373 protein-coding genes, 2 tRNA genes, 1 pseudogene and 1 riboswitch (2 of these 377 only partly in view) are annotated in these 461,373 nt (G+C 70.5%); of the genes and pseudogenes, 218 read left to right on the top strand and 158 right to left on the bottom strand.

The window, feature by feature from the left end; genetic code table 11:
* Positions 1–497 carry the final stretch of an MFS transporter gene (locus J2Y46_RS02940; protein ID WP_310240107.1) on the top strand. 715 nt of this gene lie to the left of the window's left edge, so the window shows 497 of its 1,212 coding nt (coding positions 716–1,212); its start codon lies beyond the left edge, outside the window; the stop codon is at positions 495–497.
* A 23-nt stretch (positions 498–520) separates the two neighbouring features.
* Here J2Y46_RS02940 and J2Y46_RS02935 read toward each other — a convergent pair whose 3' ends face one another.
* Positions 521–1,474, bottom strand: coding sequence for a LysR family transcriptional regulator (locus J2Y46_RS02935; protein WP_045298634.1), 954 nt, complete (start codon positions 1,472–1,474; stop codon positions 521–523).
* A 216-nt stretch (positions 1,475–1,690) separates the two neighbouring features.
* On the opposite strand from J2Y46_RS02935, the gene J2Y46_RS02930 reads away from it, so the two are divergent.
* Genes J2Y46_RS02930 through J2Y46_RS02910 form a run of 5 tightly spaced genes read left to right on the top strand, consistent with a single transcriptional unit; the run spans position 1,691 to position 8,615 of the window.
* On the top strand, positions 1,691–2,992 hold the full coding sequence (locus J2Y46_RS02930) for a DUF6379 domain-containing protein (RefSeq protein WP_310240105.1): 1,302 nt from the start codon (positions 1,691–1,693) through the stop codon (positions 2,990–2,992).
* A 26-nt stretch (positions 2,993–3,018) separates the two neighbouring features.
* On the top strand, positions 3,019–4,500 hold the full coding sequence (locus tag J2Y46_RS02925; protein ID WP_310240103.1) for a DUF6379 domain-containing protein: 1,482 nt from the start codon (positions 3,019–3,021) through the stop codon (positions 4,498–4,500).
* The gene (locus J2Y46_RS02920) at positions 4,493–5,401 is read left to right on the top strand and encodes an alpha/beta hydrolase (protein ID WP_310240101.1); all 909 of its coding nucleotides are present in this window, start codon (positions 4,493–4,495) and stop codon (positions 5,399–5,401) included. Before J2Y46_RS02925 ends, J2Y46_RS02920 begins: the two co-directional genes overlap by 8 nt.
* Complete coding sequence (locus J2Y46_RS02915; RefSeq protein WP_310240100.1) at positions 5,398–7,026, top strand: DUF5597 domain-containing protein; 1,629 nt, start codon at positions 5,398–5,400, stop codon at positions 7,024–7,026. Before J2Y46_RS02920 ends, J2Y46_RS02915 begins: the two co-directional genes overlap by 4 nt.
* 53 nt (positions 7,027–7,079) lie before the next feature.
* Positions 7,080–8,615 (top strand): family 43 glycosylhydrolase, encoded by a 1,536-nt coding sequence (locus J2Y46_RS02910; protein ID WP_310240099.1) that lies wholly within the window; start codon positions 7,080–7,082, stop codon positions 8,613–8,615.
* Between the two features lies 1 nt (position 8,616).
* Here J2Y46_RS02910 and J2Y46_RS02905 read toward each other — a convergent pair whose 3' ends face one another.
* The 3 genes from J2Y46_RS02905 to J2Y46_RS02895 form a co-directional block, all read right to left on the bottom strand.
* Entirely contained in the window at positions 8,617–10,785 is a 2,169-nt protein-coding gene (locus tag J2Y46_RS02905; RefSeq protein ID WP_310240098.1) for a glycoside hydrolase family 3 N-terminal domain-containing protein, read from the bottom strand.
* Between the two features lie 120 nt (positions 10,786–10,905).
* A complete protein-coding gene (locus J2Y46_RS02900) occupies positions 10,906–12,198 on the bottom strand; it encodes an ABC transporter substrate-binding protein (RefSeq protein ID WP_045298623.1) in 1,293 nt (430 codons plus the stop codon).
* A 179-nt stretch (positions 12,199–12,377) separates the two neighbouring features.
* Positions 12,378–15,590 (bottom strand): glycosyl hydrolase, encoded by a 3,213-nt coding sequence (locus J2Y46_RS02895; protein ID WP_310240096.1) that lies wholly within the window; start codon positions 15,588–15,590, stop codon positions 12,378–12,380.
* 147 nt (positions 15,591–15,737) lie between these two features.
* Between J2Y46_RS02895 and J2Y46_RS02890 the strand changes: the two genes are divergently transcribed.
* From J2Y46_RS02890 to J2Y46_RS02830, 13 genes and pseudogenes are all read left to right on the top strand, one after another.
* Positions 15,738–16,697, top strand: coding sequence for a sugar ABC transporter permease (locus tag J2Y46_RS02890; protein WP_310240095.1), 960 nt, complete (start codon positions 15,738–15,740; stop codon positions 16,695–16,697).
* 3 nt (positions 16,698–16,700) lie between these two features.
* Positions 16,701–17,537, top strand: a complete 837-nt coding sequence (locus tag J2Y46_RS02885; protein ID WP_045298615.1) for a carbohydrate ABC transporter permease — start codon at positions 16,701–16,703, stop codon at positions 17,535–17,537.
* 118 nt (positions 17,538–17,655) lie between these two features.
* Entirely contained in the window at positions 17,656–18,450 is a 795-nt protein-coding gene (locus J2Y46_RS02880) for a TIM barrel protein (RefSeq protein ID WP_045298613.1), read from the top strand.
* Positions 18,447–19,994 (top strand): GMC oxidoreductase, encoded by a 1,548-nt coding sequence (locus J2Y46_RS02875; protein WP_310240093.1) that lies wholly within the window; start codon positions 18,447–18,449, stop codon positions 19,992–19,994. The genes J2Y46_RS02880 and J2Y46_RS02875 overlap by 4 nt, the downstream gene beginning before the upstream one ends.
* A 49-nt stretch (positions 19,995–20,043) precedes the next feature.
* Positions 20,044–20,439, top strand: a complete 396-nt coding sequence (locus J2Y46_RS02870; RefSeq protein WP_045298609.1) for a DUF6379 domain-containing protein — start codon at positions 20,044–20,046, stop codon at positions 20,437–20,439.
* Positions 20,436–21,542, top strand: a complete 1,107-nt coding sequence (locus J2Y46_RS02865; protein WP_310240090.1) for a TIM barrel protein — start codon at positions 20,436–20,438, stop codon at positions 21,540–21,542. Before J2Y46_RS02870 ends, J2Y46_RS02865 begins: the two co-directional genes overlap by 4 nt.
* Positions 21,539–22,573 (top strand): sugar phosphate isomerase/epimerase, encoded by a 1,035-nt coding sequence (locus J2Y46_RS02860; protein WP_045298604.1) that lies wholly within the window; start codon positions 21,539–21,541, stop codon positions 22,571–22,573. Before J2Y46_RS02865 ends, J2Y46_RS02860 begins: the two co-directional genes overlap by 4 nt.
* 39 nt (positions 22,574–22,612) lie before the next feature.
* Positions 22,613–23,395 carry a nuclear transport factor 2 family protein gene (locus J2Y46_RS02855; protein ID WP_045298602.1) on the top strand — a complete coding sequence of 261 codons (783 nt, stop codon included), beginning with the start codon at positions 22,613–22,615 and terminating at the stop codon, positions 23,393–23,395.
* Positions 23,396–23,403: 8 nt separating this feature from the next.
* Complete coding sequence (locus tag J2Y46_RS02850) at positions 23,404–23,820, top strand: DUF6379 domain-containing protein (protein ID WP_310240089.1); 417 nt, start codon at positions 23,404–23,406, stop codon at positions 23,818–23,820.
* Positions 23,817–25,007, top strand: a complete 1,191-nt coding sequence (locus J2Y46_RS02845; protein ID WP_310240087.1) for a Gfo/Idh/MocA family oxidoreductase — start codon at positions 23,817–23,819, stop codon at positions 25,005–25,007. The genes J2Y46_RS02850 and J2Y46_RS02845 overlap by 4 nt, the downstream gene beginning before the upstream one ends.
* A gap of 57 nt (positions 25,008–25,064) precedes the next feature.
* Positions 25,065–26,071 (top strand): annotated as a pseudogene (locus J2Y46_RS02840) (sugar phosphate isomerase/epimerase family protein).
* 79 nt (positions 26,072–26,150) lie between these two features.
* The gene (locus J2Y46_RS02835) at positions 26,151–27,020 is read left to right on the top strand and encodes a ThuA domain-containing protein (protein WP_310240085.1); all 870 of its coding nucleotides are present in this window, start codon (positions 26,151–26,153) and stop codon (positions 27,018–27,020) included.
* Between the two features lie 2 nt (positions 27,021–27,022).
* Complete coding sequence (locus tag J2Y46_RS02830) at positions 27,023–28,018, top strand: Gfo/Idh/MocA family oxidoreductase (protein WP_310240084.1); 996 nt, start codon at positions 27,023–27,025, stop codon at positions 28,016–28,018.
* Positions 28,019–28,205: 187 nt separating this feature from the next.
* Here J2Y46_RS02830 and J2Y46_RS02825 read toward each other — a convergent pair whose 3' ends face one another.
* Both J2Y46_RS02825 and J2Y46_RS02820 read right to left on the bottom strand, forming a co-directional pair.
* On the bottom strand, positions 28,206–29,645 hold the full coding sequence (locus J2Y46_RS02825) for a hypothetical protein (RefSeq protein ID WP_310240082.1): 1,440 nt from the start codon (positions 29,643–29,645) through the stop codon (positions 28,206–28,208).
* 102 nt (positions 29,646–29,747) lie between these two features.
* Complete coding sequence (locus J2Y46_RS02820) at positions 29,748–31,025, bottom strand: ROK family protein (protein WP_045298591.1); 1,278 nt, start codon at positions 31,023–31,025, stop codon at positions 29,748–29,750.
* Positions 31,026–31,130: 105 nt separating this feature from the next.
* Here J2Y46_RS02820 and J2Y46_RS02815 point away from each other — a divergent pair, with 105 nt between their 5' ends.
* From J2Y46_RS02815 to J2Y46_RS02765, 11 genes are all read left to right on the top strand, one after another.
* Positions 31,131–32,165 (top strand): Gfo/Idh/MocA family oxidoreductase, encoded by a 1,035-nt coding sequence (locus tag J2Y46_RS02815; RefSeq protein ID WP_310240080.1) that lies wholly within the window; start codon positions 31,131–31,133, stop codon positions 32,163–32,165.
* Entirely contained in the window at positions 32,162–32,938 is a 777-nt protein-coding gene (locus J2Y46_RS02810; RefSeq protein WP_310240079.1) for a hypothetical protein, read from the top strand. Before J2Y46_RS02815 ends, J2Y46_RS02810 begins: the two co-directional genes overlap by 4 nt.
* A gap of 106 nt (positions 32,939–33,044) precedes the next feature.
* Entirely contained in the window at positions 33,045–34,064 is a 1,020-nt protein-coding gene (locus J2Y46_RS02805; RefSeq protein WP_045298584.1) for a VOC family protein, read from the top strand.
* Positions 34,065–34,140: 76 nt separating this feature from the next.
* The gene (locus J2Y46_RS02800) at positions 34,141–35,130 is read left to right on the top strand and encodes a fumarylacetoacetate hydrolase family protein (RefSeq protein WP_045298582.1); all 990 of its coding nucleotides are present in this window, start codon (positions 34,141–34,143) and stop codon (positions 35,128–35,130) included.
* The gene (locus J2Y46_RS02795) at positions 35,127–36,125 is read left to right on the top strand and encodes a cyclase family protein (protein ID WP_310240074.1); all 999 of its coding nucleotides are present in this window, start codon (positions 35,127–35,129) and stop codon (positions 36,123–36,125) included. Before J2Y46_RS02800 ends, J2Y46_RS02795 begins: the two co-directional genes overlap by 4 nt.
* A 33-nt stretch (positions 36,126–36,158) precedes the next feature.
* Positions 36,159–37,292, top strand: a complete 1,134-nt coding sequence (locus J2Y46_RS02790) for an FAD-dependent monooxygenase (RefSeq protein WP_310240072.1) — start codon at positions 36,159–36,161, stop codon at positions 37,290–37,292.
* Positions 37,289–38,329 (top strand): amidohydrolase family protein, encoded by a 1,041-nt coding sequence (locus J2Y46_RS02785; protein WP_310240070.1) that lies wholly within the window; start codon positions 37,289–37,291, stop codon positions 38,327–38,329. The genes J2Y46_RS02790 and J2Y46_RS02785 overlap by 4 nt, the downstream gene beginning before the upstream one ends.
* Positions 38,326–39,294 carry a fumarylacetoacetate hydrolase family protein gene (locus J2Y46_RS02780; protein ID WP_310240068.1) on the top strand — a complete coding sequence of 323 codons (969 nt, stop codon included), beginning with the start codon at positions 38,326–38,328 and terminating at the stop codon, positions 39,292–39,294. The genes J2Y46_RS02785 and J2Y46_RS02780 overlap by 4 nt, the downstream gene beginning before the upstream one ends.
* Positions 39,295–39,440: 146 nt before the next feature.
* Positions 39,441–40,928 (top strand): MFS transporter, encoded by a 1,488-nt coding sequence (locus J2Y46_RS02775; RefSeq protein ID WP_310240066.1) that lies wholly within the window; start codon positions 39,441–39,443, stop codon positions 40,926–40,928.
* A 17-nt stretch (positions 40,929–40,945) separates the two neighbouring features.
* A complete protein-coding gene (locus tag J2Y46_RS02770; RefSeq protein ID WP_310240064.1) occupies positions 40,946–42,541 on the top strand; it encodes a GMC oxidoreductase in 1,596 nt (531 codons plus the stop codon).
* Positions 42,538–42,993, top strand: coding sequence for a PhzA/PhzB family protein (locus J2Y46_RS02765; RefSeq protein ID WP_310240062.1), 456 nt, complete (start codon positions 42,538–42,540; stop codon positions 42,991–42,993). The genes J2Y46_RS02770 and J2Y46_RS02765 overlap by 4 nt, the downstream gene beginning before the upstream one ends.
* A 106-nt stretch (positions 42,994–43,099) precedes the next feature.
* Here J2Y46_RS02765 and J2Y46_RS02760 read toward each other — a convergent pair whose 3' ends face one another.
* Positions 43,100–43,867 carry an SDR family oxidoreductase gene (locus J2Y46_RS02760; protein WP_310240060.1) on the bottom strand — a complete coding sequence of 256 codons (768 nt, stop codon included), beginning with the start codon at positions 43,865–43,867 and terminating at the stop codon, positions 43,100–43,102.
* 107 nt (positions 43,868–43,974) lie between these two features.
* Here J2Y46_RS02760 and J2Y46_RS02755 point away from each other — a divergent pair, with 107 nt between their 5' ends.
* The gene (locus tag J2Y46_RS02755) at positions 43,975–44,757 is read left to right on the top strand and encodes an SDR family oxidoreductase (protein ID WP_310240059.1); all 783 of its coding nucleotides are present in this window, start codon (positions 43,975–43,977) and stop codon (positions 44,755–44,757) included.
* A gap of 3 nt (positions 44,758–44,760) precedes the next feature.
* On the opposite strand, the gene J2Y46_RS02750 is transcribed toward J2Y46_RS02755, so the two are convergent.
* Entirely contained in the window at positions 44,761–46,005 is a 1,245-nt protein-coding gene (locus J2Y46_RS02750) for a family 1 glycosylhydrolase (protein ID WP_310240058.1), read from the bottom strand.
* Between the two features lie 235 nt (positions 46,006–46,240).
* On the opposite strand from J2Y46_RS02750, the gene J2Y46_RS02745 reads away from it, so the two are divergent.
* Genes J2Y46_RS02745 through J2Y46_RS02730 form a run of 4 tightly spaced genes read left to right on the top strand, consistent with a single transcriptional unit; the run spans position 46,241 to position 51,839 of the window.
* The gene (locus J2Y46_RS02745) at positions 46,241–47,806 is read left to right on the top strand and encodes an ABC transporter substrate-binding protein (RefSeq protein WP_310240057.1); all 1,566 of its coding nucleotides are present in this window, start codon (positions 46,241–46,243) and stop codon (positions 47,804–47,806) included.
* Positions 47,807–47,863: 57 nt separating this feature from the next.
* Complete coding sequence (locus J2Y46_RS02740) at positions 47,864–48,805, top strand: ABC transporter permease (protein WP_310240055.1); 942 nt, start codon at positions 47,864–47,866, stop codon at positions 48,803–48,805.
* Positions 48,802–50,973 carry a dipeptide/oligopeptide/nickel ABC transporter permease/ATP-binding protein gene (locus tag J2Y46_RS02735; RefSeq protein ID WP_310240054.1) on the top strand — a complete coding sequence of 724 codons (2,172 nt, stop codon included), beginning with the start codon at positions 48,802–48,804 and terminating at the stop codon, positions 50,971–50,973. The genes J2Y46_RS02740 and J2Y46_RS02735 overlap by 4 nt, the downstream gene beginning before the upstream one ends.
* A complete protein-coding gene (locus J2Y46_RS02730) occupies positions 50,970–51,839 on the top strand; it encodes an ATP-binding cassette domain-containing protein (RefSeq protein ID WP_310240053.1) in 870 nt (289 codons plus the stop codon). Before J2Y46_RS02735 ends, J2Y46_RS02730 begins: the two co-directional genes overlap by 4 nt.
* A 9-nt stretch (positions 51,840–51,848) precedes the next feature.
* Here the strand turns inward: J2Y46_RS02730 and J2Y46_RS02725 are convergent, their stop codons facing one another.
* Entirely contained in the window at positions 51,849–52,760 is a 912-nt protein-coding gene (locus tag J2Y46_RS02725; RefSeq protein ID WP_310240052.1) for a LysR family transcriptional regulator, read from the bottom strand.
* A 155-nt stretch (positions 52,761–52,915) separates the two neighbouring features.
* Between J2Y46_RS02725 and J2Y46_RS02720 the strand changes: the two genes are divergently transcribed.
* The 5 genes from J2Y46_RS02720 to J2Y46_RS02700 are packed head-to-tail and all read left to right on the top strand — an operon-like array spanning position 52,916 to position 58,356.
* On the top strand, positions 52,916–53,461 hold the full coding sequence (locus J2Y46_RS02720; RefSeq protein ID WP_052676762.1) for a quercetin 2,3-dioxygenase: 546 nt from the start codon (positions 52,916–52,918) through the stop codon (positions 53,459–53,461).
* Between the two features lie 7 nt (positions 53,462–53,468).
* Positions 53,469–54,251: an alpha/beta hydrolase gene (locus tag J2Y46_RS02715; protein ID WP_310240051.1), complete on the top strand. Its 783-nt coding sequence runs from the start codon at positions 53,469–53,471 to the stop codon at positions 54,249–54,251.
* A 1-nt stretch (position 54,252) separates the two neighbouring features.
* The gene (locus J2Y46_RS02710) at positions 54,253–55,206 is read left to right on the top strand and encodes a nucleoside hydrolase (RefSeq protein ID WP_310240050.1); all 954 of its coding nucleotides are present in this window, start codon (positions 54,253–54,255) and stop codon (positions 55,204–55,206) included.
* Entirely contained in the window at positions 55,203–57,428 is a 2,226-nt protein-coding gene (locus J2Y46_RS02705; protein ID WP_310240048.1) for a family 78 glycoside hydrolase catalytic domain, read from the top strand. The genes J2Y46_RS02710 and J2Y46_RS02705 overlap by 4 nt, the downstream gene beginning before the upstream one ends.
* Positions 57,429–57,441: 13 nt before the next feature.
* Positions 57,442–58,356 carry an alpha/beta hydrolase fold domain-containing protein gene (locus J2Y46_RS02700; protein ID WP_310240046.1) on the top strand — a complete coding sequence of 305 codons (915 nt, stop codon included), beginning with the start codon at positions 57,442–57,444 and terminating at the stop codon, positions 58,354–58,356.
* Between the two features lie 7 nt (positions 58,357–58,363).
* Here J2Y46_RS02700 and J2Y46_RS02695 read toward each other — a convergent pair whose 3' ends face one another.
* Both J2Y46_RS02695 and J2Y46_RS02690 read right to left on the bottom strand, forming a co-directional pair.
* Entirely contained in the window at positions 58,364–59,173 is an 810-nt protein-coding gene (locus tag J2Y46_RS02695; protein ID WP_310240044.1) for an IclR family transcriptional regulator, read from the bottom strand.
* A gap of 39 nt (positions 59,174–59,212) precedes the next feature.
* Positions 59,213–59,770, bottom strand: coding sequence for a carboxymuconolactone decarboxylase family protein (locus J2Y46_RS02690; RefSeq protein ID WP_310240042.1), 558 nt, complete (start codon positions 59,768–59,770; stop codon positions 59,213–59,215).
* 92 nt (positions 59,771–59,862) lie between these two features.
* Here J2Y46_RS02690 and J2Y46_RS02685 point away from each other — a divergent pair, with 92 nt between their 5' ends.
* The 5 genes from J2Y46_RS02685 to J2Y46_RS02665 are packed head-to-tail and all read left to right on the top strand — an operon-like array spanning position 59,863 to position 65,960.
* Positions 59,863–60,645: an SDR family oxidoreductase gene (locus J2Y46_RS02685; RefSeq protein WP_310240040.1), complete on the top strand. Its 783-nt coding sequence runs from the start codon at positions 59,863–59,865 to the stop codon at positions 60,643–60,645.
* Positions 60,646–60,670: 25 nt separating this feature from the next.
* Positions 60,671–61,462, top strand: coding sequence for an SDR family oxidoreductase (locus J2Y46_RS02680; RefSeq protein WP_310240038.1), 792 nt, complete (start codon positions 60,671–60,673; stop codon positions 61,460–61,462).
* A 31-nt stretch (positions 61,463–61,493) separates the two neighbouring features.
* Entirely contained in the window at positions 61,494–62,369 is an 876-nt protein-coding gene (locus J2Y46_RS02675; RefSeq protein WP_056366431.1) for a fumarylacetoacetate hydrolase family protein, read from the top strand.
* A complete protein-coding gene (locus J2Y46_RS02670) occupies positions 62,366–63,217 on the top strand; it encodes a fumarylacetoacetate hydrolase family protein (RefSeq protein WP_310240033.1) in 852 nt (283 codons plus the stop codon). The genes J2Y46_RS02675 and J2Y46_RS02670 overlap by 4 nt, the downstream gene beginning before the upstream one ends.
* 13 nt (positions 63,218–63,230) lie before the next feature.
* The gene (locus J2Y46_RS02665) at positions 63,231–65,960 is read left to right on the top strand and encodes a family 78 glycoside hydrolase catalytic domain (RefSeq protein WP_310240032.1); all 2,730 of its coding nucleotides are present in this window, start codon (positions 63,231–63,233) and stop codon (positions 65,958–65,960) included.
* Here J2Y46_RS02665 and J2Y46_RS02660 read toward each other — a convergent pair.
* On the bottom strand, positions 65,923–67,530 hold the full coding sequence (locus J2Y46_RS02660; protein WP_396653144.1) for a peptide MFS transporter: 1,608 nt from the start codon (positions 67,528–67,530) through the stop codon (positions 65,923–65,925). The genes J2Y46_RS02665 and J2Y46_RS02660 overlap by 38 nt on opposite strands.
* A gap of 113 nt (positions 67,531–67,643) precedes the next feature.
* On the opposite strand from J2Y46_RS02660, the gene J2Y46_RS02655 reads away from it, so the two are divergent.
* Entirely contained in the window at positions 67,644–68,897 is a 1,254-nt protein-coding gene (locus J2Y46_RS02655; RefSeq protein WP_310240030.1) for an FAD-dependent oxidoreductase, read from the top strand.
* 9 nt (positions 68,898–68,906) lie between these two features.
* Here the strand turns inward: J2Y46_RS02655 and J2Y46_RS02650 are convergent, their stop codons facing one another.
* Positions 68,907–70,310: an MFS transporter gene (locus J2Y46_RS02650; protein ID WP_310241081.1), complete on the bottom strand. Its 1,404-nt coding sequence runs from the start codon at positions 70,308–70,310 to the stop codon at positions 68,907–68,909.
* Between the two features lie 199 nt (positions 70,311–70,509).
* On the opposite strand from J2Y46_RS02650, the gene J2Y46_RS02645 reads away from it, so the two are divergent.
* From J2Y46_RS02645 to J2Y46_RS02625, 5 genes are all read left to right on the top strand, one after another.
* A complete protein-coding gene (locus tag J2Y46_RS02645) occupies positions 70,510–71,223 on the top strand; it encodes a GNAT family N-acetyltransferase (RefSeq protein ID WP_310240028.1) in 714 nt (237 codons plus the stop codon).
* Between the two features lie 151 nt (positions 71,224–71,374).
* Positions 71,375–72,292: a cyclase family protein gene (locus J2Y46_RS02640; protein WP_310240026.1), complete on the top strand. Its 918-nt coding sequence runs from the start codon at positions 71,375–71,377 to the stop codon at positions 72,290–72,292.
* A 95-nt stretch (positions 72,293–72,387) separates the two neighbouring features.
* On the top strand, positions 72,388–72,687 hold the full coding sequence (locus tag J2Y46_RS02635) for a hypothetical protein (protein ID WP_045298543.1): 300 nt from the start codon (positions 72,388–72,390) through the stop codon (positions 72,685–72,687).
* Between the two features lie 39 nt (positions 72,688–72,726).
* On the top strand, positions 72,727–73,860 hold the full coding sequence (gene menC, locus J2Y46_RS02630) for an o-succinylbenzoate synthase (RefSeq protein WP_045298542.1): 1,134 nt from the start codon (positions 72,727–72,729) through the stop codon (positions 73,858–73,860).
* A 4-nt stretch (positions 73,861–73,864) separates the two neighbouring features.
* Positions 73,865–74,746, top strand: a complete 882-nt coding sequence (locus J2Y46_RS02625; protein WP_310240022.1) for a hypothetical protein — start codon at positions 73,865–73,867, stop codon at positions 74,744–74,746.
* Positions 74,747–74,831: 85 nt separating this feature from the next.
* On the opposite strand, the gene J2Y46_RS02620 is transcribed toward J2Y46_RS02625, so the two are convergent.
* Positions 74,832–81,143 carry a fibronectin type III domain-containing protein gene (locus tag J2Y46_RS02620; protein ID WP_310241079.1) on the bottom strand — a complete coding sequence of 2,104 codons (6,312 nt, stop codon included), beginning with the start codon at positions 81,141–81,143 and terminating at the stop codon, positions 74,832–74,834.
* Positions 81,144–82,094: 951 nt separating this feature from the next.
* On the opposite strand from J2Y46_RS02620, the gene J2Y46_RS02615 reads away from it, so the two are divergent.
* Positions 82,095–83,432: an alpha-hydroxy-acid oxidizing protein gene (locus tag J2Y46_RS02615; protein WP_310240020.1), complete on the top strand. Its 1,338-nt coding sequence runs from the start codon at positions 82,095–82,097 to the stop codon at positions 83,430–83,432.
* Positions 83,433–83,441: 9 nt separating this feature from the next.
* On the opposite strand, the gene J2Y46_RS02610 is transcribed toward J2Y46_RS02615, so the two are convergent.
* Positions 83,442–84,080, bottom strand: a complete 639-nt coding sequence (locus J2Y46_RS02610) for a hypothetical protein (RefSeq protein ID WP_045298533.1) — start codon at positions 84,078–84,080, stop codon at positions 83,442–83,444.
* 101 nt (positions 84,081–84,181) lie between these two features.
* Between J2Y46_RS02610 and J2Y46_RS02605 the strand changes: the two genes are divergently transcribed.
* The 3 genes from J2Y46_RS02605 to J2Y46_RS02595 all read left to right on the top strand — a co-directional run bounded on the left by J2Y46_RS02605 (position 84,182) and on the right by J2Y46_RS02595 (position 88,547).
* Positions 84,182–86,041, top strand: a complete 1,860-nt coding sequence (locus J2Y46_RS02605) for a substrate-binding domain-containing protein (protein WP_310240019.1) — start codon at positions 84,182–84,184, stop codon at positions 86,039–86,041.
* 10 nt (positions 86,042–86,051) lie between these two features.
* A complete protein-coding gene (locus tag J2Y46_RS02600; RefSeq protein ID WP_310240018.1) occupies positions 86,052–87,092 on the top strand; it encodes a hypothetical protein in 1,041 nt (346 codons plus the stop codon).
* Between the two features lie 69 nt (positions 87,093–87,161).
* Positions 87,162–88,547, top strand: coding sequence for a glycine--tRNA ligase (locus tag J2Y46_RS02595; RefSeq protein WP_045298528.1), 1,386 nt, complete (start codon positions 87,162–87,164; stop codon positions 88,545–88,547).
* Between the two features lie 73 nt (positions 88,548–88,620).
* Here the strand turns inward: J2Y46_RS02595 and J2Y46_RS02590 are convergent, their stop codons facing one another.
* Positions 88,621–89,232, bottom strand: coding sequence for a TetR/AcrR family transcriptional regulator (locus J2Y46_RS02590; protein ID WP_310240016.1), 612 nt, complete (start codon positions 89,230–89,232; stop codon positions 88,621–88,623).
* A gap of 62 nt (positions 89,233–89,294) precedes the next feature.
* Here J2Y46_RS02590 and J2Y46_RS02585 point away from each other — a divergent pair, with 62 nt between their 5' ends.
* The gene (locus J2Y46_RS02585; RefSeq protein ID WP_045298524.1) at positions 89,295–90,077 is read left to right on the top strand and encodes an SDR family oxidoreductase; all 783 of its coding nucleotides are present in this window, start codon (positions 89,295–89,297) and stop codon (positions 90,075–90,077) included.
* 48 nt (positions 90,078–90,125) lie between these two features.
* On the opposite strand, the gene J2Y46_RS02580 is transcribed toward J2Y46_RS02585, so the two are convergent.
* Together J2Y46_RS02580 and J2Y46_RS02575 are read right to left on the bottom strand one after the other, a co-directional pair.
* The gene (locus J2Y46_RS02580; RefSeq protein ID WP_310240014.1) at positions 90,126–91,640 is read right to left on the bottom strand and encodes an SPFH domain-containing protein; all 1,515 of its coding nucleotides are present in this window, start codon (positions 91,638–91,640) and stop codon (positions 90,126–90,128) included.
* A gap of 61 nt (positions 91,641–91,701) precedes the next feature.
* Positions 91,702–92,169 (bottom strand): NfeD family protein, encoded by a 468-nt coding sequence (locus tag J2Y46_RS02575; RefSeq protein WP_045298519.1) that lies wholly within the window; start codon positions 92,167–92,169, stop codon positions 91,702–91,704.
* Positions 92,170–92,400: 231 nt separating this feature from the next.
* Here J2Y46_RS02575 and J2Y46_RS02570 point away from each other — a divergent pair, with 231 nt between their 5' ends.
* The 3 genes from J2Y46_RS02570 (at position 92,401) to J2Y46_RS02560 (ending at position 96,049) form a co-directional block, all read left to right on the top strand.
* Positions 92,401–93,414: an ATP-binding cassette domain-containing protein gene (locus J2Y46_RS02570; RefSeq protein WP_310240011.1), complete on the top strand. Its 1,014-nt coding sequence runs from the start codon at positions 92,401–92,403 to the stop codon at positions 93,412–93,414.
* The gene (locus J2Y46_RS02565) at positions 93,411–94,232 is read left to right on the top strand and encodes an ABC transporter permease (protein ID WP_045298515.1); all 822 of its coding nucleotides are present in this window, start codon (positions 93,411–93,413) and stop codon (positions 94,230–94,232) included. Before J2Y46_RS02570 ends, J2Y46_RS02565 begins: the two co-directional genes overlap by 4 nt.
* A 248-nt stretch (positions 94,233–94,480) precedes the next feature.
* Positions 94,481–96,049 carry a DUF222 domain-containing protein gene (locus J2Y46_RS02560; RefSeq protein WP_310240008.1) on the top strand — a complete coding sequence of 523 codons (1,569 nt, stop codon included), beginning with the start codon at positions 94,481–94,483 and terminating at the stop codon, positions 96,047–96,049.
* Between the two features lie 70 nt (positions 96,050–96,119).
* On the opposite strand, the gene J2Y46_RS02555 is transcribed toward J2Y46_RS02560, so the two are convergent.
* Genes J2Y46_RS02555 through J2Y46_RS02545 form a run of 3 tightly spaced genes read right to left on the bottom strand, consistent with a single transcriptional unit; the run spans position 96,120 to position 100,177 of the window.
* A complete protein-coding gene (locus tag J2Y46_RS02555; RefSeq protein ID WP_310240006.1) occupies positions 96,120–99,101 on the bottom strand; it encodes an ATPase in 2,982 nt (993 codons plus the stop codon).
* A gap of 53 nt (positions 99,102–99,154) precedes the next feature.
* On the bottom strand, positions 99,155–99,577 hold the full coding sequence (locus tag J2Y46_RS02550; RefSeq protein ID WP_045298509.1) for a DUF1801 domain-containing protein: 423 nt from the start codon (positions 99,575–99,577) through the stop codon (positions 99,155–99,157).
* 15 nt (positions 99,578–99,592) lie between these two features.
* The gene (locus J2Y46_RS02545) at positions 99,593–100,177 is read right to left on the bottom strand and encodes an HhH-GPD-type base excision DNA repair protein (protein ID WP_045298506.1); all 585 of its coding nucleotides are present in this window, start codon (positions 100,175–100,177) and stop codon (positions 99,593–99,595) included.
* Positions 100,178–100,230: 53 nt separating this feature from the next.
* On the opposite strand from J2Y46_RS02545, the gene J2Y46_RS02540 reads away from it, so the two are divergent.
* From J2Y46_RS02540 to J2Y46_RS02510, 7 genes are all read left to right on the top strand, one after another.
* Positions 100,231–101,724, top strand: a complete 1,494-nt coding sequence (locus J2Y46_RS02540; RefSeq protein ID WP_396653143.1) for a protoporphyrinogen/coproporphyrinogen oxidase — start codon at positions 100,231–100,233, stop codon at positions 101,722–101,724.
* A gap of 98 nt (positions 101,725–101,822) precedes the next feature.
* The gene (locus J2Y46_RS02535; protein WP_045298503.1) at positions 101,823–102,212 is read left to right on the top strand and encodes a hypothetical protein; all 390 of its coding nucleotides are present in this window, start codon (positions 101,823–101,825) and stop codon (positions 102,210–102,212) included.
* 4 nt (positions 102,213–102,216) lie between these two features.
* The gene (locus tag J2Y46_RS02530) at positions 102,217–102,618 is read left to right on the top strand and encodes a phage holin family protein (RefSeq protein ID WP_045298738.1); all 402 of its coding nucleotides are present in this window, start codon (positions 102,217–102,219) and stop codon (positions 102,616–102,618) included.
* A complete protein-coding gene (locus J2Y46_RS02525; RefSeq protein ID WP_310240000.1) occupies positions 102,608–102,907 on the top strand; it encodes a hypothetical protein in 300 nt (99 codons plus the stop codon). The genes J2Y46_RS02530 and J2Y46_RS02525 overlap by 11 nt, the downstream gene beginning before the upstream one ends.
* Before the next feature lie 187 nt (positions 102,908–103,094).
* Positions 103,095–103,943: a uroporphyrinogen-III synthase gene (locus tag J2Y46_RS02520; protein WP_310239998.1), complete on the top strand. Its 849-nt coding sequence runs from the start codon at positions 103,095–103,097 to the stop codon at positions 103,941–103,943.
* Between the two features lie 7 nt (positions 103,944–103,950).
* Positions 103,951–104,934, top strand: a complete 984-nt coding sequence (gene cofD, locus J2Y46_RS02515; protein ID WP_310239997.1) for a 2-phospho-L-lactate transferase — start codon at positions 103,951–103,953, stop codon at positions 104,932–104,934.
* 2 nt (positions 104,935–104,936) lie between these two features.
* Positions 104,937–105,680, top strand: coding sequence for a sulfite exporter TauE/SafE family protein (locus tag J2Y46_RS02510; RefSeq protein ID WP_045298495.1), 744 nt, complete (start codon positions 104,937–104,939; stop codon positions 105,678–105,680).
* A 10-nt stretch (positions 105,681–105,690) separates the two neighbouring features.
* On the opposite strand, the gene J2Y46_RS02505 is transcribed toward J2Y46_RS02510, so the two are convergent.
* From J2Y46_RS02505 to cofG, 5 genes are all read right to left on the bottom strand, one after another.
* Complete coding sequence (locus J2Y46_RS02505) at positions 105,691–106,122, bottom strand: cupin domain-containing protein (protein WP_310239995.1); 432 nt, start codon at positions 106,120–106,122, stop codon at positions 105,691–105,693.
* Positions 106,123–106,185: 63 nt separating this feature from the next.
* Positions 106,186–106,854, bottom strand: a complete 669-nt coding sequence (cofC, locus tag J2Y46_RS02500) for a 2-phospho-L-lactate guanylyltransferase (protein WP_310239994.1) — start codon at positions 106,852–106,854, stop codon at positions 106,186–106,188.
* Positions 106,851–107,879 (bottom strand): glucose-6-phosphate dehydrogenase (coenzyme-F420), encoded by a 1,029-nt coding sequence (gene fgd, locus J2Y46_RS02495; RefSeq protein ID WP_310239992.1) that lies wholly within the window; start codon positions 107,877–107,879, stop codon positions 106,851–106,853. The genes cofC and fgd overlap by 4 nt, the downstream gene beginning before the upstream one ends.
* Complete coding sequence (locus J2Y46_RS02490) at positions 107,876–109,390, bottom strand: NAD(P)/FAD-dependent oxidoreductase (protein WP_310239991.1); 1,515 nt, start codon at positions 109,388–109,390, stop codon at positions 107,876–107,878. The genes fgd and J2Y46_RS02490 overlap by 4 nt, the downstream gene beginning before the upstream one ends.
* On the bottom strand, positions 109,387–111,870 hold the full coding sequence (gene cofG, locus J2Y46_RS02485) for a 7,8-didemethyl-8-hydroxy-5-deazariboflavin synthase CofG (protein ID WP_396653147.1): 2,484 nt from the start codon (positions 111,868–111,870) through the stop codon (positions 109,387–109,389). The genes J2Y46_RS02490 and cofG overlap by 4 nt, the downstream gene beginning before the upstream one ends.
* 112 nt (positions 111,871–111,982) lie before the next feature.
* Between cofG and J2Y46_RS02480 the strand changes: the two genes are divergently transcribed.
* Positions 111,983–112,447 (top strand): hypothetical protein, encoded by a 465-nt coding sequence (locus J2Y46_RS02480; protein WP_310239987.1) that lies wholly within the window; start codon positions 111,983–111,985, stop codon positions 112,445–112,447.
* A gap of 68 nt (positions 112,448–112,515) precedes the next feature.
* Here the strand turns inward: J2Y46_RS02480 and J2Y46_RS02475 are convergent, their stop codons facing one another.
* Together J2Y46_RS02475 and J2Y46_RS02470 are read right to left on the bottom strand one after the other, a co-directional pair.
* Entirely contained in the window at positions 112,516–113,334 is an 819-nt protein-coding gene (locus J2Y46_RS02475) for an ABC transporter permease subunit (RefSeq protein ID WP_045298484.1), read from the bottom strand.
* Positions 113,331–115,217 (bottom strand): ATP-binding cassette domain-containing protein, encoded by a 1,887-nt coding sequence (locus J2Y46_RS02470; RefSeq protein ID WP_310239984.1) that lies wholly within the window; start codon positions 115,215–115,217, stop codon positions 113,331–113,333. The genes J2Y46_RS02475 and J2Y46_RS02470 overlap by 4 nt, the downstream gene beginning before the upstream one ends.
* Positions 115,218–115,366: 149 nt before the next feature.
* On the opposite strand from J2Y46_RS02470, the gene J2Y46_RS02465 reads away from it, so the two are divergent.
* From J2Y46_RS02465 to J2Y46_RS02450, 4 genes are all read left to right on the top strand, one after another.
* A complete protein-coding gene (locus J2Y46_RS02465; RefSeq protein WP_045298482.1) occupies positions 115,367–116,440 on the top strand; it encodes an enoyl-CoA hydratase/isomerase family protein in 1,074 nt (357 codons plus the stop codon).
* Between the two features lie 27 nt (positions 116,441–116,467).
* Positions 116,468–117,313 carry an LssY C-terminal domain-containing protein gene (locus J2Y46_RS02460; protein WP_245619563.1) on the top strand — a complete coding sequence of 282 codons (846 nt, stop codon included), beginning with the start codon at positions 116,468–116,470 and terminating at the stop codon, positions 117,311–117,313.
* Positions 117,310–117,849 (top strand): hypothetical protein, encoded by a 540-nt coding sequence (locus tag J2Y46_RS02455; RefSeq protein WP_245619562.1) that lies wholly within the window; start codon positions 117,310–117,312, stop codon positions 117,847–117,849. The genes J2Y46_RS02460 and J2Y46_RS02455 overlap by 4 nt, the downstream gene beginning before the upstream one ends.
* Before the next feature lie 67 nt (positions 117,850–117,916).
* A complete protein-coding gene (locus J2Y46_RS02450; protein WP_084695545.1) occupies positions 117,917–118,843 on the top strand; it encodes a DnaJ domain-containing protein in 927 nt (308 codons plus the stop codon).
* A 30-nt stretch (positions 118,844–118,873) separates the two neighbouring features.
* Here J2Y46_RS02450 and J2Y46_RS02445 read toward each other — a convergent pair whose 3' ends face one another.
* The gene (locus J2Y46_RS02445) at positions 118,874–120,628 is read right to left on the bottom strand and encodes a hypothetical protein (protein ID WP_310239979.1); all 1,755 of its coding nucleotides are present in this window, start codon (positions 120,626–120,628) and stop codon (positions 118,874–118,876) included.
* 118 nt (positions 120,629–120,746) lie between these two features.
* On the opposite strand from J2Y46_RS02445, the gene J2Y46_RS02440 reads away from it, so the two are divergent.
* From J2Y46_RS02440 to J2Y46_RS02430, 3 genes are all read left to right on the top strand, one after another.
* Complete coding sequence (locus J2Y46_RS02440; RefSeq protein ID WP_211255895.1) at positions 120,747–121,721, top strand: sugar ABC transporter permease; 975 nt, start codon at positions 120,747–120,749, stop codon at positions 121,719–121,721.
* Positions 121,718–122,710 carry a carbohydrate ABC transporter permease gene (locus J2Y46_RS02435; protein ID WP_245619561.1) on the top strand — a complete coding sequence of 331 codons (993 nt, stop codon included), beginning with the start codon at positions 121,718–121,720 and terminating at the stop codon, positions 122,708–122,710. Before J2Y46_RS02440 ends, J2Y46_RS02435 begins: the two co-directional genes overlap by 4 nt.
* A 62-nt stretch (positions 122,711–122,772) precedes the next feature.
* Positions 122,773–124,407, top strand: a complete 1,635-nt coding sequence (locus J2Y46_RS02430; protein WP_310239976.1) for an extracellular solute-binding protein — start codon at positions 122,773–122,775, stop codon at positions 124,405–124,407.
* Between the two features lie 143 nt (positions 124,408–124,550).
* Here the strand turns inward: J2Y46_RS02430 and J2Y46_RS02425 are convergent, their stop codons facing one another.
* From J2Y46_RS02425 to J2Y46_RS02410, 4 genes are all read right to left on the bottom strand, one after another.
* Positions 124,551–125,639, bottom strand: coding sequence for a mandelate racemase/muconate lactonizing enzyme family protein (locus tag J2Y46_RS02425; protein WP_310239974.1), 1,089 nt, complete (start codon positions 125,637–125,639; stop codon positions 124,551–124,553).
* Positions 125,640–125,675: 36 nt separating this feature from the next.
* Positions 125,676–126,779 carry an ROK family transcriptional regulator gene (locus J2Y46_RS02420; RefSeq protein WP_310239972.1) on the bottom strand — a complete coding sequence of 368 codons (1,104 nt, stop codon included), beginning with the start codon at positions 126,777–126,779 and terminating at the stop codon, positions 125,676–125,678.
* Between the two features lie 128 nt (positions 126,780–126,907).
* A complete protein-coding gene (locus J2Y46_RS02415; RefSeq protein ID WP_310239970.1) occupies positions 126,908–127,864 on the bottom strand; it encodes an acetylxylan esterase in 957 nt (318 codons plus the stop codon).
* Entirely contained in the window at positions 127,854–130,259 is a 2,406-nt protein-coding gene (locus tag J2Y46_RS02410) for a glycosyl hydrolase family 95 catalytic domain-containing protein (protein WP_310239968.1), read from the bottom strand. Before J2Y46_RS02410 ends, J2Y46_RS02415 begins: the two co-directional genes overlap by 11 nt.
* A 136-nt stretch (positions 130,260–130,395) precedes the next feature.
* Here J2Y46_RS02410 and J2Y46_RS02405 point away from each other — a divergent pair, with 136 nt between their 5' ends.
* Positions 130,396–132,621, top strand: a complete 2,226-nt coding sequence (locus J2Y46_RS02405; protein WP_310239967.1) for an alpha-galactosidase — start codon at positions 130,396–130,398, stop codon at positions 132,619–132,621.
* 105 nt (positions 132,622–132,726) lie between these two features.
* Complete coding sequence (locus J2Y46_RS02400) at positions 132,727–135,195, top strand: X2-like carbohydrate binding domain-containing protein (protein WP_310239965.1); 2,469 nt, start codon at positions 132,727–132,729, stop codon at positions 135,193–135,195.
* 45 nt (positions 135,196–135,240) lie between these two features.
* On the opposite strand, the gene J2Y46_RS02395 is transcribed toward J2Y46_RS02400, so the two are convergent.
* The gene (locus J2Y46_RS02395; RefSeq protein WP_310239963.1) at positions 135,241–135,921 is read right to left on the bottom strand and encodes an FCD domain-containing protein; all 681 of its coding nucleotides are present in this window, start codon (positions 135,919–135,921) and stop codon (positions 135,241–135,243) included.
* 74 nt (positions 135,922–135,995) lie between these two features.
* On the opposite strand from J2Y46_RS02395, the gene J2Y46_RS02390 reads away from it, so the two are divergent.
* Positions 135,996–136,844 (top strand): amidohydrolase family protein, encoded by an 849-nt coding sequence (locus tag J2Y46_RS02390; protein ID WP_310239962.1) that lies wholly within the window; start codon positions 135,996–135,998, stop codon positions 136,842–136,844.
* A gap of 176 nt (positions 136,845–137,020) precedes the next feature.
* Here J2Y46_RS02390 and J2Y46_RS02385 read toward each other — a convergent pair whose 3' ends face one another.
* Positions 137,021–137,782, bottom strand: a complete 762-nt coding sequence (locus tag J2Y46_RS02385) for an SDR family oxidoreductase (RefSeq protein ID WP_310239961.1) — start codon at positions 137,780–137,782, stop codon at positions 137,021–137,023.
* The gene (locus tag J2Y46_RS02380) at positions 137,779–138,639 is read right to left on the bottom strand and encodes a fumarylacetoacetate hydrolase family protein (RefSeq protein WP_310239960.1); all 861 of its coding nucleotides are present in this window, start codon (positions 138,637–138,639) and stop codon (positions 137,779–137,781) included. Before J2Y46_RS02380 ends, J2Y46_RS02385 begins: the two co-directional genes overlap by 4 nt.
* Positions 138,640–138,775: 136 nt before the next feature.
* Here J2Y46_RS02380 and J2Y46_RS02375 point away from each other — a divergent pair, with 136 nt between their 5' ends.
* From J2Y46_RS02375 to J2Y46_RS02365, 3 genes are read left to right on the top strand one after another with little or no spacing between them, the layout of a single operon-like run.
* On the top strand, positions 138,776–140,071 hold the full coding sequence (locus J2Y46_RS02375) for an enolase C-terminal domain-like protein (RefSeq protein ID WP_310239958.1): 1,296 nt from the start codon (positions 138,776–138,778) through the stop codon (positions 140,069–140,071).
* A complete protein-coding gene (locus J2Y46_RS02370) occupies positions 140,058–141,020 on the top strand; it encodes an aldo/keto reductase (RefSeq protein ID WP_310239956.1) in 963 nt (320 codons plus the stop codon). Before J2Y46_RS02375 ends, J2Y46_RS02370 begins: the two co-directional genes overlap by 14 nt.
* 13 nt (positions 141,021–141,033) lie before the next feature.
* The gene (locus tag J2Y46_RS02365) at positions 141,034–141,447 is read left to right on the top strand and encodes an RbsD/FucU family protein (protein ID WP_045298453.1); all 414 of its coding nucleotides are present in this window, start codon (positions 141,034–141,036) and stop codon (positions 141,445–141,447) included.
* Positions 141,448–141,464: 17 nt separating this feature from the next.
* Here the strand turns inward: J2Y46_RS02365 and J2Y46_RS02360 are convergent, their stop codons facing one another.
* Positions 141,465–143,114 (bottom strand): D-alanyl-D-alanine carboxypeptidase, encoded by a 1,650-nt coding sequence (locus tag J2Y46_RS02360; RefSeq protein WP_310239953.1) that lies wholly within the window; start codon positions 143,112–143,114, stop codon positions 141,465–141,467.
* A gap of 37 nt (positions 143,115–143,151) precedes the next feature.
* A riboswitch (TPP riboswitch) is annotated at positions 143,152–143,261 on the top strand.
* On the opposite strand from J2Y46_RS02360, the gene J2Y46_RS02355 reads away from it, so the two are divergent.
* The 3 genes from J2Y46_RS02355 to J2Y46_RS02345 all read left to right on the top strand — a co-directional run bounded on the left by J2Y46_RS02355 (position 143,254) and on the right by J2Y46_RS02345 (position 146,172).
* Positions 143,254–143,898, top strand: coding sequence for an ECF transporter S component (locus tag J2Y46_RS02355; protein WP_045298448.1), 645 nt, complete (start codon positions 143,254–143,256; stop codon positions 143,896–143,898). (Overlaps the previous riboswitch by 8 nt.)
* A gap of 1 nt (position 143,899) precedes the next feature.
* Positions 143,900–145,375: an ABC transporter ATP-binding protein gene (locus J2Y46_RS02350; RefSeq protein WP_157005499.1), complete on the top strand. Its 1,476-nt coding sequence runs from the start codon at positions 143,900–143,902 to the stop codon at positions 145,373–145,375.
* A complete protein-coding gene (locus J2Y46_RS02345; protein WP_084695542.1) occupies positions 145,372–146,172 on the top strand; it encodes an energy-coupling factor transporter transmembrane protein EcfT in 801 nt (266 codons plus the stop codon). Before J2Y46_RS02350 ends, J2Y46_RS02345 begins: the two co-directional genes overlap by 4 nt.
* Before the next feature lie 12 nt (positions 146,173–146,184).
* On the opposite strand, the gene J2Y46_RS02340 is transcribed toward J2Y46_RS02345, so the two are convergent.
* The 3 genes from J2Y46_RS02340 to J2Y46_RS20665 are packed head-to-tail and all read right to left on the bottom strand — an operon-like array spanning position 146,185 to position 147,613.
* Complete coding sequence (locus J2Y46_RS02340) at positions 146,185–146,691, bottom strand: SRPBCC domain-containing protein (RefSeq protein ID WP_045298446.1); 507 nt, start codon at positions 146,689–146,691, stop codon at positions 146,185–146,187.
* Complete coding sequence (locus tag J2Y46_RS02335) at positions 146,688–147,413, bottom strand: aminoglycoside 3'-phosphotransferase (RefSeq protein ID WP_045298444.1); 726 nt, start codon at positions 147,411–147,413, stop codon at positions 146,688–146,690. Before J2Y46_RS02335 ends, J2Y46_RS02340 begins: the two co-directional genes overlap by 4 nt.
* A complete protein-coding gene (locus tag J2Y46_RS20665) occupies positions 147,311–147,613 on the bottom strand; it encodes a DUF488 family protein (protein WP_084695541.1) in 303 nt (100 codons plus the stop codon). Before J2Y46_RS20665 ends, J2Y46_RS02335 begins: the two co-directional genes overlap by 103 nt.
* 56 nt (positions 147,614–147,669) lie before the next feature.
* Between J2Y46_RS20665 and J2Y46_RS02325 the strand changes: the two genes are divergently transcribed.
* The 10 genes from J2Y46_RS02325 to J2Y46_RS02280 all read left to right on the top strand — a co-directional run bounded on the left by J2Y46_RS02325 (position 147,670) and on the right by J2Y46_RS02280 (position 158,822).
* Positions 147,670–148,185, top strand: coding sequence for a hypothetical protein (locus tag J2Y46_RS02325; protein WP_310239942.1), 516 nt, complete (start codon positions 147,670–147,672; stop codon positions 148,183–148,185).
* A gap of 120 nt (positions 148,186–148,305) precedes the next feature.
* Complete coding sequence (locus J2Y46_RS02320) at positions 148,306–149,067, top strand: SDR family NAD(P)-dependent oxidoreductase (protein ID WP_045298438.1); 762 nt, start codon at positions 148,306–148,308, stop codon at positions 149,065–149,067.
* A 9-nt stretch (positions 149,068–149,076) separates the two neighbouring features.
* Positions 149,077–149,853 (top strand): enoyl-CoA hydratase/isomerase family protein, encoded by a 777-nt coding sequence (locus J2Y46_RS02315; RefSeq protein ID WP_045298436.1) that lies wholly within the window; start codon positions 149,077–149,079, stop codon positions 149,851–149,853.
* A gap of 17 nt (positions 149,854–149,870) precedes the next feature.
* A complete protein-coding gene (locus J2Y46_RS02310; RefSeq protein WP_045298433.1) occupies positions 149,871–150,710 on the top strand; it encodes an NAD(P)-dependent oxidoreductase in 840 nt (279 codons plus the stop codon).
* A 121-nt stretch (positions 150,711–150,831) separates the two neighbouring features.
* Positions 150,832–151,218 carry a glyoxalase/bleomycin resistance/extradiol dioxygenase family protein gene (locus J2Y46_RS02305; protein ID WP_045298430.1) on the top strand — a complete coding sequence of 129 codons (387 nt, stop codon included), beginning with the start codon at positions 150,832–150,834 and terminating at the stop codon, positions 151,216–151,218.
* A 383-nt stretch (positions 151,219–151,601) separates the two neighbouring features.
* Positions 151,602–152,903: an ABC transporter substrate-binding protein gene (locus J2Y46_RS02300; RefSeq protein ID WP_045298428.1), complete on the top strand. Its 1,302-nt coding sequence runs from the start codon at positions 151,602–151,604 to the stop codon at positions 152,901–152,903.
* 85 nt (positions 152,904–152,988) lie between these two features.
* The gene (locus tag J2Y46_RS02295) at positions 152,989–153,960 is read left to right on the top strand and encodes a sugar ABC transporter permease (protein ID WP_310239937.1); all 972 of its coding nucleotides are present in this window, start codon (positions 152,989–152,991) and stop codon (positions 153,958–153,960) included.
* A complete protein-coding gene (locus tag J2Y46_RS02290; protein ID WP_245619559.1) occupies positions 153,953–154,762 on the top strand; it encodes a carbohydrate ABC transporter permease in 810 nt (269 codons plus the stop codon). Before J2Y46_RS02295 ends, J2Y46_RS02290 begins: the two co-directional genes overlap by 8 nt.
* Positions 154,759–157,818 (top strand): glycoside hydrolase family 2 TIM barrel-domain containing protein, encoded by a 3,060-nt coding sequence (locus J2Y46_RS02285; RefSeq protein ID WP_310239936.1) that lies wholly within the window; start codon positions 154,759–154,761, stop codon positions 157,816–157,818. The genes J2Y46_RS02290 and J2Y46_RS02285 overlap by 4 nt, the downstream gene beginning before the upstream one ends.
* A 2-nt stretch (positions 157,819–157,820) precedes the next feature.
* Positions 157,821–158,822 carry a LacI family DNA-binding transcriptional regulator gene (locus tag J2Y46_RS02280; protein ID WP_245619557.1) on the top strand — a complete coding sequence of 334 codons (1,002 nt, stop codon included), beginning with the start codon at positions 157,821–157,823 and terminating at the stop codon, positions 158,820–158,822.
* Positions 158,823–158,833: 11 nt separating this feature from the next.
* On the opposite strand, the gene J2Y46_RS02275 is transcribed toward J2Y46_RS02280, so the two are convergent.
* Positions 158,834–159,772 (bottom strand): HAD family hydrolase, encoded by a 939-nt coding sequence (locus J2Y46_RS02275; RefSeq protein WP_310239935.1) that lies wholly within the window; start codon positions 159,770–159,772, stop codon positions 158,834–158,836.
* Position 159,773: 1 nt separating this feature from the next.
* Positions 159,774–160,412 (bottom strand): LysE family translocator, encoded by a 639-nt coding sequence (locus J2Y46_RS02270; RefSeq protein WP_045298703.1) that lies wholly within the window; start codon positions 160,410–160,412, stop codon positions 159,774–159,776.
* A gap of 98 nt (positions 160,413–160,510) precedes the next feature.
* On the opposite strand from J2Y46_RS02270, the gene rlmN reads away from it, so the two are divergent.
* The 7 genes from rlmN to J2Y46_RS02235 all read left to right on the top strand — a co-directional run bounded on the left by rlmN (position 160,511) and on the right by J2Y46_RS02235 (position 169,661).
* Positions 160,511–161,752, top strand: coding sequence for a 23S rRNA (adenine(2503)-C(2))-methyltransferase RlmN (rlmN, locus tag J2Y46_RS02265; RefSeq protein WP_310239934.1), 1,242 nt, complete (start codon positions 160,511–160,513; stop codon positions 161,750–161,752).
* A gap of 119 nt (positions 161,753–161,871) precedes the next feature.
* The gene (locus J2Y46_RS02260) at positions 161,872–163,485 is read left to right on the top strand and encodes a DUF4407 domain-containing protein (protein WP_045298423.1); all 1,614 of its coding nucleotides are present in this window, start codon (positions 161,872–161,874) and stop codon (positions 163,483–163,485) included.
* Positions 163,486–163,818: 333 nt separating this feature from the next.
* A complete protein-coding gene (locus J2Y46_RS02255; protein ID WP_310241076.1) occupies positions 163,819–165,552 on the top strand; it encodes an ABC transporter ATP-binding protein in 1,734 nt (577 codons plus the stop codon).
* Positions 165,549–167,672, top strand: coding sequence for an ABC transporter ATP-binding protein (locus tag J2Y46_RS02250; RefSeq protein WP_310239933.1), 2,124 nt, complete (start codon positions 165,549–165,551; stop codon positions 167,670–167,672). The genes J2Y46_RS02255 and J2Y46_RS02250 overlap by 4 nt, the downstream gene beginning before the upstream one ends.
* 54 nt (positions 167,673–167,726) lie before the next feature.
* Complete coding sequence (locus J2Y46_RS02245) at positions 167,727–168,740, top strand: aldo/keto reductase family protein (RefSeq protein ID WP_310239931.1); 1,014 nt, start codon at positions 167,727–167,729, stop codon at positions 168,738–168,740.
* A gap of 3 nt (positions 168,741–168,743) precedes the next feature.
* Positions 168,744–169,223, top strand: a complete 480-nt coding sequence (locus tag J2Y46_RS02240; protein WP_310239929.1) for an NUDIX domain-containing protein — start codon at positions 168,744–168,746, stop codon at positions 169,221–169,223.
* 75 nt (positions 169,224–169,298) lie between these two features.
* Complete coding sequence (locus J2Y46_RS02235) at positions 169,299–169,661, top strand: VOC family protein (protein ID WP_045298414.1); 363 nt, start codon at positions 169,299–169,301, stop codon at positions 169,659–169,661.
* A 104-nt stretch (positions 169,662–169,765) separates the two neighbouring features.
* Here J2Y46_RS02235 and J2Y46_RS02230 read toward each other — a convergent pair whose 3' ends face one another.
* Positions 169,766–170,146: a hypothetical protein gene (locus tag J2Y46_RS02230; protein ID WP_310239927.1), complete on the bottom strand. Its 381-nt coding sequence runs from the start codon at positions 170,144–170,146 to the stop codon at positions 169,766–169,768.
* Positions 170,147–170,165: 19 nt separating this feature from the next.
* Between J2Y46_RS02230 and J2Y46_RS02225 the strand changes: the two genes are divergently transcribed.
* Entirely contained in the window at positions 170,166–171,632 is a 1,467-nt protein-coding gene (locus J2Y46_RS02225; RefSeq protein ID WP_310239925.1) for a PLP-dependent aminotransferase family protein, read from the top strand.
* An 89-nt stretch (positions 171,633–171,721) separates the two neighbouring features.
* On the opposite strand, the gene J2Y46_RS02220 is transcribed toward J2Y46_RS02225, so the two are convergent.
* Genes J2Y46_RS02220 through J2Y46_RS02205 form a run of 4 tightly spaced genes read right to left on the bottom strand, consistent with a single transcriptional unit; the run spans position 171,722 to position 175,297 of the window.
* Positions 171,722–172,252: a ribonuclease H gene (locus J2Y46_RS02220; RefSeq protein WP_045298408.1), complete on the bottom strand. Its 531-nt coding sequence runs from the start codon at positions 172,250–172,252 to the stop codon at positions 171,722–171,724.
* Between the two features lie 10 nt (positions 172,253–172,262).
* A complete protein-coding gene (locus tag J2Y46_RS02215; RefSeq protein WP_045298406.1) occupies positions 172,263–172,748 on the bottom strand; it encodes a GbsR/MarR family transcriptional regulator in 486 nt (161 codons plus the stop codon).
* Between the two features lie 9 nt (positions 172,749–172,757).
* Positions 172,758–174,377 (bottom strand): polyketide antibiotic transporter, encoded by a 1,620-nt coding sequence (locus J2Y46_RS02210; protein WP_310239922.1) that lies wholly within the window; start codon positions 174,375–174,377, stop codon positions 172,758–172,760.
* Entirely contained in the window at positions 174,374–175,297 is a 924-nt protein-coding gene (locus J2Y46_RS02205) for an ABC transporter ATP-binding protein (protein ID WP_310239920.1), read from the bottom strand. Before J2Y46_RS02205 ends, J2Y46_RS02210 begins: the two co-directional genes overlap by 4 nt.
* 246 nt (positions 175,298–175,543) lie before the next feature.
* Here J2Y46_RS02205 and J2Y46_RS02200 point away from each other — a divergent pair, with 246 nt between their 5' ends.
* Genes J2Y46_RS02200 through J2Y46_RS02180 form a run of 5 tightly spaced genes read left to right on the top strand, consistent with a single transcriptional unit; the run spans position 175,544 to position 180,364 of the window.
* Positions 175,544–176,254 (top strand): GntR family transcriptional regulator, encoded by a 711-nt coding sequence (locus J2Y46_RS02200; protein WP_045298699.1) that lies wholly within the window; start codon positions 175,544–175,546, stop codon positions 176,252–176,254.
* Between the two features lie 10 nt (positions 176,255–176,264).
* Positions 176,265–177,791, top strand: coding sequence for an MmgE/PrpD family protein (locus J2Y46_RS02195; RefSeq protein WP_045298400.1), 1,527 nt, complete (start codon positions 176,265–176,267; stop codon positions 177,789–177,791).
* Positions 177,791–178,690 (top strand): methylisocitrate lyase, encoded by a 900-nt coding sequence (gene prpB / locus J2Y46_RS02190; RefSeq protein ID WP_045298397.1) that lies wholly within the window; start codon positions 177,791–177,793, stop codon positions 178,688–178,690. Before J2Y46_RS02195 ends, prpB begins: the two co-directional genes overlap by 1 nt.
* A gap of 23 nt (positions 178,691–178,713) precedes the next feature.
* Complete coding sequence (locus J2Y46_RS02185; protein WP_045298395.1) at positions 178,714–179,904, top strand: bifunctional 2-methylcitrate synthase/citrate synthase; 1,191 nt, start codon at positions 178,714–178,716, stop codon at positions 179,902–179,904.
* Between the two features lie 4 nt (positions 179,905–179,908).
* On the top strand, positions 179,909–180,364 hold the full coding sequence (locus J2Y46_RS02180; protein WP_045298392.1) for a hotdog fold thioesterase: 456 nt from the start codon (positions 179,909–179,911) through the stop codon (positions 180,362–180,364).
* Between the two features lie 9 nt (positions 180,365–180,373).
* On the opposite strand, the gene J2Y46_RS02175 is transcribed toward J2Y46_RS02180, so the two are convergent.
* From J2Y46_RS02175 to J2Y46_RS02165, 3 genes are read right to left on the bottom strand one after another with little or no spacing between them, the layout of a single operon-like run.
* Positions 180,374–181,216 carry a hypothetical protein gene (locus tag J2Y46_RS02175; RefSeq protein WP_310239916.1) on the bottom strand — a complete coding sequence of 281 codons (843 nt, stop codon included), beginning with the start codon at positions 181,214–181,216 and terminating at the stop codon, positions 180,374–180,376.
* Between the two features lie 58 nt (positions 181,217–181,274).
* Positions 181,275–182,879 carry an alcohol dehydrogenase catalytic domain-containing protein gene (locus tag J2Y46_RS02170; protein WP_310239915.1) on the bottom strand — a complete coding sequence of 535 codons (1,605 nt, stop codon included), beginning with the start codon at positions 182,877–182,879 and terminating at the stop codon, positions 181,275–181,277.
* Between the two features lie 3 nt (positions 182,880–182,882).
* On the bottom strand, positions 182,883–184,460 hold the full coding sequence (locus J2Y46_RS02165; RefSeq protein ID WP_310239913.1) for a long-chain-fatty-acid--CoA ligase: 1,578 nt from the start codon (positions 184,458–184,460) through the stop codon (positions 182,883–182,885).
* Positions 184,461–184,653: 193 nt separating this feature from the next.
* Between J2Y46_RS02165 and J2Y46_RS02160 the strand changes: the two genes are divergently transcribed.
* Positions 184,654–185,880, top strand: coding sequence for a TetR/AcrR family transcriptional regulator (locus tag J2Y46_RS02160; RefSeq protein WP_310239911.1), 1,227 nt, complete (start codon positions 184,654–184,656; stop codon positions 185,878–185,880).
* A gap of 14 nt (positions 185,881–185,894) precedes the next feature.
* On the opposite strand, the gene J2Y46_RS02155 is transcribed toward J2Y46_RS02160, so the two are convergent.
* A complete protein-coding gene (locus J2Y46_RS02155; protein WP_310239909.1) occupies positions 185,895–187,385 on the bottom strand; it encodes an aldehyde dehydrogenase family protein in 1,491 nt (496 codons plus the stop codon).
* A gap of 150 nt (positions 187,386–187,535) precedes the next feature.
* Here J2Y46_RS02155 and J2Y46_RS02150 point away from each other — a divergent pair, with 150 nt between their 5' ends.
* Positions 187,536–188,147, top strand: a complete 612-nt coding sequence (locus tag J2Y46_RS02150; protein ID WP_045298384.1) for a TetR/AcrR family transcriptional regulator — start codon at positions 187,536–187,538, stop codon at positions 188,145–188,147.
* A gap of 245 nt (positions 188,148–188,392) precedes the next feature.
* On the opposite strand, the gene J2Y46_RS02145 is transcribed toward J2Y46_RS02150, so the two are convergent.
* The 4 genes from J2Y46_RS02145 to J2Y46_RS02130 are packed head-to-tail and all read right to left on the bottom strand — an operon-like array spanning position 188,393 to position 194,130.
* Positions 188,393–189,544, bottom strand: coding sequence for a nitronate monooxygenase (locus J2Y46_RS02145; RefSeq protein WP_310239905.1), 1,152 nt, complete (start codon positions 189,542–189,544; stop codon positions 188,393–188,395).
* Positions 189,537–191,726 (bottom strand): 3-hydroxyacyl-CoA dehydrogenase NAD-binding domain-containing protein, encoded by a 2,190-nt coding sequence (locus J2Y46_RS02140; RefSeq protein WP_310239903.1) that lies wholly within the window; start codon positions 191,724–191,726, stop codon positions 189,537–189,539. The genes J2Y46_RS02145 and J2Y46_RS02140 overlap by 8 nt, the downstream gene beginning before the upstream one ends.
* Positions 191,727–191,770: 44 nt before the next feature.
* Positions 191,771–192,973, bottom strand: coding sequence for an acetyl-CoA C-acetyltransferase (locus tag J2Y46_RS02135; protein WP_310239901.1), 1,203 nt, complete (start codon positions 192,971–192,973; stop codon positions 191,771–191,773).
* Positions 192,974–192,984: 11 nt separating this feature from the next.
* Positions 192,985–194,130, bottom strand: a complete 1,146-nt coding sequence (locus J2Y46_RS02130; RefSeq protein WP_310241072.1) for an acyl-CoA dehydrogenase family protein — start codon at positions 194,128–194,130, stop codon at positions 192,985–192,987.
* A gap of 197 nt (positions 194,131–194,327) precedes the next feature.
* On the opposite strand from J2Y46_RS02130, the gene J2Y46_RS02125 reads away from it, so the two are divergent.
* The 5 genes from J2Y46_RS02125 (at position 194,328) to J2Y46_RS02105 (ending at position 199,619) form a co-directional block, all read left to right on the top strand.
* Positions 194,328–195,089 (top strand): SDR family oxidoreductase, encoded by a 762-nt coding sequence (locus J2Y46_RS02125; RefSeq protein WP_310239899.1) that lies wholly within the window; start codon positions 194,328–194,330, stop codon positions 195,087–195,089.
* Positions 195,086–196,294, top strand: coding sequence for an acyl-CoA dehydrogenase family protein (locus J2Y46_RS02120; RefSeq protein WP_310239897.1), 1,209 nt, complete (start codon positions 195,086–195,088; stop codon positions 196,292–196,294). Before J2Y46_RS02125 ends, J2Y46_RS02120 begins: the two co-directional genes overlap by 4 nt.
* On the top strand, positions 196,291–197,382 hold the full coding sequence (locus J2Y46_RS02115; RefSeq protein ID WP_310239896.1) for a phosphotransferase family protein: 1,092 nt from the start codon (positions 196,291–196,293) through the stop codon (positions 197,380–197,382). Before J2Y46_RS02120 ends, J2Y46_RS02115 begins: the two co-directional genes overlap by 4 nt.
* A 124-nt stretch (positions 197,383–197,506) precedes the next feature.
* On the top strand, positions 197,507–198,685 hold the full coding sequence (locus tag J2Y46_RS02110) for a thiolase family protein (protein WP_310239894.1): 1,179 nt from the start codon (positions 197,507–197,509) through the stop codon (positions 198,683–198,685).
* Positions 198,686–198,764: 79 nt separating this feature from the next.
* On the top strand, positions 198,765–199,619 hold the full coding sequence (locus J2Y46_RS02105) for a hypothetical protein (protein WP_310239892.1): 855 nt from the start codon (positions 198,765–198,767) through the stop codon (positions 199,617–199,619).
* A 4-nt stretch (positions 199,620–199,623) separates the two neighbouring features.
* On the opposite strand, the gene J2Y46_RS02100 is transcribed toward J2Y46_RS02105, so the two are convergent.
* A complete protein-coding gene (locus J2Y46_RS02100; protein ID WP_310239890.1) occupies positions 199,624–199,854 on the bottom strand; it encodes a DUF1232 domain-containing protein in 231 nt (76 codons plus the stop codon).
* 255 nt (positions 199,855–200,109) lie between these two features.
* Between J2Y46_RS02100 and pulA the strand changes: the two genes are divergently transcribed.
* Entirely contained in the window at positions 200,110–206,124 is a 6,015-nt protein-coding gene (gene pulA / locus J2Y46_RS02095; RefSeq protein ID WP_310239888.1) for a pullulanase-type alpha-1,6-glucosidase, read from the top strand.
* Positions 206,125–206,171: 47 nt separating this feature from the next.
* Here the strand turns inward: pulA and J2Y46_RS02090 are convergent, their stop codons facing one another.
* Complete coding sequence (locus J2Y46_RS02090) at positions 206,172–206,543, bottom strand: VOC family protein (RefSeq protein WP_045299678.1); 372 nt, start codon at positions 206,541–206,543, stop codon at positions 206,172–206,174.
* Between the two features lie 39 nt (positions 206,544–206,582).
* Positions 206,583–206,762, bottom strand: a complete 180-nt coding sequence (locus J2Y46_RS02085; protein ID WP_045299680.1) for a hypothetical protein — start codon at positions 206,760–206,762, stop codon at positions 206,583–206,585.
* Positions 206,763–206,965: 203 nt separating this feature from the next.
* On the opposite strand from J2Y46_RS02085, the gene J2Y46_RS02080 reads away from it, so the two are divergent.
* Positions 206,966–207,298, top strand: a complete 333-nt coding sequence (locus J2Y46_RS02080; RefSeq protein WP_045299682.1) for a YciI family protein — start codon at positions 206,966–206,968, stop codon at positions 207,296–207,298.
* Between the two features lie 52 nt (positions 207,299–207,350).
* Here the strand turns inward: J2Y46_RS02080 and J2Y46_RS02075 are convergent, their stop codons facing one another.
* Positions 207,351–211,184: a choice-of-anchor I family protein gene (locus J2Y46_RS02075; protein ID WP_310239886.1), complete on the bottom strand. Its 3,834-nt coding sequence runs from the start codon at positions 211,182–211,184 to the stop codon at positions 207,351–207,353.
* Positions 211,185–211,394: 210 nt separating this feature from the next.
* Between J2Y46_RS02075 and J2Y46_RS02070 the strand changes: the two genes are divergently transcribed.
* From J2Y46_RS02070 to J2Y46_RS02060, 3 genes are all read left to right on the top strand, one after another.
* Positions 211,395–212,567, top strand: coding sequence for an acyl-CoA dehydrogenase family protein (locus tag J2Y46_RS02070; protein ID WP_045299687.1), 1,173 nt, complete (start codon positions 211,395–211,397; stop codon positions 212,565–212,567).
* A 25-nt stretch (positions 212,568–212,592) separates the two neighbouring features.
* Positions 212,593–213,492 carry a 3-hydroxyisobutyrate dehydrogenase gene (gene mmsB, locus J2Y46_RS02065; protein WP_045299689.1) on the top strand — a complete coding sequence of 300 codons (900 nt, stop codon included), beginning with the start codon at positions 212,593–212,595 and terminating at the stop codon, positions 213,490–213,492.
* 161 nt (positions 213,493–213,653) lie between these two features.
* Positions 213,654–214,445 carry an enoyl-CoA hydratase-related protein gene (locus tag J2Y46_RS02060; RefSeq protein WP_310239882.1) on the top strand — a complete coding sequence of 264 codons (792 nt, stop codon included), beginning with the start codon at positions 213,654–213,656 and terminating at the stop codon, positions 214,443–214,445.
* A gap of 5 nt (positions 214,446–214,450) precedes the next feature.
* Here the strand turns inward: J2Y46_RS02060 and J2Y46_RS02055 are convergent, their stop codons facing one another.
* The gene (locus J2Y46_RS02055) at positions 214,451–214,987 is read right to left on the bottom strand and encodes a MarR family winged helix-turn-helix transcriptional regulator (protein ID WP_045299693.1); all 537 of its coding nucleotides are present in this window, start codon (positions 214,985–214,987) and stop codon (positions 214,451–214,453) included.
* Between the two features lie 180 nt (positions 214,988–215,167).
* On the opposite strand from J2Y46_RS02055, the gene J2Y46_RS02050 reads away from it, so the two are divergent.
* The 3 genes from J2Y46_RS02050 to J2Y46_RS02040 are packed head-to-tail and all read left to right on the top strand — an operon-like array spanning position 215,168 to position 218,588.
* Positions 215,168–215,944, top strand: coding sequence for an electron transfer flavoprotein subunit beta/FixA family protein (locus J2Y46_RS02050; RefSeq protein WP_310239880.1), 777 nt, complete (start codon positions 215,168–215,170; stop codon positions 215,942–215,944).
* A 10-nt stretch (positions 215,945–215,954) separates the two neighbouring features.
* Positions 215,955–216,920: an electron transfer flavoprotein subunit alpha/FixB family protein gene (locus J2Y46_RS02045; RefSeq protein WP_310239879.1), complete on the top strand. Its 966-nt coding sequence runs from the start codon at positions 215,955–215,957 to the stop codon at positions 216,918–216,920.
* A gap of 6 nt (positions 216,921–216,926) precedes the next feature.
* Positions 216,927–218,588 (top strand): cytochrome b/b6 domain-containing protein, encoded by a 1,662-nt coding sequence (locus tag J2Y46_RS02040; RefSeq protein ID WP_045299699.1) that lies wholly within the window; start codon positions 216,927–216,929, stop codon positions 218,586–218,588.
* A gap of 10 nt (positions 218,589–218,598) precedes the next feature.
* On the opposite strand, the gene J2Y46_RS02035 is transcribed toward J2Y46_RS02040, so the two are convergent.
* A complete protein-coding gene (locus tag J2Y46_RS02035) occupies positions 218,599–219,279 on the bottom strand; it encodes a pentapeptide repeat-containing protein (protein WP_052676814.1) in 681 nt (226 codons plus the stop codon).
* A gap of 219 nt (positions 219,280–219,498) precedes the next feature.
* Between J2Y46_RS02035 and J2Y46_RS02030 the strand changes: the two genes are divergently transcribed.
* Genes J2Y46_RS02030 through J2Y46_RS02020 form a run of 3 tightly spaced genes read left to right on the top strand, consistent with a single transcriptional unit; the run spans position 219,499 to position 222,313 of the window.
* Positions 219,499–220,764 (top strand): histidine kinase, encoded by a 1,266-nt coding sequence (locus J2Y46_RS02030; RefSeq protein WP_310239875.1) that lies wholly within the window; start codon positions 219,499–219,501, stop codon positions 220,762–220,764.
* The gene (locus tag J2Y46_RS02025; RefSeq protein WP_045299704.1) at positions 220,752–221,462 is read left to right on the top strand and encodes a response regulator transcription factor; all 711 of its coding nucleotides are present in this window, start codon (positions 220,752–220,754) and stop codon (positions 221,460–221,462) included. The genes J2Y46_RS02030 and J2Y46_RS02025 overlap by 13 nt, the downstream gene beginning before the upstream one ends.
* Entirely contained in the window at positions 221,459–222,313 is an 855-nt protein-coding gene (locus J2Y46_RS02020) for a hypothetical protein (protein ID WP_310239873.1), read from the top strand. The genes J2Y46_RS02025 and J2Y46_RS02020 overlap by 4 nt, the downstream gene beginning before the upstream one ends.
* A 127-nt stretch (positions 222,314–222,440) precedes the next feature.
* Here the strand turns inward: J2Y46_RS02020 and cofE are convergent, their stop codons facing one another.
* Positions 222,441–223,217: a coenzyme F420-0:L-glutamate ligase gene (gene cofE / locus J2Y46_RS02015; protein WP_310239871.1), complete on the bottom strand. Its 777-nt coding sequence runs from the start codon at positions 223,215–223,217 to the stop codon at positions 222,441–222,443.
* A gap of 102 nt (positions 223,218–223,319) precedes the next feature.
* Positions 223,320–223,826, bottom strand: coding sequence for a GNAT family N-acetyltransferase (locus J2Y46_RS02010; RefSeq protein ID WP_045299709.1), 507 nt, complete (start codon positions 223,824–223,826; stop codon positions 223,320–223,322).
* Positions 223,827–223,974: 148 nt separating this feature from the next.
* Here J2Y46_RS02010 and J2Y46_RS02005 point away from each other — a divergent pair, with 148 nt between their 5' ends.
* Positions 223,975–224,535 (top strand): thioesterase family protein, encoded by a 561-nt coding sequence (locus J2Y46_RS02005; RefSeq protein WP_045299710.1) that lies wholly within the window; start codon positions 223,975–223,977, stop codon positions 224,533–224,535.
* 4 nt (positions 224,536–224,539) lie between these two features.
* Here the strand turns inward: J2Y46_RS02005 and J2Y46_RS02000 are convergent, their stop codons facing one another.
* Positions 224,540–224,845 carry a hypothetical protein gene (locus J2Y46_RS02000; protein ID WP_310239868.1) on the bottom strand — a complete coding sequence of 102 codons (306 nt, stop codon included), beginning with the start codon at positions 224,843–224,845 and terminating at the stop codon, positions 224,540–224,542.
* A 63-nt stretch (positions 224,846–224,908) separates the two neighbouring features.
* Positions 224,909–225,223 (bottom strand): hypothetical protein, encoded by a 315-nt coding sequence (locus tag J2Y46_RS01995; RefSeq protein WP_045299714.1) that lies wholly within the window; start codon positions 225,221–225,223, stop codon positions 224,909–224,911.
* A 133-nt stretch (positions 225,224–225,356) separates the two neighbouring features.
* On the opposite strand from J2Y46_RS01995, the gene J2Y46_RS01990 reads away from it, so the two are divergent.
* Positions 225,357–226,145: an EAL domain-containing protein gene (locus J2Y46_RS01990; protein WP_045299716.1), complete on the top strand. Its 789-nt coding sequence runs from the start codon at positions 225,357–225,359 to the stop codon at positions 226,143–226,145.
* Positions 226,146–226,166: 21 nt separating this feature from the next.
* Here J2Y46_RS01990 and J2Y46_RS01985 read toward each other — a convergent pair whose 3' ends face one another.
* On the bottom strand, positions 226,167–226,427 hold the full coding sequence (locus J2Y46_RS01985) for a hypothetical protein (RefSeq protein ID WP_045299717.1): 261 nt from the start codon (positions 226,425–226,427) through the stop codon (positions 226,167–226,169).
* A 41-nt stretch (positions 226,428–226,468) separates the two neighbouring features.
* On the opposite strand from J2Y46_RS01985, the gene J2Y46_RS01980 reads away from it, so the two are divergent.
* Positions 226,469–226,771, top strand: a complete 303-nt coding sequence (locus J2Y46_RS01980) for a hypothetical protein (RefSeq protein ID WP_045299719.1) — start codon at positions 226,469–226,471, stop codon at positions 226,769–226,771.
* Here the strand turns inward: J2Y46_RS01980 and J2Y46_RS01975 are convergent.
* A complete protein-coding gene (locus J2Y46_RS01975; protein WP_052676815.1) occupies positions 226,763–228,715 on the bottom strand; it encodes a sensor domain-containing diguanylate cyclase in 1,953 nt (650 codons plus the stop codon). The two genes, J2Y46_RS01980 and J2Y46_RS01975, sit on opposite strands and share 9 nt — an antisense overlap.
* 223 nt (positions 228,716–228,938) lie before the next feature.
* On the opposite strand from J2Y46_RS01975, the gene J2Y46_RS01970 reads away from it, so the two are divergent.
* Entirely contained in the window at positions 228,939–229,490 is a 552-nt protein-coding gene (locus J2Y46_RS01970) for a hypothetical protein (protein WP_310239866.1), read from the top strand.
* Positions 229,491–229,541: 51 nt separating this feature from the next.
* Here the strand turns inward: J2Y46_RS01970 and J2Y46_RS01965 are convergent, their stop codons facing one another.
* The gene (locus J2Y46_RS01965) at positions 229,542–230,450 is read right to left on the bottom strand and encodes a LysR family transcriptional regulator (RefSeq protein ID WP_310239864.1); all 909 of its coding nucleotides are present in this window, start codon (positions 230,448–230,450) and stop codon (positions 229,542–229,544) included.
* 164 nt (positions 230,451–230,614) lie between these two features.
* On the opposite strand from J2Y46_RS01965, the gene J2Y46_RS01960 reads away from it, so the two are divergent.
* The 6 genes from J2Y46_RS01960 (at position 230,615) to rocD (ending at position 238,697) form a co-directional block, all read left to right on the top strand.
* On the top strand, positions 230,615–234,418 hold the full coding sequence (locus tag J2Y46_RS01960) for a bifunctional proline dehydrogenase/L-glutamate gamma-semialdehyde dehydrogenase (RefSeq protein WP_045300038.1): 3,804 nt from the start codon (positions 230,615–230,617) through the stop codon (positions 234,416–234,418).
* Between the two features lie 289 nt (positions 234,419–234,707).
* A complete protein-coding gene (locus J2Y46_RS01955) occupies positions 234,708–235,142 on the top strand; it encodes a hypothetical protein (RefSeq protein ID WP_045299723.1) in 435 nt (144 codons plus the stop codon).
* A complete protein-coding gene (locus J2Y46_RS01950; protein WP_045299725.1) occupies positions 235,142–235,357 on the top strand; it encodes a helix-turn-helix transcriptional regulator in 216 nt (71 codons plus the stop codon). Before J2Y46_RS01955 ends, J2Y46_RS01950 begins: the two co-directional genes overlap by 1 nt.
* A 1-nt stretch (position 235,358) precedes the next feature.
* Positions 235,359–236,414, top strand: coding sequence for an NAD(P)-dependent alcohol dehydrogenase (locus J2Y46_RS01945; RefSeq protein ID WP_052676816.1), 1,056 nt, complete (start codon positions 235,359–235,361; stop codon positions 236,412–236,414).
* A 148-nt stretch (positions 236,415–236,562) separates the two neighbouring features.
* Positions 236,563–237,447: a dimethylargininase gene (gene ddaH, locus J2Y46_RS01940; RefSeq protein ID WP_045299727.1), complete on the top strand. Its 885-nt coding sequence runs from the start codon at positions 236,563–236,565 to the stop codon at positions 237,445–237,447.
* Between the two features lie 23 nt (positions 237,448–237,470).
* Positions 237,471–238,697, top strand: coding sequence for an ornithine--oxo-acid transaminase (rocD, locus tag J2Y46_RS01935; RefSeq protein ID WP_045299729.1), 1,227 nt, complete (start codon positions 237,471–237,473; stop codon positions 238,695–238,697).
* A 29-nt stretch (positions 238,698–238,726) separates the two neighbouring features.
* On the opposite strand, the gene J2Y46_RS01930 is transcribed toward rocD, so the two are convergent.
* The gene (locus J2Y46_RS01930) at positions 238,727–240,328 is read right to left on the bottom strand and encodes a molybdopterin-dependent oxidoreductase (RefSeq protein WP_045299731.1); all 1,602 of its coding nucleotides are present in this window, start codon (positions 240,326–240,328) and stop codon (positions 238,727–238,729) included.
* 89 nt (positions 240,329–240,417) lie between these two features.
* Here J2Y46_RS01930 and J2Y46_RS01925 point away from each other — a divergent pair, with 89 nt between their 5' ends.
* From J2Y46_RS01925 to J2Y46_RS01915, 3 genes are read left to right on the top strand one after another with little or no spacing between them, the layout of a single operon-like run.
* Positions 240,418–242,103 carry a circularly permuted type 2 ATP-grasp protein gene (locus J2Y46_RS01925; protein WP_045299732.1) on the top strand — a complete coding sequence of 562 codons (1,686 nt, stop codon included), beginning with the start codon at positions 240,418–240,420 and terminating at the stop codon, positions 242,101–242,103.
* The gene (locus J2Y46_RS01920) at positions 242,097–243,029 is read left to right on the top strand and encodes an alpha-E domain-containing protein (RefSeq protein ID WP_310239859.1); all 933 of its coding nucleotides are present in this window, start codon (positions 242,097–242,099) and stop codon (positions 243,027–243,029) included. Before J2Y46_RS01925 ends, J2Y46_RS01920 begins: the two co-directional genes overlap by 7 nt.
* Positions 243,026–243,871 carry a transglutaminase family protein gene (locus J2Y46_RS01915; RefSeq protein ID WP_045299736.1) on the top strand — a complete coding sequence of 282 codons (846 nt, stop codon included), beginning with the start codon at positions 243,026–243,028 and terminating at the stop codon, positions 243,869–243,871. The genes J2Y46_RS01920 and J2Y46_RS01915 overlap by 4 nt, the downstream gene beginning before the upstream one ends.
* 46 nt (positions 243,872–243,917) lie before the next feature.
* Here J2Y46_RS01915 and J2Y46_RS01910 read toward each other — a convergent pair whose 3' ends face one another.
* A complete protein-coding gene (locus tag J2Y46_RS01910) occupies positions 243,918–245,525 on the bottom strand; it encodes an MFS transporter (RefSeq protein ID WP_310239855.1) in 1,608 nt (535 codons plus the stop codon).
* A gap of 48 nt (positions 245,526–245,573) precedes the next feature.
* Positions 245,574–245,720: a hypothetical protein gene (locus J2Y46_RS01905; protein WP_169748698.1), complete on the bottom strand. Its 147-nt coding sequence runs from the start codon at positions 245,718–245,720 to the stop codon at positions 245,574–245,576.
* A gap of 176 nt (positions 245,721–245,896) precedes the next feature.
* On the opposite strand from J2Y46_RS01905, the gene J2Y46_RS01900 reads away from it, so the two are divergent.
* Positions 245,897–248,416, top strand: coding sequence for a glycoside hydrolase family 3 C-terminal domain-containing protein (locus J2Y46_RS01900; protein ID WP_310239853.1), 2,520 nt, complete (start codon positions 245,897–245,899; stop codon positions 248,414–248,416).
* 134 nt (positions 248,417–248,550) lie between these two features.
* A complete protein-coding gene (locus J2Y46_RS01895) occupies positions 248,551–249,567 on the top strand; it encodes a LacI family DNA-binding transcriptional regulator (protein WP_045299740.1) in 1,017 nt (338 codons plus the stop codon).
* 6 nt (positions 249,568–249,573) lie between these two features.
* On the opposite strand, the gene J2Y46_RS01890 is transcribed toward J2Y46_RS01895, so the two are convergent.
* From J2Y46_RS01890 to J2Y46_RS01865, 6 genes are all read right to left on the bottom strand, one after another.
* The gene (locus J2Y46_RS01890; RefSeq protein ID WP_310239851.1) at positions 249,574–250,563 is read right to left on the bottom strand and encodes a serine hydrolase domain-containing protein; all 990 of its coding nucleotides are present in this window, start codon (positions 250,561–250,563) and stop codon (positions 249,574–249,576) included.
* A complete protein-coding gene (locus J2Y46_RS01885) occupies positions 250,560–251,987 on the bottom strand; it encodes a rhamnulokinase family protein (RefSeq protein WP_045299744.1) in 1,428 nt (475 codons plus the stop codon). The genes J2Y46_RS01890 and J2Y46_RS01885 overlap by 4 nt, the downstream gene beginning before the upstream one ends.
* A complete protein-coding gene (locus tag J2Y46_RS01880; protein WP_310239849.1) occupies positions 251,984–254,020 on the bottom strand; it encodes a bifunctional aldolase/short-chain dehydrogenase in 2,037 nt (678 codons plus the stop codon). The genes J2Y46_RS01885 and J2Y46_RS01880 overlap by 4 nt, the downstream gene beginning before the upstream one ends.
* Positions 254,021–254,080: 60 nt before the next feature.
* Positions 254,081–254,983, bottom strand: a complete 903-nt coding sequence (locus J2Y46_RS01875; protein WP_310239847.1) for an alpha/beta hydrolase fold domain-containing protein — start codon at positions 254,981–254,983, stop codon at positions 254,081–254,083.
* Between the two features lie 197 nt (positions 254,984–255,180).
* Positions 255,181–256,347, bottom strand: coding sequence for an L-rhamnose isomerase (gene rhaI, locus J2Y46_RS01870; protein ID WP_045299750.1), 1,167 nt, complete (start codon positions 256,345–256,347; stop codon positions 255,181–255,183).
* Positions 256,344–256,739 carry an L-rhamnose mutarotase gene (locus tag J2Y46_RS01865; protein ID WP_045299752.1) on the bottom strand — a complete coding sequence of 132 codons (396 nt, stop codon included), beginning with the start codon at positions 256,737–256,739 and terminating at the stop codon, positions 256,344–256,346. Before J2Y46_RS01865 ends, rhaI begins: the two co-directional genes overlap by 4 nt.
* 179 nt (positions 256,740–256,918) lie before the next feature.
* On the opposite strand from J2Y46_RS01865, the gene J2Y46_RS01860 reads away from it, so the two are divergent.
* Positions 256,919–257,701 carry a nucleotidyltransferase domain-containing protein gene (locus J2Y46_RS01860; protein ID WP_310239844.1) on the top strand — a complete coding sequence of 261 codons (783 nt, stop codon included), beginning with the start codon at positions 256,919–256,921 and terminating at the stop codon, positions 257,699–257,701.
* Between the two features lie 12 nt (positions 257,702–257,713).
* On the opposite strand, the gene J2Y46_RS01855 is transcribed toward J2Y46_RS01860, so the two are convergent.
* The 3 genes from J2Y46_RS01855 to J2Y46_RS01845 all read right to left on the bottom strand — a co-directional run bounded on the left by J2Y46_RS01855 (position 257,714) and on the right by J2Y46_RS01845 (position 260,976).
* Positions 257,714–258,631, bottom strand: a complete 918-nt coding sequence (locus J2Y46_RS01855) for a carbohydrate ABC transporter permease (protein ID WP_396653142.1) — start codon at positions 258,629–258,631, stop codon at positions 257,714–257,716.
* Positions 258,628–259,560 (bottom strand): carbohydrate ABC transporter permease, encoded by a 933-nt coding sequence (locus J2Y46_RS01850; protein WP_045299755.1) that lies wholly within the window; start codon positions 259,558–259,560, stop codon positions 258,628–258,630. Before J2Y46_RS01850 ends, J2Y46_RS01855 begins: the two co-directional genes overlap by 4 nt.
* 96 nt (positions 259,561–259,656) lie before the next feature.
* Positions 259,657–260,976, bottom strand: coding sequence for an ABC transporter substrate-binding protein (locus J2Y46_RS01845; protein ID WP_310239842.1), 1,320 nt, complete (start codon positions 260,974–260,976; stop codon positions 259,657–259,659).
* A gap of 265 nt (positions 260,977–261,241) precedes the next feature.
* On the opposite strand from J2Y46_RS01845, the gene J2Y46_RS01840 reads away from it, so the two are divergent.
* From J2Y46_RS01840 to J2Y46_RS01830, 3 genes are all read left to right on the top strand, one after another.
* Positions 261,242–263,929 carry a family 78 glycoside hydrolase catalytic domain gene (locus J2Y46_RS01840; RefSeq protein ID WP_310239841.1) on the top strand — a complete coding sequence of 896 codons (2,688 nt, stop codon included), beginning with the start codon at positions 261,242–261,244 and terminating at the stop codon, positions 263,927–263,929.
* A gap of 59 nt (positions 263,930–263,988) precedes the next feature.
* Positions 263,989–266,814 carry a family 78 glycoside hydrolase catalytic domain gene (locus tag J2Y46_RS01835; RefSeq protein ID WP_310239839.1) on the top strand — a complete coding sequence of 942 codons (2,826 nt, stop codon included), beginning with the start codon at positions 263,989–263,991 and terminating at the stop codon, positions 266,812–266,814.
* A 126-nt stretch (positions 266,815–266,940) separates the two neighbouring features.
* The gene (locus tag J2Y46_RS01830; protein ID WP_310239837.1) at positions 266,941–267,948 is read left to right on the top strand and encodes a LacI family DNA-binding transcriptional regulator; all 1,008 of its coding nucleotides are present in this window, start codon (positions 266,941–266,943) and stop codon (positions 267,946–267,948) included.
* 131 nt (positions 267,949–268,079) lie between these two features.
* Here J2Y46_RS01830 and J2Y46_RS01825 read toward each other — a convergent pair whose 3' ends face one another.
* Positions 268,080–270,926 (bottom strand): FAD-binding and (Fe-S)-binding domain-containing protein, encoded by a 2,847-nt coding sequence (locus J2Y46_RS01825; protein ID WP_310239836.1) that lies wholly within the window; start codon positions 270,924–270,926, stop codon positions 268,080–268,082.
* Positions 270,927–270,988: 62 nt separating this feature from the next.
* On the opposite strand from J2Y46_RS01825, the gene J2Y46_RS01820 reads away from it, so the two are divergent.
* Positions 270,989–274,081 carry a glycoside hydrolase family 2 TIM barrel-domain containing protein gene (locus J2Y46_RS01820; protein ID WP_310239835.1) on the top strand — a complete coding sequence of 1,031 codons (3,093 nt, stop codon included), beginning with the start codon at positions 270,989–270,991 and terminating at the stop codon, positions 274,079–274,081.
* Between the two features lie 108 nt (positions 274,082–274,189).
* Here J2Y46_RS01820 and J2Y46_RS01815 read toward each other — a convergent pair whose 3' ends face one another.
* Genes J2Y46_RS01815 through J2Y46_RS01800 form a run of 4 tightly spaced genes read right to left on the bottom strand, consistent with a single transcriptional unit; the run spans position 274,190 to position 279,186 of the window.
* Entirely contained in the window at positions 274,190–274,642 is a 453-nt protein-coding gene (locus J2Y46_RS01815; RefSeq protein WP_310239833.1) for an NUDIX domain-containing protein, read from the bottom strand.
* Between the two features lie 17 nt (positions 274,643–274,659).
* Positions 274,660–275,925, bottom strand: coding sequence for a four-carbon acid sugar kinase family protein (locus J2Y46_RS01810; RefSeq protein WP_045299762.1), 1,266 nt, complete (start codon positions 275,923–275,925; stop codon positions 274,660–274,662).
* Positions 275,918–277,189 (bottom strand): RuBisCO large subunit C-terminal-like domain-containing protein, encoded by a 1,272-nt coding sequence (locus tag J2Y46_RS01805; RefSeq protein ID WP_045299764.1) that lies wholly within the window; start codon positions 277,187–277,189, stop codon positions 275,918–275,920. The genes J2Y46_RS01810 and J2Y46_RS01805 overlap by 8 nt, the downstream gene beginning before the upstream one ends.
* 5 nt (positions 277,190–277,194) lie before the next feature.
* Positions 277,195–279,186, bottom strand: a complete 1,992-nt coding sequence (locus J2Y46_RS01800; RefSeq protein WP_310239830.1) for a beta-L-arabinofuranosidase domain-containing protein — start codon at positions 279,184–279,186, stop codon at positions 277,195–277,197.
* 243 nt (positions 279,187–279,429) lie between these two features.
* Between J2Y46_RS01800 and J2Y46_RS01795 the strand changes: the two genes are divergently transcribed.
* From J2Y46_RS01795 to J2Y46_RS01780, 4 genes are all read left to right on the top strand, one after another.
* On the top strand, positions 279,430–280,773 hold the full coding sequence (locus tag J2Y46_RS01795; protein WP_045299767.1) for an ABC transporter substrate-binding protein: 1,344 nt from the start codon (positions 279,430–279,432) through the stop codon (positions 280,771–280,773).
* A gap of 68 nt (positions 280,774–280,841) precedes the next feature.
* Positions 280,842–281,723: a carbohydrate ABC transporter permease gene (locus J2Y46_RS01790; protein WP_045299769.1), complete on the top strand. Its 882-nt coding sequence runs from the start codon at positions 280,842–280,844 to the stop codon at positions 281,721–281,723.
* A 1-nt stretch (position 281,724) separates the two neighbouring features.
* Positions 281,725–282,642 carry a carbohydrate ABC transporter permease gene (locus tag J2Y46_RS01785; RefSeq protein ID WP_045299770.1) on the top strand — a complete coding sequence of 306 codons (918 nt, stop codon included), beginning with the start codon at positions 281,725–281,727 and terminating at the stop codon, positions 282,640–282,642.
* A gap of 20 nt (positions 282,643–282,662) precedes the next feature.
* Positions 282,663–283,325 carry an aspartate/glutamate racemase family protein gene (locus tag J2Y46_RS01780; protein WP_310239827.1) on the top strand — a complete coding sequence of 221 codons (663 nt, stop codon included), beginning with the start codon at positions 282,663–282,665 and terminating at the stop codon, positions 283,323–283,325.
* Positions 283,326–283,427: 102 nt separating this feature from the next.
* On the opposite strand, the gene J2Y46_RS01775 is transcribed toward J2Y46_RS01780, so the two are convergent.
* A complete protein-coding gene (locus J2Y46_RS01775) occupies positions 283,428–284,405 on the bottom strand; it encodes a sugar-binding transcriptional regulator (RefSeq protein WP_084695618.1) in 978 nt (325 codons plus the stop codon).
* A 259-nt stretch (positions 284,406–284,664) separates the two neighbouring features.
* Positions 284,665–287,292 carry a family 78 glycoside hydrolase catalytic domain gene (locus tag J2Y46_RS01770; protein WP_310239824.1) on the bottom strand — a complete coding sequence of 876 codons (2,628 nt, stop codon included), beginning with the start codon at positions 287,290–287,292 and terminating at the stop codon, positions 284,665–284,667.
* A gap of 115 nt (positions 287,293–287,407) precedes the next feature.
* On the opposite strand from J2Y46_RS01770, the gene J2Y46_RS01765 reads away from it, so the two are divergent.
* The 4 genes from J2Y46_RS01765 to J2Y46_RS01750 are packed head-to-tail and all read left to right on the top strand — an operon-like array spanning position 287,408 to position 292,917.
* Positions 287,408–288,238 (top strand): NAD(P)-dependent oxidoreductase, encoded by an 831-nt coding sequence (locus J2Y46_RS01765; protein ID WP_310239823.1) that lies wholly within the window; start codon positions 287,408–287,410, stop codon positions 288,236–288,238.
* 1 nt (position 288,239) lies between these two features.
* Positions 288,240–289,265: a LacI family DNA-binding transcriptional regulator gene (locus J2Y46_RS01760; RefSeq protein WP_310239822.1), complete on the top strand. Its 1,026-nt coding sequence runs from the start codon at positions 288,240–288,242 to the stop codon at positions 289,263–289,265.
* A gap of 43 nt (positions 289,266–289,308) precedes the next feature.
* Positions 289,309–290,835 (top strand): DUF4038 domain-containing protein, encoded by a 1,527-nt coding sequence (locus J2Y46_RS01755; protein ID WP_310239821.1) that lies wholly within the window; start codon positions 289,309–289,311, stop codon positions 290,833–290,835.
* A gap of 3 nt (positions 290,836–290,838) precedes the next feature.
* Positions 290,839–292,917 carry a beta-galactosidase gene (locus tag J2Y46_RS01750; RefSeq protein ID WP_310239819.1) on the top strand — a complete coding sequence of 693 codons (2,079 nt, stop codon included), beginning with the start codon at positions 290,839–290,841 and terminating at the stop codon, positions 292,915–292,917.
* Positions 292,918–293,014: 97 nt separating this feature from the next.
* Here the strand turns inward: J2Y46_RS01750 and J2Y46_RS01745 are convergent, their stop codons facing one another.
* The 10 genes from J2Y46_RS01745 to J2Y46_RS01700 all read right to left on the bottom strand — a co-directional run bounded on the left by J2Y46_RS01745 (position 293,015) and on the right by J2Y46_RS01700 (position 305,188).
* Positions 293,015–294,742, bottom strand: a complete 1,728-nt coding sequence (locus J2Y46_RS01745; RefSeq protein ID WP_310239817.1) for a hypothetical protein — start codon at positions 294,740–294,742, stop codon at positions 293,015–293,017.
* Between the two features lie 149 nt (positions 294,743–294,891).
* Entirely contained in the window at positions 294,892–295,647 is a 756-nt protein-coding gene (locus tag J2Y46_RS01740) for an SDR family NAD(P)-dependent oxidoreductase (protein ID WP_045299780.1), read from the bottom strand.
* Between the two features lie 3 nt (positions 295,648–295,650).
* Positions 295,651–296,517 carry a phosphogluconate dehydrogenase C-terminal domain-containing protein gene (locus J2Y46_RS01735; protein WP_045299782.1) on the bottom strand — a complete coding sequence of 289 codons (867 nt, stop codon included), beginning with the start codon at positions 296,515–296,517 and terminating at the stop codon, positions 295,651–295,653.
* Entirely contained in the window at positions 296,514–297,308 is a 795-nt protein-coding gene (locus tag J2Y46_RS01730; protein WP_310239816.1) for a TIM barrel protein, read from the bottom strand. The genes J2Y46_RS01735 and J2Y46_RS01730 overlap by 4 nt, the downstream gene beginning before the upstream one ends.
* Entirely contained in the window at positions 297,305–298,294 is a 990-nt protein-coding gene (locus tag J2Y46_RS01725) for a triose-phosphate isomerase family protein (protein WP_310239814.1), read from the bottom strand. Before J2Y46_RS01725 ends, J2Y46_RS01730 begins: the two co-directional genes overlap by 4 nt.
* The gene (locus tag J2Y46_RS01720; RefSeq protein ID WP_045296946.1) at positions 298,294–298,779 is read right to left on the bottom strand and encodes a ribose-5-phosphate isomerase; all 486 of its coding nucleotides are present in this window, start codon (positions 298,777–298,779) and stop codon (positions 298,294–298,296) included. The genes J2Y46_RS01725 and J2Y46_RS01720 overlap by 1 nt, the downstream gene beginning before the upstream one ends.
* Positions 298,772–300,550, bottom strand: coding sequence for a dihydroxyacetone kinase family protein (locus J2Y46_RS01715; RefSeq protein ID WP_310239812.1), 1,779 nt, complete (start codon positions 300,548–300,550; stop codon positions 298,772–298,774). Before J2Y46_RS01715 ends, J2Y46_RS01720 begins: the two co-directional genes overlap by 8 nt.
* Positions 300,547–301,962 (bottom strand): MFS transporter, encoded by a 1,416-nt coding sequence (locus tag J2Y46_RS01710; protein ID WP_310239809.1) that lies wholly within the window; start codon positions 301,960–301,962, stop codon positions 300,547–300,549. The genes J2Y46_RS01715 and J2Y46_RS01710 overlap by 4 nt, the downstream gene beginning before the upstream one ends.
* Positions 301,963–302,115: 153 nt before the next feature.
* The gene (locus tag J2Y46_RS01705; protein ID WP_310239807.1) at positions 302,116–303,798 is read right to left on the bottom strand and encodes a hypothetical protein; all 1,683 of its coding nucleotides are present in this window, start codon (positions 303,796–303,798) and stop codon (positions 302,116–302,118) included.
* Positions 303,799–303,874: 76 nt separating this feature from the next.
* Positions 303,875–305,188, bottom strand: a complete 1,314-nt coding sequence (locus tag J2Y46_RS01700) for an extracellular solute-binding protein (RefSeq protein ID WP_310239805.1) — start codon at positions 305,186–305,188, stop codon at positions 303,875–303,877.
* 146 nt (positions 305,189–305,334) lie between these two features.
* On the opposite strand from J2Y46_RS01700, the gene J2Y46_RS01695 reads away from it, so the two are divergent.
* From J2Y46_RS01695 to J2Y46_RS01680, 4 genes are all read left to right on the top strand, one after another.
* Positions 305,335–306,072 carry an FCD domain-containing protein gene (locus J2Y46_RS01695; protein ID WP_310239803.1) on the top strand — a complete coding sequence of 246 codons (738 nt, stop codon included), beginning with the start codon at positions 305,335–305,337 and terminating at the stop codon, positions 306,070–306,072.
* Positions 306,073–306,096: 24 nt separating this feature from the next.
* Complete coding sequence (locus tag J2Y46_RS01690) at positions 306,097–307,347, top strand: D-arabinono-1,4-lactone oxidase (protein ID WP_310239801.1); 1,251 nt, start codon at positions 306,097–306,099, stop codon at positions 307,345–307,347.
* 112 nt (positions 307,348–307,459) lie between these two features.
* Positions 307,460–308,506 (top strand): nucleoside hydrolase, encoded by a 1,047-nt coding sequence (locus J2Y46_RS01685; protein WP_310239799.1) that lies wholly within the window; start codon positions 307,460–307,462, stop codon positions 308,504–308,506.
* Positions 308,503–309,999, top strand: coding sequence for a DUF1593 domain-containing protein (locus J2Y46_RS01680; protein ID WP_310239797.1), 1,497 nt, complete (start codon positions 308,503–308,505; stop codon positions 309,997–309,999). Before J2Y46_RS01685 ends, J2Y46_RS01680 begins: the two co-directional genes overlap by 4 nt.
* Before the next feature lie 102 nt (positions 310,000–310,101).
* Here the strand turns inward: J2Y46_RS01680 and J2Y46_RS01675 are convergent, their stop codons facing one another.
* From J2Y46_RS01675 to J2Y46_RS01645, 7 genes are all read right to left on the bottom strand, one after another.
* The gene (locus tag J2Y46_RS01675) at positions 310,102–311,619 is read right to left on the bottom strand and encodes a family 43 glycosylhydrolase (protein ID WP_310239795.1); all 1,518 of its coding nucleotides are present in this window, start codon (positions 311,617–311,619) and stop codon (positions 310,102–310,104) included.
* Between the two features lie 18 nt (positions 311,620–311,637).
* Positions 311,638–312,768, bottom strand: a complete 1,131-nt coding sequence (locus J2Y46_RS01670; protein ID WP_310239793.1) for a serine hydrolase domain-containing protein — start codon at positions 312,766–312,768, stop codon at positions 311,638–311,640.
* Positions 312,769–312,901: 133 nt separating this feature from the next.
* Positions 312,902–315,334, bottom strand: a complete 2,433-nt coding sequence (locus J2Y46_RS01665; RefSeq protein WP_310239791.1) for a glycoside hydrolase family 3 C-terminal domain-containing protein — start codon at positions 315,332–315,334, stop codon at positions 312,902–312,904.
* 140 nt (positions 315,335–315,474) lie between these two features.
* The gene (locus tag J2Y46_RS01660) at positions 315,475–316,323 is read right to left on the bottom strand and encodes an ATP-binding cassette domain-containing protein (RefSeq protein ID WP_045296958.1); all 849 of its coding nucleotides are present in this window, start codon (positions 316,321–316,323) and stop codon (positions 315,475–315,477) included.
* Entirely contained in the window at positions 316,320–318,182 is a 1,863-nt protein-coding gene (locus J2Y46_RS01655; RefSeq protein WP_045296959.1) for a dipeptide/oligopeptide/nickel ABC transporter permease/ATP-binding protein, read from the bottom strand. The genes J2Y46_RS01660 and J2Y46_RS01655 overlap by 4 nt, the downstream gene beginning before the upstream one ends.
* Positions 318,179–319,120: an ABC transporter permease gene (locus J2Y46_RS01650; protein WP_045296960.1), complete on the bottom strand. Its 942-nt coding sequence runs from the start codon at positions 319,118–319,120 to the stop codon at positions 318,179–318,181. Before J2Y46_RS01650 ends, J2Y46_RS01655 begins: the two co-directional genes overlap by 4 nt.
* 64 nt (positions 319,121–319,184) lie before the next feature.
* Positions 319,185–320,717, bottom strand: a complete 1,533-nt coding sequence (locus J2Y46_RS01645) for an ABC transporter substrate-binding protein (protein ID WP_045296961.1) — start codon at positions 320,715–320,717, stop codon at positions 319,185–319,187.
* A gap of 196 nt (positions 320,718–320,913) precedes the next feature.
* Here J2Y46_RS01645 and J2Y46_RS01640 point away from each other — a divergent pair, with 196 nt between their 5' ends.
* Together J2Y46_RS01640 and J2Y46_RS01635 are read left to right on the top strand one after the other, a co-directional pair.
* Positions 320,914–321,651, top strand: coding sequence for a TetR/AcrR family transcriptional regulator (locus tag J2Y46_RS01640; protein WP_045297038.1), 738 nt, complete (start codon positions 320,914–320,916; stop codon positions 321,649–321,651).
* Positions 321,648–324,071 carry a glycoside hydrolase family 2 TIM barrel-domain containing protein gene (locus J2Y46_RS01635; protein WP_310239785.1) on the top strand — a complete coding sequence of 808 codons (2,424 nt, stop codon included), beginning with the start codon at positions 321,648–321,650 and terminating at the stop codon, positions 324,069–324,071. The genes J2Y46_RS01640 and J2Y46_RS01635 overlap by 4 nt, the downstream gene beginning before the upstream one ends.
* 91 nt (positions 324,072–324,162) lie before the next feature.
* On the opposite strand, the gene J2Y46_RS01630 is transcribed toward J2Y46_RS01635, so the two are convergent.
* Together J2Y46_RS01630 and J2Y46_RS01625 are read right to left on the bottom strand one after the other, a co-directional pair.
* Complete coding sequence (locus J2Y46_RS01630) at positions 324,163–325,524, bottom strand: MFS transporter (RefSeq protein ID WP_310239782.1); 1,362 nt, start codon at positions 325,522–325,524, stop codon at positions 324,163–324,165.
* Positions 325,521–325,994 (bottom strand): MarR family winged helix-turn-helix transcriptional regulator, encoded by a 474-nt coding sequence (locus tag J2Y46_RS01625; RefSeq protein ID WP_045296964.1) that lies wholly within the window; start codon positions 325,992–325,994, stop codon positions 325,521–325,523. Before J2Y46_RS01625 ends, J2Y46_RS01630 begins: the two co-directional genes overlap by 4 nt.
* Positions 325,995–326,105: 111 nt before the next feature.
* On the opposite strand from J2Y46_RS01625, the gene J2Y46_RS01620 reads away from it, so the two are divergent.
* The 4 genes from J2Y46_RS01620 to J2Y46_RS01605 are packed head-to-tail and all read left to right on the top strand — an operon-like array spanning position 326,106 to position 330,116.
* Complete coding sequence (locus J2Y46_RS01620; protein WP_045296965.1) at positions 326,106–326,957, top strand: alpha/beta fold hydrolase; 852 nt, start codon at positions 326,106–326,108, stop codon at positions 326,955–326,957.
* Between the two features lie 58 nt (positions 326,958–327,015).
* On the top strand, positions 327,016–328,065 hold the full coding sequence (locus J2Y46_RS01615) for a biotin/lipoate A/B protein ligase family protein (RefSeq protein ID WP_310239778.1): 1,050 nt from the start codon (positions 327,016–327,018) through the stop codon (positions 328,063–328,065).
* Positions 328,062–329,120: a DNA-methyltransferase gene (locus J2Y46_RS01610; RefSeq protein ID WP_396653141.1), complete on the top strand. Its 1,059-nt coding sequence runs from the start codon at positions 328,062–328,064 to the stop codon at positions 329,118–329,120. The genes J2Y46_RS01615 and J2Y46_RS01610 overlap by 4 nt, the downstream gene beginning before the upstream one ends.
* 9 nt (positions 329,121–329,129) lie before the next feature.
* Complete coding sequence (locus J2Y46_RS01605; protein WP_310239776.1) at positions 329,130–330,116, top strand: LLM class F420-dependent oxidoreductase; 987 nt, start codon at positions 329,130–329,132, stop codon at positions 330,114–330,116.
* A 140-nt stretch (positions 330,117–330,256) separates the two neighbouring features.
* Here the strand turns inward: J2Y46_RS01605 and J2Y46_RS01600 are convergent, their stop codons facing one another.
* Both J2Y46_RS01600 and J2Y46_RS01595 read right to left on the bottom strand, forming a co-directional pair.
* Positions 330,257–331,747 (bottom strand): carboxylesterase/lipase family protein, encoded by a 1,491-nt coding sequence (locus J2Y46_RS01600; protein ID WP_045296970.1) that lies wholly within the window; start codon positions 331,745–331,747, stop codon positions 330,257–330,259.
* Complete coding sequence (locus J2Y46_RS01595) at positions 331,744–332,382, bottom strand: TetR/AcrR family transcriptional regulator (protein WP_310239773.1); 639 nt, start codon at positions 332,380–332,382, stop codon at positions 331,744–331,746. The genes J2Y46_RS01600 and J2Y46_RS01595 overlap by 4 nt, the downstream gene beginning before the upstream one ends.
* Before the next feature lie 111 nt (positions 332,383–332,493).
* On the opposite strand from J2Y46_RS01595, the gene J2Y46_RS01590 reads away from it, so the two are divergent.
* Positions 332,494–334,776, top strand: coding sequence for a glycoside hydrolase family 3 C-terminal domain-containing protein (locus J2Y46_RS01590; RefSeq protein ID WP_310239772.1), 2,283 nt, complete (start codon positions 332,494–332,496; stop codon positions 334,774–334,776).
* A 69-nt stretch (positions 334,777–334,845) separates the two neighbouring features.
* Here the strand turns inward: J2Y46_RS01590 and J2Y46_RS01585 are convergent, their stop codons facing one another.
* The 3 genes from J2Y46_RS01585 to galT form a co-directional block, all read right to left on the bottom strand.
* Positions 334,846–335,688, bottom strand: a complete 843-nt coding sequence (locus J2Y46_RS01585) for an alpha/beta hydrolase (protein ID WP_310239770.1) — start codon at positions 335,686–335,688, stop codon at positions 334,846–334,848.
* Positions 335,689–335,893: 205 nt separating this feature from the next.
* Positions 335,894–337,090, bottom strand: a complete 1,197-nt coding sequence (galK, locus tag J2Y46_RS01580) for a galactokinase (RefSeq protein WP_310239768.1) — start codon at positions 337,088–337,090, stop codon at positions 335,894–335,896.
* Positions 337,087–338,283: a galactose-1-phosphate uridylyltransferase gene (gene galT / locus J2Y46_RS01575; RefSeq protein WP_310241065.1), complete on the bottom strand. Its 1,197-nt coding sequence runs from the start codon at positions 338,281–338,283 to the stop codon at positions 337,087–337,089. Before galT ends, galK begins: the two co-directional genes overlap by 4 nt.
* 120 nt (positions 338,284–338,403) lie before the next feature.
* Here galT and J2Y46_RS01570 point away from each other — a divergent pair, with 120 nt between their 5' ends.
* Positions 338,404–339,381: a LacI family DNA-binding transcriptional regulator gene (locus J2Y46_RS01570; protein WP_157005351.1), complete on the top strand. Its 978-nt coding sequence runs from the start codon at positions 338,404–338,406 to the stop codon at positions 339,379–339,381.
* Positions 339,382–339,515: 134 nt separating this feature from the next.
* Here J2Y46_RS01570 and galE read toward each other — a convergent pair whose 3' ends face one another.
* Positions 339,516–340,502: a UDP-glucose 4-epimerase GalE gene (galE, locus tag J2Y46_RS01565; protein WP_310239767.1), complete on the bottom strand. Its 987-nt coding sequence runs from the start codon at positions 340,500–340,502 to the stop codon at positions 339,516–339,518.
* A 202-nt stretch (positions 340,503–340,704) separates the two neighbouring features.
* The gene (locus J2Y46_RS01560; protein WP_045296982.1) at positions 340,705–341,397 is read right to left on the bottom strand and encodes a ThuA domain-containing protein; all 693 of its coding nucleotides are present in this window, start codon (positions 341,395–341,397) and stop codon (positions 340,705–340,707) included.
* 88 nt (positions 341,398–341,485) lie between these two features.
* Here J2Y46_RS01560 and J2Y46_RS01555 point away from each other — a divergent pair, with 88 nt between their 5' ends.
* Entirely contained in the window at positions 341,486–342,613 is a 1,128-nt protein-coding gene (locus J2Y46_RS01555) for a glycerate kinase (RefSeq protein WP_310239764.1), read from the top strand.
* Between the two features lie 153 nt (positions 342,614–342,766).
* Here the strand turns inward: J2Y46_RS01555 and J2Y46_RS01550 are convergent, their stop codons facing one another.
* The 25 genes from J2Y46_RS01550 to J2Y46_RS01430 form a co-directional block, all read right to left on the bottom strand.
* Complete coding sequence (locus tag J2Y46_RS01550; RefSeq protein ID WP_310239762.1) at positions 342,767–344,215, bottom strand: aldehyde dehydrogenase (NADP(+)); 1,449 nt, start codon at positions 344,213–344,215, stop codon at positions 342,767–342,769.
* 41 nt (positions 344,216–344,256) lie between these two features.
* Positions 344,257–345,378: a mandelate racemase/muconate lactonizing enzyme family protein gene (locus tag J2Y46_RS01545; protein ID WP_084695439.1), complete on the bottom strand. Its 1,122-nt coding sequence runs from the start codon at positions 345,376–345,378 to the stop codon at positions 344,257–344,259.
* Entirely contained in the window at positions 345,375–346,274 is a 900-nt protein-coding gene (locus tag J2Y46_RS01540; RefSeq protein ID WP_310239760.1) for a 5-dehydro-4-deoxyglucarate dehydratase, read from the bottom strand. Before J2Y46_RS01540 ends, J2Y46_RS01545 begins: the two co-directional genes overlap by 4 nt.
* Positions 346,271–347,263, bottom strand: coding sequence for an NAD(P)-dependent oxidoreductase (locus tag J2Y46_RS01535; protein WP_310239758.1), 993 nt, complete (start codon positions 347,261–347,263; stop codon positions 346,271–346,273). Before J2Y46_RS01535 ends, J2Y46_RS01540 begins: the two co-directional genes overlap by 4 nt.
* Positions 347,260–348,615 carry a Gfo/Idh/MocA family oxidoreductase gene (locus J2Y46_RS01530; protein WP_310239757.1) on the bottom strand — a complete coding sequence of 452 codons (1,356 nt, stop codon included), beginning with the start codon at positions 348,613–348,615 and terminating at the stop codon, positions 347,260–347,262. The genes J2Y46_RS01535 and J2Y46_RS01530 overlap by 4 nt, the downstream gene beginning before the upstream one ends.
* An 89-nt stretch (positions 348,616–348,704) precedes the next feature.
* Positions 348,705–349,052 (bottom strand): CU044_2847 family protein, encoded by a 348-nt coding sequence (locus tag J2Y46_RS01525; protein ID WP_045296992.1) that lies wholly within the window; start codon positions 349,050–349,052, stop codon positions 348,705–348,707.
* 11 nt (positions 349,053–349,063) lie between these two features.
* A complete protein-coding gene (locus J2Y46_RS01520; RefSeq protein WP_310239754.1) occupies positions 349,064–350,803 on the bottom strand; it encodes a CHAT domain-containing protein in 1,740 nt (579 codons plus the stop codon).
* A 63-nt stretch (positions 350,804–350,866) separates the two neighbouring features.
* Complete coding sequence (locus J2Y46_RS01515; protein WP_045296993.1) at positions 350,867–351,880, bottom strand: LacI family DNA-binding transcriptional regulator; 1,014 nt, start codon at positions 351,878–351,880, stop codon at positions 350,867–350,869.
* A gap of 92 nt (positions 351,881–351,972) precedes the next feature.
* Positions 351,973–353,007, bottom strand: coding sequence for a LacI family DNA-binding transcriptional regulator (locus tag J2Y46_RS01510; RefSeq protein WP_310239752.1), 1,035 nt, complete (start codon positions 353,005–353,007; stop codon positions 351,973–351,975).
* 221 nt (positions 353,008–353,228) lie between these two features.
* Positions 353,229–354,110: a sugar phosphate isomerase/epimerase family protein gene (locus tag J2Y46_RS01505; RefSeq protein WP_310239750.1), complete on the bottom strand. Its 882-nt coding sequence runs from the start codon at positions 354,108–354,110 to the stop codon at positions 353,229–353,231.
* A gap of 88 nt (positions 354,111–354,198) precedes the next feature.
* Positions 354,199–355,416, bottom strand: a complete 1,218-nt coding sequence (locus J2Y46_RS01500) for a dihydrodipicolinate synthase family protein (protein WP_045296997.1) — start codon at positions 355,414–355,416, stop codon at positions 354,199–354,201.
* Between the two features lie 11 nt (positions 355,417–355,427).
* Positions 355,428–356,630, bottom strand: coding sequence for a Gfo/Idh/MocA family protein (locus J2Y46_RS01495; RefSeq protein ID WP_211255849.1), 1,203 nt, complete (start codon positions 356,628–356,630; stop codon positions 355,428–355,430).
* A gap of 141 nt (positions 356,631–356,771) precedes the next feature.
* Positions 356,772–358,133 carry an alpha-galactosidase gene (locus tag J2Y46_RS01490; RefSeq protein WP_310239748.1) on the bottom strand — a complete coding sequence of 454 codons (1,362 nt, stop codon included), beginning with the start codon at positions 358,131–358,133 and terminating at the stop codon, positions 356,772–356,774.
* A gap of 28 nt (positions 358,134–358,161) precedes the next feature.
* Positions 358,162–360,456, bottom strand: a complete 2,295-nt coding sequence (locus J2Y46_RS01485; protein WP_310239747.1) for a beta-galactosidase — start codon at positions 360,454–360,456, stop codon at positions 358,162–358,164.
* A gap of 162 nt (positions 360,457–360,618) precedes the next feature.
* The gene (locus J2Y46_RS01480) at positions 360,619–362,142 is read right to left on the bottom strand and encodes an alpha-N-arabinofuranosidase (protein ID WP_310239745.1); all 1,524 of its coding nucleotides are present in this window, start codon (positions 362,140–362,142) and stop codon (positions 360,619–360,621) included.
* An 83-nt stretch (positions 362,143–362,225) separates the two neighbouring features.
* Positions 362,226–363,509 carry an extracellular solute-binding protein gene (locus tag J2Y46_RS01475; protein WP_310239743.1) on the bottom strand — a complete coding sequence of 428 codons (1,284 nt, stop codon included), beginning with the start codon at positions 363,507–363,509 and terminating at the stop codon, positions 362,226–362,228.
* Between the two features lie 32 nt (positions 363,510–363,541).
* Positions 363,542–365,620 carry a beta-galactosidase gene (locus J2Y46_RS01470; RefSeq protein ID WP_310239741.1) on the bottom strand — a complete coding sequence of 693 codons (2,079 nt, stop codon included), beginning with the start codon at positions 365,618–365,620 and terminating at the stop codon, positions 363,542–363,544.
* A gap of 47 nt (positions 365,621–365,667) precedes the next feature.
* Positions 365,668–366,315 (bottom strand): DUF624 domain-containing protein, encoded by a 648-nt coding sequence (locus tag J2Y46_RS01465; protein ID WP_310239740.1) that lies wholly within the window; start codon positions 366,313–366,315, stop codon positions 365,668–365,670.
* Positions 366,316–366,359: 44 nt separating this feature from the next.
* The gene (locus J2Y46_RS01460; RefSeq protein WP_045297004.1) at positions 366,360–367,283 is read right to left on the bottom strand and encodes a carbohydrate ABC transporter permease; all 924 of its coding nucleotides are present in this window, start codon (positions 367,281–367,283) and stop codon (positions 366,360–366,362) included.
* On the bottom strand, positions 367,280–368,275 hold the full coding sequence (locus tag J2Y46_RS01455; RefSeq protein ID WP_045297005.1) for a carbohydrate ABC transporter permease: 996 nt from the start codon (positions 368,273–368,275) through the stop codon (positions 367,280–367,282). The genes J2Y46_RS01460 and J2Y46_RS01455 overlap by 4 nt, the downstream gene beginning before the upstream one ends.
* A 75-nt stretch (positions 368,276–368,350) precedes the next feature.
* Positions 368,351–369,655, bottom strand: a complete 1,305-nt coding sequence (locus J2Y46_RS01450) for an ABC transporter substrate-binding protein (protein WP_045297006.1) — start codon at positions 369,653–369,655, stop codon at positions 368,351–368,353.
* 366 nt (positions 369,656–370,021) lie between these two features.
* Entirely contained in the window at positions 370,022–370,990 is a 969-nt protein-coding gene (locus J2Y46_RS01445; protein ID WP_310239738.1) for a hypothetical protein, read from the bottom strand.
* Positions 370,987–372,081, bottom strand: a complete 1,095-nt coding sequence (locus J2Y46_RS01440; protein WP_310239736.1) for a Gfo/Idh/MocA family oxidoreductase — start codon at positions 372,079–372,081, stop codon at positions 370,987–370,989. The genes J2Y46_RS01445 and J2Y46_RS01440 overlap by 4 nt, the downstream gene beginning before the upstream one ends.
* A gap of 272 nt (positions 372,082–372,353) precedes the next feature.
* Positions 372,354–374,141 carry an ABC transporter ATP-binding protein gene (locus tag J2Y46_RS01435; RefSeq protein ID WP_045297010.1) on the bottom strand — a complete coding sequence of 596 codons (1,788 nt, stop codon included), beginning with the start codon at positions 374,139–374,141 and terminating at the stop codon, positions 372,354–372,356.
* Complete coding sequence (locus J2Y46_RS01430) at positions 374,138–375,148, bottom strand: LacI family DNA-binding transcriptional regulator (protein WP_045297011.1); 1,011 nt, start codon at positions 375,146–375,148, stop codon at positions 374,138–374,140. Before J2Y46_RS01430 ends, J2Y46_RS01435 begins: the two co-directional genes overlap by 4 nt.
* A 329-nt stretch (positions 375,149–375,477) precedes the next feature.
* On the opposite strand from J2Y46_RS01430, the gene J2Y46_RS01425 reads away from it, so the two are divergent.
* Genes J2Y46_RS01425 through J2Y46_RS01415 form a run of 3 tightly spaced genes read left to right on the top strand, consistent with a single transcriptional unit; the run spans position 375,478 to position 379,242 of the window.
* Positions 375,478–376,479: a sugar ABC transporter permease gene (locus J2Y46_RS01425; RefSeq protein WP_211255850.1), complete on the top strand. Its 1,002-nt coding sequence runs from the start codon at positions 375,478–375,480 to the stop codon at positions 376,477–376,479.
* Positions 376,480–376,490: 11 nt separating this feature from the next.
* Positions 376,491–377,447: a carbohydrate ABC transporter permease gene (locus tag J2Y46_RS01420; protein WP_211255851.1), complete on the top strand. Its 957-nt coding sequence runs from the start codon at positions 376,491–376,493 to the stop codon at positions 377,445–377,447.
* 43 nt (positions 377,448–377,490) lie between these two features.
* Entirely contained in the window at positions 377,491–379,242 is a 1,752-nt protein-coding gene (locus tag J2Y46_RS01415) for an ABC transporter substrate-binding protein (protein ID WP_310239732.1), read from the top strand.
* Between the two features lie 206 nt (positions 379,243–379,448).
* On the opposite strand, the gene J2Y46_RS01410 is transcribed toward J2Y46_RS01415, so the two are convergent.
* The 3 genes from J2Y46_RS01410 to J2Y46_RS01400 are packed head-to-tail and all read right to left on the bottom strand — an operon-like array spanning position 379,449 to position 383,708.
* A complete protein-coding gene (locus tag J2Y46_RS01410) occupies positions 379,449–380,054 on the bottom strand; it encodes a YesL family protein (protein WP_045297015.1) in 606 nt (201 codons plus the stop codon).
* A gap of 7 nt (positions 380,055–380,061) precedes the next feature.
* Positions 380,062–381,057: a LacI family DNA-binding transcriptional regulator gene (locus J2Y46_RS01405; RefSeq protein ID WP_045297017.1), complete on the bottom strand. Its 996-nt coding sequence runs from the start codon at positions 381,055–381,057 to the stop codon at positions 380,062–380,064.
* Positions 381,051–383,708, bottom strand: a complete 2,658-nt coding sequence (locus J2Y46_RS01400) for a glycosyl hydrolase family 95 catalytic domain-containing protein (protein WP_310241063.1) — start codon at positions 383,706–383,708, stop codon at positions 381,051–381,053. The genes J2Y46_RS01405 and J2Y46_RS01400 overlap by 7 nt, the downstream gene beginning before the upstream one ends.
* Before the next feature lie 115 nt (positions 383,709–383,823).
* Here J2Y46_RS01400 and J2Y46_RS01395 point away from each other — a divergent pair, with 115 nt between their 5' ends.
* The 3 genes from J2Y46_RS01395 to J2Y46_RS01385 are packed head-to-tail and all read left to right on the top strand — an operon-like array spanning position 383,824 to position 390,796.
* Complete coding sequence (locus J2Y46_RS01395; protein ID WP_310239729.1) at positions 383,824–385,872, top strand: beta-galactosidase; 2,049 nt, start codon at positions 383,824–383,826, stop codon at positions 385,870–385,872.
* Positions 385,869–388,250 carry an alpha-xylosidase gene (yicI, locus tag J2Y46_RS01390; RefSeq protein WP_045297022.1) on the top strand — a complete coding sequence of 794 codons (2,382 nt, stop codon included), beginning with the start codon at positions 385,869–385,871 and terminating at the stop codon, positions 388,248–388,250. The genes J2Y46_RS01395 and yicI overlap by 4 nt, the downstream gene beginning before the upstream one ends.
* Complete coding sequence (locus tag J2Y46_RS01385) at positions 388,247–390,796, top strand: glycoside hydrolase family 3 C-terminal domain-containing protein (protein ID WP_310239725.1); 2,550 nt, start codon at positions 388,247–388,249, stop codon at positions 390,794–390,796. The genes yicI and J2Y46_RS01385 overlap by 4 nt, the downstream gene beginning before the upstream one ends.
* 163 nt (positions 390,797–390,959) lie before the next feature.
* Here the strand turns inward: J2Y46_RS01385 and J2Y46_RS01380 are convergent, their stop codons facing one another.
* On the bottom strand, positions 390,960–391,874 hold the full coding sequence (locus J2Y46_RS01380) for a PmoA family protein (RefSeq protein WP_211255852.1): 915 nt from the start codon (positions 391,872–391,874) through the stop codon (positions 390,960–390,962).
* A gap of 182 nt (positions 391,875–392,056) precedes the next feature.
* Between J2Y46_RS01380 and J2Y46_RS01375 the strand changes: the two genes are divergently transcribed.
* Entirely contained in the window at positions 392,057–392,338 is a 282-nt protein-coding gene (locus J2Y46_RS01375; RefSeq protein ID WP_045297025.1) for a GlsB/YeaQ/YmgE family stress response membrane protein, read from the top strand.
* 90 nt (positions 392,339–392,428) lie between these two features.
* Here the strand turns inward: J2Y46_RS01375 and pgm are convergent, their stop codons facing one another.
* Positions 392,429–394,072 (bottom strand): phosphoglucomutase (alpha-D-glucose-1,6-bisphosphate-dependent), encoded by a 1,644-nt coding sequence (gene pgm, locus J2Y46_RS01370; RefSeq protein WP_310239722.1) that lies wholly within the window; start codon positions 394,070–394,072, stop codon positions 392,429–392,431.
* Positions 394,073–394,265: 193 nt separating this feature from the next.
* Here pgm and pheA point away from each other — a divergent pair, with 193 nt between their 5' ends.
* Positions 394,266–395,246, top strand: coding sequence for a prephenate dehydratase (pheA, locus tag J2Y46_RS01365; RefSeq protein WP_045297028.1), 981 nt, complete (start codon positions 394,266–394,268; stop codon positions 395,244–395,246).
* A 15-nt stretch (positions 395,247–395,261) separates the two neighbouring features.
* Here the strand turns inward: pheA and J2Y46_RS01360 are convergent, their stop codons facing one another.
* Together J2Y46_RS01360 and J2Y46_RS01355 are read right to left on the bottom strand one after the other, a co-directional pair.
* Complete coding sequence (locus J2Y46_RS01360; protein ID WP_310239719.1) at positions 395,262–396,326, bottom strand: LLM class flavin-dependent oxidoreductase; 1,065 nt, start codon at positions 396,324–396,326, stop codon at positions 395,262–395,264.
* 168 nt (positions 396,327–396,494) lie between these two features.
* Complete coding sequence (locus J2Y46_RS01355) at positions 396,495–397,136, bottom strand: NAD(P)-binding domain-containing protein (protein WP_310239718.1); 642 nt, start codon at positions 397,134–397,136, stop codon at positions 396,495–396,497.
* Positions 397,137–397,254: 118 nt separating this feature from the next.
* Here J2Y46_RS01355 and J2Y46_RS01350 point away from each other — a divergent pair, with 118 nt between their 5' ends.
* Positions 397,255–398,241, top strand: a complete 987-nt coding sequence (locus J2Y46_RS01350; protein WP_310239716.1) for an aldo/keto reductase — start codon at positions 397,255–397,257, stop codon at positions 398,239–398,241.
* Between the two features lie 21 nt (positions 398,242–398,262).
* Here the strand turns inward: J2Y46_RS01350 and J2Y46_RS01345 are convergent, their stop codons facing one another.
* Positions 398,263–399,618, bottom strand: a complete 1,356-nt coding sequence (locus J2Y46_RS01345; protein WP_310239714.1) for a deoxyribodipyrimidine photo-lyase — start codon at positions 399,616–399,618, stop codon at positions 398,263–398,265.
* 119 nt (positions 399,619–399,737) lie between these two features.
* On the opposite strand from J2Y46_RS01345, the gene J2Y46_RS01340 reads away from it, so the two are divergent.
* The 5 genes from J2Y46_RS01340 (at position 399,738) to J2Y46_RS01320 (ending at position 406,420) form a co-directional block, all read left to right on the top strand.
* Positions 399,738–400,745 (top strand): LacI family DNA-binding transcriptional regulator, encoded by a 1,008-nt coding sequence (locus J2Y46_RS01340; protein ID WP_045297034.1) that lies wholly within the window; start codon positions 399,738–399,740, stop codon positions 400,743–400,745.
* Positions 400,746–401,090: 345 nt separating this feature from the next.
* Entirely contained in the window at positions 401,091–402,911 is a 1,821-nt protein-coding gene (locus J2Y46_RS01335) for a glycoside hydrolase family 13 protein (RefSeq protein WP_396653140.1), read from the top strand.
* Between the two features lie 29 nt (positions 402,912–402,940).
* Positions 402,941–404,311 carry an extracellular solute-binding protein gene (locus tag J2Y46_RS01330; RefSeq protein ID WP_310239709.1) on the top strand — a complete coding sequence of 457 codons (1,371 nt, stop codon included), beginning with the start codon at positions 402,941–402,943 and terminating at the stop codon, positions 404,309–404,311.
* A gap of 154 nt (positions 404,312–404,465) precedes the next feature.
* A complete protein-coding gene (locus J2Y46_RS01325; RefSeq protein WP_310239707.1) occupies positions 404,466–405,437 on the top strand; it encodes a sugar ABC transporter permease in 972 nt (323 codons plus the stop codon).
* Complete coding sequence (locus tag J2Y46_RS01320) at positions 405,434–406,420, top strand: carbohydrate ABC transporter permease (RefSeq protein WP_310239706.1); 987 nt, start codon at positions 405,434–405,436, stop codon at positions 406,418–406,420. The genes J2Y46_RS01325 and J2Y46_RS01320 overlap by 4 nt, the downstream gene beginning before the upstream one ends.
* A gap of 7 nt (positions 406,421–406,427) precedes the next feature.
* Here the strand turns inward: J2Y46_RS01320 and J2Y46_RS01315 are convergent, their stop codons facing one another.
* On the bottom strand, positions 406,428–407,726 hold the full coding sequence (locus J2Y46_RS01315) for a diacylglycerol kinase family protein (protein ID WP_310239704.1): 1,299 nt from the start codon (positions 407,724–407,726) through the stop codon (positions 406,428–406,430).
* A 96-nt stretch (positions 407,727–407,822) separates the two neighbouring features.
* Here J2Y46_RS01315 and serS point away from each other — a divergent pair, with 96 nt between their 5' ends.
* The 5 genes from serS to J2Y46_RS01290 all read left to right on the top strand — a co-directional run bounded on the left by serS (position 407,823) and on the right by J2Y46_RS01290 (position 412,887).
* A complete protein-coding gene (gene serS, locus J2Y46_RS01310; RefSeq protein ID WP_310239702.1) occupies positions 407,823–409,088 on the top strand; it encodes a serine--tRNA ligase in 1,266 nt (421 codons plus the stop codon).
* On the top strand, positions 409,085–409,993 hold the full coding sequence (locus J2Y46_RS01305; RefSeq protein ID WP_045297839.1) for an HAD family hydrolase: 909 nt from the start codon (positions 409,085–409,087) through the stop codon (positions 409,991–409,993). Before serS ends, J2Y46_RS01305 begins: the two co-directional genes overlap by 4 nt.
* Before the next feature lie 151 nt (positions 409,994–410,144).
* Positions 410,145–410,229: transfer RNA gene (locus tag J2Y46_RS01300), tRNA-Ser, on the top strand.
* A gap of 55 nt (positions 410,230–410,284) precedes the next feature.
* Complete coding sequence (locus J2Y46_RS01295; protein ID WP_045297838.1) at positions 410,285–411,571, top strand: LCP family protein; 1,287 nt, start codon at positions 410,285–410,287, stop codon at positions 411,569–411,571.
* 80 nt (positions 411,572–411,651) lie between these two features.
* Positions 411,652–412,887 (top strand): LCP family protein, encoded by a 1,236-nt coding sequence (locus tag J2Y46_RS01290; RefSeq protein WP_310239700.1) that lies wholly within the window; start codon positions 411,652–411,654, stop codon positions 412,885–412,887.
* A gap of 38 nt (positions 412,888–412,925) precedes the next feature.
* Here J2Y46_RS01290 and J2Y46_RS01285 read toward each other — a convergent pair whose 3' ends face one another.
* Positions 412,926–413,618: a DUF2278 family protein gene (locus J2Y46_RS01285; RefSeq protein WP_310239698.1), complete on the bottom strand. Its 693-nt coding sequence runs from the start codon at positions 413,616–413,618 to the stop codon at positions 412,926–412,928.
* 121 nt (positions 413,619–413,739) lie between these two features.
* Here J2Y46_RS01285 and J2Y46_RS01280 point away from each other — a divergent pair.
* Positions 413,740–413,828, top strand: a tRNA-Ser gene (locus tag J2Y46_RS01280).
* 101 nt (positions 413,829–413,929) lie between these two features.
* On the opposite strand, the gene J2Y46_RS01275 is transcribed toward J2Y46_RS01280, so the two are convergent.
* On the bottom strand, positions 413,930–414,859 hold the full coding sequence (locus J2Y46_RS01275; protein WP_310239696.1) for a LacI family DNA-binding transcriptional regulator: 930 nt from the start codon (positions 414,857–414,859) through the stop codon (positions 413,930–413,932).
* 115 nt (positions 414,860–414,974) lie between these two features.
* On the opposite strand from J2Y46_RS01275, the gene J2Y46_RS01270 reads away from it, so the two are divergent.
* Both J2Y46_RS01270 and J2Y46_RS01265 read left to right on the top strand, forming a co-directional pair.
* Positions 414,975–415,991 (top strand): zinc-binding dehydrogenase, encoded by a 1,017-nt coding sequence (locus J2Y46_RS01270; RefSeq protein ID WP_310239694.1) that lies wholly within the window; start codon positions 414,975–414,977, stop codon positions 415,989–415,991.
* Positions 415,992–416,019: 28 nt separating this feature from the next.
* Positions 416,020–416,568, top strand: a complete 549-nt coding sequence (locus J2Y46_RS01265) for an isochorismatase family protein (RefSeq protein ID WP_310239692.1) — start codon at positions 416,020–416,022, stop codon at positions 416,566–416,568.
* A gap of 128 nt (positions 416,569–416,696) precedes the next feature.
* On the opposite strand, the gene J2Y46_RS01260 is transcribed toward J2Y46_RS01265, so the two are convergent.
* On the bottom strand, positions 416,697–416,903 hold the full coding sequence (locus J2Y46_RS01260; RefSeq protein WP_310239690.1) for a hypothetical protein: 207 nt from the start codon (positions 416,901–416,903) through the stop codon (positions 416,697–416,699).
* A gap of 333 nt (positions 416,904–417,236) precedes the next feature.
* Here J2Y46_RS01260 and J2Y46_RS01255 point away from each other — a divergent pair, with 333 nt between their 5' ends.
* From J2Y46_RS01255 to J2Y46_RS01210, 10 genes are all read left to right on the top strand, one after another.
* Complete coding sequence (locus J2Y46_RS01255) at positions 417,237–418,556, top strand: extracellular solute-binding protein (protein ID WP_310239689.1); 1,320 nt, start codon at positions 417,237–417,239, stop codon at positions 418,554–418,556.
* Between the two features lie 152 nt (positions 418,557–418,708).
* On the top strand, positions 418,709–419,563 hold the full coding sequence (locus tag J2Y46_RS01250; protein ID WP_310241061.1) for a sugar ABC transporter permease: 855 nt from the start codon (positions 418,709–418,711) through the stop codon (positions 419,561–419,563).
* A complete protein-coding gene (locus tag J2Y46_RS01245; RefSeq protein WP_310239688.1) occupies positions 419,560–420,396 on the top strand; it encodes a carbohydrate ABC transporter permease in 837 nt (278 codons plus the stop codon). The genes J2Y46_RS01250 and J2Y46_RS01245 overlap by 4 nt, the downstream gene beginning before the upstream one ends.
* 24 nt (positions 420,397–420,420) lie before the next feature.
* Entirely contained in the window at positions 420,421–421,803 is a 1,383-nt protein-coding gene (locus J2Y46_RS01240; protein WP_310239687.1) for a NosD domain-containing protein, read from the top strand.
* 25 nt (positions 421,804–421,828) lie between these two features.
* On the top strand, positions 421,829–422,875 hold the full coding sequence (locus J2Y46_RS01235; RefSeq protein ID WP_310239685.1) for a LacI family DNA-binding transcriptional regulator: 1,047 nt from the start codon (positions 421,829–421,831) through the stop codon (positions 422,873–422,875).
* Positions 422,876–422,978: 103 nt separating this feature from the next.
* The gene (locus J2Y46_RS01230) at positions 422,979–424,229 is read left to right on the top strand and encodes a glycoside hydrolase family 32 protein (protein WP_310239683.1); all 1,251 of its coding nucleotides are present in this window, start codon (positions 422,979–422,981) and stop codon (positions 424,227–424,229) included.
* 94 nt (positions 424,230–424,323) lie between these two features.
* Positions 424,324–425,208 carry a carbohydrate kinase gene (locus J2Y46_RS01225; RefSeq protein ID WP_310239681.1) on the top strand — a complete coding sequence of 295 codons (885 nt, stop codon included), beginning with the start codon at positions 424,324–424,326 and terminating at the stop codon, positions 425,206–425,208.
* 256 nt (positions 425,209–425,464) lie between these two features.
* The gene (locus J2Y46_RS01220) at positions 425,465–426,547 is read left to right on the top strand and encodes a LacI family DNA-binding transcriptional regulator (RefSeq protein ID WP_310239679.1); all 1,083 of its coding nucleotides are present in this window, start codon (positions 425,465–425,467) and stop codon (positions 426,545–426,547) included.
* Between the two features lie 168 nt (positions 426,548–426,715).
* Entirely contained in the window at positions 426,716–427,885 is a 1,170-nt protein-coding gene (locus J2Y46_RS01215) for an extracellular solute-binding protein (RefSeq protein WP_310239676.1), read from the top strand.
* 180 nt (positions 427,886–428,065) lie between these two features.
* Positions 428,066–428,905, top strand: coding sequence for a sugar ABC transporter permease (locus J2Y46_RS01210; RefSeq protein WP_310239674.1), 840 nt, complete (start codon positions 428,066–428,068; stop codon positions 428,903–428,905).
* Here the strand turns inward: J2Y46_RS01210 and J2Y46_RS01205 are convergent.
* Positions 428,886–429,056, bottom strand: coding sequence for a hypothetical protein (locus J2Y46_RS01205; RefSeq protein WP_310241111.1), 171 nt, complete (start codon positions 429,054–429,056; stop codon positions 428,886–428,888). The two genes, J2Y46_RS01210 and J2Y46_RS01205, sit on opposite strands and share 20 nt — an antisense overlap.
* A gap of 80 nt (positions 429,057–429,136) precedes the next feature.
* Between J2Y46_RS01205 and J2Y46_RS01200 the strand changes: the two genes are divergently transcribed.
* From J2Y46_RS01200 to J2Y46_RS01185, 4 genes are all read left to right on the top strand, one after another.
* Positions 429,137–429,847 (top strand): carbohydrate ABC transporter permease, encoded by a 711-nt coding sequence (locus J2Y46_RS01200; protein WP_396653139.1) that lies wholly within the window; start codon positions 429,137–429,139, stop codon positions 429,845–429,847.
* The gene (locus J2Y46_RS01195; protein ID WP_310239673.1) at positions 429,847–430,842 is read left to right on the top strand and encodes a glycosyl hydrolase family 32; all 996 of its coding nucleotides are present in this window, start codon (positions 429,847–429,849) and stop codon (positions 430,840–430,842) included. Before J2Y46_RS01200 ends, J2Y46_RS01195 begins: the two co-directional genes overlap by 1 nt.
* Positions 430,843–430,873: 31 nt before the next feature.
* A complete protein-coding gene (locus tag J2Y46_RS01190) occupies positions 430,874–436,006 on the top strand; it encodes an OmpL47-type beta-barrel domain-containing protein (RefSeq protein ID WP_310239671.1) in 5,133 nt (1,710 codons plus the stop codon).
* 158 nt (positions 436,007–436,164) lie between these two features.
* Positions 436,165–436,824, top strand: a complete 660-nt coding sequence (locus J2Y46_RS01185; RefSeq protein WP_310239669.1) for a TetR/AcrR family transcriptional regulator — start codon at positions 436,165–436,167, stop codon at positions 436,822–436,824.
* 51 nt (positions 436,825–436,875) lie between these two features.
* On the opposite strand, the gene J2Y46_RS01180 is transcribed toward J2Y46_RS01185, so the two are convergent.
* A complete protein-coding gene (locus tag J2Y46_RS01180; protein WP_310239667.1) occupies positions 436,876–438,405 on the bottom strand; it encodes an ABC transporter substrate-binding protein in 1,530 nt (509 codons plus the stop codon).
* A 157-nt stretch (positions 438,406–438,562) separates the two neighbouring features.
* Between J2Y46_RS01180 and J2Y46_RS01175 the strand changes: the two genes are divergently transcribed.
* From J2Y46_RS01175 to J2Y46_RS01165, 3 genes are read left to right on the top strand one after another with little or no spacing between them, the layout of a single operon-like run.
* On the top strand, positions 438,563–439,594 hold the full coding sequence (locus J2Y46_RS01175; protein WP_310239666.1) for a Gfo/Idh/MocA family oxidoreductase: 1,032 nt from the start codon (positions 438,563–438,565) through the stop codon (positions 439,592–439,594).
* Between the two features lie 32 nt (positions 439,595–439,626).
* The gene (locus J2Y46_RS01170; RefSeq protein WP_310239664.1) at positions 439,627–440,514 is read left to right on the top strand and encodes a biopolymer transporter Tol; all 888 of its coding nucleotides are present in this window, start codon (positions 439,627–439,629) and stop codon (positions 440,512–440,514) included.
* Complete coding sequence (locus J2Y46_RS01165; protein WP_310239662.1) at positions 440,514–440,975, top strand: heme-degrading domain-containing protein; 462 nt, start codon at positions 440,514–440,516, stop codon at positions 440,973–440,975. The genes J2Y46_RS01170 and J2Y46_RS01165 overlap by 1 nt, the downstream gene beginning before the upstream one ends.
* Before the next feature lie 115 nt (positions 440,976–441,090).
* Here the strand turns inward: J2Y46_RS01165 and J2Y46_RS01160 are convergent, their stop codons facing one another.
* A complete protein-coding gene (locus J2Y46_RS01160; RefSeq protein WP_310239660.1) occupies positions 441,091–441,795 on the bottom strand; it encodes an SDR family oxidoreductase in 705 nt (234 codons plus the stop codon).
* A 106-nt stretch (positions 441,796–441,901) separates the two neighbouring features.
* Between J2Y46_RS01160 and J2Y46_RS01155 the strand changes: the two genes are divergently transcribed.
* The 3 genes from J2Y46_RS01155 (at position 441,902) to J2Y46_RS01145 (ending at position 444,735) form a co-directional block, all read left to right on the top strand.
* Entirely contained in the window at positions 441,902–442,954 is a 1,053-nt protein-coding gene (locus J2Y46_RS01155) for an NADP-dependent oxidoreductase (protein WP_310239658.1), read from the top strand.
* Entirely contained in the window at positions 442,951–443,811 is an 861-nt protein-coding gene (locus tag J2Y46_RS01150; protein ID WP_310239657.1) for an alpha/beta hydrolase, read from the top strand. The genes J2Y46_RS01155 and J2Y46_RS01150 overlap by 4 nt, the downstream gene beginning before the upstream one ends.
* Before the next feature lie 303 nt (positions 443,812–444,114).
* The gene (locus J2Y46_RS01145; protein WP_310239655.1) at positions 444,115–444,735 is read left to right on the top strand and encodes a helix-turn-helix domain-containing protein; all 621 of its coding nucleotides are present in this window, start codon (positions 444,115–444,117) and stop codon (positions 444,733–444,735) included.
* A gap of 15 nt (positions 444,736–444,750) precedes the next feature.
* Here J2Y46_RS01145 and J2Y46_RS01140 read toward each other — a convergent pair whose 3' ends face one another.
* Both J2Y46_RS01140 and J2Y46_RS01135 read right to left on the bottom strand, forming a co-directional pair.
* Positions 444,751–445,752, bottom strand: coding sequence for a hydroxyacid dehydrogenase (locus tag J2Y46_RS01140; protein WP_310239653.1), 1,002 nt, complete (start codon positions 445,750–445,752; stop codon positions 444,751–444,753).
* Entirely contained in the window at positions 445,749–447,722 is a 1,974-nt protein-coding gene (locus J2Y46_RS01135) for a DUF2264 domain-containing protein (RefSeq protein WP_310241059.1), read from the bottom strand. Before J2Y46_RS01135 ends, J2Y46_RS01140 begins: the two co-directional genes overlap by 4 nt.
* Positions 447,723–447,832: 110 nt before the next feature.
* Between J2Y46_RS01135 and J2Y46_RS01130 the strand changes: the two genes are divergently transcribed.
* From J2Y46_RS01130 to J2Y46_RS01095, 8 genes are all read left to right on the top strand, one after another.
* The gene (locus tag J2Y46_RS01130; RefSeq protein WP_310239651.1) at positions 447,833–448,909 is read left to right on the top strand and encodes a substrate-binding domain-containing protein; all 1,077 of its coding nucleotides are present in this window, start codon (positions 447,833–447,835) and stop codon (positions 448,907–448,909) included.
* 115 nt (positions 448,910–449,024) lie between these two features.
* Positions 449,025–450,353 (top strand): extracellular solute-binding protein, encoded by a 1,329-nt coding sequence (locus tag J2Y46_RS01125; protein ID WP_310239649.1) that lies wholly within the window; start codon positions 449,025–449,027, stop codon positions 450,351–450,353.
* A 61-nt stretch (positions 450,354–450,414) separates the two neighbouring features.
* Complete coding sequence (locus J2Y46_RS01120; RefSeq protein ID WP_310239647.1) at positions 450,415–451,377, top strand: sugar ABC transporter permease; 963 nt, start codon at positions 450,415–450,417, stop codon at positions 451,375–451,377.
* The gene (locus tag J2Y46_RS01115) at positions 451,374–452,267 is read left to right on the top strand and encodes a carbohydrate ABC transporter permease (protein WP_310239645.1); all 894 of its coding nucleotides are present in this window, start codon (positions 451,374–451,376) and stop codon (positions 452,265–452,267) included. Before J2Y46_RS01120 ends, J2Y46_RS01115 begins: the two co-directional genes overlap by 4 nt.
* Before the next feature lie 5 nt (positions 452,268–452,272).
* A complete protein-coding gene (locus J2Y46_RS01110; protein WP_310239643.1) occupies positions 452,273–452,902 on the top strand; it encodes a hypothetical protein in 630 nt (209 codons plus the stop codon).
* Between the two features lie 11 nt (positions 452,903–452,913).
* A complete protein-coding gene (locus J2Y46_RS01105; protein WP_310239641.1) occupies positions 452,914–453,420 on the top strand; it encodes a LacI family DNA-binding transcriptional regulator in 507 nt (168 codons plus the stop codon).
* 101 nt (positions 453,421–453,521) lie between these two features.
* Positions 453,522–456,260: a twin-arginine translocation signal domain-containing protein gene (locus J2Y46_RS01100; RefSeq protein WP_310239639.1), complete on the top strand. Its 2,739-nt coding sequence runs from the start codon at positions 453,522–453,524 to the stop codon at positions 456,258–456,260.
* A gap of 16 nt (positions 456,261–456,276) precedes the next feature.
* Positions 456,277–456,468 carry a twin-arginine translocase TatA/TatE family subunit gene (locus tag J2Y46_RS01095; RefSeq protein ID WP_310239638.1) on the top strand — a complete coding sequence of 64 codons (192 nt, stop codon included), beginning with the start codon at positions 456,277–456,279 and terminating at the stop codon, positions 456,466–456,468.
* 50 nt (positions 456,469–456,518) lie between these two features.
* Here J2Y46_RS01095 and J2Y46_RS01090 read toward each other — a convergent pair whose 3' ends face one another.
* Entirely contained in the window at positions 456,519–456,758 is a 240-nt protein-coding gene (locus J2Y46_RS01090) for a GNAT family N-acetyltransferase (protein ID WP_310239637.1), read from the bottom strand.
* A 152-nt stretch (positions 456,759–456,910) separates the two neighbouring features.
* On the opposite strand from J2Y46_RS01090, the gene J2Y46_RS01085 reads away from it, so the two are divergent.
* Positions 456,911–457,813, top strand: coding sequence for a cation transporter (locus J2Y46_RS01085; RefSeq protein WP_310239635.1), 903 nt, complete (start codon positions 456,911–456,913; stop codon positions 457,811–457,813).
* 28 nt (positions 457,814–457,841) lie between these two features.
* On the opposite strand, the gene J2Y46_RS01080 is transcribed toward J2Y46_RS01085, so the two are convergent.
* The gene (locus J2Y46_RS01080; RefSeq protein WP_310239633.1) at positions 457,842–458,336 is read right to left on the bottom strand and encodes a hypothetical protein; all 495 of its coding nucleotides are present in this window, start codon (positions 458,334–458,336) and stop codon (positions 457,842–457,844) included.
* 139 nt (positions 458,337–458,475) lie between these two features.
* Between J2Y46_RS01080 and glsA the strand changes: the two genes are divergently transcribed.
* Together glsA and J2Y46_RS01070 are read left to right on the top strand one after the other, a co-directional pair.
* Positions 458,476–459,495, top strand: coding sequence for a glutaminase A (gene glsA, locus J2Y46_RS01075; protein ID WP_310239631.1), 1,020 nt, complete (start codon positions 458,476–458,478; stop codon positions 459,493–459,495).
* Entirely contained in the window at positions 459,492–461,135 is a 1,644-nt protein-coding gene (locus tag J2Y46_RS01070; RefSeq protein ID WP_310239629.1) for an MFS transporter, read from the top strand. Before glsA ends, J2Y46_RS01070 begins: the two co-directional genes overlap by 4 nt.
* Positions 461,136–461,160: 25 nt before the next feature.
* On the opposite strand, the gene J2Y46_RS01065 is transcribed toward J2Y46_RS01070, so the two are convergent.
* Positions 461,161–461,373, bottom strand: the 3' portion of a protein-coding gene (locus J2Y46_RS01065) for an RNA-binding S4 domain-containing protein (RefSeq protein ID WP_310239627.1). The gene runs 15 nt beyond the window's last position; only the last 213 of its 228 coding nucleotides appear in the window; its start codon lies off the right edge, out of view; it ends in the stop codon at positions 461,161–461,163.

Here is a 461,373-nt window from a genome sequence, read left to right as displayed (position 1 = left end):
TCGTGTACATCCGGCCGTACCTCGCCGAGTCGGCCGGCGTCGCCGACGGCTGGGCGAGTGCCCTGCTCTTCGTGTTCGGCGCTGCGGGCATGGCCGGGGTGGCGGTGGCCGGCAGCCTCGCCGATCGGTTCCCCCGTACGGCCCTGACCGCGACGCTGCTGGTGTTCGTCGTCGCCTTCGCCTCACTCGCGGTCGCTCCGCACGCGACGTTCGTCGTGGTCGTCGCCCTGGCGCTCTGGGGTGCCGGCACCGGTGCGATGTTCCCGCTGATCCAGACGGCGCTCATGCGCGCAGCATCCGATCGTCTCCGCGACCTCGCGAGCGCGTCCATCGTGGTGCTCTTCAACGTCGGGATCGCCGGCGGCTCGTGGGCCGGCGGCCAGCTCACCGCGACGTACGGGCCGACGGCGAACATGGCGGTGTCGGCCGTGGTCGTGCTGGTCGCCGCCGGCCTCACCGCGGCGGGGTCCGGATTGGCGGCGCGACGGCAGGCGTGAAGTCACGCCCACAGGGCGGGCGCTCAGGCGGGCTGGCTCACGACGGACGTCGGGCGATTCGACACGGATGCCGCGGCCTGCTCGAAGATGCCGCGCATCCAGGCGTGCTCGGGGTCGCGGCCGTGGACGGGGTGCCACCACAGTGCGTTCACGACGGGCGTCGCGTCGAAGGGCGCTTCGAGCGTGCGCACCCCCGGCACCGATTCGGCCACGTGGGCGAGACCCGCCTGGATCAGGCCGAGGCGGTTGGTGCCGGCGATGAAGTGCGGCAGTGCGAGGAAGCTCTCGACGACCGCCTCGATGTGCGGCTCGATGCCGAGCTGCTGCAGCTGCCGGGCCGCCGAGGTGAACGCCGTACGCGACTGGTAGGTGAAGACCCACGGCAGTGCGCCGAGGACGTCCATCGTGAGCTCGTCGCCGACCTGCTCGTTCGACTCGGAGGCCACGACCACCCAGCCGTCCCGCCAGAGATCCGCGTACGGGAGGTCGACGAGGTAGCCGTGCGGGATCACCATGCCGTCGGCCGAGCGCAGCCGGTTGAGGGCGTCGTCGACGATGGCCGGGTTGTGGAGCATGAAGCGGAAGCGCACACCCGGGGCGGCCTCCGCCGCGAGGCGGGACACCTCGCTGCCGATGGTGGCGAAGCCGTAGTCGGAGCCGTAGATCGAGAATTCGCGGGTCGAGTCCCTCGGACTCCACGTCGCCTGGCTCTCGAACACGCGGCGCGCGGCCTCGAGTGCCGTCGTCGTGTGCTCGGTCAGGCGCAGGGCGAGCGGGGTGAGCTCGTAGGTGTTGCCCCGGCGGGCGAGGATCTGGTCGTTGAAGTGCGTGCGCAGCCGCGCGAGCGAGGCGCTCAGTGCGGGCTGGCTCAGGTGCAGCCGCTCGGCCGCGCGCGTCACGCTGCGCTCGGTCAGCAGCGCGTCCAGGGCGACCAGGAGGTTCAGGTCGAGCCGGGAGAGCAGCGGTTGATCGGACACGACGGTGTGCTCCTCCGGGGTCGGGATGCCTCGGGCCCAGTGTATCCGTGCAATCTATGCGGCGGGTAGGTGGCATCGTCCGCGACGATGTGCGCGCGGTGTCGCGATTATGTGCGCATCACACTTACTTATGTCTAAATCAAGCCTAACGCTGATACTCTCGAAGGGACTCCCGGCCCGCAGCAGCGCGGTCCCGACCCCAGAGAGCGAGCATCGATGCTTCTCGAGAGAGATCTCATCCAGTCCGTCGGCTTCCGCAATGTGCGCGAAGGGGGTGAGACCACCGGCTTTCAGTTCCGCCTCCGCATGCCCTCGTACCGCGGCATGGCCGCATCCCTCATCGACGGCGTCGCGGTCCGCGTCGGCGATCTCGTCGACGTCCCCGCGGAGGTGCCCTGCTGGACCTTCGCCGGCCGCACGTACTCGCTGCAGGAGCTGTGGGACTCGGAGGGCGTCCGCTGGCCGCTCGAGGAGGCTGCGATCGTGACGGTGCCGCACCCGGGCGGGCTTCCCGAGGGCACGCACGAGGTCTCGATCCAGCTGCGCCTGCGCATGTCGTACATCCCCCAGGAGCACCAGCCCTCCACGTACGAGGTCTCGCGGCACATCACGCTGACCTCCTCGGAGGACGGCGGACCCTTCAAGTACGGCGTCAGTCTCTACAGCTTCATGAGCGACTACGGCACCGTCATGGACCTCGAGACGGCGCTCGCCGCGGTGGCCGACGTCGGCGCGACGGGCGTCGAGATCCTCGGCGAAGGGCACATCGAGCGGTACCCGGAGCCCACGACCGAGTGGATCGACCGCTGGTTCGCCCTGCTCGAGAAGTACTCGCTCGAGCCCACGAACTACGGCTCGTGGATCGACACCCGCCTGCACTCGAGCGGCGCGAACGCGCGCGACCTCACGGCAGCCGAGGGAGCTGCGATGCTGCAGCGCGACCTGCGCCTTGCGAAGCGGCTCGGGTTCCGCTTCGTGCGCCCGAAGATCGGCGTCGTGTCGAGCGACCTCGTCCCGCACCCCATCTGGACCGAGTCCGTCGAGCGCTCGCTCGACCTCGCGGCGGAGCTCGACGTCGTCATCTGCCCCGAGATCCACTCGCCGACCCCCATCAAGCACGAGGTCGTCGACGACTACATCGGTCTCATCGAGCGCACCGGAACCCAGCACTTCGGACTGCTGCTCGACACCGGCATCTTCCAGGACCGGCCCATCCCGCTGAAGCCCGGAGAGCTGCCGGGTCGTCGTCCCGCGTTCCTCGACGGCATCGCCGTCGACCCCGCCGACATCGCCGACATCGCGAAGTACGTCGTCTTCATCCAGGCGAAGTTCCACGACATCGACGAGAACCTCGTGGATCAGCAGATCCCGTGGGAGCCGGTGCTGCGCGCCCTCACGGACGCCGGATACGCCGGGTACCTCTCGAGCGAGTACGAGGGCGATCGCATCCCCTGGCGCTCGATCGAGCAGGTGCGCCGGCAGCACTCCCTCATCCGATCCATCGCCTCCACCCTCTGACGAACCGCCCGAAAACGGAGAGAACCATGCCCAACGGACTCATCGCCGAAGACAGCCTCCGTCCGCACCCTGACGGGCTCGCCCTGAAACTCACGATCCCGTGGTACCGGAGCCTGTGGCTCTCGTCCGTCTCGACGCTCCGCCTCACCGTCGACGGCGTCGAGCTCCCGGCCGACGACCTCGCCTTCGAGCTCGGCGGCACGCGCTACGCGCTCGCCGAGCTGCCGCAGCAGAGCGAGGCGCTGTGGTTCCTGCAGCAGCATCCGCTCCTCGTCGCACGGCTCGACCAGCCGGTCGCGCTCGGCGAGCAGCACGACGTCGAGATCTTCGGCGAGCTGCGCCTGCCGTACATGCAGATCGCGCCCGGGCAGGACGGCGGCCCCGGCCTGTATGTGCCGAACATCGTGCGCCAGTCCTTCACGCTGACAGTGACGGACACGGATGCTGCGCCCCTCGCGACCGCGACCGACATCGCGCCTCCGCCGCCCGCCACGGAGGACGACCCCTTCAAGCTCGGCCTCACGCTGTACTCGGCGAGCGCCGAGTTCCGCGCGGGCTGGTACGACTTCGACGGCCTGCTCGACCGCGTGGCCGAGCTCGGCATCGGACCCGGCATCGAGATCGTCGCGTCGCAGGTGCTGCCGACCTACCCGGTGGTGTCGGACGAGTTCGTCGCGCAGTGGCGCGCCGCCTTCGACAAGCACGGCTTCGACGCGAGCTCCTTCGGCGCGAACCTCGACATGGGTCGCCGGCGCGACCGTGACATGACTCCGGACGAGGAGTTCGAGTTCAGCGAGCTGATGTTCCAGGGGGCGAAGAAGCTCGGGTTCCCGCTGGTGCGCATCCAGTCGGCGAAGCCCGAGCTGCTGCGGCGGCTGCTTCCGGTGGCGGAGCGACTCGACCTGCAGCTGGCGTACGAGATCCACGCGCCGATGGGGCCGAACGCCGAGCCGATCCTGAAGGTGCGCGACACGTACGCCGAGCTGGACTCGCCGCTGCTCGGATTCGTCGCGGACTTCTCGTCGACGATGCACAGCATGTCGCCGACGCTGCTGCGCGCCGTGGCGCGCGCAGGGCTGGATGACGCCGCGCTCGCCGAGCTGCAGCGCATCTGGGCGACCTATCCCACCATGCAGGAGCGGCAGCAGGAGTTCATCGGCTACCTGAAGTCCCGCGGCTTCGACCCGGGCCGCCTCGGCTCGTTCGCGCACCTCGCCTTCAACATGCACGGCCACGTCGACCCGCGCGAGTGGGCCGAGATCATGCCGCAGATCACGCATGTCCACGCGAAGTTCTACGACATCGACGAGAACGGCCGGGAGCCCGCCATCGACTACCCGGAGCTCGTGCGCGTCTTCGTCGAGGGCGGCTACCGCGGCTATTGGTCGAGCGAGTGGGAAGGGCACGCCTTCGCCGAGCTCGGCGAAGTCGATCCGCTGCTGCTCGTCCGAAAGCAGCACGACCTCATCCGCGCCTCGATGCGCGCCGTGCAGGCGGCTCATGTCTGACACCGAGGTCGACTTCCGCACGCTGCCCCTGCCCGAGGTGCTCCGGATGTTCCGCGAGCAGGGCGAGCCGGCCGACCCGCGCCCCGACATCGACACGGAGTCGCTGAAGCGCCGCTTCCCGCGCCTCGCGAACGTCGAGACGCGCGATGCCGCGATCGACGGGGGCGCCCGTGCCGTGCCGGCGCGGCTGTACACGGATGCCTCGGCCGAGGCATCCGGTCGCGCGCTCGTGTGGGTGCACGGCGGCGCGTTCATCGGCGGTCACCTCGACATGCCGGAGTCGAACTGGGTCGCGCTCGAACTCGCGGCGCGCGGCATCCCGGTGCTCGCCGTCGACTACGTCAAGTGCCTCGGCGACGTGCACTTCCCCGCGCCCTCGGACGACGTGCTCGCCGCCTGGCGGCACGCGGTCGCGCACGCGGATGAGCTGTTCGCCGCCGACACCGTATACCTCGGGGGTGCGAGTGCCGGCGGCAACCTGACCGCCGGCGCGGTCGCGCGACTGAGGGACGCCGGCGATCGGGTGCCCGACGGGCTCGTGCTCGTCTACCCGGTCGTGCATCCGAACGGACCAGCGGCCTCCGCAGAACTCGATCCCGACTCCCCGCATGGTGGCCTCGCGCTGAACTTCGCGGGGTCCGTCGAGGCGCTCGGCGATCCGCACGCCTTCGCGGCACTCGGGTCGGTCGACGGCTTCCCGCCGACGTTCGTGCTCGTGTGCGAATTCGACGGCCTGCGTCCGTCGGGCGAGGCTTTCGCACGGCAGTTGGATGCTGCCGGGATCGACGTCGCTCTCCGCCTCGAGGCCGGCGCCGACCACGGCCACATCAACGAGCCCGCCGACCCGACCGCGCTGCCGACCATCGAAGCGATCGTGCGCTGGATCGGCGGGACGCAGTGAGCGCCGGCGATCGCTCGGCCTGGTCGTTCGGCGAAGACCTGCGTCTGCGCAAGGACGGCGAGCTCCGCCTTCTGCTGGGCGGCCAGGTGCACAACTCGTCGAGCTCGTCGACGGCATCCATCCGTCAGTCGTTCGCCCATGCGCGGGAGCTGCACGCGAACACCGTGCTCGCGCCGGTCAGCTGGGCGCTGACCGAGCCGCGCGAGGGCGAGTTCGATTTCACGCTCGTGGACGCGATGATCGACGAGGCCCGCAGCCGGGGACTGCATCTCGTGCTGCTGTGGTTCGGTGCGTTCAAGAACGCGACGTCGACGTACGCGCCGCGGTGGGTGCGGGCGGACCGGACGAGATTCCCGCGCGCCGTGGTGCACGCGAAGACCCGGGGGAGTGCCTTCCACTATTCCGGTGTGATGCCGACGCCCGTGCTCTCGGTCTTCAGCGAGGCGCTCCGCGATGCCGATGCCACCGCGTTCGAAGCCTTCATCACTCACCTCGCAGAGGTCGATCGGACCGATGTCGTCGCCCTGGTCCAGGTCGAGAACGAGTCGGGGATCCTGCGCGACAGCCGCGACCGGAGCGACCTTGCCGAGACGGCGTGGCGTCGGGATGTGCCGGCCGCGCTCATCGCCGCCGCTCGCGAGGGCGACGAAGGGTCGCTGCTCCACTCACTCTGGGTGCACGGCGGCCGGCGTGACGCGGGCACATGGAGCGAGGTGCTCGGTGACGGCTCGGGCGCCGACGAGATCTTCATGGCGTGGTCGATCGCGTCGTACGTGCAGCACCTCGCCGAGCGCGGTCAGTCCGTCAAGCGGATCCCGATGTACGCCAACGCGTGGCTGGGTCCTCAGCCCGGGCAGGACGAACCGGGCCAGTGGCCGAGCGGCGGACCCTCGAGTCGCGTCATCGACGTGTGGCGCACGGCGGCACCCTCCCTTTCGCTCGTCGGGCCCGACATCTACGTGGACGACGCCGATTCGGCGATGCGGACCTACGCGACAGGTTCACAGCCGTTCTTCGTGCCGGAGAGCAGACTGCGCGCGGCCGAGCTCGCACGCGCCATCGGCGCCTATCGGGCGGTCGGATGGTCGGGTTTCGGCGTCGACGGAGCCAACCCCGAGGGCCAGGTCGCCGGGATGCTCGCCTACCTCACCGCCTTCGAGCCGGAGATCGCCGAGGCCCAGCGAGCCGGACGCATCGGCGCCGTCGTGGTGGAGCCGGGCGCCCCTCCGGCCGAGACCACGGTCGGGGACCTCACGGTGAGCGCTCGGGGGCTGAGTGACATCGTCCGTGACTTCCTGCTCGACGTGGGTGTGCAGCTTCCCGACGAGGCGCTGCCGGTCCCCGACGAGACTCTCCCGCGTGAGCCCGTTCCGACGCCGGGCGAGCAGCGGCCGTTCGGGCTGATCTTCGCTGTGGCCGACGACGAGCTCGTCGTCATCGGCCAGGGCGTGAAGCTCGACTTCGCCGCACCTCAGGGATCAGTGGAGGTCGACTCCGTCGTCGAGCTTCTCCTGGACGAGGGCGGTGTCGCTCCCGGTCGCGTCCTCAACGGCGACGAGCGCCTCCAGGTCGTCCCGGTGGATCGCGTCGGCGCCGCGCGAGTCGCCCTGCTCCGAGTGTCTTGAGGAACCGATGAGTCAGACCGAGTTCCCGGGAGCGCAGATCCCGCCGCATCCTCGTGACGCCGCGGCCACGCGTGGTCGTCGGCGTGACGTGGCCGCGCGAGCAGGAGAAGATCGTGGAGAGTGAGCGGATGCCGCCGACCTTCGTCAACCCCGTCCTCGGCGGAGACCGGCCCGACCCCGCTGTCATCAAGGTCGGCGACGAGTACTGGATGACGTACTCGTCGTTCGAGTCGGCGCCGGGTCTCCTGCTCTATCGCTCACCGGACCTCGTGAACTGGACCTACGCGGGGTCGGCGCTCGCCGAGCCGCTCGGCAGCACGTTCGCGGTCGACATCGCAGAGGTCGACGGGCGCTTCTTCATCTACATCCCGTTCATCCCCGCGACGTGGTCGGCACTCGATGCACCGGCGATCTTCGTCATCCACGCCGACTCGATGGAAGGCCCATGGTCGGACCCGATCGACCTGGGCATCCGGTGGGCGATCGACCCGGGGCACGTGGTCGGCGAGGACGGCAAGCGCTACCTCTTCGTCAACGGCATCCGCCGCATCGGTCTCACCGACGACGGACTCGCCACCGTCGGCGAGCTGGAGAAGGTGTACGACGGCTGGCGTTACCCCGAGGAGTGGATCACAGAGGCGTACGCGCTCGAAGGACCCAAGCTCTTCCGCCGCGGCGAATGGTTCTATCTCGTGAGCGCCGTCGGCGGCACGGGCGGGCCGCCGACCGGGCATATGGTCATCGTGGCGCGGTCCCGCTCGGTCCACGGGCCGTGGGAGAACAGTCCGCACAACCCCGTCGCCCGCACCGAGCAGGCCGCTGAGAAGTGGTGGTCGCGGGGACACGCGACGATCCTCCCCACCGGCGAAGGCAGCTGGTGGATGGTGTCGCACGGCTACGAGAACGGGTATCGCACACTCGGTCGCCAGATCCTGCTCGAGCCCATCGCGTGGACCGAGGATGGCTGGCCTGCCGCCGCGCTGGACGACATCGGAGGCGAGCTGGATGCCCCGGCCGCGGCATCCGTCCCCTCCCCGTCTCGCGGGTTCGACGACGACTTCGCCGCGCTGCGACTGGGGGAGCGGTGGACGTTCCATGCCCCTTCGCCCGGCGAGGCCGCGCGTCTGACGCTCGACGACGGCCTCGTGCTCGCGGGCAAGGGAACGGGGCCGGGCGACACGTCGCCGCTCGCACTCGTCGTCGGCGACCACTCGTACGAGGTCGAGGTCGACGTCGAGATCGACGGGGCCGAGGGCGGGCTGCTGCTCTTCTTCAACGACCGGCTGTTCTGCGGGATGGGGATCGACGGCGAACGGATGAGGAGCTACTCGGGCGGCCACGTCACGCACTGGCGCGAGCCGGCGCCCGCCGTGCGTCGCCTGCAGCTGCGGATCCGCAACGACGAGCACATCGTCACGGGCTGGTACCGCGAGCCCGGCGCTGAGTGGGTGCGGCACGCGATCCGCTACGAGACGTCGGGGTACCACGCCAACACGATGGGCGACCTGCTGAGCCTGCGCCCGGCGCTCTACGCGGCCGGCGCAGGTATGGCGCGGTTCCGCGACTTCCGGTACCGGCCCCTGCGCTGAGTCAGACGACCCGAAGCTCGAGGGCCTGAGTCGAGGTGAGCGTCGCACCGACGTGCAGGCGGAAGAGGCCGGGCTCCGCGACGAACTCCGGCGTCGCGCCGGTCGTCGTCCAGAAGCCGAGCTGATCGGGGCCGATCTCGAACTCGAACACCGCGGTGCGGCCGGGCTCGATGGTCCTGCGCTCGAACGCGACGAGCCGACGGACGGGAGGAGCGATGCTCGCCACGACATCCTCGACGTAGACCTGCACGACCTCGTCGCCCGTGCGCGCCGACGTGTTGGCGACCTCGAGCGACAACGACAGCGTCGCGCCGGCGTCGAGGTCGGCGCCGCTGATCGAGGAAGCGGACAGCGTGGCCCGCGCGTGCGCGAACGTCGCGTAACCCGAGCCGTGGCCGAAGGGGAACTGCGGGCCGAGCTCGAGATCGAGGTACTTCGAGGTGTACTTGTCCTGCACGTTCGCGGGGCCGTGCAGGCCGATGTCGGCGGTCTCGGTGGTGAGAGAGCCTCCCGTCGTCGCGGGCCGCCCGGTGTTCTCGTGCGCGTAGCGGATCGGGATCTGACCGACCGATCGCGGCCACGACATCGGAAGGCGCCCGGCGGGCTCGGCGTCGCCGAGGATCACGTCGACGATCGCCCCGGCGGCCTCGGTGCCGCCGTGCCAGGCGACGACGACCGTGTTCGCGAGATCGATCCAGTCGGAGACGACGAGGGGGCGACCGGTCTCGAGGACGACGGCGAACGGGACGCCGACGGCGGCGATCGCTCGGATGAGGTCGGCCTGGCGCCCGGGAAGCCGCAGGTCGCTGCGGGAGGCCGCCTCGCCCGAGAGGGCGCTCGGCTCTCCCGCGAGGACGATCACGATGTCGCTCTCCGCCGCCGCCGCGACGGCGTCCGCGATGCCGGCGTCGTCGTCGCCCAGCAAGCCGACGCCGGGGACGACCCGCAGGTCCACGCCTGGCCGACGCGCGGCGAACTCGTCGGCGATGGTCCCTGCATCCGCGCCGAAGGACTGCGTCCAGGCGCCGAGGTGATCGGTCGAGTCGGCGTAAGGGCCCGTCAGCAGCACGCGGGCGGGTGCGCCGAGCGGCAGCGTCCCGTCGTTCTTGAGCAGCACCGACGACCGGGCGGCGGCTCGCCGCACGAGTGCCCGCCCCGTGGCGGTCGGGGCGGTGAGCTCGTCGGCCTCGCTCGCGTACGGAGAGGCGAAGAGACCGAGCGACTCCTTGAGTGCGAGCACGCGGGCGACGGCGTCGTCGAGGCGCGCGGGGTCGATCGCTGACAGCAGGGCGTCGGCGACTTCCGAAGGAGCTCCGCCCATCTCGATGTCGAGACCGGCGCGGAACGCCTGGGACGCGGCATCCGTCAGATCCTCGGCGATGCCGTGCGGAAGCAGGTTGCGCACGCCCTCGGCATCGCCCACGACGACGCCGGGGAACCCCCACTCGTCCTTGAGCACCCCGGTCATCAGCCGCCGGTTGGCGTGCATCGGCACCCCGGCGACGGTGTTGAACGACGCCATGACCGCGGCCGCGCCCTCGTCGACGACCGCGCGGAAGGGCTCGAGATAGATGTTGCGCAGCCGGTGTTCCGACACGTCGACCGCGTTGTAGTCGCGGCCGCCCTCGGGTTGACCGTAGGCGACGAAGTGCTTCGCGGTCGCGGCGATCGCGTGTGGGCCGGCGAGGTCGTCGCCCTGGTAGCCGCGCACCATCGCCCGGCCCAAGACCCCGGTGAGGTGGACGTCCTCGCCGAACCCCTCGACCACGCGGCCCCAGCGCGGATCGTGGGAGACGTCGACCATGGGGGAGAAGGTCCACGTGACGCCGCCCGAGCGTGCTTCGGCGGCCGCGAGCGCGGCGAGCTCCTCGACGAGCGAAGGGTCGAAGCTCGCGGCCTGCGCGAGCGGGACGGGCGCGATCGTGCGCTGCCCGTGGATGACGTCGAGCCCGACGAGCACGGGGATGCCGAGGCGGGTCTCGTCGACGGCGATCCGCTGCAGCGCGTTGGTCGCCGCCGCCGAGCGGGGCCAGAAGATCGAGCCGAGGCCCTCGCGAATGAGCTCTGCGACATCGTCGTGCCGGGGACGGAACACGATCTGCAGCTGGCCGAGCTTCTCGGCCGGGGTCATCTCGGCGAGCAGCCGCTGCACGCGGGCGGATCGGTTCACGTCAGGCTCCTTGGGGGGTGGATCGGGTTCGGCGTCGCGTCGTTCTCGGACGCCGGTCATGACGATGCCGCCCGGGGCGCGAGGCCCCGGGCGGCATCGTTCACCGCTGATCCCGTGGGATCACTGGTCCCAGGCGGCGTCCATGTCGGCCAGCACCTGGTCGACCGTCTTCTGACCGGTCAAGAGGCCCTGCACGCCGACGCCGAGGGCGTCGTAGACGGCGGGGTTCGGCCACGTCGCGTTCGGCAGGCCCGCGTAGTCGCCGTTCGCGAGCAGGTCGCCGATCGGCGCGTACTCCGGAAGGAGCGTTTCGGTGTCGATGCCCGTGATCGGCACCGAACCCGAGAGGTCGGCGTACGCCTTGGCGTTCTCCGGCTGGGCGACCCAGTCGAGGAAGGCCTGCGCGGACGCCTTCACGGCGTCGTCCGACGCGGCGTTGATCCCCCACGCGTAGTTGGCGCCCGTGACGGTGAAGGCCTTCTCGCCGTCGGCGGGCGGGAACGCCTGCACGTTGAGCTCGGCGCCGGTGGCGTCGCCGATCGAGGCGGCGGCGCTGCCGGGGACGGCGGCCGTCAGAGACGTCCCGCCTCCCATCCCCTGGGTGATCGAGTCGAACGTGCCGCCCGCGGCGCCATCCTGGAAGCAGCCCTTGTCGTTCATCTCGACGATGTCGTCGAGGACGTCCTTCCAGCCGCTGTCGGCGAACGTGACGTCACCGGCTGCGCGCTGCTCGTTCCAGTCCGGCGTCTGGGCGTACACGCGGGTCGCCGAGATCAGCATCGAGATGAGCCCGGTGTTGAACGAGACGCCGCCGGCGAGAACGGTGAACGACTTGCCCGCCTCCCGCGCGTCAGCGCACGCGGCCAGGAGGTCTTCGTACGTCGAGGGATACTCGGTGACGCCTGCCTCGTCGGCCGCGGTCACGTTGAACACCATCCCGACGGGGGTGAGCGCGGTCGGCTGGGCGTACGTCTTCCCGTCGATCTGGAACTCCGCCTCGCTGCCGGCGGGCAGCAGGCCCGCGGCGGTGTCGTCGAGCGGCTCGAGGAAGCCCGCGTCGGCGAGAGTGATAACCGAGATCGGCTGCCCGGTGCCGGGCGCGAGGACCATCATGTCGGCCGCGTTGCCTGCCTGAAGCTGGGTCGTGACCTGGGTGTTGTAGGCATCCGACGGGTAGGGGATGACTTCGATCGGGACGCCGGTCTCTTCGGTGTACTTCTGCGCGGTCTGGGCGTAGAAGTCGTCGGCGTCGTTCGCCTGGGCGACCATGAGGCTGAATCCGACGGTGTCCGGATCGGCTGAGCTGTCGCCACCGTCGGTGGAGCCGGAACAGCCGGCGAGGACGAGTGCACCCGCCGCAGGGATCGCGAGGAGCGACCACCGGAGGTGCCGAATGCGTGAGTGCTGTGGCATTTCTACCCTTTCATGACGTCGTTGTCACCAGCATCGGGACGCTGGCTCGGCCTCGGGGCCGCACCTCAAGCCTCGCACGATATGTAGATTTCTGACATTAGTAATGCTGATGCGCGGCAATTGGCTCGCTGATCCCCTTCCGGGAGCTGTTCGATCGCACTCGTCGTCGATCACGCACCTCAGGACGAGGACGGATGCTGCGGCCGCTCGGCGACGAATCGCACCGGTCCCGCCAGCCCGGCCGGCGAGCGGCGTGCGGTGGGCTCGAAGACCCGCGTCATCGGCGTGGACATCTCACCGCTCGGCGCGGCCGACTCGGCGATGAGCCGGTTGCGCCACGGGTTGGTGACGTGCACCTCGATCTCGTTCGTTCCCGTGCGGACGGCGCCGCTCACGTCGATGCGGAACGGCGGCGTCCAGGCGACGCCGCAGTCCACTCCGTTGACCCTGACGCGAGCCAGGTCGAAGGTGTCGCCGAGGTCCAGGAGCACGCGCGTGGCGTCTGCGGGCAGGTGGAGCTTCGCGGTGACCTTGTACGTGGCGGTGCCTGAGAATCCCGCGGCGACGGAGTCGGCATCCGTCCACAATCGCGGTTCTGGTCCGAGCGTGAGCGGTGCCGCATCGGGGAGCTCGAGCGTCCAGTCGCCCCGCACCGGCACGTCGACGAGATCGACCCTCCGGGTGCCGGCGCCGGGATCCTCCACGAGGAACAGCGACCCGAATGCGGGGAGCCGCACCGCGTATCGCCGCTCGCCTTCGCCCGATGGATCGAGCGGCGCCAGGTGCAGCGCCTGCACGGTCACCGGGTCCCACGCCGCGAGGCCGACCCGGCTCGTCGCGACGAACGTCCGCTCGCGATCGTCCGGATTCGCCACGAACATGATGCGGCGGCCGCCGACGATGCGCGCGATGCGTCGCACCTCCGTGTCATCCAGTCCGATCGCGGGCTTCACGCCGAGCTCCGTCAGTGCGGCGCCGAGGTCGCGGGTCGGCAGCACGCGCCCCCGGGTACGGGGCAGCGTCCACACCCCATCGCACAGTCGTGCGAACTCGGCGTCGTCATCGGCGAGCGACGGCGATCGGTCCGGGCGGACGCCCACGACCGTCGCCCCCGCGTCCAGCAGCCGCTCGACGTGGCGCAGGGTTGCGATCGTCATGTGATCGCTCGATCCGCCGAGATACAGGAGTCGATACCGCGCCCCGGCCGAGGCGAGCCAGTCGTCCTCCATGCTGAGCAGCGCGAGGCCGTCCTTGCCCACGTAGTCGAAGTCGACCTCCACGGGAACCGCGTCGTCGAACCGCCCGCCGAACAGCGCGGTGACCGGCGCCTCCTCGCCGACGAAGTACGCGACGTCCACGGCGGGTTCACCCGACGAGAGAACCGCCGAGCAGCGTCCCAGGTAGTCGATCCATGGACCGGCGTCGCCGGCCCATGTCTCGTTGACGGTGAAGGCCTGCCCGAGGAACGGCGCGAGCGAGATGCCAGGCGGGGGCGCGGCGAGCGGCTGGTGCGGCGAGGTGTGGATGCAGAACCGCGTCACGCCCAGCGCGAGCTGAAGATCGGCGACGTGCTTGAGGCTCCGAGGCGTCGACGACCAGGGACGATCGAAGCTCGTGAACGCCTCCGCGCCGGTCCACGCCTTGCCATGGACATGGGCGACGGATGCCGCGCCCTTGAGGTCGGCGACATAGGTGGGGCGCGGCCCGTGCTCGGGCAGGAAGGTCCACATCGCGCCCATCGGCACATCGGCGTGCGCGCGCATCGCGAGGTCGTCCCCGAGCTGCGGGCGCTGATCTTCGAGCGCTTCGGCGTAGTACACCATGCCGCGCGCGTGGGCCGCGGCCGCCAGTGTGCCGTAGTACTCGCTCGCGAGCAGTTCGGAGATCGTGCGGCGGTAGTCGTAGAGGAACCGATCGGAGTCAGACGCGGTGCGCACGATGAAGCCGGCGAGAGCCGGAAGCCAGGGGAGCGGGTCGTAGCCCCTCGCGTCGGCGAAGCGGCCCAACAATGCGTCCGTCCAGTTCTGCGGACCCGCCTCGATGCTGTCGCTGAGGAGTGCGGCGAAGCCGTCATCCGCGCCGAAGCGCGCGAGGTGCTCGTCCAGATACGCCGAGACCCGCGGCCCGTCGAGCTTGTCGACCTCGAGTCCGGTGGTCTCCGGCGACGCGGGGCCGTTGGTCTGACCCGTGAGCGACGCCCCGAGCCGCAGGATGGTCCAGAGCCCGGGCGGAGCATCCCACCGCAGGACGCCGTCGGCGACCGACGACGTGACGTCGACGATCGCGTCCGGATCGACGGAGCCTGCGCGGATGCGCGCATCGGTGCCGACCGCGTAGTAGTCGGGCACGACGCCGAACCCCGCCTTGACCTCCGCGTGATGCACGCGGCCGGCTGCGCGCAACGCGAACTCGGACACGACGAACTCCGACATGCGGCGCAGAACGGGGGGAACCTGCACGCCCTCGTCCAGCGCCGGCAGCACCTCCGCCGCGCTCGCGCCGGTCAGCACCAGCCGGAAGCGCCGCGCGGTCGTGGCCGCGAAGCTCACCGTGCGTGCCGGGACGGTCGTCACCGGCAGCACGGCGACCTCCCGGTACGTCACGCCGTCGTCGCTCGCCTCGAGCACGGCGCTCGGGGGCGGGGCGGCGCCGAATCCGCGCGGCCCCGGCAGCCCGACGACTGCCGAGCGCACCGTCACCGGCTCGTCGAAGATCTGCTCGACCCACGCCGACGACGTCGCTTCGGGATCACGGGGAAGAAGCACCGATCCGTCGAACGAGCCGTCGACGAGGCATCCCCAGTCCTCCACGCGCCTGGGGGCAGCTCCCGGAAGGACTGCGGATGCCACCACCTCCGCGGGTCGGTGCGCCACGTGAACCGGGTCCGCCGGCACGGCCAGGACGACGGAATCGGTCGCCCATCGCGGCGCATCGGCGGCGAGGCCCCAGCGCCGGCAATCCTGAAAAAGGCCCGGGACGTCCGGCAGAGCCGCGAGTTCGACGATGCGACGACCGCCGCCCTCGAGGGGCGTCTCGGACCACACGAGCTTCTTCATCGCATCCGCGGGCGCGACCCACGGGCCGCCCGAGGCGCTCCATCCCGACGAGGTCGCGACGGCGAGCTCCATCCCCAGCTCATCCGCGGTCTCGACAGCCGACGCGATCGCGCGGCGCCAGGTCGTCGATCCGGGCCGGACCGCCGCCGGCACGATGAGAGGACCGCCCATGGCTCCGTCGAACAGCTGCACCCCTCTCACGCCGATCGCGTGCAGCCAGCGCAGGTCGCGGCGCACGCCGGCGGGGTCGACGTTGCCGTCCATCCAGTGCCACCAGGCGCGAGGCCGGGCCCCGTCGGGCGGCTCGAGGAAGTCCTGCCAGAGCGGATCGGTCATGGATCCATCCTCTTCTCGACGCCTGAAGGGTGGCGTCCGCACCACTTATAGCCGATATCGCTGATACTAATGTGTGCTTTCGACACAAGTGTGGGAGGGTCTTCTCAGGCGCCGACGAGGGCGCGTGACGACGAGGTCAGAGAGCAGATGACAGTGACGATCGAGAAGGATGCCACTCGCACACTCACCGTGCCTCCCGGAGCGCGGCGCACTCCGCGTCCTCGCGGCCGCAAGCCGCTGATCAGCTTCGGCCATTGGTGGTGGGCGGTGCCGGCCATCATCATGGTCGTCTTCGTGCACTACGCGGCGACACTGACAGGCGGCTTCTTCGCCTTCACGAACTGGACGGGCCTCGGCGACTGGGAGTTCGTCGGGCTCGACAACTTCGTGCGCATCTTCAACGACCCGCTCCTGGTGGGCGCCGTCTGGAACACGCTGTTCCTCGCGTTCGGCTCGGTGATCCTCACGAACATCCTGGGCCTCGGGTTCGCGCTCGCGATAAATCGCACCCTCAAGACCCGCTACATCCTCCGCACGCTCCTCTTCATGCCTGTCGTGCTGAGCCCGCTCGCCGTCGCGTATGTCTGGAAGTTCATCTTCCAGTTCAACGGGCCGCTCAACGGGTTCCTCGCGGCGATCGGACTGCCTGAACTGCAGAAGGTCTGGCTCGCAGACCCCACGTGGTCGATCTGGGCGATCCTGCTCACGGTCGTCTGGCAGCAGACGGGCTTCGTCATGGTCATCTACCTCGCCGGTCTCGCGTCGGTGCCGGTCGAGCTCGAAGAGGCGGCTGCATTGGACGGCGCCGGGATCTTCAAGCGCTTCTGGCGCGTGACGGTTCCCGGCATCCGCCCCTCGATCGCGATCGCGTCGACACTCGGCATCATCCAGGGCCTGCGGATCTTCGACCAGATCCTCGCGCTCACCGGCGGAGGGCCGGCGGGGGCGACCGAGACTCTCGCCACGCAGGTCTACAAACAGGCGTTCTCGCTCGGCCAGTTCGGATTCGGCTCGGCGCTCGCCCTCGTGCTGACCGTCATCATCCTCGTCTTCGCCATCCTCCAGCAGTACGCGACCCGCGACCGCGACGCCGCGCGAAAGGCCTGATCCATGTTCCGGTACACCAAGCTCACGGCACTCCGCGAAGTCCTCATCTGGATCGTCGCGCTGATCGGCCTGCTGCCCTTCTACTTCCTGATCAACACGGCCCTGAAGTCCGACAAGGAGGCCTTCACGACCAGTGCGGTCGCTCCGACCACATCGCTCGACTTCGGTGCCTTCATCGAGGTGCTGACCACGGGTGGGCGCGACAGCATCCCGATGGCGATTCTGAACAGCGCCATCATCACCGCAGGCGCCATCGCCGGTCTCGTGCTCTTCGGCTCGGTCGCCGCGTACGTGATCACCCGTCGCACCCGGGCGTGGACGAACGTCACCTTCTACCTCGTGCTCATCGCGATCATCCTGCCCGCGCAGCTCGGCACCGTCCCGCTGTACATCGGCGCGCGCACCGTCGGGCTCACCGGCAACGCCCTCGGAATGATCCTGCTGTGGATCGGCATCCTGCTTCCGCTCTCCGTCTTCCTCTATGCCAGCTTCTTCCGGGGGCTCACGACCGAGTACGAGGAGGCCGCCGTGATCGACGGGGCCTCGCCGACGCAGGCGTTCTTCCGCGTGGTGCTGCCGCTGATGGCTCCGGCGACCGGCACGGTCGCGATCCTCGCGGGCCTGATCGTCTGGAACGACTTCTTCAACTCGCTGATCTTCCTCGGCGGCTCCACCACCCAGACGCTGCCGGTCGCGATGTACACGTACGTCGGCGGGCTCGTCTCGGCCTGGAACAAGATCTTCGCGGTGGTGATCATCTCGATGATCCCCATCCTGATCTTCTACATGGCCGCCCAGAAGAAGTTCATCCAGGGCTTCGCCGGCGGCCTGAAGGGCTAGCCGCCGGGATCCGACTCGATTCGAGAGCGGCCGGATCGTCGAGCGCAGGTGCCCGCGTCAGCGGGTTCCGGTGCATGCCGCCCACGACCACCTTGTTCCGACCTCCGACGGAGACCACATGTATCAGCTCGCACCCAACATCGAACTCCTCTTCACCGAGGCGGGCGATTACCACGACCGCGTGCGCGCGGCGGCGGCCGCCGGCTTCGACGCCGTCGAGATGTGGGGGCCGACAGGCGTCGACGCGCCGTCGACGCCCAAGGACCTTCCCGCTCTCAAGGCCGCGCTCGAAGAGACCGGCACGCAGCTGACCGCGCAGCTTTCGGAGCCGCGCACGCAGTTCATGATCCCGCCGTGGGATCACTCGGAGTTCTTCCGCAAGCTCGACGAGGGCGTCGAGATCGCGCACTTCCTCGGGACACCCCGCCTGGTGGTCGGCAGCGGAACCGGCTTCGGCGGCTGGAAGCGCCAGGTGCAGCTCGACAAGCTCATCGAGATCTACCAGAAGGCCATCGCGCAGATCGACGGCTCGGGCATCACGCTCGTGCTCGAGCCCGTCAACGTGCGGGTCGATCACCCCGGATCGCTCCTGGACCGCACGAGCGAGGGCGTCTATGTCGCGCGCGGCGTCGACTCGCCGTTCTTCGGCGTGCTGTACGACATCTACCACTCGGCCGTCGAGGGCGAGGACATGGAAGCGGAGCTCGCCAACGGCGGCGACCTGATCAGGTACGTGCAGCTCGCGGACGCGCCCGGGAGGGGTGAGCCCGGTACTGGCGACCTCGACTGGCCCGAGCGCCTTCGCATCCTTCGTGCGAGCGGCTACGACGGCCCGATCGGGCTCGAGTACTACCCGCAGACGGCGTCGGCGGAGTCGGTGAAGCACATCGCCGCCTTGGCGGCCTCGGCATGAGCACCCGCGTATACCCCGCGCAGGTCGACGTCGCGATCGTCGGCAGCGGCCCGGCCGGCGCGGCCTATGCCCGAATCCTGAGCGAGCGGGCGTCATCGGCGACCATCGCGATGTTCGAGGTCGGCCCCACCGTGTCGGACCCGCCGGGGGCGCACGTGAAGAACATCGCGGACGCCGACGAGCGTGCCCACGCTCAGCGCCGGTCGGAGGGGCCGCACGCTCGCGAGGACGACGACCGTGTCGGCGGCATCGTGAAGTCCGCCCAGCGGCGCGCGCGCCCGGGCACCTACCTGCTCGAGTCCGGCTATCAGGCGGACGGCGAGGACGGTCTGCCGGTCGCTGCGTTCTCGAGCAACGTCGGAGGCATGGCCGCGCACTGGACGGGGGCCTGCCCCCGGCCGAATGACAGCGAGCGCATCGGCTTCCTCGACGAGACGGGCGAGCTCGACGAGCTGCTCTCGGAGGGGGAGCGACTGCTCGGGGTCACCACCGACGCGTTCGATGCGTCACCTTATGCGGGGATCGTGCGCGAGCGGCTCGCCGCGGTGGAGGACGCTCATCGGGATGCGGATGAGCGCGTGCAGCGGATGCCGCTCGCGGTGCATCGCCGCGACGACGGGCCGCTGGTGTGGTCGGGTTCGGATGTCGTTCTCGGAGACATCACCCGCGGAAACCCGAACTTCACGCTGTTCGACGAGTCCCTCGTGACCCGCGTGCTGGTCGAGGACGGCCGGGCCGCCGGCGTGGTCGTCACGGACGTCCGGACGGGAGAACGGCGCGATGTGCGCGCCCGCTTCGTCGTGGTCGCCGCCGACGCGCTGCGGACGCCGCAGCTGCTCTGGGCCTCCGGCATCCGTCCCGATGCCCTCGGCCGGTATCTCAACGACCAGGCGCAGATCGTGTTCGCCGTGCGCATGCGCGACTTCACCCCCGTGGTCGATGCGGACGGTGTCCCGCAGACCGGCCTGAGCGAATACACCGGGGTGACGTGGGTGCCGTTCACCGACGAGATGCCCTTCCACGGCCAGGTCATGCAGCTCGACGCGTCTCCGGTGAAGCTCGCCGACGACGACCCTGCGGCGCCGGGCTCGATCGTGGGGCTGGGGCTGTTCTGCGCGAAGGACCTCCAGGCCTCGGACCGCGTGGCGTTCTCGGACAGCGATGTCGACGGTTACGGGATGCCCGCGATGCAGCTGCACTACACGCTGAGCGACCGCGACCACGCGACGATCGACCGGGCCAAGGCCGAGATCGTGCGCCTGGGGAAGGCGATCGGCGACCCCCTCGACGACCGCCCGTTCGTGATGCCGCTCGGAGCGTCGCTGCACTATCAGGGCACCGTTCGCATGGGTCTGGCCGACGACGGCGCGAGCGTGTGCTCGCCCGACAGCGAAGTCTGGGGAGCGCCCGGGCTCTTCGTCGCGGGCAACGGCGTCATCCCGACGGCCACGGCCTGCAACCCGACGCTCACGGGCGTCGCGCTGGCGGTCCGCGGTGCACGGCATATCGCCGATGAGATCACCGCAGATCTTGCTTCTGTCTGATTCAGACATTACAGTGTAGAAACTAAGACAAAGTAGTCAGGAGAGAACTGTGATCCCCGATCGCATCATCGAGCAGGGCACGCTGCGGACCGACGGACCGCGTGCCGCGGTCGAGGTCCGGCTGCCCTGGTACCGGGCCCTGCCGGGGTCCTGCATCGCCGGCGCAGAGCTGACGATCGACGGCAAGACCGCCCCCGCGGAGTCGCTGCGCTGGGAGATGAACGGCGCTGAGTTCACGTTCGACGAGCTGCGCACGAACATCGACGAGTGGTGGTTCCCGACGGATTCGGCCGTGCTCTCGGGAGACCTCGACATCGAGGCGGACGCCGAGCACGAGGTGACGGTCGGGCTCACCCTCTACATCCCGTACATCATCATCTCCGACACCGAGACCTTGCACATCGACGAGAAGAACACCAAGACCATGAAGGCGGTGGCGGCATGACCGCGCTCGGCACTCCGATCCAGGGCGTGACCCTGTACAGCTTCACCCGGGCGTTCCATGGCCGGGAGTACGACCTCGAGGGACTCATCCGCAAGACGGCGGCGGACGGGTTCGGACCGGGCCTCGAGATCATCGGCTTCTCCAGCTTCCGCGGCTTCCCCGCGATCGACGATGCGTACGCGGGCTGGTTCCGCGATCTGATCCACGAAGTCGGGCTCGTGACGACCTCGCTCGCCGTCAACGCCGACATCGGCATCCACCGTGATCGCCTGCTGAACCAGGACGAGCTGATCGAGTACATGACCCTGCAGATCAAGGCGGCCGCGAAGCTCGGCTTCCCGATCGCGCGTGTGCAGATCTCGATCGAACCGGACTCGATGGAGGCTCTGGCCCCCATCGCGGAGGCGCACGGGGTCACCCTCGCCCTCGAGGTGCACGCCGACCAGTACGCCTCGCACCCGCGGATCCTCGCGCTGCGCGACCGCTACGAGAAGGTCGGCTCGCCGTTCCTCGGATTCACGATGGACTGGGGCGCCACCGTCAGCGGCTTCGCCCCGTCGCTGATCGAGGCCTACCGTCGCCGCGGTGCGTCCGAAGAGCTGCTCGGACAGGTCGTCGACCTCTGGAACACCTATTACGAGCAGGGCCCGCCGGCCGATCAGGCCGACCACGGCCAGCGCTTCGGCTCATTCATCGGACTCGCTGCGCGCCACGGTCGCCCCGACCTCGGGATCGACTTCGGCATCAACGGCACGGGCCTGTTCGGTCCGGCTCGCGTGGATGACTGGCGCACGATCGCGCCGTGGATCAAGCACGTGCACGGCAAGTTCTTCGGCATCGACGAGAACGGCGAAGAGCCATCGGTCCCGGTGCGCGACCTCGTGAAGCTGCTCGTGGAGAACGGGTACAACGGGGCCATCTCCAGCGAGTACGAAGGCTGGCACTGGAACTACTGGCAGTCCCCGTTCGACATCATCTCGGACGAGCAGGCTGTGCAGCGCTCGGCCGCCGAGGCGGCCGGTTCACGGATGATCACGGACCTCGCCGAGGCCCGCACGCAGCTCGGAGCCTGGCTGCCCAACACCGAAGGAGCACACGCATGAGCGACGGAATCGCCGGCACCGGCATCAAGCTGGGCACCACGCTGTATTCGATGACGAGCGAGTTCGCGGCGGGCCTCTATACGCCCGAGACACTGATCGCCGCGGTCGCCGAAGAGGGCATCGGCCCCGGCATCGAGTTCAACATCGCGCAGCTGCTGCGCACCTACCCCGACGTCGACGACGCGTTCGTCAAGCTCTGGTTCGACTCGATCGAGCGGTTCGGCCTCGAACCGAGCGCGGTCGGCACCAACCTCGACATGGGTCGTCGCAAGGACCGCGACATGACACCCGACGAGGAGCACGAGTTCCTGGCGCGCCAGCTGAAGACCGCGCACACCCTCGGCTTCAAGAGGGTCGTCATCCGCTCTCACGGCAAGGAGCTGCTGCGCAGTCTCCTGCCGCTCGCCGAGAAGTACGACCAGAAGCTCGGGTACGAGATCCACGCGCCCTCCGGGCCGAATGACCCCCACGTGCTGCAGATGCGCGAGATGTACGACGAGCTGCAGTCGGATCGCCTGGGCTTCACCGCGGACTTCTCGTCGACGATGCACTCGCTCTCGCCGACCCTGCTGCGCACGCTCAGCCAGATGGGCATGGACGAGAAGCACTTCTCGGTCATGGACGAGATCTGGCACGAGCCCACGCCGATGCACGTGCGCAACCAGAAGTTCGAGGACTACCTCACTGCCGAAGGAGTCGACTTCCTGAGGTTCGGTCCCTTCACCCGCCTCGCCTTCAACATGCACGGGCTCGTGCCGCCGGAGGAGTGGCTCGACATCATGCCGCAGATCTTCCACGTGCACGCGAAGTTCTACGACATCGGCGCCGACGGCGAAGAGCCCGCGATGGACATCCCGCGCATCGTGAAGCAGTTCGTGGAGGGCGGTTACCAGGGCTACCTCTCGAGCGAGTGGGAGGGTCACGCCTTCTCCGACCTCGGCGAGTCCGACCCGATCGATCTGGTCAAGAAGCAGCACACGCTGATGCGGCGTGCCATCGAAGAGACCGTCGCGCAGCGCCAGCCGGCCTGAGCGCGCACGCACGAGAACGAGCCGATCACAAGGAGTGACATGACCGACACCGTCGTCGACGCATCCATCGCCGGACTGGCCGCCGAGGTGGCCCGGCTCCGTGAGCAGGTCGAGGGCGCCCAGCGCCTCGCCCAGCGCGCGGAGGACCGGGGCCAGGTCGAGAACCTGTTCAACCGCTACATGTACCTGCACAACGCGTTCCAGGACGAGCAGATCATCCCGCTCTGGGTGAAGGAGGGTACCGAGGGCATCCGCGCGCGGTACACCAACGCCGGGCAGTACACCACGTGGGAGAGCGTCACGCGCTACCACCGCGACCGGCCGTCCCCGGTCGGAAAGCTCATCCTCCACGCCACCACGACTCCCGTCATCGAGGTCGCCGGCGACGGGCAGACCGCCAAGGGCGTGTGGCTGATGGCCGGTACGGAGTCGGGCCTGACCGACCCGACGGTCGCGGAGGCGTTCCCCGACATGTACTCACCGGAGGAGGTGCTCGGCAAGAAGGTCTGGGCGCACTGGGTGTGGTGCAAGTACGCGATCGACTTCCTGAAGCAGGACGGCGAGTGGAAGTTCTGGAAGTTCCGCTGCTACGAGCTCGCCCGTGCCCCGTTCGAGGAGAACTGGGTGAGCTTCGGCCAGAAGAACCAGGGCGCCTTCGACCTCGATCTGATGTACTTCGGCGACGACGGCAAGCCCGTCTTCATGCCGCCGGCAGACCAGCCGGTGCCGGAGACGAATCACCCCTACAGCCCCGAGACCGTGCAGAAGCTCGAGCCCGTTCCGCCGGTGCCGCACGACCACTTCACCGACACCTTCGCCTAGGAGACATCATGGCCACTCATAACTCCCTCTTCTCCGAGAAGGACGTCCGGCGCACCGACGACGGGCTGGCCGTCTCGGTGCAGCTGCCCTGGTACCGCAGCCTCTGGCTCTCGGCGGTCGACGGAGTGGCGGCATCCGTCGACGGCGCTCCGGTGCCGACGGAGAACATCCGCTTCGCTCTCGGCGGCCGCGAATATCGTGTCGAGGAGCTGCCCGAGCAGTCCGACACCCTCTGGTTCGTCGCGGACCGTCCGGACGTGCTCATCCACCTCGACGACGTGCCGGAGGCCGGTGAGAAGATCACGGTGGAGGTCGTGCTCACCATGCGCCTGCTGTACATGCAGATCATGCCGGGTGTCGACGGCGGCCCCGGCCGCTATGTGACCAACCGCGTACCGGTGGAGCGGGAACTGGTGCTGGCATGACGCTCCGGGTGGCCATGATCGGCTACGGGTTCATGGGCGCCGCGCACTCGGTCGGGTGGCGGCAGGCGCCGCACGTGTTCTCCCTGCCGGACGACATCGAGATGGCCGTCCTCGTCGGCCGCAATGCCGAGGCGGTGGCGGATGCTGCCGCCCAGTGGGGCTGGGCCGAATCGGCGACGGATTGGCGCGAGGTGATCGCCCGTGACGACATCGACATCGTCGACATCGTGACGCCCGGCGACTCGCACGCAGAGATCGCGATCGCGGCATTGGAGGCGGGCAGGCACGTGCTCTGCGAGAAGCCGCTGGCGAACACCGTCGAAGAGGCCGAGGCCATGGCGGATGCGGCCGCCCGCGCCGCCGCTCGCGGCGTTCGGTCGATGGTCGGGTTCACCTACCGTCGCGTCCCGGCTGTGACGTTCCTGCGGGATCTGATCGCACAGGGCGCGGTCGGCAGGATCGCTCACGTGCGCGCGGCATACCGTCAGGACTGGCTCGTCGACCCTGAGATGCCGCTGGCCTGGCGCTTGCAGAAGGAGCACGCGGGTTCGGGCGCGCTCGGCGACATCGGCGCCCACATCATCGACATGACGCAGTTCGTGACGGGCCTTGACGTGACCGCGGTGTCGGGCGTGCTCGACACGATCGTGAAGCAGCGTCCGCTGCAGGGGTCCGGGTCGGGCCTGTCCGGGACCGCGGCAGACGGCGTGGGCGAGGTGACCGTGGACGACGTCGCCATCTTCACCGGGCGGCTGTCCACCGGCGCCCTGGTCTCGTTCGAGGCCACGCGATTCGCCACCGGACGCAAGAACGACCTCTCGATCGAGGTGTCGGGCGACAAGGGCGCCCTTCGCTTCGATCTCGAGGACCTGAACACGCTGTGGTTCTACGACCGCACCGCACCCGAGACCACCCAGGGCTTCACCCGGATCCTCGTCACCGAGGCGCAGCATCCGTACGTCGCCGCATGGTGGCCGGCCGGTCACATGCTCGGCTACGAGCACGGGTTCAGCCACCAGGTCGTGGACCTCGTGACCGCGATCAGCGAGGGCGCCGACCCGCACCCGTCGTTCGCCGAGGGGCTGTCGGTGCAGCGCGTGCTGGCCGCCGTCGAGGAGAGCTCGCAGAGCGACTCCGGCTGGGTGCGCGTCGGTGCGCCGGTCGTGGCCGAGACGAGCGCGGGATGACCCGCTGCCACCGGCGCATCGCCGGATAGGTTCATGACAACAAGCGAAGGAGCTTCGATGCCTCGTCCGATCACCCTCTTCACCGGCCAGTGGGCCGATCTGCCGTTCGAGGAGGTCGCGCGGCTCGCGGGCGAATGGGGCTTCGACGGCCTCGAGATCGCCTGCTGGGGCGACCACATCGACGTGTCCCGGTGGGACGACGCGGAATACGTGCAGTCCCGCAAGGACATCCTCGAGCGCAACGGCCTGAAGGTGTGGGCGATCTCGAACCACCTCACCGGTCAGGCCGTGTGCGACGACCCCATCGACGCGCGGCACAAGGACATCCTCCCGCCTCGCGTATGGGGCGATGGTGAGCCCGAGGGGGTGCGTCAGCGAGCAGCCGAGGACATGAAGAACACGGCCCGGTTCGCCGCGAAGCTGGGCGTGAAGACGGTGAACGGCTTCACGGGTTCGTCGATCTGGAAGGCGGTCGCGATGTTCCCGCCGGCGTCCGACGAGTGGATCGCCGCCGGGTACCAGGACTTCGCCGACCGGTGGAACCCCATCCTCGACGTCTTCGAAGAGGTCGGTGTGCGCTTCGGCCTCGAGGTGCACCCGAGCGAGATCGCCTACGACTACTGGACCGCCAAGGCGACGCTCGAGGCCATCGGCACCGCCGGAGCTTCGGCCTCAACTTCGACCCGTCGCACTTCATGTGGCAGCAGCTCGACCCGGTCGCCTTCGTCCTCGATTTCGCAGACCACATCTTCCATGTGCACGTGAAGGAGTCGATCACCAACCTCGACGGCCGCAACGGCGTACTCGGCTCGCACCTGCCGTGGGCGAACCCTCGTCGCGGCTGGACGTTCGTATCGACCGGACACGGCGCCGTGCCGTGGGAGCCGCTGTTCCGCGCACTCAACGCGATCGGGTACGACGGGCCCACCTCCATCGAGTGGGAGGACGCCGGCATGGACCGGCTGGACGGAGCCCCTGAGGCGATCGAGTTCGTGCGCAAGCTCAACGCGATCACGCCTCCCGCTGCGGCGTTCGACGCCGCGTTCTCGACCAAGGCCGACTAGGCCCCGACCCGCAGGGTTCCGGATGCACCGGGACCCTCTTCGGCGTGCCTTCGCACGCCCCACACGAAGGAGTGTTCGCATGACCGACGTCCTTGACGTGCTCATCCTGTCGGGTCACATGACCCGCGAGCACGACAACGAGTTCCGCAGCTTCCGTCAGCACAACCAGTGGCTGACGACGCTGCTCGAAGACACCGGACGCTTCCGCGTCCGAGTGGTTGAGGCCCCCCGCGGTCTGGGCGCCGAGATCATCGACAAGTACGACGTGGTCATCGTCGTCTTCGAGGGCCGCGACGGCTACCACGAGAAGGCCGTCGGCTTCGGGGCGGAGACGGATGCTGCGCTCCTGAAGTTCGTCCACGACGACGGCAAGGGCATCGTCTGGTTCCACGGCTCCGCCGCTCAGGAGGATGACTGGGGCTACCCCGACGAGTACAACGTCATGCGCGGCTCTCGGCTCACCGTTGCCGGGGGACTGCGGCCCCGGCCGTGGGGCGAAGCGCAGTTGCGCACGGTCCATCCGCGCCACGCGATCACCGAGGGCATCAACGAGACGTGGACGGTGACCGGGGACGACATCCTCGTCGGCGTCGAGATCCTGGATGGCGCGCAGGTGCTGCTCACGACCTTCGACGACCTCGAGGCCTATGAGAAGGCCCCGGTGTGGCCGATGTCGCACTACCCGGTGGCCATCCCCGCGGAGGGGATCGCGGCGCTGCCCGGCATGAACACCGACCAGCCGATCGCGTGGATCAACGAGTACGGCCAGGGCCGTTCCTTCACGATCACCATCGGGCACGACATCGACACGTTCCGGCGCATCGAGTTCATCCGGATGTTCCCGCGGGGCGTCGAGTGGGCCGCGATCGGCGAGATCACGCTCAACGGCCCGGATCGTCGCGGCGATCGGCGCTTCCTGCCGTGGCCGTACTACAACAAGGAGGGGTGAGCATGACAGCTTCACAGCTGCGCGTCGGGATCTTCGGGACAGGCGGCATCGCCGAGCGGGCCATGGTGGAGCCCGCGACTCTCGTCGAGAGCGTCCAGGTCATCGCGGTCGGATCGCGCGACCCCGAGCGCGCCCGCGCCTTCGCGGACCGGTTCGGCATCGAGGCCGCCGGGGACTACGCGAGCGTCATGACGAACCCCGACGTCGACCTGGTGTACGTGGCGCTGCCGCCGACCGTCCACGCGCGGTGGGCGGTCGCGGCGCTGGATGCCGGCAAGCACGTGCTCTGCGAGAAGCCGCTCGCGGCCAACGGCACGGACGCGCGCGCGATCGCCGACGCCGCCCGCGCCAACCGCCGGTCGGCGTTCGTCGGGTTCCACTATCGGCTCCACTCGTTCACTCAGCGTCTGCTGGAGGTCATCCGGTCGGGCGTGCTCGGTGACATCGAGGACGTCGAGATCGACTTCAGCATCCCTCACTTCGTCGTAGGGCCCGGCAATATCCGGCTGAACGGAGATCTCGGCGGTGGAGCGGTGATGGACGTCGGCTGCTATGCCATCGACCTGCTGCGCGCCGCGTTCGGTGAGGCTGCCGTCCTTTCGTCGTCGGCCGAGCTGTACGACGACGACCCGCGCGTCGACCTGCAGACCGACTTCGTGCTGTCGTTCGACGACGGCATCACCGCGCGGGTGCGCGCGTCGTTCCTGGGCGACGACGAGGGGCAGATGTCGCTGCACATCGTCGGATCCTCGGCGACGCTGCACGCCACCAGCGTGATCGTCCCGCAATGGGGCGCCACGCTGCGCGTCACCGCGGGGGAGGACGTGCTCATCGATGAGAAGGCCGTCGATGGTGAATCGAGCTACGTGGCGCAGCTGCAGCACCTCGTGGAGGTCCTCGGCTCCGGCGCCGCCACGCCGCTGCGCGCCCAGGACGCCGTGGCCACGATGGAACTCGTCGACGACGTCTATCGCGCTGCGGGACTTCAGCCTCGCTGAACACACGACGATGGCTCCCGATCCGCGGATCGGGAGCCATCGTCGTACTCGTGCAGCGGCGCCAGCGCGCCTGATCGAGCATGCCGTGCCGCAGTGTGCCCGGGGATGTCGTCTTTCTCCTCCGGTCGACACAGGTCTCGAGTCGCTGCCCCGCGGGCCGCGTGCCTGTCGCACGAACGACCGCATCTCACGCTCTGACGGATGCTCCGGCCAGCGCGCGGCGCGAGAGCGCCAGGTGGGCTCGGGTCATCGTGGCGGCATCCGCGTCCAGCCACTCGTGGCCGCCCCACTCGCTCGTCAGTGTGCCGGCGAAGCCGGTGCGCCGCAGGGCTGCTCCGATGTCGCCGATCGGGCGCGACACCCGCCCTTCGGCGTCGTCGAGGTCCCAGAACTTCAGGTGCACGCCGGTGGTGAGGGGCAGCAGCGGTTCGAGGTCGGCCACCTCCGAGCGACCGAAGCGCACGAGCAGGTTCATGAAGAGCGTGTGGACCGACGGGGGCACTCGTCCCTCGCGGAGCGTCGCGATCACTGCTTCGTGGGTCTCGGGCGCCCGCCACGCGGTGTCGAGACGGTGAAGCAGAGAGTCGTCGACACCACCCCGGCGCAGCTCTTCGAGGTACGACGGCGGCAGCGACGGCATGAGCATGCTGATGTCGATCAGCACCCGGATGCGGGGATCGTCGAGCTCCTGGAGCAGCTCGAGGTTGGCCGCGTTCGCGGGCACGTCGAGGCTCTGCTGCCCCTGGATCTCTTCGTAGAGCACGACGCCGAGGTCGTGGAGAACCGGCTGCGCCAGGCGCAGCAGCTCGGACCCCGTCTGCCCGAAAGGGACGCGCACGCCCCGGGCGCCGAGGCGCGCGGCCGCGCGCAGCTGCGGCACGAGGAACGCGAGCCGCTCCTCGTCCGTGCGACGGCGCGAGGGCGACGCCCAATCGTCGAGGCTCGCGCCGACGATCGTCACGGCGCCGCCTGCAGCCGTCAGGCGCTCGCGGAACGCGTCGACCTCCGCGTCGGAGGGATCCGGGAACGAGCGCCACACCTGCCCGGCCTCGATCTCGATGGTCGCGGCGACACCCTCGCCGACCACGCCGATCGCGATGTCGGACGCGGAGCGCTCTGCGCGGATGACCTCGGGCGTCCAGTTGAACGCGCTGGCTGAGACGGTCCACTCGCCCGGCAGGTCGCCGCCCGCCGGCACCGCCTGCTCGGCCGGGGTCGCCCTGTCTGCGACCGGGCGGCGAGCGACGGATGCCTCGTCCCGGAGGCCGAGCGCACGATCGGCGCGCAGCGGCAGCGCGAGCGGCCCGGACGGGCCCGCCTGCAGATACGGCACCACGAGCACGAACGACACCGAGACATCGTGCGCGCCGGGCGGCAGCATCCCGACGCCCCGCAGCTCGAGGCGGTCCTGGATGAACCACCATCCCGGCTCGGTGGAGAGGGCGCCCGGTGCGACGTCGCGCCCGTCGAGCCGGGCGGTGACCGAGACGGGGGAGCCGTCGATCGAGACCGCGAGATCGGTGACAGCCGCCAGCGGCATCGACCGGATCCACGGCAGGCTCACGCGCAGCGCGAAGCCGGATTCCGTCGAGACGAGCGCATCGTCCAGCAGCAGCGGCAACGCCATCGTGTTCACTCCCTTGTGCCGGCCGATCGGATCGGCTTCAGACAGGAAGCTACACGCTTTTGTCGTTTTTCGTAAGAAGTTTCCGGGTCTCTGTCACAGAGCTCAGGCCACGGCCTCGAGTGCCCCGCGGATGGCGACGACCGACGGCCTCCCGTCGCTGAACCACCGCGGGAAGGTGACCTCGAAGAGCTGCTCGCGCACCATCTCGACACCGCCGCGCAGCGGCTCGCGCCGGTCGTTGACGGACTGCGCGATCGTCAGGTCGCGCGTGGCGAGGGGGAGAGACAGCTCGTAGACGCGCTGGCGCACCTCGGCCAGCAGAAGCTCGCCGGCACCGGCCATGGCGCCGCCGATCACGATGACCGACGGGTTGAACATGTTGACGAGCGCGGCGATCGACTCGCCGACGACCCGGGCCGAGCGCTGCACGAGCCGGATGGCGAGGGCGTCGCCGTTCTCGGCCGCGATCGAGATGAGCTCGGGCGTGAGCTCCTCGCCGTCGGCGACGGCGGTGGTGAGCACGCCGGTGGCGCCGGCTTCGATCTCGGCGAGAGCGTCGCGGATCATCGCCCACCCGCCGGCGACGGCTTCGAGGCATCCGACCTTGCCGCATCGGCAGAGGGCGTCCGAATCGCGCACCCGCACGTGGCCGATGTCGCCGGCGGCGCCGTTGACGCCGCGATGGATGCGGCCGTGCGAGAGGAGTCCGGCGCCGATGCCGGAGCCGATCTTGCAGTAGATCAGGTCGAGGCGGTCGTCGTCGCGGCGGGCGCGCTCCCCGAACGTGAGGAGGTTCACGTCGTTGTCGACCCAGACGGGTGCGTCGTAGCGCTGCTCGAAGCGGCGCCGCACGTCGAAGCCGTTCCAGCCGGGCATGATCGGCGGCGCGACCGGCCGACCGCTGTCGAAGTCCACCGGGCCGGGCAGGCCCACGCCGATGCCCCAGACCGGCACGTCCGGGGTGCGCGCGAGCACCTCGTCGATCATGCTCAGGGCCTTGTCGAGCGTCTCGGCAGGACCGCGGGCGATGTCCCACGGCGAATGCTCCTGATCGACCACGTCGCCGTCGAGGAGGGCGACGCCGACATGGATGTGGAGCGCACCGAGCGCACAGACGACGATGCGTCCGGCGTCGCCGCGGAAGCGGAGGGTGCGCGGTGCGCGGCCCCCCGACGAGGGGCCGAACTCGCCGTCTGCGAGGTAGCCCATCTCGATCGCGTGGTCGACGCGCTGCGTCACGACGCCGCGGCCGAGACCGGTCACGCGGCCGATCTCGGGACGGGTCGCGGCTTCGCCGGTGCGAACCATGTTGACGATCCGGAGAAGGCTCGTCATCTCGTCGGTCTGTGCGCCGAACCGCAGCGTGGACTCTCTGGCCATGGTCGATTCTTACATAACACCGCGCGTTAAACGCGGAAATCATGACATCTATAGTCAAACGACATCAAACTTAGGTACGCTTCCAGCCGAAGTAAGGAGGCGTTCATGGCTCGTGGTGTGGGCATCATCGGTGCGGGACCGGGAGCGGCAGTGCTGCATCTCCCGACGCTCGCGCGGTTGAGCGACGCCTTCCGCGTCGTGCATATCGCCGACGGCGGCAGCGGGCGCTCGGCGGCGCTCGCGGCGCGCGTCGGTGCCCGGTCGTCGACCGGAGCCGAGGCGGTCCTTGCGGACCCTGAGGTCGAGGTCGTCGCGATCTGCAGTCCTCCCGCCCAGCACGCGGCGCAGATCATCGCGGCCGTCTCGGCCGGCAAGCGCGCGGTGTTCTGCGAGAAGCCCATCGGCACGACGGTCGCCGAGGCGGAGGAGGCCGTCGAGGCGTGCCGGCGTGCGGGTGCGGCGCTCATCATCGGCACGAACCACTACTTCGATCCGGCTTGGGGCCGGGCCAAGCATCACCTCACCGCGTCGGGCGGGCCGGTCGTGTCGATCTCGGTCACGCTCGCGCTGGCGCCCAACACGCGGTACCACGAGCTCGTGACCGAGCTGCCCGCCGCGGCGGCCGGTGGACGAGGCGCCCCCGACCTCACGCGACCCGCGGTGGCGGCCGGCGTCGTGCGTCAGCTGCTCACCGGGCTCGCGATCCACGATCTGCCGCTCGTGCGCGACCTCGTCCCGCGGTTCGAGCGCGTCGTCTTCGCGCGGGCGCTGCCCCCGCTCGGGTACGCGGTCGGCTTCGTCGCCGGCGGCGTCCCGGTTCAGCTCACGACGGTGATGCTCCCGGACGGCGGCGACACGCTCTGGCGCATCGCCGTCGCGACGGCCTCCGACCGGCTGGACGTGAGCTTCCCGCCGCCGTTCGTGCACGCGGGAGCTGCGCGGGTGCGCGTGCGCGCCGCGGACGGCCGCGACACGATCTACTCGCACGACCCCGGCGACGGATACGTCGCCGAATGGCGCGCCCTCGCGGAGGTGCTCGATGCCGGCCTGCCGGTGGAGTACGACGAACTGCTCGACGACGCACGCTACGCGCTGCGGCTGGCAGAGGCCGCGGCAGAGCTGATCGGAGCCGCAGCATGACGACGCCCGTTCGCACCGACCTCGACGCCTACCGCATCGCGGTGGCCGAGCTGCCCGAGAGCGCGGTCGCGAGCCTCGGCATGGAAGGCGCCGTCACCGTCGTGTCGGGGGGCGGCGCGTGGTGGGCGGTGGCCTCGGATGCGATCACCGCCGGCGCGGCGGCCGTCGTCGTCGCGCAACCTGCCGTCGCCCCGAGCGAAGCGCTCGATGCTCTTGTCTCACTCGCCGGTGCAACCCCCGTGATCGTCCAGCGCCCGCTGCTCCGCGCCGACGTGGTCGCCGCGGTGGGCGCCTCGATCCAGAAGCTGCCGGCCCCCGGCGCGCTCGCCGTGGAGTGTCATGCGCCCGCGCGCACGCTCGGTCCGGCGTTGCGCGACGCGATCGGGTGGGCGCGGGTCATCGCGGGCGCTCCGCTCGCACCTGGGGTGACGGAGTCGTGGGGCGGCCGCGTGCTCGCTCTCCTCGAATCCGCGCGGGGCTCAGCCGTGTCGATCGTCGCCGCGGCGCAGCCGGGCGCACCGTCCCTCGGCCGCGCGCGGATCACCTCGATCGCCCAGGCGCGCGTCGAGGTCGACGCCGATCTCGACACCGTCGCCTGCGTCACGGATGCCGCGGGTCGAAGCATCCTTCCCGCACTCTTCGAGAGCCCCGAGCGCGTCGCGCTGCGCCGTGCGATCGCCGCGGTGCGCGCGGCTGAACCACTGTCCGATCTCGCGGATCTGCGCCATGACACCGCGCTCGCCGCGGCGCTGCTTTCGGCACCTCCCGCATAAACGTCGGTGATCCGGGGGATAGGCGATATGGGATTCCTCGATATGCCTGAGTTCGGCGAAAGTGGTTGACGGGATCACCCCGATGACTCACCGAAAGGGATCGAAGATGATCAAGCTTCTGTCGCATCTGTCGTATGTGGCCATCACGTCGCCGGATGTCGAAGCATCCGTCGACTTCTACGTCAAGCAGGTCGGCCTCACCGTCGTCGACCGCGTCGACGGCGCCGTGTACCTCCGCTGCTGGGGCGACTACTACGCCTACTCGGTCGTGGTCGTGCCCGGCGACGAGCCGGGTCTCGTGACCGCCGCGTGGCGCACGTCGAGCCCCGAGGCGCTGGAGGAGGCCGCGAAGCGCGTCGAGGCCGCCGGCATCCAGGGCGAGTGGATCGACGTCCACAAGATCGGCCGTGCCTACCAGTTCACCGGCCCCTGGGGCCACACGCTGACCCTGCACTGGGACGTCACGCGCCACCACGACACCGAGGGCGATGCCGCGTCGATCTACCCCGACCGCCCGTCGCGTCGCAGCAAGGTCGCGGGCGCCCCGCGCCAGCTCGACCACGTCACGATCGCGACGAGCGACGTCGACGCCTTCGTCCAGTGGTACGTCGACGTGCTCGGCTTCCGCTTCATGGCGCGCACGCAGCTCGACGAGGCGCCGATCTCGGTGTTCTCGGTGCTCACGACGAACGAGAAGTCGCACGACCTCGGCGTGGTCCTCGACGGCTCCACCCGCGCCGGCCGCGTGAACCACTACGCCTTCTGGGTCGACACCCGCGAGGAGCTGCTCATCGCCGCCGACGTCCTCGGCGAGAACGGCTACCCGATCGAGTACGGCCCGTCGATCCACGGCATCGGCGAGCAGAACTTCCTCTACTACCGGGAGCCCTCGAGCCTGCGCATCGAGCTCAACACGGGTGGGTACCGCAACTACGTGCCGGACTGGGAAGCGAACACGTGGAAGCCCTCGCAGGGGTCGAACAACTTCTACCGCAACAGCGCGATGCCGATGTCGATGACCGAGTCGTTCCCGCCCGCCGACGGTCCGTCGGCGACGGAGGAGGGCGTTCCCGACGAGATCAAGGACGCCCTGCTGAACCCCTACGCCAAGCACGGCCAGGGCTGACAGGCTCGAGGGTGGGGATGCCGCGGAGGCGTCCCCACCCTCGCACCACGTTCCGAACCACGGATCTGGAGAGAACATGACGACGTCGTCACACGGACTGACCGCCCCCTTCGCCCTCGCGCGCTTCCGCGACGGCGATTCCGTGCGTCTCGGGCTCGTCTCCGGCGACCGCATCCGCGCGGTCTCGGACGACGATCTCGGGGCCGCGGGCCTCAACGCCTTCCTGGCGCATCCCGATTGGGACCGCCTCGGCGCGCTGGCCGGTGCTGCGGCGGGCCCCGAGCCTGTCGAGGGGTGGATGCCGCTCGCCGACGTCGTGCTCACCGCCCCCGTCGAGCCGCGCCAGGTGGTGCAGGCGGGCGCGAACTATCGCGAGCACGTCATCGAGCTGGTCGTGGCGGGCCTCACGCAGGACCCGTCCCGCTCGCCCGAGGAGGCGCGCGAGTTCGCGGCCAAGATGATGGACGACCGCCGCGCGAACGGCGAGCCGTACTTCTTCCTCGGGCTGCCCACCGTCGTCGTCGGCGACGACGTGCCGCTCGTGCTGCCCGGCTACAGCGAGGTGCACGACTGGGAGCTCGAGCTCGCCGTCGTGATCGGCACCGAGGCGTTCCGCGTCTCTCGCGAGGATGCGCTCGCTCACGTCGCCGGCTACACGATCGTCAACGACGTGACGACGCGCGATCTCGTCTTCCGCAAGGACATGAAGGAGATCGGCACCGACTGGTTCCGCGCCAAGAACGCCCCCGGCTTCCTTCCGACCGGTCCTTTCCTGGTGCCGGCGCCCTTCGTGGCGGGGCAGGACCTCACGGTGCGACTCGATCTCAACGGCGACACGATGCAGAACGGATCGACGAGCGACCTCCTCTTCGACATCCCGGCGCTCATCTCCGCCGCGTCGCAGACGACGGCGCTGCTGCCCGGCGACCTGCTCCTCACCGGAAGCCCTCCCGGGAACGGCCAGCACTGGAAGAGGTTCCTGCGGGACGGCGACGTCATGACGGGGTCCATCTCGGGCCTCGGGACGCAGGTGGTCCGCTGCCTCGCGGAAGGACCGGCGGTATGAGCGCGCCGAGCGAGAACCCCGCCGACCTCGACCGCACCGACCCCGCGGCCGAGATCGCCGCGCGCGCCGAGGCGTTCCGCAATTGGGGCCGCTGGGGTGAGGACGACGTGCTCGGCACGCTCAACCTCATCGACGCCGCCAAGCGCGTCGAGGCCGCTGCGCTCGTGCAGGATGGCGAGGTGATCTCGCTCGCGCAGGCGTTCGACACGAACGGCCCGCAGAAGGGGTGGCGCCGGCGCACCAACCCGGTGCATACGATGACCGACACCGGCACCGACGCCGAGCGCGGCAGCCAGGGCTTCCCGCACGGCATCGGCGGCGCCGACGACGTGATCGCGATGCCGCTGCAGTGCTCCACCCAGTGGGACGGGCTCGGCCACATCTTCGACCACGGCAACGCGTGGAACGGCCGGCGCGCGGGCGACGTCGTCACGAGCGACGGCGACCTCGTCACGGGCATCGAGCACGCGGCATCCGTCATCGTCTCGCGTGGGGTGCTGCTCGACGTGGGCCGCCATCTCGCGCCCGACACCGGCGAGCTCGCCGATGGCTACGCCATCACCGTCGCCGACCTCGAGACGACCATCGCCGCGCAGGGCGCGTCGAGCCGGGTGGGCCGCGGCGACATCGTGCTGGTGCGCACCGGCCAGTACGCCCGCACCCGCCGCGACGGCTGGGGCGACTACGCCGGCGGACCGGCGCCCGGCCTCTCGCTGACCACGGCCGGGTGGCTGCACCGCACCGAGATCGCCGCGATCGCCACCGACACGTGGGGCTTCGAGGTGCGCCCCAACGAGTTCGACGCTCCGGCCTTCCAGCCGCTGCACCAGGTCGTGATCCCGAACATGGGACTCACGATCGGCGAGATGTGGAATCTCGACGCCCTCGCCGACGCGTGTGCCGCGCGCGGGCGCTGGGACTTCCTGCTGTCGGCGGCGCCGCTGCCGATCACGGGGGCGGTCGGCTCGCCGATCAACCCCGTCGCGATTCTGTAATCCCCCGAAGACGAAGAACAGAGAGGTTCTGACATGACCGCAGTGAACAAGGTCGCGATCGCCGGGAGCGGCGTCAGCGGACTCGCCGCCGCCATCCAGCTCGCCAAGGCCGGCGTCGAGATCGACGTCTTCGAGGCCAAGCCCGAGCTCAGCGCGCTCGGATCCGGCATCTCGCTGCAGGGCAACGCCCTGCGCGTGTTCGACGCGCTCGGCGCGTGGGACGACATCCGCGCCGCCGGCTACCCCTTCGAGGGGCTCAACCTGCGCGCTCCCGGGCCGGATGCGCCGATCGTCGCCGAGCTTCCGGACGTCAAGACCGGCGGACCCGACTACCCGGCGGCGATGGGGATGCCGCGGCCTGCACTCGCCCGCATCCTCCTGGACCACGCGCGGAAGGCGGGTGCGAACGTCCACTTCGGAACCAAGGTCACAGGTCTCGAGCAGAGCGGCGACGGCGTCGAGGTCTTCGTCGATGGCGCCTCCGTCGGCACATACGATCTGCTCATCGGCGCCGACGGCCTGAACTCCGCCGTCCGGGGGCTCATCGGCATCGAGACCAAGCCCGAGCCGACCGGCATGGGCATCTGGCGCTCGTTCGTCTCGCGGCCGGCAGAGGTCGTCCGGAGCGAGCTCTACTACGGCGGTCCTGTGTACATCGCGGGCTACACGCCGACCGGTGACGACACGATGTACGCCTTCCTCGTGGAGAAGGCGCAGGACCGCTTCGACGTCAGCGACGAGGAAGCCACCCGGATCATGCTCGAGGAGTCCCGCGCCTACAACGGCCCCTGGAACTCGATCCGCGCCGACCTCGAGGGCGGTGCGCACGCGAACTACACCTGGTTCACGAAGCACATCGTCGAGGGGGCGTGGAACCGCGGCCGCGTCGTGCTCATCGGGGATGCTGCGCACTCGTGCCCTCCGACGATCGCGCAGGGCGCGGCGCAGGGACTCGAGGACGCCCTGGTGCTCACCGAGCTGCTGGCCGGCCGGGACGCCGTCGACGCGTCGCTGTGGGACGAGTTCCACGCGCGCCGGCTGCCGCGCGCCACGGCCGTGGTGGAGGCATCCGTCCAGCTCGGCCAGTGGCAGCTGGACGGCGTCCGGGATGCGGACGTCGCGGGCCTCATGTTCGGCATCGCGCACCAGATGGCGGTGCCCGCATGACCGAGGTCATTTCGGTCAGCGGCGACCGGATGCCGGTCGTAGACGTCCACGCGCACCTGCTGCTGCCGGCCCTCCACGCCGAGGTCGAGCGCCGCGCGCCCGCCGAGGTGGCCGCGGCCGCCGATCTCGAACGCCGGCGCAACGGCGTCGAGAGCCTGCAGGCGTCGGGCGCCATGATCGGCGCCCGGATCCCGAAGCTCACCGACGTGAACGCCCGACTCGCGGCGATGGACGAGCAGGGCGTCGATCGGCAGTGGGTCAGCGTCTCGCCGAACCACTTCTACCCGTGGGCGAACGAAGGGCTTTCGGGCTGGATCGCGGGGGAGACGAACCGGCTCATCGCCGAGCACGTCGCCCAGGCGCCCGACCGCCTCCTCGGCCTCGGCGTCGTGCCCTTGCAGCACCCGGCGCACATCGTCGAGTACCTCGACGACGCGGTGCTCGGGCGCGGTCTCGCGGGCGTCGAGATCTCGTCGTTCGCCGGTGACGTCGAGCTCTCGGACGAGCGGCTCGAGCCGTTCTGGGCCCGTGCCGCCGAACTCGGCTGCGTGGTCTTCCTGCATCCGTTCGGCTGCAGTCTCGACGAGCGCCTCGACCGCTTCTACCTCTCGAACACGGTGGGGCAGCCGACGGAGAACGCCGTCGCCCTGTCGCACCTCATCTTCGCCGGAGTGCTCGACCGGCATCCGGGGCTCAAGATCGTCGTCGCCCACGGCGGCGGCTACCTGCCGTTCGCGATCGGACGATCCGACCGGGCGTGGCGGGTGCGGCCCGAGGCGCGGCGCTGCGCGCACGAGCCGTCCAGCTACCTGAAGAAACTGTGGTTCGACACGGTCGTGCACGACCCCATCGCGGTGCGGCACCTCGTCGAGGTCGCCGGTGGCTCGCGCGTCGTGCTCGGCAGCGACTTCCCCTTCGACATGGGGCTCGACGACCCGGTCGCCTTCGTGCGCTCGGCGGACCTTCCGGCCGAGATCACCGACCGCATCCTCGCCGGCAATGCCGACGAGCTGCTGCGCACGAAGGTCTCGGCATGAGGCTCGCGCGCTGGAGCGACGGCACGGTCGTCGGCGAGGGCTTCGTCGTGGGCGATCGCGTCGTCCCGTTCCCGGACGGCCAGACCGTCGCCGACATCCTCACCGGGGGATTGGATGCTGCGCACGCCGCGTTCGGCCGGGTGGGGGGCGAGTCCGGAACGGCGCTCGCCGCGGTGCGCCTGCTGGCGCCGGTGGTGCCGGCGTCCGTGCGTGACTTCGTCGCCTTCGAGGAGCACGTCGAGGGCGTGAGCGCGTCGGTCGACGGCAAGAGCGAGGTCGTGCCCGAGTGGTACCAGGCGCCGACGTTCTACTTCACGAACCCGCACACGATCCTCGGGCCGGACGAGCCCGTCGCCCCGCCGGTGACCGAGCGCCTCGACTTCGAGCTGGAGGTCGCGGTCGTCGTCGGCAACGCACCCGGTGTCGGCGAGGCGAACCTGACGGCGGCGCAGGCCGCCTCCCGCATCTTCGGCTACACGATCATGAACGACTGGTCGGCGCGCGACCTCCAGTCTCGGGAGATGAAGGTGCGCCTCGGACCCGCGAAGGGCAAGGATTTCGGCACCAGTCTCGGTCCGTGGATCGTGACGGCCGACGAGCTGGAGCAGTACGTCGACGCCGACGGCTTCCTCGCGATCCGGGCGGAGGTGCGCATCAACGGCGACCTCGTCGGAGAGGACCTCGTGTCGAACATGGGCTGGCCGTTCCCCGAACTGGTCGCGTACGCCTCGCGCAACTCCCGGGTCGTGGCGGGGGACGTGCTCGGCAGCGGCACGGTCGGAAACGGCGGATGCCTCGGCGAGCTGTGGGGCAGGGGCTCGACGATCCCCGCTCTGCGCGAGGGCGACGAAGTGCGCATGACGGTCGAGGGCATCGGCGAGCTCGTCGGGACCGTGGGTGCGCAGGTCGCCGCACCCAGTCCGCCTTCCGCGCGTCCGCGCTCCCGCGCGAGGCAGCGCTCCTGAGTCTTTAGTTGTTTTTCGACTAAAGAATGGCTACAATCGACAGTGACGTCGGGGCCCACGGAGGCCCGTTCCCTGCGGCGAGGCCGCCCAGGGGCACACCCCGTCGCGTCGATCGCCCGGTCGTACGGGCCAGAACGCGTATGAGCATGTCACCGTGGAGGCTCCGCCTCCTGATCGTCTCCCTCCTGACCGTCGCGATCCTCGGAGCCCTCGACCACACGATCGTGTCGACCTCCCTCGCGACCGTCGCCGGAGAACTCGGAGCCCTCGCTCAGATGGGGTGGGTCGTCGTCGGCTACACGCTGGCGAGCACCGTGCTGCTGCCGGTCCTCGGAAAGCTCGGGGACGCGGTGGGACCGCGCGCCGTGTTCCTGGTGTCCCTGGTGCTGTTCCTCGTCGCGTCGCTCGCCTGCGGCTTCGCGCAGGACATGCCGCAGCTCATCGGCGCGCGCGTCGTGCAGGGCATGAGCTCGGCGGGCCTGCACCTGATGTCGCAGACGATCGTCGCCCGCGTGACCACCCCGCGCGAGCGGCCGCGGTATCTCGCCATCATCGGCGCCGCCTTCCCCGTCGCGATCCTCATCGGCCCCGTGCTCGGCGGCCTCATCACGGACTACTGGGGCTGGCAGTGGGTGTTCTGGATCAACATCCCGTTCGGCGTCGCCGCGCTCCTGCTCGCCCTCGTCGCCGTGCCGCACCTGCCGGGCTTCGGCCGGCGCCGGTTCGATGTCGGCGGGTCCGTCTCGTTCGCGATCGCGATGGTCGCGCTCGTACTCGCGGTGACGTGGATCGGTGATCCCGCGCTGGCTGCAGCATCCGTCGTCTCCTTCGTCGTTGCGGGAATGGCGTTCGCCGCGTTCTTCCTCATCGAGCTGCGGGCGCCCGAACCGCTGGTTCCCCTGCGGCTCTTCGTCGACCGGACCATCGCGGTCGGCACGGTGCTGTCGGCCATCATCGGCATCGGCCTGTTCTCGATCACGGCGTATCTGCCCACGTACATTCAGATGGCCTACCGCACGAGCGCGACGGTGTCGGGTCTCGTGCCCATCGCGACGGTGTTCGGGATGCTGGTCAGCAATCTCGCGACCGGGTGGCTCGTCAGCCGCACCGGCCACTACCGCGTCTACTGCATCGCGGGCACGGCGCTGAGCGCCGCCGGGCTGTTCGCCATGTCGGTCCTCCCGGTAGGCCTGCCGCTGTGGGTGCCGATGATCGTCATGGCCGTCGTCGGGGTCGGCACCGGCGCCTTCATGAGTCTCGTCATCGCGGTCGTGCAGAGCGCGGCGCCGCGTCGCGACACCGGCAGCATGACGGCGACGGTGAACCTCGTGCGACAGGTCGGCTCGACCGTCGCGACCGCGATCATCGGCGGGGTCATCGGCTTCGGCGTCGCGGCACTGCTCCCGTCCTCGCTCGATGCCGCGACGCTGACACCGCAGTTCGTGCACGAGGCGTCCGCCGCCGTGCAGAGCCAGGTCGCCGGGATCTACAGCGGCATCTTCGCTCCCGTGTTCGCGGCACTCGCCGTCGCCTACGCCGCCGGCGTCGTGGCCGCCGTGCTCCTTCCGGCCGGTCGCCTCTCGGACGAATCCGAGCCTGCACCGGCACCCAGCTCCGAACCCCTCACCGCGTGACCAGAAGAGGTACTCCCATGTCTTCCACCCCCATCGTCGCCATCGTCGGCTCCGGGCCGATCGGCTCCGCGTACGCCCGCGTCATCCTCGAGGCGAGCCCCGACGCCCGCGTCGTGATGTTCGAGGCGGGACCTCAGCTCACCGCCGTTCCCGGTCAGAGTGTCCGCAACATCGCCGACCCCGACGAGAAGGCCCGTGCCCGCGAGATGTCGCAGGGGCCGCAGTCGGGCGCGTTCCGCGAGAGCCTCGGCATTCCCGCCGGCGTCGTCGTCGAGGGCATGTTCACCGCCCGCCAGGGGACCCACCTGCTCGACTTCGGGGGCCCGGGATCCGCGCACGCCGCCACCTTCCCCGCGGCGGCCGCGGCGACGAACGTCGGCGGCCAAGGCGCGCACTGGACCTGCGCGATCCCGCGCCCGGCCTTCAGCGAGAAGGTCGACTTCATCGACGACGCCGAGTGGGAGGACCTGATCTCGACGGCCGAGGGGCTGCTGCACGCGCAGCAGGCGGCGTTCGCGGATTCGGCCATCGGCACCGCGATCCGGTCGCTGCTGAGCGACGAGTTCGGCGCCGAACTGCCCGCCGGCTACGGCGTGGGAACCCTGCCGGTCGCCGGAGACCCGCAGCCCGACGGCTCCATGGCGTGGGCAGGAGCGAACACCGTCCTGGGGCCTCTCATCGAGGAAGGCACCCCTGAGTCGGCGCGGTTCGAGCTGCGCGACCTGACGCTGGTGCGGCGGGTCGAGACCGAGGACGGCGCGGCCACCGGAGTCACGATCGAGGATCTCCGCACGAAAGAGGTCTCGTTCTTCGCCGCCGACGCGGTCGTCGTGGCCGCCGACGCGTTCCGCTCTCCGCAGCTGCTCTGGGCCAGCGGCATCCGCCCCCGCGCCCTCGGGCGCTACCTCACCGAGCACCACGTCGTCATCACGACGGTGGCCCTCGACGAGGAGCGCATGAGCGCGCGCATCACGGACGACGAGTTCGAGGCTGAGCTCGCCCGGCGCGCGCAGAATGCGGCCGATCCGGTCGCGGCCGTCAACCGGATCCCGTTCTCCGAGCCGGGGCACCCCTTCTCGCTCCAGGTCATGTACGCCGAGAACCCGCCCTTCCAGCTCGACCCGTCGCACCCCGCCGCGGGCAACCGCTGGGGCTACGTGAACATGGGCTACGGCGTGCGCAAGCACCCGCGCGTCGAGGACGGAGTCACCTTCGACGACAGCGAGCTCGACTACCGCGGCTTCCCCAACATGACGATCGAGTACGCGCTGACGGATGCCGAGCAGCCCGAGCTCGACGAGGCCACCGAGCGCGTGCGCCGCGCCGGCGCCGCCCTCGGCGCCTTCGTCGCCGAGCCGCGGCTGCTGCCCAACGGCTCGAGCCTGCACTACATGGGCACCCTGCGGATGGGACAGTCCGACGACGGCACGTCGGTCGCGGATCCGTACTCGCGGGTCTGGGGCTACGACAACCTCGTCGTCGGCGGGAACGCCCTGATCCCGACGGCCAACACCATGAACCCGACGCTCATGAGCGTCGCGATCGCCGTCCGCGGCGCCCGCAAGCTCGTCGAGCAGCTGGCCGCGGAGCGTGTCGAGGAGGTCGCCCGGTGACCGGGGGAGATGCTGCACTTCGCGCAGGGAATCGCGCGGTGGTCGAGGCGTTCTTCACCTCGAATCTCGACAATCCGGCCGAGCGGATCGCACTGTGGCACCCGAACGGGGTGAAGGAGCTGCCGTTCGCGCCGTCCGAGCTGCCCAAGACACGGTGGGAGGGCCGCGACGACATCGTCGCCAACACGCACGCGAACGCCGGCATGTTCGAGAACGTCGTCCACACGGACCTCGTGATCCACGACTGCGTCGACCCTGGGCTGTTCTTCGTGACGAGTCGGATGGTCGATGAGGCGCGGTTCCTCGGTGAGCCCTACCCGCAGTCGTTCGTGCACCTGATCCGCGTGCAGGACGGCGCGGTGATCCTGCAGCAGGAGTTCTTCAACTCGGAGATCCTCGCGGGCGCCGAGCGCGCCGCGCGCGCGAAGGGCCGCACGCCCCTCGAGTCGTGACGCGGGCGCTCGCCCTGCAGAACTCCACTGATCTGGTCGGTCAGCGGGTGAGGAACCGCTCCCTCGGCTGCCGCAGCCTCGAATCCGTGGAGTTCTGCGGGTGGGGTCAGGACCCCGCGATGCGGTCGGCCATGAACTTGGCGCCCGCCGACGACGTCGCACCACCGTCGACCGGGATCTCGGCCCCGGAGAGGTACGACGCGGCATCCGAGAGCAGGAACGCGACGACCTCGGCGACCTCGTCCGCCACGCCGACCCGCTCGAGCGGCGTCAGGGCCAGCTGAGCGGCCCGCATGGCCTCCGGCGCACCGGCGGTCATCGGCGTCTCGATGAAGCCGGGGTGCACGACGTTGACACGGATGCCGCGCGCCCCGAGCTCCGTCGCCGCGACATGCGTGAGACCGCGAAGCCCCCACTTCGACGTCGTGTACGCCACGGGGTAGTGCGCGTTGAGCGCGGCCGACGACCCGATGTTGACGATCGACGATCCCGCGCCCATGAGCGGCGCGAGCGCCTGGATCCCGAGCATCGGCCCGGTGAGATTCACGGCGAGCACACGATCCCAGTCCGCACGCTCGACCGTGCCCAGCCGCGCGCGATGCGTGATGCCGGCGTTGTTCACGAGTCCGCGGAGCGGTTCGCCGTCGAGTATCTCCGTCAGGTGGGCGGCGAGTGCGGTCCAGTCGCGCTCGTCCGCAACGTCGAGCCGCCGGTACTCGACGCCCTCCGTGGGTGAGCTCGGGGCGTCCGTCACATCCGTGGCGATGACGCGCGCTCCCGCCTCCGCCAGCACCCGCGCCTCCGCCGCACCCTGGCCGCCTCCCGCCCCGGTCACGACGATCGTGCGTCCCTCGAGGTCCGGATACCTGGTCATGGACGCGACGCTAGCCCGCCGCCCGGCGTGCGGGAACCGGCATCCGCTGATGCCGCGCATCGGAATCCCCGAACCCACGCCGGCGCCCGGCGCGCGAGGATGAGCACATGGAGTCCTCGCCGCTCGCGCCTGCGCGGCTCTTCTCGTGCGCGGGCCAGGTCGCCGTGGTCACGGGGGCCGCGACCGGCATCGGGCGCGCGGCTGCCGAGGCGCTCGCCGCAGCGGGTGCGCGTGTGGTCCTCGCGGGTCTGGCGTCGTCGAAGCCCGAGCGTGCCGCAGCCGGACTGGTCGGCCAGGGCGCCGATGCGATCGGCGTCGTGTGCGATGTGACGGATGCCGCGGCCCTCGACCGCCTCGTCGACACCACGGTGAGGCGATTCGGGCGCATCGACACCGTCGTGGCCAACGCCGGCGCCGCGCTCGACGACCCGGGCGCCGACGCCATGGAGATGCTCGACCGCATGTTCGACCTGCACGTGCGCGCGGTCGCACGGCTGGCCGACCGCGCGTTGCCCGTCATGGCCGGCGGCGGCGGGGGAGCGTTCATCGTGATGTCGAGCCTCTCGGGCCTGCGCGGGAATCGCCTGCTGTCGGGCTACGGCGTCACCAAGGCCGCGAACGCGCAGCTCGCGCGCAACCTGGCCGTGCAATGGGGTTCGCGCGGCATCCGCGCGAACGCGATCTCGCCCGGCGTCATCGCGACCGACTTCGCGCGGCCGATCACCGACGACCCGTCCGCCGCACCCGCGCGACTGGCCAAGACGCCGCTCGGTCGCTTCGGGACGCCGGCGGAGGTCGCCGGTGCCGTCGTCTGGCTGGCGTCGCCCGCCGGCGCGTTCGTGAGCGGCCAGAACATCGTGATCGACGGCGGCACCCTCGTCTCGGACTGAGGATCACGCCTCCGGGCGATATCGAGCCACCAGCTGCCGGTAGACATCCGCGCTCGGCTTCTCGGTGCGTGCGAAGGTCTCGGGATCCACCTCGTGCAGACCGAGCCTCGGGCCGTAGCCGAAGATCCACTCGAAGTTGTCCATGAGCGTCCAGTGGCAGTACCCGATCACGGGGACGCCGTCGGCGATCGCCTGAGCGAGGCCGTCGAGCGACGGCTCGATGAAGTCGGCACGGATGCTGTCATCCGGCGTGCTCACGCCGTGCTCGCTGACGAGGACCGGGACGCCGGCCACGGCGTAGGCGTACTCGACGGCGCCGCGCAGCGAGTCGGGGTCGACCGTCGTGCCCATGCCGTTGAGCACGGCGCCCTCCGGCGCGGGCAGCAGCCCCTCGGGTCCGTAGACCAGGCGCTCGTAGTTCTGCACACCGACGAAGTCGTCGTCGGCGGCCAGTCGCAGCCAGTAGTCGTAGACCTCCGCGCGCTTGCGGTCGCGGACCGCTTCGCCGCCGGGCACGGCGACGTCGTCGCACATCGCGAGCGAGAGACCGACCGGAAGGTCGGCGCGGCGCTGCTTGATGGTGGCCTTGGCCGCGACGTGCGCCGCCGTCATACCGGCGCGCATCCCGGGGAAGTCCTCACGGGTCATGACGTTGCCGGCCCGGTATCTCTCCACACCGGCGGCTTCGGATGCCGCCGCCAGCGTCGCGCGTTCGAGATCCGCGACGAAGGAGGGAAGGTCGGCCCACGTCAGCATCTCGGGCAGATCCGGTTCGTTGAAGGTCACACCGAGCTCGATGCGGTCGCCGAAGCGGTCCATCACGACGCCGCAGTAGCGGGCGAAGAGCTCCGGCGCCTCCGGGTCCAGCCACGCCCCGCGACCTGCGAACCAGTGCGGCGACGTGAAGTGGTTGAACGTCACGATCGGGGCGAGACCGCGGGCGCGGCATCCGTCCACGATCGCCTCGTAGTGATCGAGCGCCTCGGACGAGAACTCGCCTTCAACAGGTTCGACGCGAGCCCATTCGACCGAGAAGCGATAGGCGTTGAGCCCCAGGCCCGCGACGATGTCGAGGTCACCCTCCCACAGCTCCCAGCCGTTGGTCGCCTTGCCCGAGCGTGCCTGGAAGACGGTCGGCGTCACGTTCTCGAGGAACCACGTGTCGCTGGTGACGTTGTCGCCCTCGTTCTGGTGGCCGGCGGTGGCGACTCCCCAGAGGAAGTCGGCGGGGAAGGATGCTGCGGGCATGAGTGGTCCTCTCTGAACTCGTGCTCCATCATGCACTACTTGTTTATTCTACGAAAGGCGATTTCATCAGATGGAGTGGTGAGAATGGCGTGCGTTAGGACGCGGCTAACGAATCCCAGAGGAATCCGAATGGCCAAACAGCCCGCGCATCGTCACTCTTGACCGAAAGATCGCATCCCGAACCGCGATCACGACACCGAAGTCCGCAGCAGCACACCGATCACAGGAGATCAGGATGTCCCGACTCATCACAGCACGTGGCGCCGCCGTCATTGCGGCCGTCGCCGCATCAGTCCTCGCACTCGCGGGGTGCAGCGGCGCAGGCGATCCCAGCCAGAGCGGCGGTGCGGCCGACACGTCGAAGCTCGTCATCGGCCTCGACTCCGATCAGGCCGCGCTCGGATACGACCCGGTCCGCTACGGCAGCGGGCAGCGCTTCTTCTTCGAGGGGATCTACGACTCGCTGTTCCTGCTCGACGAAGACGGTCAGGTCGTCCCCGATCTCGTCACATCGTTCGAGTACAACGAAGACAACACGCAGCTGACGCTGGACCTCGACACCAGCGCGACCTTCGACGACGGCACGGCTCTGAGCGCCGATCTCGTGAAGGAGAACCTCGACGCGCGCGGCAACCCGGATCTGTCCGCGTACAACGGCTTCGCGAGCGGCGGACAGAACGAGATCTCGGAGGTGACCGTGGTCGACGACGACACCGTGACGCTCACCTTCGCGGCGCCGCAGCCGGGCTTCGAGGCGAACCTCGTGCTGCCCGCAGGAGCGATTGTGGGGCCGACGGGCGCCGCCGACCGCTCCACCCTCGACACGACGCCCGACGGCTCGGGACCGCTCACGGTCGACGAGGACGCCACGGTGAAGGGCAACTCCTACCTGCTCGTCAAGAAGGAAGGCAGCGACGCCGCCGCGGACTATCCCTTCGACTCCTATGAGTTCCGTCCGGTCCTCGACCCGCAGGCTCGCGTCAACGCGGTGATCTCGGGCGAGGTCGATCTGGCCTACATCACGGCCGACACGCAGGCTCAGGTCGAGTCCGCGGGTGTCGGACTCGTCGCCAACGGCGGCACAGTCCAGAACATCGTGGCCTTCGACAAGACGGGTGCTCTCGGTCCGCAGTGGGCAGACCCGCGTGTGTACCAGGCGCTCTCGATGGCGATCGACCGCGAGGCGTTCGTCGAGGCGATCCACCCTGGCGAGCTTCCCACGGCGAACGCGCTGCCCGCCGACAACCCGGGCTACCTTCCCGAGCTCGACGAGGAGTACGCCTACGACCCGGATGCCGCCAAGGACCTGCTCGCCGAGGCGGGCTACCCGGACGGCTTCGACTTCACCTTCACGATCTCTTCCGCCAGCCAGCGTGATCTCGAGGCGCTCCAGCCCTACTGGGAGGCCATCGGCGTCAACATGACCCTGAAGAACGCGGCATCGACAGAGGAGATCTTCGCCGTCGTGCAGACCGAGCCGCTCGGCGGGCCGCTCCCGCTGACGTGGACCAACCCGCTCGGCAACGTGTTCGGCGTGCTGTTCGGCTTCGCGAACTTCCACGGCGCGGACAACCCCGAGATCAAGGCCGCCGCCGGCGCGTACGGCGCGGCGACCGGCGATGAAGCGGCGCAGACCGCGGCTCTCAAGGACCTCAACCGCGCGATCGTCGACTCGGGGTGGCTCATCCCGCTGTTCGAGCAGCTGGCGCCGTGGGCGTACAACGCGAAGAAGGTCGCCGAGCCGACGTTCCCGGGCGCCGAGGCCTTCCCGATCCTGGCCTCCATCCAGCCCGCATCCTGATCCGACGACGGTGCCGGCGACCCGCGTCGTCGGCACCGCCCGTCAGGGAGAGTTCTGATGCTCATCTTCATCCTCAAGCGCGTCGCCTGGGGGATCGCGACGCTGCTGATCGCATCATGGATCGCGTTCATGCTCGTCCACCTCTCGGGATCGACGCCCGGCGGCGTCGCCCTCGGCCAGTCGGCCACACCCGAGCAGGTGGCCGCGTACAACGAGTCGATCGGCTGGTACGACCCCTGGATCCAGCAGTACCTCGCCTGGGTCGCGCAAGTGCTGCAGGGCAACCTCGGCACGTCCCTCATCGACGGGCGCCCCATCGGCCCCGATATCGCCAAGCGGCTCCCCGTGACCGCCGCGCTCGCGGTCTTCGGAACCCTCGTCGCCGCCCTCATCGGCGTCGTGATGGGCGTGATCGCGGCGGTGCGCCGCGGAGCGGTCGACAAGGCCATCACGGCGACCTCCGGCATCCTGCTGTCCGTCCCGGCCTTCTGGGTCGGAGTCCTGCTCGTCTACGTCTTCGCCGTCCAGCTGCGGCTGCTCCCGGCGACCGGGTTCGTGCCGTTCGCGAACGACCCGGCTGCGTGGGCGCGCTCGCTCGTGCTGCCCGTCCTCACGATCGCGATCACCTCGGCCGCCGGGATCGCCCGGCAGACGCGGGCCTCGATGTCGGAGTCCCTCGCGCAGGAGCACATCCGCACCCTCCGCGCCGTCGGCACGCCTACGAACCGCATCATCTACGTCCACGCGCTGCGCGGAGCGAGCCTCCCGATCCTCGCGAGCGTGGCCGTCATGTTCATCGTCCTGTTCAGCGGCTCGGTGGTCATCGAGGTGCTCTTCGCCCTGCCCGGCATCGGTCAGGCCATGCAGAGCGCCGTCGGCTCCGCCGACCTCCCGTTCGTGCAGGCGCTCGTGCTCGTCGCCACCCTCGTGGTCGTGATCGTGAACATCGCGCTGGAACTCCTCAACCGGACCCTCGACCCGAAGCTGCGTGCCTCATGACCGTCTCGACGACCTCGATCGTCCGCCCTCGCCGCTCGGAGCGGAAGCTGCGCCTTCGAGTGCTGCGCTCACCGGCCGCCGTCATCTCGATCATCTGGCTCGTCGGGCTCGTCCTCGCGTCGCTCACCTCGCCGCTGTGGCTGCGGTACGGCCCGCTCGAGCAGGACCTTTCCGTCGTACTGCAGGGCCCCTCGCCCGCGCACCTCCTCGGGACGGACGAGCTGGGCCGCGACATCCTCTCGCGTCTGGTGACCGCCGCCGCCCCGACGATCTTCATCGGACTCGTGGTGCCGATCGTCGCGGTGCTCGTCACGATCCCCATCACGCTCTGGGCGGCTCGGAGCCGGCGCGGCGAAGGGGCGATGAACCAGGTCAGCGAGATCGTCCTGTCTCTGCCCGGAACTGTCATCATCCTGGCCTTCATCGCGGCGGTCGGCACCAACATGCCGCTCGTCATGGCGGCGTTCGGACTGCTGCTGTTCGGCGCGATGTACAAGATCTTCTTCGGCCAGGCGAAGTCGCTGCACACGCAGCTCTACGTCGAGGCGGCCGCGATCGACGGCGTTCGGCCGATGCGCGCCAGCATCCGCCACGTGCTGCCGAACATGTCGACGACCGTCATCGTGCAGTTCGTCCTGCTCTTCGGCGTCGGCATCGGGATGCAGGCCGCGCTCGCGTTCATCGGGCTCGGCCCCCAGCCGCCCGAGCCGACGTGGGGCGGGATGATCCAGACCGCCTCGCGCTTCATCTTCCAGCAGCCCTGGATGATGGTGCCGACCGGCGGCATCCTCGCGCTCACACTCATCGCCGCCAACTCCCTCGCGGACGTGCTCGCGGGCGGTACGGCCGTTCCGCCGCCGCTCGTCGCCCTCCGTCGCCGACTGCGACGCGCGCCAGCGACCGAGGTCGCCGCGTCCGCCGTCGCCGACGATCTCCCCGTCGTGGGGGTGACGGACGACGCCGCCCCCGAATCGCTCGACATGATCGCGGATGCCTCGTATCCCGGGTCGAATGCCGACCCGCTGCGCGACACAGCGGCGCCGGTCGACGTCATCGCGATCCCGCCGCTGCTCACCGGCGAGGCCGACGAGCCCACCTCCGGGCCGGCGACGCCGGGCGCCTCGACGAGCCACGAGCAGCTCGCGAACGACCGCCAAGGGCTGGTCGTCGAGGATCTCGTGATCGGTGTCGACGGGGGCCCCGCCCTCGTGACCGGCGTCTCGATGCGGGTCCGCCCCGGCACGGTCATGGGGCTCGTCGGTGAATCGGGCTGTGGCAAGAGCGTGACGTCCTACGCGCTGCTGGGCCTGCTCGCCCCGGGACTCTCCGTGCGCTCGGGGCGCATCGGATGGCGTGATGCCGATCTCGCCGGGGCCACCGAGAAGACCCTCCAGCGGGTGCGCGGCCACGAGATCGCCTTCATCTCGCAGGAGCCGACGCGGGCACTCGATCCCATGTTCACGGTCGGCGCGCAGCTCGCGGCCGCGATCCGGCGCCTGCGCGGAGTCCGTCGGGCCGAGGCCAAACGCATCGCATCCCAGCTGCTCACCGACGTTGGCATCGTCGATCCGCCGCGCGTGCTGAAGAGCTACCCGCACCAGATCTCGGGCGGCATGGCGCAGCGCGTCGCGATCGCCCTCGCGCTGAGCGGCACGCCGAGTCTGCTCGTCGCCGACGAGCCCACGACGGCCCTCGACGTCACGATCCAGGCCGAGATCCTCGCGCTGCTGCGCGGGCTCATCGCGGAACGCGGGATGTCCATCATCATCGTGACCCACGACCTCGGTGTCGTCGCCGACATCTGCGATGACGTGTCGGTCATGTACGCGGGCGAGATCGTCGAGACCGGCACCGTGCGCGACGTGCTGCTGCGGCCCGAGCATCCGTACACGATGGCGCTGCTCGCGGCAGATCCGCACGCCATCCTCGATCTCGAAGGGACCGCGCGCCTTGCATCGATCCCCGGTCAGGTGCCGCTCCCGGGTTCGTGGACGACCGGGTGCCGCTTCGCCCAGCGCTGCCGCTTCGCGCGCGACGAGTGCCTCGTGACGGTGCCGCTCGACCCGCGCGCTCATGGCGAAGGCGGAGTCCGCTGCGTCCGGCGAGACGAGGTGCAGGGTCGCCAGGACGAATGGCGGCTGCCCGTGACGACAGGAGCAGGACGATGAGTGCCCCAGACACGGTGTCCGTCGGCGCGCAGGGCACGGATGCGCCGCTGCTCGAGGTGCGCAACCTCGTCGTGCGCTACGGCAGGAATGGACCGGCCGCGGTCGACGACGTCTCGTTCGCGATCGCCCGCGGTGAGACGCTCGGGCTCGTCGGCGAGTCCGGTTCGGGAAAGACGACGATCGGCCGGGCGATCCTCGGTCTGCAGCCGGTGAGCGACGGGCAGATCCTCTTCGAGGGACGCGAGATCACGCGCGCCAGCGTCGCCGAGCGTCGCGCGTTGCAGGGAGACCTTCGCGCGGTGTTCCAGGACCCGTTCTCGTCGCTCAACCCGCGCCGGGTGATCGGGGACGCTCTCACGGAGCCGCTTCGCGTCGCCGGTGTCGCCCGCGAGGAGCGGGTGCGCCGCGCGAACGAGGCCCTTGCATCGGTGGGACTTCCCGCCGGCTCGTACGACCGGTACCCGCGCCAGTTCTCGGGAGGGCAGCGGCAGCGGATCGCGATCGCGCGGGCCCTTGTGACGGATCCGCGCCTCGTCGTGTGCGACGAGGCGGTGAGCGCGCTCGATCTGTCGACGCAGGCGCAGGTGCTGAACCTCCTCGCCGAGCTGCGTGCCGGCGCCGATCTCGGCTACCTCTTCATCGCCCACGACATGGCGGTCGTCGAGTTCCTCGCCCAGCGGGTCGTCGTGCTCTATCGCGGCAAGGTCATGGAGCAGGGAGCAACGCTCGACGTCATCCGCAACCCGCAGAGCGACTACACCCGCGTGCTCATGGCAGCCTCGCCCGTGCCGGATCCCGACGAGCAGGCCCGCCGCCGAGAGGTCTGGCAGACGCTCCGGGCAGAAGCGAAAGCGGCGGTCGGCTGATCCAGCGGCTCAGTGAAGGGTCCCGTCGACGAGCGGCGAGAGCTCCTGCGCCGTCTCCCGGAACGTCCTGACCATCGGGTTGGGCGAATCGCTGAGGCTGCACAGCACGATGGTCGCCGGCTCGATGTCGGAGATCGGCACGAAGGCGAGCTCGTCGCGGCGGTACTGGCGCGACGCGGACTGCCCCGCGATGTTCACCCCCGCCCCGGCCGCGACCAGTTCGAAGAGCCCGTCGACGCTGTCGGCCGTCGGGCCGCGTCGGGGCCGCGTCCCGTCCGGGCGCGGGTCGACGATCCACCAGTTCACGACCTCGGGAATCCCTCGGGCGACGGCCACGAACACCTCGTCGTTGGTCTCGGCGATCGTGACCGACTCACGTCCGGCGAGGGCGTGATCAGCGGGCACGACGAGCACCCGCGGTTCGCGCCACAGCGGCTCTACACGGATCCGCGGTGGCAGCACCATGGGTGACGGCGCGAACACGACGTCGACCCGCCCGGCTTCCAGCTCGGAGGCCACGTCGAAGAAGCCCAGCCGCCGCATCTCGATCCGCGCCGCCGGGATCGCCTGCATCGTTGCGGCGATCGCCGCCGTCGTCAGCGCGCCGGCCCCCGCGGCCACGACACCGACGCGCAGGAGCGGCGTGTGCTGATCCCGGCGCACCGACTGCGCCCAGGCGAGGAGCTGGTCGTGGTCGTCCTGGACCCGGCGGGCGAGGGGGAGCAGGTCGCGCCCGTAGCCGGTGAGCTCGACTTTGCGGGGACTTCGATCGAACAGCTTGACACCGAGCTGCTGCTCGAGGCGGCTGATCTGCTGGCTCAGCGACGGAGGCGTGATGCTGAGGCGCTCGGCGGCGCGACCGAAGTGCAGCTCTTCGGCGAGCACACAGAAATACCGGATCACGTGGATGGGCACGTCCATGCTCGGATCTTAGCCTCAGGCTAACGCCGGGTAGGGATGTCGAACTTCCTCCGGCCGCGGAACGTCGTGAGACTTGAGGCATCTGGAACGGTCGATCGGAATGGCCCGATGTTCCCGTCTGCCTAACGGCACCACCGTCTTACATGGAGGTAAGCATGACCACTTTCGCCGCTGACGACCCCGACAAGGTCGCGTTCGCCGGAATCCTGCCCGCGGCCCCGAAGCCCTACGTGATCGGCAACGGGCAGGGTGAGAAGTCGCTCGTCTTCGACCAGCTCTTCGAGATCCTGGTCTCGGGAGACGAGACGGACGACCAGTACGGCGCGTGGACGATGAAGGCGCGTCAGGGGGACCGCATCCCCGCCCACACGCACCTCAGGACCCACGAGTTCTTCTACGTCGTCGACGGCGAGATCTCGGTGTGGATGGACGACCAGGCGGAATACCACACCAAGACCACGCTCACCACGGGCGACTTCGCGTTCGTGCCGGCGAACATCGTCCACGCATTCAAGATCGAGAACACCACGACGGTGTTCGGCGCAGGCACGGCGGGCTTCGAGCGGTTCTTCCACGCGATCGGCCAGAAGACCGACCTCGACCAGCCGCAGGGCGTCTACGTGCCGGACTTCTCGATCATGCGCGCCGCCGGCGAGAAGTACGCCACTGTCTTCATGCCCGAGTTCCGGTTCCGCGACTGACCTCCTCGTGTCGTCGCTGTTCGAGGTCGACTTCGCCCAGCCCGAGGGCTTCCGGCCGCTCTCGCTCGACCTGCGCACGCCGGCGTCCGCCGGCGCGCCCCTCATCGTGTTCCTGCACGGTGGGGGGTGGCTGCGTGGCAGTCGCAAGGTCTTCACCCCGGGGATCGGCGTCGGCCGGTCCTTCGATCTCATCGTCGCGGCGGGCTTCGCGATCGCCTCGTGCGAGTACCGCCTGAGCGGCGAAGCGCGATTCCCTGCGCAGCTGGACGACGTCGACGCCGCCCTCGAGTGGCTGAGGAATCACGCGGCCGACTACGGAGTGGATGCCTCGCGCCCCGTGCTGTGGGGAGTCTCGGCGGGCGCGACGCTCGCCGCGCTCACGGGGCTCGGTCGCCGTGATGTGCGCGGCGTCGTGGACTGGTTCGGTCCCGCCGACCTCTTCACGATGGCTGAGCACGACATGGGCGATCCACCCGAGAAGACCCGTGAGGCTCGCTGGATCGGCGGACCCGCCGCAGAGCATCCCGAGATCGCACGCCGGGCGAGTCCCGCCTACCAGGTGCACGCCGGCGCTCCGCCGTTCCACATTGCGCACGGCACCGCCGACGAGCATGTTCCGTTCTCGCAGAGCGAGGCGCTCGCCGAGGCGCTCCGAGGCGTCGGAGCCGATGTCGACTTCCACACCGTTGCGGGCGGAAAGCACTTCTGGCAGGGGCTCGACGACCCGTCCACGGTGTTCGACGCCGCGATCGACTTCTGCTCGCGCGTCACACATTCACAAGGAGACTGAAGTGACAGACCCCGCTCGAGCCGACGATGCCGGCGCTCCGCGCGCTCGCGTCATCCTCGACAACGATTTCGGCGGTGATCCCGACGGACTGTTCCAGCTCGCGCACCATCTGCTGAGCCCTTCGGTGCATGTCGCACTGGTCGTCGCGTCGAAGATCCCCGACTCCTTCGCCGAGTTCGACCCGGGAGTGGTGGAGCGCGGAGTGATCGCGGCGGATCGCATCGTCGAGATGCTCGGTCGTCCCGAACGCGCTCTTGCGGGCGCCGAGACGGGCTTGCGCGCCGGGGTCACGCCGCGGCTCACCGACGCGGCGCGGGCGATCATCGCGGAGGCGCTCCGCGATGATCCGCTGCCGCTCTTCTACTGTGCGGGCGGGGGGCTGACGGACCTCGCCACGGCGTATCTCCACGAACCCGGCATCGCGGATCGACTGACGCTCGTCTGGATCGGCGGTCCGGGCTATGACCCGGCGCATGCGGACGATTGCCGCCCGGCGGAGTTCAACACGACCATCGACCCTGTCGCCGCGGGGGTGGTCTTCGCGTCTTCGATGGCCATCTGGCAGGTCCCCGAGACGACCTACGAACAGTGCCTCATCACCTGGGCCGAGCTCCACCGCCACGTCGCACCGCTCGGACCTCTCGCGGCACACCTCGTCGATTGCCTGGACACCTTCACGGCGACGATGTCCGCGATGCTCGGGTTCAACCGAGGCGAGACGGTCGTCCTCGGCGACAGCCCGCTCGTCCTGCTGACCGCCCTCCGCGGGCCCTTCCATGTCGACCCGTCGTCGTCGCCGTCAGCCCTGCAACCACGGCGTGCGATCAGCGATGACGCCACTTACGGCGACCTACTCGCCGGGGCGCCGCCCGTTCGCGTCTTCACCGCCCTCGACACCCGGCTCATGTTCGGCGACCTGGTCGCGAAGCTCGCTGAAGTCGGAGGGGCCGCATGACGAAGGCGATGATGATCGCGCCCGATCATCCGGCGGAGGCGGCGCCTCTCCTGCGTCGCGAGTTCACGCTCGATCCAGGGCACGGCCCGGTGGACAGCGCGATTCTGCGCACGTCCGCCCAGGGGGTCATCGAGGCGTGGGTGAACGGCATCCCGTCGTCCGACGAACTGCTCGCGCCAGGGTGGACGAGTTACGAGTGGCGCGTGCGTCTCGTCGAGCACGATGTCACCACCGCCGTCGCCGAGCGGACCGTCGTCGCGCTGCGGCTCGGGAACGGGTGGTACCGCGGCTGGCTCGGCTTCACCGGCCAGCGCGCGGTTTACGGAGACGAGCGCGCCGGGTACGCCGAGCTCGAGATCCGCTTCGCCGACGGTCACGTTCAGCGCGTCGGCACCGACGAGTCGTGGCGCGCCGGAACGGGTGAGGTCCTCGCCGACGACCTCTACAACGGCGAGACGATCGACGCCCGCCTGCGGGACCGCTCCTGGCAGCGTCCGGGATTCGACGACGCGCAGTGGGATGCGGTGCACGCCGTCGACGTCGACCCGGGCCGCCTCGTCCCCCGAACCTCACCGCCCGTCCGGCGGCTGGGTGAGCGGGCCGTGGAGCGGGTCTGGACCTCGCCATCAGGGCGGACCCTCGTCGACTTCGGTCAGAACCTCGTCGGGTTCGTACGGGTGCGGGTCTCAGGTCCGGCCGGCAGCGAGATCGTCCTTCGTCATGCGGAAGTGCTCGAAGGCGACGAGCTCGGCACACGCCCGCTGCGGCGCGCCGAGGCGACGGATCGATTCGTCCTCAGCGGCGGCGACGACGTGTTCGAGCCGACGCTCACTTTCCACGGGTTCCGCTATGCGGAGGTCACCGGCTGGCCGGGCGAGCTCGACCCCGAGGCGCTGACCGCGGTCGTGGTCGGATCCGACATCCGCCCCACCGGCACGTTCGCGTGTTCCGACGCACTCCTGAATCAGCTGCACAGCAACGTGGTGTGGGGGATGAAGGGCAACTTCCTGAGCGTGCCGACGGACTGCCCGCAGCGCGACGAGCGTCTCGGCTGGACGGGCGACCTCGCGGTGTTCGCTCCGACGGCGGCGTTCCTCGGCGATGTCGAGGGCTTCCTCGCGGACTGGCTCATCGACGCCGAGCTCGAGCGGCAGGCGACGCCGTTGAGGACAGTGCCCGTCGTGGTCCCGAACGTCATGAAGCACCTCGAGACGGGATTCCCCGAACCGGGCGCGACCGCCGTCTGGGGCGATGCCGCCGTGTGGGTGCCGTGGGCGCTGTGGACCGCGTACGGCCACGAGCAGACGCTCCGCGACGCCTACCCCCTCATGACCGCGCACGTTCGCAGCGTCGAGGCGGCGCTCGCACCCGACGGTGCGTGGGACTCCGGGTTCCAGTTCGGGGACTGGCTGGATCCGGACGCGCCCGCCGATGACCCGGGCAAGTCCAAGGCGCCGGCAGAGGTCGTCGCCACGGCGAGCGCCTATCGCAGTGCGGGCCTTGTCGCCGGGGCGGCGGCGGTGCTGGGCGCGGAGTCGGATGCTGCGGAGTTCCGCGCGCTGCGCGATCGCATCGGCGTCGGCTTCCGCACTCGGTACGTCCACGACGGGCGTGTCGAGAGTGACAGCGCCACGGTCTATGCGCTCGCGATCGTGTTCGGCATCCTCGACGATGCCGACGTGCAGCGCGCCGGCGATCGGCTGGCCGAACTCGTGCGCGAGGCGGGGCATCGCATCAGCACCGGGTTCGCCGGGACCCCGTTCATCCTCGATGCCTTGACGTCGACCGGCCACCTCGACGATGCCTACGCACTGCTGCTGCAGCGCGAGGTGCCGTCGTGGCTCTACCCGGTGACGATGGGCGCCACCACGATCTGGGAGCGCTGGGATTCGATGCGGCCCGACGGCAGCGTCAACCCGGGCGAGATGACGAGCTTCAACCACTATGCGTTCGGGGCCGTCGCCGACTGGATGCACCGGTCGATCGGCGGCATCGCACCCCTCGACCCGGGTTACCGGCGCATCCTGGTGGCACCGCAGCCGGGCGGCGGCCTCACGTGGGCGGAGGCGAGCCTCGAGACGCCGCACGGCCGCGCCGCGGTCCGCTGGGATGCGGATCCCGAGCTGCGCCTGCGCGTCGAGGTGCCGGCGGGCGTCGAGGCTGTGCTCCGGCTTCCCGGGCGTGCGGACGAGACGCTGGCGTCCGGCATCCACCATCGATGAAAGGAACCGACCGATGACCGAGATCCACGACGTCGCCCTCGCTGGTGGCGGCTTCGACTTCCGCGTTCGCGTGTATCCCGCGGCCGAGCCGAACGGCTCGCTGCTGGTCTGGCTGCACGGTGGCGCCTTCATGTTCGGCGACCTCGAGATGCCCGAGGCTGACCAGGTCGGTCGCCGTCTCAGTGACAGCGGGATCACCGTCGTCTCCGTCGATTACACGCTCGCGCCACTGGACGCACTGGAGTCGCTCGGTCCGCCCGAGCCGGGCCTCGACATCCCGTCACCCGCCGAGATCCGGACCACCGCGGAGGCTGCGGGGCCGCGGGCGCGGTTCCCGGTCGCGTCGCTGCAGATCATCGCGGCCTTCGACTGGGCTGTCGCGAACGCGGGCGAGTACGGTGCGGACCCGGGCCTCGTGTCGCTCGGCGGGGCGAGCGCGGGCGGCAACCTGGCCACAGGTGCCGCGATGCGGCTTCGCGACCGCGCGACGTCGCTGCCCGCTCTTCTGGCCCTCGTCTACCCGGTGCTGCATTCGCCACTGCCGGCGGCTGGAGCGGAGCTCGAGTCGCTGCTCGAGGGGCTGCCGCCGTTCCTGACGTTCCCGCCAGAGTCCACGCAGGCGATCAACGCGAACTATCTCGGGGGCGCGACCGACGACGAGGGCTACGCGTTCCCGGGCGGACACGACCTCGCCGGCCTGCCGTCGACGCTCATCGTGAACGCCGACCGCGACCGCTTGCGGGCATCGGGTGAGGCGTTCGCCGCGGAACTCGCGCTCGCCGGTTCCGACGTCAGGCTCGTCCGTGAGCGCGGCGCGGTGCACGGCTTCCTCAACGAGGTCGGCGACGCGGCCGCCGAAAGGACGCTCGGGCTGCTCGCGGGTGCCATCACCCACGCGCGACCCGTTGCCGTCGCGCGGGCGGTGTGACGGGCGATCAGGTGGCGCGCAGGAGCCTCGAGATGTCGTCCGCCGTGGCCCGCAGGCGATCGAGGATCGGTCCGCGCAGCGAGGCGAGATCATGACGCTGCGTCGACACGGCGATGTTGATCGCGGCGGCGGGCTTCGCGGCATCCCGCCCGAACACGGGCACCGAGACCGAGCGCAAGCCGGCCGCGACCTCCTGGTCCTGCAGCGAGTAGCCCTCCTCGCGGATGACGGCCAGGCGCTCGCGCAGCTCGTCGAGCGACGCCGCGGCGTTGGGTCCGGCATCCGTCCCGAACTCGTGAGCAGCAAGCGCCGCGGCCAGCTCCGCGTCGCTCAGGTAGGCCAGCAGGAGCTTGCCCATCGAGGTATAGGCGGCGGGCAGCGTCGACCCGACCTGGATGTTCGCGGTCACGAGATCCGAGTTGCGCAGGCGCGCGAGGTAGAGAACCTGGTCGCCGACGAGCACGCCGAGGTTGACGGTCTCGCCGGACTCCTCGGCGAGGTGGCGCAGCGGCTGCTCGCTGAGCTGGACGAGGCTCGACCCGCGCAGTGCGGCCGAGCCCAGCAGCAGCACAGCGACACCAGGACGGATGGCTCCGTCAGCCAGGCGCTCGAGGTAGCCGCCCTCTTCGAGGGTCGCGACCACGCGGAAGGCGGTCGGCATCGGGATACCCGTGCGCTCGCTGATGTCGCGGAGCTTGAGCGACGTGACGGACTCGTCGAAGAGCCGCAGGACGTCGAGTCCTTTCGCGAGCGCCTCGATGCGATAACGGCTCGGCGTCTTCTCGGCGGACTCGCTCGGGGTCTCTTCGGCTTTCATCGTGTGAAACCGTATCTCTCGGTCCCGAGGCGTGCAATCTCAGCTATCGACGCGGAACGCGCGCAGCTGCAGGGCGAGGGTGGCGTAGTAGCCGACGAGCGTCGTGAGCTCGAACACGACGGCTGCGCCGAGGGCGACGGATGCCGCGTCCCACAGTTCGTCGTCGAGATCGCCGCCGACCAGCTGGAGGGTGACGGCGCCGACGAGCGCTTCGTCGCCCTCGAAGGGCGTGATGTCGCCCCTGCGCAGCGCGGCCAGCTCGGCGTCGCCGAGGCCCACAGCGGCGCCCACCGCCTCGTGGGCTTCGCGCTCGAAGGCGCTGTCCCAGTGGGCCGCGACGAGCAGGATCGCGATCTCTCTCGCGCGCTCGGTGAGCGCACCCCGGTAGCGGATGGCGGAGCCGACGTGCTGGAGCGCGCCGCCCAGGTCGGGGGCGAGCAGAAGGGCATTGAAGGGGCCGCGCAGCGAACCGTCCGGCCTGGTCAGGGCGAAGTGCTGCGGCCCCTGGGCGCGCGGCCCGCCGGCGATCGCGCCGTACAGGTCGGCCTGTGCGGGGGAGAGCTCCTCGGGGCGGAGCGGGGGAACGCGGGGCGGCATCTGTCTCCTCCATTTGACGAATCGCTGGGATCAGCCTACATTCAATCAACGAAAGTCGCTTTCACCCAATGAACTCGATTGCGAGAGACGTCATGGCAGACACCCTCCACGCCGCGAAGGCCGCATGGCTCGGACTCGAGGGCGCGCGCGTGCTCGTCGCCGGAGCCGGCGGGATCGGCGGTGCGTGTGCCCTCGCGTACGCCGACGCCGGGGCATCTGTCGCCGTCGTCGACCGCGACCAGCGGGCGCTGGACGCGATCGGCGCCGACCTCGACGCCACAGGGGCGCGGTACGCCCTCTTCCAGGCCGACCTCACCGAGCACGGCGCGGGGGAGCGGGTCGTGGTCGACGTCGTCGAAGAGCTGGGCGGCCTCGACGTGCTGCTCCATGCCGTCGGCATCAACGATCGGCGTCCGATCCTCGAGTTCACTGAGGATGAGTGGGACCACATCCTGCGGGTCAACCTGTCGTCCCTCTTCGGCTTGGCGCAGGCAGCCGGCCGCCACATGGTCGCGCAAGGTCACGGCCGCGTGCTCGCGCTGTCGAGCGTCTCCGGACTTCTGGCCCACCACTCCCACGGCCCCTACGCGGCTTCGAAGGGCGGGATCAACCAGCTCCTGCGGGTCATGGCACGCGAGTGGGCCGCGTCGGGGGTCACGGTGAATGCCCTGGCGCCGGGCTACATCGAGACGCCGCTCACCGCGGGCGAGCTCGCCAAGCCCGGCAAGCGCCAGGATCTGGAGAGCCTCGTCCCGGCCGGCCGTCTCGGCACCCCCGACGAGCTCACCGGCCCCGCGCTCTTCCTGTCCTCACGGCATGCCGGGTTCGTCACCGGCCATGTCATGTACATCGACGGCGGACGCACGCTCGTCTGAGCGCGCTCGACGATTGGAGAACCCCATGACCGACCCCACCCCGCAGATCTTCCCCCGCTTCGCCGGCAAGACGGTGCTCGTCACCGGTGCCGGCACCGGCTTCGGCGCCGAGATCGCCGTCCGCGCCGCACAGGAGGGCGCGAAGGTCGCCGTCCACTACCGCTCCTCGAAGGGCGGCGCCGAGGCCACGCTGCAGCGCATCCGCGAGGCCGGCAGCGACGGCATCCTGGTGCAGGCCGACATCGGCTCGTGGGACCAGATCAAGCGCATGGCCGACGAGGTATGGGCCGCGTTCGGCACGCTCGACGTGGTCGTCAACAACGTCGGCGACGTCTCGAGCGAGCAGATGAACTGGGACGAGCTGACGCAGGAGGCCCTCGACGCCGTCATCGACATCGACGTCAAGGGGACGCTGCTCATGACCCACGAGTTCGGCGAGCGGATGCTGCGGCAGGGCCACGGCAACATCGTGCAGGTCGGTTCGACGGTGATCGTGCGCGGCTCGGCGCGGGCACCGCAGTACGCCGCGGCGAAGTACGCGATCCTCGGCATCACCAAGTCCTACGCCAAGGCGTTCGCCCCGGCGGTGCGCGTCAACACCTTCGCGCCCGGGTTCATGGAGACCGAGCGCCTGCTGAACCGCGAGGACTGGAAGAACGGACGCCGCGAGGTGCTGCTCTCGCAGACGCCGATGGGCGTCATCCCTCCGCCCGAGTTCGTGACCGGCGCATGCCTCTGGCTCGCCACCGACGAGGCGGCGCACCTGACCGGCGGCTACATGCTCGCCGACGGCGGATTCAACATGGTCGGCGCCTGAGCGCCCGCCCGATATCTAGGAGACAGAACCCATGAAGCTCATCACCTTCGACGGCGGACGCGTCGGCCGGCTGGAACTCGAGGAAGGCGTCGTGATCGAGCTCGACGTCCCCTCGACCCGCGAGTACTTCGAGCGCGGCGGCCAGGTCACCGAGACCGGCGAGCGCCTCGCGTACGCCGACGTGAAGCTCGAGGCGCCCATCCGCCCCAAGAAGTTCTTCCACACCGCGGGCAACTTCGCGGACCACCACAACGAGCTCGAGGCCGTCAACTGGTCGCACCCCGTGCACAAGGGCATCGTGTTCTTCCAGAACGTGGACGCGATCATCGGCCCCGATGACGACATCGTCTACCCCGACCACCTCACGAAGGAGATGGACTACGAGCTCGAGCTCGCCATCATCATCGGCAAGTCGGGCAAGTTCTTCGGTCCCGACGAGGCCGACGACTACATCGCGGGCTTCACGGTGTTCAACGACATCTCGGCGCGCGACATCCAGCGCAAGGAGATGGAGTCGGGCGTCTTCTCGTTCTCGAAGGCGATCGACACGTTCTGCCCCATCGGCCCGTGGATCGTCACGCGCGACGAGGTGCCCGACATGCACGAGCTGCCGATGCAGCTGCGCGTGAACGGCGAGGTGCGCCAGCAGGGCAACACGAACCAGACCCGCATCAAGTTCCCGCACCTGGTGGCCTACCACTCGCCGCAGATCTACAGCGCCGGCGACATCATCACGACCGGCACGATCTCGGGCGTCGCGGCGATCCAGGACAACCCGTTCGACTTCTACCTGAAGCCCGGCGACCAGATCGAGGCGGAGATCACCGGCATCGGGACGCTGCGCAACAAGGTCATCAGCTGGGAGGACCGCTACGGCGAGCCCGCCCCGCAGCGGGTCGACTGGTGAGGCTCGCGAACCTCGCCGGTCGCGCGGTCGTCGTCATCGGCGACCGCGCGGTCGACGTCGAGCAGGCATCGCGTGGGCGCTTCGGCCCCGATCCGCAGGCGCTGTTCGGCGACTGGCAGGCGTTCGCGGAATGGGCGGCGACGATTCCGGATGCCGCCGCTGCAGCATCCGTCGCCCTCGAGGCGACCGAACTCGGCGCACCCGTGCCTCGCCCGCGACAGGTGTTCGCGATCGGGCTGAACTACGCCGAGCACGCCGCGGAGGCCGGATACCCGCCGGACTCGATGCCCGTCACCTTCACTAAGTTCCCGTCGTCGATCGTCGGGCCGGACGCCGTCGTGGAGCTGCCCGAGGGCAACGTCGACTGGGAGGTCGAACTCGTCGTGGTGATCGGTCGTGAGGCCCACCGCGTCGACCGGGAGCATGCGTGGGACCACGTCGCGGGGCTCACGATCGGCCAGGACCTGTCCGAGCGCGTCACGCAGCTGCAGGGCTCGGCCCCGCAGTTCAGCCTCGGCAAGTCCTTCCCCGGCTTCGGTCCGACCGGGCCGTGGCTCGTGACGCCGGACGAGTTCGCCGACCGCGACGACCTCGCCATCTCGTGCACGCTGTCGGGTGAGAGCATGCAGATCTCGCGCACCTCGATGATGCTGTACGACGTCCCCGAGCTGCTGGTCCGGCTGTCGGCGGTCTGCCCGCTGCTGCCCGGCGACATCATCTTCTCGGGCACTCCGTCGGGTATCGGCAACCGGCGCACCCCGCCGCGGTTCATCGGCCCCGCCGACGTGCTCGTGAGCGAGATCGAGGGCATCGGCACACTCGCTACACGGTTCACAGCCGCCCGCTGACGTCGGATCGACCATGACTGGCGCCCCCTACGAACTGCGTGTCGAGTACCTCCGTGCACCGATCGGCGTCGGCACGCGCAGCCCGCGCTTCTCGTGGTTCGTCGACCATGCGCGCGCGGCGTGCCAGCTCGAGGTGTCGACCGCGGACACGGTGGTCTGGGCGAGCGGCGAGATCCGGATCGCGGATGCTGCTCCCGTCGTCTACGCCGGCGAATCGCTGACCTCGAACACCGCGTACGAGTGGCGAGTGCGCAGCCGTGCCGCCGACGGCGAGTGGTCGGACTGGGCAGGTTCCACGTTCGAGACCTCGCTGCTGGACGCCGCCGACTGGGCCGCGCCCTGGATCGAACCCGTTCAGCAGGACGCGGTCGTCGAGCGGTGGAGCATCGTCGACTGGGTCCGGGGGCTCGGTCCCGACTCAGCGCCCGAGGATCGGCTCCGGCCCACGCAGCTGCTGCGGCAGCGGTTCGAGGTCGGTCCCGGTGCCGTGCGGGCGCGGCTGTTCTCCACCGCTCGCGGCGTGTACTCCGCGTTGATCAACGGGCGCCGCTCTGACGACCACGTGCTCGCACCGGGCTTCGACAGCTACGAGCATCGAGTGTCGTTCTCGTCGGCGGACGTGACAGCGTCGCTCGTCGAGGGTGAGAACATCCTCGCCGTTGCGCTGGCCGACGGCTGGTGGGCGGGCAGGATCGGCCTCACCGGATCGAGCGCGCAGTTCGGTGCGCGTACCTCGGCGATCTGGCAGCTGCATGTCGACTACGCCGACGGCACGACGCAGATCGTCACGTCGGGCGCCGACGTGCGCAGCGCGATCGGGCCGTGGACCTACGCGGACCTGTTCGTGGGCGAACGATTCGACCGGCGCGCGGTGCCTGCGGGCTGGGATCGGGCCGGCTTCGATGATGACGAATGGATGCCGGTGGCCGAGGCCGGCACGGATCACGCCGCCCTGACACCGTTCCGCGGCGAGCCGATCCGTCGCATCCTCGAGGTCCGCCCGGTGGCGCTCGTCGAGACCGCGCAGGGCACGATCGTCGACTTCGGGCAGGTGCTCGTCGGCCGCGTGCGGCTCCGTTTGCGCGACACGACGGCCGGACAGCGTGTGGCGATCGAGCACACCGAGACGCTCACGGCCGACGGCTCCTGGTTCGCCAACATCGTCGGGATCAACAAGGAGCAGACCGACGTGTTCGTGGCGGCCGGCGGCCCCGACGAGTGGGAGCCGGAGTTCACCTTCCACGGGTTCCGCTACGCGCGCGTCAGGGGCCTGACGACGGAGCTCGCGGTCGACGATGTCGTCGCCGTCGTGCTGGCAAGCGATCTGGAGCAGACCGGCTCGTTCGAGGCATCCGATCCCCGTCTCGACCGCCTTCATCAGAACGTCGTGTGGAGTCAGCGCGGCAACTTCCTGTCGGTGCCGACCGACTGCCCGCAGCGCGAGCGGGCGGGCTGGACCGGCGACATCCAGGCGTTCGCCGCGGCGGCGACGAACAACGCGCAGGTCGTCCCCTTCCTCGAGCGGTGGCTCGACAATCTGCGCGCCGACCAGCTGCCGGACGGCCGGATCCCGATCTTCTCGCCGCGCTCGCCGTTCGATGCCGAGGCCGCGGCGAAGGCGCACGGGATCGGCTCGATCGTGGCCGCTGCCGGATGGAGCGACGCGATCGCCATCGTGCCGTGGACCCTGCACGAGCGCACCGGCGATCGACGCGTGCTCGAGGAGAACCTCGACGCGATGCTCCGGTGGATCGAGTACCAGCGGGCGACGGCGGCGGCGGAGCTGCCCGAGTCCCTCGCGGGCGCCGACCTCGACGCGCCTCGCGTCCGCGCGCAGGCGCTGCTCTACAACTCCGGCGCGCAATTCGGCGATTGGCTGACCCCGAGCACGATGGAGGGGCGGCCGATGCACGAGGCAATCGGTATCGCTCCGGCCCTCACGGGCGAATACCTGGCGCCGATGTTCCAGGCAAACACGCTCACGATCGCGGCGCGCGCCGCCGCGGTCCTCGGGCGGGAGACGGATGCTGCGGGCCTCGCCGAGCGGGCCGCCCAGGTGCGCACGGCCTTCGCCGCGGAGTACGTCGATGCCGACGGCGACCTGCCAGTGCGACTGCAGGGCGTGTACGTCGTCGCGCTCGCGTTCGACATGATCCCCGCCGAACTGCGCGCCCGCACCGCGGCGCGCCTCGGGGAACTGATCCGCGAGCGCGGGAACCGCCTCGACACCGGATTCCTGTCGACCCCCTATCTGCTGGACGTGCTGTGCGAGAACGGGTATGCCGACGTCGCCCGCGCGCTGCTGTGGCAGTCCGAGATGCCGTCGTGGCTCTACGAGGTTGACCGCGGGGCCACCACGATCTGGGAGGCGTGGGACGCGATCTCACCCGACGGCCAGATCCGCCCGATGTCGCTCAACCACTACGCGCCGGGAAGCGTCGACGACTTCCTGTACCGCCAGGTCGCCGGCATCCGCTCCACTGCGCCCGGCTACCGCACCGCGGTGATCGCGCCCGACTTCGAGGCCGGGCTGGATCACGTGCGTGCGCACGTCGGAACGCCCTACGGACGACTGGCCGTGCACTGGTCTGTCGCCGGCGATGCGGCATCCGTGACCGTCGACGTGCCCCATGGCATGTCCGCCCGGCTCGCGATGTCCCAGGGCGAGATCGCGCTGGAAGCCGGGCGCTCGCGCCACACGCTGCCTATCGGACGCCGCGCATCAGCTTCAGCACGGGTCTGACCGCGGCGAGCAGGGCGAGGCCGAGCACGATCGCGATCGCCCCGAGGACCGTGAAGTAAGGGACTTCGTCGTCGGGGTTGTAGAACCCGGCGAGCCAGCCGGCGATCGAAGTGCCGAGCGCCACCGAGAGGAAGAAGAGCGCGACCATCTGCGTGTGGAACTTCTCGGGGGCGAGCTTCGTGGTCACCGACAGGCCCACCGGCGAGAGCAGCAGCTCGGCGATGGTGAACACGAACAGGATGCCGACGATCGCCATGAGGGGGGTCGAGTTCGGGCCGCCGTTCGCCCACGGCAGGAACAGCAGGAACGCGATGCCCATGATGATCGACGCGAGGCCGAACTTGACGGGAGTGGAGGGCTGTCGGTCGCCGAGCTTGGTCCACAGGGCCGCGAACACTCCCGACAGGATGATGATGAAGATCGGGTTGATGGACTGGACGAATGACGGCGGCAGTGTCACCCCGAAGATCGTCCGGTCGAGCTGCTTGTCGGAGTAGATCGTCAGCACCGTGAACTGCTGCTGGTACAGCGACCAGAACCCGACGCTCACCAGGAACAGCGGGATGAAGCCGAACACGCGGGACCGCTCATCGGCCGAGATGGCTCTCGAGCGCAGGATGACGACGAAGTAGGCGACTGCCGCGACGGCGGTGACCACGATGACCACCTGGGCGAGGTTGTCGGCGCGGATCACCTGGACGAGCACGAGCACCGCGATCACGACCAGCGCGCCGGCCGCGATCCCGATCCACAGACCGTACCGGTTTCGAGGGAGAGGGTTCGCGACGACGCTCGCCTGAGCAGGCAGCCCGCGCCGCCCGATGGAGTATTGGATGAGGCCGGCGGCCATGCCGATCGCCGCGAGCAGGAAGCCCGCGTGGAAGCCCCACGTCACCTGCGCCCAGCCGGTCAGGATCGGCCCGAGGAAGGCGCCGAGGTTGATTCCGAGGTAGAACAGCGAGAAGCCGGCGTCGCGTCGCACGTCGCGGGGGGCGTAGAGCGTGCCGACGACGGCGGTCGCATTGGCCTTCAGCCCGCCCGATCCCACCGCGACGAGGATGAGGCCGATGCTGAGCCCCCAGTAGCCGGGGAGCAGCGAGAGCGCGATGTGCCCGCCCATGATGACGATCGCGCTGTAGAACAGCACCCGCTCCGAGCCGAGCAGGCGGTCGGCGACCCAGGCGCCGAGGATCGTGGAGAGGTAGACCGTGCCGCCGTAGGCGCCGACGATGCCGGTGGCGATGACCTCCGGCATCCCGAGCCCGCCCTGGGCAACGGAGTAGTACATGTAGAGGAGCAGGATCCCCTGCATGCCGTAGAAGCTGAACCGCTCCCACATCTCCACGAAGAAGATGTGCACGAGCGACCACGGCTGCCCGAAGAACCGCGTGTCGTGGTCGCTCTCCGTGGCCGTGGTGCCTGCGGGATCCGTTCCGCTCGCTGCGGCGACCGTGCCGGTGCGCGTGGCGTCGGCTGCGGCGGTGGCGCCGTCGGGCGGACCTACCGGGACCTGATCGGGCTCCCCTCGGCTCGGATCGTCACCCTGGAAACCCTGCCCACGCCCGTCCATGCGCCTGCTCCCGTCGCCCCGGTAGACGTCAGGCTAGCGACGGGTCGCGCGGCCGCGATAGACCCCGGGGTGAACGCCCTAGTCTGAGCGGGGGCTCACAGAACGGCGCGCACATGCGGATCGGCATCATCGGCGGCGGCGCCGCGGGGCTCGCGGCCGCGTGGCTGCTCGAGCACGACCACGACGTCACGCTGTTCGAGAAGGACGACCGCTTCGGCGGCCACGCGCACACCCTCGACGTCGAGGTCGACGGCCAGGCGCTCCGCATCGACGCCGGCTTCCAGTTCTTCGCGCGCAGCGCCGCCTACGCGAGGTTCAACCGGCTGCTGGACACGCTCGAGGTGCCGCGCACGACGTACCCGGCGACGCTCACGGTGTCGCACGTCGACGGCGCACGGCCCGTCGCGATGCCGCCCTTCCGGCGCGGCCGGCCGGTGTGGTCGTCGCTCACTCCGCGGGCGATCGACCATCTGCTGCGCTTCCGTGCGTTCCTGTCGCGCGTGCCGGCGTTCCTCGCCGAGCACGACACGACCGTGACGATCGCGGAGTACGTCGAGCGCGAGCGGCTGCCGAAGGCGTTCGTCGACGACTTCCTCTTCCCGCTGCTGCTCGCGTTCTGGTGCGTCGATCTCGCCGACTTCCGCCGGTTCGCCGCCTACAACGCGCTGTACTACCTGGGGGCGAACCTTCCACGCGGGCTGACGCCGCCCGACCAGAGCGAGATCCCGGGCGGGCTCCGCGTCTACGTCGACGCCCTCGTCGCCTCGCTCGAGCACGCGAACCTGCGCACCAGCGCGCCGGTCGAGTCCGTCACGCGGGATGCCGACGGCACGTTGCTCCTCGACGTCGCCGGGGCGCAGCATCCGTTCGACCATCTCGTGTTCGCGTGCGACGCGGCGACCGCGCACGATCTGCTGGTGCCGCTGCCGGAGTTCGCCGAGGTGACCTCGCAGCTCGCGCGCTTCGGGTACTTCGACACGACGATCGCGATCCACGGCGACCGGCGGCTGATGCCGCGCGACGAGCGCGCGTGGTCGGTCGTGAACGTGCGGACGGATGCTGCGCACAGCTCGCTCTCGATCTGGAGCCCCTCGCGCGGGGTCGACGTCTTCAAGAGCTGGGTGACGTACGACGACGAGCTGCCGCAGCCGCTCTACGCGACGGCGACCTACCGGCACGGCCTCATCGACACCGGGTACTTCGACGCGCAGCGACGGCTGCGCCCGCTGCAGGGGCGGCACGGGGTGTCGCTCGCGGGGCTCTACACCGCCGACGCCGACTCGCACGAGAGCGCGATCCTCTCTGCGGTCGCGGTCGCCGAGCGGCTCGCGCCGGACTCGGCGCGGCTCGCGCGCTTGCGCGGCTGAGGTCCCGGATCACTCCGGGAGCGACGGATGCCGCTCCTGGGGCGCGCGGTGGCGCGGGATGAACAGCGCCACCACGAGCGCGACGATCGCCGCGGTCCCGCCGAGGATCAGCGACAGGGTGAAGCCGGTCGTCGTCGGCACGGGCACTCCCTCGAAGTCGACGGTGTAGGTGGCGAGCACCGCGCCGACGACGGCGGCGGCGGTGCTGGTGCCGAGGGACCGGAACAGCGCGTTGAGGCCGTTCGAGGCTCCGGTCTCGCTCTGCGGCACGGAGCGCATGATGAGCATGGGCATCGAGGCGTATCCGAAGCCGATCCCGGCGCCGATGAGGATGTTCGCGACGAGGATGTGCCACACCGCGGACGAGAACAGCAGCGTGAAGCCGTATGCGGCGATCAGCGAGATCGCGCCGAGCAGCAGCAGGAGCTTGGGACCGGTGCGGAACGCGATGCGTCCTGCGATCGGCGACAGCAGCATCATCACGAGTCCCGAGGGCATGACGATGAGGCTGGCGACCAGCAGCGACAGCCCGAAACCGGCGCCGGTCGCCACCGGCAGCTCGAGCATCTGCGGGTAGACGACGTTCGAGGCGAAGAGCGAGAAGCCCATGGCCACCGAGGCGATGTTGGTGAGCAGCACCGCGGGGCGGGCGGCGACCCGCAGGTCGAGCAGCGGCTCGTCGATGCGCAGCTCGTACCATCCCCACACCAGCAGCACGGCGAGTCCGCCGAGCCCGCAGGCGAGCACGGGGGCCGACCCCCAGCCCCACTCGTTGCCGCGCGAGATCGCAAGCAGGATGCCGATGAGGCCCACGGCGAGCCCCGCTGCGCCGAGGTAGTCGAACCGGCCTGCGGTGCGCAGGACGCTGACCGGGACGATCCACAGCACTAGGCCGAACACGATCACCCCGAGACCGGCGGCCATCCAGAACAGCAGGTGCCAGTCGCTGCGCTCGGTGATGAGCGCGCTGATGGGCAGACCGAGCGCGCCGCCGACGCCGAGCGTCGCGCTCATGAAGGCGATCGCCGAGTCGACGCGGTCCTCGTGGAGGACGTCTCGCATGATCGAGATGCCGAGCGGCACGACGCCGACGATGGCGCCCTGCAGCGTGCGCCCGACGATGATCCCGACGATGCCGGGCGACAGCGCCGCGACGACGGAGCCGGCGACCATGACCGCGACCAGGACGAGCACGATGCGCCGCTTGCCGTACATGTCGCCCAGACGCCCCGAGATCGGGGTGACCACGGCCGCGGCGAGAAGCGTCGACGTGACGACCCACGCGGTGTCGTCGCGGCTGGCGTTCAGCAGCTCGGGCAGCTTGGACTGGATCGGCACCATGAGGGTGAACATGAACGACGAGCACAGGCCGGCGATCGCGAGAACCGCGACGATGGCGCCCTGGCTCGGCATCCGGGTGAGTCTTCTTCTCGCGTCCTCGTCACCCGTGCCCATCAGTTCAGGTTATCGGGGGCTGCGAGCACCCGGCTCCGCGGGTTGCGCTGCAGAACTCCCTCGATGCCGCGTCCGGGCAGCGGCATCGTGCGGGGTTCCGCGATGCACGGGCCGGACCGGAGGAGTTCTGCCGGGCCTGCGGGTGCAGACTTAGGGCATGGCCGAGATACCGACGCCGCCCGGCATCGACATCCGCTTCCTCGACACCGTCGAGGAAGTGCACCGCGCATCCGCCGTGCTCGCCGAGGTGTGGGGCGGCGACCGGGGCGGAATGCCGCCGAACCTGCTGCGCGCCCTCGCCCACGCCGGCAACTATGCCGTGGGCCTGTACGACGAGGACCGCATGATCGGGGCCTCCGTCGCGTTCTTCGCGGAGCCTGCCGCGCGCTCGATGCACAGCCACATCACCGGCGTCCTCGCCGACCACCAGTCGCAGGGGCTCGGCCGCGTGCTGAAGCGGCATCAGCAGGAGTGGGCCCTGGCGCGGGGCGTCGGCCACATCACCTGGACGTTCGACCCGCTCGTCGCCCGCAACGCCCACTTCAACCTGCGTGTGCTCGGCACGCGGGTCACCGAATACCTCGTGAACCACTACGGCCCGATGGACGACGGCGTCAACCGCGGCGACGAGACCGACCGCATCATGGTGTCGTGGGCGCTCGCCGCGCCGCCGGTGCCCACCCCCGACGACGAGCGCGTGGCCGTGTCGGTCGGGATCCCCCGCGACATCGAGACCCTCCGCCGCGAGACGCCGGTGGATGCCGCGGTCTGGCGCACGCGCGTGCGCGAGCAGCTCGTGGCGCACCTCGCCGAGGGCCTCGTCATCGGCGGCTTCGACGACGCGCGGGGGTACCTGCTGGTTCGGCCCTGACGGAGGTCGTCGCCCCACCGGGTGGAAGGCGCGGCCCCGAACTTCGGAGAAACGGCCGGATGTCGGAGGGATTCTGCCGTGAGTGAGCGGAAACCCTGCCATTCTCCGAATTCCGGATGGGCAGCGGATGCTGCGCGCCTACGCTGACCGCATGCCCGACTACCGCGCCCACTTCGACTTCGACATCCGCTTCGCCAACGGGGGCGGCCTCGCCGGCAGCGGGTTCCGGCTCGACCTGCCGGGCGCCCACGCCACCGAGGACGAGATCGCCCGGCTGCTGATCGCCCACCTCGGGCTGGCCCTCGTGGACGAGGTCGAGCTGCGGGGCGTCCGCATCGTCGAGGAGGCGCACCGCGGCAGCAGGGGAGTGGATGCCCCGTCCCCGGCCGCCGGCGGGACGCGCGTGGTCGATCTCAGCCACCCGATCCGCGCCGGGCTCGTGACCTATCCCGGCCTTCCCGCGCCTACCATCACGCCGCATCTCACGCGCGAGGACTCGCGCGCCCGCTACGCGCCGGGCACGGAGTTCGCGATGGACATCATCCACATGATCGGCAACACCGGCACCTACCTCGATTCGCCGTTCCACCGATACGCCGACGGCAGCGACCTGGCCGGCCTCGACCTGTCGTCGCTCGTGGGCCTGCGCGCCGAGGTGTTCCACCTCGAGGACGCGTGGGATGCCTCGCGCCGAGGCATCCGTTCCGCCACGCTCGCCGATCGTGACGTGCGCGGCGCGGCCGTCCTGCTGCACACCGGCTGGGACGGGTGGTTCGGGCAGCCGGAGTACGGGGAAGGGGCGCCGTTCCTCACGGGCGAGGCCGCACAGTGGCTCATCGACGCCGGGGCGGTGCTCGTGGGCATCGACTCGGTGAACATCGACGACACCGAGTCGGGCGGCGAGCGCCCGGCGCACTCGCTGCTGCTGGGGGCGGGCGTGCACGTCGTCGAGCACCTCACGAACCTCGGCGCCCTGCCGCCGCGCGGCGCCCGGTTCACGGCTGCGCCGCCCGCCGTCGAGGGGTTCGGCACGTCCCCGGTGCGCGCCTTCGCCGAGGTCCCCGCCTGACCCCCGGACCGATCGCCGAATCCCCGTCGCCGCGCCCATCCCACGCGGGCAGATCACCGACGCCGATGTCGCAACCCCCTCGTACCGTGGGGGTCATGGACGGGTACGCAGGTGTACCGATCAGCTCGACGGCCGACCGGACGGCCTTCGAAGAGCTCGCCCTCGCGACGCGGCGGGTGATGTATCAGCGCACCTCGCACCATCTCCTCTCCTTCGAACGAGGAGGAATCATGCGCGAGCACATCGAGACCCTGATCGTCGCTATGAGCGACGCGCTGCGGGGAACGGCGCACCACACGGCGCCGGCAGAACCGCGTCGCCGGCGGCCGCGGGTCGCCCGGTCCACCTACGTCCCGGTCCTCCGGGACGCCGCGACCGCGCGCTTCGCGCACTGACCGCCTCGCTCTGTCGCCGGCCGGGCGTACGCTGAGCGCATGCCCATCGCCCGGCCGGCGGCATCCGTCACCCTCGAAGGATTCGAGCTGCGGGTGCTGCATCTGCCGCTCGTCGCACCGTTCACCACGTCGTTCGGCACCGAGACGGTGCGTGAGGTCATCGTCGTCCGCGCGCTGACCGCCGACGGCGACGGCTGGGGCGAGATCGTCACGCAGGCCGACCCGCTGTACTCGAGCGAGTACACGCAGGGCGCATGGGATGTCGCGCTGCGCTTCCTGGCCCCGGCTCTGCTCGACCGCGGGCGGCTCGCACCCGAGGAGGTCGCGGGCGTGCTCGAGCCTTTCAAGGGCCATCGCATGGCCAAGGCCGGGCTCGAGCTGGCCGTGCTCGACGCGGCGCTGCGGGCCGAGGGGCGCAGCTTCGCCGAGTACGCCGGGGCGGTGCGCGACCGCGTGCCGAGCGGGGTGTCGGTCGGAATCCAGGGCGACCCCGCGGCGCTCGTCGAGACCGTGCGCGGGTACCTCGACGAGGGCTACGTCCGCATCAAGATCAAGATCAAGCCCGGCCGCGACGTCGGCGACACGGCCGCCGTGCGCGACGCCTTCGGCGCGATCCCGCTGCAGGTCGACGCGAACTCCGCCTTCACGATGGCGGATGCCGACACCCTCGCCGAGCTCGACCGCTTCGACCTGCTCCTCATCGAGCAGCCGCTGCAGGAGGACGACCTCGTCGACCACGCGACGCTGGCCCGGCGCCTGCGCACCCCCATATGCCTCGACGAGTCCATCGTGTCCGACAAGGCCGCGGCCGATGCGCTCGCGCTGGGCTCGGCATCCGTCATCAACATCAAGGCCGGCCGGGTCGGCGGCTACCTCGAAGCGGTGCGCATCCACGATCGGTGCGTCGAGGCCGGGGTGCCGGTGTGGTGCGGCGGCATGCTCGAGACCGGCATCGGGCGGGCCGCGAACGCCGCGCTCGCCGCCCTCCCCGGATTCACCCTGCCCGGCGATGTGTCGGCCTCCAGCCGCTTCTACACGCGCGACATCGTCACCGAACCCGCCGTGCTCGAAGACGGGCATGTGCGCGTGCCGATCGGCCACGGCCTCGGCGTCGACATCGACCCGGTGGCGCTCGAGGACTTCACCGTCGCGCGCGAGACGCTGACGCGGTAGGCCGATGCGGACCCCGGCGCGACGGCGTCCCCGCCTCGGGGTGGTCGCGCTCGCGGGTGCGCTGGCGCTGACCGGGTGCGCCGCGACGGCCCGCACCCCCGAGCCTGCGCCGACGCTGCCGGCCGGGGTCGTCGTCGAGCTCCAGCAGCTGCGCTCGGACGTCGCCGGCCGGCAGGCCCAGGTTCATCTCGAGAACGGCGGCGACGCGCCGCTCACCGTGGCGGAGGTCCGCGTCGAAGACGAACGGCTCGCTGGCCCCGCGGTCCGCGTGATCGGCGGCCGCGTCAGCACCGTGGCGCCCGGGGGAGCCGTCGACATCCGCGTGCAGCTCCCGCCCGTCGACTGCACGGCGCCCGACGACGGCGAAGTCCACGTCGTCCTCGAACTGACCGGTGACTCCGCGTCGACCGAGGTGACGGCATCCGCTCCCGACCCCCTCGGGTTCCTGGCGGAGCTGCACGCCCGCGAGTGCCTGCTGGAGCGGGTGACGGATGCCGCCGCCCTCTCGTTCACCGGATTCGAGCCCTCCGCACCCGGCGCGCCTGCGGCGCTCGAGCTCACCGTCAGCCCGACCGGCGACGCGGCGGTCACGATCGAGGGCATCGGACGGACGAATCTGATCGACTTCGCCGGCGCCGCCTCCGAGGAGGTCCACGCGCTCGACGTCGAGGTCACCGAGGGAGAATCGGAGCCGATCGTGGTGCAGATTCCGATCGTGCCCTTCCGGTGCGACCCGCACGCCGTCCAGGAAGACAAGCGCGGCACGATCTTCGACCTGGCCGTCGGGCTCGAGGGCGAGTCCGGCTCTGTCGAGCTGTTCGTCGGCGAGGAGATGCGCGGCCGCATCCTGACGTGGGTCGCCGCCTGGTGCGGCTTCGGCGGCTGACCCCGAAGTCGAAACGCCCTGGGCCTGGCGCAGAACGCGAGACGGCCGGCCGCCCGAAGGCGACCGGCCGCATCCCGGCGCTCGGCTACTTGACCGTGACCGTGATCGCCTGGGAGCTGGTGGCTCCGGCGGCGTTGGCGAACTCGGCGACGTAGGTGTACGTGCCGGGCGCGCGTCCTGCGACGGCGGTCTTCGCCTGCTGCGCGTTCGGGGAGGCGGCGATGAGCGACTGCTGGTCGATCACCACACCGTTCTCGAACAGACGGTAGGCGGTGGCGTTGGTGCCCCACCACAGGTTGGCCGTGACGGTGTAGTTGCCGTCCTTGTCCCAGTTGTCGTGCGAGAGGACGGGTGCCGCGGGTGCGGCGTCCTTCACCTTCACCGTGACCGAGGTGGTCGCGGTGGTGCCCTTCGCGTTGATGAGCTCGCCCGTGTACACGTAGGTGCCGTTGGGCTTGCCCGACACGTCGACCGTCGACAGCTGCGCCTTCGGCGAGTTCGCGTCGAGCAGCTTCGTCGAGACGAGCGTGCCGTTCTCGTACAGCCTGTACACCGCGCCGTTGACCCCCGACCAGAGGTTCATCGACACCGTGAACGTGCCGTCGTGCAGACCGTCCTCCCAGCCGGAGTTCGTCGACAGCACACCGCGGCCGGGCTTCGCCGTCGCGCCCTCGTCGTCGAACACCAGCAGCTGCACCGACGCGGCCGTGACGAGGCCGTCGTGGTTCACCGCGTTCACGGTGAGGGTGTGCACGCCCACCTTGTCGTCGAGCGTGATGACCTGGCCCGGCGCGACGGGGGCGCCGTCGAACGCGATGTCGAGGCCTCGCACGCCCGACTCGGGATCGTCAGCGCTCACCCCCACCGAGAACGTCGCCGTGCTCGGCAGCAGCGTGCCGTCCGCCGGGACTCCCGACAGCACCGGCGCGGTGGTGTCGGTCGCCCCCGTCGGGTCACCGGTGACCGCGATGCGCGGTGCCGGCGGGGTGGTCATGCTGTCGCCGAGGAAGAAGCTCGTCTGCGGCGGCTGGTTGTAGCCGGTGTTCTGCCACGCGACCGACAGGCGGTAGACCGGGTCGTGCATCAGCGTGCGGATGCGCAGGTCGGTCTCGTCGGTGGTCGAGTAGATCCGCAGCTCGCTCGAGTCTGCCGAGCGCCACCCGATCTCCTCACGCCAGTCGCCGAACAGGTCGGCCTGCAGGTTCGGCGTTCCCTTCGTGTCGTTGTTCGTCAGCGCACCGTCGGCTGTGAGGATCCGGTCGGCCTTCTCGGTCTCCCAGTTCCATTTCGACACCGTGGGCACGCCGGTGCGAGTCGCGTCGGTCCAGTCGTGGTCGACGATCTCGCGGAGCGGGTCGCCGTCGAACCAGGCGAGGAAGTTCGCCGCCGGGATCTTCTCGGCGATGAGCTCGCCCGTGGACGACTTCAGCTGTCCGACCGGAGAGTTCCATGCGGCGTCGCCGCCGATGGCCCACCCCTCGGCCCCTTCGTAGCGCGGGTCGATGTCGCCCGACGCAGCGCGGCCGGTGTCCTTGACCGCGGGGATCGACCACAGCACCTCGCCCGTGCGGGCATCGCGCATGGTCGCGCCGAGGTTGCCGGAGTTCGCCATGTCCTCGTGGGCCGCGAAGACCTCGAGGCCCGGGTTCGTGGGCACGAGATCCGACACGTGGATGGCGTCGCCGTGGCCGAGGCCGGTCGAGTACAGCAGCTCCCCGTCGTCGTCGACCGTCGCGGAGCCGTAGACGATCTCGTCTTTGGCGTCGCCGTCCACGTCGGCTACCGAGAGGTTGTGGTTGCCCATCCCGTAGAAGCCCTCGCTGCCTTCGTCGTTCGAGTCGAGCACCCAACGCTGGGTGAGCTGCGACCCGTCGAAGTCGTACGCCGCCATCACCGCGCGGGTGTAGTACCCGCGACTGAAGACCGCGCTCGGGTGCTCACCGTCGAGGTACGCCGTCGCCGCCAGGAACCGGTCGACCCGGTTGCCGTAGGCGTCGCCCCACGCTCCCACGTCACCGCGGGCGGGCACGTAGTCCACCGTGTCGATCGCGGCGCCGGTCAGGCCGTTGAACACCGTGAGGTACTCCGGGCCGCTCAGCACGTATCCCGAGCTGTTGCGGTGATCGGCGCTGGCGTTGCCGATCGGCTGGCCCACGCCGTCGATCGTGCCGTCGCCGGTCTTCATCATGACCTCGGCCCGCCCGTCGCCGTCGTAGTCGTACACCTGGAATTGCGTGTAGTGCGCGCCGGCCCGGATGTTGACGCCGAGATCGATGCGCCACAGCCGCGTGCCGTCCAGGCGATAGGCATCGAGGTAGACGTTGCCCGTGTAGCCGGCCTGGGAGTTGTCGCGCGAGTTGGACGGGTCCCACTTCACGAGCAGCTCGTACTGACCGTCGCCGTCCACGTCGCCGACGCTCATGTCGTTCGCGCGATACGAGTACGGCTGGCCGTCCTTGCTGTACGCGTCGGCCGGCTTGTCGAGCGGCACCGACCGGTACGCGCCGGTCTGCACGCCGAACGAGTCCGTCTCCGTGGTCTCCACTCCGTCCAGCACCTTGGTGATGAAGTAGACGGATGCCTCGGCGCCGGCCTCGTCGAGATAGTTCGTCGAGTCCGTGAGCGGCGCCGAAGTGACCCGCTTTCCGTCACGGTAGACGTGGAAGGCCACGCTGTCGGGGTCGGTGCCGAGCATGCGCCACGACACCAGGTTGCCGGCATCCGTCGACACCGCCGCCGGGGCGCGGTCGAGGTACTCGGCCTGTCGCTGCAGCACGGTGACGGCGTCCGTCGACAGCTGCGCCGATGCCGCACCCGCGCCGCCGGCGTTCACTGCGACCACCGTGTAGAAGTACGGGATCGTGGTGAGGACCTCGGTGTCGGTGTAGCGGCTCGCGTCGGCCACACCGACCAGTTCGCCGCGTTCGCCCTCCACCTCGGAGCGGAACACCAGGTAGTACAGCGCACCCAGCGGCTGCGCCCACGAGAACTCCACCGAGCGCTTCTCGATGCTCTCCACGGCGAGCCCCGCCGGCGCTGCCGGCGGCGTCACGTCGGCGTCGACGAACGAGACCTCGACCGTCGCCGACGGCACCGACTCGAGCTTCGTCTGGTCGACGGCGGTCACGTGGTACGCGTAATCGAGCCCGACCCGAGCCGTCGTGTCGACGAACGCGGGCTCGTCCACCGCAGCGACGAGCACCGGCTCGGCGTCGAACGGCGACTTGCGGTAGACGTTCCACGTCAGACCCGGCTCGGCGTCCCACGCCAGCGACACGCTCGGTGCCGTCGGGTCGGCGTTCACGTCTGTGACCTCGAGGCCCACCGGCCCGAGCAGGATCGGCGTGATCTCCAGGCCATTGAGGCGCGTGCCCGCCGCGGCGCCGTAGGCCTCGACGTCGAGCCGGCCGTCGGTGACCAGGAACGGCCCGCGCAGGGTCGAGTTGACGCTGCCGGTCCCGGCGTTGCCGGTGCCCGCCTCCTTGCCTTCGATGCGGAAGCTCGTGCGCGTCGACCCGATCCAGTCGCCCGAGTAGGTCTTCACCGAGTACGTGCCGTTCGGCACGTCCAGGGCGAAGGTCGAGCCGTCGCCCGGGAGCACGAAGTCGCGCACCAGGTCGTTCGAGCCGGTCGCGGGGCCGCGGTCACGGCCGGCGTTCGCGGCCAGGGCATTGAGGAAGCCGTACCCGCGCTCGGCCGTGTACGCCGTGTTCGGGTTCACCTCGGTGTAGCCCGCCATGAGGGGGTTGCCCGCCAGCTGGAAGTCGTACTTGTACACCGCCTGCTTCGTGGTGAAGGTCACGGCGGCGCTCGGTGCGGACTCGCCGCGGCCGTTCACCGCGACGACGCGGTACCGGTACCCGGTGCCCTCGGCGAGGCCCTGCACGATCGAGCTCGTCTGCGTCACCATGCCCACGAGCGTCCACTCGGGGGCGGTGTCGGCCACGGCCTGACGGTAGATCTTGTAGATGTCTGCCGTCGGCGAGGCATCCCACTGCAGCGTCGCGCCGCCGTTGCTGATCGCTCCCGCGACGACATTCTGCGGTGCGACGGGCACCTCGGCAGGCGGCTCGATGTCGGAGACCTTCGCGGCGAGCGGCGTGTCCAGTCCTGCGACATCCTGCGCGATGAGCCTGGCCATCTGGATCGCGCCGTACTCCTGGAAGTGCGTGTCGTCGACGATGCCGGCGGGCCGGTTCGGGAAGATGCCCGGATCGACGTGCAGGAACACGGCCTTCGCCGCCTCCGGCCCGATCTCGTCCAGGTACGCGCGGCTGGACGCCGACAGGTCGACGAGCAGCACGTCCTCCTCGGCGGCGAGCTCCTTCATCTTGTCGACGTACTCGGGGAAGCTCACGTTGAACAGGCCCGTAGCCGCGTCGAAGCTCCGCCGCGAGACGGGCGTGACCAGGATCGGCGTCGCTCCGCGCTGACGCGCACCGTCGACGTAGACCCGCAGGTACTCCTTGTAGTCCGCGGGACTGGCGTAGCGGTCGTCGACGCCCTGGGTTGCGTCGTTGTGCCCGAACTGCACGAACAGGTAGTCGCCGGGACGGATGCTGCGCAGCACCTCGTCGAGACGGCCCTGCGTGATGAAGTTCTTCGACGAGCGGCCGCCGATGGCGTGGTTGGCGAAGGCGATGTCGTCGGCGAAGAACCGGTCGATCATCTGGCCCCAGCCGGCCTGCGGCGCGTAGGCGATCGGGTCGTAGGTCTGCACCGTCGAGTCGCCCGTGATGAACGCCGTCGAGATGGCCCCGGCGACGCGCGCCGGCAGGCGGGTGATCGTCACGGCGTTGACGGCGGGGGCATCGCCCGCGAACTGCAGCGTCAGCGCGCCGTCCACGAGGGCGATCGTGAACGACATGTCGAGGAACGCGCCCGCGGCCTGCGGGTTCGCCAGCACCTTCGCGATGCTCTCGGCGGTGACGGTCGTGGTGGTTGCGGCCTGCGCATCGCCCGAGACGAGGCGCACCGAGTAGTCGCCGGCGCCGAGGTCGACCTGGAAGGTCGAGCCGGCCGCCGCGACGAAGTCGCCGCGCAGCGCGTCCGAGCCGCCGCGGTCGACGTCGGGCGTCGGCGAGGTCGGCGCGGTCGAGAAGCCGTAGCCCCACTCCGGGTCGTACGCGGTCGCCGACGTCACCGAGAGGGCGCCCTCTGCCACCTGGCCGGGGCCGAAGTCGAAGGTCACGACGTCGCCCGCCGGCAGCGGCGCCGGGGCGGTGTAGACGGTGGAGGTCACCGTTGCCGAAGTCTGCGAGGCGCCGGCCTGGTTGCGCGCCGCGACCCGGTAGGTCCACTGCTGCGCCGTGTCGGCAGCATCCGTGTAACCGGGTGTGGTGACCGTCGCGAGCACGGAGAACGCGCCGTCGGCGCCGGCGCGCTCGACGACGTACTGGTCGCCGTTCGCAACAGCCGACCATGTCAGCACGACGGCGTCGCGCGTGACCTGTGCGACGGCGAGGTCGCCGGGCGCCTCAGGGGCGACGAGCTCGGGGATCACCCCCGATCGCACCTCTGCGGACGGCGCCGAGGCGACGCCGTCGTCGTTCACCGCCACGACCGCGTAGGCGTACGCCCGGCCCTCCCGGACCGATGCGTCGGCGTAGGCGGGTTCGGTGGCCTCGGCGATCTGCGAGAACCCGCCCGTGGTGTCGTTCACGACGTCGGCGCGGAGCACCTGGTACTTCGTGGCGCCGTCCACGGCGGTCCAGGTCAGGTCGACGCCGTTCCACGCGATGCGGGTCGCGGCGAGGTCGGCCGGGGCATCGGGCACGATCGGCGCCACGACGAGGCCGTTGACATACGCGCCGAGCCCCGAGCCGGTGAAGCCGACCGTGAGCTGGCCGTCGGTGACGGCGGCGGTGAACGTCGCGGTGGTGTTGAGTCCGCGCGCCGAGGTCATGCGGGTCTGGGCGACGCCCTCGAGGGTCACGGTGGCGTTGGTCCCGGATGCCGTGCTCAGGCCGTCGCCGATGGTCACGCTGACCTCGTAGTCGCCCTCGGGCAGCCCGTCGAGCTGGAAGCCCCAGTTCGTGCCGGCGACGAAGTCGTCTTCCATCGGGCCCGCGGGGGAGCCGTCGGTGCTGCGGTCGCGGTCGAAGAGTGTGACGCCCTCGGGCACGGTGATGCCCCAGCCCGCCGCGGCGGTGTACAGCGATGTCGGGCGTACCTGCTGCCAGCCCTCGGCGACGGCGCTCGTCGCGGTGCCGAAGTCGAACCGCCATGCTCCGTCGTCGGCCGGGGGAAGCAGAGCCGCGGCAGGGGTCGCGGTGATGAGAGCCGCGACCACGGCGGTGGCGCCGGCGATCGCGGTGAGTCGAAGCCCGCGGCGGGGTGCGCGGGCCGCGGGGGCGTGTTCTGCGGGTCGCGTCGCGCCGTCGGCGCGTGCGGACACGTGGGGCACGGTTCCTCCTGTTGTCAGCATCGGCAAAGGATGACGGCGCACGCCGCGGCATCGCGGCATCCGGCGTCGTGAACCGGGCGCGTACGGACTCGAGCCCTGTCCGGTGTGGACCGCGCTGGTGCCGCGGTCCGGTTTTGTTGTCGACCGCACGGAAAGCGTATTCCGTCGCGAGTCGCTCGCAGTCTGGCACGCGTTCACGCGATGGGGCAAGAGATTTATGAAACGTTTTTACGAGTTGACCTGCACACCTTGCGCTTCCGACGTCCGGTGCCCTAGGGTTCCCGGCGAGCGTTTTCCCAAACCCCCGTCGCCGATGCGTATACGGACCGTGTCGGCGACGGGCTCGGCGTGCGCCCGTCGTTCCCGTCGCCGGCGCCCGGTGCTCGGTGCTCGGTGCCCGGTGCCCGGTGCCCGGCGTTGGTGCCCGGTGCCCGGTGCTCGTCGTTTGTCGTTCCTGTCGCCCGGGCCCCGCGCTCGTCGTTTGTCGTTCCTGTCGCCCGGGCCCCGCGCTCGTCGTTTGTCGTTCCTGTCGTCGATTCCTGCTTTGGGGCGCAGACTCTCCGTTGGGGCGCACTTCTTGCGCCCCAACGGAGGAAACGCGCCCCAAACCCTGGCCGGTTGCGCCCCAAACCCTGGCCGGGTGGGCCCGACGGAGGAAACGCGCCCCAAACCCTGGCCGGGTGGGCCCGACGGAGGAAACGCGCCCCAAACCCTGGCCGGGTGGGCCCGACGGAGGAAACGCGCCCCAAACCCGCAAGACGCAGCGGACGGAACGCGCCCCAAACCCGCAAGACGCAACGGACGAAGCGCGCCCCAAGCCCGCAAGACGCAACGGACGGAACGCGGCCCGAACCGCCGCCCGCGCCGGACGGGCGGCCCCGACCCGCGAGCCGAGTCAGACCGGCCGGACGAGCTGACGCGGGGTCTGCGTAGGCTGTGCGCATGGCTCAGAGCAGCGCCGCCCCCGACGATCCCCCCGCCGCATCGCGCGGCATCTCGCGCCGTACGCAGTCCGACATCTACCGCGCCGGGATCAGCGGCACGCGGCCCCGGGTGCCGGTCGACACCGACGCCCTCGAGGCCGCGGCGCGCAAGGCGCTCAGCGCCGAGGCTTTCGCCTACATCGCCGGGGGAGCGGGCGCCGAGCGCACTGTCGCTGCGAACCGCGCGGCGTTCGGCCGCTGGCAGGTGTGGCCGCGGCCGCTGCGGGACGTGTCGTCCCGCGACCTGTCGGTCGACTTCCTGGGCGTGAGGCGCCCGACGCCGCTGCTCCTCGCCCCGCTGGGCGTCATGGAGATGGCCCACGCCGACGCCGACCTCGCGGTTGCGCGGGCCGCGGCGTCCCTCGGCGTCCCGTACACGCTGTCGAACCAGGCCTCTTTCCCGATGGAGGCGGTGGCGGATGCCGCGCCCGGCGGCTCGCGGCTGTTCCAGCTCTACTGGTCGGCGTCCGACGACCTCAACGCGTCGCTGCTGCGCCGGGCCGAGGCATCCGGATGCGAAGGCGTCGTCGTGACGCTCGACACCCACCTGCTCGGATGGCGCACGCGCGATCTCGACCTGGCCTACCTGCCGTTCACGCGCGCGATGGGGATCGCCCAGTACACCAGCGACCCGGTCTTCCAGCAGCTGGTCCGCGAGCGCTCCCGCGGAGGGACGGATGCCTCTACACCGCCGCCGCCGGTCAAGGTGACCCCGAAAGCGGTCGCTGCAGGCGTTCGGATCGCGCGCAAGGGCGCGGCCCTCACGGGCACGAGCAGCGTGCGCGAGAACCTGCGCTCGCCGCTGCCGCGCGCCGCGGTGGAGACGTTCCTCGACGTGTTCTCGACGCCGGCGCTCACGTGGGACGACCTGGCGAAGGCCCGGCAGTGGACGTCGCTGCCGATCATCCTGAAAGGCATCGTGCACCCCGACGACGCGATCCGGGCGCTGGATGCCGGCGTCGACGGCATCTGGATCTCGAACCACGGCGGGCGTCAGATCGACCAGTCCGTGCCGACCCTCGAGGTCCTGCCCACGATCGCCGAGCGCGTCGCCGGGCGGGTGCCGATCGTCTTCGACTCGGGCGTGCGGCAGGGCTCCGACGTGTTCATCGCGCTCGCGCTCGGGGCGACGACCGTGGCCCTCGGGCGTCCCTACTCCTATGGCCTCGGCATCGCCGGCGAGGCGGGCGTGCGCGAGGTGGTGCGCAACGTGCTGGCCGAGCTCGACATCACGCTGGGGCTCTCGGGACACACCTCGATCGCGGAGGTCGGGCGCGGCGCGCTGCGTGAGGTCTGACGTCCCGCGTCACCGCGGCCTGCCGTCGCGGGTGAAGCCGAAGATCGGCGCCTCCCCGGCGAGCTCCCCGGCCGGGAGCGGCTCGTGCGCGACCGGCTGGTCGGGGTAACCGGGATACAGCAGGGCTGTCAGCTCCTCGGCGTCGCCGGCTGAGCAGGTGCTCGTCGCGCCGACGCCGATCGCGTCCGCCCGGCCCGCGCCCCCGCGGATCTCGATGGTGAGCTCGGCGACGCCGACCGTCGGATCTGACGCCTCGACAACCACCTCGCCGGTTGCGGCCGTCGTCGGTGCCGTCGCCTTCCACCCGCGTTCGTCGAGCCACGCGGCGAGGCGGTCCGCGGTCGTCGCCGCATCGGCGGCGAGCGTCCAGCCCTCGAACGTGGTCCGGTGCAGTGCGAACGCGTATCCGCTGTCGCAGTCCGCGGGCAGATCGCCGTACTCCTGAACCTGCCAGGTGCCGTCGGAGATGTGGACGAGCACGGTGGCGACCGCCTCCTTGAACACCAGGTTCGCCTGTCGCGCCGAGGCGTACAGCTCGTCCCCGTGCGGCTGCCCGCTCGCGCATCCGGGCAGTGCGAGAATCGCGAGCGCGGCGACCGCGAGCCACCGCGGGAGGTGTGCGGAGCGTCCCGCAGCGGGCTCGGTCACGGCGACCTCCGGTCCACGCGATCAGGCTATGCCGCAGAGCCGCCGCGGGGGAGGGTGCCGCTCGTCTGTGCGGGCAGTGCGCGGAGCCTTAGGCTTCTGCCATGCCCGCACGAAGCCGGCGCTCGCCCGCCGACAGCACTCCTCTCGCCTGGATCCGACCGCGCCTGCTCGCGGGTGCGGCGGTGCTGGTCGCCTCGGCCGTCTCGCTGACCGGCTGCTTCGGCGCCGACCCCGTGGTCGAGGAGTCAGGTGGCGGCGACTTCGCCGACGACGGGTGCACGAGCGTCGTCGTGGCGACCTCGTCCGAGAAGGTCAACATGCTCGACGCGCTGGCCGACGCCTTCAAGGAGTCGTCGCAGCACGAGCAGCTCGCCGAGTGCGCGACGATCCATCCGATCAACGTCTCGTCGGGCGACGCGACCCGGTTCCTCACGACGGGCGGCGACTGGCCCGACGACGACACACGCCGCTGGCCCACGATGTGGTCCCCCGCGTCGACGGTGTGGACCGATCGGGTCGCGGCGGCAGCATCCGCCTCCCTCGTGGGCGAGCCCGCGTCGTTCACCCACACGCCGGTCGTGTTCGGGGTTCCCGAGACGATGGCGAAGGCGCTGGGCTGGCCCGGTGCCGAGATCGGCATCGCCGACTTCGAGGCGCTCTGCCAGGACCCCGCGGGCTGGGCGAGCGTCGGCAAGCCGCTGTGGGGCTCTTTCAAGATCTCGAAGACGAACCCCAACACCTCGACGACCGGGCTCTCGGCGATCCTGATGCAGTCGTACGAGGCATCCGGCAAGACCGCCGACCTCACCGCAGCCGACGTCGCTGCGGCCGCCGAGTTCTCGCGCGTGTTCGAGGAGTGCGTCATCCACTACGGCGACACCACCGGAAAGGTGCTGACGCGGCTCTACGACGAGACCCAGAACGGCGCCGGCGGCTCGGGATATGTCTCGGCGGTCGCGCTGGAGGAGACCTCGCTGCTCAACTACAACCAGGGCAACCCCGACTCGCACACCGTGCAGCCGGGTGAGACGCTGACGCCTCCGAAGGAGAAGCTGGTCGCGGTGTACCCGTCGGGCGGCTCGATGTGGTCCGACAATCCGATCACCGTGCTCGGCGCCGACTGGGTGACGCCCGAGCAGGCCGAGGCGGGCGCGGCGTTCGCCGCCTTCCTGCAGACCGACGCGGCGCAGAAGATCCTGCCCGAGTACGGCTTCCGCCCGCTGGATGCCTCGGTGCCACTGGGCGACCTCTTCACGGCTGCTTACGGGGTCGATCCCGCCGGGCCTGCAGTCACGCTGCCGAAGCCGGCCGTCGACGTGGTGTCGGCCGCGATCGACCAATGGACGCAGATCCGCAAGCCCTCGTCGGTGCTCGAGGTGATCGACATCTCCGGCTCCATGGACGAGGCGATCGGTGACGGCCGCTCGAAGCTGGACGGCGCGATCGAGGGCGCGCAGGCGACCCTCGGCCACTTCCGTTCGTCGGACGAGGTCGGGGTGTGGGCGTTCACCACCGGCGTCGAGTCGGAGGCCGGGCAGAACATCGTCGTGCTGCGGGACGTCGAGCCGCTCGCGTCCGACCGCGAGTCCGTCGATTCGTCGCTGGACGACCTGCGCTTCGCTCACCGCGACGGCACCCCGCTGTACGACGCGATCGCCGCCGCCTACGACGAGATGATGGCGCGGGCGCAGCCCGGCCGCATCAACGCGATCGTGCTGCTGTCGGACGGCCAGGACACCGACTCCGAGATCTCGCTGGACTCGCTCGTCGCGAAGATCGGCGCGTCGTCGAAGGAGGGCGGCGACGACGCCCCGGTCCGCATCTTCCCGATCGCTTACGGCGAGGGCGCCGACACCGGCGCGCTGCAGCGCATCGCCGAGGCGACCGGCGGCCAGTGGTTCGACGCGTCCGACGCGGCGAAGATCGACCTCGTCTTCGCGTCCGTGATCAACAACTTCTGAACGGCGCAGGATGCCCCACGATCTCGGCCTGAACGCGACGGACGTCTACCTCGACGACGCCGTCGACGGGCTCGCGAGCAGCAACGTGTACGTCTCGAGCGACGTGTCCGGAGGGACGCAGCTCCAGCAGGAGCTCGATCAGCAGGTCACCGACGAGTCGATCGCGGTCGTCGTGTTCCCCGACAACGAGGCGTTCGACATGACCGGCCGGGAGATGGTGGCCTCGCTCGCCGGCCGAACCGACTACGACACGATCATCGTCGCGATCGGCGACGACCTCTCCGCAGGGTCGCACGTGCTGTCCACGGGCGAGGCGATGCGCATCGCGAACGAGGCCGAGTCCGCGGCCCCCGATCTCGACACCGCGATCGTGCAGACGGTCGAGGGCGTCATCGCGGCGTACCCGCCCGACTACGAGCCGAGCGCGGGCGGGGTCGACGGCGGACTCATCGTCGGCGGTGCGCTCGGTCTCGTCGCGCTGGTCGCGGCGGGCGGTGCGCTGTGGGCGGTGCTCCGCCGGCGCGGGCGCGGCGGCACCCGGGGGCATCACGCCCCGCTTCCCGACACCGTGCGACCGCTCGTCGGGCGGCTGCGGGCGCTGAGCGGCGAGTACGCGGCGGCCGGGGCATCCGGAAATCGCGATGCCACCGACGTGGCGAGCGAGATCGTGACCGTCGCGAACAACACGACCGAACTCTTCGACCGCCTCGACCGCAAGGGCGACGAGGGCCAGCGGGCCACGGCCGCCGTCGAGTACGGCGAGACGCTGCGCAAGCTCACGGCGGCCCTCGACCGCGACTATCTGCTCGACATCCTGCAGCACCCCGATCTCTGGGACGACCCCGTCGACCGCGTTCGCGAGGTGCGCACCGCGCTGACGTCGTTCTCCACGGAGCTCATCGAGAACATCAAGCAGGTCAACGCCCGCCGGGGCCTGCACTTCCAGGTGTCGCTCGACGGCCTGATCGGCCGCCGCAAGGAGCTGCAGGAGTGGGACCGCGCCTTCGAGCGGGCGGACGGCGAAGCCGGGCCCCCTCCACGCGACGACTAGAATCGACGGATGCCGCGGTCAGCGGCCTCTCGCACCTTCGTGCATCCCCTCCCGACCATTGGAGCCACCGTGGCCGAGCAGTCTCGCCTCGACAAAGTCATCGCCCTCGCCCGTCACCGCGGGTTCGTGTTCCAAGCGGGTGAGATCTACGGCGGATCCCGGTCGGCATGGGACTACGGCCCCCTCGGCACCGAGCTCAAGGAGAACATCCGCCGCCAGTGGTGGCAGACGTTCGTGCGCGGACGCGGCGACATGGTCGGCCTCGACTCGTCGATCATCCTGCCCAAGCGCGTGTGGGAGGCGTCCGGTCACGTCGCGACCTTCACCGACCCGCTCGTCGAGTGCCTGCAGTGCCACAAGCGCTTCCGCGCCGACAACCTCCTCGAGGACTTCGAGGCGCGCAAGGGCCGCAAGCCCGAGAACGGGCTCGCCGACATCCCGTGCCCCAACTGCGGCACGAAGGGCCAGTACACCGAGCCCAAGGCGTTCTCGGGCCTCGTGAAGACGTACCTCGGCGTCGTCGACGACGAGTCGGGCCTGCATTACCTCCGCCCCGAGACCGCGCAGGGCATCTTCGTGAACTTCTCGAACGTGCTCACCGCGAGCCGCAAGAAGCCGCCGTTCGGCATCGGCCAGGTCGGCAAGGCGTTCCGCAACGAGATCACGCCCGGAAACTTCATCTTCCGCACGCGCGAGTTCGAGCAGATGGAGATCGAGTACTTCGTGCCGCCGGCCGAGGCGCAGGAGTGGTTCGAACACTGGGTCGACGAGTGCTGGGACTGGTTCATCGGGCTCGGCATCGACCCAGACAACATGCGCCGGTTCGACGTGCCCGAAGAGGACCGCGCCCACTACTCCGACGGCACCATCGACGTCGAGTACCGCTTCGGCTTCGCCGGCAAGGAGTGGGGCGAGCTCATGGGCGTCGCCAACCGCACCGACTACGACCTGAGCTCCCACTCGGAGGCGTCAGGCCAGTCGCTGACCTACTTCGACCAGGCCTCGGGCGAGAAGTACATCCCCTACGTCATCGAGCCGTCGTTCGGGCTCACCCGCGCGATGATGGCCTTCCTCGTCGACGCGTACCACGAGGAGGAGGCGCCGAACGCGAAGGGCGGCACTGACACCCGCACGGTGCTCAAGCTCGACCCGCGCCTGGCTCCCGTGAAGGTCGCGGTGCTCCCGCTGTCGCGCAACGAGCAGCTCTCGCCGATCGCCCGCGAGGTCGCGGAGCAGCTGCGCGGCGACTGGAACATCGACTTCGACGACGCGGGTGCCATCGGCCGCCGCTACCGCCGTCAGGACGAGATCGGCACGCCGTTCTGCGTCACGGTCGACTTCGACTCGCTCGACGACCGCGCCGTCACCGTCCGCGACCGCGACACGATGGGCCAGGAGCGCGTCCCACTCGACGGCCTGCACGCCTACCTCGAGGAGCGCCTGAAGGGCGCCTGACCTCTCCCGCTCGCTGAGCTCGACGAACGCCGGATGCCTCGACCCACGCGGGTCGAGGCAGCCGTCGTCTGCGTCAGGGCGCGACGGTCGGCGCGTCGACGGACGAGAGGCCGCGCCACACCGAGGCGATGGTCGCGGCGGTGGCGTCCCGCCACGGGAAGCCGTTGAGAAGGTCGTCGGTCGCAAGGGTCGCGACGCCGTGGACGGCCGCGAAGGCGACGACCGCGGCCTCCTCCGCGGGTCCGGGCGGAAGCTCGCCGGCGTCCTGCGCGGCCGTGATGAGGGCGACGAGCGCCGGCATCGCGACGTGGCTGACCTCGACCAGCTCCGCGGATGCCGCGGCATGGTGCTTCGCCGTGTACATCGAGCGCAGGATCGCAGGGTGCTTCACCGCGAAGCTCACATAGGCGTCGCCCGCGGCGCCGAAGCGTTCCGCGAACGATCCGGGGGAGTCGACGGCATCCGCGAGCGCGGCGTTGAGGCGCTGGAAGCCAGCGATCGCGAGGGCATCGAGCAGCGCCTGCTTGTCGCGGAAGTGGCGGGCGGATGCCCCGTGGCTGACGCCGGCATCGCGTGCGAGCCGGCGCAGCGACAGGGCGTCGGCACCCTCGGCGTCGACGACGTCCCAGGCGCGGCCGAGCAGCGCGACCCGCAGGTTGCCGTGGTGGTACGTGCGCTCCGTCACTGTCCCAGCCTAGCGCGATGTTGGCATTGACAACAATGCTGTCACTGTCTACATTGGCTGGCATGACCAGGGACTACCGCGGCACCACCGCGCTCATCACCGGCGCGAGCGCCGGACTCGGCGTCGAGTACGCGACGCAGCTCGCCTCCCGCGGGGCGGACGTCGTGCTCGTCGCCCGCCGCGAAGAGCGGCTCCGCGACCTCGCTGAAAGCCTCGCGCGCGACCACGGCGTTCGGGCGACCCCGATCGCCCTCGACCTCACCAGGCCGGATGCCGCGGCCGTGCTCCGCCGGGAGCTCGACGAGCGGGGCATCCGGGTGCAGACGCTCGTCAACAACGCCGGATTCGGCATGAAGGGCGCGTTCGCCGAAGCGGACGCCGCGCGCATCGGCGAGATGGTGCAGGTCAACGTCGCCGCGCTCGTGGCGATCACGAGGGAGCTGCTGCCCGAGATGGTCGCCGACGGGCGCGGAGCGCTCGTGGGCATCGCGAGCACCGGCGCGTATCAGCCGTGCCCGAACATGGCCGTGTACGGCGCCACGAAGGCTTTCGTGCTCAGCTTCACCGAGGCCCTCGCCTACGAGACGCAGGGCTCGGGGCTCGGCGTGCTCGCGGTGAGCCCGGGGGCGACGCGCACCGAGTTCTTCGACATCACCGGTGCCGACGCGGCAGTGGGGCGGTTCCAGACGCCGGCCCAGGTCGTCGAGCTGACCCTCCGCCGGCTCGATCGCGACGACGTGCCGCCGAGCGTGGTGTCGGGGCGCGCCAACGCCTTCAGCGCCTGGGCCGCACGGGTGATGCCGCGCCGCGTGACGCTCGCCGTGAGCGGCCGCGTGCTGAAGTAGCCGCCGGTGCCCGGCCCCTCGCGGGGCCGGGCGCTTCGCGTGACGGGGTCAGCTGCCGATCGCTGCGGCGGCATCCTTCGCGGCGTTCTTCGCCGCCGTGCCCGCGTCACCGGCGGCGGCCAGCGCGTCGGCACCCGCGGTCTTCAGCGCGAACGACTGCAGCAGGGTGTTGAGGTCGAGGCCCGTGAGGCCCTTCACGACCTCGGTGCCCTCGCCGAGCACCCGGCCGACGGTCTTCGTCATCTCGGACGCGCCATCGGTCGAGACGACGGTGAGCTTGTCGATCGAGGCGATCGGCTCCGCCGCGGCGCGGACGATGTCGGGCAGACGCGAGATGATCTCCTGCGCGAGAGCCGCCTCGCCGTACTTCTGCAGCGCGAGCGCCTTCGCGTCGGTCGACGCCGCCTCGGCCAGACCCTCGGCCTGGATGGCGGACGCGCGGGCCTCACCCTCGGCCTTGATGCCGGCGGCGAGCGCGACCTGCTTGTCGCGTTCGGCCTCACCCGACACGCGCACGGCCGTGGCGGCCGCTTCGGCGTCCTGCACGGCGGCCACCTTGTTCGCCTCGGCGATCTTGGTGCGCTTGAACGCGTCGGCCTCGGTGGCGGCATTCGCCGCGTCGCGCTGCGCGGTCGCGCGCTGCACCTCGGCGTAGGCCTGCGCCTCGGCGGGCTTGCGGATCTCGATGTCGAGACGCTCCTGCGTCACGAGTGCCTGCTCGGTGAGTGCCTCGCGCTCCTGCACGGCCACGAGCTTGTCCTGCTCGGCGGTGGCCAGCTGGCCCGCCGCCTGCGCCTCGGCGTTCGCACGGTCGGTCTCTGCCTTGATCGTGGCCTGCTTGAGGGCGAGCGCCTTCTGGCGCTCGGCGATCTGCTCGGATGCCTCGATGCGGGCGAACTCGCTCGCCCGGGACGCCTCGGCCTCGCTGATCTCGGCGACCTGGCGGGCGCGGGCGGCCTCGGCGCGGCCGAGGTTGGCGAGGTAGTCGCTGCCCGGCGTCGAGATGTCGCTGATGTTGAGGAGGTCGACCTGCAGGCCCTGCTCGACGAGGTCGGCCTTCGTCTCGGCGACGACGCGGTCGGAGAGGCTCTTGCGGTCGGAGATGATCTGCTCGATGGTCATGTCGCCGACGATCGAGCGGAGCGACCCCTCGAGCGACTCCTTGATGATCTCGGTGAGGAGGTCCTGCTGCGAGAGGAAGCGCTGTGCGGCGCGGCGCACCCCGTCCTCCGTGCCCGAGACCTTGAAGTTGATCGAGGCCTTGATCGCGATCTTGATGCGGTTCTTGTCGACGCCCTCGACGGTGATGCCGATCTGACGCTGCTCGAGCGAGATCGAGAAGCCCTGCTGCAGGATCGGCCACACGAACGTGCGACCGCCGATCACGACGCGCTGGCCGCTGCCGGTTTCGCCGGGATCCGGTCGTCCGGCACCGCGCCCGACGATCACCAGCGCCTCGTTCGGGGGCACGCGGCGGATGCGGCGCGCGATGAAGGTGATCAGGCCGAGCACCGCCACGATGAGGGCGACGACAGCGATGATCTGGATGAGTTCGTTCGTCATGGACGACCTTTCTCGTGGGATGCCGCGACCCGGGGTTCCCGACCCGGACCGCGGTGGGGATCTACTCCGCGACGACCTTGACGCGGGTGCCGGCGTGCTCGATGACGCGCACGCGCACGCCCTCGGCGATGGTGTCGTCCGCGTAGGCGAGGCGTCGCTCGACCTCGTGCGGACCGTCGAGGCTGACCTCGCCGCCGGCCGGGGAGACCGTCGAGCGCGTGACGCCCGACAGGCCGAGTGCCGACGCCGGCACGCCGTCGGAGCTCTTGGTCAGCCGCTTCACGAAGACCACGGCGATGACGTAGGCGATGATCGCCAGCACTGCGGCGAGCACGTACGCCCAGAGCGTGTCGAGGCCGTTCGTGGTGGTGAGGGCGCCGGATGCGCCGAACACGACCGCCGCGATGCCCAGGGCGGTGCCCGAGATGGCGCCGTCGCCGATGTCGAAGTGGTCGAAGATGTCGCCGACGACGAGCGAGATCAGCAGCACGGCGAGGCCGACGCCTCCGACGATCAGGAAGGGCAGCACGGTGTCTCCTGCAAGGGTGCGGTGCGGGCGGGTCCTTCCACCCTAGCCAGCGGTTGGGACCCGGTGTCCAATCCTGGGACCGGATGTGGAGAACGCGCTCCGCGGGCGTGCTGTCGAGGCATCCGTCCGCGCGGCAGCCTGATGACAGCGCCGTGGCAGCGCGATGCCGCGGACGACAGCGGGGTGACAGTCCCACGGGCGCACTCTGGGTGACGTCGAAAGGCGAATCCCATGACCATCACCACTTCCGCATCCCGCACCCCCGCGGTCCGCGCCGAAGGGCTCGTCAAGAGCTTCGGTGCCAACCGCGCGGTCGACGGCGTCGATCTGACCGTCGAAGCCGGCACCGTGTACGGTGTGCTCGGCCCCAACGGCGCGGGCAAGACCACCACGATCAGCATGCTGGCCACCCTGCTGCGCCCCGACGCCGGGAAGGCCGAGATCTTCGGCTACGACGTCGTGCGCCACCCTCAGATCGTGCGCCGGCTCATCGGCCTCACCGGCCAGTTCGCGTCCGTCGACGAGACCCTCTCGGCCACCGAGAACCTCGTCATCTTCGGTCGCCTCCTCGGGCTCTCGCGCATCGATGCCAAGCGCAAGGCCGCTGAGCTCCTGGAGGAGTTCTCCCTCACGGAGGCGGCGACCCGGCCTCTGGCGAAGTTCTCCGGCGGCATGCGCCGCCGCCTCGACCTCGCGGCATCCCTCATCGCCCAGCCGCCGCTGATCTTCCTCGACGAGCCGACCACCGGCCTCGACCCGCGCACCCGCGGGCAGATGTGGGACACGATCCGACGTCTGGTCGCGACGGGATCCACTGTGCTGCTCACGACGCAGTACCTCGACGAGGCCGACCAGCTCGCCGACCGCATCGCCGTCATCGACCGCGGCACCGTGGTCGCCGAGGGCACCGCCATCGAACTCAAGGCATCGGTCGGCCAGTCCTCGCTGCTGCTGCGCCTGCGTGCGGGATCCGACATCGCCGAGGCGCAGCGCGAGATCTCGCGCGTGCTCGGCGTGACGGCCATCGTCTCGCCCGAGGCCGCACGTCTCACCGTGCCCATGAGCGACCCCGATCGCGTCGCCGACCTGCTCGTGGCGTTCCGCGCCGCCGACCTGCACCTCGAGGAGCTCAGCGTGCAGCAGCCGTCGCTCGACGAGGTCTTCCTCACCCTCACCGGCAAGGGCGTGCCGGAAGGCGACGAGGCCGCCCACGCGACCGACGAACTCGAAGGAGCCCGCGCATGACCGCCATCGCGACCCCCATCACCCCGGTCGCGGACCGCGACCTCTCGAACCGCTCGACGCTCGGCCTGACGGTGCGCAACACCCTCACGATGGCGTGGCGCGGCATCCTGAAGATCCGGCGCACGCCCGAGCAGCTCATCGATGTGACGGTGCAGCCGATCATCTTCACGCTGATGTTCACGTACATCTTCGGCGGCGCGATCGCCGGTGACGTGCAGAACTACCTTCCGATCATCATCCCGGGCATCCTCGTGCAGACCGTGATCACGACCTCGGTCGTCACCGGCGTGCAGCTTCGCGAAGACATGGACAAGGGCGTGTTCGACCGTTTCCGGTCGCTCCCGATCGCCCGCATCGCGCCGCTGTCGGGGGCTCTGCTGGCCGACACCCTGCGATACACGATCGCGACGACGCTCACCTTCACGATGGGCTTCATCATGGGCTTCCGCCCGGGCGGCGGACTGGCAGGCGTGATCGCGGCCGGGCTCCTCGTGATCGCCTGCTCGTGGGCGATGAGCTGGATCTTCGCCTTCTTCGGCGTCATCGCGCGCACCGCATCGAGCGTGCAGGGCATCTCGATGCTCATCCTCTTCCCGCTGACGTTCCTGTCGAACGCGTTCGTGCCGGCGGACACCATGCCCGACTGGCTGCAGTGGTTCGTCGAGGCGAACCCTGTCTCGCACCTCGTGACGGCCGTGCGCGGGCTCGTCAACGAGGGCACGGTGACGACGGAGGTCTTCACCGCGCTGCTCGGCGCCGCGGTCATCGTGGCCGTGTTCGCCCCTCTCACGGTGCGGGCGTACATGCGGAAGGCGTGAGTGGATGCCGCGGCCCGCGGCGGTGACGACGGGCCGGGTGCAGGGGGGGCGGGGTGGCGGGAGCTGCCCCGGCCCTTCGCTGTGGGGCCGTGGTCGAGGCCGCTGGCTCGCACCTGATCGCATCCGGTCTGCGACGCCGGCGGTGAATGTCGGAGGTTGGTCCTAATCTCTGGGTAAGAGATCGAGCTCGTGCCCACTTCGTTCGGTCTTCCGTCGCACCCGTCTGGGTGCTGTGCAGCGGGAGCATCATGGGCCAGCGAGTCGACAGTGACGACGCCACCTGGAGTGCGCTCGATCGTGTGGTCGCCGAAGTCCAGTCGACGCGGGCGCAGATCGCGCGGTTGCAGGCGGCGGAGGTGCGGCTGCTCACGGATGCTGCCGATATCGTCCACGCCCGGGAGCAGTCCCGACGGGCGGCGGGTCGCAAGAGTCCGCACGATCTGCCATTGCGGGAGATCTCCGCCGAGCTCGGCGCAGCGATGCGGCTGAGCGATCGCGCCGTGCAGGCGCGGATGTCGGCGGCCAGCACGCTCCGCGAATCGTTCGCCGCGACGTTCGCGGCGCTGACCGAGGGGCGCATCGACTTCGCGCACGCGTCGGCGGTCGTCGACGCCGGGGCGGTGATCGGCGATCCGGTGATGCGGGAGCAGTACGAACGCATCGTGCTCGAGGCAGCCGAGTTCGAGACCCCGCACCGACTCCGGGCGATCGCGCGGGTGGTCGCGGGCCGGATCGACCCCGACCTGGCCGAAGAACTCCGGCGCCGTGCCGCCGGGCAACGGCGGATCCGGGTGATCGACCTGAACGACGGTATGGCGCGACTGCTCGCCGACTTGCCCGCGGTGCTCGCGCACGCGATCTTCGATCGGCTCACCCAGATGGCCGAGACTGAGCGTGACGCCGAACGCGCCGCTGCAAAAGAAACGGAAGCGACAGCCGAAGCGGCGGCGATCATCGCGACTCAATCCAGGGTGACACCGTGGGACGGGCGCGGCGCCGCCGATCCGGCCGTGACGGATGGCGCCGACGCTGTGGACGCACCGAAGGTCCTCATTGCGTTCGACGCGACCGTTGTCGTCGATCGGTCAGGACCGAACGACAGCACCCGCGCGGAGCCCGCGCTCGGCGACGACCCGACCGGCACCTCGCCGGATTCACCCGCCGTCACCACCGGTCCGCAGCAGGATGAGCGATCCTTGGACGAACTCCGCGCCGACATCTTCGCCGACATGATCCTCACCGGAACGCCTACCGGTCACGGCGAGGGCGACATGCTCGCGTCGATCCGTGCCGAAGTGCAGATCACGATCCCGGTGCTCACCGCGGCGCGCAAGAGCAACGAGCCCGCCCTCCTCGCCGGCTACGGCCCGATCGACGCCGAGATCGCTCGCGAACTCGCCGCCGGCGCACCCGGCTGGGACCGCGTGATGTACCACCCGCACAGCGGCCTCCCGATGGCGGTCGACAGATACAGAGCAGACGCGGCCCTCAAACGGTTCCTCCGCGCACGGGATGAGCGCTGCCGATTCCTCGGATGCCCGCACCGGCCGAAACGATCCGACATCGACCACACCATCGACCGCGCGCTGGGCGGGGAGACCAGTGACGACAATCTCGCCCACGTCTGTCGAGGGCACCATACCCTCAAACACGCCACCGTGTGGCGCGTCCGGCAACTCGGCAACGGAGTCCTCGAATGGACCAGCCCCACCCAGCGCCGCTACGTCGACAAACCGCTGTCCACCGTGCAATTCGTACCATCATCGGTGTTCGCAAGATTCCTCGCCACGCCCTACGACGGCGACGCTCCGTTCTGACGGCTGGCGCAGGAGCAAAGTGGAGCAGGCTCTCATCGACCCCTGTTCGGCGACGCGAGCGAGGCCGGGATCAGGCGAGAAGCGATGCGAGAGCGGCGACGTCGTCGTCGCCGTCCGGAACCGCCCGGGACGAAGGCGCGGCGGCATCCGGCAGCAGCACGTCGCTCCCGAGCCGCTCGCGCATCACGCGCAGGAACGGGTCCGAGGCGTCGGCCCCGCCGCGCAGCCGCGCGGCCGCGGCGAGGGCGCGCCGGGCCTCGGCATCCCGTCCCATCGTCGCGAGCCAGCCGGCGATCGAGACCGCGACGTCCGCCACGATCGGGTGGTCGCCGCTGCGGGCGGCAGCCGGGAGCGCCTCGGCGAGCGCGGCGCGCGCCTCATCGGCCCGCCCTTCCAGGAGCAGAGCCTGCGCGCGGCGGGACCGCGACCACGCGATCAGCTGATCCGGGTACGAGGGCAGCATCTCGGCCGCGACGGCGTCGAGGTGCCGCAGCGCCGCAGCCCCGTCGCCCACGGCGATCTCGATGGCGGCGGCGTCCATGTCGGTCTGCGCGATCGCGCGTGGCGAGTCCTCCGCCCGCGCGAGCTCCTTCGATTCATGCAATCGCGCCCGTGCCTCGTCGAGCCGGCCGAGCCGCAGCAGCAGGCCGATGCTCTGCGACCGCTGCTGTACCAGATCGGTCACCGACGTGAGGCCGAGGAGGCCGGCCGACGAGGCGTCGGCGACGGCGAGCGCCTCGTCGAGGCGGCCGGCCAGCTGGAGCCACTCGGATCGCATCTGGCTCGCGAACGCGGTGCCCCAGACGTCGCCGAGCTCGCGGAACATCGACACCGCCTTCTCGCTCTCGACGCCGAGGGTCTGGTTGTCGCCGCCGTTCTGTGCGATCGCCGATCGAAGCATGCTGATCAGGGCGCGGGTCCACGCGGGGGCGTCCTCGAGCCCTTCGTCGCCGATGACGACGTTCCTCGACCACGGCGCGCCCGGACGGTGGTTCTGCGCGGCGGCGAGGATCGCGCGCAACAGCGGCGCGACGGCTGCCGAGATCTCGCTGCGGTGCACGGCGGCGGCCTCGATCACGGGCGGCACCTCACGCTCGAAACGGGCCAGCCCTCCCGCCGTCGGCTCGCCCGGCCGTGCATCGGTGCTCCCTCTCGCGGGAGCGCCGGCGGCCTCGGGCGCTGCCCCCAGCGGATCGCGCCGTGCAGAATCATCGGCCGCGCCGTCGAGGTCTCGCGCGAACGCGGTGCCGAGAAGGGCGATCGCGCGCACCACCACGGCCGCTTCCGAGTCGAGGCTCGCGGCGGCGTCGCCGAACCGCGTCACGCCGGACTGCAGCTCTTCGAAGCGCTCGCGCATCAGCCAGGTCCACAGGCACGCGCGCACGAGGCGCACGCCCACGTCCTCCAGCCCGGCCTGTTCGGCGCAGCAGCGCAGCGCAGCGCTGAGGTTCTCGTCGTCGGCGTCGAACCAGGCGAGGGCCTCGCGCACCTCGGGTCCGCGCAGCCGCGCATCCTCGCGAGCAGCCAGCCTCGTCATCGCCCGCGCCTGCACCGCGCGGAACTCGGCCTCGCGTCCCTCAGTCCGAAGGCGATCGATGCCGTACTCGCGGACGGTCTCGAGCATCCGCAGCCGCCCGTCCGACCGCCGCAGCAGCGACTTGTCGACGAGCCCGTCGAAGGCGTCGGCATCCACGTCGAATGCGTCGCCGATCACCGGCACGTCGCGCACGTCGACCCCGTCGGGGAACACCGCGGCGGCCCGCAGTGCGGTGCGCTCGGCATCCGTCAGCGTCTCCCAGCTCCAGTCGATCAGCGCCCGGAGCGTCTGGTGCCGCGCCTCGATCGCCTTCGGCCCGGTCGCCAGCAGCGCGAAGCGGTCGTCGAGACCGCTGTCGATCTCGGCGATCGTGAGCGTGCGGGACTTCGCCGCGGCGAGCTCGAGGGCCAGCGGCAGGCCGTCCAGGCGCGTCACGATCCGCTCGACGGCGGCTCCCTCGTCGGGCGCCGGCGCAGAGCCGCGCGCGGCTCGGACGCGGCGCGAGAACAGTTCGCGGGCATCGCGGTCAGGAAGCGGGCCGAGGTCGACGAACGCCTCGCCTGCGAGTCCGAGCGGCTCGCGGCTGGTGGCGAGGATCCGCGACCCCGGAGCGCCGCGCAGCACGTCGAGCGCGACTGCCGCGGCTTCCGCCGACACGTGCTCGCAGTTGTCCAGCACCACGAGCAGGGTGCGTCCGGCCAGGGCTTCCGCGACGCGATCGCGCGCGGAGGTCGAGACCAGTTCGCCGACACGGATGCTGCGCCCCACCGCTCCCGCGACGGCCGCCCACACCTCGCCCGGCGCCGCCGGCGCGAGCTCGACCACGATCGCGCCGGGGGCGCGCCGCGCGGTCTCGAAGGCCAGCGTGGTCTTGCCCGCGCCGCCGGGGCCGATGAGGGTCACGAGCCGCTCGTCGCGGAGCTGCTCCCCGATCAGTTCGAGTTCGCGCTGTCGCCCGATCAGCGGAGTCAGCGCCGCAGGCACCGAGGCATCGGCGCTCAGGGCCGGGGGCGTGCGGACCGGTTCCGAGGCCTCGGTCCCCAGCGCCGCAAGGATGCGCGCGGCGTGGGCGCGGTCCTCGAGGAGGTCGCGCACGACCCAGTCGAAGCCTTCGCCCGGAGTCCAGGGGTCGCCGCGCCAGAGGTCCAGCGCCGCGCGCGCGTCACCCGCCGCCGCAGCGGGATCGGTCGCGCGCCGGGCACGGGCCACGAGGTCCTGGAACTGCGCGAGGTCCACCTCGTCGCGGGCGATCGCGAGCCGGTACCCGCCGGGCATCGCCTCGAGCGTCCCCGCGGGCAGAGCGCGTCGCAGACGCGACGCGAGGGATTGCAGCGACGCGCGGGGGTCTTCGGGGAGGTCGTCGGGCCAGACGTCCTCGGCGAGCGAGCGGTACGCGACCGTCGTTCCGGCGTCGAGCGCGAGGCGGAAGAGCAGGGCCTCCTGGCCGCGGCCGCGGATCTCGAGCGGAGCGCCGTCCGCCTCCGCCGCGAGTCCTCCGAAGAACCTCAGCCGCACGTCGTCCACCTTAGGACTCGCGACCCGGCCAGCCGGGGAGGCCGGTCGGGCGGTCAATCCGTGACGGTGTAGGTCGTGTCGCCGGTCTCGCCGGCGAGCACGCGGCGGTAGTCCTCGGCGACGATCTCGCGGAGCACGCCGGCATCGACCGCGTCGAGGTCCTTGATGTACAGGCAGCTGACGCCGGTCTCGTGCGGCCCCAGGTTCGCGAGCCGCTCGCCGTGCGCGGCGGTGCGCAGCGTGTACACCGTCGTGGATTCGCGCCGCGGCGAGAACGCCGCGATCGGGGCGTCGCCCTCGCTGCCGGCCGCCGAGCGGTAGTGGCACGAGCCGAAGCCGATGATGGTGCCCCACAGTTCCGGCTCGCGACCGGTGACATCGCGCAGAAGATCGATCATCCGGACGGCATCGCGCTGCCGCTTCGCGGGGCGCACGGCGGCGACGAACTCGTTGACGTCCCCTCCGGTCTTCTTCATCGCCCGCCCCTCCTGTCAGCCCTTGGCCGCGGCCTTCATCGCGCGCTTGTGCTCGCGCACCTTCGTCAGCGACTCCGGCGAGACGATGTCGGCGACGCTGCGGAACGACCCCTCGTCGCCGTACGAGCCGGCCGTCTCGCGCCAGCCGGCACCCGTGAAGCCGTACTGCTTGCCCAGGAGGGCCAGGAAGATCTTCGCCTTCTGCTCGCCGAAGCCCGGCAGGGCCTTCAGCCGCTTCAGCACGGTCGGCCCGTCCGGTGCTTCGGCGTGCTCCGCGGCCGGGCGGGTCCAGATCGCCGACGCGTCGCCGCCCCAGTCCTGCTCGACCGCCGCGCAGAGCGCCTGCACGCGGGCGGCCATCGAGCCCGGGAAGCGGTGGACAGCCGGCGTCGCCTTGAAGAGTTCCGTGAACGCCTCGGGGTCGAAGCTCGCGATCGCCGCGGCATCCAGCGTCCCCGCCCGCTCCGAGATCTTGAGCGGTCCGGCGAATGCCGTCTCCATCGCGACCTGCTGGTCGAGCAGCATGCCGATCAGCAGGGCGAGCGGGTCGTCGGTGAGCAGGCGGTCGGCGGCGTCGTCGCCCGTGATGTGGAGCGTCATGCGGCCCAGTCTCCCACCGCCCGCCCCCGCCGGCACAGTTCGCGGATGGGAGGATGGGTGGCGTGACCGTCCCCACGGAGCCGTTCCAGGAACTCGTCGACCATGCCCGCGACACGCGTGTCGTCGTGGTCGGCGGCGGCATCGCCGGGCTCGTCGCCGCCTGGGAGTGCGCCAAGGTCGGCATGGCCGTGACGCTGGTGGAGGCATCCGATCGCCTCGGCGGCACCATCGGGTCCGCCCGCATCGCGGGGCTCGAGCTCGAGACCGGCGTGACCTGCTGGTCGACCCGCGGCGGCACGGTGCGGGCGCTCGTCGACGAAGTGCTGACGGATGCCGCGATCGTGCGCCCGCGCGACGACCGCGAGTGGATCGCGGGCCTGCCCAAGGGCGCCGCGGCGCCGCTGCCCACCGAGCAGGTGCTGGGAATCCCTGCCAACCCGTGGGACGAGAGCGTGCGCCGGATCATCGGCTGGGACGGCACGTGGCGCGCGTACGTCGACCGCCTCCGCCCGCCGCTCACGATTGGTGCCCAGCGCAGCCTCGGTCGCCTCGTGCACGGCCGGATGGGCGACAAGGTGCTGGACCGCCTGGTGGCACCGCTCACCATCGACCGCTTCGGCCTCGACCCCGTCGACGTCGACGTCGAGATCGCCGCCCCAGGACTCAGCAACGCGCTCACCCGCACCGGGTGGCTCGGAGGGGCGGTCGCCGACGTGCGCGTCGATGCCCCGAGCGCCTCGATCGAGGGACTGGACGGCGGGATGCCGCAGCTCGCCACCGCGCTCGCCGAGAGGCTCGCCGAGCGCGAGGTCGCGATCCACACCGGAGCGCTGGCGACGGGTCTCGTCCGCGACGACGGACGATGGACGGTCGAGCTCGCGACGATCGCGCCCGAGGGTGCGGCCGCCGCCCCGGACCGGCTCCACGCCGACGCCGTCATCGTCGCGACCGACGAGCCCACGGCGCGCGCGCTCCTGGCCGCCGCGCTCGGCACCCCCGCGTTCGCCGACGTCGCCGCCGCAGGCGTCGCCCGCGACGTCGTGACGCTCGTGGTGGACGCCCCCGAGCTCGATGCCGCGCCGCGCGGCGCCCATGTCCACGCCGTTCCCGGCGGCTCGCGCGCGACCGGGCTCGTCCACGAGACCGCACGGTGGGAGTGGCTGGCGCGGGAGGCGGGCGCCGGACGCCACGTCCTGCGCGTCGCTTTCGGCGCCCCCGGGATCGCTCCGGCGACCGAGGGGCTGTCCGACGCCGACGCGGCGGTGATGGCGGTGGCCGAGGCATCCGTCCTCCTCGGCGTGCAGCTCGACGAGGGCCGGATCGCCGGCGCGCGTCGCGACGCGTACACCCTCGTGCCGCCGGCGTCGACCCTCGGCCGGCGTGAGCGCACCGACGCCGCCCGGGTCGCGATCAGCCGCGCACCGGGGCTCGCCGCCGTCGGCGCGTGGCTGTCGGGAAGCGGCCTCGCGCAGGTCGTCGCCGACGCCCAGGAGGAGGCCGACAGCCTTCGCCACCAGGTCCTGTGGGGTGCCGAGGCGGCAGAGTGAACCCTCCACCGGTGCCCCTGTCAAGGGTGGATGCCGGAATCGGCATACAGGACTACCCTGGGAGGGTCGTCAGGTCACACCGAGCGTGAGGAGACCTCATGAGGGGCAAGGCAGGACTGGTCATCGGACTCGCGATCGGGTACGTGCTCGGTACACGCGCGGGTCGCGAGCGCTACGAGCAGATCAAGACGCAATGGCTGAAGGTGTGGAACGCCGAGCCCGTGCAGAGCCAGGTCGGCAAGGTGAAGGACTTCGCCAAGTCCCAGGCGATGGCGTTGCCGTCGACGCTGTGGGAGTCGGCGGTGAAGGTCACGCAGGCCGCCGGCTCGAAGGGCACCCCCGGGCAGAAGCTGGACGCGGCCATCAAGGTCGGCAAGGACTCGGCCGACGACGTCGGCAAGGCGGCTCAGAGCTCGGCGAAGGCCGTGAAGGACGCCGTCGAGGACGCCGTCGAGGACGCTTCCGAGAACGGTCGCGGCGGGGCTTGACGTGATGACGACCCCCCGCGGCTTCCGCGACCGCGCGGACGACAGCCTGCTCACGCTGCTGGGTGAGATCCCGGAGCTCGTCCGCAACCTCGTCATCGCGGAGATCGACGCCGCGAAGGCCTGGCTCGCCAAGACCGCGAAAGACGGCGGGTGGGGAGCCCTGTGGGTCTTCGCTGCCCTGTTCGTGCTGTTCTGGTCGGTCCCGGTGCTCGGCACGTTCGTGATCGCCGGGCTGTCGTCGTGGTGGCCCGTCTGGCTGTCGGCGCTCGTCGTGTTCTTCGCGATGCTGATCATCACCGCCGTGTTCGCGTTCATCGGCGTCCTCTACTTCCGCCGGATCGGCGAGCGCCGCAACCCGGTCCAATCGATCGCCCTGGACGTGAAGGAGGTGCGCGATGAGCTCTGACGCCCCCGTGCCGCTGTCGAAGAACTCCGTCGCCCTGCCTCGCACCGCTGTGCCCCTCGGGATCGGTGATCCCGTCGAGCAGGCGAGGACCGAGCTCAAGGCGGCGCTCGCCGCCATCGAGCAGAAGGCGAACGTCCCGCGCCGGGTCGAACGCGCCCTCGACGAGCGGATCGAGCAGGCCCGCGCGTTCCATCGCCGCAACCCCGCACTCGCTGCCGTGGTCGTCATCGCGGGCGCCGCCGCGATCGGAGCGGCTGTCTGGGGCTTCGTCCGTCTCTATACGCGCTGATCCCGGCTGCATTCCCGCTCTCCACAGCGCCGAGGCAACGCCTCGCGCGATCGGGGGTATGCTCGGGAGGCAAGGCAGTGCAATGATGCGTTAGCTGCCGATCGCGCGAACCCGATTCGAATCGCGCATCGGCTGCCTCGATCTTTCCTGGGCGGCCGACTGAGCATCATCGAGAGTCGACCCCCGTATGAACACCGCCGCAGCACAGCACCAGTCCGTCAAACCCCTGACCGGCTGGCGCGTTCTCGTGCCCCGCGGCGGCCCCTGGGGCGACGGCGTTGCAGCGACACTCCGCCGTCAAGGCGCGATCCCCGTGATCGCCCCGCTCATCAACTTCGCTCCCACCAACGACCAGGCGTCACTCGACCAGGCGCTCGCCGACCTCGCCGCCGGCAAGTTCGAGTGGCTCACGGTCACGAGCGCGACGACGGTCGATGTCCTCTACGCCTACCGCGCGGTCGTCCCGGCGACCACAAAGGTCGCCGCCGTGGGTGAGACGACCGCTGCCGCGCTCCTGGCCGTCGGCTACCGCGTCGACCTCGTCCCCGAGCGCGACAACTCCGCGGCCGGCATGGCGGAGCAGCTCATCGCCCTCGAGCCCGAGGCCCGCGACATCCTCACGCTCCGCAGCGAGATCGCGAAGCCGGTCCTCACCCGCATGCTCACCGAGGCCGGGCACCGCGTCCGCAGCGTCGTCGCCTATCGCACGGTCGGCGTTCCCGTGACCGAGCGCATCGCCGAGGACGTCCACTCGGGCCGCATCAACGCGATCCTCGTCACCAGCGGCTCGGTCGCGCAGCAGGTGCACGAGCAGTTCCCCGAGATCCCCGACACCACGCTGATCGCCGCGATCGGTCCTCGCACCGCCAAGGACGCGCGCCGCGCGGGCCTCGACGTGGACGTCGTGGCCGACGCGCAGACCGTCGATGCCCTCATCGACGCCGTCGGCAAGTTCTCGCTCCCTCACGCGGCCGACGAGTTCGCCCCGAAGACCGGCATGATCCCGCGTCTCGGCGGCATCGACACCCGGAACTGACGCGCCTGTGACCGGCACGCCCCGCATCGTCGTGCTCGCGGGCGGAGTCGGCGGCTCCCGCTTCGTCCTCGGCGTTCGAGGCGCGCTGCGGGCCCGCGGAATCCATGACACCGCCGCCGCGCTGACGGTCGTGGTCAACACCGGCGACGACATCTGGCTCTCCGGCGTGCGGCTGCAGCCCGACGTGGACTCGATCACCTACGCCCTCGCCGGTGTCAACGACGCCGAGCGCGGCTGGGGCCGGCAGGGCGACACGGAACGCGTCAACCACGAACTGCAGGAGTGGGGTGCCGGCTGGCCCTGGTTCACCCTCGGCGACCTCGACCTCGGCACGCACCTCGCCCGCACCGGCTGGCTGCGCGAAGGACTCACACCCACCGACGTGCTCGAGCGCATGTCGCACCGCTGGGACCTCGGCGCGCGCCTGCTGCCGATGACCGACAGCGAGGTCGACACCGTCGTGGTGCTCGACGACGGTGCGCGCCTGCATTTCCAGGAGTGGTGGACCCGCCACCGCGCGACGCTCGCCCCCGAGCGGTTCGAGAACCCCGGCATCGAGGCGGCCGCCGCCGCCCCCGGCGTCGCGGAGGCGATCGCGGCCGCCGACGTCGTGCTGCTGGCCCCCTCGAACCCGGTGGTGTCGATCGGCCCGATCCTCGCCGTGCCGGGCGTGCGCGAGGCGCTGCGTGCGACGCGGGCCCCCGTCGTCGGCGTCTCGCCGATCATCGGCGGCAAGGTCGTGCGCGGCATGGCCGACGTGTGCCTCACCGCGATCGGCGTCGAGACCTCCGCGACGGCCGTCGCGGGTCTGTACGGAGCCCGCGGGAACGGCGGGCTGCTCGACGCGTGGCTCCTCGCCGAAGAGGACGAGGCCGTCGCCCACGAGGTCGCCGGGCTCGGCATCCGTCCGCTCGTCCGCCCACTCTGGATGACGGATGCTGCGCGCCAGACCGCGCTCGGCGAGGCGGCCCTCGCCGCCGCCGGAGTGTGAGCGTGCCCGAACTCGCGTGGTGGGCGTGGGCCCTGCTCGGCATCGGAGCGGTCGTCGTGGGTCTGTCGAAGACCGCCGTGCCCGGCGCGGGCACGATCGCCGTCGCGATCTTCGCGGCTGTGCTCCCGGCGAAGCAGTCGACCGGCGTCCTGCTTCTGCTGCTGATCGTCGCGGACATCTTCGCCGTGACCATGTACCGCCGCCACGCGGACTGGCGCACCCTGATCAAGCTCGCACCCGCGGTCGTGGTGGGCGTGCTGCTGGGCGTCGTCTTCCTGTGGTTCGCGGACGACGTGTGGGTGAAGAAGTCGATCGGCGTGATCCTGCTGGCGGTGATCGCCATCACACTGCTGCGTCGTCGGTTCGCCTCGGGAGTCGAGACGGGGGGCTCGCACCGCGTCGCCGCGGCGACCTACGGCACGCTCGGCGGCTTCACCACGATGGTCGCGAACGCCGCCGGACCCGTGATGTCGATGTACTTCCTCGCCGCTCGGTTCGAGGTGAAGGCGTTCCTCGGCACGGCCGCATGGTTCTTCGCGATCGTGAACCTGTTCAAGGTGCCCTTCTCGATCGGCATCGGCATCATCACGGTGCCGGGGATCCTCATCGACCTCGTGCTCGTGCCGCTCGTGGTCGCCGCAGCGTTCCTCGGCCGGTGGCTCGCCGATCGCATGCCGCAGTCCGTCTTCGAGAAGCTCGTGATCGCCTTCACGATCGTCGGCGCGGTCTACCTGCTGATCGTCTGACCCGACGCGCTCATCCCCAGGGGGAGGGACGGTCGTTGTCGCGCGTGCTGTCGTCGGGGAGGTGCGGGAGCTCGGTGCCGCCGGCGCGGATGCACAGCCACCGCAGCTGCTCGGGGCTGTCGGGCGTCGCCCGCCACGTGCGCCACACGCCCTGCCCCACCCGCACGACGGTGCCCGGGACGACGTCGACGATGTCGTCATCGAGGCCCATCTGCCCCCGTCCGGCGAGGAAGACGTACAGCTCCTCGACACGCGCGTGCGAGTGCCAGTAGCCCGCCTGCTCACCCGGTTCGAACGCGTTCGCGGTCATGCCGATGTACTGCATCGTCATGTCGTGGTCGACGACGCGGCGCCCGTCGCGAGAGCGGTCGGGCGTGAACCCGCCATAGTGCGCCCGCCACTCGTCGAGCCCGCCCATCTCCAGAACCTGGTAGTCGCTCATCCCGCCAAGCTATCTGTGGTCCCCTCGGGCGCCGCGGTGCCCGAGGGGACGGATGCCGCGGTCTCAGCCCGGGAGAAGGGCCGCCGTGCGCGGGCCCAGACCCAGCATGCGCGCGGCGTCGAGCTGGTCGGCGGTGTCGACGTCGCGGCGCAGAGTCGAGGCATCCGGAATCGGAAGCGCGGTGCACCCCAGCGCGACGTGCCGGGCGAAAGAGCCGTCGCCGAACGACGACGCCCACTCCGCGCCCGCGTTCGCGGTCACCAGGGTCGAGCCCGTGCCCTCCGCGTCGGGCACGACGCCGCGGGGGACGGATGCTGCGGCCCGCAGTGCGTCGGCGAGGTCGGCGGGTCGGAGCGCCGGAAGGTCGCCCAGGAGGGCGGCGCGCGGCATCCGTGCGTTCGGATCGATCGCCGACACGCCGGTCGCCACCGCGGCGTCGAGCCCGCGCGCGTCGCCCTCGGGGACGAAGCGCAGCGCGGGGATCATCGCCGCCTCGCGCGCGAGCGCGGCGTCGTCGGTCACCACCACGACCTGAGCGACGAGCTCGCACGCGGTCGCCGCGGTGAGGGTGTCGAGCGCGATGGCGCGGGCGAGGTCAACGCGGCCGACGCCGTCCACGTCGAGCCGCGTCTTCGCGCGCGCCGACGGCTTGACCGGCACCACGACGACCCAGCGGTGCGTCGGTACGGCCGGTTCCACGGCACGCTTGCGCCGGCCGAACAGCGGGGTCACGCGTACTTCGCGCGCAGGCGCGGGAGGATCTCTTCGCCGTACATCCGCAGGAAGGCGCCCTGGTCGTGGCCGGGGTCGTGGAAGACGAGATGGCGGAAACCGAGACCGATGTACCAGCCGATGCGCTCGACGTGCTCGTCGGGGTCGTCCGACACGATGAACCGCGACGCGGCGCGCTCGATCGGCAGCGCCTCGCCGAGCCGCTGCATCTCGATCGGGTCGTCGATGCCCATCTTCTCCTCGGGCGTGAGCGCGAGCGGCGCCCAGAAGCGGGTCTTCTCCTTCGCGGCCTCGATGGTCTCGTCGAGCGACACCTTGATCTCCATCAGCGTGTCGATCGCGTCGGCCGGGCGGCCCGCCTTCTCGAGCCCTTCGTGCAGCGCGGGAAGCAGGGTGTCGGTGTAGAGCTCGCGCTTCTTGCCCGAGGTGGTGATGAAGCCGTCGGCGATGCGCCCCGCGAGGCGGGTCGCGGCCGGGCCGGCGGCGCCGATGTAGATCGGCACGGGCTCGGGGAGCTTGTCGTAGATGGTGATGTTGCGGGCCGTGTAGTACGTGCCGTCGAAGTTGACGCGGTCCTCCGACCAGAGGCGCCGGATGAGGCCGATGGCCTCCTTGAGTCGCTGGAACCGCTCCGGCGGATCGGGCCACGTGATGCCGAGGTTCGCCTCGTTGAGCGCCTCGCCCGTGCCGACGCCGAGGATCACGCGCCCCGGGTACATCACGCCGAGCGTCGCGAAGTCCTGCGCGACGACCGTCGGGTTGTAGCGGAACGTGGGCGTCAGCACGGAGGTGCCGATGAGCACCCTCGACGTCTTCGCGCCGAGGGCGCCGAGCCACGGAACGGACGCCGGGGCGTGGCCGCCGTCGTGCAGCCACGGCTGCAGGTGATCCGAGATGAAAACCGAGTCGAACCCGGCCTCCTCCGCCTGGATCGCGTAGTCGAGCAGCTCGGCCGGACCGAACTGCTCGGCGGAGGCCTTGTAGCCGAAGCGCAGGGGCGGTGCTTGATTGCTGGGGAGGGTCATGCGGGTATCCCTTCGATGACGGGTTCGGGGAGGAACTCGGAGCCGTCGGCACGGGCGAGGCGCTCCCGGAACGCGTCGACGGTGCCCGGCCACAGCAGCGCGAGCCGGCCCGAGCGCTCGTCGACGTACCAGTTGCGGCATCCGCCGGTCATCCAGCGGGTGGATGCCGCGGCCCGCGCGATCTCGTCGGTGTAGGTGCGCTCGGCCTCGGGGTCGACGCGCAGAACGCGGCCGCCGCGGCCGTCGAGGACCCGCGTGACGTACGCCGCCTGCTCCTCGATCATGAGCACGGACGACGAGTGGCCGAGAGAGGCGTTCGGGCCGTTGAGCACGAAGAGGTTCGGAAAGCCCGCGACGACGGTCGATGCGAAGGCCGTCATCCCGTCGGACCAGTGCCCGGCCAGCGTCGCGCCGCCTTCGCCGCTGACGAGTTCGGCGTAGGGCTGGCGGGTCGAGGCGAAGCCGGTCGCGAGGACGAGTGCGTCGACGTCGTGGCGGGTGCCGTCGGAGGCGACGAGCGTGGAGCCGTCGACCGCGGCGAGTGCCGAGGTCACGAGCGAGACGGCGTCGGACGCGACGGCGGGGTAGAAGTCGTCCGAGAGCAGCACGCGCTTGCAGCCGAAGGCGTAGTCGGGGGTGAGCGCGGCGCGCAGCGCGGGGTCGGCGACCTGCTGCTCGAGGTGAGCGCGCGCCACGGCCTCGGCCTCGGCCGCGGCGGCGGAGTCGCCCGAGCGCGACGCGAAGCGCGCCTCGCCCTCGGCGTAGAGCTCGGCCCGCAGCGTCTCCAGCGCCTGCGGGGTCGCGGCGAACCGGGCGCGGTCGGCGTCGGAGTACGCGTCGCCGCCGCGAGGCACGATCCACGCGGGCGTGCGCTGGAAGAGCGTGACGTGCGCCGCCGCGCGCGCGAGCTCGGGGACGATCTGCACGGCGCTGGCGCCGGTGCCGACGACACCGACGCGAGCTCCCGCGAGATCCGCCGAGTGATCCCAGCGGGCGGAGTGGAACAGCGGCCCGGGGAAGTGCTCGAGCCCGGCGATCCGGGGGATCGCAGGCTCGGTGAGGCGTCCGCACGCGAGCACGAGCACGTCGGCGACGATCTCGCCCGAGGCTGCGGCCTGCCGCCCGGGGCTCTGGGGCGAGGGCCCGGCAGGTGCAGTCGCCAGCCGCCACACCTCGCGCTCGGCATCCCACGCGGCCCCGCGCATCGGGGTGCGCAGGAGAACCCGGTCGCGCAGGCCCCCGGCGTCGACGACGTGCTCGAGGTACGCGTGGATCTCGGCGCCCTTCGCGTACGTGCCCGACCACGCCGGGTTCGGGTGCGCCGCGAAGCCGTAGAGGTGGGAGGGCACATCGCACGCGATGCCCGGGTAGGTGTTGTCGCGCCACGTGCCGCCGACGGATGCCGCCCGCTCCAGCACGACGAAGTCGTCACGGCCCGCCCGTCGCAGCGCCGACGCCACGCCGATGCCGGCGAACCCGGCACCGACGATCGCGACCTCGACGCGGGTCACCGCGGGCCCACCTGAGACTTCGGCAGGCCCAGTGCGGCGCCGTAGGTCGTGGTGCGCAGGCGGAACGGCCGGAACAGGCGCGCGACCATCGCCGAGGCATCCGTCACCGGCAGTTCGAGGCCGTGCTCGATGCCCGCCTCGGGCTTCACACGGCCATCGAGCAGCGTGCCGCCGAGGTCGTCGCCGCCGGACTGCAGCAGCGTGACGGATGCCTCGCGCCCCACGCGCGTCCACGGGATCTGGATGTGCGGGATGCTGCCCGACAGCAGCAGCCGCGACACGGCCACCATGGCCCGGTGCTCGTCGAGCGCCGCGCGGCCGGAGACCAGGGGGACGCCCCCGGCGGGGCCGGGCAGCGGGATCGGCACGAACTCGCTGAATCCACCCCCGGTCGCTGAGCTCGTCGAAGCGTCCTGTATCGCCCGGAGCTGCCGCAGGTGCGCGACGCGCTCCGCGGCGGTCTCGGCATGGCCGTAGAAGATGACGCTCGTCGAGCGCAATCCGGCGCGGTGCGCGGCGGTGATGCCCTCGACCCAGCGGTCGATCTCGAGGTCGGTCGGCGCGACGAGCCCCCGCACCCGCTCGCTCAGCACCTTGACGCCCGTGCCCGGCACGGTGTCGACGCCCGCCTCGCGCATCGCGACGAGGGCTGCGTCGAGAGTGAGGCCGGAGCGGTCGGCGAGGTCGCGCACGTCCTGAGGACGATAGGCGTGGAGATGGATGCCGGGGGCCCCGGCTTTCACCGCGCGCGCGATGTCGAGGTAGCCCGAGGGGTCTTCCGAGGCGGGGAGCAGCCCCTGCACGCAGAGCTCGGTGGCGCCGAGATCCCACGCGTCCGCCGCGATCGCACCGACGTCGTCGAGGGTGAAGGCGGCGGGGTCGTCGCTCGCGGCCGCGCGGAGCCCGGTGGAGGTGAGGTTGCGGTTCACCACGAGGGTGACGGCTTCGCCCACCGTGTAGCGGCGGACGTCGTCGGCGGTCGCCGCGAGCACGTCGAGGTCGTCGCCGGTCGCCTCGAGGAGGGCGATCCACTCGCCATCGTCGAGCGCGAGCGGGTCGGCCGCCGCGGCCTCGGCCAGGCGGCGGACCGTCCGGACTCCGTCCCCCGCACCCGCCCCCGGAGCAGCGTCTCCGGGCACACCCCTCTCCTGTTCCGCAGTCGACTTGTGCGGGTCACCCGGGGCGGGATCCGCCGAGAATGACTGCGGAGCAGCGGGGATCGGGGCGGAGGCAGCGAGCCCGGTCTCGGCGTCCGCGAGCGCCGCGACCGCGGGGCGCAGCGCGGGGTCGATCCACGTCCCCGCGCCGAGCACGAACTCGGGCTGTGCCGTCAGGCGCTCGCGCAGCTCGAAGCCGAGCTCCGCCGTCATCCGGGCGAGGTCGGCGAGGTGCGGCCAGGGGCGCTCGGGGTTGACATGGTCGGCGGTGAGCGGCGAGACGCCACCCCAATCGTCGGCGCCGGCCCGCACCAGCAGCCCGAACTCGGTGGCGTCCGAGAGGTTCGGGGGCACCTGGATGCGCATCCGAGGCCCCATCACGAGCCTGGCCACGGCCACCGCCGCGACGTACTCGAGCAGCTCCGCGTCGGGTGCACCCTGCATCGCGGTGCGGGGCTTCGCACGGAAATTCTGGACGATGACCTCCTGCACGTGGCCCTGTCCGTCGACCCGGTGACGTTCGTGGGCCTCGCGGATCGCGACCAGCGAGTCGGCGCGGTCGCGGGCGGTCTCGCCGATCCCGACGAGGATGCCGGTGGTGAACGGCACGCGCTCGTGCCCGGCGGCGTCGATCACCTCGAGCCGCACGGCCGGGTCCTTGTCGGGAGAGCCGAAGTGCACCTGCCCGGGCTCTTCGAAGAGGCGACGCGAGGTCGTCTCGAGCATCATGCCCATCGACGGCGCCGTGGGCCGCAGCATCCGCAGCTCTTCCGCGCTCATCACTCCCGGGTTGGCGTGGGCGAGCAGACCCGTCTCGGCGGTCACCAGGCGCGCGATGTGCGCGACGTACTCGATCGTCGAGGCGAACCCGTGGTCGTCGAGCCACGCCCGCGCCTCGGGCCAGCGGTCTTCCGGACGGTCGCCGAGGGTCAGCAGCACCTCTTTGCAGCCCATCGCCTTGCCCTGACGGACGACGGCCAGCACCTGCTCGGGCGACATGTACGCCGGCTTGTGCTTCTTGAGGAGCTGCCCGGGGGTGTCGACGAAGACGCAGTAATGGCAGCGGTCGCGGCACAGGGTCGTGAGAGGCACGAACACCTTGCGCGAGTACGTGATCACACCGGTGCGACCGGATGCTGCCAGCCCGGCGTCGCGAACCTCCCCGGCGATCTCCAGCAGGCGCTCGAACCGCTCGCCCGTCCCGCCGAGCAGCGTCTCGGCGTCAGCCGCGTCGAGACGTTCGCCGGCCGCGGCGCGCGCGAGCGCGGCGTCGACGGCGACGGGCGAGGCCGCTGCGGGGGACGCGGTGACGGAGGGGGACACGACGGTCACCGATCCAGTCTTGCACCGCCTGCGGACCCCGGGGCGCTGGATCGTTGCCCTCCCGTAAGCAAATCAGCCCGGTTCCGAGCGCCCACGCTGGCAGACTGGGCACATGGTGACGCTGCTGCTCGACTCGACGCAGCTCGAGGTCGTGCTGTCGGTGTCCGAGCGCGCCCTGTCATTCCGCAAGGGGAATGTCGTCATCGAGCGCTCCACCATCACCAAGGTGCAGCTCACGGACGACGCGTGGACGTGGCTGCGCGGCATCCCGAGCCCCGGCACTCACGTGCGCGGCATCGTCGCGATGGGCACCTGGCGCTCGGCAGGCGGCGACGATTTCGCGATCATCCGCCGTCACCGGCCCAGCGTCGTGATCGACCTCGACGGCCACCCGGAGTACCAGAGAATCATCCTGACCACTCGCCACGGTCTCGCCCTCGTGCAGGCGCTGCGCGTCGAGGTCGCCGCCGAGCCGACCGACGTCGTCGACATCGCCGCCGAGACCGGCACGATCCCCGTCGTCCCCGAGCGCAAGCCGCGGGGACGCAAGACGCCGGCGACGGCCCCCGCCGTCTGACCCTTCGCGGTTCGACTCTGCGCTTCGACCCGCAGGCTCGCTCGACGACCGGCGGCGGCGGGAGAGCCTCAGCTGACGTCGCGACGCCAGCTCACCAGGTGGCCGAGCACGACGAACACGATCGCGTAGCCGAGCAGGACGAGCCCGCCCACCCACCACTCGAGCGGATCGGCCGAACCCTGCGGGATCGTCGCCGCGTAGACGCTCGCACCGACCAGCGCATCGCTCGCCGCCCCCGGCAGAAAGCGCGTGATGTCCGACAGCCCCTCCACGAACGCGGCCGCCGTGCGCCCGATCGGCTCGATGAACTGCGTGAAGACGAGGACGCCCACGATCGCGCCCACCTGATTGCGCACGAGCGCGCCGACGCCCACGCCGATGAGCGTCCAGAGGACGTAGGCGAGCAGCATCCGTCCGAGCATCGCCCAGGTGCCGGGCGAGGTGATGTCGGTCTCGAGACCGAAGCCCGCGAGGAACGCCGCCGACGTGCCGACCGCCGCGACGATGCCGATCACGCCGAGCACGACGCCGATGAGCACGCCGACAGCGAGCTTGGCGACGAGCACGCGGCCGCGGCGCGGCGTCGCGAGGAACGTGGGGGTGAGAGTCTTGTGGCGGAACTCCGCCGTCACCATGAGCGTGCCCACCAGCAGCGGGAAGACGTACCCGACGGTCGTCGCGGTGCTGTAGAGCGTCGCGGCGAGACCCTCTTCGGGCAGCGGCGGCGCGTTGCCCGGGAGCGACCCGGTCGCCGCCGCCGCGTAGACGAAGCCGAGGGCAGCAGCGGTGAACGCGACGTACGCGAACAGGACGATCGCGAGGATCCACCAGATGCTCGTGGAGAACAGCTTCGTGCTCTCGGCGCGGGTTGCGGCGGTGAGGCTCATCGGTCGCCCCCTTCCTCGTCGGTGGGCGTGGTGGCCGGATCCGCGGCGGGGGCCGCTTCGGGGGGTGTGGATGCCTCGTCGCCCGGCTCGTGCGGGGGTTCGGCGTCAGCGGGCGGGATGTGGGCGACGGCGTCCTCGAACGCCTCGGCCTCGGGCGGGACCCACGCCTCGGGCTCGGGCTCGGGCTCGGGCTCGGGCTCGGGTTCGGGTTCGGGTTCGGGTTCGGGTTCGGGTTCGACGTCCGACTCTCGTGTGCGGGCGGTGTGGTCGAAGGCGGCGAAGAACGCGTCGGCCTCGATGTCGGAGTCGGTCTTGACGTAGTGCTCCCACGGGCGGTCGTCGTCGGCGTCGGGCGGCTCGGGGGTCGAGAGCTCGTCGTCGATCTCGCCGATGGCCTCGACGTCGGGGTTCGCGTCCTCGGGGGCCCACGGATCGGTGGGCCACGGCTCGGCCTCGGGCTCGGCCTCGGCCTCGGCCTCGGCCCTGGGCTCGGGTTCGGGCTCGAGTTCGGCCTTGGGCTCGGGTTCGGGTTCGGGCTCGGGTTCGGCCTTGGGCTCCGGTTCGGGTTCGGGCTCGGGCTCCGGTGCTGCCTCCGCCGCGGCCTCTTCCGCGGACGTCGGCGCCGCCTCGGGCTCAGCCGAGAGCTCTTCGTCGGCCTGGCCGATGGCCTCGACGTCGGGGTCCCCCTCCTCGGGAGCCGCGGACGGCACGATGTCGATCACGCCGGTGCTCGCGACCGCGTAGGCGACGGGCGCCGGGGCGACGGGCTCGCGGGGCTCTTCGCGCTCGCGGGCATCGGTTGCCCAGGCGGCGCCGGCCGCGGCGGCGAGGGCTGTCGCGGCACCGGGAGCGCTGGTCGCTTCGGCGTCCAGCGCGGCCGCGGTGAGCGCCGACTCGGCCGCCTCGTCGGATTCGGACACCGTCTCCACGGGAGGTGCCGGGGGCGCAGCATCCGATCCCGCAGCAATCCCGGCCGCGCTCGGATGCACGCGCGTGCCGTTCACGAGATCGAGGAACACCTCTTCGAGCGCGGGTCCGCGGCGCTGCAGCGACGACAGCGCCACACCCCCCGCGGCGGCCGCCGCGCCGACAGCGACGGGGTCGAAGCCGCGCACGGTGAGCCCGGAGCGCAGCACCTCGAACGGCACACCGGCGGTCTTCAGCGCGGCGCCCAGCGCGGCCCGGTCGGGAGCGTCGACGACGGTGGCGTACTCGCGCGGATCGGTGAGCTCGTCGACTCCGCCCTGGAACACCAGGCGTCCGCGCGAGATGATCAGCAGCGCGTCGACGGTCTGCTGCACCTCGGCGAGCAGGTGCGACGAGACGAGCACGGTCCGGCCTTCGCTCGCGAGCTGGCGGAGGAACCCGCGCATCCAGCGGATACCCTCGGGGTCCAGTCCGTTCGCCGGCTCGTCGAGCACCAGAACCCCCGGGTCGCCGAGCAGCGCATACGCGAGGCCGAGGCGCTGGCGCATGCCCAGCGAGTACCCGCCGACCTTGCGGTTCGCGGCGTCGGTCAGCCCCACGAGGTCGAGCACCTCGCCGACCCGCGACGTGGCGATGCCGGCGGCGTGGGCGTAGATCGTGAGGTGCGCGGTGGCGGTGCGGCCGGGATGGAAGCTGGATGCCTCGAGCACCGCGCCGACGGTCCGCAGCGGCTCGTCGAGCTCGGCGTAGCGCTTGCCGCCGATCGTGGCGTGGCCGTCCGTCGCCGTGACCAATCCGAGCAGGATCCGCAGGGTCGTGGTCTTTCCCGCGCCGTTCGGACCGAGGAATCCGGTGACCACGCCGGGTTCGACCCGAGCTGTGAGCCCTGCGACCGCCGTGACCGCGCCGAAGCGCTTGGTGACACCTGAGAACTCCAGCGACTGGCCTTCGGGCATGCCGAACCCTCTCGTAGGTCGTGGGCGACACTCCGCGGGGCAATGTACGGGGCCGCTCCATTGCGGACTCACAGCAGAACTCCGTCCCATCCTGGCGGAAATCCGGTGTCAGCGTGGGAGAAGTTCGCCCTGCCGGTAACGTTGCGCTCGTGACCGACCTCGCCGAAGCCGCCGCGGAGCCCACCGTCCTCGTCAGCACGAGCGGAGGGCTCGGGCGCCTCACCCTCAACCGGCCGCGCGCGATCAACGCGCTCAACCTCGGGATGGTCGAGCAGCTGCACGCGGCCCTCGATTCATGGGAGCAGGACACCGAGGTCGACGTGGTGCTGCTGGACGGCGCGGGCGAGCGCGGACTGTGCGCCGGAGGCGACGTGCGCGGGCTCGCCGAGCAGGTGACGAGCGGCCGCGCAGAGGACGCGGGAGTGTTCTTCCGCGCTGAGTACGCGATCAACGCGCGCATCGCAGAGTACCCGAAGCCCTTCGTCGCCTTCGCCGACGGCATCACGATGGGTGGCGGCATCGGCGTCGCCGGCCACGCCGCGATCCGCATCGTGACCGAGCGTTCGCAGCTGGCGATGCCCGAGACCCGCATCGGCTTCACCCCCGACGTCGGCGGCACGTGGCTACTCGCCCACGCGCCGGGCCGCCTGGGCGAGTATCTCGGGCTGACCGGCGCGGTGATGGATGCCTCGGACGCGATCTACGCCGGATTCGCCGACCACTACGTGCCCCACGAGAACCTCGACGCGGTCCGCGATGCGCTGGAGACGCGGGCCGACCCCTCCAGCCCGACCGAGCTCGTCCTGCTGTTCGACGAGACGCCGGCGCCCTCGAAGCTCATCGGAGCGCGGGAGTGGATCGACGACGCGTTCGCGGCCGACACGGTCGCCGAGATCGTCGAGAGGCTGCGGGCGCGCCCCGAGCCCGAGGCATCCGCCACCGCCGATCTGCTCGGCGAACTGTCACCGACCGGTCTGGCCGTGACGCTCACCGCGATCCGCCGTGCCCGGGAGCTTCCTGGGCTCAGGGACGCGCTCGACCAGGAATACGGTCTGGTGATGTGGTTCGCGACGACTCAGCCCGACCTCCCGGAGGGCATCAGGGCGCAGGTGATCGACAAGGACCGCACGCCGAACTGGCAGCCGGCGACCCTGGCCGACCTGCAGGGCGACGTCGCCGAGACCGCCCTCGCGCACCGGCCAGGCGTGCCGCTCTGGGGCTGACGCCGGCTTCGACGACGAGGAGGGATCGTGAGCACCCGGCACCGGAGGAGTTACTCGATCGGCGTCGCGATCGACTGGTTCTTCTTCGTCTTCGCCGGGCTCGCGGCACTCTGGCTCGCGTATCTGAGCCTCACCGAGACGTTCCACGTGGGGTGGTGGGGCATCCCGTTCTTCCTCGTGTTCTGGGTGCTGCTCGCGTATCTGGTGCTGCCGCGGCTGCACCGCATCCTCACCACGATCTACGTGCCGGACTACTTCATCGGCCGCACCCGGACCAGTGACGGACTGCTCGGCGACCCCGTGAACCTCGCCTTCCACGGCACCGGTGACCAGATCCGCACATCCCTCGAGGCCGCCGGCTGGACCGAGGCCGCCCCGGTGACCCTCGGCTCGTCATGGCGCATCATCACATCGACGCTCACGCGCCGCAGCTACGACGAGGCGCCGGTGAGCCCGCTCTTCCTGTTCGGGCGCCAGCAGGACTTCGCCTACCAGCAGGAGGTCGACGGGAATCCCGCCCAGCGCCACCACGTGCGCTTCTGGCGCTGCCCCGACGACTGGCTGCTGCCCGGCGGCCGCCGCGTCGACTGGCTCGCCGCCGGCACGTTCGACACGAGCGTCGGGCTGTCGCTGTTCACGCTGCAGGTCACCCACCGCATCGACGCCGACACCGACGTCGAGCGCGACCACATCGTCCAGACGGTGACGGATGCCGATTCCCGCGTCACGGTGGACGTCATCCCCGACTTCGCCACCGGCTATCACGCCCGAAACGGCGGCGGTGACAGCATCCGCACCGACGGAGACCTCCCCATCGTGGACGTGCGCGCGGTCGAGCCGAGCGCCGAGAGCACGGGGGAGGTTCCGGCGTGAGCACCGAGATGCCTGCGCCGCACAAGCGGCCCGCGTACGAACCGGCGGGGCGACTGCTCAAGCCGCCGCGCTTCGACCCGGAGATGAAGCGCCCGATCTCGACGGTCGCGGGCGTCCTGCTCATCGTGCTGCGGGTGCTCGCCGGCATCGTCGTGCTCGTCAGCATCGCGACCGGATGGGACGCGATCCTCTCCGATCCTGACTCGGTGCTCGAGGGCTTCGATCCGACGCAGGAAGGCAGGCAGGCCGCGCTCTGGCTGGTGCTCGGCACGGGCGGGACCGTGCTCCTCATCGACCTCGCGCTGGCCTTCTTCGTCTTCCGGGGCGTCAACTGGGCGCGTGTGTTCGTCATGTTCATCGCCGTGCTGTCGATCAGCACGTCGTTCACCGCCTGGTGGGCGCAGGGGCAGGAGATCGAGATCGCGGGAACGTTCCTCTCACTGAGCATCGACATCCTGCTGCTGCTCGCCCTGTCGAGCCGCAGCGCCGCCGCCTACGCGCGCCGCAACGAGCGGCGCCCGGACACCCCGGCGTGACGTAACCTGAGTCCCGCCGCCGGCAGCGGCTCGCAGCATCCGTCATCGCAGTCCCGCGGGAGGGCACGTGTTCGACAGTCCGCTCTCGGCGTCGGCCTACGAGGTGCTCGCGGTAGCCCCCGAGGTCGATGAGGAGACCCTCCGCAAGGCGTATCGCCTGCGCCTGCGGCAGACGCACCCCGACACCGGCGGCGACGCGGCGGTGTTCATCCAGGTGCAGCGGGCGTGGGAGCTCGTCGGCACGCCGCAGGCCCGCGCGGCGTACGACCGCGGGCACGGCTTCGGCGAGGCGGCGGCTCCCGAGTGGTCGGGCTGGCGACCGCCCGCGGCGCGCACCGACACCCGTCCGCGCGCCCGCTCCTACGGGCATCCCGGCGGCTGGCGCCGTGAGCGCTACCTCACCCTGATCCGCGAGTGGGCCGGCCGCGGCGTCACGCTCGATGATCCGTACGACCCGGCGCTCGTGCGCTCGGCCCCGGTGGCGCTGCGACGCCTGCTGGCCGACGCGCTCGCCGAGGAGGCGACGGCCCGCATCGTCGCCGACCTCGGCATGGGGTACACGGTGTGGCACGACGTGGCGGCCGCGGGGCGCGACGCCGACCCCGACGCGAAGATCGACCACATCGTGCTCGGCCCCAGCGGTCTGTACGGGGTGCTGTCGGAGGACTTCGGGGGCCCGGCGCGCATCCGCCGCGGCGAGTTCGTCGGCGACGGCGTGCCCGGCGCCCCGATCGCCGAGCTGCTCTCACGCATGCGGGTGATCTCACGCGCCGCCGGCGTGCGCTTCAGCGGCGCGATCGTCGTGCTCCCCGACGAGGACGTGCTCACCCCGATCGACGAGATCGGCCGCGTACGCGGCGTGCGCGTCGCCGTCGTCTCGCGCAGCGCCCTGGCCACGGTGCTGCGTCGCGGCATCACCGGCGCGCGCGACATCGGCGGCAACGAGGTGTTCGACTACCGCACGCGCCTGCAGCAGACCGTGCGCTTCGCGTAGACCCGGCGGGAAGCCGGGAGGCCGCGTCACTCAGGAGGGGCGTCGCACGACCGGGTGGAGCGAACTCGCACCGCCCGCGCGCCACTCGACGTGCACCGCGGCCGCTGCGCGGATCACCGGCGCCTCGCGCGACACGGTCGCACCTGTCGACCACCGCACCGCGTTGTCGCGGGCGACGAACGAGCGCAGGCCGCGCATGTCCGCGAGCAGCGCCTCGGCGAGTTCGACGTCGTTGTGCTCGAACCTCACCGCGTCGTGGACCGGCGGCGCGTCGGAGGCGACCCCGGGTGCGACCTCCAGCACCCCTGAGACCACATCGCGGAACGTGTTCCCTTCGACACGGACGTCCCTCACGGGCCCGGATTCCCACCACCCGGTCGCGTCCGCGGCGATCTGGATGCACGGCATCGCGATGCTCTCGAATCGGCAGCCTTGGATGCGCACGGGCCGTCGCGTCGTGACGAGGATCGCGCGCGTCGGGATGCGGCGGAAGCGGCATCCGTCGATCGTCACCTCCGGCGTCCGCGTCGTGTTCTCGGCCGCCAGCTCGCCCGCCCGCGCCTGCGCGAGGACGGCGGCGGGCAGCGCGTCGACCAGCCGTGCCCGCATCGGCGCGGCGAGCGACGCCGAGTCGCGTCCGGTGGGACCGGTCGCCGCCGCGACGGTCGTCGCGTGCACGGGCCGGAGCGTGCGGCGCTCGACGAGCTCGATCTCGTCGCCGGGCGCGAACGGCGGGAAACCTGCGGTCTCGTCATGCATGTACGCGAGGTCGATCGCGTTCCCGTCGGCGTCGGTCACGGCGAGATACGTGCCGTGGATGTTGATCGCGTCGTCGTGCGGCCCGTCGAACTCGCAGTCGCGGATGTCGACCCGCCCCTGCATCCCCGAGCACTGGACGAAGTCGGCGAACCCGGCGGTGACCCGTCCCGTGCCCTCCGGAGGCCGGAAGACGACGCGATCGAGCGTGAGGTCCCTGCCGTTCTGCGCGACGATGCCGAAGCCGTGCAGGTAACGGATGCGCATGCGGCGCATCGCGACCTCCGCCGAGTCGAGGACGAGCATGCCGGGGTGGTCGCGATCCGTCTCGCGGAGCTGATACACGAGCCCCCGATCCTCCGGCACGGAAGACGTCAGGTATGACACCCGCATCGTGCGGTCGTCGATCACCTCGATGCGCGCGACGTCGTCGAACAGTGGGCAGCGGGCGCGCCGGACACGTCCGGTGGCCAGGTCGCAGGTCTGGCTGTACGCGAGGGCGTTCCGGCCCGACCAGTAGTGCTCGCCCGTCGACGGCGACCGTTCGGAGAGCCAGACGACGTCGGTCCCGTCGACGCGGAACCGCGTGCAGGCGGGGACCGTCAGCAGCCGCCATCCGCCGTCGGCGCCCGCGCCCGCTTCCGCCACCGTCACGTCGACGACCGTGGGGACGGCCCAGTCGATCTCCAGCCCGTCGACGACCACGCGCCGGCTGTCGATCACCGCGAGCGCCGTCTGCCGCCCGTGCACGACCAGCCGCGCGCCGGGGGCGGTGACCACGAGGTCCTCCACGCCGTCGAGCACCAGCCCGAGGGACTTCGTCGCGAACCGCGGATCGGTCCCCACGGTGTTGGAGACGAACAGTTCCCGGTGAACGGACGTCTCGGGCCACACGTGGTAGTCCGCGGCGACGAGTTCGAGCCGGGCGCCACCTCGGGCGGCCTGCAGCGCGCTGCGCAGTGAGGGACCGGCATCGGCCGTGACGCCGGGCTGGAATCCGAAATCGCGCACGTCGAGGGCAACGGCCATGGATCGCCTCCTTGCGAGCCTGTGACGCCCCGAAATCGGAGACATCGGATGATCCAGTAGCGGAATCGGGGTCGACAACATAATATTACGACGTAAAGTAACTCCCTGGAGGATCCAGATGACGCTCGACGTTGAGCACGCAACACCCGCCGAGGCGGTGATCTCGAAGCCGCGGTCGGTGTCGCACCGGTCCCGGCTCACCCGGAGCGTGCGGCGCTACTGGCAGCTCTATCTGCTCCTGCTGGTGCCGATCGTCTGGTTCATCGTGTTCCGGTACGTCCCGATGGCCAACGCGATCATCGCGTTCAAGAACTACAACCCGATCGACGGGGTGTGGGGGAGCCCGTGGGTGGGCTTCGACAACTTCGAGCGGCTGTTCCGCAACCCGGTATTCCCGCGGCTGGTCGCCAACACGTTCATCCTGGCCGCGTACACCCTGGTCGCGAGCCTTCCGCTGCCCATCATCCTGGCGCTCGCCCTCAACGAGGTGCGCCTGCGCTTCTTCAAGCGCACGGTGCAGCTCGTGACGTACGCCCCGTACTTCATCTCGACGGTCGTGATCGTCTCGATGACGATCCTGCTGCTGTCGCCCCGCGTCGGTCTGCTGGGGCGCACGTTCAGCTTCTTCGGCGCCGGGCAGGTCGATCTCCTCGCCGATGCGGACTTCTTCCGGCACATCTACGTGGCCACAGACCTCTGGACGACGACGGGCTACTCCGCGGTCATCTACCTCGCCGCGCTCGCCTCGGTCGACGTCTCGCTGTACGAGGCCGCGAAGATCGACGGCGCCTCGCGCCTGCAGAAGATCCGGCACGTCGATCTGCCGGCGCTGATGCCGACGGCGACCATCATCCTCATCCTCGGCGTCGGTAACATCATGGCGATCGGGTTCGAGAAGGCCTTCCTGCTGCAGAACGCCCTCAACCTCTCGACGTCGGAGATCATCCCGACCTACGTCTACAAGACGGGCATCCTCAACGCGAACTTCAGTCTCGGGGCGACGATCGGTCTGTTCAACGCAGTGATCAGCCTCGTGCTGCTGCTCGTCGTGAACGCGGTGTCCAAGCGGGTCACGGGAAGCGGGCTGTGGTGAGCAACGTCATCAGCAAAGAAGCCGTCCTCGCCGAGGAGGCCGCCGTCGGCGTGGCCGCCGCGCCTTCCCTCGCCGGTGCTCGAGCCAGGCGATCCGCATCGCGCGGGGTGAGGATCAAGGAGACCAGGGCGGATCGCACCTTCGTGATCGTGGCCTACGCCCTGCTCGGGGTGTTCCTGCTGGTGGTCCTGCTGCCGCTGCTGAACATCGTCGCGAGCTCCCTGTCGAGCCCGCACGCGGTCTCGTCGGGTCAGGTGCTGTTCTGGCCGGTCGACATCACCTTCCGCGGGTACGCGGAGGCGCTCGGCAACCCCGCGATCGTCCGCGGCTTCGCGAACTCGGTCTTCTACACCCTCGTCGGCACGCTCATCAGTGTGGTCGGCACGGTCGCCGTCGCGTATCCGCTGTCGCGCCAGAACCTGTTCGGACGCAAGGTCATCACGGGCGCCGTCGTCTTCACGATGCTCTTCAGCGGCGGCGTGATCCCGATGTATCTGGTCGTGCAGTCGCTGGGACTGCTCGACACCCGCTGGTCGATGCTGCTGCCGAATGCGATCGGGGTCTGGCAGGTGATCATCGCGATGGTCTTCTTCCGCACGTCCATCCCCGACGAGGTGTACGAGGCGGCGCAGCTCGACGGAGCCAGCGAGCTGCGGATCCTCTGGTCGATCGTGCTGCCGCTGGCCAAGCCGCTGATCGCCGTCATCGCGCTCATGTACGCGATCATGCAGTGGAATTCGTACTTCGATGCGCTCCTCTACCTCCGAAACGCCGACCTTCAGCCGCTGCAGCTCGTGCTCCGCGGCCTGCTCGTCCTCAACGACACCGGCGGCGGCGGCGATGTCGGCGAGCAGCTCCGCCGGCGCGAACTGGCCGACCTGCTGCGGTACTCGACGGTCGTCATCGCGACCGTGCCGATGCTCGTCGTCTATCCGTTCGTCGCGAAGTACTTCAACAAGGGGATCATGGTCGGCGCCGTCAAGGGCTGACCGTGCTTGCACCCACAGACCCACCACCACGCAATATGACCCGGGCAAAGGAGATTCCGGCAATGAAGCACAGCATGATGAGGGGAGCGGTCGCTGCGATCGCGATCGCGGCGACCACGCTCGCGATGGCGGCGTGCACGCCCTCTGCCGCCGAAGACGACGGCAAGCTCGTCGCGTTCGGTCCGCAGGGCGACAACGGGACGCTCAAGGACAACGCCTTCACCAAGGAGGTCGAGGAGAAGTTCGACATCGACTTCGACTGGCAGACCACGACCTACGACGGAAGCGTCGCGGGTGAGAAGCGGCAGGTGTCGCTGGCCAGCGGCGACTACCCCGACGCGTACTTCCTGGTGCCGTGGGTCGACGCCTTCTCGCGCAGCGAGATCCTCAAGTACGGCCAGCAGGGTGTGCTGCTGCCGCTGGAAGACCTCATCGACGAGTACGCACCGACGCTCAAGGAGCGCTTCGAGGAGAAGCCGGACTGGAAGGAGTCGGTCACCGCTCCCGACGGGCACATCTACGCGATCACCCAGTGGAGCGAGTGCTACCACTGCAGCTTCCCGTCGAAGCTGTGGATGAACTCCACGTGGCTCGAGAACCTCGGTCTCGACCAGCCCACGACGACGGAGGAGTTGCGCGCCGTGCTGCGGGCGTTCAAGGACGACGATCCCAATGGCAACGGCGTGCAGGACGAGGTGCCGCTGAGCGGGTCGGCCACCCAGCCCATCATCAACTACCTGATGAACGCCTTCGCCTACGCGCCCGTGGCCGGCCCGTCCAGCCCGCCGCCGATGGTCATGGAAGGCGGCGAGGTGAAGCTCGCCGCGACCTCGGACGAGTGGCGTGCGGGCCTCGCGTACATCAACTCCCTCGCGTCCGAGGGTCTGCTGGACACCGCGGCGTTCACGCAGAACGGCGACGCGCTCAAGGCGCTCGGCGACAACTCGGGCGCCGAGATCCTCGGGTCCGCGGTCGATCTGCACCCGTACGACTTCGTGACGCCCGAGTCCCCGGACGGCCGTGACAAGAACTACGACGCCGTGGCCCCGGTCGCCGGTCCCGACGGCACGCAGTTCGCGACGTGGCGCTCGCCCGTGAATCCGCTCGGCATCTTCGCCCTGACCAACAAGTCGACCGAGGACGAGCGCATCAAGGCGATCAAGCTCATCGACTACCTGGTGACCGACGACGGCGACAAGCGCGGCGCGATGGGCCCTGAGGGGGAGGCGTGGGTCCCCGCAGTCGACGGCGACGTCGCGCTGGACCCGGAACTCGACCCGACGTTCAAGCCCCTCACGTACGACGAGACGTCGAACGCCGCGTGGCGCTCGATGGCTCAGTACTGGGACTCGCTGGAGTACCGCAACTCGCAGGTCGTCCCCGAGGACGTCTACTCGCCGGACGGCTACGAGCGGCGCCTGCTCATCGCATCGCAGGAGTACGACCCCTACAAGCCCGACGAGAGCATCCTGTTCCCGTCCGAGAAGCTGTGGCCGAACGCCGACACGTCGGCCGAGCTCGCCGATCTGCAGACGAACATCGCGAACTACGTCACGCAGGCCCAGGCGGAGTTCGTGACAGGTCAGCGCGACATCAACGACGACGGTGCCTGGCAGGCCTACCTCGACGACCTCGAGGGTCTGGGCGTCGCGCAGTTCCTGCAGCTCGAGCAGGAGCTCTACGACGCGCTGAAGTAGGCCCACCGCAGCGGCGGGTCCTGAACGACACCACCCGGCGGTCGCGAGACCGCCGGGTGGTGTCGTGTCGCGGCGAGGGGCGCGAATGCTCGGGTGACGACGGTCGCGTGCGCGGGCGGACGACACCGAGCGGATGCCGCGGCTCAGAGCACGCGCAGGTCCTCGAGCGCGTCGTCGTCCCACGAGATGCCGATGCCCGGCTCGTCGGGAGCGACAGTGCGTCCGTCCCTCACCCGGAGGTCGGCCGTCGTGACGGCGCGCAGCTGGGGGATGTACTCGACGATGCGTCCGTTCGGCACCGCTGCGACCAGGCTGACGTGCAGCTCCATGAGGAAGTGCGGCGCCACCGGCACGTTGAACGCCTCGGCGAGGTGTGCGATCTTCAGCCACGGCGTGATGCCGCCGACGCGCGCGACGTCGGGCTGCACGATGGTCGCGGCATCCCGAACGAGGTACTCCTTGAACTGCGCGACCGAGTACAGCGACTCGCCGACCGCGATCGGGATGGAGGTCGACTCGACCAGGCGCGCGTGCGCCGACACGTCGTCGGCGGGCAGCGGCTCTTCGAGCCACGAGATGGCGGACGGCTCGATCGCGCGGGCGAGTGCCCGCGCATCGGCGAGCGTCAGCCCCTGGTTCGCGTCGACCATGAGCCGATACCCCTCGCCGACCGACGCGCGCACGGCGGCCAGCCGCTCGACATCGCGGCGCGGGTCGGGCGAGCCGACCTTGAGCTTGGAGCCGTGCCAGCCGCCGTCGCGGGCGGCGACGGTGTTGGCGACGAGGGTGCTGGTGTCGATGTGCAGCCAGCCCCCTTCGGTGTCGTAGAGGGGCACCTCGGGGTTGCTGCCTCCGGCGGCGCGCCAGAGCGGCTCGCCGTCGCGGCGGCACCGGGCATCCCAGACCGCGGTGTCGATCCCCGCGAGCGCGAGCGAGGTGATCGCGCCGACCGTGGTGGCGCGGGTCTGCGAGAACGCGTGCCGCCACACCGCCTCGGGGCGGCGGACGTCCTGCCCGATGACCGCGGGCAGCAGGTGGTCGCGCAGCATCGAGAGCACCGCACGGCCGCCCGTGCCGATCGTGTACGCGTAGCCGCGACCCGGCGTGCCGTCGTCGGTGTCGAGGTCGACGACGATCGTCTCCTGCTTCAGGAACGACTGCACCGCATCGGTGCGGACGGTCTCGACCGGGATGTCGACGAGCATGGCGCGGGCGTGCGTGATGACGGACATGGCTTCTCCGATGGGGACGGATGCCGCGGCGCGGCGTCAGCGGACGAGCGACTGGATGGCGGCAGCGGCGGCGCCGCGGGCCCAGTCCTGGAAGGTATGCGGCCGCGTGACGATGCGGCAGCGCGCGGCGGCGCCGAAGGCGTGCGCGTCGAACGCATCGCGCAGGGTCTTCTCGAAGAGGTCGAAGTTGGACACGCCCTCGCCGCCGATGATGACGAGCTCAGGGCCGGCGAGGTTGACCAGCGTCGCGATGGCGGTTCCGATGAGGCCGGCGGCCTCCCGGAAGGCGGCCTCGGCCGCCGGGTCGCCGCTGTGGGCGAGCCGGACCGCCTCATCGATGCCGACGTCGCGGCCGAGTGCGCAAGACACGGTGGCCTCGATCGCGGCCGTCGAGGCCACCGCCTCGACGCATCCGCGACGCCCGCACGAACAGATCCGTGCGGGGTCGGCGAGCGGCAGATGCCCGATCTCTCCGGAGACCCCGTATGCGCCCGTCACCACCTGGCCGTTCAGGTGCAGGCCGCTGCCGATGCCGCGGCCGATGGTGACGATGGCGAACGACTCGGTCCCGAGGCCGACTCCGAACCAGTGCTCGCCGACCGTCAGGGCATGCACGTCGTTCTCGAGGGTCACGGGGCGGCCGAGGAGCGCCAGCATCCGGCCGCCGAAGTCCTCGCCGGACCAGCCCATGATCGCCGACTCCCTGACGATGCCGGTGGACGTGTCGACATCGCCCGACACCGACACGCCGATGCCGGCGATGGCATCTGCCTTGGCGCCGAGTCGCTCTTCGAGGGCGCGCACGACCTCGATGATGGCGGTCGCCACCGTAGCTGGGTCGTGGACGGTCAGCGGACGGTTCTCGGCGGCGAGCACAGTGGTCGCCAGGTCGGTGGCGACGCCGATCACCTCGTCGACGTTGACCTTGATCCCGAGCATCATGATTGCGTCGGGGACGATCGACACCGGCGCTGCGGGGCGTCCCGGGTTGCCGTCGCGCTGGGTGGCGGGCGGCGCGTCGACGAGACCGGCGGCGACGAGCGGCGAGACCGCCTTCGTGACGGCCGCCTGCGACAGCCCGGTCTGGCGCGCGATGTCGATGCGGCTGATCGGGCTCCGGGTCAGAATGGTGGCGAACACCCTCGATCCTGCTTCCGACGCAGAACGGATGAGCGTCGCGCGCGCGGTGGTGTCGTGATCCATCTGTTCCTTCGGTCTCAGTCGATACGGTAGCGAGTCCGCGCGTCGGCGTCTCGCGCGATCGCCGGTCAGTCCGTCCCCGGCGCCAGGTGGGCGGCGGCGAAGTCGAGCGCGTTCTCCTCGTCGAGATCGCCCCCGGCCTCGTGGCCGTTGTACGGCCAGAGCACGATCTGCTTCGGGCCGGCGTAGGCGGTGAAGGCGGGCAGGACGGATGCCGGTGGTGCGATGCCGTCGCGCAGCCCCGTGCTGAGCAGGGCCGGGGCGGTGGCGCGCTTGGCATGGTTCACGCCGTCGAAGTAGCGCAGCGTGTCGAGCGCGGCGGAGGTGTCGAGGCGCCGGTCGGCGAAGTACTGGGTCAGCAGGGCGTACGGGTACTCGTCGCTGAGCTCGGCGGCGCGATCGAGCTCGCAGAGGAACGGTGCCTGGACGATCGCGACCGAGAGGTCGGGCATGAGCCCGGCGATCGCCAGCGCGATCCCGCCTCCCTGGCTCGCGCCGACGGCGCCGACGCGTGCCGGGTCGACCACGTCGAGCGTCCGCAGCGCCTCGACGGCGCGCACCGCGTCGGCGTACACCCGCCGGTAGTAGTACTCGTACGGCGAGCGGATGCCGCGCGTGAGGAATCCGCCCGCCGACGGGCCGCCGTCGGCGCGGTCGTCGTCGGTGTCGCCGTGACCCTGGCCGCGCGCGTCCACCACGAGGTGCGCATACCCGGCCGCCGCCCAGCGCAGGTCGCGCAGCGCGTGGCCTCGCCCGTTGCCGTAACCGAAGAACTGCACGAGTCCGGGCAGCGGACCGGTCGCGCCGTGCGGGATGCGCAGCCAGGCGCGGATCGGGGTGCCGCCGAAGCCCCGGAAGGTCACGTCGAACACATCGATGACCGCGAGGCGCGTCGCTCGCGGCTCGACGGTGACGTCGAGCGGGTGCCGTCGCGTCTCGGCGAGGGTGTCGGCCCAGAACCGGTCGAAGTCGGCCGGCTCGGTCTGAGTGGTGGGCTCGTCGACCGGGGTGAGCTCACCGCGCATGGTGCACCCCGATCGCGAGAGCGGCGCGTGCCGACTCGTCCAGCGGCACGTCGACGCTTCCGCCTTCCGGCACCCGGAGCACCACGCGGCGCCCTTCGTACAAGACCGCCACGTCGCGTTCGCCGCCACGGATGCTGCGCACCGTCGCGGACGCGAGCGAGCCGTCGCGCCAGGCGAGGTCGACGACGAGCCCGGTTCGGGCGCCGATGCCCTGAACCTCGCCGTCGGTCCAGGACGACGGCAGTGCGGGCAGCAGCCGGACGACGCCGCCGTGGCTCTGCACCAGCATCTCGGCGATGCCGGCGGGGAATCCCAGGTTGCCGTCGATCTGGAACGGCGGGTGCGTGCTGAAGAGGTTCGGCAGCAGGCCGCCCCACTCCGAGCCGTCGACGGGGCCGTGGCGCGTCGCGTCGCCCTCGAACGGCGCGAGCGCCTCGTCGAGGAGCTGCGCCGCGGCATCGCCGTCGCCCGTGCGGGCGCGCAGCGCGATCTTCCACGCCCACGACCAGCCCATCGCGCCGGAGCCGCGGGCGTCGAGGAGGCGGACGCCCGCGTCGAACAGGTGCGGGTCGCGGTCGGGTGTGAGGGTGTCGAGCGGATACATGCCGACGAGGGGGGAGAGGTGCCGGTGCAGGGGCTCGACCTCCACGACCTCCGCCGACCATTCGCTCAGCCGGCCGTCGGAGCGGACTCCCACCGGGGCGAGCGCGGCCAGCGCGCGGTCGATCTCGGCCGAGAGCGGATCGTCCACACCGAGCGCCGCCACGGCCGCGAGCGCGCGTTCGAAGAGCCCTCGGATGAGGAAGATGTCGGATGCCGCGGTGAGCCCGATCGCGGTCGTCCCGCCGTCGGGGCCGACGAAGGAGTTCTCGGCCGACGTCGACGGCGTGGTCCGCAGCGTCCCGTCGGGTCCGGGCACGAGCCAGTCGAGGCAGAACTCGACGGAGCCGCGCATGACCGGCCAGATGCGGGAGCGGAGGAGGTCGACGTCGCCGCCGAATGCGTACGCGTCCCACAGGTTGTGCGTCAGCCACACGCCGCCCATCATCCAGATCGCCCAGCTCGGAGCGCCATGGCCCCCTCCGACCGGAAGACTCCAGCCCCACAGGTCCGCGTTGTGGTGCGCCACCCAGCCCCGCGCGCCGTACAGCTCGCGCGCGACGTCGGCGCCGGTGCGGGCGAGCCGTTCGACGAGCGCGAGCAGGGGCTCGGAGGCGTCGTCGAGGCCCAGCACGGGCGCCGCCCAGTAGTTCATCTGGGTGTTGATGTTGATCGTGTAGTTCGACGACCAGGCGGGACGCAGCTGGTCGTTCCAGATGCCCTGCAGATTCGCGGCCGGGCCGCCCGCACGAGACGACGATGCGAGCAGGTACGCCCCGAACTCGGCGGCGATCGTCGCCTTCAGCCCGGCGTCGTCGCCGTGGAGGATGTCGCGGTCGATGTTCCACGTGCCTTCCCGGCGGCCGCCGATCGCGAACCGCGCCCGAGCACCTCGCCGACGATCGGCGAGGTGCTCGGCGAGCAGCGCGGATGGTGCGCGGTGTGCCGCGGCATCCGCGCGCTGCATGGCGCGGTCCCGGATCGCCTCGCGGGAGGCGGTCCGCCACTCCCCGTCCGCGTCGGCCCACCAAAACTCGGCGCGGGACGATGTGGAGAGGGCGATCAGCAGCCGGCGAGCCCCGTGGACGGCCGCGCGCGCGGGCGCGGCATCCACGAAACCGTCGGTGTCCAGTGCGACCGCGACGGCCGCGAAGGCGTCGAAGTCGGGGTCGGCCCCGGCATACCGCAGCGGGGGCTCGACCGAGGTCTCGTGCAGCGGGGCCCCGTCGACGGGGATCTCGACGTCGAGACCGAGGCCGTTCGGGGTGCCGCGCAGCGGCGTCGAGAGCGATAGGGATGCCGCGAACTCGACGTCGGCGGTGAGTTCGACGATCAGGGCCCGGGCGGGCGCCGACACCCACGACCGCCGGCGGACCGTGCCGCCGGGGATCTGCAGCGTCTCCGTCAGCACGGCCTCGTCGAGGTCGAGCACGCGCGCGGGCGTCGTGGCGACCGCGTCGGCGATCGTGACGGCGAGATCGCCGAGCGGGAGGAACTCCTGAGAGTAGGGACCCTCGAAGGTCATGAGCAGGGCTTCGGCCGTGCGGACGTCGCCGGCGTCGAGCGCCGCGCGGATCTCGGCGAGCCGCTCGGGTCCGGCGCCGGTCGCGAGCACGTCGCGGAGCGCCGCTGCGGGGCCGTCGGGCGTTCCCGACCACACCGTCGCGTCGTTCAGCGCGTAGCGCCCCGTCGCGCCGCCGAAGGCCATCGCCCCGATGCGGCCGTTGCCCAGCGGCGCGGCCTCTTCCCAACGGTCGGCGGGTGCGTCCCACGACAGTCGCAGGGTGTCGCTCATCTCGGTCCTCGGGGCTCGGTGTCCGAGATCGCGAGAGTCCGGGGCGTCTTCGCCCGCAGACCTCGGATCTTTGCTTGCGACGCCAGCGTAAACGTGATTAATTACCGATGTCAAGAAACTCGATGGAGGAGTTCGAATGCTCAACGGAGAGGGCGCCGTCCAGACGTTGCCGGCCGCGGAAGTCGCGCCGGCCGCCGTGCACGTGCTGCGGGCGGCGGGGGTCTCGCTGGTCGTGGATCTCGCAGGCGGGATGCCGCGCGTGCTGCACTGGGGTGCCGACCTCGGCGACGTGGACGAGAGGGCGACGAAGGCGCTGCGGGCGACATCCGTCCCCGCGGTGCTCAACAACTCGCCCGACGTCCCGCGCGTCTTCTCGGTGTGGCCGACGGAGCAGGACGGCTGGGCCGGCACGCCCGCACAGGCGGGCCACCGCGGCGGCACCGCCACGACCCCTCGCCCCCGGCTCGTGGACGCGGACGTCGAGTCCGCGCACGACGGCGGCGGCAGCATCCGCCTCCGATTCGACGACGCCGTGGCCGGCACCCTTGCGCGCCTCACGTACCGCTTGGATGCCGCGGGCGTGCTGTCGGTCGACCTCTCGGTCGAGAACCCGTCCGACGCGGCATCGGCCTATCTCGTCGACGGGCTGCGGGCCCTGGTGCCCCTTCCGGACCGCGCGGCTGAGCTGCTCGACTTCACCGGCAAGTGGTGCCGCGAGCGCGCGCCGCAGCGGCTGCCCTTCTCGTTCGGCACGCACGCGCGCCGTGCACGGCGCGGGAAGCCCGGGCACGACGCGCCCTTCCTCCTCGTCGCGGGCACGCCGGCCTTCGGCTTCGCGCACGGCGAGCTGTGGGGCGTGCATCTGGCGTGGAGCGGAGACGGCGAATACCTCGCCGAGCGACTGCCCGAGGGCGCCGGCGCACAGTCGCGCGTCATCGGCGCGGGCGAGCTGCTGCGCTCGGGGGAGGTGGTGCTGCAGCCCGGTGAGCGCTACGACGCTCCGACCGTCCTGTTCACGTGGTCGGACCGCGGCCTCGACGGGCTCTCCGCCCGCTTCCACCGGCGGCTCCGCGCCCGCCGCGGTCACCCCAGGGCGCTGCGCCCGCTCGTGCTCAACACGTGGGAGGCCGTGTACTTCGATCACGACCTCGAGCGTCTCGTCGAGATCGCCGACCGCGCCGCCGAGGTCGGCGTCGAACGCATCGTGCTCGACGACGGGTGGTTCCGCGGGCGCCGGGACGCCAGCGCGGGACTCGGCGACTGGCTCGTCGACGAGCGTGTCTGGCCCGATGGACTGGGGCCGTTCGTCGCCGCCGTGCGCGACCGCGGCATGCAGTTCGGTCTCTGGTTCGAGCCCGAGATGATCAGCCCCGACTCCGACCTCGCCCGCGACCACCCCGACTGGGTGCTGGCGCCCGGCCAGGGCGCCGGAGCCACCGCCCGCAACCAGCACGTGCTCGACATCGCCAACCCGGACGCGTACGCCCTGGTCCTCGAGCGCATCAGCGCGCTCGTCGCCGAGTACGACATCGACTACCTCAAATGGGATCACAACCGCGACCTCGTCGAGCCGGTCGCGCTCCGCGACGGCGGCGACCGGCCCCTCGTGCACGATCAGACGCTCGCGCTGTACCGCCTCCTCGACGAACTGCGCGCGCGCCATCCGCGACTGGAGATCGAGACGTGCTCCGGAGGAGGCGGCCGTGTCGACCTCGGCATCCTGGAGCGCACCGACCGCGTGTGGGCCTCGGACTGCAACGACCCCGTCGAGCGCGCGCGCATCGAACGCTGGACGCGCCTGCTCGTGCCGCCCGAGCTCATCGGCTCGCACCTGGGCGCCCACCGCTCGCACACCACGTCGCGAGAGACCGACCTGTCGTTCCGGCTCGCCGTCGCCCTCACCGCCCACGCCGGCATCGAGACCGACCTCACCGCCTCGAGCCCCGACGACCTGCGCACCATCACCGCGTGGGCGGCGCTGTACCGCGAGCTGCGCGAGTTGATCCACACCGGCGACGTCGTCAACGCCGACCTCGCCGACGACGCGGCGATGCTCACGGGCATCGTCGCGCCGGGCGGGGAGCGCGCGCTGTTCACCTGGACCCGCCTGGCGACCTCTCCCGACGGGCAGAGCGGCCGCGTGCGCTTCCCCGGGCTCGACCCCCGCGCGCACTACCGCCTGCGGGTGCGGGCGGAGCTCGGCGCGACCAGCCGGCACGAGGTGTCGGACCCGGACTGGATGCGTCTCGCCGTCGACGGCGGCATCGAGCTTCCCGGCGCAGTCCTCGCCGTGGCCGGCGTGCCGCTGCCGACCCTCAACCCGCAGCAGGCGCTGCTGTTCGACGTCGAGAGGCTCGCGTGAGCAGCTGATCGGGCGTCCGCATCTTCTGGGAACCGCGCGTGAGAGGCCACTGGGGCCAGGGCACGGGCGCGGGTTCACCGTCGAACCCACCGCAGAGAGGAAACCATGAACACCAGAAACCGCCACGCCCACGGGCGACGGTGGCTCGCGGCGCTGGCTGTCGCCGCCGTCGGCGCGTCGACCCTCGGAATCGGGGCGGCCGCGGCCGCCGCTGCGCCCCGGGCCGAGGCATCCGATCCCCGTCCGGCCGTCGCCCCCGCCGCGACGGCCCCCGACGACGACCTCGGCGCGCGCCCCTACATGGGGTGGAGCAGCTACAGCATGCAGGTCTACGCGGGCAACGGATCGACCTGGATCACCGCCGACCAGATCATCGCCCAGTCCGACGCCATGCACGAGAAGCTGCAGTCCGCCGGCTACGAGTACATCAACATCGACGCCGCCTGGAACGACGGCGTCGACGAGTACGGCCGGCCCACACCGAGTGCGAAGCTCTACCCGAACGGCCTGCAGGCCGTGATCGACCACATCCACGGCAACGGCCAGAAGGTCGGGCTCTATGCGATCCCCGGCATCTCGCCGCAGGTGTACGAGGCCGACCTGCCCATCTACGGCGCTCCCGACTGCTCGACCGGCGACATCGTGAAGCAGCCCATCCAGCAGGCCGACTACTGGGGCATCGGGTACCGGATCGACTTCTCGAATCCCTGCGCGCAGAAGTACGTCGACTCCATCGCCGACATGTTCGGCGAGTGGGGCATCGACTTCCTCAAGTTCGACAGCGTCACGCCCGGGTCGGGCATCGGCGACCTGTCGCTCGACGCCCGCGACGACGTCGCGGCCTGGTCGCAGGCGCTCGAGCGCAACGGCATCTGGTTCGAGCTGTCGTGGGCGCTCGACATCCGCTACGCCGACTACTGGGCCCAGTACGCGCAGGGCTGGCGCGTCGAATGGGATGTCGAGTGCTACTGCGAGAGGACGGCGCTCACGACGTGGGACAACATCGCGCGCCTGTTCCCTCGTGCGGCCGACTGGTGGCGCTACGCCGGCCCCGACCGCGGGTGGAACGACTTCGACTCGCTCAACGTGGGCAACGGCAAGATGGACGGACTCACCCGCGACGAGCGGCGTACGGCCGCCACGCTGTGGGCGGTGGCGGCGGCGCCGATGTACGTCGGCAACGACATGACCCAGCTCGACGACTACGGGATCGAGCTGCTCACGAACCCCGAGGTGATCGCGGTGAACCAGGCGGGCCGCCCCGCGCACCCGGTCTCGACCGCCTCTCCGCAGCAGACGTGGTACGCGGCGAACCCCGACGGCTCGGTGACCGTCGCGGTGTTCAACCTGGGCAGAACGGATGCCGACCTGACGGTGTCGCTCCCCGACATCGGGCTGACCGGCTCGGCGAAGGTGCGAGACCTCTGGGCACGGAAGAACATCGGCACCGCGGAGGGTTCGTTCGTCGCCTCGGACGTGCCGATCCACGGCGCGAGGCTTTTCACCTTCACCCCGGCCAAGGGCACGACGGTGGAGCTGAACGACGACGACGCGCAGCTCACGTATGAGGGCGCCTGGTCGCGCAACGGCGGCGAAGAGGCCGTCGCGGCGTCGCAGTCGCTGACCGTCTCGGTGTTCGACTCGTCGCAGGGCGGTTCGGCTCCGGAGGCGGGCTCGTCGCGGGTGATCGCGGTCAACGACACCGATCCGTCGATCGCCTACAGCGGCAACTGGAGCCACAGCGGCGGGCGCGGGCTCGGGGACCATCAGGACGATGTCCACTACGCCGAGGCCGACAGCAGCGCGTTCCAGTACTCCTTCGTCGGCACCGGCATCGACTGGGTCACCGAGACCCACGAGTCGCAGGGAGACGCCGAGGTGTACATCGACGGCGTGCTCGCCGGCACCGTGAGCACCTACCTCGACCCGTCCCAGGGGCGCGGCGTGCAGCAGGCCGTGTTCAGCAAGCGCGACCTGCCGAACGGCAGCCACACGATCCGGGTCGTGAAGAAGTCGGGCCAGTTCATGCTGCTCGACCGGCTCGACGTCGTGCAGGAGAGCCTGATCGACGTGGATCACGTGGCGTTCGACCGGGCGGCCCCCGAGGCCGCGACGGTGCACCTGCTGCGCGACGCGGGCGAACTGACCGGGATCCACCGCGACGGCACGGCGCTGAAGAGCGGCGCCGACTACACGGTCGACGGGGATGCTGTCGTCTTCGGCTCCACGTTCCTCTCGGCCCTGCCCGACGGTGACACGGCGCTGGAGTTCCGCTTCCGCGGCGACCTCCGCGACGACGTGCACTGGACACGGGATGACGGCGCAGCGGTGTCGATGACCTTCTCAGGCACGTCCGTCTCGGTGAAGGGGCCGATCGCGCCGGATCAGGGAGAGGTCGAGGTGTACCTCGACGGCAAGCTCGTCGATACGGTCGATCTGCGGGGCGACGCCCGCCTCACGCAGCAGAAGCTGTTCGCGAAGGACGGTCTCAAGAAGGGCCGGCACACGCTGCGCCTGGTGAAGGCGTCGGGCGACGTCATGCGCGTCGACGCGCTGTCGTACGTCACCGGCTGATGCGAGCGGCCCGGGTGGCGGGGCGTGCCGCCTCGCCGCCCGGGCTCAGACCGTCTCGCGCGCCTGGCGCAGCCAGCGCTCGATGCCCGAGATGTGCACCTGGGCGATCGAGGTGGCGAGCTCCATGTCGTGGTCGGCGATAGCGTCGAGGATCGCGCGATGCTCGGCGAGCGTGCGTTCGACGGCGCCCGCCTGCGTGAGCCCGCGCCACACGCGGGCCCGCACCGTCTGGCTGGTGAGGCTCTCGAGCAGGCTCGCCAGGTAGTCGTTGCCGGCGAGCCGCGCGATCGCGCTGTGAAAGCGCACGTCGTGCTCGACCAGGGATTCGATGTCGGTGTCGGGGGCGACGGCGCTGATCTCGGCATCCAGATCCGCCACGTCGTCGTCGTCGGCGCGCTGGGCCGCCAGGCCCGTCGCGTGGGACTCGAGCACGCGGCGCACGGCGAAGATCTCGAGCAGGGAGTCGTCGTCGTGGAGGTCGACGACGAACGAGATCGCCTCGAGCAGCAGCTTCGGCTCGAGGCTCGTGACGTAGGTGCCGTCGCCGCGGCGCACGTCGAGCACGCGGATGACCTCGAGCGCCTTGACGGCCTCGCGCATCGAGTTGCGTGACAGGCCCAGGCGCTCGGCGAGGTCCTTCTCGGGAGGCAGGCGCGACCCCGGCGCCAGCTCGCCGCGCACGATCATGTCCTTGATCTTCTCGATCGCTTCGTCGGTGACGGCCACGCGCCCATCATAGACATCGGATGTCAGGGAACACGGATGCTGTGACCACCGCGCGTCGGCGGCATGATGGTGACATGCGAGTCGTGGACGGGCACCTCCATCTCTGGGACCCCGAGGTCCTGACGTACGAGTGGCTCGAAGGACCTCTGCTCCGATCTTTCGGGCCTGACGAGCTCGATGTCGCCCTGCAGGACGCCCCCGACGCCGACTGCGGCTTCGTGTTCGTGCAGGCGGAGTGCGAGCCCGGGCAGGCGGTCGCCGAGGTCGACTGGGTCGCGTCGCTCACCTCTCACGTCCCGGTGCGGGGCATCGTCGCACGCGCGCCGCTCGAGGACCCCGCCGCGACCGAGGAGCACCTCGCGGCCTATGCGGAGCGGCCGCTCGTCGTCGGGGTGCGCCGGCTGCTGCAGTCCGAGCCCGAGGGCTTCTGCCTGCGCCCGGGCTTCCTGCGCGCGGCGGAGGCGGTGGCTGTCGCCGGGCTCTCGTTCGACGCCTGCGTGCGGTGGGAGCAGCTGCCGGACGTCGTCGCGCTCGCGGACGCGCTGCCCGACCTCGCCATCGTGCTGGACCACCTGGGCAAGCCCGAGGTGGGGTCACCGGACGACGCCGACCCCGCCGACGGCACGCCCTGGGCGGAGTCGCTGCGCGACCTCGCCCGGCGACCGAACGTGGTGTGCAAGCTCTCGGGCCTGCCCGCGGAGTCGCCCGGCGAGTGGACCGATGCTCAGATGCGGCCGTTCCTCGACGTGGCGCTCGACGCCTTCGGTCCCGACCGCCTGCTGTTCGGCAGCGACTGGCCGGTATCGGGGCCGTACGGGCGCTGGCTCGACACGGTGTCGTCGTGGCTGGAGGACCGCGTCGGCGAGCACCGCCGGAAGGCGGTGCTCGCCGAGAACGCCGAGCGTGTCTACGGCCTGGGGTAGCGGCATCCGTCCCCGCCGGAAGCGTGGGGGGCCGCGCGCGCCCTCCCGCGTGCTCGTTCGACAGGTCAACCGGGGTCTTACAGGAGACTCGGCGGGGAATCGTCCTGCAGAACCCCGGTTGACCTGTGGGACGGATGCCGCGGCCGGGGGCGCGATCTACCGCCTGGCGCGATGAGTCAGGAGCCGGCCGGACGGAGGCGGAGCGGCGACATCCCGCCGTCCACCTCGATGTAGGTGCCGGTCGTCGAGCCCGACGACGGGCTCACGAGGTAGAGCACCGCCCCGGCCACCTCGGCGGCCGACACCAGGCGGCCGTGGGGCTGCCGGGCCTCGAGGGCGGCGCGCTCGGCCGCGGGGTCGGGCGCGCTCGCGAGCAGGCGGCCGATCCACGGGGTGTCGGCGGTGCCCGGGTTGACCGCGTTCACGCGGATGCCTTCGCGGAGGTGGTCGGCGGCCATCGCGCGGGTGAGCGAGAGCACGGCGCCCTTCGAGGCGCTGTACAGCGCCCGCTGCGGCAGGCCCGCGGTCGCTGCGATCGACGACGTGTTGCAGATCGCCGCGGACGGCGACTTCCGCAGCCACGGCAGCGCCGCCGCCGTGACGCGCGCGATGCCCGTGACGTTGATGGAGAACACGCGCGCCCACTCGGCGTCGTCGTTCGCCGCGATGTCGCCCTGCGCGCCGATCCCCGCGTTGTTCACGAGGATGTCGATGCGGCCGAACCGCTCGCCGACCCCGGCGATCGCCCGGTCGACGGCGGCGCGGTCCGACACGTCTGCGGCGAACGCCGTGAACCGCGGGTCGGCCCCGGACGGATCGAGGTCGAGCACCGCGACCTCCGCGCCCTCGCCGGCGAGGGCGGTCGCGATCGCGGCGCCGATGCCCGATGCGCCGCCGGTGACGACGGCGACGAGGCCGTCCAGCTGCCGGCCGCTCATCGCGCGGCCTCCCATGCCACGAACTCCTGGCGCTGCGCGCCGAGGCCGTCGATCTCGATGTCGACGACGTCGCCGGCCTTCAGGTACGGGAACCTGCCGCCGAACGCCACGCCCTGCGGCGTGCCGGTGAGGATCAGGTCGCCGGGTTCGAGGGTGACGAACTGCGAGAGGTGGTGCACGATGGCGCGCACGTCGAAGATCATGTCGCTCGTGTTCGAGTCCTGGCGGGGTTCGCCGTTGACGAAGCTCCTCAGGCCGAGGTTCTGCACGTCGACCTCGTCGGCCGTGACCAGCCACGGGCCCGTCGGATTGAAGCCGTGGGCGATCTTGCCCTTCGACCACTGCCCGCCCGAGATCTCCATCTGGAAGCTGCGCTCCGACACGTCGTTGGCGACCACGTAGCCGGCGATGTGGGCGTCGGCCTCGTCGGGGCTGTCGAGGTACGCGGTGCGGCTGCCGATCACGACTCCGAGCTCGACCTCCCAGTCGGTCTTCTCGCTGCCGCGGGGGATCGTCACGGCGTCGTTCGGTCCGACGACGGTGTTCGGGGTCTTGAGGAAGATGATCGGCACGGTCGGCGGCTCCGCACCTGACTCGCGCGCGTGCGCAGCATAGTTCTGGCCGATGCAGATGACGGCGCTCGGACGGGCGATCGGGGCCCCGATGCGCAGTCCGGCGGCTCCCTCGAGCTCCGGGAGAAGTCCTGCGGCGATCGCGGCGGAGGTGCGGCCGACGGGATCGTCCGCGAGGAATCGACCGTCGACATCGGATGTGAGCGGGCGCAGATCGAGGTGACGACCGCCGTCGATGACGACGGGGATCTCGCTGCCGGACTCGCCGAGGCGCGCGAACTTCATGGTTCTCCTGAATTTCTCGGTGCGGGGCGGCGTCGGTGCCGTCGCTGCCCGCGGGCGTGATTGACAGTATAGACATCCGATGTTTACACTTCGAGCGGTTCGATTCCCCGAACCGCGAACCGCTGGAGAACGCCCCGTGAGCCGCATCGTCGCCTTCGAGACGACAGACATCCGATTCCCCACGTCGCTGAGCCTCGACGGCTCCGACGCGATGAACCCCGACCCCGACTACTCCGCCGCCTATCTGCGTATCGTGACGGATGCCGCGGACCATGTCTCAGGACACGCCTTCGTGTTCACGATCGGGCGGGGCAACGATGTTCAGGTCGCCGCGCTCGACGCCCTCGCGGCACACCTCGTGGGTCGCGAGCTCGAGCCGCTCCTCGATGACATGGGCGCGACCAACCGCGAGCTCATCGGCGACTCGCAGCTGCGCTGGCTCGGCCCCGAGAAGGGCGTCATGCACATGGCGATCGGCGCGGTCGTCAACGCGCTGTGGGACATCAAGGCCAAGCGCGCCGGACTCCCGCTGTGGCAGCTGCTGTCGCGCATGAGCCCCGAGGAGCTCGTCGCGCTCGTCGACTTCCGCTACCTCTCGAACGCGCTCACCCCCGAGGACGCGCTGCGGATCCTCCGCGACGCCGAGCCCGGCCGGGCCGAGCGCGAGAGCGAGCTGCTCGCCACCGGCTACCCGGCGTACACGACGAGCCCCGGCTGGCTGGGCTACTCAGACGAGAAGCTCGCGCGCCTGTGCCGCGAGGCGATCGCCGACGGCTTCGGGCAGATCAAGCTCAAGGTCGGCGCCGACCTCGATGACGACATCCGCCGACTCCGCGTCGCGCGCGCGGTGTGCGGCGAAGGATTCCCGATCGCGATCGACGCCAACCAGCGCTGGGAGGTGTCGGAGGCGATCGAGTGGGTCAACGCGCTCGCCGAGTTCGACCCCGCGTGGATCGAGGAGCCCACCAGCCCGGACGACGTGCTCGGTCACGCCGAGATCGCGCGCGGCATCGCGCCGGTGCGCGTGGCGACGGGCGAGCATGCGCAGAACCGCGTGATCTTCAAGCAGCTGCTGCAGGCCGGCGCGATCTCGGTCATGCAGATCGACGCGGCCCGCGTCGGCGGCGTCAACGAGAACATCGCGAACCTGCTGCTGGCGGCGAAGTTCGGCGTGCCGGTGTGCCCGCACGCGGGCGGCGTCGGCCTCTGCGAGGCCGTCCAGCACCTCTCGATGTTCGACTTCGTGGCCGTGACCGGCACCCGCGAAGGCCGCATGATCGAGTACGTCGATCACCTGCACGAGCACTTCGTCGTACCGACTGAGGTGCGCGGCGGCGTGTACGTGGCGCCGACCGCGCCCGGCACAGGCATGGAGATGAAGTCGGCCAGCCGCGCCGAGTACGAGTTCGGGACGACGCATGCCGCGGCCTGAACTCCCCGCGCTGACGCGACTCGGGTACGGCGCGGCGAACATCGGCAACCTCTTCCGCGAACTCAGCGACGAGCAGGCCTGGGCCATCCTCGATGCGGCGTGGGAGAGCGGCATCCGCTACTACGACACCGCTCCCCACTACGGGCTGGGGCTGTCGGAGCGACGCCTGGGCGCGTTCCTGCGGACCAAGCCGCGCGACGAGTTCGTGATCTCGACGAAGGCCGGGCGTCTGCTCCGACCCAACCCCGATGACGACGGCGGGCTCGATCTCGCCGCCGACTTCCACGTGCCGACGACGCTGCGGCGCGAATGGGATTTCTCCGAGGTGGGCATCCGGGCGAGCCTCGAGGAGTCCCTCGAGCGGCTCGGCCTCGACCGCATCGACGTGCTGTACCTGCACGATCCCGAGCGCCACGATCTCGACCTCGCGCTGCGCGAGGCGTTCCCCGCGCTCGAGCAGCTGCGCACAGAGGGATCGGTCGACGGGATCGGCATCGGGTCGATGGTCAGCGAGGCGCTCGCCGCCGCCGTCGAGAGCGCCGACCTCGACCTCATCATGATCGCCGGCCGCTACACGCTGCTCGAGCAGCCGGCCGCCGACGCCGTACTGCCCGCCTGTCATGCGCGCGAGACCGGGGTGGTGGCGGCATCCGTCTTCAACTCCGGCCTGCTCGCCAAGGACGAGCCGGAGAGATCCGACCGGTACGAGTACGGACGGATGCCGGAGCCGCTGTGGGAGCGGCTGCAGGCGATCCTGGCCGTGTGCCGCGCACACGCCGTTCCGCTTCCCGCTGCGGCGGTGCAGTTCGCACTGCGCGACACCGCGGCGCGCTCGGTCGTCGTGGGCGGCAGCCGCCCCGAGCAACTGCGCCGCAACGCCGAGCTGATGGCGATCGACATCCCCGCCGCGCTGTGGGACGATCTGGCCGCCGACGGCCTCATCCGCTGACGAAGGGATCCTCATGCTCGAGGGCATCAACCCGCTGCTGACCGGGGAGCTGCTGCTCCATCTGGACCGCATGGGCCACTCCGACGCGGTCGTGATCGCCGACGCGCACTTCCCCGCGTGGGCCATCGGCGCACGCGTCATCGATCTGCCGGGAACGACGACGCCCGAGGTGCTGGCGGCGGTGCGCAGCGTTGTGCCGCTGGACGACGCGCCCGCATTGGATCTCATGGCGTCGGCCGACGGCGAGGTGCTCGACGTGCAGCGTGAGCTCGCCGCCGCAGCGGGAGTCGACGACCCGCGCTACGTCGACCGGTTCGAGTACTACGAGCTCGCGAAGACCGCGTACGTGATCGTGCGCACCGGAGAGACCCGCACGTACGGCAACGCCCTCCTGCGAAAGGGCGTCGTCGGCTACCCGGCCGCCTGAGCGGGTCTCTCGGCGCCTCAGCCGTTGAGACCGAAGAGGTCCAGCGGGTGCGTGAGGCGCCACCACGGCGACGGGTCCGTGATCTCGGCCGCGAGCTTCAGGTCGACGGTGGTGGCGTCGAGCGGTCCGGTGACGCTGAGCGAGCCGACGACATCGCCGGCATCGCGGCTGTCGCCGAGGTGGTAGGTGGTCGCGACGGTGCCGCTGCCGCCGTTCCACAGGATCACCGAGGCGTCTGCGGACGTGACGATGTCGACCTTGTCGCCCCACAGCGTCTCGACCTGGCCCGCCACGGTGCTCGCCGTCACCGAGGGCTTGGGCTGCAGCTCAGCCTCCATCTGCGCGTAGAGCGCACGGGATGCGGCGAGGCGTGCCTCGTCATCTGGCTGACCCAGCACCGACGCGTAGAGGCGCACTGTCCTGTCGCCGATCGTGACGTCCTTGGCAGAGAGCAGGTTCCACGCGTCGAGGGTGCCGGTCTTGACCCCGACGACGCCCGGATCGGCGAGGAGGCCGTTCGTGTTCTCGACATGCCCGGCGCCGGGGAGGTCGACCGACTGCTTCGCGACGATCTCCGCGATGACAGGATGCGCGAGCGCCTTCTGGGCGAGCGTCACGAGGGCCTCGGGGCTCGCGGCGTTGCGCGCGTCCATTCCGGTGGGTTCGCGGACCGTGATCCCGGGAACGCCGTGGGCCGTCAGCCACGCGTTGGCGGCCGAGGCGTAGACGGCGTCGGAGGGCCAGATCCCCTGGGCCAGCCGGTCGGCGTAGTTGTTCGCCGAGCCGATGAGCATGCCCTCGAGCATCTGGTACTCGCTGAGCGAGCCGCCGACCGGGACGTCGAGCGCCGACTCGCCGCCTGCGCGGTACTGCCAGTAGCGCGAGCGGTCGGCGGACGTGAAGCGGTACTCCGGTCCTTGCTCGCCCACGGCGAGCGGCATCTCCTCGAGCACGACGAGTGCGGTGACGACCTTGGTGATGCTGGCGATCGCGTCGGGGTCGGCCGTGGAGGCGAGCGTTCCCGGGATGCCGGCGACGGCCTCGGCCGCGCTGCCCTGAGCAGGCCACGCCGGCGCGGCGGCGGGCGCCGCGATCGGCTGCACCTCCATCGCGGTCACGGTGGGGGCGACGGCGTGCAGCGGCCACAGCATGGTCGTCGCCGCATAGGCGCCGACGACGGCGGCGATCGCGAGCGTGGGAACCACGACGGCGGCGCGGAACGGGGAGCGGCGCGGGGCATCGGAGAGGAGGTCGGCCTCGACCGCCACGTACGGGGTCGCGGCCGCGGTCAGGTCGGCGGGGGCTGCGCCGTGCTCGACGAGGGATTCGTCGACCCAGGCGAGTGCGGTGTGCCCGCCGGTGACCGCGGTGACGGTCGGGGTGCCGAGGCCGGTCGGGAGCGCGAAGTCGGACGGCTCGACAGGCTCCGCGGCGTTCCACGTCGCGACCGACGGCACCTCGGCGACGGGCACCGTGGCGATCGTCGGAGCGGCGGCGGTCACGTCCACCGCGGCGGTGGTCGACGGCGGGTAGACAGCATCCGTCTCACCCGTCTGGATCGTGAGGATGCCGCCGTCGGGCACGTCTTCGGAACCTGCAACCGGGACGGCACCGGTCTGCGCGCGCCGCGCGCGACGCGTGGGTGCAGGGGTGTCGTCCGATGTCACCCCCCCAAAATACCTGCTGAGCCGGCGGTATACTCGTCGCCATAACCACGGGAGTCCGGTGAGCCGGGCTGAGAGGAAGCGATCCACGCTTCGACCGTCGAACCTGATCCGGATCATGCCGGCGCAGGGAGGAGCTCATATGCACGCGTCCACGTCCGCATCCACCCCCGTTGCGGCTCACTCGAAGGCCCCCCGGAGCCTCCGCTGGCGGGTGGTCGACATCGTCGTCGCCGCGGTGCTCGGCGTCGCGATCGGCCTGGTGTTCTGGGCCTGGAACACCATCGGCGGCACCTGGTTCGTCGCCATGGACGGACTCACCCCGGGCCTCGGCGGGATCGCCGTCGGCATCTGGCTCATCGGCGGCGTCATCGGCGGCCTGGTCATCCGCAAGCCGGGTGCCGCGCTGCTCGTCGAGGTGATCGCCGCGCTCGTGTCGATGCTGATCGGCAACGTGTGGGGCGTGTCGACCCTCTTCTCGGGCATCGTGCAGGGCCTCGGCGCCGAGCTCGTGTTCGCGATCTTCCTCTACCGCCGCTTCACGCTGCCCGTCGCGATGCTCGCCGGCGTCGGCGCCGCGGTAGGCGCCTGGGTGTTCGAGCTGTTCTACGGCAGCTCGCCCAACATCCTGAAGACCGTCGAGTTCAACGTCATCTACCTGGTGTCGCTGGCGGTCTCGGGCGCGCTGCTCGCGGGCCTCGTCGGCTGGCTCGCGGTGCGCGGGCTCGCCGCGACCGGTGCTCTCAACCGCTTCGCCGTCGGACGCGAAGCGCGCCGCGAGGTCTGACGTGACGGCGACCCGCCCCGCCCGCATCACCGCGGCGGGCTGGGGGTGGCGCTACGGCGGACGCCGGGCGGCTGCCGTCCACGACGTCTCGTTCACGATCGAGCCCGGGGAGCGCGTGCTCCTGCTCGGCGCATCGGGCGCGGGCAAGTCGACGCTCCTCGCCGGAATGGCGGGTCTGCTCGGCGGTGCCGACGAGGGAGACGAGACCGGCACCCTCCTCATCGACGGTGGACGTGCCGAGGCTCACCGCGGTCGCGTCGGGCTCGTGCTCCAGGACCCTGACGCCGGCGTCGTGCTGTCGAGGGTGGGAGACGATGTGGCGTTCGGCTGCGAGAACCTCGGTGTCCCGGCCGCGCAGATCCCCGCTCGGGTCGCAGAAGCCCTCGACGCCGTCGGGCTCGACGTGCCTCTCACCCGGCCGACCAAGGCACTGTCCGGGGGACAGAAGCAGCGACTCGCCCTCGCCGGCGTGCTGGCGATGCGGCCAGGGGTGCTCCTGCTCGACGAGCCCACCGCCAACCTCGACCCGCACGGCGTCCGTGAGGTGCGCGACGCCGTCGAGCGCGCAGTGCAGGAGAGCGGCGCGACGCTCGTCGTCATCGAGCACCGCACCGCGGTGTGGGCGGACCTCATGGATCGCGTCATCGTGGTCGGCGCCGACGGTGGGCTCCTCGCCGACGGGACGCCCGCCGAGGTGTTCGCGCGCCACGGTGCCACGCTCGCCGCCGCGGGGGTGTGGATCCCGGGCCACTCGGTCGATCTGCCCGTACTCGCTTCCGCCCGGGCCGATGCATCGGCGGCGGTGGCGGCATCCGCTCTCTCGATCTCCCGCGACGGCCGCACGATCGTGCGCTCGGGGCTCGACCTCGCCGTTGTTCGCGCTGCCGCGACCGTGATCACGGGTCCGAACGGCGCCGGAAAGTCCACGCTCGCCCTGACGCTCGCCGGGCTGCTGCCTGAGGCGGCGGGTCGCGTCGAAACCGCGCCGGAGCTCGCGGGGCGGTCCGGCCGGCGCCCGTCGAAGTGGACCTCGCGCGAGCTGCTCACGCGCATCGGCACGGTGTTCCAGGAGCCCGAGCACCAGTTCCTCGCCTCCACCGTGCGCGACGAGCTCGCCATCGGGCCGCGCTCGCGCGGCGTCGATCCGGCCACCGTCGGCCAGATCGTCGACGAGCTGCTCGAGCGGCTGCACCTCGCGCCGCTCGCCGCCGCGAACCCGTTCACACTCTCGGGCGGTCAGAAGCGCCGGCTCTCGGTCGCGACCGTGCTCGCCGACGCGCCCCCGGTGATCATGCTCGATGAACCGACCTTCGGGCAGGACCGCCGCGGCTGGATCGAGCTCGTGCAGCTGCTCCAGTCCGAGATCGCCGCCGGCACGACCGTCGTCGCCGTCACCCACGACGAGGATGTGCTGCGTCACCTCGGCGGCCACCGCATCGAGCTGGGGGAGCCGGTGCGCGCGGGGGTGGGATCGTGACCGCCGTCGACGCCCGCACCCCGGAGGTCGAGGCAGCCCCCCGCGCCTGGCTCGACGGCGTGAATCCGGTCACCAAGATCGTGCTCGCGCTGCTGCTGTCGGTGCCGCTGTTCGCGTCCATCGACGCCACGAGCGCCCTCGTCGCGATCGTGCTCCAGCTCGCCTGCATCCCGCTGACCGGCCTCGCGATCGTGACGGTGCTGAAACGGATGCTGCCCGTCCTCGTGTTCGCGCCGGTCGCCGGCGTCAGCATGCTGCTGTACGCGGAACCCGGTGGCACCGTCTACTGGTCGTTCTGGTACGCGACGATCAGCGACGACTCGATCGCCCTGGCGATCGCGGTGTGCCTTCGCGTGCTCGCCCTGGCACTGCCGACGATCCTCCTGTTCGGCCGCACCGACCCGACCGAGCTCGCCGACGCGCTCGCCCAGGTCGCGAGGCTGCCCTCGCGATTCGTGCTCGGCGTGTTGGCCGGCACCCGCACGCTGGGGCTCTTCCTCGACGACTGGCGCAGCATGGGCCTCGCCCGCCGGGCGCGGGGCGTCGGCGACAGCGGCGCCGTCCGCCGGTTCTTCTCGATGGCGTTCGTGCTCCTCGTGTTCGCGGTGCGCCGCGGAACCAAGCTGGCGATGGCGATGGAGGCGCGCGGGTTCGGCTCGGGCATCCCGCGCACGTGGGCACGGCCGTCGGGCCTGCATCCCCGTGACGCTGTGGCGCTGCTGGGCGGCACCGTGATCATGGCACTCGCGATCGGCGCCGCGGTCGCGGCGGGCACGTTCCGGTTCGTCTGGTCCTGAACGGGCCCGGCGTCAGCCGCCGGCGACCAGCCGCTCGTACCCGGGCTGCAGCGCGGGGAAGTAGTCGTCCCAGTTCACGCTGTCGACGGCGACGCCTGCCTGGGCCGCGACCAGCCGGTCGAGGTAGTACTCCCAGCCCGGGCCGATCGAGCCGACCTCGTCCTCGGGGCCCAGCCGCTGGCCGAACGTGAGCACGGTGTCGCCGTGCTCGTCCGGGGCGAGCTCGAACCACAGATGCCACGCACCCGACCCGGCCGAGGTGTCTCCGGCGAAGCGCCGCGGGCGGTCGCACTCGAGGATCGTGTACTCCTCACCCGAGGCATCCGGATCCTCCGCCGTCATGAAGAAGGTGACGTGTCCGGTCGTGGGATCGCCCTCCCAGCGGCCGATCCACCGCTCGAGCCGTGCGGAGTCCGTGAGCTCGCGCCACACCTCTTCGGCGGTCGCGCGGAAGCGCCGCAGGATCACGAGGTTCGGCTTGCCGTCGATGTCACACACGTTGCCGGTGATCTCGGTCATGTCGCGTTCCACAGCTCCCGGTAGTACGAGAGGCGCTCGCGATCGGGCTCGATCCCGTACGCCTCGATGAGGGCGTCCTCCCATCCCTCGCCATAGTTCCACGCCGTCGACATCGACGCCACGGCGATGTCGGCCCAGCGGTCGGCGACGCCCAACGCGCCGAGGTCGACGTGCCCGCTCCAACGTCCGTCGTCGCCGATGAGCGTGTTCGGGCAGCAGGCATCGCCGTGGCACACGACCAGCCGGTCGATCGGCGGCGCGTCATGGAACGCCTCGGGAACACGGATGCCGCGCCCCTCGGCGTTCGCGATCCGCCCGGGCACGCCCCAGTCGAAGGGGCAGTCGCCGACGGGCAGCGCGTCGTGCAGCGCGCGCAGGCCCTCGCCGACCGCACGGACGGCGGTGGCAGCATCCGGGATCCATCGCGGGTCCACCGCCGACAGGCCCGGAAGCGCCGCCGTCACCATCCATTCGTGGGTGTCGTCGCCGCCGGCTTCGAGCACCCGGGGGACAGCGGTGTACCGCGCCGCCCACCGCAGCCGTTCGGCCTCGCCCGCGAACGACGTCTCGGCGTTGCGGGGCCCGTACTTGAGGTACCTGCCGTCGTCGGCGCGGAACGTCACGCCGCCGAGCTCGTTGAGCCAGACGGGTGCGAGCCGCGCCCCGACGGCGAGCGCGCGCACGCGTTCGGGGACGGCGACGTCTTCGACGGGGATCGACACGGGCTCCATCCTCCCGCGCGCGGGAGGCCCTGCGAAGTCCGGACCTCGCGGGTTCCGGTCGAGGGAGCGACCTCCTTCGCCCACAGGTCGAGTGCGGCGCGTTCCTTCGAGAGGCCCCGCGGCCACGGCCGGTCCACCAGCACGCGGAAGCCGTCGCCCGGGGCCGGGTCGTCGTCGACGCGCTTGAGCCGGATCTCCATGCGCCCATCCAACCCGCCCGCCGCACCGTGCACCACCGGCGTGGTGGGATGGGGGCATGCCCACCACTCGCGCCACCCGCCGCCGAGGACCCCTCACGGCGCTCGAGGGCGCGGAGCCCGCGGTCGCGATCGGCGACACCACCGCGCGGCATGTGCGGCTGTCGCCCGACGGGCTCTCCCGCCACATCGGCGATCCGCGGTCGCAGTTCGTGCCGTGGTCCCAGGTGCACACGGTCACGGTGGAACCGCCGGCGACCTGGTGGCCGTACCCCGCGATCTCCGACATGGCGGCGGCGCTGCTCGGCGGCGTGGCCGGTGGCCTCGAGACCGGCGAGGCGGCCGAGACCCCCACCTTCCTCGTCGTGATCACGACGCTCGACGGGGAGCGGCTCGAATGGCGCGCCACTCAGCACTACCTCTCGGGCTACCGCCGCGGGGACGCGCAGGCGACGACGCGGCTCGTGGAGTACCTGACCGCGCGTGGCGAGGCACGGCTGCTGCTGGCACGGCCCGCTGAGCTGATCGATCGCATCTCGGCCCTCACGCGCATCGGCCCGCAGATCGGACCGTGACGGTCTCCGCGACCGCCCGTTAGCCTGGTCCCGTCGCGTCGCCGGTCGGTGGGCGATGGGACTGAGTCCCGCGTATGCTGATACGCGGTTCCGCAGAACCCGGACTTCGAAGGAGAATCCATGGACCTCACGGGCACCGCCGCGCTCGTCACCGGTGGCGCGAGCGGACTCGGCCTCGCCACTGCCCGGCGTCTCACCGCCGCGGGCGCGACCGTCACGATCGTCGATCTGCCGACCTCCGCCGGCGCCGACATCGCCGCAGAGCTCGGGGGATCGTTCGCACCGTCCGACGTCACCGACCCCGAACAGGTGGCCGCCGCGGTCGCGACGGCTGCCGCATCCGGCCCCCTCCGCGTCGTCGTGAACTGCGCCGGGATCGCGCCCCCCGCCAAGGTGCTCGATCGCGAGGGCAACCCGTCGCCGCTGGACGGCTTCGAGCGGATCATCCGCGTGAACCTCGTCGGCACCTACAACGTCATCTCGCAGGCCGCTGCCGTCATAGCGAAGAGCGAGCCCACAGCCGACGGCGACCGTGGCGTCATCGTCAACACGGCGAGCGTCGCCGCGTTCGACGGCCAGATCGGCCAGCCCGCCTACTCGGCGTCGAAGGGCGGCGTGCACGCGATGACGCTGCCGATCGCCCGCGAGCTCGCGCGTTACGGCATCCGCGTCGTGACGATCGCGCCCGGGATCATGGAGACCCCCATGCTGATGGGCCTCCCGCAGGCCGCTCAGGACTCCCTCGGCGAGCAGGTGCCGTACCCGCAGCGTCTCGGCAAGCCCGACGAGTACGCGCGCCTGGTGATGTCGATCGTCGACAACGGCTACCTCAACGGCGAGACCATCCGCCTCGACGGCGCCATTCGCATGGCGCCGAAGTAAGGAGAGAACGTGAGCGACTCGATCCTCGTCACCCGCGACGGCGCCCTCGCGCGCGTGACCTTCAATCGTCCGGCGTCCCTCAACGCCATGGGCTTCGAGATGGGTGCCCGCTGGCGCGACGTCGCGCACGAGCTCACTTCCGACGCGTCGGTGGGGGCCATCATCATGGATGCTGCGGGCCCGGCCTTCTGCGCCGGCGGCGACGTCATCGAGATGGCGACGTCAGGCGCCTCGGGCGCCGACGTGACCGGCGCGGCCCACACGATCCACGACGGCATCCGCACTTTCGTGGAGTCGGACAAGCCCATCGTCGCCGCCGTGCAGGGCGCGGTCGCCGGCGGCGGGTTGGGCCTGATGCTCGCCGCCGACTACATCGTGGCGTCGGAGCAGTCGAAGTTCGTCAGCAAGTACGCCAACATCGGCCTCACCCCCGACCTCGGCGTCTCGACGCTGCTGCCCGCCGCGGTCGGTCAGCGGCGTGCGCTGCAGCTCCTGCTGCAGGACCTCACCATCGACGCCCCGACCGCCCTCGACTGGGGCCTCGTCACCGAGGTCGTCCCGGTCGCCGACGTCGCCTCGCGCGCCGAAGCCGTGGCGCGGTTCTGGCTCGACAACGCCACCGGTGCCTTCGGGCAGGCCAAGCGCCTCGTCCGCACCGGAGCAGGGCGCTCGTTCGCCGAGAACCTCGACGACGAGGCCCGATCCATCGGCGCCCGCTTCGACACCGACGAGGCCGAGGCGCGCGTCGCGGCCTTCGCCGCGGCATCCGCCAAGTCCCGATCCTGACCCGAGGAGACACCGAGATGAGCGACAAGCCCCTCGCCGGAAAGACCATCCTGATGTCGGGCGGCAGCCGTGGCATCGGCCTTGCGATCGCGCTGCGCGCGGCGCGCGACGGCGCCAACATCGCCCTGCTGGCGAAGACGGGCACGCCCCACCCCAAGCTCGAGGGCACGGTGCACTCGGCGGCCGAGGAGATCCGCGCCGCCGGCGGCCAGGCGCTCCCGATCGTCGGCGACGTGCGTAACGACGACGACGTCACCGAGGCCGTGCTGAAGACGCAGGGCGAGTTCGGCGGCATCGACATCGTCGTGAACAACGCGTCGGTCATCGACCTCTCGCGCTCGCTCGACCTCGACGCCAAGAAGTACGACCTCATGCAGGACGTCAACGTGCGCGGCACCTTCATGCTCTCGCGCGCCGCGGTGCCGATTCTGAGGGATGCCGCGAACCCGCACATCCTGTCGCTCTCGCCGCCGCTCAACCTGTCGCCGAAATGGCTGGGCGGACACACCGGGTACACCCTGGCGAAGTACGGCATGACGATGGTCACGCTGGGGATGGCCGCGGAGTTCGCCGAGGCGGGGATCGCGGCCAACACGCTGTGGCCGCGCACCACCATCGCGACGGCGGCGGTGAAGTTCGCGCTCGGCGGCGACCGCATGATGAAGGTCAGCCGCACACCCGACATCTACGCCGATGCGGCGTACGAGATCTTCACGAAGCCTTCCCGCGAGTACACCGGCCAGACGCTCATCGTCGAGGACGTGCTCGAGGCCGCCGGCGTCACGGACTTCTCCGGCTACGCCGCGGTTCCCGGCACGCCCGACCAGGCGCTGTTCCCCGACATCTTCCTGGACTGACGTCGCCGACGAATCCCCGGTCTCGCCGAGACCGGGGAATCGCTGCGAGACCGGGGCGTCGCCCCCGGGTCTCGGCGGGGATCCCCTGTCTCGCGCGGGTGTGGCGGCGTAGCGTGGGGCCATGGCGGTGCGGAGTCTGTTCCCGATCCTGCTGACACGCGAACTCCCCGAGCTCGTGCGGTTCTACGAGCGCGCGCTCGGCGGGGTCGTCGACTACCGGTTCGCCGACGAGCACGGCGCCGACGCCTACGTGTCGCTGAGGATCGACGGGGTCCCGCTCGGGATCGGCCGTGACGAGGACGCGCTGCCGCCTGGTGGCGGCGAGAGGGCCGCGCTGTGGTTCTACGTCGACGATGTCGACCATGCGTTCCGCGCGTGGGTGGCCGCGGGCGGTCACCCGATCCAGCAGCCGGAGGACATGCCGTGGGGCGAGCGTGTCGCCCAGGTGCGCGACCCCGCCGGCAACCTCGTGAACCTCGGCGCGGAGGCCCTCCCGACCGAGGGCTGACGGTACGCCGCGCGATGGGGCGACGCCGGCGCCGCAGCATCCCTCCGCGCCTCGGCATGCACGCCGAAGCCGCCGTCGGCGACCTTGCTCGACGGCGTTCGCGAGGAGGATCCCCAAAATGAAAATCCGCTAAAACACTGGCGTGGTGACGTTACCAGTGTTAGCTTTCCTTCGGAGTCAGAGGACGGCGTGCTCACCGGAGAGCACACGATGCGACGCCGCATCGCCGCGGTATCTCCGGTATGTCCCTGTTCGTTCCGACGCGCGTTCCGACGCGCCGACGACTGATCCGCCCCACGCTCTGCACGGCACCACGTGCAGCGTGTCTCGCCGCCGTGGCACCGCTTCGGCGTCACGGAATCCACGGAAGGATCTGCAATCCCATGAAGCGCTTCACCAAGCTGACCGCGGGAGCCCTCGTGCTCGCCGTGCCTCTCGCGCTGACCCTGACCTCCTGCAGCGGGTCGGGCGGCGGCTCCGGCGAGGGAGACGGGGACCAGACGCTCACCGTCTGGACCTGGGATCCCGCCTTCAACATCTACGCGATGGAGGAGGCCGAGAAGGTCTACCAGGAGGACCACCCCGACTTCTCGCTCGACATCGTCGAGGTGCCGTGGGACGACCTCCAGACCAAGCTCACGACCATCGCGCAGTCGCAGGCGTTCGACGAGCTGCCCGACATCTTCCTGATGCAGAACAACGCGTTCCAGAAGAACGGGCTGAACTACCCCGACCTGTTCTCGGACTTCAGCGACTCCGACATCGACTTCTCGGAGTTCCCGCAGTCCGTCGTCGACTACTCGACGATCGACGACATCAACTACGGCGTGCCCTTCGACGCCGGCACCGCGATCACGGCGCTGCGCACCGACGTGCTCGAGGAGGCGGGCTACACCGTCGACGACTTCACCGACATCACGTGGGACCAGTACCTCACGATCGGCAAGGATGTGCTCGCCAAGACCGGGCAGCCGCTGCTGTCGGGCCAGGCCGGCTCCGCCGACATCCCGATGATGATGCTGCAGTCGGCCGGCGCCAGCCTGTTCGACGACGAGGGCAACCCCACGATCGTCGACAACGACGCGCTCGAGGCGGCCATCGGCGTCTACACCCAGCTCGTCGAGGCGGGCGTGCTCGTCGAGGTCAACTCCTGGGACGAGTACATCGGCACCCTCGTCAACGGCACCGTCGGGGGCACGATCAACGGCGTGTGGATCGTCGGCTCGATCCAGACCGCGGAGGACCAGGACGGCAAGTGGGCCGTCACCAACCTCCCCAAGCTCGACGGCGTGTCGGGCGCGACGAACTACTCCGCCAACGGCGGATCGTCGTGGGCGATCTCCTCGACGGCCGACGTCGACCTCGCGTCGGACTTCCTCGCCGCGACCTTCGCCGGCTCGACCGAGCTGTACGACACGATCCTGCCGAAGGCGGGCGCGGTCGCGAACTGGATCCCGGCCGGTGACAGCGACGTCTACAACGAGCCGATCGCCTTCTTCGGGGGTCAGCCGATCTTCGCCGACGTCGTCAAGTTCGGCCCGGAGGTCCCCTCGAACAACACGGGTGCGTACTACTACGAGGCGCGCGACGCGGTGAGCACGGCCATGACGCAGATCATGGGCGGCACCGACATGACCACCGCGCTGGAAGAGGCGCAGGCCAACGTCGAGTTCGCGATGCAGTAACCCCGGCGATGGTCCGGCCGGGCGACGACGTCGCCCGGCCGGACCGGAACCGTGGCCCTGACCGCCCGAGGAAAGAGACGACTCCGTGGCCTCCGACGTGAAGACCCGCACCAAGACTTCGAGCAGACGCAAGCAGCCGCCGCCGCTCGACAACTACATCGGCGACCGCAAGCCGTGGCTGAACAACACGCGCCGCCGCAGTCTCACCGGCTGGGGGTTCCTGCTCCCCGCCGCGCTGCTCATCCTGTTCATGAGCTTCATCCCGATGGCGCAGGCGTTCGTCCTGTCGCTGCAGACGGGACGGGGCACGCGCCTCGAGTTCGCCGATCCGCTCTGGTACAACTACCAGCGCCTGCTGAGCGACGACATCTTCCGGCTCACACTGACGAACACCTTCATCTACCTGATCATCCAGGTGCCGATCATGCTGGCGTTGGCTCTCGTGCTGGCGAACCTGCTGAACAACCCCAAGCTGCGGTTCAAGGCGCTGTGGCGCACGGCGATCTTCCTGCCCTGCGCGGTGTCGCTGGTGTCGTACTCGCTGGTGTTCCGCACGCTGTTCGCGAACGACGGCTTCGTCAACGACATGCTGATGTCGATCGGCGCCATCGGCGGCCCGATCAACTGGCTCGGGCAGGCCGAGACCGCACGGTTCGTGATCATCCTCGGCCTCTTGTGGCGGTGGACCGGCTACAACATGGTCTTCTACCTGGCCGCCCTCCAGAACATCGACCACTCGAGCATCGAGGCCGCCCGCATGGACGGCGCGAACGCCTTCCAGACCTTCTGGTACGTCACCGTGCCGCAGCTCAAGCCGATGATCGTGCTCACCGCGATCCTCTCGATCAACGGCACCCTGCAGATGTTCGACGAGTCGTGGGCGCTGACCCAGGGCGGACCGGCCCACCAGACCATGTCCATGGCGCACTACCTCTACGAGGTGTCGTTCCAGAAGAACCCCAACTTCGGCTACGCCGCGGCGATCTCGTATGTGATCCTCATGCTCGTCGCCATCCTCTCGTTCATCCAGATGAAGGTCGGTGACAAGCGTGATTAACAAGCTCCGCAGCCTCCCCGGATACGCCCTGCTGGCGGTCTGGGCGCTCTTCTCGGTCTTCCCGCTCTACTTCATGGCGGTCTCGGCCACCAACACGAGCAAGGACGTCCTGTCGTCGAAGATGCTGCCCGGCACCGCCCTGTTCGAGAACATCGCGGTGCTCTTCTCGACGCAGAACGTCGTCGGCGCGATGACGAACTCGTTCCTCATCGCCGTCGGGACGACGATCCTCGCGCTGACGGTGTGCTCGATCGCCGGCTACGGATTCGAGGTGTACCACTCGAAGGCCAAGGACGTCGTCATGGCGATCCTGCTGCTCGCGATCATGATCCCGTTCGCCGCCACGATGATCCCGCTGTTCCAGCTGTTCGCGCGCGTCGGGATGGTGAACTCGCTGTGGGCGGTCGTGATCCCGATGATCTCGACGCCGTTCCTCATCCTGCTGTTCCGGCAGGCCTCGCGCTCGTTTCCGCACGACATCATCGAGGCGGCGCGCATCGATGGCCTCAGCGAGCTGTCGATCTTCGCCAGGATCTACGTCCCGACGATGCGCTCGACGTTCGCCGCGGCGGCCGTGATCACATTCATGATGGCGTGGAACAACTTCCTGTGGCCGAAGGTGATCCTCGTCAACAACAGCGTGCTGACGATGCCGATGCTCACCGCGAACATCAGCGCCGGGTACGTCACCGACTACGGCGTGCTGATGCTCGCCGTGCTCCTGTCTTCGCTGCCGACGATGATCGTGTTCTTCCTCCTGCAGCGGCAATTCGCACAGGGCATCACGGGGGCGGTCAAGTGACACTCGACACCATCGACATCCGGACCGAGAGCTACGGAGATGAGGCGGTGAGGTTCGACGCCGCCCGGATCGCGGATCCCCGGTTCGTCCAGGAGAACCGCCTGCCCGCCCATTCGGACCACCGCTGGTTCCGGACGGCGGCCGAGGCGGCGGACGGCGACAGCGGGTACGAGCAGTCGCTCAGCGGCCGGTGGAAGATCCACTACGCGAAGAACCCCGCCGCCGCCCCGGCCGGCTTCTTCCACCCGGACTACGACTGCGAGAGCTGGGACGACATCCCGGTGCCCGCGCACATCCAGCTGCACGGCTACGACCGCCCGCAGTACGTGAACGTCCAGTACCCCTGGGACGGCGTCGAGCAGATCGACCCGGGCGAGGTGCCCGAGCGCTACAACCCTGTCGCGTCGTACGTGAAGAGCTTCCGCCTCGACCGGCCGGTCGAGGCGGGCGAGACCGTGAGCATCAGCTTCCTGGGCGCCGAGAGCGCGATCGCGGTCTGGCTCAACGGGCGCTACCTCGGGTACGCGACCGACAGCTTCACGCCGTCGGAGTTCGACGTGACCGACGCCCTGGTCGAGGGAGAGAACAAGCTCGCCGCGCAGGTCTTCAAGTTCTCCAGCGGCTCATGGCTCGAGGACCAGGACTTCTTCCGGTTCTCGGGGCTGTTCCGCGACGTCGTCCTGTACCGCCGTCCCCGTGCGCATGTCGAGGACCTCCGGGTCGACGTCGTCCTCGCCCATGATGCGGCGTTCGCTGACATCGCCCTGCGCATCGATCTGCGCGGGGAGGGGAGCGCCGCCGCCCGCCTCGCCGGTGTCGGACCGCTCGAGCCTCGCGGTGACGGCGGCTTCAGCATCCGTCTCGACAATCCCCGGCTGTGGAGCCCGGAGGATCCATGGCTGTACGAGATCGAGATCGAGGTGCGAGACGTCTCGGGCGAGGTGGCCGAGGTCATCGTGCAGCGCGTCGGCGTGCGGCGCTTCGCGATCGAGGACGGGCTGCTGAAGCTCAACGGGCGACGTGTGGTCTTCTTCGGAGTGAACCGGCACGAGTTCGGCCTCGCCGGGCGCGTGCAGACCGCGGCCGAGATCGAGGCGGACCTCCTCGCTCTCAAGGCCGTGGGCGTCAACGCCGTGCGCACCAGTCACTACCCGAACAGCACCGTGTTCTACGAGCTCGCGGATCGGCACGGCCTCATGGTCATCGACGAGATGAACCTCGAGAGCCACGGTGTGTGGGACCGCATCCGCAAGCTCGGCGCGCCCATCGAGGACGCGGTCCCGGGCGACCGCCCCGAATGGCTGCCGACCCTGCTCGACCGCGCGGCGAGCATGTACGAACGCGACAAGAACCACCCGAGCATCGTGATGTGGTCGTGCGGCAATGAGTCGTTCGGGGGCACGAACCTGCGTGACGTCGCCGCGTGGTTCCGAGAGGTCGACAGCCGCCCGGTGCACTACGAGGGCGTGCACTGGGATCCGCGCCACGAAGAGACCACCGACGTCGTCAGCCAGATGTACACGCCGGCCGCCGAGGTCGAGGAGTTCCTGCGGGACCGCCGCGACAAGCCGTTCATCCTGTGCGAGTACGCCCACGCCATGGGCAACTCCTTCGGGGCGGTCGACGAGTACATCGAGCTGGCGTACCGCGAGCCGCTGTTCCAGGGCGGGTTCATCTGGGACTTCGCCGACCAGGCGATCGCGCTGACCGACCGGTACGGCAAGGAGTACTTCGGCTACGGCGGCGACTTCGGCGACGCGCCCAACGACGGCGAGTTCTGCGGCAACGGCATCTTCTTCACCGACCACTCGCCGACGCCCAAGCTGCAGGAGGTGGCGTACCTCTACCAGGGCCTGCGCATCCGCATCGACGACGCCGGCTTCACCGTGCACAACCGTCTGCTTTCGACGTCCAGCGCCGCCTACCGGTGCGTCGTCACGCTCTCCCGCGAGGGACGGATGCTGCGCCGCGAAGAGGTCGAGACCGACATCGCCGCCGGCGACACCGGTCGCATCGCCCTTCCCATCGCGGTCCCGACCGCGCCCGGGGAGTACGCGATCGACGTGTCGTTCCGCCTGCGGGCGGCGACCGCGTGGGCTGCGGAAGGCCACGAGGTCGCGTACGAGCAGCGAGTCGTCCAGGTGGGACCTCCTCCCGCGCGGGTCGCGGCGCCCGCGCCCGAGCTCATCCGCGGCGCGCACAACATCGGAGTGCGCGGTCCCGGTTTCAGCGCCCTGTTCTCGACGCTGTACGGCGGGCTCACGTCGTACCGATTCGGCATGACCTCGGACGGCGGCCGGGAGCTGCTGACCGGGATGCCACGACCGCACTTCTGGCACGCGCCGACCTCCAACGAGCGCGGGTGGGAGGCGCCGTTCGAGGACGGCCAGTGGCTGCTCGCCAGCCGTTACGGGCGCGTGCGCGAGCCGCTGACCCGCACGCGGGTCGAGCAGGACGACACCGCTGTGACGGTGACGTACGAGTACGAGCTGCCGACGCGGCCGGCCACGACGTGCGATGTCTCGTACCGCGTCGACGGCGCCGGCAGGGTGGAGGTGACGCAGACGCTGCACCTGGTCGATGGCCTGCCGAGCCTGCCCGAGTTCGGGATGCTGCTCACGACGCTTCCGGAGTTCCGGCGGCTGCGCTGGTACGGCGACGGACCGGAGGAGTGCTACGTCGACCGCCGCGGGGGCGCGCGCCTCGGCGTGTACGATCGCGACGTGACGACCGAGCTCACCCCGTACCTGCGTCCGCAGGAGGCGGGAAGCCGCATCGGCGTGCGGTGGGCCGAGGTCACAGACGGCAGGGGAGCCGGTCTCCGCGTCGAATCCGCCGACGCCATGGAGTTCTCCGCGCTGCCGTGGACGCCCGACGAAGTGGAGAACGCCCTGCACCACACCGAGCTCCCGCCGATCCACCGCACCGTCTTGCGCCCGGCGCTCATGCGGCGCGGCGTGGGCGGCGACGACTCGTGGGGTGCGCGCACGCTCGCCCAGTACCGCCTGCCGACCAGCGGGGACCTCGTGTTCGACTTCGCGTTCCGAGGGGTCTGAGAGTGCAGGAGCGCCGCACCTCGCTGCGTGACGTGGCCCAGGCCGTCGGCGTATCGGTGCAGACGGTCTCCCGCGTCGCGAACGGCGAGCCGAACGTGGCGCTCGAGAAGCGCGAGCTCGTGCTCGCCAAGATGCGCGAGCTGGGCTATCGCCCCAATGCGGCGGCGCGCGCGATCCGGCGCGGGTCGTTCCGCACGGTCGGCGTCGTGTACCACAGCCTGCATTCCGTCGGCACGCATCGCTCGCTCGAGGAGATCTCCGAGCGGGCCGCGGAGAGCGGCTACGCGACGACGCTCATGCCGTTGGCCGCCTCCTCCGGGCAGGCGGCCAACGGTGCCTTCACGCGACTCGGGGAGATGGCGGTCGACGTGCTGATCGTCATCCTGCCCGCCCCGTTCGGCATCGACGAGGCGCTCCAGCTGCCCGAGGGCGTGCCGGCGGTCATCCTCGGCCCGCCGCTCGTCGACGGCGTCGCCACCGTCGACTTCGATCAGGACGTCGGCGCGCGCCAGGCGGTGGGGTACCTCCTCGACCTCGGCCACCAGACGGTGCACCACATCACGGGCCCGCCCGGCTCGTTCTCCGCGGCGTCGCGGTTCGACGCCTGGCGCGACGTGCTCGCCGAGCGCGGACGCGTGCTTCCCGCCGCCCGCCCGGGGGATTGGAGTCCCGGTGCGGGCTACCGCGCGATGCGGCAGCTGCTCGCCGAGGAGCGCCCGACCGCCGTCTTCGCGGCCAACGATCAGATGGCGCTCGGCGCCTACCGCGCGATCATCGAGGCCGGTCTGCGGATTCCACAGGACGTGTCGGTCCTCGGGTTCGACGACATCGACGAGGCCGAGATGTTCGCGCCGCCGCTCACGACCGTACGTCAGGACTGGGGGCTGCTCGGGCGCGAATCGCTGCGCGTCGCGCTCGAGATGGAGCGCGGCGCACCGCCCGAACAGGTCCAGCTGGCGACGCAGCTGGTCCTGCGCGCCTCGACGGCCGCTCCCGCGGGCTGAGGGGCCCGGGCTCAGATCAGGCCGAGGCGGCGGAACGCGTTCGCGATGCCGTCGTCGAGCACGTCGGTCGTGACGAAGTCGGCGAGCTCCTTGAGCTCGGGCTGGGCGTTGCCCATCGCCACCGAGACGCCGCACACCTGGAACATCTCGATGTCGTTCCAGCTGTCGCCCACCGCGATCGCGTCGTCGGCGTGCATGCCGAGGTGCGCCAGCAGCAGCTCGATCGCCGAGCCCTTCGTCGTCTCGCGCTCGCTGATCTCTCCGTTCGAGCCGCCCGGCAGCGGCATGCTCCCCGGCACGATCAGGAACTCGTCGCCGAGGTCTTCCCGCAGCTCGTCGAGGCCTTCGGGGTGGTCGCTCACGAACACGGCCTTGTCGATGCGGGTGAGGTCCGCCTCGTCCACGCTCGGGAACCTGCGCTGCGCGAGACCGACCAGCGAGTCCTCGGGCCGCACCTGCTGGCCCGCCGCCTCACGCGCCTCGAGCGCCGCCGCGTAGTCGCGCATCAGCTCGGCCATGTCGTCGCTCGCGTAGACCGCATCGCGCGTCTGCAGGAAGTAGCGGATGCCCCGGCTGCGCAGCGCCGTGAGCATGCGGTCCGTCGCGGCGGGGGAGAGCGGGCGATCGACGACCACCTGTCCGCCCGACACGACCAGCGCGCCGGAGTTGGTGACCGCGCCGTCGAAGCCGATCTCGGCGACGTCGGGATGGATGTCGGAGGCCGACCTGCCGGTGCTCAGGTACACCAGGTGACCGGCCTCGCGCACCGCGCGGATGGCCGGGCCGGTCGACGGCGACACGTGCGAGCCGTGCTCGAGGAGAGTGCCGTCGACGTCGAGGAAGATGATGCGCCGGCGGTCCGACCGGCCGGAGGTCTCAGCCTGGCCCACGCGCCCGGAGGCTCCGGGCGACGCGCCGGTGGTGTCTGGAGGGGGCGTGGGGAGCGTCATGTCAGTGCTTGTTCCCGGTGAAGAGGAGGATGCCGCCGAGTCCGATCATGAGACCGCCGCCCGTCGCCGAGAGTGTGGAGATGCGCTTCGGCGAGCGCCCGAACCACTCGCGCGCGCCCGCCGCGATGAGCGCCCAGATCCCGTCGGAGATGAGCGCGATGACGAAGAACACGAGTCCGAGCTCGATCATCTGCAGCGGAACCATGCCGGCGTTCAGGTCCACGAACTGGGGGAGCACCGCGACGAAGAACGCGATCGTCTTGGGGTTCGTGATGCCGACGATGAACCCCTCGCCCAGCTGGCGCCACGCCGAGCGGGGGAGTGCGCCGCCGTTCGCCTCCGCGGCCGCCCGCCGGCGGTGACGGATCGCCTGCACGCCGAGGTACATGAGGTACAGCGCCCCGGCGACCTTGACGATCGTGAAGAGCACGACCGATTGCGCGACGATGCCACCCACGCCGATGGCGACGAGGCCGATGATCGGCAGCAGGCCGAGCGCGTTGCCGAGCACACTGAGCAGCCCGCCGATGCGGCCGAGGGCGAGCGCGCGCCCGATCGTGAAGAGCACGCTCGGACCCGGGATCACGATCAGAACGAGCGCGGCGAGCGTGAAGGCGAGGAGGTTGGGGGCGGGCACCACGAGACGACGATAGCCCGATGCCGCGACACGCGCGGGGTGCGGCATCCGTTCCCCTCCGCATCGGGCTTCGCCCAGACGCCTGCGCGTACCCTTGACCCATGACCGATTCGCCTGTTCGCGCCACCAAACCCCGCCAGGTGCGTCCGGCGACCGAGGGATGGACGCAGAAGAAGGATGCCGAGGGTCGACCCCTCCTCCAGTTCGCGAGTCCGAAGCGCGGCAAGCCGCCGGTGCACATGGCCGATCTCACCCCCGAGCAGCGTGTCGAGAAGGTCAAGGAGCTCGGCCTCCCCGGCTTCCGGGCGAAGCAGCTCGAGAAGCACTACTTCCAGCACTGGACCCACCACCCCGCCGACATGACGGACCTCCCCGCCGACGGGCGCGAGGACTTCGTCCACGGGATGCTGCCGCCGCTTCTCACCGAGGTGCGCCGCCTCGAGACCGACCGCGGCGACACGATCAAGTTCCTGTGGAAGCTGCACGACGGCGCGCTCGTCGAGTCGGTGCTGATGCGCTACCCCGGCCGCATCACGCTGTGCGTGTCGAGCCAGGCCGGCTGCGGCATGAACTGCCCGTTCTGCGCGACCGGACAGGCGGGTCTCACCCGCAACATGTCGGCCGCCGAGATCGTCGAGCAGATCGTGCGTGCCAACCGCCTCATCGCCGACGGGGGACTCGGCGGCAAGAAGAAGGACGACCACTCCGCCGAGCGGGTGTCGAACATCGTCTTCATGGGCATGGGCGAGCCCCTCGCCAACTACGCGCGCGTCATGCAGGCGGTGCGCGTGATGACCGACAAGCAGCACGGCCTCGGCATGAGCGCCCGTGGCATCACGGTCTCGACCGTCGGTCTCGTGCCGGCGATCACGAAGCTGGCGAACGAGGACATCCCCGTCACCTTCGCGCTGTCGCTGCACGCGCCCGACGACAAGCTGCGCGATGAGCTCATCCCGGTGAACTCCCGCTGGAAGGTCGACGAGGCCCTCGACGCCGCGCGCGCCTACTTCGACAAGACCGGCCGCCGCGTGTCGATCGAGTACGCCCTCATCAAAGACATGAACGACCACGGCTGGCGCGCCGACCTTCTCGCCGAGAAGCTCAACGCGCGCGGCCGCGGCTGGGTGCACGTGAACCCCATCCCGCTGAACCCGACGCCCGGCTCGATCTGGACCGCCTCCGACATCCCCGTGCAGAACGAGTTCGTTCGCCGTCTCAACGACGCGGGCATCCCGACGACCCTCCGTGACACCCGCGGCAAGGAGATCGACGGCGCCTGCGGCCAGCTCGTCGCCACCGAGGAGGACGAGGCGGTCGCCGCCGCCACCCCGCTCGAGGACTGACACGTCCGGACTTCGCACTCGGCGAGGACGGGATGACGGATGCCGCGACCCGGGCGATCCGTGATCTCACGCTCCTCTAATACACCTGCCGCACAGGTTGCCCGCTCTAGGGTGTGCGGATGTCTTCTTACTCCGCACACCGGCCGGGCCGGTTCGGCTCCGACGGCCGGATCGAGTTCGAGACGGACGGCGAACAGACCGAGGACCTCTACCTCGACGACGTGCGCGCTCAGCAGGCGGCCGGTGAGCCCGCGGCCGACCGGCGCCTCGACGCCGACGGCCCCGAAGACCCGTTCCCGGTGACGAAGGACCTCCTCGAGGACGCGCTGGCGATGAACCCGACGCAGCCGGTCGGGGTGACCGAGCCGGTCGCGCAGCGGCAGGCGACGATCGGCGAGTGGGGCGCGTTCGACGAGCCGCGGGCGGAGGAGCCCGTCGCCGACGAGCCCGTGCCCGACGAAGAGCCCGTGGAGGAGGCATCCGCTCCTCCCGTCCGCGCGAAGCGTGCGAAGCGTCCGCGTCGGGAGCGGACCTCGGGCTGGCGCAAGCTCGCGATCCTCGGCGGCGCCGACGGATCGGTGCTCGACGAGGTGCCGACCGAGACGCCGCGCTTCGTGCAGATGTTCTTCGTGATCGCGGGCACCGCCCTGATCTCGGCGATCTCGATGTACTTCGCGCTCACCACGGGTGTGCGGATCGTCGCGTGGGGCGCGCTGCCGCTTGCGATCGTGTGGGCGCTCATCATCTTCAACCTCGACCGCTTCCTCACGTCGACGATGCGCTCGTCGCAGAGCATCGGGCGACTGATCGCGCTCGCGATCCCTCGCGTCATCATGGCCGCCGTCATCGGCATCGTCGTGGCCGAGCCGCTCGTGCTGCAGATCTTCCACAACGACATCGCGCGCGAAGTCAACGCGACGAACATCTCGCAGGCGCAGACGGATCAGGATGCCGTCACCGCCGGGCCCGAGAAGCAGGCGCTGGATGCCGCGAGCGAACGCGTCGCGGCGCTCGAGAGCCAGGCGGCCAGCGGTGTCGTGGCGGGCGCCGACACCACGTCGGCGTCGACGGCGTCGGCGCAGCAGACCGTGGACGACCTCACCGCGAAGCTCGCCGCGCAGCAGCAGGTGATCGATCAGGCGCGCGCGATCTACCAGTGCGAGCTGACCGGACAGGGTGCCGGCGAGGTGCAGGGGTGCAGCGGCGTCGCGGGGGAGGGCGCGAGCTCGGATGCCGCCGAGGCGCAGCTCGCAGCCGCCCAGGCGGCGTACGACGACCTGAACTCCCAGCTGACGGCGGCCCAGGCGGATCTCGCCGCCGCGCAGGCCGCGGGCACGGCGGACGCCGGCGCATCGGAGGCGACGAACAAGCAGCAGGCGAAGGACGAGCTGCCCGGCGCGCGCGAGCAGTACCAGGCCGCGCTGGCCGCGTATGACGCCCGTGCCGCCGAGATCGCGAGCGGCAACTCCGGCGCGGTGGGCCTGCTGAGCCAGATCGGCGGGCTCGAGCGACTGTCGGCCCGCGAGCCGATCCTCGCGTGGGCCCATTGGCTCATCGCCGGGCTGTTCTTCATGATCGAGCTGCTGCCGGTGCTCGTGAAGGTGCTCACCAGCTACGGCGAGCCCTCGCTCTACGAGAAGGCCGACGCGCTGCGCCGCCAGGTGGCGCTCGACCGCGTCACGGCGCGCAGCTGGCGCGAGCGCGCCGACATCGCACAGGGCGCGGAGGCGTAGGACACCTCGACGCCGGACGGGACGGTCCCCACGCCCCCTCCACGCGCCGCTGGCGCGTCGCCCGGAGCCTCCGGGCCCGTGGGCCCCGCTGCGGGCCGCGGCATCCGTCCCGCCCTCCGTGTGGTCCTCCTCCGCGTGAGAGCGGTCTCGCACGTCGCGATATATCGTGTTAGAGTGACCGGCGGGCCGCCGCTGGGAGGCGGCCGCGCCCCCGATCCGCCCTCAGTGAACGGGTCTGCCGCGATGTCGGCGGCCCGTGCGAAGGTGGGTCGGCACCCTCAGATCCGCAGAGGCGGAGCCTTGTCATGGCTTCGCCGCGTCCGGGAGAACCTCGTGCTGGCAAAGCTCCTCGTCCGATATCTCAAACCGTATGGCTGGCTCCTGCTCGGCGTGCTGCTGTTCCAATCAGCCTCCGCCATCGCCTCGCTCTACCTGCCCAGCCTGAACGCCGACATCATCGACAACGGCGGGTCCAAGGGCGACACCGAATACATCTGGCGCACCGGCATCGTCATGCTGACGGTCTCGCTGGGGCAGATCGTCGCGTCGATCATCGCGACCTACTTCGCGGCCCGCGCCGCGATGAGGCTCGGTCGCGACATCCGCGACGACATCTTCGAGCGCGTCTCGGGCTTCTCCGAGCGTGAGGTCACCGGCTTCGGCGCCGGCTCGCTCATCACCCGCAACACGAACGACGTGCAGCAGGTGCAGATGCTCGCCATGATGGGGGCGACGTTCCTCGTCACGGCGCCGCTGCTCGCGATCGGCGGCATCGTGCTCGCGATCGAGCAGGCCGCCAGCCTCGCATGGATCATCGCAGTCGCCGTGCCGGTGCTCCTCGTCGTCGCGGGCATCGTCATCGCCCGCATGGTGCCGCTGTTCCGCAGCTACCAGGGCAAGCTCGACGGCGTGAACCGCGTGATGCGCGAGCAGCTCACCGGCATCCGCGTCATCCGCGCGTTCGTGCGCGAACCGATCGAAGAGGAGCGCTTCCGCGAGGCCAACACCGACATCATGGTCGTCGGCCGCAAGGTCGGGTCCCTGTTCGTGGTGCTCTTCCCCGCGGTCATGCTGATCCTGAACGTCACCGTCATCGGCGTGATCTGGTTCGGCGGCATGCAGGTCGACAGCGGAGAGATCCAGATCGGCACGCTGTTCGCCTTCATGCAGTACGCCATGATCATCCTCTCCGGCGTGATGATGGCGAGCTTCATGACGCTGATGATCCCGCGTGCCGCGGTGTCGGCCGAGCGCGTCGGCGAGGTGCTCGACACGCACTCGTCGCTCGAGCGCCCGTCCGACGCGGTCGGCGAGTTCCCGGCGCCCGGCACCGTCGAGTTCCGCGACGTCGCCTTCACGTACCCCGGCGCAGAGCACCCGATCCTCTCCGGCATCAGCTTCCGCGCCGACGCGGGCGAGACCGTCGCCATCGTCGGCTCGACCGGCGCGGGCAAGACCACACTGATCTCGCTCATCCCACGGCTCTTCGACGTCACCGATGGCGTCGTCGAGGTCGGCGGGGTCGACGTGCGAAAGGCCGACCTCGATGCCCTGTGGAGCACGATCGGGCTCGTTCCCCAGCGCCCGTTCCTGTTCTCGGGCACCATCGCGTCGAACCTGCGGTTCGGCCGCGAGGACGCCACCGACGCCGAGCTCTGGCGCGCGCTCGAGATCGCCCAGGCGAGCGACTTCGTGAGCCAGATGGACGCCGGGCTCGACTCCCCGATCTCCCAGGGCGGCACCAATGTGTCGGGCGGGCAGCGGCAGCGGCTCGCGATCGCGCGGGCGATCGTCCACCAGCCGCGCGTCCTCGTGTTCGACGACTCCTTCTCGGCGCTCGACCTCACCACCGACGCGCGGCTGAGGCAGGCGCTGTGGCGCGAGCTTCCCGACGTCACCAAGATCGTCGTCGCGCAGCGCGTCTCGACGATCACCGACGCCGATCGCATCGTCGTGCTCGACGACGGCGGCATCGTGGGCATCGGCACGCACGAGCAGCTGCTCGAGACCAGCCAGACGTACCGCGAGATCGTGGAATCCCAGCTCGGAGCGGAGGTCGCACGATGAGCGACGAGAACAACACCGAGAAGACCCGCCGCCGTGTGCGCCAGGCCGTGGCCGAGTTGAGCGCCGAGGAGAAGGCCGAGATCGAGCTCGGCGAGCAGGCGCGCATCGCAGCCGACGACTGGAGCGGCGCTGTCGCACCGGGCAAGGCCGCGCACTTCTGGCCCGCCTTCCGCCGGCTGATCGGGCTGCTGCGTCCGAACGCGTGGGCGTTCGTGTTCGTGTCGATCCTCGGCTCGATCGGCGTCGTGCTCGCGGTGCTCTCGCCCAAGGTGCTCGGTGAGGCGACCAACATCCTCTTCGAGGGCGTCGTCTCATCGATGGCGCCCGCCGGCACCACGAAGGAGCAGGTGGTCGCCGGACTCGAGGCGCAGGGCCAGCAGGACCTCGCCAACATGGTCTCGGCGATGGAGCACTTCGTTCCGGGCGCCGGCGTCGACTTCATGGCGCTCAGCCGCGTGCTGCTCATCGTGCTCGCGCTGTACTTCGCGTCGTCGCTGCTGATGTGGCTGCAGGGCTACGTCATCAACGTGATCATGGTGCGCGTCATGTGGCGTCTGCGCGAAGAGGTCGAGGCGAAGATCAACCGCCTGCCCCTGCGCTACTTCGACCGCGTCCAGCGCGGCGAGCTGATCTCGCGCGTCACGAACGACATCGACAACATCACGCAGATGATGCAGCAGTCGCTGTCGCAGGCTCTCACGAGCGTGCTGACGGTGATCGGCGTGCTCATCATGATGCTGACGATCTCGTGGCAGCTGACCCTCGTGGTGCTGGTGAGCTTCCCGCTCATGGGGATCCTCTTCGGCGTCATCGGGCCGCGCTCGCAGAAGGCGTTCGGCATCCAGTGGCGCAAGGTCGGCCGGCTCAACGCGCGTGTCGAGGAGTCGTTCTCGGGCCACGCCCTGGTCAAGGTCTTCGGGCGCGAGCAGGCGTCGCGCGAGGCGTTCCGCGAGGAGAACGAGGAGCTGTACCAGGCGTCGTTCAAGGCGCAGTTCCTGTCGAACATCATGATGCCGGCGATGATGTTCATCGGGAACCTCACCTATGTGGGCATCGCGGTCTTCGGCGCGCTCATGGTGGCGGGCGGCCAGCTGCGCCTCGGTGACGTGCAGGCGTTCATCCAGTACTCGCAGCAGTTCACGCAGCCGCTGGCCGAGCTCGGCGGCATGGCGGCGGTCGTGCAGTCGGGCACGGCCTCGGCCGAGCGCGTGTTCGAACTGCTCGACGAGCCCGAGCAGGAGCCCGACGCCGAGGACGCCCCCGCACTGGTCGAGGGTGACGGCACGATCGAATTCCAGGACGTCGCCTTCTCCTACTCGCCCGACCGGCCGCTCATCCACGACCTGTCGTTCCGGGTCGAGCCCGGGCAGACGGTCGCGATCGTGGGTCCGACCGGCGCCGGCAAGACGACGCTCGTGAACCTGCTCATGCGCTTCTACGAGCTCGACGGCGGTCGCATCCTCCTCAACGGGCAGAGCATCGCCGACCTGACGCGCCGCGACATCCGCGCCGAGACCGGAATGGTGCTGCAGGACCCGTGGCTGTTCGCCGGCACGATCCGCGAGAACATCCGCTACGGCCGGGCCGACGCCACCGACGACGAGATCCTCGCCGCCGCGCGGGCGACCTACGTCGACCGGTTCGTGCACTCCCTGCCTGACGGCTACGACACGCTCCTCGACGAGGACGCGTCGAACATCTCGGCGGGCGAGAAGCAGCTCATCACGATCGCGCGAGCGTTCGTGGCGCAGCCCTCGGTGCTCATCCTCGACGAGGCGACGAGCTCCGTCGACACCCGCACCGAGCTGCTGCTGCAGCACGCGATGGCAGCACTCCGTGAGGGTCGCACGTCGTTCGTCATCGCGCACCGCCTCTCGACGATCCGCGACGCCGACCTCATCCTCGTGATGGAGAACGGCGGGATCGTCGAGAAGGGCACGCACGACGACCTCATCGCGGCGAAGGGCGCGTACTTCCGCCTGTACAACTCCCAGTTCGAGCAGGCCGCGGCCGATCTCGACGAGGAGGCTCGCGCCCTGTCCATCGACGCCGAGTCCGGCGAGCGCGCGGAGGCGGCCGAGGACGACGCGATCGAGGACGAGACCGCATCCGTCGTCTGATTCACTCGACGCTGCCCGTCCCGATGCACCCATCGGGGCGGGTAGCGTTTTCTCATGGTCAATTACCGGTACCTCGGAAACAGCGGTCTCAAGGTCAGCGAGATCACCTACGGCAACTGGGTCACGCACGGCTCGCAGGTCGACGACTCCGCCGCCATCGACACGGTCCGCGCGGCGCTCGACGCCGGCATCACGACGTTCGACACCGCCGACGTCTACGCCAACACCGCCGCCGAGGCGGTGCTCGGCAAGGCCCTGTCGGGCCAGCGCCGCGAGTCGCTCGAGATCTTCACGAAGGTGTACTTCCCGACCGGGCCGCAGGGGCCGAACGACACCGGCCTGAGCCGCAAGCACATCTTCGAGTCCATCAACGGTTCGCTGAAGCGCCTCGGCACCGACTACGTCGACCTCTACCAGGCGCACCGCTTCGACTACGAGACGCCGCTCGAAGAGACCTTCCAGGCCTTCGCCGATGTCGTGCGCCAGGGCAAGGCGCTCTACATCGGCGTCTCGGAGTGGACCGCCGAGCAGCTGCGGGAGGGCCACGCCCTCGCCAAGAGCTACGGCGTGCAGCTCATCTCGAACCAGCCGCAGTACTCGGCGCTGTGGCGCGTCATCGAAGGCAAGGTCGTGCCGGCATCGGAAGAGCTCGGCATCTCGCAGATCGTGTGGTCGCCGATGGCGCAGGGCGTGCTTTCGGGCAAGTACCTGCCGGGCCAGCCGGTGCCCGAAGGCTCGCGAGCGACCGATGACAAGAGCGGCGCACGTTTCATCCAGGGCTTCCTCCGCGATGACGTGCTCGAGGCGGTCCAGCGCCTGAAGCCCGTCGCCGAGCAGGCGGGACTGTCGATGCCGCAGCTCGCCATCGCGTGGGTGCTCCAGAACAAGAACGTCGCGTCCGCGCTGGTGGGGGCATCCCGTCCCGAGCAGCTCGCCGAGACGGTCAAGGCCTCGGGTGTCGTGCTCGACGCCGACACGCTCGCGGCGATCGACACCGCCCTCGGCGACGTCGTGTTCAGCGACCCGGAGGACACCTACACGGTCTCGCCGAAGACCCGTATCGTCTGAGCCGTGATCACCAGCGCCGGCATCCTGCTCTACCGGATCGCGCCCGAACCCCAGGTGCTCATCGCGCACATGGGCGGCCCGTTCTGGGCGAGCAAGGATGCCGGCGCGTGGTCCGTCCCCAAAGGTGAGTTCATCGAGGGTGAGGAGGGGGCGCTCGATGCCGCGCGCCGCGAGTTCCGCGAGGAGCTCGGCATCGAACCGCCCGAGCCGCCGTACGCCGAGCTCGGCACCTTCGCGTACTCGTCGGGCAAGCGCGTGACGGTGTTCGTCGCCGACGGCACCCGGTTCTCACTCGACGCGCTCGAGTTCGGCGAGTTCGAGCTGGAGTGGCCGCCGCGCTCCGGGAAGACGGCGCGGTTCCCCGAGGTCGACCGTGTGGAGTGGACGGGGTTGGATGCCGCGAGAGAACGCCTGGTGAAGGGTCAGCGTCCCGCGATCGACGCGCTCGAGCGCCGTCTCACCGAGGCCGCGTCTGCCGGCTGACGCGCCTCCCAATCTTGCGGGGGCGGGGGACGGCGGCGGAGACTGGCCGGGTCCGACCCGAACGAGAGGAACCCCATGGCTCACGGCGACATCACGCACATCGACATCCCGGTCAGCGACTTCGGCAAGGCGACCGCGTTCTACTCGGACCTGTTCGGCTGGCAGATCGCCGAGGTCCCCGGCTTCGAGGACTATCCGATGTGGCAGGCGCCCAACAAGATCTCGGGCGGCGGCCTCGCCCCGCGCGAGGACGGCTTCACCCAGCCCCGCTCCTATGTGGAGGTCGACTCGATCGACGACGCCGTCGCGAAGGCGAAGGCCGCCGGGGGCAGCGTGCTGCGGGAGAAGGACGAGATCACGCCCACCAGCTGGTGGGCGGTCATCAGCGACCCCGACGGCAACGCCGTCGGCCTCTTCGAAGGCTCGATGGAGGGCTGACGCTCGCGCCACGACTGCTGCAGTTTCCTGCGAGCGCGCCACAGATCGGCGCAGCAGTCGCAGGAAACTGCAGCAGTCGTGCGCCCGAACCCGCGAGCCCGGGCTCAGCTGACGCGGAGCTGAGGAAGACGAACGGATGCCGCGGTCCGGCGCTCGGCGCCGGGCTCGCGGTCGCCGCGCGGGGCAGGACTCTGCGACCGGATGTCGACGAGATCGCCCAGGCGCACGTCGCGCAGCGCGGGCTCCGCGCGCAGCCGCGCCGCGAGGGCGCGCACGAGCGGCGCGGGCGAGGCCGGGGCGAGTGCGGATGAGTCGCCCCCCTCCTGCGCGGCGAGTGCGCCGTCGATCGCGGTGAGCGGGCCGAGCAGCGTCCCGTCATGACACCGGGCGTCGTCCGCGCCGATCCACTCCAGAAGCTCCTGAGTGGTCCAATCGGAGAGAACTGGACTGCTACTGCGGTCAATGGTGGCGGATGTACGGAACATTGGACCAGAATGCGATGTCATGACGACAGCCGAAAGGGCCAATGAGCGGCTGGTGGACCACCGGGTGGCCCTCGGTGGCACGGTCGAGGCATCCCGACTCGCCGGACGACTGGGCCGATGGGCGCACGGCGACGGCACCCTGACCGTGCGGCTGGCTCAGGCGATCGCCGCGCTCATCGAGGGCGGCGAGCTGCGGCCCGGCGACCGGCTGCCCGCCGAGCGCGCCCTCGCGGGTGCGATCGCCGTCTCTCGGGGAACCGTCGTCGCGGCGTACGGGCTGCTGAGCGACGACGAGCTCGTCGAGCGCCGGCAGGGGAGCGGCACGCGCGTCGCCGGGCACATCGGAGCCGCCGTCCCCACCCGCGAGCGGACGGCGCGGGGCGAGAGCCTGTTCTCGGCCTCGCCCTCCGGGATCGATCTGCTGCGAGCCGTGCCGGCGATGCCGCAGCTCGTCATCGACCTCGTCCGCGCTCACACTCCCACGCTCGAGCCGGTCACTCTGGCCGAGACCGATCCCGCCGGTCTGCCGGTTCTGCGCTCCCGGCTGGCCACGCTCTTCGAGGAGGAGGGCACGCCGGCGACCGCGGCGCAGATCCTGGTGACCCACGGCGCGCAGCAGGCGATCAGCCTGGTCGTGGACGAGCTCGTCTCGCCCGGCGACGTCGTGCTCACCGAATCGGTGACCTGGCCCGGGCTCGCCGACTCGGTGCGCCGGCGCGGCGGACGCGTGCACGGCGTCACCATCGGTCCCGACGGGATCGACGTCGACGAGCTCGAGGCCGCGATCGTCGCGCTGCGCCCCGTGCTCATCGCCGTCAACCCTCACCACCACAATCCGACCGGCACCCGCATGCCCGGACCAGCCCGGCAGCGCGTGGCAGATCTGTCAGCGGAGTACGGCGTGCCGGTGCTCGAGGATCGCGTGCTCGCGCACGTCTCGTTCGACGGCGTGGTGCCGCCGACCCTGGCGGCGCTGCGTCCCGACGCGCCGGTGATCGTGGTCGACTCGCTGTCGAAGTGGTCGTGGTCGGGGCTGCGGATCGGATGGCTGCGCGCTGACCCCGTGCTGGTGCGGCGCCTGCGCGGTGTCCGTCAGCTGGTCGACCAGTCGACGAGCGTGCCCGCTCAGCTGCTGGCGCTCGACCTGCTCGACGAGGCCCGCGCACTGCGGCTCGCCACGTCGCAGACGCACGCGGTCGCCTCCGCGCACCTGCTCAGGCTGTTGGAGGAGCACCTTCCCGATTGGGAGGCGGCCCCGCCGCGGGGCGGCCTCACTCTGTGGGCGCGTCTGCCCGTCGGGTCGGCGACCGCGCTCGCCCGCATGGCCGCGATGCGCGGCGTCTCGGTCGCGGGCGGCACGGAGTTCACGGCATCCGTGATCTACGACGACCACATCCGCGTGCCGTACACCGCGCCCGAATCCGTGCTGGAAGAAGGGGTCGGCCGCCTCGGCGAGGCCTGGCGCGACTACCGGTCGCAGCTGTAGCGGTCAGCGACAGCTGCAGATTCCTGCGAGCGCGCCACAGATCGCCGCAGCACTTGCAGGGAAGTGCAGCTGTCGCGCGAGGGGAGCGGTCAGCGCCCGTTCTTCGGGCGGGACGAGACGTCGATGCGGTCCTGAGCGCCGAGCGACGACCATGCGCTCGCCGTGCCCTTCGCCGCGTGCTCGGAGGCGCGCACCGCGCGCTCGTCGGCCCAGGCGTTGAGCACGTGGCCGGAGTGACCGCGCACGTGTTCGAGCTCGACGTCGGGGAGGCCGGCCGCCCGCCGGGCGTCACGCGCGGCGATGAGCTGCTCGAGGATGTCGACGTTCTTCGTCGGCGCGCCCGTCGAGGTCTTCCAGCCGCGGCGGCGGTGGCCGTCCATCCACTTCGTGTACGTGTCGATCGCGTACTTGGAGTCGGCCTGCACGACCAGGTTCGCCACGTCGGCGTGATCCTCGATCGCCTTGAGCAGCCCGGTCAGTTCGCCGATGTTGTTGGTGCCCGAGGGGATCGATCCGGCGGCCCAGTGGCCGTCCTCGCCGACCCACGCCCACCCCGTCGGTCCGGGGTTGCCCTTGCAGGCTCCGTCGGTGGCAACGATGTAGCGGGTCGCGTCGGTCACTCGGGCAAGGCTACCCGGCCCGGGTCCCGTCCCCGGGCGCGTCGCGCCCTGCGCGCCACTCGGCCGCGAGCTGCGGCATCCGTTCCGCGAGATAGCGGAGGAAGTCCGCGATCTCGTGCGCCCGCGCGGCAGACGCGGGAGCCCCGGGGTTCTCGTCGGCGATGCGGTCCAGCGACGCCGCGAGCGTGCCGTACAGCGGCGCGTTCGCGGTGATCATGCCCGACCACGAGTCCTCGGCGAGGTCGTACCGGTCGCGCCGGTCGCCCGGGCGCGAGAGCCGGTGGATGAGCCGCATCGAGACGAGGTAGCGCACCGCACCCGACACGGCGGCCGCCGAGACGCCGAGGCGGTCGGAGAGGTCGGCGGCGGTGTACCCCTCATCGGGCGAGCCGGCGAGGGCCATCATGACCCGCGCCGGCATGCGTGGCATGCCCACGGCGGTGAGCATCGCCGCCGCCTGCTCCGCCGCCTCGGCGCCAGGGTGCTCGTTCGTCATCGCGGTCGCCTACCCGGCCGAGGCCAGCTCGCGCCGCCGCATGAGGGTGAGGGATGCCGCCGCCCCGACACCGACGGCGAGCACGAGCCACCACATCCCACGCAGATCCACTTCGCTGCCACTCGGCACCGGCGCGACCGAGAACGGCGACAGGTTCGTCACCCATTCCGGAAGGCCGAGGAGCGGTCCGAAGAGGCCGAAGACGATCGCGGCGGTGACGAGGGTCCAGCCGAGCGGGATCGTCCATCGCGGGGCGATCGTGAAGACGAGAGCGGTGAGGACGAGGAACACGGATGCGGCGATGACCTGCCCCCATGCGGCGACGAACGCGTCGCCTGCCAGGGCTGCGCCGTTGTCTAGGCTCGCGGCGCCGGCCCACGCCCCGACGAACGCCGCCGCACAGGTCAGGACGATGGCGACGAACCCCACGACGACGTAGTCGGCGAGCCACCGCACGCGCTGCACCGGTGTGGCGAGGACCGGCTCGGCGGTGCCGTGCGCCTCCTCCTGGCGAGCGCGGGCGACGGTCTGCACGCCGGCGCACGCGGCGAGGAGTCCCACCATGGTGAAGAAGACGACCACGACCGCCTGTTCGAGGTCGGCCTCTGCCGAGAGCGCCTTCAGCATGTCGGCGACGGCCGGGTTGTCCGCCCCCATCTCGTTCACGACCGAGCCGAGCGAGGTCGAGAGGGCGCCGGCGAAGAAGGCGCCCGCCATCCAGCCGATCGTCGAGCCGGTCGCGAGCCGCGCGACGAGCGCCGTCGGCGACGACAGGGTCGCGCCCGCGGCGGTGCGGCCCCGCCGCTCGGGCACGATGCTCGCGCCGAGGTCGCGCACGGTCTGGAGGGCCAGCGCCGCCCCCGCGAACACGACGAACGCGGCGAGGCAGAGGAACGCGGGCCACCACAGGTTCTCGTCGAACGCGCGAGTGTTCTCGGCCCATCCGAAGGGCGAGAGCCACGTCACCCACGAGCTCTGCATGTGGGTGAGATCGTCGCTCGGGGTTCCGAGGGCGTTGCCGATGCCGGCGATGAAGTACGAGACGACGAGCACCCACACCGCGAGCGAGTTCGCGCCCCGCGAGGTGCGCATGAGCTGCGCCGCCAGGAGCGCGACGCCGAGGTACGTCAGTCCGCCGCACGCGGCCGTGAACCCGGCGAGCCACGACCCCTCGGTGGGCGAGCCGCCGGCGAGGAAGGCGGCGGCCACGAGGACGCCCAGCACGACGTTGGCGAGCACGCCGTGGATGATCGTCGCGACCGTCGGCACGGACCTCCCCGCCGTCGTCGCCGCGACGGGTTCGAGGCGCCCCGCCTCCTCGTCGCCGCGCGTGTGGCGCACGGCGAGGAAGGTGCTCATGAACGCCGGCATCATCACCAGGAAGGGCATCAGAAGGAAGACGATGAAGGCCTGCTCGCCCGGCCCCGACGGCAGCCCGCGGAAGAGCAGGATGACCGGGTTGGCCATCACGGTGGCCAGCAGCGCCGTGCGCTCCTGCTCCGTGCCGTAGGTGTTCGCGGCGCCGGAGAGCCCCGCGAACGCGAGCGCCATCGTGCCGAAGATCCACAGCGTCAGCTGCAGCCAGTCCCGCCGCAGCCGCTGCGTCAGCAGCGCTGCGATCCGGCTCATCGTCCGTTCCTCTCCAGCACGGCGAGGTCGTCGCCGTAGTGGCGGAGGAACAGCTCCTCCAGCGACGGCGGCGCGACGCGCAGTCCCGCCACACCGAGGCGTGAGAGCTCGGGCAGCACACCGGAGACCTCATCGCTGTCGACGGTGAAGCGCACGCGGCCGTCTTCGACGAGCGTGTCGTGGGCCGCCGCGAGCGCAGCCACGGGCGCAGCATCCGTCCCCTCGAACGAGACCTCCGTGCGCGTGAGGTGACGCATGTCGGCGAGGGTGCCCGACTCGACGACGCGCCCCGCGCGGATGATCGAGACGCGATCGCACAGCTGCTCGACCTCGGAGAGGATGTGGCTCGACAGCAGCACGGTGGCGCCCGCCGCGTGCACGCGCGAGACCTCCCGCCGGAACATCACGTCCATGAGGGGGTCGAGGCCGCTCGTCGGCTCGTCGAGGATGTACAGGTCGGCGGGCACGGCGAAGGCGGCGATGAGCGCCACCTTCTGCCGGTTCCCCTTCGAATAGGCCCGGCCCTTCTTGCGCGGGTCGAACTGGAACGCCTCCATGAGACGCGCCTTCTCACCGGCATAGGCCTTGTCGTGGCGCGATGCTCCGCGCAGGCGCGCGAGCAGGTCGATCGCCTCGCCGCCCGACAGGTTCGGCCACACGCTCACATCGCCGGGGATGTACGCGACCCGCCGGTGGATCTTGACGGCGTCGCGCCACGGCTGGAGACCGAAGACGGATGCCTCGCCCCCGGTCTTGCGCGCGAGTCCCAGGAGGATCCGGATCGTGGTGGACTTGCCCGCCCCGTTGGGTCCGAGGAACCCGTGCACCTGGCCCTCGTCGACCGCGAGGTCGAGTCCGTCGAGGGCGTGGACGCGGCCGTAGTGCTTGGTGAGGCCGCTCGTGCGGACGACTGTGGTCATGGCGCCGACGGTACGCCCGATTCACAAATTGCTGAATATTCCTCACGCTTTCCTCACGGAGCCCACGTCGATCGGAGTTCAGGGGGGTGCTGCGGAAGCTGCACGTGTCGAACGCGCGTCGATATCGGGCGAAATCGCTACGGAGTCGAGTTTGTATACGAATAACCCTGCATTCCCTCCGCGAAGTGCGCATCGAGGATGTTTGTGTATACACTGGCCGAGGTGTCGAACGAGGAGGTGATGCGGATGCGAGCCAGTGACCGCGCATACGCGACCCTCCTCGACGAGATCCAGTCCGGCGTGCTGCGGCCCGGCGCCGTGCTCGGCGAGGTCGAGCAGGCCGCTCGTCTCGGTGTCAGTCGCACCCCCCTTCGCGAAGCGCTCGGCCGGCTCGCGGCCGACGGCCTTGTCGCGCAGCAGTCGCCGCGCGTCACCGTGGTCACCGCGATCGATGCCGACGACATCCGGGAGATCTTCGAGGTGCGCCGCGCCCTCGAGGAGTCCGCCGCGCGGCTCGCCGCGGAGCGCGGGGATGCCGCAGCCTTCGCGCAGCTCGCCCATGATTTCGCCCGAGTCGATCTCGACGGCCACGGCGCGGGAGCGGACGGGCGCGACGCCTACTACGCCCTGATCGCGGACTTCGACCTCGCCCTCGACGCCGCCGTCGCGAACGACTACCTCACCGCTGCGTTGCGCACGGTGCGCACGCATCTCGTCCGGGTGCGACGGCTCGCGCGCGACAATCCCGCCCGGCTCGCAGCATCCGTCGCCGAGCACCGGCTGATCGCGGCCGCGATCTCCACCCGCGACGCGGATCTCGCCGCCCACGCGACGCACGTGCACCTGCACAACGCGCTGCACAGCATCCTCGAATCCCTCACCGCTTCGACAGGCTCGGCGACCGGAGCACCAGCTGCTCCGGTCGTTGAGCCTGTCGGAGCGCGCCCCCGACTCTGAAAGGCCGGTCATGACCGTCATCCACCACCTCCGCGTCCACCGCAGCGACGAGCACCTCGCGCGCGAGGGGCAGCTCGCGTGGCACATCGCCGAAGTCGCCGCCGACCCCGTCGAGGTGGACCAGGACGTGATCGACATGATCATCAACCGCGTCATCGACAACGCGGCCGTGGCGGCGGCATCCCTCACCCGTGCTCCGGTGAGCGCCGCCCGCCAGCAGGCCCTCGACCACGCGGTGTCGGTCGGCGGCTCGGGAGCCACGGTGTTCGGCTGCGCGCTCGACCGCAAGACGAGCCCGGAGTGGGCGGCGTGGGCGAACGGAGTGGCCGTGCGCGAGCTCGACTACCACGACACGTTCCTTGCGGCGGAGTACTCGCACCCGGGCGACAACATCCCGCCGATCGTCGCGGTCGCCCAGCACGTCGGCGCCGACGGGGCGGCGCTGGTGCGCGGGCTCGCGACGGGCTACGAGATCCAGATCGACCTCGTGCGCGCCATCAGCCTGCACAAGCACAAGATCGACCATGTCGCGCACCTCGGCCCGTCGGCCGCGGCCGGCATCGGCACGCTGCTCGGCCTCGATGTCGAGACGATCTACCAGGCGGTCGGCCAGGCGCTTCACACCACCACCGCCACCCGCCAGTCCCGCAAGGGCGAGATCTCGACGTGGAAGGCGCACGCTCCGGCCTTCGCGGGCAAGATGGCGGTCGAGGCCGTCGATCGCGCGATGCGCGGCGAGACCTCGCCGAGCCCCATCTACGAGGGCGAGGACGGCGTCATCGCGTGGCTCCTGGACGGCCCGGATGCCTCGTACGACGTGCCGCTGCCGGGCGCGGGCGAGCCCAAGCGCGGCATCCTCGACTCCTACACGAAGGAGCATTCGGCCGAGTACCAGGCGCAGGCGTGGATCGACCTCGCCCGCAAGCTGCACGGCGAGCACCCCGAGCTGCTGGATCCCGCCAACGTCGAGGCGATCGTGCTGCACACGTCGCACCACACGCACTACGTGATCGGCTCGGGTGCGAACGACCCGCAGAAGTACGACCCCACGGCATCCCGCGAGACGCTCGACCATTCGATCCCGTACATCTTCGCGGTGGCGCTGCAGGACGGCGGCTGGCATCACGTCGACTCGTACACCCCCGAGCGCGCGGGCCGGGCCGACACGGTCGAGCTCTGGCAGAAGATCACCACAGCCGAGGACCCGGAGTGGACCCGCCGCTACCACTCGGAGGACCCGAACGAGAAGGCGTTCGGGGGTCGCGTCGAGATCCGCCTCACGAACGGCGAGACCATCGAGGACGAGATCGCCGTCGCCGACGCGCACCCGCTCGGCGCCCGGCCGTTCGTCCGCGAGGACTACGTGCGCAAGTTCCGGCTGCTCGCCGAGCCCGTGCTCGCGCCCGAGGAGATCGAGCGCTTCCTCGGGCTCGCAGAGCGTCTGCCCGACCTCACCGCCCAAGAGGTGCAGCAGCTCACGATCGTCGCCGCCTTCGGCGTGCTCGCGGGCGCTCCGGCTCCGAAGGGCCTGTTCTGATGCTGTACTCCACCATCCCCGCGCACGAGAAGCGGCGGCTCTTCCGCGAGCGGCTCGCATCGGGCGAGCTGCTGCGGTTCCCCGGTGCGTTCAATCCGCTCAGCGCCCGGCTCATCGAGCGCAAGGGCTTCGAGGGCGTGTACATCTCGGGTGCCGTGCTCAGTGCCGACCTGGGTCTTCCCGACATCGGCCTGACGACCCTCACCGAGGTCGCCGCGCGCGGCCAGCAGATCGCCCGCATGACCGACCTGCCCGCGATCATCGACGCCGACACCGGCTTCGGCGAGCCCATGAACGTCGCCCGCACGATCCAGACGCTCGAGGATGCAGGCCTTGCCGGCACCCACATCGAGGACCAGATCAACCCGAAGCGGTGCGGTCACCTCGACGGCAAGGCCGTGGTCGACGAGGACACCGCGATCAAGCGCATCCGGGCGGCCGCCGACGCGCGCCGCGACCCGAACTTCCTCATCATGGCCCGGACGGACATCCGCGCCGTGGAGGGGATGGATGCCGCGATCGACCGTGCGAAGGCGCTCGTGGACGCGGGGGCCGATGCGATCTTCCCCGAGGCGATGCGCACACTCGAGGAGTTCGCCGCGATCCGCGCCGCCGTGGACGTGCCGATCCTCGCCAACATGACAGAGTTCGGGAAGTCGGAGCTCTTCTCGGTCGACCAGCTGCAGAGCGTCGGCGTCAACATCGTGATCTGGCCGGTCTCACTCCTGCGGATCGCGATGGGCGCAGCATCCCGCGCGCTCGATACGCTCATCGACGATGGACACCTCACGTCCAAGCTCGGCGAGATGCAGCACCGCGCCGACCTCTACGACCTCATCGACTACGAGCACTACAACCACTTCGACCAGGACGTCTTCAACTTCCAGATCCAGCGCTGAGTCACTGACCCGAAGGAGCAGTCATGACCGAACCCGACATCAAGAAGGGCCTCGCCGGCGTCGTCGTGGACTACACGGCGGTCTCGAAGGTCAACCCCGAGACGAACTCGCTGCTGTACCGCGGCTATCCGGTGCAGGAGCTCGCGGCCACGCAGCCGTTCGAGGCCGTCGCCTACCTGCTGTGGCACGGCGAGCTGCCGACCGACGTGCAGCTCGCACAGCTGCGCGCGACCGAGCGCGCGTACCGGCACCTTCCCGCCGACGTGCGCGCCGCGATCGACCTCGTGCCGATCGATGCGCACCCGATGGACGAGGTGCGCACCGCGGTCAGCCTCATCGGCGCGCGCGACCTCGCCGGGACCGGCTCGGTGCTCGACGTGAGCGGGAGCGAGGAGGAGAACCTGGCGCGCAGCGTCCGCCTCTTCGCCATGCTTCCCGCGATCGTCGCCTACGGTCAGCGCCGCCGTCGTGGCCTGCAGCCGGTCGCGCCGCGTGACGACCTCGACTACGCCGCGAACTTCCTCTGGATGACGTTCGACGAGACGGCCGACGACGTCGTCGTCGACGCCTTCAACCGCTCGATGATCCTCTACGCCGAGCACTCGTTCAACGCCTCGACGTTCACCGCCCGTGTCGTGACGTCGACGCTCAGCGATCTCTACTCGGCCGTCGTCGCGGCGATCGGCGCGCTCAAGGGTCCGCTCCACGGCGGGGCGAACGAGGCCGTGCTGCACATCTTCGACGAGATCGGCACGGCCGAGAACGTCGGACCGTGGCTCGACCAGGCTCTCGCCGAGAAGCGCAAGATCATGGGCTTCGGCCACCGCGTGTACAAGCGCGGCGACTCGCGCGTGCCCACGATGAAGGCGGCGCTCGACACGCTCGTCGAGCACTACGACCGCCCCGACGTGGCCGCGCTGTACGACACGCTCGAGAGCGAGTTCGTAAGCCGCAAGGGCATATATCCGAATCTCGACTACCCTTCGGGGCCTGCGTACAACCTCATCGGCTTCGACACGCTCACGTTCACGCCCCTGTTCGTGGCTGCCCGCGTCACCGGATGGACCGCCCACATCATGGAGCAGCTCGCCTCGAACGCGCTCATCCGCCCGCTGTCGGAGTACAACGGCCCGGACGAGCGCCACATCGAGGGGTACGTCCCGGATGCTGCCCACCAGGCCACCGCCGACCGTGAAGAGGAAGCCGCGGGGTGAGGCCGTGAGCCTCTGGTTCGGCGACGTCGCGGCCATCGACCTCTCGGCGATGGCGCCGGGCACGCTCATCGAGCACCTCGGCATCGAGATCGTCGAGATCCGCGACGACGCGCTGGTCGGACGGATGCCGGTGGACCGCCGTTCCGTGCAGCCCGCGGGCGTGCTCCACGGCGGTGCATCGGTCGCGCTCGCCGAGACCCTCGCTTCGTGGGCCGGCTACCTCGCCGTGGACCGTGAACGGTTCCACGTCGTGGGCATGGAGATCAACGCCAACCACCTGCGCCCGATCTCCTCAGGCTGGGTCACCGGCACGGTGACGGCGATCAACGTCGGGCGCCGGGTGCACGTGTGGGAGATCCGCATCGCCGACGAGGCCGGGCGCCTCGTGTGCGTCTCGCGCTGCACGCTGGCGGTCATCGAGCAGCGCAGCACCTACGCGACTCCCGATGAGCGCGCCTGACGGCGGTGCTCAGAATGGCGGGTTCGTGTAGAGCGATGTCGAGCAGCCGATCTCGCCCGGCTCGAGCGAGATCTGCCGGAACCCCGGGTTCGTGACAGCGCCCGCCGCATCGCGGAAGACGAGGACGCACTCGCGCTCGGCGGGGATCCCGACCGCCGCGACGACGCCGCCGTCGGCGGCGGTCGTCTCGATGCGGATGAAGTCCTGCGGAAAAGCGTCCCGCAGAGCACGCTCGACGTCAGCCGCTGCGCCGTCACCGGCCACGATGGCGGCGATCCGGTCGCTGTCGGCCTGGGTGAGTTCGGGGCGGGGCGCCGGAGTCGGTCGCGCCGGAGCCGGCCCGTCGGGGCAGGGGATGTCGGAGGGCTGCGCCTGCTCGTACTGCTCCCACTCCAGACGGAAGCACCGTGTGGCCGATCCGCCGCCCGAGGCGAAGAGCTGCGTCGAGGACGACGGATCCACCTCGACCGCGACCCTGATGTCGATGGTCGCTCGGCTGCCCGCCGACTCTCCGGACCAGGCGATCGGCTCGACGAGCGCCGTCCCTGATCCGGTGTACACCGTTCCTTCGGGCACCCACCACGCGACCATCTCGAGCAACGTGATCTCGGGAGCGTTCGCCGAGTGCGCTCCGACGTCCGCGGCGACCTCCTCGGCCACGGCGCTGGCGCGGTCGTCGCCGCTGCTCAGGGGCCCGGCCGCGCACCCGGCGAGCACGAGCGACAGCCCGACCGCCAGGACGGCGGATGCCCGCGCCCGCTGCGGAACCGCCAGCGCGGCCCACGGGCCGGGCGCGGCCCACGGGCCGGGGGCGGCCCACGGGCCGGGGGTACTCGTGCCGCGATCGATCATCGGCCGATTCTGCCGTGCCATCGACGGACGCTCGCAGATTCTTGTCGGGTGTCGACAATCAGCTGCGGTGCGCTGTTGTCGGAGTGGAGTCGCGCGCTGCGACGGGGCGGTCCTCCACGTGCTCCAGGACGAAATAGAAGGCGCGGCCGCGGTCGTCGGTGTCGCGGCCGGTCATGACGCCCAACACCGTGTCGGGCCCCAGCCGCACGAAGTGGTCGATGATCGGCTGGCCGTCGTACACCATCGACGCGGTGGCGACGCCGTCGTGCACGATGGTGCGCAGGGTCGCGCCGCCGCGGGCGAGGTCTGTGTCCGCGAGGAGCGCCCCATCGTCGGTCTCGCACACGATGGGCGCGACGTCATCGTCGGAGCGGAAGAGCTTGCCGTACCACCGGCTGCGCTCGAGCAGTCGCCCGGCGCGGTGGTCGCGCGTCACTGCCCAGCCGTGCCACAGTCCGCGCAGCTGCGCCGTCCCGACCGCGGGAAGCGAACGCCACAGCGCCGCGAGGTCGTCGTCGGACACGCCCTCGCGGAGCCGGTCCACCAGTGAGCGGACGGATGCTGCGGCCGCAGCATCCGTCACCGTCACCGTCTCCATCTCGAGGACGGGCTTGACGAGGCGTCCTGCGCGGGCGTCGGCGATCGCGGCCTGCGCGTCGGCGAAGGCGTACGTGCCGACCAGCCGCTCGACGGGGAGCCGGCCGGCGCGCCACAGCGCCGCGAGCAGCGGAACGTCGCGGGCGATGTCGGCGTCGCCCTCGATCACGCCGGTGAGGGTGCGGCCCCACAGCAGACGCGACTGCGACACGGCCACGGGGTTGGCGCCCGGCTTGAGCGCGACCGTGGCGGCGATGCCGCGCGGCGCGACGGCGGCCAGGGCGGCGTCGATCGACGGCTGCGTGCCGGCGGTGTCGAGCACGTGGCTGAACGACGGGGCCGGGCGGAGCGCCGCGAGGTCGTCGGGGGCGATCACCTCGGTGGCGCCGACCTCGAGGGCGAGGGTGCGGCGCGCCTCGACCGGGTCGCTCACGACGATGCGCGCGACGCCCCGGTGCGCCGCAGCCATGACGGCCGCGAGCCCTGTGGTCCCGGCGCCCAGCACCAGCAGCGCGTCGCCGGGTGCCGGACGCAGCACGTTGAGCACGGTGCCGGCACCGGTGAGGATGCCGCAGCCCAGGGTCGCGGCCACCGCCCACGGCACATCGTCGCCGATCGGCACCGCGCTCGACTCGTGCACGACGATGCGGGTCGCCCACGACGACTGCGCCATCCACCCGGTGGTGACGTGCTCGCCGCCCGCGGTGGCCGCATCGGAGCGCGGCGCGTAATTGAGCTCGGCGAAGCGGTCGCAGTACGCGGGGTGCCCGTCGCGGCACGGGCCGCACGCACCGCACGAGCCGAAGCCGAGCACGACCCGGTCGCCGGGCCGCACGCGCGTGACCTCTGCGCCGACGGCTTCGACGATGCCCGCGCCCTCGTGCCCGAAGACGGCGGGGAAACGGTCGCCCGCGCCTCCGTCGATGCCGAACAGGTCTGTCGGGCAGACGCCGGATGCCATCACCTTCACGACGAGTTCGCGCGGGTCGGGGGATCGCAGGGCGACGTCCGTGAGCGCGACGGATCCGCCGCGCTCACGGACGAGCGCGGCCACAGCAGCTGTCATGGCCTACGCAGGGGTCAGCTCGCGGTCGGCTGCGCGCAGCGCGACCTTGTCGACCTTGCCGCCGGCGTTCCGGGGGAGTGCGGGCACGACGACGAGCGCTTTGGGCTGCTTGAAGCGCGCCAGCTTGTCGCTCAGCCACGCCTGCAGCCCGTCGATCGTGAGCTCCTCGCCCGGCGCCACGGCGACCGCCGCAACGGGCACCTCGCCCCAGCGCTCGTCGGCGCGGCCGTAGATCGCCGCCTCGAGGATCTTGGGGTGGGCGAACAGCACGTTCTCGACCTCGGCGCAGTAGATGTTCTCGCCGCCCGAGATGATCATGTCCTTCTTGCGGTCGACGACCCACACGAAGCCCTCGTCGTCCTGACGGACCAGGTCGCCCGAGTGGAACCAGCCGCCCTCGAACGCCGCGGCGGTCTCGACCGGCTTGCGCCAGTACCCCTTCATGAGGGTCGGTCCCCGATACACGATCTCGCCGACCTCGCCCGGGGCGACGTCGTTCATGTCCGCGTCGACGACGCGATACTGGATGGTCGGGATCGGCCTGCCGACCGAGCCGAGCTTGCGGAGGGAGTCCTCGCCGCGCAGCACGCACGTGATCGGGGAGAGCTCGGTCTGCCCGAATACGGCGACATTCGTCGCGTGCGGGAACGTGTCGGCCATCGCGTGCAGCAGCGTGTCGGACGCGGGAGCGGCGCCCCAGCTGATGATGCGCAGGTGCAGGTCGCGCTCGCCGATGGTCGGGTCGGCGCAGATCACCTGCCACTGCTGCGGCACGTTGAAGACGATCGTCGCCTTCTCGCGCTCCCACGCGTCGAGGAGCTCGGTGGCGTTGAACGCGCCGAGCGGGTGGATCACGGTCGGGATGCCGAGGATGAAGTTCGGCGCGATCGAGCCGAGGCCGGCGATGTGGAACAGCGGCGCCGTCAGGAACGAGATGTCGCTCTCGTCGACGACGTTGTTCGCGCGGATGCAGGTGATCGACTGCGCGTAGAGGTTGATGTGATCGAGCATCGCGCCCTTCGGACGGCCTGTGGTGCCCGAGGTGTACATGATGAGCGCGGTCGTGTCTTCGGGGATGTCCGGCGCCTCGAAGCCGTCGAGGTCTTCCGCGACGAGATCCGTCCACGAGTCCTGCCCCTCGCCGGCTTGCCCGATGACGATGACCCTCTTGATGCGGTCGGTGATGTGGGCGACGGCGCCGACGAGCGGGACGAGCGGCCCCTCGACGATGAGCACGTCCGCGTCGGCGTCGTCGACGATGTAGGCGATCTCCGGCGGGGTGAGCCGGATGTTGATCGGCACGGCGATCGCGCCGATCCGGTTGATGCCGAACACGGAGATCACGACCTCGGGGCGGTTCAGCGTCAGCAGCAGCACGCGGTCGCCGGCGGCGACGCCGCGGCGTGCGAGGGCTGCCGCGAACGCGTCGGTGCGGTCTCGCGTCTCGCGCCACGTCGTCGTCGCGCCGAGGAAGCGGAAGGCCGCAGCATCCGGCTTCATCTCGGCGTGCGCGGCGACCTGGTTCATCCAGTGGTTGCGCCGCGCGGATGCGGGGATCGCGGTGGGGGCGGAGTCGTTCATCGGGTGCCTCTCGTCACGTCATCGTCAACGGATGCCGCGACACTGCGACATCGGTGGCTGGTGTCGAGTATGCCAGGCCCGGAGCCGGATGTCACGACTTTTGTTAATGCAAATTCACATGTCCAGTGAGCCCGGAAGTGAACGCAGGGTCGCATTCGGAGCCTGCCCCCGGAGCCGCGAGTAGGCTGTCCGCATGCCCGCTGCCGCGCCCGCCTCCCGCACGAGGCCGCGGGACCGCAAGCGCCGCATCGAGGAAGCCGCCGCCCTGGCCTTCGCGCAGAACGGCTATCACGCCGTCGCCATGCAGGACATCGCGGCGGCCGTCGGCATCTCGGCGCCGGCGCTGTACCGGCACTTCCCGAACAAGTACGCGCTGTTCGTGCAGACCGCTTTCACCATCGCCCATCGCCTCATCGAAGACACCGATGCGGCCGCCGCACTTCCGCTCGACTCGGCCGATGAGGCGCACGCGGCCCTCGACGCGCTCGTCGACGCGGTCATCGCGACCACGGTCGAACTCCGCGCGACCGGCGGCATCTACCGATGGGAGGGCCGCTACCTCGAGCACGATGACCGCGAGCTGCTCACCTCCGAGTTCCGCCTGCTCCGTCAGCGGTTCGAGGCGGCGCACGTCGTCTACCGCCCCGACGTCGACGAGCCGGACCGCCGGCTGCTCGTCCTCGGCGCGCTGAGCGCGGTCGCGAGCATCACCGCGCATCGCACGGTGGTCGGCGCCCGCGCGCTGCGCAGCCTTCTGGCGGGAGCGGCGTGGCGTGCGCTCGACGGCTCGCTGCCGGCTCCCGACGCCATGACCGCGACGGATGCTGCGCCCCCGCCTCCGCCCGGCGACGAAGGCGCCTCCGAGCAGGGCCGCCGGGCGCGCCTCATCGACGCCGCGATCCGCCAGTTCGCCGCGCGCGGCTACAACGAGGTCACCATCGAGGACGTCGCAGTCGAGGTCGACCTCACCCCGTCCGGTGTCTACCGCCACTTCGACGGCAAGTCCGCGCTGCTGCTGGCCGCGTGCGATCGGGCCGCGGTGGAGCTCGAGCGCGCAGCACTGCACGCACGGGAGTCGGCTTCCTCGCCCGAGGATGCTCTGCGCCGCCTCTGCCGCGCGTACGTCGACCACACGTTCTCGCACCTCGCCCTCATGCGCATCTACTTCTCGGAGATCGGCAACCTCGCGCCCGACGAGCAGCGGCGCCTGCGCGCGATGCAGCGGGCGCACATCGCGGACTGGGCGGCGCTGCTGCAGGCCGTGCGTCCCGAACTCGGCGGGCGCGAGGCATCCGTCCTCGTCCATGCCGGGCTGGGCGTGGTCGCCGACCAGGCGCCGCTGCTCACGGTGCGCGACGAGGCGGCGGCTGCGCGGCTGACGCACCTGGTCGAGATCGTGCTTGGGATCGACGAGCGGTGACGCCCGGGGCCGGATCAGCGCGCCTTGCCGTGGAGCATCGGGATCATGCGCTCGACCATGTGCATGTCCTTCGGGGAGCGCTCGAGCGTCAGCAGGTTGAGCGCCGCCTTGCGGGTCTGGCGCGCGATCGACTTGGGCACGCTGAACTCGCGCAGGCCGTCGGCGCCGTGGATGCGGCCGAAGCCCGACCCCTTGACGCCGCCGAACGGCAGCGCGCCGATGGCCGCGAAGCCGAGCACGGAGTTGATCGTGACGACGCCGGCGCGCAGCTGCTTGGCGATGCGCTCGCCCTTCCTCGCGTCCTTCGTGAAGACCGCGGCCCCCAGCCCGTAGTCGGTCGCGTTGGCGCGGGCGACCGCTTCGTCGAGGTCGGCGACGGCGTTGATGACCACGGTCGGTCCGAAGGTCTCGCGCTGTACGGCGTCGGAGTCCTCGGGGACGTCGACCAGCACGATGGGCGACACGGTGCGCTCGGCGACCGACTCGGGGCCGCCGAACACCGCCTTGCCACCGCGGGCGAGCGCGTCTTCGACGTGGGCGGCGACGACACCCGTCTGGGTCGCCAAGGTCATCGGCCCGTACGTCGGGGCGTCGCCGGTCACGACGACCCGCTTCGCGCGCTCGACGACCTTGTCGACGAGCGCATCGCGCACGCGCTGCTCGACGTAGACGCGCTCGACGCCGACGCACGTCTGACCCGCGTTGCCGAGAGCGCCGAACGCGATGAAGTCGGCCGCGGCGTCGAGGTCGGCATCCGTCGCGACGATCAGCGCGTCCTTGCCTCCGCACTCGGCGACCAGTGGGGTGAGGGTCTCGGAGCACGCGGCCATGACCTTCTTCGCGCTGGCGGTCGAGCCGGTGAACGCGACCTTGTCGACGCCTGCGCGCACCAGGTTCGCGCCGGTCGCCCGGCCGCCGGTCACGACCTGCAGCACCGGGCGATCGCACACCTCGCGCCACTTGTCGGCGACCCACACGGCGGTGCCGGGCGTCAGCTCGCTCGGCTTGAAGACGACGGCGTTGCCGGCCGCGAGCGCGTACGAGATCGAGCCCATCGGCGTGTAGAACGGGTAGTTCCACGGGCCGATGACGCCGACGACGCCGTAGGGCACGTACCCGAGCGTCGCGTGCTGGTTGTAGTTGACGAGCCCTGCCTTGACCTTGCGCCGCTTGAGCACGGGCTCCGCATTCTTAGCCGCCCAGTCGAGGTGACCGAGCGTGAGCATCACCTCGAGGAGCGCATCGCCGTCGGGCTTGCCGGTCTCGCGCGCGATCGTCGCGGCCAGCGCTTTCGCATCGCGCGCGATGGCCGCCTTGAATGCGACCAGCACGCGCCGGCGCTCGCCGAACGCGAGGCCCGCCCACCATGCCGCCGCTTCGCGGGCTCGGTAGACGGCGTGCCGCACGTCGTCGGCGGACGACACCGGGTACGAGGCGATCGGACTGCCGTCGCGCGGGTCGGTGGTGGTGAGGACAGAGGTGCCGTCGTCGTGCAGGAGGGTCATGTCGGGTCGTTTCCATCTCGTCGCCGAGACTCGTCATCGAGGGCCGGAAGTGAATGGCGATTCACAGTATCGCCGCCGCGTTCACGCCGCAAGGGGCTGTCCGAAGATTTTCGAATCCTAGTTAGAATGTGAGGAACGAGAGGGGGCCGGGTGTCGCAGAGCAGCGAGGACGGTGCGACGGCGAAATCGCAGCGCACGCGTCAGCGCATCCTCGACGCCGCCGCGCAGGTGCTCAGTCGCAAGGGCTACGCCGGCACGCGGCTGACCGACGTCGCCGACGTCGCCGGCGTGCAGGCCCCCGCGATCTACTACTACTTCGGCTCGCGCGACGACCTCGTCGAAGAGGTGATGTGGGCCGGCGCGCACCGCGTGCGCGTACACGTCGAAGAGGTGATCGCGGCGCTGCCCGACGACGCCACGCCCCTCGACCGCATCCTCGCGGCGGTCGACGCGCACCTGCGTTATGAGCTGCAGATCTCGGACTATACGACGGCGTCCGTCCGCAACGCGGGGCAGGTGCCCGAGCATCTGCGCGTGCGCCCCGCCGCCGAAGAGGCGTCCTACAGCCGCATCTGGCGCGACCTCTTCCACGCCGCGCAGGATGCCGGCCAGCTCCGGCCCGACCTCGACATCAACATCTTCCGCCTGCTGCTCCTGGGCTCGATGAACTGGGCCGTGGAGTGGTGGAACCCCCGCACCCGCAGCCTCGACGACCTCGTCCGTCAGACCCAGGACCTCGTCCGCCACGGCGCCGGCGCTTGACCCCGCCCCGTAGACCCCGCAGCCTCCGCTGTTCCGCAGTCACTTTGTGAGGGTCGCGCGGCGTCTGGCCCGCACAACGTGACTGCGGAACAGATCTGTCCGGTGTTCCGCAGTCACTTTGTGAGGGTCGCGTGGCGTGTGGGCCGCAACTTGTGACTGCGGAGCGGGGCGGGGGACGGCGACGGGGGACGGATGCCTCTGCCCGAGGCATCCGTCCCGGGGGGGGGGGGGGGGGGATTCCGCCGTCACGCGAACAGCGACAGGCGCTGCGACAGGACCTCGTAGGCCTGGGACACCGTGCGGCGCACGACCTCGCCGGCGGGCGGGATGTCGTGGATGAGGCCCTGCACCTGGCCCACGGTCCAGATGCCGGCGTCGAGGTCGCCGTTCTCGAAGACCTTCCGGCCGCGGGCGCCCGCAACGAGTTCGCGCACGTCGGGGAACTTGCCGCCCTCGGCGAGGATGCGCACCACTTCGTCCGACACCGCGTTCTTCGCGACGCGTGCGGTGTTGTGCAGCGACCGGAAGATGAGGTTCGTGTCGAGCTCGCTCGCCTCGACGATGCGCTCCTTCACCGCCCGCGCCACGGGCGACTCCTCGGTGCACATGAACCGCGAGCCCATGTTCACGCCGTCGGCGCCGAGCACGAGCGCCGCGGCGAGACCTCGGCCGTCAGCGAACCCTCCAGAGGCGATGAACGGGATGCTGAGGGCATCCGCCGCGGCCGGGATCAGGACGAGCCCCGGCACATCGTCTTCCCCGGGGTGGCCCGCACACTCGAATCCGTCGATCGACACCGCCGTCACGCCGACCTTCTCGGCCTTGAGCGCGTGCCGGACCGACGTGCACTTGTGGATGACGCGCACCCCGTGCTCGCGGAACATGTCCATGTGCGGCTCGGGGTTCGCACCCGCCGTCTCGACGATCGTCACCCCGGCGTCGATGATCGCCCGGCGGTACTCGTCGTAGGGCGGCGGGGTGATCGACGGCAGGATCGTGAGGTTGACGCCGAACGGCTTGTCGGTGAGAGTGCGCGCGCGCTCGATCTCCTTCACGAGGTCGGCCGGCGTCGGCTGGGTGAGGGCGGTGATCATGCCGAGCCCGCCCGCCTCCGACACCGCCGCGGCGAGCTCGGCGCGCCCGACCCACATCATGCCGCCCTGCACCACGGGGTGCTCGATGCCGAGCGCCTCGGTGAAGCGCGTGCGCAGGCGCGCGCGTCTCGTATCGTCGCTGCGCTCCCGGCTCAGCGACCGGGAGGAATCGGTCGCCCCGCCGGCGGGGCGCGACGACGCGGGACCAGGGGTGGGTGAGCCGGCGAAGCCGGAAGACCCAGGCTCATCGGTCGCTGAGCGAGCGACGCGAGACGAAACGCCCACGACTGCGTCCTCACTCATAGGTCTCACCCGCCTCCGCCTTCGCGATGAGGGAGGCAGGCGGAAGGAACCGGTCGCCGTACCGCTGCGCCAACTGGCGCGATCGGGCGATGAAGCCGTGGAGCCCGCCGTCGTACTGATTGATGTACTGCAGCACGCCTCCCGTCCACGCCGGGAAGCCGATGCCGTAGATCGACCCGATGTTGGCGTCGGGCACCGAGGTGAGCACGCCGGCGTCGAGGCACGCGATGGTGTCGAGGGCCTCGGCGAACAGCATCCGTTCCTGCAGGTCCTCGAAGGGGAGGACCGTGCGTCCCGAGCCGTACTTCTCGCGCAGGCCCGGCCAGATGCCGACGCGCCGGCCCGACTCGTCGTACTCGTAGAAGCCGCCGCCCGCGCGTCGCCCGGGGCGCTCGGCGTCGACGACCATCCAGTCCATCACTGCTTCGGACGGATGCTCCACCCACACCGCTCTGGAGGCCTCTTCGGCGGCGCGCGTCTCGAGGCGGATGCTCCGTGAGAGCGAGATGGTCAGCTCGTCGAGGAGCTGCAGCGCGCCCGCCGGGTACCCGGCCTGCAGTGCCGCCTGCTCGACCGACGCGGGCTCTACGCCCTCGCCGACCGCCGCGACAGCCTCGGCGATGAACCGGCCGATGACGCGCGACGTGAAGAAGCCGCGGGCGTCGTTGACGACGATCGGCGTCTTGCGGATCTGCTGCACGTAGTCGAACGTCTTCGCGAGCACCTCGTCGCTGGTGCGCTCGCCGCGGACGATCTCGACCAGCGGCATCTTGTCGACGGGGGAGAAGAAGTGGATGCCGATGAAGTCGTCGGTGCGCTCCACGCCTTCCGCGAGCAGGGTGATCGGCAGCGTCGAGGTGTTCGAGCCGAGCACGGCGTGGGGCAGGGCGACGTGCTGGATCTCCTCGAACACGCCCTGCTTGACCGGAACGGACTCGAACACGGCCTCGATCACGAAGTCGACGCCGGCGAAGTCGGCCGGGTCGGCGGTCGGTGTGATGCGCGCGAGCAGCGCCTCGGACGTCGACGCCGTCGTGCGGCCGCGTGCGAGCGCCTTGTCCTCCAGCGCCCGCGAGTAGTCCTTGCCCTTCTCTGCCGCCTCGAGGGTGACGTCCTTCAGCACTACCTCGATGCCCGCCTTCGCCGACACGTACGCGATCGCGGCGCCCATCATGCCCGCGCCGATCACGCCGACCTTCTTCGCCCGGTACTTCGGGAAGCCGCCCGGGCGCGAACCCCCGGCGTTGATGTGCCCGAGATCGAAGAAGAACGCCTTGATCATGTTCTTCGCGACCTGGCCGTGGGTGAGCTCGACGAGGTAGCGGGTCTCGACCTTCGACGCCGTCTCGAAGTCGACGTACGCGCCCTCGACCGCCGCGGCCATCGCCGCGCGGGGTGCGGGAAGCGGCGCGCCCTTCAGTTGCTTGCGCAGCGAGGCCGGGAACGCCGGCAGTGCACCCGCGAGCGACGGCGAGTTCGGCGCGCCGCCGGGGATGCGGAAGCCCTTCACATCCCACGGCTTCACGGGCGCCGGGTTCGCGGCGATCCACGCCTTGGCGGCCGGCACGAGCTCGTCCGCCGACGGCACGAGCTCGTCGACGATGCCCACCGCGAGGGCGTCCGACGGCGAGAACTTCGTCGCCGGCAGGATGACGTCGGTCAGCGCCTTCTGCAGCCCGAGCATGCGCACGAGGCGCGTGATGCCGCCGCCGCCGGGCAGGAGGCCGAGCGACACCTCGGGCACTCCGAACTGCGCGCCCCGCACGTCGGCGGCGATGCGATGGTGCGCCGCGAGGGCGACCTCGAGGCCGCCGCCGAGCGCCGTGCCGTTCATCGCCGCGACGACGGGCTTTCCGAGCACCTCGAGGCGGCGCAGGTCGGCCTTGACGGCGTCGATGTGGGCCGTCTCCTCCGCGGCCCGCGAAGGGTCCGCGGCGCGCAGCAGGTTCAAGTCGCCGCCGGCGAACCAGCTCTTCTTCGCCGACACCAGGATGACCCCGCGGACGTCGTCGCGCTCCGCTTCGAGCCGGTCGGCTGTCGCCTTCAGCGCCGTGACGAAGTGCGGGTTCATGGTGTTGACGCTGCTGTCGGGGTCGTCGAGCGTGATGACGACGTCGCCGTCGGCATCCTGCTCCCACGCGTATCCCTGGTACACGGCCGTGTCGTCGATCGTGGTGCTCATAGGTGTTCTCTTTCCGTGAGATCGGTGGAGACGGATGCCGGGGCTCAGACCCGCTCGATGACGGTGGCGATGCCCATGCCGGCGCCGACGCACAGCGTCGCGAGGCCGCGCTTCTGGTCGCGGCGCTCGAGCTCGTCGAGGAGGGTGCCGAGGATCATGGCGCCGGTGGCGCCCAGAGGGTGGCCGAGCGCGATGGCGCCGCCGTTGACGTTGACCTTGTCGTGCGGGATGTCGAGGTCCTTCATCCACTTCATGACGACGGCGGCGAACGCCTCGTTGAGCTCGAAGAGATCGATATCGGATGCGGCGAGCCCCGCCCGATCGAGCGCCTTGAGCGTCGCCGGTGTCGGGCCCGTGAGCATGATCGTCGGCTCGGAGCCGGTGACGGCGGTCGACACGATGCGGGCGCGGGGCGTGAGGCCGAGGCGCTCGCCGGCCTCCTTGCTGCCGATGAGCATGAGGGCGGCGCCGTCGACGATGCCGGACGAGTTGCCCGCGGTGTGCACATGGTCGATGCGTTCGACGGCGTGGTACTTCTGTGTCGCGACGGCGTCGAAGCCGGCGTTCTCGCCGAGCGCGGCGAAGGCCGCGGGGAGGTTGCCGAGCCCGGAGGTGTCGGGGCGACGGTGCTCGTCGGTGTCGAGCAGGGTCACGCCGTTCTGGTCGCGCACCGGCACCACCGACCCCCCGAACCGGCCTTCACGCCACGCGGTGTCGGCGCGGCGCTGCGACTCGGCGGCATACGCGTCGACGTCGGCGCGCGAGAAGCCCTCGAGCGTCGCGATGAGGTCGGCGCTGATCCCCTGCGGTACGAAGTACAGGTCGTAGTTGGTGGTCGGGTCCTGCGCGTATGCTCCGCCGTCCGAGCCGATCGGCACGCGCGACATCGACTCGACGCCCCCGGCGAGCACGAGGTCCTCGAAGCCGGATGCCACCTTCTGCGCCGCCACGTTCACGGCCTCGAGGCCCGACGCGCAGAAGCGGTTGAGCTGCACGCCCGCCACGGTCTCGGGAAGGCCAGCCACCAGCGCGGCCGTGCGGGCGATGTCGCCGCCCTGCTCGCCGACCGGCGAGACCACCCCCAGCACGATGTCGTCGATGAGCGCAGGGTCGACCCCGGGGTTGCGCTCGAGGACCGCGTGGATGAGCCCCACGACCAGGTCGACCGGCTTGGTGCCGTGCAGGGCGCCGCCGCGGTTCCTGCCGCGCGGGGTGCGAACCGCGTCGTAGATGTATGCGTCAGCCATGTGGCCTCTCCTCACAGTCCGAGGCCCCGGCCGACGATCTCTTTCATGATCTCGGTCGTGCCGCCGTAGATGGTCGTGATGCGCGCGTCCTCGTAGTCGCGCGCGATGCGGTATTCGCGCATGTAGCCGTAGCCGCCGTGAAGCTGCAGGCAGCGGTTCACCACGTGCACGAGCTGCTCGGTGGTCCAGAACTTGGCGGCCGCCGCGTCCTCGGCCGAGAGCTCGCCGGCCGAGTGCAGTCGGATGCACCGGTCGATGTACGCGCGGCTGACATCGGTCGCGGTCACCATGTCGGCCAGCTCGAACCGGGTGTTCTGGAACGACCCGATCGGCTTGCCGAAGGCCTTGCGGTCCTTGACGTAAGCCAGCGTGCGCTCGAGCACGCCCTCGCTGGCGGCCACCGCCGCGGCCGCGATCGACAGGCGCTCCTGCGGCAGGTTGCGCATGAGGCCGAAGAACCCGTCGCCTTCCGCGCCGAGCAGGTTCGCGGCCGGCACGCGTACGTCTTCGAAGACGAGTTCGCTCGTGTCCTGGGCATGCAGCCCGACCTTGTCGAGGTTGCGCCCGCGCGAGAATCCGGGGGAGCCGGCCTCGATCACCAGCAGGCTGAGCCCGCGGTGCGGGTCGTCGCTCGTGCGCACGGCGGTCACGACGAGGTCGGCGTTCTGGCCATTCGATATGAAGATCTTCGAGCCGTTGACGATGTAGTCCTCGCCGTCGCGCACCGCGGAGGTGCGGATGCCCGACAGGTCGCTGCCGGTGCCGGGCTCGGTCATCGCAACGGCGACGATGAGCTCGCCGGCGGCGATGCCGGGCAGCCACTGCTGCTTCTGCTCGTCACTCGTGAGGTCGGTGAAGTACGGGATCACGATGTCGTTCGACAGCGCGATGCCCGCCATGCCGTCCGAGACGGGGTTGTGCGCGAGCTCCTCGCCCATGATCGCGTGGAACCGGAAGTCGTCCGCCCCGCCGCCGCCGTACTCCTCCGCGATGGCGAAGCCCAGGATGCCGGCCTCCGCCGCCTTCGTGAACAGCCAGCGGTCGACCTTTCCCTCGGCGCTCCAGCGGTCGGCGTTCGGCCTGGCGTACTGCTCGACGAACGCCCGCACCACCTCGCGGAACTGTTCGTGGTCCTCGTCGTAGATGTCTCTCTTCAGCGTCATCGCCGAACCTCCGTGTCGCGGATGCGGCGTCCTCGCCGCACGCATGTTTTTATTATGCATTAGAAACTGGATGCTGCAACCGGGCCTATCCCGCCGGATCACCGGGTTGTGCCGGCGCGGTTTCTTACGCACGATTAAACGAAGGCATCGTGGCCGCACCGGCGGCGACCACGCCGAGAGTGAGGACGACGATGACCACACCGCTGAGCGGACGCACCGCGATCGTGACGGGGGCGAGCCGTGGCATCGGCCTCGCGATCGCATCGCGACTGGCCGAGGAGGGGGCGCGCGTGTGCCTGACGGCGCGGCATCCAGAGGAGCTCGCGGACGCCGTAGCGACGCTTCCGGCGGGCTGCGCGATCGGCGTCGCGGGCGGCGCCGACGACGCCGATCACCGGGCCGAGACGCTCGACCGCGTCGTCCGGGAGTTCGGCGGCATAGACATCCTCGTGAACAATGCGGGCATCAACCCGGTCTACGGCCCGCTCGCCGAGCTCGACCTCGGTGCGGCGCGCAAGATCCTCGAGGTCAACGTCGTCGCGACGCTCGCGTGGACGCAGGAGGCGCTGCGCCGCGGCCTCGGCGAGGGCGCGCACGGCGGCAGTGTCGTGAACCTCTCGTCGGTATCGGGTGCCGTGCCCTCGCCGGGCATCGGCTGGTACGGCGTGACGAAGGCCGCCGTCGCGCACTTGACGACATCGCTGTCGGTCGAGCTCGCCCCGCGGGTGCGCGTGAACGCGGTCGCCCCGGCCGTGGTGAAGACCCGCTTCGCGCGCGCACTGTACGAGGGGCGGGAGGAGGAGGTCGCGGCCGGCTATCCGCTGGGCCGGCTCGGTGTTCCGGAGGATGTCGCCGGCACTGTGGCGTTCCTCGTAAGCGACGACGCCTCGTGGATCACCGGCCAGGTGCTGACCCTCGACGGCGGCCTGCTCGGCGCGGGAGGCACGGCATGAGCCCGGCCGAGCTCGATGACCTCCGCGGGCGCACGCGTGCATTCATCCGCGAGGTCGTCCTCCCGGCGGAGCCGGGGCCCGGGGCGCCGCTCGACGACGCGACCCGCGACGCCCTCCGCGTGCAGGCCCGCGACGCCGGGGTGTTCGCTCCCCACGCGCCCGTCGAGTACGGCGGCCTCGGCATCCCGATCGATGCGTGGTCGCCCGTCTTCCAGGAGGCCGGGTACTCGCCCATCGGTCCTGCGGTGCTCAACATCATGGCGCCCGATGAGGGGAACATGCACCTGCTGTACGTGGCGGGCACGCCCGCGCAGCACGAGCGCTACCTCGCGCCGCTCGTGCGCGGAGACGTGCGCTCGAGCTTCGCGATGACCGAGCCTCACCCGGGCGCCGGGTCCGATCCGCGGGCGCTCTCGACTGCGGCGGAGCGCGTCGACGGCGGCTGGCGTCTCACCGGACAGAAGCGCTTCATCAGCGGTGCGAACGGCGCCGCGTTCGCGATCGTCATGGCGCGCACCCCGGGTGTCGAGGGCTGGGATGAGGGGGCGACCATGTTCCTGCTGCCACTCGACGCGCCCGGCGTCACCGTCGGCCCCGACATCCACACGATCGAGGGGGCCATCGCGGGCGGGCATCCGTATGTGGGCTTCGACGGATGCTTCGTCCCCGACGAGGACGTGCTCGGAGAACCGGGCCAGGGGTTCCGGTATGCGCAGGTGCGTCTCGGCCCCGCGCGGCTCACCCACTGCATGCGCTGGCTCGGCCTCGCGCGCCGCGCTCACGACACCGCCCTCGACCGCGCCGACGCGCGCGAGCTCTTCGGCTCGCGCCTGCGGGACCTCGGCGTCGCGCAGGCGCTCCTGGCCGACAGCGTCATCGACCTCGAGACCTCCGACGCGATCATCGACAAGACGGCACGGATGCTGCGCGCCGACCCGCGCGCGGGAGAGGGGCTGTCGTCGGTCGCCAAGGTGCACTGCTCCGAAGCCGTGTTCCGCGTGATCGACCGCGCTGTGCAGCTGTGCGGAGGCGACGGTGTCACCGACGCGCTGCCGCTCATCCAGTACCTCAACGAGGTGCGCCCCTTCCGGATCTACGACGGGTCGAGCGAGACCCACCGCTGGGCGATCGCGCGACGCGCAGCATCCGCTCGCTCCCGCGAGGTCGAGGCGGGCGCTGCCCGGCTCGATGAGGTGACCCCGTGATCACGCGGCCCGACGGCCTCGAGGCGGTGGCGACCTGGAGCGATGCGGCCGGACTCGAGCGGCCGCCCCTGCTCGTGGTCGACGCGGTCGAGGAGTACCTCCGCGGTCTCGGACTCGGCGACGGAGCGCTCGCGTGGGAGCGCATCGGCGAGGGCCATTCCAACGTCACCTATGCCATCGCGTACGCGGGCCGCGACCTCGTGCTGCGGCGCGGGCCGCGCCCGCCGCATCCGCCGTCCACCCACGACATGGCCCGCGAGGCGCGTGTGCAGCGCGTGCTGGGAGCGGCAGGCGTGCCGGTGCCGGAGATCGTCGCACGCAGCGACGATCCCGCCGTGCTGGGCGTGCCGTTCTACGTCATGGAGCGGGTGAGCGGGGATGTCGTCACGGATGCCGTGCCCCCCGCCCTCGACGACGCCGAGGGCCGCCGCGGGATCGGGTTCGCCGCCGTCGACGCGCTCGCCGACCTGCACGCCGTTCCGGTCCGCACCGGCGAGGTCGCGGCACTCGGAAGACCCGACGGCTACCTCGCACGTCAGGTCGGCCGCTTCGCCGCGCTGTGGGAGGTGAACTCGCGGCGCTCGTTCCCCGCGGTGGCCGAGCTCGCCGCGTGGCTGACCGAGCGGATGCCCGAGACCCAGCGAGCCGCGCTCGTGCACGGCGACTTCCGCATCGGCAACCTCGTGTACGCACCCGGCGCGCCGGCGCGGGTCGCGGCGATCCTCGACTGGGAGATGGCCACGCTCGGCGACCCGCTCGCGGACCTGGGCTACTTCACCGCCACGTACGCGCGCCCCGGATCCGCGCCGACGCCACTCGAGCTGACGCCTGTCACCCGGTTGGACGGGTTTCCCGAGACCGCGGAGCTCGTCGCAAGGTACGCGTCGCGGCATCCGCTCGATCTGTCGATGCTGCCCTGGTACGAGACGCTCGCCTTCTTCAAGGCCGCTGTGTTCTGCGAGGCGCTGTACACCCGCTGGCTCGACGGTCAGCGCCCCGGCGACACGTTCGGCCCGACCCTCGAGGAGGGGGTGCCACGACTGCTCGAGGCCGCGCAGGACCGGGCCGCGACTCTGTCGGCTTCCTGACGCCGGCGGAGCGCTCGATGTGGCGCAACACGCGGGGACGACGCGGGCGCGCCGGGTGTCGTGACACCCGGACCGGCGGCGCCGCTGCCCGCACCCGGGCATAGGCTCGAAGGAGGAGGTCTCCATGCCTGACGCCGTCATCGTCGATGTGGTCCGCACCCCGTCCGGCCGGGGCAAACCCGGGGGAGCACTGAGCGCGGTCCACCCCGTCGATCTCGTCGCGGGGGTGCTCACCGCGCTGCTCGAACGCAGCGGCCTCGAGTCGCGGCAGATCGACGACGTGCTGATGGGATGCGTCAGCCAGGTCGCCGACCAGTCCCTCAACGTCGCGCGGCAGGCAGTTCTCGCGGCGGGCTTCGACGAGACCGTGCCCGCGGTGACCATCGACCGTCAGTGCGGCTCGAGTCAGCAGGCCGCGCACTTCGCCGCGCAGGGCGTGATCGCCGGCGCCTACGACGTCGTCATCGCCGCCGGCGTCGAGTCCATGAGCCGCGTGCCGCTCGGCTCGTCGGCCCACGGCGGCACCGTGTCGCACGGCGTCGCCCACCGCTATCCCGATGGTCTCGTGAATCAGGGCGTCTCCGGAGAGCTCATCGCGCAGAAGTGGGGGTTCAGCCGCGAGGAGCTCGACGCGTACTCCGCCGAATCGCATCGGCGGGCGGCGGATGCCTGGACCCGCGGCGCGTTCGACGCCCAGGTCGTGCCGGTCTGGGGCGGCGGCCCCGAGGCCGTCGCGTTCGACGAGACGGTGCGCTCCGGCACGACGGCGGAGTCGCTGGCCGGCCTGAAACCGGCCTTCCGCACCGACGAGCTCGCCGCCCGGTTCCCCGACCTGGACTGGCGCATCACGGCGGGCAATTCGTCGCCGCTCACGGATGCGGCATCCGCAGCTCTCATCATGAGCGAGGAGAGGGCCGTCGAGCTGGGGCTCACGCCCCGGGCGCGCTTCCACTCGTTCGCCGTCGTCGGGGACGACCCGATGATGATGCTGACCGGGCCGATCCCCGCAACGCGGCGCATCCTCGAGCGCAGCGGCCTGTCCATCGGCGACCTCGACGCCTACGAGGTGAACGAGGCGTTCGCCTCCGTGCCGCTCGCGTGGCAGCACGATCTCGACGCGGACCCCGAGAAGCTGAACCCGTGGGGCGGCGCGATCGCGCTCGGCCACGCCGTCGGCGCTTCCGGCACCCGCCTGCTGGGCACGCTGGTGTCGTACCTCGAGGCGACCGGCGGCCGCTACGGCCTGCAGACGATGTGCGAGGGCGGCGGCATGGCCAACGCGACGATCATCGAACGGCTCTAGGAAGCACGCCCGGGGCGCTGTCTCGCGGACCGGACCTCGGCTCTTCCCGCGGCGTCCAATCATCACCTATCGTTATTCGATGGATTCAGATCGAAAAACGATAGGTGCAAACCACGGCGACATCCGTCGGGTGCTGCGCTCGGTCGGCCGGGTCTTCGGTGTGGTCCTCGCCGTCGCGGTCGTGGGCGGCACGCTCGTGCTGTGCGCGGGGGCGTTGCTCGTGGGCGTGCTCGCCGACGACACCGGATACCGCGAACCCCGCACCGCGGTCGAATGGATGCAGGCGATCGACCGGGCGGCCTCGGCCCTGATGTTCGCGGCGGGGGCGCTCGCCGTCGCTCTCGTGGTGACGTGCGTGATCGCCGTGGCGGGCGCTTTCGCACGGCGCACCAGCTGGAGCGTGATCGGGGTCGTCTGCAGCGGGCTCCTGGCGCTCGCCATCGTCGGTGTGGGCGTCAGCGGCCAGGTCGAGTCTCTCGTCGCCCGTGCCGTGTCGGCGGTCGGGAATGCGCCCGCGGTGGCTCCGATTCCCTCACCGTCTCCCGCGCCCGACCCGCTCACGGTCGACGACGCCCGCCAGGAGATGCTCGCGATGTTCTCGACGACGATCGATGCCGCAGCGGCGCCCGTCACCACGGCCGACGGCTCTCCGCTGATCGTGGATGCCGCGCAGCTGCAGGCTGCGCCGTGCGGCGAGGTCGGCTCGCGGCTGGCGCTGACCACCGAACTGGCGACTGCCGACAACGCCGCGTCGCTGGATGCGATCCTCGCCGCCTGGGACGCCGCCGGCTATCTCCCCGACCGCGCGATGCAGGAGGACATCCGCTACAGCGCGACCCTTCCAGTCGAACGTCTGAGCATCGGCGACACCACCACGATCGACGGGCTCCTCCATGTGAGCATCCAGAGCGCGTGCGCGGTCGCCGGCGGCTGAGGGTCTACGGCGCCTGCAGCCGTGCCTGCCACCGATGGTGCTCGCGCACCAGAAGCAGGGCGAGGATGCTCCAGACGCCGAGGTCGTCGGTGAATCCGAGGGGCCCGAGCACCAGCTCGGGGATCAGGTCGATCGGCGAGACCGCATAGACGACCGCGGCGGTCGCGGCGATCCACGTCGTCGGCGCGACGCGGTGCTCACCGACCTTGAGTGCCTTGAGGAAGCTCCACCACATGCATCGAGTGTGCGCCGCGATCGACCGATAGCGGCCCGGCGAGATCAACTCGTGATGCTGAGCATTCCCTGATCGTCTCTGCAAGCGATTGCGTGAACGGGAGGAGAACGGATGCCTCGGGTCGCGGCATCCGCTCGATTAAGGACTTCTCATGATGTAAGCGCTTGCAGTTCCTATGAACCGGCTGTTAGTGTCGGCCGCACAACTGCACCGCGGGCACGTCGGCGTGCCCACCGCCCCACCCCAGGAGCTCCCGTGTCGAAGTCGACCTCAGGACGTGCCCGCATCCTCACCGCCAGCCTTGCCGCGGCGGCGCTCATATTGACGGGGGGAGTGGTCGCCATCGCGCCCGCGGCCGCCGCCGAGCGCACGTTCGCGCTCGTCGGCAGCCTGCAGTCCGAACTCGGATGCGCCGACGACTGGAAGCCCGACTGCGCGGCGACCGAACTCACCGCCACCGACACCGCGGGCGTCTACGCGGCCGAGTTCGACGTGCCGGCCGGCTCGTACGAGTACAAAGTGGCCGTCAACGACGCGTGGGACGAGTCGTACGGACTGGGCGGCGGGGGCGACAACATCCCGCTGACGATCGGCGGCCCGTCGACGCTGCGATTCGTGTTCGACGACAACACCCACCGCGTCGGCCTCGAGGCGAAGAGCCTGCGTGCCGGGTACTCAGCAGACGACGACGCGCTCGTCGCCGCACCGGTGCGACAGCCGGGAAGCCAGGAGCAGTTCTACTTCGTGATGACCGACCGCTTCGCGAACGGCGACACCGCGAACGACCAGGGCGGACTCACCGGCGACCGCCTCACCACCGGCTTCGACCCGACCGACAAGGGCTTCTACAACGGCGGCGACATCGCGGGCCTGCGCGAGAAGCTCGACTACATCGACGGCCTCGGCACGACCGCGATCTGGCTGACCCCGAGCTTCAAGAACAACCCCGTGCAGGGCGAGGGCGCGAACGCGAGCGCCGGCTACCACGGGTACTGGATCACCGACTTCACGCAGATCGATCCGCACCTCGGCACGAACGCCGAGCTCGAGGCGCTCATCGCCGAAGCGCATGCCAAGGGCATCAAGGTCTACTTCGACATCATCACCAACCACACGGCCGACCTGATCTCGAACACGCAGGGGCAGTACTCGTACATCGACCAGGCGACGAGCCCGTACAAGGACGACTCGGGCACGCCGTTCGACCCGGCCGACTACGCGGGCACCGACACCTTCCCGGAGCTGGACGCCGCGACCTCGTTCCCCTACACGCCCGTCGTGAACGACGCGACCGCGAAGGTGCCGGCGTGGCTCAACGACCCGACGCTCTACCACAACCGCGGCGACTCGACCTGGTCGGGCGAGTCGGTCACGTACGGCGACTTCTCGGGGCTCGACGACCTGATGACCGAGCACCCCACCGTCGTGAACGGGTTCGTGGACGTCTACCAGAAGTGGATCGACCTCGGTATCGACGGTTTCCGCATCGACACCGCCAAGCACGTGAACTTCGAGTTCTGGCAGACCTGGACCACCCAGGTGCTCGACTACGCGCACTCGCTCGGCAAGGACGACTTCTTCATGTTCGGCGAGGTCTACGACGCCGACCCGGTGAAGCTGTCGCCGTACGTCCGCGACACCGACATGAACTCGGTGCTCGACTTCACCTTCCAGTCGTCGGCGGTCAGCTACGCCGCGGGCAACAGCGCCAAGGGACTGCAGTCCCTGTACGCGGGCGACGACTGGTACACGACGACCGACACGTCGGCGACGGCGCTGCCGACCTTCCTCGGCAACCACGACATGGGCCGGGTCGGCTACATGCTGCAGTCCACGCCGAACGCGCTCGAGCGCGACCTGCTCGCGCACGACCTGATGTTCCTCGGTCGCGGACAGCCCGTCGTGTACTACGGCGACGAGCAGGGCTTCGCGGGCGCCGGCGGCGACAAGGACGCGCGCCAGACGCTCTTCGCGACAGAGGTGGCGGAGTACCAGAACCAGAAGCTGATCGACGGCACCACTGCCGGATCGGTCGACCGCTACGACACGGCCGCACCGGTCTACGAGCGCATCGCCGACCTCGCCGCGCTGCGCGAGGCTCACCCGGCCCTGGTCACGGGCGCGCAGATCGAGCGCTACGCCGAGAGCGGCGCCGGCGTGTACGCCTTCTCGCGCGTCGACCGCGACGAGAAGGTCGAATACCTGGTCGCGCTCAACAACACGACGGCCGCCAAGACGGTGACCATCCCGACGCTCACTGCGAACGCGTCGTTCGCTCCGGTGTACGGCGCCGACGCGTCGGTGTCGACGGATGCCTCAGCGCAGGCTCCCGTCACCGTCCCGGCCCTGTCGGCGGTCGTCTACCGAGCCGGGACGACGGTGTCGGCTCCTGAGGCACCCCTGGCCATCTCGGTGAGCGCGCCGAGCGCCGGTGCCGCTCTCACGGGCTCGGTCGCCGTCAGCGCCGACGTGGACGACGCGACGTGGCAGGAGACGAGCTTCTCGTGGCGCGTCGCCGGGTCCGACCAGTGGCACGCGCTCGGCACCGCCGAAGACACCGACCCGCGCGTCTTCCACACGGTGAAGGGCCTCGCGAACGGCACGCTCGTCGAGTACCGCGCGGTCACGACCGACGCCGCCGGGCACCACGCCGCCGCCTCGACCTACGCGTCGGTGGGCAACGCCGTGTCGCTCGCTGAGGTGGATGAGCCCGAGTCGCCGATCGACATGGTGACCGTGCCCGGAAGCCTCAACTCCGAGATGGGCTGCGCCGGCGACTGGACCCCCGGATGCGAGGCGGCGAAGCTCACGCTCCGCGCCGACGGCATCTGGTCCGGCACCTTCGACCTGCCCGCCGGCGACTACGAGTACAAGGTTGCGATCAACGGCACGTGGGACCTCAATTACGGTGCGAACGGCGTCCCGGGCGGCGGGAACGTCACGGTCTCGCACGCCGGCGGCCCGATCACGTTCTACTTCGACCCGCGCTCGAACATCGTGCAGTCGACGGTCGAAGGCCCCATCATCACGCTGCCGGGCTCGGCGCAGAGCGAGCTGGGCTGCGCCGGCGACTGGGCGCCCGACTGCCTCGCGACCCTCATGGCCGACGGCGACAAGGACGGCGTCTACGAGTTCTCGACCGACGAGATCCCCGCGGGTGCGTATGAGATCAAGGTCGCGCACGGCCTCAGCTGGACCGAGAACTACGGCGTGGGAGGAGCCCCGGGCGGCGCGAACTACTCGTTCAGCGCGAGCGACGGCAAGCTGATCGTCTTCCGCTACACCCTCGCCACCCACGTGCTCGAGATCGAGGTCACCGACCCGCCGCTGGCCGGCGTGGGAGAGCAGCGCGCGCACTGGATCGACGCTCGCACGATCGCGTGGCCGGCCGACCTCGGCGCCGTCCCCGCCGACGCCTCGTGGCAGCTGCATGCCTCGGCCCCCGCCTCTGTGGTCCTCGCGGACGGCGAGATCACGGGCGGCGACGCCATCGACCTCACGGTGATCGAGGGCGGCCTGACCGCCGAACAGAAGGCCGAGTTCCCGGCTCTCGCGAGCTTCGTCGCACTCCGTGTGCCGGAGGGAACGGATGCCTCGGCCCTCGTCCGAGGACAGCTGGCGGTGTCGCAACGCGATGCCGAGGGCGTGCTCTCGGGATTCACCGGGGTGCAGATCCCGGGTGTGCTCGACGACCTGTACGCCGACGCGGTGGCCGACACCGACCTCGGCGTGACGTTCCAGGGCAAGAAGCCCACGTTCCGGCTGTGGGCGCCGACCGCGCAGAGCGCGACGCTGCTCACGTGGGACGCCGGCACTGACGGCGACCCCGTGCGCCATGAGGCGACGTGGGATGCGGCATCCGGGATCTGGACCGTCGCGGGTGCGAAGTCGCTGAAGGGCGACGAGTACCTGTGGGAGGTCGTCGTCTACGCCCCGACCACCGGTGCGATCGAGACGAACGACGTCACCGACCCGTACTCCGTCGCGCTCACGACGAACTCCGAGCGCTCCGTCGCGATCGATCTCGACGACAAGGACTGGCGCCCGAAGAGCTGGGAGAAGACGAAGGCGCCCGTGATCGACCGCCCGGTCGACCGCGCGATCTACGAGCTGCACGTGCGCGACTTCTCGATCGCCGACGAGTCGGTGCCGGAGGCCGAACGCGGCACGTATCGTGCCTTCACCCGTGACAGTGCGGGCACGAAGCAGCTCCGCCAGCTCGCCGACGCCGGCATCAACACGGTGCACCTGCTGCCGACCTTCGACATCGCGACGATCGAGGAGGACCGCTCGCGGCAGGCCGTGCCCGACTGCGACCTCGCGTCGTACGCGGCCGACAGCACCGAGCAGCAGGCGTGCGTCGAGAAGATCGTCGACGCCGACGGCTTCAACTGGGGCTACGACCCGTTCCACTACACGACGCCCGAAGGCTCGTACGCCGTCGACCCCGAGGGCGGCGCGCGCGTGGGCGAGTTCCGTGAGATGGTCGGCGCGCTCCACGGCATGGGCCTGCAGGTCGTGCTCGACCAGGTGTTCAACCACACGTCGGCCTCGGGACAGGCGCCGACGTCGGTGCTCGACCAGGTCGTGCCCGGGTACTACCAGCGGCTCAACCCCGCGGGCGGCGTCGAGACCTCGACGTGCTGCCAGAACGTGGCGACCGAGCACGAGGTCGCTCAGAAGCTCATGGTCGACTCGGTCGTGACGTGGGCCCGCGACTACAAGGTCGACGGTTTCCGCTTCGACCTCATGGGCCACCACTCGAAGGAGAACATGCTCGCGATCCGCGCGGCGCTCGACGAGCTGACGCTCAAGAACGACGGCGTCGACGGCAAGGCGATCTACCTCTATGGCGAGGGCTGGAACTTCGGCGAGGTCGCGAACGACGCCCTCTTCGAGCAGGCCACGCAGGGTCAGCTCGGCGGCACCGGCATCGGCACGTTCAGCGACCGGCTGCGCGACGCCGTCCACGGCGGCAGCCCCGTCGCCGGCGAGACGATCCAGCAGCAGGGCTTCGGCACCGGCCTCGGCACCGACCCCAACGGCGCGCCGATCAACGGCACGACCGAGCAGGCCCTCGCGGACCTCGCGCACCAGACCGACCTCGTGAAGCTGGGCCTCGCGGGCAACCTCCGCGACTACACGCTGACCGATCACACGGGTGCCGTGAAGGCGGGCGACGAGCTCGACTACCGCGGCTCGCCGGCCGGATACGCCGACCAGCCCGACGAGATCATCACGTACGTCGACGCGCACGACAACGAGACGCTGTACGACCTGTCGGTGCTGAAGCTGCCGGCCGACACGACGATGGCCGATCGCGTCCGCATGAACACGCTGTCGCTCGCGACCACGGCGTTCGCGCAGACCCCGTCGTTCTGGCACGCCGGCACCGAGCTGCTGCGCTCCAAGTCACTCGACCGCAACAGCTACAACTCGGGCGACTGGTTCAACCGGATCGACTGGACCGGCCAGGAGTCGACCTTCGGGTCGGGTCTGCCGCGGGCGGCCGACAACGAGACGTCGTGGGCGATCAAGAAGCCCCTGCTCGCGAACCCGGCGAACAAGCCGGCCGCGTCCGACATCGCCACGGCCGAGGCATCCGCTCTAGATCTGCTCCGCGTGCGTGAAGAGGTGGGGCTGCTGCGTCTCGGGTCTGCCGAGCTGATCGGCGAGAAGGTCATGTTCCCGAACAGCGGGCCGGATGCTGCACCCGGCGTGCTCACGATGCTCATCGACGACCTCGTCGGGGAGGACGTCGACCCCGAGCTCGAGGGCGCGCTGGTGGTGTTCAACGCGGGAGTCGAGCCGACGACCCAGACGATCTCGTCGCTGGCGGGCCGGTCGTTCTCGCTGACGCCCGCGCTCGCGAACGGCTCGGATGCGGTCGTGAAGACGACCACGTGGGATGCCTCGACCGGGACCGTGACGGTGCCCGCGCGGTCCGCGGTGGTGCTGGTGGACCGCGAGCCGATCGCTACGACGACGCTCGTCGCGCCGACGAAGCTGCTGGTCAAGGCGGGCGGCGGCGTGACCGTGGCGGGCAAGGTCACCGCCGCCGACGGGTCCGCGCCGGTCGGCACGGTGACCGTCACCGACAACGGCAAGGTCGTGGCGAGCGTCGAGCTCACCGCGGCAGCGAAGGGCAAGGTCGCGGTCGACGTGAAGCTCTCGAGTCGGGGCGTCCACCTCCTCCGCACCGCGTTCGCCGGTGCCGGCGACTACGAGGACTCGCGGGCGGCGATCCCCGTCCCGGTGCTCGTGTATTGACGATTCCGCCGGGTGGGCGCATCCCACCCGGCGGAGCCGACGCGGGCTCACTGGAGCAGTGAGCCGATGCGCAGCAGGTTCCCATTGCGGTCGACGACGGCGAACTCGCACATGCCGTAGTCGGTGTCGACCGGCGCGACGATGCGGCTGCCCGAAGGTGGATCGGGCTCCACGCGGTCGGCCCATTCGGCGTGGAGCTGCCGGGCGTCGTCGACGTAGAGGTAGCACATCGACGCAGTGGACAGCGGGTCGACCGTCGGATCCTCCGTGAAATGCAGCTCGATCGCGCCGCGCCCGATGATCAGGTACTGCCACTGCTCAGGCGGGGCGCCGCGGTTCTCGAACCCGAGCCGCTCGAAGAACGACAGTGTCTCGGCGAGGTCGCGGCTGAGGAGGATCGGGACGGCGCGCTCACTCATTCCGGCAGGCTAGCGCGATGCCCCGGCGGGGCGACAGAGCTAGAGCAGCTCCATCAGCTGCGGGCCGAACACGGCGACGGCGGCTGCGGCGACGCCTGCGACTCCGATCGCGGCGATCGTCACGACGACGATGTTGCCGCCGATCGTGAGGAGCAGTGCGGCGGCGGTGGACAGCTCGCGGTGGCGGGTGACCGGGACGGTGGATGTGGTGCTGACCATGCCTTCGACGCTACGGAACGGGTCGCGGCGCCGCGTCCACCCCGAGTCTCATCCGGGTCCACCCGGAGGATGATCTCCCGCACCGGGGAGGGGGACGAAGAGGCGTCGGAAAACTCCTCGGGTGATTGTCGAGATCGCCGTCGGTCGTGCGACGACCGGAGTGAGGCTGGCGGACGGCCGCCCACAACCGGAAGGATCACCCCATGAAGTACATGATGTTCGTCGTCACGTCGCTCGAGCCCGATGCCGAGACCGACGAGTCCGATGTCGACCTGTGGGTCGACCCGCTCGACGCCAGCGGCAAGCGCGTCATCGGGGAGGTGCTCGCGCCGCAGGCCGACTCCACGGTGGTGAAGGTGCGCGGCGGGAAGGTGCTCACCAGCCGCGGTCCGTACGTCGAGACGGCCGAGGTCATCTGCGGCTTCGACATCCTCGAGGTGGAGGACCTGGAGGAGGCGATCGAGATCGCGTCCCGGCATCCGATGGCACGAAACGGCCAGCTGGAGCTGCGCCCGTTCATGGTCTGGGACCAGTGACGCGAAGAGGCGGCCCCCACCAGAGGGTGGGGGCCGCCTCGGATGCGGTGTGTCAGCCCGCGGTGCTGTCGCGACGCTTGCGGATCACGAAGAGCGCGGAGCCTGCGACCATCAGCAGCGCTGCGCCCCCGGCGGCGATGCCCCATGGGAACTCCGAGCCGGTGGCGGCGAGGGCACCGGGAGCCACGACCGTGACACCCACCTCGATCGGGTCGAGACCCGCTGACGTGATCACCAGGCGATGGTCGCCGAGCGCGATGTCCGACGGGATCGCGACCGTGAAGCTCAGACGGCCCTGCGCGTCGGCGGCCGGGATGCCCGACACTACGACAGGGTCGCTGAACAGCGTCGCGGCCACCGTCTGATTCGGCTCGAGGCCCGAGAGTGCGACGCGCAGCGTGCCGCCCCGCTCGACACGGCCGGAGCCCACATCGACCTGCGCCCAGTCACCGCCGCGCTGCACGCCTGCCGCCGGCGGGTTGCCGCCGGGGTTCACGGGCGTGGGCGGGGTGGTGCCGGGATCGGTGCCCGGGCCCGTGCCGGGATCGGTGCCGGGGTCGGTGCCCTCGACCGGGGGGTGCTCACCGATCAGGTACGCGCGGTTCGCGGGCGACGGCGCGACCGGTCCGCCGGCGGCGGCGAAGAAGTCCACCGTCGCCTGCAGGTCGATCTGGCCCGAGTCGAGCACGTTCTCACCGTCGGCGAAGGAGAAGAAGTTGTCGCCACCGGCCGAGAGGAACGAGTTCGTCACGACGCGGAAGGTGTCGGTCGGGTCGACTTCATCCCCCTGGTACTGCATCGACACGACGTGCGCACCGCGGGCGGCCGCCGGGTCGTACTCGAAGGTGAAGCCCTTCGAGACACCGAGGGCGAGCTTCTGGCGCGAGGCGCCGTCGGGCTGCCACTGCTGCTCGAGGATCTCCTTGATCTGCGCGCCGGTCAGGTCGAGCGTGACCAGGGTGTTGCCGAACGGCTGGACGTTCGCGACCTCGCGGTACGACATCGCGCCGTTGTCGTCGCCGAACAGCAGGTCATTGCGCAGCCCGCCCGGGTTCATGAATGCGATCTGCGCGTCCTGACCGCCGTAGCCGGGGTTCGTGCTCGTCGCCCACAGGTAGACGTCGGCGACGGTGTTGCCGAGTGTGGAGTGCGCGCCGCGGTCCTCGCTGCCGGTCGAGGTCTTGCCGCGGAGGATGTCGGCCGTGATCGAACCGACCTGTACCTGACCCTTCTCGTTCGCGACCTTCACGGCCTCGTCGACGATCGACGTCGTCTCGGTCTGCGGATACGCCACGTGCTGGCTCACGACCGAGTCGTACAGCGACACGGTGCCGCCGGTGATCGACTCGAGCTCGCCGGTCTCCGTCAGCTCGATGTCGAGCGTGCCGAGCGCGGTGCCGTACTGGTGCGCCTGGATGACCGGGCGGCCGCCGATCTCGTGCGCGTACCGTTGGTGCGTGTGCGCCGACACGATGGCGTCGATGTCGTCCGACGCGTTCTCGACCAGGTCGCCGAACGCGTCGCCCGACTGGCTGGCCTCGATCGCCGAGCTCGCGGCGCCCTCGTGGGCGAGCAGGATGACGACGTCGGCGCCTTCGGCCACCGCGTCCGCGGCCGCGTCGTTGGCCGAGTCGACCAGGTCGCGGAACTCGATGCCGGCGATGCCGTCGGGGCTCACCATGCCGGCCGTCTGCGTCGTGACGACGCCGACGAACGCGATCTTCGTGGCGTTGACCGTCTTGATCGTGTACGGCTGCAGAGCATGCTCGTCGGTGCCCTTCACGAAGACGTTGGCGCCGAGGGCGAAATCGCTCATCGCGTCAGCGTGCTCGTCGCTTTCGAAGCTCGGGATCACGTCGTTCACCAGATCGTCGAAGCCCTGGTCGAACTCGTGGTTTCCGACCGCGCTGGCGTCGAGACCGGCGGCGACGAGCGCATCGATCGTCGGGTCGTCGTCGTCGATGAACGACTCGAACGCCGAGGCGCCGATGTTGTCGCCGGCCGAGACGAACAGCGTGTTCGGGTTCTGCTGACGGTACTTGTCGACCGCACCCGCGAGAACCGCCGCACCCGCGACTCCGCCGGTCTCCTGCACGAGGCGACCGTGGAAGTCGTTGATCGTCAGCACGCGCACGTCGGGCTGCGAGGCGGTGAGCTGCTCGACGTCCCACACGGTGGTGGTGCCCGAGACCTCGCTGCCCACGACGAGCTGCGGGGTGCCCGTCGACGAACGCAGTGCGGAGATGAACTGGATGCCCTCAGGGCCGAGATCGCCGGCCGCGGCGGTCTTCACGTCCTGCGTGTAGTCGCGGTTGTTGACGTACGTGACGAACTGCGCCGCCGCGGGATCGGTGATGTCGTAGACCATCACGCCGCCGACGCGCTCGAGGCCGACGAAGGCGTAGGTCTTGCCGCCGACGACGCCGATCGTGACGTTCTCGGGCTCCGGGCCCTTGTCGTCGCTGCGGTCGTTGCTGGTGTTGTTGTCATTGCTCGCGTTGAACACCAGGCCCGGGATCTGCGACGTGATCTGCTCGAAGTCGTCGCCCGAATCGAACACGAGGTCGCCCGTGGTGTCCCAGATCGAGAACGAGCGACCGCCGTAGGCGTACAGCTCGCTGTAGCAGTCGGCGCCTTCGGCCTTGCCGAGATCGGTGACCACCTTGAGGCGACCGAGGACGTCGTCCTTCTGGATGTTCGCGATCTCCGAGAGCGGACCGGTCGCGCAGATGCCGGCGAGGCCGTCCTTGCCGAGGTCCTTGACGCGGGCCTCGTCGATGAAGTAGGAGTCGGTGCCCTCCACACCCCACTCGCGCGCATCGCCCTCGTTCGCCGTGACGAGGTACGTCGCGGTCTTGCCTCCGACGGTCGCCTGGAACGACTGGATGCCGTCGGGCATGTACAGGCCCTTGAGGCCGGGGTACGTCTTGATGTTGACGGTCGGAGCGCCCTGCGGGTCGCGGTCGCTCGCGTCGAGACCGTTGCCCGGGGTGCCGTAGTCCTTGTACCCGAGCGGGAGGATCGAGGTGACCTCGGGCTTGGTGAGGTCGATGACGGCGATCGCGTTGGCCTCCTGCAGTGCCGCGTAGGCGGTGGTGCCGTCGACCGTGATGTACTCCGGCTCGAGGTTGCGGCTCACGCGGTTGGCCGTGAGCGGCTTGTCGCCCTGGTCGGGTGCCGCGACGTCGGGGCCGAACACGCGCACCTCGGGGGCGAGCGTCTTCGCGCCACCCGCCTCGAAGGCGCCGAAGCCGGCGGTCTTGACCGCACTCTGGGCCGGAGCGGCGACGCCGGCCGGAAGCGTCACGACGCTGACCGAGCCCTCGGGGTCGAGCGAGAAGTCGTCGGCGGGCTCACCCTCGTTCGCCACGACCGCGTACTTGCCGTCCTTCGAGACGGTGACCATGTCGGGAAGGGCCCCGACCTCGACCTCTCCGAGCACCGCCGCTTCGGCAGAGTCCTCGTTCGCGTCGAAGAACAGGAGGTGGCCCTTGTCGGTCTTGGTCTCCGCCTCGAACGCGACCACGCCGAGACCGTCGTCGCGGACGGCGAGCGAGTTCGCGACGCCCGTCGAGGCGATCGAGAACAGCTCGGCCGGGTGCTCGGGGTCGGTGTTGTCGAGCACGACCACGGTGCCGGCCTGCGCGTTGACCACGAACAGGCGGTCGCGGTAGGCCTGGACGATCTCGGCGGCGGACTCCGCGTAGACGCCGGCCTCGTGCGTGCCGAGCGGGGTCAGAGCGAGTGCGGCGTTCGGGGCGGAGTCGCTGAAGTAATCCGGAACGAGCGCGGCGGATGCCGCGGTGCTGCTGGTCAGCGCGAGCGCGCAGACGGCCGCGGTCGTCGCGGTGAACGCGACGGCGCGGCGGAAGAGATGCGAAGGCATGCGTGTCCTCATGAAAAGGGGGTGACGGGTGCGACACGGAATGGAACCCAGCGTCCAGACCGAATCGGTTCGAGCCTCTCTAGCGAAGGTGACCCCGGGGTGAACAGCACAAGACGAGTCGGTTGCACGGATTACCGAGCAAGTACATGGATGTCCTAGTATTCTGGAAGTCGTGACGAAGCCGTCACCCTGACTCACCGGAGAGACGTAATGGACGCCACCCCTGTCCCCGTGCTCGCTCCCGTCGCCATCAGCGAAGACGAGCGCGCAGCCATCATCGAAGCCGTGCGCGATTTCGCACAGTCCGAACTCGCGCCGCACGCGCTGGAGTGGGACAGGGCATCGCACTTCCCCCGCGAGACGCTGCAGCTCGGCGGCGAGCTCGGCCTGGGCGGCATCTACGTCCGCGAGGACGTCGGCGGGTCGGGCCTCACGCGCTCCGACGCGGCCGCGATCTTCGAGGAGCTGGCGAAGGGCGACCCCGCCATCGCCGCCTACATCTCGATCCACAACATGGTGGCGTGGATGATCGACACGTACGGCACCGATGCCCAGCGCCATGAGTGGCTTGCACTCCTGACGTCGATGCAGGGCTTCGGCAGCTACTGCCTCACCGAGCCGGGTGCAGGATCCGATGCCGCCGCCATCGCGACGAGCGCGATCCGGTCCGGCGACGAGTACGTGCTGACCGGAGTCAAGCAGTTCATCTCCGGCGGGGGCGAGGCATCCGTCTACATCGTCATGGCCCGCACCGATGCCGACGCCGGCGCCCGCGGCATCACCGCGTTCCTCGTGCCGGCCGACGCCCCCGGGCTGTCGTTCGGGCAGCTCGAGCACAAGATGGGCTGGAACGCCCAGCCGACGCGGCAGGTGATCCTCGACGAGGTGCGCGTGCCCGTCGCGAACATCCTCGGCGGCGAGGGTCAGGGTTTCAAGATCGCGATGTCGGCGCTCGACGGGGGCCGCATCAACATCGCCGCGTGCTCGCTGGGCGGCGCGCAGTGGGCCCTCGACCGCGCGGTGAAGTACGTGCACGAGCGCTTCACCTTCGGCGAGCCGCTCGCCGAGAAGCAGGCTGTCGTGTTCGCCCTCGCCGACATGGCCACAGAGCTGCGCGCGGCGCGCGCGCTCGTTCGCGACGCCGCCGCGGCGGTCGACGCGAAGGCCCCCGACGCATCCATGCAGTGCGCGATGGCCAAGCGGTTCGCCACCGACGCGGGCTTCACCGTCGCGAACCAGGCGCTGCAGCTGCACGGCGGCTACGGTTACCTCCACGAGTACGGGATCGAGAAGGTGGTGCGCGATCTGCGTGTGCATCAGATCCTGGAGGGGACCAACGAGATCATGCGCGTGATCATCGGCCGCCAGCTGCTCGCGCACTGACGCTCTCAGGACGAGGAGGTCCGACATGAAGGTCGCATTCCTGGGGCTCGGTCATATGGGCCTGCCCATGGCGCGGAATCTCGCCGGCAGCGGACACGAGGTGGTCGGCTTCGACGTCTTCCCCGCCGCGGTCGACGCGGCGCGAGAGGCGGGGCTGATCGTCGGGGATTCGGGAACGGATGCCGCCACCGCCGCGGACGTCGTCATCACGATGTTCCAGACCGGCACGCAGGTGCTCGAGGCCTATCGGGGTTCCGGCGGAGCTCAGGGGCTCCTCGACGTCGCGGCATCCGGAGCGCTGTTCATCGACTGCTCGACGATCGCCGTCGACGAGGCGCGCGCCGCGCACGCGCTCGCCGAGGCGGCCGGGCACCGCTCGCTCGACGCCCCGGTGTCGGGCGGGGTGGTCGGAGCCGAGAACGCCACGCTCGCGTTCATGGTCGGCGGCACGGACGACGACTTCGACGCCGCCCGGCCGCTCCTGGAGGCGATGGGCCGTCGCGTCGTGCACTGCGGCGGCGCCGGGCTCGGCCAGGCCGCGAAGGTCTGCAACAACATGATCCTCGCGGTGTCGCAGATCGCGGTGGCCGAGGCGTTCGTGCTGGGCGAGCGACTGGGGCTCTCGCACCAGGCACTGTTCGACGTGGCCTCGAACGCGTCGGGCCAGTGCTGGGCGCTGACGACGAACTGCCCCGTGCCGGGGCCGGTGCCGACGAGTCCGGCGAATCGCGACTACCGGCCCGGATTCGCAGGAGCCCTCATGAACAAGGACCTGGGTCTGGCCGAGCAGGCGATCCAGCTCACAGGAGTGGATGCCCGCATGGGCATGCTCGCGCGCGAGATCTACGCCCACTACGCGGACGGCCCCGGCGCGGGCCAGGACTTCTCCGGCATCATCAACTCGATCCGCGAGTTCTCAGACTGACCCCCCCGCCCCCCCCCGAGCCCGAGCAACAACCGACTGCGGAGCGAGTGCGTCTCTCCGCTCCGCAGTCGGCTTGTGCGTCGGAGTCCACAGGACACCGACCGGAAGTGACTGCGGAGCCGAGGCTTTACGATCAGGACGACTCAACCGAAGGAGCAGAGATGACCGAGGACCAGGCGACCGAGTACGAGACGATCCTGGTCGAGACTCGCGGGAGGGTGGGGTGGATCACCCTCAACCGGCCGGAGGCGCTCAACGCGCTGAACTCGCAGGTGTGCCGCGACGTCGTGGCCGCGGCATCCGTCTTCGATGCCGATGAGGGGATCGGCGCGATCGTCGTGACAGGCTCGGAGCGGGCGTTCGCGGCCGGCGCCGACATCAAGGAGATGGAGTCCAAGAACGGGCTCGAGATGCTGATGGGCGACCACTTCGGCGGCTGGACGCAGTTCGCCGCCGTCCGCACCCCTGTCATTGCGGCCGTGTCGGGCTACGCGCTCGGCGGCGGCTGCGAGCTCGCGATGATGTGCGACATCATCCTCGCCGCCGACACCGCGAAGTTCGGGCAGCCCGAGATCAACCTCGGCGTGATCCCCGGCATGGGCGGCTCGCAGCGCCTCATCCGTGCGGTCGGCTACTACAAGGCCGCCGAGCTCATCCTCACGGGACGCATGATGGATGCTGCGGAAGCCGAGCGGTCGGGACTCGCCTCGCGCGTCGTGCCCGCGGCCGACCTGCTCGCCGAGGCGCAGAAGACGGCCGAGGCGATCGCGTCGAAGAGCCTCCCGTCGCTGTACGCCGCGAAGGCTGTGCTGGACGCCGCGCTGGAGACCCCGATGGCCGAGGGCCTGCGCCTCGAGAAGCACGTGTTCGCGAGCCTCTTCGACACCGCCGACCAGAAGGAGGGCATGGCCGCCTTCCGCGAGAAGCGCGCTCCGGAATTCAAGGGCCGCTGACCGGGTCAGAGGGGGTCAGGCTGGGGTCTCGGCTCGGTGAAGTCGCCGGCGTCCTTGCGGAAGCGCGCGATGATGCGCACGAGCTCGGTCGTGTCGGCGTCGGTGAGGCCCGGATCCTCGAAGACTTCGGTGTTGAGGGCCGTGGTCGCACGCTCCACGAGCTCGCGCCCGGTGTCCGTCAGCACGAGCATCGCCGCACGGCCGTCAGCTGGGTGCGGCTCTCGCGAGACGAGCCCGTCGCGGGCCAGTCGGTCGACCGTGTTCGTGACGCTGGTCGGGTGCACCTGCAGGCGGGCGATGGCACTGGCCATCGGCATCCGTCCCTCTCTCGTGAAACCGAGCAGGCGCAGCATCTCGTACCGGGCGAACGACAGGCCGAACGGCCTCAGAGCGGTGTCGATGCGCGCGAACAGGAGCTGCTGCGCGCGGATGATCGAGGTCACGGCGGTCATGCCCGCGGCCGCGTTCTCCCAGCCATGGGCGATCCACTGGCGCTTGGCTTCGGCGATCGGGTCGACCGGAAGACGCCTGGGTGCTGCCATGTCGACCTCCTCGTCCCCACCGTACCGGTCGACCGGGTTGTCACGGACACCCGGATGCCTCGAAACGGCGGCTTATGTATACACACGGCAGGTCGCGAGTCGGTCATCGCCGGTTCATTTCGCGGGATTGGGTACATTGCGGCGCGAGCCATAGACTCGTGCCCAGCGTGAGGAGATCGTATGAAGATCGTCGTCCTGGTCAAGGAAGTCCCGGATACCTATGGGGATCGCAGGCTGTCGCTGGAGACCGGCTTGGCCGATCGTGGCGCGAGCGAGACGGTGCTCGACGAGATCGGTGAGCGGGCGCTGGAGGTGGCCCTGTCGTACGCGGACAAGACGCCGGGCACCGAGGTGGTCGTCCTGTCGATGGCGCCGGAATCGGCGGCGGCGACGGTGCGCAAGGGGCTCGCGATGGGTGCCGCGTCGGCCGTGCAGGTGGTCGACGAGGGCCTGCTCGGAGCCGACCTGGGGCTCACCGCCGAGGTGCTCGCGGCCGCGCTGCAGCGCACCGGGTTCGACCTGGTGATCGGCGGCAACCTGTCGACCGACGGGGTGGGCGGGATGATCCCGGCGATGGTGGCCGAGATCCTCGATGTGCCGTCCGCGACGTACCTGAGCGCGGTGGAGATCGGCGAGGGCGAGGTGGTCGGCACGCGCGCCTCCGATGGAGCGACGCTGCAGGTGACGGCGGCGCTGCCGGCGGTGATCTCGATCACCGAGGCGCTGCCCGACGCGCGCTTTCCCAACTTCAAGGGAATCATGGCGGCCAAGAAGAAGCCGTTCGAGACCCTGTCGCTCGCCGAGCTCGAGATCGACCCGCACGATCCGGATGCGTCACGGTCGATCGTGATCTCGCTCAGTGAGAAGCCGCCGCGTGAGGCCGGCGTGAAGATCGTCGACGAGGGGGATGCCGGCCAGAAGCTCGCGGACTTCCTCATCCAGAACCGGCTCGCGTGAGGGTGCTCCGATGACGTTTGCAGATGACTCGATCCTGGTCCTCCTCGACACCACGCCGTCGGGCGGGCTCGCCAAGACGGCTGCCGAGCTGCTGGGGGCTGCCGCGACGGTGGGCACGCCGGTCGCGGTGATCGTGGGCGACGCCGCGCTGGCGGCGGATGCTGCGGCCCTCGGCGCCGCGTCGGTGCTGGTCGCGCCGGCCGGCGAGGGCCTGTCGGTCCCGCGGGTGGACGCGCTGACGGAGGCCGCCGACCTGGTGCGGCCCGACGCGATCCTGGTGGCGAACTCGGTGGAGGGCCGCGAGGTCGCCGGCCGGTACGCCGCCCGCACCCGCTCGGCGGTGGCGGTCGACGCGGTCGGCGTATCCCGTGATGCGGAGGGCGTGGTCGCGCACCACTCGGTGTACGGCGGTGCCTACAACGTCGACTCGGCCGTCACGTGGGGTGCGCCGGTGATCACGATCCGGCAGGGCTCGGTGGATGCCCGCGCCGACGCGGTCGCCGGAGTCGAGGCGGAGCCGCTCGAGGTCCGCGCCTCCGGGCGTCGGGCCGCGACCGTGACCTCAGTTGATGAGGCCGTGGTGTCGTCGTCGCGTCCGGAGCTGCGTGGTGCGGCGAAGGTCGTCTCCGGTGGACGCGGACTCGGCTCCGGTGAGAAGTTCGCCCTCGTGGAGCAGCTCGCCGACGCACTCGGGGCCGCGATCGGCGCGTCGCGGGCCGCGGTGGACGCCGGGTACGTGCCGTATTCGTACCAGGTGGGGCAGACCGGTGTGTCGGTGTCGCCGCAGCTGTATGTGGCCCTCGGCATCTCGGGTGCGATCCAGCACAAGGCCGGTATGCAGACGGCCAAGACGATCGTCGCGATCAACAAGGACGCCGACGCCCCGATCTTCGAGATCGCGGACTTCGGTGTGGTCGGCGACCTGTTCACGGTCGTGCCGCAGCTGATCGCCGCGCTCGAGGCGAAGAGGGCGTAACCCGGCATGGCGACGTTCGGTTCCACGGTGCGCCGCGGCCTCCCGCGCACGCCTGGCGGCGAGCCCTGGCCGCCCGCCGGCGCCGCGCCCGCCACCAACGGCGACGGCGCCGTGCCGGCAGCCGAGGGCCCCGCCGCCGGCGATCATCCGGTTCCGCAGTCGGTTGTGGCGGGTGCGCAGGAGGATGCCGCGCCGAAGGTGACTGCGGAACCACGGAGTGCGGTCACGCTGCGCCGGGGTCTGCCGCGCGTGCCCGGCGGCGAGCCCTGGCCGCCCGCCGGGGAAGCGCCTGTGGTTCCGCAGTCGCTTGCGGCGGGTGCCGAGACGGATCACGCACCAGAAGTGACTGCGGAACAGCAGGAGGCCGACTCGACGGCGGTGCCGCAGCGAGCCCCGGCCACCCCGCGCGCTGCCGCACCGGGATCAGCTCCGACCGCATCCGGCGACGGTGCCAAGGCGCTGCGGCGCGGTCTGCCCCGCGTCGCGGGCGGCGAGCCGTGGCCGCCGGCCGGGTACGCGCCGACCGCGACCGCGGCACCGGTGACGGATGCCGAGCCCCCATCGGTCCACGAAGCGTCGGCGGCCGTCGCTTCCGGGGTGGCAGCAACGGTGTCCGAAACTCCTGCCCCCGCAGCGCGCACCACCGCCACCGGCGTCTCGCTGTCGGAGCCGTTGCCGTTCCGTCGCACGGTGTGGGCCGGTGCCACCGCCAAGGCGCATCCGGCGGCCAAGGCGGAGCCGAAGCGGATCGGTCCGTTCACCCGCGGCCAGTGGGCCGGCGCGGTCGTCGTCGGCGGCGCCGGACTGCTGTACGCGGCCGGCATGGCCGTGCTCGCCGTGCGCTGGCTGCTGTCGACGTCGTGGGGCATGGACTTCCTCGCGGCGTACCCGGGCGAGTATCACCTGCCCGAGGGAGCGCCGGTCGGCATCCCGGCGTGGCTCGGGTGGCAGCACTTCTTCAATGTGTTCCTGATGGTGCTGATCATCCGCACCGGCCTGCAGGTGCGCACCGAGAAGCGGCCGAGCGTGTTCTGGTCGCCGCGCAGCAACGGCCGGCGCAAGATGAGCCTGAACCTGTGGTTCCACCAGTCGCTCGACATCCTGTGGATCGTCAACGGCGTGATCTTCGTGGTGCTGCTGTTCGTGACCGGCCAGTGGATGAAGATCGTGCCCACGTCGTGGGAGGTGTTCCCGAACGCGGTGTCGGCGGCTCTGCAGTATGTATCGCTGGACTGGCCCACCGAGAACGGCTGGGTGAACTACAACTCGCTGCAGCAGCTGGCCTACTTCGCCACCGTGTTCCTCGCGGCACCCCTCGCGATCGCGACGGGGGTCCGGATGAGCCACGTCTGGCCGAAGAACGCGGCCGGGCTGAACAAGGCGTACCCGGTGGAGTGGGCGCGCGCCGTGCACTTCCCGGTGATGCTCTACTTCGTCGTGTTCATCGCAGTGCACGTGTTCCTCGTGTTCGCGACCGGGGCGTTGCGCAACCTCAACCACATGTACGCGGCGCAGGGCTCGGTCGACCCGAACGCGTACGCCGACAACTGGACCGGGTTCTGGTTCTTCGCCCTGTCGCTCGCCGTGATCGCCGCAGCCTGGATCGCCGCGCGGCCGCTCGTGCTGGCGCCGATCGCCCGCCTGTTCGGCAAGGTCTCCGGCCGCTGACGCAACCGGCCTACTCGACGACGATGCCGGCGAGGTCCGCGAGGGCCGCTGCCATGAGCTGCAGCTGCTCCGGCGAGATCGTCGCGCCGCGGAGGCCCTCCATCCCGACGACCTGACTGAGGTCGGCCCCGCGCAGGTCGACGTCGGTGAGCCGGGCGCCGCCGGCGTTCAGCGTGCCGATGCGGGCGCCGTCGAACGCGACACGGCGGGCCGAGGCATCCAACAGGTCGATCTCGTCGATGGTGCAGTCGACGAAGGCGACGTCGAGCAGCTCGGCCCCGCGGAGGTTCACGTAGCCGAGCTTGCAGCGACTGAAACGGATGCCGCGCCAGGCGACGTCGTAGGCCTCGACCGAGCCGAACCGGCTGTCGCGGAGCTCGACATCGCGCCAGCCGCCGCGCGCGGCCGACACCGTGGGCACGTTCGCGCCAGCGAACACGGACTCGACGAGGTGGGCACCGCGCAGCGCCCACGTTCCGAGGTCGAGCCCGTCGAACCGGCAGGCCTCGACAGTGGCGCCGGACTCGAGCTGCCAGGTGTCACGGGCGATACCCGAGTACGCGACGCCGTCGAGGCGCCCGGCGTCGAGCATCGCGTCGTCGCCGGCGTCGAGCGCGCCCAGCGACGACTCGTCGAAGTCGAACGAAGGCGGCTGGGTGCCCTGGGTCTTGCGCGATCTTGCAGCTGGCATCGCCGCAACCTTAGCCCGAGCCGCCGACGCCGGCATGTCACCCGTCCTTCTGGGTTCGGGGCGCGCCGCGTGGGTTCGGGGCGCATGCCGCACGCCCCGAATGCGCGCCCTGCGCCCCGAACTCGGGTGACGGCTGCGGCCGGGAGGGGGGATAACCCGAAGCGAAGTGTGCGGATGGCACCGGCGCGCGGCGCGGCGCGCGCGCCTAACTTTGGTGACATGACCTCCTCGGACTCTCCTCCCGTCCGCCCGGTGACGCGGCCCGCCCAGGTGGCGGGCGCCATCGCGCAGCTCGCGGCCCTCGGCGTCCTCGGCGCCGCGGCCTTCTCCCTCCTCTTCACGCTGCTCGGCGTCGGCATCGGCCTCGTGTTCGTGCTCGGCATCGGCCTCGTCCTCCTCGTCGGGCTCGTCTACGTGCTCTTCGCCCTCGGCTGGCTCGAGACCGAGCGCGTCGACGGGCTGTACCGGTTCGGGCTTGCGCGGCTGCGTCCGCGGACCAGCGGCCGGCCCGGATTCGGCGGGCTCCTGCGCACGATCTGGATGCAGGCCATCGACCCCGGCACGTGGCGCGCGATCGCGAACCTCGCGATCGCGACGATCCTCGGGTGGGTCGTCGTGGCCCTCGCCGGACTCCTGGTCTCGGGCGCCGTTCTCGTGTTCGCGCCGCTGTTCGCCGACGCGAGCGCCGTGCGGCTCGCGCGCACCGGGATCGAGGTGCCGCTCGCGTGGGCGGTACCCGTGGGCATCTTCGCAGCGCTCTTCTCGGCCGCCGCGCTCATCGGGCTCGGCGTGCTCCACGGCATCATCGCGCGGGCGATCATGGTCCCGTCGCGCGAGGCGCAGCTCGCCGCCGCGGCTCGCATGTCGAGCCAGCAGCACGCGGGCGCAGTCCGCGCCGCCGACGTCGAGCGCACCCGCATCGAGCGCGACCTCCACGACGGCGTCCAGCCGCGGCTCGTCTCGGTCGGCATGACCCTCGGGCTCGCGCAGCAGAAGATCGACGCCGATCCCGAGGCTGCGAAGGCCCTCATCACCGAGGCGCACACCTCGACCAAGGCGGCCATCACGGAACTCCGGCAGCTGGCCCGGGGCATCCACACGTCCGTCCTCGACGATCGCGGACTCGACGCCGCCATCTCGGCGCTCGTCGCCCGTTCGGTCGTGCCGGTGCACACCGACGTCCGCCTCGACGGCCGGTGCAGCCGTGACACCGAGGCGGCGGCGTACTTCGTGATCGCGGAGGCCCTCACCAACGCCGCCAAGCACTCGCGGGCGACCGAGGTGCGCGTGGTCGCGCGACTGCGCGAGCCCGGAACGCTGTGGGCCCGCGTCGAAGACAACGGCGTGGGCGGCGCGCGGGTCATCCCCGGCGGCGGTCTCGACGGCATCGTCAACCGCGTGCTCGCGGCCGGCGGCGAGGCGCGCATCGACAGCCCCGCCGGTGGACCGACGAGCGTGGAGGTGAGCATCCCGTGCGCATCCTGATCTGCGAGGACTCGGCGCTGCTGCGCGCCGGCCTGGTGCGGGTGCTCGAAGACGCCGGCCACGAGGTGGTCGGCGCCCTCCCCGACGCCTCGCGGCTCGACGAGACCGTCGACACGACGGCGCCCGACCTGTGCATCCTCGACGTGCGGCTGCCGCCGACCTGGGTGGACGAGGGCATCCGCGCCGCCCTGTCGCTGCGGGCACGCCTGCCTCAGCTCGCGGTGCTCGTGCTCTCGCAGTACGTCGAGGAGCGGTACGCCGCCGACCTCATCTCGTCCAGCGGCGGAGCGCTCGGCTACCTCCTCAAGGACCGCGTGGCCGACGTCACCGACTTCCTCGAGGCGATCGAGCGCATCGCGGCGGGTGCCACGGTCCTCGACCCCGAAGTGGTCGCACAGCTGCTCAGCCGCAGGACGAGGGACGAACGGATGCTGCGCCTCACCGAACGCGAGTCCTCTGTGCTCGCGCTCATCGCCGAGGGGCGCTCCAACCAGGCCATCGCGAAGACGCTGCACGTCACCGAGGGCAGTGTCGAGAAGCACATCACCGCGGTCTTCCAGAAGCTGGACCTCGAACCCGACGAATCGGGCAACCGGCGCGTGCTCGCCGCGATCGCCCACCTCGAGCACGGCGGCCCGACGCCGCCGGCTCCGACGACACCGAGCGGCCGTGGGCCGCAGACAGGAACGAACCGATGAGCACGACCCTGACCCCTCCGCCCGTGGTGCCCGACAGCCCCGCCGAACCGCCGCGGCCGTCCTCCGGAGGATCGCGCGCCGTCGCGATCGTCGTGATCGTGCTGGGCGGCATCGTGCTCCTGGGCGCGGCGACCTCGGCCGCCGTCGGCACCATCGCCTCGGCATCGGTCCACACCTCGACCCGAACGGTCGACGCCGCCGGGATCGAGGCGCTCGACGTCGACGCCGCCGCCGGCACGCTGCGCGTCGAGTTCTCCGACGTCGGGGAGGCCGAACTCGAGGTGACGAGCTCGTGGGGCGCCGGTGATTGGCGGCTCGAGCGCGACGGCGACACGCTGCAGGTCTCGTCGCCGGACCGCGACTGGTTCGGCTGGCGCGGATGGTTCGGCGACGGGGGAGCGGATGCCGTGCTGCGCCTGCCTGCGTCGCTGGAGGGACTGGACGCCGACATCTCGCTCGCGGCAGGCGAATTCGTGACGGACGGCGAGTTCGGCGAGCTGGACCTCTCGCTCGCGGCCGGCTCATTCGACGTGTCGGGCTCGGCTGACTCGCTCAGCGCCGATGTCAGCGCAGGACGCGGCACCGTCGAGCTCGACGGCGTGCGCGAGGCCGACCTGACCGTGAGCGCGGGCTCCCTCGACGCGACGCTGACCGGCGCTGCGCCGGATGCGATCGAGCTCGACGTGAGCGCCGGTTCGCTGCGGCTCACGGTGCCCGAGGGCGAGTACGACGTGCGCTCGGAGGTCTCGGCCGGCCAGTTCGACAACAGCATCGGCTCGACGCCCGGCGCGTCCCGCACGATCGACGTGCAGGTCTCTGCCGGCCAGGCCGTGCTGAAGTCCGGGCGCTGAGCCGCAGCATCCGTTTCCGGCCCGCCGTCGCGGCACCGCGGCGGCGGGCCGGTCCGCGTCTTCGGGCCCCTCGCCAGCGGACCAAGAGGTGAGAGGCAGGACCATCGGGTGGTGTTGCACCGGCGGGTCAGGTCGACACGGATGCTGCGCCCGCGGCGAATCCCTCGGCGTAGGCCTCGTCGGTGCCGAGGCGGAACATGTCCTTCTCGAGCGGGCGCACGATCGAGCGGGCGCCGGGAAGATCCAGGGCGCCGACGAGGTCGGCGCGTCCGCGCACCACGGCGACGGGGCGCCGGGTCGCCTTGCCCTTGACGAGGTCCGTCGCCGCCGCGAGCTCGTCCCCGACGCACGGCATGGTGACGACGAGGGGGCGGCCCTCGGCATCCGTGCCCCCGCGGAGGTCCTCGAAGACGTGCACGCCGCCCGCGCCGATCGCGTGGTCGGTCTGTCCCTCGCGCCAGGCGCGGCCGAGCGTGTCCGACACGATGACGCCGACCTCTGCGCCGAGCCGCTCCCGAAGACCCGCGGCGATCGCGCGTGCGGAGGCGTCGGGGTCTACGGGCAGCAGGAGCACCGTGCCCTCGGGGGTGTTGGACGCATCGACGCCGGCCGCGGCCGAGACCATGCCGAGGCGGTTCTCGACGATGCGGGTCGTGGAGCCGTTGGGGGTGGTGCGCGATGCCACGACCCGCACAGTCTCGGACGTGATCGCGTCTTCGCGGTCGTCGGCGACGACGAAGCGCCCCTCCGCCTTCGAGACGATCTTCGAGGTCACCACGAGGATGTCGCCGTCCGCGAGCTCGTCGCCCGCCGCGCGGGCGATGACATCGACGAGGTCGGCGCCCGCCTCGATCTCGGGGATGCCCTCCAGGGGCCAGACGGTGAGCGCGGTGCGAGGCGGCATGGGTCCAGTCTTCCGGATGCGCGGGCGCTCCGGCTCCGCCGCCGGAAACGCCGAAGGGGCGTGCCCGGCGAACCGGACACGCCCCTTCGGGACAGTGGTGGGTCAGCGCACGAAGCGCACCTCGGTGAGAGTCTCGCCGAGGAAGGGCTCGGTGTGCGTCGCGCCGTCGAGGGCGAACCCGTTGCGCGTGTAGAAGCGGTGCGCGCGGGGGTTGTCGTCGGCGACCCACAGGTAGAGGCCTTCGGCGGGCTCGACGACCGCGTCGAAGAGCTTCTGGCCGATGCCGGTGCCGTGGTGGGCGTCGAGCAGGTAGATGAAGTACAGCTCGCGGAAGCGCGGGGCGTCCTTGTCGCGCGCGGGACCGGAGCCTGCGAATCCGACGATCTCGCCGTTCACGAGGGCGGCGAACATCTTGAACTCGGGACCCTGGACGGCCCAGTGGGTCCAGAGCTCGGCGAGGCGCTTGGGCGAGACGGCCTCGAGGGCGGCCTTGCTGATGAGGTGGTCGTACGTCTCGTGCCAGGCGGTCGCGTGGACGCGCCCGAGGGCCTCCGCGTCGACGTCACGCACCGGACGGACGACGATGTCGGTCTGGGTTTCGGCTTCCATGGCCAGACTCTACGCGCGTCGGCCCGAGACCCGAAATCGGGCGAACAGACGGTGAACCTGGAGTGGCGAACGGATGCTGCGACCCCGTGCTGTCGGGAATCGACAACCGAATCGGCACACCCGTCGAGGATCGCTACGATCGCACCTCGTGAACGTGATGTGGCGGACCCTGATCGTGATGGTGACAGCGCGGCGACGGCTGCGGCGGGGCGGTCGACTCGGCCCGAGTGAGATCAGCCGTATCCGGCTGACCACTCTGCTCACCGACATCGACCTGCTGCGTCACATGAACAATGGTCGCTACCTCTCGCTGTTCGATCTCGGCCGATGGGATCTGCTCGTGCGCACCGGGCTCTGGGACGTCATGAAGACGCACGGCTGGTACGCCGTGGTCTCGAGCGAGACGGTGACCTTCCGCAAGTCGCTCAACCTGTGGCAGAAGTTCGACGTCGAGTCGCGCATGATCGGGCACGACGACAAGGCCGTCTACCTCGAGCATCGCGCCGTGGTCGGCGGCGAGGTGTACGCACGCGCGATCATCCGGGCCCGGATGATGAAGCGCTCCGGGGGAACGCTGTCGCACGAGGAGCTCTTCGCCGCGATCGGCCGCCCCGAGGGGGTTCCCGAGGTGGACGCGTGGGTGCACGACTGGGCAGCAGCATCCGCTCTCCCTCCCACACGTGCGAAGGCCCCCAGCGTGTGGAGCTGATGCGTCAGCGGAGGATCGCGGTCGCGATCAGCGACATCGCGGCGATGATGCCCACGTTGATGGTCGCAAGCAGCAGCGTCCAGTAGCGGCTCGGCTGAAGGTGGGTCCAGCTGTGGTGATCGACCGCGTCCAGCGCGGCGTCGAGGGAACGATAGCGTCCGACCGTCCGGCCGCCACGGGTCGCCACGTAGCCGTGCTCGTCCCGCCTCACCCCGCCCACCTGGCGTCCGAAGCGGTCAGCGGCCCACGAGCCTCGCTCGGGGGCCGACCAATGGATCTTACCGACCCGGTCTTCGGTGTGCTGTGTCATGCGTCCACGTTAAGGACGCGTCGACACCCGCCCGGGGGTCTTGACAGCATCGCCGGCTGCGCTTTATTGGGGTGCCGCGGGGTTGTCGGGCTCGGGCACGATCGTGAGGCCGGCGGGCGAGTTCGCCGCCTTGGTGAGGGCCTCCACCCACGCGGGGTTGAGGCGCGGCTGGCGGCCGCCGAAGTACTCGAACGCCAGCGAGACGTTCGGACTCAGCCACACCGAGGTGCGTCCGAGGCCGGCGCGGGTGGGGTCGCTCCACGTGAACGGGAAGGACTCGCCGCGACGCAGCTTGGCCCAGATCACCGCCTGCAGATGCGCGAGGATCCGGTCGTCGATCGACGTCGTGACGCGGGTGTCGTAGGTGAGCGTGCCCATCGCCCCCACCTTAGCCCCCGCGACACGGGACTGCGTCGGATTGGGCCTTGCGCGCGGTGCGGCGCAGTATACGCGGATTCCGCGCCCGTGTCCGGTGTTGCGCCTTGATGCGTACGTACTTGACGCTGGTGGCATGGCCCCTCCTCCCCAGCTCACTCGTGACCTGCGCGCGGCGCTCTCCGGCGGTGAGCTGTGGATCGCGTTCCAGCCGCAGTACGACCTGGACCCCGCCGGGCCGGTCGATGCCGCGGCGGCGACGGATCCCGTCGCCGTCGAGGCCCTCTGCCGCTGGAATCACACGCTCCTCGGCGCCGTGCCGCCTGACACGTTCATCCCCCTGGCGGAGGCGGGGCGATTCCTCGATGAGGTCGATCTGCAGGTCTTCGGGCGCGCGACGGAGCAGGTGTTGCGGTGGCGGGAGGCGGGACACGCGCTCGGACTCTCGGTGAACGCCTCTCCGGCGCACTTCTCGAGGCGATACGCCGACACGATCGTCGCGCGGCTGGACCGGCTCGGCGTCGACCCCGCGGGAATGACCGTCGAGATCACGGAAGCGCCGACACCCCAGCTGCGTCCCGAGATGATCACGGCGATGCAGGCATTGCAGTCCGTCGGGATCGCCATCTCGGTCGACGACTACGCCGGCGGAGACACCACCGTGGCCATGCTGGAAGCACTGCCGATCGACGAGGTCAAGATCGACCGATCGCTCACGCAGCGCACCGATGCCGAAGCCCACGACGCGGTCGCCGCTGTGGTCGACAGCAGTGCCCGCAACGGCTGGCGGGTGGTCGCCGAGGGCATCGAGACCTTCGCGGACCTCCAGCGCTCCCGCGAGCGCGGCTGCGACCTCGGACAGGGCTACCTGTGGGGGCTCCCGATGCCGTCGGAAGAGATGGATGCGCTGCTCGCGGCGGGCTGACCGGCGCGCGAACGGCTCGCGTCAGAGCTCGTAGTCGGCGAGCTGGTCGACCGGCTCGTCGGCCGGAGCCACCGGCGCTTCGCCGACCTCGAACTGCGACCACGTCACCGGCATGCCGGGGGAGAACAGGATGTCGACGCCCGGGCCTCCGCGCAGCGGCGGGATGTTCACGTAGCCGCCCCCCGCCTTGATCGCCTCGAGGATCTTCGTCTTCAGCTCCGAGACGGGGTCGGGGAGGAAGTAGTCGCGTCCATCGACGGTGAGCCGGTTCACGATCGCCATCGCACCAGCGTACCTGCGCCGCCCGCCCGTAGGATCGAAGCGTGGGCATACTTCACTACGGCGCACCCCCGGCGTCCTTCACGATCGACGATCGCACCCTCGCTCACCTCGAGCTGGTCATCATGGCGAAGCTGCGGCGTCGGGAGAACCTCTCGTTCGCGCACGTCGACGAGAACACGTCGCTGCGTCAGGCCGTCTGGATCTCGCCTGTGACGTCGCTGCGGTTCGAGTATGAAGGGCCGATGCCCGAGATCAACCGGCTCTGGCTGCAGGACCTGATCGACGCGGCGAACTCGTCGGCCGGGCTGCGGGTCCTCCCCGAACCCGACCTCCCGTCACGCTGAGACGCGACCGCCGCCGTCGCGCTTCGCGCGGTACATCGCTGCATCCGCGGCATCCAGCAGTCCTCCCGGAGAGACCCCTCGTTCGGCCGCCACGACGCCCGCGGAGGCGCGCACGGCGACCTCGGCGCCCCGCACCGTGATCGGTTCGGTGATCACGGCCAGGGCCCTCCCCGCGATCGCCGCGGCCTCCTCCCGCCCTGCGCCGACGCACACGATCACGAACTCGTCGCCGCCCAGTCGCACGACGATGTCGGAGCTGCGGGCGACCCCGCTCAGCCGGCGGCCGATCGCGGCCAGGACGGCGTCGCCCATCTCGTGACCGTACGTGTCATTGATGAGCTTGAAGTCGTCGAGATCGAGGAAGACGACAGCCACGGCGGCCTCGGAGCCGTTCAGCAGCTCGTCCAGCCGGTCGTCCAGGAAGCGGCGGTTGTGGAGACCGGTGAGGGCATCGCGCAGTGCGAGCTCTGCGAGCTCCGCCTGGGTGCGGGCGACCATGGCCGACCTGATCTCCTCGCCGAGGTCCACAGCGTCCTGCGCGTGCTCGCCCCACGGGAGGCTGCGGCCCGTGACGCTCTCGCGCCAGGCGGAGAACGACCGGCGAGGCGAGAGCGGTGTGTCGCGGTTCTCCGGCCGCTGGTCGCCGAGCCAGTCGACCGTGCGCGAGACCTCGCTGCGCACGAAGACGAGCATGTCGCCGTCGCCGCCGAGCGGGACGATGAGAAGGCCGGTGACGCTCGGCACCTCGACCGCGAGCTCCGGCCGTTCGATCGGGAGCGCCTCCCACAGCAGTCGTCCCGGGCCGAGTTCGTCGACGACGGCGAACAGGCGAGCCGGCGGGGGCACGACGCCCGCGGTGTGGACTGCATCGCCCATCCGCAGCAGGGCGCCATCTGCGGGAACCACGTCGAGCACGGTGCGCTCGCCGCTCATCAGCACGGCGCCGACATCGGCGCGCCCGTACAGCGGAGCGATGAGGGCGATCCGCCGCTCTCGCGCCTCGAGCTGCCGGCGCAGGCGCCGGATCTGCTCGGCAGCGGCGAGCTGGCTGACGACCTGGGTCGCCATCACCTCGAGGGCCCGGCGCAGCAGCACCGGAATGCGTCGGGGGGTTCGGTGGGCGCACGTGAACATCCCCACGAGGCGGTCCCCCATGACGAGGCCGAACGACACCGTCGCCGCCTGCCCCATGTTGCGCATGAACTGGAGGTGGTGCGGCGACACGGCGCGCAGCTCGGTGCCTCCGAGATCGAGCGGGGCGTCCTCCGGAAGGAGCGTGTGGAGGGCGAGGCCCGGGTCCGCGGTGTCGGCGATCACTCGGGAGCGCTTCTCGATGTAGAGCGCGCGCGCCTGCACCGGGATGTCGGAGGCGGGGAAGTGCAGTCCGAAGTACGCCTCCATGTCGGGCTCGCGCTCATCGGCCACGACCTGCCCGTGGCCGTCGTCGTGGAACTCGTAGCACATGACCCGGTCGAAGCCCGTGATGGCCTTGATCTCGCGGGCGGCCTGCTGCCGCAGCTCGTCGGGGTCGCTGACCCCCGCCAAGCGCTGGATGGCGCCGACGACTCCGGTGCGGACGTACTCGAGCTCCGGCACGACAGGCTCGAGCTCGACGATGAGCGGCGCGGTGCCGCGATGCGCGATCACGTCGTAGAGCGAACCCTCGAACTCCGCCCGCACCGGATCGACGGCCAGTCCCTGGCCGATCGCCCAGGAGAGCGTCTCGTTGCCGGCCTGGCGGAGGTCGCGTCCGAGCCAGTGCTCGACGTTCTCGCTCGCGACGACCACGACACCGGTCGTCTCGTCGATGCCGAAGAGGGCACCGTGCGCCTGGATGCGTCCGATCGTGCGGATCTGCTCCTGTGAGCATTCCCGCAGGCGGAGCGACTCGGCATCATCGCGGGGACGGTCTCCGTCGAAGACGAGGGCAGGCGTATCGGTCAACGCGAGTCCTTAAAAGGGTGTGGCGGGTGGGGGACGAAACTGCGTTGGCGAGAGCCTCATCCTATGGGCGAGAGCGGCGAGAACCTAAGGGCGCGGAACGGGACGGCGGCTTTAGCGCAGTGGTCGCGCCCGCGCAATGGGTTTGCGGTCGGTGCGCGTGGGGAGTTGCCTGACTGCGGTGGCGCCGGTACCCGCTCCGGCGTCGGAGGGAGAAGGAGGAGCCGTGGACACGACCACCCCCATCTGGGTCATCGTCGGCATCGTCGTGGTGCTCGCCATCGTCGTCGTAGCGCTGCTGCTCACGGCACGCGGGCGCCGCGAGCGCCGTCGAGAGCACCAGCACGAACACGCCGAGAAGCTGCGCGCCGATGCGCGCGAGACCGAGCTGCAGGCCCGCGAGCACGAGGCCGAGGCCGCTCGGGCGCGGGCGGACGCCGCAGCGGCGTCGGCCGCTGCCGAAGCCGCCAAGGCCCGTGCCGCAGAGGCTGCGATCGACGCCGAGCGACGCGCCGGAGCGATCGACGAGCACCGCGCCGAAGCCGAAGGCCTGCGTCAGCAGCACGCAGAGGCGATGCGCAAGGCCGACGACATCGACCCGTACGCCGACGGCACCGGTGCCCGCAGCACCGCCGCCCCGCCGGCCGCGGCGCACGCGGACGACGCGCGCGACGACCGGGACACCGTGCTCGAGGGCACCGAGCGAGATCGCCGTGCGAACACCGATGAGCGGCCGCCGACTCCGCCGGAGCGGCACGAGCACACCGAGCGCACCTGACACCGGCGGACGGATGCCGCCACCCCGCAGCTGCGCGGCCCTCGGGCTTGGCTAGGGCCTCGGGGGCACAGCATCCGTCCGCCGCATCGGGAACGCGTCGTGCAGGGCACGCCGAACTTCCCGCATGCCCGCCCGCGCGCGCGATGCGGTGCGCTGCGCGGCGAAGACCTCGCGCGCGGGACGACCGGGGAGCTCGAGCAGCGACACCGGCACCGCCGACCCCTCCCACAGCAGATCGGGCAGCACGGCGACGGCCTGTCCGGCCGCGACCAGACGCGCGTGGGCGGACAGATCGGCCAGCTCGTACCGCACGTCGGGCTCGAACCCCGCGGCGCGGCACTGCTGCACCGCCCACAGGCGGGCGGCGGTGCCGGCGGGCTCCATCACCCACGGGCGATCGCGCAGGTCGTCGAGCGAGCGTGCGGGATCCACGGATGCCACGGCCAGATGGATCGGGTCGGTCCCGAGCGGGTCGCGCTCGAGACCCGGGGTGTGGGCCCGCGTGTGCCCGGGGTACTGCTCGGCGATCACGAGGTCGACGCCCCGTGCCGTGAGCTCGAACAGGCCGAGCTCGGGAGGCATCTCGACGAGCTCGACGCGAAGGTCGGGTGCACGTTCGGACAGCAGCCTGAGCGCAGCGGGCACGATCGCGAGCGCGGCGGTCTGCATGATCGCGACGCGCACGGGCGCGAGCCCCGGATGCAGGGACTCGAGCTCACCCCGCGCCTGCTCGTCGAGGTCGAGTGCCCGCGCGGCGTGGGCCGCCAGGACGCGTCCGTGTTCGGTGAGTCGCACCCGCCGTCCCTCCGGCGCGAGCAGCGCGACGCCGGCCTCTCGTTCCAGCTGCGCGAGCTGCTGCGAGATCGTCGACGGACTGTACGCGAGCGCCTCCGCGACGGCTGCGAGCGTGCCGCGGAGCGCGAGCTCGTGGAGCAGTCGCAGACGTCGCAACTCGAACATGCGCATCCCATCGAAGATCTCGAACGATATCGATCGTAGATGATCGCTTTTCACGAATGAATGGATGCCTCACCCTTGACCTCATGCAGCAGGTGAACCCGATCGCGCACATTGAGGTGCAGGCTGGAACCACGGAGTCCGACGACGTGACAGCTGGAGTGCGAATGGAAGACCGATCCGACGAGCGCCTGGCCGGCGAGGCCGTGGCCCTGGCGCAGCGGTGGATCGCCGAGAGCGCCGAGGTCGAGGTCGACCCGGCCGCTCAGCGGCTCGCCGGTGTGCTCAAGGACCCGAACGGCCTGCCGTTCACCATCGGGTTCGTCGACGGCGTGATGCGTCCGGAGAGCCTGTCGGCCGCGGCATCCCATCTGCATCGCGTCGCCCCCCTCGTTCCGGATTTCCTGCCGTGGTACCTGCGTGGCGCCGTTCGCGTGGGCGGGGCTCTCGCGCCGGTGCTGCCGTCGCCGGTCGTCCCGATCGCGCGACGCGTGCTGCGTGAGATGGTCGGGCACCTCGTCGTCGACGCGCGTCCCGACAAGCTCGGCCCCGCGATCGCCGCCCTTCGTGCGAGCGGTGCGCGGCTCAACCTGAACCTCCTGGGCGAGGCGGTGCTCGGCGAGCAGGAGGCACTCCGCCGGCTCGAGGGGATCCACGAGCTCATCCGCCGGCCCGACGTCGACTACGTCTCGGTCAAGGTCTCGGCGATCGCCAGCCACATCTCGATGTGGGCGTTCGACGAGGTCGTCGAGAAGGTCGTCGCCCGACTGCGGCCGCTGTACCTCACGGCGGCGTCGCCCACGAGCTCCATGAGCGGCCCGACGTTCATCAACCTCGACATGGAGGAGTACCGCGACCTCGACCTCACGATCGCGGTGTTCACGCGCCTCCTCGAGGACCCGCGCCTGCGACAGCTCGAGGCCGGCATCGTGCTCCAGGCATACCTCCCCGATGCCCTGCCCGCGCTCGAGCGGCTCACCGCGTGGGCGCAGGAGCGCGTCGCCAAGGGCGGCGCGCGCATCAAGGTGCGTCTCGTGAAGGGAGCGAACCTCGCGATGGAGCGCGTCGACGCGGTCATGCACGACTGGAGCCTCGCCACGTACGGCGAGAAGGTCGACTCCGACGCGAACTACGTGCGGTGCCTGCGGTTCGCGCTCCAGAAGGCGCACACCCGCGCGGTACGGATCGGCGTCGCCGGACACAACCTCTTCGACATCGCCTACGCCTGGCTGCTCGCCGGCCAAGCCGGTGTGCGCGACGACACTTCGACAGGCTCGGTGCAGGCGACATCCGGCGCCGCCGGCGTGTCGCCCGATGTCGAGTTCGAGATGCTGCTCGGCATGGCGCAGGGCCAGGTCGAGGCTGTCACGCGCGAGGTCGGCCACGTCCTCCTGTACGTTCCCGTCGTGCGTCCCGACGAGTTCGACGTGGCGATCAGCTACCTGGTGCGGCGCCTCGAGGAGAACGCCTCGAGCGACAACTTCCTCTCGGCCGCCTTCGACCTCGCCGACGACCCCGTGATGTTCGACCGTGAGCGGGACCGTTTCCTCGCCTCCCTCGCGCGCGCCGACGACCCGGCGCTCGCGACAGGCGCGAACCGGTCGCAGGACCGCGCCGCCGAGGCGATCGCGACGACGGCGCCCGCCGGCGCCGAGTCCCCGCGCGCGCAGGCGCGCCTGCGCCGGGCCGCCGCGGCATCCGACGAGGCCGGTCTGACCCAGGCCGTGATCGGCATCGCGCGCTCGGCCGCGCCGGGCGACACCGCCCCGGTGGCGCGCTCGGTCCCTGAGCAGGTGTTCGGCGCCGAGGCGTTCGTCGAGACCGCGGTGTTCGCTCCGCGCGAGTCCGCGGCCCGGGTCGCGGGCGCACCGGGCTTCCGCAACACCGCCGACAGCGACCCGGCCCTGCCCGCGAACAGGGCCTGGGCGCGCAGCATCCTGTCGCGCATCGAGACCTCCCGCGCGGGCGACGCCACTGTCGAGGCGGCCCGCGTCACCGATGAACCCGCGCTGCAGGGCATCGTGGCCCGGGTGCGTGATGCCGCGCCGGCGTGGGGCGCGCTCCCGGCGGCGGAACGGAGCCTCGTGCTCACCGCCGCCGCCCGGGCGCTCGAGGCGCGCCGCGGGGAGCTCATCGAGGTCGCCGCCTCCGAGACCGGCAAGGTCTTCGCCGAGGCTGACGTCGAGGTGAGCGAGGCCGTCGACTTCGCCAACTACTACGCCGCCACCGCGCGGGAGCTCGACCGCGTGAGCGGGGCCGTGTTCGAGCCGGCACGGCTCACCGTCGTCACGCCGCCGTGGAACTTCCCGATCGCGATCCCTGCGGGTGGCGTGCTGGCGGCGCTGGCCGCAGGCTCGGGTGTCGTGTTCAAACCCGCGCCCCAGGCGCGGCGCTGCGCGGCGGTCGTCGCCGAGGCGCTGTGGGAAGCGGGCGTACCGCGCGACGTGCTGGCGCTCGTCGACATCGAAGAGGGCGGCCTGGGGCAGACCCTGCTGTCGCACCCCGACGTCGACCGTGTGATCCTCACCGGCGCATGGGAGACCGCGGCGCTGTTCCGATCCTGGCGTCCCGACCTGCCGCTGCTCGCCGAGACGAGCGGCAAGAACGCGATGATCGTCATGCCGACGGCGGACCTCGACCTCGCGGCATCGGATATCATCAAGAGCGCATTCGGCCACGCGGGCCAGAAGTGCTCCGCCGCATCGCTCGCGATCCTCGTGGGTCCGGTCGGTCACTCGCAGCGCTTCGCGCGTCAGCTGATGGATGCTGCGACCTCCCTCCGCGTCGGCCCGCCGTCCGACCCGCTCAGCGAGGTCGGCCCGGTCGTCGAGGTGCCCCGCGGCAAGCTCCGGTGGGCGCTGACCACCCTCGACGAGGGGGAGAGGTGGCTCGTCGAGCCGAAGCCGGTGGACGCGGCCCCCGAGTACGACGGCCGCCTCTGGACTCCCGGCATCCGCACCGGCGTGCAGCCGGGCTCGCGTTTCCACCGCGAGGAGTTCTTCGGGCCGGTGCTCGGCATCATGCACGCGTCGTCGCTCGCACACGCGATCGAGCTGCAGAACGCCGTGGCGTACGGGCTCACAGCGGGGCTCTACACCCAGAACCCCGACGACCTCGCCCAGTGGCTCGATCGCGTGGAGGCGGGGAACCTCTACGTCAACCGCGGCATCACCGGCGCGATCGTGCAGCGCCAGCCGTTCGGCGGCTGGAAGCGCTCGTCGGTCGGCGCCGGCGCCAAGGCCGGTGGGCCGAACTATCTCGTCGGCCTCGGCCGCTGGCGCGCCACCTCCGGCGTCCCGGCATCGGCCACGCTGCACCTGCGCGGGCTCGACACCCGCATCGCCGCGCTCATCGAGGCCGCTCAGCCGTCGCTCGACTACGAGGCGTTCGAATGGCTCCGTCGCGGCGCCCTGTCCGACGCCATCGCATGGGACCGCGAGTTCGGCCAGGTCAAGGACGTGTCGGGCCTCGGCGTCGAGCGCAACCTGTTCCGCTACCGCCCGATCCCGGCGGTCGCCCTGCGCGCGACCGCGGACGCTTCGTGGCAGGCCGTGCTGCGCGTGGTGGTCGCGGGACTCCGGGCGGGCTCACGGCTGACGCTCTCGGCGCCGGTCGGTCTTCCTGCCGCGGTGCGCCGGGTTCTGGCCGAAGAGGATGTCGCCGTCTTCGTCGAGACCGACGAGCAGTGGCTCCAGCGACTCAGCGCCGTCGACATCGTCGCGGCGGCCGCCGACGCCGACCCCGAGCCGCGGCCCGCGCGCGTGCGGCTCATCGGACAGACCGAGTCGGTCGCGGCGCTGCACACCCTCGTCGCGCAGAGCATGGGCGGCGACCCCGATCTCGCGGTCTACGACAACGAGGTCACCACCGCCGGTCGGCTCGAGCTGCTTCCGTTCCTCCACGAGCAGTCCGTCACGATCACGGCGCACCGCTTCGGCAACCCCGACCCGTGGTCGGAGGCCGTGATCTGACGGATCCGGATGCTGCGGTCCGCGGCATCCGCTCGCTCTCCCGGCTGTCTCTGGATGGCCCGATCCCGGGGCTTGGGCGTGCGGCGATCGTTTGGGGCGCGGGCGCGCCCCGAACGCGCGGGATGCCCGCCGAGCCCGTATGGCGGGGCTCTCGTCGGGGCTGCTCAGCCCGCGGGCGCCGTGCCGAGCGTCGCGACCTGGCGGCCAGATGTGTAAAAGATTCTTGACATGCACGGCGGGTCCGCCTACCGTCGGTGTCAAGAATTCTTTACAAGCCCCTGGGGGAGTCATGGTCTACGAAGAGCGCAACATCTGGTCGAGTCTCATCGTCAGCGTGATCGGCACGATCGTCTACGTCGTGATCGTCCTGCAGCAGGCCGACGGCCGCCCGCTCACCGACGTGGACTGGGTGCCGATCATGCTGTGGGTCATCGGCGCGAGCATCGTCGGCGCGATCGTCCTGAGCATCGCGTGGGGCATCCTCGCCGGCATGCGAGACCCCGACGGCGTGGGCAAGAGCGACCAGCGCGACCGCGACATCGCGCACATGTCGACGCGCGTCGGGCAGGCGTTCCTCGTCATCGCGGGCCTCGGCGTGATCGTGCTGTGCGCGTTCGAGGCGGACTGGTTCTGGATCGCGAACACCATGTACTTCGGCTTCGCGCTGTCGTCGATCGTCGGCGGCATTGCGAGCGTCCTCGCCTACCGTCGGGGCCTCGTCTGATGGTGAAGCCCACGAAGGTCACCAACTCGATCCGCGCCGTCCGCGAAGCGGCCGGCATGACCCAGGCCGATCTCGCCCGTCGTGTGGGCGTCACGCGGCAGACCCTCATCGCCATCGAGCAGGGACGGTACTCCCCGACGCTCGAACTGGCGTTCCAGCTGTCCCGCGCGTTCGGCGTCGGGCTCGACGACCTCTTCGACTACCCGGAGCAATGACATGACGATCCATGAGGACGGCACGACGGATGCCGCGGCCGCGATTCCCGGGGCGATGGCGGCGTGGCGGCAGCGCCGTTACGGCGGGGCCGACGGGGTGGTCCTCGAGACCGTCGACGTGCCGGCGCCCGGCCGCGGCGAGGTGCTCCTGCGCCTGCGGGCAACAGGCCTCAACAACGGCGACATCCGGGTCATGCGCGGCGAGCCGCTCCTCGTGCGGCTCGCCTTCGGCCTGCGCCGCCCACGCCAAGCCGTCCGAGGGATGGATGCCGCCGCCACCGTCGTCGCCCTCGGCGAGGGCGTCACCGCGCTCGCCGTCGGCGACGAGGTCGTGGGCGAGCTCCCCGCGGGCGGCGGCCTCGCCCACTATGCCCTCGCGCCGGCCGGCCGGCTGGCGCGGCGGCCCGCCGAGCTCGATGCCGTGATCGCCGCAGCGCTTCCGGTCGCAGGGGGCACAGCATGGCAGGCGCTGGAGCTCGGCGGAGTCATCCGCCCGGCGGCGGACGCGTCGACGCAGCGAGTGCTCGTCATCGGGGCGTCGGGCGGCGTGGGCACGTTCGCGGTGCAGCTCGCGGCGGCGCGCGGTGCCGAGGTGTGGGCGCTGTGCGGGGATCGCAACCGGGCGCTCGTCGAGGGGCTCGGCGCGTCGCGCACGTTCGACTACCGCACGGTGCAGCCCGGGTCGGCGGAGCTCGGGGAGGGCCGCTTCGACGCCGTTGTGGACATCGCCGGCACCGCGCCGCTGCGCACGCTGCGTCGGCTGGTGCGTCAGGGGGGCCGCGTCGTGCTCGTGTCGGGTGAAGGCGGACGCGTCTGGGGTCCGATCGGGCGCATCGCCGCGGCATCCGTCCTCTCGATCGGTTCCAAGCGGCCGCTTCGTCCGCTCGCCGCCGTCGCGAAGCCGGACGTGCTCGCACAGCTGCTCGCGCTCGCCGCGGCCGGCAGCCTGCGCCCCGTGATCGAGGCGCGGGTCCCGTTCGCCGACGCCGGCACTGCGCTCGCTCGCGTCGCCGACGGTCACGTGACGGGGAAGGTCGTCGTCATCGCCCGAGCATGAGACGGATGCCGCGTCTCCCAGATCGCATTCAGGGTCCGTGAGACAATGGACGTGGCGTGCCCGGATCGCCCTTCGACAGGCTGAGCAACCCTGGAGCGAAGACCGCCGGGCCTCTGGACAGCGTCCGCCGCGCCTCTACAGGAGCAAGATGTCCACGCAGAACACCGCGCCCGCCACCACTCCGGTCACCGGGTCGGCCTCCGGCCGGACCCAGCAGATCCGTCGCTACCTGATGTGCCGCCCCGAGCACTTCACGGTCAGCTACACCATCAACCCGTGGATGGAGCCGGCCAACCCGACCGACACCGCCCTCGCGGTGCGCCAGTGGCAGGCTCTCTACGACACGTACATCGCGCTCGGCCACGAGGTGCACCTCATCGACCCCATCGAGGGTCTTCCTGACATGGTCTACACGGCCAACGGCGGGTTCGTCATCGACAACGTCGCGTACGGCGCGAAGTTCCGCTTCCAGGAGCGCGTCCCCGAGGGGCCCGCGTTCATGGACTGGTTCCGTGACAACGGCTTCGAGGTCGCGGAGCCCGTCGAGGTCAACGAGGGCGAGGGCGACTTCCTGCTCGTCGGCGACACGATCCTCGCCGGGACCGGCTTCCGTTCGACGGGTGACAGTCACCGGGAACTCGGCGACGTGTTCGGCAAGGAGGTCGTGAGCCTCACTCTCGTCGACCCGCGGTTCTACCACCTCGACACCGCGATCTCGGTGCTGGACCCCGTCGAGGGTCCCGGCGGCGTCGAGAAGGCCAACATCGCGTACCTCGAGCACGCGTTCGACGAGCGCAGCCAGGCGATCCTCGCCGAGCGCTATCCCGACGCGATCCGCGTCGCCGACGCCGACGGCGCCGTGTTCGGTCTCAACTCGGCCAGCGACGGTCTCAACGTGATCATCTCGCCGCGCGCGACCGGCTTCGAGGCGCAGCTGCGCGAACGCGGCTACAACCCGGTGCTCGTCGACCTGTCCGAGCTGCTGCTCGGCGGCGGCGGCATCAAGTGCTGCACGCTCGAGCTGCGACGCTGACCCGCGCGAAAGAGGAGCCCCCGATGACCGCCGCCTCCACCTCACTCGATGCCGCCATGAGCCAGATCATCGCCGCCGAGGAGCAGCACGTCGCCCACAACTACCACCCGCTCCCCGTCGTGATCTCGCGCGGCGAGGGAGCGTGGGTGACGGATGTCGAGGGCAAGCGCTACCTCGACCTGCTCTCGGCCTACTCGGCCCTCAACTTCGGGCACGGGCACCCTGCGATCGTCGCCGCCGCGCAGGAGCAGCTGAACCGACTGACGCTCACCAGCCGGGCGTACCACAACGACCGTCTGGGACCCTTTGCCGCTGCGCTCGCCGAGCTCTGCGGCAAAGACCTCGTGCTGCCGATGAACACCGGCGCCGAGGCCGTCGAGACCGGCATCAAGGTCGCCCGCGCGTGGGGCTACCGAGTGAAGGGCGTCGCTGCGGACGCCGCGAAGATCGTCGTCGCGCACGGCAACTTCCACGGGCGCACCACGACGATCGTCGGCTTCAGCGACGACCCGCAGGCACGCGCCGACTTCGGTCCGTTCACGCCCGGCTTCGTCTCGGTGCCGTTCGGCGACGCCGCGGTCATCGACGCCGCGATCACCGCCGACACGGTGGCCGTGCTCATCGAGCCGATCCAGGGTGAGGCGGGCGTCATCCTCCCGCCCGAGGGCTACCTGAAGAAGGTGCGGGAGATCTGCACCCGCCGCGGCGTGCTGTTCATCGCCGACGAGATCCAGTCCGGCCTCGGCCGCGTGGGCGAGACGTTCGCGTGCGACCGCGAAGGCGTGGTGCCCGACATCTACCTCCTCGGCAAGGCGCTGGGCGGGGGCATCCTTCCGCTGTCGGCGGTCGTCGCCGACCGCGACGTGCTCGGGGTGATCCACCCGGGCGAGCACGGCTCGACATTCGGCGGCAACCCGCTCGCCGCGGCCGTGGGCCTGCGGGTGGTCGAGATGCTGCAGACCGGCGAGTTCCAGGGCCGCGCGAAGCTCCTCGGCGACCACCTCGAGGCGAAGCTCCAGGAGCTCGTCGGCCACGGCGTCACCGCGGTGCGTGTCGCGGGTCTCTGGGCAGGCATCGACATCGACCCTGAGGTCGGCACCGGACGCGAGATCGCCGAGCGTCTCATCGGGCGCGGCGTGCTCGCCAAGGACACGCACGGCCAGACGATCCGCATCGCGCCGCCGCTCGTCGTGCGCGCGACCGAGCTGGACTGGGCGGTCGAACAGCTGCGGTTCGTGCTCGCGGCCTGAGGGGTCTGAGGTCGGGGCTCAGCGGCGGCTCACGCCACCTCGACGTTGAGCTGCTGCCACCCTGTCGCGCCGTCGGGCGCGGGCCACGCGTCGGTCTCGGTCTGCCGTTCGCCCTTCACGTTGGTGGCGCGGCAGCGGATCGCGTGAGAGCCGCGTTCGGCCGTCCACGGGATCGACCACTGCACCCACGTGTCGTCCGAGATCGCCGACGCCAGTGTCGCCTCGCGCCACGGCCCGCCGTCGACCTGCACCTCGACCTTCGCGATGCCCACGTGCTGCTGCCAGGCGACGCCCGCGATGGTGGTGTCGCCGGCGCTCAGTCCCTGGCCACGGCGCGGCAGGTCGATGCGCGACTGCAGCTTGATCGGCCCCTTCGCCGACCATCCGCGCGTCGTCCAGTAAGCGGTGGCCTTGTCGAACCGCGTCACCTCGAGCTCGGTGACCCACTTGGTCGCCGAGACGTAGCCATACAGCCCGGGGACGACCATGCGCACCGGGAAGCCGTGCTCCGCCGGGAGCGGTTCGTCGTTCATCCCGAGGGCGAGGATCGCGGCGCGCGACTCCTCCTGCAACACTTCCAGCGGCGTGCTCGCGGTGAAGCCGTCGATCGATCTCGACAGGACCATGTCAGCGTCCGACGTCGGCCGGGCGCGCTCGAGCAGCAGGCGGATCGGATACCCGAGCCACTTCGCATTGCCGATGAGGTCGCCGCCGACGGGGTTCGACACGCACGCGAGGGTGGTCCAGCTCTCCTCGAGGGGGAGCGCAAGCAGCTCGTCCCACCCGATCTCGACCTCGTTCTCCACGAGTCCGTGGATGCGCAGGCTCCAGTCGCTCGGATCCACCTGCGGCACGACGAGGGCGGTGTCGATGCGGTAGAAGCTCGCGTTCGGGGTCACGACCGGCGTCATGCCGGTGAGATCGAGCTGCGCATCGGCCGGGACCGGCGGCGCGGCGACGGCCGGCGCGGGCAGTCGGAGGGCCCGGCGCACGGCGGTGACGGTGCGGGAACCTGCCTGCAGCGCGGTCCCCGCGATCGCCGCGATCACGCCGGCCGCCGTGGCCGCACCTGCCCACACGAGGAAACGGCGGCGCGACGGGTCGTCGTCGCCTGGCGCGTCGCCCGTGCCCGCCGCCGTCGAGGCGGGGGACGAGGCATCCGTCGTGCGTCTTGCCAGCTGCGTCAGCAGCCGCACCACCGTCGCCGCGACGAGGCCCGCGGCGAGCGAGGGGAGCCACGCGAGTCCGGTCGCGCCGGCACGGGTCATCGCGAGCACGGCGACGACCGCACCCAGGACGGCGAACAGTGCGGCGCCGAACCACGGGCGACGCAGTTCCAGGATGCCGACACCCGCCGCCGCGACCAGCAGCACAAGCGCGATCCCGACGAGCAGGGCGAGCTTGTCGGCCGTGCCGAACAGCGAGATCGCGGCATCCTTCGCCCACGGCGGTGCGAGGTCGATGAGCACGCCGCCGACGACGGAGAAGGGGCTCGACGACGGCGCGACCAACGCTGCGACCAGTTCGCCCACCCCCGCGCCGAGGACGGCGGACGCCGCGCCCGCTCCCGCGCCGGAGAGGGCCGAGGCCTTCGCGGCGACGCGCGTCGCGGCCCCCGCTTCACGAGTCATAGCGGGAGCATACGTCCGATCCTCCCAGTGCGGACCAGGAGAACGGCTCGGAAACACGAGCGCAACGAAGGCCGCATTAGGCTCTTCGCATGGGTGATCTGTTCGACGGCTACGGCTCCACGCTGGCGCCGCGCAAGACGCCCTCGGGGGTACCCGCGTTCGACGAGATGTTCGGGAGCCCGGCCCACCCGGGCGCGCCGGCCGAATCGCGCGAGGCCTATCGAGAGCTCTACCAGGCGCTCGCGCAGATGACCCAGGAGGAGCTGCGCGGCCGCACCGATTCGCTCGCGAGCTCGTACCTCGCGCAGGGCGTGACGTTCGACTTCGCGGGAGAGGAGCGGCCGTTCCCGCTCGACGCCGTGCCGCGCGTGATCACGTACGACGAGTGGTCGCGCATCGAGGCCGGCGTCAAGCAGCGCGTGCGCGCACTCGAGGCGTTCCTCGACGACGCGTACGGGCATCAGTTCTGCGTGCGCGACGAGGTGCTGCCCGCTGGACTCATCGCGAGCTCGCAGTACTTCTACCGTCAGGCCGCCGGTATCCACTCGGCCAACGGCGTGCGCATCCAGGTGTCGGGCATCGACCTGATCCGCGACGAGCACGGCGAGATGCGTGTGCTCGAAGACAACGTGCGGGTCCCGTCGGGCGTCAGCTACGTCATCTCGAACCGGCGGGTCATGGCCCAGACCCTGCCCGAGCTGTTCGTGTCGATGCGGGTGCGCCCCGTCGGCGACTACCCGAACAAGCTCCTCGCGGCGCTGCGCGCCTCCGCCCCCGCGGGCATCGAGGACCCGAACGTCGTGGTGCTGACGCCCGGTGTCTACAACTCCGCCTACTTCGAGCATACGCTGCTGGCCCGCCTGATGGGCGTCGAGCTCGTCGAGGGCCGCGACCTGCTCTGCATCGGCGGCAAGGTGTTCATGCGCACCACGCGCGGCCCCAAGCGCGTCGACGTCATCTACCGCCGCGTCGACGACGAATTCCTCGACCCGCTGCAGTTCCGCGCCGACTCGATGCTCGGCGCCCCTGGCCTCATGCTGGCCGCGCGTCTGGGCAACGTCACGATCGCCAATGCGGTCGGCAACGGCGTCGCCGACGACAAGCTGCTCTACACGTACGTCCCCGACCTCATCCGCTACTACCTCGCGGAAGAGCCCATCCTCAAGAACGTCGACACGTGGCGGCTCGAAGACCCGAACGCCCTCGAAGAGGTGCTCGACCGTCTCGACGAGCTGGTGGTCAAGCCCGTCGACGGCTCCGGTGGCAAGGGGCTGGTCGTCGGGCCGGATGCCTCACCCGCCGAGCTCGAGAAGCTCCGGCAGCGCCTGCTCGCCGACCCGCGCGGCTGGATCGCGCAGCCCGTGGTCATGCTCTCGACGATCCCCACGCTCGTGGAGGACGGGATGCGTCCGCGTCACGCCGATCTCCGCCCCTTCGCGGTCAACGACGGCGAGGACGTGTGGGTGCTCCCCGGCGGCCTCACCCGCGTCGCCCTTCCCGAGGGCCAGCTCGTGGTGAACTCCAGCCAAGGCGGCGGGTCGAAGGACACCTGGATCGTCGGCGGCTCCGCTCCCGCCCAGGTCGAGTACGGCCAGGGGCAGAGCGTGGCCGGCCTGGTCGCCGACCAGGCAGCCACGGTGACCGCGGCGATCCCGATCATCTACGACGCCCAGACCGAGCCGACGCACTCGCCGCAGGACCGCCCGCGCTCGCGCGTAGAGCAGCAGGAGCAGCAGCAGCAGGCTGCGGAGCAGGACGGAGGTGCATCATGCTGAGTCGCATCGCCGAGAGCCTCTTCTGGATCGGGCGCTACATCGAGCGCAGCGACGGCACCGCCCGCATCCTCGACGTGCACCTGCAGCTCCTCCTCGAGGACCCGTGGATCGATGAGGACACGGCGTGCCGGTCGCTCCTCAGCGTCATGGGGTCTCTGCCGCCCGAAGGCGTCGACCAGGTACGCCGCGAGGACGTGCTCGCGCGCCTCGCCGTCGACCGGATGAACCCGTCGAGCATCGCGTACGCGCTCACGGCGGCGCGCGAGAACGCCCGCCGCGCGCGGGAGATCGTCTCGACGGAGCTGTGGGAGACCCTCAACACGACGAACGCCCGCATGCCGCGGCGCCTGCAGAACGACCGCGTGCACGAGTTCTTCCAGTGGGTGCGCGAGCGGGCGGCGCTCGCCGTCGGCATCGTGGACTCGTCGACGAGCCGCGACGAGGCCTGGCAGTTCTTCACGCTGGGGCGCAGCATCGAGCGCACCGACATGACCGCGCGCCTGCTCGCGACGCGGTCGCTGACCGAGGCATCCGGTCCGTCGTGGACGACCATCCTGCGCTCGTGCGGCGCGTACGAGGCGTACCTGCGCACGTACCGAGGCATGCCGAGCGCCCGCAATGCGGCCGAGTTCCTGCTGCTCGACCGGCTCTTCCCCCGCTCGATCATCTACTCGATCCAGCGCGCCGAGGAGTGCATGAGCGCCATCGATCCCCGCGCGGACCGCGTGGGCCACTCCAACACCGTGCTGCGGGCGCTCGGCCAGATCCGCAACGACCTCGAATACCGGCCGATCTCCGAGATCCTCGGCGAGCTGCCGACGCACATGGACCGCGTGCAGACGGTGACGCGCGAGGCATCCGAAGCCATCCGGGGCCGGTTCTTCCCGACGCAGGCCGAGCCCAGCTGGATCGGAGAGATCTCATGAAAAGACTCCGGATCGAGCATCAGACCGGCTTCAGCTATCAGGGCGACGTGACCGCGTCGTACAACGAGGCGCGCATGCTGCCGGGTTCCACCGACAGCCAGTTCGTGCTCAACTCGTCTCTCGACATCGAGCCGTCGACCTCCGTCAACCAGTACGTCGACTACTTCGGCACACGGGTCGCGGCGTTCGACGTGCTCTCGCCCCACTCGTCGCTCACGATCACCGCTCGCTCGCTGGTCGAGGTGCGTCCGCGGCCGCTCGAGCACATCGACGTGACGTGGGAGGTTCTCGCCCGCGAGGCGGCCCGCTCGCTCGAGACCGTCGAGCAGCTGTCGCAGACCCGGCGCACCCGCCCCCACGAGGAGGTCGCCGAGCTCGCCCGGTCGATCGCCGCGCAGCACGACCACCCCGGCCGCGCTGCGCACGCGATCGCGGTCGCCATCGGCGACGCCGTCGAGTACATGCACGGCATCACCGGCGTGCACTCGACCGCAGCCGAGGCGTGGGAGGCGCGCAAAGGCGTCTGCCAGGATATGGCCCACATCGCACTCGGTGCGCTGCGTGAGGTCGGCATCCCGGCGCGGTACGTGTCGGGATACCTGCATCCGCGGCCGTCGGCGGAGGTCGGCGTCGCAGTGACGGGCGAGTCCCACGCGTGGATCGAGTGGTTCGCGGGCCAGTGGCAGGGATTCGACCCCACGAACAACATCGAGATCGGCGACCGCCACGTGCTCGTCGGCCGCGGCCGCGACTACGGCGACGTTCCGCCGCTGCGGGGCGTCTACGCCGGCCCGTTCAAGAGCAACCTCCACGTCAAGGTCACGATCACGCGCGAGGCGTAGCAGAGCTGCCGAAGCTCTCCGGGTCTCGGCGGGCGGATGCTGCGGCTCAGGCCGGTTCGACGGCTTCGACCTCGATGCGCTCCTCGTCGCGCGGCCGGCCGCCGCCGAGGGAGAGCGTGGCCAGCAGGCCCACCGCGAGGAAGCCCGCGGCGGCGAAGCTGGCGTACTTCGTGCCTTCCGAGAATGCGGCCTTGGCGTCGTCGGCGAGCGGCGCGGTCTGAGGCGATCCGGCAAGGCCCGCGATCGCCCCGCCGGCACTGTCGACGACGGCCGAGACGACCTGGTCGCGCTGTTCGGCGGGGATCCCGCGGTCGTCGAGCCTCGCCGTGAGGACGGCGGAGGTCGTCGAGAAGAGGATGGTGCCGAGGATGGCGATGCCGAGCGCCGCGCCGAGCTGGCGCGCCGTCGACTGGGTTCCCGATGCCTGACCGCCCTCGGCGGTCGGCACGTCGGCGAGCACCACGCCCGTGAGCTGCGCGGTGGCGAGTCCGACGCCGAATCCGTAGACGAAGAGCGCCGGGATGAGCGGCACCCACGACGCGTCCGGCTCGATGATGAACCCGACCGCTGCGATGCCGATGATCTCGGCCACGATTCCGACGCGCACGATCCACACCGGTGCCACGCGTCCGCTGAGGGCCCCCGCCAGTCCGCTTGCGGCGAAGGAGCCGATGGCCAGGGCCAGAAGGATCAGGCCGGTCTGGACGGCTTCGAACCCGAGGACGAACTGCAGCCACAGCGGCAGTGCGAGGATCAGGCCGAACTCGCCGAGCGAGACCACCATCGCCGCGATGTTGCCGTTGCGGAACGACGGGATGCGGAAGAGCCCGAACGCGATGACCGTCGGCTTGCCGACCCGACGACGGTGCAGCCCCCACCAGATGAACGACACGACGCCGAGGGCGGCGATGGCGAAGGCCACGGCGACGGGTGAGACGTCCCACGGCCAGGTCCATCCGCCGATCGTGAGCTGCTTGTCGGTCGTGATCCAGCCGTAGGTGCGTCCTTCGATCAGGCCGAAGACGAGCGCGCCGACGGTGATCACCGACAGCAGCGCGCCGAAGAGATCGATCGACGCGGCATCGCCGCGCGATTCGTCCACGGTCAGCAGCACCCCGACCACGATGGCGATGCCGAGTGGCACGTTGATGAGGAACGCCCAGTGCCAGGAGAACTCGGTCGTCAGCCAGCCGCCGAGCAGCGGCCCGACGGCCGCCATACCGCCGATCGTCGAGCCCCAGACCGCGAAGGCGATGGCCCGCTCGCGTCCTCGGAACGTCGCGTTGAGCAGTGACAGCGTCGTGGGAAGCATCATGGCCCCGCCGATGCCCTGGATGAAGCGCGCCCCGATCAGGAGCCCGCCCGTCGTCGCCAGTGCGGCGCCGACGGAGGCGAGGGTGAAGATGACGACGCCGATGAGCAGCATCCGTCGTCGTCCCCATCTGTCGGCGAGCGCGCCGAACACGAGCAGCAGCGACGCGAAGACGAGGGTGTAGGCCTCCTGCACCCACTGCACCTCGCTGGACGTGATCCCCAGGTCGTCGACGATGGCGGGGATCGCGACGTTGACGATGGTGGAGTCGACGATGATGAGCGCGACGGCGACGCTGATGAACACCAGCCCCGCCCAGCGGCGTCTCGAACTCGAGGTCATATAGCTAGCTTATCTAGCGATCTGACGCCGGCCCAGACCTTGTCTCGCTCAGGCGGGAGGGTTGTCGGGGTCCAGAGTCTGGAGCGTCTCCTCTTCGACGGGGTTGTCGGCCTCGAGTTGTTCCTCGGTGGTGTCGTCTCCGCCCAGCGGGCTGTCGCCTTCGGGGGCCTGGTCGTCGGTTCGCCGTTCGTCCATGCCGGTCACGCTAGCGCGGGACGGATGCCGCCGGCCGGGGCTTGACGGACTCCACGACGCGACTTCTGAATCTGCTGAAAGTTTCCTTGACGTTCGATGATGAAACGTGTCACCGTAGAGCGGTCTACAAAACGTAGAGCGATCTACGGATCGACCTCAAGGGAGAGGAAAGCACGATGATGTCTTCTGGATCCACCAAGCTCGCGCGAAATCCGCGCGCCCGCAGACGTACGACGGCGCTTCTGCTCGGCGCCGCACTGATCGCCGCCGGCGGAACGGTCGCCCTGGCGGCACCCGCTGCGGCCGCCGACTGCACCACCGTCCCATGGATGGACACCTCGAAGTCCGCCGACCAGCGGGCTGAGGCGCTGCTGGCCGCCAGCTCGCAGCACCAGAAGTACCGCTGGCTCGTGGAGCAGCCCGCGAACAGCCCGCAGCAGACGACGTGGTCGGGCGGCGTCGTCTACCCCGTGCAGGTGGAGTGCACGCCGACCGTGATCTACTCCAACGGCGCCGAAGGTGCGCACGGCAAAGCCGGCACCACCGCATGGCCGGGGCCCATCGCCATAGCTGCCTCCTGGAACCTCGAGCTCAACGAGCAGAAGGGCGCGATCCACGCGAACGAGGCGTTCGACAACCGCAGCAACGTGATCCTCGGCCCCGGTGTCGCCAGCGGCCGCACCCCGCTCTCGGGCCGCAACGCGGAGTACTTCGGCGAGGATGCGCTGCTGTCCGGCCTCATGGGCGCCGCGAACGTCCGCGGCATCGAGGATGGCAGCAGCCCCGACAAGCCGGTCATCGCGAACCTCAAGCACTACGTCGCGAACGAGCAGGAGCTCGACCGCAACAACAGCTCCTCGAACATCGACGAGCGCACGTTCCGCCAGGTGTACGACCTGCCGTACGAGATCGCGATCAAGGAGAGCGACCCCGACAGCCTGATGTGCTCGTACAACCAGATCAACGGCGTCTGGTCGTGCGAGAACGACACCCTCACGACGAGCCTGCGCGACAAGATGGGCTTCGACGGCTACGTCATGAGCGACTTCGGCTCGGTTCACTCGACCGGGCCCTCGCTGATGGCGGGCCTCGATCAGGAGCTCAACCGGCCGATCTGGTTCACGCCGGTGCGCCTGGACGCGGCCCTCGCCGCGGGCGAGGTCACCCAGGAGCGCATCGACGAGGCCGCGTTCCGGGTCGTGCGCACCTACATCAAGGAGGGGCTGTTCGACCACCCGCTCCCCGCGACCTCGAAGCCCGTCACCGCGACGGACGACTCCCGCGCTCTGGCGCGCGAGCTCGCCGAGGAGAGTGCGGTGCTGCTGAAGAACGACGACGCCATCCTGCCCCTCGGTGACGGACCGCTCACGGTCGCGGTCGTCGGTCCGACCGCCTCTAAGACGCCGACCAATGGCATCAGCTCCGCGCAGGCGTGCTCGGCCGGCGGATTCGGCGCGGGCGGCGTGCTCAACTGCGCCAACGTCGTCGATCCGCTCACGGCGATCACGCAGCGCGTCCAAGCCGCAGGCGGAAGCGTCGTGTACAACAACGGCGCCGACCTCGCCTCGGTCGCCGTGACCGCTGCCCAAGCGGACGTCGCCATCGTCTTCGGCTACATCCGCACGGGCGAGTTCGCCGACACGGCGGACCTGCACCTCGACTCGAACGGTGACGCGCTCGTGCAGGCCGTCGCCGCTGCGAACGACGACACCGTCGTCGTCCTCAACAGCGGAACCGCGGTCGAGATGCCGTGGATCGACGACGTCGACGCGGTGTTCAGCAACTGGTTCGCCGGTGAGCAGATGGGCCCCGCCCTCGCGGCGCTCCTGTGGGGTGATGTCAACCCGTCGGGCAAGCTGCCGATGACCTTCCCGAAGTCGGTGGCCGACACGCCGACCGGAAGCGACCCGGCACGCTACCCCGGCATCTTCTCCAACGGATCGACGACCCGGCCCGCTGGGTCGACGGAGGCGCGCCAGGTGAACTACACCGAGGGCCTCCAGGTCGGCTACAAGTGGTACGACGCCCAGGGCATCGAGCCGCTGTTCGAGTTCGGACACGGCCTGTCGTACACCTCGTTCGCGTACAGCGACCTGGCGGTCGACCACGTGGACGACCCGGCGACCGGCGACGTGCTGTCGAAGGTGTCGTTCACGGTGACCAACACCGGCGCCCGCGCCGGGGCGGAGATCCCGCAGGTCTACCTGACGCTGCCCGAGGCGGCAGAGGAGCCGGGCAAGCGGCTCGTCGGCTTCGACCGCGTCGAACTCGCGGCGGGTGCGAGCACCCGGGTCGAGGTCGTCGTCGACTCGACGGCGAGCAACCAGCCCTTCTCCATCTGGGACGTGGACGCCGACGAGTGGACCGTCCTGGACGGCGAGTACAGCTTCGCCGTCGGATCGTCGTCGCGTGACCTGCCGCTCACGCAGGACGTGTTCGTCGACCGTGTCGCACCGAAGATCGCGTCGATCACGCTCAACGGCAGCCAGAAGGTCGTCGTCGCAGCGACCGACGAGCTGAGCGGCGTCGCCCTGATCGAGTACTCGACCCAGAAGAACAAGCAGGATGCCTCGGCATGGGCCCCGTACACGGGTCCGCTGCAGGTCGACGCGAAGAGCACCGTCTCGTTCCGCGTCACCGACCACAGCGGGAACATCAGCGAGGTCGTCCAGGTGAACCGCAAGGACCTGCGCTGAGACACCGGGGGCGGCACTGCATGGGCCGCCCCCGGACCACCCGTCCGCCCCGTGGCGCCGCCGCGGGGCGGACGACGCTTTCCCGGCGCACCGGGGTACGTTTGCCCTGCAGACCTGCATCGACGAGGAGAAGCATGACGGGTGCCCCACCGCCGCGCCACGCGACGATCGAAGACGTCGCGCGGGCGGCCGGCGTCTCTCGCGCCGCCGTGTCGAAGGTGCTGCGCAACGCCTACGGTGTGAGCGACGGGATGCGCGAGCGCGTGACGGCCGCGATGGCAGAGCTGAACTACCGTCCGCGGATCGCGGCACGGGCGATGCGCGGGCGCACCTACACACTCGGGATCGAGCTTCCGGATCTGGCCAACCACTTCTTCGCGCGGATCGCGCGGGGTGCGACGAGCGCCCTCGAAGGAACGCCGTACCAGCTCATCATCGCTCCCGCCGAAGCCGGATCGCGCGAGGGGCTGCGGGCGCTCGAGGCGCTGGTGGACCGTCAGGTGGACGGCGTGATCGCGGTGTCACCGCGCGTCGACGAGGCGGGGCTGGAGCGGATCTCCGGTTCCGTCCCCGTCGTCATGTTCGGGCGCCACGACACCTCCGATCGGTACGACGTCGTCGCCGGCGACGACGCCGCGGGAGCCCGTGCGGCGATGCAGCACCTGTTCGACCTGGGCCACCGCCGGATCGCGCACCTCACTCTGCACGAGTCCGGCGCGTTCGAGCCGTTCCCGCACGGGGTGCGTCTGCGCGAGTACGAGGCGGCGATGGACGCCGCAGGGCTCGGGGAGCGCGCCATGGTCTGGCGCACCGACGAGGGCGAGGGGCCATCGGCGGAGGTCGTGCGCCGCATGCTCGCCGACGGGACCACCGCCACTGCCGTCTTCGCCGCCCACGACGAGCTCGCGTTCGGCGCGATGCGCGCGGCGAGCGAGGCGGGTGTGCCGCTGGCCGTCGTCGGCTACGACGACGTCCCGATGGCCTCGCATCCGGGGCTCGGGCTCACCACCGTGCACCAACCGGGTGAGGCCATGGGCGCCCGTGCTGTCGAGATGCTGCTGGAACGCATCGCCGGCCGCACCGAGCCGATGCACGAGATCTTCGAGATCGAGCTCAAGGTCCGAACGTCCACGCGCGCCCCCTCGGGCTGAGGGGGTTCAGCGCGCGGCGACGACCGCGTTGTCGAGCTCGTCGGCGTCGACGCCCGGCCGCTCGGCCTGGTTCGTCAGCAGCACCCAGGCGACGCCCGCCGCCGGGTGCACCCAGAACTCCGTGCCCGCCCAGCCCGCGTGGCCGTAGACGTCTCGGTCGATGAGTCCCGGAGCGCGCGTGCGGAGGTTGAAGGTGAAGCCCCAGTCCTGGCCACGCTCGGCGGGATACGGCTCGAGACGCGGGATGTCTCGGGTGAGAGGACGGCACATCATCGCCAGAGTCGCCGGCTGCACGACGCCGCCGGCCTCGCCCTGCCCGATGCGCAGCAGCGCCGATCCGAGCGCGAGGAGATCGCCCGCTGTGCCGATCATGCCCGCGCCGGGGTTGCGGTGGCTCGCGAAACCCCGCATGTCCAGGCCCAGACGCTCTGCATCGACGACCGTGTGCGGCTCGACGGCCGGGTCCAGCGTGAACCCGGTCGCGCCGAGCGCGGCAGCCCACTCCGTGACGTCGGCATCCCACGTGCGTCCGGTGGTGTGGCGCACGAGCTCGGCGATGCCGTCGAACGCCACCGTCGAGTAGCGCGAGGCCGTGCCGGCGGCGAAGTCGCGGCCCGGCGCGAGCAGTGCGGCGCGTAGCCCCTCGGCGGGGTCGAGCGTGGGTTCGCGGATGCCGGAGGTGTGGCTCGCGAGGTGGCGCAGGCGCACGACGTCGTCGCGGCCCGCTCCGAACTCGGCAAGCGCCGCACTGAGGGGGGTCTCGGTCGTGAGCAGACCGCGCTCGATCGCGCGTGCCGCGGTGAGGCCGGTGAGCACCTTGGTGACCGAGAACAGCCAGTACGGATCCTCGACCTGTGCAGCCCGTCCGTCCGTCGCGCCGAACGCGTCGAGCGCGACGACTCCGTCGGCGGTCGCGATGCCCAACACCGCGCTGGGCAGGCGTTCCGCCTCCACGTGCCGTCGCGCCCAGTCGAACGCTGCTGCGTAGCCGGTCACGGGCGCGGCTCGTACCGGTCGGGAGACACGGATGCCGCGACCACGCGCCGCAGGTCCTCGAGGGTCGCGTCGGGGCCGAACCAGCCGTGCGCGCGCGCCTGGACGAGCACATTGCCGAGGGCCGTCGCCTCGACCGGTCCTGCGAGCACAGGAAGGCCCGACCGGTCGGCCGTCGCCTGGCACAGCAGCCTGTTGAGGGCGCCGCCGCCGACGATGTGGATCACGTCGATGTCGCGGTCGGTGAGCCTGCCGGCGGTCGCGACCGCGTCGGCGAAGGCCTGCGCGATGCTCTCGACGATCGTCCGGGCGAACGCCTCGCGCGTCGCGGGTGCGGGTGCGCCGGCCTCGCCGAGCACCGCCGCGATGCGGGCGGGCATGTCGCCCGGAGCGGACAGGCGCGGGTCGTTGGCGTCGAACAGGGGGACGTCGCCGGAGACGGATGCCGCAGCATCCAGCAGAGCCGGAAGATCGATCGCCGCGCCGTCCTCGGCCTCCCACGTGCGCACCGCCTCGCTCAGCAGCCAGAGGCCCGTCACGTTGTGGAGGAAGCGCACGCGCCCGTCCACACCACCCTCGTTCGTGAAGTTCGCCTCGCGGGCCGCGTCGCTGACGACGGGTCCGTCGAGCTCGACGCCGACGAGACCCCACGTGCCGCACGAGATGTACGCCGCGTCGGGGGTGCTGAGCGGCACAGCGACGACGGCCGACGCCGTGTCGTGGGAGCCGACCGCGACCACCTCGAGCGGCGCGCCCACGCGCTCGCGCGCCTCTCCGTGCAGGGTGCCCAGCACCACGCCGGGATCGACCAGGGGAGGGAGGACGGATGTCTCGATCCCGAGCCGCGCCGCGAGTTCGAGGTCCCACTCGCCCGTGCGGACGTCGACAAGGCCGGTCGTCGACGCATTCGTGCGCTCGGCGACACGCGCACCGGTCAGCAGGAACGCGACGAGGTCGGGAACGAGCAGCGCAGAGCTCGCGTCTCGCAGCCCCGGCTCGACCGCGTACTGATAGAGCGTGTTGAACGGCAGGAACTGCAGCCCGTTGCGGCGGTAGAGCTCGCCGAACGGCACGCGCGCGTGCACCAGCTCGACGCCCCGCGCGGTGCGCTCGTCGCGGTAGTGGAACGGCTCGCCGAGCAGCTCCTGCCCGTTCACCAGACCGTAGTCGACGGCCCACGAGTCGATGCCGATGCTCGCGATGCCTGGCTCTCGACGAAGCGCCTCGGTGAGGCCCTCCACGATGTGCCGGTACAACGTCGTGAAGTCCCAGTGCAGCTCGCCGTCGGCCCCGGGCACAGGACCGTTGGGGAATCGCGACACCTGCTCGAGGCGCAGCATCCCGTCGTCCACGTAGCCGAGCATCACGCGACCGCTGGTCGCGCCGAGGTCGACGGCCGCGACGACCCCGCCGGTGGCCTCTGTCATCGCAGGAACGCGGCGGCGACGCCGGAGTCGACGGGGATGTGCAGGCCGGTGGTGCGGCTGAGTTCCGGGCCGGTGAGGACGTACACCGCGTCGGCGACGTTCTCGGGCACGACCTCGCGCTTGAGGATGGTGCGGTTCGCGTAGAACTGGCCGAGGTCCTCTTCCTTGACGCCGTAGGTCGCGGCGCGGTTGGCGCCCCAGCCGGCGGCGAAGATGCCCGAGCCGCGCACGACGCCGTCGGGGTTGATGCCGTTGACGCGCACGCCGTGCTCGCCGAGCTCGACCGCGAGCAGGCGCACCTGGTGGGCCTGGTCGGCCTTGGTCGCCGAGTACGCGATGTTGTTCGGGCCGGCGAAGACGGAGTTCTTCGACGAGATGTAGATGACGTCGCCGCCGAGCTTCTGCTCGATGAGGATCTTCGCGGCGGCCTTCGAGACGAGGAACGAGCCCTTCGCCATGACGTCGTGCTGCAGGTCCCAGTCCTTCTCGGTGGTCTCCAGCAGCGGCTTCGACAGCGACAGGCCGGCGTTGTTGACGACGAGGTCGACGCCGCCGAACGCGAGCACGGCCGCGTCGAAGGCGGCCTGGATCGCGTCGGCGTCGGCGACGTTCGCGGCGACGCCGATGGCGACATCCGTGTTCCCGAGCTCCGCCGCGGCGGCCTGCGCCTTCTCGAGATCGAGGTCGGCGACGACGACGCACGCGCCCTCGGCGGCGAGGCGGGTCGCGATGGCCTTGCCGATTCCGGATGCCGCGCCCGTGACGAGTGCGATACGGCCCTGGTGGGTCTTGGGCTTCGGCATGCGCTGGAGCTTCGCCTCTTCGAGCGCCCAGTATTCGATGCGGAACTTCTCGGCGTCGGAGATAGGGGTGTAGGTCGAGAGCGACTCGGCGCCGCGCATCACGTTGATGGCGTTGATGTAGAACTCACCGGCGACGCGGGCGGTCTGCTTGTTCGCGCCGTACGAGAACATGCCGACACCCGGGATGAGGACGATGAGCGGGTCGGCGCCGCGGATCGCCGGGCTGTCGGCCGTGGCGTGCGCGTCGTAGTAGGCCTGGTAGTCGGCGCGGTAGGCCTCGTGCAGCTCGTGGAGGCGCGCGATGCTCTCCTCGATCGAGGCGTCGGCCGGCAGGTCGAGGATGAGGGGCTTGACCTTGGTGCGCAGGAAGTGGTCGGGGCAGCTGGTGCCCAGCGCGGCGAGCTCGGGGGCGCGCTCGGAGGCGAGGAAGTCGGTGACGACCTCGGCGTCGGTGAAGTGCCCGACCATCGGCTTGTCGGTCGACGCGAGCCCGCGGATCGTCGCGGCGAGCGCGGCGGCCTTCGCCCGGCGCTCGACCTCCGGCAGCGCCTCGAAGCCGGCGCGGACGCCGCCGAAGGGTTCGGCCTCGCCGTGTTCGGCGATGTAGGCGGCGGCGGTCTCGATGATCCAGAGCGAGTTCTGCTCGGCCTCCTCCGACGTGTCTCCCCACGCGGTGATGCCGTGGCCGCCCAGGATCGTGCCGATCGCCTGCGGGTTCCTGTCCTTGATCGCGGCGATATCGAGGCCCAGCTGGAAGCCCGGGCGACGCCACGGCACCCACACGACCTTGTCGCCGAAGATCTTCGCGGTCAGCTCCTCGCCGTCCGCGGCGGTCGCGATCGCGATGCCCGAGTCGGGGTGCAGGTGGTCAACGTGGTTCGCGTCGACGAGGCCGTGCATCGCGGTGTCGATCGAGGGGGCGGCGCCGCCCTTGCCGTGCAGGCAGTAGTCGAACGCGGCGACCATCTCGTCCTCGCGGTCTACACCCGGGTAGACGTTCACGAGCGAGCGGAAGCGGTCCAGGCGCAGCACTGCGAGGCCGGACTCCTTCAGCGTTCCGAGGTCGCCGCCCGAGCCCTTGACCCACAGCAGCTCGACGGGCTCACCGGTGACCGGATCGGTCTCGGTGCCCTTGGCGGACGTGTTTCCGCCGGCGTAGTTCGTGTTCTTCGGGTCGGCGCCGAGGCGGTTCGACCTCGTGATCAGGTCCGTGACGGCCGGGTTGGTCATGATGCGTTCCTTCGTGTGTGGTCTGTGTCTTCGAGTCGCCGAGACACGCCGAGCGGCAGGTCAGGCCACCGGCGTGTCGTGGCGAGTCGCGGGGAGAGTGCGGGAGGTGGGCGGGGCGGGAGCGGGCGTGTGGAGCGGGAGGGCGGCGAGGCTTGCGGCAAGACGCGCGATGGTGACGGATGCCGCGGGCTCGTGCGGACGGTTCAGATGGCCGTGGTCGGTGCCCGGCTCGGTCACGACCTCCACGGGGCGGCCGGCGGCGCGCAGCGACGCGGCGAACGCCTCGCCCGAGACCCGGAGCTCGTCGACGTCGCCGTTGACCATGAAGGTGGGTGGGAACTGCATCAGGTCGACGGGTCGGGCGAGTCCGGGGATCGCGCCGAGGGGCGCACGGTCGACCGGGCCGCCGAGATAGTTCTCGTACATCCCGAGCACCGCAGCGGGGCCGAAGCGATCGGCCTCGGGCTGGGCGTCGAGCGCGGCACGCAGCGCGGCACCCGGTGCGGGTTGCACGGCGAGCAGCGTCGGGTAGGCGAGCAGCACGAGCGCGGGAAGCGGCGCGCGTCGCTCGATCAGTCGCAGCGCGGCGCCTGCGGCGAGGTTGCCGCCGGCGCTCGTGCCGCCGATCGCGAGGCGGCCCCGGTCGACCCGGAGGCGGTCGGCGCGCTGGACGGTCCACGACCACGCCGCGAGCATGTCGTCGGATGCCGCGGGGTAGTGGTGGCCGCTGCGCGCGCGACCCGCGGCATCCCACTGCTCCTGAGCCGGTGCGAGGCGGTAGTCGACCGACACGACCGTCGTGCCCCGCGCCGACAGCTGCCGCGCGACCCAGTCGGACTCGGGCATGTCGAGGTCGCCGCCGGCGAACCCGCCGCCGTGCGCCCAGACGAGACCGGTGCCGTTCGGCTCTCGCGCGGGGTAGACGCGCACCAGTCCGTCGCCGGCGGAGTAGGGCTCGCTCATGTCGGTCCTTCACATCGTTGTTCCGCAGTCACTTTCTGCGGCTTCCGATCGTGCGGCTTCGCAGTTTCTGACTGCGGAGCTGCCGATCTGGTGGTGCACCGGGGGCGCGGGGATCGGCATCCCACGCCCCCGGTGGGTCTGGTCCGCGTCAGCGGCCGGGGGTCTGGGGCGAAGCCCCAGTGGGCGCAGTCGGCGGGTTACGCGCCCCAGCCGGCCTGCGTGCCGCCGACGCGGTCGGCCGCGATCTGCTGCTGGTAACCGGATGCCGCGTACGCCGCCATCGGGTCGGCCGCGAGTCCGCGCGACTCGCGCCACTCGGCGAGCGCCGGCCGGACGTCGGTGTAGAACGCGTCCATGAAGACGGCGTTCGCGGCGAGCACGTCGTTCGCCTGCTGCGCGGCGGCGAGGGCGTCGCGGTCGACGAGGAGCGCCCGGGCGGTCATCTCCTGGACGTTGAGCACCGAGCGGATCTGCCCGGGGATCTTGTCCTCGACGTTGTGGCACTGGTCGAGCATGAACGCCACGTCGGGGTTGTTGAGGCCCCCGCCGCGCACCACCTCGAAGATGATGCGGAACAGCTGGAACGGGTCGGCCGCGCCCACGATGAGGTCGTCGTCGGCGTAGAAGCGCGAGTTGAAGTCGAACGAGCCGAGCTTTCCGAGGCGCAGCAGCTGCATCACGATGAACTCGATGTTGGTGCCGGGCGCGTGGTGGCCGGTGTCGAGGCAGACCATCGCTTTGTCGCCGAGGCTCGCGACCTGGGCGTAGGAGGTGCCCCAGTCCGGAACGTCGGTGTGGTAGAACGCCGGCTCGAAGAACTTGTACTCGAGCACGAGGCGCTGCTCGTCCGACAGCCGGTCGTAGATCTTCTGCAGCGAGTCCTGCAGGCGGTCCTGGCGGGCACGGATGTCGGCCTGCCCCGGGTAGTTCGAGCCCTCGGCGAGCCAGATCTTGAGGTCGCGCGAGCCGGTGGCATCCATGATGTCGATGCACTCGAGGTGGTGGTCGATCGCCTTGTTGCGGATGCGGTCGTCGTGGTGCGTGAGCGCCCCGAACTTGTAGTCCTCGTCCTGGAAGGTGTTGGAGTTGATGGTGCCGAGGCTCACGCCGAGGTCTTCGGCATGACGGCGAAGGTCGGAGTAGTCGTCGACCTTGTCCCACGGGATGTGCAGGGCCACGCTCGGCGCGAGCTTCGTGTAGGCGTTGACCTGCGCGGCATCCGCGATCTTCTCGTACGGGTCGCGCGGGGTGCCGGGAGTCGTGAACACGCGGAAGCGCGTGCCGGAGTTGCCGAACGCCCAGCTGGGCAGCTCGATGCCCTGGCCTTCGAGCGCGGACTGGATGTCGGGTGACAGCGTCGTCATGATGCGGTGCCTTCTTCGGTGGTGTCGGTCGCCGTGCCCCGGGCGGCGGCGAGTTGGTCGTGCAGGTTGAAGATCTCGGTCAGCGGGGTGGCCGCCTGGTCGGGCCGACCCTCGAGGCCGACGAAGAAGCGGCCCATCTCGGCCTCCCAGCGCGCGGCGACGTCGGAGCCCGCGAGGTAGGCCTGTGCGGCCTCGTCGTCGTCGGTCTCGTAGTAGCCGATCAGGCGTCCGCCCTCGCCGAGGAAGAGCGAATAGTTGCGGCGACCCGAGGCGGCGATCTCGGCGAGCATCTCTGGCCACACCGGGGTGTGGCGGGCGATGTACTCGTCCAGCAGTTCGGGTCGCACCGTCAGTTGGAAGCAGACGCGCTTCGTCGCGGTCGCGCTCGTCATGGGTGGCTCGCTCCTCGGATGGGCGGGGGTGGCGGCGGAGAGCCGCCGTCGATGAATCGTTTCAACGATAGACGCTCCGGGTGCTGTCCGCAAGCGGGAGAGCGTTTTCCTCGGAATCGTACGCGCTGCGCACCGCGGTGTCGATAGCGTGGGAGCGGATTCGAGGCGAGGGAGCACGAGTGGAGCATCAGGAGCGGGCACTGACCGCGTACGTGGACTCCGTGCGCGAACAGCCCGGGGTGCTGGGCGTGGTGCTGGTGGGATCGGTCGCGCAGGGCCGGGAGCGCGAGGGCTCCGACGTCGATGTGTACCTCGTCGTCGACGACGACCGCTTCGCCGCCGAGACGGCGCAGGGCCGCTACGCCTGGATCGAGCGTCAGGATCTGGACTACCCCGGCTCGTATATCGACATCAAGCTCGTGAGCCCGTCGTATCTCGCCACCGCCGTCGACGAGGCCGACGACCCGACGCGGGCATCCTTCCTCGGCGCCCGGGTGGCCTGGACCGTGCTCCCGGGGCTCGACGAGACGATCGCCCGCATCGTCGAGCTTCCGGACGAGGTGTGGGACGCACGCGTTCGCTCGTTCGTCGCGCAGGCCCACCTGTACGGCGGCTACTTCCTGCGCCAGGCGGTCGAGCGCGGCGACGGATTCCTCCGCCGCCACGCCGGACTCCACCTGGCGCTGGCTGCCGCGCGCGCGGCACTCGCAGCGGACCGGGTGATGCTTCCCGGCCCAAAGTACGTCTCGAGGCTGGTGCGATCCGTTCCCACGCCTGCGGGGTTCGTCGAGGTGTGGAGTCGGGTCGTGGACGACCCCGACGCCGAGTCCGGTGCCGAGCTCATCCGCATCCTCGACGATTGGGTCGGCGGTGGCCTCACCCCGGACGAGGCGCTGTCGACGTTCATCCGCGACAACGAACTCGCCTGGCTCCGGGGCACCGTGCCCGCGGAGTTCTGGTGAAGCCACCGTCCATCACCCCTTGATCGCTCCGCTGGTCATGCCCGCGACGATCTGCCGGTTGAAGAAGATGTACATGATGAGCGGCGGGATGGTCGTCAGCAGGATGTACATGAACAGCAGGTTGAACTGGCTGACGGTCTGGCTCTGGAAGTTGTACAGGCCGAGCTGGACCGTGGGGTAGTCGTTGCCGGGCAGGAAGTACAGCGGGTTCTGGAAGTCGCCGTAGACGAACACCGCCTGCACCACGATGACGGTGACGATCACGGGCTTCAGCAGGGGGAGCACGACGCCGAAGAACAGTCGCATGGGTCCTGCGCCGTCGATGATGGCGGCCTCGTCGAGCTCCTTGGGGATGGTGGCGACGAACGCGCGGAACAGCAGGACGCAGAACGCGAGTCCGAAGGTCGCTTCGATCAGGACCATGCCGGGGATCGTCTTGAACAGCCCGACACCCTGGAGCACCCAGATGGTGGGGACGACGGCCGGCGGCACGATGAGCGCAGCGAGCACGAAGAAGTTGATCACCGGGTTCAGCCGCGAGCGTTTGCGTTGCAGCACGTAGCCCACCATCGCGGCGAACACGACCATGATCGCGCAACTGAACACCGTGATGACGGTGGTCCAGAGGAACGCCCACAGCACCTGGTAGTCGTTCTTCTGCACGGTCTCGAGGAAGTTCGGCCAGAACTGCCACTCGGTGGGCAAGCTGAACTGGATCAGCCCCGCCTCCTGCGAGCTCTTCGAGGCCTGCAGGAACACGAAGATGAAGGGCACGAGGAAGACCACGATCGACACGATGATCGCGATGATCCCGACGAGGTACTTCCGCATCCAGCGACGCACCGTCATCGGGCGTCGATCGCCCTTCGGGGCGCGGCCGCCGCGGAGCTTGCGCGCGTCGGCGGTGGTGAGGGTCTCGGTGACGGTCACAGCTCCGCCTCCCTTCTGTTCAGCAACCACGACACCGGCACCATGATCGCGGTGACCACGAGGAAGAGGATGACGTTGCCGGCGGTGGACAGGCCGAAGAAGCCGGCCTGGTACTGCTTGTAGATGACGGACGCGATCACGTCGCTGGAGAACCCGGGGCCGCCCTTGGTCATCGCCCAGATCATGGCGAACTCTCGGAGACCGCCGATGAGCGACAGGATGATGACGGTCGCGGTGGCGGGGCGGACCAGCGGCAGAGTGATGTTGCGGAACACCGACCACGCGCCGGCGCCGTCCATGCGGGCAGCCTCGAAGTACTCGTGCGGGATGGCGACGATGCCGGCCATGAAGATCAGCGTCGCGATCCCGACGCCCTTCCAGATGTCCACCCCGGCGACGGTCAGCAGCGCCAGGTTCGGGTCGGTGTACCAGCCGGGTTCGGGCAGGTTGAAGAAGCCGAGCACGTTGTTCACGACGCCGTGGAACGGGTCGAGCAGTGCCTTGAAGGTGAGGCCGACGCCGATCGTCGAGACCAGCACCGGGAAGAAGACGACGGCGCGCAGGTAGCCGCGGCCCAGGGTCGGGCCCGTCAGCAGCAGGGCGAGCGCCAGGCCGAGGACGACCTTCGCTGCCGAGGTGACGAAGCCGTAGATGAAGGTGTTGATGAAGCCCTGCACCAGCTGGGGCTCCTGGAAGAACTGCACGAAGTTGTCGAAGCCGATGAACTGGACGTCGAAGAGCGTCCAGCGCGTCAGCGAGAAGTAGAACGAGGCGAACGTGGGCACCGCGAAGAACACGATGAACAGCACGGCCGCCGGGATGTAGAACCAGCTGGGGTAGGGGCTGCGGATGCCCTTGCGCTTCGGATCTGTCTTGCCCGGCCGGGTGGCCGGCGGGGCCGCTCCGGTCGGCGCTACTGCGGTCGTCATTGATCACTCCTTTGTGAAGGTCCGGTGTGAAGAGGGGCCGGCGGCGTGCCGCCGCCGGCCCCTGTGCTACCTGATCTCAGTGGATCCCGGGTCGGGTCACCAGCCCTCGAGCCCGAGCTGCTGCGCCTGCTTCTTCACGTCCTCGTCGTACTGCGCCGCGCCGTCCTCGGCACCGGTGATGCCGGATCCGACGGCGACCGTGATGTTCTCGAGGTTCGGTCCCTTGATGGGCGACAGGAACTCGAGCGCCGAGCCGGTCTTGCCGGAGTCGAAGTAGGCCTGGATGTCGCTCACCAGGTCAGGCACGTCGCTGGGCAGGGTGCACGCGCTGGTGACGTAGGGCCCTGCGATCGAGCCGCCTTCGTTCTGCACCTGGCAGCCCTCGTCGGAGTTGGCGAACGCGACGAACTTCTTGGCGGCGTCGAGCTTGTCGCCCTCGGTCGTCTTGGCGATGTAGATCGCGTTCGGCTGCCACATGGTGATCGAGGTGTCGGCCGCGTCGGCCGCCGGCAGTGCGAACACGCCGATGTCGTTGACGTTCTCGGGGTAGTCCTGCTGCACCGCCGAGATCGTCGCCGAGAGCATCGGGTACTGCGCGCCGGCGCCGGTCGCCAGCGCGCCCATCGCCTGGGCGTTGGTCATCGAGGCGAAGTCCTCGTTCAGCAGGCCCTTGTCGAACACCTCCTGGCCGTGCGTGAAACCAGCCAGCGCCGGCTCCTCGACGTACTTCGCCTTCGGGTCGTTGGCGGTGTACTCCTCGGCCCAGTCGGGGTTGACCGCCGACACGTTCGCGAAATCTCCGAGCACGAACAGCTGGCTGGTCCAGGTGTCACCGAAGGACTGCAGGATCGGGGCGACGCCGCCGCCCTCGGCCTTGATCTTCTCGCTGTTGGCGATGAACTCGTCCCACGTCGTGGGCACCTCGAGGCCGAGCTGCTCGTAGACCTTCTTGTTGTAGAGCACCGCGCCGGCGAACGACGTGCCCCAGGGGGCGCCGTACAGGCCGTTGTCGGTCGAGACGACGGCCTTGAAGTCGTCGGTGAGCCCGTCGACCCAGTCCTGGTCGCTGAGGTTCACGAGCGTCTGGTCGGGGTTCAGCGCCTGCAGCAGCGAGCCCGAGTTGTAGTGGAAGACGTCGTTCATCGAGTCCGTCGACAGCTTCGTCTTCATGAGGTTGTCGCCCTCGGTCCCGCCGGGCTGCGTCTCGAGCTTGACGGTGATGTCGGGGTTGGCCTTCTCGAAGGCCGCGATGAGCGCCTTCGCCTGGTTGGTGTTGGCGTCGTCGCTCTGGGTGAGATAGCTGATCTCCACCTTGCCGTCGTTGGAACCGCCGCCGCTGCACGCGGCCAGCGGCACGGCGAGTGCCACGATGCCTGCACTCGCGAGGAGCACTCTCCGGGTGGAAGAGCTCTTCATCTTTACCTCCTTGTAAAGCCGAGCGGATGGTCCGCCCACGCTGCCGGATTCCCTGGTGCTGCGTTGAGAGAGTCGCTGCCCGGGTGGCATTGAAACCATTCAACCCTCGTAAGGTACGTCCGTTCGCGGGCGGGGTCAACAGTGGGATCCGAACTGATCCGTCACGATCGTGTAACGGTCTACACTTCGATTGACAAGAACCATGAATCGTTTCACGATTGTCGAGCGGGTCGGCGACGCGGCCGACCCCCGAAAGGACACAGCCATGACGGCTCTTCCCTCTCCCACCGCAGTCGACACCGCCGTTCGGGTCGTGGGGCTGCGCTGCCAGCACGGCCGCGGACTGCTCGGCGTCCCGCGCACCGGGCTGCGTCTGAGCTGGCGCGCCGAGAGCGACGATCCCGATGCCCGCCTCGTCGGCTACCAGCTGGCCGAGGGTGCCGAAGGCGCCGAGCCCACTCCGGCGGAGCCGGTCGCCGACTCCCGAACGGTCGGCATCGTGGTCCCGGTCGAGCTCGCCCCCCGCGAGCGGCGCGCCTTCGCGGTGCGGGTCGCGACGTCGACCGGGTGGAGCGACTGGAGCGAGCCGCTCGTCGTCGAAGCCGGCGTCGACGGCCCCGGGCTCGAGGCATCCGTCATCGGCGCCGACACTGCTGCCGACGGGCCGGTCCCGCTCCTGCGCACCGAGTTCTCGCTCGATCGCGTGCCCCGCGCGGCCCGGCTGCGCCTGACCGCCCTCGGGCTCGTCGACGCATGGATCAACGGCGTCCGCGCGACCGACGCCCTGCTGACCCCGGGCTGGACGTCGTACCAGGAGCGCATCGTCATCGACACCCTCGATGTCACGGCGCTCCTCCGCGAGGGCGCGAACGTCATCGTCCTCGCCGTCGCCGACGGGTGGTACCGCGGCAGCTTCGGCTTCGCCCGGCGACAGGCGATCTACGGCGACCGCACCTGCGCGCTCGCGCAGATCGAGGCCGACGGCGAGGTCGTGGCGAAGACCGATGCCTCGTGGCGGACCGGGTTCGGACCGCTCCGCAGCGCCAGCATCTACGACGGCACGGTGACCGATCTGCGTCTGGACGACCCCGCGGTGCATGAGCTCGGATTCGCCGGGGAGGACTGGGTCGCGGCATCCGTCGTCGACATCGACGCCGCGCGCTTCGAGCCGCGCTCCGCGCCGCCGGTGCGGGTCGTGGCCGAGCTGCCGATGACGCCGACCTCGCACGCCGGGCGCACGCGGCTGGACGGCGGCCAGAACCTCTCGGGCTGGGTGCGCCTTGTCGTGCGCGGCCGCGCGGGCGATGTCGTCACGGTGCGCCACGCCGAGGTGCTCGAACCGTCGGGCGACCTGCATGTCAAGGCGCTGCGGTCGGCCAAGGCCACCGACGTCTACACGCTCGACCGCGACGGCGAGCACACGCTCGAGCCCGCCTTCACGTTCCACGGCTTCCGCTACGCCGATGTCGAGGGCGCCGAGGTCGTCTCGGCGACGGCGGTCGCGATCTCGAGCGACCTCGCGCCGCGCAGCACGTTCTCGTCGTCGCACGAGGCGCTCGACCGGTTCCACTCGAACGTCTTCTGGTCCCAGCGCGACAACTTCGTGTCGGTGCCGACCGACTGCCCGCAGCGCGACGAGCGCCTCGGCTGGACCGGCGACGCCCAGGCGTTCGCCGCGACGGCGAACACCCTGATGGACACCGAGTCGTTCTGGATGTCGTGGCTGCGCGATCTCGAGATCGACCAGACCGACTGCGGCGGTGTGCCGGCGGTCGTGCCCGACATCATCCGGCCGCAGGACATGCTGATGGGAGGTGTGCCGACCGAGAACATGGGCCGGGCCGGATGGGCGGATGCCGCCACCATCGTGCCGCTCTCCGTCTACGAGTCGTACGGCTCCACGGAGGTGCTCGATCGTCAGCGCAGCAGCATGCGGCGCTGGGTGGAGCACCTGCGTCGCCGCGCCGGCGACGGCGTGGTGCTGCCGGGCGGCGACTTCCAGTTCGGCGACTGGCTCGACCCCGACGCCCCCGGCGAGCGGCCGTGGGAGGCGAAGGTCTCGAGCGACTTCGTCTCGAACGCGTTCTACTCGTGGTCGGCACGGCTGCTCGCCCGCGCCGAGCGCATCCTCGGTGACGCCGGCAGCGCCGCCGCCTACGAGGCCCTCGCCGACCGCGTCGGTGCCGCGACCTTCGAGCGCTGGGGTGAGGAGGCGATCCTCACCCAGAGCGGCGCGGCGATCGCCCTCGAGTTCGCCCTGGCTCCTGCCGAGCGACGCGCGGAGATCGCCGATGCCCTCGCCGCGAACGTGCGCCGCGAGAACGGCCGCATCGCGACGGGCTTCCTCGGCACGCCCCTCGTGCTGTTCGCGCTGTCGCGGTCGGGCCACCTCGACGAGGCATACCTCATGCTGCTCCGCCGGGACGCGCCGTCGTGGCTGTACCAGGTGGACCGCGGCGCGACGACGGTGTGGGAGCGCTGGGATGCCATCCTTCCCGACGGCAGCATCCACTCCGGTGCGATGGACGCCCTGCCCACCGAGGACGCCTCCGAGGACGAGACCGGCATGCTCTCGTTCAACCACTACGCGTACGGCGCGATGATCGACTGGGTCTACCGCACCGTGGCGGGCCTCGCCCCGGATGCCGACGACCCCGGGTACCGCACCGTGCACGTGGCTCCGCGCCCGGCCGTGGGGCTCGAGCACGCCTCGGCGTCGATCCAGACCCCGCAGGGGCGCCTCGCGATCGACTGGCGCGTCGACGGCGACGTCTTCGAGGCCACCCTCGAGGTGCCGTTCGGATCGCGCGCGGTGCTCGACCTGCCGGTGACGGCCGGTTCCGCCGTGACCCTCGACGGTGCTCCCGCCCCCACCGAGCTCGGCCACGGCACGCACCGCCTCGCGGTCACCGCGCCCGCCGTCGCGACCCCCGGCGCGGTCGTCCCGGCCTGATCGCGCCATCCGTCACCAGACCACCGAAGCCCCCACACACCAGACCCGCAAGGAGTGCCATGAGCGGCCCCGTTCCCCACATCGTCATCGACGCGCCGTACCGCAGCGACGTCGTCGCCTCGCCGACCCCCGAGATCGGCTGGCGCACGGAGACCGACACCCCCGGCTGGCTGCAGTCGGGCGCCGAGGTCGAGGTCACGCGTGCCGGCGAGGTGTCGTCGCACCGCGTCGACGGCCGTGCCTCCACGCGGATCGCGTGGCCGTTCCCGCCGCTCGCCGCGCGCGAGGAGGTCTCGCTGCGCGTGCGGGTCACCGGCGTCGACGGCGCCGCGGGCGACTGGAGCGAGCCCCGGCGCATCGTCGCCGGGTTCCTGGCGGAGGGGGAGTGGCAGGCCGTGACGATCGGCCTCGCCGAGCCCGCCGAGAACGCGCAGCCCGCGTACCTGCGCACCGAGTTCGACGTGACGGGTCCGGTCGCGCGCGCCACGCTCTACGCGACGGCGCTCGGCGTGTACCAGGTGGCGATCGACGGCGTCGACGTCGACGACCAGGTGATGAAGCCGGGCTGGACCCCGTACGCGCACCGCACCATCCACGAGACCACCGACGTGACGCGTCTGCTCGCGGAGGGCCGCAACGCCATCGGCGTGCGCCTGGCCGGCGCGTGGGCGACGGAGAGCTTCGGTTTCCGTGAGAACGCGCGTCCCCTCTACGCCGACCAGCCCCGCTTCGCGGGTCAGCTGCTCATCGAGTACGCCGACGGGTCGCGACGATGGATCGTCACGGATGCCTCGTGGCAGGCGTCCAGCGGACCGATCACGGCTAGCGGGCTGTACGCGGGCGAGGACTACGACGCCCGTCTCGCCCTCGTCGACCGAGAAGGTCGTGGCTTCGCTCAAGCGGGCTACGCCGCCGGCGGTTGGGCGCCCGTCGCCGAGCTCGAGGCTCTGCGCACGCCCGAGGCCCGGGTGTCGCCGTTCGTGCGTCGGATCGAAGACCTCGCGGTGCGCGAGGTCATCACCACCCCGAGCGGCAAGACGGTCCTCGACTTCGGCCAGAACCTGGTCGGCCGCCTCCGGATCCGGGTGTCGGGTCCTGCGGGCGCCGTGATCACGCTGCGGCACGCGGAAGTGCTCGAGCACGGCGAGCTCGGCACGCGGCCGCTGCGCGCCGCCGCCGCGACCGACCACTACACGCTCGCGGGCGGCGGTGCAGAGGAATGGGAGCCGGAGTTCACCTTCCACGGCTTCCGCTACGCCGAGGTCGACGGATGGCCGGGCGAGTTCGACCCCTCCGCCGTCACCGCGGTCGTCATCCACAGCGACATGGAGCGCACGGGCTGGTTCGAGGCATCCCATCCCCTCGTCAACCAGCTGCACGAGAACATCCTCTGGGGCCTGCGCGGCAACTTCCTGTACCTCCCGACCGACTGCCCGCAGCGCGACGAGCGCCTGGGGTGGACGGGTGACATCCAGGTGTTCGCGCCGACGGCCTCGTTCCTCTATGACGTGCGCGGCTTCCTCGACTCGTGGCTGCGGGACCTCGCGCTCGAGCAGGTCGACGGCGTGGTGCCGTTCGTCGTGCCGAACGCGCTCGGGGTCGCCCGTCCCGCCGCAGCGTGGGGCGATGCCGCCACGATCGTGCCGTGGGTGCTCCACGAGCGCTACGCCGACGTCGCCACCGTCGAGCGCCAGTACCCGAGCATGAAGGGCTGGGCGGACGTGCTCATCCGTCTGGCCGGCCCCCGCCGGCTGTGGGAGGGGATGTTCCAGTTCGGCGACTGGCTCGACCCGGACGCGCCGCCGCACCTGCCCGCGAATGCGAAGACGGATGCCGACATCGTGGCGTCGGCGTACCTCTTCCGGTCGGCCGACGCCGTGGCCCGCGCCGCCGCGCTCCTCGGAAAGGACGACGAGGCCCGGGAGTACGCGCAGATCGCGGAGGAGGTGCGCGCCGCGTTCCTGGCGGAGTACGTGACGCCCGCCGGGCGCATGATGTCGGACGCGCAGACCGCGTACGCGATGGCGATCGTCTTCGACATCGTCCCCGCCGACCAGCAGGAGGTGCTCGGCGCACGGCTGGCCGAGCTCACGCGACTGTCGGGCTACCGCATCAGCACCGGCTTCGTCGGCACGCCCATCATCCAGGACGCCCTCACCCGCACCGGCAACCTCGAGACCGCGCGGCGCCTGCTTGTGCAGACCGAGAACCCGTCGTGGCTCTACCCGGTGACGATGGGCGCGACCACCATCTGGGAGCGGTGGGACTCGATGCTCCCCGACGGATCGATCAACCCGGGCGAGATGACGTCGTTCAACCACTACGCCCTCGGCGCCGTCGGCGACTGGCTGCATCGCGTCGTCGCGGGCCTCGCGCCCGATGCGCCGGGATACGAGCGGATCCGCATCCAGCCGCGCCCGCTCGCCGAATTCGACCACGCGTGGGCCGAGCACCTGACGCCGTACGGCACCGCGCGTGCAGGGTGGTCGCGCCAGGACGGCGTCGTCCGCGTCGAGGCGACCGTGCCGCCGAACACGACCGCCGTCGTCGTGCTGCCCGACGGGCGTGAGCTCGAGGTCGGCTCGGGAGCCCACGGGTGGGAGGTCGCCGACACCGCGCCGGCGGCCGCCGCCTCGCGGGTCGGTCTGGACTCGACCCTCGCCGCCGTCATCGACGACCTCGAGGCCTACGAGGCCATCGGCCAGGTGCTCGAGGCGTCGAGCCCCGAGGCCGCGCACGGCTTCCGCACCCACACGAAGTGGTCGGATGCCCGCGAACTCGGGGAGGCGCTGTTCATGCACGCCGGCCCGGAGACGCAGCAGGAGATCGCCGCGCGCCTGGCCGAACTCTCGGCAGAGCGCGAGGGGGCGACTGCGGATGCCTGAGCGGCCGCGCCTGCTGGGGCCTCGCCCCAGACCCCCGGGCGCCGGCGCGCACCCGGGGGAGCGGGCGACCGCTTCCCCGGCAGTGCCCTACACTCACGGACAGCGGAAGGAACTCCTGGGGGCGTCATGGTGGTGAGCGTGCGCGATGTCGCGGCTGCGGCATCCGTTTCCGTCGGCACGGTCTCGAACGTGCTCAATCGACCCGAGAAGGTGTCGCCCGCGACCGTCGAGCGTGTGACGCAGGCGATCGAGGAGCTGGGGTTCGTCCGCAACGACGCCGCCCGGCAGCTCAGAGCCGGTCGCAGCCGCAGCATCGCGCTGATCGTGCTGGACGCCGGCAACCCGTTCTTCGCCGAGGTCGCCCGAGGTGCGGAGGACCGCGCCGCCGAGGCGGGGATGAGCGTGCTGCTCGGCAACAGCGACGAGCGCTCCGACCGCGAGGACGCCTACCTCGATCTCTTCCGCGAGCAGCGGGTGAACGGCGTGCTCGTCACGCCCGTCGACGGCGACCTCGCCGGTCTCGCCCGGCTGCACGCCGGCGGGGTCCCGGTGGTGCTCGTCGACCACGAGGACTCCGAGCAGGCGTTCGGATCGGTGTCGGTCGACGACGTCGAGGGCGGCTACCTCGCGGTCTCGCACCTGCTGTCGACGGGGCGCCGGCGCATCGCGTTCATCGGCGGTCCTCGCACGATCCGCCAGGTGGCGGACCGGCTCGAGGGCGCGCGTCGCGCCGTCGCCGAGGTGGACGGAGCGACCCTGGAGGTCGTCGAGATGTCGGCGCTGTCGGTGCTGCAGGGGCGCGAGGCCGGGGAGCTCCTCCGCGGACGCGCCGCGGCCGACCGGCCGGATGCCGTGTTCGCCGCGAACGACCTGCTCGCCGTCGGGGCGCTGCAGGCGTTCACGCTGATGGCCGACGTGCAGGTGCCGCGTGACATCGCGCTGATCGGCTACGACGACATCGACTTCGCGTCGGCGACCGTCGTGCCGCTGAGCTCGATCCGCCAGCCGGCCCACCTCATCGGGTACACCGCCGTCGACCTGCTCCTCAAGGAGCTCGAAGAGCCCGGCGGCGACCATCCGCGCACCGTGCGCTTCCAGCCCGAGCTCGTCGTGCGGGAGTCCACGGCCGGCTGACCGGCCCCGAAGTCCCCCCTCGTTCCCGCTGCACTCTTCCCGGCGCGTGCCAGCGCCCCCGCACTCCCCTCCTCCCTCTTCTTCCCCCTCCCCTCCCGGAGCGGGGCGGGTCGGCCTCTCGGCCGGACCGGTTAGGGCCGGGTCGCCTCCTCGAGCAGCTCGAGCACGTGGCGGTAGTCGGCTCCCGTCGCGCGCGTCATGCCCAGCTCGCACGTGCGGTTGCACGATGCGTGCGCGTCGGCGCCCAGGGCCCGGACCTCGGCGGCCTCGGCAGCCGTGGCGGACGCGGTGAGCTCGGGATGCAGCATCCCGCGGTCCCCGGCGAAGCCGCAGCACGACCACGCGTCCGGCACGATCACCTCCGTGGCGACGGCTTCGGCGACGCGGCGCAGGGCGGGGTCCAGACCGAGCTGGGTCGACGAGCACGTGGGGTGCAGCGCCAGAGAGCCGACGAGCGGCGCCACCTCGTCCAGGCGCGGAAGCAGCACGCGTTCGGCGAAGGCGACGGCGTCTTCGACACGGGCGTCGACGCCGGCATCGGCGAGCAGGTGGAGGAACCCCTCGGTGCAGCTCGAGGCATCCGTCACGATCGTGAGCTCGCCGCCGCGCGTCGCGTCCGAGATCGATGCGGCCACCCGGCGGGCCATGACCTCGCGCCCGCCCGCATGTCCCTTCGAGGTCCAGGGGGTGCTGCAGCACAGCGCGTCGACGCCGTCGGGCACCGCGAGCCGGACGCCCGCACGTTCGGCGAGCCGGCGGAACGCCTCGGTCACCCCGACGCCGTCGCCGGCGGGCCCGAACATCGCGTTCACGCAGGCGGGAAGGAAGACGGCGACAGGTGCTTCGTCACCGGTGCCGACGGTCGTCCCGAGGCGCGAGCGCGCGTGTCCGCCTCGGGGGAGATCGTCCGAGTAGCGCGGCACCGTGTCGGCACCGAGCACGGCGCGGCCGACGTCGGTGGCGAGGGTGACGACGGGCGCCGGGAGGCGGTCGGCCACCGTGAGGCCGAGGCTCGCGACCCGGGTCGCCCCTGACCACGCGTGCGCGGCGCCCTTCCACGCGGCGTTCGCCACCGGGCCGGCCTCCTCGCGGCGCAGGCGCTTCACGAGGGTGCCCGTGTTGATCAGGACAGGGCACGCGGTCTGGCACATGCCGTCGACGGCGCACGTGTCCACGCCCGCGTAGTCGTAGTCGCGTTCCAGCTCGCGCACGAGTGCGTGATCGCCGGACGCCTCGGCCCGGGCGATCGCGCGGCGCGTGACGATCCGCTGGCGCGGCGTGAGGGTGAGGTCGCGGCTCGGGCACACCGGCTCGCAGTAGCCGCATTCGACGCAGCGGTCGGCCTCCGGCTCGATCGGGTCCGCGAGCTTGATGTTGCGCAGATGCGCCTCGGGGTCGTCGTCGATGATGACGCCCGGATTGAGGATGCCGGCCGGGTCGCACAGCCGTTTGAGTTCGCGCATGACGTCGTAGAGCTCGTCGCCGTACTGCCGCCGCACGTACGGCGCCATGACGCGGCCGGTGCCGTGCTCCGCCTTGAGGTTGCCGCCGGCGTCGAGCACGAGCTCGACCATGTCCTCGGTGAACGCACGGTAGCGGGCGAGCTGATCGGCCGACTCGAAGCGGTCCGTCAGCATGAAGTGGATGTTGCCGTCCTTGGCGTGCCCGAAGATCACGCTGTCGTCGTAGGCGTACCGCTCGAACAGCGCCTGCAGGGTCGCGCACGTCGGCGCGAGGCGGTCGACGGGCACGACGACGTCTTCGAGCAGCGCCGTCGTGCCGCTCGGGCGGGCGCCGGCGACCGACGCGTAGAGGCCCTTGCGCAGCTTCCATGCGGCGGCGCGCGCCACCGCATCGGACGAGAAGGATGCTGCCGCCTCGAGCGGCTGCGTGGCGAGGGCCTGCGCGCCCCGCGCGACGAGCTCCGAGAGCTCGTCGTCGTCGTGCGCGTGGAACTCGACGAGGAGCGCGGCCTGGTCGCGCACCGTGAGCCCCGTGATCTCGCGCGGAGCTCCGGCGAGCGACTGCCCGACCCGCAGCGACGTCGCATCCATGAGCTCGAGCGTCGCCGCACCCGTCGCGACGAGTGCGGGGAGGGCGCGTGTCGCGGCCGCGAGATCGGGGAAGACGGTCAGCGCCGTCGCCATGCGCGGCAGGATCGGCACTGTTCGGTAGGTCGCCTCCGCGACGAACGCCAGTGTCCCCTCGCTGCCGACCACGAGGTGTGCGAGCAGCTGCGCCGGGGTGTCGAAGTCCAGGAACGCGTTGACCGCGTACCCCATCGTGTTCTTCATCGCGAACTGCCGGCGGATGATCTCGACCGACCGCGGGTTCGACACCACCCGTTCGCGAAGCCGCGCCAGGCCGTCGACCAGATCGGGCTCGGCGGCCCGCAGCGCCGCGTCGGCGTCGGGCGCGCCCGAGTCGACGACCGTGCCCGACGGCAGCACGAACACGAGCGAGTCGAGCGTCTCGTATGTGTTCTCGGTGATGCCGCAGGCCATGCCGCTGGAGTTGTTGTTGACGACGCCGCCGATCGTGCAGGCGAGCTCGCTCGCCGGGTCGGGGCCGAGCCGGAAACCGTGCCGGGCGAGCCGGGCGTTGACCTGCCGCACCGTCGCGCCCGGCTGCACGCGCACGCGGCGGCCGCCGTCGAGCACGTCGATGCGGCGGAATCGCTGCCGCACGTCCACGAGGAGTCCGTCGGTGCTGGCCTGGCCCGAGAGGCTCGTGCCTCCTGAACGGAACGTCAGCCGCGACCCGCTGCGGCCGGCTTCGCGCATCACACGGCCGACCTCGGCCGCGTCGGCGGCGACGAGCACCGCCTCGGGCGTGAGCAGGAAGTGGGAGGCGTCGCTCGCGTACGCGACGCGGTCGATGGCGCGGGTCTTGAGGCGGGATGCCTCGGCCACGACGTGCGTGACCCCCTCCGCAACAGCGGCGGGCGGCAGGGTCGCGGCGGCGGCGCTTCTTGCCATGGGAACTCCTCGCTGAGCTAGACTGCAATCGCATTCAAGAGAGAATGGATATGCAAGCTCCTATGGACATGCAGACTAGCGGATCGCCGGCTGTCTTCTCCACCGGCCCGTACTGGGAGAGCACCTCACCGGGAGCAGGGCGACGGATGCCGCGAGCCCACGCCGTCGGCGACGCCCGGGTGCAGAGCCTCAACGGGTCGTGGCGCTTCCGGCTCTCGCCCACGGCGGCCGGGACGGGCGAGGCCTTTCTGGCCGCAGACTTCGACGACGCCGCCTGGGACGCGATGCCGGTGCCGTCGCACTGGGTGCTCGAGGAGTTCACGCCGCTCTCCGGCGGCCCCGCGCGCCGCATGCTCGGCACCGGGGAGGGGCCGCTCTACACGAACACGGCCTATCCGATCCCGCTCGATCCGCCGCGCATGCCGACCGAGAACCCCACAGGCGACTATCGGCTGGTCTTCGATGTGGAGGCCGGCTTCGGGGAGGCGGTGCTGCGTTTCGGCGGCGTCGACTCGTGCGCGAAGGTGTGGCTGAACGGCGAGGAGCTCGGCTGGTCCACGGGCAGCCGGCTGCCGTTCGAGTTCGAGGCGCCGGTGCGCGCCGGCCGCAACGTGCTGTGCGTGCGCGTGCACCGCTGGTCGGCGGGGACGTACCTCGAGGACCAGGACATGTGGTGGCTCCCCGGGATCTTCCGCGACGTCGAGCTGCTCGCGCGTCCCGCGGGGGCGATCGACGACCACTTCGTCCACGCCGACTACGACGCCGTGACGGGCCTGGGCACGCTGCGGGTGGACGCCTCCACCGAGGCGGTCGTCGAGATCCCCGAGCTCGGCATCCGTGTCCCCGCGGGCCAGACCGTGACGGTCGCCGTCGAGCCGTGGAGCGCGGAGCGGCCGCGTCTGTATCGCGGCGCACTGCGCGCGAGCGGCGAGACGGTCGAGCTCGCCGTCGGGTTCCGGCACGTGGAGATCGTCGACGGCGTGTTCACGGTGAACGGGCGGCCCGTCACGTTCCGCGGCGTCAATCGCCACGAGCATCACCCCGACACCGGGCGCACGCTCGACCGCGACACCATGACCCAGGACATCGTGCTCATGAAGCGCGCCAACATCGACGCCGTGCGCACCAGCCACTACCCGCCGCATCCGGAGTTCCTTCGCCTGTGCGACGAGTACGGGCTGTGGGTGATCGTCGAGGTCGACCTCGAGACGCACGGATTCATCTACGAGGGGTGGGCGCACAACCCGCCGGCGCTGCCGGAGTGGCGCGACGCGGTCATGGACCGCCTCGTCCGCACGGTCGAGCCGCACAAGAACCACCCGAGCATCGTCGTCTGGTCGCTCGCCAACGAGAGCATGACCGGTGACGGCTTCGCAGAGATGCGCCGCTGGCTCGACGAACGCGACCCGTCGCGCGCCGTTCTCTACGAGCGCGATCCGAGCTACCGCGACTCGGACTTCTACTCGCTCATGTATCCGTCGCTCGAGCTGCTCGACGAGATCGGCCGTCACGCGGAGCCCCGAGGCGGGCGGCTGAGCATGCACGGCATGGTGTTCGACGAATCGGGCGGGGTCGCGCCGCTGCCGGAGGGTGTGACCGAAGCCGACGAGGAGCGCCGGCGCGGCCTGCCGTTCCTCCTCGTCGAGTACGCGCACGCGCAGGGCAACGGCCCGGGGTCGCTGCAGGATTACTGGCGCATCATCCGCGCCCACGACCGCCTCTGCGGCGCGTTCGTGTGGGAGTGGATCGACCACGGCTTCAACGCCGTGACCGACGACGGCGCGCCGTTCGTCATGCACGGCGACGACGTCGACGACGAGCCACGCGGCGGCCGGTTCAGCCTGCACGGGCTGGTGTTCAGCGACCGCACGCCGACCCCGGGCCTCGTCGAGCTCGCGAAGGCGCATGAGACCATCGGGATCACGGTGAGCGACGACGCGGTGCGCATCGTGAACGACCGCCACAGCGCCGACACGGCCGACCTGACATTCCCGTGGTCCGTCGAGGCTGACGGCGAGGTCGCCGCGAGCGGACTGCTGTCCGTTCCCGTGCTCGCGCCGGGGGATTCCGTGGCGGTCCCGATTCCGGATGCTGCCGCCACCGCGCTCGCGTCGGTCACCCGCGACACCGTGCTCACGGTCGGGGCGGCGCTCGCCGCAGACGAGCTCTGGGCTCCGGCCGGCCACGTCGTCGCGTGGGGGCAGGGGGCGCCCGCGCCCGCGGCCGCGGACGCAGACGCCGAGGCCGGGAGACCGCAGACCGATCGAGACACCGTGCGTGCTGTGGTTTCCCCGCAGCCCCGGGATGTCTCGCGAACCGCCGGCGGGATCCGGCTCGGATCGGCCACGTTCGATGCGACGACGGGCCGCCTGGTGCGGCTCGGCGACCTCGACCTCGACGGCCCGGTGCTCGACCTGTACCGCGCGCCCACCGAGAACGACCACGGCCAGGGCGAGATCAACAACATCGCGGGCGTGTGGCGCAAGACGATGCTGCACCGGCTGCTGCACCGCGTCGACGAGATCGACGTGGTCGACGGACGGCTCCGGGCGAGCGGGCGCACGGCGCCGCGCACGCATCCGCACGGCGTCGCCTGGACGATGACATGGACCCCCGACGGCGACGGCGTCGTGCTCGATGTCGACGCCGACTTCGTCGGGCCGTGGACCGACACCCCGTACATGCACCGCGACATCCTCGTCCCGCGTCTCGGCCTGCTGTTCGGCCTTCCCGGTGCCGCCGAGCGCGTGACGTGGTTCGGTCGGGGCCCGGGCGAGACGTACGTCGACTCGTTCGAGGCCTCGCGCATCGGGCGGTACAGCCGGTCGATCGACGACCTCCAGGTGCCGTACCCGGTGCCGCAGGAGAACGGCAACCACGTGCAGACGCGGTGGCTCGAGGTCGCGGCTCCCGGCATCCCGACCCTGCGGGTCGAGGGTCGTCCTGAGTTCGACTTCACCGCCCGCCGGTGGACGTCGCACGACCTCGATCGTGCCGTCAAGCTGCACGACCTCGTCGATTCGGGTCGGGTGTGGCTCAACATCGATCACGCGCAGCAGGGTGTGGGCTCAGCATCCGTCGGCCCTGCTCTTCCGGAGCAGTACCGCATCCCGCGCGAGTGTACATCGTGGAGCGTGCGCCTCGAGGCTCGCTGAATCCTCCGCCGGCGCACACCGCGCGAACCGCGGGGACCTGGCGAGAATCGGACGGATCCGGGCCCCCGCATCCGAAACTCTCGGGATCTCCGATTCTCGCGCGTCGCGTCAGAACCCGTGTGCGAGCAGGGTCGCGCCCGCGCCGGCGCGGAGTGCGCCCAGCGCCTCGCGCTCGTAGGCAGGTAAGCGGTCGGGGAGGGCGTCGAGATCGAACCAGGCGAGCTCTGCGCACTTGCGGGGCTCGAGGATCTCGGGCTCGCCCTCCCACTCGTCGCACACGAAGAACCAGTCGACGCGCTGCTCGATCGGGTCGTCGGTGCCGTCGGTGCGCTGCATGACAGCGACCGGCGTCAGCGAGGCGGGCGCGAGCGACAGCCCGAGCTCCTCGCGCACCTCGCGGATCGCAGCGTCGGCGGCGGTCTCGCCGCGCTCGACGTGGCCCGCGGCGCCGGCGGCCCAGCATCCGTCCATGTAGCCGGTGTTCTGCCGCAGCTGCAGCAGCACCGCCCTGCCTCGGCGGAGATAGACGTACGACGACGGGACGACGGAGAAGCGGGTCACGGCGACCCAACCTACCGTCAGGCGAGCGCGGCGACGTCGATGAACAGGGCGTCGGCGCCCACCTGCCCGCCTTTGAGCAGCAGCTCGAGCCCGTCGATGGCGGGGTCCGCGGCGTGCGCCCGCAGCAGCACGACATTGCCCCACGGGTTCGCGGCGATCGAGAGCGACTCCACGCCGAGCAGGCGCGTGACGCGACTGGATGTGTCACCGCCGCACACGATCACGCGGCGCGCCGCTTCGTCGCGGGCGACGGCGGAGATGACGGATGCCGCCGCCTCGGCGATCGCCTCGAGCACGGGGCGGGCGCCGGTCGAGGTCGCGTCGGCGTCGTCCGACGTGAGCACGACGCCGCGTCCGGCGCGCAGCGCGGCGATCACGTCGGGCTCGACGGCCTCCCGCCCGGGCCCGTCGAGCGGCAGCGGCTGAACCAGCCAGCCCGCGGCGGCCGCGGCATCCGCCTGCCGGCGCGTCTGCGCCGAACGGCTGCCCGACACGACGAGCACCGGCCCCGCCGAGGGGGTCGATGCCGGTACGGCTGGGCCGCCACGCGGGTTCGCTGCAGCGATGCCGTGGGACAGACCGCCCGAGCCGATGGCGAACACCGGTGCGGGCAGCGCCGCGACAGCCTCGCCGACGGCCACGAGATGTTCGTCGGTGAGGGCGTCGAGCACCATCGCCGCCTCGGCGGCGCTGCGCAGCAGCGCTTCGAGATCGTCGAAGGCCACAAGGGGGATCGAGCCGACGGGCAGGTCCGTCTGGCGGCCGATGTGGACCGCGAGGTCGGCCTCGGTCATCGGCGTCGAGGGGTGGTGCGACATCGTCGGCTGCCGGTCGAGCCGGTACACCGTGCCCCGCTCGGCGGCGAAGTGCTGGCCGAACAGCGTGTACCGCCCGAAGTCGGGCTGGGCGAACAGCATCGGCACGGGGCGCTCGCCGAACGTCTCGCGCCCGAGCTCGACGACGCGGCCGAGACTGCCCACCTGCGGCGCGGAGTCCGCCGTGGAGCACGCCTTGTACTGCACGATCGCCGGCTCGAGCTCGGCGAACGCGGCGAGCACCGGCCCCAGCTCGGCGTCCATCTCGTCGGGCGCGAGCGAACGCGAGATTCCGGCCACGCCGACCACGTCCACTTCGTCCGCCGCGCGGCGCAGGGCGGCAGCATCCGGGAGTCCCGTGAAGAGCCGTCCCGTCCAGCCGCGCCGCGCGAACTGCAGCAGCGCGTCGACGCTGCCGGTGAAGTCGTCGCCGTAGAACAGGGCGGCGCCGCGGACGGCTCTAGGCACGGACCGGACCGAAGAGCTCGGCGGCCCGGCGGAGGGCGGAAGAGCTCTCGTATGCGTCGTCGATGCTCTCGCCGCGAGCGGCCGACGCCCACGCGTCGCGCATGCTCGCGACGCCGGCGGCCGCGCCGTCGGGATGACCGTGGATGCCGCCGCCGGCGAGCACGAGGAGGTCGGTCGTGCCGACCGCGGCGTAGGTGGCGTGCGCGAGCCCGCCCCACTGGCCCGACGACAGCACGGGGAGTGTGGGCGTGAGCCCCAGCAGCGGCTCACGCACCGCGGCGATGGAGTCGAGCACCTGTTCGTCCGTCTCGTAGAACTTGTTGCTGATGCCGTTCGTGTGCAGGTGGTCGGCGCCGGCGAGGCGCGCGAGCTTCTGCCACGCTCGGAACCCTATCCCCACCTGCTCGGAGCGCCCGAACGAGCCGAACATCGCGCGGTGTCCGTGGATCGGCACGCTGCTGTGGCTGCGGAGGAACTCGAGGCCAGGCAGGCCGATCAGGTTGATGCACGCCATCACGCACGTGCCGCCGGCGGCCACGACGAGGTCGTGGTTGGCCTCCAGCCGCCCGATGTCGTCCGTGATGTTGAACGCGTACATCGGCTTTCGGCCGGTGCGGTCGGCGTAGCGCTCGAGCACCGGCATGACCGCCGCGACCCTGGCCGCCAGCGGCGCGCTCGGCCCGTTGCCCTGCAGCTCGTCGTCCTTGATGAAGTCGATGCCCGACTCGGCGAGCTGACCGACGACCTCGGCGAGGTCGTCCGGGGACAGGCCGATGCTGGGCTTGACGATCGTGCCGATGAGCGCGCCCTCGGGGCGGCCCACCAGCCCGCGCGTGCCCTCGACGCCGAACGCGGGACCGGGGTAGCGCTCGGCGAACGCCGGCGGCAGCTCGAGGTCGACCAGGCGGATCGCCGCCAGCTCCTTGATCTCGAACAGGTTGCCCGCGACGGCGGCGAGCAGGTTCGGAAGCGACGGGCCGAAGTTGTCGAGCGGGAACCGCAGGCGCAGTCGCGCGCGCCGCCGCAGTGCGGGGTCGCCGACTGCTCCCGGCAGGGGCGAGGCGCCGGTGAGGGGCACCTCGTCGATGGACTCGACCTGGGCGGCGAAGCGCGCGCGCAGGTCGTCGGACTCACGCTCGACGCGGACGAACGTCCCGGTGGATTGCTCGCCGGCGAGCACCTCGGCGGCCCGCCGAAGCGGCAGCGAGGTCTCGATGATGTACGTCGCGACGACGTGCTGGGACGTGAAGGATGACGAGGACATGCGCCTCACCAGGCCAAGGGGAGCCAGACCGACATCTCGCCGGCACCGCGATTGCCCCACGCGAAGTAGGGGATCAATCGCACAGGAGCCGTTGCGAGCGCGGTGCCTGCGAGGTCGTCGTAGAGGGCATCCTCGTCCGACCCGGGAAGGATGACCGCCTCCGTGTCGAGCGCGATCACACGGTGGCCCGCGACCTCGGCCTCGGCCGGCGCCAGCGCGGTGCCTCGCCGGAGCGCGACCTGCTCGAGCACGACGCCCTCGGGAAGATCGGCGGTCTCGACGCAGTACACGACCGGTCCGCGGCGTACGGCGACCTGGTTGGTCGCCTCCTCGGCGAGGCGGTGGGCGCGCAGCACCCGCACCGGCATCGGCAGCGTCAGCTCCACGACGTCGCCCGGCTGCCACTCGCGTTCGATGCGGGTGTAGGTGCCCGGCTCGCTCGCGGCGACCGCCTCGCCGTTCACGGTGACCGTCGCTCCCGACGACCAGCCCGGAACACGCAGGTGAAGCGGGATGCCGGTGCCCGCGGCATCCGTGACGGTGAAGGCGATCCGCTCGCTCCACGGGTAGTCGCTCTCCTCGCGGAGGGCGAGTCGGCTCCCGTCGTCGGTCGTGACGTCCAGCGCGCTGCCCCCGTACAGGTGGACGAACAGGCCCTCGTCGCCGATCGACGCCGCGCGCTCGTGGAACCGGGCGAGCGTGCGCGCGATGTTGGGCGGGCAGCAGAAGCAGCTGAGGTACGGCTCGCGCAGCCGCTCGTCCGACGGCGGGGGCGGCGGCACCGGGTGGATCGCGGTGTCGCCCGGCCGCCGGAGCGGGTACGGGAGGTCTCGCACCTGCCGCAGCGCGTTGGTGTAGAAGTACTCCGAGCCCGCGAGGCTGATGCTCGACAGCAGGCTGTTGAAGGCCACCTGCTCGATGACGTCGGCGTAGGTCGCGTCGCCCGTGAGCGCCAGCATCCGCTCGCCCCACAGGATCAGCCCGATGTTCGCGCATGACTCGTTGTGCGCGGTCGTGTGGGGGAGCTGATACGCGCGGCCGTAGGCCTGGTGCACGCGGCTGATCTGGTCCTGCCACGGCGAGCCGTCGGGGGAGGCGCCGTCGTAGAGTGCTCCCGCACCGCCGGTGATGTAGAGCTTCGTGTCGACGACGTCGCGCCACAGGTTCTCCAGCACCCCCTCCAGCTCGGCGTCGCCGGTCTCGGCCACGAGGTCGGCGAGGCCCGCATAGAGGTAGTTGGCGCGCACCGCGTGACCGGCCACGACCTTCTGCTCGCGCACGGGAACGCGGTCCTGGTTGTCGTCACCGCCCTCGAAGTCGTCGCGGACGCGGATGAACGCCTCCGACAGACGCAGGTACTGCTCGTCGCCGGTGGCGCGGTAGAGGTCGATGACCGCCATGTAGTGCGACGGGCAGATGGCGCTGCGGGCGAGCTCGAGCGGCTTGTCGGTCGCGAGGTCCTCGAGGAAGGCCGCGGCCTTGCGGGCGGCGTCCAGCAGAGTGGTCGACCCCGTCACCTCGTAGTGGCGCACGCCGGTCGTGATGAGGTGGCCGAGGTTGTACGTCTCGAAGTTGAACCGGTCGGCGAGGGCCAGGACGTCCTCGTGGTTGCGCGTCGAGATGAGGGTGGGCGTGTGGAGGTAGCCGTCTTCACGCTGGACCGAGGCGATCAGCCGCGCGATCTCTTCGATCCGGGCGGCGAGCTCGGGGTCGGGGTCCGTCTCGAGGCGTGCGATGGCCGCCTCGAGCCACTTGTAGAAGTCGCCGTCCATGAACGGCGGTCCTGCGTGGGCGCCGGATTCGAGGCCGGCGGCGATGCGGAAGTTCGTGAGCCCCGCGCTGATGGCGGGATCGCTCAGGGAGGACCAGATCTGGGGGATGGTGACATCACGCGTCCGATCGTGGACGTGTCCCCAGAAGCCGCTCGCCCAGCGCGCGCTGTCGGCGCCGAGGGGTCGCAGCCGGGCGTGGGCCCTGGTCGCGGTGGTGGCGGTCATCGTTGTTCCTTCCGAGTGGCGTTCAGTCTCGTGCTCGTGGCGGCGTCGCGGCAAGACGGGGCTGATCCGAGTGAGAGGAGGTACTACTGCAACTTCTCGCATTGCTGCATGGAAATGCAGTCTAGCGCCTGAATCGTCTCAAAGTGAATAGAATTTCAGTACTGACTGTTGACACACACCGAAATCGTGCCTACTGTCGTGGTCGTACCTTTCACCCGCATGGTCGTCGTCAAGGAGGACGCTATGAACACCCGCAGCAACCGCCGCCGCATCGCGGCGCTGGGAATCGCACTCGCCGCGGTGCTGCCGCTGGCCGCCTGTGCCGGAAGCGGCACCCCCGACACCGGATCGTCGGACGGCGGCGGCGCCGGTGCCGGCGGCACCGATCCCGAGACCTTCACCGTCATGACGGCGAACGAGAACCCGGTGCTGGAGGAGCAGCTCACCGCTCTCTCCGAGGGCGCCTGCAAGGCCGAGAACGAGGCCCTGCCGCTCGAGCACCAGAAGGTGGCCCAGGCCGACACCGTCCAGAAGGTGACGCTGCTCGCCAGCCAGGGGGCGCTGCCGACCCACACCATCGCGGGCACCGCGCTCATCCGCCCCGACGGGGACCTCAACGCGGCCGGACTGGTCGGCGACCTCAAGGCCGCGCTCGAGGGATCCGGCGCATGGGACAACGTGCTCCCCGCGGCGGCGTCCACCGTCGAGCAGGTCTACGGCGGCATGTACTCGATGCCCTACCAGTACAACGTCGAGGGCATCTTCTACAACAAGGAGATCTTCGCCGACAACGGCATCGAGGAGCCCCAGACCTGGGACGACCTCCTCGACGCCTCCGCGACGCTGCAGGATGCCGGCATCACCCCGATGACCGAAGCGGGCGCCGCCGGCTGGCCCCTCACGCGCATCATGGGCATGTACATCTTCCGCAACGTCGGCCCCGACGCCATGGCGGCCGTCCGTGACGGCGATGCCAAGCTGACCGAGCCGGAGTACGTCGCCGGCGCGCAGGCGCTCGCGGACTACGCCGAGGCCGGCTACTTCGGCGAGGGCTTCTCGACGCGCGACGGCGACACGTCCTCGAACATGTTCCTCACCGGCAAGGCCGCGATGACCTACGACGGATCCTGGCTGCTCAGCGCGATCAACGACCCCGAGCGCAACCAGATCGGCGGCGAGAACGTCGGCTTCATGCCCTTCCCCGAGGTCGACGGCGGCAAGGGCTCGATCGACCAGTACGCCGCGAACGCCGGCGCGCCGATGATCATCAACGCCGAGCAGTTCGGCCCGAAGGTCGTCGACTGGGTCAGCTGCATCGCCGAGAACTACGGCCAGCAGGCGCTGCAGGACGCGGGCGTCATCTCGGGCTTCAAGGTCAACGGCGACGTGACCGACATCTCGGCGAACACCGCTGAGATCCAGGAGCGCATCGCGGACATCGACCAGACCGTACTGTGGTTCGAGGCGCTGATGGACTCGAAGAGCAACTCGCTCGCCTCGACCAACGCGACGCTGCTGACGACCGGCCAGATGACCGCCGAGGACTACATGAGCCAGCTCCAGGCGAGCATCGACGCCAACGGCTGAGACCCCGTACCGGCTCCCCGGGCGCTCGCCCGGGGAGCCGGCTCTTCGACAGAGAAAGCAGTTCGCAGATGAACTCGATCTTCGGAGATCGGAAGACGATCTTCATCCTGCTGGCACCGGCCCTGGTGCTCTATACCCTGCTCAAGGTGGTGCCGGTCGGCTGGTCCCTCGGCCTCTCGTTCTTCGAGGGCAACTCGCTGCGCGGGTTCGAGTGGGTGGGCCTGCAGAACTTCGCCACCTTCTTCACCGATCCGAACGCGCTGCAGTCGATGTGGGTGAGCGTGTTCTTCGCGATCGTCGCCACGATCGGCCAGGTCGCGCTCGGCTATGGCCTGGCCCTCCTCTACGTCTTCGTCCTGCGCAAGGGATCGACCCTCGTGCGGACGTTCGTGTTCTTCCCGACCGTGCTCCCGACGGTCGCCGTGGCGCTGCTGTTCCGCAGCTTCGTCGCCGTCGGCGAGAACCAGGGACCGGTCAACGACATCATCAACTTCTTCGGCGGCGAGAGCGTCGAGGTGCTGGCCTCCACCGTGGGGACGATGACCCTGGCGATCATCATGACGCTGTGGAGCTCGATGGGCTTCTACGCCGTCCTCCTCTACGCGGGACTCCTCGACATCCCCGAGGAGGTCATCGAGTCCGCCCGTCTCGACGGCGCCAACGGCCTGAAGCTCGTTCGCCACATCGTCGTCCCGCTGTCGCTGCCGATCCTCCTGTCGTCGATCATCTTCAGCCTCAACGCGACGCTCAAGGTCTTCGACAGCCTGCTCGCCCTCAACGGCGGCGGACCCGGCACGTCGACCGCGCCGATGACGCTGTACATGTACCGCACCGCGTTCGAGTACGCCGAGTACGGCTACGGCTCGACGATCGCCGTCCTCCTCACCGCGCTCTGCCTGGTGTTCACCCTGGCGATCTTCCGATCGTCGCGCCGCAAGGCGGAGGTCTGACATGACTCTGACGCACACCGAGAAGCCCGCGTTGACCGTCGCGACCCCGACGGTCCGGCGGCCCGGTCCGGGCCGCGCCAAGCGCACCGCGGTGAAGGCGATCCGCCGCCTGCCCGTCTGGATCCTCGTCGCAGTCCTGATGGTCGTGGTGCTGTACCCGCAGGTCTGGATGGTGCTCGGCTCGTTCAAGACGCAGTCCGAGTTCCTCTCGAACCCCGCGCTGTCGCTTCCCGAGACGTGGAACTTCGACAACTACGTCACCGCCCTCACCAACGGCAACGTCGCGCGCAACTGGCTCAACAGCGTGCTGGTGACGATCCCGTCGGTCATCTTCATCGTCTTCATCGGCGTCGCCGCCGGGTACGCGCTCGAGGTGATGATCTGGAAGGGCCGCAACGGCGTCCTGCTCTACATCCTCGCGGGCATCATGGTGCCCGGTCAGATGATCCTGGTGCCGCTGTTCATCACGTACTTCCGCATCGGCATCACCGACACGCTGTGGCCGCTGATCATCACGTACACCGTGATGGGGCTCCCGCTGACGACGTTCCTCATGGCGACGTACTTCCGGTCGGTGCCGCGCGAGATCTTCGAGGCCGCGACCGTCGACGGCTCGGGCCCGCTGCGATCGTTCTTCGTGATCGGCGTCCCGATGATGAAGAACGCGATCCTCACGATCGGCCTCGTGCAGTTCTTCAGCGTGTGGAACGATCTGCTGATCGCCCTGACCTTCACCACCCGTCCCGAACTCGCGACGATCCAGGTGGGCCTGTTGAGCCTGAGCGACGAGTACGGGTCGACGCAGTACGGCCCGCTGTTCGCTGCCGTCAGCATCAACATCGTGGTGCTGCTGATCCTGTTCCTCACGCTCAACAAGAAGATCATGGCCGGCATGTCCGGCGGCGCCCTCAAGGGCTGAGAAGCTGAAAGGCTGGGTGCATGAGCTCCTCCGCGCCGCGCATCGCGTTCCTCCACACCGGAGCCGTCAACATCGCGTCGTTCGGCGCGCTGGCGGCGGAGTTCCTCCCCGGCGCGACCGTCGTGAACTATCTCGACGACCGCATCGTGGCTGATCTCGCAGATGAGGCGCGCGTGGACTCGGTGCCCGAGCGCATCGACGACCTCGTGCGCGCGGCGGTGGCCGGGGGCGCGGATGCCGTGATGTTCACGTGCTCGTCGATCTCCGAGCTCGCCGCGCCCGCCGCCGCGGCGGCAGGCGTGCCCGTCCTCCGCGTGGATGAGGCGATGGCGGATGCTGCGGTCCGGAGCGGTCGCCGCATCCGCGTCCTCGCGACCCTGGCGACCACGTGCCGCCCGACCCTGGGCCTGCTCGAGGAGCGCGCGGCGCTCGCCGGCGTCGACCCGGAGTTCACGAGCGAGGTCATCGAAGGCGCGTTCGCGGCCGTGGCGGGCGGCGACCGCCCGACCCACGATCGCCTCGTCGCCGCCGCCATCGAGCGGGGCGCCGCTGAGGCCGACGTGATCGTGCTGGCCCAGGCATCCATGGCCTCCGCCGCCGAGGCCGTCTCTGTCGCTGTTCCGGTGCTCACGAGCCCGCGCCTGGGCGTCGAGCGCCTGGCGGAGTCGCTCCAGGTGCGCTGACCCGCGTCGCCGCAGTCGCTGAGCGGGGCGTCGCGCGGGAGGAAGGCCCGGGAGCGACGCCGCGCGAGGAATGGGCGGGCTCAGCGAGCGGAGCCCGGTCGGTCAGCGCTCCGCGAGGGCCTCGGCCGAGCGCAGGTCGGTCACGAGCGTCGTGACCCAGTCCCCGGCCAGGGCGCCGTGGATCGCCTCGAGCTTGCGCTCGCCGCCGGCGATGCCGACGCGGCGCGGGATGCGCCGGAGGCCGTCGACGGTGATCGCGATGATGCGGTCGTCGAGCGCGCCGCGCACGAGCGAGCCGTCCGCGCGGAAGATGCGGTGGCAGATGTCGCCGACGGCGCCCTGATCGAGCAGCGCCTGGCGCTCTTCGGCGGCGAAGGCGTTGCCGCTGGCGGCGAGGGCGTCGGACGGCTCGATGCTGCCGATGCCCATGATCGCCATCGTGAGCTCGTTCCAGTGGCGCGCGACCTCCTGCATCGAGGGGTCCTGCAGCAGGCTGTCGCGGATCGCCGGGTCGCCGACGACCCCCGGAGCCTGCACGTAGACGGGCTCCGCGCCGAGCGTGCGTGCCAGTTCGCCGAGCAGCCGGTTCGAGTGGCTCTGGGCCTCGGGGGCGCCGACGCCGCCGAGCAGCTGCACCACCTCGGTCGCGCCGCGCACCGTGAACGGGCGCATGCGGTCGACCATCGCGAGGATCGTCTGGCTCCACGACGAGACGCCGATCCGGTCGGCGCCCGAGAGGGTGGCTTCGAGGTACGCGGCGGCCCCTGCCCCGAGGGAGGCCAGGAGCTCGCCCTCGTCGGCCTCGGGGTCGACGTCGACGATGACGGCTTCGGCGAGGCCGTACTTCTCCTCGAGCTGCTCTTCGAGCTCGGCGTAGACGCCGGGGGCGACGGTGACGATGGTGCGCACGATGCCCACGGATTCGGCCCGCTTGAGCAGACGCGAGACCTTCGCCTGTGAGATATTGAGCGCGGCCGCGATGTCGGCCTGGCGCACCCCGCGCTCGTGGTACATGCGGGCGACCTTCGTGAGCAGGCGCACCTGCCCGTCCGCGGGCCGGGTGTAGGGCGTCAGGGGCACGGCGTCTCCGATCGTGGCGATCCAGGTGTGTATTCGGATTCGCTAACGAAAGGATATTCACTCTCCGGGCAGAACGCCAGTGCGAGCGGCATGCTGATTCACACAGCGACCGGGGATTTCGGATGCCGCGGGCCGCAGCATCCGAAATCGCGCCCCGTTCGTCCGCTCGCCGCGCGCGAATCGCCAAGACGCCGGGCGTGGGTGCGGCGCACCGGCGTGACTTGGCTGCCCGAGTGCCCCAGGGGCGGGGCGGCGAGGGTCAGGCGGGGAGCGCGGCGCTCACCGGAGCGACGCCCGCCGGCAGGGGCACCACGCGGGTGTGCGAGCCCGGAGCGAGCGTCTCCTCGTCGGCGCCGACGAGGTCGAGCACCGCCTCGGTGCCGACGGGGACCGTCGCCTCGACGTGCAGTTCCCCGTCCTCGATGCGCCACGAGATCGCCGCTTCGCCGTACGCCGTGAGCTGGCGCGCCGAGGCCGACGTCAGCCCGCCGCCGGGGCGCGGCGCGAAGCGGATGCGGCGGTAGCCGGGGGCGTCGGGTGCGAGCCCGCCGATGACGCGGTGCATCCAGTCGGCGACGGCGCCGAGCGCGTAGTGGTTGAACGACGTCATCTGCCCCGGGTTGACCGTGCCGTCCGGCAGCAGCGAGTCCCACCGCTCCCACACCGTGGTCGCGCCCTGCTCCACTTGGTAGAGCCACGACGGGCACTCGCGCTCGAGCAGGAGGTCGTAGGCGGCCGGCACCTGACCGCCCGAGCTCAGGGCGTCGGAGACGAGCGGCGTGCCGACGAAGCCTGTCGCGATGCGGTTGCCCGCGGCGTGCACGAGGTCGGCGAGGCGTGTGGCCGCGGCATCCCGCTTGACCGGATCGGTGATCAGGTCGAACTGCAGGCCGAGCGCGTAGGCCGTCTGCGCGTCGCTGGTCATGGTGCCGTCGGCGTTCACGTACGCGGCCTCGAAGGCGGCGACCACTTCGTCGGCGAGCGCGTCGTAGTGCGCCCGCTCGTCGGCGAGGCCGAGCACCTCGGCCATGCGCGCCACCGTGCGCGCCGACTTCGCGAAGTACGCGGTCGCGACGAGGTAGCGGTCGGTGAGGGCGTCGGCGGGGTCGTCCGGCGGAGCGGCCGGGTCGAGCCAGTCGCCGAGCTGGAAGCCCGTGTCCCACAGCCGCGAGGGCCCCGCGAGTCGCTCGAGCAGGTCCACCCAGCGGTGGGCGCTGTCCCATTGCGCCTCGAGCACGCCCACGTCGCCGAACCGGTCGTAGAGGGTCCACGGGAGAAGCGTCGCCACGTCGCCCCACGCGGCTCCCGGACGCATCGGCGTCCACGCCTTGTCGGCGGGGATCACCGGCACGTACCAGGGCACGGTGCCGTCGGGCAGCTGCTCGATCGCGAGGTCCTGCAGCCACCCCGACAGCATGCCCGACACGTCGTAGAGCGTGGATGCCGTCGGCCCGAACACCTGGATGTCGCCGGTCCAGCCGATCCGCTCGTCGCGCTGCGGGCAGTCGGTGGGGATGTCGACGAAGTTCCCGCGCATGCCCCAGCGCACATTCTCATGGAGGCGGTTCAGCGCCGGATCCGAGGACTCGAACCAGCCGGTGCGCTCGAGGTCCGTGTGGTAGACGCGGGCGACGAGGGCGCCGGACGCGGCATCGGCGTCGAGGTCGCCCGGCCAGCCGGTGACCTCGACGTAGCGGAAGCCGTGGAAGGTGAAGCGGGGCTCCCACTGCTCGACCTCGCCGCCTGCGAGCGTGTAGTTGTCGGTCGATCGCGCGGCGCGGAGCGGTCGCGTGTAGATCTCGCCGTCCTGCATGACCTCCGCGGTGCGCAGGCTCACCGTGGTGCCGGCCTCGCCCGAGACGCGGATCCGCACGCGGCCGACGAGGTTCTGGCCGAAGTCGAGGATGCGCGAGCCACTGGGCCCGGTGAGCACCGCGATCGGGTGGACCTCCTCGGTGGAGCGCACCGGGGGAGCGGTCGGGGCGACGAGGGTCGCGGGGTCGCGGTGGCGCTCCTGCACGCCCTCCCACGCCGAGTCGTCGTAGCCGGGGGCCGACCAGCCGGTCAGCTCCTCGCGGGCGTCGTAGTCCTCGCCGTCGTAGATGCCGCTGGAGAGGATCGGGCTCGGCGCCGAACGCCAGGAGTGGTCGGTCGCGACGATCTCGCGGGATCCGTCGGCGTACGTGAGCTCGAGCTGGCCGAGGAACGACTGGTCGTCGCCGTACAGGTTGCGGAAGCCGCCACGCCAGCCGAGGCGCCCCCGGTACCAGCCGTCGCCGAGCCACGCGCCGATCGCATTGGCGCCTCGCCCCACGAGGTCCGTCACGTCGTACGTGTAGTAGCGCAGGCGCTTGCCGTACACCGTCCAGCCCGGGGAGAGCGTGTCGTCGCCGACGCGCCGGCCGTTGAGCTCGGCCTCGTACACGCCGTGCGCCGTCGCGTAGAGGCGGGCGCGCACCAGTCCCTCCCGCACGTCGAAGCCGCGGCGCACGAGCGAGGGGCGCCGCTGGTCCGACATCGGGTTCTCGTTGCGGGTCGCCCCCACGGGCCGCGCGACCCAGTCCGAGGGCTCGAGGAGCCCGGCCTCGAGCGAGGTGGGGGCGGATGCTGCAGACCACGCGCCGTCCTCACCTCGAACGGAGATCCGCACCGAGACGATCTCCCGCGAGCGCAGCGGTTCGGCGGGCCACGCCACGAGCACCTGCTCACCGGAGTCGATGACGTAGGTCGTGACCTCGCCGCCACGATCGACCTCGACCGAGTACGACGCCTGGCGCCAGCCCGACGGGGCTGAGGCGACGCGCCACGAGAGGCGCGGCATCCGCTCTCCGATGCCGAGCGGTTCGCGATGGTGTTCGATGCGGGGTGCGTCGACGATGACGGACATCGGGGTCCCTTCCGAGAGAACTGAAACGTTTCGGTTTCAACGTGTACAGTGAGTGTCGCACCGAATTCGAAACGTTTCAAGCTGCGGTCGCGGTGCGAGTACACGGAGGTACGACATGCGGATCGGCGTCACCGGCAGCGGAGGAAAGCTCGGGCGGGCCACGGTGGAGCGGCTGCGCGCCGACGGCCACGTCGTGTCGGGCTTCGATCTCGCGGGGACGCCGGGCCCCGGCTTCACGCGCGTCGACCTCACCGACTTCGGGCAGACGCTCGACGCGTTCCTCTCGGTGACCGCGCGCCACGACGGGCTCGACGCCCTCGTGCATCTCGCCGCGATCCCGGTGAACGGGCTGGTACCCGATGCCGCGACCTTCCACAACAACGTCACCGTGTCGTTCAACGCGCTCTTCGCCGCGCATCGCGCCGGCATCCGCACGATCGTGCTGGCCTCGAGCATCACGGCGATGGGCTTCCCCTTCGACGAGGCGCCGCCGTCGCTCCCCGTCGACGAGACCTACACGAGCGCCAACAACACCTACGGCCTCGGCAAGGTGGCGGAGGAGGCGATCGCCGCCCAGCTCGTGGGGTGGACGCCCGGGACCTCGATCACCGCCCTGCGCTTCACCAATGTGGTCGGGTCCGACGAGTACGCGACGTTCGAGCGGGCCGCCGATCCCGGCTACCGCCGCGACCTCGTCGGCTCGTGGGTCGATGCGCGCGACGGGGCGCTCGCGGTCGCCCTCGCGCTGGAGGCCGCCGAGCCCGGGTTCGAGGTGTACAACGTCGCGGCACCGGAGTCCGGCAACGCGCAGCCGTCCCGCGAGGTGGCCGCCCGCTGGTTCCCCGGCACCCCGGTCGCCTCCGACCTCGGCGAGTTCGAATCGCTCATGTCGACCCGCAAGATCCGCGATCGCCTCGGATTCGTCGCCGAGCACGACTGGCGCTGACATGTCGCGCCCCGGTATCCGCCAGGTGGCCGCCCGCGCCGGCGTCGCGGTGGGGACGGTCTCGGCCTATCTCAACCACCCCGACCGCGTGTCGGCCGAGCGGGCGCGCCGCATCGCCGAGGCGATCGACGAGCTCGGCTTCGTGCCTTCCAGCGCAGGCCGCCAGCTGCGGCTGGGGGTGAGCAGCCTCATCGGCTACCTCTCACCCGACGTGAGCAACCCCCACTTCAGCGAGATCGCCCAGGAGGTCGAGTACCGCGCCGAGCGGCTCGGCATGACGGTGTTCTTCGCCCACTCCCACGGCGACCGCGAGCGCGAGGACGCGTACCTCGAGGCCTTCGAGCAGCGGCAGGTCCGCGGCATCCTGGTTTCGTCGTTCCAGCCGATCGAGGCGCGGCTCGCAGCGATGCGCGAGCGCGGCACGCCCTCGGTCCTCGTCGGCCGACGAGCGCGCGACGAGCTGCAGCCGTCGGTGTCGATCGACGACGTCTCGGGCGGCCGGCAGGCGGGCGAGCACCTCATCGCGAACGGATGCCGCCGCCTCGCCTTCGTCGGCGGCCCGCTGCCCGTGCAGCAGGTGGCCGACCGCCTCGAGGGTGTGCGCAGTGCGGCGGCGGCAGCATCCGTCGACGCTCCCGAGGTCATCGAGGTCGCCGAGCGGTCGATCGCCGTCGGACGCGCGGTCGGGGCGGCCCTGGCGGCGCGCTCCGCGGCCGAGCGCCCGGACGGCGTGTTCGCCGCCAACGACGTGCTCGCCCTCGGACTGCTGCAGGCGCTCGTCGCCGGAGGGGTCGCGGTGCCCGGTGAGGTGGCACTCGTCGGCTACGACGACAACGAGTTCGCCGAGGCATCCCTCATCCCGCTCACCAGCGTCCGCGCGCGCCACGACGACTTCGGTGCGGCCGCGGTCGACCTGCTGTTCGAGGCGATCGAGCACGGGACGAGCCCGCGCGCCGACGGTACCGCGGCGCAGCGCGTCTACGAGCCCGAGCTGATCGTGCGCGAGAGCTCACGCCGCGCGCACTGAACCCCTGCACCTCACACGGATACGACATCGAAGGAGAATCCCCGTGTCCCCAGCGCTGCGCGCTCCCCAGTCCGAGCTGTACCGCCCCATCGAGCTGACCTTCACCGGCACCGGCGTGATCCCCGCGGACCGCACGCCCGTCACCGTGTACGCGCGGCACGGGGCATCCGGAGCCGAGCGCGTGGTCCCCGGCTTCTGGGATGGCGGCACCGTCTACCGCGTACGGTTCGCCCCCGACCTCGAGGGGGAGTGGTCGTGGACGAGCGAGAGCACGGATGCTGCGCTCTCCGGCCGGTCGGGCACGTTCGAGGTGGTGCGCGGCGGCGATCACGGGCCGGTGCGGGTGGCGCATCGCTTCCACTTCGCGCACGCCGACGGCACGCCGTTCCGGCCGGTCGGCGCGACCGCGTACAACTGGCTCCACCAGGACGAGCCGCTGTTCTCGTCGACCGTCGATGCGATCGCCGAGGCGGGCTTCAACAAGTTCCGCTTCATGGTGTTCCCGCAGGGCGGCGGGTACATCGAGCACGTCCCGACCCTGATGCCGTTCGAGAAGACCGACGGACGCTGGGATGTCACGAAGCCCGTGCCGGAGTTCTTCCAGCGCCTCGACCGCGCCGTCGAGGCGCTCGGGGAGCGCGGCATCCAAGCCGACGTGCTCATCTACAACGCGTACGACCGCGGCCAGTTCGGGCTGAACGAGCTGACCGAGGAGGAGGATGCGATCTACCTGCGGTACCTGGTCGCGCGGCTCGCCGCCCATCCCCACGTGTGGTGGTCGCTGTGCAACGAGTTCGACCAGCTCGAGCGCCCGGACGACCGCTGGGATCGCACCGGCGCCCTCCTCGCCGAGATCGATCCTTACGACCACCTCCGCTCCATCCACAACTGGATCGAGCTCTACGACAACAACCAGCCGTGGGTCACGCACGCCTCGATCCAGAACGGGTCGGTCACCACCGAGTTCGGCCGCGCGAACCTGTACCGCGACGTGTACGGCAAGCCGGTCGTCCTCGACGAGATCAAGTACGAGGGCGACATCCCCGACCGCTGGGGCCACCTCGACGCCGAGCAGCTCGTGCACCAGTTCTGGATCGCCACGGTCGCCGGCACCTACGCCTCGCACGGCGAGAGCTTCGCGACCGAGTCGGGAAGCCTCCACATGGTCGAGGGCGGCCCGCTCCGCGGTGACTCGCCGGCTCGGCTCGGCTTCCTGCGCACGGTCCTCGAGGAGATCGATGGCGCGGGCCTCGACCCGATCGACAAGTGGGACGACCCGGCGTACGTCGCCGGCATCCCGCGGCGCCTCTACGTGCAGTACCTCGGTGCCTCGGCACCCGCGACGTGGGACTTCCGCCTGCCGATCGGCGTGCCCGGCGAGCGGGCGGAGCCCGGCGACCGGTTCCAGGTCGACGTCATCCACACGTGGAACATGACGGTGACCCCGGTCGGCCGGACCTTCACGCTGGACGACGTGCAGCGCAACGACGCGTACGACCGCGCATCCGCTCCCGTCGAGCTGCCCGAAGGCGAGGCGCTCGCGCTGCGCATCACGCGGATCGGGGGCTGAGCCGTGGCACCCGTCGATCGCCTCCGCGCGTGGCGGGGCGGCCCGCGGCTCGGCACGGCGTACTACAACGAGTACCTGCCCGATCCGGACCGGCTCGAGACCGACCTCCGGCTGATGGCGGATGCCGGGATCACGTGCATCCGCGTCGGCGAGTCGGTGTGGTCCACGTGGGAGCCGCGCGACGGCGAATTCGACCTGGAGTGGATGACGCCGATCCTCGACGCCGCGACGCGGCACGGGATCGGGGTCATCCTCGGCACCCCGACCTACGCGGTGCCGCCGTGGCTGGCGCGCGCACATCCGGAGCTCGCGGTCGTGCGCCGCGACGGTTCGCCGGTGCCGTGGGGCGGGCGGCAGGAGGTCGACTACACGTCGGAGCTCTTCCACGGCTACGCCGAGCGGGTGATCCGCGCCGTGATCGGCCGCCACGGGCGGCATCCCGCAGTGATCGGCGTGCAGCTCGACAATGAGGCGGGCCTCCACCTCATCCACAACGACGACGTCGTGCAGCGCTTCCGCGAGTGGGTCGCGGAGCGCTACGGCGACGTCGAGACCCTCAACCGGGAGTGGGGACTGACGTACTGGTCGCACCGCATCGCCGACTGGGACGAGCTGTGGGCGCCGGCCGGCAACACCACCCCGGCCTACGATCTCGCCTGGCGCCGGTTCCAGGCGGAGCTCACGGCGGACTTCATCGGGTGGCAGGCCGGCATCGTCCGCGAGCTCGTCCACGAAGACACCTTCCTGACGACCTGCATCGCGTACCAGCGCCCCGCGATGGACGACGTCGCGGTCGGCGCGCAGCTCGACATCGCCAGCGGCAACGCCTACTACCTCGCGCAGGACGCGCTCGACCTCGACCGAGAGGGCGCCGGCGGCCAGTGGTACGCCGACGACGTCCCGCAGTTCGTGCTCATGGCCGACCGCATGCGCGCCACGAAACAGGGGCCGTTCCTCGTCACCGAGACGGGTGCCGCGTCCATCGGTCCGGCGTGGCTCACGCGCCCACCGTACGACGGGCAGCTCGCCCAGGCGGCCTGGCTCCTGGTCGCGCGCGGTGCGCGCCTCGTGTCGTACTGGCACTGGCACACGCTGCACTCGGGCGCCGAGGTGCACTGGGGCGGCATCCTCGGGCACGATCTCGAACCCGGCCGCATCCACGCGGAGGTCTCGGGGATCGGCCGGCAGATCGCCGCGGCAGCGGAATGGCTGACGGATGCTGCGCCCGACGCCGATCTCGGTCTCGTGTACGCGCACGACAGCGAGTGGATGATGGGGTTCGAGCCGCCCCTCGCGGCCGGGTCCGAAGGGGACCGCGGGTCGTACGCGCGGATCGTGGGCGCCTTCGGCCGCGCCGCGATCGATGCCGGGCTGCAGGTCGGGTACGTGGACGAGCGTCAGCTGCCCGAAGCCGACGAGCTCGTGCGGCGCCACCCGGTGCTCGTGGTCGCGGGCCTGGTCGCGGCATCCGATCCGACCCTGGAGACCCTCGCGGAGTACGCGCGTCTCGGCGGCCGACTCGTGCTGGGGCCGCGGACGGGGTACGGCGACGATGAGGGCCGCATGCGCACGGCGCTCGCGCCAGCTATCGTGGGTGCCGTGGCGGGAGTGGGCTACCGGGAGTTCGCTGCGCTCGCCGCGCCGGTCGACGTCGTCCGCGACGGCGCGGCCGTCGGAAGCGCCCACGGCTGGATCGACGGGCTCGAGCCCGACGGCGCCGAGGTCGTGCTCGGGTACCGGCACGAGCTGTTCGGGCGTTGGGCGGCAGTGACGCGGCGGGACGTCGGCGCGGGCTCGATCACCGTGGTGGGCTCGCTCCTGGACCGCGCGACGCTCGCCGAGGTGATCGCCGCTGCGGCGGGTTCTCCTGGCGGGATCCTGGCGGCGCGGCCGAGCTCCGTCACGGCGCACTCCCTGACGGGAGGGCGCGGGCGCGTCTGGGTCGTGCACAACTGGTCGCCCGAGCCCCGTGCGGTCGTGCTCGGCCGGGCCGCAGCATCCGTCCTCGACGACGCAGTGTTCGCGGCGGCCGCCGAGGTGACGCTCGCGCCGTGGGACGTCCGCGTCTGGCGCGAGGCCTGACCAGCGCTCAGGCCGGGCCGGCCCGATGCGGGGGACCGTACGCCGGAAGCGGCACGTGCGGCCGACTCGGCGCCGGCGGGGTGGGCAGATGCGGAAGTCAGAGGCGGGTGAAGGTGCCGGGTGCGACGTCGGCGGTGCGGGACTCGCCGCCCGGGAGCTCGACCTCGACCGTGCGCGAGCGGCGGTCGAGGTTGGCGACCAGCACCACGTCGCCGCCGGCGGTGCGGGCGCCGAGCGCCCACACCAGGCCGTCGGGGGAGTCGCCGCGGACGCCCGGCTCGCCCGCGAGCGCCGCGAGAGCAGCGACGGCGTCGAAGACGGGGAGGGTGGTGCCGTCGACCGTGCGCAGCCCGCGCGGGCCCCACTCCTCGAAGTACGCGAGGGTCGCGACGCCGGGGACCGCGAAGGCGGCGGCGCTGGCGACGGTCCACGCGGCCAGTTCCGGGGCGGCCTGGCGCGCGTCGACGGCGTCCGTCAGGGCCGAGCCGTAGCCGTCGCGCAGGTCGTCGTGGTCGGGCATCGGCGGCGAGGTCGTCGCCACGTCGTTGAAGTGGGGGCGCAGCGAGATCGGCCCGATGTGCACCGGCAGCCCGCCGGCGAGGCGCACGGCCTGCCCTGCGGCGACCCGCTGCATGCCGAGGGCCTCGACCAGCTGGGCGGTGCTCAGGCTGTGGAACAGCGGCGTGCTGCTGAACACGATCCCATCGAGGCCACGCGGAAGGCGATGGTGCTCGCGGTTGAGCTCGGTGAAGTGCGAGCGGGCGCCGCCGACCACCTCGGCCTCGATCCCGGCCTCGGCGAGGGCGTGGCGCAGTGCGCCGATCGCATCGAGGTCCGAGACATGCCGCGCGGGACCCGTCGGCGGGAACGCGGTGATGCGCGCGACCGACAGGCCCCGAAGTGCGCGGACCGCGCGGTCGATGGCGGCCGGGTCGGCGTCCGCGAGGACGAATCTCACGTCCAGAGGGAGTCCGGATGCCGCGGCCCGGTCCAACGCGGCGCGCCAGTTGCGGGTCGCGAGGTCGAGTTCGACGAGCACCGTCTCGCCGATGGCGGCGAAGTCCGGCGCGGGGTCCGGGGCCGTCGACGCCGACACCCCGATCGAGGGCAGCGCGGTCCCCTCCTCGAGCCGGATGCGGGTCACCGGGTCGGCGACCACGGCGGCGGGCGTTCCCGACACCGCGATGTCGACCGACTGGACGACGCGCTCACCGGCGGCGAGCCGGTACGGGAAGGGGAGCGCGAGGGGACGGCTGTACGTCTTGTACGAGGCATCCGTCCAGTTGCGCTGGTCCTCCATCTCGAAGACGTCGCCCGCGAAGCGCACGTCGACGTCGAGGCCGTCGTGCGTCCAGGACAGGCCCGCGATGTCGAACGCCGGCTGATGAGGGCTGATGCCGGCCGGGAACCGGGAGCGCACCACCTCGCCGTCGGAATGGCGGACGTGCATCGTGGAGCCTGCGAGCACCGGTGGGTGGAGCACGACGAGGCCGGTGCGGTTGGTCTCGAACTCCGAGGCGGACTCGAGGTCGGCGAGCACACGCAGACGCCCGGCGCCGCGCACTTCGGCGCGGACGATGCCGCGGAGGTCGGAACCGAGCCCGGTGGAGCGCACGTGCAGCGTCAGCGCGATGCCGGACGAGTCGATGCGGTCGACCACGAGACCGGCGGTGTCCCAGTTGCGATCGCGCACGACCGCGCGCACCGAGCGGAGCACGAAGCGGCCGTGGTACGCGATGTCGGCGAGCTCGTCGTCACGGAGTTCGAGCGACCACGGGCCGCTGCGCCACTCGCGTGCCGGCTCGCCGTTCCACAGGTGCGTCATCGTCCCATCCTCGTCCTCCGCAGTGAGTCCTGCGCAACGTTCGTGGTCCTCGACCCTCGTCCCCCCTGGTTGGGGCGCAGAATCTCCGTTGGGGCGCAGAGGATGCGCCCCAACGGACGAAATGCGCCCCGAACCCGAGGGGACTCAGGTCAGAGCGAGGTCATGCCGCCGTCGACCTGGAAGGTCGCGCCGGTCGCGAAGGCGCCGTCGTCACTGGCGAGGTACACCATGATGCCCGCGACGTCGTCGGGGGTGCCGGCGCGACCGATCGGGATGCGGCTGATGATCGCGGCGCGGGACTCGGGGTCCTCGCTGATCGCGGCCACCAGCGGCGTCTCGGTGTACGCCGGCTGCACCGTGTTCACGCGGATGCCCTTGTCGGCGTACGCGGCGGCGACCGTGCGGCCGAGGCCGTGCATGCCGGCCTTGGACGCGCTGTAGGCGGTGAAGTCCTTGCCCTCGCCGTTGACCGCCGTCGGGCTGCCGGTGAGGATGATCGACCCGCCCCCGCGCGGCACCATCGAGCGCAGCGCGTGCTTGACCGTCAGGAACGTCCCGGTCAGGTTGATGTCGATCGTCCGTCGCCAGACGTCCAGGTCGAGGTCGGCCGCCGGGGCGTCCTGCCCGAACAGCTGCACGCCGGCGTTGGCCACCACGACGTCGGGCGCCCAGCCGGCCGCCTCGAGCTCGGCGAAGGCCGCGGCGACCGCGTCCTCGTTCGAGATGTCCATCGTGACGGCGCGGGCGTTCTCACCGATCCCGGCGGCGGCCGCGGCCGCGCCCTCGCCGTTGCGGTCGGCGAGGATCACCCGCGCGCCCTCACGGGCGAACCGCGTCGCGACCGCCAGGCCGATGCCGAGTGCCCCGCCCGTGACGAGCGCGGTCTTGCCCTCGAGCTGTCCCATGGATCAGCGCTCGATGTGGTCGAGGTGCAGCATGCGCGCGAGGTTCTTGTCGAGCTCGTCGTCGCGGAAGATCTTCTTCCAGTCGTCCTTGATGATCGACTCGCGGCCGTAGTCCATGGCGATGAGGCACGCGTCCGAGAACGGGTTGTCGCCGCGCAGACCGTTGGCGAGCGCCACCTGGGTGTGGCCGTAGAGGATGCTGCGTGCCGCCGCCTCGGGAACGCCCATGGTGTTGATCGCCTCGTCGAGGGCCTCGTTCAGGAGCGCGCCGATCATGCAGGCGACGGTCTCGACGAGGGTCGGCTCGAGCTGGGCGAGTTGCTTGACGGTCACGAAGTGCACGTCGATGACGGGGGCGTAGATCGCGCGGACGGTCGCCTCGACGATGGCCTTGTGGGCCGGGTCGTCGCTCTCGACGGCGGCGATCGCGTCCTGCGGCGCGGCGATGCCGCCGAACGTGTCGGCCCACTCCTCCTTGGTGGTGCGCTCGAGGAACACCGACGGGTGGCACGGGTGAGCCACGGCCTGGACGACGTCCTCGCGCGTGGTGAGCAGGCCGGCGTAGGCGGCGGCCGGGTCGAGCGTCAGCACGATCGCGCCCGACTTCAGTTGCGGCACCAGCTCGGCGGTGACGGGACCGAGGGCCAGGTCGGGCACGGCCAGGACGACGATGTCGGCGTCGGCGACGGCGGTGGCGGCATCCGTCAGCTCACGACCCGCGTCGATCGTGCGCTGCCGGCCGGCGGGCGAGTTCTCGACGTACCAGACCGTGTGGTCGGTCTTGACGAGGTTGTTGGACACGCGCATGCCCATCTTCCCGCCGGCGCCGACGACGGCGATCTTGTACGTCTCAGTGGTGGTCGTGCTCATGTCGTGCTCCTCAGATATTCGATGGTTCGGCGGGTCCATTCCCGCTCGGTGCGGACGGTGGTCTCGGCGTCCCCCTGCCACGAGAGCCAGTGCTCGACGATCTCGTTGATCCCGCGCTCGCGCGGGCGGACGGTCTCGAGGAGGTGGGGGTAGTCGTGGAGGCCCTCGCCCATGGGCGCGCCCCCGTAGGTGAAGCCGACCCAGCCCGGCTGGCGGGCGAAGGCGAAGTCCTTGACGTGCACGTTCTTGACGAGCGCGGCGGTCTGCTCGACGCAGTCGCGCGGACGCTCGAGGCGGGCGACGACGTTCGCCGGGTCGAGGCAGATGCCCAGGCGGTCGCTGCCGATGCGGGCGACCAGGCTGACCAGGTCTGCCGTGGCGACCTGCTCGTACGTCTCGAGCGCGAGGTCGACGCCGGCCGCTTCGAACGAGGGGAGCACGGCACGGAGCCACTCCTCGGCCTGCTCCAGGGTGGGACGGGTCTCGGCGGAGTAGAGCATGCTGCGCACCAGCGTGGTGTCGAAGGCGCTCGCGAGATCGAGGAACCGGGTCAGCCGGTGCGGCTCGATGCCCTTGGTGCCCAGCTCGATCGTGAGCTCGAGGTCGCGCGCGGCTGCCGCAGCATCGGTGAGCTCTGCGCCGGTCATGGCCTCCAGCGGCGCGTAGTCGCAGATCTGGAACAGGTCGACGCCGAGCTCCTTGGTGGCCTCGAACGCGCCGACGAGCGAGAGCGGCTCGGGCACGCGGTCGGAGTGCTGCCAGAAGTAGGCGTAGGTTCCGAGCCCGATCATGCGTCGACCTCCCCGTTGTCTCCGCGAGAATCCGTCTGGAGGCCGAGACCTTGGGTGATCCCCGCGGTCTCGTCGCCCCGATGGATTCTCGCGGTGGTGGCGGGGGTGGTGGGGGCGGGGGATGCGGTGGGGGCGGGGGAGCGGTGAAGGGCGAGGGAGGATGCCTCGTCCAGCACGGCGACGAGCGCGTCGGGGTCGTGCGCGAAGCGGCCGAGGAAGAGGCCGTCGACGGCTTCGCCGAGGCGGGTCAGCAGGCCGGGGCCGGCGGATCCGCCGTAGATGACGACGCTGCCGGCGCGGTCCGGGTCGGCCTCGATCGCCGCGCGGAGGGCGCGGGTCACCGTGGCGATGTGCGCGTCGGGGGCGGGCTCGGCGGCGCCGATCGCCCAGACCGGCTCGTAGGCGACGATGACCGGTCCCTCGGGCGCGCCCTCGAGGTCGGCCGAGAGCTGCTCGACGTTCGCGAGTGCCGCGGCGGGGCTGCCCAGGTGCTCGGCCTCGCCGATGCAGAGCACCGGCGTGATGCCGTGGGTCAGGGCGGCGGCGGCCTTGGCGGCGGTGACGGTGTCGGTCTCGTCGAACAGGCGGCGCCGCTCGGCGTGGCCGATCTCGGCGACCGCGACGCCGACCTCGGCCAGTTCGGCTGCGGTCACCTCGCCGGTGTAGGCGCCGGGCTCGTACTCCGAGACGTCCTGCGCGCCGACGAGCACCCCGGTGCCGGCGAACGCGGCGAGGGCGGCGGGGATCTGCAGGTACGTCGGGATGACGAACAGCCGCACGGAGCCCGAGGCCACGGCGGGGTGCTCGGCCGCGCGCTGCGCGACGTCGGCGAACCACGCGCGCGCCCGCTCGTGCCCGAAGTACGTCTTCAGGCTGACCCCGACGGTGACGCGGGCCGATCCGAAGTTCGGAGTTTCGCGTGAACCTCGGAGGTTCCGCGCGGGATCCTCCGAATCCGGTGCGGTTGTCCGATCTTCGGAGGGCATCAGCAACTCCCGGTGGTCTCGAACTCGTCGATGACGGCGACCTTGTCGGCCGACGCCGAGGTGGTGTCGAACCGGTACGTGAGCCACTCGCGCACCAGGCGGCGGGCGAGCTCGATGCCGACGACGCGCTGGCCCATGGTGAGCACCTGCGCGTTGTTGGACAGCACGCCGCGCTCGACCGAGAACGAGTCGTGGGCGGTGACGGCGCGGATGCCGGGCACCTTGTTCGCCGCGATCGCGACGCCCAGGCCCGTGCCGCAGATCAGCAGCGCGCGGTCGGCGTCACCGGCGGCGACCTGCTGAGCCGCCTCGATGGCGACCTTCGGGTACGGGGTGTGGCCGTCGGCGTCCACGCCCACGTCGATGACCTCGGCGACGCCGGGGTTGGCGAGGAGGTCCTTCTTGAGGATCTCCTTGTAGTCGAAGCCGGCGTCATCGGCGCCGATCACGATTCGCAGTGGCTGGGCAGTCTCGAGCTCAGGCATTCGCGCTCTCCTTCTCGTTGTCGTCGGTCGCGCGCGTCTCGGCGGCGAGTGTCTCTGCGATGGCTGTCACGATGAGCGCGAGCGAGATCGCGCCCGGGTCGGGGGTGCCCACGCTGTTCTGGCCGTGCGTGCGCGCGCGGCCCATGCGGGGCAGGAGCTCTGCGGTCCGGGCAGCCGCGCGGGTCGCCGCATCCGCCGCCGCGCGCCACGCGTCGGTGAGGCCCGCGCCCGAATCCACCGCACCGGTGAGAGTGGTGCTGAACGGCACCAGCGCATCGACGAGGGTCTTGTCGCCGACCTCGGCCTTGCCGTAGTCCGTGACACCGCGTGAGCCGGCGGCGACGCCCGCGGCGACGGCGGCCGCGTCGGGGCGGCCCTCGTCGGCGAGCTTCGCGGCGACCGCGTTCAGGATGACGCCCCACAGCGCCCCCGAGGTGCCGCCGGCCTTGTCGGCCCACGCATCGGCGGCGCGCGCGAGCGTGGTGCGCGCGCCGGCACCGGCGTCGACGGCGGCCGTCGCGGCGGCGAGGGCCGCGTGCGAGCCGCGCTGCATGCCGATGCCGTGGTCGCCGTCGCCGGCGATCGCGTCGATGCGTCCGAGCTCGTCGACGTGGGTGTCGACGGTGTCCACGATGGTGCGCACCGCGGCGAGGACGGTCTGGGCGGCGGCACGGGATGCCTCGTCGGCGTCGGGGATCTCCGCGACCAGGTCGGCCGTGGCATCGGTCACCAGTACCCGCTGCTGCGGCGCGACCGAGCCGCGGCGGTAGGCGGGCGTGTCGACGGGGGCGTCCCACAACGGGGCGAGCTCACTCTCCTCACCAGCACCGGCCAGCCAGAACAGGGTGAGCGAGGTGCCGGCCATGTCGAAGCTGGTGCAGTACTCGCCGACGTGCGGGTCGACGAGTTCGAGGCCGGCGTCCGTGAGCAGCTGGGCGATGCGCCGGTAGACGACGAACATCTCCTCGTACTTCAGAGACCCGAGGCCGTTGAGGATCGGCACCACGCGGGCGCCGGCGACCTCGACGCCGTCGGGCACCTCGGCGAGGAGCCTCTCGACGAGCAGCTCGGCGAGCCCGTCGGCGGTGGGGATGTCGGTCTCGTCGATGCCCGGCTCACCGTGGATGCCGAGACCGATCGCCATCCGTCCCTCCGGGACCGTGAACAGCGGCTCGACGGCACCGGGCAGCGTGCAGCCGGTGAAGGCGACCCCGAACGACCGGGTGCGCTCGTTCGCAAGGCGGGCGAGACGGCTGACCTCGGCAAGGTCGGCGCCGGCCTCGGCCGCGGCGGCCGCGATGCGGAACACCGTGAGGTCGCCGGCGATGCCGCGGCGGTTGTGCTTGTCCGCCGGCGTGGCGCTGACGATGTCGTCGGTGACCGTGACCGTCTCGCACGCGATGCCCTCGGCGCGCAGCCGCTCCTGCGCGGCGTCGAAGTTCAGCACGTCGCCGGCGTAATTGCCGTACGAGAAGAACACTCCGCCGCCGTTGTCGGCGGCCTTCGCGACGCTGTACACCTGCTGTGTCGAGGGCGACGCGAACAGGTTGCCCATCGCGGCGCCGTGAGCGAGCCCCGGACCCACCAGCCCGCCGAACGCGGGGTAATGGCCCGAGCCGCCGCCGACCACGACCGCGACCTGACCGGCCGGCGACACCGTCGACCGCACCACGCCGCCGGGAACCCGCCGCACGTACCGCTCGTTCGCCGCGACGAACCCGTCGATCATCTCGTCGGCGAAGTCCGCCGGCTCGTTCCACAGCCGCGTCATCGCGCATCCCCCTTGGGGTCGGCCGCGGCGCGCAGGGCCTCCGCGTCCACGGTGGGCGCAGCATCCGCGTCGTCGACGACGACCGGGTTGATGCGGTTGCTGCGGGCGAGCAGCACCATCAGCACCGCCGAGACGAGCATGACGAAGCCGACGATGAACATCGGCACCTCGTAGCCGCCGGTCCAGTCGTGCACGAAGCCCGTGACGAACGGGGCCGAGAAGCCGGCCAGGTTGCCGATCGTGTTGATCAGTGCGACACCGGCGGCAGCCGCGGCTCCCGTGAGGAAGCGCGTCGGGAGCGTCCAGAAGTTCGGCAGGGCGGCGAAGATCGCGCACGCGGTGATCGTGATGACCGCGATGGTGGCCGCAGGCGAACCGGTGAAGAGGGCGATCGGGATGCTGACGGCACCGGCGATCGCGGGACCCGCGATGTGCCACGTCTTGAGGCCGCGCTTGGAGGCGTCTCGCGACCAGAAGTACATGACGACGGCGGCCGGCAGGTACGGGATCGCGGTGATGAGGCCCTTCTGCAGCGTGTCGAAGGTTTGACCGGTCTGGCTCTGGAAGCCCTCGATGATCGTGGGAAGGAAGAACGCGAGCGCGTACAGGCCGTAGATGAAGCCGAAGTAGATGAACGAGAGCACCCACACGCGACCGCTCTTGAAGGCGAAGCGCGCCGACACGTGGCCGTGCTCCTTCTTCTGCGTCGCGGCCTTCTCGCGGTCGAGCGCGTCGGTCAGCCAGACTTGCTCGTCACGGGTGAGCCACTTGGCGTCGGCCGGCTTGTCCTTGAGGTAGAACCACGCGATGACACCGACGATGATCGCCGGGATCGCGACGCCGAAGAACATGAAGCGCCAGCCCTCGAGGCCGAAGAACACCTCGTGCTGCTGGATGAGCCAGCCGGCCAGCGGAGCGCCGATGACCGTGGTGAGGGGCTGCGCGAGGTAGAAGAGCATGAGGATGCGACCGCGGTACTGCGCGGGCACCCAGAGGCTGAGGAAGAGGATGGCGCCGGGGAAGAAGCCGGCCTCGGCGACGCCGAGGAGGAATCGGAGCACGACGAGCTGCTCGAAGTTCTGCACCCAGGTGAACAGCAGCGCGACGATGCCCCAGCTCACCATGATGCGCGAGAGCCAGCGGCGGGCGCCGAACTTGTGCAGCGCCAGGTTCGAGGGCACCTCGAGAAGGATGTAGCCGATGAAGAAGACGCCCGAGGCGAAGCCGAACTGAGCGGCGCTCAGGGCGAGGTCTTCGTTCATGCCGTTGGGGGCGGCGAAGCCGATCGCGGTGCGGTCGAGGTAGTTGATGAAGAACATCAGCGCCACGAACGGCACGAGACGGATCGACACCTTGCGGATGGCGGATCGCGCGATGGGGGGCGCCTCTGCGGCGGTCTGGTTCTGGTCCACGGTGACTCCTGCTCATCGACGGTGATCGAGGTGGTTTCCGACGACCATTGTGACAAACCGGTTGACCAATTGCAAGTGAGAACGGATGCCTCGTCCGCACCGACGCGTCACGCCCCGAGGTGTCCGCCCGCCGGCGCGCGAGGAAGTCCGGGTTCAGGCGACGCGGCGGGCCGCAGCATCCGCGATCTCGAACTCGAGCGTCTCGCCGCCGGGGGCCGTCGCGCGGATGCGGAGCTCGACGTCGCCGAAGCGCTGCGTCCACACGTCGGGTTCGCCCGAGTGGGCGGCGATCGCGTCGTGCGCGGCGGGGTCGTCGAGCGTCTCGTACACGACCCAGCTCCCGCGCTCGACCCGCGCGGACCGCGAACGCTCCGGATCGCACAGCCACGCCGCGATCAGCACGGTCGCGCCGGCCCGAGCGCGAGCGTGCAGCGCATCGAGGGTCGTGCGGGGGAGCCGGCTGCCCGCGACGACGACGAGACCCGCGTCGGCGAGCTGATCGGCGCGCACGTGCTCGTCGAACACGAGCACGCTGCGGGTCGGTTGGAACAGCCCGTGCATGACGGTCTGCTCGGCTGCACCCGCGTCGAGCGGGAACTGCGGCCGGGGGATGCCGTTCAGCTCGTGGCGGGGGAAGTCGTAGCCGGGGATGTGGAGGCAGCTCCCGTGGTCGGGAAGCCGCCCGTGGCTGAGGGCGTGCCAGGCCTCGAAGACGCTGCGGGAGGTATCGGGCGCCGTCGCCGCACGGTTGCCGAACGGCCGCGCGCCGCGACCGAAGTCGCTGTCGTCGGCATGGACGAGGGCGATGTCGGCGCGGGCATCGCGATGGCTCCAGCGAAGCGGATGCCGCGGCACGAAGTCGCTGACGAACTCCCGCCAGACCTCGCCGTGGGCGGTGCGCTCGAACGCTCCCGAACCGCGGTGGCGCACGAGCACGTCGACGTTCTCGACGAACAGCCGCGTCGGGGCGAACAGGTAGGCGAGGCGCAGCGCCGAGGCGAACTCGGCGGGCGAGTGCCCGGGAAAGCCCGGGGCGCGGGTGAGCCACGGCCCGATGTCGGGGCCCCACAGATCCGCGCAGATCCACAGTTCGCGCCCGTACTGGACGGCCGCACCGAGCGCGGTGCCCAGCTGCAGCGGCTGGAACGACTCCTTCATCACCTTGGGCGCCGGCGTCATCCCGGCGCGGGCGAGTGTGTGGAACATCACCGGGAACACCTGTTCGGCGAGCACCGGAACGGACGCGGAGCCCGCAGCGGAGGTCGCGGCGTCGACCTCGCGCACGATGCCGCGCACGGTGTCGTCGATCACCGCGACGGCCTCGTCCGGCCCGAGGCCCTCGGTCTGCCCGAAGTGGGGCAGGTGGGCGTCGTGCCGGTACTGATCGGCGTGGATCTGGAGGTGCTCGGGCTCGTCGTACAGCACGCCGGCGAGCACGCCGGCGGCCGCAGCATCCCGGATCAGCCCGGCCGGGAGGTCGTACCGGTTCGTGCCGTCGACGAAGGGGCCGTTGATGTTGCCGTACTCGTTGCCCAGCACGAGGTCGATGCCGGCGTCGGCGAGGTCGCCCAGCAGTGCGCCGTGGTCGGCGTGGGTCGGGATGACGTGGTGCACGTAGAAGTCGGCGCCGAGATCGCGCAGCGCGCCCACGAACTCGCGCGGCGTCGGCGGCGGATCCTGCGACGGGATGGGGATGCCGGTTCCCGTGCGCATGATCTCGTCCGAGGCGGCTCCCGCCCAGGGATCCTGGAACGCGACGACCGGCCCCTGGATGCCGAGCGACGGACGGGGCGGGGTGGAGACGGGTGAGGGGGCGGCGGATTCGTCGACGGGCACGGGGAGACTCCTCGGAGGGTGAAACGGGAGGTGCGGCGGCCGACGTCGCGTGGAGTCGGCCGCCGCACGGAACGGGCTACTGGTTCAGCACCACGTCCATCTCGGCGAAGAACTGCTCGACGGCCTGGTCGATCGTGAGAGTGCCGAAGTTCAGCTCCTCGGTGAGTTCGCGGAACTTCTCGTGCAGCGAGCCGTAGCCGACGATCGGCGCCGGCGGCGCTTCGCCCAGCCGGTCGGCGATCGACGCCTCGTAGTCCACGATGTCCTGGCTCACCGGGTCGAGGTCGGCGGCCTCGCGTGCCGTCTCCGAGGCCGGCAGGCCGCGGTTGGTGCCGAAGATCTCGCCCGACTCCGGCGAGTTGATGAGGAAGTCGATGAGCGTGGCGGCTGCGGCGGGGTGCTCCGAGTTCGCCGCGATGGAGTACATCTGCGACGCCTTGAGGTAGAGGTCCTTCGCGCCGTCCACCGACAGCGGCGGAGCCTGGAGCGTGACCTCGTTGCCTTCGCCGAGGTTCGCGAGGTAGCCCGCGAGGAAGTTGTCGGTCTGCGTGTCGCTCGCGCCGAGCCCGGCATCGAACGCCGTCAGCGGCTGTACCTCGGCGACCCGCTGCTGCGGCACGAAGGCGCCGCCCGCGCGCGCGTCGGCACCCTCTTCCCAGTACTCCGTGAGGCGCTCCTCGTCGAAGCCGGGGTTGCCCTCGTCATCGAAGAGGTCCTTGCCCTCGGCGCGCAGCTGCATCTCGAAGTTCACGAAGCGCGAAGACGGGTCGACGCCGCCCCAGACGTCCTGCACCCCGGCGGCCTGCGCGGCGTCGGTCGCCTCGGCGACCCACTCGTAGTAGTCGTCCCACGTGCCGCCGGCGAAGGGCTCGACGCCGATCTCGTCGAGGATCGTCGTGTTCATGAACATCGACCACGCGTTCGTGGAGATCGGCACGGCCGTGGTGACCCCGTCGACCACGCCGGCGCCGAGCACCGACGGCTCGATCGGGTCGGTCTGGATGATGCTGCCGAGGTACGGCTCCAGGTCGAGCAGCGAGCCGCTCTGCGAGTACTGGCGGATGTAGGCGAGATCCATCGTGACGACGTCGGGCAGGCCGCCGCCGCTGGCCTCGATCTGGCGCTTCTCCCAATAGTCGTTGGGGGAGAGGAACAGCACGGAGACATCGATGTTGGGGTGCTGCTCCTCGAACGCGGCGATCGCCTCGTTGTAGAGCTCGGCGCGCACGTCGTTGCCCCAGAACGTGAAGGTGATCGAGGCTTCCTCGTCGGGGTCGAGGGTCGGCTGGCTGCTCGCGGGGGCGGCGGACGCGCAGCCCGTGAGTCCGACGAGGGCGATCAGCGCCACCCCTGCCACTCCCGCGATGACTCCCCTGTTTCGGAACTTCATTGTGATCGACCTCTCGTCTTCGAGCATCAGGAAACGTTTTCTCGGTTGGCCGTGAGAAAGGCGACTGACGTCGCCTTTCCACAGTCTGACAAACCGGTTGACCGAAAGCAATCCCGGAATCGCCACGACTGCCGTAAGTTGTTCGCATGCCCGCCTACCCCGACGACCGCTCGGCCGAGATCACGGCGGCGCTGGGCGCGCTTCCGGCCGGCACGCCGGTCTCGGAGGTCGCGCGCCGCCTGATGGACCTCTTCACCAGCGGCGACCTCGACGCGGGCACCCGCCTGCCCCCGGAGCGACAGCTGGCGGCGACGCTCGGCGTCGGGAGGTCCGCGGTGCGAGAGGCACTCGCCGCGCTCGAGATCCTCGGCATCGTCGACGTCCGTCCCGGCTCGGGCACGTACCTCCGCGGCACCGCGAGCGAGCTGCTGCCGCAGACGCTGCGCTGGGGCCTCCTCATCGGCCAGAAGAACACGGCCGAACTGCTCGAGCTGCGCTCGGGACTCGAGATCTACGTCGCACGACTCGCCGCGGGCCGGGCCGCAGCATCCGATCTCCGTGCGATCGCAGGATCGCTAGAGCGCATGCGAAGCGGCGTGGGCGACCTCAGGGCCTTCGCGCGCGCGGACCTCGACTTCCACAACGCGCTCGCCGCGGCCGCGGGAAACGACACGCTGATCGACCTGCTGCACGTGGTGCGGTCGCTGCTGCAGGTGTACGCCGACCGGGCCGTCCACGACGAGGCCGAGGCCCGCATCGCCATCGACGAGCACGACGCCGTCTTCCAAGCGATCGAGGCGGAGGACGAGGATGCCGCCGCCTCGGCGATGGCCCTCCACATGGCGACCGCCTCGCAGCGCCTGGCGGCCGAAGCCGCACCCTGAACCGCATCGTCCGAAGGAGGCGCGATGCCGCGCAATTGGGCTGGAACCTACGAGTACGCAGCGCCCCGGATCGTCGAGGCGACGTCGGTCGACGACGTCCAGCGGGTGCTGCGTGAGCCGGGACGCGTGCGCGCGCTCGGCACGCGTCACTCGTTCACCGACCTCCCCGACACCGCCGGCACCCTCGTCGACGTGACCGGGTTCGCGGCCGAGTTCGAGCTCGACGAGGCCGCGGAGACCGTCACCGTTCCCGCCGGCATCCGCTATGGCGTGCTCGCCGTGTGGCTCGACGACCGCGGGTGGGCGCTTCGCAACATGGGGTCGCTGCCGCACATCAACGTCGGCGGCGCGACGGCGACGGGCACCCACGGCTCGGGCGACGCGAATCGGGTGCTCTCGGGATCCGTCCGGGCGCTCCGCTACGTCGGAGCCGACGCCGAGGTGCATGAGGTGCGCCGCGGCGAGCCCGACTTCGACGCACTGGTCGTGGGCCTGGGCGCCTACGGCATCGTGGTGTCGCTGACCCTCGACGTCGTGCCCGCATTCCGTGTCCGCCAGGACATCTACACCGGCGTCACGTGGGATGCCGCGCTCGCCGACTACGACGCCCTCACCTCCGCCGGGTACAGCGTCTCTGTCTTCTCGCGCTGGGAGGAGCCGTCGGTCGGCTACGTGTGGCTGAAGACGCGCCTGGACGCGGACGACGACCCGGTGCCCGACACGATCCTCGACGGCGTCCGCGCGACAGGGGGCGACTCGCCCCTCGGCGTGGAGGACAACATCACCGAGATCGCCGGTGTGCCCGGGCCGTGGATGCTGCGGCTGCCGCACTTCCGCCTCGACGCGGAGCCGTCGTTCGGCGACGAGATCCAGAGCGAGTACTTCGTCGCCCGCGAGGATGCCCGGGCGGCGCTGGAGGCGGTGCGGACGCTCGGCGACAGCATCCGTCCGCATCTCATCTGGACCGAGCTGCGCACCGCCGCTCGCGACGAACTGTGGCTGAGCCCGGCCTACCGCCGTGACGTCGTGATCATCCACTTCACCTGGCACAACCACCCCGACGAGGTCGCCGCCGCCGTCGCACGTGTCGAGGCCGCGCTCGAGCCGTTCGACGCGCGCCCGCACTGGGGCAAGCTCCACGGGTTCGACCGCGCCGCGATCGAGCGCGTGCACCCGCGCCTGGCCGACGCCCGTGCCGTGTTCGAGCGCCTCGACCCCGAGGGCCGCTTCTCGAATGCCCACCTCGAGCGCCTGGGCGTCCGCGCCCCCCGCTGACCCGCGCGGCCGGGCGCGTCACAGATGGCAGGAGTCGATCCTGAATTGGTCAACCGGTGTTACAGTGACCGGGAGATCGTTCGTGACGCCGCGGCGAAAGGGAAAGTCGAAGATGACGCAGATTCCGAGCGGGGACACCCGCCCGACCGACCGCGCCGCGCGCAGCTGGAGCCTCGGAACCACGCCGTGGCAGAGGCTGCCCCCGCTGGGCGCTCCGCGCGCGAGGATCATCATCGACAACGACTTCTCGGGCGATCCCGACGACCTCTACCAGCTCGTGCACCACCTGCTGTCGCCCAGCGTCGAGGTGCGCCTCGTCGTCGCCTCGCACCTTCGTGCCGATGACGGCTTCGACCCCTCCGGCCGGAGTGCGCAGAACGCCGCCGTGATCGCGAAGGACGTCTTCGCCCGCATGGGCCTGACATCCACCGAGGTGATCGTGGTCGGCTCCGACGAGCCGCTGGCGGACCGGAGCACGCCGCGCCCGTCGCCTGCCGTCGACGCGATCGTCGCCGAGGCGTTGCGCGACGACGTGTCCACCCCGCTGTTCTACGTCGCCGGCGGCGGGCTGACCGACATCGCCTCGGCCTACCTCGTCGAGCCGCGCGTCGCCGAGCGGCTGACGCTCGTGTGGATCGGCGGCGAGGAGCACGAGGGGCTCGCGGTGCCGCCGCCGAGCGCCATGCCGATCGAGTACAACCTGCTCATCGACCCGGTCGCCGGGCAGGTCATCTTCGGCGACTCGCCGATCCCGCTGTGGCAGGTGCCGCGCGACGTGTACCGCCAGTGCCTCGTCTCGGATGCCGAGCTGCGCGTGCGCGTCGCCGAGGCGGGTCCGCTCGGGCGCTACCTGTACGACGAGGTGGCCTTCGTCATGCGGATGGTCGCGACCCACGTCGGCGGCGGAGCAGAGACCTACGCCCTCGGCGACTCGCCGCTCGTGCTGCTCACGGCGCTGCAGTCGGTGTTCGAGGCCGACCCGTCCTCGAGTCGGTACGTCGAGCGCCCGACCCCTGCCCTGAGCGACGACGGAGGGTACGTCGACGTCCCCGGTGCCAGACCGATGAGGGTCTACACGTGGGTCGACACGCGACTCATGTTCGAGGACTTCTACGTCAAGCTGGCCGAGTTCGGCCGATGGCAGGCGGCGGGCTCGTGAGTGCCCCGGAGAACGCCGTCTCGCGGCCCCGGACCATCGTCACCGCCGACCCCGAGCTCGACGACCTCAACTCGATGATCCGGCTCCTGCTGTTCAGCAACGAGGTCGAGATCGAGGGCCTCGTCTACGCGAGCAGCAGGTTCCATTGGCGCGGCGACGGCGCCGGCACGGAGTTCTTCCTGCCCGATCGCGAGTACGACGCGCCACAGACCTCGTGGCGCTGGGCGCCGGGGGAGCGCTTCATCGACGACGCCGTAGACGCCTACGCGGAGGTGTACGACAACCTCGTCGTGCACGATCCGCGGTATCCGGATCCGTCCCACCTGCGCTCGCTCATCCGTGAGGGCAACGTCGACTTCGAGGGCGACATCTCGTCGGAGTCGCCGGGCTCACGGCTCATCGCCGACGCGCTCCTCGACGATCGTCCCGGGCCGCTCCACCTGCAGCTGTGGGCCGGGCCCAGTACCGTCGCGCGCGCCCTCCTGTCGATCGAGCAGCGCTTCGCGGGCACGGCGGACTGGGAGCGGATCCGCGAAGAGGTGTCGGCGAAGGCCGTCATCACCAAGTTCGCCTCTCAGGACGCCACCTACGACGAGTACATCGCGCCGACGTGGCCCGGCATCCGGGTGATCGAAGTGGCCACTCTCGCCTGGGGGTACATGGCGCGCAAGACGATCGCGGCGCACGATCAGCACCTGCTCGGCGCCGAGTGGATGCGCGACAACGTCACGAGCGTCGGTCCTCTCGGCGCGCTCTACCGCGTGTGGGGCGACGGGCGGCAGATGGTGCCCGGCGACCTCACCGACTATTTCCACCTCTCCGGCCTCTCGGCCGACGAACTGCGGGCGCGGGGCTACCAGGTGTGGATGGACCCGCAGCCGGCTGGCGAGTGGATCTCCGAGGGAGACACCACGAACATGCTGAACCTTCTCGCGCCGGGGCTGCGCGCCCACGAGCATCCGTCGTACGGCGGCTGGGGCGGCCGCTACGTCCGGACCGACGAGGGCGCCGACACATGGGGTCTCGCGGATGCCGCGTTCCGGCCCGGCGGAGCCGAGTGGGCGGACGGCACCCCCGCGGGCGACGAGGGATCGGTGGTGCGGTGGTTCGCCCACGCACAGGCCGACTTCGCCGCCCGCCTCCGGTGGAGCGTGACCCCGCGGTTCGAGGATGCCGACCACCACCCCACGCTGACGGTCGACCAGGGCGTCGACCTGGAGGTCGCGGCGGGCTCCGACACCCGGCTCTCGGTCGTGGTCGGCGCACCGGGCGGCGCGCATGCGCAGGTGCGCTGGTGGATCCACCGCGAAGCGGGCACGTGCACAGCCGACGTCGTGCTCGAGCCCGCCGAGGGTTCGGAGGTCACCGTCCGGGTTCCCGGCGATGCGCGCCCCGGCGACACGATCCACGTGGTGGCCGAGGCATCCGACCCCCGCACACCGCTGCCGCTCCACGCCTACCAGCGAGTGATCCTCACGATCGCCGCCGGGTAGCGCCCCCGGTGCGGGTGCCAGGTTCGCCGAGACAGGGGATCCTCGCCGAACCGAGGAGCGAAGCCCTCGGTCTCGTCGCCGAGCCCCTGTCTCGCCGCGCCGTCAGTCGTCGTCGCCCTCGGCGATCCAGCGCCGCACGGCCAGCTCGCCGTCCGCGGCGTACACACCGAGGACGCGACCGGTGAACGACTCCGTCGTCTCGGACGACAGGAAGCGGCCGTCGACCTCGGCGAGCTCGACACGCTCGCCTCCGGCCGCGGTGAAGCCGAGGTGGAAGACGTCGCTCGTGCGCGGGAAGCCGCGCGTCGGCTCGGGCCCCCGCGACTCGAGATGCAGATCGAGCACGCCGCCGCCGTAGGGCGCGCGCCACTCCTGCACGAGGCCGCCGAGGACGGCGCGACCGACGACCTCGCCGCCGCCCGCCTCGACCTCGACGTGGAAGCGCTCGTCGTAGCGCACGGCCAGGCCGCCGACGCCGGCGGAGGCATCCACGGTCACCGTCACGGCGCTGGTGAGGTGCTCCTGGCGGCGTCCCACGAAGACCGGGTGCGCATCGTCGAGGGTCGAGCCCTCCGCGCGCAGCGTGAGCCAGCCCGGCCGCGCCGAGAGATCGGCGTGGTCGGCGGGTAGCGAGCGGACGGCGATCCACTCTCCGTCGAGCGCGCGGTCGGGGGCGAAGTCCACCTCGACGCGCGTGCCGGGTCGAGGGTTGAGCAGCACCGGATCGATCGCGGGCCAGCCGTCGTCCTCCCAGCGCACGGGCGTGACGAAGGTCTCGCGCCCGAGCGCAGAGAACGCCCTGGTCATGCTGCGCGGTCGCACCCCCAGCAGCACGCACAGCCAGTCGCCGTCCGGACCGATCACCAGGTCGCCGTGTCCGGTGTTCTGGACCGGGCGGATCGTCGAGCGGGCCGAGACCAGCGGGTTGTGCGGCGCCGTCTCGAACGGGCCCTCGGGCGAGTCGCCGCGCGCGATCGAGATGCCGTGCCCACGCTCGGTGCCGCCCTCGGCGATCATCAGGTACCAGCGGCCGTCGACGTCGTAGAGGTGCGGCGCCTCGGGGAACTGGCCGCCCGTGCCCGACCACAGCGAGCGGGGCTCCTCGAGGGCGAGGTGACGATCGAGGTCGACCTTCACCTGCTGGATGCCCAGGTGCTGCCCGACGTTCTCGCCGCCGAGGATGAGGCCCGAGAACGTGATGTACACGTTGCCGTCGGAGTCCCACGCGATGTCGGGGTCGATGCCGTCCACGGACTCCGACCCGTCCGCCTTCAGGATGAGGTCGCCGTCGCTCCACGGGCCCGCGGCATCCGTCGCCGTGAAGTGCAGCATGCCGCGGCCCATCGCGTCGGTGATGACGAGGTGGAACACGCCGTCGCGGTGACGGATCGTCGGCGCCCAGGCGCCTCCGGCGGTGGGCACCTCCTCGACGCCGAGCTGCCCGGGCCTGGTCGCGACGTGGCCGATGAGCTCCCACGTCTCGAAGTCCGTGGAGCGGTGGATCGGGATGCCCGGCAGGTACTCGAACGTCGAGGTCGCGAGGTAGTAGACGCCGTCGACCGCCACGACGCTGGGGTCGGGGTGGAAGCCGTTGATCAGGGGGTTGTAGAGCGTGGTCACGAGGGTCCTCCGGGGTTTTCAGGACGAGAGCAGGATGCCGAGCTCCCGCGCGAGCGCGACGGCACGAGGGTCCGCACCGCCCGGCCATGGGCCGCGCGCGACCGTCCACGCGAAGGCCAGGCCGGTGTCGGGGTCGACGCAGGCGAGCGCGCCGGCGGCGCCGTCGTGGCCGAACGAGCGCGGGCCGCCGAACGCGAGCTGCTGCGACGGCTTCTGGAACACGATCGCGTGGGCGCGGTCCTGCTGGTGCAGCACCTCGTCGTAGCCGCGGATCTGCTGCTGGCCGATCTCTGCGACGGTGTCGGCGCTCAGGAAGGGGTCGGCGCCGTCGACGCCGGTGACGGCCGCCGCGAACAGGCGGGCGAGACCCCGGGCGGTGCCGGTGCCGGAGCCTGCCGGGTGGCCGTACTCCCAGCTGCGCCGCGAGTTGCCGAGGTCCACGTCGCCGCCCATCGAGCCGAAGACGACCGGGCCGAGCGCCGAGAAGGTCGGCGCGGAGGTGTCGGAGACGGGTCTGATCATCGGAAGCACGTCGGCGCGGCGGTCCTCGAGGTTGGCCGGCAGGCCGAGGAAGAAGTCGATGCCGTGCGGGACGCGGATCTCCTGCTCGTAGAACTCGTGGAGCGTCCGCCCCGTCACCCGGAAGACGAGCTCGTCGCCCAGGTTCCCGATCGTGATGGCGTGGTAGCCGAAGGCGCTGCCCGGGTGCCAGAACGGCCGGCTCGCCGCGAGGCGTCCGGCTGCGGCGTGGTGGTCGAGCAGCTCGTCCCACGTGAGAGCGGGTGAGGCCTGCGGCAGACCTGCCTGGTGCGACAGCAGCTGCCGCACGGTGACGAACTGCTTGCCCTTGGCGGCGAACTCCGGCCAGTAGGTCGCGACGCGCTCGTCGAGATCGAGCTCGCCGCGTTCGATCAGCAGGCCGATCGAGAGCCCGATGGTGTTCTTCGTGACCGAGTAGGGCACGATCACCGAGTCCTCCGCCAGATGCGGTCCGCCCCAGGCGTCGAGCACGGGCCGGCCCTCGTGGAATGCCGCGACCTGGAACGACAGGTCGGGGTCGGCGGCGAGCAGGCCGTCCAGGCGCCCGGCGACCTCTTCGAGGCGGGTATCGGCGTGCCCTCGGAGGCGCGCGGTGGTCAGGTGCTGCATCGGGTTCCTCTCGGCGGTGGGGTGGGCGATGTCGCGATGTGCAGAACTCCGCAGATTCGGGGCTCATCCGCCCCGACGGACACCCTTGCGGCGCCCGTCGGGCGAAGTCTGAGGAGTTCTGCCCTGCGGGGTGTCAGGACGCGATGCGCCACTCGAGCGAGAGCGGCAGATCCGCCACCGAGGCGCCGGCGCGGAGCGTGTACGCTCCGGACTCGACGGTCCACTCGCCCGCCCAGTGGGCGAGGCGGCGCGCCGGCACCGGGATGGTCGCCGTGACCGTCTCGCCGGGGGCCGCGTGCACGGTCGCGAAGCCGACGAGCCAGCGCTCGGGGCGCTCCACGGCGGACTCGGGGCGCTCGGCGTAGACCTGCACGACCTGCTTGCCGCGGCGATGGCCGGTGTTGGCAAGCGTCACCTCGACGGTGTCGCCCGTGCGCTGCGCGGCGCCCCAGGACCACGTCGTGTACCCGAGACCGTGGCCGAACGCGAACGCGGGCACGGCACCCGCCTTCAGCCACGCGCGGTAGCCGATGTGCAGGCCTTCGCGGTACTCGAGGCGGCCGTCGGTGGGGACGACCTCGGTCACCGGCACGTCGGCCAGCGCCGCCGGCCACGTCGTGGGCAGGCGCCCGCCGGGCTCGGCGGCGCCGGTGAGGACGTCGGCGATCGCGTGCCCGAACTCCTGTCCGCCGAAGTAGCCCTGCACCACGGCCGCGACGTCCTCCGCCCACGGCAGCACGACCGGCGAGCCCGCGTTGACCACGACGACCGTCGGTGTCCCGGTGGCCGCGACCGCGCGAACCAGGTCGTCCTGGCGGCCGGGCAGATCCAGGCTGGTGCGGTCGTAGCCCTCGGACTCCACCTTCGAGTTGGTGCCCACCACGACGATGGCGAGATCGGATGCCGCGGCCTCCGCGACCGCGCGCGCGATGAGCTCGTCGGCGTCGGTGCGCTCGGGGGCGATGCCGAGCGTCGCGCTCAGGGCTCCCGACAGGGCGCCGTGGCTCTCGCGTGAGAACTCGACGCGGACCGCGGTCTCGCGTCCCGCCTCGACGGCGACCGTCGCCGTGATCGACGGCGGATTGAGGAACGCCGCACCGAGGTCGGTGCCTTCGATGACGGGCGAGTCATCGAGCACGAGCTGCCCGTCGACGTACAGCTTTCCGGGGTTCGCGCCGGCGAAGCCGAGCTCGATGTCGCCGGTCTCGGCGGGGGTGTAGAGGGTCTCGAACACGACGGTGGCACTCGCCGCGATGGGGGCGTCGCCCCCGAACCATACGAGCGCGGTCGAGCGGCGGTTCTCGGCGAACAGCTCGGTGCCGTCGGCGTCGAAGAACGCGACACGGATACCGGCTTCCCCCGTCGCGGGGTTGGTCAGATGCGCGAGCGGGATCTCGGCGACCCCCTCCTGCACGACCGCGCCGATCTCGAAGCCGACGTCGGCGCCCGGGACCGCGGCGCGGATCGCGTCGAGCGGGGAGACCACGGACTCGGGGATCACGGTGGCGCTGCCCCCGCCCTGCGTGCGCGCCTCGCGCGCATTCTGGCCGATGACGGCGACACGGCCGAGGGACGAGGCATCCAGCGGGAGAACGCCCTCGTTGCGCAGCAGCACGGTTCCCTCGATGGCGGCTTCGCGGGCGAACGCGGGCCCGTCGAGCGGAGCGGGCTCGCGGGGCTCACGCTCTCCCAGGGCGCCGACGCGCTGGGCGAGCAGCAGCACGCGCAGCACCTTGCGGTCGAGGTCGGCCTCGTTCAGGCGCCCGTCGCGGATCGCGGCGACGAGGTCCGCCCACGCGGGGGCGGGGCCCGGCATCGCAAGGTCCTGCGCGGCGGGCACGGAATCCAGCGAACGCACTGCGGTCCAGTCGCTGATGACGACGCCGTCGAAGCCCCACTCGGAGTTCAGCGGCGTCTCGAGGAGGTCGTTCTCGGTCATGGTGACGCCGCCGACGGCGTTGTAGGCGCTCATGATGGTCCAGGCGCCGGCGTCCACCGCGCGCTCGAAGGGCGCGAGGTAGTTCTCGCGCAGGGCGCGCTCGTCCACGCGCACGTCGACGGTGAAGCGGTCGGTCTCGGAGTCGTTCGCGACGTAGTGCTTGGGGCACGCCGCGACGTCGTTGTCCTGGAGGCCGCGAACGTACGCCGCGGCGAGCTCGGCGGTCAGCTCCGGGTCCTCGCTGAAGCACTCGAAGTGCCGGCCGCCGAGCGGCGAGCGGTGCAGGTTGATGGTCGGCCCGAGAACGACGTCGACACCCTTGCGACGGGCCTCGGATGCCGCGGCAGCCCCGTACCGGTACGCCAGGTCCACGTCCCACGACGCGGCGAGGGCCGACCCCGAGGGCAGGTTCAGCGACGGCTCGCGCTCGTCCCAGCGAGGACCGCGGACGCCGGCGGGGCCGTCCGACAGGGTCATCGCCCGGAGCCCGATCTCGGGGAGCGGCACGGTGGTCCAGAAGTCGGCGCCCTGGACGAGGGCCGCCTTCTGCTCGAGGGTGAGGCGATCGAGCAGCGGCACGAGGTGCTGCACCGAGTCGGTGTGCGTGGAGGTGGCGGTCTCGGTCATCGGGGAGTTTCCGTTCTCGGAAGGAGGGTCAGAGGGGCGGTCCCCGCTCCCACTCCACGCGCTGCTCGCGGGTGAAGCCTCTGGGGGCGGGGCCCAGCTGCGGCCCGGCGCTCACACGCCGGGCCGCAGCATCCGTGTCGTCAGATGACGCCTGCGGCCGCCTCGGCGTCGAGGAGCGCGCGCCGCGCGATGCGGCGCTCCTCCTGCTTGTCGGGGTCGGGCACGGGTGCGGCCATGAAGAGCCGCTGCGTGTACGGGTGCTCGGGCGCGGAGGTCACCCGGTCGCCGTCGCCCGTCTCGACGATCTCGCCGCGGTACATCACGGCCACGCGGTGGCTGATGTGGCGCACCACCGCGAGGTCGTGCGTGACGAAGAGGTAGGCGACGCCGGTGCGGTTCTGGATGTCGATGAAGAGGTCCAGCACTCGGGCCTGGGTCGACAGATCGAGTGCCGACACGGGCTCGTCGCACACGATGAGCCGCGGCTGCAGCGCGAGGGCCCGCGCGATCGCGACGCGCTGACGCTGGCCGCCCGAGAACTCGCGGGGGAGGCGACCGCGGGCGTCCGCGGGCAGGCCCACCTGATCGAGGAGGTCGCGCACCCGCGACTTCGCCTCGCTCGATGAGACGCCCGCCGCGGTGAGCGGCTCGGTGAGGATCTGCTCGATCGTCATCGACGGGTTCAGCGAAGAGTAAGGGTCCTGAAACACGACCTGGATCTCGGAGCTGAGCGCGCGGCGCTCCTGGCGCTTGAGGTGCGAGATGTCCTTGCCGTCGTAGACGATCGAGCCCTCGGTGACCGGCGCGAGACCGAGCGCGGCTCGACCCAGCGTGGTCTTGCCCGACCCCGACTCGCCGACGAGACCCACGGTCTCACCCGGCAGGATGTCGAGCGAGACGCCCTTGAGGGCCCGGAACGGCTGGGCGCGCAAGCCCTTGCCCGGGTACTCGACGACGAGGTCCTTGATGTCCAGCAGCGGAGCGCTCATGCTCGTGCTCCCTTCGTGACGAGCGGACCGCGGGCGGGACCCTCATCGAGGATCGCGTCCAGCAGTGCCTGCGTGTACGGGTGCTGCGCGTCGTTGAAGATCGCGCGCACCGGCCCCTGCTCCACGAACCGGCCGCTCTGCATGACGGTCACCCGGTCGCACAGGTCGGCGACGACGCCGAAGTTGTGGGTCACCAGGAGCATCGCCATGTGACGTTCGGCCTGCAGGTCGCGCAGGAGCTCCAGCACCTCGGCCTGCACCGTGACATCGAGGGCCGTGGTCGGCTCGTCGGCGATGATGAGGTCGGGGTCGGTCGACACGGCGCCCGCGATGAGCACGCGCTGCGCCATGCCGCCCGAGACCTCGAACGGGTATGCGTCGAAGGTCCGCTTCGGGTTGGGGATGCCGACCCGGGCGAGGAGCTCCAGCGAGCGGTCGGTGGCCGCCTTCTTCGAGAGCCCGAGATTCTTGCGCAGCGGCTCGACCAGCTGGCTGCCGATCGTGAACGACGGGTCGAGGTTCGACATCGGCTCCTGCGGGATGTACCCGATGCGCTTGCCACGCAGGCCGGCATAGGTGCGGTCGTCGCCGTCGGCGATCTCGGTGCCCTCGTACAGGATCGAGCCGCCGGTGACGTGGCCGCCGCGGGGGAGCAGGCCCAGCACGGCGAACGCGGTCTGCGTCTTCCCCGAGCCGGACTCGCCGATGAGACCGTGCACCTCGCCCTTGCGGATGTCGAGCGAGACGCCGTGGACGACCTCGATGTGCGAGCCGTCGGGCTGGTCGTAGCCGACATGCAGGTCGCGGACGTCCAGCACCTTCTCGGTCGCCTTGGTGCGCGCGTCGCCCTTGTGGACGATGACGCCGTCGGTCTCGAAGACGGGCGGCTCGTCGAGGTCGACGACATCTCCTCCGCTCAGTCCCACCGACGTCGTCACAGCGGCCACCGAACCGGTCGCGGTCGCGACCGCACGACGACGCTTGCGCCGCACCGAGACGGTGCGCTCGAGCTCGTCACGCATCACGTTGGCCAGGAGCGTCAACGCGATGCAGGTCAGGGCGATCGCGAGCGACGGCCAGAGCATCAGGAGCGGCTCCTTGTAGATGTTCTTGAAGCCGTCGTTGAGCATCTGGCCCCACGTGGGAACGGCGATGTCTCCGAGGCCCAGGAACTCGAGGCCGGACTGGATCGCGATGGCGATGCCGGCGATGATCGCCGACTGGATGATGATCGGAGCCCGCACCACCGAGAGCACGTGTCGGCCGATGATGCGCGTGTCGCTGAGGCCCGATACGCGGGCCGCGTCGACGTAGAGCTCGGTGCGCACGGCGGTCACGGAGGCATACACCAGCCGGTAGAACGCCGGTGCGAGCAGGATGCCGAAGATGAACATCGAGATCCACACCGACGGGCCGAGGACGGCACGTGCTGCGAGCAGCACCACGATGCCGGGCAGGGCCATGTTGAGCTCGGTGACCCACGTGGCTGCGCTGTTGAACCAGCCCTGGTAGTAGCCGGCGATGAGACCGCTGATCACACCGAGGACGAGCGCCACGACCAGCGCGAGGAGCGCCGCCGCGACAGTCGTCTGGGTCGCCACCAGCAGGCGCGAGAACACGTCGCGGCCGCTGCCGTCGGTGCCGAGGAGATGCGCGGCGCTGGGCGGGGCGAGGACGTTGCGGATGTCGGCGTAGTTCGGGTCCTGCGGGGCGATCCACGGGCCGATGATTGCGATCAGGCCGAGGAACGCGAGGAAGACCAGCGATGCGAGGCCGATCGGCCGGCGCAGCAGCCGGCGCCAGAGCGAGACGCGTACCGGTGCGACCGGCACGTCGAGGGGGACGTCGATGGCGGTCATGAGAGTCGCACCTTCGGGTTCAGCGCCGCCTGGGCGAGGTCGATGAGGAGGTTCACGATGACGACGATGATCGCGAAGGCGATCACGACGCCCATGACGACGGGGATGTCGCCCAGGGTGGTGGCGCGGACGGTGAGCTGGCCCATGCCGGGGATGGCGAAGACCTGCTCGACGATCACGGCCCCGCCGAGGAGGCCGATGAACTGCACGGCGAGGACCGCCAGTGCGGGGCCGCCGGCGTTGCGGAGCACGTGGCGGTACACGACCGAGTTCGTGCTGAGGCCGCGGGAGCGGAGCGTGCGGACGTAGTCCCGCGACATCGCGTCGATGACCGAGCCGCGGATCTGCTGCGACACCGCCGCGATCGCGCCGATCGACAGCGCCACGATGGGCAGGGTCACGGACGAGAGCCAGCCCGACACGGAGGTGGTCAGGGGCACGTATCCGGTCGCCTTGAACCAGCCCAGGTTGATCGCGAACACGAGCACGAGGCCCAGCGCGATGAGGAAGCCGGGGATGGCGAAGCCGATGAGCGCGATCACCTGGACGCTGCCGTCGACCCAGCCGCCGCGGCGGGCGGCGAGGATGCCGAGGACCACCGCGACGATCGCCGAGACGAGGGTCGCGCCGATCACGATCGCGAGGGTGACGGCGAGGCGGTTGCTGACGCTCGTCGAGACGAGCTCGCCGGTGAACCAGCTGCGACCGAGATTGCCCGTGAGGGCGCCGGTGACCCAGTTCCAGTACTGCTGCAGCAGCGGCTGGTCCAGCCCGAGCTGTTCGGTCTTCTTGGCGACGGTCTCGGCGGTGGCGTTCTCGCCGAGGATGCGGCGGGCGATGTCGCCGCCCGCGGCGTACAGGAGGACGAACGCGAGGAACGAGATCACCGCGATGAGGATGACGCCCGACAGCACGCGCCGGAGGATGAATGAGATCATGTCGCTTTCCCGTGGGTGGTGTCTCCCCGCCCGCCCGCGGCGTGCGGGCGGACGGGGAGAGATTTCAGTTCTTCGGCGAGAAGTCGAAGATCGACGGGTAGGCGTTGGTGGGCCAGAACTCGAGGTTCGTGTTCGCGTCGGTCGCGTACGTGCCCTGGACCCGGAAGAACGGCGCGAACCAGGCCTGCTCGACCAGATAGGCGTTGAGGTCCTTCGTGGCCTGGTCGGCCTCGTCCTTCGTGCCCAGCTGGATCGTCGAGATGTACTCGTCGACCTTCGGGTCCTGCGAGTGGAACGGATTGAACGTGGCCTCGGGAGCGATCATGAAGTTGATCAGCTGCCAGTCCGGGTTCTGCTCGAGCGCCATCCACGTTGCCGGGTACTTCGGGGCGAGCATGTCGGTGATGAAGTTGCCGGTGCCGGGGTCGGTGTAGTTCACCGTGATCCCGATGTCGGCGAGCTGCTGCGCGACGAGGTCGAACGTGGTCTGGAACGCCGGGGTCGACATCATGTCGATCGAGAACCCGTCGGGGTAGCCGGCCTCGGCGAGGAGCTTCTTGGCGCCCTCGGGGTCGTACTCGTAGGTGCTGTCCAGGGCCTCGTCGTAGCCGACCGAGGTCGCGGGGAACACCTGCTCGGTGACCGTGCCGTAACCGGCCTGCAGCGCCTTCAGGAGCGCCTCGCGGTCGAACGCCATGTTGATCGCCTGGCGCACCTTGACGTCGGCGAGCTCGGGCGCCATCGTGCCGGCGCGGTCGAACAGCAGCAGGCCCTGGAAGTCGAGCTCGTTGGACTCGATCGTCCAGCCGGATGCCTCGATCTCGGGGATCGTGTCGTTGTTCACGATCTTCGCGCCGTTGGCCTCGCCGGCCTTGAGGGCGTTGAGCGTCGCGGTGGGGTCCTCGATGACGTTGATCGTGAGGTTGTCGTACTTGACGGCGTCCGGGTTCCAGTAGTCCGGGTTGGCCGTGTAGACGTACGTCGTGCCGGTGACGGTCGACGCGGTGTCGAGCACGTACGGGCCGGAGCCGATCGGCTCGGTGGCGGAGTCCGGGTCGTCGAAGGTGGACGGCGCCTGGATGAGGCCCGGGGCGATCGAGAGCATGTTGACCAGGGACGGGTCGGGCGCGTCCTGCGTGATGGTCACGGTCGTGGCGTCGACGGCGGCGAACTCCTTGCCGGCGAGCGTCGCGGCCTGCGGCGAGGTCCCGTCGCGGAAGCGCTCGAGGCTCGCGACGACGGCATCGGCGTCGAGCTTGGTGCCGTCGGTGAACTCGACGTCGTCGCGCAGCGTCAGCGTCAGCACGGTGTTGTCTTCGTTGTACTCCCACTTCGTGGCGAGCCAGGGCTCGATCTCACCGTCGGAGTTCTTCTGCAGCAGCGTGTCGAACACCGCCTGGAAGAACGGACTGCGGTTGCCGTACTCCGCTCCCTGTCCGATGTCGTAGCTCGTGGGCCCGATGATCGCAGTGAGCGTGAGCCGGTCTGCTCGGCCGGAGTCGCTTCCGCCCGAACCCTCGTCCCCGGCACCGGCGCAGCCGGTGAGGGCGAGAGCGGCGATCGCGATGGTGGCTGCTGTGGCCTTCCAACGGAACATCCTTGGTCCCTTCCTAGGTGGCGATGCCCCTGCGGATCGCCTACTGCCGGGAGACGCTAACAGCAATTTCTAGTGGCCGCTAGGTTTTTGGTCCAAAAAACTAGCGAGCATTAGGAATTCGTTATAGAACGGAGGGAGAGGACCCCGACAGGCGCCGATGGAGGTGCCCCGGCTGATGCGGGGATACGGTGTGACGATGACCGAGACGACTCCCGCTCCGACAGAGGCGGGGACCGCTCCCACGCGGACCCGCAAGCCGCGGGGCGAGTACGCGAAGTCGAAGGAGACGCGCACGGCGATCCTCGACGCGGCCCTGGAGGTGTTCTCCCAGTCCGGGTATCGCGCCGGCTCGCTCCGCGAGGTCGCAGAGCGTGTCGGCATGAGCGAGGCGGGACTGCTGCACCACTTCCGCAGCAAGAGCGCACTGCTGCTGGCGCTTCTGGACCATCGCGACGACCTCTCGCGCGCCCGCGTCGACTTCGACCTCCCCGACGGCGTCGAGGCGCTGCGGGCGCTCGCCGAGTTGGCGCGCTTCAACGCGGCGCAGCCCGGCATCGTCGAGCTGTACACCACGCTGTCGGCGGAGGCGACGGCGCCGTCGCACCCCGCCCACGACTACTTCGTCAACCGCTACCACTACGTCCGCACGAGCGTGACCGGCTCGTTCGAACGCGCGGCCGCCGCCGGGCGCCTGGCTGATGGCGTGGATCCGGGACGGGCTGCCGTCGCCACGATCGCCCTGATGGACGGCCTGCAGGTGCAGTGGCTTCTCGATCCGGAGTCGACCGACATGGCCGAGGCGCTGCACGAGGTCTTCCGAAGCCTCATCCGCGGCTATGACCTCGTCGGGATCGAGAACGCCCTCGACGTGCTCGACGCGGAGGCGACGCCCGACGGCGAGTCCGCGCCGAGGCGGACGGAGGAGCCTGCATGATCCGCGAGCCGTTCCTCGAGGGCTGGACCGCGGGACCGAAGCTCGGCGCCTTCGAGGCGCCCACGCCGGAGTCCGCCCCCCGACCTGTGCGACTGCCGCACGATGCTGTGCGCGACCTGCAGCGCTCGGCCGACAGCGATCAGGGCGTGCACACCGGCTACGTCCCCGGCGGTGTCTTCGAGTACGCGAAGACGTTCGATGTTCCCGACGACTGGCGTGACAAGACCGTGCGGCTGGAGTTCGAGGGCGTCTACCGCGATGCCGTGGTGTTCGTCAACGGCGACGCGGTGGTGCACGAGCCGAACGGCTACAACGCCTTCGAGGCCGTGCTCGACCCGTACCTGCGGCACGGCGAGCCCAACCGCGTGACGGTGGAGGCCCGTGCGCACCGCGACAGCCGGTGGTATTCCGGTGCGGGCATCTATCGTCCGGTACACCTCGTGGTCGCCGATCCCGTGCACATCCCGCTCGACGGAACCCGCATCACGACACCGGACGTCGACGCTGACCGCGCCGTCGTGCAGATCGCGACGACGGTGCGCAACACCACGCGCCACACCCGCACTCTGCGTCTCACCTGGACCGTGGAGGCGCCCGATGGCTCCGACGTCGCGACGGGAACGGCGCCGGTGACGGTCCTTCCGCACTCCGGCGCCGTGGCGCGCGTGCGCCTCGCGGTCGAGACGCCGTCGCTGTGGAGCGTCGACGCGCCCGCGCTCTACCGCGCGCGAACCGCCCTCGCCGGCGAGGACGGCGATGTGATCGACACGGATGCCGCGGCCTTCGGCATCCGTCGCCTGCAGGTCGATGCGGCCCGAGGCCTCCGTATCAACGGCGAGACCGTGAAGCTTCGCGGCGCGTGCGTGCACCACGACAGCGGACCACTCGGCGCCGCGACGTTCGCCGCGGCCGAGGACCGGCGGGTGCGCCTGCTGAAGGCCGCGGGCTTCAACGCGCTCCGGAGCTCGCACAACCCGATGAGTCGAGCCATGCTGAACGCGTGCGACCGGTACGGCGTACTCGTGATGGACGAGCTCACCGATACCTGGACCCGCTCGAAGGTCGCGTTCGACGCCGCTGCCAGCTTCCCCGGCCGGTGGCGCCACGACGTCGAGGCACTCGTCGCCAAGGACGTCAACCACCCCAGCGTCATCATGTACTCCATCGGGAATGAGATCCTCGAGCTCGCGACGCCGGCGGGCTCCGCCTGGAGCCGGCGCCTGGCCGAGGCCATTCGCGAGGCCGACGACACGCGGTTCGTCACGAACGGGATCAACGGGATCATCGCGAACCTGGACAAGATGGGCCGCCCCGAGGACTCCGGCGAGACCGGAGCGGCCGATCCGAACACGATGATGGCGACGATGGGCGACGTGATGGCGCGCGCCAACGCGTCGGAGCTCGTCACCGCGTCGACCGAGGAATCCGCATCGGTGCTCGACGTCGTCGGTTTCAACTACGCCGAGTCGCGGTACGAGCTCGACCGTGAGCTGTTCCCGAACCGCGTGATCGTGGGATCCGAGACCTTTCCGTCGCGCATCGAGAAGATGTGGGAGCTCGTCGAGCGGCTCGACCACGTCGTCGGCGACTTCACGTGGACCGGCTGGGACTACCTCGGCGAGGCCGGCATCGGGCGGGTCGACTACACCGACGAGCCGGGCTACGCGCCGACCGGTACCGCGGGCCCTTACCCGCACCTGCTCGCCGGCTGCGGCGACATCGACATCACGGGGTTCCGTCGCCCGGTCTCGTACTACCGCGAGATCGTGTTCGGACTGCGCACAGACCCCTACCTCGCGGTGCATCCGCCCCGGCACCACGGCCGGCCCACCGCGACGACGCCGTGGTCGTGGGACGACTCGGTGTCGTCGTGGACGTGGGGTGCCGAACCCGGCGCGCCGGTCACGGTCGACGTGTACGCGCCCGCCGACGAGATCGAGCTGCAGCTCGACGGCGTCTCGCTCGGGGTCACCGCGGTCGGTGCGGACAAGGCCTTCCGCGCGCGGTTCGAGACCGAGTACCGCCCCGGTGAACTGGTTGCGATCGCCCGCAGCGGCGGAGTCGAGGTGGGGCGCTCGGCGCTGCGCACGGCCGGCGACGTCGGGCTCGCGGCATCCGTCGAGGAGGCCGAGATCTCCGCAGACGGTCTCGGGTTCGTCGCGATCTCGCTGGCTGACGCGGATGGCGTCGTCGCGGTCGACGCCGACCGGCTCGTGACGGTGAGGGTCGACGGCGACGCCGAGCTCGTCGGGCTCGGCACCGGCCGCATCCGCACCGAGGAGTCCTTCGCGGGCCCTTCGGTCACGACGTACGACGGGCGCGCCCTCGCCATCGTCCGGCCCACCGGCCCGGGATCGGCAACGGTGACGGTGACGACCGACGGCCTGGCCGCAGCATCCGTCTCGCTCACCGTCTCCTGACGCCCGGCCCGCGGGAAACGCGAAGGGGAGATCTCGGCACACATGACATGTGCGAGGGTCTCCCCTTTTCGCGATCCCGGCCGGAGATCCGTCAGCTCGCGCGGGCGCGGGCGCGGAGCTTGTCCTCCTCGTCGCTCGGAAGCACGCGGATGGGCGTGGTGCCGGCGACCTCGTCGCTGAACTCCTCGGGTGCGACGATCGTGAGCGGGCGCGTCTCGTCGAGCGTGAGGCGGAACCGCTTCTGCTCGTGACGGTGGAGGCGTCCCGACCACAGCAGCCAGGTGGCGCCGATCGCGAAGGCGACGAAGGCGGCGACAGCGCCCACGAGGATCGCCATGCGCGGGCCGTACTCGGCTGCGACCCATCCCACGATCGGCGCGCCGATGGGTGTGCCGCCCATGAGGATCGCCATGTACAGGGCGAGCACGCGACCTCGCAGCACCGGGTCGGTGGTGGTCTGCACGTAGCCGTTCGCCGTCGTCATCATCGTGACGACCGAGAATCCGGTGAACATGAGGGTGACGGCGTAGAGCCAGTACGTCGGCATGAACGCCGAGACGACGGCGGCGATGCCGAACATCGCGGTGCCGATGATGAGGACCCGCAGCCGCGCGCGGTCCCGGCGGGCCGCCAGGAGGGCACCCGCGACCGAGCCGATCGCGAGGATCGAGCTGAGCAGGCCGAACCCGTCGGCCTCCTTGCCGAACTCGACCGCCATCGTGGACGCGAGGATGGGGAAGTTCATGCCGAACGCGCCGATGAGGAACACCATCGCGCAGGTGACGATGAGGTCGGGGCGGCCGGCGACATAGCGGAACCCGTCGGCGAGGCGCGAGGACTGCGGCGCCTTCACGCGCGGCACGAGTTCGCGGGTGCGGATCAGCATGAGCGCGGCGAGCATCGCGAGGAAGGTCACCGCGTTCGCGACGAACACCCAGCCGGTGCCGATCGCGACGATCACGATGCCCGCGACCGCGGGCCCGATCATGCGGGCGCCGTTGAACGACGCGGCATTGAGTGCGACAGCATTCGAGGCGTTCTCGCGGGCCACGAGATCGGACACGAAGGCCTGGCGCGCCGGGTTGTCGAACGCGGCGACGACGCCCAGTGCGAGCGCGAACCCGTACATGATCGGCAGGGTCATCGCGCCGGCGAAGATGAGCACGCCGATCGCGACGCCGAGCAGGAGCAGCAGGCTCTGAGTGATGAGGAGCAGCTTGCGCCGGTCGAAGCGGTCGGCGACGAGGCCGGTGACGCCGACGAGAAGCAGCGGCGGAGCGAACTGCAGCGCCATCGTGACGCCCATCGCGGCGGCGTCGTTGTCGGTCAGTTCGGTGAGGACCACCCAGCTGATCGCGGTGGACTGCATCCACGCGCCGATGTTCGACACCAGCGCGCCGATGAACCACACGCGGTAGTTGAAGGCGGAGAAGGACCGGAACATGGCGCTCATCGGGCCACCATCCGCTCCATGATCTCGGCCGCAGCGGCGAGCGTCTCGCGCTCGGCCGGCGTGAGCTCGGCGAGAGAGGACTCGACCCACGCGTCGCGGCGACGGGCGGTCTCTTCGACGACCGCCACGCCCTCGGGCGTGAGCGAGATGACGACCTTGCGGCCGTCGCGCTCGTCGGCACCGCGCACGATGTAGCCCGAGTCCTGCAGGCAGTTGACGGTGCGGTTCATCGACGGGGCCGAGACGCGCTCGCGCTCGGCGAGCTCGCCGAGGGTGTGGGGGCCGTGCACCTTGAGGGCGGCGAGCACCGCGAACTGCCCGTCGCTCATCGAGTCGACGGCGCGCTGCGTGCGCATGCGCCGAGCGAGACGGAACGTCGCGATGCGAAGCTGCGAGGCCGCGGGGGAGAGGTCTGCGGGGTTCCCGGCGTCGGGGCCGGGATCGGTTTCTGAAGTCTCGTTGCTGCTCATCCGATTAGTTAGCATAGCTCATTAGTCTTGCTAAAGAAAGTTTGCACGGGACGGATGCCGCGAGCCGGGGCAACGCCGGGGCGTGGGAAGCGTCCCCCTAGACTTCTCGGCATGCCCGAGTTCATCGATGCGCACGACATCACGATCTACTACGACGTCCATCCGGCGCAGGTGGAGCCGCGGGCGATCGTGCAGTTGCTGCACGGCGTCGGCGAGCATGCCGGACGGTACGGCGAGCTGATCGCCGCTCTCACCGGGGCCGGGTACATCGTCTACGCCGCCGATCACCGAGGCCACGGCCGCACGGGGATGACGCAGCACGGCGGTGACGTCTCCCGCCTCGGCCACCTGGGTCCCGGCGGCCTGCGGGGGGCTCTGGCCACGATGTGGCAGTTCACTCAGCAGATCCGCGCCGAGAACCCGGGGCTGCCGCTGGTGCTGCTGGGCCACTCGGGCGGCTCGGTGCTCGCCCAGATGCTCGTGAACGAGCACCCCGATGCGTACGACGAACTCGTGCTCACCGGCACGGCGCTGCGCATGCCGGGGTCGATCCACACCAGCGGCCTCAACAAGCCCTGGAACGGTCCAGGCGCCATGGGCACCGAGTGGCTGTCGAGCGACCTGTCGGTGGGGCGGGCGTTCCTCGACGATCCGCTCACCACCAGCGAGGATCCGATCAAGCTCATCGGCGTGATCGACTCCCTGCGCATGTACGGCAGGCCGCGCAAGAACCTCGGCGTCGACATCCCCACCCTCCTCATGATCGGCCGCGACGACACCGTAGGCGGCCCGCGCAGCGTCCACCGGCTGGCCGATGCGTACCGCACACGCTCGGGCTTCACCGATGTGACGACGCTCGTGTACCCCGGGGCCCGCCACGAGATCTTCAACGAGGTCATGCAGGCCGAGGTCCGCGCCGACCTGCTCGCCTGGCTCGACAAGCACATCGCGGACCGCGCCTGAGCGCGGAGGCGCCCGACCGTTCGGCGCCCGTGCTCGCCGCGCGAATAGGCTGAAGCCCATGCACGGCGAATACAAGGTGCCCGGCGGGAAGCTCGTGGTGGTCGACCTCGAGGAGCGCGACGGCCGCATCGCGGACTTCCACCTCGCGGGGGACTTCTTCCTGGAACCCGACGATGCGCTCGCCGACATCGACGCCGCCGTGAACGGGCTCCCGATCGAGGCGGATGTCGCGGCCATCGCCGCCGCCGTGCGCTCGGCTCTGCCCGACGGGGCCCAGCTTCTCGGCTTCACGCCCGAGGCGGTCGGCACGGCGGTCCGCCGCGCGCTCGTGACCGCGCCGGGCTGGCGCGACTTCGACTGGGAGATCGTGCACGAGAAGCCGGTATCACCCCGCATGAACCTCGCCCTCGACGAAGTGCTCACCGGCCGGGTCGGCGACGGCCGCCGGCGCCCCACGCTGCGCATCTGGGAGTGGGACGAGAATGCCGTGGTCATCGGCTCGTTCCAGTCGCTCCGCAACGAGGTCGACCCCGACGGGGCTGCCGCGCACGGATACGACGTCGTCCGCCGCATCTCCGGCGGCGGCGCCATGCTCATGGGGGCCAACTCGATCGTCACCTACTCGCTGTACGTGCCGGCATCCCTCGTCGCCGGCCTCACCTTCGCGGACTCGTACGCGTTCCTCGACGACTGGGTGCTGCAGGCGCTGCGGTCTCTCGGCATCGAGGCCACCTATCAGCCGCTCAACGACATCGCCTCGCCGCAGGGCAAGATCGGCGGCGCCGCGCAGAAGCGCCTCGCCAACGGCGGCGTGCTGCATCACGCGACCCTGAGTTACGACATGGACGGCGAGGTCATGACCGAGGTGCTCCGCATCGGTCGCGAGAAGCTCAGCGACAAGGGCACGACGTCGGCGGCCAAGCGCGTCGACCCCCTGCGCCGCCAGACAGGGCTGCCGCGCGAGGCCATCATCGCCAAGCTCGAGGAGACGTTCGCGAACCTCTACGGCGCGGTCCCCGGGCACATCACGCACGACGAGTACGCCGAGGCCGAGGCGCTCGTGGCGTCGAAGTTCGCCACCGACGCGTGGCTGCGCCGGGTTCCGTGAGCGAGCCGCCGCCTGCGTCGGCTCCGGGTGTCGCGCCTGCGCCGACGGCTGACCCCGCCGCACCGGTTCCCGCGCCCGCCGCGGGGTCGGTCGAGATCCATCACGGCGACAACCTCGAGGTGATCCGGCGCCTGCCCGACGCATCGTTCACGCTGATCTACCTCGACCCTCCGTTCAACACCGGCCGGCCGCAGGAGCGCTCGATCGAGACCGCGAGGTCGCGGCATCCGTCGCCCTCCGTCGCCGAGTCTTCGCCGAAACCCCGCTCGCCCGCCGAAACCCCTGCGGCAACCGACGGTTTCGACGCAGAACCGAGGTCTCAGCGCGGTGCGGCGGCGAGTACGCCGTCGGGAGTCGTGCGGCGCGGGTTCCACGGGCGCGAGTACGAGCGCATCCGTGGAGACCTGCGGGCGTACGACGACACCTTCGACGACTACTGGGGCTTCCTCGAGCCGCGACTGCTCGAGGCGTGGCGGCTGCTCGCCGACGACGGCACGCTGTACCTCCACCTCGACTACCGCGAGGCGCACTACGCCAAGGTGCTGATGGACGCGCTCGTGGGGCGCGAGCGCTTCCTCAACGAGCTCATCTGGGCCTACGACTACGGCGCGAAGACCCGCAAGCGCTGGCCGACGAAGCACGACACGATCCTGGTGTATGTCAAGGATCCGAAGGCGTACTGGTTCGACTCGGATGCCGTCGACCGCGAGCCCTACATGGCCCCCGGCCTCGTCACGCCCGAGAAGGCGGAGCGCGGAAAGCTCCCCACCGACGTCTGGTGGCACACCATCGTGCCGACCACCGGCCGCGAGAAGACCGGGTATCCCACGCAGAAGCCCGAGGGGATCCTCCGGCGCATCGTGCAGGCCTCGTCGCGCCCGGGCGATCGCGTGCTCGACTTCTTCGCCGGCAGCGGCACCACGGGGGCGGTCGCCTCGACGCTGGGCCGCGACGCCGTGCTCGTGGACCACAACGCCGCCGCGATCGCGGTGATGCGCGAACGGATGCCGCACGCCCGGGTGTTCGGCGTGGTCGGCGAGCAAACGCTTCCCTAGGCTGGGGCCATGCGCTTCGGAACCTTCATCCCCCAGGGCTGGCGATTCGATCTCGTCGGCATCGATCCTTCAGAGCACTGGGAGGTGATGAAAGGACTGGCGCAGCGCGCCGATGCCGGGGCGTGGGAGTCTCTCTGGGTCTACGACCACTTCCACACCACGCCGGTGCCCAGCGAGGAGGCGACGCACGAGGCGTGGACGCTCATGGCGGCCTTCGCGGCATCGACCGACCGCATCCGTCTCGGCCAGATGTGCACCTGCATGGGCTACCGCAACCCCGCGTACCTCGCCAAGGTCGCCGCCACCGTCGACGTCGTCTCGGGCGGACGCACCGAGATGGGCATCGGCGGCGGGTGGTACGAGCACGAGTGGGAGGCATACGGCTACGGATTCCCGCCCGTGCCGGAGCGGCTCCGGATGCTGCGCGAGGGCGTCGACATCATGCAGCAGGCCTGGACGACCGGGCGTGCCACGCTCGCCGGTGCCCACTACCAGGTGGACGGCGCGATCGTGCAGCCGCTGCCGCTTCAGGACGGCGGCATCCCCATCTGGGTCGCCGGCGGCGGCGAGAAGGTCACGCTCAAGATCGCGGCGAAGTACGCGTCGTACACGAACTACGCCGGCTCGCTCGAAGACATCGACCGCAAGAGCGCGATCCTCCGGGGCCACTGCGACGCGCTCGGCCGGGACTTCTCCGAGATCACGCGCACGTCGAACTTCAACACGATCGTCGGCGCCACCGAGGCCGAGGCGCGCGATCGGCTCGCAGCCGTCAAGGCGCGCCTGCTGCCGCACGTCGGTCAGGAGCGCGCCGACCACATCGAGCACGACTACCTGACCTCACCCGCCTTCGGCACGCCGGAGCAGGTCGCCGAGCGCCTCGCCGAGCGCGAGCGCCACGGCATCGCCTACGCGATCCACTACTTCCCCGAGGCCGCCTACGACCTCTCGGGCGTTGAGCTGTTCGAGCGCGAGGTCGTCGCCGCGCTGTCCTGACGCAGTGAAGACTCCGGGCCGGATCGCCGCTGAGACGTGCCGACTGTTCCGCAGACCGGCGAGCGCCGCCCGCACCAGGCGCCCTGCGTGCGGGGCCTCTCGGTGATCCAGCCCGGGCTCTTCCCGAGTTCCCCGCGGTGTCAGAGCAGGGCGCGGACGCTGCGGTAGCCGTCGGCGTCGATGTCGGGGACGGATGCCGCGCCCCCGAACACGCGTGTGATGCCGGGGGAGTCCCCCCACCGCCGCCAGCCGGGATCGTCGGCCCGCGCGAACGCGACGGCGGCGCCGTGCATGGCGGCCGCGAGGCCCTTCGGTGGCGCATCGCCCGCGATCGCGGCGACGTGCGGCTCGTCGAGCCCATCGAACCAGAACGGCACGTCGAGGCAGTGCAGCGACCACCGCCGAGTCGGCGAGGGCCATGAGAACCGATACACCCAGGTCGGCGCTGCGCCGCGCGCCTCGGCGACCCTGACCACGGTGGAACGGAACACCGTGTCCGTCGCGAATCGCCCGAGCACCGCCGCAGTGCCGAGCCGGCGCTGCGCGCGGTTGTCGGCGAGCCAGGCACGCCGGCGCTCGCGGGGCACATGAAGGCGTGCCAGTGCGAAGCCCGCAGGCACGAACCGCAGCACGCCGCGCGCGGAGTCCGTCACCATCGTGAACTCGTCGTCGGTGGAGCCGAGCATGAGCGGCTTGTCCGCGCCCACGCCGTCGCGGAGCGCGGCGATCGTGGGCTGGGTGATCAGGTCGCCGTCGATCGCCGGACCCAGCGAGAGCCCGTCACCCAGCACCGCGCGCACGCCGGCGAGCCGGTCGCGGGACTCCGGCGCCGCTGCCTTGCGCTGCAGGTCGCGGATCGCCTCCTCAGGTGCCGAAGCGAAGCCCGTCCGTGTCGGCTCGACCCCGAGCAGCTGCGCGAGGCGCCCGGAGAGTGCGTGGGATCGCTCGACCGAGACGTCCGCGAGTGCTGCGGACAGTGCCCAGGCCGAGTGGAACAGGTGCTGGGCGGTGGGCATCGCCAGCAGGCGCAGCACGGCGCCGCCTCCCGCGGACTGCCCGGCGATCGTGACACGGGAGGGGTCGCCGCCGAACGCGGCGATGTTCGCCTGCACCCATTCGAGGGCGGCGAGCCAGTCCCTCACTCCGCGGTTGGCGGGTGCGCCGTCGATGTGGCCGAAGCCGTCGAAGCCGAGCCGGTACGAGATCGTGACGGTGACGACGCCGTCGCGGTTGAACGTCCGCCCGTCGTACCAGGGGCTGGCCGGCGAACCCGAGACGTAGCCGCCGCCGTGGATCCAGACCAGCACGGGGCGCAGGGCGCCGGGCGCGCCGGGTGCGGGCGTGAAGACATTCACGTTGAGCGTCGCATCCCCGGGGACGGACGGCTCGGGTATCAGCGTGATCCCGGTGTCTCCGCGCTGCGCTGTCGCCCCGTACTCGAGCGCGTCGCGGACGCCGTCCCAAGGGGCGACCGGCACGGGAGCCGCGAACCGCAGCTCGCCCACCGGTGACTCGGCGAACGGGATGCCGAGGAACGCGGCGGATCCTCCGGCTCCCGGTTCGCCTCGCCAGAAGCCGCGCACGCGTCCTGCGGTCGTCTCGGCCTCGGCATAGAGCGTGGGGGTCGTCATTGCTTCCCCGGAGCGAGCAGCTCGAACAGCGCGCCCACGGTGGCGGCCATGTCGACGTCGGGCTCCAGCATCCACTGCAGCTGCATGCCATCGGCGACGGCCTGGAACAGGCGCGCGATCGTCTCGGAGTCGACCCGGTCGGTGATCTCGCCGGCGGCCTGCTTCGCAGCGACCGCCTCGGCGAAGAATCCGCGCAGGCTCTCGCCGCGGGTGACGAAGAACTGGTGGGCCGGATGCTCCGGATCGGCCGCGTCGACGGACAGCCGGGCGAACAGGTGCACGAGCCCGGGGACGTCGGCGTTGTGACGGATGATGTCGAGGTAGCCGGAGCGGATGTCGAGCGGCTCGCCGGTCCGGGCTGCGATCAGTCCCTGCTGGAGGTCGCCCCCGAGTCCCTGGCCGACGGAGTCGAGCTCGTCGCGTTTGCGGAGGATCTCGGTGAAGAGTTCCTCCTTGCTGTCGAAGTAGTGGAGGAGTCCGGCCTGGCTGAGGCCGACGGCATCCGCCAGCTCCTTCACCGATGCGCCGCGGTAGCCCTCGCGGGCGATGACGTCCAGTGCGCGCGTGAGGATCTCCTCGCGCTTCGCGACGCCCTTCGCATAGGAGCCTCGTCGCCCCGGCCCGCTCTCTGTCATGAGAAAAGTAAACCCGAACATCGCTTGATTTCTCAAAACCAAATAACGTAAGGTTTTCGCGAGCGAGCTCACCGCCGAGCGCTCGCCATCCCTCAGCATGTAAGGACCTCCATGAGCATCCCCGATGTCACGGAACTCACCCTCGAAGAGAAGGCGTCGCTCACCAGCGGCGCGAGCTTCTGGTACACGAAGCCGGTCGAGCGCCTGGGCGTGCCCGCGATCATGGTGACCGACGGCCCGCACGGTCTGCGCAAGCAGCGCGAGGGCGGCGATCACCTCGGGATCGGCGACAGCGTGCCCGCCACCTGCTTCCCGCCGGCCGTCGGCCTCGGCTCGTCGTGGGACGTCGACCTCGTCCACCGCGTCGGCGAGGCGCTCGGCACCGAGACCTCGATCGAGGACGTCGCGGTGCTGCTCGGACCCGGCATCAACATCAAGCGCTCGCCCCTGTGCGGCCGCAACTTCGAGTACCTCTCGGAGGACCCGATCGTCTCGGGCGTCCTCGGCGCCGCGATCGTCCAGGGCATCCAGTCGAAGGGCGTGGGTACCTCGCTCAAGCACTTCGCCGCCAACAACCAGGAGAACGACCGCATGCGGTCGTCGTCCGACGTCGACCCGCGCCCGCTCCGCGAGATCTACCTGCGCGGGTTCCAGCGCGTCGTCGAGGACGCCCAGCCGTGGACCGTGATGTGCTCGTACAACAGGATCAACGGCGTGTACGCGTCGGAGGACCCGTGGCTCTTGACCCAGGTGCTGCGCGACGAGTGGGGCTTCGAAGGCCTCGTGGTCTCGGACTGGGGCGCCGTCAACGACCGTGTGCCGGGCCTCGCCGCGGGAATGGACCTCGAGATGCCGTCGTCGAATGGCGTGACCGACGCGCAGATCGTCGCCGCGGTGCACGACGGCTCGCTCGACGAGTCGGTGGTGGACGTCGCGGCCGGCCGTGTGCTCGACCTCGTGCGCAAGGCGACCGAGGGTGCCGGCGCCGCCGTGGGTCCGCTCGACATCGACGCGCACCACGCCCTCGCCCGCGAGGCCGCAGGCCGCTCGATCGTGCTGCTGAAGAACGACGGCGGCGTCCTGCCGCTGAAGAAGGACGCGAAGCTCGCGGTCATCGGCGAGTTCGCCGGGAAGCCGCGGTACCAGGGCGCCGGCTCGTCGATGATCAACCCGACGCGCCTCGACACCGCGCTCGACGAGATCCGCGCGCTCGCCGCCGGAGAGGTCGCATACGCGCAGGGCTTCAGCAACGCGCTCGTGGTCTCGGCCGACGAGACGTCGGCCCTCCGCGACGAGGCCGTGGCCGCGGCATCCGTCGCCGACGCCGCGGTGCTGTTCCTCGGCCTGCCCGCCCGCCTCGAGTCGGAGGGCTACGACCGCGACGACATCGACCTGCCCGCGGCGCAGCTCGCACTCGTCGACGCCGTGCTCGCGGCTAACCCGAACACCGTCGTGATCCTGTCGAACGGCGGCGTCGTCGCGCTGCCGTTCGCCGATAGGGTGCCGGCGATCCTCGAGGGCTGGCTGCTCGGCCAGGCCGGCGGCGGGGCGACCGCCGACGTGCTGTTCGGCGATGTGAACCCGTCGGCCAAGCTCACCGAGACGATCCCGGTGCGCCTGGAGGACACCCCCGCCTTCCTCGACTTCCCCGGCGAGTTCTCCCACACCCGTTACGGCGAGGGCCTGTTCGTCGGCTACCGCTGGTACGACGCGCGCCGGCTCGAGGTCGCGTTCCCGTTCGGCCACGGCCTGTCGTACACGACGTTCTCGTATGCGGATGCCGCGGCTCAGGTCGACGCGGACGGCGACATCGAGGTGACGGTGGCCGTCACCAACACCGGCGACCGGGCGGGCCGCGAGGTCGTCCAGGTCTACACGTCGCTGACGGGATCGTCGGTGCAGCGCGCGCCGCGTGAGCTGAAGGCGTTCGCATCGGTCGCCCTCGAACCAGGCGAGACCCAGGTCGTGACGCTGACCGTGCGTCGAAAGGACCTCGCCTACTGGGACATCCGTGCCGACCGCTGGGTCGTCGAGGGCGGCGACTACACCGTCGATGTCGCGGCGTCGAGCCGGGACATCCGTTCGTCCGTCCTGGTGGCGGTTGCGGGCGATGAGCTCACGCTGCCGCTGTCGCGCACGTCGTCGATGGGCGAGGTGCTGAGCCACCCCGTCGCGGGTCCGGTGGTCCAGGCCGCGATCGCCCAGATGATGGGGGGCCTCGGCGACGGCGCGGCGTCGATCATGCCCGAGGGCGTCGACATGTCGAAGATGATGGAGTCGTTCCCGATCGGCCGCATCGGCATGATGGGCGCGCTCGCCGGTGACGGCGCCGCCGCCGGCCCCGAGATGGTCGACGGCCTCCTCGCGATGGCGAACGCCCCGCAGCAGGACTGATCCGCAAGAACGGATGCCTCGGCGCCGAGCCCCTCGCGGGGCGCGGCGCCGAGGCATCCGTCGTCTGTCTCAGCTGTTGAGGAAGGCGAGCAGCGCTTCGTTGACCTCGGCGCCGTGAGTCCAGAGGAGGCCGTGCGGGGCGCCCTCGATCTCGATGTAGGTCGCGTCGGGGAGGAGGTCCTTGAAGCGCCGGGCCGTCTTGTCGATCGGCAGGATGTTGTCGGCGGTGCCGTGCAGGATGAGCGCGGGCACGTCGACGGAGGGGATGTCGGCGCGGAAGTCCGTGGGCCAGGTCAGCGGCGCGGCGGCGATCGCGGTGTTGCCGGCGTAGGTCGCGACCTGGATGCTCGCGTCGAGCGCCTCCTGCGAGATGCGCGAACCGAGCGTGTCGTCCAGGTTGTAGAAGTCCTTGTAGAACCCGGCGATGAAGGCGTAGCGGTCCTCGCGCACCGACTGCGCGATGCCGTCGAAGAACTCCTGCGGGCCCGCCCCGTCGGGGTTGTCGTCGGTGATCAGCAGGAACGGCTCGAGCGAGCCGAGGAACGCCGCCTTGGCGACGCGGCCGCTGCCGTAGCGCGACAGGTAGCGAGCGATCTCGCCCGTTCCCATCGAGAAGCCCACGAGCACGGCGTCGCGGAGGTCGAGGTCCTCGATCAGCGCGTGCAGGTCACCGGCGAACGTGTCGTAGTCGAACCCCGAGCCGACCTTGCTCGACTGCCCGAACCCGCGGCGGTCGTACGCGATCACGCGGTACCCGGCGTCCAGCAGCGCCGTCTGCTGCCTGCCCCACGACTCGCCGTTCAGCGGGAAGCCGTGGATCAGCACGACTGGCTGGGCATCGGACGGGCCCTGGTCGGTGTAGTAGAGGTCGATGTCCACCGAGTTCTCGGTCCCGACGGTGATGTACGCCACGATCGCTCCTTCCGGACCGCGAACGGATGCCGCGACCCTGCGTTCGACGCTAGGCCGCGGCATCCGTCCTCGCCAGTGTCTTGCCCTGGCACGTCACGAGCGTTCACACGGCGTTCAGCGGGAGCGGAGCCCTCGGTCGTTGAGCGAGCGAGGAACGAGCGAGACGAAGCGCGTCGGGCCTTCGAGCAGCCCGGGCGCCAGACCGTCAGTCGTGCGCGGCCCCCGCAGACGGCGTCACGGTGAAGATCGTGGGAGCGGCGAAGCCGGCGGCCGCGAACGCGGCGGTGGCGGCATCCGTCACCGCCTGCACCTTGTCGTGGGCGACGAGTGCGATCGCGGCGCCGCCGAAGCCGCCGCCGGTCATGCGAGCCCCGACGGCGCCCGCGGCGAGGGCGGCCTCGACCGCCGTGTCGAGCTCGGGGACCGAGATCTCGAAGTCGTCGCGCATCGAGGCGTGCGACGCGACGAGGAGATCGCCGATCGCGGTCGGGCCCTGCTCGCGCAGGATGCGCACGGTGTCGAGCACGCGCTGGTTCTCGGTGACGACATGGCGGACGCGTCGGAAGGTGACGTCGTCGACGAGCTCCGCGAGGCGCGGGAGGTCGCCGACGCTCACGTCGCGCAGCGCAGGTACGCCGAGGGCCGCCGCACCGCGCTCGCATGCGGCGCGGCGCTCGCCGTAGCCGCCCGTCGCGTGGGAGTGCTTCACTCCGGTGTCGATGACGACGAGCTCCAGGGCCGCGTCCGCGAAGCCGAGGTCGATCACCTGCGCGTCGAGGGAGCGGCAGTCCAGGAAGATCGCTGCGTCGGCGCGGCCGAGCAGCGACGCCATCTGGTCCATGATGCCCGTGGGCGCGCCGACGGCCTCGTTCTCGGCGCGACGGCCGACCTTCGCGAGCGCGACGCGGTCGAGGTCGATGCCCCACGTGTCGGCGAGGGCGACGGCGGTCGCACCCTCGATCGCGGCGGACGACGAGAGTCCGGCGCCCACCGGCACGTCCGACGCGAAGGCGAGGTCGACGCCGGGCACGGTCGAGGGGTCGGTTCCGGATGCCGCGAGCAGCGCCCATGCGACGCCCAGCGGGTAGCGCGCCCACTCCGGGACGTCGTCGCGCTGCTCGGGGAAGAGCGCGTCGAGCGCGCCGAGGGCGACCTCGACGGTCGCATCGTCGAACGTCGAGGCGACGCGCACGCGGAAGACGCCGTCGGCGCGCGGGGCGAGGGCGACGTGGGTGCGGTGCTGGATCGCGAACGGCAGCACGAAGCCGTCGTTGTAGTCGGTGTGCTCGCCGATGAGGTTCACCCGTCCGGGTGCGGACCACGTGCCCACCGGGTCGGCACCGAAGCGGGCAGCGAAAAGGGCACGCGCGATGGCGGCGGTGCGGATGTCGGTGGCGGTCACAGGGTCTCCTCGGGGATGGATGCGACGGCGTCGCGCAGCTTCGCCGCTGCCGTCTCGGGCGGGACGTCGCCGATCCAGGCGCCCATGGCGGCCTCGGATCCGGCGAGGAACTTGAGCTTGTCGACCGCGCGGCGCGGCGACGTCAGCTGCAGGTGCAGGCGCGCCGTATCGCGGCCGCGGTGCACCGGCGCCTGGTGCCAGGCGGCGATGTAGGGCGTGGGGGAGTCGTACAGCGCGTCGACGCCGCGGAGCAGGCGCAGGTAGAGCGGAGCGAGCTCGTCGCGCTCGGCATCGGTCGCCTCGGCGAAGTCCGCGACGTGGCGGTGCGGGAGCAGGTGGATCTCGATCGGCCAGCGCGCCGCGAAGGGCACGAACGCCGTCCAGTGCTCGCCCTCGAGGATCACGCGCTCGCCGGCCCGCTCGAACTCGAGGATGCGCGAGAACAGGTCGGGTCCCTCGCGATCGATCGACGCGAGCAGGCTCGTCGTGCGCGGGGTGATGTACGGGTAGGCGTAGATCTGTCCGTGGGGGTGGGGGAGCGTGACGCCGATCGCCTCGCCGCGGTTCTCGAACGGGAAGACCTGCTCGATCCCCGGCAGCGCCGACAGCGCGGCCGTGCGGTCTGCCCACGCCTCGATCACGGTGCGGGCGCGCGTCGCCGAGAGCGATCCGAACGAGCCGGAGTGCTCGGGGCTGAAGCACACGACCTCGCAGCGGCCCACGCTCGTGCGGGTGCGGCCGAGACCGGGAGCGGTGAGGTCGTCGAGGTCGCGCGGTGCATCGATCCCGGAGGGCGCGTCGCCCGTGGCGATCGCGAGCGCGGGTCCGAACGACGGCGACTTGTTCTCGAACACGGCCACGTCGTACAGCGACGGGATCTCGGACGGGTTGGTCGGCGTCTGCGGGGCGAGCGGGTCGAGGTGGGCCGGGGGCAGGAACGCCCGGTTCTGGCGTGCTGCGGCCACCGACACCCAATCGCCGGTCAGCGCGTCGCGGCGCATCGTCGCGGTCTCGGGTCGCGGCGCGAGGTCGCGCGCGTCGACCGCGCGGTCGGGGCCGAGGGCCGTGTCGGGGTCGTCGAAGTAGATCAGCTCGCGACCGTCGGCAAGGCGGGTCGTGCGCTTCACCACGCCCGCGCCGAGGGTCTCGGCCGGAAGGTCCTGGGCGGACACGACGGTGTCGTCCTGAGGCATGTTCACGTCAACACGGTAGCAACTCGGCTATGTTATCGTCAACACGGATGCCGGATCCCGGCCTCGGGACGCCGGCATCCCAGCGGAGCGGGGTGGGGTATGACGGCGAGGCGCGTGTCGATGGCAGATGTCGCGGAGCGCGCGGGCGTCTCGGGTCAGACCGTGTCGCGCGTGGTGAACGCGAGCCCCCGCGTCGACCCCGAGACCCGCGCACGGGTCGAAGCGGCGATGACCGCGCTCGGCTACCGTCCGCATCGCGCCGCGCGGGCCCTCCGCACCGGCCGCACGCAGACCATCGGGCTCGTGGTCTCGACGCTCGCCTCGGTGGGCAACTCCCGCATGCTGCAGGCGGTGGCGGATGCCGCAGCCACCCGCGGCTACGCGCTCACGGTGGTGACGCTCGGCGCCGACGGCGTCGCTGCGGCCTTCGAACGGCTCGCCGAGCAGGGCGTGGACGGGGCGATCGTGCTGAACGAGGCCACGGCTCGCGTCCGTGGAGCCGATGTCGGCGCCACGGGGCTCCGGCTCGTGGTGGTCGACTCGCCGCGCGACGACCGGTTCGGCGTGGTCGAGACCGACCACGCCGGCGGTGCGAGGTCGGCCGTCGAGCACCTGCTCGCGCTCGGGCACCCGACCGTCCACCACGTGGCCGGACCCGAAGGCTCGTTCGCCGCGGCGGAGCGTGAACGCGGCTGGCGCGAGGCGCTCGCGGCGACCGGCGCCGCTGTGCCGCCCGTCGTGCGGGGCGACTGGACGTCCGCATCGGGCTTCGCCGCGGCATCCGTTCTTCTCGACTCCGCGACCGCCGTCTTCGCCGCCAACGACCAGATGGCACTGGGTGTGCTGCGTGCCGTCACCGAGTCGGGGCGCGCCGTGCCGGGCGACGTGAGCGTGGTCGGCTTCGACGACGTGGCGGATGCCGCCGACTACCGTCCGCCTCTCACCACCGTGCGGCAGGACTTCGACGCCCTCGGCTCGCGCGCGGTGGCAGCCCTCGTCGACGGGATCGAGGCCGGCGCGCCGGCGGCGTTCGTGACCGTGCCGACGCGGCTCGTCGTGCGAGAGAGCACCGCGCCCGCGCCGACCTCGGGTCGTTGAGCGAGCGAAGCGAGAGCGGTGCGCCCGCGCCGACCTCCGGTCGTCGAGCGAGCGAACCGAGACGAAACGCCTCGAACCCGGCGCAGTCCGCGGGTCCGAGGCGTTTCGTCGTCGTGCGCGAGAGCGCCCTCCGCTCAGCGACCGGGGGTTGCGGCCCGGCGGGCCTCCCAGCCGGTGCGCACCATCTCGTCGACGGTGTAGCGGTTCTTCCAGTCCAGGTCGCGGGCCGCGAGCTCGCCGGTGGCGACGATGCGGTCGGGGTCACCGGGGCGGCGGGGTGCGATGTCGGGGGTGAAGTCGATCCCGGTGACGCGGGCCATCGCGTTCATGATCTCGCGGACGCTCAGGCCGTTCTGCGAGCCGAGGTTGTACGCGGGCTCGATCGGCCGGTTCGCGAGGAGGCGCTGCGCGGCCGCGACGTGGGCCGCCGCGATGTCGGCGACGTGCACGTAGTCGCGCACGTTCGTGCCGTCGGGGGTGTCGTAGTCGTCGCCGTTGATGCGGGGCGTGTTGCCGGCGAGCAGCGCCTCGAACACGAGCGGGAAGAGGTTGTGCGGGCTGCTGTCGTAGACCGACGGGTCGCCCGAGCCGACGACGTTGAAGTACCGCAGCGCGGTGTAGCGGAGGGCGTGCGGGGAGGCCGCCGTCGCGATCGCCTGGTCGCGGATGATCCACTCGCCGATGAGCTTGGACTCGCCGTACGGCGAGGCGGGACGCTTGGGCAGGTCCTCGGTGACGAGCGGGACGTCGGGGGTGCCGTACACGGCGGCCGACGATGAGAACACGAGGTTGGCGACCTCCGCCGCCTGCATCGCCGCCAGCAGCACGCGGGTGCCCTCGACGTTCTGCGCGTAGGTGTGCAGCGGACGCTGCACCGAGACGCCGGCGTACTTGAAGCCGGCGAGGTGGATGACGCCCACGACCTCGTGCTCGCGGAGCGTGCGCTCGACGAGCTCTCCGTCGAGGATGGAGCCCTGCACGAACGGCACGCCATCGGGCACGAACGACGCGTGCCCGCTCGAGAGGTCGTCGATCACGACGGAGTTCAGGCCCGCATCTGCGAGCGCACGGACGATGTGGGCGCCGATGTAGCCGGCGCCTCCGGTCACGAGCCAGGACATGTCACTCCGGATTCAGGTGGAGGCGGAGACGCCGAGCGGCGTCGCCTCCATTCTGCCCGGTCGCACGGATGCCTCGAATCCGCTGTCGGCCGGGCGGTCGGCGTGCACGGCGTCGGAGGTTTCGGCCGACACGCCGGGTGGCGGCATCCGTCTCCCGGCGTGTCGCACGAGAGCTCCGATTCCGTGCAGCCCGCCGAAGCCCTCAGACCTGCGCCGCCCAGCGCGCAGCGCGTTGCAGCAGCGCCACGTGCGCGGGGGAGTCGTACGCGCGCTCGTCGTGTCCGAGCGAGCACACGACGGCGCGCGTCGGCTCCTCCTGCACCCACACCGCGGGGTGCTCGGCGCCGTCGACGTCGTGCACCGCGAGCACGCGCGCGCCGTCGTCGACCACGAGGTCGCTGTAGCGCTCGTCGAAGACGTCGAGGTGCGGCATCGGTCCGGTCACCGGGTGATCGCCGTCGACGACCCGCACCCGGGCGTCGCCGATCGGGGGATGCCACGAGACTCCGGGCTGCCATTCGCCGCCGATGGCCTCGCGCCAGGCGGGGTGGTCGCGCAGGCTCGAGAGCGCGGCGTGCACGGCGACCAGCCCGATACCGCGGGCGATCGCGGCACGCAGGCCGGCATCGGCGGCGGGGTCGGCGCGATGTCCGAGCTCGGCCGCACCCTCGCGCCACGGGTCGCCGGCATTGACGACGAGCAGATCGAGCCCGTCGAGGTTCGAGAGCGCGTGGTCGACATCGTCGTCGACCGTGACCTCCCAGCCGTCCGCGCGCAGCGCATCGGCGATGCGGGCGGAGGTGGCGGGGAACGGATGCCACGGGTCGGCGTAGCGGCCGGTTCCGGTGGCGATCACCGCACGGCGGGGGCTGGGCTCGGCTTCCGGTCGGTCCATGGTTACCATGATCTGCAGGATAACGCTTTCCCGCGCGGGCTCGGGTCGGATAACGACAAGACCGCGCATGCCCGAGGAGAATGACGCCATGGCCCGCACCGTCGTGATCGCCCCCGATTCGTTCAAGGGCACGATCGGCGCGGCGGCCGCCGCCGACGCCCTCGCCGCGGGGTGGCGCCGCGAGAGCCCCGACAGCGACCTCCGGCTGATGCCGATGGCCGACGGCGGCGAGGGCACCGTCGACGCCTTCGCGGCTGCGGTCCTGGGCGCGCAGCGCATGCCGGTGACCGTGACAGGCCCCGAGGATGAGCCGGTCGCGGCGTCGTGGGTCCTGCTGCCGCCGACCCCGGACGCACCGCAGGGCACCGCGGTGGTCGAACTCGCGAACACGAGCGGCATCGAGCTGCTCGGCACTCCGCCGCGCCTGCGCGCCTTCGATTCGCACACGCGCGGCTTCGGCGAGGCGATCGCCGACGCCCTCGCGCACGGCGTCTCGCGACTCGTGCTCGGCATCGGCTCGAGCTCGTCGACGGATGGCGGCACCGGGATGCTCACGGCGCTCGGAGCGCGATTCACGGATGCTGCGGCCCGGCCCGTCACCGCCGGCGCACGCGGGCTCGGCTCCGTGGCGGCGGCGGACCTCTCGGGGCTGGCGCCGCTGCCGCCGGGCGGTGTGACGGTGCTCAGCGATGTGACCAACCCGCTGCTCGGACCCCGCGGGGCTGCGGCGGTGTTCGGCCCGCAGAAGGGTGCTCTCCGCGGCGACATCGCCGTGCTCGACGCCGGGCTCGCGCGACTCGCCCGGCTGGTCGACGCCGACCCCGAGACTCCCGGCGCCGGCGCCGCGGGCGGCACCGGGTTCGGCCTGCTCGTGTGGGGCGCGAGCCTCGTGCCCGGTTCGGCCGCGGTCGCGGAGCTGGTGGGACTCGACGCAGCGGTGGCCGAAGCATCCGTCGTCGTCACGGGCGAAGGATCGTACGACGGTCAGTCCGCGGCGGGCAAGGTGCCCGCCCACGTGGGCGCGGTCGCCGCGGCGGCGGGCGTGCCGGTCGCCCTGGTGGGGGGCCGCATCGCGGCCGAAGCCGACACCTCTGCGTTCGCCGCGACGGCCTCGCTCACCGAGCTGGCCGGCTCGGGTGATGCGGCGATGGCCGAGACCGCGTGGTGGCTCGAGGAGGCCGGCGCGCAGCTCGCCCGCGACCTCGATCTCCGCTGAAGCGAGGGCACGACGCTCTCGCAGGGCTCAGGCTTCGGACCTCGGGCGCCAGAGCGCCCTCCGCTCAACGACCGGGTGGGCAAGGTCCCGGTCGTCGAGCGAGCGAGTCGAAACGCCCCGAACCTGGCGCACGACCCGTGACCCGCAACCGCGTCAGCGGCCGGTGTGGAGCACGCCGTTGCGCCGATGCGGCAGGAGAGCCAGCGACTCGTCGCGCAGCACCTCGGGAAGGAGCGTCGCGGGGGCGTCCTGGAACACGACAGGCCGGAGGAACCGGCGGATCGCGGTGGCACCGACCGAGGTGTGCAGCGACGTCGTCGCGGGCCACGGGCCGCCGTGGTGCTGCGACCAGGTGACCGCGACGCCGGTCGGCCAGCCCGCGAAGAGGACGCGCCCGGCCTTGCGGGTGAGCACCTCGAGCACCGCCGTGACGTCGTCGCCCGACTCGGAGTGCAGCGTCGCGGTGAGCGACCCGGGGACCGCCTCGAGCGCGGCGTGCAGCTCCTCGTCCGAGGCGTAGCGCACCAGCAGTGTCACGGGGCCGAAGCATTCCTCGAGCAGCGTCTCGGGGCGCGCGGCGACGGCCGCGGCATCCGTCGACAGCACGACCGGCCGCGCCGACCCCGGCTCCGCCGGAAGCCCTTCGGCGACCACCGACACCGACGGGTCGGCCTCGAGGTGCTCGATGCCCGAGGGGAAGGCCGCCGTGATGCGTTCGGTGAGCAGGGGGCCGCCCGCGGCATCGGTCGCGAAGCCGGCGACGAGGTCTTCGAAGCCGGCGCCCTCAGGCACGAACACGACTCCGGGCTTGGTGCAGAACTGACCGACGCCGAGTGTGAAGGATCCGGCGAGGCCCTGCGCGAGCGCCTCGCCGCGTGCCGCGACGGCGGCCGGCGTGATGACCACCGGGTTCACGGAGCCGAGCTCGCCGTAGAACGGGATCGGGTCGGGACGCCCCGACGCCAGATCGAACAGGGCTCGCCCACCGCCGAGCGAGCCCGTGAAGCCCGCGGCCTGGATGGACGGATGCTGCACCAGCGCGTTGCCCGCTTCACGGCCTTCGACGAGCGCGAGGGAGCCCACGGGGGCGCCGGCCTCGACGAGCGCCCCGGCGACGATGGCGGCCGTGCGCTCCGACAGGCGGGGGTGGCCCGAGTGCGCCTTCACGATGACGGGGTTGCCGGCCGCGAGGGCCGACGCGGTGTCGCCGCCGGCGACCGAGAACGCGAACGGGAAGTTCGACGCCGAGAAGACCGCGACAGGGCCGACGCCGGTGAGCATGCGGCGCAGCTCGGGGCGGGGCGGGGTCGACGACGGGTCGGCGTCGTCGATCGTCAGCTCCAGGTACGAGCCCTCCTCGACGACGGTCGCGAACAGGCGCAGCTGCCCGGTGGTGCGTCCGACCTCGCCGCGCAGGCGCGTCTCGCCCAGGCGGGTCTCCTGGTCGGCGATCTCGACGAGCTCGTCGATGTTCGCGTCGAGGGCGTCGGCGGCGGCGCGCAGCCACGACGCCCGGGTCGCAGCATCCGTCGCCCGCCAGACGGGAGCGGCGGCGGCAGCGGCCTGCGCGAGGGCGTCGAGTTCTGCAGGGCTGGTGGTCATGTCGGAGTCCTTTCGTACCGGGTGGACGTGCGGGTGAATCCTCAGGAGAAGCGGAGACCGAGGCCGACGTGGGGGACCTCGGTGAGGGTGCCGTCGGCGATGCGCACGGGCGACGGGTCGCGGAGGGCGCCGAGGGCGCCGAAGCCGGCGTCCTCCACATCCTCCGCCATCGGCTCGGGAACGCCGGGCACCGAGCGCAGGCACAGGGCGAGCTGGCCCGACAGTTCGGGCAGCAGGTGCGGGTGCACGGCGGCTCCGTAGACGCCCGCGATGGCCGCGATCCCGAGGAACGGGGTGATGCCGCCGACGCGGACGATGTTCGGCTGCACGATCTGCGCGGCGCCGGTGCGCAGGAAGTCGTCGAACCGGTACACGTTGTGCAGGTTCTCGCCGACCGCGATCGGGATGGCGCTCGACGCGCTCAGGCGCTTGGACAGCTCATAGTGGCCGTACAGGTCGTCGGCGCGCAGCGGCTCCTCGATCCAGGCGGGCGAGACCGCAGCGAGCACCTCGAGCGAACTCGTCGCGCGGTCGAGGTCCCATCGCTGGTTCGCGTCGATCATGAGCTGCCGGTCGGGCCCGAGAACGTCACGCACAGCCTGCATGCGGTCGAGGTCCTCGGCGACGTCGGGCTTGCCGACCTTCACCTTCACGGCGTCGAAGCCCGAATCGACCCAGCGCCGCACCTGAGCCACCAGTTCGTCGAGCGAGTAGTGCAGGTTCACACCGGACCCGTATGCGCGCACGCTTTCGCGCTGCGGCCCGAGCCACTGCACCACCGACCGGTCGTCGGCGCGGGCGGCGGCATCCCACAACGCGAGGTCGAGCCCGGCCATCGCGATCGTGGTGATCCCGCCGCCACCCGCCTCGTGCAGGTGCTGCCACAGCGGCAGCCACTCCTCGCCGGGCTCGGCTGAACGGCCGATCGCCCACGCCGCGATGTCATGTGCGAGCAGCGCATGCACAGCTTCGGCGCCGATCTGCGGCGTCCACGAGAAGCCCCAGCCCTCGGCGCCGTCCGAGCGCACGACATGCGTGGCCACCACGCCGACCGACGTCACGTCGGCCGCCCACGGCCGCGTCAGCGGCACGCGCACGAGTCGCGCGTCGAACGAGGCGATCGTGGTGCGGGGCGGGCCCGCCGAAGCCGGAGCGGGGGTCACAGCAGCGCTCGTCCCGCCTCGAGGATCTCGGCCAGGCGCGCCTCCTGCGCCGGGGTCGGGTCGACGAGGGGTGCTCGCACCGACCCGACCGGCAGACCGCCCAGGCGCAGGCCGGTCTTGATGAGCGAGACGCCGAATCCCGGGGTCTCGTCGCGCAGCGCGACGAGCGGCGAGTAGAAGCCGTCGAGCAGGTCGGCGCGACGCGCCTCGTCGCCGTCGACGTACGCGCGGTAGTACGCGTTCGCGACCTCGGGGATCATCGCGAACGCCGCCGACGAGTACAGCGGAATGCCGATGCCGCGGTAGGCGCCCTGCGTGAGCTCGGCGGTGAGCAGTCCGTTGAAGAACGCGAAGTCGTCGCGCCCCGCGGCACGGACCGCGCGCACGATCTGCTGCGCGAGGCCGACGTCGCCGACGCCGTCCTTGAAGCCGACCACCTTGGGGTTCTGCGCCAGGCGGCGCACCGAGTCGACCGAGTACTGCGCGGTGCCGCGGTGGTAGATGACGACGGGAAGATCGGATGCTGCCGCCACCGCCTCGACGTAGGCCACGAGCCCTGACTGCGGGCCGCCGACGAGGTACGGCGGCAGCACGAGCAGCGCGTCGGCTCCGGCGTCGGCGGCGGCACGCGCGAGCGTCGTCGCGTGGCCGAGAGGACCTCCCGTGCCGGCGACGACGGGCACGCGGCCCGCGACGGTCTCGGCCGCGATCTGCACGACGCGCGTCGCCTCGTCGGTCGACAGGGCGTGAAACTCGCCCGTGCCGCACGCGGGGAAGACGCCGCCGGGGGAGTGCGCGAGGGTCGTGTCGAGGTGCTGCCGCAGCAGCCCCTCGTCGACGCGGCCGTCGGCGTCGAACGGGGTGACGGGGAAGAAGAGGATGCCGTCGAAGTTCACGCCAGCACGTCCTTTCGGGCGGAGTCGGGGGTGGGGGCGGAGTCGGGGGTGGAGTCGGAGCCCTTCGCGTTCGCAGGGCAGGCGTCGGTGAGGGGCTCGCCGAGCTCGCCGCGCCAGGTGTGGGCCGGGCGCCAGCCCAGCACGCGCCGGGCCTTCGCGTTCGAGAACGCGGGCGCCGTGCCGGTGAGCTCCGCCGCGAGGTCGTCGGTGCCGGGGACGAACTGAGGCAGCAGCTCGGCCAGCGGACGGCGCGCGAGCGCGTCGTCGGCGCCGACGAAGAACACCTCGGCGTTCGGGATCTCGGGGAGCGCGACCAGCAGGGTGTCGACGAAGGTCGCGACGTCGCGCGCGTCGACGTAGTTGAAGAGCGCGGGCGCCGACAGCGCGGGGTCGGCGAGGCGCTCGCGCACGGTGTGGCCCTGCTGCGTCAATGCGCCCTGCCACTCCTCGGGGGCGATGACGTAGCACGGCCGGAACGCCGCGAAGCGGGTGGCATCGCCGGTCTGGCGCGCCAGCATCGCGACCGTCTGCTCGGCGAGGTGCTTCGACAGCGCGTACGCGTTCCACGGCTTCGGCGTCGTCTCCTCGTCGAGGGGGAACCGGTCGGGCAGCCAGCCCGTGGGCGAGTTGTACCCGAGCACGGTCGGGCTCGACGCCGTCACGATCTTCGGGATGCCCGCGGCCACGCCGGCCGACATCACGTTGAGGGCCATCGTCGCGTTCGTGCGGAGGATGACGTCCTCGGGTGCGCTGAACGGCACCGCGATCGCGGCGAGATGGATGAGGGCGTCGGCCCGGGTGCCGGCGATCGCACGGGTGGCGGCATCCGTGTCCGTCAGATCCACGGCGATCTGCTGGAGGCCCTGCAGCTCACCCGCTTCGGACACCGCGCGGTCGAGCGACACCAGTTCGTGCCCGGCCGCGGCGAGTCCCGCAACGAGGCTGCGGCCGAGGCGCCCGGCGCCGCCGGTGACGGCGATGCGCGTCATGACCGGACGGCCTCGGCGCGCGCCGCGTCGCCGGCGAGGAAGCGGATGCCGAGATCGGCGACCTGCACCGGGAGGCCCGTCTCGAGGGAGCGGTTGCCGGCGATGCCGACCGCGATGGAGCGGACGCCGTCGCGCCAGTCGGCGGGGCGGGCGAGCGGGTCGTCGCCGGGGCCCTCGAACACGTCGGCCAGCAGCAGGGCGTCGCCGCCGCCGTGGCCGTCGCTGTTGCCCGCGAGCGGCACCTCGTAGGCGGCCTCCCAGTGGCGCTGCACGATGAGGCGCTCGCCCTCGGGGCGGAGGGATCCGGTGGAGCCGGCGTCGCTGGCGGACGGGTCGAGCACCGGGTGCAGCCCCTCGTCGGCGAGCACGGCGCCGCGTTCGACGACCTCGAGCTCGGCCCGGCCCAGGGTGCCGTTGACGGCGACCCGGTACCCCTCCCACGGCGAGTGGGCGTTCAGGGAATAGCTCAGCGTCGCGCCGGAGGCGTAGTCGACCACGAGGGCGAGGTTGTCCTCGATGGTGATGCCCTCGCCGAACACGTCGCGGTCGCGCAGGTATCCGTCGTGCTGCTCGGCGTCGAGGTACAGCGCCTTGAGGCGCTCGTCGTCGCGGAGGTCGAGCTCGAAGGCATCGCCACCGTCGTGCGTCCCGCGGGCAGGGCGGTCGCCGAGGCCGCGGGCGGCGGCGTTGTCGGCGCCGTAGAACCGCAGCCCCCCCGACGCGTACACGCGCCGCGGGACGGAGCGGATCCACCAGTTCACGAGGTCGAAGTGGTGGCTGGCCTTGTGCACCAGCAGCCCGCCGGAGTGCTCCTTCTCGCGGTGCCAGCGGCGGAAGTAGTCCGCGCCGTGCTTGGTGTCGAGCACCCAGGAGAAGTCGACCGAGGTGACCTCGCCGATGGTGCCGTCCTGGATCACCTGACGAAGGGCGGAGTTGCGCGGCGAGTAGCGGTAGTTGAACGTGATGACGACTTCGCGGCCGGTGCGGTCGATGGCGTCCTCGATCGCCGCAGCCGACGGTCCGTCGATGGTGAGCGGCTTCTCGACGACGACGTCGGCGCCGGCATCGAGCGCCCGCACGATGAGCGGGGCGTGCAGGTCGTCGCGGGCGCAGATCACCACGCGGTCCACCCGCTGCTCGCGGACCATCGTCTCGAGGTCGTCCGGCCCGTAGACGGCGGGAGCGGCGAAGCCGGCCTCGACGACCCGGTCGACGTAGAACTGCGCGCGCACCGGGTTCGGCTCGCAGATCGCGACCAGTGCGGCATCGTCGGCGTAGCGTCCGATGATCGCGTCGACGTACATCTGGGCGCGGTGTCCCGCGCCGACGAGGGCATACCGGCGGTGGCTCATCTCACTCCTTCAGGAAACGTTTTCTCAGAATAGCATGCGACATCCGGTCGGCGTCCGTCAGCGCCGCTGGGCCGCAAGCGGAAGCGGCGTCAGTGGGATGCCTCGCGCTGCCAGGTGATGCACACCTTGAAGTTCGCCTGCACCGCCGTGGAGGCGATCACCGCGCCGAGGTCCGCCGACATCTCGATTCCGAACTCGACGGTGACTTCGCTCGGCGGGTGCGGACCCGAGCGGATCGCCTCGAGGACGGCCGTCGCGGCAGGCTGCACCCGCTGCACCACGGTTTCGAACGACTCGGTCGCCTGGGTGACCACCGCCTCCGAGACGCGGCCGCGCAAGACCGGCCCGTCAGCGTCCCGGCCGCTGTCCGGTCCGCCCGCAGCGATGACCACCGACCCGCCGTCGCCGAGCGGGAACTCCACCAGGTTCGTGCCCATGCCTGCCCTCCTTACTGGTTCAGAGTGACGAAGGCCCCGAACTCGCCGCTGTTGTTCGCCAGGTCGGTGTCGTTGATCCCGAGCAGCAGGCCGCCCTGGGCCGGGCACGGATAGGTCGTTCCGGCCCCGACGGCGAAGATCTCCGGCGTCGTGTCCAGCTTTCCGATGACCGACCCCGTGCCGGCGTCGGCGAGGACCCGCGTCTCGGGCCGCTCGTCGCCGGGAAGGCCTTCCGGGCCGATCTGCGAATCGGCCGTCTCGTCGAGCCATCCGCGTCCGCTCACCTCGATCACGAACTCGTCGCCGAGCGTGCAGTACAGGCCGACGTCCACCCAGTCCACGTCGAGGGGGACCGCGAGCTCGGCGGTGCTTCCCTGGTCGCCGGACCCGCCGGGGTCGGCGCCGAAGAGATCGAGCCCGAGCGCGGCCGCGGCCGCCGCCGCACCGATCGCGAGCACGGCCACCGCCCCCGCGATCGCCCATCTCCTCCGCCTCTTCGGGCGCGCGGAACGTGCCCCGGCGCCGGCCTCCCCGTCGGCGGGCTCGGCCGTGGCCTCCGCCGCGGTCCGCTGGGGTGCGGCGAGCAGCCGCTGATCGGTCGTGTCGCCCCTCGCGGGCGCGCGCGGCTGCGCGGCCTGGTCCGCCGGCAGCGGCTCCAGGTCGAACAGGTGGGCATCGCCGCGCAGATAGAGCACCGGCGTGACCCACTCGAGAGTGCCGCGGCCCGCGCCGAGGATGCCGATCCGGCCGCTGCGCACGGCCTCGTCGATCCCGCGGTTGTGGGCCAGTGCCGTGTAGAAGCCTCGCGAGAAGGCGAGCGCGGCGGTGTCGCTGATCGAGAACTGCATCGCGGCGACGGCGTGGATGCCGCTGTGCGCGAGCGCGGCGGCGGTGCCCGAGAACAGATCGGTGGGTCCGCCCGCGCCTGACTGGCACGAGTTCAGCACCACCAGGCGCGGCGTCGGCTCGGCCTCGTCCAGCAGATCCGCGAGCGCCGATGCCGTGACGTGGTCCGCCCGCCCGTCGCGACCCACGAAGGCGAGCACCCCCTCGTCGGTCGTGGTGTCGTACGCGCCATGGCCGATGAAGTGCAGCACGTGCCACACTCCCGCGAGCAGCTTCGCGTGCAGCCCGTCCCACGTGAGGTCGTCCAGCCAGCTGAGCTCGGCGCGCCCGTCGGCGATGTGCGGTCCGAGTGCCTCCTCGAGCCGCGCGCGCTCCAGCTCCACATCCAGCATCGGGAGGCCGCGCGGCGACGAGATCATGCCCAGCACTCGCAGAGGCGGTGTGATCCGAAGGACCGGGGTGTGCGCGGCGGGCACGTTCCGCACGAGCGGCTCTTTGCGACACAGATAGCGCTCGGTGGCGGCGTCATAGAGCGCCTCCCACGGCAGCGCGGCCAATCCCGGCGCGGTCAGCCGCAGTGCGACCTGCACGCTCAGGCCGCGCTCCGACGCGACGGCGATGCTGGTCCGGTAGGCGGTGCCCACGCTTCCCGTGAAGGCCGATTCGAACAGCCGCCGTCCGACGTCCTGAAGCACCGCCTCGGTGTCCGACATCACCCGGCGGGCCGACACCGCCGACGCCAGGACGCTCGCCTCGAGCAGCGGCCGGCGATCCACGAGCTCGTCGAGGTCGAGGCGGAAGGTTTCGCTCGGCTCGCCCCCGCCGACCGAGCGCAGCACGCGCGTGACGTACGAGCCCGGCTCGGGTCCGGGCCCGATCTCCAGCTCCATGACGGCGGGGTCCATTTGCGAACATTGTCCCGCTGCTCCTGCACGCGCGACAGTGGTCGGGGACGCCACCGGGTGCGATCAGCCGCGGGCGGGTCCGGTCGTGCCGCGGACGGTCAGCTCGGGAAGGACGGTCAGCGGATGCCCCGGCTCGGCGCCCTCGAGCAGCTCGCGCATGCGCGCCCAGGCCTGCCCGCCGATCTCCGTCGCGGGCACGGCCGCCGTCGTCAGCGGGGGAGTCGTGTACCGGGCGAACGGGATGTCGTCGAACCCCACGATCGAGAGGTCCTCGGGCACGCGGCATCCGTTCTCCTGCACGGCGCTCAGAAGGCCCATCGCGACGAGGTCGTTGAAGGCGAGGGCGGCGGTGGCCTCGGACTCCAGTACCGCGGCGCTCGCGGCTGCACCCGCCTCGAAGTCGACGCCGCAGGGGATCTCGGTGACCTGGGTGTCGGGGTGCTCGGCGACGAACGACGCGATCGCCTCGAGGCGCGCGGTGTTGGCGACGCTGCCCGGCGCGCCGGCGAGGAAGACGATGCGCCGATGCCCGAGCCCGTGGAGGTGCGTGAGCTCGGCCGCGAGGGCGGTGCGGTAGTCCGCGCGCACGTGGGGAACGTCGCCCGCGGCGCGATTGATGAGCACCACCGGCCGCAGCCCGCCCACGAGCCTGTCGAGCTCGTCCTGCGGCAGGCGCGGCGCGCACAGGATGACGCCGTCGGTGCGCCGCCGGGTCGCGCCGGCCAGCACCCGCTCCGCTTCGACCGACTCCGCCGAATCGGCGACGAGCACGTGGTAGTCGTCGGCCGCGGCGGCGTGGCTGAGCCCCCGCAGGATGGCCTGGAACGTCGGGTTGCCGAGGTCCGGCACGACCACCGCGACGGTCTGCGTGCGCCCCAGTACGAGGCTGCGCGCGACGGGGCTCGCGGTGTAGTCGAGCTCCGCGGCGGCAGCCTTCACCCGTTCGGCCAGCGCCGGATCCACGGTGGGGTTGCCGTTGAGGGCGCGGGACACCGTCGACAGCGACACCCCCGCGCGGGCGGCGACGTCGGCGATGGTGACGCGCGTCGAGCGATCGGCGCGGGGCGGTCGAGGCATCCGTGTCTCCCTGGGTCTCGGCGCGCTCAGCCTACCCGGAAACGTTTCCTCACCCGGCCATATATGGCCGCCGGCGGTGACCTCCCCGCGTGTCAGGTGCGCGGCGGCGTGCTGCCGCGCACGATCACCTCGAGCGGGAGCTGCGGCTCGGCCGCATCCCATTCCGGGTCGGTGGCGGCATGCAGGGCGCGGTAGCCCAGATCCTCCAGGGGCACGCGCACCGTCGTCAGGCCCGGACGGATGTCGCGGCCCGTGGCGATGTCGTCGAAGCCGGCGACGGCGATGTCGGTGCCGACCTGGCGTCCGGCGTCGCGCACGGCCGACATGATGCCGATCGCGACGACGTCGCTGATGCCGAAGATCAGGGTGCCCGCGGGCACGTCGCCTTCGAGCAGCTCCGACGTGGCGGCGTAGCCGGCGTCGCGCGTGAACCCCGTGCGCCGCACCTCGCGGACGCTCCCGCCCGCGGCCGTGAAGCCCTCGGTGAAGCCTTCGAGGCGGTCATCGGACGTGCGGATGCCCTCGGATGCCGCGACCGCGATCGCCTCGCGATAGCCCAGCTTCGCGAGCTCGGTGCCCAGTGCCGCGGAGCCGCCACGGTTGTCGACCGCGACCGAACGGGCCGTACCGCCGCCGGGACCGACGACGACGACGCGGCCGCCCATGCTCGCGAACGCCTCGAGCTCGCCCTGGAGCCCGGCGGCATCGGGACCTTCGACGCGGGAGGCCGCGAGGATCAGGCCGCGCGGTCGTTGTCCGCGGAGGGCCCGCACGAGTTTGACCTCGCGCTGCGGATCGCGCTCGGTGATCGCGATCGTGACGACGAGGCCGGCCTCGTCGGCGCCGCGCGCGACGCCGGAGGCGAGTTGGCCGAAGTAGGGGTCGGCGATGTCGGCGACCAGCAGCGCGACGATGGCGGAGGTGCCTCGCGCGGTGGCCTGGGCGGAGAGATTGGCCGTGTAGCCGAGCTTCTCGGCGGCGGTCTCGACGCGTTCGCGGTAGCTCTCGGCCACCTTTCGCGTCGAGCCGTTGAGCACCCGTGACGCGGTCGCGAGCGAGACCCCGGCCTCGCGCGCGACATCGTGAAGGGTGGCGGCGCCTCGGGTAGGCGCGATGATGTCGCTCACAGGCCAGAGTCTAGAGCCTGTGTCCGGTTGCGGCGATAGATTGGCAAGCGATTTCCCTCAGCTTTTTCCCCAGTTGAGCGGCGACATGCTCCGCCCCGCCCCGCGGCGGTCCGCCACCCCCGCCGATGCGCGTCTCGCCGGGCGCGCAACGACGAAGCGCCCGCGGGGACGCCGGTGGATCGGCGTCCCCGCGAGCGCTTCTGTGCTCGCGGCGGCGGTCGTCAGCTCGCGACGCGGGTGCGCAGGTGAGGCGAGACGGATGCTGCGAACCCGGCGGCCGTGCGCTGCACGGCGATGAGCGGGTCGGTGGCCCAGATCTCCTCGTTGAAGATCTCGACCTCGATGTCGCGGTCGTAGCCGGTCGTCTCGACGGCATCGGTCAGCGACGCGAAGTCGATGACGCCGTCGCCCGGGTAGTGGCGGCTGAGCAGCGGGTCCGCCGCGAGCGGCGTCTTCCAGTCGCACACCTGGTACGTCGCGATGCGGCCCTCGCGGCCCGCGCGCTCGATCGACGACAGCACGTCCGGGTCCCACCAGATGTGGAAGGTGTCGACGGTGGCGCCGACGACGGCGGCGTCGAAGTCCGCGGCGATGTCGAGCGCCTGTCCGAGCGTCGAGACGACGCAGCGGTCGGAGGCGTACATCGGATGCAGCGGCTCGATGGCGAGCGTGACGCCCGCGGCCGCAGCATCCGGTGCCAGCTCGCCGATGGCGTCGCGCACCCGCTCGCGCGCGCCCACGAGGTCGCGCGAGCCCTCCGGCAGCCCCCCGGCGACGAGCACGAGGATGGCGGTCGACCCCTCAGCGCCCGCGGCTGCCAGAGTGGCCGCCTCTTCGATCGCGACGCGGTTGTCGTCGATCGACGCGCGGCGCGCGGGACCCTCGGGCATCGTGAAGAACCCCGAGCGGCAGTGCGTCGTGAAGCGCAGGCCCGAATCGGTGAGCATCGAGGCCGCGGTCCGGAGGCCGACCTCCTGCACGGGCTCGCGCCACAGGCCGATCGCCCGCACGCCCGCCTCGGCGGTCACGCGCAGCGCGGTCGCGAGGTCGGCGTGCTTGATGGTGGCCTGGTTGATCGACAGGCGGGGGTCGGGGGCGTTCATGCGCGGCCCTCCTTCAGGCGTGCTCCGAGCGTGGCCGCCGACGCGCCAGCAGGCGACCACACTCGGAAGGCGGAGGAGGTGCCCGCGGTCACGCGATCACCCCGGGGACATCGATGCCGTTGTGGCGGAGCATGCCGTGCCAGCGGATCGCCGCGAGCTCGGGACGCTCGAGAGCGAGCGACGAGTTCGCGAGCTCGACGATGCGCGACAGGTGCGGAAGGCTCCGCGCCGAATGCAGTCCGCCGACCATCTGGAACGCCGGCTGGTGGCCGTTCAGCCACGACAGGAAGGCGACGCCGGTCTTGTAGTAGAACGTCGGCGCGGCGAACACCTGGCGGCTGAGCTCCTCGGTGGGGCCGAGGATCTCGAGGTACCGCGCGGGGTCGCCGGCGTCGAGCGCCTGGATCGCGGCGGACGCGACCGGCGTGATCGCCGCGAACGCGCCGAGGAGGGCGTCGGAGTGCTGACGCGGGCTCTCGGGGTTGCGCTCCGGCTGCGTCGCGTCGGGTACGTCCTGGCCGCCGATGAGGCCGACGTAGTTGAAGTCGTCGCCGGTGAACATGCGCACGCCCTCGGGCAGACGCTCGCGCACCGACACCTCGGATGCGGCGTCGAGCAGGCTCATCTTGACGCCCGCGACCTTGTCGACGTTCTCCCCGATGATCTCGAGGAGGACCGCCGACGCCTCGCGCCATGCGGGCGAGCCGAAGTAGCCCTCCAGCACCGGGTCGAACGCCGTGCCCAGCCAGTGGAGGACGACCGGCACGGTCGCCGACTGCAGCACCTCGCGGTAGACGCGGCGGTAGTCGTCGGCCGACTCCGCGACGCGCGCCAGGTGGCGCGACGCCATGAGGACGGGGCCGGCGCCCTGCTCCTCGGTGAAGTGGAGCTGCTCCTTGTAGGCGTCGATGACCTCCTGCAGGGAGATGCGCTCGGCCTCGACGTGATCGGTGTTGACCCCGACCACGACCGAGCCGCCCTCCTCGCGGGCGACCTCGGCCGACCGCGCGATGAGGTCGCGCGTCGCGGCGGCGTCCAGGCCCATGTTGCGCTGGGCGGTGTCCATGGCGTCAGCGACGCCGAGGCCCCACGAGTACACGGCGCGGCGGAAGTCCAGCGTCGCGTCCCAGTCGACCTCGGCCGGCTGGCCCGGCGTGTTGTCGGCCCACGTCTTCGGCACGACGTGCGCGGCGGCGTACGCCACGCGGCTCTGGAGCGGGCCCTCGGGCCTGGTGTAGCCCGGGGATTCGTTCAACTCGACGGCGGAGAGGGCCCCGGCGTCGGAGAGAAGGGTGAGCTTCGGCATCCGTCGTCCGATCAGTCCAGCGACAGCGTGGGCAGCTCGACCTTGCGGCCCTCGCGGCTCGACTGCAGGCCGGCCTCGGCGAGCAGCACGCCGCGCGCGCCCGACAGCAGGTCGAACTCGTACTCGGTGCCCAGGGCGTACGAGACGAGGAACTCCTCCCACTGCTGGCGGAAGCCGTTCTGGAACACGTCGTTCGTGGGAACCTCGGCCCAGTCGGCGTCGTAGTCGTGGTCGTCGGCCAGGTCGGGGTTCCAGACCGGCTTCGGCGTGGCGTTGCGGTGCTGGATCTTCGCGCCGAACAGGCCCACGACGGCCGAGCCGTGCGTGCCGTCGACGTGGAACTCGACGAGCTCGTCGCGGTTCACGCGCACGGTCCACGACGAGTTGATCTGCGCGACGATGTCGCCCTCGAGCTCGAAGATGCCGTACGCGGCGTCCTCGGCGGTGGCGGTGTAGTGCTCGCCGTTCTCGTCCCAGCGGTCGGCGATGTGCACGGCCGCCTGCGCGTAGACGGTCTTGACCTCGCCGAACAGGTTCTCGAGCACGTAGTTCCAGTGCGGGAACATGTCGACGATGATGCCGCCGCCGTCCTCGGCGCGGTAGTTCCACGACGGGCGCTGGGCGGGCTGCCAGTCGCCCTCGAAGACCCAGTAGCCGAACTCGCCGCGCACCGAGAGGATGCGGCCGAAGAAGCCCGAGTCGATGAGGCGCTTGAGCTTCTGCAGGCCCGGGAGGTACAGCTTGTCGTGCACCACGCCGGTCTTGACGCCGGCCTCCTGCGCGAGCTTCGCGAGCTCGAGGGCCTCGTCGACCGTCTCGGCGGTGGGCTTCTCGGTGTAGATCGTCTTGCCGGCGGCGATCGCCTTGCGCAGCGCCGACGCGCGGGCCTTCGTGACGAGGAAGTCGGCGTAGATCTCCCAGCGCGGGTCGGCGAGGGCGGCGTCGAGGTCGGTCGTGTAGTCCTCGATGCCGTGCTTGGCGGCGAGCTCGGCGAGCTTGGCCTCGCTGCGGCCGACGAGGAGCGGCTTCACCGTGACCTTCGTGCCGTCGGGCAGCTCGATTCCGCCCTGCTCGCGGATCGCGAGGATCGAGCGCACCAGGTGCTGGCGGTACCCCATGCGGCCCGAGACGCCGTTCATGATGATGCCGATCTCACGCACGGTGGGACGGACGGATGCCTCGGCCGAAGCCGGGGCGAGAGTCGTGTCAGTCATGGGGTCCTGCTTTCTGCTCTGAAGGCTGTGGGTACCCGGCTCCGGCGTCGGGACCAGGAGCGGGTAAACGCTTTCCAATAGTGTGACACGGGATCGGGTGCGGCGCAAGCGCTTTCCCGGCAGCATCCGACCACCGTCTGGTCAGGCGCGCAAGAGCACACACCCGTGAGGCTCGAGCGAGACCCGCACGACCGAGCTGCCGGGTGCGACGCCGCGCGCGTCATCGGACTGCTCGTGCACGGCTTCGACCGGAATCGTCCCAGCCCCTTCATATGCTGCCGAGGCGTCGTGCGGAGCCTCTGACCGTGTGGGCGCAGTCGCGCTCCACACGTCCACGACGACCGCCGGCTCGGGACCGAGCCCGAGGGAGCGGGTGTCGAAGGGCACCTCGCGCGCCTCGTCGGCGGTGTTGAAGACGGCGACCCAGCGCCTATCGCCGCGTTCGGCGGTCCAGATCACGAGGTCTCGCTCGCGCATCAGCTCGCGGTTGCCGTGAGAGTCGCGCAGGATCTCGAGCACGTCGTCGTTCTGGAAGAGCGCGATCGTCTCTGGCGCGCTCGTCGGCAGATCGCCGCCGATCATGAGCGGGGATCGCGCCATGACCCACAGCGTGACGAGCGTCCGACGCTCGGCGAGCGTGAGCGCGCCCTCGCGCGGCTCCCCGCGCTCGGCGCGGATGCCGATGCGGCCGAGCGGCAGCATGTCGGCGTCGGGCCAGCCCTCGGGGCCGGCGAGCGGCGCCCAGCGGGCCAGTCGCGCGAAGTTCGCCTCGACGTCCTCCCACCGGTCCCACAGATCGTCGCAGATGCGCCACATCGTGGCGTGCGCGCGAAGATGCTCGAGGTGGGCGGTCGACAGGTCGCGGCCGGGCGACAGCGACAGTGCGATCTCGCGCGGCACGGCCTCGATCGCAGTCGAGAGGGCCTCGATCTCGGCGGCCTGGTACGGCCACAGCATGTCGTCCGCCTTGATGAAGTCGACGCCCCACTGCGCGTACTGCTCGGCGAGGGAGCGGTAGTAGGCCGCCGCGCCCGGCCCGCGGTGGTCGAGACCGAGGTAGTGCGGATTCCACTCGCAGACGTTCGCGGGATCTGCGATGCCCGCCACTGTCGCCTCGGCGCCCCGCACGGGCAGGTCGCGATCGACCGCGATCCGCGGGATGCCGCGCATGATGTGGATGCCGAACTTCAGTCCCAGCTCGTGGATGCGCTGGGCGAGCGGCCCGAAGCCGGCACCGCCGGACGCCGAGGGGAAGCGCACCGGGTCCGGCTGGACGCGCCCGAACTCGTCGATCACCAGCGGCGCGGACTCGTTGTAGCCGTGCGACCGGGCGGTGGGATCGGCCCAGTCGATGTCGACGACGACCGTGTCCCACCCGTGGGGGAGCAGGTGCTCGGCCATGAACTCGGCATTGGCGAGCACTTCGGCCTCGGTCACGGTGGTGCCGTAGGAGTCCCAGCTGTTCCAGCCCATCGGCGGGGCGGCGGTCTTTCGCAGCGTCATCGCTGTCTCGTCTTCCTGTCGTGACTCTTCAGCGGATCTCGCGCCAGAGGGCGCGCTGGTCGATGCGGGCGTCGTCGAGCTCGCACAGCCCGTCGGCGGACGCCGCGAGGCGGGCCGCGGCGTCCTCCGGCAGATGCACGCCTGTGTCGCGCCGCAGCGGAAGGATGTGCAGCTCGACGCTCGCGCCGGGCCCGACGCCGATGTCACGGAGGTTCGCGACGAGCTCGGAGCCGTCCCAGAACCGGTCGGTCGCGGTCACGCCGTCTACGCGCAGCTGCGCGACGTCGCCCGCCCATCGCACGCGGAGCACGGCATCGTCATCGAGCCCCTCGGGAACCTCGAGCCGGTACACCCCCGCGTGGGCGTCGACCACGGCGTCGTCGGGCGCCGCCTGCCGGCCGTCGCGCGAGCCGTAGTCCCCGGACGGCGACGTCGCCTCGCGGATGAGGCTGAGGGGGACGGCCCCCACGCCCCTTCCGCGCGGCGCCGGCGCGTCGAGCGGAGCCTCCGGCTGCGGGGGCCCAGACGGGCCGCGCGGAGCATCTGGGCGCGTGGGTCCGGCTGCGGCCGCGGCGCTGTCCACATGCTCCCACTCGGGCGTGTGCCAGGCGCCGTCGACGTACTCCCGCACGTCGGGCACCGCGGCGTTCGTGCGCACCGACACCCGGCCCGCGCCATCCCACGTCAGCTCGCCGGATCCGACGAAGAGGCGTCGGCCCCCCGCCGCGGCGTCGACGACCCACGCCCGCGGAGCATCCGTGGAAGGGAGCACGAGCACGTCGAGCGCGGCACCTTCCGCCTCGTCGATCCGCACCGCCGCGGCGCCCGGCGTGACGGTGCCGGCGACGCCGTCGTGCGCGACCTCGACGGGGATGCCCGCGTCCTCGATGAGGACGAGCGTCGGCGGGGCGCTCGCCGACCCCGGCAGCACGGTGACCGCGGACGCCGTCGCCCAGTCGATCGTGACGCCGCCGACCTCGAGCCCGAGCGGCCAGCGCGCGAGGGTGCCGGGCGGGATGTCGACCGGTGCGCTCGGCAGCTCGAGGGTGCCGTGGCGCGTGCCGACGCGGAGGCGTGCGCCGCGATACATCGGCAGCGGCACGTGCGGCTGGTGCCGGCCGATGAAGACGAACCCCGAGCCTTCCTCGGCGCGCACCGCCCAGCGCAGGGTCTCGGCGTCGTCGACGCCCGACGGTCGCACATCTGGCAGGTACGACGCCATCGGTGCGAGCCGCTCGCCGAACGTCTCGATGAACGCGTGCTGCAGGCGCAGGGCCGCGTGGCTCGGCGCCATGCGGCCGGACTCGCCGATGGGCGCGTGGAAGTCGTAGCTCAGCCGCGTCATGTCGTTGGGGTAACCCGTGGCCTGCGTCTCTTCGAGCCCCGGCCCGGGGTTCGTGCCGCCGGCGTACATGTAGTAGCCCTGCCACGCCGATCCGCTGCCGAGCTTGGCGTGCGCGACCGCGGCGATGTCGATCGCGTCGGGGCGCGGGCGGCGGTGGTAGGCCGTGGCCATGCCTCCGCCGAGTTCGCACGTCGCGGCGGGGAACCACGGCGACAGCTCGGCGCGGTGACCGGCCTCCTCGCCGCGCACGTCCGCGCCGATGCCGGGGTCGTCCCAGGTGTCGGAGAAGAAGAAGTGCGTGCGGAAGGTCGGGTCCCACGGCTCGCCGGGGTCGACCCAGAAGCCGTCGCCGTACCCGCCCCACAGCGGCAGCACCTCGGGGTCGGGAAGATCCGCGCCGCCCCATGCCGTCGCGGTCCACAGCGGAGCGGACAACCCTGCCTCCCGCGCCAGGCGCTTGAGGGTGACGAGGTGGCCGGGCTGGTCGTACAGCTCGTTGTCGAGCTGGATGCCCAGCACATTCTCGGGGTTGCAGCGGCCGTCGAGCGCGGACGCAAGACGGGCGAACCATTCCGCGACCAGCTCGAGATACGCGGGGTCGTCGGTGCGATGCTTCACGGGCATCTGCTGAACCCAGTCGGGGAACCCGCCGTTGCGCATCTCGCCGTGAGCCCACGGCCCGATCCGCAGGATGATCTCGAGGCCCTCCGCGCGCACCGCGTCGACGAATGCCGCGACGTCGTAGCGCCCGTCGAAGCGGGTCTCGCCGCGTACCGGCTCGTGGTGCAGCCAGAACACGTAGGTCGACACGACCGAGATTCCGCCGGAGCGCATCAGCCGCAGCCGCTCGGTCCACCGCTCGCGCGGCACGCGCGTGTAGTGCAGCTCGCCCGACACCGGCAGCCACGGTCGCCCGTCCCGCAGGAGCGCGCGGGTCGTGAGGGCGAGTCCGCGGCGCACGTCCTCCGTGTTGGCCATGGCAGGGAGGAGCGCTTCGCGGGGCGCTCCCGTGGCGTCGGCTTGCAGCATCCGCGTGTCCGTTCAGTGGGTCAGGTCAGGAAAGGAGGGAATGCGAGGAGCGCACGAGAGAATGCCGGCCGAGGGTCCTCCGCCGGTCACATCTCCTCCGCCCGTCGCGGTTCACGCGAGCCGGATCGCCGTCCACGACACGGCCGGCAGCGCCAATGACAGCAGTTCGCCGTCGACGGATGCCTCGGCCTCGCGTACGCCGACACGCTCGCGGTCTTCGAGCGTGTTGGCCGCGTACAAATCGTCTTCGTGCAGCAGGTGCGACTCGACGACCGCGACCTCGCGGCCGAGCGCCCGCACCAGCGGAGCGAGATCGACACGCAGGTTTGCGGCATCCGTCGTCGAACGGTTCACGACGAACAGCGACACGCCCTCGTCGTCGATCGTGGCGACGGCGTTCACGGTCTCGACCTCGCCGAGCTTCTCGCTCGTGAAGGTGCCCGCCGACACCGGCACGCGCACGGCGCGGCCGTGGGCGAGGCGAGAGGTGATCGAGAAGGGGAAGAACGTGGTCTGCCGCCATGCCGGCCCACCCGGCTCGGTCAGGATCGGCGCGATCACGTTGACGAGCTGCGCGAGCGACGCCGAGCGCACGCGGTCGGCGTGCTGCAGCAGCGTGATCATGAGGTCGCCGAACACCACGGCGTCGAGGGCGTGGTACTTGTCTTCGAGCAGTCGCGGCGCGACCGGCCAGGCGCCGCCCTTGAACTCGTGGCCCGACTCGCTGCCGTCGGCGTTGTGGAGGTACCAGACGTTCCACTCGTCGAACGAGATCATGATGCGCTTGTCGCTCTTCTTGGTCGCCGCGACAGTGTCGGCGATCGCCGCCACCGACTCGATGAAGCGCGCCATGTCGACGCCCGACGCGAGGAACTCCTGCGCGTTGCCGTCGTGCTCCTGGTAGTAGGAGTGGCACGAGATGAACTCGACGTCGTCGAACGTGTGCTCGAGCACGGTGCGCTCCCACGAGCCGAACGTCGGCATGCCGCGACCCGACGACCCGCAGGCCACGAGCTCGACACCCGGGTCGATCATCCGCATGGCTTTCGCGGTGCGCGACGCGAGCTTGCCGTAGTCCTCCGCATCGAGGTGACCGACCTGCCACGGGCCGTCCATCTCGTTGCCGAGGCACCACATCTTCACGCCGAACGGCGTGTCGCGGCCGTTCTCGGCGCGCTGGTCGGTCCAGGCGGTCTGGGTGTCGGCGTTGGCGTACTCGAGCAGGTCGAGCGCCTCCTGCGTTCCGCGGGTGCCGAGGTTGACGGCGAGCATGAGCTCGCTCCCCACGCGGTCGAGCCACGTCTGGAACTCGTGCAGCCCGACCTCGTTGGTCTCGGTCGAGTGCCACGCGAGGTCGAGACGGCGCGGGCGCTCGGCGACCGGGCCGACGCCGTCCTCCCAGCGGTAGCCGGACACGAAGTTGCCGCCGGGGTAGCGGATCGTCGAGACGCCCAGCTCCTTCACGAGCTCGATGACGTCGGTACGGAAGCCGTCGGCGTCGGCGGACGGATGCCCCGGCTCGAAGATGCCGTCGTAGATGTGGCGGCCGAGGTGCTCGACGAAGCCGCCGAAGAGGCGGCGGTCGATGTCGGCGATCTCGTAGTGCGGATCGAGCCGCGCGGTGGCGTCGGTCATGGGAAGTCCTCTCGGATGGGAGAAGCGGATGCCGCGGCACGAGCCTCGTGCCGCGGCATCCGTCTCCGTCATTCGGTCCGGCGTCAGCCGAGGATGGCGTCCGCCTCGGCGAAGAACTGCGTCACGGCGTCGTCGACCGAGAGCACGCCGAGGCCGATCGACTTGCCGGCGTCCCAGAAGGCCTGCTCGAGCGAGCCGTAGCCGACGACCGGCACCGGCGGGGCGTCGCCGATGCGGTCTGCGGCCGACTCGATGTAGTCGGCGACCTGCTTGTCGGCGCCCTCGAGGGTCGTGCCCTCGAGCTTCGACGACGACGCGGGGAAGCCGAGCGTGGTGCCGAAGATCTCGCCGGCCTCGGGGCTGTTGACCACGAAGTCGAGGAACAGGGCCGCGGCCTCGGGGTGCTCGGTGTTCGCTGCGATCGCGACCTGGAGACCGGCCTGACGGTACAGGTCCTTCGAGCCCTCCTTGGCGGTGGGCGGGGCCACGAGCGAGATCGAGGACGCGCCCGAGTCGGCGAGGTAGCCGCCGAGGAAGTTGCTCCAGCTCATCTCGCTCGCCGTGATGGCGGCGCCGAAGCCGGACTTCGGAGAGAGCTCCTCGAGCTTCTGCTGCGGCACGGTGACGCCGTCGCGGATCTCGGCGCCGGACTCCCAGAACTCGCGCAGATCGTCCTCGGTGAACCCGAGCTCGCCGTCTTCGGTGTAGAGGTTGCCTCCATTCGCGCGCAGCTGCAGCTCGAAGACCTGGATGCGCTGCGTGTAGTCGGTGCCGCCGTACACGGCGCCGCCGGTGGCGTCGGTGACCGAGGCCATCCAGTCGTCGAAGTCGGCGAAGCTCGTGCCGCCCTCGGGCGCCTCGACCCCGGCCTGAGCTACGAGGTCGTCGTTCACGAAGTTCGCCCACAGGCTGTAGCCGGTCGGAAGCGAGTACTGCACGCCGTCCAGAGCACCCGTGCCGAGCAGCGACTCCTCGAACGTGGTGGTGTCGATGTAGTCCGACACGTCGGCGAGGTCGAGCAGGTTCCCCGACTCCGCGTACTGGCGGAGGTAGCTGTCGGAGAACTGGAAGACGTCCGGGAGCCCGCCGCCGGCCGCCTCGGTCTGGCGCTTCTCCCAGAAGCTCGGGAAGTCGGTGAACGACGTGTTGATCGTGATGTTCGGGTACTCCTCGTTGAACGCCGCGATCAGGTCGTTGTAACGGCTCGCGCGGTCGTCGTTGCCCCAGAAGGCGAAGTCGAGGGTGACCTTCTCGTCGGGGTCGAACGCGGCGGCGTCGTCCGAGGCGCCGCCGGAGCAGCCCGAGAGGACGAGTGCGGCGCCCGCGGTCAGGGCGGCGGCCGCGAGCAGGGTGCGGGGTGCAGGCATGGAGATGCTCCAGTCTTCTGTTCTGATGGGGGTCAGGAGTCGGCGACGGCGGCGCGTCCGGAGTGCGCGGCGGTCCCCGCGGTGTCGACGGGAGCCGACACGAACGCGACTCCCTGGCTGTCGAGCACGACGCGCTCGACGGCGACGCCGGTCTCGGCATCCGTCCCGTCGATCGTGATCTCGACGCGCGCGTCGCCGTGGTTGATGAGGGTGACCAGTTCGCCGCGGCGCGCGGCCTCGACGCCTGCGGGCAGGTCGGCCACGACGGGACGGACACCGGATGCCTCGACCACGGCTGCGACGATCGCGTCGATCGCGTCGGCACCGGGCTGGGTCGCGGTGTACCAGGCCTCGCCCGAGCCGAAGCGGTGGCGGGTGAGCGCCGGCGAGCCGGACTGCAGGCCCGAGGAGAACCTGGCGACCGCCGTCGCGCCGGTGGCGTGCACCGCCTCGGCGACCAGGCGTCCGGACAGCTCCGCCCCGTCGAAGTCGAACGCGACCGCGCCACGGCCGGCGGCGTCGCGCGCGGCCTGGACGGCGTCGGCACTGAGGGCTCCGACGCCCGCGCCGCCGGAGGACTGGCCCGCGAGGGCGCCGAAGTCCTCGAAGCGCAGGCCCAGCACCGGGCCGAGCTGCGTCAGGAAGCCGCCGTCGCGGAAGTGGTCGTGCGCGTCGACGATGTCGGTGAACGGACCGGTGAGGAGCGTTCCGCCGTCGTCGACGAAGCGCGCGAGCGCCGACGCGCCCTCGTCGCGCAGCAGGTACAGCGCCGGCGCGACCACGAGGGCGTAGCCGTGGTCGACCTCCTCGGGCCCCACGATGTCGACCTGGATGTTCCGCCCGTGGAAGGCGCCGTACCACTCGAGCACGAGTGCGAGGTAGTCGATCTCGGTGGGGTGGTCGCGTTCTTCGACGGCCCACCAGTTCTCCCAGTCGAACACCAGCGCCACCTGCGCATCGCGGCCTGGCGCCGGGAGCTCGGGCAGCGCCGTCAGGCGCGCGCCGAGCTCGGTGACGGCGTCCCAGGTGCGGGTGTCGGTGCCGGCATGGGGGAGCATCGCCGAGTGGAACTTCTCGCTGCCGGCGCGGGACTGCCGCCACTGGAAGAACATGATGCCGTCGGCACCGCGTGCGACCGACTGCGCCGTCTCGGCGACCAGGGCCCCCGGGCGCTTGCCGGGGTTCGCGGGACGCCAGTTGACGGCATCCGTCGCCTGCTCCCAGAGCAGCCACGGCACGCCGGGCTTGAGCGAGCGGACGAGATCGCGCTGGAACGCGGCGTCGCGCACGCGGTTCGGGTTGGCGGGGTCGGGGTAGCAGTCGTCGGCGATGACGTCCATGTGCGGCGCCCACTTGCGGTAGTCCGCGGGCTTGAACGGACCCATGAAGTTCGTCGTGATCGGCTGCGTCGCGCCGGCTTCGAGGAGGATCTCGCGCTCCATCAGGTAGCACTCGAGCAGCATGTCGCTCGTGAACCGGCGCCAGTCGAGCATCGAGGACGGGTTGTGGCTGTAGGGGGCGAGGCGCGGTGGGAAGATCTCGTCGAACGAGCCGTAGCGCTGCGACCAGAAGCTCGTGCCCCAGGCGTCGTTGAGCGCGTCGACGGTGGCGTACCGCTTCTGGAGCCAATCGCGGTAAGCGTCGCGCGCAGCATCCGAGTAGTCCATCCAGAGGTGGCAGCCGAACTCGTTGCCGACGTGCCACATCACCACGGCGGGATGGTGCGCGTAGCGCTCGGCCAGCCGGCGCACGAGCTCGCCGGCCAGTCGCCGGTAGACGGGCGACGACGGGGCGAAGTGCTGGCGGCTGCCCGGCCAGTACGACGCGCCGGACTCGTTCGCCGGAAGCGTCTCGGGGTACGTCCTGCTCACCCACGGCGGGGGAGAGGCGGTCGCTGTCGCGAGATTGACGGCGATGCCGCCGGTGTGGAGCTTGTCGATCACCGTGTCGAGCCACGCGAAGTCCCACACCCCTTCGGCGGGCTGGATGCGCGACCACGCGAAGATGCCGAGGCTGACGATGTTGACGCCGGCCTCGCGCATGAGGCGGACGTCGTCGTCCCACACCTCCTCGGGCCACTGGTCGGGGTTGTAATCGGCGCCGTACAGCACGTCGAGCAGCTCCTTCTGGCTGGTGTTGCTTCGAGAGGGGGGTGGGTTCAGCGGCGGCCGCGTCGCGCCGGGAGGGCGACGACCGCGAATGCGGCGCAGCCGAGCCCGGCGACGATGAGCGGCACGAGCATCCACGTCATGACGCCGACCAGCACTGCAGCGGCCGCGAGGTACAGTGCGGCGATCGGATCGGCGGCGAGGGACGACGGGATGCTGCGCACCGCCGCGCGCCAGCCGGCCTCGGGTGTCCACGCACCCGCGGCGACGAGCAGCGCCACCGCGCCCACGACGAGCCCGGCCCAGCCGACGATCGAGATGAGCGCCCCTCCGGGGAGGACCCCGGAGTTGGCGAGGTAGATGTCGAGCGTCAGCACGAACGTCAGGAGCACCGCGGCGAGGCCGACGACCAGACCGCCGGGCAGCGCCCGACGCCAGTCCTGCCAGAAAGTCTTGACGTGCGACTGCTCCGCGTTCACGTAGCGACGCAGATGACGGATGCCGGCGGCCAGCGCCGCGGGCAGTGTCACGACGAGCAGGCCTGCCGCGGTGACCAGCAGCCCCGTCAGCAGCACCTCCCCGAAGAGGGCGAAGGCTCCCTTGGCGCCCGGGTAGCGGGCCGGGGCCCGCTCGTCCAGGGTCGGCCCGGCGCCGGACGCGTCGGCGCGACGTGCGGCGCGGAGTTCTCGGCGGTCCATGGGATGTCCTCGTCCTTGTCGTTGCGGTGAGCCTCGGCGGGCCGTCAGCCCTTGAGTCCCTGGGTGGCGACGCCGTCGACGAGGAAGCGCTGGAACACCAGGAAGAAGAGGAGGACGGGCAGGAGCGCGATGAACGACGCGGTGACGGTGGCGCCGTAGTCGCTGACCGAGGTCTGGTCGTTGTAGAGGCGCAGCGCGATGGGCAGCGGGTAGTTCTCGGGGCTGGTGAGGTACAGCAGGGGGCCGAGGAAGTCGTTCCACGCCCAGATGAACGCGAAGATCGAGCAGGTGATCAGCGCGGGCTTGATCAGCGGCAGGATGATCGACCAGAAGATGCGGATGTGGCCGGCGCCGTCGATGCGGGCGGCTTCGTCCATGTCGCGCGGCATCTGGCGGATGAACTGCACCAGCAGGAACACGAAGAACGCTTCGGTGGCGAGGAACTTCGGCAGCAGCAGCGGCCAGAACGTGTCGATCATGTCGAGGCGCTGGAAGATGATGTACTGCGGGATGATCACCACGTGGAACGGCAGCAGCAGCGTGCCGATCATCGCGGCGAACAGGATGCCGAGGCCCTTGAACTGGATGCGGGCGAACGCGTAGGCGGCCAGCGATGAGGACAGCAGCACGCCGATGACGGAGCCGGCGGCGATGATGAAGCTGTTCAGGAAGAACCGCCACATCGGCACACCCGCGATGCCCTCCATCACCTTCGCGTAGTTGGCGATGGTCGGGTTGTTCGGAAGCAGCCCCATGTTGGAGCCGAACTCGCTGTTGGGCTTGAACGTGGAGAACAGCAGCCACACCAGCGGGTAGAGCACGACCGCGGTGACCGCGATGAGCACGACGAACCAGATGACGGTCTGCCACGTGCCGCGCTTGACCTTGCGGCGGGGCTGCTGCGGGGTGGCGTCGACCTGGTTCTCGAGGGTGGCGATGGCGGGTTCGCCGAAACTTGTGGTGCTCATCGGTTGTCTCCGGCGTAGTGGACCCAGCTGCGCTGGGTGCGGAAGAGGATGAAGGCGATGACGGCGACGACGATCAGCAGCACCCACGCGATGGCGGCCGCGTAGCCCATCTGCCCGTCACTGAAGCCGCGCTTGTAGAGGTAGAGGGTGATGAAGTTGGTCATGCCGGCGGGGCCGCCGGTGCCGTTGCTGATGATGTAGGCCGACGCGAACACCTGGAACGCGCCGATCAGGCCGAGCAGCAGGTTGAAGAAGATCACCGGGCTCAGCATCGGCAGGGTGACCGCGCGGAAGCGGTGCCAGGGTCCGGCGCCGTCCATCTCGGCTGCCTCGTAGAGCTCCTTGGGGATCTGCTTGAGGCCGGCGAGGAAGATCACCATGGTGGCGCCGAACATCCAGATCGCGAGGAGGATCATCGCGGGCAGCACCAGCGCGGGGTTGCCGATCCAGCCGCCCAGGTCGATGCCGATCGCGGAGAGGGCGTTGTCGACGGGACCGTCGGAGGCGAACATCGCCCGCCACACGATGGCGACGGAGACCGAGCCGCCGATGAGGGAGGGGGCGTAGAAGGCGGAGCGGAAGAACCCGGCGCCCTTGTCGCGGTAGTTCAGCAGCATCGCCACGCCGAGGGCCGCGGCGAGGGTGATCGGGGTGCCCACCAGCACGTAGATCAGGGTGATCTGCGCGGACTGCATGAACGCCGGGTCGTTGGTGAACATCCGGATGTAGTTGTCGAAGCCGATCCACTTCGGCGGTGCGAAGATGTTGTACTTCGTGAACGACAGGTACAGCGAGTACGCCATCGGGATCAGCGTGAGCCCGAAGAAGCCGACCATCCACGGGACGAGGAACCCGTATCCGGCCAGCGTCTCCTTCATGACACGCTGGCGCTGACCCGGCCGATTCACGTGCTCAGGGCTGCTCCGGCGGAACAGGGACCGGCGTGAGGACTTCTCACCGGTCACGATGACTCTGGTCGCTGTGGTGCTCACGAGACTCTCCGATACGGGTTGTGGAGTAGTGGTTCTCCGGGCCCGGGCGCATCGTACGCCCGGACCCGGAAGCTGTCACTGGTTGAGGACGACGTCCATCTCGGCGAAGAACTGCGAGACCGCGTCGTCGACCGTGACGGTGCCGAAGTTGAGCTCGGTGCCGAGCTGGCGGAACTTCTCCTCGAGCGTGCCGTAGCCCACGATCGGAACCGGCGGGGCGTCGCCGAGGCGGTCTGCGATCGAGGCCTCGTAGTCCTTGACCTGCTGGCTCAGCGGGTCGAGCTCGGCAGCCGCGAGGGCGGTCTCCGAGGCCGGGAGGCCACGGTTGGTGCCGAAGATCTCACCGGACTCGGGAGAGTTCACGAGGAAGTTGACGAGCGCCGCCGCCGCCTCGGGGTGCTCGGTGTTGGCCGAGATCGTGTGCAGCATGGACGGCTTGAGGTACAGGTCCTTCGCGCCTTCCTTGGTCACCGGGGGAGCGATGAGGCCGAGCTCGGTGTAGTCCGCGCCGAGACCCGCGAGGTAGCCCGCGCCGAAGTTGTCCCAGGTCAGCTCGCTCGCCGTCAGCGCGCTGTCGAAGGCGCCCTTCGGGGCGACCTCTTCCACGCGCTGCTGCGGGATGCCGATGCCGTCCTCGCGGATCGGGGCGCCGGACTCCCAGAACTCGGTGAGGCGCTCCTCGTCGAAGCCGGGCGTGCCGTCCTCGTTGAAGAGGTTCTTGCCCTCCGAGCGCAGCTGCAGCTCGAAGTTCTGGATGCGGCCGGTGTAGTCGCCGCCGCCCCAGAACTCGCCGCCGGAGCCGTCGGTGACCTCGCCCATCCAGTCGGTGTAGTCGTCCCAGCTGCCGCCTTCGAACTCTTCGACGCCGGCCTTCTCGAGCAGGACAGGGTTGGTGAACAGGCCCCACGCGTTGGTGGAGGTCGTGATGCCGTAGGTGGTGTCGTCGACGACGCCGATGTTGAGGATGTTCTCGGGCAGCGGGTCGGTCTCGATGATGTTGCCGAGGTACGGGTCGAGGTCGAGCAGCAGGCCGTTCTCGGAGTACTGGCGCAGGTACGAGTAGTCGAACTGCATGACGTCGGGGAGGTTGCCGCCGGCGGCCTCGGTCTGACGCTTCTCCCAGAACTCGGGGAAGGTCAGGAACGTGGAGTTCACCGTGATGTTCGGGTACTCCTCGTTGAACGCCGCGATGGCCTCGTTGTAGAGCCCGGCGCGGACGTCGTTGCCCCAGAATGCGAGGTCGAGGGTGACCTTCTCGTCGGGGTCGAATGTGGGTGCGGCGTCGGGGGTCTCGTCGCTGCCGCCGGCGCAGCCGGCCAGCACGAGGGCGGCGCCGGCCGCGACCGCGGCGACGGCGAGTGCCCGCTTCTTGCTGAACATCCTTGTCCTCCTTGTGAACGTCTGCGTTCGCTGTTCCGCGTGAGACGTTCGTCGTCTGTGTGTGCGGTGTGGGGCGCTCTGTGGTGCAGATCCTGCGATGCTGGAAAGCGCTTGCCCGCTACGGTACTCCGTCTAAAAACGTTTCGCAAGGCGTTCGGATGAGTTTTTTAAACGATTCAGTAACAGCAGCGATCTTGGGGTGATTACGGACTGTGCTCGGTCCCAGCCCTCGACGCGCCGCCGCCGCCCGGTTCCGACAGGTCAACCGGCCTTCTGCAGGAGAGATTCGCTCTCCCGGATCGTGCGGAACCCCGGTTGACCTGTTGAAGGAGGGTGAGCGGAAGGGCGGGGGAGGGATGCCTCGAGTCAGCGCTCGGCGACGAGCGTGCCGTCGACGACGCGCAGGCGCGCGACGTGGACGGCGCTGCGGCGATGACTGCGCTCCCCGGTGTCGGCGAGCTCGCTGCCGTCCCACCAGGGGTGGGTGAAGAAGTACAGCCGTGCCTCGTCGCCGAGGACCACCACCGAGCCGTGCCGTCCGATCTGGATGCCGTCCCGCGCAGCGCCGCTCTCGCCCAGGATGACGGCATCCGTCCCGCCCTGCCGCTCCCACGTGACGGCGTCGGCGCTGCGGTGCACGGCCATGCCGCGCCACTCGTCGGTGAGAAGGAACCACGTGCCGTCGAGCGCGAAGACGAAGGGGCCCTCGTGCGGGCGCCCGCCGACGGCGGTGCCGTCGAGCCGCCACGAGTCGAGATCATCCGACACCGCGACCGCCGTGGTCGAATCGGCCGCCTCGTCCTTGTACCAGAGGCGCCACAGGCCATCGGGGCAGCGCGTGACGGCGGCGTCGATCACGCGGTCGCTCGCGAGCGGGACGACACCACGGCGGCTCCAGGTGCGCAGGTCGTCCGAAAGGTACTCGACGATCCGCCGCGTGTGCCCCTCCCACCGGGTCGGCACGCCGTCGATCTCCGTGAGGTACATCCGCCAGCGCGTGCCGTCGTGGATGATCTCGGGTGCCCAATGCGTCTCACCGACCGCCGTGGGCGGCGGCCCGTCCGCCAGGCCGAGGCCCGCGGCATCCGGTTCCAGCGTCCCGGCATAGCTCCAGCGCAGGCCGTCCTCGCTGCGGGCCACGCCGATGCGCGAGCCGTGGACCCAGGCGACCCCGTCGCCGGGGCGCGGATGCGTGGCGCGGCGCTGCGTGTAGAACATCCACCAGCCGTCGGCGTCGCGCACCACGACGGGATCGGTCGCGCCGTCGTAGACGGGATCGCGGTAGATCTCGCGGGGCGCTGCGGCGTCGGGGTCGAGTGACGCGTCGACCGTCATCGGGCCGGACGCAGGTCGATCACGGCGCTCGCGAAGCTCTTGCGGTGCGTCGGGTGCGCGGCGAGGTCGGCGGGGGTCACCACGGCGCCACCGGCGTCGGCCGACGCGTAGATCGCGGCGACCAGCTCGATCGAGCGCGCCGGCGCCGCTGCCGTGGGCGGCAGCGGCGCTCCCGTGCGCAGGGCGTCGAACACGTCGCGGAGCAGATACACGTGGTCGCTCCGCTCTTCGGGGCCGGTGATGTCCCACGTCGCCGCGTCGGCGGGGTCGACGTGCGGAGCCGGTGTGATGCGCCAGTTCTCGTGGCCGTGCCCGTACAGGTGGTCGACCGTGATCGTCGCCTTCTCGGTGTCGATGCGGATCGAGCTCGTCTCGCGCGGCGACAGCGTGCTCGAGACGACCTGCGCGACGATGCCGCCCTCGAACACCACGGTCGCCGTCGACACGTCCTCGGTCTGCGTCTCGCGGTCGAGCCGCCACAGCCGTCCCTCGACGCGCGTCCAGTCGCCCAGCAGGAACGCCAGGAGGTCGAGCTGGTGGATGGCGTGCCCGAGGGTGGTGCCCCCGCCCTCGGTCTCCCACTTGCCGCGCCACGGCACGGCGAAGTACGAGGCGTCGCGGTACCAGAGCGTCTGGCACTGCGCGACGAGCGGTCGCCCGAGCGCTCCGGAGTCGAGGAGGCGCTTCACGTGGGCGGGCGCGGTGCCGGTGCGCTGCTGGAAGACGACCGCGAGCTGCCGTCCGGCGGCGGTCGCGGCATCCGTCATCTGCTCGAGCTCGTCGAGGGACGGTGCCGGCGGCTTCTCGACCACCACGTGCGCGCCGGCCGCGAACGCCGCGAGGGTCTGCGCGGTGTGCGCGCCCGGGGGAGTGCAGATGTGGACGACGTCGGGGTGCTCGGCGGCGAGCAGCGACTCGAGGTCGTCGTACACGGCGGGCGCGCCGTACGTCTCGGCGAATGCGTCGGCCGACGCGCGGCTGAGATCGGTGACCGCGATCAGCTCGGCGTGCGGGTAGGCGGCGATGGCTCGGATATGCGAGTGGGCGATCGCTCCCGTGCCCACGATGGCGCAGCGGAGGGTCTCGGTCACGGTGGCTCCTTCGGGTGGATCGCGAACGGATGCTGCAGCCCCGCGGCATCCGCTCCTCCAGGGTAGGCGGTCGAGACGGAAAGCGCTATCCCGCCGCAGCCCCCGCGTCGTTCGCGGCGTTCGCGGATCCGGAATGCGGACTCGCGCGCCCTTTCCGGGCCCGGGCGGACGCGTGGGTCCGGAAACCTCGGGATCTCCGAATTCCGGATCGGCTCGGCATTGACCTCGCCACCCGGTGCGCGAGCCGGCGAGCGGGGGAAGACGTGTGGACGTCAGCGGGGGAGGCCGGCCTGGGTCGCGTGGAGGTGGGCGTAGCGGCCCCCAGCGGCAACGAGCGCGTCGTGGCCGCCGACCTCGATGACCTCGCCGTGCTCGAGCACGACGATGCGGTCGGCCTGGCGGATGGTCGACAGGCGGTGGGCGACGACGAGCGTGGTCCGGCCCTTCATGAGGCGGTTCAGCGCCTCTTTGACGAGCTCCTCCGACTCGGGGTCCAGCGCCGAGGTCGCCTCGTCGAGCAGCAGGATGCGCGGGTCGCGCACCAGAGCCCGGGCGATCGCGAGCCGCTGGCGCTGGCCGCCCGACAGTCGCGCGCCGCGTTCGCCGACGACCGTGTCCCACCCGTCGGGCAGCCGGTCGACGAACTCCGCGGCGTTCGCGTCGCGCAGGGCGGCACGCAGGCGGTCGTCGGAGACGTCGTCGAGGCCGTACGCGATGTTCTCGCGGATCGTCCCCTCGAAGAGCACCGACTCCTGCGGCACGACCGAGACCCACTGCCGTACCGTGCGCAGGTCCAGGTCCTGCATGTCGACGCCGTCGAGCAGGATCCGGCCCGCTGTCGGGCGCACGAAGCCCAGCACGAGGTTGAGCATCGTGGACTTGCCCGAGCCGGATGAGCCCACGAAGGCCACGGTCTCGCCGGGCGAGATGTCGAGCGAGATGTCGTGCACGGCATCCCGCTCCGCCTCGTCGTAGCGGTGCGACACGTGCTGCAACTCGAGATGGCCGCCGACGTGCAGGGCGGCGCGCTTGCCCTCGTTCTGCTCGAGGTCGGGCTCCTGCAGCACCTCCGAGATCGACCGCATCGACTCCAGGCCGCGCGCTCCGACCGGGATCAGCATGAGCAGCTGCGTCAGGCCGCCGGTGAGCAGCGTGAAGTAGGTCGACAGCAGCACGACCTCACCGGGCGTGATGGGGAGCAAGCCCGTCAGCGAGAAGACGGCCGCGAGCACGAGGCATCCCACGCCCAGCAGCTGCATCGCGACCCACGAGATCGACGCGACGTGGCCGTTCAGCATGTCGAGGTGCAGGCCGGCACGGCGCACGCCGTCGGCGCCCGAGGCGACGCGGGTGACGGCGGTCTGCTCCAGGCCGTGCGCGCGGGTGACGGGGATGAGAGAGGCCATCTCGCCGACCCGTGCGGAGAGGGTCTCGACCTCGCGGCGGAACACCTCGTTGCGCTCACGCGAGCGGTTGCGCAGCCCGTAGCGGATGCCGATGGCGATCGGGATCGCGAGCGCGTAGACCGGGAGGAACTGCGGCACCGTGATCGCGGTCATCGAGATGGCGCCGATCATGACCATGGTGGCCGACAGCAGCGGGTGGGTCACCTGCTGGAGCATGAGCTCGATGTTCTCGACGTCGCGCACGACCTTCGTCTGCACGATCGAAGAGCTCACCCGCGTGTGGTAGCCGATCGAGAGGCTCTGCAGCCGCGCCGCGAGCGCGTTGCGCAGGTCCGCGCCGGTGTCGCGCACGACGGTCATGAAGTTGCGCGTGTAGACGATGTGCATCGGGTAGTTCTGGACGAGCAGCACCGCAGCGACCGAGAACCAGATGAGCACGGTCGAGACCTCGCCGCCGGTCGCGACGATGTCGATGATCTTCGCCGTCACCACGGGCAGGAACCACAGCGGGATCTCTTTGCACGCGAACGCGAGGATCGCCACGGTCATGCGTCCGGGCCGACGAGCGAGCAGCTTCAGCACAGAGCGGCCCGGTCGGGGGTTCTGGGCGATCGAGATGATGCGGATGGCTCCGGTAAACGCTTTCTGCGTCATGCAGACATGGTACTGGCGCGGACGATCAGTTCGGGCCGGTAGACGACATTGCCGAGGTCGGAACCAGCGGTGCCGCCGATGCGCGCGAGCAGCAGCTCGGCCGCGGTGCGTCCCATCTCGCGGGCGGGCTGGCGCACGGAGGTGAGGGGAACGCCCGCGATCGCCGCGAATTCGATGTCGTCGTAGCCGACGACGGCGACGTCGTCCGGCACCCGCACGCCCCGCGAGATCAGTCCGTGCACCAGGCCGATGGCCAGGTGGTCGTTCGATGTCACGATCCCGTCCGGGAGATCGGCGGGGGAGCGAGCGGCCAGCTGCTCTCCGAACGCCACGCCGAGCTCGGACGTCGTGCGCGCGGTCCAGATCGGCTCGAGGGTTGCGCCGGGCTGGGCGGCGACGGCGAGCCGTGTGCCCTGCAGGCGTTCGCGCACCTGTCGCACCTCCTCGCGCGCGCCCACGAAGGCGAGCCGCCGGCGTCCCGTCGCGAGCAGGTGCTCGGCGGCGAGCCGACCGCCGGCGACGTCGTCGAACGACACCGAGGGCAGCTCGCCGGTGTCGTCGATCGCATCGACGAGGACGACCGGGATGCCGCGGCCCCGCAATCGCTGCAGCCAGGGTTCGAGGGGGCCGAACGGGCTCACCAGCGCTCCCTCGACCTGCACCCGCTCGAACAGCTCGAGGTGGTCGCGCTCCTTGCCGACGTCGTCGCTGGAGTTGCCGACGAGGACGCGCATCCCGGCTGCCGCGGCGGCGTCCTCGGCGCCGGCGACCATGTCGCCGAAGAACGGGTTGGCGATGTTGATGACCGTCATCCCCAGCAGCCCGGAGCGCCCGGCGCGCAGCTGCTGGGCGGCCTGCAGCGGCACGTAGCCGAGCTGGTCTGCGGCCGAGCGCACCCGGTCGACGAGGCGCTCGCTCACCATGTGAGGGCGGTTCAGCGCGTTCGAGACCGTGCTGATCGAGACGCCCGCGCGCTCGGCGACATCGCGGATGCCGACTCGCTTCATGTCGTTCGTCCCGTCATCTTCACCCGGCACGGGTCCGGGCCGGACGCCCCCGCGCGCCCGATCCGACTATGGTAGGCGCTTTCCTGACCGCGGGAGAGTCCCGGCGACGGGGTCGATCGTTACCCCCGCGTTACGAGGAGACATTTGACGAATCGAGCAGTGCCGCCTACTCTTCAATCGAAGCGGTTCGAAATCGAAGCGGTTCGACGAACGAACCTCGGATCCCGCCCCTCGACAGAGCGGCAGCCACGTACACGAAGGAGTGACATGGAACGGCATGCTCACCCGGCGGTCCCCTCGGCGGATGCCGCGAACCAGGGCACGCTCCGATGACCACTCAGGCGCAGTCGCAGGTCGTCTTCCAGGAGGCGGCGGTTCACAACCTCGACAACAACGCCAAGAAGGGGCGCGGCCGACGCCTGCGTCCGGCGGGCAGCCGGACGTCGTTCACGCTGTTCCTCTGCATCGTGCCGTTCCTGGTTCTGGCGTTCCTGTTCTCGTACCTGCCGCTGTACGGCTGGATCTACTCGCTGTACGACTACAAGCCGGCGCTCGGCCTCGAGGGCAGCGAGTTCGTGGGCCTGCAGTGGTTCCAGATGCTGGTGAGCTCACCCACGCAGATGGCGCAGATCGGCCAGGTGCTCCTCAACACCCTCGCGATCAGCTTCCTCGGGATCGCGACATCCGTGCTGCCGCTGTTCTTCGCGATCCTGCTCAACGAGATCAAGGCGCCCTGGTTCCGCAACTCCGTGCAGACCCTCACGGCCCTCCCGAACTTCATCTCGTGGGTGCTGGTCTACATGATCGCCTTCTCGCTCTTCTCGAGCTCGGGCCTCGTCAACGACGTCCTCAACGACGCCGGACTCATCACGGCGCCGATCAAGTTCCTCGACACCGACCAGAACGTGTGGATCACGATGACGCTCTGGAGCATCTGGAAGGGGCTCGGCTGGGGAGCGATCATCTACCTCGCCGCGATCGCGGGCATCGACCAGTCGCTGTACGAGTCGGCCCGCATCGACGGCGCCGGCCGCTTCCAGCTGATGCGGTACATCACGGTTCCCCAGCTGATGCCGACCTATCTCGTGCTCCTGCTGCTGTCGATCGCGAACATCCTCAACAACGGCATGGAGCAGTACTACGTGTTCCAGAACGCCTTCAACAAGCAGTGGATCCAGGTGCTCGACCTCTACGTCTACAACATCGGCATGACGGGCAACAGCCTGTCGATGGCGACCGCGATCGGCATGCTCAAGAGCCTCATCTCGGTCGCCCTGCTGCTCACCGTCAACGCGGTCTCCAAGCGCGTCCGCGGCGAATCGATCGTCTGAGAGGCCAAAACATGACCACGACGATGACGAAGACGCTCACCACGACGAAGAAGGGCGACACCTCGGCCCGCTATGGCGGGACCGTCGGCGATGTGGTGTTCCGCCTCGCGAACTACGCGCTGTTCTTCCTCTTCGCGCTGATCTGCGCGTACCCCTTCTACTACCTGATCATCAACTCCGTCAGCGCCAACGACATCTCGGCGCTCGGCGACGTGCGCCTGTGGCCGGTCGGGTTCCACCTGTCGAACTACGCCCAGGTGTTCCAGCTGCCCGGTCTGCCGATGGCGACGGTGGTCAGCATCGGCCGCACCGTGATCGGAACGGCCCTCACGGTGCTCGCGTCCGCCTTCCTCGGGTTCATGTTCACGCAGACCCGCATGTGGGGCCGCAAGTTCTGGTACCGCTTCCTCATCATCACGATGTACTTCAGCGCGGGCCTGATCCCGGTGTTCATCATCATGAAGACGCTGGGTCTCACCAACAACTTCTGGGTCTACGTGCTCCCGTTCGTGGTCCAGCCGTTCAACGTCATCCTCGCGAAGACCTACGTCGAGTCGATGCCGAAGGAGCTGCAGGAAGCGGCGGAGGTCGACGGTGCCAACATCCTGCAGGTCTTCTTCAAGGTCTACCTGCCGAACATGACGCCGATCCTCGCGACGATCGCGATCTTCAGCGCGGTCACGCAGTGGAACAGCTTCCAGGACACCCTGATCTACATCACCGACCAGAGCCTGTACACGCTGCAGTACCTGCTCTACATGTTCATCAACCAGGCATCGAGCCTCGCTCAGGCGGCGCAGAACGCCGGCGGCAACATCGGCCAGATCGCCGGGCTCGCCACCGAGCAGACGCCGACCTCGATACGCATGACCGTCTCGGTGCTCGTCGTGCTGCCCATCATCTTCATCTATCCCCTGTTCCAGCGCTTCTTCGTGAAGGGCATCATGCTGGGCGCCGTCAAGGGTTGACGGCGGCCACGAACCACCACAGAACCACCAAGAAAGGAAAGCAATGACGCTTCGAAAGAAGGTGTCCCTGGCTCTCGTGGCGCTGCTCGCCGCGGGCTCGCTCGCCTCCTGCAGCGCCGGCGGCGGCGACGACCAGGGCGCGATCGACCAGTTCCCCGAGAAGTGGGACCAGGAGATCACGATCGACGTGTTCGACGGTCTCGCCAACTACATGGGCGTCCAGCAGGGCTGGTTCGCCAAGATCGTCAAAGACAAGTTCAACATGAAGCTGAACATCATCGCCCCGAACGTCGCGGGCGGCGGTGACACCCTCTACAACACGCGCGTCGCGGCCGGCGACCTCGGCGACCTGATCATCACCGACAAGGGCCAGAAGCTCGACGAGCTCATCGAGGGCGGCCTGGTCAAGGACTCGGCGAACTACTACGGCGCGATGGACAACCTCGCGAAGTTCGACGCCGCGGTCGAGCACCTCAACGACGGCAAGGACGGCGTCTACGGGTTTCCGTCGGCGGTCTCGTCGCTCAAGCCGACCGAGCCCTCCGAGGGTCTCAACCCCACCTTCGGCCCGTACCTGCGCTGGGACTACTACAAGGAGGCCGGCTACCCCGAGATCGGCACCCTCGAAGACCTCCTCCCGGTGCTCGCCGACATGCAGGCCGCGCACCCCACCGCCGACAACGGTCAGCCGACCTACGCCTTCTCGCTGTTCAAGGACTGGGACGGCAACATGATGGTCACCGCGAAGCAGCCCGCCTGCTTCTACGGCTACGACGAGATCGGGTTCGTGCTGGCCAAGGCCGACGGCTCGGACTACCAGAGCATCCTCGACCCGGACGGCGAGTACATCCGCAACCTGAAGCTCTACTTCGACGCCAACCAGCTCGGCCTCGTCGACCCTGAGTCGACGACGCAGAACTACGACACCCTCTTCTCGAAGTTCCAGAACGGCCAGGTGCTGTTCTCGTGGTGGCCGTGGCTGGGCCAGTCCGCCTTCAACACCGAGGAGAACATGGCCGCCGGCAAGGGCTTCGAGATGGTGCCCCTGGCCGACCAGAACATCTTCTCGTACGGCGCCGAGGCGTACGGCGGCAAGCAGGTGTTCGCGATCGGCTCGAAGGCCGAGGACCCGGAGCGCATCGCGGCGTTCATCGACTGGCTCTACTCGCCCGAGGGCGCGTACGCCAACAGCAGCCAGACCGGTGCATCGGCGGGACCCAAGGGCCTCACGTGGGACGTCAACGACGCCGGCGAGCCCGAGCTCACCGACTTCGGCAACGAGGTCTTCCTCCAGGGCGGCGCGACTGTTCCCGAGGAGTGGGGCGGCGGCGAGTACGCCGACGGCGTCTCGGCGCTCAACCTCAGCGCGGTGCTTCCGATCGACACCGACCCCGAGACGAGCCTGCCGTACAGCTACACGTTCTGGCCCACCTACCAGGCCGCGATCGCCAACCCGCTGACCGTCGACTGGTCGGCGAACATGGGCGACGCGACCTCGACCATGGAGTACCTGCAGACCAACGACCAGGTGCTCGTGGCCCCGGGCGCCAGCTACGCGGCACCGGCCGACGACTCCGAGATCGAGACACTGCGCAACCAGGTCAAGGAGATCATCAAGCAGTACTCGTGGCAGATGGTGTTCGCCTCGAACGAGGCACAGTTCGACTCGCTCCGCGACGAGCTGATCAAGACCGCTGAGGGCCTCGGCTACGACAAGGTGCTCGAGTTCGACATGACCAACGCGAAGTCGCAGAACGACGCGCGCGTGGCCGTGGCGAAGGAGTTCGCCAACTAGCCGCACCGGTACGACGCGAGGGGCTCGGGATGCAGCATCCCGAGCCCTTCGTCGTGTCCGCTGCTCGCGCGCGCGTCCTCATCCGAGGAGGTCTGCCGAGATGAGGAGCCCGGCGTCGGGAGGGGTCCGCAGCGGGGCACTCGTCCTCGATTGAGGATCACGGATGCTGCGGGCCGCGGCATCCGTCACCGCGAAGCCCGGAGGGGTCAGACCTCGTGGCGGGCGAAGACGCTGCGAAAGAGGAAGGCCGTGGCGTAGGCGCCGACGGAGAAGCCGATGGTGGCGATCAGGATCGCGACGGGAGGGAACAGGATCGTCAGCGCGACCGCGGTCACCGGGATCACGAGAACGCCGAGGGTGCGCACCGGCTCTGCCGCCGGGAGCAGCAGCGAGTTCTTGAGGGTCTGGCGCACGGGCCCCGTGAGGTAAGCGACCTGCGCCATCGCGTAGAGGAACGCCGCGAAGAGGTACACCGCGCCGATCACCGCCACCACCCCGGCCACGCCGGCGAACAGCGCGGGATAGGCGAACCAGAACACGCTCGAGAATCCGAGCAGCGCGGCGGGCAGGAGCAGGCACAGCATCAACACCGTGGCGCGGCCGAAGTTCGCCCGGAACGCGGGGAAGAAGTCCTTGAGGGGGCGTCCGCTCTCATCGTCGGAGTAGCGGATCGTGACCTCGTACAGCGCGCTCGTGGCCGCGCCGATCGTGACGATCGGCAGGCACACGAGGATGTAGAGCAGGTTGAGCGCGACGAACGTCAGGAACGTCGAGAAGCCGCCGAGCGCGCGGCTGTCGGGATCGATCCTCATGCGTGCGTCACGATCGCGGCGCCGTGGGTGCTCCGGTGAGCGCCGGCGGCAGCAGGCGCACGGCGGGCTTCGCACCGCTGGAGAGGATCTCGCAGATCATGTCGGTCGCGGCCGCGCCGATCGCCTCGGCGGGCACCGCGATGCTGTCGGCGAGACCCGGCACCGAGCGCGCCACGTCGTCCGGGCACAGCGCGACGATCGCGGGTTCGTCCCCGCGCCGGACGCCGCGCTGGGTGATCGTCGTCGCGACGTGGGGGAGCGCGCCTTCGTTGTGCACGAAGAAGCCCGTGATGCCCGGGTCCTCCGTCATCACGCCGTCGACAGTGGCGATGGACTCGGACGTGCTCGGGCACGCGTGGACGCTGCCCGTCACGCCGTTCGCCTCGCACGCCGCCAGGAACCCGCGTGCAAGCCGGTCGGCGTACGAGGTGTGACGCGACATCACCTCGGGCGGCGAGCCGATGAGCGCGATGCGCTCGTGGCCGAGTGCGACGAGCCGGTCGACCGCGAGCCAGCCCGCGGCCTCGAAGTCGAAGTCGACGCAGGGCACGGAGCGACGCCCCTCGGGAAGACCGATGAGGACGCTCGGATGCCCCAGCCCCGACAGCGTGTCGATGCGCGGGTCGTCCGACTCGACGTCCATGACCAGCAGTGCGTCGACCATCGACCCCTTCGCCGCACGCTGCAGCGCCTTCGAGTCGTCGCTCGCGAGCAGCAGGATGTCGTAGCCGTGCTTGCGCGCCTGCGTGACGACGCCGGTGACGATCTGCATCACGACGTGCACGTCGACGCCGGTGCGCAGCGGAGCCTGCAGGCCGATGACATTGGTCGAGCGGGATGCCAGTGAGCGCGCGCCCGCGTGCGGGCTGAAGCCGAGGCTGTCGATCGCCTTCTCGACCCGGTCGCGCGTCTCCTGCGAGATGGCCCGCTTGCCGCTCATGACGTACGACACCGTCGAGATCGACACGCCCGCCTTCTGCGCGACGTCCGCGATCGTCACCATGAGATCCCCCGCTCTCCTCGTTCGATCACCCGTGTGGTTCCGGGTGCGAGCTCGTATGTTCCGATCGAACCGTCCGGCCCGTGCACACTCATTGTGACTGCTCGCGCCCGCGCGCGAAGCCGCGCCCGCACGAGTCGTCCGCCGGCCCATTCGACGTCGACCGACACATCGCCACGGGAACGGATGCCGCGCACCCGGCCATCCGGCCACTCCGGCGGCAGCGCGGGCAGCAGCCGCAGCGTGACGCTGGGTACCTCCCGGTCGTCGACGGGGTTTGGGGCGTCATTCCTCCGTTGGGGCGCAGATTCTGCGCCCCAACGGAGGTTCTGCGCCCCAGACCCGGAAGTGACAGGGCGTGTGGGCTCGAGGAAGGACTGCACGAGGGCCTCGGCGATCGCTGCGGTCAGTCCGAGGTTGCCGTCGATCTGATACGGCGGATGCGCGCTGAAGAGGTTGGGGTAGACCCCGCCGCGATGAGCATCGGAGCCCTCTTCCGCGGGTCGGAGCGCCAGCCGCAGCTGCGCGTGCACGGCCGCGCCGTCGCCCAGGCGCGCCTGCATCGCGGCACGCCAGGCGAGCGCCCAGCCGGTCGACTCCGGACCGCGGAGGCGAATGGACTCGGATGCTGCGCGCGCGAGGCCGGGTGTCGCGGCCGGCGTGATCCGCGCCAGCGGGAACAGGCCGATGAGGTGCGAGAGGTGGCGGTGGTCGGGTTCGGCCTCGACGCGCTCACGGTCCCACTCGAGGAGATCGCCGCGTGCCGACACCTGCGGGTCGGGGAGGGCATCCGTGAGCGTGGTCAGCGCCGCGATCCACGGGTCGTCGACGTCGAGCACCGCCGCGGCGGCGCGGCAGACCGCGGCGAGCTCGCGCAGCAGGGCGACGTCCATCGCCGCCGACACCGCGACCCCGCGCTCGTGCCCTTCGGCGTCGAGGTAGTGGTTCTCGGGCGAGGTCGACGGGCTCGTCCACGCGCGCTCGCCGTCCGTCTGGATCCACGAGAGCGCGAAGGCCGCGGCCGAGGCGAGCGCCGGCCAGGCCTCGCCCTGCAGGTACGCGCGGTCTCCGCCGAACGAGTAGTGCTCCCACAGGTGCAGGGCGAGCCACACCCCGCCGAGCGACCAGTTCGCCCACGCCGGGTCGCCGTAGCCGGCGCCGACCGGCGCGGCGAAGGCCCAGGCATCCGAATTGTGATGGGCCACCCAGCCGTCCGCGCCGTACAGCTCGCGCGCGACGGCGGGGCCCGTCGTCTCGGAGAGCCGCCGCGTGAAGCGCAGGAGGGGCTCATGGCACTCGGCGAGGTCGGTCGTCTCGGCCGGCCAGTACGCCATCTGCGTGTTGATGTTGAGGGTGTACGCGCTCGACCACGGCCCCGGAAGCTCGGCGTTCCACAGCCCCTGCAGGGTGACCGGCAGCCCGCCGGGCTGCGACGAAGCGATGAGCAGGTACCGCCCGTAGTGGAACATGATGGCGGCGAGAGCGGGGTCGTCGCGCTCCTGCGCGCGACGCACCCGGTCTACGGTGTCGAGTGCCTCCACGCCGCCCGGTGCCGGCAGTTCGAGCGCGCACCGCGCGTAGAGCTCACCGTGGGCGGCTTCGTGGGCGGTGAGCAGGTCGGCTGCGGTCGCGTGGACGTCGACGGAGCCACGGATGCCGCGCAGCAGCGCCGCCGCGTGCCCCTCCGCATCGCGGGCATCGGCCGGGTCGCCGGGCAGCGAAGGCGAAGTGGCCGTGGCGATCGCGAAGAGGTGCGTCGTCGCGGGCGCGCCGACGAGGACCCCGTCGACGACCTCGGAGGCGCCGCGCGCCTGGACCAGGATCGCGCCATGGCGCCCGTGCTCCTCGTCGTAGCGGATGGGCTCGGCGGGGCTCTCGTGACCGGGTGCGACGTCGACCGGGAGCCACCATTCGGTCGCGAGATCGCCGCCCGCCGAGCGCGGGGCCGAGCGCGGGCGCAGGAGCGACCCGATCTCGAGGTGCACGCGCACCGGCTCGTTCGCGGTGACCTCGTGCATGATCGCGCCGGTCACGAGGTCCGCCCACGTGCGGTGCCGCACGTCGACGTCGCCGAGCGCGTAGTGGTGGGTCGCGACGCCGGTGGCGAGATCCAGGCGCCGCCCGTAGACCCGAGGCGTTTCGACTGGCTCGTTCCTCGCTCGCTCAACGGCCGGTTCGGAGCCGGACCCTCGCTCGTCGAGCGAGGGAGCGCCGGCGACCGGGTCGAAGCGCCCCGGACCCGGCTGCGACCCGGAGTGCGCAGCATCCGTCTCCACCGTCAGCTCGACCCAGCCGAGCGGCAGGTAGGCCTGCACCCACGGTGCCTGCATGCGCTGCAGGAGTGCCTCGGCGGAGTCGACGTCGTCGGCGTCGATCGCCGCGCGCACGGCCTCGAGTGCCTCGGGGCCGTGATCCGCGACGCCTTCCAGCGGGTCGGCGTCTGCGCGCCCCGACCACGCCGTGATGTCGTTCAGCCACAGCCGCTCGCCGCCGGCGAGCCCCGCGCACATCGCGCCGCGCACGCCGTTGCCGACCGGGTAGGCCTCGAGCCACCGTGAGGCGGGCGCGGAGGAGCGCAGCGTGTGAAGCCCTTCGGCGAGCTCAGGGTCCGAGCCGGGCGGAGGTGGGACCGCATCATCGCGGCGCGTGGACATCGTCACAGTCGTAGTATACCGTCTCAGTGTTGAAGCGCTTCGAAAGTTCGACGCTCTTCTCGCCCACAAACCCGTGACCGTCCGATCGAAACTCAGCGAAGAGGTTCCCCGCTCCATGGCCACCACGCCCGACCCGCGTCGGATCGACGCGTTCTCCGAGATCACCCGTGACCTCGGCATCTGCTTCGGCGGTGACTACAACCCCGAGCAGTGGCCGCGAGAGGTCTGGCAGGAAGACGCCGAGCTCATGGTGCGCGCGGGTGTCAACCTCGTGACGGTCGGGGTGTTCAGCTGGGCGCGCCTCGAGCCGTCGCCGGGCGAGTACGACTTCGCGTGGCTCGACGAGGTGCTCGACCTGCTGCATGCCCACGGCATCGCCGTGGACCTCGCGACCCCGACCGCCTCGCCGCCGCCGTGGCTCGGCGTCCTCCACCCCGAGACGCTCCCCGTGAACCCCGACGGTGTGCGCCTGGCAGCCGGGTCCCGCAACCAGTTCACGCCGGCCTCGCGCGTCTACCGCGAACACGCCCTGGCGATCGCGACCGCCCTCGCCGTGCGCTACGGCGCGCACCCCGCGGTGCGCATGTGGCACGTCGGCAACGAGTTCGGGCAGATCGACTTCGGCGATGAGGCGGCGCGCGAGTTCCGGCTGTGGCTGCGTGAGCGCTACCACTCGATCGACGCGCTCAACGAGGCCTGGGGAACCCTCGTCTGGTCGCAGCGGTACCGCGATTTCGACGAGATCGTGCCGCCGCGGCGCATGCCGTACCTCGTGAACCCCGCCCACTCGCTCGACTTCCGCCGGTACACGTCGTCGGCGCTGCAGCGGGTGTTCGCCGAGCAGCGCGACGCCATCCGCGCGACCGGCGCCAACCAGCCGATCACGACCAACTTCATGGGCTTCGAGCCGCTGACCGACCTGTGGGAGTGGGCCGAAGACGTCGACGTCGTCGCTGACGACCAGTACCCCGACCATGCGAGCGCCACGTCGTCGTCCGACATCGCGCTCGTGCAGGACCTCATGCGCTCGCTCGGCGAAGGGCGGCCGTGGGTGCTCATGGAGCAGGCGGTGAGCGCGACCTCGTGGCGCCCGCACAACCTGCCCAAGAGCCGCGACCGCGCTCGTCTCGACTCGCTGCAGGCGGTTGCCCGAGGGGCGGACGCGATCTGCTTCTTCCAGTGGCGACAGGCCCGCACCGGCGCCGAGCGCTTCCACTCCGCGATGCTGCCGCACGCCGGCGCCGACACCGAGGTCTTCGAGACCACGTGCGCGCTCGGCGCCGACCTGCGCCGACTTCGCCCCCTGGCCGGCGGGCGGGTCGAGGCATCCGTCGCCCTCGTCTTCGACTGGCCGTCGCGGTGGGCAGCGGACGAACCGGGCCGCCCGACCCAGCGGCTCGACACGCTCGAGCAGGCGCAGCGGTGGCACCGCGCGCTCTGGCGCCGCGGCATCGCGGTCGACGTGGTCCGTCCGGGCGCCGACCTCTCGACGTACGCCACGGTGCTGGTGCCGCACACGTACATCGTGGAGCCGGATGCTGCCGCCACCCTCCGCGCGGCGGTCGAGCGCGGCGCGAGCCTCGTGGTCGGTCCGTTCTCGGGCGTGGCCGACGGCAACGCCGGCATCCTCACCGGGCGCTCGCCGGTGCTGCTGCGCGACCTCCTCGGTGTGAGCGGCGAGGAGTGGGTGGGTCTGCCCGACGCGCCCACGCCGGTCGCGGCCGACCCCGCCTGGGCCACCGCACCGCCTCGGGCCGAGGCATCCATTCTCGGCGAGCGCCTCCGTGCCGAGGGGGCCGAGGTGCTCGCCCGCTTCGGCGCCGGACACCTGTCCGGTGCACCCGCGATCACCCGGCACCGCGTCGGCGACGGCACCGCGTGGTACCTCGGCGCGATCGTCTCGGACGACGCGCTCGCCGCGGTGCTCGACGACGCGCTCGACGCTGCCGATGTCGTGGGCGTCCTGCCCGGCCGCGCGCTGCCGGAAGGCGTCGAGGCGGTCCAGCGCGGCGAAGCCCTCTTCCTCCTCAACCACGGCGAACAGGACCGGCGGATGACGCTCCCCGGCCCGCGCCGCGATCTCCTGTCGGACGCGGACGTCGAGGGGCAGCTGACGCTGGCCTCCGGCGCCGCCATGGTGCTCATCGAAAGGCACGCAGAGTGAAGTTCACCGATGGCTACTGGCTGACCAGGCCCGGCCTCGCGCCGTTGTACGCGGTCGAGGTCGACGACATCCGCGTCGACGAGGCAGCGGGCACGATGACCGTGTACGCCCCGACTGCGGCGATCCGCGACCGGGGCGACACCCTCAACCGCGCGATGCTCACGGTCACGTTCTCGGCGCCCGCGCCGGGCGTCGTCAAGGTGCGCGTCGAGCGCCACGCGGGCGCCGTGCACCGAGGACCCGACTTCGAGATCTTCGGCGCGGAGGGCTTCCGGCCCGACATCACGGTCGACGAGAACGAGGGGATCCTCGACGCCGGCCCGCTGAAGGCGCGGGTCGCGCGCACGGCGGGCCAGTGGCGCATCGACTTCCTCGAGGCGGATGGACGCGTGCTCACCAGCTCCCTCCCGCGGTCGATCGGCCATTACACCGACACGACGGGCAAGAACGGCACCGCGGGCACGGCCGGCACCGCCGGCACCGCCGGTACGGCCGCCGGCGGCACGAAGCCGACGTGGGTGCACCAGCAGCTCAGCATCGAGCCGGGCGAGCGCGTGTACGGGCTCGGCGAGCGTTTCGGCGCGTTCGTCAAGAACGGCCAGGTCGTCGACACATGGAACGCCGACGGCGGCACCTCCAGTGAGCAGGCGTACAAGAACGTGCCGTTCTACCTCACGTCCCGCGGCTACGGCGTGTTCGTCGACCACCCCGAGAACGTCTCGTTCGAGGTCGGCAGCGAGGTCAACTCGCGCGTCCAGTTCTCGGTGGGCGGCGAGTCCCTCGAGTACTACGTGATCGCCGGCCCGGAGCCGAAGGAGGTGCTGCGCCGCTACACCGCGCTCACCGGGCGCCCCGCACGCGTGCCCGCGTGGTCGTTCGGGCTCTGGCTCACGACGTCGTTCACCGCCAGCTACGACGAGGACACCGTGAGCGCCTTCGTCGACGGCATGGCTGAGCGAGACATCCCGCTGTCGGTCTTCCACTACGACTGCTTCTGGATGCGCGAGTACCAGTGGAGCGACTTCGAGTGGGACTCCCGCGCGTTCCACGACCCGGTCGGGCAGATCGCGCGAATGCACGAGCGCGACGTGCACGTGTCGCTCTGGATCAACCCGTACATCGCGCAGCGCTCGGCGCTGTTCCGCGAAGCGGCCGACAGCGGCTACCTGCTGAAGCGCACCGACGGCAGCGTGTGGCAGTGGGACATGTGGCAAGCGGGCATGGGCCTCGTGGACTTCACCAACCCCGACGCGGCGGACTGGTACGTCGAGAAGCTGCAGGGCCTGCTCGACCAGGGCGTCGACGCGTTCAAGACGGACTTCGGCGAGCGGATCCCCGTCGAGGGCGTGGTGTGGCACGACGGGTCGGATCCGCACCGCATGCACAACTACTACGCGAAGCTGTACAACGAGGTCGTGTTCCGCGCGCTCGAGCGGCATCACGGCGTCGGCGACGCTGTCGTGTTCGCCCGTTCCGCGACCGCCGGCTCGCAGCAGTTCCCGGTGCACTGGGGCGGTGACAACGACTCGACGTTCCTGTCGATGGCGGAGTCCCTCCGCGGCGGGCTGTCGCTCGCGATGTCGGGCTTCGGGTACTGGAGCCACGACATCGGCGGGTTCGAGGGCACGCCCGACCCGGGCCTGTTCAAGCGCTGGCTCGCGTTCGGCCTGCTCTCGTCGCACTCGCGTCTGCACGGCTCGTCATCGGTGCGCGTGCCATGGGCCTTCGACGAGGAGGCGGTCGACATCGCCCGCTCGTTCACGAAGCTCAAGATGCGGCTCATGCCCTACCTCGCGGGCGCCGCCGAACAGGCGCATCGCTGCGGGACGCCGATGATGCGCCCGATGGCGCTCGAGTTCCCCGGGGACCGCTCGGGCTTCGACGCCGACACGCAGTACATGCTGGGTGACGCGCTGTTGGTCGCGCCGATCTTCACCGCCGACGGCAGCGTCGAGTACTACGTGCCGGAGGGGGAGTGGACCTCCCTCCTCGACGGATCCGTGGTCGACGGCCGCCGGTGGATCTCCGAGACCCACGGCTACGATTCGGTGCCGCTGCGGGTGCGACCGGGAACGGTGCTGCCCTTCGGCGCGGATGACAGCCGCCCCGACTACGACTGGTCCGACGGCGTCACGCTCCGGTGCTTCGAACTGCCCGACGGCTACGACCGCGAGACGCGGGTGCCGGGCCACGACAGCAAGGGATCCATCGACGGCGTCGGCGCGACGACGTTCCGCGTGCGCCGTGAGGGCGCCGCGATCATCGCGTCGACGGACGACGCGCACGCGCCGTGGGCGCTGCAGGTGGGTGACCGGATCGTCCGGGCCGAGGCATCCGGAGAGATCCGTGTCGAACTCGATGAGGAGACTGCGCGATGACCGACATTGCAACGGATGCTGCGACCCGGGCGGTCGCCGAAGACGAGACGTCTGAGCGGCCGCTCTTCCGGCAGGTCGACCAGCCGCTCGCGGCACGTGCCCGCGACCTGCTCGACCGGCTGACGCCCGACGAGCGGATCGCGATGCTGCATCAGGCGGCGCCCGCGGTCGAACGGCTCGGGGTGTCGGCGTGGCACACCGGATGCGAGGCGCTGCACGGCGTCGCGTGGCTCGGGCGGGCGACGGTGTTCCCTCAGTCCGTGGGACTCGCCGCGACGTGGGACACCGACCTCGTCGAGAAGGTGGGCGAGGTCGCCGCGGTCGAGGTGCGCGCCAAGCGCGCCGAGAACCCGATGGTGAGCCTCAACGTCTGGGCGCCGGTCGTCAACACGCTCCGCCACCCGGGCTGGGGACGCAACGAGGAGGGCTACTCCGAGGACCCGCACATCACCGCGGTCTTCGGGACCGCCTATTCGCGGGGCCTCCGCGGCGACCACCCGCGTGTGTGGCGCACCGTGCCCGCGCTCAAGCACTTCCTCGCCTACAACAACGAGACCGATCGCTCGGTGACCTCGTCCGAGATGTCCCTGCGCACGCTGCACGAGGAGGAGCTCCCGGCATTCCGCGCAGCGATCGAGGAGGGCGTCGCGGGTGGCATGATGCTCGCGTACAACCGCGTCAACGGCATCCCGGCGCACACCCAGCCCGAGCTGGTCGCGGAGGCTCGGAGCTGGTCCGACGAGTCGATCGCCGTCGTCTCGGATGCCGGCGCTCCGACCTTCCTCGTCACCACCCAGCGCACCCAGCCTGACCATGTGCACGCCGCGGCAGCCCTCGTGACCTCCGGCCTCGACTCGTTCACCGACAACGACGCGAACGCGGCGCCCACCATCGGCTATGTGACGCAGGCGCTCGCCGAGGGCCTGCTCACCTCGGACGACGTCGACCAGGCCGTGCTGCGACTGCTCGAGCTGCGCATCCGGACGGGCGAGTTCGACGGCGACGACGACCCGTACGCGGGGATCGGCGCCGACGCCATCGACGCGCCCGGGGCTCGTGAACTCGCCCGGGAGGCGGTGGCGCGCTCGGTCGTCGTGCTGCGGAACGACGCCGACGTGCTGCCGCTCTCCCGGGCGTCACGGGTCGCGGTCGTCGGGCCGCTCGCCGATCTCGTGCTCACCGATTGGTATGCCGGCACTCCGCCCTACGTGGTCGGGCTCGGCGCCGCTGCCGCCGAGCGCTTCGGCGAGGCCGAGGTCGTGACCGGCGCAGACACGATCGCGCTCCGTGCCTCGTCGAACGGCCGCTACGTCGTGTCGAACGCCGACGGCTCGGTGGTCGAGGCGGCCGGTGATGCCGCCGTCGACGACGCCCTGTTCGACGTGACCGACTGGGGCGACGGCATCCTCACCCTGCGCTCCCACGCGAGCGGTCTGCTCCTCACCGGCGCGAAGTGGCCGATGCGCGCGGACGCGACGCGCGTGGGCGAATGGGTGGTGCAGGAGAGCTTCCGCAAGCACCTCCACGCCGACGGCACGTGGTCGCTGCTGCACCTCGGGTCGGGCCGGTGGCTGCGGGTGTTCCGCGATTCCGGGCTGCTCGCCGCGGAGGCCGTGACGCTCGACGCCGCCGAGCGCTTCGGCGTGCGCGTGGTGCGATCGGGCGCGACCGCGGTGGCCGAGGCGGCCGCGCGTGCCGACGCCGTCGTCGTCGCGGTGGGCAACGACCCCCACCTCAACGGTCGCGAGACGGAGGATCGTCCGCACCTGCGGCTGCCCGACGCGTGGGCCGAGGTGTGGCGCGCGGCCCGCGAGGCGAACCCGCGGGCGGTGCTCACGATCGTGTCGAGCTACCCGTATGTGCTCGCGGGCGTCGAAGCGGAGACCGTCGTCTGGTCCAGCCACGGCGGCCAGGAGCTGGGACACGGCGTGATCGACGTGCTGTCGGGCGACGTCGAGCCGTCGGGCCGTCTCTCGCAGAGCTGGCCCGCGACCGAGGCGCAGGCGGGCGACCTGTTCGACTACGACACCCTGCGCCAGGGGGCGACCTACCGCCATCAGCCCGACGAGCCGACGTTCGCGTTCGGCCACGGACTCACCTTCACGACGGTCGCCTATGAGTCGGTGACTGTGGATGCCGCTGTCCCCGCGCCCGCGCCGACCCACCGCCACGCCGGCTTCGCGCCGCGGGAAGACGAGACCGTCGTGAACGCGGTGGTGCGGGTGCGCAACACCGGCGACCGCGATGCCGAGGAGCTCGTGCAGCTCTACGCGCTGTCGTCGGGCTTGCCGCTGCCGACGCCGCGGCGCCTGCTCGTGGCCTATCGCCGCGCGCGGCTCGCGCCTGGCGAAGTCCGCGACGTCGAGCTGACGTTCTCACCCGCGCGCCTCGCCGTGTGGGACGACGCCGTGCGCCTCCCCGGCGCGGTCGACGACTGGCTCCACGATGGTGCGCTGCGCGTGCAGCCCGGGACGTACACCGTTGCCGCGGGGCCGTCGGCGTGGGATCTGCCCGTGCGGGCTGATCTGGAGGTCACTGCGGGCTGAGGCTGCGGCATCCCACCCTGCGGGCTTGGCAGCCGACGCCGCCCGTCCTCAACAGGTCAACCGGGCTCCTGCAGGGGCGTTTCGGTGCACGTGCTCCTGTAGAAGCCCGGTTGACCTGTCGGAGGGACGACGCGCGAGGAGCCGGGAACGCAGTCCTGCTCGACTACGGTGCGAGTTCCTCCGCCAGAGCCCGCGTCTCGTCCGGAGTCCAGATGCGGTCGCCGAAGACGTGACGATGCGCGAGCGACAGCTCCGCGCCCGGGTCCAGGACGACGTACTCGTCGAACGAGGGCGACGGCGCGAGCACCGGGATCGGCTCACTGCGCACGAACCAGCGGATCGGGGGCGCTCCGGTCGAGGTGCCCGCGAACGCGAGCACGGTGGCGCCGCCGTCGATGTCGTCGTGCTCGCCCGAGAAGGCCACCCACGGCGCGACGTGGCCCATCACGCCGTCGTCGCCGGCGTCATCGGGGAAGCCGCCGGCCAGCACGCGGCCGCCGGTCCAGGCACGAGGCATCCGGATCATGAAGCCGGTGTAGCCGGCGCCGGGTCGTCCCTCGGTCGTCGGGCTGCCGAGTTCGAGCTCGCGCCCCGACACGTTGCGCAGTGTCGTCGAGAAGTCGAGCATCCAGAGGCCGCGGTCGGTGTCGACGCCGTGGAAGCGGTGCGTACGGGTCTCGGAGAGCCACTCCTCGCCGCCCTGAGTGATCCACGTGAGCTCTTCGGTGAAGGCGACCTCGGGTCCGCCATCGGCCACCGTCGTGAAGCCGTCGTGGCGGATGGTGCCGACGTTGTCGAGGAGCGCGTAGTCGCCGTGCTCCGGACGGAACGTGTTCCCGCCCCAGAAGTTCTGACCCGACACGTGGGTCCAGGTCATCTGGAGGCCCTTGTGCCACCGGTGGTCCCACGGGCGGAAGCCGGTGAGCAGCGCACCATCCAGCGCTCGCAGGGGGTGGAGGAAGGGCTTGGGGCCCTCGGAGATCTCGCCACCCGGCTCGAACGCGTAGCGCGCGATATCGACGCCGGCGGCAATGACGGTCACATCGGTCTGTTCGAGGCGGAGGGTGAGGTCGGTCACGGTCCCATTGTGGCCCAGATCCATGGAAAACGCTTGCCCATTGTTCGCGCGGACGCATAATGTACCGCTCCCGAGGCTGGAGCGGTAGAGGCATCCCCACGCGCCGCGGCGGCGATAGCGTCTTCGTCATCATACGAGACCCCGCACCCCCCGCGGCGTCCGCGAGACAGAAGGAGAAGAACATGCTCTGGACCATCCTCGGCCTGATCATCATCGGCCTGATCGCCGGCCTCATCGCTCGCGCCATCATCCCCGGCAAGCAGAGCATGGGCATCCTGCTGACGATCGTCCTCGGAATCGTCGGCTCGTTCGTCGGCGGGTTCCTCGGCTTCCTGTTGTTCGGAAGCGACCCCAACGGTGGCTTCCTGCAGCCGTCGGGTATCATCGGCTCGATCCTGGGCGCGATCATCGTGCTGGGCATCTACGTCCTGGTCACGCGTCGCCGCGGCGTCAACCGCGTCTGACCGGCTGCCCCGGGCTCTCACGCACAACACTTCGCCCGGATCCGTGCGCTCCCTCGCACGGATCCGGGCGTCGTTGTGTGCGACCGCGGGTCAGGCGCCCGCGAGGGCCTGCGACACGACGTCGCGGGCCTCGGCCTGCACCTGCGCGAGGTGCCCGGGTCCGCGGAGGGACTCGGCATAGAGCTTGTAGACGTCCTCGGTGCCCGACGGACGCGCGGCGAACCAGGCGTGCTCGGTCTGCACCTTGAGGCCGCCGATCGCGGCACCGTTGCCCGGCGCGTGCGAGAGCTTCGCGGTGATGGGCTCGCCGGCGAGCTCGGTCGCGGTGACCGCCTCAGGGGCGAGCTTGCCCAGCGCGGCCTTCTGCGCGGGCGACGCCGGGGCGTCCACGCGCTGATACGCCGAAGCGCCGAACTCTGCCTCGAGTTCGGCGTACCGCTGCGAGGGCGTCTTCCCGGTGACCGCGAGGATCTCGGAGGCCAGGAGGCACAGCAGGATGCCGTCCTTGTCGGTGGTCCAGACGGAGCCGTCCTTGCGGAGGAACGACGCTCCCGCCGACTCCTCGCCGCCGAAGGCGACGGATCCGTCCAGCAGTCCGGGCACGAACCACTTGAACCCGACCGGAACCTCGAGCAGCTCGCGCCCGAGCGATTCGGCCACGCGGTCGATGATCATCGAGCTCACGAGGGTCTTGCCCACGGCAGCATCCGTCGGCCAGTCCGGCCGGTGCGAGTAGAGGTAGTCGATCGCGACGGCGAGGTAGTGGTTGGGGTTCATCAGCCCGGCGTCGGGCGTCACGATGCCGTGGCGGTCGGCGTCGGCGTCGTTGCCGGTGAGGATGTCGTACTCGTCGCGGCGCGCGACGAGAGCGGCCATCGCCGACGGCGACGACGGATCCATGCGGATCTTCTCGTCCCAGTCGAGGGTCATGAACTTCCACGTGGGGTCGACGTCGGGGTTCACGACGGTGAGGTCGAGGCCGTGCACCTCGGCGATGAGCGCCCAATACTCGACAGACGCGCCGCCCAGCGGGTCGGCCCCGATGCGCACGCCGGCCGAGCGGATGGCCTCGACGTCGATGATGTTCGCGAGGTCGCGCACATACGCGTCACGGAAGTCGTAGTCGCCCAGCTTCTCGCCGTCGAGGTCCTTGAACGGCGTGCGGGCGACACCCTCGAGATCCGCCGCGATGAGCTCGTTCGCGCGGTTCGCGATCCAGCCCGTGGCATCGGTGTCGGCGGGACCGCCGTTCGGCGGGTTGTACTTGAAGCCGCCGTCGCGCGGCGGGTTGTGGCTCGGGGTCACGACGATGCCGTCGGCGCGGGTCGGGTCCGCGGCATCCTTCCCGCGGTTGTAGGTCAGGATCGCGTGGCTGAGCGCGGGGGTCGGCACCCAGGAGTCGCGCGAGTCCACGCGGACATCGACGCCGTTCGCGACGAGCACCTCGATGGCGCTGCGCTCGGCGGGAAGCGACAGGCCGTGCGTGTCGCGTCCGAGGAACAGCGGGCCCTCGATGCCCTGAGCCTTCCGGTAATCGACGATCGCCTGCGTCGTGGCGAGGATGTGGGTCTCGTTGAAGCTCGCCGACAGCGACGAGCCGCGGTGCCCGCTCGTCCCGAACGCGACGCGCTGCTCGGGGACGGCGGGGTCCGGCTTGAGGTCGTAGTAAGCGGCGATCAGCTCATCGATGTCGATGAGGTCGGATGCTTCGGCCGGCTGTCCTGCGCGAGTCATGCGTCCCAGTCTGCACGTCCTCCGCCTGCCGCGCACGGTCCGTGACACCCTGCGCCGGTGCGCAATTCAGGACCGGTGCGCCGCGCCGTGGGCGCGGCCCCCGGAATTCCGCGGGCGGGGTCGATGTCGCGCGACCTCCATCCTGAGTTACGGACGGGATCGGGCCCACGGGGCCCGGGCTAGGCTGGCACGCGTGACTTCCGAGGTCGCCTCTGCCGAGGCATCCGTTCCCGTCCGCCGCACGTACAGCTTCCTGGGCCCCGCGGGCACGTTCACCGAGGCGGCGCTCGCCCAGGTGCCGGAGGCGCGCGGCCACGAGTGGCGCCCGGTGCGCAACGTGGGGGAGGCGCTCGCCGACGTCGTCGAGGGCCGCTCCGACGCCGCGATGATCGCGATCGAGAACTCCGTCGACGGCGGAGTCTCGACCGCGCAGGACGCCCTCGCGACGGTGCCGGGGCTTCGCATCGTCGGCGAGTACCTCGTGCCTGTCGAATTCGTCCTCGTCGGACGCCCCGGCGCGCGACTGGAGGACATCTCGCTCATCGCCGCGCACCCCGTCGCGTACGCGCAGTGCCTGCAATGGCTCTCGGCCGCGCTGCCCGCTCACGCTCACGTGCCGGCCGCGAGCAACGTGGCGAGTGCGATGGGCCTGCTGGACGGATCGAGCGACGCGGATGCGGCGATCGCGCCTCCCGGGATCCTCGAGCATCACCAGCTCGAGCTGCTGGCCTCGAACATCGGCGACAACCCCAACGCGGTGACCCGGTTCGTGCTCGTGAGCCGCACCGTCGTGCCGCCGCCGCCGACCGGCGCGGACAAGACCTCGCTCATCGTCGAGCTGCCCGACGATCACCCCGGTGCCCTGCTCGAGATGCTCGAGCAGTTCGCCACCCGCGGCATCAACCTGTCGCTGCTGGCCTCGCGTCCGATCGGCGACGAGCTCGGCCGCTATCGGTTCGTCGTCGACGCCGACGGGCACCTCGAGGACGAGCGCATGGCCGACGCCCTGATGGGCCTGCGCCGCTTCAGCCCCCGCGTGACGTTCCTCGGGTCGTACCCGCGCGCCGATCGCGCCGTCGTGCGCTACCCGGAGCGCTACGCCGACGACGTCTTCGTGGAGGCGCGCGACTGGCTGCGGGGACTCATCTCCGGAGAGCCCGAAGTGCAGGACTGACGAGCCCCGCCGGGGTCAGAGGCCGAGCTCGCCCGCCAGCAGCTCGAGGGTCTGCAGGCGGCCGGGCGCGGCATCCATCGGCTCGTCCTCGTACGATCCGGCGATCGGGGAGATCATCACCTCGTCGACGCCGTGCTTCGCGGCGAAGGAGCGGAGATCGGATGCCACGGCCCCGGCTGTGCCGACGAACCACTTCGCGCGGGCCGAGGCCATGAAGGTGTCGCCGAGGCCGGCGAAGTCGGCCGCGTTGGCGAGCGCGTGCTCGACGGTCTCGAGCGGCACGAGCGGCTTGTTGGTGCGCAGGCGCGCCGTCATGCGGAGGTTGGGCAGGGCGCGGGCCTCGGCCTCGTCGTGCGTCGGGGCTACGAGCACGTTCGCGGTGAGGAAGGTGCGCGGGGCGGCGAGCGACTCGGACGGCACGAACGCCGAGCGGTAGAGATCGAGCGCGCGCTCGAGGCCCTCGCCCGAGAAGTGGTTCGCGAACACGTACGGCAGGCCCAACGACGCGGCGAGCTGTGCGGAGTAGTCGCTCGACCCGAGCAGCCACACCTCGGGAGTCGTCGTCGCGGCGGGCGTCGCGCGCACGTCGTAGGTCCCGCCGGACGTGAAGCGCAGCGAGGCGCCGTCCGGGGCGACCAGGGAGAGGATGTCGCGCACGTGGTCGGGGAAACGTTCGACGTCGCTCGTCGTGCCGCTCTGGCGCAGCAGCTGCGTGATGACCGGATCCGACCCCGGCGCCCGTCCGAGGCCGAGGTCGATGCGCCCCGGCGCGAGTGCCTCGAGCGCCGCGAACTGTTCGGCGACGACGAGCGGAGAGTGGTTCGGCAGCATCACGCCGCCCGACCCGAGCCGGATGCGCGACGTCCGCGCGGCGGCCGCCGCCGCGAGCACCGGCGGCGTCGTCGAGGCGACGGCCGGCATGTTGTGGTGCTCGGCGAACCAGTAGCGGCGATAGCCGAGCCGATCCGCCGCGTCCACGAGGGAGAGGGATGCCGCGACCGCCTGCGCGCTGGTCTGCCCGGTGCGCACCGGAACGAGGTCGAGAACGGACAGGGCCGGGGCAGGGGTCGCAGTGCTCATCGTCTTCTGCAACCCCGCGCCCCGGCATCCGCATTCCGCATCCGGCCGGTCTCTTTGCCGTCAGCGCGCGGATGCGGAATTGGGACAGCACTCCCGTCTCCGGAGCAACGACCGCCCCGAGCGCCGGAAAGCGGCGGAAAGTCCGAATTCCGGATCAGCAGACACCGGCTACGGGAGGCGGTTGGCCTTCGCGAGGTTGTCGCGAAGCTCGTCGGCGGTCTGCGCGACGACGTAGGCCGGGCGGTCGCGCTCGAGGCGCCACGATTCGCTCAGCGGACCCGCGCTCACAGTGTCGAAGCCGAGCGCGTCGTAGACGCCGGTGACGAACTCGATCGCCTCGTCGTCGTCGCTCGCGGTGCCGAGTGCACGGCGCTGCGGGTCGCCCGCAGCGAGGCCGCCGGCATTGATGTCGGACGCGTACAGGTGGTTGAACGCCTTCACGACCTTCGAGGTCGGCAGGTGCTGCTGGAGGAGCCCCGAGGTCGTCGTCTCTCCGCGGTCGAGGGCGTCGATGTGGCCGTCGCGCTCGAAGTAGTAGTTGTTCGTGTCGAGCACGATCTTCCCGGCGAGCGGTTCGACCGGCACGTCCTTCAGGGCCTTCAGCGGCACGGTCACCACCGCGATGTCGGCGGCCGCGGCCGCGTCGGCGGCGGTCGCCGCGCTCACCTTCGGCCCCAGCTCGTCGACGAGCCCCGCGAGGCTCTCGGGTCCGCGTGAGTTCGAGATCACGACGTCGTAGCCGAGTCCCGAGAATGCCCGCGCGAGCGCGCTGCCGATGTGTCCTGCACCGATGATTCCGATCGTGGTCATGTCGACCCGCAACCGCGGGGCGCAGCATCCCATTCCGTATTCCTGTCATCGGAGGACATCCAGGAAACGTTTTCGTGATTCGGCCCGCCGCAGCGTGCGTCCGTGTGACGATGTGGGCATGGACTACACCCACCTCGGACGAACCGGCACCTCCGTCTCGCGGATCGTGCTCGGAACCATGAACTTCGGCGACCGCACCTCGGAGGAGGACTCGTTCGCCATCCTCGACCGCGCACTGGAGCTCGGCGTCAACTTCATCGACACCGCCAACGGCTACGGCGGCTCGGGCGGCCGCGGCGCCACCGAAGAGATCATCGGGCGCTGGTTCGCCGCCCGTCCCGGCGTCCGTGACGACGTGGTGCTCGCCACCAAGGTGCACTCGCCGATGGTCGATCCGACCCCTGACGGCGACGTGGTCAACGCCCGCGGCGCGTCCGCGTGGCAGGTGCGGCGCGAGGCGATCGGGTCGCTCAAGCGCCTGCAGACCGACCGCATCGACCTGTACCAGTTCCACCACATCGACCGGCACATCTCGTGGCAGGAGCTCTGGCAGTCGATGGAGGTGCTCGTCGCGAAGGGCGAGGTCGTCTACACCGGAAGCTCGAACTTCGCGGCGTGGAACATCGCCCAGGCCAACGAGATCGCGGCCCGGCGCCACTTCCTCGGGCTCGTGAGCGAGCAGTCGCTGTACAACCTCGCGCAGCGCTCGATCGAGCTCGAGGTGATCCCGGCGGCGCAGAACTACGGCCTCGGCATCCTGCCCTGGTCGCCGCTCGCGGGCGGACTTCTCAGCGGCGGATCGACGGATGCCGCAGCCCGGTCCGGATCCGAACGCATCACGTCGCAGCGCGAGCAGCGCCGCGACCAGCTGCAGTCGTACGAGCGGTTCGCCCGGGAACGCGGCTGGACGCCGTCGGCCTTGGGCCTCGCCTGGCTGCTGCACCAGCCCGGTGTGACCGGCCCGATCATCGGACCCCGCACGGTCGCCCAGCTCGAGTCGGCCGTGTCGGCGCTGGACATCCACTTGAGCGACGACGATCTCGCGGCCCTCGACCAGCTGTTCCCCGGGCCGGGCGGGCAGGCGCCGGAGGCCTACGCGTGGTGACGCATCGAGCGGGTCGTGCGCTCAGGAGCGCGCGGCCCGCTTGACGTGCTCGTACGCAGCGAGCGCCGCCTTGCGGGTCTCGCCGAGATCGACGAGAGGCTCGGGCCCATCGTCGCGCAGCGACTCGGGAGCCCACGCGCGCTGGTAGTGCCCGTCGGCGTCGAACTTCTTCGCCTGCAGCTGCGGGTTGAAGATCCGGAAGTACGGTGCGGCATCGGCGCCCGAGCCGGCGACCCACTGCCAGTTGAACGGGTTGTTCGCCTCGTCGGCATCGACGAGCGTGTCCCAGAACCACTCCTCGCCGCGCCGCCAGTCGATCAGCAGGTTCTTCACGAGGAAGGATGCCGCCACCATGCGCACCCGGTTGTGCATGTAGCCGGTCCTCCAGAGCTCCCGCATGCCCGCGTCGACGAGCGGGACGCCGGTGCGCCCCCGCTGCCACGCCGCGAGGTGCGTCGGCTCGAGCCGGGGCCACGGGAACGCGTCGAACTCGGGCCGCAGGTTCTTCGTCGCGAGCTGCGGGAAGTGGAACAGCGTGTGCCATGCGAACTCGCGCCAGCCGAGCTCCGAGAGGAAGCGCCCGCCGTGACCGGCCTCGACCGTCTCGTGCCACACCGTGTGCGGGCTCACCTCGCCCCACCGAAGTCGCGGCGACAGCAGCGATGTCGCGCCGGCCGCCGGCTCGTCGCGCGCCCGGTCGTACGCGGCGAGGTCGTCGTCGAGGAATTCACGCAGCCGCCGTCGTGCGGCGGCCTCGCCCGGCTCCCACGTGTCGCGCAACCCGCCCGCCCAGTCCGGGTGGCGGGGGAGCAGTCCCCAATCGTCGAGGGAATCGGATGCTGCACCCCCGCGCACGCCGTCGACCTCGCGCGGCTCCGGCAGCGGTGCCCGCGGCGCCGGCAGCGCGAGGCACGCGCGCCAGAACGGCGTGAACACCGAGAAATGCGTCCCGGCGCCGGTCTTCACGGTCCACGGCTCGAAGAGCAGAGAGCCGGCGAAGGAGGCGACCTCGACGCCCTCCTCGCGCAGCCCGGCCTTGAGCGCGGCGTCGACCTCGCGCTCGGGGCCGCCGTAGCGCCGGTTCCAGAACACGGCTCCGGCCGAGGCATCCGTCACCAGTTCACGCACCACGCGCTCAGCGGGGCCGCGGCGCAGGACGAGGGTCGCGCCGCGCTCGCGGAGCCGATCGTCGAGCGATGCGAGCGAATGGTGCAGCCACCACCGTGCGGCGCCGCCGAGCGGGCGGATTCCGGGGGACTCCTCGTCGAGCACGTACAGCAGGATGAGGGGCTCGCCGCGGTCGATCGCCGCGCGCAGCGCAGGATTGTCGGCGAGACGGAGGTCATCGCGGAACCACACGATCGACGGTCGGGCCATGGACCCATCCTGCCGGGCGCACGCCTGCACGAACGGGGCTTGACAGCCCGTCGACACGTTCGACGCGGGCGCTTGCACTGACTTGCGCGATCCTGCAAGTTCTTGCGTACACTGAGCGCATGTCGAAGCGTCTCGCCGAAGTGGCGCGCAAGGTCGGTGTCAGCGAAGCCACCGTCAGTCGTGTGCTCAACGACAAGCCGGGCGTCTCGGAGGCGACGCGCCAGGCCGTGCTCACCGCGCTCGACGTGCTCGGCTACGAGCGGCCGACCAAGCTGCGCGGCGAGCGCGCGCGTCTCGTGGGCCTCGTGCTCCCCGAGCTGCAGAACCCGATCTTCCCCGCGCTCGCCGAGATCATCGGCGGCGGGCTCACGCAGAACGGCTACACGCCGCTGCTGTGCACCCAGAACGCGGGCGGCATCACCGAGTCGGACTACGTCGACCTCCTCCTGCAGCAGCAGGTCTCGGGAGTGATCTTCCTCGGCGGCAATTACAGCCAGGCGGATGCCCCGCACGAGCATTACGACAGGATCCGGCAGGTGAACCTGCCGACAGTGCTGGTGAACGCCCGCATCGGCTCGCTCGACTTCGCCACCGTCTCGACGGACGACGCGGCCGCCGCGGAGCAGGCGATCCAGCACCTGCATCAGCTGGGTCACCGCCGCATCGGCCTGCTCCTCGGACCGCTCGACCACATCCCGTCGCAGCGCAAGCTCGCCGCCGCGCGCCCGCTGCTCGAGCGCCTCGGCTCGCCGCTGGACGACTCGCTCGTGGTGCGGGGTCTGTACTCGCTGGAATCCGGTCAGGCCGGAGCATCCCGCCTCTTCGCGGCCGGTGCGACCGCGATCGTCTGCGCGAGCGACCCGCTCGCCCTCGGCGCCGTGCGGGCCGCCAGGCGCGCGGGCCTCAGGGTGCCCGCCGACGTCAGCGTCGTCGGCTTCGACGACTCGTTCCTCATGAGCTGCACCGAGCCGCCGCTGACGACGGTCCGCCAGCCGATCGAGTCGATGGGCCGCACCGTCATCGACCTGCTCCTCTCGCAGATCGCCGGCACGACGGAGGCGGGAGACGAGCTCCTCTTCGAGCCCGAGCTGGTGCTCCGCGCCTCGACAGGCCCCGCCGCCGCCTGACCTCCGGCCCCGCACCATCCCCGCCCCCACCGCCGCACCCCGCCCCCACCGCCGCACCCCGCCCCCACCGCCGCACCCCGCCCCCACCGCCGCACCCCGCGGCGCGTCCTCATCTGAGGGTCAGAGCCGAGCTGAGGACGCGCACAGCGGTTTCGCCCCTCATCTCGGCGCAGCCCCTCGAACGAGGACCGACCATCGAGCCGGGCAGCTGCCGTGCGGCGATCCCGGGAGGCGGACCGCGATCCTTCTACACCGGGACGCAATCGTAATCTTGCATAATCCTGTCAAAGACTTGCACGACTCACTCGATCCGAATACATTCATCGCATCACGTCCTTCCCATCGATGAGGAGACCCGTGGACACCGAGGTCCTGACCCGTGGCCCCCAAGCCGTACCTGCGAGCGACGACCCGCTGTGGTGGCGGTCGGCCGTCATCTACCAGGTCTACGTGCGCAGCTTCGCGGACGGCAACGGCGACGGCACGGGCGACCTCGCCGGCGTGCGGGCGCACCTCTGCTACCTCAAGGACCTCGGCGTGGACGCCATCTGGTTCAACCCCTGGTACCCGAGCCCGCTGGCCGACGGCGGCTACGACGTGCAGGACTACCGCGACATCGACCCGCGGTTCGGCACCCTCGAGGAGGCGGAGCTGCTGATCCGGGAGGCGCTGGCCCTCGGCATCCGTACCATCATCGATGTCGTCCCGAACCACATCTCGGATCAGCACCCCTGGTTCCAGGCGGCACTCGCCGCCGGTCCCGGCAGCCCCGAGCGCGAGCGATTCTGGTTCCACCCCGGCAAGGGGCCGAACGGCGACGAGATCCCGACGCACTGGGTGTCGAGCTTCCAGGGCGAGACGTGGACGCGCACGACGAACCCCGACGGCACGCCGGGGCAGTGGTACCTCCACATGTTCACGCCCGAGCAGCCCGACCTGAACTGGAACCACCCCGACGTGCGCCGCGAGCACGAGGAGATCCTGAGGTTCTGGTTCGACCGGGGCGTCGCGGGCGTGCGCATCGACTCGGCGGCGCTGCTCATCAAGGATCCCGAGCTTCCCGAGGTCGGCGAGAAGCAGGGCGCCGGTCAGCACCCCACCGAGGACCGCGACGAGCTGCACGACATCTACCGCTCGTGGCGCGCGATCGCCGACTCGTACCCCGGGACGCGCGTGCTCGTCGGCGAGATCTGGGTGCCCGACATCGTGCGGTTCACCAATTACCTGCGCCCCGACGAGATGCACACCGCGTTCAACTTCGACTTCCTCGCGCGGCCGTGGGGTGCGGCATCCTTCCGTCAGTCGATCACCGCGACGCTCGAGGCCCACGCGCCCGTCGGCGCACCGTCGACGTGGGTGCTGAGCAACCACGATGTCACTCGTCCTGTCACCCGGTACGGGCGCGAAGACACGGCGTTCGCGTTCCTCAGGAAGCGGTTCGGCGTGCCGACCGACCCCGAGCTGGGCCTGCACCGCGCTCGCGCGGCCGCGCTCCTGGTCGCCGCGCTCCCCGGCAGCCTGTACATCTATCAGGGCGACGAGCTGGGTCTCCCCGAAGTCGAGGACCTGCCTCTCGACCTCATCGAGGACCCGATGCACTTCCGCTCCGGAGGCACGGACCCGGGACGAGACGGATGCCGCGTCCCGCTGCCCTGGTCGGGCGACCGTGCTCCGTTCGGGTTCAGCCCCGAGGCCACGCGCACATGGCTGCCGCAGCCGCAGGGGTGGAGCGGGCTCACCGTCGCGGAGCAGGACGCAGACCCGGCGTCGACGCTCAACCTCTACCGCGACGCGCTCCGCCTGCGCCGCGAGCTCCCCGAGCTCGGCGACGGGCCGCTCGAGTGGTGGGATGGGGCGATTCCCGCCGCGAACGGCCCCCGCCCCGACATCCTCGCCTTCCGGCGCGGCGACCGCTTCGCGTGCGTCGTCAACACCGGCGACGACCCGGTCGCGCTTCCCCCCGGTGCGACCATCCTCCTCACCAGCTCGCCCCTCGAGGCCGGCCCGCTGCCCGGCAACGCCGCCGCCTGGCTGCGGCTCGAGGGCGCGGCTGGGCCCACGCGCCCGGAGGCTCCGCGCAGCGCGTCAGCGATGCGTGGAGAAGGCGTGGGGACCGAATCCCACACCCGCACCAACACCCCGGAGACGTCCGCGCCGAGAGGCTGACGCGGAACTCCCCTCAGAAAGGAAAGACGATGAAGTCACCAGCAAGGGTCCTGCTCGCCGGTGTCGCCACCCTGGCGACCGTCGGCGCGCTCGTCGGCTGCTCTGCGGCGGGCGGCGACGAGAACAGCGACGGCAAGCTCGAGCTCCGCGTCGCGACCTTCCCGCCCGGCGCCGACGCCGCGGCGTACGAGGCGTTCGCCACCCAGGAGGAGCAGTTCGAGAAGGAGCACCCGGAGATCGACATCATCGGTGTCGAGTACGAGTGGGAAGGCCCGACGTTCGCCGTGCAGCTCGCCGGCGGCAGCCTCCCCGATGTCTTCACCGTGCCGTTCACCGACTCGAAGACGCTGCTCGAGAACGGCCAGCTCATGGACGTCACCGCCGAGGTCAAGGAGCTCGGCTACGAGGACAGCTTCAACCCGATCATCCTCGACGGCGTCAAGGACGCCGACGGGAACATCTTCGGCTTCCCGCGCCAGGCCTACGCGATGGGGCTGCACTACAACCGCGACCTGTTCGAGCAGGCAGGGCTCGACCCCGACCAGCCGCCCACGACGTGGGACGAGGTGCGAGAGTACGCCGAGAAGATCCACGACGCCACCGGCAAGGCCGGGTACGCGCAGATGGCGATCAACAACACCGGCGGCTGGCAGTTGACCGCGCAGACCGTCGCCCGCGGCGGTCGCACGCAGACCGATGAGCCCGACGGCAGCGCCACCTCGACGATCGACAACGACGCGACCAAGGCGACGCTGGAGTTCCTGCACGACCTGCGCTTCGAGGACGACTCGTTCGGCGCCAAGGTCGACCTCGACTGGGGCACCATCAACCAGGAGTTCGCCGCCGGCAACATCGGCATGTACACGTCGGGCTCCGACGTCTACACCGCCCTCGTGCGCGACTTCGGCCTCGACCCCGCCGTCTACGGCCTCGGCGTCGTGCCGATCGAGGGCGACGACCCGGGCACCCCCGGCGGCGGGGACATCGCGGTGATCAGCCCGACGGTCGACGACGAGACCAAGGCGGCCGCGGTCACCTGGATCGACTGGTACTACATGCAGAAGCTGCTGAACGAGGATGCCGCGGTGCAGGACGCGAAGGCGCTCGCCGAGTCCGACCAGGCCGTCGGCACGCCGGTCCTGCCGGTGCTGAGCCGCGAGCTGTACGAGGAGTCGCTCACCTGGATCGAGCCGTACATCAACGTGCCGCGTGACCAGATGACGTCGTTCACCGACAACATCTGGGACCAGACGCCCGTGGGTGAGCCGAAGAAGAAGACGCAGGAGGTCTACGCTCTCCTCGACACGGTCGTCCAGACGGTCCTCACCGACGAGAACGCCGACATCGACGCGCTGCTCGCGCAGGCGCAGGCGGACGCGCAGGCGCTGCTCGACGAGTAAGGGACGAGCGGATGCCGCGACCCGGCCTCGCCGCCGGGTCGCGGCATCCGTCCCCAGGCGTTTCGTTTCGCGACCGGTGTCTCGGTCGTTGAGCAATCGAAGCGAGACGAAACGCCCCGGACCCGTGCAGAACCACGACACAGCAAGGCCGAAGATGACCGCGACCCTTCCGGAGCGTCCCGCCCCCGCAGCGGCGCCCCCGCCCGCCGCACCTCCCGCCCGGCGGAAGACCCGACGCACTCCGCTGACCTGGTACCGCGGGGGAGGGCTCGCGAACCTGCTGTTCGTGCTGCCGATGGTGTTCGTGTTCCTCTTCTTCTCGTGGTCGCCGATCGTGCAGTCGGTGGTCATGAGCCTGCAGAAGACGAACCTGCTCGTCTCGGAGTGGGTCGGCCTCGAGAACTACGTGGCGGTGCTGACCGACCCGCAGCTCGGCCGCGCGGTCGTCAACACCGTCTACTTCGCGCTGCTGGCGCTCCTGTTCGGATTCCCGCTGCCGCTGTTCGTCGCGGTGCTGATGAGCGAGGTGCGCCGCGGCAAGGGGCTCTACTCCGCCCTCGCGTACCTGCCTGTCGTGATCCCCCCGGTGGTGGCGGTGCTGCTGTGGAAGTTCTTCTACAGCGCCGATCCGTCGGGCGTCTTCAACACCGTGCTCGGCTGGTTCGGCATTGCGCCGCAGCCGTGGATCTCCTCCGCGGTTCAGGCGATGCCGTCGCTCGTTCTCGAGGCGACGTGGGCGGCCGCGGGCGGATCGATCATCATCTACCTGGCCGCCCTGCTGTCGGTGCCGCCGGAGCTCTACGACGCGGCCGAGGTCGACGGCGCCGGCATCTGGCGCAAGGTCTGGCATGTCACGATCCCGCAGCTGCGCGGCATCCTCTTCATCATGCTGATCCTGCAGGTCATCGCGACCGCGCAGGTGTTCCTCGAGCCGTTCCTGTTCACGGGCGGCGGGCCTGCGGGCGCGACCAGGACGATCCTGCTCTACATCTACGACAAGGCGTTCCGCAACAGCCTGGGCGGCGACTACGGAGAGGCGACCGCGGTGTCGGTGCTGCTCGCGGTCGTGCTCGCGATCCTGTCCTGGCTGTACTTCAAGCTCACGAACCGCTGGAGCACCTCATGACCACCACGATCACGAACGCCGAGCGCCGGGAGGGCATGCGGCGCTTCCTCTCGCGTCGTGGGGCCGGCGGCGGGCGCAAGCGCGGCTCCATCGACGATCTCGCCGAGCGGTCGATCGTCTCGGCCTCGGAGCGCCGGCGTCCAGGCACGCGGTTCGGGATGTCGCTGACCCACGCCTTCCTCTTCGTCTCGCTCACGATCGCCGGACTCGGGCCGATCCTCTGGCTCGCGAAGTCCGCGGTCACCCCGACGCAGGACACCCTCCAGCAGCCGTTCGCGCTGTGGCCCAACGGCATCGACTGGGCGAACCTGTCGACGGCGTGGAACGACATCCACATCGACCAGTACTTCTGGAACACGATCGTGATCGCCGTCGGGGCCTGGTTCTCGCAGCTGTTCATCGCGACGACCGCGGGCTACGCGCTGTCGGTGCTGCGTCCCAGGTACGCGCCGGTGCTCAACGCGCTCGTGCTCGCGACGCTGTTCATCCCAGGCATCGTGCTGCTGGTGCCGCTGTACCTCACGATCGTGTCGCCGCCGCTGCTCGGCCGCGACGCGAGCATGCTCAACAGCTACCTCGCGGTGTGGCTGCCGATGGCGGCGAACGCGTTCAACATCCTCCTGGTCAAGAGGTTCTTCGACAACCTGCCGCGCGAGGTGTTCGAGGCCGCGAAGACCGACGGCGCCGGCCCGTTCCGGCTCTTCTGGTCGATCGTGCTGCCGATGTCGAAGCCGATCCTCGGCGTCGTCTCGGTGTTCGCGATCATCGCGGCGTGGAAGGACTACCTCTGGCCGAAGCTGGTGCTCCCCGACCCCGCGGTGCAGCCCCTGTCGGTGCGCCTTCCCGACGTACAGTCGCAGACCGAGCTCGACGTGTTCCTCGCCGCGCTCGCCATCGCGACGCTCATTCCGATCGCGATGTTCCTCGTCTTCCAGTCCGTGTTCCTGCGCTCCGCGGGACTCGGCGGCGCCGTGAAGGGCTGAGGCGCAGTCAGAGGCCGTCGGTGCTGTGGCCCTTGGGGACCACGACGAGCAGCGCGGAGGCCTCGACCCGGGTCTTGACAGAGAGCGCCTCGCCGAACTCGTCGCCGTCGAGCTGAACGGGGCGCGCCTCGTGCGTCGCGAGCTCGATGCCGGCTCCGCGCGAGTAGACGACCGCGTTGTCCTTGGTGCGCAGCGAGAGCACGCGGCGGCCGGCGCGGAAGCGGCGCAGAAAGCTGTTGTCCCACGCGACGCGTCGCCAGACGAAGAGCCAGCCGAAGAGTCCCTTGGGCTGGAAGATGACGATGTCGAGCGCGCCGTCGGCGACGGATGCCTCGGGGATGAGGTCGAGTCCGGCAGGGAGCTTGCCGCAGTTGGCGAACAGCACGCTCTGCACCTTCGACGAGTGCAGCCGATGGCCAGGCAGCTCGTACACGACCCGGAAGGGCTTCGCTTTCGGCAGCGAGCGCGCCGCACCGTCGACGTAGGCGACCCATCCGACCGTCTTCTTCAACTGCGGGTTCGTGTTCGCGATCATCGCGGCGTCGAGGCCGATGCCGCCCATCACGACGAACGCGTGCTCGGCGGTCGTGCCGTCAGGACGCGCGATCTCGGTCCAGCCGACGTCCATCGCCAGCGTGTCACCGTCGAATACGGCGCGCACCATGGCGCCGGGCTCGGTGAGCGGGAGCTTCAGGTTGCGCGCCAGCAGATTGCCGGTGCCGCTGGGAACGATCGCAAGCGGCACCCCGGTGCCGCTCATCGCCTCGGAGACGGCGCGCACCGTGCCGTCGCCGCCGGCGACGAGCACGGCATCCACGCCTTCCTCGAGGGCGTGGCGGGTGACGTCGTCGCCGAGGTCGTCGACCGTGGTCTCGTAGAAGAGGGGCTCCGACCATCCGGCGTGCGCCGCGAGGCGTGCGACCGTGTCGCGCAGCGATTCGGCGTCGACCTTGATCGGGTTGTACACCAGCGCCGCCTTCGGCGAGGGCCGCTCGCCGTCGTCGGAGATCGGGCGGGTGGCGCCCCCCGGGCCGACACGACGCGCGTGGCCGCTCTGGCCGTCTGCTGTGTCGGGCTCGACGTCATCGGGCTGACGGATGATGTCGTCTGCCTCGGCCTTCGCGGGGCCGGGCGCGGCGGAACCGGACGCGGACGCGACGGCCAGGGGCGCAGCATCCGATATCTCCTGCTGCACCACGGCGAGGTCGAGCTCGGAGGTGTCGGGCCCGTCGGCGTAGATCTTGTCGGCGGGGTGGGGAGTGAGGTCGTCGGGGCGATCGCCGTCGCTGGATCCGGGTGCCGCCATGAGGTAAAGATTAGGACCCGAAGCGGTGTGCGGGTGCACACGACGTGGACGTACCCGATCGGGTGCCGATTCGCGGTCCCCGACTAAGCTTGCAGGGTGATCGATCCCGTGCTGCTTCGCGACAATCCCGAGCTGGTCAAGCGCTCGCAGGAAGCGCGGGGCGAATCACCCGACACCGTCGACGCCGCCGTCGAGGCCGACCGCGCGCGACGCGCCGCGATCACCGCCTTCGAGGAACTCCGCGCCGCTCAGAACGCGCACGGCAAGAAGGTGGCGCAGGCTCCCAAGGACGAGAAGGCCGCGCTCGTCGCCGAGGCCAAGGACCTCAGTGAGCGCGTGAAGCGGGCCCAGCACGCGGTCGCCGCGGCGGAGGAGGCATCCGCGGAAGCCTTCGGAGCGCTCGAGAACATCGTCATCGAGGGCGTGCCGGCGGGCGGCGAAGACGACTTCGTCACGCTGCGCACGCACGGCGACGTTCCGGCGTTCGGCTTCGAGCCGCGCGATCACCTGGAGCTCGGCGAGAAGCTCGGCGCGATCGACATGGAGCGCGGCACCAAGGTGTCGGGGAGCCGCTTCTACTTCCTCACCGGCATCGGCGCCCGGCTCGAGATCGCGCTGATGAACCTCGCGCTCGACCGCGCGCTGCAGGCGGGCTTCACGCCGGTCATCCCGCCGACGCTCGTGCGCCCCGAGGTCATGCGCGGCACCGGCTTCCTCGGCAAGCACGCCGCCGAGGTCTACCACCTCGAAGACGACGACCTGTACCTCGTCGGCACGAGCGAGGTGCCGCTGGCCGGCTACCACATGGACGAGATCCTCGACCTGTCGCGCGGTGCGAAGCGCTACGCCGGATGGTCGACCTGCTACCGCAGCGAGGCCGGCTCGTACGGCAAGGACACCCGCGGCATCATCCGCGTGCACCAGTTCAACAAGCTCGAGATGTTCGTGTACACGACGCCCGAGCAGGCGGAGGAGGAGCACCTGCGCCTCGTCGCGATGCAGGAGGGCATGCTGCAGGACCTCGGCCTGTCGTACCGCGTGATCGACGTCGCCGCCGGCGACCTCGGCTCGAGCGCCGCCCGCAAGTACGACGTCGAGGCCTGGGTCCCCACGCAGAACGCGTACCGCGAGCTCACCTCGACGTCGAACTGCACGACATACCAGGCGCGCCGGCTCGACATCCGCTACCGGCCCGAAGGCGGCAGGACGCAGCCGGTCGCGACGCTCAACGGCACGCTCGCGACCACCCGATGGATCGTCGCACTGCTCGAGACCCACCAGCGAGAGGACGGCTCCGTCACGGTGCCGGAGGTGCTGCGGCCCTTCCTCGGCGGGCTCGAGGTGATGGAGCCCATCGCGTGAGCGAAGCGCACCTGCCGAAGACCGGCTCCATCAAGGTCGTCGCGCCGAAGAAGGCCGCGAAGCTCGTCGAGCAGGTCGCGCGCGACACCGAGAACCCCGCCGTCGCCACCGAGCAGCTTCTCATCGCCCTCGACATCGACGGCACCGTCCTCCTCGAGGACGAATCGCTCAGCCCCGGTGTCGTCGACGCCGTCGAGCATGCGCATCGCGCCGGACACGAGGTGATGGTCGCGACCGGGCGCAGCTGGGAGGGCACCCGCGGCATCGTGCGCGTGCTGGGCATCGCCCCCGAGTTCGTGGTGTGCTCCAACGGCGCCGTCGTGCTCAAGCGTCTCGAAGCCGACGAGCTGAGCTACGACCGCTGGCACGTCGAGACGTTCGACCCGCGCCAGGTGCTCGAGCAGCTGCGGGTGCATCTGCCCGACGCCCGCTACCTCGTCGAACTCGCCGACGGGCAGCGCCTGTACACCGAGTACCTCGAGGACTGGAACCTCGTCCACGCGCGGCGCGTCCCGTTCGAGGAGCTCGGCGCGCAGCCGGTGTGCCGTGTGGTCGTCGTCTCTCCCGACAAGGGCGAGCAGGACTTCGTCGACCTCGTCAAGCGCATCGGCCTCAACCACGTCTCCTACGCGGTCGGCTGGACCGCCTGGCTCGACATCGCGCCGAAGGGCGTCGACAAGAGCACCGGACTCGAGCTGGTGCGCACCGAGCTCGGCATCGACCCCGCGCACGTCCTCGTCATGGGCGACGGCCGGAATGACGTCGGCATGTTTCGCTGGGCCCTCGACAACGGCGGCCGCGCGGTCGCGATGGCGCAAGGGCCGCAGGAAGTGCGCGACGCCGCCGGCGAGATCACCGACTCGGTGCACGAGGGCGGCGTGGCCGCGGTGCTCCGCCGCCTCTGACGGGCGGTCACCCCGCCGCTCCGACGCGCGGCGGAAAGCGCGCGTCCCTCAGATGATTGCCAGGCGTCGTTGGAAGAATGGGGCCGACAGTGCTGTCGGCTAGACTCGACGCCTGTTCGACGGATGCCTCCCCCCGGGGCGGCATCGGTCGGGAGGGTTGTCCGAGCGGCCGATGGACCTGGTCTTGAAAACCAGTGGGCAGCAATGTCCCGTGGGTTCGAATCCCACACCCTCCGCAGAAGATGTGCCCGGGGGGCGCGAAGGTGAGAAGCAGTCCCCGAAAGGAATCGAGTGAGCTCGACGCACAAGCCCACGAGGCGCGGCCGCCGCACGGTGGCCCGTCACGGTGAGCTGTCGTCTCCGAGCCCGTTCGGTTTCATCCTGAAGCTCGTCGGCATCGTCGCCGCCGTCGTGCTGGTGTCGGGCGCCGGCGTCGCCGCGTACGCCGCCACGGACTTCACGGCGAGCTTCACCGAAGGCGCCGTCGAGCTCGAGGGCCAGGGCGCCGTCCCGCCCGACATCGGCGCGATAGAGGGCGGCGTCGATGTGCTCCTCGTCGGCACCGACGAGTGCGAAGAAGAGTACGCGTACCTCTTCGGAGACCGCTGCACGGGAGCAGACGCCGAGGGACAGCTCAACGACGTCAACATGCTCGTGCACATCTCCGACAACCCGCGACGCGTCACGGTGGTCTCGTTCCCGCGTGACCTCATGGTGCCGATCCCGTCGTGCACCCGCGAGGACGGCTCGACCACGTCGGCGACCAGCAAGACGCAGATCAACTCGGCCTGGGGCTACGGCGGACTCTCGTGCGTCGCCAAGACGATCAAGGAGCTCAGCGGCCAGAACATCCCGTTCGCCGCGAAGGTGAGCTTCGGCAACGTCATCAACATCACCGATGCGATCGGCGGCGTCGACGTCTGCATCGGCAACGGCGGCATCAAAGACAAGTACACCGGCATCAACTGGCCGTCCGGACCCCGCACGATCCAAGGCGTCGAGGCGCTGCAGTTCCTGCGCACCCGCCACGGCCTGCAGAACGGCAGCGACCTGGCGCGTATCAGCAACCAGCAGCAGTACATGTCGAGCCTCGCGCGCAAGCTCGTGAGCGACGAGGTGCTGTCGAACCCGGCGACGCTGTACAAGCTCGCGGCGACCGCGGTCGACAACATCACGCCGAGCAAGTCGCTGACCAACCCGATGACGCTGGTGCAGATCGCGCTGGCCGTCAAGAACGTGCCGTTCGAAGACATCGTGTTCGTTCAGTACCCGGTGCTGACCGACCCCGCCGACGTCAACCGCGTGGTGCCCGACTACGACTCGGCCGAACAGCTGTGGGCGGCGCTCGCGGCGAACGAGTCGCTCGAGGTCACGCATGACCAGGACCTCACCGGAGGAGTGATCGTGGCCGACCCGCAGCCCACCGAGGCGCCCGCCGACCCCGCACCCACGGCGACCGCCGATCCCTCGGCGACGCCCGCACCGAGCGAGACCGCCGTCGCACTCCCCAACAACATCCCGGGACAGAACGCCGCTCAGCAGACCTGCTCCGCCGGAAACGTCAGGTCCAACGGCTGATGGCGTCGGACAAGCGGCCCTCGAGAGAGGGCCAGACGCCCATTGCGCGCCACGGAGTGCTGAAGTCGCGGCATCCGTTCATGACTCTCGTCGCGATGCTCGGCGTCGTGCTCGGCGTCTTCGGCGTGAGCGCGGCCGGCATCGCCGCGTACAACCTGTTCGACGCGACGCAGACGATCACCGCGAACGCCGTCGTGCTCGACGAGGACAAGCCCCTGCCGCCGTCGCTGGGTGCCATTGAGGGCGGCGTGAACATCCTCATGGTCGGCACCGACTCCTGCGAGGGCGCGAACGCCGCGCTGTCGGGGGCGTGTCAGGCCAAGGCGACCGAGGGTGAGCGCAACGACGTCACGATGCTCGTGCACATCTCGGACGAGCCCCGTCGCGTGACCGTGGTGTCGTTCCCGCGCGACATGCTCGTGCCGATCCCGTCGTGCCCGAAGGAGGACGGCAGCGGCAGCTACTCGGCGATGTCGTCGCAGATGCTCAATGCGTCCTACCAGTACGGCGGGCTCGCGTGCACCGTGCTCACGATCGAGTCCCTCATCGACGACCAGATCGACTTCGCCGCGGCGATCCGCTGGACCGGTGTCATCAACATGTCCGACGCCATCGGCGGCGTCGACGTGTGTGTCGCCGGCGACATCAGCGACTCGCACACCGGACTCAAGCTGACCGCCGGAACCCACACGCTGCAGGGTGTGCAGGCGTTGCAGTTCCTGCGCATCCGCCACGGCATCGGCGACGGCTCCGACCTCGGCCGCATCTCGAACCAGCAGCAGTTCATGTCGTCGATGGTGCGCAAGCTCCAGTCCGATTCGGTGCTCGCGAACCCCGCGACGCTGCTGAACCTCGCGACCACCGCGATCAGCCAGGTGCAGCAGGAGCAGCTCGTGCTGAGCTCCGGCCTCACGAACCCGACGCTCATGGTGCAGATCGCGATGGCCGTCAAGGACGTGCCCTACGAGGACATCGTCTTCGTGCAGTACCCGACCCGTTACGCCTCGGGCGACGGCGCCAGCCGGGTCATGCCGGTGAAGGACGCCGCGACGGTGCTCTTCGACGCGCTCAAGGCCAACCAGCCGCTGACGCTGACGGGCGACGCGAGCCAGGGCTACGGCGTCGAAGTCACCGGCGAGGCCGTCAAGCCGGAGGTGGCTCCGACGCCCGCCGCGACCGAGGCCGCCGGCGAGACGCCCGCGGCTGAGGCCCCCGTCGCTGAGACTCCGGCGGCGGAGACGCGGGTCGAGCTGCCGTCGGCGATCGCGGGGCAGACCGCGGCGCAGACCACCTGCACGCAGCCCGAGGGTCGGTAGCCGCTCGGCCGCGCTGATTCGGCCGTGTGGGTTCCGGCTCACACGGGGTGGCCGAGGCTGTCGGTGCGGTCGGACTGCGTCGAGAACTTCGAGACGAACACGACCCAGCTGCCGTCGGGCTGCTGCGTCGCGACCCCGCCGTCCTGCCAGATCCCGTTCTCGGGGAACCATTGCGACCCGGCGGGGTCGCCCTGGTTCTGATGGACGTTATGGATGCCTTGCACCGACGCCGGAGCCGCGCCCTCGGGGAACGGCTCGCCCCACACGAGCGTGAGCGCCCCGACGCGCAGCGTCGCCTCCAGCGCCTGCGACGCCTGGAGCTGGTCGCCGGAGCGCCACGACCGGAGGAACGGCACCCAGAAAGGCGATCGGTCGGCGGCCACAGCATCCCGTGCGCGGAGCAGCCACTGCAGGAACCAGCGGATGCCGACGACCCGCAGCTCGCGATGGCGGATGACGTCGAGGGCGCCAGAGGCGGGGGAGGAGAGGAGCTTCGTGAAGGCCGGAGCCGGCGGCGCCGGCCAGCCGAGCCTCGCGCCCGTGGTGCGGATGGTCTTCCACTGCACCCCCGCGGCGGAGTTCTTGCTGTCGACGTCGACCGCGACGCGGAAGTCGCGGGCCCCGCTGCGCAGCTTCAGGTTGACGTGCCACCACCGCCCGAACTCGTCCGGGTCGTCCCGCTCGTGCGACACGAGGGTTCCGCTGAGCACTCCGTACTGTGTGAACGGCATACCGGGATGAGCGAGCCGCGACCGCGTGTGATACCCGGCTGCTGATTCCGCGCGTGCAAGAAGCGGTCCCGGTCTCGGTTATGATTGCTGGGTGCATCCGCGCTCTCGCGGCCGGATGCCTGGAGACGTCGCATAGTCAGGCCTAGTGCACCACCCTGCTAAGGTGGAGTCCTCGTAAGGGGACCGAGGGTTCAAATCCCTCCGTCTCCGCACTTTTCGCCCGATTTGACGTCGTTCTGAGGCGTATTTCCGGGGTTTCGTTCCGTGTCGATCGGGCCGGTTCCGTGTGGTGTCGCCGCACCGGGCCGAAATCAGGTCGTCTCGCGCACGATGACGCGAGCCGCGGATCCGGGCCGGTGCGCTGAGTCCGTGCCGAGGATCGTACGCGCGGCGCGGCGACCGAACATCTCGCCATCGATTCGGACCGTCGTGAGCGGGGGACGCCATGACACGCCGAAGCTGCTGTCGTCGAAGCCGATCACGGCCATCTCATCCGGCACCGGCACGCCGAGGTCGGAGAGACCGCCGAGCAGGCGGAGGGCGATCTCGTCGTCGAACGCGGCGACGGCAGTGACGTCGGGGGAGTCGTCACGAAGCAGACCGACCGCCTCACGGGCGGCCTGTGGCGGCTCCGGTATCGAGACCAGAGGCAACGCGCCGACACCCAGTCGCCGTCCGGCTTCCCCGGCGAGCTTCGCCCGCAGGGCCGCAAGGCCGTCGAGGTCGGGTTCGGCGGGAATGGCGAACGCGATCGACCGGTGCCCGCGGTCCACCAGGTGCGCCAGCTGGGTCATCGTGTGGGCGGCGAGGCCGTCAGTCCAGCCGCCGTCGTCCGCGGCGGTGCGTGCTGCGTAGATCTCGGCCAGGTCGATCACCGCGTGCGGCCGCAGGTCGCGGACCAGGTCAGCGTGACCGGGGTCGGTCGATGGGCCGGGGTAGACGAGAAGTCCGTACCCCTGCGTCCGGAGTTCGGCGCTCATCCCGCGGACGAAGCCCTGCAGGCTGCGGCCGCCGCGCAGCCCTCCAATGCCGAGCAGCACGACGCGGCTGCGTCCCTCGCGCAGTGCCCGCGCCACACCGTGCGGCTGATACCCGAGCGCAGTGGCCGCCGCACGCACACGCTCGCGGGTCTCGGCGGGGATCGTCTGGCCGGGTGTGTCGTTGAGCACGAAGCTCACGGTGGCGGGCGAGACCCCGCTCGCACGCGCGACATCCTTCATGGTCGCCCGCCGCTCCGCCATCTCGTTTCGCCTTTCCCTCCAGATGAGGCTATCGTGAACTAATTCGAATTAGTGATGGATGCTGCGCCACATCGTCGTCCCGCGCGCCCGCCGTTCCCGCTGGAGGTAAGAGCTCATGAAGTCCGTCCATGTCACCGGTGTCGACACCGAGTCCTGGGTCGAGGTCGACAAGCCGGCGATCGGATCGGCCGACGTCCTGCTGAAGATGAAGGCCTGCGGCATCTGCGGCTCGGACGCGATGTACGCCCACTTCGGCGGCATCCCTCCGCGGCAGGGTGCGACCCCGCTGGGTCACGAGCCGGCCGCCGAGATCGCCGAGGTCGGCGACGACGTCGAAGGCCTCGCCGTCGGCGACCACGTCGTGATCGACACCATGGCCTTCACCGACGGACTGCTCGGCTCCGGGGGAGCGCAGGGCGGATTCTCCGAGTACATCGTCGTGCGCGATGCCGCCCCGGGCCGTCAGGTGCGGGTCATCCCAGACCACATCCCGTGGCACGTGGCCGCCCTCAACGAGCCGATGGCGGTCGCTTACCACGCCGTGAACCGCACCGACCCGAAGCCCGGCGACAAGGTCGTCGTATTCGGCGCCGGCCCCATCGGCCTCGGCGCGGTGCTCGGCTATCGTCGCCGCGGGGCCTCGCACATCGTCGTGGTGGACATCCAGCCGAACCGGCTCCAGACCGCGCTCGAGATCGGCGCCGACGCCGTCATCAACTCCGCCGAGGAGGATGTCGCCGCCCGCCTGGTCGAGCTGCACGGTGACGGCGCCACGCCGCTGAACCGCGGCATCCGTCCCGGCACCGACATCTATCTCGACGCCGCCGGCGTCTCGATCGTGCCGCAGACCGTCACAGCGATGGCCAAGCACGGCGCGACACTCGGCATCGTCGCGGTCCACAAGAAGCCCGTCGAGCTCGACTTCGGCAGCATCCTCACCAGCGAGCTGAACCTCGTGTGGTCGATGGGGTACCCCACCGAGATCTTCGAGGTCACCGACGACATCATCGAGAACTGGCAGAAGTACGCCCTCATCGTCAGCCACACGATGCCGTTCGAGCAGACCCTCGACGCCCTTCAACTCGCGAAGACCCCCGGCGCCGCCGACAAGATCGTCGTCACGTTCGACTGACACCCCAAAGCCTCAAGGAGCGTGCACCGTGGCATTGACCACAACCCTCGCCGACACGGCACTCGTGGTGGTCGACCTCCAGCAGGGGACCGCAAGCAACCCGTTCTTCAACCCCGTTGACACCGTCGGCGAGCGTGCGGGGGAACTCACGGCGGCGTTCCGCCGTCAACGTCTGCCCGTCGTGATCGCGACATTCGCGCTGAGCCGCGCCGGTGCCGACGGGCGGCCCGAGAGGGCGGAGCCGGAAGGCTTCCGCGAACCGCTCGCGGTGCTCGACGCGCAGCCCGATGACCTCCGTGTCACGAGGCCTGCGTGGAGCGCCTTCGCCGGGACGGGTCTCGACGGGCTGCTGTGCGACCACGGCATCACGCGACTTGTGCTCGCCGGTGTCGCGACGAGCATCGGCGTCGAGTCCACGGCCCGGGAAGCTCACGATCTCGGCTATGAGCTCGTGATCGCTTCGGATGCTGTCACTGATCTCCGCTCGGAGACGCATGAGAACAGCATCCAGCGGATCTTTCCGATGCTCGCGCAGGTTGCGACCACGAACGAGATCCTGGACGCGCTCGGCCGGTGAGCGCAGTTCGCCGAGCAATCGCCAGCGCGGCCACGTGAACCCCGGATCCGACGATGGTCTCTCGTCAACGGATTCGCCGAGCCCCGAAAGCGTCACCGTGATGAGTGCGTGCGCCGCCGCGCCACGTCTTAGCCGATGGTCGTCAGCGGCGGGTAGGTGACTGCCGACAAGGGTGTGTTGTCCATGCCGATGAATCCCGGTTGAGCGGGGATCTGCTGAACTCCGGCGCTTATCGGGTCGAATGCTTGGGTGCGTCGTGAATGCAGCAGCGCCTGCTCTTCGTCAGTGAACGGCGTGAGCGAGATGGCGGCCCGAGGCTTCATGCCCGTGATCACTCGGTGGAGTGTGTGTCGTGCGCGGAGAGAGCTTGCCGCCGTCTCGCCGATGCGCCCGCCCCGCACGGCGTTGAGGATCCGTCGCATGTTTTCAGGGGGGACCCGGACGCGGCGGCATCCCATTGGGCCGGCGAGCTTGGCCCCGGTTGCCCCTCCCCAGCCCGGGTGCTGCGCGATCGGCCGGATCGACAGACCGGACTCAGCCCAGTGTTCAGGTCGCCGGCGCTCACTTGACGTCACATCTGGAGCCAGCTATCTTCGTGCCAAGACGATTTGGCAAATCGTCTTGGCAATCCTGAATCCTGCACACATCAAAGAACTGGAGTCGAAGTGATGAAGCTTCGCAATCAAGCGACGAGGCGCGGACGCCGTGCCTTCATCGCGATCGCCGCGGTGACCGTTGCCGGTATCGCCCTCAGCGGGTGCGGCGCCGGGGGCACTGGCACAAGCGCCACGGACGGCGCCGGGCTCACCGTCGTGGTCGAGGGCGGCGGGAAGGCGGAACTGCAGCCCATCGCCGACCTGTACAAGGAAGAGACGGGCACCGAGGTGACCCTCGTCGAGCTCCCGTACGCGGGACTCTACGACCGCATCTCCTCAGAACTCCAGGCGGGCAAGCCCTCCTTCGACATCGCCGCGCTGGACGCGATCTGGCTCCCCGCTTTCGCGCCGGGCCTCGCCCCCCTGGACGATCTGTTCACGGACGACGTGGAGTCCGACCTGTTCGGCGGACTCGTCAGCGAGTCGAAAGTGGACGACACGTTCGTCGGCATGCCGGTATGGACCAACTCGGAGATCCTCTTCTACCGCACCGACCTCTTCGAGGACCCGGCGAACATGGCGGCCTTCGAGGCCGAGTACGGCTACCCCCTGGCGGCGCCGACCACCTGGGAGCAGTACCAGGACGTCGCGGAGTTCTTCACGCAGGACACCGACGGAGACGGCGCGATCGACCTCTACGGCACCGACGTGAAGGGAGCCGTCGAGACGGAGTGGCTGGCCACGGTGTCGCAGGCCGGTGAAGAGAACATGGTGCTGAACGCCGACAGCGGCGAGGTCACCATCGACGATGCCGCCCACAAGGAGGCTCTCGACTACTACGTCAGCCTGCTGCCGTTCGCACCCTCGGGCGCGGCGCAGCTCGACTGGGCTGGGGCGCAGAACCTCTTCTATCAGGGCAAGCTCGCGATGATGAGGTTCTGGGGCCACGCCTACCGGCAGACACCCGACGACTCGCCTGTCAAGGAAGACATCGGCGTCGCGCCGATGATCGGCGGCCCCGGTGGGGTGGCGGGCGTCCCCGGCGCCTGGTATCTCTCGGTCCCGGCCTCAGGCGACAACCAGGACGCGGCCAAGGACTTCATCTCATTCGCGTACGAGCACAACGACCTCGCCGCGGACACCTCCCTGGGTCTCGTCGCACGCAAGAGCGCGTTCGAGAGCAAGGAAGGCGAGGCCGGATTCGAGAACTATCCCGCGCTGGTGACCACCCTCGAAGCCCCGCAGTCGCTGCCTCGACCCGCAACGCCTCAGTGGCAGGAGATCGTCGACTCGGTGCTCGTGCCGATGATCCAGAAGGCCGTCGAGCCCGGAGCTGACACCGCTCAGCTCCTGTCGGACGCCCAGTCCCAGATCGAGTCGATCGTCCAGTAGACGATCCGATCCGTTACAGAAGGTACTCCGTGGAGACTCTTGCTCCCGCAGCCCGCGGTGGGGTGGCTTCGGCCGCCCCACCGAGGGAGGCCGCCCGCCCGCGCAAGCACCGCAGCAAAGACAGCGGCGACCGCCGGTTCGCGCTGCTGCTCATGGCGCCGGCAGCCCTGTTCCTGGCCGCCTTCGTGCTGTGGCCGCTCATCCGATTCATCTACGACAGCTTCTTCGAGATCTCCCCGTTCGCCGGCGCACCCCGGACGTTCGTGGGCTTTGCGAACTATGCCACGGCGTTCGCGTCGGAGGCGTTCCAGTCGGCGTCCGTGCGCACGGTCGTGTACACCGTGTTCGTCGTGACCGCTGAGTTCGTGCTCGGCCTGGCGGTGGCCCTGCTGTTCACCGCACTCGGCCGCCGCTCGGCCGTGTTCCGCACGGTCTTCATGTACCCGCTGATGATCGCACCGGTGGTCGCTGGTCTGCTGTGGCGGTTCCTGCTCATCGACAACTTCGGCATCGTCAACCAGCTGCTGTACGAGGCGCACATCCTCTCGAGCCCCGACCAGATCCAGTGGCTGAGCGACCCGAACATCGCACTCTTCTCGGTCGCGCTGCCCGACATCTGGCTGACCACCTCGTTCATCACACTGGTGCTGTTCGCCGGACTGCAGAACGTCCCCGGTGACGTGATCGAAGCGGCCCGCATCGACGGGGCGCGGTACCCGCGGATCCTGTTCAGCATCATCATCCCGCTGCTGCGGCCCGTGATCGCGGTCGCCTTGATCGTGCGCGGAATCGACGCAGCGCGGGCGTTCGACATCATCCTCATCCAGACCGATGGCGGCCCGCAGGGCAGCACCACCACGCTCAGCCTTCTCATCTACCGGACCATGACCCGGTTCGGGGATCCGGGGCTGGCCAGTGCCATGGGAACCGTCTATCTCATCGTCATGCTGGTCGTGGCCATCGCGGCGATCATGCTGATCTGGCGTCCAGGAAGCAGCACACGATGAATCCGCTCGAAACCCGGGGCAAGAGCCGCATTCTGCTGTGGGTGCTGCTCGCCGCCGCCATCATCCTGTACGGGTTCCCGTTCCTGTACCTGCTGCTGACGTCGTTCAAACCCCCGCTGGACGCGATCGCCGTGCCGCCGTCGGTGTGGCCGGAGACATGGACGCTCGACAACTACGTATCCGCTCTCACTCGGGAAGGCGTGCCGGCCGCGCTCATCAACAGCGTGGTCACAGCCGTCATCTCAACCGTGCTGTCGTTGGTGCTGGCGGTGCCCGCGGCCTACGCGATCACCCGGTTCCGCACCCCCAGCGGACGCGTGTTCATCGTCGCCGCGCTGGTCACCCGCATGGTGCCGACCATCGCAGTGGGAGCGCCGCTCATCGAGGTGATGCGCACGCTCGGTCTCACCGACACATCGTTCGGGCTCGCGCTTGCGCACACGACCATTTCGCTTCCGCTGTCGATCTGGCTGATGGCCAGCTTCTTCGAAGCCGTCCCGGACGAGCTGAGCGAGGCGGCCGAGGTGGACGGTTGCAGCCGCCTCCAGGCCATGTGGCGGGTCGTGCTTCCGGTCGTGTCCGGCGGCCTCGCCGTGACGGCGATCTTCGCGTTCCTCGCATCCTGGAACGAGTTCCTGTTCGCGCTGCTGCTCACCTCGGTGCGCGCGCAGACCACTCCGGTCGTGATCGCGAACTTCCAGAGCCAGTTCGGTCTGGATTGGGGAGGGATGACGGCACTCGCTGCTGTCTACTCGATCCCCGTGATCCTGCTCACACTCTTCCTGCAGCGGCAGATCGTCGCCGGCCTCACGCTCGGCGCGGTCAAGGGCTGACAACTCGCGATACGAAGGAACCTAATGTCGAGTGCCAACAGCTACGACGTCACGACCTGGTCTCACGGCGACCCTCATGAGGACATCGGGGAGGTGATCAACAGCATCATCGCCGACGTCAAGGCCCGCCAGGCCGATTCCGATGCCGACGACGGGGGCAAGCCGGGCGCCGTGATCCACATCCCGCCCGGGGACTACCGCCTTCGCACCCAGGTGCTGATCGACATCAGCTTCCTGCGCATCGAGGGCGCCGGGCACGGCTTCACCTCGTCGAGCATCCGATTCAACATACTGCAGGAGGAGTGGTCGGGGCTGCACGAGCTGTGGCCCGGAGGCAGCCGCATCCTTGTCGATGTCTCGGGCAGCGACGGGCGGCAGTCCGACGGCGCCGCGTTCCGGGTGGCGCGGGAGGGGAGCCCTCGCATCAGCTCGATCGAGTTCTCGGGCTTCTGCATCGACGGGCTCCACTTCACCGGCGACGAGCCGGGAGGAAACCCGGAGAACTCGTACGTCAACGGCAAGACCGGTATCTACGTCGAGGATGCGAACGACTCGTTCCGGGTCACCGGCATGGGATTCGTCTACCTCGAGCACGCGCTGACGATCCACAACGCGGACGCGCTGTCGATCCACGATAATTTCATCGCCGAGTGCGGCAGCTGCATCGAACTGCGAGGCTGGGGGCAGGCGTCCAAGATCACTGACAACCTGATCGGGGCCGGCCCTCAGGGGCGGTCGATCTACGCCGAGAACCACGGCGGGCTCCTCATCACCGCGAACAACGTCTTCCCCCGCGGCGCGAGCAGCGTCCACCTCCATGGCGTCACCCGCTCCAGCGTGACCAACAACCGGCTTCACGCCTTCTACCCAGGGATGGTGGTGCTCGCCGCAGGCAGCTCGGAGAACCTCGTGTCGACGAATCACTTCCTGCGCGACCACGAACCCTGGACGCCGTTCCTCGGTGTCGACAACGGGCTCGACGACCTCACCGGGCTACTCACCATCGACGGCAGCGACAACTCGATCATCGGAAATCACTTCTCCGAGGTCATCGATTCGCGCAGCGTGCGCCCGGCGGGCGCGGCCCCCGTCATCATCAGGCTGACAGCGGGTGACGGCAACTACATCGCGACCAATCACATCGTCGCGCTGGACGTCGCCGCGACCTCGAACGACTCCGCCTTCGAAGCGCAGGTCGACGCACTGCTGACGACCGGATCGTCGCGGACACTGCCCGTCACTGCCGTGTGGGTCGACGCCGAATCGACCCGCAACACCATCCTGGACTCGGGTCGCGACGATCAGCTCACGCTGGACCCGACCATGAACGCCGTCCGTGCCACACCGTCGATCGCACTCGCTGCGACCTCGCCGGACGAATCGACACGAAAAGTGGTACGAACGTGAGAGAGAAATAATGACGGGGAGCCGGGTGACAGAGAAGACCGCCGGGATCCGAGACGTCGCCGCACACGCCGGCGTCTCGCAGACCACGGTGTCTCACGTGCTCAATGCCACGCCCCACACTCGGGTCAGCGAAGACACCGCCGCCCGTGTGCGTGCGGCAGCCGCGGAACTGGGATACCGACCAAACCGACTCGCCCGCGGGCTGCGAACCCAGGCGTCCGACATGATCGGCCTGCTCACCGAGGAGATCGCCACGACACCGCACGCCGGTCGGATCATCCTCGGAGCGCAAGAGGAGGCGAGCCGGCGCAACCTCACGCTCGCGATCATCAACTCCGAACTGAACCCGGACCCGGAAGTGGGTTCCGCACCGATCCAGGCATTCCTCGACCGACAAGTCGACGGCATCATCTACGCGACGGTCTATCACGACGAGATCATTGCCCCCGAGAACCTTCGGAGCCGCCCGGCGGCACTGATCGGCGCTCGCGATTCCGCAGGATCCATCCCTGCGGTACTGCCGGACGAGCGGGCTGGAGCGGCGTCCGTCGTGGAGATGTTGGCGCGCGCGGGGCACAGACGGATCGGATTCGCCGCGAGCGCCGAAGACGTTCCGGCTACTCGAGGCCGCCTGCTCGGCTACCTCGATGCCATGCATGCGGCGGGCCTGCCCACAGACGATCTCGTCGTGGCCGGGACTGCCGACGCGCGCGGCGGGTACCGCGCCACCGTCGCCCTGCTCGACCGTGCCCCCACCGCAGTGTTCTGCTACAACGACCGCATGGCCATCGGCGCGTATCGCGCGGCCGGTGAGCGCGGGCTCGTCATCCCGACCGACCTGTCCATCGTCGGATTCGACGACCAGGCACCGATCCCCGACAGCCTGTTCCCGACGCTTACGACCGTCTCTCTTCCGCACTACGAGATGGGCGCCTGGGCGGTGGCGACGCTGTCCGCGCTCATCCAGGGCAAAGGCGAAGAAACCCTGCTGGCCGCACACCCGACGGTGCTGGCGTGCCCCCTCGTCGAGCGTGAATCCGTCGCGTCCCCCCGCCCGGGCACCCTCGCCTGAGAGCCCCAGCCCCCTGAGGGGCGCCATGGCGGCTGCCCGCAGGCGCACAACGCCGGGCCCCGCACCGCTAGGCGCGCGTACCCCCGAATCAGAGAGCATCCGCATGAGACCCACCAACCACTTCACCGCCCAGACCGGCTGGATCAACGATCCGCACGGAATCACCTACCGGAACGGGCAGTACCACGTCTTCTACCAGTACGTTCCCGGCCAGATGGTGTGGGGACCCAACTGCCATTGGGGCCACGCCGTGGGCCCTGATCTGCTCAGCCTGCGCGAACTGCCCGTCGCGATCACACCGGGAGACGGTGACGACGGCATCTGGACCGGATGCCTCGTGGTCGACGATCAGGACGAGGCGAGGATCTTCTACACCTCCGTCTCGACCCCCGACTTCGGCGTCGGCAGGATCCGCATCGCGACACCCGGCGACGACGATTGGCTGACGTGGGTCAAGGGCGATGTCGTGGTGGAAGCACCTGACGACCTGGACCTCATCGCCTATCGCGACCCATTCGTCCGCCGAGAGGGAGACGGTTGGCGGATGTTCGTCGGCGCGGCACTTCGCGACGGCACCGCCGCAGCGCTTTCCTACACCTCGGACGACCTGCGGCATTGGGCGTACGCCGGCATCGCGCTGCAACGATCGACGGCCGAGACCCAGCCCGTCTGGATGGGCGCCCTGTGGGAGTGCCCGCAGGTTCTCACCATCGACGGCCGCGCCGTGATGATCTCCTCCGTGTGGGACGACGACGTGCTCCATTACGCCGGATACGCCGTCGGCTCCTACGACGACGGAGAGTTCGCCGCCGAAGGCTGGGGGAGATTGACGTTCGGCGACAGCTACTACGCGCCGTCGCTGTTCACCGACGCCGACGGGCGCCCGTGCCTCCTGTTCTGGATGCGCGGGGTCGCCGACCCGGACACGGGCTGGACGGGCGCCCACAGCATCCCGTACCTGCTCACGCTCGACAACGACCGGCTGGTAGCCACCGTGCACCCCGACGTGGACAAACATCGCGGCCCGTCCATCGACATCGGTGAGGTTGACGGGTCCGCCGCGGATGTCGTGTGGACCGCAGGGGAGGGCGCGCAGCTCACGATCGAATCCGGCGACTCGCGAGTGAGCATCCGGCGAGACCACCGGGAACTCGTGGTCGCCGAGCGATCCCCGAAGGGCCGGGGAGCGGAACATCATGTCCCCGTCTCCGGGAACGTGCGAGTGGTGATCGACGGGCCCCTGCTGGAGGTGTCATCCGCAGGCGGGTTGCTGGGCGTCGCGACAACATTCGGCTCCGCTCCGCTGCGCATCCGGGCCGACTGCGGCGAGATCGAGGCATATGCGTTGGGCTAGAACGGACGCTCCCCACGCATCCGCAGACCGCGGCAAGTCATCGCGATCGTCCCGGTAGGGTGATCGCGGCATTCACGACGAGGATCGGAATCAAATGGCATCGCACTCAGGGCTGGACGTGCTGGTGATCGGCGAAGCACTCATCGACATCGTGGAGACAGGATCCTGGGCGACAGAGCACGTCGGCGGCAGCCCCGCGAACGTCGCGCTCGGACTGGGGCGTCGAGGCGTGCGATGCGCCCTTCTCACGCAACTCGGGGAAGATCCGCGCGGGGCTGCCGTGGTCGACCACCTGGAGGAGTCGGGGGTGCAGGTGCTCTCCGCGTCGTTCACACTGCCTCACACGTCGACGGCGGTGGCGCACATCGCGACTGACGGCCAGGCCCAGTACGAGTTCGACCTCATCTGGGACGCCCTCCCCGCCGTGCACGTGCCGACGCCGCGGGTGCTGCACACCGGCTCCATTGCCGCGTTCCTCGAGCCCGGGGCGGCCAGCGTGCGTCTCGCGCTGCAAGCGTCGCGCGCCGCGCACATCACGTTCGATCCGAACATCCGGCCTGCACTGATGCCGCCACACCCCGAGGCGCTGCAGGTGTTCGAAGCTACGGCCGCTCTGGCGACGGCCGTGAAGATGAGCGACCAAGACGCGGCATGGCTGTACCCGCACCTGTCGCCCGATGAGGTGATCGACATCGTCCTCAGCCACGGGCCCCGGTTGGTGGCGATCACGATGGGCAGCGAGGGCGCCATAGTGGCATCGGGCCAGGACCGCGTCCGCATCCCCGCAGTGAGCGTCGCGGCGGTGGATACGATCGGGGCAGGCGACACGTTCATGGCATCCCTCATCCACTCGCTGCTCCACGATCCCACCATCGGCGACCGCGCCGGACTCGAACGCCTCGGCGCCGACGCGGTGCACGCGGCAGCCATCACCGTGTCGCGAGCAGGTGCCGATCTGCCCTGGGCCCGAGAGCTGTAAGCCCGCGCGCCCTGTCCGCAACCACAACTCGCCCCGTCTGGGCGCAGACGCCACCAGGGCGACCGCGCGGAGCGCGATGAGACGGGGAGATGACCGCCCTGACGGCACCGTGCGACGCGTCTGCGCCGACGCGACGGACTACCTGAGATGTGCGCAGATTACGGCGTCGTAACGATCCTGCTTCCGTTCGTCGGGCACTTGACGAACCAGAGTCGAAGCGCACATACTAAGTGCGGCAAAACGATTGGGCAGAGCAATGGCGCAAGGCAGAGTGACGATCAAGCAGGTCGCGGCAGCGGCTGGCGTGTCGATCACGACCGTGTCGCACGTGCTCAACGAGGTGCCCGGCAAGCGGATCCTCCCCGAGACTCGTGAGCGCGTGTTGGCCGAGGCCGACCGGCTCGGCTATGCGCCGAACATCCTGGCCCAGAGCCTGCGGACGCAGCGATCCCACACCATCGGCCTCATCGGCGACGAGATCGCGACGACCCCGTTCGCCGGCAAGATCATCCTCGGCGCCCAGGACGTCGCGACCAGCCACGACTCCGTGGTCTTCGTGGTCAACACGGGTTATCAGAGCGAAGTCGAGGATCGCGAGATCGACGCGCTTCTGCGTCGGCAGGTGGATGGCATCCTCTACGCGGCGATGTACCACCGCCCGGTCGAGCTGCCCGCCAAGCTCGCGCACATCCCCACCGTGCTCATCAACGCCTCGTGCGCCGACCCGACGGTGCCGTGGGCCGTGCCGGACGAGGCGGCCGGCGGTGAAGACGCGGCGGAGGTGCTGCTCGCCGCAGGGCACCGGAAGATCGCGTTCATCAACGACGTGCACGAGGTTCCCGCCACGTTCGGCCGCGAAGAAGGATTCCGTCGCCGTGCCGCGGCCTGGGGTCTCACGCAGGAAGACCTTCGCGTGGTCCGAGCCGAGGCGGACCCCGCGGGCGGATACCAGGCGACGATCAGCCTGCTGGCTCAGGCCGACCGGCCGACCGGCGTGTTCTGCTTCAACGACCGCCTGGCGATGGGCGTCTACCGTGCGGCCGCGGAACTGGGCCTGCGGATCCCGCAGGACGTGTCGATCGTCGGATTCGACAACCAGGACTTCATCGCGGCGGGCCTGTATCCGGGCCTCACGACCGTCGAGCTCCCGCACTACGACATGGGTGTCTGGGCGGCGGAACAGCTCTTTCAGCAGATCTCGACGGGCCGAGCGCACAGCGCGGCGCCGACGAAACGCATCCGAGGACCGGTCATACACCGCGACTCGGTAGCGCCGCCCTCCCAGGGTTCACCCCCGGGAGAGCAGCACCAACCGGTCGACAGGCGCGGCAACGCCTGATCGGTCGATGAACCGAAGAACCATCACCACCCGAACAGGAGTAGATCAGTGTCCCGAAAAATCGGTCGCATCGTTGCGGCTAGCCTAACGACCCTCGCGGTCGCCGCAACTGCAGGATGCGCAGCAAGCGGATCCGGCGGCGACGCCGGTGACGGCACCACCATCGAGTTGTGGACCCACGCCGGCGGCAACGAGGCGGAGCTCGGCGTCATCAACACCATCGTCGACGACTTCAACGCCAGCCAGGACGACTACACCGTCAAGGTCACAGACTTCCCGCAGGAGGCCTACAACGACGCGGTCGTCGCGGCCGCGACGTCGAACAATCTGCCGTGCATCGTCGACATCGACGGCCCGAACGTCGCCAACTGGGCATGGGCGGGCTACATCCAGCCGCTCGGACTGCCTGAGGACACCTACGACGGCCAGCTCGCCGGCACTCTCGGCGTCATCGACGACGAGGTGTATGCGTACGGCTTCTTCGATGTCGCACTGGCGATGTTCAGCCGCGAGTCGACGCTCAACGACGCCGGGGTGCGCATCCCCACCGTCGACGAGCCGTGGACGGGCGAGGAGTTCAACGATGCGCTGGCGAAGATCGATGCGCTGAACCGCTACGAATACGCCGTCGACTTCGGTACGGGTGGCGGCGGCGAGTGGATCCCCTACGCCTACTCGCCACTCCTGCAGAGCTTCGGCGGCGATCTCATCGACCGCTCCACCTTCGAGACCGCCGACGGTGCCCTCAACGGGCCCGAAGCGCTCAAGTGGGCGACCTGGTTCCGAGGCCTCGTGGACGACGGCTACATGGCCCAGACATCCGGCGAGGACGCGACGGCCGACTTCGTCAACGGCACCAGCGGCATCCTCTACACCGGCAACTGGGCTGACGCGACGGTGCGTGAGGCATTCGACGATGCCGTGGTGCTGCCGCCGCCGAACTTCGGCGACGGCCCCAAGATCGGCGCCGGGTCGTGGCAGTGGGGACTCACCACCGGATGCGACGAGGTCGAGGGCGCCCAGGCGTACCTCGAGTTCGCGCACGACACCAAGTACTTCGTGGACTACGCCGAGGCAACCGGCCTGATCCCCGCAACCCTGGCTGCGGCGGACGACGTGCCCGCGTACGCGGAGGGTGGCGACAACCGCATCTACCTCGAGCTGGCCGACCAGTTCGCTGTCGTGCGGCCGGAGACGGCCGCCTACCCGTACATCTCGTCGGTATTCCAGAAGGCCACGCAGGACATCCTGGCCGGTGGCGACGCGCAGGCGATCCTCGATAAGGCGGTCTCGGACATCGACCGGGACATCCAGCAGAACGGCGGCTACACGTTCTGATTCCCAGGACGTAGCCAACGTGGGCGCGGCGTCGGCACACTGCGCCGCGCCCACTGAACCCAGGAAGTCACGATGACCACTCCAACCGTCCGTCCTGCGCGCGCGCAGACGGCACCACCCGCCCGGCCAAGCACGGGCCGTACGAGAGCGCTGAAAGGCGAACGCTCGGCGGCCGCGTGGATGATCAGCCCAGCACTGGTGCTGTTCACGCTGTTCCTGATCATCCCGATCGTGCTCGCCTTCGGGCTCGCGTTCACAGACACCCGACTGATCTCGCCCCGACCGGGGCAGTTCGTCGGCTTCGACAACTTCGCTTACTTGTTCACCGATCCGGTGTTCTGGGCGTCGGTGCGCAACACCTTCTACTTCGCCGTCGTGGTCGTGCCCGTCCAGGCCGGTGTGGCGCTGCTGTTGGCGCTGCTCGTGAACGCGAAGGTCCGCGGGACGAACTTCTTCCGCACGGTCTACTTCCTGCCCGTCGTCACGTCGATGGTCGTCGTCTCGCTGCTGTGGCGGTTCATGTACCAGAAGAACGGCCTCATCAACCAGCTCCTCAGCGGGATCACCGGCGGCGCGTACACCCCGATCGACTGGCTCAACGATCCGCTCTGGGCCATGCCGGCGATCATGTTCATGTCGGTCTGGCAGGGCGTGGCATTTCACATGGTGATCTGGCTGGCCGGATTGCAGACGATTCCCGCGGAACTGTACGAGGCGTCAGAGATCGACGGCGCGAGCAAACTGCAGCAGTTCCGCTTCGTCACCTGGCCCGGACTGCGCCAGACCGCGACCCTCATCCTGGTCACCATCACGATCGCGTCGTTCAGCCTGTTCACCCAGATCGCCGTGATGACCCAGGGCGGTCCCCTGGACAGCACCACCACTGTCGTCTATCAGGCCGTGCGCACCGGCTACCAGCAGCTCCAGACGGGCCTGGCCTCCGCGATCTCCCTCGTCTTCTTCGTCATGGTGCTCATCGTCTCCGGCATCCAGCGATACCTCACCCGAGAACGGAGCTGAGCACTGTGACCACCACCGAAGCCGTCGTCATCCCCGACGTCGAGACCCCGGTCGCCGGCGGCGGGAGCCGCCCCGCGCGAACGAGCCGCGTCGTCATCACGATCTCCCGCATCGTGTTGGCCGTGTGCTTCGCGCTGCCGATCATCTTCATGCTCGTCTCGTCGTTCAAGCCGGACCTGCAGATCTTCGCCGACCTTGGATCCTGGCGCGCGTTTCCTGCCCGTCGGAGACGTGTCGCTCGACAACTACGAAGGCGTCTTCAACCGCGTGCCGTTCTGGCAGTTCCTCGCCAACTCGGTATTCATCTCCGCCACCACGGTGGTCCTCGGCATCCTCATCAACAGCATGGCCGCGTTCGCGCTGTCCCGGCTGCGCTGGCGGGGCCGCGGCATCGTCCTCACCCTGATCCTCGCGACGCTGATCGTCCCGTTCGAGACGCTCGCCCTGCCGCTGCTGTGGTGGGTGAACAAGCTGCCCTCGCTCGAGGCCGACGGGTTCAGCCTGGCCTTCAGCCAGGGATGGCTGAACACCTACCACGTGCAGATCATTCCGTTCATCGCGAACGCATTCTCGGTGTACCTCTTCTACCAGTACTTCTCCTCGATTCCCCGCGAGCTCGACGAGGCGGCGCGAGTGGATGGCGCCGGATGGTTCACCATCTACGCCCGCATCGTCATGCCGCTGTCCGGGCCGGCGATCGCCACCGTCGCGATCCTCACGTTCCTGCCGGCGTGGAACTCCTATCTGTGGCCGCTGATGGTCATCCAAAGCGAGGAGCTGCGCCCCGTGATGGTGGGGCTGCAGTACTTCTTCCAACTCAACGTGTCATGGGGGCAGGTGATGGCCTACTCGTCACTCATCACTGTGCCCGTCGTGGCGCTGTTCATCGCATTCCAAAAATCGTTCATCAACTCGATCGCATCCTCAGGAGTAAAAGGCTGATGCCATTCACGCTTCCCGACGTCTGGACATGGGACATGTGGTTCGCTGACGACGGCACCGACTACCACGTCTTCTACCTCAAAGCCTCGCGCGCGCTCGGCGACCCGAACCGCCGCCACTTCCATGTCACGATCGGCCACGCCATCTCGGACGATCTGCGCACGTGGCAAGAAGTGCCGGACGCGCTGATCGTCTCCGACGAACCAGCATTCGACGACTACACCACCTGGACCGGCTCCGTCGTCCGTGACGACGACGGAGAGTGGCGGATGTTCTACACCGGCACCTCGCGTACGGAGACGGGGGTGGTGCAGCGCATCGGCGCCGCCTCCTCACCCGACCTGTACTCGTGGACCAAACGCGACGGCGCGGTCACCGAGGCCGACCCGCGCTGGTACGAGAAATTCGGCAGCGGACAATGGTTCGACGAAGCATGGCGCGACCCCTGGGTCTACCGCGACGCAGACCGATGGCACATGCTCATCACCGCACGCGCCAACACCGGAGACGCGGACAACCGTGGCGTGATCGGCCACGCCACCTCCACGGATCTGGACACCTGGACGGTGCAGCCGCCGCTCTCGGCATCCGGCGCGGGATTCGGGCAGCTCGAAGTGCCCCAGCTCGCGACCATCGACCAGCGTCAGGTGCTGATCTTCAGCTGTCTGACCAATGAGATGAGCTCCGCACGCCGCATCGACGGCGGCGGCGGCGTCTGGGCGGTGACGATCGACGACCCGAACGGTCCGTTCCCCATCGATCGCGCGGTGCGGCTGACCGACGAATCGCTGTATGCGGGACGACTGATCCAGCACCGCTCCGGGCACTGGTTCCTGTTCGCGTTCCATCACGTCGACGCCGACGGCGAGTTCGTCGGCGCCCTCTCCGACCCGATCCCGGTGTCGTGGGGCAGCGACGGCGACCTCCGCGTCACCGACGGCCGGTTCGACCACCTGCGCACACACGCGCCCGCCGCTCAACCATCCAGCAACTGACCGACGCAGTGCCATCAAAGGAGATGCCGTAATGAACAATCCCGCTGCTGGACGGTGGAGGGGGGCTGCCGCCACGGTGGTCGCGGCCCTCGTCGCCGCAACCCTGATCGCGGTGCCCTCCACCGCGCAGGCCGCCGACCCGACCATCGCCAACCCGAGCTTCGAATCCGGCGACCTCACCGGCTGGACGTCGGTGGAAGGGGAGGCGTTCTCCGACGCCAACGTCTCCGACGCCACCGATTGGGGTTGGGGTTGCTGCTTCAACCCCGACGGCACCTACCATCTGTGGGGTGCGGCGGCGGGCGGCGACGCGCCCACCGGGATCCTCCGCTCCAGCGAGTTCACACTCGGCGGCATCGGGGAGGTCAGCTTCCTCATCGGCGGCGGAAACGACATCAACAACCTGTACGTCGCCCTGCACCGCGCATCGGACGGTTCGGAGATCCGACGTGCCACGAACACGGCCTTCGCGGACTCGGAACGGCTCACACGAGTGGTGTGGGACGTGTCCGCCGAACTCGGCGAGACGCTGTACCTCGAGGTCGTCGACAACGCCTCCGGCGGATGGGGACACATCAACGTCGACGACTTCAGGACCTTCACCGAACAATCGATCGCGAACGTCACCAACCCGAGCTTCGAGACGGGCGACCTCAGCGGTTGGACCGTGACCGCCGGCGATGCATTCTCCGACGCCCACGTCAGCGACGCCACCGACTGGGGATGGGGCGGCCCGTTCAACCATGACGGCACGTACCACCTGTGGGGTGCCAGCACGGGCGGCGATGCGCCGACCGGCGCGCTGCGGTCATCGACTTTCACCCTGACCGGCACCGGAACGATCGAATTCCTGATCGGCGGCGGCAACGACATCGACAACCTGTACGTCGCACTGCACCGCGCGTCCGACGGCGCCGAACTGATGCGGGCGACCAACACCGGCTTCGCCGACTCCGAGGCCTACAACCTGGTGCGCTGGGATGCTTCCGCCCACCTCGGTCAGGACCTGTACTTCGAGATCGTCGACAACGCGACCGGCGGCTGGGGTCACATCAACGTCGACGCATTCGACACCACCGTCGAAGTCGTCGGCTATGAGTTCGCGAACGCGGGCTTCGAATCCGGCACCCTCGACGGCTGGACGGCCGTCGGTGACGCGTTCACTCCCCAGCATGTCAGCGAGTCGACCACCACGCCGGACGGAGATCCGTTCGACGCCGAAGGCCGATTCCATCTCTGGGGCGGTGCGTTGCAGGACGACACCGCGGTCGGGACGCTCGAGTCCCCCCGATTCCGCATCGGCGGGCAGGGCAAGATCGAACTGCTGGCCAGCGGCACCGCGGACCCGGGTATCTACATCGCAGTGGTCTCCGATGACGGGACCACGGAGATCGCACGGTCCCTGCTGCCTGCAACTGGCGAACCGTACACCGCCGTCAGCCTCGACGTCTCCGAGCATCGCGGTCAGATGGCGCGTCTGCGCCTGGTGGATGCCTCGACCGAGGGTCACCTGAACGCGGACGGCATCCGCACACTCGTCAACACGCCCATGCAGTGGAAGTTCGACGAGACATCCGGCGCGACCGCTGACGGAGGCGCCTCCCACGCCGACCCCGTCGCCTACGTCTTCAACGACGCGGCGTTCAAACCTGACAGCGACCCGCTGTGGACGAAGGGCATCGTCGGCGGAGCGTTGCTGTTCGACGGGTACTCCACGTACATCGAACGGCCCGCCGCGGAAGCGATGACGCCCAGCGGCACGCTGTCCATCAGCGCCTGGGTCGCCCCCCGCTCCTACGAATGGGGAGATCTCGGTCAGGCATCCGCGATCGTAAACCAGCACGACGCCAAAGCCAAGACCGGATACCTGCTGGGCATGTACCGGCACGGAGCCTGGGGACTCGAACTGGGCGACGGCGTCAACTGGCACACCATCCGCGCCGACGGCGACGCCGCGCTGCCCACTTACGAGTGGAGTCACGTCGCGGCCACGTACGACGCTGCGTCCGGGCTCATGCGGCTCTACCTCAACGGCGAAGTGGTCGCCGAGGAGAACATCGGCGAGGGGACCCGGATCCTCGCCGCCGCGAATCAGCCCCTTCTGGTGGGCCGCCACAACAACGCCGCGGTCATCAACGGCACCTTCCGCGCCAACATGTGGAACGGGGCGATCGACGAGTTGACGGTGACCGATGACGCGTGGTCCGCGGAGGACATCGCCGCCGCGGCCGACCCCGGCGCGGAGCCGTCGGCACCGGACATCCAGCCCGACCGTGCCCGGTTCGACGGCGACCGCTATCGCCCCCAGTACCACTTCCTGCCCGCCGAGCACTGGATGAACGAACCCCACGCCCCCGTCTACTACGACGGCAAATACCACATCTTCTACCAGCACAACCCGCAGGGACCGTACTGGCATCAGATCCACTGGGGTCACGCCGTGAGCGAGGACATGGTGCACTGGGAGGACCTGCCGGTGGCGATCTCCCCACAGCAGCCGGTGACCCCCGACGGGGTGTGGTCGGGGAGTGCGACGCTCGACGCGGACGGGAGGCCGGTGCTGTTCTACACCGCAGGCAACGACGCCGCCGTGCCGAACCAGGCCACCGGGCTGGCCTGGCCCGCGGACGTGGGCGACTCCGACCTCACCGACTGGATCCTCGAGCCGAAGCCGGTCACCACGCAGACGCCGGACCTCACCTCTCCGGTCGGCCGGCCCTGGTTCGGGCAGTTCCGAGACCCGTTCGTGTGGAAGGAGACCGCCGAGGACGGCAAGCCGATCTGGTACCAGATCGTCGGATCGGGCATCGTCGACGGTGGTACACGGGTGGGCGGCACGGCCCTGCTCTACACCTCGCGTGACCTGGTGAACTGGGAGTACCACAACCCGCTGTTCATCGGGGACGCGGTCAAGTATCCCAAGACCGGCCAGGTCTGGGAGCTGCCCGTGCTGCTGCCGGTGGGTGCGGTCGACGGCGTCGAGAAGCACGTCCTCGTCGTGAACCCCTGGTTCGACGGCTACAACCCGAACACGGCCAAGAACACCTACTACTGGGTCGGGGAGTGGGACCAGGAGACCCTCACCTTCACGCCCGACCAGGAGGAACCGCGCATGTGGGACTACGGCGAGCACTTCACCGGCCCGTCCGGGATGGTCGACCCCGACGGCCGAGCCATCCTCTTCACGATCACGCAGGACGGCCGCAGCGAGGGCGATCACTATGACGCCGGCTGGGCGCACTCCATGGGCCTTCCGGTGAGCCTGGGGCTGCTGCCCGACGGCGACGTCGGCATCCAGCCCATCGAGGAACTCCGCTCGCTGCGCGACGAGAAGGTCGTCGACCTGAAGAACAAGACGGTCGCGCAGGCCAACGCAACACTCGAAGCCCGGCATAGCCGCCTCACCGACCTGCTCGAAGTGGAGCTGGAACTCCAGCTCAAGAACACCCAGTCCGTCGCCGGGCTGGAGGTCCGTCGCAGCACCGACGGCACCGAACGCACCGCCATCACCGTCGACCAGGCTGCGGACACGATCGGCATCGACCGGACGTTCTCCTCGCTGGACCCGGACACCCGCAAGGGCGTCCATCAGGGCGCGCTCGAGGTAGGACCGAACGGCAAGGTCACCGTACACACCTACATCGACCGCTCCGTCGTCGAGGCGTACGTCAACGGCGAGAAGTCGCTCACCAGCCGGGTCTACCCGACTCTCGCAGACGCGGTGGGTGTGCGTGTCATCGGTGATGAGACCGTCAAGGTCAAGTCGCTGAAGATCTGGAACCTCGACGGCGCATACGGCGATGTGGCCCCCTCCCAGTTCGAGCAGCCGCGGCCGCCCGCCGCCGAAGGCCTCGCCAACGGCGACTTCCAGAGCTGCGACCTGAGCGGCTGGACTGTCCTGGACGGCAACGCGTTCACCGACGCCACCGTCACCGAGCGTGACGACTGGGGATGGGGCGGGCCGTTCCGACAGGCGAACGCGTGGGGAAGCGGCGACCGCTGCCATCTGTGGGGATTCGACGAATCCGTCGGCGACGCCGCCACCGGCGCGATCCGGTCGACGACGTTCACACTCGCCGGCGACGGGATCGTGGACCTGTTGACCGCGGGTGGATACGACCCGGACAACCTCTACGTCGCGGCGATCCGAGCCTCCGACGGGGAAGTGCTCGGCAAAGTGACCGGAAACGAGCAGGAAGGACTGCGCGCGCAGTACCAGCGCCAGAGCCTCGACCTGTCCGCGCATCTGGGCGAGGAACTCTACATCGAGATCGTCGACCGTGCCGCCGGAGGCTGGGGGCACATCAGTGTGGACGACATCAACGCCCCCTCAGTCGCGAGAGATACCACCGCCCCGATCGCCACGATCGACGCGGACCCGAAGGATCCGACCGGACGCGACGGCTGGTACATCGACGACCTCACCCTCACCGCCGCCGCCACCGACGATGTCGACACGGCGCCGAGTCCGGAGGTCTCCCTGGACGGCGCCGAGTACACCTCCTACACCGGACCGGTCACCTTGACCGCCGATGGCGACCACACCGTCTCGGTGCGCGCCACGGACGCCGCCGGCAACACTTCGGAGACCGTGACCTGGGCAGGGAAGCTGGACAAGACCGCGCCCGCGGTGACGGCGACGGGCACCGCGAATCCGAAGCACGTGACCCTCGCCGCCACCGATGCCACATCCGGTGTCGCCGCGATCGAATATGCGATCATCACCAAACCCGGCGAGCAGCCCAAGAAGTGGAGGACCTACACGGCGCCCATAGGCATCGACAAACCCAAGGCCCGCGTCGCTTATCGCGCCATCGATGCCGCCGGAAACGTCAGCGCAGTGCAGGAGTATGAGTTCGCCCCCGCCACAGAGGTGAAGACCACCACCAGGGTGACGGTCGATCGGCACTTCGTGAAGCGGAACGGTGAAGTCCGACTCGCCGTGAAGGTCAGCGCTGCGGATGGCAGCACGCCGGTCGGGAAGGTCACGCTCGCCGACAACGGACGCCCGGTGACGACCCAGACGCTGTCCGCGGACGCTAGCGGCCTTCTCACGCTCACCGCGTCGGGGGTTGAGCGAGGGCTCCATGTGTATGAGGTGACCTTCACCGGACCCGGATACACGTCGTCTGTCGGTCCGCGCAGATTGGTGGCGGCCATCTAGCGACAGCGCTCTCGATTGCGCGGGTGACCGGTGAGACCAGTCACCCGCGCATTCGCTTGCACCGTTGACGGACGCTCTGCTACTTCGTGTGGGGGACACCACCCTGCAAATGGGGTGTCCCTTAGGGCGACGTCGTGGCGCGTCATAGAGTTGGACAGGTGAGGGAGCCGTCGTATGCGAAGGGCATGGCGCGCCGCGAGGAGATGCTCGAGGCCGCGATACACGCGATCGCGGGCGCCGGCTTTCGGCGGCTGAGCCTGCGCGAGATCGCCCGCGAGAGCGGTGTCCAGTCGGCTCATCTCGTCTACTACTTCGGATCGAGGGACGGACTCTTGCGAGCCGTGATCGAGCGGTGGGATGCCGACACTCAGGTCGCGCGCGCAGCGGAGGCTGATCCTGACCGTCCACTCGACTTCCTCGTGGAGCACGTGCGCCTGAATCTGTACGTGCCCGGGCTGGTGCATCTGCTGCACTCGTTCTCGGCGGAGGCTATCGCACCGGGGCACGAAGCGCATGCGTTCTTCCGCGAGCGATACGAGCAGGTCGCGCAGGGGATCGCCGAGTCGGTCGCGGCAGAGCAGGCGGCAGGTCTGATCCCGGCCGATCTTGATCCTGCTGACGAGGCGCAGAGGCTGATCGCGGTATCCGACGGGGTCCAGCTTCAGGCGCTCCTGGACGAGCGGGTGGATGCGGTGGCGCTGCTGGCGGGCGCGGTCGAGGCTCTGCGTTCCCTCGCCGACGATCCGACGGTCCGCCTTGGCGACGAGTCCGTGCCGCTGTTGACCTCGCTCCGCAAAGGCCTCGCTTCTCCGGTGTGAACACAGAGCGGCCCCGGCGTCACCGACACGCCGGGGCCGCTCTGCCGCTGGTCAGTTCGCAGGGGAGAAGCCGAACAGCGACGGGTAGGAGTTGGTGGGCCACATCTCCACGGTGGTGGCGTTGTCGTGTGCGAAGCTGCCCTGTTTGCGGTACCAGGGAGCGAACCACGCTTGGTCGGTGATGTAGGCGTTGAGGTCCTTCACCGCCTGATCGGATTCCTCGGGAGTGCCGAGTTGAATCGTGCTGATGTACTCGTCGACCTTCGGGTCTTGGGTGTGGAAGGGGTTGAAGGTGGCGTCGGGGGCGAGCATGAAGTTGATCAGCTGCCAGTCCGGGTTCTGCTCCAGCGACATCCAGGTGGCGGGGTACTTCGGCGCCAGCATGTCGGTGATGAAGTTGCCCGTGCCGGGGTCGGTGTAGTTGACGGTGATCCCGATGTCGGCGAGCTGCTGTCCGACCAGGTCGAACGTGGTCTGGAACGCCGGCGTCGTCATCATGTTCAGTGTGAAGCCGTCGGGGTGGCCCGCCTCGGCCAGGAGCGCCTTGGCTGCTTCAGGATCGTAGGAGTAGGTGTCGTCCAGCGCCGGGTCGAAGCCGACTGAAGTCGGAGGGAAGACCTGCTCGGTCAGCGTGCCGTAGCCGTCCTGAAGTGCGGCGAGCAACGCCTCGCGGTCGAAGGCCATGTTGATCGCCTGGCGCACCCTGACGTCGGCGAGCTCGGGCGCCATCGTCCCGTCGCGGTCGAGCAGCAGGATGCCGTGGAAGTCGAGCTCGTTGGACGCGATACTCCAGCCGGACGCCTCCACTTCGCCGATCGCATCGTTGTTGACCAGGGGCAATCCGTTGGCCTCGCCGGCTTTCATCGCGTTGAGCGCTGCGGTGGGGTCATCGATGACGTTGATGGTCAGGTTGTCGTAGGTGACGGCGTCCGGGTTCCAGTAGTCCGGGTTGGCCGTGTAGACGTACGTCGTGCCGGTGACGGTCGACGCGGTGTCGAGCACGTACGGGCCGGAGCCGATCGGCTCGGTGGCGGAGTCCGGGTCGTCGAAGGTGGACGGCGCCTGGATGAGGCCCGGGGCGATCGAGAGCATGTTGACCAGGGACGGGTCGGGCGCGTCCTGCGTGATGGTCACGGTCGTGGCGTCGACGGCGGCGAACTCCTTGCCGGCGAGCGTCGCGGCCTGCGGCGAGGTCCCGTCGCGGAAGCGCTCGAGGCTCGCGACGACTGCTTCGGCGTCGAGCTTGGTGCCGTCGGTGAACTCGACGTCGTCGCGCAGCGTCAGCGTGAGCACGGTGTTGTCGTCGTTGTACTCCCACGCGGTCGCCAGCCACGGCTCGATCTCGCCCTCGGGGTTCTTCTGCAGCAGCGTGTCGAACACTGCCTGGAAGAAGACGCTGCGGTTGCCGTACTCTGCGCCCTGCCCCACGTCGTAGCTGGTCGGTGCGGCGATCGCGATCAATGTGAGCCGATCGGCTCGGCCCGAGGCCGAGCTGCCGCCTCCCGCGTCACCGCCGGCACACCCCGCGAGCGCGAGCGACGTGACGACCGCGAGGGCTGCTGTGGCCTTCCATCGGAACATCCTTGGTCCCTTCGTAGGGGGCGATCCGCCGATGGACCTCCCTGGCGGGAGAAGCTAGCAGCATGTTTTTAGCATTGTCAAAGATTATCTTGATGGTCAAGACAGAATCTTTTACGATGCTAAAGTCACCGTGTCGCAGACGACCGAAGGAGCGCTGATGCTGCCCACAACCTTGCCCGAACCGGATCTCCACCTCCCCGAGCGGGGTGAACCGGTCTTGCGCTGGGGCGTGGTCGGCGCCGGATGGATCGCAGGATTCTTCGTCGCCGCCGTGCAGGCGCACACTGCCCAGAAGGTGGTCGCCGTCGCTGCGCGAGTCAGCGCTCGGGCGGAGAGCTTCGCCCGAGCCCACGGCATCCCGACTGCCCACGCCGCCGTCGACGCGCTCTTCGACGACCCTGGCATCGATGTCGTGTACATCGCGGCTCCGCAGAGCGAGCACCTCTCGCTGGGACTGCGAGCCATCGCTGCCGGCAAGCACGTGCTCATCGAAAAGCCTCTCGCCACGAATGCCGCCGACGCGCAACGGCTGGTCGACGCGGCGCGTGCCGCCGGGGTCTTCCTCATGGAGGCGATGTGGACGCGCTATCTGCCGCAGACGCTGGTGATCCGCCGCCTCATCGATGACGGGATCCTCGGAGAGGTGCGGAGTGTCATCTCCGACCACGGCCAGCCGCTCGCCGATGATCCGAACCACCGGCTGCTCGAAGCCGGCACCGGCGGTGGCGCGCTGCTGGACCTCGGCATCTACCCGATCCAGCTCGACTCGATGGTGCTCGGTGAGCCGGCGTCGATCACCGCTGTCGGTTCGCTGACGGCGACCGGCGTCGACGCCTCGTCCACGATCGTCCTCGGACACGGCTCCGAGCAGTCGACGCTGATGACATCGCTCCTCACCCGCACACCCACCGTGGCGTCGATCTGCGGAACGGACGCGCGCATCGACATCGACGGCCCGTTCCACATTCCGACGGGCTTCGCCCTGCGGTCCCTCGACCTCTTCGAGAGGCCGGTCGTCTGGTCCGACACGACGGGCGTGTCCCTCATGGACGGACTTGCTTGGGAGGCGACGGCACTCGCCGGCTACGTCGGCGAAGGGCGTGGCGAGTCCCCCTTGCACACTCACGCCGAGACCGTCTCCATCCTCACCACGATCGACGAGGCACGCCGGCAGCTGGGAGCGCGCTGATGGGATACGCCCGCACACTCGCGGATCGACAAGTGGCGCGCGTCCACGTATACGACGTGACCACGGGGGAAGCCACACTCCTCCATGTCGACGCCGAGGTCCTGCTGGAAGCGCCCAACTGGACGGCCGGCGGCGACCTGATCCTCAACGGCGACGGAACTCTCTGGCGGATGCCGGCCGATGGGTCGCAGCACCCGAGGCCGATCGAACTGAGCGAACTGCCGGAGCTGAACAACGACCACGTGCTCGCCCCCGACGCCGACACGATCTACGCCTCGGCCAACGACGGGCACATCTACGCCGCCTCCCTCTCGACGATGGCGGTCCGAAGGGTGACGGTTGATGGAGCGCCCCACTGGCACTTCCTCCACGGTGTCAGCCCCGACGGTGAGCACCTCGCCTATGTCGCGCTCGATCCCGAAGAGGGCTGGGACAGTGGCACGATCCACATCATCCACGCCGACGGAACGTGGGATGCGCCCCTGACCGTGGGCCGCGGGCCGGACGACGGATCGGAGTACGCACCCGACGGTGAGTGGATCTACTTCAACACGGAACGATTCAGCCACAAACCCGGGCACGCCCAGATCGCCCGAATCCGGCCCGACGGCACGGATCTGCAGCAGCTGACGTCGGACGAGCGAGTGAACTGGTTCCCGCACATCGATCCGACCGGCCGGAGCGCCGTGTATCTCAGCTTCCCTCCCGGAACGCAGGGTCATCCCGCCGATCGAGCTGTGCAACTGCGTCTGGTCGACGCGCCACATGATCCGCAGGCGTGGGCGCGGAGCGCGATCGCCGTCGAGCTCGCCGGCGGGCAAGGCACGATCAACGTGAACAGCTGGTCACCCGACGGCACGCGTTTCGCCTATGTGGACTACCCCGTCGGCGTGTCCGCACTCGATCGAGGACAGGAATGATGGACGACGATCTCACTGCCCTCCAGGCTGAAGAGGCCGAGCTGGAATGGGACCGCTTCGGAGTCGACGACGCCTGGGAGCTGGGCAACGCGGTCAGAGCGATCGCGCACGAGCGCGGCCAGAGCGTCACCATCGACATCCGACGCGTCAACGGCATGATCCTCTTCCGAACCGCACTCGCCGGGGTGACTGTCGACCAGGACGACTGGGTGCGCCGCAAGAGCGCGGTGGTGTTCCGTTTCGACACCAGCTCCGCCTTGTTCGCAGCACGCATGGCCGCGGCGGGCTTCGACCCCACGCAAGTGGGATGGCTCACCGCGGCCGACTACGCCGTCACCGGCGGCTCGGTCCCCATCCGCGTCCGAGGCGCAGGGGTGGTCGCGGCCCTCACCATCTCGGGGCTCTCGTCCGAGGAGGACCACGCGCTCGCGACGGAGGCCATTCGCGCGGCCATCGGCTGATCGGCCACGCGCCTGCCGGGCGCTGTGCTCGTCCCGACGAGCGTCCGAGATCGACGTGGCCCCGATCCTCCGGCTGCGCGACAGCGCGGCCCCGCCTGCGCCCGCGAGTCGGCCGTCAGCCGCGCAGCTGGGGGTAGAGCACCTCGATCGGCGCGGCGAGCGCCGACCTGACCTGTGCGCTGAGCTCGTCGGCGATGACTTCGTAGGCATCGTTCTCCACGCCGTCGAGCACCGCGGCAACGAGATCGCTCGGGTTCATCTTGGGGCCGTCGGCGTGGGCCGCCATCGCCGTGTCGACGTAGCCGACGTGAACCCCGGTGACGAGCACCCCGCGCGGTGCCAGCTCGAGCCGTAGGGAGTTGGTCGCAGACCAGAGCGCGGCCTTGGAGGCGCTGTACGGTCCACCGAAGGCGTACCAGCTTGCGACGGAGTGCATGTCGATCAGCACAGCGTTCGTCGCGGAGGTGAGGGTCGGTGCAAACGCGCGCGCAACGGCGAGAGGTGCGAAGAAGTTGATCTCCATCACCTGTCGCAGGTCGGCGTCAGTGACGTCGAGCATGCTGGCGGTCTGCGGCAGTCCGCCGGCGTTGTTGATGAGCACGGTGACGTCCCCGGCCGTAGCGACCGCATCGGCGATCGACTCGGCGTCGGTGACGTCGAGCGCGAGGGGGACGATGCGATCGTCGTTCCACTCGCGGGGGTGGCGCGCGGTGGCGTAGACCTTGGCTGCGCCGCGGGCGAGGACGCCATGGACGAATTGGGTCCCGATGCCGCCGTTGGCGCCGGTGACGAGGACGACGGCGTTGCTGAGAGATGTCATTGGGCCGCTTTCTCGAGGCTGGTATTTGTGAGAGTACTCAAACATGAGTATACTCAGAAAATGCGAGCGGAGAGAGGCTTGCGATCGACATCGGAGGAGTGGGGCAATGCGAGCGTTCGTCATCGACAGGTACAAGGGCGATCTTCACGAGGCGGACGTGGCCGAACCCGCTGTCGGCGAGCACGATGTCCTCGTGCGCGTCGCGGCCGCTGGGGTCAATCAGCTGGATGAGAAGGTCCGCACCGGTGAGTTCCGCCAGATCCTCCCGTATCGATTCCCCTTGGCGCTCGGTCACGACGTCTCGGGTACGGTCATCCGTGTCGGGTCGAAGGTCGACGGCTTCGGCCCCGGCGACCTGGTCTACGCGCGCCCCCGGGACGGGCGCATCGGAGCCTTCGCCGAGGCCATCGCGATCGACGAGACCGACGTCTCGCTCGCGCCGTCTTCGATCAGCGCCGTGGAAGCGGCATCCCTGCCGCTCGTCGCGCTAACCGCTTGGCAGTCCCTGGTGGAGCGAGGCGACGTTCAGCCGGGGCAGAAGGTCCTCATCCATGGTGGCAGCGGGGGTGTGGGCACGATCGCCATCCAGCTCGCCAAGCACCTCGGTGCGCACGTGGCAACCACGGTGTCGGCTGCGAACGCAGATTTCGTCCGCGAGCTCGGAGCCGACGAGGTCATCGATTACGAGACGCAGGACTTCGCAGACGTTCTCCACGGCTACGACCTGGTACTGGACAGCCTCGGAGGCGAGAACCTCGAGAAGTCCCTCCGGGTGCTCACGCCCGGTGGCAAGGCCATCGGCATCGCGGGGCCGCCGGATCCTGCCTTCGCGCGCACTGCGGGCCTGAACCCGCTGTTGCGCCTGGCGATCGCCGGGGTGAGCCGCCGGATCCGATACCAGGCTCGAAAGCTCGGCGTCTCCTACGAATTCCTTTTCATGCGCGCGAGCGGCGACCAACTGCGACGCATCGCCGCGCTCATCGACCAGGGCGCGGTGCGTCCTGTCGTCGGACACGTCCACGGGTTCGCCGACACCCCTCAGGTGCTCGCCGGCCTCCCTTCATCTCGCATTCGAGGGAAAGCCGTCATCTCGATCGCCGACGTGCCCGCAGCCCCCGACTCCATCACCGACACCCGATCCGAGAGGGTCTCATCATGAGCTCGACGAACAGCGAACCCTTGGTCACGTCGTATGCGCAGGCGCCGACGAAGACCATCACCGCGGGCGGCACCACCTACGCGTACCGCGAGCTCGGCCCGAAGGGCGGCATCCCCGTCATATTCTTCGTGCATCTGGCCGCAACGCTGGACAACTGGGATCCTCGCATCGTCGATCCGATCGCGCAGACCCGCCATGTGATCACATTCGACAACGCTGGGGTCGGCGCCTCGTCGGGCACTGTGCCGCCGACGATCGAGGAGGCCGCCGCCGACGCGTACGCCTTCATCACCGCCCTCGGATTCGACACCATCGACATCTTCTCGTTCTCGATGGGCGGCATGATCGCGCAGGACCTCGTCGTGGCGCACCCCACACTGGTGCGAAAGCTGATCCTGACCGGCACGGGGCCGCGAGGCGGCAAGGACATGGACAAGGTGGTCCGCGTGACCTACTGGGACATCCTTCGCTCGGTCCTCACCCGGTCGGATCCGAAGGAGTTCCTGTTCTTCAACCGCGACGAGGTCGGAAAGAAGGCGGGCAAGGCGTTCGTGGAGCGACTCGAAGAGCGGACGACCGGCCGGGACAAGCCCATCAGCACGAAAGCTTTCCGAGCGCAGTTGCAGGCCATCCAGCGTTTCGGTCGCTCTCAGCCGTCAGACCTGTCGAGGATCACCCAGCCGACGCTGATCGCCAACGGCGACAACGACCGCATGGTCCCGTCTGTGCTCTCGCGCGACCTCCACTCACGGATCGCCGGCAGCGAGTTGATCATCTACCCGAACTCGGGGCACGGCGGCATCTTCCAGTATTGGGAGACGTTCGCACCCGTTGCCGCGACGTTCCTCGCGAAGTAGACCCAGACTCAACCCTGCGGTCACGACAGCCACTGCGGCGAGGGGATTCACCATGGGCACGACACCATCGACGCCCAGCGCATCGATGCCATCGTCCCGTTCGCCTCTGCCGTTCACGCGTACGTCGTCGCGGCCGCGCTGACGTACGTCCGAGACGGCCGGATTCTCCCTCAGTACGAGGAGTAACGGTTGCCAGAGGCAGCCGCAGTCAGGGGAGAATGGTGCCCGGCGCGCTCACGTCGGTGAGGCGGTGACGGCGCCTCCTGCCGCACGCCGACATCCCAGACAGCCGGAGGAGAACACATGACTCTCGCATCCTCGCCGGTTGGGCGACGTGAACGGAACAAGCAGCAGAAGCTCGACCGCATCATGGATGCCGCTCGCGAACTGTTCGCCCAGTACGGCGTCGACGAGGTCACGACGCAGCAGATCGCGGAGAAGGCCGACATCGGCGCGGGGACCCTGTTCCTCTACGCGAAGACGAAGGGCGAGCTCCTCCTCCTCGTGCAGAACGACGCCTACGCCGCCGCGCTCGACCAGGGCACGCAGGATGCCGCAGCGGAGTCCGGCGTCGTCGAAGCCGTCCTGGCTCTGATCCGCCCGATCGTGGAGTGCAACCGCGCCCAGGTGGACAACGGGCGCACCTATCTTCGCGAGATGGTGTTCGGAGATCCCGACGAGCCCCGTCACCGTGAAGCGCTGGACATCGTGGCCAAGACGGAAGAGGTGGTCGCGACGACGCTCCAGCGCGCGGGCGGCATCGAGGAGATCCGTGCGGCGGCATCGGCGCGAATCGTCTCCGCAGTCATGTTCCTCAGCATGGCGGCGAGTGTGAATGTCGATTCCAGTGTCGATGAGATCATCCAGCAGATCGCGCAGCAGCTTCGCGTGCTTCTTCCGCCGTCGACGGAAGGCCGCGGTTAGCGGCCGGCCCGGTGCTCACGCGATGCGAGCGAGGTCGGGCGAAGTGACTTCATCGGCGAGCACGCCGCTGCGCACGAATCGCTCGACCTCGGCGACGACGTGATCGCCGATGCGGCGCAGTTCATTGCCGATGGAACCCGCGATGTGGGGCGTGAGCGTCGCGCCGGGCAGAGAGAAGAGCAGATGCCCCTGCGGCAGCGGCTCGGGGTCGGTGACGTCGAGCACCGCGCGCAGCCGATCGGCCCTGAGCTCGTCCACGAGGGCGTCGGTGTCGACCAGGGAGCCGCGGGCGGTGTTGATCAGGGTGGCTCCATCGGTCATGAGCGCGAGTTCCGCGCGCCCGATCAAGCGATACGTCTCGGGCAGAGCGGGAGCGTGTATCGTCACGACGCGTGACCGCGCGAGAAGCTCCGGCAGCGACACCAGCTGCGCTCCCAGCGCGGTCGCCTCGGCGTCGGTGAGGGAGGGGTCGAACAGCAGGCAGTCGACGTCGAAGGGGCGCAGGAGTTCGACCACCCGTCGGCCGATGCGGGAGGCGCCGATCACGCCCACGGTGATGCCGAAGGCGCCCACGTCGCCGCGCGGGCGGGCCGCGACCATGTCGTGAGCGAGCGAGAAATCGCGGGCGGACCGCAGCGCGTCGTTCGCGCTAAGCAGGATCGCTGCGAGCGTGTACTCGGCGACCGGGATGGCGTTCGCGCCCGCGGCGCTGGACACGCGGATACCTCGCTCCCAGACGGCCGGGGTCACCAGGCGCTTCACGGAGCCGGCTGCGTGCACCACCGCACGCAGTCGCGGCCACTGGGCGAGCGTCGCCTCGTCGAGGCGCGGCGCGCCCCAGCCCGTGATGAGGATCTCGATATCAGCCGTCGATGCGGGGACGGCGACGGCACGCGGAGTCAGCACCTCGCCGTGGACGTCGACGATGCGGTCGAGGTCCTCACGAGCGCGGGCGCCGAACAGATCGAGCGCGAGCTGGGGCGATTCCATCGCCAGCAGCGCGGGCGGCCGGGTCACGCGGTGACCTCGCCGCCGGTGGGAACCACATCGACAGCGCCGTCCGGCCAGCGCACGACGACGGCATCCGACCGCACCTCGACGGCGGGCTCGATGGTCAGGTCGAGGCCGGCGCCGACGGTGCCCAGCGCGATGAGCGCGGCGACCACGTCGCCCGATGCCACAGGCGCGGGGTCGGCGGCCCACGGGGTGACGGTGCCGGGTGCGAAGGCGTCGCGGTCCGTGCGATGGGTCAGGCCCGTGTCGGTGAGACGGCGCACGCCCCGCACCGTCGTGGTCAGCCCGTCGGGCCTGGTCGCGTGACCGTCGGCGCCGGTCCACTCGCCGGCCTCGACGGGCAGGGGCCAGCCGCCGATGCGGAAGGTCCATGGTCCCGGATCGGCGGGCCAGACGGAGTCGGCGTCGGCGGCCGCCGACGGCGCCGCGATCTCGGGTGAGGGCGTCCACCAGGCCAGGCGCAGCTCGTGCACGCCGTTCACCACGGACGCGACGGTGACGCACGGCCCGCGCCGCAGCGACGCCCACCCGGCGACGTCCGCGGATGCGGCATCCGTCCCGCGGTCGAGCCAGTGCACGCGGGAGCGCGACACCGCGACGCGCCCCGCCACGTGGATCGTTTCGATCGCGTCGCGATGCGACGGGTGCCCGCCGGCGTCGAGGAGGGCGACGTGGGACTCCAACGGCCGCGCGACGCCCGTGCGGCTGAGCGCGGGTGACGTCGACGTCGAGTAGCCGACGCGCTGGTAGAACGGGTTGTCGGCGCGGGGGAGCCCGGTGGGTCCGCGGAAGCCGTCGGACCCGTGGTTGAGCACGCGCACCACACCGTCCCGCTCGGAGCGCACCACCAGCCACCCGGGCGCTCGCAGCGCGCGCACGCTCACGGCGGCCCGGTCGGGAGGCGGAGCCGCGGTCGACCACTCCGGGTGCTCGGGAGGGAGCAGGAGTCCCAGCATCCCCTTGCTCGCCCAGTACGGAGAGGACGAGCCGGTGTACACCTGCCGGATCAGCGGGAACTCGCGATGCCACCCGATCGAGAGCAGACCGCGTTCGTCGACGCTGCCAGAGGCGAGGAACCGGTCGAGGACCGAATCGGCGAGGGCACGGGTCGCGCCCCTCTCCAGCGGCGTGGCGTCTGCCGCGGCGCCCACCCAGAACGGCGCGAACATCGCGAAGCGGTAGGTGAGCGAGCGGCCCTGGAAGAGCGGATCGCCGTGCGAGCCGATCAGATCGCGCGCCTGCTCGAGGAACGCCCGCAGCCGGTCGCGGTGGAGAGGCTCGAGATCGACGCCCCGGATGCGCGCATGAAGGAACGGGTAGACGTGCCATGCCCAGCCGGCGTAGTAGTCGAAGCTGCGGCGGACGCCGTCGGGCCCGGTGCCGTCCGAGTACCAGCCGTCGCCGATGTACAGGCTCTCCTGGATCTCGGCGTTGCGGTCCAGGTCGTCCTGGCGCCAAGGGCCGCCCACCGAGGCCAGGAACGCCTCGATGACGTTCTGGAACCAGATCCAGTTGTTCGTGTAGCCGCCGGTGCCGACCACACCCGAGAACCAGGCGACCACGCGGTCCTGCGCGGCGCCGTCGAGTCGATCCCACAGCCACGGCCGGGTCTCCGAGAGGGCGATCGCGATGGATGCCGCCTCCACGACAGCCTGCCGGCGTTCGGCGATCGTGGGCCAGCGCTCGGGGCTTGCGGGATCCGTGCCGGCGACGAGACCCCGGGCATATCGCTCGAGGATCGCCCAGGGGTCTTCGCCGCCGGAACCCCGCGTGCGGAAGGCGGCGAGGAGGAATGTGCGGGCGAAGCCTTCGAGCCCGTCGCTCCACTTCCCGGAGGCGCTGACCGGTCCCGGCAAGGAGATCAGGGCACCGCTCGCAGACGCATGCCGGCCGACGGCCTGCAGCAGCTCGTCGGCGACGTGCTGCCACCGGTCGCGTGCGGTCGGCGGCGTCGCCGCGGCATCCGGGTACATCGTCGTCACCCGTCGATCGTGCAGTACGCTCCTGTACCCATGCGCCCATTCGGACAAATTCGATCACCGAACGGGCAGGCGGATCACACGGCGACGAACGGACTTCGCACATGACGGGACAGAACGCTCTGCCCAGAACCCGGCACGAGCACCTGCTGCGGCAGCTCGAGCTTCACGGCAGCGTCAGCGCCGCCGACATCGCCGAGCAGCTCGGCGTCTCGCAGGTGACCGTCCGGCGCGACATCGTCGAGCTCGAGCAGGCCGGCAGGCTCGCCCGCGTCCACGGCGGGGCGATCGCTCTCGGCGCTCCGCCGGTCGCGCAGCCCGCCCGGGCGAACATCGGCGTCGTGGTGCCCTCGTCGGTGAGCCATTTCCCGCAGATCGTGCGGGGGATGGACGCCGCCTCCCGGGGCGGGCGCACACGGATCGTGCTCGCGACCTCGCAGTACCGGGAGGAGCTCGAGCAGCGGCAGGTCGAGCGGCTGGTCGATGTCGGCGTCGCCGGCATCATCCTGGCCCCCACGATGCGCGGCCGCACGGAGATCGAGCTCGCCGATTGGGTGCGCACCGTGCCGGTGCCGGTGGTGTTCCTGGAGCGTCGGCTGGAGTCGACCGCCCTCGCGGCCTTCGACAGCGCCCGCACCGACCACGCGCGCGGCGCGCAGCTGGCGGTCGAGCACCTGGCGGCCCTCGGCCACGCCGCGGTCGGACTCGCCTTGTTCGACCGGACTCCGACGGCGCCGCTCATCCGGGAGGGCCACGCGTCCGCGACGGCGAGGCTCGGGCTCGCCCCCGCGCCGCACGCCGCGCTGCCGAAGGGCGAGGAGGGCGACGTCGACTCGCTCGATGACGCGCTCATCGCGTTCCTCGAGGCCTGCATCGCCGCCGGGACGCGCGCGGCGATCGTCCACACTGATGTGCACGCGGCCCGGCTGGTCGAGCTGGCGACGGATCGCGGCATCCGTGTTCCCGGCGATCTCGCGATCGTGGCGTACGACGACGACACCGCGGGACTCGCGATGGTGCCCCTCACGAGCGTCACCGCGCCTGGGCGCGATCTCGGCCAGGAGGTGCTGCGGATCGTCACGGAGCGGATCGCGGCGCCCGACCGCGTCGCGACGGCAGCGCGCCACATCACCATGCTGCCCAGGCTCACGATCCGGGAGTCGTGCGGGGCCACGGCGTGATCGTTTTTGTCCACTTGGGCACGAACGCTCGGAACGTCGATCTACCGTGTCGATGCACGCTCCCGGCGCGACCTCGCCGTGCGGGCGACGAGAGGCAACGAGCAAGGAGGCTCCGATGACATCCCGAGCATTCATCAGTGCGACCAGGTCCACCGCCCGGCGCGGCGCACTCATCACGGGGGCCGCCCTCGCGGTCGGCGCACTCGCAGTCCTCACGGGCTGCTCCGGCGGCGGGACACCCGCAGCGACGGCCGACCCGGACGAAGAGGTCACGCTCAACTTCGCGTGGTGGGGCGACGCCAGTCGCGCCGAGCGGTACGAGGCGGCGATCGATCTCTTCGAAGAGAAGAACCCGAACATCACGATCCAGACCAGCTACGCGGGCTTCGGCGACTACTGGACGGCGCGCAACACCGAGGCCGCGAGCCGGACCCTCCCGGACGTGTTCCAGATGGATCTCGCCTACCTCGCCGAATACGGCGGGTTCGGCCACGTGCTCGCCCTCGACGACTACCTGGGTGACGCCATCGCGACCGACGGCATTGAGCCGTCGCTGGTCGAGGCCGGTGCCGTGGACGACCGGATCTTCGGTCTGGCATCGTCCAGCAGCACGCTCGCGACCCTGTACAACGGACCTCTGCTCGAACAGCTCGGTGTGGACGTGCCGGACGGGCCGTTGACGTGGGACGAGTACGACGAGTTCCTCGCGGACGTCTCCGCCGCGGGTGCCGCGAACGACCCGGTGGTGTACGGCTCGCTGGACTACACCCAGTACTTCTGGCTGTTCCAGATCTGGCTCGGGCAGCAGGGCCTGTCCCTCATCGACGACGGTGAGCTCGGCTTCGAGCAGAGCGACCTCGCGGACTGGTGGTCGCGCAGCGCGCCGCTGCACGAGTCCGCGGCCGCCATGCCCGCCGAACGGCAGTCGCAGCTCGAGGGTGTCGACGCGCTCGGCGCAGGTGAGATCGCCAGCGACGTGAGCTGGGCCAATTTCCTCGCACGCTTCAGCGAAGGTCCCGCCGCTCCGGAGCTCTCGCTCGCCATCCCGCCGTACGATGACGCGGACAACACCGGGATGTTCCTCAAGCCCGGCCTGATGCTCTCGATCGGCGCCAACAGCGACCACCCCGCGCAGGCGGCCGCGTTCATCGACTTCCTGGTGAACGACCCCGAAGTGGGCGCGATCTTCGGCATGTCGCGTGGCGTCCCGGCCTCCGCGACCGCGGCGGCCGGCATCGAGGCGAATGAGCTCGACCAGAAGATCCTCGCCTACCAGGAGTCGGTCGCCGATCAGCTCGACGGCCAGGCGCCGCCCGCCGTGCAGGGACTCGGAACCCTCGAGCAGACTTTCGTGGCCATCAGCCAGGACGTCGCCTACGGCGCGGCCACGCCGGACGAAGCCGCCGAGCGGTGGTTCGCCGAGGCCGGCAACGCACTGAAGTGATCACGACGCGGGCGGCGTGCAGCGATGCACGCCGCCCGCCGCATCCGGGAGAGGCACTGCCATGACCGCTGAAACACTCGCCCCGCCGGCGCCGCCGGAGGAGCGGCTCGCGCCTCCCGCGCCGCGCCGCCCGAGGCGCCGCTGGGAGGACATCCGCGCAGGATACGTCTTCCTCGCGCCCTGGCTGATCGGCTTCGTGCTGCTCACGGCCGGACCGATGGTCGCGTCGCTGTACCTCGCGTTCACCGACTACAACCTCTTCAGCCCGCCCCAGTGGATCGGCTTCGACAACTTCGTGCGGCTGTGGAGCGACCCGGACTACCTCCAGGCGTGGAAGGTCACCGCCGTCTACGTGCTCGTCGGCACGCCGCTCAAGCTCGCCGCCGCGCTCGGGGTGGCCCTCATCCTCAACGCCGCGTTCCGCGGCAGCGGCTTCTACCGCTCGGTGTTCTACCTGCCGTCGCTCGTCGGCGCGTCGGTGTCGATCGCGGTGGTGTGGAAGGCGATGTTCATCGACGACGGCCCGGTGGACAGCATCCAGCAGTTCTTCGGATTCCCCGCCGGCGGCTGGGTCGGCGACCCCGACAAGACCATGCCGATGCTGATCCTGCTCGCCGTCTGGCAGTTCGGTGCGCCGATGGTGATCTTCCTCGCAGGTCTGAAGCAGGTGCCTCACGAGCTGTACGAAGCGGCCTCCGTCGACGGCGCCGGCCCGATCCGCAAGTTCCGCGCGATCACGATCCCGATGCTGTCGCCGGTCATCTTCTTCAACCTGCTCCTCGAGACGATCAACGCCTTCCAGGTGTTCGCATCGGCGTTCATCATCTCGGGCGGCACCGGGGGACCGGCGCGGTCGACGCTCTTCTACACGCTGTACCTCTACTTCCGGGGGTTCCGGGACTTCCAGATGGGGTACGCGTCAGCCATGGCCTGGGTCCTCGTGCTCGTGATCGCCTTCATCACGGTGATCTTCTTCCGCAGCTCGAAATTCTGGGTCCACTACGCAGGAGACGAAGGACGATGAGCGCCACACAACTGCTTGTGACCGCCGACCGCCGCAAGGCCCGCCGGCCGCGGCGCCGCTGGACAGGGAAGGAGATCGTCTTCCACGTCGTGGTGCTCGCCCTCCTCGTCGTGATCCTCTACCCCGTCGCCTGGATGCTGCTGTCGACGTTCAAGCCGTCGTCGCAGATCGTCGGCAACGCCCAGCTCCTGCCGCGCGAGGTGACGGTGGAGAACTACGAGAGAGCGCTGAGCGGCATCGGCGGGGTGTCCTTCTGGACCTTCTTCCAGAACTCCACCATCCTGGCGGTTGCATCCGTGATCGGGGTGGTGCTGTCCTCCGCGCTCGCGGCCTACGCGTTCGCGCGCATCAGCTTCCCCGGACGCAACGTCTACTTCGGGATCATGATCGCGACGCTGCTGCTGCCGTTCCACGTCGTGATCATCCCGCAGTACATCATGTTCAATGCGCTCGGACTGGTGAACACCTTCACGCCGCTGCTGCTGGGCAAGTTCCTGGCGACCGAGGCCTTCTTCGTCTTCCTCATGGTGCAGTTCATGCGCGGCCTGCCGCGCGAGCTCGACGAAGCGGCACGCATCGACGGTGCCGGGCACTACCGCACGTTCAGCGCGATCATGCTCCCGCTGCTGAAGCCCGCTCTCGTGACGAGTGCGATCTTCACCTTCATCTGGACGTGGAACGACTTCTTCGGGCCGCTGCTGTACCTCAAGGACCCCGACCTGTACACGCTGCCGATCGCGCTGCGGCTCTTCGTCGACCAGAGCTCGTCGGCGGACTACGGCGCGCAGATGGCCATGGCCGTGCTCGCCCTGATCCCCGTGTTCCTCTTCTTCCTCATCTTCCAGAGGTATCTCGTCGACGGTGTCGCGACCCAGGGCCTGAAGGGCTGACGACGATGACGCACGTGAACACGATCCCCCGCGCCGAGCGCCCGCAGCCGTCGCGACCGGCGCCGCAGCGGATCGCGCGGATGCTGTCGAGCCGCGGGCTGGCACTCTTCTCGGAGACGATCGTCGTCAGCCTCGCGGTGGCGGTCCTCGCCATACCCGCCGTGACGGCTCTTCCTGCCATGGCGGCCGGCGCGGCGCACTTCCGTCGGCACGTCGACGGCGAATCGGATTCGCTCCCCGAACTGGGACGAGACTTCGTGAGGGCGTTGCGCACCGGCTGGCTGTGGGGCGCGGGCACCGCGGTCGGCTTCGGGGCCATCACCCTGACGCTCACGACGGCGGCCCTGGATGGGATGCCCGGGGCCGGGCTGTTCCGGGCGGCCTCGGGCATCATCGGGGTGACGGCGGCGGTCGTGCTCCTGCGCGCAGCCGGACGCTGGATCCCCTCCGCCCGCTGGAGCCCGCTGATCCGGGAGGCGGCCGAGGAGTCCGCGCGGGATATCGCAGGCTCGCTGCTGCTGCTCCTGGCGCTCGCGCTGAGCGCCCTGATCGTGTGGATGTTCGCACCGCTCGTCGTGCTCGTCCCGGGGATGCTGGTGCTCGCGACTCGGGCGGTCGCGGCTCGATCCCGCTGATGGCCGCCGGCATGCCCGTCGCGACGGAGGCGACGCTCGAAGACGTCGCGCGCGCGGCGGGCGTGTCGCAGTCGACCGCGTCGCGCGTGCTGAACGGCTCGACTCGGCGCGTGAGACCCGAGAACGAGCGTCTGGTGCGGGACGCGGCGCTGCGGCTCGGGTACGCGGTCGACCTCCGGGCGCAGGCGACGGCGCGCCGCCTGTCTGACACCGTGGCCATCGTGGTGGAGTCACTCCTCGACACCGTCGTGATGGATGTGGCCACACGCATCCATCGGTCTGCGCAACGCGACGGGTGCGCCGCGACCGTCAACGTCTGCGCCCTCGACGACGAGCGGGCGGCCGACGACATCCTCCGGCTCCGCGGGCAGCGCCCCCGATCGATCTTCGTCGTGATGCCCGCCGGAGGAGTGCTGCACCCCGCGGTGATGCGAGAGCTCGCGCGCTATGGAGAGCACGGCGGCACGACGGTGATCGTCGAGCGCGCCGACGCGCGCGCGGCCGATCGTCCGGGCTGAACGTTTTTGTCCGATTGATCAGCGCGCCCGATCTTCCGGCCTAGTTTCGGTGGCGGTCGGGGCCAGCGACGGCTCCGCGGATTCATCGAGGAGTCATCGCCATGGAGATCAGTCGTCGAACGCTGCTGCAGTCGACGGTCGCGGCCGGAGCCGCCGCGGCCCTCGCATCCCCTTCCACCGCTCACGCGGCACCCGCCGTCCGAGGCGCCTTCGGTCAGTCCGTCGCGCAGGCGCTGACCGGGCACGGCCCGATCTCGCTGCGCTGGCTCGAAGGCGCGACACCGGCCCAGCTCGTTGCGGGGACGACGTGGGGCGTTCCGTGGCCGCGGGGCGCGCTCAGCCCGGACCAGACCTTCGCGCTGCTCACCGACTCGGGAGAATCCGTCCCCGTCCAGAGCTGGCCGACGGGGTGGTGGCCGGACGGATCGGTGAAATGGACGGCCCACGCGGCGAGCGGGGCATCCGGCCGTGCGGGCGGCTACTCGCTGCAGGCGGGCACGCCCGCCGCACCGGCATCCGCCATATCGGTCTCCGACAATCCGGGGCGCGTCGTCGTCGACACCGGCGTCATCCGGGTCGAGTTCCCGAAGAACGGGGCGAACCTCGTCTCGTCGATCCGCCGGGGCGACACGGTGATCGCCGAGGAGGGCAGGCTCGTCGCCTCCCGGCAGGACAAGCCCGACTCCGATGGGGCCGAGAAGGTCGCCCGCGAGCAGTTCCGGAGCCAGGTGTCGCGGGTCGAGGTCGAGCAGCGCGGTCCCGTGCGCGCGGTCGTGCGGGTCACCGGCACGCACAAGAAGGGCAACCGCAACTGGCTGCCGTTCGACGTGCGGTTCTACCTGTATGCCGGGTCGGACGGGGTGAGGGTCGTCCACAGCTTCGTCTTCGACGGCGATGAGACGGCCGACTTCATCACGGGTATCGGATTCTCGTTCTCGGTCCCGCTGTCGGCGCAGCTGCACGACCGGCACGTCCGGTTCGCGGGGGAGGGCGCCGGTGTGCTGGGCGAGGCCGTGCGAGGCATCACGGGGCTCCGTCGCGACCCCGGTGCGGCTGCGCGCGCGGCCCAGATCGCGGGCACGTGGACACCGGATCCTGCGACGTGGGACCAGCGCGTGACCTCGCGGCTGCAGTGGATCCCGGCGTGGGGCGACTACAGCCTCAGCCAGCTCACGGCTCACGGGTTCGAGATCCGCAAGCGCACGTCGGCGGGGCACTCGTGGATCCGCGTCGACGCGGGCCGGCGGGCGCGCGGGCTCGCGTATGTCGGCAGCCCCGGCGGCGGCCTGGCGTTCGGGATGCGCAACTTCTGGCAGCTGCACCCCACCGAGCTCGAGATCTCCGGTGCGGCGACCGACAGGGCGACGGCGACGGCATGGATGTGGTCGCCGAGGGCCGGCGCCATGGACCTGCGCTTCTATCACGACGGCCTGGGACAGGACACCTACGCCAAGCAGCTCGACGCGCTCGAGATCACCTACGAGGACTACGAGCCGGGCTTCGGCTCGCCCTACGGCGTGGCCCGCACCACCGAGCTGAGCTTCTGGGCGCTCGGCGCAACGCCCACCGCAGCGGACTTCAGCGCCCTCGCCGACGCGAACGCGACGCCGCCGCTGCTCGTCAGCACCCCGGAGCACAACCACTCCACCGGGGTGTTCGGCTCGTGGGCGCCCGTCGACCGGTCGAACGTCGCGAAGATCGCGATCGAGGACAAGCTCGCCTTCATGCACCAGCACTACGTGAACCAGGTGGACCAGCGGTCCTGGTACGGGTTCTGGGACTACGGCGACGTCATGCACGAGTTCGACCGCGACCGTCATGTCTGGCGGTACGACATCGGCGGCTACGCGTGGGACAACTCCGAGCTCAGCACCGACATGTGGCTCTGGTACCACTACCTGCGGACCGGGGATGCCGCCGCATTCCGCTTCGCCGAAGCGATGACGCGGCACACCGGCGAAGTCGACGTCTACCACCTAGGCAAGTACCGCGACCTCGGAACGCGCCACGGCATCATGCACTGGGCCGACAGCGCGAAGCAGCAGCGGATCAGCAATGCCGGCTACCGCCGCTTCTACTACTTCCTCACCGCGGACGAGCGGGTCGGCGACCTGATGCACGACCTGGTCGACGCCGACAAGACGTTCCTCGTCCTCGACCCCGCCCGCAAGATCCGCACCGACGAGTACACGCCGCAGCCCGACGCCCTCGGCGTCTCGAACACGACCGACTGGGGCGCGCTCGCCCTCGCGTGGCTCGCCGAATGGGAGCGCAACGGCGACCCCATCGCGCAGACCAAGCTCATCAACGGCGCCAAGACGATCGCCGCGATGCCGAACGGCTGGGCACAGGGCGGAACCCTCCGCTACAACCTCGCCGACGGCTCGTACGGCGAGGAGACCCAGCGCACCGTCGAAGTCGGCTCGCTCGACTCCGTGTTCGGCCTCATCGAGCTCATGACCGAGCTCATCGACCTCATCGACGACCCGAAGGTCACCGAGCAGTGGGTGAACTACTGCCGCCTCTACAACGGCACGTCCGCCGAACAGGCCGCCGTGACGGGTGTGTCGTGGGGGAGTCAGAACCTGCGCCAGGCGTACTCGCGCGCCACCGCGTACGCCGCGTCCCGCCTCGGCGACGCGGCACTCGCAAAGCGGGCATGGAGGGAGTTCCGCACCGGCCACGCCGGCTACCCCGAGGGTCTCGCATTCACCGCGACCCACATCGAAGGCCCTGTCGTCCTCAACCCCGTCGACGAGGCCCCGTTCAGCACCAACGCCAGCGCCCAGTACGGACTCGCCGCCATCCAGTGCCTGGCGCTGGTCGGCGACCACATCTGATCAGGAGGTCTCCGAAATGCTCGCGAACATCGGCGGCTGGCACCTCATCCTGCTGCTGGCAGTCCTGCTCCTCCTCTTCGGAGCGGCGCGCCTGCCCGCGCTCGCCAAGGGCGTCGGCCAATCCGTGCGCATCCTCAAGCGGGAGACGAAAGAGGCTGAGCCCACCTCCGCAGGCAAGCCGACCGCAGACGACCCCGGTGGTCGCTGAGATCCGCCGCAGCCGGGGAGCACCTCCGCACCCGATGCGTCCGCGTCAGGTCAGCCGATCATGAAGACTTGGGTCGAGCCCTCTCGAAATCCGAGCCCGGCGTAGAACCCGAACGCCGGCATGTCGCGGTCGGTGATCAGCGTGAGAGCCGCGATTCCTTCCGCCGTCGCTCGATCGCGGAGGGCCGCCATGAGCGCGCGGCCGACTCCCTGGCGCTGCGACGCATGGAAGTCCACGGCACCGACCACGCCGGCCGGCGCGACGGCGACCAGGGTGGTCGAGCGCGGCATGGCGCGGAACTCCCCGAGGTACCGCGCGGCGGGTTACATCCCTTCGCACCGCGACGGCGCTGCGGCGTGACGGTATCGTGACGGCAACCGATTCTGCCCGCCAGCGGACGAAGGGGGTCGCAGTGACGGGAGCGATCCCTCCACGAGACGAAGTGCGTTCCGCCCAGCGGGCGGAACGCAACGCGTTGTGGATCAGCATCTGGGCGACGGTGGTGATCGCTGTCGGCGCCCTGGTGCTCGGTGTCGCCACGGGGACGCGGATCATCGTGTTCGACGGGGCGTACATGACCATCGGCCTCGTGCTGTCCGTGGCTTCCTTGCGCGCCGCCGTCATGGTGGGCGCGGGCCCGGACAGACGGTATCCCTTCGGCCGGGACGCCCTCACGCCTCTCGTTGTCACCATTCAGGGACTCGCCATCGCCGGCACGCTGATCTACGCCGTGGGGGATGCGATCGTCCTCATCGGTTCTGGTGGATCTCCGGTCGATCCGATCGTAATCGCCGTCTACGGCGCTGCAACCGCCCTCGCGGGGTTCGCGATCGCGATCCTCCTCAAACGGCGGGCACCGACATCGGATCTGGTGGCCGCCGAGTGCGCCCAATGGCGTGCGGGAGCCGTGCTGAGTGCCGTGATGCTCGCGGGAGCCGTCGCCGCGGCTGCCCTGGTCGCGGCAGGTCTGGAATCCGTCGCGAACTATGTCGATCCGGTCCTGGTCCTCGTCGCGTGCGCCGTGCTGGCATACATTCCCGTGCAGCTGATCGCGGCGGGTCTGAATGAGCTCCTCGAAGGCGCACCGTCCCGCGATCTGACAGGGCGCATCCACGAGGCCGTCGACCTCGTTCGCGCGGACTTCGGACTCGGTGAGCCGCTGGTCCGGGCCGGCAAGGTGGGTCGGAAGCTCTACGTCGAGGTCGACTTCACCGTGGACGGGGCGGCGTGGGATGTCGCGGCGGAGGACGAGGTTCGGCGTGCGATCGAACGAGCACTGAGCACGCTGGGCATGGACGTCTGGGCGTACGTGTCGCTGACAGCCGACCCCACTCTGTTCGAATAGGACCCGCCGCGGCGCGTGCACCGGGTCGTCAGCGCGCGTCGCGTTTCGCCTGCCGCCGCGCACCCTGCGCCTGACTCGACGCGTCGCGCTTGGCACCGCCTGTCGTCTTCTGGTGCTCCTTCATCCGCCCGGACGACACTCCTTCGGCAGTGGGGGCGGTGGACTCCGGGCCCGACCATTTTCCGGCGCGGGCACGCGCGAGGCGTTCATCCTTGAGCGCTTCGGCTTCCTCGTGCGCGACACGCGCCAGCTCCGCACTCACCACGGCGAGCGCCTCCTCGAACACGTACGCGCGAGCCCTGGCCTTATCAGACCCGGCGGCCGCCGTGCCGCGCCCGCCCGCCGCGGCGACCTTCTCGGCGGCACCCCGACGGTAGTTGGTGGTGTGCTTGTTGCGAGCACGGCGAACCCTCTTGTGCAGCGCGAGAAGCCCATCCTCATCCAGCTGCGAGATGCGGTCCGGCTCCAGCTCACGGATGAGATCGAGTTCCTTGTCCTTGAGAACCCACAGGTACTGTTCCATGGGCTCATCCTGCACCACGGACGGCAGAAGCAGTCCAGGTTCACGTCGAGAACAGGCGCGTCAGGAGGCAATTCCCCCGGTCGCATCGATCGCATGCGCGTGTTGGCATCCGTCGGCGATTCGGCCCTAATCTGACAACATGCGGGCGAGCGAGCTGGGCATCGATGACATCGGCGCAGCGGTGGAGACCGGGGCGGTGCCGCCTGGCGATCGGATCGATGAGCTTCTGGACGCGGCATATCATCGCGCGCTCACGCACGTCGAGGGAACGGTCGCGGACTACATCCCGATCCTCGCCGCGGCCGACCCCGAGGGATTCGGGATCTGCGTCGTCGACGTCGACGGCGGCGGCCACGAGGTCGGCGACACCCGGCACGCGTTCTCGATCCAGTCGATCTCGAAGGCATTCGTCTACGCGCTGCTGTGCGACGCGGTCGGCCATGAGGCGGTGTTCGACCTGGTGGGCGTGAACAACACCGGCCTCGCCTTCAATTCGGTCGTCGCGATCGAGCTGAACGACGGGCATCCGATGAACCCGATGGTCAACGCGGGAGCGCTCGCCACCACCGCTCTCATGCCCGGCAACACGGCAGAGGAGAAATGGGATGCCGTACGCACCGGGTTGTCGCGCTTCGCCGGCCGCGAGCTCGCGGTCGACGAGGAGGTCTACCGCTCCGAGGCCGCCACGAATCACCGCAACCGGGCGATCGCGCAGCTGCTGGAGAGCTACGGCCGGATCCGGACAGACCCGCTGGATGTCGTCGACGTCTACACGAGGCAGTGCGCGCTGCTGGTGGACGCCCACGACCTGGCGGTCATGGCTGCGACGTTGGCGGACGGCGGCGTGAACCCGGTGACCGGGGATCAGGTCGTCTCGGCCGACGTCTGTCGCGACACGCTGGCGATGCTGACGGCGAGCGGCCTGTACGAGCGCTCGGGGGAGTGGCTGTTCGAGATCGGTCTTCCCGGAAAGTCCGGCGTCGCCGGTGGACTCATCACCGTCGCCCCCGGAAAGGTCGGGATCGGCAGTTACGCGCCTCGCCTGGACTCCGCAGGCAACAGCGTTCGCGGACAGGTCGCGACCGCGTACCTCTCCCGCGCGCTCGGCCTGAACATCTTCGCGTCCGACTCCCACTACTCCGGAAGGACCCACGAATGACCGCTCCCACGACCGAGGCCACCGGCATCCGGCGTGCTTCCTGGGTCCCGATGATCGGGTTGTTCCTCGCTCAGATCCTGATGTCGTACAACGTCTCGGCGCTGCCGGTGTCACTGGGCGGCATGGTGGACACGTTCGGGGTGCCACCCACCGACGTGAGCACGGCGATCGTGACGTATGGACTGGTCGTCGCGGCGCTGGTGATGGTCGGCGCGAAGATCGGGCAGCGGGTCGGCTGGGTGCTGATGTTCCGCATCGTGATCGCGCTGTTCGCCGCCTCGGCAGTGCTGATGATCGCGGCCCCGACCGTCGGGTTCGTGATCCTCGCGCAGGCGCTGGCCGGGGCATCCGCTGCGATCATCGTCCCCTCGCTGGTCGCCCTCATCGCGGAGAACTATCACGGCGCCCAGCAGGCGACCGCGATCGGATCGCTCGGTTCGGCGCGCGCTCTCGCGGGCGTCAGCGCGTTCCTGATCGGCGGGACGCTGGCGACCCTGGTGGGGTGGCGGCAGGTCTTCGTCGTCGTGCTGCTGCTCGCAATCGCGGTGTTCGTGCTCAGCTTCCGGCTGCGCGGCGAACCAGGCAACCCCGGGATCAAGATCGACCTCGTCGCCGCCGCGCTCATCGGCCTCGGCATCGTGGCGCTCACGCTCGGCGTGAACAACCTGAACCGCTGGGGCATCCTGATGGCGCGCCCGGATGCGCCCTTCGACATCCTCGGCCTCTCGCCTGCACCGCTGCTGATCCTGATCGGCCTGGTGCTGGTGCAGCTGTTCTTCCTCTGGACCCGACGACGCACCGCGGCGGGCAAGGTCCCCCTCGTCAGCCTGTCGGTCTTCGGATCATCCCGGGAGCGCGCCGCGGTCTATGCGATGTTCATCGTCGTCGGGATGGAGGCGGCGCTGAACTTCACGATCCCGCTCTACATCCAGATCGTCCAGGGGCGCACACCGTTCGACACGTCGCTTGCGATGCTCCCGTTCAACCTCACCGTGTTCTTCACCGCGATGCTGGTCGTCCGCTTCTACCGCCGGTTCCCGCCCCGCACGATCGGCATGTTCTCCTTCGGGCTGACCACCGTCGCGCTGATCTGGCTGGCCTTCGTCGTCACGAACAACTGGGAGACGCTGCCCACGATCCTGGGACTGTTCGTCTTCGGCGTCGGCCAGGGAGCGCTCGTGACCCTCGTGTTCAACGTGCTCGTCACGGCGTCCCCGAAAGAGCTCGCCGGCGACGTCGGCTCCGTTCGCGGCACGACGCAGAACCTCGCGTCGGCGGTGGGGACCGCGGTGGCCGGGGCGCTGCTGGTGGGAATCCTCAGCGTCAATGTCATCTCCTCTCTCGCCGAGCACCCCGAGCTGTCACCCGAGCTCGTGTCGCAGATCGATCTCGACCGCGTCAACTTCGTCAGCAACGACCAGTTGAAGAGTGTGCTCGACGAGCAGACGGATGCCTCGCCGGCCGAGGTGGATGCGGCCGTCGCGCTGAACGAGGAAGCCCGCCTGAGCGCCCTCAAGCTGGGGCTGCTGATCCTTTCCGGCGTGAGCGCGTTCGCCATCGTGCCCGCCAGCCGACTTCCCCGCTACCTGCCCGGCGAGATCCCCGAGTCCGTGGCCACCGGTCGCGAACCGGTCACCTGACGCAGCCGATGGCGGGTGGCGCCCGTCACGGGTGGACGCGCACGCTGCGTCCTTCGAAGCTGACGACGTCGCCGACCTGGAGCTGCCGCCCGCGGCGGCGATCCACTTCGCCGTTGACGAGGACGAAGCCGTCGATGATGGCCTCTTTCACCTCGCCGCCGGAGTCGAAGAGGCCGGCGAACTTCAGGAACTGCCCGAGGCGAATGCTCTCGCCGCCGATCGGGACGTCATCGATCGG

Source organism: Microbacterium sp. BE35, assembly GCF_031457705.1.
In the GTDB taxonomy this organism is placed as follows: Bacteria; Actinomycetota; Actinomycetes; order Actinomycetales; family Microbacteriaceae; genus Microbacterium; species Microbacterium trichothecenolyticum.
The sequence above is the reverse complement of the archived record's forward strand: the minus strand, read 5'-3'. Positions and strand labels throughout refer to the sequence as shown.

Bases quoted from the DNA above. Each gene is read 5' to 3' on its own strand.
- J2Y46_RS02930 (WP_310240105.1), top strand. From the start codon at position 1,691: ATGCTTCTCGAGAGAGATCTCATCCAGTCCGTCGGCTTCCGCAATGTG.
- J2Y46_RS02925 (WP_310240103.1), top strand. From the start codon at position 3,019: ATGCCCAACGGACTCATCGCCGAAGACAGCCTCCGTCCGCACCCTGAC.
- J2Y46_RS02920 (WP_310240101.1), top strand. From the start codon at position 4,493: ATGTCTGACACCGAGGTCGACTTCCGCACGCTGCCCCTGCCCGAGGTG.
- J2Y46_RS02900 (WP_045298623.1), bottom strand. From the start codon at position 12,198: ATGCCACAGCACTCACGCATTCGGCACCTCCGGTGGTCGCTCCTCGCG.
- J2Y46_RS02895 (WP_310240096.1), bottom strand. From the start codon at position 15,590: ATGACCGATCCGCTCTGGCAGGACTTCCTCGAGCCGCCCGACGGGGCC.
- J2Y46_RS02890 (WP_310240095.1), top strand. From the start codon at position 15,738: ATGACAGTGACGATCGAGAAGGATGCCACTCGCACACTCACCGTGCCT.
- J2Y46_RS02885 (WP_045298615.1), top strand. From the start codon at position 16,701: ATGTTCCGGTACACCAAGCTCACGGCACTCCGCGAAGTCCTCATCTGG.
- J2Y46_RS02880 (WP_045298613.1), top strand. From the start codon at position 17,656: ATGTATCAGCTCGCACCCAACATCGAACTCCTCTTCACCGAGGCGGGC.
- J2Y46_RS02875 (WP_310240093.1), top strand. From the start codon at position 18,447: ATGAGCACCCGCGTATACCCCGCGCAGGTCGACGTCGCGATCGTCGGC.
- J2Y46_RS02865 (WP_310240090.1), top strand. From the start codon at position 20,436: ATGACCGCGCTCGGCACTCCGATCCAGGGCGTGACCCTGTACAGCTTC.
- J2Y46_RS02860 (WP_045298604.1), top strand. From the start codon at position 21,539: ATGAGCGACGGAATCGCCGGCACCGGCATCAAGCTGGGCACCACGCTG.
- J2Y46_RS02855 (WP_045298602.1), top strand. From the start codon at position 22,613: ATGACCGACACCGTCGTCGACGCATCCATCGCCGGACTGGCCGCCGAG.
- J2Y46_RS02850 (WP_310240089.1), top strand. From the start codon at position 23,404: ATGGCCACTCATAACTCCCTCTTCTCCGAGAAGGACGTCCGGCGCACC.
- J2Y46_RS02845 (WP_310240087.1), top strand. From the start codon at position 23,817: ATGACGCTCCGGGTGGCCATGATCGGCTACGGGTTCATGGGCGCCGCG.
- J2Y46_RS02835 (WP_310240085.1), top strand. From the start codon at position 26,151: ATGACCGACGTCCTTGACGTGCTCATCCTGTCGGGTCACATGACCCGC.
- J2Y46_RS02830 (WP_310240084.1), top strand. From the start codon at position 27,023: ATGACAGCTTCACAGCTGCGCGTCGGGATCTTCGGGACAGGCGGCATC.
- J2Y46_RS02825 (WP_310240082.1), bottom strand. From the start codon at position 29,645: ATGGCGTTGCCGCTGCTGCTGGACGATGCGCTCGTCTCGACGGAATCC.
- J2Y46_RS02820 (WP_045298591.1), bottom strand. From the start codon at position 31,025: ATGGCCAGAGAGTCCACGCTGCGGTTCGGCGCACAGACCGACGAGATG.
- J2Y46_RS02815 (WP_310240080.1), top strand. From the start codon at position 31,131: ATGGCTCGTGGTGTGGGCATCATCGGTGCGGGACCGGGAGCGGCAGTG.
- J2Y46_RS02810 (WP_310240079.1), top strand. From the start codon at position 32,162: ATGACGACGCCCGTTCGCACCGACCTCGACGCCTACCGCATCGCGGTG.
- J2Y46_RS02805 (WP_045298584.1), top strand. From the start codon at position 33,045: ATGATCAAGCTTCTGTCGCATCTGTCGTATGTGGCCATCACGTCGCCG.
- J2Y46_RS02800 (WP_045298582.1), top strand. From the start codon at position 34,141: ATGACGACGTCGTCACACGGACTGACCGCCCCCTTCGCCCTCGCGCGC.
- J2Y46_RS02795 (WP_310240074.1), top strand. From the start codon at position 35,127: ATGAGCGCGCCGAGCGAGAACCCCGCCGACCTCGACCGCACCGACCCC.
- J2Y46_RS02790 (WP_310240072.1), top strand. From the start codon at position 36,159: ATGACCGCAGTGAACAAGGTCGCGATCGCCGGGAGCGGCGTCAGCGGA.
- J2Y46_RS02785 (WP_310240070.1), top strand. From the start codon at position 37,289: ATGACCGAGGTCATTTCGGTCAGCGGCGACCGGATGCCGGTCGTAGAC.
- J2Y46_RS02780 (WP_310240068.1), top strand. From the start codon at position 38,326: ATGAGGCTCGCGCGCTGGAGCGACGGCACGGTCGTCGGCGAGGGCTTC.
- J2Y46_RS02775 (WP_310240066.1), top strand. From the start codon at position 39,441: ATGTCACCGTGGAGGCTCCGCCTCCTGATCGTCTCCCTCCTGACCGTC.
- J2Y46_RS02770 (WP_310240064.1), top strand. From the start codon at position 40,946: ATGTCTTCCACCCCCATCGTCGCCATCGTCGGCTCCGGGCCGATCGGC.
- J2Y46_RS02760 (WP_310240060.1), bottom strand. From the start codon at position 43,867: ATGACCAGGTATCCGGACCTCGAGGGACGCACGATCGTCGTGACCGGG.
- J2Y46_RS02755 (WP_310240059.1), top strand. From the start codon at position 43,975: ATGGAGTCCTCGCCGCTCGCGCCTGCGCGGCTCTTCTCGTGCGCGGGC.
- J2Y46_RS02750 (WP_310240058.1), bottom strand. From the start codon at position 46,005: ATGCCCGCAGCATCCTTCCCCGCCGACTTCCTCTGGGGAGTCGCCACC.
- J2Y46_RS02745 (WP_310240057.1), top strand. From the start codon at position 46,241: ATGTCCCGACTCATCACAGCACGTGGCGCCGCCGTCATTGCGGCCGTC.
- J2Y46_RS02740 (WP_310240055.1), top strand. From the start codon at position 47,864: ATGCTCATCTTCATCCTCAAGCGCGTCGCCTGGGGGATCGCGACGCTG.
- J2Y46_RS02735 (WP_310240054.1), top strand. From the start codon at position 48,802: ATGACCGTCTCGACGACCTCGATCGTCCGCCCTCGCCGCTCGGAGCGG.
- J2Y46_RS02730 (WP_310240053.1), top strand. From the start codon at position 50,970: ATGAGTGCCCCAGACACGGTGTCCGTCGGCGCGCAGGGCACGGATGCG.
- J2Y46_RS02725 (WP_310240052.1), bottom strand. From the start codon at position 52,760: ATGGACGTGCCCATCCACGTGATCCGGTATTTCTGTGTGCTCGCCGAA.
- J2Y46_RS02720 (WP_052676762.1), top strand. From the start codon at position 52,916: ATGACCACTTTCGCCGCTGACGACCCCGACAAGGTCGCGTTCGCCGGA.
- J2Y46_RS02705 (WP_310240048.1), top strand. From the start codon at position 55,203: ATGACGAAGGCGATGATGATCGCGCCCGATCATCCGGCGGAGGCGGCG.
- J2Y46_RS02700 (WP_310240046.1), top strand. From the start codon at position 57,442: ATGACCGAGATCCACGACGTCGCCCTCGCTGGTGGCGGCTTCGACTTC.
- J2Y46_RS02695 (WP_310240044.1), bottom strand. From the start codon at position 59,173: ATGAAAGCCGAAGAGACCCCGAGCGAGTCCGCCGAGAAGACGCCGAGC.
- J2Y46_RS02690 (WP_310240042.1), bottom strand. From the start codon at position 59,770: ATGCCGCCCCGCGTTCCCCCGCTCCGCCCCGAGGAGCTCTCCCCCGCA.
- J2Y46_RS02685 (WP_310240040.1), top strand. From the start codon at position 59,863: ATGGCAGACACCCTCCACGCCGCGAAGGCCGCATGGCTCGGACTCGAG.
- J2Y46_RS02680 (WP_310240038.1), top strand. From the start codon at position 60,671: ATGACCGACCCCACCCCGCAGATCTTCCCCCGCTTCGCCGGCAAGACG.
- J2Y46_RS02675 (WP_056366431.1), top strand. From the start codon at position 61,494: ATGAAGCTCATCACCTTCGACGGCGGACGCGTCGGCCGGCTGGAACTC.
- J2Y46_RS02665 (WP_310240032.1), top strand. From the start codon at position 63,231: ATGACTGGCGCCCCCTACGAACTGCGTGTCGAGTACCTCCGTGCACCG.
- J2Y46_RS02660 (WP_396653144.1), bottom strand. From the start codon at position 67,530: ATGGACGGGCGTGGGCAGGGTTTCCAGGGTGACGATCCGAGCCGAGGG.
- J2Y46_RS02655 (WP_310240030.1), top strand. From the start codon at position 67,644: ATGCGGATCGGCATCATCGGCGGCGGCGCCGCGGGGCTCGCGGCCGCG.
- J2Y46_RS02650 (WP_310241081.1), bottom strand. From the start codon at position 70,310: ATGCCGAGCCAGGGCGCCATCGTCGCGGTTCTCGCGATCGCCGGCCTG.
- J2Y46_RS02645 (WP_310240028.1), top strand. From the start codon at position 70,510: ATGGCCGAGATACCGACGCCGCCCGGCATCGACATCCGCTTCCTCGAC.
- J2Y46_RS02640 (WP_310240026.1), top strand. From the start codon at position 71,375: ATGCCCGACTACCGCGCCCACTTCGACTTCGACATCCGCTTCGCCAAC.
- J2Y46_RS02635 (WP_045298543.1), top strand. From the start codon at position 72,388: ATGGACGGGTACGCAGGTGTACCGATCAGCTCGACGGCCGACCGGACG.
- menC (WP_045298542.1), top strand. From the start codon at position 72,727: ATGCCCATCGCCCGGCCGGCGGCATCCGTCACCCTCGAAGGATTCGAG.
- J2Y46_RS02625 (WP_310240022.1), top strand. From the start codon at position 73,865: ATGCGGACCCCGGCGCGACGGCGTCCCCGCCTCGGGGTGGTCGCGCTC.
- J2Y46_RS02615 (WP_310240020.1), top strand. From the start codon at position 82,095: ATGGCTCAGAGCAGCGCCGCCCCCGACGATCCCCCCGCCGCATCGCGC.
- J2Y46_RS02605 (WP_310240019.1), top strand. From the start codon at position 84,182: ATGCCCGCACGAAGCCGGCGCTCGCCCGCCGACAGCACTCCTCTCGCC.
- J2Y46_RS02600 (WP_310240018.1), top strand. From the start codon at position 86,052: ATGCCCCACGATCTCGGCCTGAACGCGACGGACGTCTACCTCGACGAC.
- J2Y46_RS02585 (WP_045298524.1), top strand. From the start codon at position 89,295: ATGACCAGGGACTACCGCGGCACCACCGCGCTCATCACCGGCGCGAGC.
- J2Y46_RS02580 (WP_310240014.1), bottom strand. From the start codon at position 91,640: ATGACGAACGAACTCATCCAGATCATCGCTGTCGTCGCCCTCATCGTG.
- J2Y46_RS02570 (WP_310240011.1), top strand. From the start codon at position 92,401: ATGACCATCACCACTTCCGCATCCCGCACCCCCGCGGTCCGCGCCGAA.
- J2Y46_RS02565 (WP_045298515.1), top strand. From the start codon at position 93,411: ATGACCGCCATCGCGACCCCCATCACCCCGGTCGCGGACCGCGACCTC.
- J2Y46_RS02560 (WP_310240008.1), top strand. From the start codon at position 94,481: ATGGGCCAGCGAGTCGACAGTGACGACGCCACCTGGAGTGCGCTCGAT.
- J2Y46_RS02550 (WP_045298509.1), bottom strand. From the start codon at position 99,577: ATGAAGAAGACCGGAGGGGACGTCAACGAGTTCGTCGCCGCCGTGCGC.
- J2Y46_RS02545 (WP_045298506.1), bottom strand. From the start codon at position 100,177: ATGACGCTCCACATCACGGGCGACGACGCCGCCGACCGCCTGCTCACC.
- J2Y46_RS02540 (WP_396653143.1), top strand. From the start codon at position 100,231: ATGGGTGGCGTGACCGTCCCCACGGAGCCGTTCCAGGAACTCGTCGAC.
- J2Y46_RS02535 (WP_045298503.1), top strand. From the start codon at position 101,823: ATGAGGGGCAAGGCAGGACTGGTCATCGGACTCGCGATCGGGTACGTG.
- J2Y46_RS02530 (WP_045298738.1), top strand. From the start codon at position 102,217: ATGACGACCCCCCGCGGCTTCCGCGACCGCGCGGACGACAGCCTGCTC.
- J2Y46_RS02525 (WP_310240000.1), top strand. From the start codon at position 102,608: ATGAGCTCTGACGCCCCCGTGCCGCTGTCGAAGAACTCCGTCGCCCTG.
- J2Y46_RS02520 (WP_310239998.1), top strand. From the start codon at position 103,095: ATGAACACCGCCGCAGCACAGCACCAGTCCGTCAAACCCCTGACCGGC.
- J2Y46_RS02505 (WP_310239995.1), bottom strand. From the start codon at position 106,122: ATGAGCGACTACCAGGTTCTGGAGATGGGCGGGCTCGACGAGTGGCGG.
- fgd (WP_310239992.1), bottom strand. From the start codon at position 107,879: ATGACCCTCCCCAGCAATCAAGCACCGCCCCTGCGCTTCGGCTACAAG.
- J2Y46_RS02480 (WP_310239987.1), top strand. From the start codon at position 111,983: ATGGTGACGCTGCTGCTCGACTCGACGCAGCTCGAGGTCGTGCTGTCG.
- J2Y46_RS02475 (WP_045298484.1), bottom strand. From the start codon at position 113,334: ATGAGCCTCACCGCCGCAACCCGCGCCGAGAGCACGAAGCTGTTCTCC.
- J2Y46_RS02470 (WP_310239984.1), bottom strand. From the start codon at position 115,217: ATGCCCGAAGGCCAGTCGCTGGAGTTCTCAGGTGTCACCAAGCGCTTC.
- J2Y46_RS02445 (WP_310239979.1), bottom strand. From the start codon at position 120,628: ATGGCCGTTGCCCTCGACGTGCGCGATTTCGGATTCCAGCCCGGCGTC.
- J2Y46_RS02440 (WP_211255895.1), top strand. From the start codon at position 120,747: ATGACGCTCGACGTTGAGCACGCAACACCCGCCGAGGCGGTGATCTCG.
- J2Y46_RS02430 (WP_310239976.1), top strand. From the start codon at position 122,773: ATGAAGCACAGCATGATGAGGGGAGCGGTCGCTGCGATCGCGATCGCG.
- J2Y46_RS02425 (WP_310239974.1), bottom strand. From the start codon at position 125,639: ATGTCCGTCATCACGCACGCCCGCGCCATGCTCGTCGACATCCCGGTC.
- J2Y46_RS02415 (WP_310239970.1), bottom strand. From the start codon at position 127,864: ATGCGCGGTGAGCTCACCCCGGTCGACGAGCCCACCACTCAGACCGAG.
- J2Y46_RS02410 (WP_310239968.1), bottom strand. From the start codon at position 130,259: ATGAGCGACACCCTGCGACTGTCGTGGGACGCACCCGCCGACCGTTGG.
- J2Y46_RS02405 (WP_310239967.1), top strand. From the start codon at position 130,396: ATGCTCAACGGAGAGGGCGCCGTCCAGACGTTGCCGGCCGCGGAAGTC.
- J2Y46_RS02400 (WP_310239965.1), top strand. From the start codon at position 132,727: ATGAACACCAGAAACCGCCACGCCCACGGGCGACGGTGGCTCGCGGCG.
- J2Y46_RS02390 (WP_310239962.1), top strand. From the start codon at position 135,996: ATGCGAGTCGTGGACGGGCACCTCCATCTCTGGGACCCCGAGGTCCTG.
- J2Y46_RS02385 (WP_310239961.1), bottom strand. From the start codon at position 137,782: ATGAGCGGCCGGCAGCTGGACGGCCTCGTCGCCGTCGTCACCGGCGGC.
- J2Y46_RS02380 (WP_310239960.1), bottom strand. From the start codon at position 138,639: ATGAAGTTCGCGCGCCTCGGCGAGTCCGGCAGCGAGATCCCCGTCGTC.
- J2Y46_RS02370 (WP_310239956.1), top strand. From the start codon at position 140,058: ATGCCGCGGCCTGAACTCCCCGCGCTGACGCGACTCGGGTACGGCGCG.
- J2Y46_RS02365 (WP_045298453.1), top strand. From the start codon at position 141,034: ATGCTCGAGGGCATCAACCCGCTGCTGACCGGGGAGCTGCTGCTCCAT.
- J2Y46_RS02355 (WP_045298448.1), top strand. From the start codon at position 143,254: ATGCACGCGTCCACGTCCGCATCCACCCCCGTTGCGGCTCACTCGAAG.
- J2Y46_RS02340 (WP_045298446.1), bottom strand. From the start codon at position 146,691: ATGACCGAGATCACCGGCAACGTGTGTGACATCGACGGCAAGCCGAAC.
- J2Y46_RS20665 (WP_084695541.1), bottom strand. From the start codon at position 147,613: ATGGAGATCCGGCTCAAGCGCGTCGACGACGACCCGGCCCCGGGCGAC.
- J2Y46_RS02325 (WP_310239942.1), top strand. From the start codon at position 147,670: ATGCCCACCACTCGCGCCACCCGCCGCCGAGGACCCCTCACGGCGCTC.
- J2Y46_RS02320 (WP_045298438.1), top strand. From the start codon at position 148,306: ATGGACCTCACGGGCACCGCCGCGCTCGTCACCGGTGGCGCGAGCGGA.
- J2Y46_RS02310 (WP_045298433.1), top strand. From the start codon at position 149,871: ATGAGCGACAAGCCCCTCGCCGGAAAGACCATCCTGATGTCGGGCGGC.
- J2Y46_RS02305 (WP_045298430.1), top strand. From the start codon at position 150,832: ATGGCGGTGCGGAGTCTGTTCCCGATCCTGCTGACACGCGAACTCCCC.
- J2Y46_RS02300 (WP_045298428.1), top strand. From the start codon at position 151,602: ATGAAGCGCTTCACCAAGCTGACCGCGGGAGCCCTCGTGCTCGCCGTG.
- J2Y46_RS02275 (WP_310239935.1), bottom strand. From the start codon at position 159,772: ATGACGCTCCCCACGCCCCCTCCAGACACCACCGGCGCGTCGCCCGGA.
- rlmN (WP_310239934.1), top strand. From the start codon at position 160,511: ATGACCGATTCGCCTGTTCGCGCCACCAAACCCCGCCAGGTGCGTCCG.
- J2Y46_RS02260 (WP_045298423.1), top strand. From the start codon at position 161,872: ATGTCTTCTTACTCCGCACACCGGCCGGGCCGGTTCGGCTCCGACGGC.
- J2Y46_RS02250 (WP_310239933.1), top strand. From the start codon at position 165,549: ATGAGCGACGAGAACAACACCGAGAAGACCCGCCGCCGTGTGCGCCAG.
- J2Y46_RS02245 (WP_310239931.1), top strand. From the start codon at position 167,727: ATGGTCAATTACCGGTACCTCGGAAACAGCGGTCTCAAGGTCAGCGAG.
- J2Y46_RS02235 (WP_045298414.1), top strand. From the start codon at position 169,299: ATGGCTCACGGCGACATCACGCACATCGACATCCCGGTCAGCGACTTC.
- J2Y46_RS02230 (WP_310239927.1), bottom strand. From the start codon at position 170,146: ATGTTCCGTACATCCGCCACCATTGACCGCAGTAGCAGTCCAGTTCTC.
- J2Y46_RS02225 (WP_310239925.1), top strand. From the start codon at position 170,166: ATGACGACAGCCGAAAGGGCCAATGAGCGGCTGGTGGACCACCGGGTG.
- J2Y46_RS02215 (WP_045298406.1), bottom strand. From the start codon at position 172,748: ATGACGAACGAGCACCCTGGCGCCGAGGCGGCGGAGCAGGCGGCGGCG.
- J2Y46_RS02210 (WP_310239922.1), bottom strand. From the start codon at position 174,377: ATGAGCCGGATCGCAGCGCTGCTGACGCAGCGGCTGCGGCGGGACTGG.
- J2Y46_RS02205 (WP_310239920.1), bottom strand. From the start codon at position 175,297: ATGACCACAGTCGTCCGCACGAGCGGCCTCACCAAGCACTACGGCCGC.
- J2Y46_RS02200 (WP_045298699.1), top strand. From the start codon at position 175,544: ATGCGAGCCAGTGACCGCGCATACGCGACCCTCCTCGACGAGATCCAG.
- J2Y46_RS02195 (WP_045298400.1), top strand. From the start codon at position 176,265: ATGACCGTCATCCACCACCTCCGCGTCCACCGCAGCGACGAGCACCTC.
- prpB (WP_045298397.1), top strand. From the start codon at position 177,791: ATGCTGTACTCCACCATCCCCGCGCACGAGAAGCGGCGGCTCTTCCGC.
- J2Y46_RS02185 (WP_045298395.1), top strand. From the start codon at position 178,714: ATGACCGAACCCGACATCAAGAAGGGCCTCGCCGGCGTCGTCGTGGAC.
- J2Y46_RS02175 (WP_310239916.1), bottom strand. From the start codon at position 181,216: ATGATCGATCGCGGCACGAGTACCCCCGGCCCGTGGGCCGCCCCCGGC.
- J2Y46_RS02170 (WP_310239915.1), bottom strand. From the start codon at position 182,879: ATGACAGCTGCTGTGGCCGCGCTCGTCCGTGAGCGCGGCGGATCCGTC.
- J2Y46_RS02165 (WP_310239913.1), bottom strand. From the start codon at position 184,460: ATGAACGACTCCGCCCCCACCGCGATCCCCGCATCCGCGCGGCGCAAC.
- J2Y46_RS02160 (WP_310239911.1), top strand. From the start codon at position 184,654: ATGCCCGCTGCCGCGCCCGCCTCCCGCACGAGGCCGCGGGACCGCAAG.
- J2Y46_RS02155 (WP_310239909.1), bottom strand. From the start codon at position 187,385: ATGACCCTCCTGCACGACGACGGCACCTCTGTCCTCACCACCACCGAC.
- J2Y46_RS02145 (WP_310239905.1), bottom strand. From the start codon at position 189,544: ATGAGTGAGGACGCAGTCGTGGGCGTTTCGTCTCGCGTCGCTCGCTCA.
- J2Y46_RS02140 (WP_310239903.1), bottom strand. From the start codon at position 191,726: ATGAGCACCACGATCGACGACACGGCCGTGTACCAGGGATACGCGTGG.
- J2Y46_RS02135 (WP_310239901.1), bottom strand. From the start codon at position 192,973: ATGGCTGACGCATACATCTACGACGCGGTTCGCACCCCGCGCGGCAGG.
- J2Y46_RS02125 (WP_310239899.1), top strand. From the start codon at position 194,328: ATGACCACACCGCTGAGCGGACGCACCGCGATCGTGACGGGGGCGAGC.
- J2Y46_RS02120 (WP_310239897.1), top strand. From the start codon at position 195,086: ATGAGCCCGGCCGAGCTCGATGACCTCCGCGGGCGCACGCGTGCATTC.
- J2Y46_RS02110 (WP_310239894.1), top strand. From the start codon at position 197,507: ATGCCTGACGCCGTCATCGTCGATGTGGTCCGCACCCCGTCCGGCCGG.
- J2Y46_RS02105 (WP_310239892.1), top strand. From the start codon at position 198,765: ATGGATTCAGATCGAAAAACGATAGGTGCAAACCACGGCGACATCCGT.
- J2Y46_RS02100 (WP_310239890.1), bottom strand. From the start codon at position 199,854: ATGTGGTGGAGCTTCCTCAAGGCACTCAAGGTCGGTGAGCACCGCGTC.
- J2Y46_RS02090 (WP_045299678.1), bottom strand. From the start codon at position 206,543: ATGAGTGAGCGCGCCGTCCCGATCCTCCTCAGCCGCGACCTCGCCGAG.
- J2Y46_RS02085 (WP_045299680.1), bottom strand. From the start codon at position 206,762: ATGGTCAGCACCACATCCACCGTCCCGGTCACCCGCCACCGCGAGCTG.
- J2Y46_RS02080 (WP_045299682.1), top strand. From the start codon at position 206,966: ATGAAGTACATGATGTTCGTCGTCACGTCGCTCGAGCCCGATGCCGAG.
- J2Y46_RS02075 (WP_310239886.1), bottom strand. From the start codon at position 211,184: ATGCCTTCGCATCTCTTCCGCCGCGCCGTCGCGTTCACCGCGACGACC.
- J2Y46_RS02070 (WP_045299687.1), top strand. From the start codon at position 211,395: ATGGACGCCACCCCTGTCCCCGTGCTCGCTCCCGTCGCCATCAGCGAA.
- mmsB (WP_045299689.1), top strand. From the start codon at position 212,593: ATGAAGGTCGCATTCCTGGGGCTCGGTCATATGGGCCTGCCCATGGCG.
- J2Y46_RS02060 (WP_310239882.1), top strand. From the start codon at position 213,654: ATGACCGAGGACCAGGCGACCGAGTACGAGACGATCCTGGTCGAGACT.
- J2Y46_RS02055 (WP_045299693.1), bottom strand. From the start codon at position 214,987: ATGGCAGCACCCAGGCGTCTTCCGGTCGACCCGATCGCCGAAGCCAAG.
- J2Y46_RS02050 (WP_310239880.1), top strand. From the start codon at position 215,168: ATGAAGATCGTCGTCCTGGTCAAGGAAGTCCCGGATACCTATGGGGAT.
- J2Y46_RS02045 (WP_310239879.1), top strand. From the start codon at position 215,955: ATGACGTTTGCAGATGACTCGATCCTGGTCCTCCTCGACACCACGCCG.
- J2Y46_RS02040 (WP_045299699.1), top strand. From the start codon at position 216,927: ATGGCGACGTTCGGTTCCACGGTGCGCCGCGGCCTCCCGCGCACGCCT.
- J2Y46_RS02035 (WP_052676814.1), bottom strand. From the start codon at position 219,279: ATGCCAGCTGCAAGATCGCGCAAGACCCAGGGCACCCAGCCGCCTTCG.
- J2Y46_RS02030 (WP_310239875.1), top strand. From the start codon at position 219,499: ATGACCTCCTCGGACTCTCCTCCCGTCCGCCCGGTGACGCGGCCCGCC.
- J2Y46_RS02020 (WP_310239873.1), top strand. From the start codon at position 221,459: ATGAGCACGACCCTGACCCCTCCGCCCGTGGTGCCCGACAGCCCCGCC.
- cofE (WP_310239871.1), bottom strand. From the start codon at position 223,217: ATGCCGCCTCGCACCGCGCTCACCGTCTGGCCCCTGGAGGGCATCCCC.
- J2Y46_RS02010 (WP_045299709.1), bottom strand. From the start codon at position 223,826: ATGGAAGCCGAAACCCAGACCGACATCGTCGTCCGTCCGGTGCGTGAC.
- J2Y46_RS02000 (WP_310239868.1), bottom strand. From the start codon at position 224,845: ATGACACAGCACACCGAAGACCGGGTCGGTAAGATCCATTGGTCGGCC.
- J2Y46_RS01995 (WP_045299714.1), bottom strand. From the start codon at position 225,223: ATGGGCACGCTCACCTACGACACCCGCGTCACGACGTCGATCGACGAC.
- J2Y46_RS01990 (WP_045299716.1), top strand. From the start codon at position 225,357: ATGGCCCCTCCTCCCCAGCTCACTCGTGACCTGCGCGCGGCGCTCTCC.
- J2Y46_RS01985 (WP_045299717.1), bottom strand. From the start codon at position 226,427: ATGGCGATCGTGAACCGGCTCACCGTCGATGGACGCGACTACTTCCTC.
- J2Y46_RS01965 (WP_310239864.1), bottom strand. From the start codon at position 230,450: ATGTTCGAGTTGCGACGTCTGCGACTGCTCCACGAGCTCGCGCTCCGC.
- J2Y46_RS01960 (WP_045300038.1), top strand. From the start codon at position 230,615: ATGGAAGACCGATCCGACGAGCGCCTGGCCGGCGAGGCCGTGGCCCTG.
- J2Y46_RS01955 (WP_045299723.1), top strand. From the start codon at position 234,708: ATGGTCTACGAAGAGCGCAACATCTGGTCGAGTCTCATCGTCAGCGTG.
- J2Y46_RS01950 (WP_045299725.1), top strand. From the start codon at position 235,142: ATGGTGAAGCCCACGAAGGTCACCAACTCGATCCGCGCCGTCCGCGAA.
- J2Y46_RS01945 (WP_052676816.1), top strand. From the start codon at position 235,359: ATGACGATCCATGAGGACGGCACGACGGATGCCGCGGCCGCGATTCCC.
- ddaH (WP_045299727.1), top strand. From the start codon at position 236,563: ATGTCCACGCAGAACACCGCGCCCGCCACCACTCCGGTCACCGGGTCG.
- rocD (WP_045299729.1), top strand. From the start codon at position 237,471: ATGACCGCCGCCTCCACCTCACTCGATGCCGCCATGAGCCAGATCATC.
- J2Y46_RS01930 (WP_045299731.1), bottom strand. From the start codon at position 240,328: ATGACTCGTGAAGCGGGGGCCGCGACGCGCGTCGCCGCGAAGGCCTCG.
- J2Y46_RS01925 (WP_045299732.1), top strand. From the start codon at position 240,418: ATGGGTGATCTGTTCGACGGCTACGGCTCCACGCTGGCGCCGCGCAAG.
- J2Y46_RS01920 (WP_310239859.1), top strand. From the start codon at position 242,097: ATGCTGAGTCGCATCGCCGAGAGCCTCTTCTGGATCGGGCGCTACATC.
- J2Y46_RS01915 (WP_045299736.1), top strand. From the start codon at position 243,026: ATGAAAAGACTCCGGATCGAGCATCAGACCGGCTTCAGCTATCAGGGC.
- J2Y46_RS01910 (WP_310239855.1), bottom strand. From the start codon at position 245,525: ATGACCTCGAGTTCGAGACGCCGCTGGGCGGGGCTGGTGTTCATCAGC.
- J2Y46_RS01905 (WP_169748698.1), bottom strand. From the start codon at position 245,720: ATGGACGAACGGCGAACCGACGACCAGGCCCCCGAAGGCGACAGCCCG.
- J2Y46_RS01900 (WP_310239853.1), top strand. From the start codon at position 245,897: ATGATGTCTTCTGGATCCACCAAGCTCGCGCGAAATCCGCGCGCCCGC.
- J2Y46_RS01895 (WP_045299740.1), top strand. From the start codon at position 248,551: ATGACGGGTGCCCCACCGCCGCGCCACGCGACGATCGAAGACGTCGCG.
- J2Y46_RS01885 (WP_045299744.1), bottom strand. From the start codon at position 251,987: ATGACAGAGGCCACCGGCGGGGTCGTCGCGGCCGTCGACCTCGGCGCG.
- J2Y46_RS01880 (WP_310239849.1), bottom strand. From the start codon at position 254,020: ATGACCAACCCGGCCGTCACGGACCTGATCACGAGGTCGAACCGCCTC.
- J2Y46_RS01875 (WP_310239847.1), bottom strand. From the start codon at position 254,983: ATGAGCGAGCCCTACTCCGCCGGCGACGGACTGGTGCGCGTCTACCCC.
- rhaI (WP_045299750.1), bottom strand. From the start codon at position 256,347: ATGACGACGCTGTCACCCGACATCCAGTCCGCGCTCGAAGGCCAGGGC.
- J2Y46_RS01865 (WP_045299752.1), bottom strand. From the start codon at position 256,739: ATGACGAGCGCGACCGCGACGAAGCGCGTCTGCTTCCAACTGACGGTG.
- J2Y46_RS01850 (WP_045299755.1), bottom strand. From the start codon at position 259,560: ATGACGACCGCAGTAGCGCCGACCGGAGCGGCCCCGCCGGCCACCCGG.
- J2Y46_RS01845 (WP_310239842.1), bottom strand. From the start codon at position 260,976: ATGAAGAGCTCTTCCACCCGGAGAGTGCTCCTCGCGAGTGCAGGCATC.
- J2Y46_RS01840 (WP_310239841.1), top strand. From the start codon at position 261,242: ATGACGGCTCTTCCCTCTCCCACCGCAGTCGACACCGCCGTTCGGGTC.
- J2Y46_RS01835 (WP_310239839.1), top strand. From the start codon at position 263,989: ATGAGCGGCCCCGTTCCCCACATCGTCATCGACGCGCCGTACCGCAGC.
- J2Y46_RS01830 (WP_310239837.1), top strand. From the start codon at position 266,941: ATGGTGGTGAGCGTGCGCGATGTCGCGGCTGCGGCATCCGTTTCCGTC.
- J2Y46_RS01825 (WP_310239836.1), bottom strand. From the start codon at position 270,926: ATGGCAAGAAGCGCCGCCGCCGCGACCCTGCCGCCCGCCGCTGTTGCG.
- J2Y46_RS01820 (WP_310239835.1), top strand. From the start codon at position 270,989: ATGGACATGCAGACTAGCGGATCGCCGGCTGTCTTCTCCACCGGCCCG.
- J2Y46_RS01805 (WP_045299764.1), bottom strand. From the start codon at position 277,189: ATGTCCTCGTCATCCTTCACGTCCCAGCACGTCGTCGCGACGTACATC.
- J2Y46_RS01800 (WP_310239830.1), bottom strand. From the start codon at position 279,186: ATGACCGCCACCACCGCGACCAGGGCCCACGCCCGGCTGCGACCCCTC.
- J2Y46_RS01795 (WP_045299767.1), top strand. From the start codon at position 279,430: ATGAACACCCGCAGCAACCGCCGCCGCATCGCGGCGCTGGGAATCGCA.
- J2Y46_RS01790 (WP_045299769.1), top strand. From the start codon at position 280,842: ATGAACTCGATCTTCGGAGATCGGAAGACGATCTTCATCCTGCTGGCA.
- J2Y46_RS01785 (WP_045299770.1), top strand. From the start codon at position 281,725: ATGACTCTGACGCACACCGAGAAGCCCGCGTTGACCGTCGCGACCCCG.
- J2Y46_RS01780 (WP_310239827.1), top strand. From the start codon at position 282,663: ATGAGCTCCTCCGCGCCGCGCATCGCGTTCCTCCACACCGGAGCCGTC.
- J2Y46_RS01770 (WP_310239824.1), bottom strand. From the start codon at position 287,292: ATGTCCGTCATCGTCGACGCACCCCGCATCGAACACCATCGCGAACCG.
- J2Y46_RS01765 (WP_310239823.1), top strand. From the start codon at position 287,408: ATGCGGATCGGCGTCACCGGCAGCGGAGGAAAGCTCGGGCGGGCCACG.
- J2Y46_RS01760 (WP_310239822.1), top strand. From the start codon at position 288,240: ATGTCGCGCCCCGGTATCCGCCAGGTGGCCGCCCGCGCCGGCGTCGCG.
- J2Y46_RS01745 (WP_310239817.1), bottom strand. From the start codon at position 294,742: ATGACGCACCTGTGGAACGGCGAGCCGGCACGCGAGTGGCGCAGCGGC.
- J2Y46_RS01740 (WP_045299780.1), bottom strand. From the start codon at position 295,647: ATGGGACAGCTCGAGGGCAAGACCGCGCTCGTCACGGGCGGGGCACTC.
- J2Y46_RS01735 (WP_045299782.1), bottom strand. From the start codon at position 296,517: ATGAGCACGACCACCACTGAGACGTACAAGATCGCCGTCGTCGGCGCC.
- J2Y46_RS01730 (WP_310239816.1), bottom strand. From the start codon at position 297,308: ATGATCGGGCTCGGAACCTACGCCTACTTCTGGCAGCACTCCGACCGC.
- J2Y46_RS01725 (WP_310239814.1), bottom strand. From the start codon at position 298,294: ATGCCCTCCGAAGATCGGACAACCGCACCGGATTCGGAGGATCCCGCG.
- J2Y46_RS01720 (WP_045296946.1), bottom strand. From the start codon at position 298,779: ATGCCTGAGCTCGAGACTGCCCAGCCACTGCGAATCGTGATCGGCGCC.
- J2Y46_RS01715 (WP_310239812.1), bottom strand. From the start codon at position 300,550: ATGACGCGGCTGTGGAACGAGCCGGCGGACTTCGCCGACGAGATGATC.
- J2Y46_RS01700 (WP_310239805.1), bottom strand. From the start codon at position 305,188: ATGAAGTTCCGAAACAGGGGAGTCATCGCGGGAGTGGCAGGGGTGGCG.
- J2Y46_RS01695 (WP_310239803.1), top strand. From the start codon at position 305,335: ATGCCCGCCTACCCCGACGACCGCTCGGCCGAGATCACGGCGGCGCTG.
- J2Y46_RS01690 (WP_310239801.1), top strand. From the start codon at position 306,097: ATGCCGCGCAATTGGGCTGGAACCTACGAGTACGCAGCGCCCCGGATC.
- J2Y46_RS01685 (WP_310239799.1), top strand. From the start codon at position 307,460: ATGACGCAGATTCCGAGCGGGGACACCCGCCCGACCGACCGCGCCGCG.
- J2Y46_RS01670 (WP_310239793.1), bottom strand. From the start codon at position 312,768: ATGCAGCACCTGACCACCGCGCGCCTCCGAGGGCACGCCGATACCCGC.
- J2Y46_RS01665 (WP_310239791.1), bottom strand. From the start codon at position 315,334: ATGACCGAGACCGCCACCTCCACGCACACCGACTCGGTGCAGCACCTC.
- J2Y46_RS01660 (WP_045296958.1), bottom strand. From the start codon at position 316,323: ATGAGCGCTCCGCTGCTGGACATCAAGGACCTCGTCGTCGAGTACCCG.
- J2Y46_RS01655 (WP_045296959.1), bottom strand. From the start codon at position 318,182: ATGACCGCCATCGACGTCCCCCTCGACGTGCCGGTCGCACCGGTACGC.
- J2Y46_RS01650 (WP_045296960.1), bottom strand. From the start codon at position 319,120: ATGATCTCATTCATCCTCCGGCGCGTGCTGTCGGGCGTCATCCTCATC.
- J2Y46_RS01645 (WP_045296961.1), bottom strand. From the start codon at position 320,717: ATGTTCCGTTGGAAGGCCACAGCAGCCACCATCGCGATCGCCGCTCTC.
- J2Y46_RS01640 (WP_045297038.1), top strand. From the start codon at position 320,914: ATGACCGAGACGACTCCCGCTCCGACAGAGGCGGGGACCGCTCCCACG.
- J2Y46_RS01635 (WP_310239785.1), top strand. From the start codon at position 321,648: ATGATCCGCGAGCCGTTCCTCGAGGGCTGGACCGCGGGACCGAAGCTC.
- J2Y46_RS01630 (WP_310239782.1), bottom strand. From the start codon at position 325,524: ATGAGCGCCATGTTCCGGTCCTTCTCCGCCTTCAACTACCGCGTGTGG.
- J2Y46_RS01625 (WP_045296964.1), bottom strand. From the start codon at position 325,994: ATGAGCAGCAACGAGACTTCAGAAACCGATCCCGGCCCCGACGCCGGG.
- J2Y46_RS01620 (WP_045296965.1), top strand. From the start codon at position 326,106: ATGCCCGAGTTCATCGATGCGCACGACATCACGATCTACTACGACGTC.
- J2Y46_RS01615 (WP_310239778.1), top strand. From the start codon at position 327,016: ATGCACGGCGAATACAAGGTGCCCGGCGGGAAGCTCGTGGTGGTCGAC.
- J2Y46_RS01605 (WP_310239776.1), top strand. From the start codon at position 329,130: ATGCGCTTCGGAACCTTCATCCCCCAGGGCTGGCGATTCGATCTCGTC.
- J2Y46_RS01600 (WP_045296970.1), bottom strand. From the start codon at position 331,747: ATGACGACCCCCACGCTCTATGCCGAGGCCGAGACGACCGCAGGACGC.
- J2Y46_RS01595 (WP_310239773.1), bottom strand. From the start codon at position 332,382: ATGACAGAGAGCGGGCCGGGGCGACGAGGCTCCTATGCGAAGGGCGTC.
- J2Y46_RS01590 (WP_310239772.1), top strand. From the start codon at position 332,494: ATGAGCATCCCCGATGTCACGGAACTCACCCTCGAAGAGAAGGCGTCG.
- galT (WP_310241065.1), bottom strand. From the start codon at position 338,283: ATGCCTCAGGACGACACCGTCGTGTCCGCCCAGGACCTTCCGGCCGAG.
- J2Y46_RS01570 (WP_157005351.1), top strand. From the start codon at position 338,404: ATGGCAGATGTCGCGGAGCGCGCGGGCGTCTCGGGTCAGACCGTGTCG.
- galE (WP_310239767.1), bottom strand. From the start codon at position 340,502: ATGTCCTGGCTCGTGACCGGAGGCGCCGGCTACATCGGCGCCCACATC.
- J2Y46_RS01560 (WP_045296982.1), bottom strand. From the start codon at position 341,397: ATGGACCGACCGGAAGCCGAGCCCAGCCCCCGCCGTGCGGTGATCGCC.
- J2Y46_RS01555 (WP_310239764.1), top strand. From the start codon at position 341,486: ATGGCCCGCACCGTCGTGATCGCCCCCGATTCGTTCAAGGGCACGATC.
- J2Y46_RS01550 (WP_310239762.1), bottom strand. From the start codon at position 344,215: ATGACCACCAGCCCTGCAGAACTCGACGCCCTCGCGCAGGCCGCTGCC.
- J2Y46_RS01535 (WP_310239758.1), bottom strand. From the start codon at position 347,263: ATGACGCGCATCGCCGTCACCGGCGGCGCCGGGCGCCTCGGCCGCAGC.
- J2Y46_RS01530 (WP_310239757.1), bottom strand. From the start codon at position 348,615: ATGAGCCACCGCCGGTATGCCCTCGTCGGCGCGGGACACCGCGCCCAG.
- J2Y46_RS01525 (WP_045296992.1), bottom strand. From the start codon at position 349,052: ATGGGCACGAACCTGGTGGAGTTCCCGCTCGGCGACGGCGGGTCGGTG.
- J2Y46_RS01520 (WP_310239754.1), bottom strand. From the start codon at position 350,803: ATGGACCCCGCCGTCATGGAGCTGGAGATCGGGCCCGGACCCGAGCCG.
- J2Y46_RS01515 (WP_045296993.1), bottom strand. From the start codon at position 351,880: ATGCCTCGACCGCCCCGCGCCGATCGCTCGACGCGCGTCACCATCGCC.
- J2Y46_RS01505 (WP_310239750.1), bottom strand. From the start codon at position 354,110: ATGAACGCCCCCGACCCCCGCCTGTCGATCAACCAGGCCACCATCAAG.
- J2Y46_RS01500 (WP_045296997.1), bottom strand. From the start codon at position 355,416: ATGCCGAAGCTCACCCTTCTCTCCGACGCCGGGGCCCTCTCCGCCGTC.
- J2Y46_RS01495 (WP_211255849.1), bottom strand. From the start codon at position 356,630: ATGACTGACACGACTCTCGCCCCGGCTTCGGCCGAGGCATCCGTCCGT.
- J2Y46_RS01490 (WP_310239748.1), bottom strand. From the start codon at position 358,133: ATGACGCTGCGAAAGACCGCCGCCCCGCCGATGGGCTGGAACAGCTGG.
- J2Y46_RS01485 (WP_310239747.1), bottom strand. From the start codon at position 360,456: ATGGCCAACACGGAGGACGTGCGCCGCGGACTCGCCCTCACGACCCGC.
- J2Y46_RS01480 (WP_310239745.1), bottom strand. From the start codon at position 362,142: ATGACCGACGCCACCGCGCGGCTCGATCCGCACTACGAGATCGCCGAC.
- J2Y46_RS01475 (WP_310239743.1), bottom strand. From the start codon at position 363,509: ATGCCTGCACCCCGCACCCTGCTCGCGGCCGCCGCCCTGACCGCGGGC.
- J2Y46_RS01465 (WP_310239740.1), bottom strand. From the start codon at position 366,315: ATGGACCGCCGAGAACTCCGCGCCGCACGTCGCGCCGACGCGTCCGGC.
- J2Y46_RS01460 (WP_045297004.1), bottom strand. From the start codon at position 367,283: ATGAGCACCACAAGTTTCGGCGAACCCGCCATCGCCACCCTCGAGAAC.
- J2Y46_RS01450 (WP_045297006.1), bottom strand. From the start codon at position 369,655: ATGTTCAGCAAGAAGCGGGCACTCGCCGTCGCCGCGGTCGCGGCCGGC.
- J2Y46_RS01445 (WP_310239738.1), bottom strand. From the start codon at position 370,990: ATGACGGTCGACGCGTCACTCGACCCCGACGCCGCAGCGCCCCGCGAG.
- J2Y46_RS01435 (WP_045297010.1), bottom strand. From the start codon at position 374,141: ATGACGCAGAAAGCGTTTACCGGAGCCATCCGCATCATCTCGATCGCC.
- J2Y46_RS01430 (WP_045297011.1), bottom strand. From the start codon at position 375,148: ATGAAGCGAGTCGGCATCCGCGATGTCGCCGAGCGCGCGGGCGTCTCG.
- J2Y46_RS01425 (WP_211255850.1), top strand. From the start codon at position 375,478: ATGACCACTCAGGCGCAGTCGCAGGTCGTCTTCCAGGAGGCGGCGGTT.
- J2Y46_RS01420 (WP_211255851.1), top strand. From the start codon at position 376,491: ATGACCACGACGATGACGAAGACGCTCACCACGACGAAGAAGGGCGAC.
- J2Y46_RS01415 (WP_310239732.1), top strand. From the start codon at position 377,491: ATGACGCTTCGAAAGAAGGTGTCCCTGGCTCTCGTGGCGCTGCTCGCC.
- J2Y46_RS01410 (WP_045297015.1), bottom strand. From the start codon at position 380,054: ATGAGGATCGATCCCGACAGCCGCGCGCTCGGCGGCTTCTCGACGTTC.
- J2Y46_RS01405 (WP_045297017.1), bottom strand. From the start codon at position 381,057: ATGGTGACGATCGCGGACGTCGCGCAGAAGGCGGGCGTGTCGATCTCG.
- J2Y46_RS01400 (WP_310241063.1), bottom strand. From the start codon at position 383,708: ATGTCCACGCGCCGCGATGATGCGGTCCCACCTCCGCCCGGCTCGGAC.
- J2Y46_RS01395 (WP_310239729.1), top strand. From the start codon at position 383,824: ATGGCCACCACGCCCGACCCGCGTCGGATCGACGCGTTCTCCGAGATC.
- J2Y46_RS01385 (WP_310239725.1), top strand. From the start codon at position 388,247: ATGACCGACATTGCAACGGATGCTGCGACCCGGGCGGTCGCCGAAGAC.
- J2Y46_RS01375 (WP_045297025.1), top strand. From the start codon at position 392,057: ATGCTCTGGACCATCCTCGGCCTGATCATCATCGGCCTGATCGCCGGC.
- pgm (WP_310239722.1), bottom strand. From the start codon at position 394,072: ATGACTCGCGCAGGACAGCCGGCCGAAGCATCCGACCTCATCGACATC.
- J2Y46_RS01360 (WP_310239719.1), bottom strand. From the start codon at position 396,326: ATGAGCACTGCGACCCCTGCCCCGGCCCTGTCCGTTCTCGACCTCGTT.
- J2Y46_RS01355 (WP_310239718.1), bottom strand. From the start codon at position 397,136: ATGACCACGATCGGAATCATCGGTGCAGGACACATCGGCAGCGCGCTC.
- J2Y46_RS01350 (WP_310239716.1), top strand. From the start codon at position 397,255: ATGGACTACACCCACCTCGGACGAACCGGCACCTCCGTCTCGCGGATC.
- J2Y46_RS01345 (WP_310239714.1), bottom strand. From the start codon at position 399,618: ATGGCCCGACCGTCGATCGTGTGGTTCCGCGATGACCTCCGTCTCGCC.
- J2Y46_RS01340 (WP_045297034.1), top strand. From the start codon at position 399,738: ATGTCGAAGCGTCTCGCCGAAGTGGCGCGCAAGGTCGGTGTCAGCGAA.
- J2Y46_RS01335 (WP_396653140.1), top strand. From the start codon at position 401,091: ATGAGGAGACCCGTGGACACCGAGGTCCTGACCCGTGGCCCCCAAGCC.
- J2Y46_RS01330 (WP_310239709.1), top strand. From the start codon at position 402,941: ATGAAGTCACCAGCAAGGGTCCTGCTCGCCGGTGTCGCCACCCTGGCG.
- J2Y46_RS01325 (WP_310239707.1), top strand. From the start codon at position 404,466: ATGACCGCGACCCTTCCGGAGCGTCCCGCCCCCGCAGCGGCGCCCCCG.
- J2Y46_RS01320 (WP_310239706.1), top strand. From the start codon at position 405,434: ATGACCACCACGATCACGAACGCCGAGCGCCGGGAGGGCATGCGGCGC.
- J2Y46_RS01315 (WP_310239704.1), bottom strand. From the start codon at position 407,726: ATGGCGGCACCCGGATCCAGCGACGGCGATCGCCCCGACGACCTCACT.
- J2Y46_RS01290 (WP_310239700.1), top strand. From the start codon at position 411,652: ATGACTCTCGTCGCGATGCTCGGCGTCGTGCTCGGCGTCTTCGGCGTG.
- J2Y46_RS01285 (WP_310239698.1), bottom strand. From the start codon at position 413,618: ATGCCGTTCACACAGTACGGAGTGCTCAGCGGAACCCTCGTGTCGCAC.
- J2Y46_RS01275 (WP_310239696.1), bottom strand. From the start codon at position 414,859: ATGGCGGAGCGGCGGGCGACCATGAAGGATGTCGCGCGTGCGAGCGGG.
- J2Y46_RS01270 (WP_310239694.1), top strand. From the start codon at position 414,975: ATGAAGTCCGTCCATGTCACCGGTGTCGACACCGAGTCCTGGGTCGAG.
- J2Y46_RS01255 (WP_310239689.1), top strand. From the start codon at position 417,237: ATGAAGCTTCGCAATCAAGCGACGAGGCGCGGACGCCGTGCCTTCATC.
- J2Y46_RS01250 (WP_310241061.1), top strand. From the start codon at position 418,709: ATGGCGCCGGCAGCCCTGTTCCTGGCCGCCTTCGTGCTGTGGCCGCTC.
- J2Y46_RS01245 (WP_310239688.1), top strand. From the start codon at position 419,560: ATGAATCCGCTCGAAACCCGGGGCAAGAGCCGCATTCTGCTGTGGGTG.
- J2Y46_RS01240 (WP_310239687.1), top strand. From the start codon at position 420,421: ATGTCGAGTGCCAACAGCTACGACGTCACGACCTGGTCTCACGGCGAC.
- J2Y46_RS01230 (WP_310239683.1), top strand. From the start codon at position 422,979: ATGAGACCCACCAACCACTTCACCGCCCAGACCGGCTGGATCAACGAT.
- J2Y46_RS01225 (WP_310239681.1), top strand. From the start codon at position 424,324: ATGGCATCGCACTCAGGGCTGGACGTGCTGGTGATCGGCGAAGCACTC.
- J2Y46_RS01220 (WP_310239679.1), top strand. From the start codon at position 425,465: ATGGCGCAAGGCAGAGTGACGATCAAGCAGGTCGCGGCAGCGGCTGGC.
- J2Y46_RS01210 (WP_310239674.1), top strand. From the start codon at position 428,066: ATGATCAGCCCAGCACTGGTGCTGTTCACGCTGTTCCTGATCATCCCG.
- J2Y46_RS01205 (WP_310241111.1), bottom strand. From the start codon at position 429,056: ATGAAGATGATCGGCAGCGCGAAGCACACGGCCAACACGATGCGGGAG.
- J2Y46_RS01195 (WP_310239673.1), top strand. From the start codon at position 429,847: ATGCCATTCACGCTTCCCGACGTCTGGACATGGGACATGTGGTTCGCT.
- J2Y46_RS01190 (WP_310239671.1), top strand. From the start codon at position 430,874: ATGAACAATCCCGCTGCTGGACGGTGGAGGGGGGCTGCCGCCACGGTG.
- J2Y46_RS01180 (WP_310239667.1), bottom strand. From the start codon at position 438,405: ATGTTCCGATGGAAGGCCACAGCAGCCCTCGCGGTCGTCACGTCGCTC.
- J2Y46_RS01175 (WP_310239666.1), top strand. From the start codon at position 438,563: ATGCTGCCCACAACCTTGCCCGAACCGGATCTCCACCTCCCCGAGCGG.
- J2Y46_RS01165 (WP_310239662.1), top strand. From the start codon at position 440,514: ATGGACGACGATCTCACTGCCCTCCAGGCTGAAGAGGCCGAGCTGGAA.
- J2Y46_RS01160 (WP_310239660.1), bottom strand. From the start codon at position 441,795: ATGACATCTCTCAGCAACGCCGTCGTCCTCGTCACCGGCGCCAACGGC.
- J2Y46_RS01155 (WP_310239658.1), top strand. From the start codon at position 441,902: ATGCGAGCGTTCGTCATCGACAGGTACAAGGGCGATCTTCACGAGGCG.
- J2Y46_RS01150 (WP_310239657.1), top strand. From the start codon at position 442,951: ATGAGCTCGACGAACAGCGAACCCTTGGTCACGTCGTATGCGCAGGCG.
- J2Y46_RS01145 (WP_310239655.1), top strand. From the start codon at position 444,115: ATGACTCTCGCATCCTCGCCGGTTGGGCGACGTGAACGGAACAAGCAG.
- J2Y46_RS01135 (WP_310241059.1), bottom strand. From the start codon at position 447,722: ATGTACCCGGATGCCGCGGCGACGCCGCCGACCGCACGCGACCGGTGG.
- J2Y46_RS01130 (WP_310239651.1), top strand. From the start codon at position 447,833: ATGACGGGACAGAACGCTCTGCCCAGAACCCGGCACGAGCACCTGCTG.
- J2Y46_RS01125 (WP_310239649.1), top strand. From the start codon at position 449,025: ATGACATCCCGAGCATTCATCAGTGCGACCAGGTCCACCGCCCGGCGC.
- J2Y46_RS01120 (WP_310239647.1), top strand. From the start codon at position 450,415: ATGACCGCTGAAACACTCGCCCCGCCGGCGCCGCCGGAGGAGCGGCTC.
- J2Y46_RS01115 (WP_310239645.1), top strand. From the start codon at position 451,374: ATGAGCGCCACACAACTGCTTGTGACCGCCGACCGCCGCAAGGCCCGC.
- J2Y46_RS01110 (WP_310239643.1), top strand. From the start codon at position 452,273: ATGACGCACGTGAACACGATCCCCCGCGCCGAGCGCCCGCAGCCGTCG.
- J2Y46_RS01105 (WP_310239641.1), top strand. From the start codon at position 452,914: ATGCCCGTCGCGACGGAGGCGACGCTCGAAGACGTCGCGCGCGCGGCG.
- J2Y46_RS01100 (WP_310239639.1), top strand. From the start codon at position 453,522: ATGGAGATCAGTCGTCGAACGCTGCTGCAGTCGACGGTCGCGGCCGGA.
- J2Y46_RS01095 (WP_310239638.1), top strand. From the start codon at position 456,277: ATGCTCGCGAACATCGGCGGCTGGCACCTCATCCTGCTGCTGGCAGTC.
- J2Y46_RS01090 (WP_310239637.1), bottom strand. From the start codon at position 456,758: ATGCCGCGCTCGACCACCCTGGTCGCCGTCGCGCCGGCCGGCGTGGTC.
- J2Y46_RS01080 (WP_310239633.1), bottom strand. From the start codon at position 458,336: ATGGAACAGTACCTGTGGGTTCTCAAGGACAAGGAACTCGATCTCATC.
- glsA (WP_310239631.1), top strand. From the start codon at position 458,476: ATGCGGGCGAGCGAGCTGGGCATCGATGACATCGGCGCAGCGGTGGAG.
- J2Y46_RS01070 (WP_310239629.1), top strand. From the start codon at position 459,492: ATGACCGCTCCCACGACCGAGGCCACCGGCATCCGGCGTGCTTCCTGG.